This window comes from Methylosinus trichosporium OB3b (assembly GCF_002752655.1).
GTDB classification, from domain to species: domain Bacteria; phylum Pseudomonadota; class Alphaproteobacteria; order Rhizobiales; family Beijerinckiaceae; genus Methylosinus; species Methylosinus trichosporium.
Genome location: NZ_CP023737.1, coordinates 224,495 through 676,644, shown reverse-complemented (window position 1 = coordinate 676,644; position 452,150 = coordinate 224,495). Strand labels below are relative to the sequence as shown.

Below are 452,150 nucleotides of genomic sequence, written 5' to 3'. Positions count from 1 at the left end.
GCCGCGGCGGGCGCGGCGGCGGCCGCGATCACCATGACGAGGCCCGCACGAAACGCCCGCATCGGCGTGTCTCCTTCATGTGAAAAATGAATTGCGTTCCAATCGAAGCGCCATTGTGCCGGCGGCGGCGCAGACTGTCGATCCGCAGCTTTCCTCATGCTCTTTGCGCCTGCGACAAACAAGATCGCTGCTCTATCTTCTGACTCTCGACGAGCATCCCGTCTCCCGCAGGGCGGGAGAAGCTGGCCCGGCTGAGCCGGGTCGGATGGGCCGAGCCGAACAGCCCGTTTCGAGATCATTTCGCGGCGTTGCACGACGGAGCGACCTCATCCGACCCTCGCTGAAGCGAGGGCCGCCTTCTCCCGCGGGCGGGAGAAGGGAGAGTCCTGTTCTCCGACGCGCCGGAACGCTGGTTCATTTATTTCGTCTCGTGCTGGCGCGCCGCCGCGGTCTCGATCGTCCTTCCCGATAGGCTGATTTGAAGGACGAGGCGCGACATGCTCGAAACGGGAAAGACGGACCTCGGCGCTACATGGCCGAACGGTCGGATGATCGGCGTCGACGGCGGCTATGCGACGATTCCTTTCTATGAATCCTTCGGCAATGATTATCTCGCCCGCCAGGCGGAGATCGAGTCCAACGCGCGCAGCTATCCGCGCAAGCTGCCGATCGCGCTGCGGCGCGGCCGCGGCGTCGTCGTCGAGGACACGGACGGCCGCGATTACATCGACTGTCTCGCCGGCGCCGGGGCCTTGGCGCTCGGCCACAATCATCCGATCGTCGTCGAGGCGATCCGCGAGGCGCTGGCGCAGGAGCCGGTGCTGCAGACGCTCGATCTGCCGACGCCGCTGAAGGACAGGTTCACGCGCGAATTATTCGACAGCCTGCCCGAGGCTTTCGCCAAGGACTACAAGATTCAATTCTGCGGACCCTCCGGCGCCGACGCGATCGAGGCGGCGTTCAAGCTGGTCAAGACCGCCACCGGCCGGCGCGGACTGCTCTCCTTCGGCGGCGCCTATCACGGCATGACGCATGCGACGCTCGGCGTCACCGGCGAGCCGGCGCCGCGGCGCGCGATCTCCGGCCTCGGCGGCGAGGTGCAGTTTCTTCCCTTTCCGTCGGACTATCGTTGCCCCTTCGGCGTCGGCGGCGCGGCCGGCGCGAAGATCGGCGCCGACTACATCGAGTTCCTGCTCGATGATCCCAACAGCGGCGTGCTGCCGCCGGCGGCGATGATCCTCGAGCCGGTGCAGGGCGAGGGCGGCGTCGTGCCGGCGCCGGACGCCTGGCTCTGGCGCATTCGCGAGATCACGCGGGCGCGGGGAATTCCGCTCATCCTCGACGAGGTGCAGACGGGGCTCGGCCGCACCGGACGGCTCTATGCTTTCGAGCATGCGGGCGTCACGCCAGACGTCGTCGTGCTGTCCAAGGCCGTGGGCGGCGGGCTGCCGCTCTCCGTCGTCGTCTATCATCGCGATCTCGATCAGTGGAAGCCGGGCGCGCATGCGGGAACCTTCCGCGGCAATCAGCTCGCCTTCGCCACCGGCGCGGCGACGATCCGCCATGTCGTCGCGGAGGGGCTCGCCGAGCACGCCGAGCGCATGGGCCTGCGCCTGATGCGCGGGCTCGAGGCGATCGCCGCCGACTTCCCCTGCATCGGCGATGTGCGCGGGCGCGGGCTGATGGTCGGCGCGGAGGTCGTCGAGGCCGGCGGCGGCTCCGTCGGCGCGCCGCCGGCCTCGCCGGAGCTGGCGCGTCGCATTCAGCATGAATGCCTGCGGCGCGGCCTCATCCTCGAGCTCGGCGGACGGTTCGGCGCGGTGGTGCGCTTCCTGCCGCCGCTCGTCGTCGCGCCGGAGGAGATCGACGCCATTCTCGAGCGCTTCCAGACGGCCGTCTCGGCCGTGCGCGGCGAGGCGACGCGGCGGCTGGAGCCGGCGGCGGCGGCCCTCTGACAGCGATAGGCGATCGCGGACGCTGGAACCTTTCTCGGCCCGGGCGCGTTCCAGCGCCGTGAACAGCGCGACAGGAGCGAGCCATGGCCTCCGCCGAGTTCGGTTTCAATCTGATCTCCAGCCAGGATCTCGAGGGCGTCACCGTCTTCGATCCGAATGGGGACGAGATCGGCGAGATCGATCATCTGATGATCGACTGCGTCTCCGGCCGCGTGCGCTATGCGGTGATGGCCTTCGGAGGGTTTCTCGGCCTCGGCCACAGCCATTATCCGCTGCCGTGGAGCTCCCTGACCTACGACCGCGAGCGCGGCGCCTTCGTCGCCGACGTCACCGAGCAGCAGCTCCATGACGCTCCGGAGTTTTCCGACGACAGCTGGTCGGACCGCGAATGGGAGCGGCGCGTGCACGAGCATTACCACGCGCGCCCCTATTGGGACGAGCAGCCGGGCGGCCGCACGAGCTGAGACCGGGCGGAGGACGACGGCCTCATCATCCGATCGCCCGGCTCGCGCCGAGCGGCGCGGTGAGATCGTAATCCGTTCGGAAAGCGCGCTATTGGCGCGATAAATGCTTCATCCGTGGCGGGAGCGCTACGCGCCGGACCTGCGGATCGAAAGCCGACACGGCTGTCTAGACCGCTCCGGTTTCTCGATGCCTTTGCAGAACAGCGTTCGCGCGCGCTACGAGCCGCTTTTCGCTCGCTCTTTCCCCCTCGCACATCGATCGGCGCCGGCCTGAGGCGACGTTCGCTCCCTGTCGGGAAACGTCCGAAAGCGCGCGCCGACATTCCACAAGATCGGCCGTCATCGTCTCGAATGTCTCGGGAAGGACGGACAACTGAAAGCTCATGATGACCTCCATCGAGTCCACCGCCTTCGGCCGTCTCGAGGCGGAAGGCCGCCTTTTGAAGCCTGCGCATAAAGGGACGACACATCACGCCGGACGCTTCGGCTTCCGCGGCGAGATCGCCATCACGCTCGAGCCGCTTCTCACTCTGGAGGCTGTCTTCGCGGCGGCGCAGGATGGCGACGCGGCGCTGTCCTTCGTGGCCGGATCGCTGTCGAGCTTCAAGCAGCTTCCGGCGCTTGCCGAGAGCCTCGGCGCGAGCGTGAAGCCGGACGGAAAATATTACATCTATGTCGGCGATCTCGACCGCGCCTCGCGTTATCAGATCAGCTTCGGCGGCGTGTCCCTCTATGTCCTGCCGATCGACGACACCTCGGTCTACAACGAGCTCATCGAGCTCTTCTATCTCGATAAGCTCAAGATGAAGAAATACGACACGGCCGAAAAAATCGACACGATCGTCGACGCCGGCCTGAAATATGACACGAGCTATGAAGTGATCAGCTATGAGGACGGCTTGAAGCGGCTCTGATCGCCTGTCCTGGCGACCAGCGACTCGCCGTCATCGCGAGGAGCGAAGCGACGAAGCGCGTCGAAGTCGGGTCGGATGAGGGCGCCTCGGATTGGCCGCGTCCTAAGGCTGCGCTGCGAATTTGAAACTGCTTATCGGTGCGGACCCTCATCCGACCCCGCTTCGCGGGGCCACCTTCTCCCGCGCGCGGGAGAAGGAAGCGCCTCTTCCTGAATCAATGCGCCTCGTCCCAATTCTGCGCGGCGCGCGCCTCCACTTGCAGCGGAACGGTTAGGGTCGCCGCCGGGTGCGGCGCCTCTTCCATCACGCGCTTCACCACGGCGATGGTCGTCTCGGTCTCCTCGAGCGGCGCCTCGAACACCAATTCATCGTGCACCTGCATCAGCATGCGCGCGCTGCAGCCGGCCGTCGCCAGCGCCGCGTCCATGCGCGCCATGGCGCGGCGGATGATGTCGGCGGCCGCGCCCTGGATCGGCGCATTGATCGCCGCGCGTTCGAAGAAGGCGCGCTCCGAGGCGTTGGACGAGCCGATGCGCGGAAAATGGCATTTGCGGCCGAAGATGGTGGTGACGACGCCTTGCTCGCGCACCAGTCTCTTCGTCTTGTCCATATAGTCGCGAATGCCGGGAAAGCGCTCGAAATAGCGCTTGATGTAAGCCGCCGCCTCCTCGCGCGGAATGCCGAGCTGATTGGCGAGGCCGAAGGCCGATATGCCGTAGATGATGCCGAAATTGATCGCCTTGGCTCTGCGGCGCACGTCGGAGGGCATGCCTTGCACCGGCACGCCGAACATCTCGCTCGCCGTCTTCGCATGAATGTCGATTCCTTCGGCGAAGGCCTGCCGTAGCTGCGGAATGTCGGCGATATGCGCGAGCAGCCGCAATTCGATCTGCGAATAATCGGCGGAGATCAGCGCATGTCCGGGCTCGGCGACGAAGGCCTTGCGAATCTTGCGGCCCGCCTCGTTGCGCACGGGAATGTTCTGCAGATTGGGCTCGGATGACGAGAGCCTCCCGGTCGTCGTCGCCGCCAGCGCATAGGATGTGTGGACGCGGTTGGTCGCCTTGTTCACGAAGCCGGGCAGGGCGTCGGTATAGGTGGATTTGAGCTTGGAGAGCTGGCGCCAATCGAGAATGCGCGCGGCGAATGTGTTGCCGCTCTCGGCCAGATCCTCGAGCACGCTGGCCGAGGTCGACCAGGCGCCGGTCGCGGTCTTCTTGGCGCCGGGCAGGCCCATCCGTCCGAACAGAATATCGCCCAATTGCTTGGGCGAGCCGAGATTGAAGCTCTCGCCGGCGAGATCGTAGATCTCCGCCTCGAGCCGCGCCATGTCCTGCGCGAACTCGCCGGAGAGGCGCGAGAGAATATTGCGGTCGATGGCGACGCCGCGCCGCTCCATCGCCGCCAGCACGCCGACCATTGGCCGCTCCAGCGTCTCATAGACGCTGGTCATATGCTCGGCGGCGAGGCGCGGCTTCAGCACGCGCCACAGGCGCAGCGCGACATCGGCGTCCTCGGCCGCATATTCGGTGGCCTTGTCGAGCGGAACGCGCGCGAAGCCGATGAAGCTGCGCCCCGAGCCGGCGACGGCGGCGAAGGGAATGCATTCATGGCCGAGATGCTTTTTCGCGAGCTCGTCGAGGCCGTGATTGTTGCGGCCGGAGTCGAGCGCGTAAGAGATCAGCATCGTATCCTCGATCGGCGCGACATCGACGCCGCAGCAGGCGAGGACGAGCAGATCATATTTCATATTCTGCGCGATCTTCAGCACGCTCCTCGCCTCGAGCAGCGGCTTGAGGCGCGCTATCGCGTCGTCGAACGGAATTTGCGCGGGCGGGGGCTCGCCGCCGCCGAGCAGATCGGGGCCGGCGGAGGCGACATGCCGCAGCGGAATATAGCAGGCGCGGCCCGGCGCGGTGGCGAGCGAAACGCCGACGAGATCGCAAGACATCGGATCGAGCGAGGTCGTTTCCGTGTCCATTGCGACGAAGCCCGCCGCGAAGGCTTCCGCGATCCAGGCGTCGAGCCGCTCCAGAGTCGTCACCGTCTCATAGAGCGAGCGGTCGATCTTGGTCGCCACGCCTTCCTCGCGCCGCGCTTCGGCGAGGGCGGCGGGCGTGAGAGCGCCCGCTTCCGGCGTCGGAAGCTTGGCTGCGGGCGCGGCCGGCGCCTGCTGGGCAGGGGCTTCCGCCACTTCGCCATTGCGCCCGCGCCAGCCGGCGGGGCCGACAAAAGCGGGGTCGGGCTCGATCTCATTCGCCTCGACGCCATAGGTCTCGGCGGCGCGGCGCGTCAGCTGCGTGAACTCCATCGCCTGCAGAAAAGAGACGAGCGTCTTGCCGTCCGGCTGATGCAGGCCGAGATCGTCGAGCGAAATCTCGAGCGGCGCATCGTCCACGAGCTTCACGAGCTTTTGCGACGTGCGGATCAGCGCGACGCTCGCTGGATCGGTCAGGACCTCGCGGCGCTTGGGCTGCTTGATGCTGCCCGCGCGCGCGAGCAGCGTGTCGAGATCGCCATATTCGTTGATGAGCAGCGCGGCGGTCTTCACGCCTATGCCCTTGGCGCCCGGCACATTGTCGGTCGAATCGCCCGCGAGCGCCTGCACATCCACGACTTTTTCCGGCGGCACGCCGAAATATTCGATCACTTCATTATAACCGATGCGCCGCTCCTCGCGCGTTCCCGAGGCCGGGTCGTACATCGACACTTTGTCGTCGATGAGCTGCATCAGATCCTTGTCGGCGGAGACGATCAGCACATCGGCGCCGCGCGCCCGCGCGAGCTTCGCATAAGTGGCGATGAGATCGTCCGCCTCATAGACATCCTGCTCGATCGGCAGCAGGCCGAAGGCGCGCACGGCGGCGCGCATCAGCGGAAATTGCGGCACGAGATCGGCCGGCGGCTCCTGGCGATGCGCCTTGTAATCGGGATAGATCTCCTTGCGGAAGGAGTTCTCGGATTTGTCGAAGATGATGGCGAGATGCGTCGGCATGACGCCGGCCGCGCCCTCGCGGACGAATTGGAACAGCTTGGCGCAGAAGAGGCGCACGGCGCCGGTCGGCAGCCGGTCGGCGCGATAATTATATTTGGCGTCCTGGCGGATCGACTGGAAATAGGCGCGAAAGACGAAGGACGAGCCGTCGACGAGAAAGACGTGGCTGCCGGGACCGATCGGCTGGTGGGTGAGGGACATTCGGGACTTTCGGGAAGGGCGGGGTTGGGCGGGACCCTATCACCGCCGCGCGGCGCCGAGAAGGCTCGCGCGTCGTGAGGGCTCGTCATTGCGAGGAGCGGAGCGACGAAGCAATCCAGAGCGCGGGGCGCGCCTGCTCCTGGTTTTTGCGAAGATGCTCCGTTAGGCTCCCCCATGCGAGGAGACGGCCATGCGACAGACGGGCGAGGGGAGTTTCGAGGAGCGGGCGCGGCTCGACGCCCGCATTGCTTTCGTCGTAGCCACCTTCGGCTCGGCCTATGGGCTCGTCGCTCTGCTCGACCGCGTTGGCGCGCCCGAGCGGCTGGTCGCGCTGCTGTCGCCTTATTTCACCGTCGTCGCGTTGGCCGGCCTCGGCTTTCTGCTGCATTCGATGCGCGTTTCCTTCTATTACGCCGCCTCGCGCGCGGCGCCGGCCTCTTACGCCGGGCTGGCGACGACGGCGATGATGATGGGCCTCGCCGCGCCTTTCGCCGCGCGGCTCGCGGGACAATCCTCGCCGAGCGCCGTCGTCGCCGGCTTTCTGCTCGGCCTCGCGGCCATTGCGGCGCTGGTCGGGCCGCTGCTGCGCAAGACCGGCGCCTTCTCGCTGACCGAGCTGCTCGCGGCGCGCTTCTGCACCGTCGAGCCGCGGCTCGGCATGATCGCGGTCGCCGCGCTCTCCTCGGCCATTGTCGCGCTCGCCGGCTATCAGACGGCGGTCGACGCTTTGGTCGGCTTTACCGGCTCGGGCCGGCCGTTCGCGGCCTTCTTCATCGGCGTCGCTATTCTGCTGATCGCCGGGCCGGGCGGCGTCGGCGGCGTGGTCTGGAGCGCCTGCGCCGCCGCCGGCGTCATGCTCGTCGGCTTCGCTCTGCCGCAGGCGGCGTTGGTCGCTCAGGACGGCGCTGTCGCGCTGCCGGTCGTCGGCGACGAGGCGCTGTGGCGGGAGGCGACGGCGCTGATGCAGAATTGGGGGCTCGTCGGGCGAGGCTCGGCGGCCGATTATCTCACCGCTCTCGGCCTCGCGCTCGGCGTCGCCACTCTGGCGCCGGCGCTCACCCCGTTCGTGGCCACGCGGGATGCGCCGGCGGCGCGGCGGGCGGGGGTGGCTGCGCTGTTCTGGACGCTCGTCGCCGCGGCTCTCGTCGCCGCGACAATCGCCGCCTCGGCGCTGGCTCTGTCGCGCGTCGCCGTCGGCCAGACGCCCGAGCATCTGCCGGACGCGCTCTATCAGGCGAGCGGACGCGGCTTCGTGCAGATTTGCGGCGCGCGCGTCGACCGGCCGGCGGCGGCGCGCACGGCCTGTCTCGCGCGCAATCTGCCGCCCGGCGCGCCTCTGCGGGCGCAGGATGTGTCGGTGCGCGCGGAATATCTGATCGGCGGCTTGCCGCAGCTCGAGAAGCTCGGCGCCGCCTTCACCGGCCTCATCGCCTCGGGGCTCATCGCCGTCGGCCTCGTGCTCGCCGCGGCGAGCCTGCACGCCTGCGCCGCCGCGGTCGGCCATGACGCGCTCTATCGGCTGCGCGCCGAATCGGCGCTGACCAGCCGCCGGCTCGCCATCACCCGCCTCGCCCTCGTCGGCGTCACCGCGCTCGGCTCGGCGACCAGCGCCGCCAACGCCATCGACGCGCGCACGCTCGTCGGCCTCGCTCTGGCCATTTCGGCGTCCGGCCTGTTTCCGCTGCTCGGCCTCGTCTTCCTGCCCCGCGCGCAGGAGAAGGACGCGATGACCGCGCAATTGATCGGCGTCGCCACCATGGCCGGGACCCTGTTCGTCGAGCCCGGTCCGCCGGGCGTCGGCGCGCTCGCCTGGGCCGGCTTTTCCGGCGCGCTCGCGGGCCTGCTCGCCGGCGTGCTGACCGCGCGGCTGTGGTCGCACGAGACGCCGGAGAGCGTCGCTTTCGTGCGGCGCCTGCTGCGCGGGGACGGCAAGGTGCTGCGCGAGGACAAGGGGGCGTGACGGCCGCGCTCACCCCCAGAGCGCCGGCTCCGGCGGAAACACCAGCGACCCCTCATAGCGCAGCCCCGGCTCGCGATCCTTCGCCAGCAGCAGCGGGCCGTCCAGGTCGACGAACTCGGCCTGCTGCGCGACGATCAGCGCCGGCGCCATGGCCAGCGAGCTGCCGACCATGCAGCCCGCCATGATCGCGAAGCCCATCCGCCGCGCCTCGGCGGAAAGGGCCAGCGCCTCGGTGAGGCCGCCGGTCTTGTCGAGCTTGATATTCACCGCGTCATAGCGGCCGGTGAGCGCCGCGAGCCCGGCGCGGTCGTGCAGGCTCTCGTCGGCGCAGACCGGGACGGGCCGGGCGATGCGCGCCAGCGCGGCGTCGGCGCCCGCCGGCAGCGGCTGCTCGACGAGGCGCACGCCGGCGCGGGCGCAGGCGTCGAGATTCGTCGCGAGGTCGGCCTCGGCCCAGGCTTCATTGGCGTCGACGATCAGCTCGGAACGCGGCGCGCCCTCGCGAACGGCGGCGATTCGCTCAATGTCGCCGGCGCCGGCGAGCTTGACCTTCAACAAGGGCCGATCCGCGGCCTTGGCGGCGGCGTCGCGCATTTCGGCCGGCGTCCCGACGGAGATCGTATAGGCGGTCACCAGCGGCCGCATCTCCTCGAGCCCGGCGCGGCGGAAGGCGGCGACGCCCGTGCGCTTCGCCTCGAGGTCCCACAGCGCGCAATCGGCGGCGTTGCGGGCGGCGCCGGCCGGCAGCAGCAGCGCCAGCGCCTCGCGGTCCGCCCCGTTCTGGAGCGCGTCGCGGACGCTCTCCAGCGCCGCGACGACGCTCTCGACGCTCTCGCCATAGCGCGCATAGGGCACGCATTCTCCGCGTCCGATGGCGTCGCCCGCGCGCAGAATCACGACGACCACGACCGCCTCGGTCTTCGCGCCACGCGAGATCACGAAGCGCCCGGCGATCGGAAAGCGCTCCACGGCGATCGTCAACTCCACTGTCATTTTGCGATTTTCCCGTTGAAACAAGCGCCGGCGCAGCTGAAAGGCGACGCTCGCGCTCGACTTCGCCTGCGCTGGAAGTTAAGACGCCCAGGGACGGGCGGAAAGGGGAGCGGACGTCTTTCGCTCTCGGGAAGGCAAACCCTATGCAGGCCAACCTCCTCGACGTCACGGCTCGCGTTTCGTCGCGACGGGATGGCGCGGCGGTCTCGTTCGCGCTGGCGGGAGACTGGGTGCTCGCCGCCGCCATGGATATAGAGCGCGCTGCGGAGAAGATGGTGGCCGACGGGCGCGGCGCGACGCGCGCCGTCGTTGATCTCGTCCATGTCTCGCGTCTCGACACGGCCGGCGCCTGGGTGATCGGCCGCGCGCTCGACGAGCTCGCCCGCGCCGGCGTCGAGGCGAGCGTGGAAGGCGCCCGGCCCGAGCATGAGCTATTGCTGCGCGAGGCGCATTTCCGCCGCTTCGAGACCGACTCCCGTCCGCGCTCGAGCCTTTGCATCGATATTCTCGCCGATCTCGGCCGCTCCGTCGTCACGGCGGGACGCGACGCCTTTGCGGGCGCGGTGTTTCTCGGCGAGTTCGTCGCGGTCACGGGGCGAGCGGTGGCGATCGCGCGGCGCTTCCGCTTCACCTCCTTCGTCTATCACCTCGAGAATTTCGGCCTGCGCAGCGTGCCGATCATCGCCCTCATCAATCTCCTGGTCGGGGCGATCGTCGCGCAGCAGGGCATTTTCCAGCTGCGCCGATTCGGCGCCTCGACCTATGCGGTCGACCTCATCGGCGTTCTGGTGCTGCGCGAGCTCGGCGTGCTGCTCAGCTCGATCATGATCGCCGGCCGCTCGGGCTCGGCCATCACCGCCGAGCTCGGCTCGATGAAGATGCGCGAGGAGATCGACGCGTTACGCGTGATGGGCCTCTCGCCGATGGATGCGCTGGTCACGCCGCGCATATTGGCGCTCGTCGTCGCAATGCCGCTGCTCGCCTTCATCGCCGACATGTCGGCGCTGTTCGGCGGCCTGCTCGTGTGCTGGGGCTATGAGGGCATCAGCCCGGTCGCCTATCTCGAATGGCTGCAGGCGGCGATCGGGCGCAACACCTTCATGGTCGGCATCATAAAGGCGCCGTTCATGGCCTTCACCATCGGCATCGTCAGCGCGATGGAAGGCATGTCGACGAAAGGTTCAGCCGAATCGCTCGGACGGCACGTCACCGCCGCGGTGGTGAAGTCGATCTTCATGGTCATCGTGCTCGATGGTCTGTTCGCGATCTTTTTCGCCTCGATCAAATATTAGAAGCGCCGATATGCCCGATCTCTCCATCGCCGCGCCGCAAGAGGGCGCCCTCGCCGAGCGCGAGGCGGTCGTGCGCGTGCGCGATCTGGTCGTCGGCTTCGGCGAGCATCTCGTGATGAAGGGCCTCGATCTCGACGTCTATCGCGGCGAGGTGCTCGGATTCGTCGGCGGCTCGGGGCAGGGCAAATCAGTGCTGACGCGCGCCATTCTCGGCCTCGTCGCAACGCGCGCCGGACGCATCGAGCTGTTCGGCGAGGATCGCGATCGGCTCTCGGCCGCGGATCGGCGCCGGCTCGAGCGGCGCTGGGGCGTGCTGTTCCAGAATGGCGCGCTGTTCTCGAGCCTCACCGTGCGGCAGAATATTCAAATGCCGATGCGCGAGAGTCGCAAGATCTCGCCGCGGCTGATGGACGAACTCGCCATGCTGAAGCTCGACCTCGTCGGCCTGCCGGCGAGCGCGGCGGACAAGTTTCCGTCGGAATTATCGGGCGGTATGGTCAAGCGCGCGGCGCTCGCGCGCGCTCTCGCGCTCGATCCCGAGCTTCTGTTCCTCGACGAGCCGACCTCCGGGCTCGATCCGATCGGCGCCGCCGATTTCGACGAGCTGATCTCGACCCTGCAGCGCACTCTGGGATTGACGGTGTTCATGGTCACTCATGATCTCGACAGCCTCTATTCGATCTGCGACCGCGTCGCCGCGCTCGCCGAGGGCAAAGTGATCGCGGCGGGGACGATGGACGAGATGCTGGCCTGCGACCATCCCTGGCTGCGCGCCTATTTCCACGGCGTGCGCGGCTCCCGCCTGGTGGCGGCGCCGCGGCGGACGCGCGGCGACGAAGCCGAAAAAGCCGAGAGTTGAGAAAGGCGAGACATGGAAACCCGCGCCAATTACGCCCTGATCGGCGCTTTCACCATCGCCGTGGTGTTCGCCGCCTTCGGCTTCGTGTTCTGGTTCTCGGGGCCGAGCACGACGGCGCAATACAAGACCTATCAGATCGTCTTCTCCGGCTCGGTGTCGGGCCTCACACGCGGCGGCGCGGTGGAGTTCGACGGGCTGAAGGTCGGCGAGGTGACGCAGCTGGCGATCTCCGAGGAAGACCCGAGCCGCGTCGACGTGCTGGTGAACATCGACAAGAAGACGCCGATCAAGATCGACACCAAGGCGCGGCTCGAGTCGGCGGGCTTCACCGGCGTCAAGACGGTGGCGCTTGTCGGCGGCACGCCGCGCGCGCCGGTGCTGGCCGCGGCGCCGGGACAGGCCTATCCGCGCATAGAGGCGGAAGGCTCCGATCTGCAGAACATCATCGACAGCGTGCAGCGCCTGTCGAAGAAGGCGACCGACGCGCTCGACAAGATCGACAAGCTCCTCGACGCCAATTCCGCGACGATCTCGCAGACCTTGCAGAACGCCGAAACCTTCACCAAAGCGCTCGCCGATAATTCCGAGAACATCGGCTCGGTGATGAAGGACATGGCGGCGCTCGGCCGCTCGCTGAAGCCGATCCCCGAGCGGCTCGACAAGCTCCTCGCCGCGATCGACCCGAAAAAGCTCTCCAGCATCTCGACCGACATCGCCGCCGCCTCCAACAATCTGAAGACTTTCTCCGGCGGCGGGCTGAAGCAATATGAGCTGCTCGCCGTCGACGCGCGCAAGACCTTGGAGACAGTGGAGCGCGCGGTGCGCTCGCTGGAGAAGAACCCGCAACAGGTGCTCTTCGGCGCGACGCCGGCGCTGCCGGAGTATAAGGGGCGGTGAGCATTACCGGCGATGGATCGATCCGGACTGCGACGATCGACGCCGTCTGAATCGCGCGGGCGTCTCGCCGCAAATCTGCGAAAACGCCTTTGCGAAGGCGCTGAGCGAGGAATAGCCGACGTCGGCTGCGACGTCCGTAACCCGCCCTCCTTTCGATAAGGCCGCCATCGCCGCCAGAATTCGCGCACGCCCGAGCCAAGCCTGCCAGCTCGAGCCGGTCTCATGGGCGAACAGTCTGCGGAAGGTTCTTTCGGACAGCGCGGCCGCGGCGATGGCTCCGGTCTGCGTAGCGGCGGCAAGATCGCCGAAAGCGTAGTCGATCGCGCGCCGGATAGCCGGGTGGGTCGCTCCGGGAAGAACGAACGGCTGCTCGCTTTCTGGCTGTTCGCAGCAAAGCAGCGCCAGTGATCGCAGGAAGTGTTGCGCGAACGGGTCCGTATCGCCGGCGCCGAGCCTCCACCGCGTCGCGAAAAATATCATTTCCCGCATCAATGGCGTGGCGGCGAAGATCTTCAGGCGTGAGGGCTCTTTGTCGGCGGCGTTCGGCGAGAAATACAAGGACACCGCGTCGGCGTCGGTGACGAGGGTCCGATGGTGGGTCCCCGAGGGTATCCAGGCGGCTGTCGTTCTCGAAAGAACAAAGCGGTTCTCCTCCGTCTCGATGCGAGTGGGGCCGTCGACAGCGTAGATCAGCTGATGGTAGGCATGCGCGTGCCAATCGTACAAGACGTTCCGCGCGGGATCGCAGAAGGCGAAGCCGATTCCCGTGGGACGATCGAGTCCATAGGCGGTGAGAATGCGACGGGTCTCTTCGCCGTCGAGCGTTCGCATGGCCGTTGTCCGCTGATTTATGACCGAACGACGTTAGCCGGTCGTCGGGCATGTGGCTATCGTCTCGTCATCAAGGGAGAGGGCGAGATGAACGAGGACACGCACGAACGCCGGATAGTCGACCAGTTTACCCGTTGGGCTGAGCGCTTTGCGCAGCTTCCGATCCACGCCGAAGCCGGCGCGATGGCGCGCACGATCCACGCCTGCGCTCTGCGCCCCGGCGTCGAGGCGCTCGACGTCGCCTGTGGTCCCGGCATATTGGCTTGCGCCATCGCGCATCAAGCGCTCCACGTCACGGGCGTCGACATCACGCCTGCGATGATCACGCAGGCGCAGGCGAGACAGCGGGCTGAAGGGCTGACGAATCTGGCTTGGCGCATCGGCGATGCTGTCGCATTGCCATTCGAGGACGATGTCTTCGATCTGGTGACGACGCGCTACAGCCTTCATCACATGAAAGATCCGGTCTCTGTCCTCGGGGAAATGAAGAGGGTCTGCCGACCGGCCGGACGCATCGTCGTCATCGATGCGACGCCCTCACCCGCGACTCGGGTCGCGTATGACGAGATGGAACGGCTGCGCGATCCTTCCCACACGTGCGCGCTCGACTTAGAGCAGATTCGCGAGATCGGCAGGGACTTCGGGTTGAAGGAGGTGGTGATAGACGGGTACCGGCTCGAGGCGCAGCTCGACGCGCTTGCCGACGCGTCGAACCTGCCGGCGCTCACAGCCATGTTCGACAGCGATATAGACGCAGGGCGCGATCGTATCGGCATAGGCGCTTGGCGCAGCTCGACCGGAATCCGGTTTTACTTTCCAATATCGATCGTGGCTTGGGAGATATGAGACCGAAGGCCCCATCCAGTGCGATTCGATCGACGAACGCCGATCGAAGAAAGCGCGAGCTTTCATGGCGGCGTCTTCGCTTTGCTCTGCGCCTCCGTTCGAGTAATCTCCGATTCATCCGACAGTTCGCGGAGGGCGCAGTATCGCGCCGGTTTGGAAAAAAGGGTGAATTCATGACGCCGTCGAAAGCGGCGCCCGCAGTTCTGCTCGCGCTCGCCGTCGCGGCCTGCTCCGGGGCGCCGCAGCGCGAGAGCTTCGATCTGTCGAGCGCGCTCGGCGAGGGAGTCGCGGCGCGGCCGCTGCGCCGCACGCTGGCGGTCGCCGAGCCGCATGCGATCCAGCCCGTCGATTCCGATCGCATCGTCATCCGCACCGGGCCGAACGGGCTCGCCCATCTCGCCGAGGCGCAATGGGTCGACCGCCTGCCGCGGCTGGTGCAGGCGCGGCTCATCGCCGCCTTCGACCGCGGCCGCAAGACCGGCTTCGTCGTGCGCCCGGGGCAGGCGGCCGAGCGCATCCTCTCGACCGACATCCGCCGATTCGAGATCGATGTGTCGAGCGGCGAGGCGGTGGTCGAGATCGCCGCCGAAATTCTGGACCTGCGCGGCGCCGCGACGGGGCCGGGCCGCATTTTTTCGGCGGAGGCGCCGGCCGAGCATTCCACCGGCCCGGCGGCGGTTCATGCGCTCGACGAGGCGTTGACCTCGGTGCTGCGGCAGATCGTGCGCTGGACCGCGGCGCAGGTCTGACGCTCGCAATCGGGTGAAGGATTACCGTCCCGTCACCCTCGTCCTGAGGAGCCCGCGAAGAGGGCGTCTCGAAGGACGGCAACGGGAGAAACCTTTGATTGCGCCCCGCGGCCGTCCTTCGAGACGCCGCCTGCGGCGGCTCCTCAGGACGAGGGTCGGGTTTTTTTGCTTCATCCGATTGCTCCGCCGCGCCTGAGGAAACACTGGCGCGCTCGCTGCGCCGATGCTAGGTGAACGGCCGATGCGAAGAGCGGCGATCGGTCGAAGCATCGACCGCGTCAAGCGAGAGACCAGAGATCATGGTGAAGACCTGCCTCGATGAGCAAGTGACCCGCTATGGCGCCGAGCCGGGCGGCGGAGCCCCGACCAAGGCGAAGATCACCTTCATCGATTCGCATGGTCAGGCCCGCACCGTCGAGGGCGAGACCGGCTCCACGGTGATGGAGACCGCGCGCCGCAACGACATTCCCGAGCTGCCCGCCGAATGCGGCGGCGCCTGCGCCTGCGCGACCTGCCATGTCTATGTCGACGAGGCCTGGACCGAGAAGACCGGCAAGCCCTCGCAGATGGAGGAGGACATGCTGGACTTCGCCTTCGAGGTGAAGCCCAATTCGCGCCTCAGCTGCCAGATCACCGTGCGCCCGGAGCTCGACGGGCTGGTCGTGACGACGCCCGGCCAGCAGGGGTGACGGTCGCGGCGCCTTCGCGCCGCCGCTTCATTGCCGTCGACCAACGCCGCGCATCGCCGCGGCGTTTTGTTTTTTGGGAGAGTGGCGGCGCCGAGAGCCACGTTCGAGCGCAGCGCGTCCACCAGCGAGACGCGCAGGCAAGACGGTTGCATGACGCCGCGGATGCTATAGACCATGTCGGCGAACCGATCGCCGGCTTCGGCCGAGCGCGCTACCGCCGGGAGCGGCCCTCTGGCCGCAGCCGGCCGACTGTGCCGAGGCGCTCGCGCCGGCGCCGGCTTTCCGCAGACCATCAAAGAGCGGCGAAGGACAAGCAATGACCGAAATTATCGAAACCGACGCGCTGATCGTCGGGGCCGGCCCGGCCGGTCTGTTCGCGGTTTTCGAATTGGGCCTCCTGGACATCAGGGCGCATGTCATCGACATTCTGCCGCGCGCCGGCGGCCAGTGCTCCGAGCTCTATCCGGAAAAGCCGATCTACGACATTCCCGGCCATCCGCTCGTCACCGGCCAGGGATTGACCGATAATCTGCTCGAGCAGATCAAGCCCTTCAGCCCGACCTTCCATTTCAACGAGATGGTCGAGACCTTGACGCCCGTCGGCACGCCCGAGGCCCCGGCCTTCGAGGTGACGACCGACGCGGGGACGAAATTCAAGGCCAAGGTCGTGTTCGTCGCAGCCGGCGGCGGCTCGTTCCAGCCCAAGAAGCCGCCGATCGCCGGCATCGAGGCCTATGAGAACAAATCCGTCTTCTATGCGGTGCGCCGCATGGAGGATTTCCGCGACAAGGATGTCGTCATCGTCGGCGGCGGCGATTCGGCGCTCGACTGGACGCTGAATCTGCAGCCGATCGCCAAGAGCCTGACGCTGGTGCATCGCCGCGACCAGTTCCGCGCTGCGCCGCATTCGGTCAATGCGCTGCAGGAGCTGATCGCCGCCGAGAAGGTGATTTTCCGCCTCGGCCAGATCGCCGGCGTCGAGGGCGCCGATGGGGAGCTCTCCTCGGTCACCATTCGCGGCAATGACAATGTCGACATGGTGCTGTCGGCGCACCGGATGATGCCCTTCTTCGGGCTCACCATGAAGCTCGGCCCGGTCGCCGATTGGGGTCTCAATCTCCACGAAAATCTCGTGCCGGTCGGGACGGAGACGTTCGAGACCAATCATCCGGGCATTTTCGCCATCGGCGACATCAACACCTATCCGGGCAAGCTGAAGCTCATTCTCTGCGGCTTCCATGAGGCGGCGCTCGCCGCGCAGAAGGCGCATCGCTACATCTATCCTGACAAGAAGCTGCTGTTCCAATATACGACGTCGTCGAGCAATCTGCAGAAGAAGCTCGGCGTCTGATCCGAGCTTGGGTCGAGCGGGGGAGCGAAGCGCCATGTCTTCCGATAGCGGATCTTCCGAAAGCTGGAGCGCGGTCGACGCCTATATCGCCGAGCGTCTCGTCAAAGCCGATGCGGCGCTCGAAGGGGCGCTGGCCGCCAATGCAGCGGCGGGCCTGCCGGCGATCGACGTCTCGGCGGCGCAAGGCAAGCTGCTGCATCTCCTCGCCCGCTCGATCGGCGCGCGGAAGATCCTCGAGGTCGGCGCGCTCGGCGGCTACAGCACGATCTTTCTCGCCCGCGCCCTCGCCGAAGGCGGGCGCGTGGTGACGCTGGAGCTCGAGCAGCGCAACGCCGATGTCGCCGCCGCCAATCTCGAGCGGGCGGGCGTGCGCGACCGCGTCGAGATTCGCGTCGGCCCGGCGCTCGATGCGCTGCCCAAGCTGGAGAGCGAGGGGGCGGGGCCGTTCGACCTCGCCTTCATCGACGCCGACAAGCCCAACAACGCGAATTATTTCCGCTGGGCGTTGAAGCTCTCGCGGCCAGGAAGCCTCATCATCGTCGACAATGTCGTGCGCGAGGGGACGGTGCTCGACGCTCAGGGCGACGCGATGGCGCAGGGCGCGCGGGCCTTGTTCGACGCCATGTCGGCCGAGCCGCGCGTCACCGCGACCGCGATCCAGACCGTCGGCTCCAAGGGCTGGGACGGTTTCGCCATCGCTCTGGTCAACAGCTGAAAAGAAGCGAGGCCGAGGCTCGCGGTCCACGGCGCTGTCTCTGGACCGGGAGCCTTCAGGCTCGCTCTTCTTCGTGAGGACGCGCGAACCCTCGAAAGGCTCGCGCCATCGCTCGTGTCAGGCGTCCTCGAGCGCGCGCTCGCGCGCGGCGGCGCCCTTGTGGATCGGCTCGCCATCGGCGCCGAAGAAGAAGGCGTCGATCTGCCGGCCGCGGTCGTCATAGCGCCAGGCGATTCGGGCGACGCGGAGCCCCTTGCGCAGCGTCGGCTTGCCGTCGGCGCCGAAATACGCCTCCTCGACCTTGTTGCCGCGCTCGTCATAGCGGCGCGCCACGCGCGCGGCGCCGATGCTCTTGCGCTTCACCGGCCGTCCATCGGCGCCGAAATAGGTCTCCAGCACCTCGACCGGGCGACTCGAAGCGGAGGATGAGTCCTGTGCGGTCGCTGCTCGCGCGGCGCCGCGGGCGGAGCGTCGCCCTTTGGCGGAAATTTGCGAATTCATGTTGTCACTGCCTTTCGGCGAACTCTCGACGCCGATCTACGGTCTCGCGCTCTCTATGCGCAGGTCACGCCGTCAGATCGAGCACAGTTGAAGAGTTCTCATATGGGGGATTGCGCCTTCTGCCCGAACGACGGGGGAAGAAGGCGCGCTGGGCGCAGCCTTCGGCCGCAATCAGGCGACGCGCGACGGCGGCGCCCGAGCCCCCAGGGGCAGAACCTCCCGTCGAGGGAGGAGAATCGTCTCGCGCGGCGGCGACAGCAGGCTGGCGTATTGCGCGGCCGGAGCTTGATAGGCGGGGCCGGCTGCGACCACCCCTCCGTCCAGGCCCGAGCAATGCTGCAGGCAGCAGGCGTCCATGCCATGCGAGGCGGGACGCGGCGCTTGCGATCGATTGTCGACGCTCGCGCGCGCCGTCAGACAGACGGCGCCGCCGAGAGCGCCTTGGCCGGCTCTGGCGCCGATCGAGAGACCGAGGGCGATGCCCTGCAGCACGAACAAATAGGCGACGAGCAGCGTCGCCGCCGTCTGTCCATACTGCCTGGATTTGTCGCTCTGCTGGGTCACGGTCCGACCAAGATAGGCGGCGGCGCGCCAGCGGTCAATGGACCCTCGCACGGCATGGACCCTCGCACGGCGCGCGAGCGGAGATCGGACGGATTGACATCGCTCCACTGTGCTTTACTTGTTCTAAAGCAGGCCGGTTCGATAGGCGATTTCGCCGCGGAGGACATCCGGCAGATGAAGGACACAGTCGGCGCCACAATGGCCGGCGACATGGCCGGGAACAGCGAGGCGAAGATCGCCGAGCTGGAGGCGCGCCTCGCCGAGGCCGAGGAAGAGCTGCGGCTGGAGCGCGAACGCTATCACGAGCTGCGCCATCGGATCCGCAACGACCTGCAGGGACTCGCCACTCTGATCTCCGCGCAGTCCCGGCGGCTCGACCAGCCGGAAGGCTGCGCCGGCTGCGCCATGCGGCTGCGCAGCGCGGCGGCGCTGCACAATGCGCTCGACGAGGACGGAGCCTCTGACATCCGCATGGACGATTATCTCTGGGCGTTGTCGGAGGCGCGGCGCAAGGCGTTCGACGACCGCATCGTCGGCGATCTGGCCGCCGACGAGGACATTCATCTCGATTATCGCCGCGCCCAATGCGTCGGCCTCGTTTACGTGGAGGCCGTCACCAATGCGATGAAGCACGCCTTCCCCGGCGGCGTCGAGGGGCAGATTTCCGCGCAATTGCGTCGCTTCGGCGATGATGGCCTCGAGCTGACCGTGGTCGATTCGGGCGTCGGCTTCGATCCGACGCGCTGCCAGCGCGGCCACGGCATAGAGCTGATGCGCGGCATCGCCCGCCAGCTGCGCGGGGAGCTGGAGCTGCGTCGCTTGGAGGCGGGCACGCTGGTGCGTCTCGCCTTTCCCGCCGCCGCGGCGGCGTGACGCTCAGCCGAAGCCGACCGTTTCTCCGTTCAACGCCGAGACAGAGCCCTTCGGCCGCCGCGCGTCGGCGCGGCGCGGGAGCAGCCGAATGCGGCGTGTCGCGCCGGGCGCGAGATGCAGCCAATTTTCCGTCGGGCGGAAATCCTCCGCCGCGATCTTCAGCGATTGCGCCGCGGCCTCGGTCGACAGCGCCAAGTCATAGCCGTTCTCGTCCGCGACGAGCTCGGCGCGCAGGCCGAGCGTCGCTTTCGCCGCGCTGCGGCCGAGCGGAAATTGAAAGGCGTCGATCGTCTCGCCGCTCGCATCCGCGACGAAGCAGGCGTGAATGACGTCATGCGACGGCGGACCGAAGCCATAGGCCAGCGTCGTGTCGAAGAAGCCGCCCCAGAACTCCACATCCCGCAGCGTGACGACGCTGTGCGGCTCGACCGCGACCGGTTTCGTCGCCTGCATCACCTTCACTCTGCCGTCGCGATAGCAGGAGAGCGTCACGGCGCCGGCGAAGCGCCGCGGCGTGTCGTTGCGCAGATGCGCGACGAGGCCATTGACGCCTTCGTCGGTGAGGATGAGCGACAGCGGCCGAAAGGCGCGCTTCAATGCGTGATAGGCCGATTTCGGCTCGCCATGCGCGTCGATGACGCCCCAGCCCGGCGACGGCCACAAATCCTTCAAGAACCACACGAGCGCGCCATGCGTCGTCGAGCCGGCGCGCCGCCATTCGCCGATCGCCGCCTCCATCGCCTCGGCCACGGCGGCGCGAGCGATGTCGAGATAGAGCGCGGGATCATTCGCGCGCAGCGCGTCCGGATCGCAATCGTAGAGCCTGCGCATGTAATGCTCGGTCACCTCGCCGAAGGTCTGCAGCGCGCCCATGTCGCGCGGAATGCGCGTCGAATAGAGCGGCGAGGAGAGCGGCTCCGCGCCGAAGTCGCGCGCCAGCGACGCATCTTCGGGCACGCAGGAAAACCCCAGGCATTCGGAGGCGAAGCGTACATCGGCGCGGCGCGCGTCGGTCAAAGCGCGGCGATAGGCGCCGACGCCGTAATAATGCGCGACGCCGCTGTCCGAATGAAAGGGCAGGGCGCCGCCGCAAGGCGAGTTCTCGACATAGGCGACATCCGGGCGCAGCTCGCGCGCGAGGCGCGGCAGCAGCTCGTCGAAGAGCGGCGAGCGCCATTTCGCTTCCGCGAGGCCGAGCATCGACGCCTGCTGGTAGACCTCGCTGCCGCCGCAGAGAATAGCGAGCGCCGGCGACGACTGCGCACGAGTGAGGAATTGCGTCGCCTCGCGCTCGACGCTGGCGCGAAAGGCGTCGTCTTGAATCGGATAATCGAAATTGGCGAAGGCGAAATCCTGCCAGACCATGATCCCCAATTCGTCGCAGAGATCGTAGAAGTCATCGCTTTCATAGAGAGTGACGCCGGGCACGCGCACCATGTTCATGCCGGCGTCGCGCATGGCGACGAGCAGAGGCGCGCAGTCCTCGCGCCGGCCGGTCAGCGACGCGGCGTCCGCCGCGGTCCAGCAGGCGCCGCGACAGAAGATCGGCAGATCATTGACGAAGACCGCGAAGTCACGCCCGTCGGCGCCGCGATCGACGCGAATGTCGCGAAAGCCGACGCGGCCGAGATCGAGGCGACGATCGCCGATGCGCGCCTCGACCGCGTGAAGATGCGGAACGCCATGCGTATGCGGAGTCCAAAGGGGCGCCTCCGGTAGGCGCAGCGTCGCTTCGAGACGCCGATCCGACGCGCGCACGAAGTCCGCTTCGCCGCCGGCGCAGGCGAGCCGCGCGGCGCCTCGAGGCGGCTGCCCGAAATCGAGCGCGACGCGTAAGGTCGGAACGCCGTCCTCGATCGAGGCGCGCATTCGCGTGTCTGTTGGACGGAGCGGATCGGGCGCGATCAGCTCGACGCCGCGCCACGGTCCAACCGGCGGCGTCGGTGGCGCGAAGCCGGGCAGGCGGCCCAGCGCGGTGGTGCGAATGGCGCGCAGGCCGGCCGGGACGATCATGCGCGGACGCCAGCGCGCGCGCCCGCTTCTCGTCGCGATCTCGCGCTCGACCGAGCGGAAAGCGATGTGCAGCGCATAGCGCCCGGGAGACGCGACCGCGATCTCATGCATGTGAAACATATTGTCGGAGCGCAGGACGAGCGCGCCGTTCAGAAAGACATCGGCGATGCTGGCGAGTCCGTGCAGATGCAGCTCCGTCGGCGCGTCGATGGTGAAGCTCGTCGCATACCAGGCGTCGAGCTTATCGAGCGCGGGCAGAGTCTCGAGCGTTGCGCCGGCCTCCAGCAGCGCCTGCGCCAGCGTGCCGGGAACGCGCGCCGGGCGCCAGAGGGCGTCGGGCGGAATGGCGGCGGGATCGGTCCAGGCGCCGCTCTCATCGATGGCGAAGGACCAGCCGTCCTCGAGCATGAGTCGACATTCTCCATCGAGCATGAGCCGAGCGTCTCGCGTCATTGAAGTCATATGGGGGTGCGCGTCATTGCGAGCGAGGCGAAGCATCCAGCAACCGCGAGCGGAGACCGGATTGCTTCGTCGCTTCGTTCCTCGCAATGACGGCCGACGGCGCGGTTCTAGCGCGCGAGCCGTTTCGCAAGGCCGTCGATCAGCGCGTCATAGACGCGCGCCAGCTCGTCGAGCGCCGGTCCCGCCTCCAGAACGCGCTTGCGTGAGGATGCGCGCGCCGCCTGGAACTGCAACGCCTTCGCGCCCGACGACAGACGTTTGCAGGCGTCGCTCTCGGCTTTCAACGAGCCATTGGGGCGCAGCCAATCGAGATGACTGCCGAGCAGCTCGAAATTGGCGCCGATCTGACGGAAGCTGTTGAAGGCGAGGCTGTGGAAGAAGCAGGGCGGCCGCGCCAGCAGCGTCTCCCACAGAGCTGGAAGCTCGGCGCTGAAGGCGCGCAGCGGATTCTTCGCCGGCCTTCGTGCGAAGTGCTCGACGAGCAGCTCCTCCGCCATGCGCCGCAGATCATGGCGCGCCTCGGCGCGATCGAAGCGCACGAATTCGGCATAGGGAAACAGCTCCGCCGCTTCGCGCTTCGCGCCGGCCAGCCCGAAGATCGCGTCGAAGTCCTCGCCGTCCAGCGAGAAGAAGCCGTCATTGTGGAAATAATCGAGACGGCGCGCGCGCAGATCGATGGCGTCGATCCCGATCGTCGTCTTCGAGTGATCGATGCGATAGGTCACGCCGCGCGTGTCGGGCAGATGATGTCCATCGACCTCGACGAGCACGACGCGGCCGCGCGCGACCTGGCGCTCGATCTGCGCGTCCAGTCGATCATAGAGCGACAGCTCCTCGAGCCGCACGCCATAGAGCTGCTCGAGATCGGCGATGCGCGGCTTGAAGAAGGTGAACTGGTCGCCTTCGAAATCCTGCGCGACCGTGAAGCCGAGCATGGCGTGCGGATCGAGCCCGCGCGACGCGAGCAGCTCGATCCACAGATCGACATAGCAATTGGTCTGCGGCCAATCGCGTTCTGGATGATGCAGCGCATGAGATTCATACGCCATCTGCGGAGCGAGCGCGCTCGCTTCGTCGTCAGAGAGTGAGCGCAGCGCGCACTGATTTCGGCCAGCCATCGATATCCAATCCGTGATGCTTGAACAAAGCGAGGGTGAGACGCTCCATGCCGAAGCCGACGCAGGCGGTGTGCGCGGTTTCTCCGGACGCCGTCACGATTCCCCACAGGGAGCCGAAGTGGTCCTGATGGTAGTTGAAGCTCTGACAGGCGGTCGGCTTCTCGACGCTCTCGATCGGCACCAGCAGCTCGAATTTGAGCGCCTGATCGCGCTGGCTCGACGCCATCATCTTGCCGGCGCGGCCGAAGAACGGATCATTGGCGACGTCGATATGATGCGGCAGCTCCAGCCGCTCGGCGAAGTCGCGCGCGCGCTCCAGCCAGCGCTCGCGGAATGAGGCGGCCTGGTCGGGCGTTCCGATGCGCACGAACTCGCGCATGCGGAACATCTGCATGCGCGCGGGGTCCTTGGACGGCTCGTGACGGAAGCAATAGGACTGCACGTCGAACAGCGCGCCATCGGATGCGAGCGGCCCACGGCGCGCGACAATCGGATAGAGCGGATAGCAGGCGGCCGGCGTGAGCACGATGTCGGTCGCGGCCTGGGCCTTGGTCCAGGCGCTGCCGCTGTGGATGGCGTCGAGCAGGGCCATATGGTCCTTCTCATTGCCGTCGAAGCTGTGCACCGTGCCCGCGAGCTGCGGAAAATTCTTCATATAGCCGCTCTTCTCGAAGAGCGCGCGATTCATGCCGGGCGGAAAGCGGATCACCTCGGCCTTGTCGCCTCCGCCGAGATGCGAGATCAGCCGATCCAATCCGTCGATGATCGCCTCGAAGGCGGCGCCGCGTCCATAAAGTCCGTCGACGCCCGTCTCATGCAGGACGCCCTTGGCGAACATGCGATCGAGAAAGCTGTCACAAGCCTCGCACATGGGTCATCCTCCGAGGCGCGCGTCGATGCGCTGCGCCAGCAGCAGCGACGACATATTGCTGAGAATTCGGTCGTTGGAGATCATCACGCGGGCCGACAGCGCGTCACGCATATGACGGCCGACGCTGTAGGGCGTGCCGTTCTTGTAGCCGGCGATGCCGGTGATGAGCAGCGCGTGATTGATGATCTCGATGGCGAGCTCGGAAGAGCCGATCTTGATGTTGTTCATCGTCACGGCGAAGCTCATCGAGTTGAGATCGTCCGGCTCGCTCTTGGCGCGCTCGAAGCGCTTGAGGCCTTCGACGATATTGGCGCGCATCAACTGCAGCTTGGTCGAGGCTTCGGCGAGGCGCAGCGAGCCGGGCGTCGGTCCGTCGAAGCGCTTGCGCGCCTCCTTGCGCACGAAAGCCTGAGCGCGGCCGAGCGCGTCGCTGGCGACGCCATACCAGACCGAGCTCCACAGGAGATGCGCGGTCGCGAGCATCGAATGCGAGGCGATGTCGGCGAACTCGCTCTCGAGAATCTGCGCATAGGGCGCTTCGCCGCTCAGCGTGAAGCCCTCGCTGCAGGTGCCGCGCATGCCGAGCGCGTCCCATTCGCCGCTGCGCTCGAGCCGATATTGCCCGCGCGTAAGGACGGCCATGCGCTGGTCGGACGCGGGAGCGTCGGCGGCGCGGCGCGCGGTGACGAGAATGGCGTCGGCCTGCGCGCCATAGGAGATGAGCGCGCCTTCCTTGGCGACCCGGAACATGTCGCCGTCGCGCTCGAAGGCGCAGACGCTGTTGCGCATGTTGCCGCCGACGCCGCCCTCGGTCGTGGCGGAGGCGAGCAGGAGCTGGCCGTCGCAGACGCGGCGCATGAAGTCGCGATGCCACTCGCTCTCCATTCCATGCGCGACGAGGCTGGACACCTTGATCTGATGCATGGCGAAGACCATCGCGGTCGACGCGCACTGATGCCCGAGCATGGTGCAGAGCTCTGCGACATCCGCGAGCGGCGCCCCGGCGCCGCCGAGCTCCCCGGGGATCATCAGCGACAGGAGACGAGAGTCTTTGAGCGCCTGCACCGCTTCGGCGGGGAAGCGGCCGCGGCGATCGACGTCGTCGGCGTGAAGTGCTGCGGCGGCGACGACAGTCGCGCCACGATCGAGCGGCGCGTTCATCAGGCGACCTCCTCCGGCTTCAGCTCGGAGATGCAGGAGGCGATCGCCGCGATCGAGGCGAAGCTGCGCCGATTGAGCATGCGCTCGGGGAATTCGACGTCGAACTCTTCCTCGAGCGCGAGCATCAGCTGCACCGCTGCGAAGGAGGTGAGGCCCGACGCATAGAGATCTGCGTCGTCGCGCAGCGCGGCGGCGGCGACCGAGAGTCGCCCTTGTTCCTCGACGAGGCGTCGGATCGTATCGAGCATCTTCTTCTCCATCGTCATCTCGTTGCTTCACGACTGTGAGTGGCGTGTCGTTCTGTAGCTTCACCATACGTGCTTTGCTGGCATTTGCAGCAAAGTTGCCGCTCGATGGTGAACAGATCACGATCGGCGAAGGTGAATCGATCGACAATGGCGAGCAGCTGCTAATTCCGTTCCATTCGATTTGAGCGATTCTGGAAAGAATGCCGTATCGAGCTGCGCGAAAATGACACGGCGGCGCGTTTCTGAGACAGGCGATGCGTCCCGATATCTCACACATACGCAATTCCGCATTGTCGCCTGCAATTCGTCTTGATTCGTCACTAGCAGCACAGGCGGCGGGGCGCGGATTTGGAGAAAATCAACCACGGCTCCGAAACCCGACGCGACGCGTCTTCGTCGCTCGCGAGCTTCGGGCCCGCAACGGACATCGCATCATGCTGGATTATAGCGCCGAGGCGCGAGACGCGAGCGAGCGTGAAGCCGTTGTCGCGAAGGAGCCGCGCCAGGAAGGCGCCGTCACGATCAAGCGACTGGCGGCGCTCGGGCTGCGGGCGCGATTTCTCATCTTGGCCGTCGCCGTCCTCGGCGGCGCGATCGGCTTCGGCCTCTCCAAAGGGCTGACGCCGCGTTATGTCGCCGTCGCGCAGATCTATCTCGATCCGCGCAGCCTTCCGGGACTCGAGGGCGACAATCCAGGGCAGGATTCCAACGGCTTCATCAATTTCGTCGAGACGCAGACGCGCATTATCGCATCGCAAGCGGTGCTGGAGCGCGTGGTGAGCGTCGAGCATCTCGTCGACGATCCCGAATTCGCCGGTCAGCCGTCGCTGCTCTATCGTCTGTTCGGCGTCGGCGCGCGTCCGACCGAGGCGGAGCGATTGGCCGGCGCGGTGCGCGCGCTCGGCGCGCGCGTCGTGGTGCGGCGCCCGGAGCGAACCTTCATCATCGACATTGCGGCGACGAGCGACGACGCGAAGAAATCGGCGCGCATCGCCAATGCGGTGGCGCAGGCCTATATCGATGTGCGCGGCTCCATGCATGCGGACGCGGCGAGACAGGCGGCGAGCTCCTTCACCGCCGGCCTCGACAGTCTGCGCGAGCGCGTGCTCATATCCGAGAAAGCTGTCGAGAATTACAAAGCGCATCACGGGCTCGTCGGCACGCGCGAGCTCTATGTGGACGAGCAGCGGCTCAAGGAGCTCAATCAGCAGCTCACTTTTGCGCGCACGCGGCTCGAGGACACGCGCTCGCGCTATGAGCAGGCGCGGCGCGGCGGGCGATCGGACGCCGATCTCGCCGACATCGCCGCGAGCATGAATCTGATGACGCTGAACAATGCGCGCAATCAGCAGGCGGAAGCCGCGCAGCGCCTAGCCGATCTCTCCGCCGATCTCGGTCCGCAGCATCCGGTCGTGCGCAACGCCACGGCGCGGCTCGCCGAGACGAAACGCCTCGTCGCTTCCGAGCTCGGTCGTGTCGCCGGGTCGCTGCGCAAGGATTATGAGCGCGCGCGCGCGACGGAAGAAGCGCTCAGTCGGGAGGTGCGCAAGCTCGAGACCACGGCCGCGGATGCGGCGCAGGCCTCGGTCAAGCTGCGTGATCTCGAGCGCGAGGTCGATGCGAGCCGCAGCATTTATCAGTCTTTTCTCAATCGTGCGCGGCAGACCAGCGAGGCGCGGCAGCTCGACGCGGCGAGCACGCATATCATCACAATGGCGACGCCGCCGGTGTCGCGCAGCTTCCCGCCGAGCGGGGCGTTGATGGGCGGGGCGGGGCTCGTGGCGGGGCTCGCCGCTGGGCTCGGCATCGCCTTCCTGCGCGACCGGGCCAGCGCCGCGCGCGTGTCGAAAATGGACGAGCGAGAGGAGCGGGCCGAAAATCTCGTCATTACGGCAGTCGAGCCGGACGTGTTTTCCGCGAGTCGTTTCGGCCCGCTCGGAGAGGGCGAGATCGGGCCGCCGGCGCGCAAGTCCGCCTGACGCTGCATTTCGAAAGAGGATAGTGATGACGGTGGAGCCTGCGCCGAGGAAGACTTTGTTTCTGGTGTCGACGGCGGGAGCGCCTTGCGGCGTCGAAGCTTTTGCACGGGGAATCGCTGCGACCTGGGGGCGGATCGGCGGCGAGGCGCGCAGTCTTTCCGTTTCTGGCCGCTTGCGCGATCTCGCAGCGATCTGGCGCGCGCTGGCGGAGGCGGAAGCGCTCGCGATCAATGTGCCGGTGGTGGCCTGGAAGGCGATGTTGCTGACGCCGCTCGCAGCGTTGATCATGGCGCGGCTGCGCGGCCGCGTCAGCGTGCTCGTGCTGCATGAATGGGCTGATCTCGATTGGCGTCGGCGCATTGTCGTCGGCGCCTATGCGCTCGTCGCTCAACGTCTCGTGTTCTCGTCGCCGCACGTTCGCTCGGGTTTCGAGGAGAGCCGCGTGATGCGTTTCATGAACAAGCCGAGCGTGATTGCGCCGATCCCTTCCAATATTCCGCCGGTCGCGCCGGCGGCGGCGCCGCCTGTCGCGGCGCGGCTGCGGGAAGCGAAAGCTCGAGGCGCGCTGATCGTCGGCCATTTCGGTTCGATCTATCCGAAGAAGCAGTGCGGCTTCGTGCTCGATGTCGCGCAGGCGGCGCGCGGCGTGTTCTGCGTCTTCATCGGCGGCTTCGTGAAGGGCGTGGATCGCGTCGAGGAGGAGTTCTTCGCCAAGGCGCGGGATCTTCGCGTCGACGATCGGATCCTCGTCACCGGCTATGTCGATGATTTCGCCGAGCTCAACGCGCTGTTTCGCGAGGTCGATTGCTTCGTCTATCGCTTTCCCGAGGGGCTCACCTCGCGGCGCGGCAGCGTGCTCGCCTGCTTGCAATCGGGGCGGCCGGTGATCGTCAATGCGCCGCGCGACGCGGCCGAGCTCGATCATCATCGCGGCTATCGCCGCGCGCTCGCGGGCGGCTCTCTGCGCCTCGTCGAAGGCGCGGCCGACGTCGCCGCCTATGTCGAGGCGCTGGCCTCGCTCGGGCCCCGGGGCGTTGAGCCTTTGCCGGCGCAATCCTATGACGAGTGCTGGCGCGACGCCGCGACGGCGGTCGCGGCCGCTCTCGCGCCTCGTGCGCGACGGCCGATCAGCGCCCGGTTTTCACGCGCGTCCATTCGCGCGTGACGATCTTCTGGATCGGCAGATCGGGAGCTGTGACAGTGAACAGCTTCTTCATCGCCGGCAGATCGGGATAGATCGCCGGATGTTCGGCGATCTCCTTGTCGATGAGCGGCCGCGAGGCGGCGACGCCATTGGCGAAATTCGTCACCATGGTGTTGCGCGCGGCGATGTCGGGACGCAGCAGAAAATCGATGAAGAGATGCGCTTCTCGCGGGTGTGGCGCGTCCTTCGGAATAGCGAGATTGTCGAGCGACATCAGCGCGCCTTCCTGCGGAATCACATAATTGATGTCGACGCCGTTGGCGGCTTCGCGCGCGCGGTTGCGCGCCTGAAAGCTGTCGCCCGCCCAACCGATGGCGAGGCAGATGTCGCCATTGGCGAGCGCGTTGATATATTCGGAGGAGTGGAATTTCTTCACGTAGCGGCGCATGCCCGAGAGCAGATCGGCGGCGCGGCGGATGTCGCTCGGGTCCTTGGAGTTCGGATCGAGCTTCAGCTGATTGAGCGCGGTCGCGAACAGATCTTCGGGACTGTCGAGCACATAGACGCCGCAGTCGGAGAACTTTCGCAGATTGTCCGGCTTCAGCACCTGGTCCCAGGAGAGGATCGGCCTGTCGCCGATGCGCTCCTTGATCTTGGCGACATTGTAGGCGACGCCCGTCGTGAACCACATGTAGTTGACGGCGTAGAGATTGCCCGGGTCGTAGCGGGAAAGCCGCATCGCCACCTCGGGCCAGACATTCTTCAGATTGGGCAGCTGGTTCTTGTCGAGCGTCTGAAACACGCCGGCTTTGATCTCGCGCTGCAGGAAGGTCGCCGAGGGGACGACGACGTCATAGCCGGCGGAGCCGGCGAGCAGGCGCGTCTCCAGAACTTCATTGGAGTCGAAGGTGTCATAGACGACCTTCACGCCGGTCTCGCGGGTGAAGTCCTCGAGCACGGAGGGATCGATATAGTCGCTCCAATTGAAAATATTGACGACGCGCTCGGCGCCGTTCGCGGCGCCGGCGCCGAGGGCGAGGAGAAGAAGGGCGAGCGTCGATTTCATTTTGGGGCGATTCTCCTCGGTCCGATTCGTTCGAGCGCTTGCGCGAGACCGGGCGTCGGGGCCAAGATCGCGCTCGTCGCCGCATCGAGACGGGCATGAGCGCCTGAATGGATTTCGCACCTTTCCCGCCAGCCGGCGTGAGCCTTCGCGAGGAGAACGCGCGCCTCGTGACGCGCGGGACGCGCCGCTATCTGCGTGCGGCCGGCTTCTCGATATTGACCGAGCTGCCGCTGCCGGGCGGGCGGCGCGCCGATCTCGTCGCCCTCGCGCCCGACGGCGTGATCCGCATCGTCGAGGTCAAATCCTCGCTCGCCGATTTTCGCGCCGATCATAAATGGATGGATTACCGCATCCATTGCGACCGTTTCTATTTCGCCGTTCCCGGAGATCTGGAGCCGGATGTCTTTCCCGCCGACGCCGGGCTCATCGTCGCCGACGGCCATGGCGCGCTGCTGCTGCGTGAGGCGCCTGTGCATCGTCTCGCTCCGGCGAGCCGCAGGGCGATGCTGCTGCGCTTCGCCGGCGCGGCGGCGGAGCGTCTCTATCTCGCCTCGCATCGCGACGAGCGTTGACCGCGTCATCGCGGCGCGCGCTTGGCCAATATGCGCTGCAGCGTGCGGCGGTGCATGTTGAGCCGGCGCGCCGTCTCCGAGACGTTGCGGTCGCAGGACTCATAGACGCGCTGAATATGCTCCCAGCGCACCCGGTCGGCCGACATGGGGTTTTCGAGCGCGTCGGGTTTCTCGATCTGCGTCGCCATCAGCGCATGGTAGATTTCGTCGGCGTCGGCGGGCTTGGCGAGATAATCGAAGGCGCCGAGCTTCACCGCCGTGACCGCCGTGGCGATATTGCCATAGCCGGTCAGGATGATGCCGCGCGAATCGGGACGTTTCTCCTTCAGCCGCGAGATCACGTCTATGCCATTGCCGTCGCCGAGCCGCATGTCGATGATGGCGAAGGCGGGGGCGGCGGCCTCGACCGCGGCGAGCCCCTCGGCGACCGTCTCCACCGCGGTGACGGCGAAGCCGCGCGCTTCCATGGCCCGCGTCAGCCGCGTGAGGAAGGGCTTGTCGTCCTCGACGATCAGCAGCGAGCGCTCGTGCGGCAGCTCGGCGGCCTCGTCGAAATCGGCGTCCTCGGCGCTGTTCTCTTCGATCGTCATTGCGTCGCCGTCCCGGATCATGGTCCCCCCTGAATATATCACTGCTGCGCGTCGGGCGAAGCCGTTTGTTCTTCTCCCGCCCACGCATCGGCGGGCGCGGCGTTGCGCTCCAGCGCCGAGCGCGGCCAGACGATCGTCACCTTGGCGCCCGTTTTCGGCGGCGGCACATTGGCGGTCGTCACCGTGGCGCCGGAGCGCTCGAGCAGGGTCTTGGCGATGAAGAGGCCGAGGCCGAGGCCGGCGCCCGGCTCGGTCTTGGTGCGGCGAATGGTGGAGCGTCCGCTCACATAAGGATCGCCGAGCCGATTGAGAATATGCTGCGAGAAGCCCGGGCCGTCGTCCTCTATGACGACGACGACCAGATTGCGCGACCAGGAGGCCTCGATCCTCACCTTCGAATGGGCGAAATCGACCGCGTTCTCGACGAGATTGCCGAGGCCGTAGACGATGGCCGGATTGCGCATGAAGGCCGGCTCGTCCGGCGGGCCGCTCTTGACCACCTCGACGTCGACGCCGAAGGCGCGGTGCGGCTCGACCACCTCCTGGATCAGCGTCTCCATCGAATGCTGATCGAGGAGCCCGCCCGTGTCCTCCGAGCCGAGCGAGACCAGCTTGCGGAGAATCTCCCGGCAGCGCAGCGCCTCCTGCGCCAGCAGAGCGAGATCGTCGGCGAGCGCCGGCGCGTTCTCCGGCACGGATTTCTGCAGCTCCTTGGTGACGAGCGCGATGGTCGCGAGCGGCGTGCCGAGCTCATGGGCCGCAGCGGCGGCGAGCCCGTCGAGAGCCGAGAGATGCTGCTCGCGCTCCAGCACCAGCTCGGTCGCGGCGAGCGCGGTGGAGAGCAGCCGCGCCTCGTCGGATACGCGCGCGGCATAGAGACCGACGAAGGCGGCGCTGAGCACCAGCGAGGTCCAGACGCCGGTGCGATAGAGCAGCGGGAAATGCAGCTGCACGCCTTCGTACCAGGGCAGAGGCAGGAATTCGACGGTGAGGATCGTCGCTGCGGCGATCATCAGCAGGCCGAGCAGAATGGTGAGCTTGCGCGGCAGCGACACCGCCGAGATCATCACCGGCGCGAGGAACAGCATGGCGAAAGGATTGGCGACGCCGCCGGTGAGATAGAGCAGGGCCGAGAGCTGCAATATGTCATAGGACAGGAGCAGCGCCGCCTCGCTGTCGTCGAGCCGGAAGGTGCGCGGCGTGCCGAGCCGCAGCGCCACATTGAGGCAGGCCGAGGTGGCGATGGCGATGAAGCTGAGGCCGATAGGAAAATCGAAGTTGAAGTAAAATAGGTCGCGAGCGTCGCTATGGTCTGGCCGATGATCGCCAGCCAACGCAGAATGATCAGTGTGTCGACGCGAAGCTGTCTCGCTTGATGGCCGAAATCGGCGTCGGCTGGATTGGTCATGAATCCGTCCGTTTCGAGATGTCCGCCGGACTCGGCGCGAAACTGCGGGGAGTCGGTCGGTCGCGCGTTTTCTTTGTCGTGCCGAGCGTCGGATGGGATGGAGCTCATAGTCCCCCGCTGCGGGCGGCGCGCCAGAGCCGCCATTGCCGGCGCCATTGCGCGGGCGGAGCCGGCGGCCGGAACGGATCATAGGCCGCGCCTTCCATCGGCCGCAGATAGAGCGGAACGAGCGCTGCGGGCAGCAGCGCCGCGCGGGCGGCGCCGTCGTCGCGGATGGAGCGCCTGGCGGTCTCGTAATGGGCGCGGGCGCGCGCGCTCAGCTCGGCGAGGGCGGCGCGCGTCGTCGGCGTCGCGCGCGCATGGGCGAAGTCTTCCTCGGCGCGATGGCGCGCCATGAGCTCGGCGGGAACGAATCGCTGACCGAGCGCGATGTGGCGGGGCAGGGAACGCATCACCCAGGCAAGCCCGGCGGCGCGGCCGGCGCTGCGCAGCGCCTCGTCCTGGCGCGCGGCGTCCTCGGCGTCGATGGCGGCGGCCCGCCAGCGCATCGGCGCGCCGAACACATTGTCGCAATAGGTTTCGAGAGCCTCCATCGTCTCCATCGGCTCGTCATAGAGGTCGAACACATGGGCCTCGAGCAGGCGGACGACCTCCTCCCGCGCGATGGCGCGCCGGTCCAGCGTGTCGATGAGCGCATCGGCGATCGGATGCGCGCGCGCGCCGCCGCTCTCCTCGCCCGCTCCCGCTTCGCCCGGCGCCTCCAGCGCGTCATACCACCATCGTAGACGCATTTCCCCGAGCAGGGGCTGCGACGTCTTGGCGCGCACGCCGGCGACCTCGACCGCGAAGGCGCCGATGGCGTGAAGATGCGGGCGCGCCTGCGCTGGCGCGAAGAGGGTGGCGAGCCAGAGGTCGATGTCCTGCTCGCGGACGAGCTTCTCGCAGCGCCGGTAATTCTCTGCGAGCTCGGCGTCGCTGTGTGTCGGCGCGTCGTCCATCTCGATTGGCTCCGCTACTCTCGAGAATAGCGCCATGATTCGAGTCGCGGGAGTCGGGGCTCGTCATTGCGAGCGAAGCGAAGCAATCCTTCAGCCGTGGGGCGGCTCCTGGATTGCTTTCGCTACGCTCCTCGCAATGACGCCGCCCCATTCTTCACGGCTTCTCATGACGCAGGAGAACTAAACGGCGATGAGCACCGCAGCGACGCGCCGATCCTCGTCGATCAGCATATTATAGGTGCGCACGGCCGGGCCAGTCGCCATCGGCTCGACCATGATTCCGCGCGCGCGCAAGCGGGCTTGGAGCGCGGCGCCGAGCGGGCGCAGATTGGCGCCGGCGCCGAAGATCAGCAGCTCGACGGCCTCCGGCGGCTCGGCGAGGAGCGGCGCGACCATCGCTTCGTCGACGGCGGCGGCGTCAAAGGCGTCGATCGCATGAACGCCCGACGGCAGCGCGAGCAGCGAGCCGCGATGCGACATTTCGGCGAAGCGGAAGCCGCCGTCGCCATAGGCGTCGATCTTGTGCCGTCCCGGCACGAATCCCCGCCCTTGCTCCGCCACGGCCGCGCCTCAGGCCGCCTTCGGCTTCGCGCGCGCGGCTTTGGCCGGCTTGCTCGGCGCAGGCTCGGGCGCTTTGTCATTCTCGTCGCTGCGCAGGCCGAGATAGATCAGCATCGGCGAGCAGATGAACACCGAGGAATAGGTGGCGACGAAAATGCCCCAGATCATCGCCAGCGAGAAGCTGCGGATCACATGGCCGCCGAAGATCGCCAGCGATAATAGCGCGAGGAACACGGTCGTCGCCGTCATGATGGTGCGCGGCAGCACGGCGTTGATCGACAGATCGATCATCTGATCCGTCGGCATCTTCTTATATTTGCGCATCATCTCACGGATTCGGTCGAGCACGACGACGGTCTCGTTCAGCGAATAGCCGACGATGGTCAGGATCGCCGCGATCGAGGTCGTGTTGAACTCGAGCTGGGTGATCGAGAAGAAGCCGACCGTGAGCAGAAGATCGTGCATCGTCGCGATGACGGCGCCGATAGCGAACTGCCATTCGAAGCGGAACCAGAGATAGGTGAGCACGGCGACGATCGATAGAACGACGCCGAGCGTGCCCGATTGCACCAATTCGCCGGAGACGCGCGGGCCGACCACCTCGACGCGGCGCAGATCATAGTCGCCGCCGACGGCGCTGCGCACCTTCTCCACCGCGGCCTGCTGCGCGGCGTCGCCGCCGTCCTGCAGGCCGAAGCGCAAGGTCGCGTCCGCCTCATTGCCGAAGGCCTGCACCTCGACGTCGCCGAGCGCCAGCGTCTCGACCGTCTTGCGCAGCGTGGCCATCTCGGCGTGGCCGGATTTGGCGCGCACCTCGATCACCGTGCCGCCGGCGAAGTCGATGCCGAAATTCATGCCGTGAAGGATGAACAGCAGCACCGATGCGATCGAGAGGACCGCCGAGAAGGGATAGCTCACGCGGCGGAACCGCATGAACGGGAATTTGGTGTTCTCCGGGGCGAGACGCAGGAGCTTCATCTGTTTCACACCCTCAGATCGGCAGGCGCGTCGGACGCGCGAAGTGATACCAGGCCGCGATCATCATGCGCGTCATCGTCACGGCGGTGACGATGGTCGTCAGAATGCCGAGCGCCAGCGACACGGCGAAGCCGCGCACCGGGCCGGAGCCGAGGAAATACAGGATCGCCGCGGCGACGAACATGGTGACATTGGAGTCGACGATCGTCGCGAAGGCGCGGTTGAAGCCGGCGTCGAGCGAGGCGAGGATCGAGCGTCCGCCATGCTGCTCCTCGCGGATGCGCTCATAGATCAGCACGTTCGAATCGACCGCCATGCCGATCGTCAGCACGATCCCGGCTATGCCGGGCAGTGTCAGCGTGGAGCCGGTGAGCACGAGGCCGGCGAAGATGAAGGCGATATGGACGAACAGCGCCAGATTGGCGAAGATTCCGAACACGCCATAGGTGATCAGCATATAGACGACGACGAGGCCGGCGCCGACATAGGCGGCGCGCTTGCCGGCGTCGATCGAATCCTGGCCGAGGCCGGGACCGACCGTGCGCTCCTCGACGATGTCGAGCTTGGCGGGCAGGGCGCCGGCGCGCAGCAGGATCGAGAGGTTGTTGGCCTGCTCGACCGTGAAATGGCCGGAGATTTGTCCCGAGCCGCCGGTGATCGGCGTCAGGATGCGCGGCGCCGAGATCACCTTGTTGTCGAGCACGATGGCGAAGAGGCGGCCGACATTCTTCGAGGTCACGTCGCCGAACTTCTGCGCGCCGCGAATGTTGAAGCGGAAGTTGACGACCGGCTCGCCATTGCGCTGGTCGAAGCCGGGCTGGGCGTCGGTCAGATCCTCGCCCTGCACCATCACCTGCTTCTCGATGCCGATCTTGCCCTGCTGCTCGGTCTGCTCGAGCTCCTCGGTCTCCGAAGGGCTCGCGCCGGGCTCGGCGACGAGGCGGAATTCGAGCTTGGCCGTCTGGCCGAGGATGGTCTTCAGCTGCTCGGGGTCCTGCAGTCCGGGCACCTGCACGATGATTCGGTCGTCGCCCTGGCGCTGAATGCTCGGCTCTCTGGTGCCGAGCGCGTCGACGCGGCGGCGGATGACCTCGATCGACTGGTCGACCGCGCGTCGCACCTTGTCGGTGACGCCGACCTCGGTGACGACGATCTGAATGAGTCCGTCCTCGCCCTCGCGCACTTCGAGCGGCGGCGCGCCGCCCATCCGCGCCGCGCCGAAGCCCTGCGCCAGCTGGCGCAGCTTGGGCATCGCCTTGGCGCGGTCGGCGGCGTCCGGAACGCGCAGCTGCACGCCGCGCGCCTGCGCGCCGATGCCGCCGGTGATGGCGATTTTTTCCTCGCGCAGGATGCGGCGCACGTCGTCGCGCAGATTGGTCACCTGTGTGTGCAGCACGGAGGCCTTGTCGACCTCCAGCATCACATAGGAGCCGCCCTGCAGATCGAGGCCGAGCACGATGGTGCGCGGCTGCGCCCATTCGGGCAGCGCCTTGGAGATCGCCTGCAGGCTCGCCGGCGAGACGAGGCTCGGAACGACGACGAAAATAGCGGAGAGCGTCAGCGCCAGAACGGCGATGATCTTCCATTTGGAGAAGCGCAGCATCGAGCATCCGTTCGATGAAAATGCCGCGCGCGCCGGCCGATCCGGCGCGATTGCGGCGAGCGATTATCGCCGTTGCGTCAGCGCGCGGCGGCTTGATCCTTTACCGGCTCGCCCTTGGCGCGCACGTCGGAGATCGCCTGGCGGACTATGCGCACGCGCACATTCTGCGCGATCTCGACCTCCACCTCGGCGTCGTCGATCGTCTTGGTGACCTTGCCGACGAGGCCGCCGGTGGTGACGACGGTGTCGCCGCGGCGCACGTTCTTCAGCGCTTCCTTCTGCTCCTTGGCGCGGCGGTTCTGCGGCCGCAGCACGATGAAGTAGACGATGAGCGTGATGAACAGCAGCGGTACGAATTGCATCATCGAATCGGGAGCGGGCGGGGGCGGCGCTGCGGCGTCCGGAGCGCTCTGCACCGAGGCGGTCGGCGGAACGGGCGGGGCGGCCGGGGCGGGGGCTGCAGGAGCGGGGGGAGCCGGGGGCGCGGGAGGCGTCGGAGAGGCGGGCGCCGGATCGGTCTCGGCTTGAGCGGTCTGGATCAATTTCATGTTCGATCTCTTGGAAGCGGCGGACGCGCCTGGAGCCGTCCCCGAAAGGGCGGCCGACGGGCGCGGACTATAGCCGCCCGCTTCCCGAAATCAATGGCGGCGCCGCCCTCGCGTCTCGCGCGGCCGTCGGTGGGAAAAAAACTCGAACTGTGCGACAACGCACAGGGCGCGAGCAGCCTCGGGGGGTAGCCTCTGTCCTCACAGCGGCGGCGCAGCGCAGTTTGCCGGCTTCGCGGCCGCTCGAACGGAGGTGACCACAATGTCGAACAAATATCTTTTGGTCCTCGCTCTCGGCGCGGCCCTCGCGGCGCCGTCGGCGGCGCTCGCGCAGCATGGACATGGCGGCGGCGGTCATGGCGGCGGCGGACACCATGGCGGCGGCGGCGGCGGTGGTTGGCACGGCGGTGGTGGCGGAGGCTGGCATGGCGGTGGCGGCGGTTGGCATGGCGGCGGCTGGCACGGCGGCGGAGGCGGCTGGCGCGGCGGCGGCTGGCATGGCGGTCCTCGCTACTTCGGCGGCGGCCGCGGCCGCTATTGGCGAGGGCGTTGGTGGGGCTATGGCGTCGGACCGTGCTGGCGTTGGGTCGGCACGTGGGTCTGGGCCTGCTACTGAGCCGGGAGACCGGGATGCTCGGCGCGTCAGGCGCCGAGCTCTCGCGCCAGCGAGCGCATGAACTCAACGCAGGCGGCGAGCTGCGCCACCTCTATATATTCGTCGGGCTGGTGCGCCTCGTCGATGCGCCCCGGTCCGCAGATCACGCTGGCGATTCCTGCTCGCTGGAACTGGCCGGCCTCGGAAGCGTAGGGCACGGCGACGGTGTGATTGGCGCGGGCGAGCCGCAGCGCCAGAGTCTCCGCCGGCGAGCCGGGCTGCGGCGCGAGGCCGGGAACCGCCACCTCGATCTCCGTCGTGATTCCCGTTCCCGGGAAAGCGGCGAAATAGCGCTCGTTCAGCGCCTGCGTGAACGCCGCCAGCCGTTTTTCCACGAAACCGGCGGCGTCGATTCCCGGCACGCCGCGCACCTCCCAATGGAAGGCGCAGTCCTTGGCGACGATATTTCGCGCCGTGCCGCCTTGAATGACGCCGATGTGCAGGCTGGACCAGGGCGGATCGAATCGCCCGGTCGGATCGCCCATGGCGACGAGCTCCTCGCCGAGACGCAGCAGCTCGCCGGCGACGAGCGCCGCCGCATGCACGGCGCTGGCGCCGCGGTGCAGATTGGCCGAGTGAATCTCGTGGCCGACCACTCTCGTCACATAAGTGCTGACGCTCTTATGCGCGTCGGCGACGCGCATCGAGGTCGGCTCGCCGATCACCGCCGCGCCCGGACGCGGCAGTGCGTCGCCGAAACGGGCGATGAGATCGAGCGGACCGAGGCAGGTCGTCTCCTCGTCATAGCTCAAAAAGATGTGGATCGGCCTCTGCAGCGCCGCCGCTTTGAATTCCGGGACCATGGCGAGGCAGACGGCGCCGAAGCCTTTCATGTCGACGGCGCCGCGGCCGATCAGCCGCTCGCCCTCACGGCGCAGCGCGAAGGGATCGCCGGTCCAGTTCTGGCCGGCAACCGGCACGACGTCGGTGTGGCCGGAGAGAACGATGCCGCCGTCGACATTCGGGCCGATGGTGGCGAACAGCGCCGCCTTGTCGCCGGTGGCGTTGGGCGCGACGACGAAGGGAACGCCCTCGCCGCGCAGATAATCGGCGACGAAGTCGATGAGCGGCAGATTGCTCCTCGAGCTCTCGGTGTCGAAAGCGACCAGCCGCCCGGTCAGCTCGATCGTCCGCTCCAGCGTCGACATGCGCGCCTCAGTTCAGCGTCGGCTTGGAAAGAGGGCTGTCGAGCGAGAAGGCGGGCACTTCGATGTCGAAGGTCTCGCCACCCTCGGTGATCATCGTATAGCTCCCCTGCATCATTCCGGACGGCGTCGACAGTGGACAGCCGGAGGCGTAGCGAAAGCTCTCGCCGGGCTCGAGAATCGGCTGCTCGCCGACGACCCCCGGTCCCTTCACCTCCTCACGACGGCCGTAGGCGTCGATGATGATCCAGTGCCGGGACAGCAGCTGGACTCTCTCCTTGCCGAGATTGGCGATCTCGATCGTATAGGACCAGACGAACCGGTCCTGGGCGGGGTCGGAGCGCTCCGGCAAAAAGTCGGGAAGCGCGGTGACCTGAATGTCGCGAGTGACGGATATATACATAGATCCTACTCTAGAGCGCATGACGGCCGAGGGGAATGGGGTTCCGATGGTCGTGGCGCGACGCCCTCCCGGGCCCCGCAAAGCGACTGTAGCAAAATCTGTGACATTCTCGACAAAGCTCGAGGCAAAAGGCGCGGCGCCCTGAGCGTTTGGTCATTTGCTCGGCGGCTCCTGCCCCGTTGCTGTCGCGATCTCCGCGGCGGGGCGCGCCTGATTCTGTCGGAAGGCGATCGTGGGTCTGGCGCTGGCTTCCGGGCCATCGTCTAGCGCTGTGCGGCCTCGTCTGCATGGGCGTCGTCGCGATGCATGCGTCGGATGCGCCGTCCATGAACGGCCGGGTCTCGTCGTGGCCAAGTGAATTCAATAGCTTCTCGAAAGTGTTGATGAATACGCCCCCGCTTGCTTCTCCGTGTCGAGCTTGCGCCCGATCGTCTCGGGTCATGCGCCGCGAGGAAGGGAAGGCCCTCCTCGCGGCGCGATCACGCATTTCGCACGGGCGGAGCCGTCAGCGCGTAATCGTCGGCGAGCCTCCGCTGAGCGGCGCGTTTCCGCCGCCCCCGGCAGGCGCGTTGTAACCGCCATTTCCCGATGCCGAGGCAGTCTGCTGTGGGCCGCCGAAATCATATTTCACGCCGAGGAAGAAGGTGCGCTGCGGATAGGGGTTCGGGTTCACGAGATATTTGTAGCGCCCGATATTGTCGATGCCCGCCGTGAGCGTCCAGTTCGGCGCGAATTTGTAATTCGCCTTGGCGTCGAACACGAGATAGGAGCTGTCGGTGTTGCCATAGACGTCGTGGCTGAAGTCGGTGTTGGTGAGCTGCGTGAAAGCGCCCGTCGCGAAACGCACGCCGGCGGCGAGGGAGAAGTCCGGCGTCGGACTGTAGCTCGCCACCGCGCGCATGCGAATGCGCGGAATGCGCGGCACCTGATTGCCCTGGATATAGGGCATGGTCGAGTCCGACAGGATTTTAGCGTCGACGAAGGTCGCGCTGGCGTTGAAATTCAACCCCGGCACGTAGACATCCGTCATATTGATCGCGCCTTCGACGCCGCGTATGCGGATCTTGTCGATGTTCGACTGCGCGGTCGTCGAAAATCCGCCGATCAGAGTCGTCTGGCTGTTGATGAAGTTCCAGCGGTCGTCCATGAACAGGCTGACGCGCGGAACGATCATGCCCACGGCGCCGTTGAAGGCGTTGGCCCAGCGATATTCGCCGGTCGCCTCGTAATAGGTCGAGGATTCGGGCTGGAGATAGGGATTGTTGATGAGCTGGGAGTTGGGAGTCGTGATTCCCTGGAACAGCTCTGTGACCGTCGGGAAGCGATAGTTTCGGGCGATCGAGGCGCGCATCAGGAACTCGGGCGTCACTTGATATTCGAGCGCGCCCTTGGGAGAGAAGGCGCCTTTCTGCGACGTTTGAAACTGAGTCGACGCCTTGCCCGGATTGTAATTGGCCCCGTCATAGGCGTCCCAAAAATCCCCACGAGCGCCGAGTGTCAGGCGCCATTGCGGGTGGAACTTCCATTCGTCCTGGAGATAAACGCCCTTCATGTCGACCTTGCCGTAATTGAGGGCCTTGATCGACGTATAGAAATTCGATGTCCAGTTCAAAGTGTTGGTCTGGACGCTGTTGAGCGAGTAGGTCCAGGCGTTGCCGCCGAACGACAGAACATGTCTGCCCAACATATCGACTTCGGGGCGATAGATCGCCCGGGCGTCGAAGGTGCGCCAGTAGTTGCCGCCCTGATTGACATTGGATCCAGAAGGATTTGTCGAATAGCTGATCGTGCCGTCGGCCGCGGCGGTCGGTATGAGCCCGTAGGATGTAGCCGAGTTTGTATAGTCGCGCAGGTAATTATATTGGGTCGCGACGAGATCGTAATCGAACACGCCGCCGGTGTCGCTCTTCAATTCCGCCGATTGCATGAGATGCGATGCATTCGAATGGGTCGGATTGAGGCCGGAGATCGAATAGGCTCCCAGCGCGCCGCCGATCAGCGTGTTCTTACCGAGATTATAGATCGGCACGCCGTCCTTCGTCGTCAGATAAGGATCGACGAAAGTGTCGTCGACGAGCGACCAGAAGCCGATCTGATATTTGGCGCGCACGCCCGGAGCGAGATCATAGGCGATCTTGAACTTGCCCATGTGCTGCTGGCTGTGATCGGCCCCGGCGCCGCCAGCGACGAGATTGTACGGCGTCCCGCTGGGGTCGGGCGCCAGCACGCCGCCGTAACCCTCGATCACATTCTTGCCCGCCGCCGACGTGCGTGGATTGAGAGAGAAAGTTTGCGTCTGCCCCTGCGCGTCGAGCCTGTCGTAGCCGAACCAGAACGACAGATCATTGATGCGGTCGCCGACGAGGATGTTCATATTCCCCGACAGATTGGTCGTGTTGGTGTTGTACCAGTTGAAGGGTTGCAGGGCCCCCGTGGCCGATGCATGCACTTCGAAATGGTCGGGCATGCGGGTCGTCACCGTGTAGACGCCGCTGAGCGAATTGCCGCCGTAAAGCGCCGACATCGGCCCGGCGATGACATCGATACGGTCGATTTCCGCGGGCGAGACCATGCCCCAGCGCGGCGGATAAGCGTAGGAATTGCCGAGATAATTGGAGAGCAGCACGCCGTCGGCGTAGACCATGGTGCGGGCGCTGTCCTGAGGATTGTTGACGCGGCCCTGCACTGTTGCGTTGCGGTCGCCTATGAAGCGCTCACGCACGAGCACGCTCGGCAGATATTTGAAGGTCTCGGCCGTCGTCATCGTATTGACGGTCTTGTCGATCTCCTCGCGCGTCGCCGAGCTGACCACGGTCGTGTGCGAGACGCTCTCCGGCACATAGGATCCGCTGAAAGGCTTCTTTTCTGCTGGCGCGGAGGAGCCGCCGGCGGACTGGCCGGCGACATCGATGGTCGGCAGCTCTTCCTGCGCATGAGCGGCGAAAGGGAGCGAGGCGAGCGCGAGAGCGCAGGCGGAAGCGCTGCGCAAAAGTCTGGATGATGGCGACATGAGTGGTGAATCCGTGCGTTTCGGCGGCGTTCGCCGACCGCTCACGCGCAGCAAAGGCGCGACGGGGCGGAACGAAACAGCCGTGCGAGGCGGAGACGATGCAGATGAAAGAGGCGGAGCGTTTCGCGTATCAGGCGCGCGGCGGAGCCCGGGCCTGCTGCGGCGCATGTGCGAGCTCTATGCGCGGAGCCGCGCCGACGAAAGTCGCTAAAAAGCCCGCAACCCGCGGACACGACGCCTGCGCCCAGTGCAAAACCGGAAGCAGCGTGTCCAAATTGGCGGAGCAAAACGGACAGAAAGCGCACTGGCGCTTGGAGCGTCCGTCGTCGTCGGGGGTGGAGCCGTGTCGATGGCAATGCGGCGGCGCGGCGATCGTCGAGCCGACTTTGGCCGCCGCGCTCGAAGGCATGACCAACCCGCTCAACGCCGACTGCACGACGAGGGCGAAGATCAGCAGCGCTGCGCGTAAACTGCCCGACTTCATCACCAAATCCCTTCAGGGCCGGCGCAGCCTTAACATGAAGAAGCCCCGGATTCAAATTCGGGCGGGTGTCGCTTGCCGCTCTTTGCGCTAGGGCTGCCGTAGCGCCGGAAGGCCGGTCGATTCATGTTGCGGCGCATCACATCAGGGTGCGCCGCAAACCAGGGAATTGCTTGCTCCGGCGCTTCGATTGCGCCAGAGTCCGGCCACGCCGCGCTTTGTGCGGCACTGCTCGTCGAGGCGGAATGGGTCGCAACTTCCTCTGCGCTCTGCTGTTCGCTCTGGCCCTGGCCGTTCAGGCCTTGGCGCCGGCGGCGGCGCGCATGGCGATGGGCTCCGACGCTCCGACGGCCTGCTCGACCGCGAGCGTCGTGATCTCCGCGGATGAGGCGCGACCCACCGGCCTGCCGCAAGTTTCGCCGGAGCTTTGCAGTCTCTGCGCTCTATGCGGCGGCGTCGCGCCGCCGGTCGCGCCACGCGCCGCCGTCTGCGCGGCGGCCATTCCCGCGAGCCTGACCGGCTGGGTGGTCGCCGATGACGAGAGCGCGCCGTCGCGCCACGATCATCTCATCCGGGCGCGAGCGCCTCCCGCCTTCTCCTGATCTGTCTCCGCAGACGACGCTGCCCGCACGCTTTTGAGCCGCGCGCCGTCGGTCCGCATGAAGCGACGAGTCGCGCGCCGCCGCGACAGGGAAGGGGAAGCCGTGTTTCAGTTATATGCCGTCAATCGCGCCGGAATGGGCGCATTCATTCGGGACTTCGTGCGCGTGTTTTCGAGCGCCGGCGCCGCGAGCGCTTTCGCCATGGAGCCGCCGCCGCGCGAATCGGTTGTGGCCGCCGACGCCGAGCCGCAGACCGCCGCCATTGCGCCGCCCTCCGTCCCACGGCCGCGCCGCAGCGGACGCCTCATCGATCTCGAACGGCGGGCCAAATTCGCCCGTTTCGACGCAACCCGCTGACGCCCGAGGCCGCGCGGAAAAGGGAGAATCCGAGATGCTGCAATCTGAACTTCTGGGAGGCGCGAGCCTCGAGGCGCTGACGCTGCTGCTCGCCTCGTCCTATGCCTTGGCCGAAAAGGTCAAGCTGTGGCGAGCCGGCGCGGCGGTCGCGCGCTCCGACGAGCGCGCCGACCTCGCTGTCGAGGAAGAGCTCATCGCCGCCAGCGCCCGTTCCCGCCGCCGCGCAGAGGCGATGCGTCCGCGCGGCCTCTCGCACTGTCTCAGCCGCGTCGAGACGCCGCGGATAGTCCGTATTCGAGGTCAGTGAGCAGATCCTCGATATCCTCGAGCCCGACCGACAGACGCAGCATGCCGTCGCCGACGCCGATGCGCGCTCGCGCCTCGGGCGTCAGCCGCTGATGCGTCGTCGTCGCCGGATGGGTGACGAGGCTCTTGGCGTCGCCGAGATTATTGGAGATTTTCACGACCTCCAGCGCATTGGCGAAGCGGAATGCGGCTTCCTTGCCGCCTTCGACATCGAAGCTGACGAGGGTGCCGCCGCCCGACATCTGCCGGCGCGCCAGCTCCGCCTGCGGATGATCGGGCCGGAACGGATAGAGCACGCGGGCGATCCCCTTCTGCTCGGCGAGGAAATCGGCGATGCGGGCGGCGCTCGCGGTCTGCTGCGCGACGCGCAGCGGCAGCGTCTCCAGCGCTTTCAGCATGGTCCAGGCGTTGAAGGGCGACAGAGCCGGCCCGGTCTGGCGCAGAAAATTATGAATGCTCTCCTCGATCAGCGCCTGCGAGGCGAGGATCACGCCGCCGAGGCAGCGGCCCTGACCGTCGATATGCTTGGTCGCCGAATAGACGACGACATCGGCGCCGAGCTCGAACGGCTTCTGCAGCAGCGGCGTCGCGAACACGTTGTCGACGACGAGGCGCGCGCCGGCCTCATGCGCGATGTTCGCGATGGCGCGAATGTCATAGACCTCGAGGCCGGGATTGGTCGGGCTCTCGAGGAAGAGCAGCTTGGTCTCCTTGCGGACCGCGGCCTTCCACTGCGCGAGATCCGAGCCGTCGACGAGCGTCGAGGCGACGCCGAAACGCGGCAGCAGATCCTCGACCACATAGAGGCAGGAGCCGAACAGAGCGCGGGCCGAGACGATATGGTCGCCGGCGCGCAATTGCGCGAGCAGAGCGGCGGTGACGGCGGCCATGCCGCTCGCCGTGGCGCGCGCGGCCTCCGCCCCCTCGAGCAGCGCCATGCGCTTCTCGAACATGGCGACGGTCGGATTGGAGAAGCGCGAATAGATGAAGCCCGGGTCCTCGCCCTTGAAGCGCGCCTCGGCCGCCTCCATCGTCGGATAGGCGAAGCTCTGCGTGAGGAACAAGGCCTCGGACAATTCGCCGAACTGCGAGCGGACGCCGCCGCCGTGAACGAGCTGCGTCGCAGGCCGCAATGGTTTTCGTTCTGAGCTCATGGATCGTCGTCTCCCCTGCGGCGCGTGGCGCCGTGGCGAAAAAAGCGGATTTCACGAGGAAACCCGGCCTTTTAGCGCGTTGTTTTACGTGGCGGCAAGCCGGCCGGCTCAAAGAACCACGTGACCGTGGCAGGATGAACCGAACCCGCCGGTCAAGTCAACCTCGCCCGCATCACGGAAACGGCCGTTCTTTTCGCCGTTTTTGTCCGCCAATCGTTTCTCTATCCTGCCCGCGACGCGGCGTCCGGCCGCGCCCGGGGTGGAGCAGGGCAATCGGGTGAAGGACCATATCCCTGACCCTCGTCCTGAGGAGCCCGCGAAGCGGGCGTCTCGAAGGACGGCAACGGGGAGAAGCCTTTAGATTTCGTCCCACGGCCGTCCTTCGAGACGCCGCCTGCGGCGGCTCCTCAGGACGAGGGTTGGTGATCTTATCCTTCACCGATTCCACTGCGGAGTGGAGAGGCGAGGCGGACATGCGTGACAGAGCGACGAGCGCCGTCATCGAATCGACCATTCCCGCGCGGCTCGACGCGCTGCCTTGGGGGCGATTCCACACGCTCGTCGTCGTCGCGCTAGGGGTGACCTGGATTCTCGACGGCCTCGAGGTGAGCCTCGCCGGCGCCGTGGCGGGCGTGCTGCGGGAGGAAGCGGGCCTTCGCCTCACCAGCGTCGAGGTCGGCGTCGCCAGCAGCGCCTATCTTCTCGGCGCCGTGCTCGGCGCACTGCTGTTCGGCTGGCTGACCGACAGGCTCGGCCGGCGCCGGCTGTTCTTCATCACATTGGCGATCTATCTCCTCGCCACGGCGGCGACCGCCGTCTCCTGGGACGCCGCCAGCTTCATCCTCTTCCGCTTTCTCGTCGGCGCCGGCATCGGCGGCGAATATGCGGCGGTCAGCTCCACCATTCAGGAGCTCATTCCCGCCCGCGTTCGCGGGTGGACCGATCTCGTCATCAACGGCAGCTTCTGGATCGGCGCCGCGGCCGGCGCGGCGGGCTCCTTCGTTCTGCTCGACCAGCTCGACCCCGCGCTCGGCTGGCGCGCCGCCTTCATGATCGGCGCCGTGCTCGGAACCGTGATCCTGCTCATGCGGCGCTGGCTGCCGGAGAGTCCGCGTTGGCTGATGCTGCACGGCTTCGAGGATGAGGCCGAAAAGATCGTCGCTTCGATCGAGCGGCAAACCATCGGTCATGAGGCGCGCCGCGATCCGTCATGGCCGGTGGTGCGGCTGCACGCGCGCGGCCATACGCCGATCGGGGACATTGCGCGGGCGCTGCTCAAACTCTATCCGCAGCGCACGCTGGTGGCGCTGAGCCTCATGGCGTCGCAGGCCTTTCTCTACAACGCCGTCTTCTTCACCTATGCGCTGGTGCTAACCGATTTCTACGGCGTCCCGCCGGAGGCGGTCGGCCTCCATATTCTGCCGCTCGCCGCCGGCAATTTCCTCGGTCCGCTGCTGCTCGGGCATTTTTTCGACAGTCTCGGACGCCGGGTGATGATCACCGCGACCTATGCCGTCTCCGGCGTCACGCTGCTCATTGTCGGCGCGCTGTTCGCGCAGGGGCTGCTGACCGTCGGTCAGCAGACATTCGGCTGGATGGTCGTCTTCTTCTTCGCGTCGGCCGCGGCGAGCGCGGCCTATCTCACCGTCAGCGAAACCTTTCCGCTCGAGATCCGGGCCATTGTGATCGCCATTTTCTATGCGGTCGGCACGGCGCTCGGCGGCGTCGTCAGTCCCTGGCTGTTCGCGACGCTGATCGGGACGGGGCTGCGCTGGAACGTCTTCGAAGGCTATGCCTTCGGCGCCGCCCTGATGGTCGGCGCGGCCTTGGTCGAATGGCGCTGGGGCGTCGCCGCTGAGCGCAAATCGCTGGAAGAGGTCTGCCCGCCGCTCACATTGGTCGATGATTGAAGCATGAGGCGCTTCAGGGCGCGTCGCGCCGTATCGGTGCGGCGTTCGAAGACGAACCACACGGCTGTCGCATAGACGAGCGCGGCGACGATGAACATGGCCATTTGCGCGAGCGCCGCCGCTCCCGGCTGCCGATGCGCGGGCGCGAGCAGCGCGAACCACAGCGCCAGCATCAGCGGATAATGCACGGCGTAGAGCGTGTAGGAAATTTCCGAGAGCCCGGCGGCGGCGCGCGCATAGAGGCCGCCGAGCGGGGGAAGGCGCGCGAGATCGCGCAGCCACAAGGCGACGACGCAGCCGAGCAATATGTCGCTCGCGAGCGTGCGCGACGCATGGGCGAAGCCGATCGCCGCGACTGTCGCAGCCGTGGCGAGAATCGCGCGCAGCGGCGAGCGCGTCGCCGGATGAGCGGCGGCGAAAGCGCCAGCGAGCCAGGGAAGTCCGAGGAGGGCCATCTCCTTCGGCGCCAGGGCGAGCACGAGGAGGCCCGCAGCCGAATAAGCGATGCGCGCCTTGCCGAGGCCGCGCAGCAGGCCGAAAGCGATGAGCGGAAAGGCGAGATAATAGCAGGCTTCGTTGGAAAGGCTCCACAGTGGGCGGTTTGAGCCGAACACCGGCGTCGCCACGGTCTGCAGGAAGAATAGATTGCCGAAGAAGGTCGCGAGCGAATGATCGGCGGGCGCAGCTTGCGTCGGACCGCTCGGGATGATCGCGTCCAGGGTGCCGTCATAGGCGCCGGGCGGACCGAGAGCGGCGCCGGCGGCGTCGAGCGCCGCGGTGAGGATCAAGGCCGGAACCAGCACGGTCCAAAGACGCGAGAGCCGCGCGGCGCCATAGTCGCCCCAGGAGAAACGTTGCTCGCGCATCGCGGCGAACGCCGAGCCGCCGACGAAAAACCCGCTGAGCACGAAGAAGACGATCACGCATTCATGGCCGAGGCCGCCGAGCGTGAACAGCAGCAGCTCGCCCGGCCCGCGCTGCTGCGCCTCGGCATAGGGGACGATCAGCAGCGCGCGCGCATGGCTGACGACCACGCCGAGCGCGCAGAGCCCGCGCAGCATGTCGAGATGCTGGAGACGATCACGCGGCTGATTCATCGACGCTCCTGTCGCAAGCATGTGAAGGGAATCACTTTGTCCAGAGGGCCGTCATGGCCGGGCTTGTCCCGGCTTGAAGAGCGAGCCTTCAGGCTCGCCCTTTCATCCCCGTCATCGGCTCACACCGCTATCGCATCTCATCCGTGCGATTGATCCGAAAAATGCGTCGGTTTCGAGGATCGCGAGCTTGGCTGCCGGGCCTACCGAGGCGCGAGCAGCGTCGGATCATCGTCGTCGGCGCCGGAGCGATTGACGCGCGACGAGACGATCCATTCGCGCAAGGCGTCCGCGCGCGCCGGGCGCAGCAGCGCGGCGGGCGCGTCGCCGCCGAGCCAGGCGTCGAAATCCGCTGGCGCGAGCAGCGCCGGCATGCGCTCGTGAAATTGCGCCATCCATTCATTGGCGGCGCCGACGATGATCGTCGCAGACAGAATATTCTCGCTGCTGTCGCCGTCGCGCCACTCGTCCCAAAGCCCCGCGAAGACGAGCGGCGCGCCATCCGGCGCGGAGAAATAATGCGGCGTTTTCGCGCCCGGCTTTCCCGTCCATTCATAAAAGCCGCTCGCCGGAATGAGGCAGCGGCGCGCCTCGAGCGCGGCGCGGAACATCGGCTTCGTGGCGACCGTCTCGGCGCGCGCGTTGAAGGTCGAGGGCAGCTCGCGCAGCGGCTTCTTCCACCAGGAGGGAACGAGACCCCAGCGCATCGAGACGAGCTCGCGTCCGCCGGCGCCGGCGCGCGCGACGTCGATCATCGTGGTGGGCGCGATATTATAGCGCGGCCGCAGATTGCGCGGCGGGCCGAGGAGGTTCAGGAAGGCCTCGACCTCCGACCATGTGTAGGCTTGCGTGAACCGTCCGCACATCGGCGCATCATAGGCGTCTCGCGCGTGCGAGCAAGTTGACAAGGCGCGCCGAAATCGCTCCCATTGCTCGGCGACGCCTCGCGCGCCGCATTGCCGAAACGGAGCCGGTTCTGATGCGTCGGCGAGAGGTCGCGCGTAAAATCCTTCTGTCGATCCATCGCATGATCGGCCTCTTCGGCGGCGCGGTCTTCGTCGTCGTCGCGCTCAGCGGCGGTCTTCTCGCTTTTCGCGAGGACATAGACGAATGGCTGAATGCGCCGATGATGCGTGTCGATCCGCCGGCGGAGGCGACCGCACGCACGCTCGACGAAATGTTCGCGGCGGCGATCGCCGCAATGCCGCCGGACGCCAAGCCCGAGCGGCTGACGACGCCGCGTCACGCGCGCGCCGCGGCCGCGATCAATTATCTCGTCGAGACCGACGATCTCGAGACCGATGTCCATCAGATCTTCGTCGATCCCTATCGCGCCAAGGTCACCGGACAGCGGCTTCTGCTGCATGGCGAGGATCAGCTGTCGCAGCCCTTCGTGCCGATCCTGATGGCCTTTCATTGGACGCTGCTGCTCGGCGTCGCCAATGCTTTTCTGATCGGCGCTCTCGGCGTCGCCGTCTTCGTCTCCATTCTCATCGGCCTCTTTCTGTGGCGACCGCGCAATGGCGATTGGCGGCTGGGCCTGAAAATCAAATGGGGCGCGAGCCAGGAGCGGATCGCCTATGACGCGCATCGCAGCGTCGGCCTGTATTTTTCCGCCATTCTGCTGGTGACGCTGCTCACCGGCGTCGCCATGATCTTCAAGCCCATGACGCGCGCAGCGACGAGCCTGTTCTCGCCGGTGCGCGCCGAGCCGGACTTCGGCCGCTCGAGCATCGACGCCGGCGCCGCGCCGATCGGCCTCGACGCCGCGGTCGCCGCGGCGGACAAAGCGCTTCCGGGCGGAAGGCTGCATTGGATATTGCTGCCGAGCGGGCCGGAGGGCGTCTATGTCGTCGGCAAGCAATCGGATGACGAGCCCAATCGCACCAAGACCTACAGAAATGCCGGCGTCGACCAATATAGCGGCCGCATTCTGCAGGTGCAGGACCGCGGCGATTTCTCCGCCGGCGAGAGAGTGCTGGAATGGCTGTTTCCGCTGCACAGCGGCGAGGCGTTCGGCGTGATCGGCCGGCCGCTCATGCTGCTGGTCGGCGCGGCGCCGCTCGTCCTCTTCGCAACGGGCGTGCTGCGATGGCGGCAGAAGCGCGCGCGCAAGCGACCGAGCTGATCACTGCCCGACCGAGATCGGCATTTCGATCTTGTCTTCCGCGCTCTTGCCCTCGCCGAAGGCGAGCTCGAGAACATATTTGCCGCGGTGCGAGAGCGGCGAGTCCAAGGTCACGAAGCCGGCGGGGTGTGGCTTGGCCGGCACGGAATTGAGGAGCTCGCGCGCGCCCTTCTGATCCAATTTGTAGAAGGACAGGCCGACGGGCAGGCTGCGCACGTCCTCTTCCATCAGCGTGACGGAAAAGATCGCTCGTCCGGTTCCCGGCACGCGGTCGCAGAGCTCGGAATATCGGCTCATGTCGTCGATCGCTCCGCCGGCGTTGTCGTCGGAATCGGCGAGGAAATAAGTGGTGAGACGCGCCGAATAGAAGTCGCTGACCTTGAGGCAATCGGCCATGGTGCGGTCGCCGGCCTTGACCGCTGGACGATAGAAATTGGCGTTCAAAAAATCATTCCACATCAGATTGAACGAGGGCCCCCAATAGGAATAGGAGAAGCCCGCGACATTGAGGCCGATGACGAGGCCGATGCCGGCGAGCAACAGCAAGTTCAGCCGCAGATTCGAGTTCATCGCTCACGCTTCCTTCCCGTGGAGAGCATGACGCTCTCGCTTTTTGTTTGTCACGAAGCATGGCCGCGCGCTACGGGCTCACCTCGAACTCCCAGGCGCCGCTGACGAGATGGCCGTCGGCCGAGAGCGCGCGATAGCGTGCGGTATATTTGCCGGGCGTCAAAGGCTCGACGCCGACGGAGACATGGCTCGGATCGGATTTGTCGATCGCGGCGTCGCGCTTGTCGACGCGCGCGCCCGCCGCGCTGATCACCGCGAGCGCCGCGAAAGCGTCGCGAATTCCTGCGTCGTACCACACTTCCACCTTGCCGATCGTGCTGGCGGCGGCGACGCCGTTCTGCGCGGGAAAGGTGCGCACGACGATCGCATGGACGCGTGAGATCGCGGGGCCGGCCTGCATCGGCGGCGGATGGGGAAGGGCGAAGGCGGACGCGATCGGCGCCGCCGCGAGCGCCAGAATCGCCAGCGCGCGAACGCGCTGCATCATCGTCCTGCGCGGTTCGGAAAGTTCGTGTGAAGCCCGCCGATGTTCGACTCGTGTCATGCTCGCCGACGCCTTGCTCGTCGTTTCAAAATGCGCCGCAACCGGCGTCGTTCTCATCGATGCTATGCGGCCTTCGGAGCGCGGGCAAGGCGTCGCCCTTCGCTGCTCCGGCGCTCTTCGCCCGAGCCTCGCGAGGCTTGCCGTCGTCGCTGCTTGTGTTTGCCGCTTTGATATGCACAATCTTAATTTATTGCATACGCCGTGCGCTCGCACGACGTCAAGGGAGGCGGCGGAAATGGCGGCGGGACTGGCGCGGCGGGCCACGAGACTTCTTGCGATGCTGACAGCGGCGCTCGCATTCGCGTCCGCAGCGAGCGCGCATACGGCGGATATTTCCAGCAGCCGCATCGCGCCGGAAGGGGAGGAGCGCTATCGCCTCGAGGTCGGATTTCTGGCGACCGACATCGAGCGCATGTTCGCCGATAACAAGCCCGGCGCCGATGTCGATCTCACCGAGCCCGGCGTGATCGAACGGATGATGGGGGAGTTCATCCGCAGCCGCGTCGATCTGCGCAACGAAGGCGGCGACAAATGTTCGAGCGCGGTCGTCTCGGTCGGCGCCGATCCGATCAATCCGCGCGACTCCAAGGTCGTGCTGCGCATGGATTGCAGCGGCGTGGAGGGACAGATTTTCTACGATCCGTTCCGCCTGCTGGAGGCGCAGGGACGGCGCGCCAAGCATCTCGTCGGCATGGGCGAGCCGATCGACGAGTCGAGGCTGACCGAGGCGCAGCGCGCGGGCGCCGAGCCGGCGCCGGGTCAGGTGATGATCTTCCCCGGCGATGCGCCGATCGATCTCTCCAAGCCGCTGCTCTCCCCCTGGGAGCTCGCGCCGAAATTCTTCGCCGCCGGCGTCGAGCACATCGTCACCGGCTATGATCATTTGTGCTTTCTCATCGCCGTGATGCTCTGGGCGACGCGCGTGCTTCCGGTGGTGAAGCTGGTGACCGCTTTCACCATCTCGCATTCGGTGACGCTGTCGCTCGCGGCGCTGCAGCTCGTCGATCTGCCGAGCCACTGGGTGGAGGTCGCGGTGGCGGCGTCGATTATCTATGTCGCGCTGGAGAATTTCTTCACGTCGAAGGTCGATGGCCGATGGCGTGACACTTTCGCCTTCGGCTTTCTGCATGGTTTCGCCTTCGCGAGCGGGCTCGTCGAGATCGGCGTGCCGCAGCGCGCCATTGTCCCGGCGCTGGCGAGCTTCAACATCGGCGTCGAGGCCGGACAGATCGGCGTGGTGCTCGCGTTCATGCCGCTGCTGCTGCTGATCGACAGGATTTTCAGCTCCGGCGTGCGCAGCCCGCGCCTCGTCCGCGTCCTATCCGCCGTTATCGCCTGTTTCGGCGCCTATTGGCTGGCGGAGCGCGTCCTCGGGGCGGGGTGAGGGGGGCGACGCTTCGCGCCCTTCGCGCTCGATCAGAGCCTATCGTGAGCCGCAGGCGCGCGTTTGACGCGGGCCTCGATAGGATTTCCGAGTTTGGCGGCGCGATGTTCGCCAAGCACGCAAAATTTCTCATGCAAAAACCCGAAGCCACAAGAACCGTTATGGCTCGCGCCATTTTATATCATGGATGTCGGGGTCGTTTTCCAGAATCTCTTTTACTGCATTTGTTAGCTTGGTGAGTTGCTGGGTTGTATCAATTACTTGTAAAAACTTTCTAATTTTGGTCGTTTTGGGGTCTGTGAATATTACAAATTGATCATCATCACCATATTGATGTCCGCAGCACAGAGCCAATCGAAAATTGTCGTTTTGAATGGGGAGATAGCAACCCCAATCTTCGATAATTATGTCTATGATTATAATGTCGCGCTCTTTGAGTTTTTGAGAAATGTATTCCGCTAATCTGTTACCCCATAAACCAGGATTCATTTCATGCTCCTCCCGATCGTATGGAGGAAATTTTAAAGAACGAAATTCTACAAATGTTTTCATATTTGTCTCAAAACTATTCTCTAGGCATGGCTATGCGCTTGTTCCGTCATGAGTGCGCAGCCTCGTTGTAGCGAATGCTGCGCCAGAATGAGGCTACGAGCTCATACTCCACCAGGAGTGCAAGCATCGATTGACCGGCAAGCTTCTTTCGGCTTCGAGGGCTGGCGGAGAGGGAGGGATTTGAACCCCCGATACGGTTGCCCGTATGCCGCATTTCGAGTGCGGTGCATTCAACCACTCTGCCACCTCTCCAGGGGCGTAGCGAAGGCGCGCCTTCGCCGCGGTTGCGCCAGATAGCACGCGTCGGCGCGCGCAATCAAGACCGTCGCTCGCGTCTTTCTCCATCGGCTCGCGGACGGCCCTTAGGGCCGTGTTTGGAGAGCGTTAACCTTAATGCCGTCTATTCGCCCCGAACCCGCGCGGGCGGGAAATTTCGGATCGATGCGCCGGGATGAGCCCGGCCGGAACATGCGCATGCGAGACCAAGACCAAACGCCCCGATCCGTCCCGCTCGCTTTCGATCTCTCGCTCGGCTCTTGTCGCCGGCGAATCGAGCTCGGGGCCGCCGGAGCGCTCGCCCTCGGCCTCACGCTGGTCGTCGCCTGCGTCGTTCTCCCCGGAGCCGCCGCCTTCTTCGCGTTTCGCGACGACATGCTCGCCGATCTCGGCGATCGGCAGGCGCAGATGCGCTACGCTTATGAGGACCGCCTGGCGGCGCTGCGGCTGCGGCTCGATCAGGCCACCAGCCGCCAATTCGCCGATCAGGACGATGTCGAGAGCAAGCTGCGCGCGCTGGTGCTGCGCCAGGCGACGCTGGAGACGCGCGCCGCGGTTGTCGCGCGGCTCGTCGAGGGCGTCGCCGGCGAGGACAAGACCGCTGCATCCGCCGGCCGTGCGCGCGTCGCCGCGCCGGCGCCGCCCGCGAGTCCCAGCGCCCCGGCCGCCTCCGGCAAGCCCGAGCCCGGCGGCATGGAGCTGCGTCTCCATCCCGACGACGCGCACGCGGCGCCGCCGAAGAAGCAGGTGGATGCGGCGGTCCCCGCCGCGCCCGCCGCTGGCGCGCCGCTCGAGGAGCGCATCGACCGCCTCGCCGCCTCGATGGATCGCATCGAGCGCGAGCAGACGATGCGCGTGGCGCGGCTCGTCGAGCCGGTGCGCGCCGCGGCGCGCAAGCTGCGCGGCGCTTTCGACGCGGCCGGCCTGCCGCCCGAGCGATTCGTCCGCAAATCCGCCGCCGCCGCCTTCGTCGGCGGGCCCTATGTGCCGGCGGAGCGGCGCATGAGCGATCTCTTGTTCGAGCGCGAATTATTCGCTGTCCAGGATGCGGCGGCGACGCTGGACGGACTGCGCAAGGCGCTGCCGAGCGTGCCTTTGCGCAAGCCGCTCGCCGGCGAATTGGAGCTCACCTCGAGCTTCGGCTATCGCACCGATCCGTTCTTCGGCCGTCCGGCGCTGCACACGGGCGTCGATCTGCGTGACGATTACGGCGCGCCGGTGCGGGCGACGGCGGCGGGCGTCGTCGCCTTCGCGGGGCCCAGCGGCGGCTATGGGCAGATGGTCGAGATCGACCATGGCGCCGGCCTCGTCACCCGCTACGCGCATCTCTCCAGCATCCTCGCCAGCGTCGGCCAGCCGCTGGAGGCGGGCGCCGTCGTCGGCCGCATCGGCTCGACGGGGCGCTCGACCGGGCCGCATCTGCATTACGAGGTGCGCATCGACGGCGAGCCGGTCGATCCGACGCGGTTCTTGCGGGCGGGGGCGGTGCTGGCGGAGGTAAGGTGAGGGGGCAGATCGTCGGCTCATGACCCGAAACAGTTATTCAGATTCGAGAAAAATAGCGCTTGCAAAACCTTTGATATTTGTGTGCCTATGTTTCGGAACCACCATTATAGACGTCCAGTGATAGGGCAATGTGAAGGTCGGCTAATCTTGCCAACAGCTCGGGCTCAAATACCTCGCCACTGTTGTGATAAAACGTCCAGCCGATGAAAAACTCGATATGTCCGCCTGTGCTTCGGATTGACTTGAAATATTCTCTGAACGGCGAAAGACGGTCGAGCAATTCGTTTAGTGCCTCGACCAAGCCTCGCTCGCGGTATTCCGCTTCGCAAAGAGTCGCGTACCAATAGCTGAGCTTATAAACGCCGCTTAGCGGTGTCCCGACACGGGTTCTCCTCGCTTCACCCGCGCGCCACGTCCATTCCGGCTCAATGCCAAGAGCTGCCGTTATGTCTCGCGGGTCAATGTCGGAGTGGCGAACCCGCAATGTCACTACGTACGAATAGTGCCTTCGCTCCGATTCTGCGTCCTCACCCTGCGACATTTCTGCTCGTCCAATTGAGCGCTCATGAGAGCTGTTGATAAAGACGATCGGGTGTTGGCAAAGCCAACACGCTGCCCGTGTTCGTTGCGTTTTGGCATATTTGGAGTTGTTGCAACCCAAAGGAATCGGAGGCCGCGAGGTCGATCAACCAATTTCTGATCGGGTTCTCAGCGATGCGGCAACAGAGTTGCGACCATTTCCTCGATCTTCGCCAATGAGACGCCGTTTTGTTGAGCGATCGCGAAAGGATGATCGGTCGGTTCCAGTATGATTGCCGGTCGCTGATTGTTGTTTCTCAGGCGAACGCTCGTCTTCAGTCCGAGAGTCGGCGGGTAGAGGCTCACGTCGTTGCAGAGCAGGCCGAAAATTGGCGGCTCGTTCTCGACATCCGCGGTCCACAAGTCGAGCACGCGCTTGAAATTGTCTTCCGCCACCGAGACCCATAGGCCGAAAATGAACTTCTTCTCATGGTCGACGATGGGGATTTCGACGCAGCCCCGGACGAAAAAGTCCTTGCCGCCGATCATGCAGAGATTTTCGTCGAGCCGGTTGCCGGGGTTGCTCAGGCGATCCTCAGGGATGGTGAACCATTGATCCGGCGCCGAGGCGAAAAAGTCGAGTGGAAGGCCGTTTTGCTGTCGACCGCAGCACGCGCAAATCCAAATATGCTCAAGCATGGAGGGTAATTCCTTTTCAAAGTTTGAACTCTCGCGTGATTGAACGCGCATGGCTTCGGCTCAGCGCCTATCTCGAATCAGGAGCCGCCCCGCGGCTCTGGATTGCTTCGCTCCGCTCGCAATGACGGCCAACTGTTCTGGGCTAAGCGTATTTTAAGCAATCGATTCGGCGAGCAACTCCATGATCGCGTGATCTTCGCAGGTTTCCAACACGCCTTGGCCGGCGAGGAAGTCGTCGAAGGTCTCTTTACTCACGCCGCCTTTCTCTCTCCGCGTCATCGGATCGCCTCGGCGTTGGGTGTTTCGGCGAACTCTTTTCCTGGTCACGCTCCGCATTTCGCTCCCCCTTTTCGTCCCCGCTGGCCTTTGCTCCCACATCCTATAAAACACGGCTCAGCCGAACGCCCGCTGTCGGCCTCGCTCCGCTCACCGCCAAGGACCAATGGCCGCTCCTCCGCTCCTGTCGCTCCAAGCCATCGCGCTCACGCTCGGCGGCAAGCCGCTGCTCGAATCCGCGGACCTCGCCGTCGCGCCGGGCGAGCGCGTCTGCCTCGTCGGCCGCAATGGCTCGGGTAAATCCACGCTGCTGAAGATCGCCGCCGGCGAAGTCGAGGCGGATGGCGGAGCGCGCTTTGTGCAGCCGGGCGCGAGCCTGCGCTATCTGCCGCAGGAGCCCGATCTCTCGCGCTTCGCCACCACGCTCGATTATGTGGTCGAGGGGCTGGGCCCGACCGATGATCCGCATATCGCCAAGGCGCTGCTGCTCGAGCTCGGACTCACCGGCGAGGAAAATCCGCGCCAGCTCTCGGGCGGGGAGGGGCGGCGCGCCGCGCTCGCCCGCGCGCTCGCGCCCGAGCCCGATATTCTGCTGCTCGACGAGCCGACCAATCATCTCGATCTTCCCGCGATTCTCTGGCTCGAGGAGCGGCTCGCCAGTCTGCGTTCGGCGATCGTCGTCATCAGCCATGATCGCCGCTTCCTCGAAAATCTGACGCGCTCCACTGTCTGGCTGGATCGCGGGCGGACGCGCTATCTCTCGCGCGGCTTCAAGGAGTTCGAGGCCTGGCGCGACCGCGAGCTCGAGGAGGAGGAGAAGCAGCAGCACAAGCTCGATCGCAAAATTGTCGAGGAGGAGCATTGGCTGCGCCATGGCGTGACCGGGCGGCGCAAGCGCAATCAGCGCCGGCTCGCCGGCCTCACGGAGCTGCGGGTCGCCCGGCGGCGCCATGTCGGCGCGCAGGGCGATGTGAAGCTCGAGGCCAGCGAGGCGCAGCTCTCCGGCGCTCTGGTGGTCGAGGCGCGGGGCATTGCGAAAACCTTCGGCGAGCGCGTCATCGTCGAGAATTTTTCGACTCGCGTCATGCGCGGCGATCGGCTCGGCCTCGTCGGCGCCAATGGCGCGGGCAAGACGACATTGGTGAAGCTCTTGACCGGCGCGCTGCCGCCCGACAGCGGCCAGGTGAAGCTCGGCGCGTCTCTGGCGATGGCGACGCTCGATCAGAGCCGCGCCAGCCTCGATCCGCAGACGACGCTGAAGGACGCGCTCACCGGCGGCGGCTCGGATTTCGTCGAGATCAATGGCGAGCGCAAGCATGTCATCGGCTATATGCGGGACTTTCTGTTCGCGCCGGAGCAGGCGCGCACGCCGATCGGCAAGCTCTCCGGCGGCGAGCGCGGCCGTCTGCTGCTGGCGCGCGCGCTGGCGCTGCCCTCCAATCTCCTGGTGCTCGACGAACCGACCAATGATCTCGATCTCGAGACATTGGACATGCTCGAGGAAATGCTCGCCGATTATCCGGGAACGCTGATCGTCGTCAGCCATGACCGCGATTTTCTCGACCGCATCGCCACCTCGGTGCTGATGTCGGAAGGGAACGGCCGCTGGATCGAATATGCCGGCGGCTATTCGGACATGCTGGCGCAGCGCGGCGAGGGCGTGCAGGCGCGGACTGCGGCGGCGACGCAGCGCGGGGAGGAAAAGGCGAAGGCGGCGCCCAAGCCGAAGCCCGCCGCGAAGGCGCGCCTCTCATTCGCCGAGCAGCATGCGCTCGCGACCCTGCCGGCGAAGATGGAGGAACTGCGGGGCAAGAAAGAGAAGCTGCAGAAGATCATCGACGATCCGAACCTCTATGCGCGCGACCCGGCGAAATTCGCCGAGGCGACCAAGCTGTTCGCCAAGCTGGAGGCGGAGCTGGCGGCGGCGGAGGAGAGCTGGCTCGAGATCGAGATCAAGCGCGAGGAGATCGAGGGGTAGGGCGCGGGTTCGACGGTTCTGAAGATGCGAGCCTGAAGGCTCGCTCTCTAGAGGCGCGGCTCTATTCCACCGCCAGCCGCGCCCTGGCGCGCAGCTTCTCGGTCTCGCTCTTCAGCTGGCCGCAGGCGGCGAGAATGTCGCGGCCGCGCGGCGTGCGCACCGGGCTCGCATAGCCGGCGTTGAACACGATGTCGGAGAAGCGCTCGATCGTCTCCCAGTCCGAGCATTCATAAGGCGCGCCCGGCCAGGGATTGAAGGGAATGAGGTTGATCTTGGCCGGAATGCCCTTGAGCAGCCGCACCAGCTCGCGCGCCTCGGCCGGGCTGTCGTTCACGCCCTTCAGCATCACATATTCGAAGGTGATGCGACGCGCATTGGACGCGCCGGGATAGTCGCGGCAGGCGTCGAGCAATTGCCGGATCGGATATTTCTTGTTGAGCGGCACCAGCTCGTTGCGCAGCTCGTCGCGCACGGCGTGCAGCGAGATGGCCAGCATCGGCCCGCATTCGGCGCCCAATCGCTCGATCTGCGGCACGACGCCGGAGGTGGAGACGGTGATGCGGCGCTTCGACAGCGACAGCCCGTCGCCGTCCGACAGAATCTCGATGGCGTTCTCGACCTGCTCCAGATTATAGAGCGGCTCGCCCATGCCCATGAAGACGATATTGGAGACGGCGCGCACATCCGGGCCCGAGGGGACGAGCCCGTCCGTCGGGGGCTCGAGGCCGGGGAAGTCGCCGAGGCGCATGCGGGCGACGAGCAGCTGGGCGATGATTTCGCGCGTCGAGAGGTTGCGCACCAGCTTCTGCGTGCCGGTGTGGCAGAAGCTGCAGTTGAGCGTGCAGCCGACCTGGCTCGAAACGCAGAGCGTGCCGCGGTCGCTCTCGGGAATATAGACGCATTCGATCTCCGCGCCTTTGTCGGCGGCGTCGACGGGATCGAGCCGCAGCAGCCATTTGCGCGTGCCGTCGGTCGAGACCTGCTCGGCGACGACCTCCGGCAAAGCGAGGCCGAAGCGCTCGGCCAGCTTGCCGCGCACGATCTTCGAGACATTGGACATATCGGCGAAGTCGCGCGCGCCGCGGAAATAGATCCAATGCCAGAGCTGCGCGACGCGCATGCGGATCTCGCGCTCGGGCGTGTCGATGGCGCGCAGCGCCTCGGCCAGCTCGGCGCGCGTGGCGCCGGCGAGCGAGGGCTTGGCGGCGTCGGATTGCGACATGGCGACCTCATGGATGATTTTTGTCTATAGCACGGTGCGGCCGGCGAATTCTATGGCGCTCTAGAATGCTTTTGTTTGAGCGAATTCCGTTCGATCGGAACGCGCTCGAGCGTCAGTCCTCCCGTGCCGAGTCCGTGCGAAAGAGTGCTTCGACGTCGCGGCCGCCGTGAATGATATGGACGACACAGAGGTGGCTGCTTGGGCTGGGCTCATCGGAGGATGCTGCGATAGTCGCGGAGCGCATCCTCGGCGCTGGAGAAGCGTCCCGCAGCCATCACGTCTCGCACCCAGTCGGCGGCGTCGGACGTCAGCTCGACTTTCATAGCGGGGGCTCCAGGGCGAGCCGGCGTTTCGAAACGATCGGCGGAATGATAAGTCATCGTCGTCGCCGATTAGCGCAACCCGGAAAATTCGAGCGACCGTGGCGGCGAGGCCCTAAGTCACTCTCCCGACGGTCGTTTCAACGCGTCGGCGAGCCGCATCTTCGCCGTGCCGGGCTGCAGCGGCTTCTGCTGGCTCTCATGCGGCGCCCAGCCGGAGAGCCAGACGAACTCGATCGTCGCGCGCACGCGCCCGTCGGGGTCGCTGAAGCGTTCCGCGTAAATTTCGGCGGCGCGCAGCAGCACGGCGCGGCGCAGCGGCTTGCGCGAGCGCTCGACGAGGATATTGGCGGCGCCCATGGCGCGCAGTTCGGACAACAACGCGAACATCGAATCATAGCGCAGCGTGAAGCTGTCGACGTCGGTGACCGGCAGAGCGAAGCCGGCGCGTTGCAGCAGCCCGCCGAGATCGCGCAGATCGACGAAGGGCGACACGCGCGGACTGGCGCCGCCGCAAATCTCCCCCTCCGCCTGAATGAGCGCGGCGCGCAGCTCGATCAGGCTCGCTCCGCCCGGAAAACAGGCCAGAAACAGCCCGTCCGGCGCGAGCATGCGCCGCACTTGCGCGAGCGCTCCGGGCAGATCGTTGACCCATTGCAGGGCGAGGCCGGAGACGACGAGATCGAAGGAGGCGGGGGCGAAGGGTAGGGCCTCCTCCTCGGCGACCACGGCGACGTCGGGCGCCGGCAGAAGCGCCGCGCGCAGGGGCGCTGGCCGCCCGCTCGCGAGGACGGCGGCGGTGAAATGCGGCGCGGGGGAGCAGAGGTCCAGCGAGCGCGGAAAGTCGCGCTTTATGCCGGCGAGCCGGTCGGCGAGATCGTCGGCGGCGCGCAGCATCAGAAAGTCGGGCGCCGCGCCGCGCAGGGCGCGGGCGAGACGTCGGCGCAGCAGGCGGCGATCGAAGATCAGGGGCGTCGGAGGCGGTGTCTCCATGGCCCGTCATGCCTCGAGCGGGCGCTCGCGCGCAAGAGGGAGCGGCGGCGGCGCCCGATTGGCTGTGATCTGACGCACTCGCTTAACCAGTTCTTAGTGTTAAACCATAACCGCAACTGTAGGATCGCGCCTACGTAAGGGTGGCCGTAGCAACACTGCCGCTACATGTCGCACTCAGCGCCACCCTGGAGAAGGTATGGAGCCATGTTGATCTCGTTCGTTCAGCGTTTTTCGCGTATCTCGCGCGCCACGGGGGCGGCGCGCGGCATGATGGCGGGAGCCTCGCTCGCCGCTGGCCTCGTCGCTCTGCCCGGGACGGGCGCGGCGCGCAATGTCGTCGCCTACAATCCCGGCGTGGAGGCGGGCACGGTGGTCATCAGCGCCCGCCAGCGCAGCTTGTTCCTCGTCATGGGCAATGGCACGGCCATCCGCTATCCGGTGGCGGTGCCGAAGTCCGGCAAGGAATGGTCCGGCTACGCTCACATCGACGGCAAATATGTCAATCCGGACTGGGTCCCGCCGACGGTGGTCAAGCGCGACCACCCCGAGCTGCCCGACTTCATTCGTGGCGGCTCGCCGCATAACCCGATGGGCGTGCGGGCGCTGACGCTCGACCGCAACCAGGTGGCGATCCACGGCACCACGCACAAGATGCGCGCCTCGGTCGGCACCGCCGCCTCCTATGGTTGCATCCGCATGCTCAACGAGGATGTGGTCGACCTCTATGAGCGCGTCAATGTCGGAACGACCGTGGTGATGATGCCCTGACCCTTAGCGCGGCGCAGCCCCACGCAAGCCGCGCAGGCGAGACTTATCCTATGTCTTTTGCAGCGCGAAAAGCTTCAGCTTGTGGAAGGGGCGGCTGCGCCAGTAGACCGGCGCGGCCGAATCCACCACTGTGCGGCAAATGACGCCGCAGTCGCGGCGCGCTTCGGTCGATGCTGAAAATCGGCGGCGATTCAAGCGGGTGGAGTATAGTGACCAGGCTCGGGTGATTCGTTTCACCCGGCCCTGTGTCGAGACCAGCGGGAGCCTCGGCTCGCCTGCATGCGTTCAGCGTCGCCGTCCATAAGTGTCCGTCGCCGCGTCAGACGACCCTCACATAGGTTTCGCTCATCATGTTGATCGCACCGGATAAAGACTTCGACCGCCCCCGGCATCCCGTCGACATCGTGGAGCAATTGGCCACCAGCAACGACTGGTCGTTCGATCGCGACGATGAAGACGAGATCTCGATCTCGGTCGCGGGCGGGTGGACCGATTATCATGTGGCCTTCACCTGGCTCGGCGAGCTCGAGACTCTGCATGTGAGCTGCGCTTTCGATCTGCGCGTGCCGGAGCGCCGGCGCGCCGAGGCGCAGTCGCTGATCCGCACCATCAACGAGCAGCTCTGGGTCGGCCATTTCGACTTGTGGCCGAGCGAAGGCGTGGTGATGCATCGCCAGAGCCTGCTGCTCGCCGGCGGCGCGCAGCCCTCGGGCCTGCAATGCGCGGCGCTGCTCGACCGTGCGCTCGAGACCTGCGAGCGCTATTATCAGGCGTTCCAGTTCGTGCTCTGGGCCGGCAAGGGCGCCAAGGAAGCGCTGGAGACCGCGAATTTCGAGACCAAGGGAGAGGCGTGAGCGCTTTTGTCGGATTGCCCGGCTCCATCACCCTGGTCGGGGCCGGAAAAATGGGAGCGGCGCTGCTCCAGGGCTGGGCGGCGCAGGGCCTCTCGGGGGAGGGCGTCGCCATTGTCGAGCCGCAGGCCTCTCGCGAGGTCACGGCGCTCGCGGCTGCGCGCGGCTTCCGGCTCAATCCGCCGACGCGCGCGCCGGCCGAGGCGCTGGTGCTGGCGATCAAGCCGCAGATGCTGGACGCCGTCGCGCCGTCGCTTGTCGCCGACGCCGGTCCCGACACGCTCGTGCTGTCGATTCTCGCCGGCAAGCGCGTCGCCGATCTCGTCGCCCGCCTGCCGGCGGCGAAGATGATCGTGCGCGCGATGCCCAACACGCCGGCTTCGATCGGTCGCGGCATTTCCGGCGCTTTCGCTTGTCCCGCGGTCGACGACGGGCGGCGCGGGCTCGCTTCGGCGCTGCTCGGCGCTGTCGGCGAGGTGGAATGGATCGAGAGCGAGGCGCTGATCGATGCGGTGACCGCCGTCTCCGGCTCCGGCCCGGCCTATGTGTTCCATTTCGTCGAATGTCTCACCAAGGCCGGCGTCGAGGCCGGCCTGCCCGAGGAAATCGCGGCGCGTCTCGCGCGCGCCACGGTCGCCGGCGCCGGCGAATTGCTGCGGCAGAGCGGGGACCTCTCGCCCGCGACCTTGCGGGAAAATGTCACCTCGCCCGGCGGCACCACGGCGGCGGCCCTGGCTGTTCTGATGGCTGAGGACGGGCTCGCGCCGCTCCTCGCTCGCGCCGTGGCGGCGGCGCGGCGGCGCGCCGAGGAATTGTCCGGCTGATGCGGCGCGCAATTTTCCGCGCCCGCCGAGCGAGAGCAGGCTTCCGATTTGGCGAAAACGCTCTAGATTAACCAAGTTACGTATAGTCGCGAGCGGAGCTCAGGAGGCGGCGATGACGACGAACGACAAAACCACCGACACGGGGGCCGAGACCAAATCGGCGAACGGCTCGATGCGCGACAGGATCGTCGAGGCGCTGATGCGGCTCGCCGGGCGGCGCGCCTTCGAGGATATAGCGATCGCCGACATCGCCCATGAGGCTGGCGTCTCGCTCGCCGATTTCCGCGATTGCTTCCCGTCCAAGGGCGCGGTGCTGGCGTCCTTCTCGCGCAAGATCGACCGGCAGGTGCTGGAGGATTTTTCCGGCCGCTACGCCGCCGAGCCGGCCAAGGAGCGGCTCTATGACGTGCTGCTGCGCCGGCTCGAGGCGCTGGAGCCCTATCGCAACGCGCTGGAGGCGATCTCGCAATGGGCGTCGACCGATCCGCTGGCGGCGGCGGCGCTCAATCGCGAGACCGTCAATTCGATGCGCTTCATGCTCGAGGCGGCCGACATCGACAGCGAAGGCGCGCTCGGCGCCCTGAAGCTGCAGGGCCTCGCCATCGCCTGGTGGCGCGTGCTCGGCGTCTGGTTCGAGGACAGCGACGTCGATCTCTGCCGCACCAAGGCGGCGCTCGACCGCGAGCTGTCGCGCAGCGAGGCGGTGATCGAGCGGATCGAGGATGTGACGCGGCTCACCTCGCCGCTGCGCACTCTGGCCCGCGCCGTGTTCCGCGGCGTGACCGGCCGCCGTCGCCACGGACGCCACCACATGCGCGACCGCGACGAGGACCTCGATGAGGATTACGAGGAGGCGCGCCGCCGTCATCACCACGCCGAGCGCCACCATCAGGACGACGCGACAGCGTAAGGCGGTTTCTCCCTTCTCCCGCTCGCGGGAGAAGGTGGCCCGACGAAGTCGGGTCGGATGAGGGTCCATCCGAACTCGGCGTTTTCCTTCGAGCCGCGTTCTCGTCGGGACCCTCATCCGACCCCGCTTCGCGGGGCCGCCTTCTCCCACGAGTAGGAGAAGGATGCGTCGTTCTTTCGGATATTCCGCACTCGTCGCCCTCATGACATTCTCCGCGCACGTCCCAGATAAGGGAGCATGCGCTCCCTCTATTTCCGCTGGCTGCCCAATTTCATCACCATCGGCCGCTTCGTGCTGACTCCGGCGGCGATCGATATGATCGTCACAGAGAACTGGCCGGCCGCCTTCGGCGTCTTCGTCCTCGCCGGCGCCTCGGACGCTCTCGACGGCTGGCTGGCCAAGCGCTTCGATCTGCGCACCGAGCTCGGCGCTCTGCTCGATCCGCTCGCCGACAAGGCGCTCATCGTCTCCATTTATGCGACGCTCGCCCTCGTCGGCGTGCTGCCGTCCTGGCTCGCTCTGCTGGTGATCTCGCGCGATGTGCTGATCATCGGCGCGGTCGCCGTGTCCTGGCTGCTGCAGCGGCGGATCGATCTTTCGCCGCTGCCTGTTTCGAAGGCGACGACGGCGGCGCAGCTCGCTCTTGCCGCGCTCGTGCTCGCGACCAGAGCCTTCGCGTTTCCGCTCGATGAGGCCGTTCTCACGCTGTCAGTCGCCGTCTCGGCATTGACCGTGGTTTCCGCCGCCGTCTATCTGTGGAGATGGATCAGGAACATGGGACCGTGAGATGGCGGAGCGTCAGGCGCGCGGAGCGCGTGCGAGTGTCGCGGGGATGACGCTCGAGCGTCAGCTCGCATTCTGGGCGGCGGCGATCGCGCTCTTCCTGTTGTTCGTCTACACGGTCAGCGCCGTGCTCGCGCCTTTCGTCGCAGGGCTCGCGCTCGGCTATCTGCTCGATCCGGTCGCCGATCGCCTGCAGCGGGCCGGTTTCTCGCGGCTCGGCGCCTCACTGTGCATTCTGACCGTTTTTCTATCGATCGTCACCGCGGTCGTTTTCTTCGCCGCGCCGATTCTGACGCATCAGCTCTCGGATTTCGTCGTGAGCCTGCCCGGCTATCTGACGACCCTTCAAGGGCTGATCGCCCGGATCTCGCGCGAGGCGACGGGCGATTTCGCGCGCAGCGTCTATGAGAAGCTCGGGCTCTCGACGGCCGACGCGCCCTCCGAGGTCCAGAAATATGTGAACGACATCACCGCCGAGGCGACGCGGATGGCCGCCGCCTTCGTGAAATCGCTGGTCTCCGGCGGGGCGGCGCTGGTCAATATGGCGGCGCTCGTCGTCATTACGCCGGTCGTCGCCTTTTATATTCTGCTCGACTGGGACAATATGGTCGCGACCTTGGACCAGCTCGTGCCGCCGCGCCATCGCGAGGACATTCGCTTCATCGCGCGCGGCATCGACAGGGCGCTCGCCGGCTTCGTGCGCGGTCAGGCGTTGGTGTGCCTGTTTCTCGGCCTATGGTACAGCATCGGCCTGTCGCTGCTCGGCGTCAATTTCGGCTTTCTGATCGGCGTTTCCGCGGGGATATTGAGCTTCGTGCCTTATGTCGGATCGATCACCGCCTTCGTCCTGTCGATCGTCGTCGCGACGGTGCAGGGCTGGCCGGACTGGAGCCTGCCGGCCGAGGCGGTCGCGCTGGTCTGCGCGGGCCTCTTCCTCGACGGCAATGTTCTGTCGCCGCGGCTCGTCGGCGGCTCCATCGGCGTGCATCCGGTGTGGCTGATGTTCGCGCTGCTGGCCGCCGGCTCGCTGTTCGGCTTCACCGGCATGCTGCTCGCCGCGCCGGCGGCGGCGGCGGTCGGCGTCGTGCTGCGCTTTCTGGTGAGCCGCTACCGGCGCAGCAGCTTTTTTCTCGGCGCCGAGGCGCCGCGCGCGGAGGGGTCATGACCGAGGCGGACGAGCTCGCGCGCCGCCGCGCCGGACAATTGCCGCTCGATCTCGCCGGCGCGCCGCGCTTCGAGGCGGAGGCCTTTCTCGTCTCGCCCTGCAATCGCGCGGCTTTCGAAATGATCTCGCGATGGCCCGACTGGCCCGATCCCGCACTGTTGCTGCTCGGTCCCGCGGGGGCGGGCAAGAGCCATCTTTGCGCCATCTTCGCGCAGCGCAGCGACGCTTTGTTTGTCGACCCTTCCGACCTCATGACCCCGCAGCGCCTCGCCGCCTCGCCGCCGCGCGCCGCCATTGTCGACGGGCTCGACGCGGTCGAGGACGAGACAGCCTTGTTTCATCTGATGAATTTCTTACGTGAGAGTGGCGCGAGCCTGCTTCTCTGCGGCCGTCGGCCGCCCTCCGGCGAAACCGTCGCGCTGCCGGATCTGTTGTCGCGTTTACGTCGTGCGCCTGTCGTAGAGATCGGCGCGCCGGATGATGATCTGATTCGCGCCGTGCTGGAGAAGCTTTTGCGCGACCGGCAGCTCCTGGTCGACCCTGGGCTCGTCGACTATCTCGCGCTGCGGCTCGAGCGCTCGCTGGACGCAGCGCGCGCCTTCGTGCGGCTGCTCGACGAGGAGGCTCTGGCGCGCGGACGGAGGGTGACGCGCGCGCTCGCGGGCGAGCTGCTCGAAGCGCTGCGGTCGTCATGAGCAGCGAAGCTGATGGCGCAGGTTCCGAAGGCGCGCTTCTCCGGGCGGTGAAGAGCAAGGCAAGATCGGGCCGACGCGACGGAAAGAGACAGAGCATGACGAAGCATATTCAGGACGATCTCGAGGCGGGCCGCACAGGCGCGGACATTCCGGTGATGGATCAGCCGGGCGATCTGCTGCTGCGGCCCGATGAGCTCGCCTCGCTGCCGCAGCGCTTCATCAATCGCGAATTGTCCTGGCTCGAGTTCAATCGCCGCGTGCTGGAGGAGGCGTCGAACCGCAGCCATCCGCTGCTCGAGCAGCTGCGCTTCCTGTCGATCTCCGCCAATAATCTCGACGAATTCTACATGGTGCGCGTCGCCGGCCTGCGCGGACAGGTGCGAGAAGGGCTGACGACGCCGTCGCAGGACGGGCTGACGCCCGCCGAGCAGCTGGTCAAGATCAAGGAGCGCGTCGCTCTGCTCACCGCCGAGCAGTCGCGGCGCTGGCGCGAATTGCGCGGCGAGATCGAGGATGTCGGCATCGTCATCGTCGAGCCCGGCAATTTGTCGAAGCCCGATCGCGATTGGCTCGACGAGCATTTCATGGCGCGCGTCTTCCCGGTGCTGACGCCGCTCGCCATCGACCCGGCGCATCCTTTCCCCTTCATCCCCAATCTCGCCTTCACGCTGGCGCTGGAGCTGGTGCGGCCGGGCGACCGCAAGATGCTGCATGCGCTGGTGCGCCTGCCGCAGAAGATCGAACGTTTCGTGCGGCTGCCGAGCGCGCAAGGGACGGGGCAGGGGCGCGAGCGCTTCATGCTGCTGGAGACGCTGATCGCGATGAACGCGCAGAGGCTGTTCCCCGGCTATCAATTACGCGGGCAGGGCATTTTCCGCCTCATTCGCGACAGCGACCTCGAGGTGGAGGAAGAGGCCGAGGATCTCGTGCGCCTGTTCGAGACGGCGCTGAAGCGGCGCCGCCGCGGGCTGGTGATTCGTCTCGAGGTCGCCTCCGACATGCCGGAGACCCTGCGCACTCTGGTCGCCGAGGAGCTCGACGTCACCGAGGACGAGGTGTTCTCGCTCGACGGCATGCTGGCGCTGAACGACCTTTCCGAGCTCGTCGCGCTCGATCGTCCAGATCTCAAGTTCAAGCCCTATAATCCGCGCTTTCCCGAGCGCGTGCGCGACAATGGCGGCGATTGCTTCCTCGCCATCAAGCAGAAGGACCTCTGCGTCCATCACCCTTACGAGACCTTCGACGTCGTCGTGCAGTTCCTGCAGCAGGCGGCGCGCGACCCCAATGTGGTCGCCATCAAGCAGACGCTCTATCGCACCTCTTCGAACAGCCCGATCGTGCGCGCGCTGATCGAGGCGGCGGAGGCCGGCAAATCGGTGACGGCGCTGGTCGAGCTGAAGGCGCGCTTCGACGAGGAGGCCAATATTCGCTGGGCGCGCGATCTGGAGCGCGCCGGCGCCCAGGTCGTGTTCGGCTTCATCGAGCTCAAGACTCACGGCAAGCTGTCGATGGTGGTGCGGCGCGAGAGCGGCGGCATCGCCACTTATTGTCATATCGGCACCGGCAACTACCATCCGGTGACGGCGCGCATCTATACCGACATCTCGCTGTTCACCGCCGATCCGGCGATCGCCCGCGACGTTGCGCGCATCTTCAATTACATCACCGGCTATGCGGAGCCCGCCGGGCTGGAGCGCATGGCGGTCTCGCCGATCTCGCTCAAGACGCGGCTGCTCGAGCATATCGAGCAGGAGATCGGCTTCGCCAGGGCCGGCAAGCCCGCGGCGATCTGGGGCAAATGCAACGCCCTCGTCGATCCCGAGATCATCGACGCGCTCTATCACGCCTCGCAGGCGGGCGTGGCGGTCGAGTTCATCGTGCGCGGCATCTGCTGCCTGAGGCCCGGCGTGCCGGGGCTGTCGGATAATATCCGCGTCAAATCGATCGTCGGGCGCTTCCTCGAGCACGCCCGCGTCTACGCCTTCGGCGGCGGCCATGCGCTGCCGCACGCCAAGGCCCATGTCTATATCTCCTCGGCCGATCTGATGCCGCGCAATCTCGACCGGCGCGTCGAGGTGCTGATGCCGATCACCAATCCGACCGTGCATCAGCAGGTGCTGGACCAGATCATGCTGGCCAATCTCATCGACAACGAACAGAGCTACCGCGTCTTGCCGGATGGCTCGTCGTTACGCATAACTCCCCCGGAGGGCGAAGAGCGATTCAACGCCCATAAATACTTCATGACCAACCCGAGTCTCTCCGGCCGTGGCAAGTCTCTCAAGGAATGGCGCCCTCGCTCGCTCCTCAAGCCCAAGGACGAGGGCTGAGGCGAGCGCGGACGCGGCGGCCGCGCCGGTCGCCATCGTCGATATCGGCTCCAATTCGGTGCGCCTCGTCGCCTATGCGGCGCTCGAACGCGCGCTGACGCCGATCTTCAACGAAAAAGTCATGTGCGGCCTCGGCCGCGGCGTCGTCACCACGGGCCGCCTGCCCGAGGATGCGATGCGCAAGGCGCTGCAGGCGCTGCGCCGCTTCCGCGCTCTCTGCGAGATCATGGAGATTTGCGACGTCGAGGTGATCGCCACCGCGGCGGCGCGCGACGCCGTCAATGGCGCCGCTTTCCTCGACGGCGCGCGCGCGGCGATCGGCCATGAGATCTCGCTGCTCTCCGGCGGGCGTGAGGCCGAATTGTCGGCGCTCGGCGTGATGTCGGCCATTCACGAGCCCGACGGCGTCGTCGGCGATCTCGGCGGCGGCTCGCTGGAGCTGATCGAAGTCCATGGCGGGAGCATGGGAAGGGGCGTCACCCTGCCGCTCGGGGGCCTCGCGCTGATGGACGCCTCCAGCCGCTCCACCCGTCACGCCGTTCGCATCGCCCGCAAGGCGATCGAGGAGACACAGACGCTCGCGAAGCTGCGCGGCCGGGCCTTCTATGCGGTCGGCGGGACCTGGCGCGCGCTGGCGCGGCTGCATATGCGCCAGCACAATTATCCGCTGGATGTGATGCATAATTATCGCATCCCGGCCGATGACGCGGCCGAATTCGCCAACCTGCTGGAGCGCGTCGACAGCGAGGCGCTGGCCGACATCGCCTCGGTCTCGGCGGCGCGGCGCCCGCTGCTCGCCTATGGCGCGATCGTGCTCGACGAGGTGATTCGCCGGGCCAAGCCCAAGGAAGTGGTGATTTCCGCCGCCGGCGTGCGCGAGGGGCTGTTGTTCGAACGCCTCTCAGAAGAGGCGCGGGCCGCCGACCCGCTGGTGCTCGCCGCGCGCGAGCTGGAGCAGGCGATGGCGCGCGCGCCGGGATATGGCGACGAGCTGGTCGCCTGGACCGACGCGCTGATCGCTTCTTCGGGCCTCGATGAGACGCGCGAGGAAACGCGGCTGCGTCACGCGGCCTGCCTGCTGTCGGATGTGAGCTGGCGCGCCCATCCCGATTATCGCGCCAGCCAGTCGATGAATGTGATCACCAATTCCGCCTTCGTGGCGGTCGACCATCCGGGCCGCGCGTTTCTCGCTCTGGTCGCGGTGCTGCGCCATGCGGGGCCGGACAGCGAGGGCGCGCTGCCGGTGCGCGGGCTGTTGACGACGCGCCTGCTCGAGCGGGCGCGGCTGCTTTCGGCGGCGCTGCGCGTCGCCTATCTCTTGTCGGCGGCGATGCCCGGCGTGCTGCCGCGCACGCCGCTCCGCATGGGCGATGGGCGATTGGCGCTCGGCCTGCCGGATGAATTCGCCGAGCTCGCCAGCGAAAGGCTGACGAGCCGCACCAAGGCGCTGGCCCGTCTGCTGGGCGCCGAGGCGGCGATCGAGGCCGCGGCGCCCGTTTGAGGTCAGTCGACGACGCGGCGGTTGCGGTCGATCGCGGTCACCGTCATGGCTTGCCCATCGGACGCGCAGGCGAATCGGAGCGTCTGGCCGACCGCAGTGTCGATTTGCGCCGATTTGCCGCTGTCGATCGGCGCCACGAGCCGCGTGGTCGCGGTCGCGGGCGTCGCCTGCTCGAGGCTGGCGGCGTCGGCGATCATCAGCGTCAGCCGGCAAGCGCCGCCGGAGCCGATGAAATAGCCGACCATATGTTTGGGCCCGGCGTCGATGCTCGCGGCCGCGAGCGGCTTCAGTGTGACGGCGGGCTCGGCGCGCAGGGGCGCGCCCGCGAGGCCGAGCGCGGCGGCGCCGAGGGCCAGAGCGAAAATGCGGTCTCCTGCAGTCTTCATGATGTCGTCCTTCCAAGTTCGCTGGGCGATGGACGTCGCCCGGCGCAGCGCCGTCTTGCGACTAGTGCGCTGCAACATGCGTTTATGTTGCGCCGCAAACGCCGTAAATCAAGGCGCGCATTGTCGCACCGGCCTTCCTATAGAACCATTTGAAAATGCAATATCTTGTCGTGGAAATGACGCATTTTGCGCCGCAATAAGGGTGGGTCGAGGCGCGCAGCCGGGTTGGGCGTATCCCACCCTTGCCCACCTACTCAGGTAGGTCGATTTTCTGGCGTCGGTTTTGGAGATTTCCACCTTTCGGGCGGGAGCTCGAAGGTGCTGAAAGAGCGAGCCTGAAGGTTCGCGGTCCAAGCGCGGGCCCTGGACCGCGAGCCTTCAGGCTCGCTCTTTTTCATCCACGTCGAATAGACCGAGTCGGGCCCGCTAGAGAGAATTCTGGTTGATCGGAAAGCGCTTCTAGCGGGTCGGCTCGTCCTGCTCCAGCCAGTCGAGCGTGACGACTTTTCCCCGCTCGACCGCGAGGGCGAGCCGTCCGGCTTTCAGCTGCAGCGCCTTTTCGCCGAAAATGGCGCGCCGCCAGCCGGAGAGGGCCGGCACATCCGCCGCGTCGTCGCCGGCGATGGCCTCGAGGTCCTCGACCGTGGCGATCATTTTGGTGGCGACGCCGGTTTCCTCCGCCACCTGTCGGAGCAGCACCTTGAGCAGCTCGACCGTCGCGCCGTTGCCGCTGCGCCGCTCGCGCTCGATGCGCGGCAGAGCGGCGGGATCGCGGGCGAGGCCGCGCTCGACCGCAGCGACGATGTCGGCGCCCGAGCGCGAGCGCTCGAGCCCGCGCGGGAAGGCGCGCAGCTCGCCGAGCGCCTCCTGGCTGCGCGGCGCGGCCAACGCGATCTCGACCAGCATGTCGTCCTTCAGCACGCGCGCGCGCGGCACGTCGCGGCTCTGCGCCTCGGCCTCGCGCCAGGCGGCGAGCTCCATCAGCACGGCGAGATCGCGCGGCTTGCGCACGCGGTGGCGCAGCCGCTCCCAGGCGTTCTCCGGGCTCTGCTCATAGGTCTCGGGCGAGGTCAGCGTGCGCATCTCGTCGACGAGCCAGTCGAGCCGGTTGGAGCGCTCGAGCCGCTGGCGCAGATGCGTGTAGATCTGCCGCAGATGCGTGACGTCGGCGATCGCGTAATCGATCTGCGCCACGGACAGCGGCCGCTTCGACCAATCGGTGAAGCGGGAGGATTTGTCGAGGCTCTCCTTGGCGATAGCCTTGACCAGCTCGACATAGGAGGCCTGATCGCCGAAGCCGCAGACCATGGCTGCGACCTGGGTGTCGAACAAGGGAGTCGGGATGAGCCGGGCGAGGCGCCAGATAATCTCGAGGTCCTGGCGCGCGGCGTGGAACACTTTGACGACGCTCGCGTCGGCCATCAGCTCGAAGAAAGGCGAGAGGTCGAGGCCTTCGGCGAGCGTGTCGACGGCGAAGGCCTCCTCCGGCGAAGCGAGCTGAATGACGCAGACCTTCGGCCAGAAGGTCGTCTCGCGCAAAAACTCCGTGTCGACGGTCACGAAAGGATGGCGGGAGAGGCGGGCGCAGGCCGCTGCGAGATCTTCGGTCGAGGTCAAGAGGCTCATCGATTTCTGTCTTAGAATAATTTTGCGCCGATCTGAAGAGTCTTGGCGCGCCTTTCGCCCGAATTGGGCATTCAATTCGCTGATTTCCAACAGCCACGTCGCAGCCGGGGGCGTGGCGGGCGCGCCGGTCGGGCTTTTTCGGCGCGGGAACGCGGGGCCTCTTGCAAAGCGCCCGCGGCCTCGTCACTCTTCGCCGCGATGACGGCGGATTTTTGAGCGGCGGTCGCAGGACGACCGATTCGGGGGCCATCATGACCGAAATTTCTTTCAGCGCCGGCTTTTCGGCGCGCCGTCCGGCTGCGCTGCTCAGCTGACGGGACGAATCGCGGTGTCCCGGCGCGGCCTCTGCTGGCCGCTCGTCGTCGTCGCCCGCGTGATCCGATGGCCGCGTTCGACGCAGGTCGTCGCGGGAATAAAAATGGCGGAATCGTCAACTCCAAGGAGCCCGTTGACCAGATGGCGCGTTTTTCGTTCGACCTCCCAACCCTCCGGCCGCTTCGGCTCGCGCTCGCCGCGACCGCGCTCGTCGCCTTCGGCGCCACGGCCGACGCCAGGAGCCATCATAAGGCGCAACACAAGGTCCAGCACCGGAGCACGCATCTCGCCGATCTGTGGACCGGTTGCCGATCCGGCGATCCCGACAAGCGCATCGCCGCCTGCACGGAGATCATCGAGCTCGGCGCCCAGGAAACCAAGCACAATCACGTCGTCGCTCATGTCAATCGCGGCGGCGCCTATCACGCCAAGGGCGACTACGACCTCGCCATCGCCGATTACGACATGGCGCTGCAGATGGACCGGCGCGCGGCGGCGGCCGCGCTTTCCGCCCGCGCCGCCGCCAAGCGCGCCAAGGGCGACGTCGCCGGCGCCATCGGCGACTATGACACGCTGATCGAGGCCCAGCCGAAATCGACGGAGGCCTATATCGGCCGCGCCGACGCGCGCCAGAGCGCGGGCGATCTCGACCGCGCCATCGCCGACTATGACAAGGCGCTGCAGCTCGACAAGAAATCGGCGATGGCGCTCGCCAATCGTGGCCGCGCCTATAAGGCGAAGGGCGATCTCGATCATGCGCTCGCAGATTTCGACGCCGCCGTGAAGCTGGAGCCGAAATCGGCCCGCGCTCTGCTCGACCGCGCGGCCTTCTATCAGGCGAAGGGCGATCTCGACCATGCGCTCGCCGACTATGACGCCGCGATCGCGCGCGACGGCAAGCAGGCTGTCTCCTACAATAATCGCGGCCTCGCGCTGCACGCCAAGGGCGATTACGACAAGGCGCTCGCCGATTTCAGCAAGGCGATCGAGCTCGATCCGAAATATGCGCGCGCCTACCTCAACCGCGCCAATGCGCTTCGCGGCAAGCACGAGCTGGAGCCGGCCAAGGCCGATCTCGAGCAGGCGCTCCGCCTCGATCCCAATCTCGCCGCGGCGAAGAAGGCCCTCGACGATGTGACGAAGCTGCTCGCAAATCGCGCTGTCGCGCCGTCCCCGCACTGACAGCGGGCGCGCGCCGAGGTTCTTCGCGCGGGCCTTCAGCCCGCGAGAGCCTCGTCGATCGCCACGAACAGCCGGGTTGCGCCGCTTCCGGCGATGGGCGGCGAGCGGTGCGGCAGAGCGGGGACGTCGGGCGTCGCCGCTTTGCCGCCGCGCATGACGGCGATCCAGCCGCGATCCATGCGGCGGATCGAGTCCGGCGTCGGCGTCGCGCCCTCCGCGAGCAGAGAAAGGTCCGCCGTGTCCAGCCATTGCGTGCCTGGGCCGCGATAGGTGGTCGCCAGACGAAACCGCACATTATCGGTGTGGAACAGCCGGCAGGCGTCGTCGATGATGGTCTCGATCCGCACGACGAGACGCGCCGCCCGCGTCGTCTCTCGATAGAGCCGCGCCAGCTCGAGAATATCGGCGCTGAGCCAGTCCGCGAGCGACGGCTCGAGGCGAAAGCTCGCCGCTGCATCCGCGACAGCGCGCGGCAGAGCGTTCATGTCTCCGGTGAGGCGCAGGCGCATCGATGCGGGCAAAATCGCTACATCCAGTTGCGCGGCCATCGAGCGCTCCAGCGAGCGGGGAATGAGCAGCAGCGAGCGTCCGTGCAGCGGGCTGCGCGAGGGGGCGCCGCCGAAGTCGCCCCCGTCCGTCGGCTCACGCAGCATTGGTCCGCTCCCAGGCCGGGAAGGGATCGGGAAGCTTGCGATAGGCGGCAGGATCGAAGCTCTTGGTCTTGTCCTTGCCGACGAGACAATCATCCAGCGCCCGACGGATCGCCGCCTCGTCCATGCCGACGCCGATGAACACCATCTCCTGACGCCGATCGCCCCAGACCGCGTCCCAATGGCGATCGAACAGACGCTTCCACTCGGGGTGGTCGGGCCAATGCCGCCTCGGCACGGCGACCCACCAATAGCCCATGGCGGCGACATGGGCGATCGCGCCGGCGAGCGAGAATTCGCCGACCCAGTTCGGCCGGGTGGCGAGCCAGAAATGCCCTTTGGCGCGAATGAGCCCCGGCCAGGTCGCATTGATGAAGGCGTTGAATTTCTCCGGGTGGAACGGTCGCCGCGCCCGATAGACGAAGCTCTCGATTCCATATTGGTCGGTCTCGGGGACATGCTCCTTCGGGCTGTAGAGCGCCTTATGCCAGAGCGGATGGCGCTCGGCTTTCTCCTCGTCGAAGAGGCCGGTGTCGAGAATAGCGTCCATCGGCGCCCGGCCGAAGTCGGTCTCGACGATGCGTGCGTCGGCGTTGAGCGATCTGACCACCTTGCGCACCAGCGCGAGCCGCTCCGGCGAAACGGCCGAGGCCTTGTTGATGACGATCACATCGGCGAATTCGATCTGCTCCACCAGGAGATCGACGAGGGTGCGATCGTCCTCCTCGCCGGCGGTCTCGCCGCGGTCGCGCAGAAAGTCGTTGGAGCCGTAATCCTGCAGCAGGCTGACGGCGTCGACCACCGTCACCATCGTATCGAGCCGGGCGAGGTCCGAGAGGCTCGCGCCATCGTCGTCGCGAAAGGAGAAGGTGCTCGCCACCGGCAGCGGCTCGGCGATGCCGGTGCTCTCGATCAACAGATAGTCGAAACGACCTTCCTCGCCGAGACGGCGCACCTCGGCGAGCAGATCGTCGCGCAGCGTGCAGCAGATGCAGCCATTGGTCATCTCCACCAGCTTCTCGTCGGTGCGCGACAGCTCGGCGCCGCCGTCGCGGACGAGATCGGCGTCGATATTCACCTCGCTCATGTCGTTGACGATCACGGCGACGCGACGCCCCTCGCGATTGTTGAGCACATGATTGAGCAGAGTGGTCTTGCCGGCGCCGAGGAAGCCGGACAGCACGGTGACGGGGAGGCGATGATCCGCAGTCTCGTTCATGGCGGGCCTTTTGATGTTATGTTATAACATACACTGATAACGGCCGCTGCGTTCGGCGTCAAATCGACCCGGTAGTTCATGTTTTGTTCTAGATCAACGTCAGCCGTCGCCTGCGCGGGCAGGATATTCTGCGCCACGGAGACGACGGCTGTGGTGAACTCGGTTTGGAGAATGTGTCCCGGAGGGAGGGGCGCCGCGCTCTCAGAGCGAGACGTAGACGAACTTCAGGCCCTTCAGAGTAGGATAGTTCTCGCGCAGCGCCTTGGCGACCTTGCCGACCAGCTCCTTGTCGCCGGCGGCGGAAGGTCCGACGAAATCCGTCCCCTGCATCCAGGTCTCGAGGAAGCAGTGAAGCGTGTCGTCATAGGCGGCGTCGGTCGGATGGGCGCTCTTGTCCACGAGCGAGGCCAGCCCCTCGGCGCTGACCTCGAGGCGCCAGTCGCGGTCGTCGGTCACCGAGCCGATCAGCTTTGCGATATCGGCGTCTGTCCAGTCGCTCTTGAGATCTACCGTCATCGAGGGTCTCCGCAGAGTGCTCGCTTGCGGGAGGGCGACCGTTCCGCCGCTCCCGCCTCGGATAATGGATACGAATGACAGGGACCGCCTGTCGGATTTCAGACAGGGTGCGGCCGCTGCGTCTTCCGTCGGCTTACTTCTTGGTGAGCTTCGCGACCGCCATGTCGATCGCGGTTGTGGCCTCGCCGACGGTGAGCCAGGCGTCGGCCCGCTCCTCGTTCTTGAAGGTCTTGCCCAGATTATACGGTTCCTCACCAGGCACATGCAGGAAGCAGGCCCATTTGCCGTCCGGCTGCTCCTCGACCGTCACTTTGTAGTCCGCCACGCGGTCCTCCTCTTGCTTTACGGCATCGATTCTCGTTCGGCGCCGATCCCTCTTCGGCGCCTAATCTCGAGAAGCAGTTTGGGCGCCAGCGTCGCTGGCGTCGCGGAGGAGTCATGACCGAAATCGTCGAAGGGCCGGCGCTGGCCGCCCTGACCTGCGGCAAGCCCGCCTTTCTCGTGGTGCTGCTGCATGGGGAAGGGGAGAGCGGACAAGCATTCATCGATCAGGCGCTGAATTGGGCGCCGACCCTGCCCAAAGCCGAGTTTCTCGCCGCCGAGGCGCCTGGCGGGCGCTGGTTCGACGCGGCGGAAGAGGGCGGCCTCGAGAAGGGCCTCGCGGCGCTCGACCGTTTCCTCGACGCGGCGTTGGAGAAGCGCCGGCTGCCGCCCTCGCATCTGGCGCTGGTCGGCTTCTCGCAAGGCGCGACGCTGGCGTTGCGCGCCGGGCTCGCGCGGCCGGGGCCGCTCAAGGCGGTGGTCGCGTTCTCGGGCGGCCAGTATGGCGCGCCGGCGCCGCAAGCTTCTGGCGCGCCGCCGATTCTGCTGATCCACGGGGACGCCGACGAAATCGCGCCGCTCGCCGCCATGCGCGAGGCCAAGGCGGCGATCACGGCCGGCGGCGGACGCGTCTGGTCGATGACGCGCAAGGGCCTCGGCCATGCGCTCGACGACGACGGGGTGATCGCCGCCGGCGATTTTCTCACCGAGCATGTCGTCCAGAAGAAGGGCGGGGACGATCACGACGATCATGATCACGATGATCACGATCATTGAGAAGCGGCATGGCTCTTGCGGAATGACGCTAGGCTCTGAACGCGAAAGGAGAAGCGACGATGGCTCTGACGGCTGAGGATATCAAGGAAGGCAAATGCTATGCGACGTCGGGAAAAGAGCGATACAAGGTGATCGCCATCAATCCGCGCGGGATCGTCAGCTTTCTGACCTTCGAGGGCAACAGCAAGCCCGGTCCGTTGCGCGCCAATTGCGGCATGAAGGCCTTTCTCGAAGGCGTGACGAAGGAAATCCCCTGTCCGGCGGAGTAATGGGGCGAAACCCACGCGAAGATCGAACATCGATGACGTATGGGCCTTCCGCAGCGGCGTCCGCCGCTGCGGTCACTCGACTTTAAGCCGCCGGGAATCCCCGGCGATCACACCGGCAGGCTGACCGTCGCGCGCAGGCCGCCGAGTGGGGAGTCGGAGAGCTTCACATTGCCGCCATGCGCATAGGCGATGTCGCGGGCGATGGCGAGGCCGAGGCCGGAATGGCTCTCGTCCTGATTGCGCGACTCGTCGAGCCGATAGAATGGGCGGAAGGCGTCCTCGCGCTTATCATCGGGTATGCCGGGACCATCGTCGTCGATATGAATGACGAGACGGGCGCCGTCGTTCGAGCCCGAGAGCTCCAGGCGCTTCGCATAGCGCTGGGCGTTGCCGACGAGATTGGCGAGGCAGCGGCGGAAGGCCGCCGGCCGTACCGCAGCCTGCGGTCGGCCCGAGAAGCGCGTCTTCGCCTCGAGCCCGAGCCGCTGCGACTCGGCGCAGATCTCCTCGAGCAGGGCGGAGACGTCCACGGACTCGGTCGACTCGCCGGCGTCGCCGCGCGCGAAGGCGAGATAGCCTTCGACCATCCCCTCCATCTCGGCCACATCCTTCCTCATCTCCGCCGACTCGGGCGAATCGCCGATCAACGCCAGAGACAGCTTGAAGCGGGTGATGATGGTGCGCAGATCATGCGACACGCCGCTCAGCATGGTCTTGCGCTGCTCCATGGCGCGCTCGACGCGGCGCTTCATCTCGAGAAAAGCGGCGCCCGCCTGCCGCACCTCGCGCGCCCCGCGTGGGCTGAAGGCGACCTCGCGGCCCTTGCCGAACTCCTCCGCCGCGCGCGCGAGCCGCAGGATCGGGCGGATCTGATTGCGCAGGAAGGAGGCGGCGATGGCGATGATGACGAGCGAGGCGATCACCGTCCAGATGAAGAAAATCTCGGAATTGGAGGCGTAGGCGTAAGTGCGGCTGGCGAGAATCCGCAGATTCGTGTCCGGCAAAGCGACGCGGATCTCGACGAAATGCGAGCGCCCCACCGTGTCGATCCAGAAGGGGTGCGTGAGGCGCCGCGACAATTCGCGCGAGAGCGTGTGGTCGAGCAGCGAGAAGAACGGCTTCCCGGTCGGCGGCGGCAGCGGCTCCACGGGAAGGAAATGCAGCTCGACATTGAGGTCCATGCCGGCGATGCGCTGTAGCGTTCCCTGCCGCCCCGGCTCCGGCAGCGCGTCATAGAGATCGACCAGCGCCGCGACGTCGCGCGCCACGGCGGCGGAAAGCCGCGAGGTCACCGCCTGCCAATGGCGCTCCATGAAGAAATAGGCGACCGCCGATTGCAGCAGCACGATCGGGAGAATCACGATCAGCAGCGAGCGGGCGTAGAGGCCCTTGGGCATGCGCTCGTGCAGCCAGCCGGCGACGCCGCGCCACAGGCGGCGGGGCGCGTCGAGTGGAGCGGGAAGGGCTAAAGTCATGGCTTGCTTCCGTTTTCCTCGTCCTCGCCGATCATCTCGTCGACCCATAGCCGGTAGCCCCGGCCGCGGATCGTCTGCAGATGACGCGGGCCGTCCTCGTCGCGCTCGATCTTGCGGCGCAGCCGCGCAATCTCGACATCGACGCTTCGCTCGCCCGCGGACTCGACTTTGCCATCGACCGCGCGCCGCGCCAACCTTTGTCGTGGCACGATCGCGCCGGCTTCGAGCGAGAGCGCCGTCAAGATCTCGCTCTCGCGCGTCGTCAGATGGACGAATTTGTCATGCTCCAGCAATCGGCCCTTTTCGAGGTCGAAGACGAAAGCGCCGAAGCGGACGGCCGTCACGCCGCAAAGGCGCGCCGGACGGCTGGCGCGGCGCAGAATCGCGGCGATGCGCAGCGACAGCTCGCGCGGCTCGAAGGGCTTGGCGAGATAATCGTCGACGCCGGCCTCGAGCCCGTCGAGGCGATCCCGCGTCTCGCCGAGCGCGGTCAGCATCAGGATCGGCGCCGTGCGCGATTGCCCCGGGTCCCGGCGCAGGCGCTGCGCGAATTGCACGCCGCTCTCGCCCGGCATCATCACATCGAGCACGATGAGGTCGAACTCCATGTCGCCGAGCAGCGCCGTCGCCTGCTCGGCGTCGGCGGCGGCGCTGACGATATAGCCCTCGGCGGCGAGATAGCGCGTGAGCAGGGTGCGGATGCGCTTGTCGTCGTCGACGACGAGAATATGGCGCCGGGCGCGATCCTCCTCCGGCGAGGCCGCGACCGCGAGGCTCATGCGGCGTCGTCTCGGCGCCGGCGCCGCGGCGAGAGATGGGCGCGCACGCCCTCGCGGTCGGCCGAGTTCACCATGGCGAGCAGGAAGTCGGCCGCCGTGTCCTGCGCGCCTTGCGGCAGCTCGCCGAACACGCGGCGAAAGCGCTCAGACTGCAGCGCCGCGAGCTCCTGCGCCAGCCGCACGCCGTTCGGCGTCGCGAACAAGAGCCGCTGGCGGCGGTCGATGGCGCCGGGACGCGCCTCCACCAAGCCGGCGTCGAGCAATTGCTTCAGCACGCGGTTGAGGCTCTGCTTGGTGATCTTCAGAATATCGAGCAGAGCGGCGATGGGAAGGCCCGGGCGCCGGCTGACGAAATGCAGCACGCGGTGATGCGCGCGGCCGAAGCCGTAGTTCTCGAGCAGGCGGTCGGCGTCGCCGACGAAATCGCGATAGGCGAAGAAGAACAGCTCGATGAAATCGACCATCGGCTCGTTCTGGACTTCCGCCTGGGCGCGGCTGGCCGCCGGCTGCGGCGTCGTTCCCCTGACGAGCTTGCGTTCGACTGCCATCTTCACATCGAGGTCCGCGCTAAATCAGGGAGACAGTTTTCCGGGAGATCCGGCAAAGGACAAATCCCCGAGCCCTCGTCCTGAGGAGCCGCCGGACGCCCGCTTCGCGGGCTCCTCAGGGCGACGGGCGGCGTCCTTGCATCCGATCGCCTGACTCATACGTCAGCTATATTGACATATTTCTGACGCGTGGCTAGTGGTCACGATCAGAGCGGCGGTCAGGCGACAGCCCAGCGGAGATTCCAATGTCGGTCTTGCCCTTCGATCAGCGCGACGGCCACATCTGGTTCGATGGCGCGCTTCTCCCTTGGCGGGACGCCAAGCTGCATGTGCTCTCGCACGGCCTGCACTACGGCTCCAGCGTGTTCGAGGGCGAGCGCGCCTATGGCGGCGTCATCTTCAAATCGACCGAGCATTCCGAGCGCTTTCGCCGCTCGGCGCAGATTCTCGACTTCGAGATTCCCTATTCGGTGGCGGAACTCGATGCGGCCAAGAAAGCCGTCGTCGACGCCAATGGATTCTCGAGCTGCTATGTGCGGCCGGTGGCTTGGCGCGGCAGCGAGATGATGGCGGTCGCGGCGCAGAATTCGACGATCCATGTGGCCATCGCCGTGTGGGACTGGCCGAGCATGTTCGACGTCGAGACCAAGATGAAGGGCATCCGTCTCGACATCGCCGATTATCGCCGGCCCGATCCGCAGACCGCGCCGTCGCTGGCCAAGGCGGCGGGCCTCTACATGATCTGCACCATCTCCAAGCATCGGGCCGAGCGGCGCGGCTATGCCGACGCGCTGATGCTGGACTGGCAGGGCCGCGTCGCCGAATGCACCGGCGCCAATGTGTTCTTCGTCGTGGACGGCGTGCTGCACACGCCGATCGCCGACTGCTTCCTCGACGGCATCACCCGCCGCACCGTGATCGATCTCGCGCGCCGCCGTGGCATAGAGGTGGTCGAGCGGCGCATCATGCCGGAGGAGTTGCCGGGCTTCAGCGAATGCTTCATCTGCGGCACGGGCGCCGAGGTGACGCCGGTCGCCGAGGCCGGGCCCTATCACTTCACGCCGGGCGCCATCTCGCGCATGATGGTCGAGGACTATGCGCGCGAGGTCCTGCCGAAGGCCGCCGCAGCGGAGTGAGACTGCGCGGGCGATGCGCTCGCGTGCTCAGAATTTGCCATCGTGCGCCCTCGGTCTTCATGTTAGGAATCGGACATCGGGAACGGGTGCGAGACGACGCCCGCGGGGGAGCGGCCTCGGCCGGAGGGTTGGCGACGATATGGGCGAGATGACATGGGCAAGGTGACGGGCTTTCTCGAGATCGACCGGCAGGACCGAAAATATAAGCCGGCCGCCGATCGCATTCGCCATTACGACGAATTCGTCATCGCGCTTTCGGAGGAGGCGACGCGCAATCAGGCGGCGCGCTGCATGGATTGCGGCATTCCGTTCTGCCACAACGGCTGCCCGGTCAATAATCAGATCCCCGACTGGAACGATCTCGTCTATCACGGCGACTGGCGCCGGGCGCTCGCCAATCTGCACTCGACCAACAACTTCCCCGAATTCACCGGCCGCGTCTGCCCCGCGCCCTGCGAAGCCTCCTGCACGCTCAATCTCATCGATCAGCCGGTGACGATCAAGACCATCGAATGCGCCATCGTCGACCGCGGCTTCGAGGCGGGGTGGGTGACGCCCGAGCCGCCGCAGCGCAAGACCGGCAAGCGCATCGCCGTCGTCGGCTCGGGGCCGGCCGGCCTCGCCGCGGCGCAGCAGCTCGCGCGCGCCGGCCATGAGGCGCATGTCTTCGAGAAGCACGAGAAAGCCGGCGGCCTGCTGCGCTACGGCATTCCCGACTTCAAGATGGAGAAGCATCTGATTGACCGCCGCGTCGTGCAGATGGAGGCCGAGGGCGCCGTCTTCCATTACGGCGTGAACGTCGGCGTCGATCTTTCGGTGGACGAGCTCCTCGCGAAACATGACGCGGTGGTGCTCGCCGGCGGCGCCGAGCAGCCGCGCGATCTGCCGGTTCCCGGGCGCGAGCTGCGCGGCGTGCATTTCGCGATGGATTTTCTGCCGCAGCAGAATCGCCGCGTCGCCGGCGAGTCGCTCACGACCAATGAGCCCATTCTCGCCTCGGGCAAGCATGTCGTCGTCATCGGCGGCGGCGACACGGGCTCGGACTGCATCGGCACCTCGGTGCGCCAGGGCGCTCTCTCGGTGACGCAGCTCGAGATCATGCCGCGTCCGCCCGAGAAGGAGAACAAGCTCGTCACCTGGCCCGACTGGCCGCTGAAGCTGCGCACCTCCTCCTCGCATGACGAAGGCTCGGCCCGCGATTTCGCGGTGATGACGCGCGAGTTCGTCGGCCGCGACGGCGTTGTGACCGGCCTGCGCTGCGAGCGCGTCGACGCCAGGATGCAGCCGGTCCCCGGCAGTTCGTTCACGCTTCCCGCCGATCTCGTGCTGCTCGCCATGGGCTTCGTGTCGCCGGTGCGCGAGGGGCTGCTGGAGGCGCTCGGAGTCACGCTGGACGGGCGCGGCAATGTCGCGGCGGACACCAAATCCTATACATCGTCGCGCGACAAAGTGTTCGCGTGCGGGGACATGCGGCGCGGACAGTCGCTCGTCGTCTGGGCGATCCGAGAGGGCCGTCAATGCGCGGCCGCGGTCGACGCCTTTCTGATGGGCGACACCAACCTACCGAGGTAAGCTTCAACATGTCGATCGCGTCGTGGTACTGCGACTATATCGGAACTTCGATCGTCCCTTACGTGCTTCTGGCTCTGCCGCTGGGCGGCGCCTATCTCTATGGGCAAAAGCAGACGCGCCTCGCCTGGATCCTCATCGGGGCATGGGTGGTCCTGCAACTCGCAATGTCGATGGTGAATAATTTCACCTGCTACGCCACTTGAGGCGCGGGCGGCGGCGCGCCGCCGCCCGGCTTTTCACTCTCACAGCACGTTGACGGTCGTTCCGACCTTCACGCGATTGTAGAGATCGCTGACATCGCCGTTCATCATGCGAATGCAGCCCGAGGAGACTCCCTGGCCGATCGTCCAGGGCTCGTTGGAGCCATGGATGCGGAACATGGTGTCGCGCTTGCCCGAATAGAGATACATGGCGCGCGCGCCGAGCGGGTTGTTGGCGCCGCCGCTCATATGGCGCGGCAGGTCCGGCCTCCGCCGCAGCATGGCGGAGGGCGGCGTCCAATTCGGCCATGACTCCTTGCGGCCGATATGGGTGTGTCCGCGCCAGGTGAAGCCCGGCCGACCGACGCCGACGCCATAGCGAATGGCGTGTCCGTCATTCATCGACAGATAGAGATAGCGGTTGCGGGTGTCGACGGTGATGGTTCCCGGCCGGCTGCGCGTCGGATCCTCGACGACGGCGCGCGTGCCGGAGCCGTAATCGCCGGACAGATGCGCGTCGCTATAGGAGGCGCGAGAGACGGCGCCGCCGCCGAACAGAGCGGCGAATGGATTGTCGAACGCCTGCGCGGAGCCCGCGCCGCCGAGCGCGAGAACGATCGCCGCCGCCCCCGCGCGCAAAGAAATGGCCATAATTTTTCTCCCTTCGACCAAAAGGTTGGTGAAGCGAGAGAAAAATGCGGGGCAGGGGCCGGCGTTCCGCTGCTTCCGGCGCGATCGAGGCTTTCCTTTCGCGCAAATCAAAGCGCCGATTGACGTCGATCCGGCAATTCGACGAAAATTGTCGTAACAGACTGGCCGATCGATTTGGGGAGGGCCACAGTCGCGTCAACCTCGTCCTTCGAGACGCCGCGCCTCCGGCGGCTCCTCCCTACCTGGACCGCGAGCCTTCAGGCTCGCTCTTGGACGCCTCGCGCCTCAATTCGGCTCGGTCGCCTTCGCCCCGCCCTTCGGCCAGGAGAAGTCATCGGCGCGGCCGGGATGCGTCGGCTGGTCGCCGCCTTCGACATAAATGTGGTCGACGAGCGCGCGGGCGGCGGAGCCATGGGGATCGGCGGCAGGGGAGGCGGGGCGCCGGCTGCGCCGAGCCAGATCGCCGTCGGCGGCCGCCGCCGCGGTCAGCGGCTGCACGGGGCCGATCGCCGGGCGCTCGGGCAGCGTCGGCGCCGCGACCGGGACCGGCGCGCCCGGCGCGACGATCTGCGGGACGGGCTCGGCGGCCATTGGCGGCCCTTCTTCCATGGGCAGTGCCGCTTCTCCGGCGGGCGGGGCGGCGGCCTCGGGCGCTGGCTGCGGCGCTGCAGGCTGGTGGGCCGCCTCCATGGCGCGCTTCACCTCGCCCTCGACGAAATGCGCCACCTTCCGCGCGCCGACATCGGTGAAATGCACGCCGTCGCCGGCGCGCAGCTTCACGATGCGGCCGTTGATGTCGGGACCGAAGGCCTGATACTGGTTGCGCTCGTCGGCGAAAGCTTCCCAAATGTCGATGAAGGGGGCGCGGTCCAGCGTCGCGCGATCGCGATAAATCTCGTTGAGCTTGGCCATGTCGGCGGAGAAATGCTCGTTCTTCGTCACCGGCAGGCCGACCCAGACGAGCGGGATGTTCTTCTCCCGGAAGGCGGCGCGGATGGCGTCGATGCGCGCGGCGTAGCGCTGGCGCCAGGGCGGCGACAGGGGTTCATAGTTCTGCCCGTCCTCATGCAGCGTCTGGCGGTCGTTGCTGCCGATCATGACCACCGCGAGGTCGATCTTCTCGCCGCCCGCCACGATCTCGCGCACGGCCTTCGGCCAGTCGAAGAAATCGTCGCGCACGAGGCCGGAGCTCTCCTTGCCGCGATGAAGAATCCGCACCTCGGGCCGCTCGGCATAGGCCTCGTCGAGACCATCGGCGAGCTGCTGGGCGAGCGTGTCGCCGAACACCGCGACCTGGAAGACCGGGGCGTTCGGATCGGTCGGCGCCTGCGGCTTGACCTTCTTGGCCGAGCGCGTCTGGCCGCGCCAATAGGCTGGCGCGCCATATTCGCGATGTGGCACGAGGCGCCGCATACGCGGACTCTCGGCCGGCGGGCGGCGCGCCTGCCGCGGAGCCTGTCCGCCGCCGAATATGCCCTGCAGAAAATCCCCGAATGGGTCCTGCGCGCGCGCAGGCTCGGCGGCGCCGAGGACGAGCGCGGCGAGCGCGAGCAGCGGGCCGAGACGGCGAAGGAAGAGGCTGAGGGGCGATCTCATGCGTCGCATTATAGCGCGCCAGCGCGCGCTTTTCGATCCGGGTGAAGGACAGTGCCGACCTCTCGCCCAGCGCGAAGCTCGCGACGGACGTCGAGGTGGCCGTGAGCCGCCGCCTTCAGCGTAAATGCGCCGGCGGCTGCGGATTGTTCGCCGGATTGGAATCATATTTGGCGAGCTTGGTCACGAGGCCGCCGACGAGCGGCGACAAATCGGCTTCGAGCGCATCCGCCGCGGCTTTGGGATAGACCTCGCGGCCGTCGACATAGAGCGAGAAGGAGCGCCAATATTTGGCCTTCTTCTCCGGATTCTCGATCGTCGCCTTGGTCCATTTGTAGAGCGGATAGTTCTCGACGCCCTCTCTCTCCGCCTCGGCGACATAGCCGGCGAAAGCGTCGAATTGATTGTGCAGGGCGGCGTCGTGCTTCGCCAATAACTCGAAGAGCGGACGAATCGCCTCGTTCGAGCTATCGTTCCGAACGAGGTCGGCGCCTTCGTCCGAGAGATCGAGGCGGATCTGATACTCCCATTCCTGGCTCATGTCGGTCTCCCATCATCGACGCTGCGGCGCCGCCGGTTCCAAATCCATCCTATCGTCGTCACGGAGCGCGTCCAGAGGGCGCGGGGCGTCTTGACGCGCGGCCTTCGCTTACCGCATCAATTCACGTCCAGACCCTTGCGTACGGAGCGGCGCATGTTCTCGAAATCAACCGCAGCCTGCGCCGTCCTCGCGCTCCTCTTCGCGCTCGCGCCGGCTCCACTTTCGGCCGAGCCGGAGCTCGCGCGCAAAGAGCCCACAGAGGCGCCTTTCGGTCCCGTCGCCAAGGCGATCGGCGAGTTCGATTTCTACGTTCTCAGCCTCTCCTGGTCGCCGGGCTTCTGCGAGAACGACGGCGCGCGGGCGCGTGCGCAATGCGCGCCGGGGGCCGGCAAGGGCTTCGTCGTGCATGGTCTCTGGCCGCAATATGAACGCGGCTTTCCGAGCGATTGCGACGGCCCGGTCTCGCCGTCGCGAATGGCGCTCGCCCATGCCGAAGGCCTGTTTCCTGACGAGGGGCTGGCGCGTCACGAATGGCGCAAGCATGGGCGCTGCTCCGGCCGCAGTCCCAGCGACTATTTCGCCGATGTGCGGCGCGCGCGCGAAAGCGTGACGATCCCTGCGCCCTTCGCGCATCCGACCGACGCGCAGACCTTCTCGCCGCTCGACATACAGCGGGCCTTCGTCGCCGCCAATCCGCGGCTGCGCCCGGGCATGCTCGCCGTCACCTGCCGCAAGGGCGCGCTCGCCGAGGTGCGGCTCTGCTTCTCGCGCGATCTGCGCGAGTTCCGCGCCTGTCCCGAGGTCGCGCGCCAGGCCTGTCGCGCCGGCGAGATCGCGGTCCCGCCGCCGCTCTGAGCCGATGAACTATCGCCACGGCTTCCACGCCGGCAATTTCGCCGATGTGTTCAAGCACGCGCTGCTGGCGCGGCTGATCCTCTATCTCACGCGCAAGGAGACGCCGTTCCGCATCATCGACACCCATGCGGGCGAGGGCGCCTATGATCTCTCCGCGGACGAGGCCGAACGCACCGGCGAATGGCGCTTCGGCGTCGGACGGCTCGCAGATCTTTCCGCCGCCGACGCCGCGACGCGCGAATTGCTCGCGCCTTATCTCGATCTCGTCGGCGCGCGCGACGCGGAAGGACGGCCGCGGCTCTATCCCGGCTCGCCGCTGATCGCGACGCGTCTCCTGCGCGCGCAGGATCGCGCCATCTTCTGCGAATTGCGCGGGGACGCCTTCTCGGCTCTGCAGTCGCGCTTCGCCCGCGACAAGCGGGTGAAGACGATCCATCTCGACGGCTATCTCGGCCTTTCGGCTTTCGTTCCGCCCAAGGAGCGGCGCGGGCTCGTGCTCGTCGATCCGCCCTTCGAGCAGCGCGACGAGGCCGAGCGCATGCTCCAAGGCTTTCTCGACGCCTATCGCAAATGGCCGACCGGGATTTATGCGCTGTGGCTGCCGATCAAGGATGACGCTCTGTCGCGCAGCTTCGTCGAGCGGCTGCGCGCGCGCGGCGTGAACAGGATTTTGCGGCTCGATCTTTCGGTCGGCGGAACGACGGAGGATCAGAAGCTGCGTCGCACCTCGCTCGTCGTCGTCAATCCGCCTTTCACCCTCGAGCAGGAGGCGCGCGTGCTCGGCGCTTTCCTCGCCGAGCGGCTCGCGCAGGGACCCGGCGCCGGCTTCGAGATCGAGGATGTGAGCGCAGAGTAGTGGGCGCGTCGTGAAGGCCGAGCCGGGCAGGAATGGTCGGTAACCAAATTTTCGTGGTTTTCCCGTAACAAAATTTTGCGGGAGATCATGAGAATGACGTCGGGGAGAGAGGCCGAACGCACAGCGCGTTGCGATGCGCAGGCGGCGATGCAGGGGGCGCCGCGTCGATATGTTGTCGCGCACGCGCTCGGATGTCGCCGCGGCGCGGCGGTCATCGAGTTCGGCTTCGTCGCTGCGCCTCTATTCGCGCTGCTGGTCGGCATTCTACAGATTGGCGTCGTGTTCCTGGCGCAGCAGCAGCTCGAGACCGCGGTCGAGAAATCGGCGCGCACCGTCTTCACCGGCAATGTGCAGAAGGCCGGCGTCACTCAGGCGCAATTCGCCAGCGCATTGTGCGCAAACCTGACGGTTCTGTTCAACTGTTCGCAGGTGATGGTCGATCTTCGATCTGCGGGAAACGAATTCTCGGCCGCCGACACGTCCGTGCCGACATTCACCTATGATGCAGCCGGCAATGTCACCAACAGCTGGAGCTTCGATCCCGGAGGGACTGGAAAGGTCGTGGTGCTGCGCGTGATGTATCAGTTCCCGGTGGTGGGCGGCCCGCTGAATTTGGCCCTGGCCAATCTCGGCAATGGCAAGCGTTTGTTGATGGCGACCGCGGTGTTCCAGGTCGAGAATTTTTCATGAGCGGAAGGGATTTCGACATTGCGAATTTGGTCGTCCATCGTCTTTGCTCGCGGTCGCATCAAAAAACGCGACGGAATGTTCGGGCATGACCGGCGTGGCGTTTCGACCATCGAATTCGCGCTCATTCTCCCTATCGCGGTGTTGACGCTCGTCTGCGAATTCACCTTCGGCGAAGCGCTCGCCATCAGCCGCAAGGTGGCGATCACCGGGCGCACGCTCACCGATTTGATCGCGCGTCGCCCGAGCCTCACCGAATCCGAGCTCGCCACGATCCTGAGCGCTTCCGCGCAGGTCGCAGCGCCCTATTCGACGACGAATATGTCGATCGTGGTTGCAGCGCTGGCGACGAACGCCTCGGGACAAACGACCGTCACCTGGAGCCGCACGCTGAATGGAACGGCGCTGACCACGGGAGCGAGCTACACGCTTCCCACCGGAATGGCGCGGGCGAGCACGACGGTGATCTACGGCAGCGTGCGCTACCTCTACAGGCCGACCTTCGCCACCCGCATGCTTCCATCCTATCCGATCACATTCCCGTTCTACATCAATCCGCGCCTCACCGCGTCGATCCCGCTGACGAACTGACCAAGAGAGCAAGATGATCCGAACTCGAATAGCGGCTGCCGCCGCGCGCTTCGCCGGCGCCGCCGAAGGCAATGTCGCGATCATCTTCGCTCTCGCGGCGATTCCATTGCTGATCGCCGCGGGCGGCGCCGTCGATTTCGCCATCGCCAGCAGAGTGCAGACGCAGCTCTATGCGATCTGCGACTCCGCCACTCTCGCTGCGACGACGCCGGCGATGATGCAACAGACGACGGCGACCGCCAAAACGGTCGCCACCAGCATGTTCGCGGCGCAGGTCGCGCAGATCAACCGACTGACCTATAATTCCGCTAATCTCACGGTGACTGTGAACGACGACACGTCGGCGTCTCCCGTCAAGACGCGCACCGTCACCGTGTCCTATCTCGCGCAGGTCGGCAACGCCTTCGGCTCGTTCTATCATGTGCCGACGTCGATCTTCACGGTGAAGGCGTCGTCGACGGCGTCGACCGCCCGCAACATCGATTTCTATCTCGTGCTGGACAATTCGCCGTCCATGGAGCTGCCGGCGACCACAGCCGGACTCGCCAGCATGACCGCGGCGACCGGTTGCGTGTTCGCCTGTCACGAGAACACTTATTCCGATCCGGAAAACACCGTGCAATATCCCGGCTACGGGACAATCGACAGCTACACTTATGCGAAGAACGCCGGGATCGCCCTGCGCATCGACAATGTGCGCGAAGCGGCGAAACGTCTCGCCTCCACCTCGCAGGCGATGATGTCCGCCAATGGCGCGACCTATCGTCTCGCCGCCTACGCCTTCAATTATGATACGACGCAGCTGCAGGCGCTCACATCGACTACGAGCGCCAATGTGAGCGCCATTTCGACCAGCATCAACGCCATGACTCCGCCGCTGATGGAGAAGAACAATTACCTTCCGACCGGCGCGAGCTACACCTATCCGACCAGCGCGTCGACTTGGACGACCGTCACTTTGGGAAGCGATCCCACCAAGACGAACTATAATGTCCGCGACGCGATGACCGATATCGAGATGACGCTGACGAAGGTGAACGCCGCGATGCCCAATCCCGGCAATGGCACGACCGCGAGCGGCGACAAGCCACAGGAGGTCGTGATGCTGGTGACCGACGGCATGGTGGATGGCAGCTTCTATACCAACACGTCCTGCACCAATTACGCCTCGAGCTATTCGAACAGCTACGGAACGTTCTATCGCTGCCTGCGGCCGCTCGATACGACCCTCTGCACGACCATCAAGAATCGCGGAATCAGGATCGCCGTTCTCAACCTCATCTATTATCCGACGCCCGGCTATGGCTTTTATGACGGCGCCGTGGCGCCTTTTATTTCTACGGTCTCGCCGGCGTTGAAGAGCTGCGCGTCGACCGATCTCTATTTCGAGGTCGACACCGGGAGCGATATTTCCGAGGCGATGACCTATCTGTTCCAGAAGGTCGTCACCACCGCGTCATATCTCACTCAGTGAAGGCGCGTCGGCTCAGCCATCTCGTGATCGCCGCCCAATCAAACGGAGCCAGATTTGTTCGGCAATCGCAGCATTCTCGCGAGCGCCTCGGAATCGAAAGCACGATCGCCGTCGAGGCGAAGATACGACCTGGCGGCGTCCGCGAAGAGATGGCCATGCTCGCCGGGCGCCGAGATTTCAGCGATCAGATAAGGCGTGACGCGGTCGTCGCGCCGACGAGCCAAGCCATGCAGCGCCTCGGCGCTTACGAAGACGTCGGCGTCATTGGCCCGTCGAAGCAGAGCATCTCGGATCTCGGGACCGTCGATCGAGACAGTCTGGCCGATGCTCGTGGTGGCCCAATCGCGGGCCTTTTCATAAGGATCGCTCATTAACTCGAGCAGAGCGCCCACTGCGGCATCCGAAGTCGCGCCGCAGAGGGCGAACGCCACGCCGTGGCGGATTTCGTCGTCAGAACTGTTGCGCAGCTCGATCAGAGTGTCCTCACAGCGACGGTTTCCGAGATGGCCGAGAGCGAATACAGTCGTTATCAACACGTCCCTGTCCTGCTCGCAGCGAATGATCTCGAGGAGAGCGTCGCAGCACTCTTCCGGAAAGGTGCGCGTGGGGGAGCCCAATTGGCCTAGAATGGTGACGCCGAGCCTTCGTGATTTCGGGTCGCATGAGCGGGATAGCTCGATCGCGGCGTCGAAGACGTCTCTCGTCCCCCGGGCTTCCAACACTGCCACGGCATGACAGGACGCGTTCGTCCCGTCCTCATCGTCGATCTCCGCCGACGAAGCCGCTATAAGCTCCGCCGTCGAGCGATCGTCTCGCTTCCTCTCTTCGAGCGAGCTCAAAAAGTGCTTCCTTCAAAACTCTTTTGAATTGGCAATACGAGCCGCGAATCTCGCTCTCGGCCGCCGGTCGTGCGAGCTTTCGCAAATGCGCGCTCAGGGGCCGAGTGGCGAGAGGAAACCTCTCGAACAAATCTGCCGAGGCCGATCCGCCCCGCCTCATGTCGACCATGAAGCAGGGCAGGGGCGTTCGGTGGTCCGTCAGTCGATATTCAGCGCCACGAAATGCGTGTCGCCCTGGCCGTTAGCGACGATCAGCAGCGCGGATTTCTTGCCGCCATCCTTCAGCGCCTTCACCTTCTTGACCGCATCGGCGGGATCGGCGATCGGCTCCTGATTGATCTCGAGCAGGATCTCGCCGGCCTGCAGGCGCTTGTCGGCGGCGTCCGAGCGCGGGTCGACGCCGGTGATGATCACGCCGGACTTGACCGCATCCTTGATCTGGAAGCGGTTGCGCAGCTCGTCCGAGAGGCTCGACAGCTCGAGGCCGAGCGTCTTCTGGGTCACGGATTTCTCCGCCCAGCCGCCGTCGGGCGAACCATTGGACGCGACCTTCTCGCCATCTTCGAGACGGCCGAGCTTTATCGCTTTGGCCTGCTCCTTGCCACCGCGGACGATGACGACCTCGACCTCCTTGCCGACCGGCGTGGCGGCGACGAGCTTGGGAAGGTCGCGCGACTCCTTGATCGGCTTCCCGTCGAATTTGACGATCACGTCGCCGGCCTTGAGGCCCGCGGATTTCGACGGGCCCTTGTCGTCGACTCCGGCGACGAGCGCGCCGCGCGGATGTCCGAGCTGGAGGTTCTCGGCGATGGCGTCGTCGACCTTCTGAATGCGCACGCCGAGCCAGCCGCGACGGGTCTCGCCGAATTTCTGCAGCTGCTCGATGACCGGCTCCACAGTATTGGACGGCGTCGCGAAGCCGATGCCGACCGAGCCGCCCGACGGGGACAGGATCGCCGTGTTGATGCCGATCACCTCGCCGTCGAGATTGAACAGCGGGCCGCCGGAGTTGCCTTTGTTGATGGAGGCGTCGGTCTGGATGTAATTGTCATAAGGGCCGCTGTCGATGTTGCGGTTGCGGGCCGAAATGATGCCGGCCGTCACCGAGCCGCCGAGGCCGAAGGGATTGCCGACCGCCAGCACCCAGTCGCCGACCCGCGCCTTGTCGCTGTCGGCGAATTTCACCGCCTTCAGCGGCTTTTCGGGCTTCACCTTCAGAACGGCGACGTCGACCTTCTGGTCCTTGCCGAGAATTTCGGCCTTCAGCTTCTGTCCGTCGGTGAAGATCACCGTCACCTCATTGGCGTCGGCGACCACATGGTTGTTGGTGATGATGATGCCGCTCGGATCGATGACGAAGCCCGAGCCGAGCGAGCTCGACTTGCGCGGGCGCGGCAGCTCCGGGGCGCCCTGGCCCTGCTGGCGACGGCGGAAGAACTCCTCGAACAGGTCGTCGAAGGGAGTGCCGGGCGCGCCGCCCGGTCCGGAGTCCGGTCCACCCTTGTGCGCGGATTTGGGGTCGATCGTCTGCGTGGCTGAGATATTGACCACGGCGTCCTGCACCGTGGCCGAGAGATCGGCGAGCGAATCGGGTCCCTTGGCCGCCGCCGGTGCGATCGCCAGCAGGCCGGCGAAGCAAGGGACGAGCAGGCGCGCCAGCGCGCGGGCTCCGATCGCCGAGAAAATCCAAACGCGGGCGCCTGATATCATAACTCTTGCTCTCCTGAGACGCATTTGCTGTTCGGGCGCGTCACGTCCTCGCCTCGGCCGTTTTCGCCGATCAGGGTCGCGATCGGCGTTGCGCATCCGCGCGGCGGCCGGGGAGAGGGCCGAGACTTCGGGCAAGCCCCGCATCGCCGCGCCTCGGCACTCTGCCAGCAAAGCGGCGAGATTTGGGCGCAATTCGTTCTTTACCTTACCGTTTCGATAGGATGCCCGAAAACTACTTCTTCTGTGGCGCCGGCTCTTCGCCGTTCCTGCCGCTCGCCGTGCCGAAAAATCGGAAGAATTCGGAGCGTGGGCCGATGACAAAACGCGTGTCGCTGGTCTTCAGCGCGCTCTCATAGGCCTGCATGGAGCGGTAGAAGGAGAAGAAGTCCGCGTCCTTGCCGAAAGCTTCGGCGAAGATGCGGTTGCGCTCGGCGTCGCCCTCGCCCTTGATCCGGTCGGCCTCGCGTTGCGCTTCCGCCTTGAGCACGACCACATCGCGATCGGCTTTGGCGGTGATCTTCTGCGCCTGCTCGGCGCCCTGGGCGCGATATTCGGCCGCCTCGCGGGCGCGCTCGGTCTGCATGCGGCCATAGACCTTCTCGGAGATCTGTTGTGGCAGATCGACTCGGCGGATGCGCGCATCGACGACGGCGACGCCGAATTTGCGCGCCTCGAGATTGGCCTGCTCCTTGATTTTCACCATCAGCGCGGCGCGCTCGTCGCGCACGATCTCGCGCTGATTGGCTTCGCTCAGCACGCGGCGCACCGCCGAGTTCAGCACCGAGGCGAGTTGGTTGTTGGCGCCGGCGATGCCGCCGACCGACTGATAGAAGCGCAGAGGATCGACGATGCGATAGCGGATGAAGCTGTCGACCTCGAGCCGTTGATTGTCGGAGGCGAGCACCTCGAGGCTGGGGCTCTCGACGTCGAGGATACGATTGTCGAGATAGATGACGTTCTCGACGATCGGGAGCTTGTAGTGCAGCCCCGGCTCGGTCACGAGGCCGCGGCCGACGACAGGCTCGCCGAAGCGCAGCACCAGCGCCTGCTCCGTCTGCGAGACGGTGAACAGCGCCCCGCCGACGGCGATCAGCGCGATCAGCGCGACAATGGCGAGGAGAAAGGACACGGCTCTCATTTCCGGCCTCCCTGGTTGCTCAAGCCGGGCAGCGGCAGATAGGGGACGACCCCGGCGCTGGTCGCGCCCGAGGCCGTTTCGTCGAGGATCACCTTGTCGGCGCCGCCGAGCACGCGTTCCATCGTCTCGATGTAGAGACGCTGCCGGGTGATCGTGGGCGCTTTCTTATATTCCGCATAAATCTGGTCGAAGCGCGAGGCTTGGCCGCGCGCTTCGGCGACGACCTGCTCGCGATAGGCTTCTGACTCCTGCAGAATGCGCGCGGAGGCGCCGCGCGCCTCCGGCACCACCCGATTGGCGTAGGCTTCCGCCTCATTGCCGAGGCGCTGCAAATCCTGCTGCGCGGCGGTCACGTCGCGGAAGGCGGCGATCACCGAGGCGGGCGGATCGACCGACAGCAGCAGCACCTGCAGCACCAGCACGCCGCTGTGATACTCGTCGAGCACCTTCTGCATCAGCTGCTGACAGGCCGGCTCGATCAGCTTGCGGTCGGCGGTGAGAATTTTCTGGATCTGCGACTGGCCGACGATCTCGCGCATGGCGCTCTCGGCCACCGCCTTCACGGTCGCCGGCGGATCGGCGACGTTGAAGGCGAAATCTTCCGGCTTCGCCGGGTCGATCTGCCAGAACACGCGGAACTTCACATCCGCGATGTTCTCGTCGCCTGTGAGCATCAGGCTCTCTTCGGGCGCGTCGGGAGTCTGGGGACCGCCGCGCCGCGTCGCGGGCTGCTCGCGAAAGCCGATGTCGACGGCGTTGCGGTCGGTGACCGCGAGCTTCACGACGGAGCCGACTGGCGACGGCAGATTATAATTGAGGCCGGCCTGCGTCTTGCCGCGATATTTGCCGAAGATCATGTTGAGCCCGACCTCGTTCGGGCCCACCGTGTAGAAGCCGCTGGCGAGCCAGGCGAGCAGGGTCAGCAGAGTGAGGATGGCGACGCCGCGCCCGCCGAAACCGGACGGAAGAATCTGCCGCAGCCCTTCCTGGCTACGGCGCAGCAGCTCTTCGAGATCGGGAGGCGGGCCGCCGCCGGCGCCCCACGGATTCTGCTGGCCCCAGGGGCCGTTATCGTTGGGCTTGCGCGGCCCGCCTTGATTGCTCCAGGGCATTTCGTCTCGATTTGCTGGGCCTGAAATCGGAAACGCGCACCGCAGGATCGGCGGCGCGCCTAGAATTTATAGGCTTGCCCATGAGCGACGGCAATCGCTCCGGGCAAGCCGACCGGGGATATCTCGTCAGCGCGAGGCGCCCATCAGCAGTCCGATCGGAGAAAAGTCGACGCCGACGCGAACTCCATGCATCGCGCTCTTGGTGCAGACGGTCACCGGATAGGGCGAGACGCTCGTCATATAGGTCGGGTTGCTGTGCTGGAGCTGAGTGTAGAGATATTCCGCGCGCAGCGAGAGCCCCGGCGCCAGCGCGAATTGCACGCCGGCTCCGACCGTCCACCCGGGCACGAGCTGATAGCTCTGGCTCACGCCGGTCGTGGGGATGGAATTGATGAGGTTGGAGCCAGAGAAGGTTCTCGGCGCGAGAATGTGGCCATAGGCGAGGCCGCCCGTGCCATAGACCGTCCAGCGGTCGATGACATAGCCGAGCCGCCCGCGGAACGTGCCGAGATAGCCGCCGCGCACGCCCGAGATCGAGCCATGGGAATTGGAGCCGCCGCCGAGATCGCTGCGATATTGCGAATCGGTCTCGAAGCCGACGAGGAACCGAGGCGTGAGCTTGAAGTCATAGCCGAGGCGCAAGCCGCCGAGGAATCCGGCCCCCTGCATCGGAACCGGGTCGGCGAACGCGCCGTCGCCGACCGCCGTTCCGACGAGGACGCCGAAAGAGGGCCCGCCGCCTTCGAAGGGCGGAAGCGTCGGCGGCTCATCGCCGCCCGGCGCGCCGGGGCCGGCCGGCGGCGCATTGGCCGGCGGCGCGTTGTCGCTGCGGCGGCCGGGGCCGCGGCAGGTCGAATCGAAGCTCCAGTCGGTCTTGCCGACCTGCTTGGGCGTGGTGACGCCAGAAGGCGTGACGGTGACGAAGGTGCAGGACGAATCGAGCGTGCGGCACTGGCCGGAGGCGATGCTGCAGACCTCGATCACGCCGCCATAGAGCACGGCGTCGGTGCGGCCGCCGAGGACGCGCACGGCGAAGCGCGTGCCGCGCACGCCGATCGTCGCCGTCGGCGTGCGGACGTCATAGTCGTGCCCGCCCTTGGGCGAGCTGACGAAACGGAAGGCGCCTTTGGCCGCGTTGAAGACGACGCCCTTGGAGCCGCCTGAATAGACGAAACTGTCGAGCTTTACGCGCGAGGAGGGGCCCATCGCCAGATCGGCGCGGTCGTCGAAGACGAATTTGCCGCGGCTCGCCGACGCCGTGGTCAGGACCTCGTCGGCGTGGACCGGCTCGCCCACTGCCAGCTTGCGCGCGCCGGCGCCCGTGTCGCCTCGCACATCCTTCTCGATCGACGACGCGCGCCCGATCTTCGTCGCCGCGACAGCGGGCGACGCGATAGCCGCGCACAGAAAGAGCATCCCCGCCAGCCTGATCATCCGCGCCCCGAATCGCTGAAAAAAACGCTTTGCCGCCCCGAATCACTCTTTTGGACTTTAGCTCGGCTGGGGAGGGTCGCGCAACAGCCGCGGCGAAGTCTCTCCGAAGGCTCGAAACCGCGCATCCGATGTTTCGAGGAGGTCGCGCTCATGCTATGCTTTTTGTGAAGCACATTGTTTATCGCGATTGCGCCGAGACGCCGCCCTGACGCCTCGCCAGAAGAGAGCCGAGCCGCAATGAGATTCGTCATTTTTGTCATGGCTTTCAGCGTGGCCGCGGCGACCGCCGCCGGGGCGGCGCCGGAGTCCCGCGCGATTTGCGCCGACGCCGATTCCGCGCGGCTCTCGATGCCGAAGGGCGTCGCGCTGATGTCGCGCGGCGGGTCCTTCTCCGAAATTCACGACGGCGCGCAGATCCTCGCCGGCGACCGCCTGCTGATTCGCAGCGGCTCGGCCAGCCTCTTCGGCTCCGCAGCGCTGCTCGTTCGGGCCGACGCGGGCTCGCTGCTGACGCTCGAGCGTAGGGACGGCCGGCTCTGCGTCGCGCGCGTCTCCTCGCATCCCGAGGCCGCGGCGGCCTCCAGCGGCGCGGAGTGCGACAAGGACGAGAGCGAGCGCGATCCGGCGAAATGCCCGCCGATCTCGTCGGGTGGGGCGCCGGGTGGAGGCCTGCTCGCCGGCGCGGCCATCCCGGTTGTGGGCGTCGCCGCTGGCGCCGTGGCGGGCGGCGTGGCCGCGGGGACGTCCTCCGCCAGCACGGATAAGAACTCGCTTCCCAAGATCAGCCCACAATAACGCCGTCTCGACAGGAACCCGTGCGTCTCGTCGCCATCGCTTGCGGCGTCGCCGTCGCGGCGTCGCTGATCTTCGGGGGAACGAGCCGGGACGGCGTTCCCGCCATTATGGTCGGCCTCGGCGCGGCGCCGCTCTTGGTCGCGCTCTTGATCGAGCCGCAGGCCTTGGCGCGGGCACGCGCGGTTCTCGCCCCGCTCGTCCTCGTCGTCGCCATTCCGCTGCTGCAGCTGGTTCCGCTGCCGCCGATGCTCTGGCAAATTTTGCCGGGCCGCGCGCCGATCGTCGAAACTTATGCGGCGGCGAGCCTGCCGCTTCCCTGGCTCGCCATTTCGATCGCCCCCGGCGCGACCGAGAGGTCGCTTCTCGCTCTCGTCGCGCCGCTGGCGATTTTTCTCGGCGCGCTCGCTTGCCGCCGCGAGGAGCGGCGCGGCCTCTTCGGCCTGGTGCTGCTCGCCGGCGCCGGCTCGGCGCTGCTCGAATTCCTGCAGATCATGGACGGGCCGGACAGCGCGCTGCGCTTCTATCCGCCGAGCGACGGCAGTGTGGGCGTCGGCGTGTTCGCCAATCGCAATCATGCCGCGGCGCTGCTCTATTGCGCGATTCCGATCGCCGCCGTCGCGCTCGATCTCTCGCGCGGGCGCCGGCCGGCGCTGCGGCTGGCGGCGCTCGCGGGCTTCTATCTCGCGCTCGTTCTGGGGCTGATGATGACAGGATCGCGCTCGGCCCTGATCCTCGGCGCCGCGGCCTTCGTCATGACGGCTGCGCTGATCCTGCGCGAAAGCCTCGAGGATCTCGCTGGCGAGAGGCGTTCGGCTCTGCTCGCCTCGGCGGGCTTCGCCGTGGCCGCCATTCTTCTCGCTCCGGCCTTCGGCCTCACCACTATTCTCGATCGACTGACGGCGCAGGAGGCCGGCGCCGGCGACCGCGCCTCGCTCGCGCGCATCTCTTTCGACGCCGCGCGCAGCTTCTTTCCCTTCGGCTCCGGCCTCGGAACCTTCGAGCGAGTGTTTCCGCTGTTCCAGCCGCGCGAAGCGATCGCGCCGGCGGTCATCAATCATGCGCATGATGATTTGCTGGAGCTGACGCTCGAAACCGGCCTGCCCGGCCTTCTCGTTATCGCCGGGACGCTCGCCCTCGCCATGCTCTGCGCGCTGCGCAATCGGCGGGAGCCGGATGCGAGCAAGAGACGCGAGCGCGTCGCCGCCGCCATAGCGCTGGCGTTGCTCGGCGCGCATTCCCTGCTCGATTATCCGCTGCGCATGCCGGCGCTTTCGGCCGTTTTCGCGCTCTGCGCCGCAACGCTCGCCGGCCCGCTCGACACGGTTCCCAAACGCGAGCGCCGGCGAGGCGAGTCGGGCGGAGGCGGGGCGGCGCGCCCGCATCTCGATGAGGCTCGCGCATCCGCCGAGACGCGCGCCCGACCTACGGATCACGCGCGCCGGCCGAGCCGACGCTCGCGGCGCGATCCGGAGACGGTCGCGTGAGATGCGCTGCTCTCGCATGCGCGGGGCTCGTCGCGCTCGTCTTCGTCGAGCCGGTCGGAGCCTTCGACATCGTGGAGGACTATGGCGGAACGCTCGCCGTCTATCGCGACGAGGCGCGCCGGCTCGAGGCTTCGGGCGAGGAGCTGGCGATCCGCGGCGTCTGCGCCTCGGCCTGCACCATCTTCCTCGGCCTGCGCAAGGTCTGCGTCGAGCCCGGCGCCATGTTCTGGTTTCATGCGGCGCGGCTGCCCGGCGGCGCGGCGCCGGACCCGCTCGCCACGCTCGAGATGCTGTCGCTCTATCCGCGCCGCCTGCGCGACTGGGCCATCCGCGCCCATGCGCTGGAGCGGCTCGACTTCGACGAGGCGGCCTCGCTCACCGGCGCGGAGCTCATCCGAATGGGCGCGCGCCGCTGCCCGCGCACGGTCCCTCGGTCTCGCCAATGAGACGTCCGTCCGCGAAGGTCAGCAGCCGGCCGCCGAGTCGCAGACTCTCCGGGCGATGGGCGATGATGACCATGGTCGGCGCCGGATCGAGCTCGGCGAGCCGCGATAGCAAAACATGCTCGCTGTCGAGATCGAGCGCGCTCGTCGCCTCGTCCAGCACCAGCAGGCGCGGCGTCCGCAGGATTGCGCGGGCCAGCGCGAAACGCTGGCGCTCGCCGCCCGAGAGCAGCGCTCCGCGCTCGCCGACGATCGTGTCGAGCCCATTCGGCAAGCGTTTGGCCAGCGCGTCGGCGCCGACGAGCGATAGCGCGCGCCAGATCGCGTCCTCGCCCGCCTCGGGCGCCGCCCAGAGCAGATTGCGGCGCAGCGTGTCGTGGAAGAGAAAGGCGTCCTGCGCGACATAGGCGAGCGAATGGCGCCAGGCGTCGAGCAGCGCGCCGTCGAGTTTGCGCCCGCTGATGGAAATCACGCCCGATTGTGGCCGGATCAGCCCGACGAGAAGATCGGCGAAGGTCGTCTTGCCGGCGCCGGACGGGCCGGTGACGCCGATGATCTCTCCGGGGCTGATCGTGAGATCGACGCCATGGACGCCCGGCGCCGTCTCGCCGTCGCCATGGCGGTAGCAGACGGCGGAGAAGACGATGGCGCCGTCGAGCGCGTCGGCTGGCGGCGGCGTTTCACGCTCCTGCACGGAGCGCGGGGGCGCGCCGTTTCCGGCGCCGTCCGAAAGCTCGGCCTCCAGCCGGCAGGCGCGCTCCCAGGCGGGCAGGCCATGCACGAATTGCTGGGCGCTGCGCACCAGCGTCTGGGCGGGCGCGCCGACGCGCGCGAGAATGAGCAGCAAGCCGAAGACCAGCGGCGCCGGCATATCCATGAGGCCGAGGCCGATGAACGCGCAGAGCATGGCGACGACGCCCGAGAGAAGGCTCAGCATGTGCTGGCTGTCGGACTGCTGCAGCAAGAACGCGATCTGCCGGCGCTTGAGATCGGCGAGCGCCGCCTCGAACTCGCCGACGAAGCTGCGCTGCAAATTCTGGCTGATCGCGAGCTTCAGCGCGCCGAGGAACTGGCCGAGCGAATGGTCGAGCGCAACGCGGTCGGCGGTGAGCGCGGCGCCGAGCTCATAGCTGTGGCGCAGCAGCGGCCGCGCGACCAGCGCCGTCGCCGCGAGCAGCGAGAGGCACAGCGTCGCGAACACCGGCGCCAGCGCCGCCGCCGCGGCGATCTGCGCGATCAACGTCAGAATGGCGACGCCGGCGTCGAGCGGGAAGCGGACGACGGCGCCGAGAATGGCCGCGTCGTCATTGATCGCGCGCTGCACGCGCGCATGGCGCAACGCCAGCACACGGCTCCACGAGGCTGCGGCGAGCGCGTCCAGCAGCCGCGCGCGGCGGCTCTCGACATAATCCATGCGCAGCTTGGTCAGAATCCGAATCTGCACGCCATTGGCCAAAGCGCGCAGCGTCAGAAGCGCGGCGAACAGCGCCAGCATCGCGCCGAGCTTGCCGAGCCGCGTCTCGACATTCAGCAGCGCGAACACGGGCGCGGCCAGCGCGGCGGCGGCGCCTCCCGGCGCCTTCTCGTCCATGGCGAGCGAGAGAAAGGGGATCAGCAGAACGACGCCCACATTCTCGAGGCCGGCCGCGACGGCGACGGCGACCGCCGCGCGCAGGCCGGGCCATCCGGCGAAGCCGGCGAAGTCGCGCAGAAAACGCGCGGCGCTGCGCAGGATCGCGGCGTCTTCGGCAGGTTCGGCCTTCGACGCCTCGCGCATGCGGTCTCCTGTCAGGCGCGATCGATCCGCGCGGAGAGGCGGCTCCACAGCGCGTTCTCGGCCGTGAACACATAATCGAGCCTGGCGCTCGTCACCGTCTGCGCGCCCTTGGCGATGAGCCAGTCGGCGAATTGCGGCGCGCCATCGGCCGGCGCGGCGAAGGTGGCGAAACCATTGTCGCCGCGTTCGCGCAGGCTCGCGCCGAATGTCTCCGCGGCTTCGCTCAGCAGCGCGTCGTCGAGCGCCGGCAGGCGGACGCGCAGCTCGCGCGTCGTGCGCGCCAGCTCTTCCGCGGCGATGCGCGAGAGAATGACGCGCGCCGCTTCCCTGGCGCGCGGCGTCCAGAGCGCCGTGAGCGAGGCGACGAGATTGGCCTGCGAGCGCAGGATCACGCCGTCGTCGAGCGTCTTCAGCGCATTGGCGACGAGCGTCGCGCCGGTCGTCGTGATGTCGACGATGAGATCGGCCGAGCCCGCCGCCGGCGCGCCCTCGGTGGCGCCGGAGCTTTCGACGATGCGATAATCGCCGATCGCATGCGTCGCGAAGAAACGGCGCGTCGTATGAACATATTTGGTGGCGACGCGCAGGCTGCGGCCGTGGCGGGCGCGAAAGCCCGCGGCGACATCGGCGAGATCGGCCATCACGCGCACGTCGATCCACGCCTGCGGCACGGCGACCACCACATCGGCGCGGCCGAAGCCCAAGGGGGTCAGCAGCTCCACGCGGCTCCCGGCGTCGGGAATGGTCTCGCGCACCAGATCCTCGCCGGTGACGCCGAGATGCGCGTCGCCGCTGGCGAGCCGCGCGGTGATCTCGGAGGCCGAGAGGAAGGCCGCCTCGGCGCCGTCGACGCCGGAGAGGCTGCCGCGATAGTCGCGCGCGCCGCGTCCCTGCGTCACCTCTATGCCGGCGCGGGCGAAGAAGGCGTTGGCGTTCTCCTGCAGCCGGCCCTTAGAGGGCACGGCGACGATGAGCTTGTCGGTCGGGGCGATCATCGCGCCTGTCCTCGCGCAGCGAGCCGGTCGACCCAGATGGCGGCGCCGACGGCGGGAATATCGGTTTTGGCGCCGAGCGTGCTCAGCAGCCGGTCGTAGCGTCCGCCGCCGAGCAGCGGCTGGCCGGCGCCGTCGGCGCGCGCCTCGAACACGAAGCCCGAGTAATAATCGAGCCGGCGGGCGAAGCTCGTGGAGAAACGCACGCTGTCGATGTCGAGGCCGCGCGCGGCGAGGAAGCTCGAGCGCGTGTCGAGCGAATCGAGCGCGTCGGAAAGATCGATCCCGGTGTCGGCGGCAAGGCGCCGCAGCGCCGACGAGGCTTCGTCGATCTGGCCCTCTATGGCGAAGAAGGCGTCGACCAGCGCATGAGTCTTGGCGCTGACGCCGGCGCCGTCGGCGAGCGCGGCCTGCTCGAGAAAGCGCTCGGCGATCTCGCCCGCGCTGCGCCCGCCCACCGCGGAAATGCCGGCGATGGAGAGCAGATCCTCGACGAGGGCGCGCGCCTCCCTGGCGTCGACCTTGGAGAGCGCCGCCAGCATGCCGGCCTGCTCCTTGCCATTGGCGGGCGGGGCAAAGACGCTCGCGAGCGGCTCGCCGCGCGCATGGCCGATCTCGACGCGCCGCCGCCACGCCGGCGGCAGATCGAGGCGGTCGAGAAAGGCGGAGACGAGGCCGGCGTCCCCGGCGCGGATCGAAAGCCCGCTCGCGCCGGCGCCGGCGGCCGCCTCGAGCGCCGCTGCGAGGATCTCGGCGTCGGCCGCCTCGCGGTCCTCGCGACCAAAGCTCTCCAGCCCGGCCTGACGCAATTCGCCGGCGCCGCGCTCGCCCTCGCCGGGATAACGGAACACCGGACCGCCATAGGCATAGGAGGCGGCTTGTGCCGCATCGCCCGAAGCGAGATAGGCGAGGCAGACGGGAATCGTATATTCGGGCCGCAGACACAGATCGGCGCCGCCGGCGTCGCTGGTCAGATACAGCCGGCCGCGAAAATCCTCGCCGGAATGATCGAGGAACACGCCCGCCGGTTGCAGAATGGACGGCTCGCAGCGCGCGAAGCCGGCGCGCGCGAAGGAGGCGAGGATCGCGTCCAGGGCCTCGCCGCTTTCGAGATCAGGTGTCGCCGGCTCGTTCACGGCCTTGGTCCCTCCGTTGGCGCCCTCCTTTAGCAAGCGCGCGTGACAGGCGCATCCGCTTTCGGGCGCGAGCGTGAACGAAAAAATTCGGAGGAAGCCCGGTCAGAAGCGGCACTCTTTCGGGAGCGCCTCGCCATTCACCGACCAATCGGCGAGCGGAAGCGTCTGCGCCTTCAGCTCGATTTTCTTGCCGTTGCGCGTTCCCTTGCCGGTCAGGAAATTGAGGTCGCAGGAGCCGCCGCCCTCGGGCTCGAGCGTGTCGCGGGCGGTGAAGGTGAGGCCCGCGACGACGAGCGCGCCATTGCGGCGCACGACGGTCAGGGTCTCGCTCCAGCGATCGCGGCCGATCGCGTCATTCTCCGATTTGATGAGCAGCGAGCCTTTGTCGCTCACGGCGAGAGAGGGGAGCGCGCCGGCCCCGCCGCCGACCCAGGCCGCATTCTTCTTCACGAAGCTCGGCTTCGTCTTTCCCTCGGGCGCATTGGGATCGACGCCGAAATAGAGATAGAGATCCGCGCCGGAGTCGCGATTGTCGACGAGAATGGCGAGATCATAGCCGCCGTTCTCCGAAAGATAGAGCGTCGTCGCCGAGAGCACGCGCTCGAGGGCGGGCGTCTGCGCGAGGGCGGGGAAGGGCGCGAGAAGCAGCGCGGTCGCGGCGAAGCGAAAAGATGTTTGCAAATCGGCTCTCCGGGAATGATCGGCGCCGCTTCAGGATGCGGGCCGTCGCCATTCTGTCAATCCCGTCGGTGGGGGAGTGAAGCTATTTCCCGCGTAACGCGTTAATCGCATCGATCCAACGTCCTCATTGGAATCCAAGGATCGCCGCGCGTCGTCGAGACTGCGTTAACGACATTCGCTAATCACGTTCGGCCGCCGTCGTTGCTCGACCCGAAAGCCTAACCTAGTCTTTCGGCGTTATCAGAGCGACGGCGGTCCTCGAAGGATCGCATCGCCGAAATTTCGAGACGCCAAAATGACTTATGTCCTCGATCGCGCCGTGGATCCCATTATCGCCGCCGCGGAGCCGTGCGCGGCCGCCAAAGCGACGACGCGCATTCGGCTCGGCGAGCTGGACGGCGTGCGCGGCTGGGGCGCCTTTTCGGTGCTGCTCTATCACTCGACCTGGGAAATTTTCGGCCAGGCGCATCCGGGCTTCCGCAGTCCCTTCGCCGGCCTGCTCTATGGGCCGCTCGACATTTGCGTCTTCTTCGTCGTCTCCGGCGCCGCGCTCGCCGCGCCCTTCTACGCCGGCGGCGGCGCGTCCTATGTCGTCTCGGCGGCGTTGCGACGCTATCTGCGCCTCACCATTCCGGTCGTCGCCGGCGCGTTGCTCGTCTATGTCGCCTCGCGACTCGGGCTCGTCGCCAGCCATGAGGCGTCGGAACTCGCGCCGAGCTTTCTCGCCAAGGACATTCTCGACCCCACTCTGGCGCAGGCGCTCAAATGGGCCTGCTGCAACGTCTACACCAAGCCGGACGTCCTCGGCCCGATCCTGCCGTTCATGTGGACGATGCAATGGGAGATGATCGGCTCGCTGACGCTGTTCCTGATGCTGGCCTTGCATCCGGCGATGAAGAAGCCGGAATTCACCATGCTCGCCGCCGCCTGCTTTCTGGCGATTCCCTTTCCCTATCTCGCCGCCTTTCTGTTCGGCGCGCTGATCGGGCGCGCGCGCGTTCTCGGCCTCGACGAGAAGACGTCCGCCTTTCTCGCGGTTTTCGATCGCGCCGGGCTGAAGATCGTCGCCGGCCTCGCGCTCTACGCGATCGCCGCGGCGACTTTGGGCAAGCGGACCTCGCATATGGAGGTGGTGATCGCGCTCGCCGCGGTCGTGCTGATCACCGGCTCGCGGCCGGTCCGCGCCTTCCTCTCCGATCATCCGCTCTCGCAGTTTCTGGCGCGCATCTCCTTCCCGCTCTATCTCGTCCATTACATCGTGCTCATCACCTTCACCTCCTGGCTGATCGTGTTCTGCGGCAAGACGCCCGAAGTCTGGCAGGCGTGGCTGATCGCCGCGGCGACAGTGGTCGTCTCGGTGGTCGCCGCGGTCGTCTTCGCGCCGGTGGAGGTGCTGGCGCATCGCGTCAGCCGGCGCTTCTCGACCTTCGTGCTGGAGGGGAAGTGACGCTCGCGTGAGCAAAAGAGCGAGCCTGAAGGCTCGCGGTCCAGGGGACGCGCTTTGGACCGCGAGCCTTCAGGCTCGCCCGCAACCAATATCGGTCAGTCTCAGCCGGGGAAGGGGCCGAGCGCGGCCTTGATTTTCTCCGCATGCGCCTTCAGCTTCTCGCTGTCGGCCATGGTTCCCGGCGGGCGCAGCGCGACGCCCTCGATGCGGGGCAGAATATGGAAATGCAGGTGGAACACCACCTGTCCGCCGGCGCTCTCGTTGAACTGCTGCAACGTCAGCCCGTCGGCGGCGAAGGCCTCCGACGCGGCCTTGGCGACATGCTGCACCCGGGCGATCAGCGCGCAAAGCGCGTCCGGCGCAATGTCCAGAAGATTGCGGGCAGGGGCCTTCGGAATGACGAGGACATGGCCATCGGCGCGCGGCATGATGTCCATGAAGGCCAGCGCGACCTCATCCTCATAGACCTTGTGCGAGGGGATTTCGCCGCGCAAGATCTTGGCGAACACATTTTCGGGGTCGTAAGCTGCGGCCATAAGCGGTCCCTCGCTCGCGGGCCTCTCGCCGCAGGGCGAGGGCGCGGCGCGTTCTTACGCCAGCCGGCGCGCCGTCGCAATCGGGCGCTCCGTTCTCACGCGAGTGCAGCGAAGCGATCCATCAGCCGTGGGGACACCCGGGTCGCGTCGCCGAGCTCCCGGCGGCGCGGCTTGAAAACTGCACCGCGGATCGCTTGTGCCGGCTGCGGAAATCTGGCAAATATATTGGCCGTTGATATGTCAGCCTTGCTGACCATTCTGCCTCGCGCCGGGACAGGATGGAGCGGTCGGACGAATTCGACGCTAAAAACGGGGCGCGACGCGGCAAAGCGGCCGAGCGGCCCCGATCTTGTCCGGGAGACGCCGCCATGACGATCGACGCCAGCGATCCCGCTCTGCCGAAGGCGCAGGGCCTCTATGATCCGTCCAAGGAGCATGACTCCTGCGGCGTCGGCTTCGTCGCCGATCTGCATAATCGCCAGACTCACGACATCGTCGAGATGGGTCTGCAGATTCTGCTCAATCTCGACCATCGCGGCGCCGTCGGCGCCGATCCCAAGCTCGGCGACGGCTGCGGCATTCTCGTGCAGATCCCGCACGGCTTTTTCGCGGAGGAGTGCGGAAAGCTCGGCTTCACGCTGCCCGCGCCCGGCCAATATGCGATCGGTCAATTCTTCCTCAATCGTGACGAGGGCGAGCGCGCCAAGGCCAAGGAGCTGATCGAGGCGGCGGCCGCGAGCCAGGATCTCGTGGTGCTCGGCTGGCGTGATGTGCCGGTCGATTCGAGCGACCTCGGCGCCGCGGTGAAGGCGGTCGAGCCGGTCCATGGGCAGGTGTTCATCGGCCGCGGTCCGTCGGTGACCGACGACGCCGATTTCGAGCGTCGTCTCTATCTCGCGCGCAAGACCGCCTCGAACGAGATTTACGCGCGCGGCGCGGTGGCGCGCGAGCATTATTCCGTGTCGGTCTCGTCGCGCACCATCGTCTACAAGGGCATGGTGCTGGTCTCGCAGCTCGGGCATTATTTCCTCGATCTGAAGGACCCGCGCTTCGTCAGCGCCATCGCGCTCGTGCATCAGCGCTTCGCCACCAACACGTTTCCGTCCTGGCGCCTCGCGCACCCCTATCGCTTCGTCGCGCACAACGGCGAGATCAACACGCTGCGCGGCAACATCAACTGGATGGCGGCGCGGCAGGCGTCGGTGGCCTCGCCGCTGTTTGGCAACGACATCGGCAAGCTGTGGCCGATCTCCTATGAGGGGCAGTCGGACACCGCCTGTTTCGACAATGCGCTCGAATTCCTCGTGCAGGGCGGCTATTCGCTCGCCCATGCGGTGATGATGCTGATTCCAGAAGCCTGGTCCGGCAATCCGTTGATGACCGAGGACCGCAAGGCCTTCTACGAATATCACGCGGCGCTGATGGAGCCCTGGGACGGGCCAGCGGCGATGGCCTTCACCGACGGCCGCCAGATCGGCGCGACGCTCGACCGCAATGGCCTGCGTCCGGCGCGCTATCTCATCACCGAGGACGGGCTCGTGGTGATGGCGTCCGAAATGGGCGTGCTGCCGATTGCCCAAGAGAAGATCGTCCAGAAATGGCGGCTGCAGCCGGGCAAGATGCTGCTCGTCGATCTCGAGCAGGGGCGCATCGTCTCCGACGATGAGGTGAAGAAGGAACTCGCGGCTTCTCACCCCTATAAGCAATGGCTCGAGCGCACGCAGATCGTGCTCGAGGATCTGAAGCCTGTCGAGCCGCGCGCCTCGCGCGCCGACGTGTCGCTGCTCGATCGCCAGCAGGCCTTCGGCTATTCGCAGGAGGAGCTCGACCTGCTGCTGTTCCCCATGGCCGTCACGGGCCAGGAGGCGGTCGGCTCCATGGGCACGGATACGCCGATCTCGGCGCTCTCCGACAAGCCGAAGCTGCTCTACACTTACTTCAAGCAGAATTTCGCGCAGGTCACCAATCCGCCGATCGATCCGATCCGCGAGGAATTGGTGATGAGCCTCGTCTCCTTCATCGGCCCGCGCCCGAATATTCTCGATCACGAGGGCTCGTCGAAGAAGAAGCGGCTCGAGGTGCGCCAGCCGATCCTCACCAATGAAGATTTGGAGAAGATCCGCTGCATCGGCCATGTCGAGGACAGCTTCGACACCAAGACGCTCGACGTCACCTATGACGCCAAGGCCGGCGCCGCCGGCATGCGCGAGGCGCTGATCCGCCTCGGCGAGCGCGCCGAGAAGGCGGTGAATGGCGGCTACAACATCATCATCCTGTCCGATCGCATGGTCGGCGCGGATCGCATTCCGATTCCGGCGCTGCTGGCGACGGCGGCCGTGCATCATCATCTGATCCGCCGCGGATTGCGCACCTCGGTCGGTCTCGTCGTCGAGACCGGCGAAGCGCGCGAGGTGCATCATTTCGCGCTGCTCGCCGGTTATGGCGCCGAGGCGATAAACCCCTATCTCGCCTTCGAGACGCTCGAAGCTTCGACCGACGAGTTTCCGGCGGACGTCGACGGTCAGACGGCGATCAAGCGCTTCATCAAGGCGGTCGACAAGGGATTGTTGAAGGTCATGTCCAAAATGGGCATCTCGACCTATCAATCCTATTGCGGCGCGCAGATCTTCGACGCCATCGGCCTCGCGCAGAGCTTCATCGACGAATTCTTCGCCGGCACGACGACGCGCATCGAGGGCGTCGGTCTCGACGAGATCGCGTCGGAGACCGTGCGTCGGCACAAGGACGCGTTCGGCGACGCGCCGATCTATCGCGACGCGCTCGATGTCGGCGGCGACTACGCCTTCCGCATTCGCGGCGAGGCGCATAGCTGGACGCCGCAGACCGTCTCGCTGCTGCAGCATGCGGTGCGGGCCAACGCGCAGGACCAATATCGGGCCTTCGCCAAGCAGCTCAACGAGCAGGACGAGAAGCTGCTCAACATCCGCGGCCTGTTCCGCATCAAGACCGCGACGGAGGACGGGCGCGCTCCAGTTCCGCTCGAGGAGGTCGAGCCGGCAAGCGAGATCGTCAAGCGCTTCTCCACCGGCGCCATGTCCTTCGGCTCGATCTCGCGCGAGGCGCACACGACGCTCGCCATCGCGATGAACCGCATCGGCGGCAAGTCCAACACGGGTGAGGGCGGCGAGGAGCCGGAGCGCTTCAAGCCGCTGCCCAATGGCGACAGCGCGCGCAGCGCCATCAAGCAGGTGGCCTCCGGCCGCTTCGGCGTGACGGCGGAATATCTCGTCAATTCGGACATGATCCAGATCAAGATGGCGCAGGGCGCGAAGCCCGGCGAAGGCGGACAATTGCCGGGCGACAAGGTCGACGCGGTGATCGCCAAGGTGCGCCATTCGACGCCGGGCGTCGGCCTCATCTCGCCGCCGCCGCATCACGATATTTATTCGATCGAGGATTTGGCGCAGCTGATCTTCGATCTCAAAAACGTCAACCCGCGCGCCAATGTGTCGGTGAAGCTCGTCTCCGAGGTCGGCGTCGGCACGGTGGCGGCGGGCGTTTCCAAGGGCCGCGCCGATCATGTGACCATCGCCGGCTATGACGGCGGCACCGGCGCCTCGCCGCTGACGTCGATCAAGCACGCCGGCAGCCCGTGGGAGATCGGCCTGGCCGAGACGCATCAGACCTTGGTGCTGAACGGGCTGCGCGCGCGCATCGCCGTGCAGGTCGACGGCGGCCTGCGCACGGGCCGCGACGTCATCGTCGGCGCGCTGCTCGGCGCCGATGAGTTCGGCTTCGCCACGGCGCCGCTGATCGCGGCGGGCTGTGTGATGATGCGCAAATGCCATCTCAACACTTGTCCCGTGGGCGTCGCGACGCAGGACCCGGTGCTGCGCAAGCGCTTCGTCGGCCAGCCCGAGCATGTCATCAACTTCTTCTTCTTCGTCGCCGAGGAAGTGCGCGAGCTGATGGCCGAGATGGGCTATCGCCGCTTCGACGAGCTCACCGGCCAGATGCAGATGCTCGACAAGGAGAAGGCGCTCGCCCATTGGAAGGCCAAGGGGCTCGACTTCACCAAGCTGTTCCACAAGCCGGCGGGCGAGGGCGGTGCGATCCGTCACAGCGCCTATCAGGATCACGGCCTCGACAAGGTTCTCGACAACAAGCTCATCGCCGAAGCGCGCGCCTCGATCGATCGCGGCGCCAAGGTGTCGATCGAGACGGCGATCCGCAATGTCGATCGCTCGACTGGCGCGATGCTGTCGGGCGAGGTGGCGCGCGTCTATGGCCATGTCGGCCTGCCGGAGGACACGATCGACATTCGTGCGACCGGCACGGCGGGACAGAGCTTCGGCGCTTTCCTGGCGCGCGGCGTGACGCTGCGGCTCGAGGGCGAGGCGAACGACTATGTCGGCAAGGGCCTCTCGGGCGGCAAGGTGATCGTCTATCCCTCGCGCGACGCCAAGCAGATCGTGCCGGAGAAGTCGATCATCGTCGGCAACACCGTGCTCTATGGCGCCATCGCGGGCGAGGCCTATTTCCGCGGCGTCGGCGGCGAGCGCTTCGCCGTGCGCAATTCCGGCGCGCTCGCGGTCGTCGAAGGCTGCGGCGATCATGGCTGCGAATATATGACCGGCGGCGTCGTCGTCGTGCTCGGGCCGACGGGGCGCAATTTCGCCGCCGGCATGTCGGGCGGCATCGCCTATGTGCTGGACGAGGATGGCGCCTTCGCCGAGCGCTGCAATCTCTCCATGGTCGATCTCGAGCCAGTGCGCGACGAGGAAATCGCGATGACGCAGAGCTATCATCAGAGCGGCGATCTCGAGCAGCACGGGCGCGTCGATGTGATGAGCGACATGACGCGCTATGACGCGGAGCGTCTGAAGCAGCTCGTCGCCAATCATCTGCGCTACACCGGCTCGACGCTCGCGCGCGCGATCCTCGATGATTGGGAGGCCTATAAGCCGAAGTTCCGCAAGGTCATGCCGGTCGAATATCGCCGAGCGCTGACGGAGATGCGCGCACGCAGCCAGTCGGGCGAGAAGCTGAAGGCGGCGGGCGAGTGATGGAAGCGCAGCGGATGAAGGGTTTCTTCGTCGCTGTGGCAGGCGGCCGTCATTGCGAGCGTAGCGAAGCAATCCAGAGCCGCGGGGCGTTTGCAAGGCTGTTTCCCTAGTCGCAATATGGGCGCGCGTCGCGAAGGGAAGACCGTGGAGATTCCGTCCCTCGGCTCTGGATTGCTTCGCTACGCTCGCAATGACGACAGCTGTCATTACGAGCAGAGCCGCAAGGTAGAGTCTCGGTGAAGCAGCCTGCCGTCTACATCATCGCCAGCAGCCGGAACGGAACACTCTATACGGGCATCACGTCGAATTTGTCGCAGCGCGCCTATCAGCATCGTGAAGGCCTCACGCCGGGATTCACCACCCGGTACGGATGCAAGCTCCTCGTGTGTTACGAATATTATGAGCGGATGGTTGAAGCGATCGCACGAGAGAAGCAGCTGAAGGGCGGATCGCGGCGTCAAAAGCTCGCGCTGATCGAATCGATGAATCCGATATGGAGCGACCTCTACGAAGATCTCGCGCGATAAGGGCTCGCACCGTCATTGCGAGCGCAGCGAAGCAATCCAGAGCCGCGGGGCGATTGCTGGGGCGATTTCCTCGCCGCAATGCGGGCGCGTCGCGAAGGGAAGACCGTCGAGAATCCGCCCTGCGGCTCTGGATTGCTTCGTCGCTTCGCTCCTCGCAATGACGGCCGCCTTTCATTGCAAAGGTTCTGACTCGTTACGGTCCGGACAATGACCGCGTCACGCCCGGGGCTTCGACCCTGATGTGCAGGATCTCCGGCGGGACGCCGAACCGGAACGGCAGCATGGTGCAGCCGAGGCCGCCGGAGACGATGAGGTGCTTCTCGTTCTCGATGATATGTCCATAGGCGTAGCGATTGCCGAATCGCGACGGGATATAGGGCGACCAGCCCATCAGCCGCACCTGGCCGCCATGCGTGTGCCCGCTGAGCGTCAGAGCGACGCGATTCGGAACCTTCGCGAAAATGTCGGGCTCATGCGCGAGCAGGATCACCGGGTCGTCGGTCGTGACCGCGGCGAGCGTTTTCGGCAGATCGTCGAAGCCGCGCCAGCGCAGACGTCCGACCGGAATCGCATGCTGATCGGCGAGACCGGCGAGCCAGAAGGAGCGATCGCCGCTCCGCAGGCGCGCGACCTCGTTCTCATAGACCGGCACGCCATTGGCCTCGAGCGCCCGGCGCGAATGCGTGGTTCCGCCGCCGTCGCGCTGCACGACGAGATCGTCCCAGACATCATGATTGCCGAGGATTGCATGGACGCCGAGCGGCGCCGACAGACGTGACAGCGCGCGCGCCCAATCGGCGGAAGGAATGGGCGTCGCGAGGCGGCGGCGGATGCCGGCGACATAATCGCCGAGCAGCACGATCACATCCGGCCGCAGCGCGTTCATGCGCTCGACGATTCCCTCGATCCGCTCGATCGACATGAAGGGATCGCAAGCGTGCAAGTCCGAGAGCGCGGCGATCTCGAGCGAGAAGCCGTTCGGCCAATCGCGCGGCGCGACTCGATAGCGCGCGACGCGCGGCGCCAGCATCGGTCCGAAGCCGAAGCCATAGGCCGTGCTCGCGAGAACCGACGCCGCGCCGCTGACGGCGGTGGCGAGAAATGCGCGGCGCGTCATGGACATCGGTTCGGGTCCTCGCTCGTGAGGAGCGCAGTCTTGGCCGCAGAATGCGCCCTAAGATTGTTTCGTTTGAGCGAATTCTGATCGGAGCGCTCTCGTCGCCTCACCAGCCGCCATAGCCGCCGGGGCAGAGCGGCGCCGAGCGCAGCCAGGGACGCGCGGGCGGCGGATAAGCGTCGGCGGCGTTGTAGGCGGCGGGCCGATACTCGTCGTCGTAATAGCGCGGAGCGTCCCACACCGGAGCGTCGAGGCGCCGGGGCGCGTAAGCGGCGACGCGGACGCGTGGGCGCGCTTCCGCGACCCAATAGCGATGCTGGTGACGCGGGGCAGGATAGATCGCCGCGGTGGAGTAACGCGGAGCCGCGGGCGACGCATAGCGCGGGCGATAGGCGGCCGCGTGCGACGCTTCCGGCCCGATTCCGGGAATGATCAGCGGATCGCGCGGCGCGGCAAGCGCACCGCCGGCCAGCAGGGTCGAAACAACAGCAATGGTGAACTTCACACTCGAACGCATGGTCGACGCCTTTCCGTCTCGAATCGGAGGCGCGGCGCGGCGGTCGTCTCAATTCGGCGCAGCCGCCTCGTCGCGCATCGAGACGCAGCAAGGCGCGTTCCCTCGCGAGGCGTCGAAAGCTCGGAGAGTCAGCCGAGCTTCGCTTTCAGCGCATGGCCGGCGAGCGTCTTGCCGAGCGACCATACGGCGCCCGGGGCGTCATGGGCGTCGGCGATCACCTTGTCGAAGGAGCGCTCGACCCAATCGCAATCGAAATCGTCGAGAGTGAGCGGCGGCAGCAGCTTGATGGTGTGATTGCCATGGCCGGCGACCTGCGTCAGCACCTTGTGCTGCTCGAACAGCGGAATGCTGATGAGCTGACAGAACAGGCCGGAGTTCACCGTCTCCAAGAGGTTCCACGCCGCTTTCAACTTCAGCGAGCGCGGCTCGCCGAACTCGACGCCGATCATCAGCCCCTTGCCGCGCACATCGTGGACGAGCTCGTAGCGCTCGGCCATGGCGCGGAAGGCGGCGAGCAGCCGCTCGCCCTTGGCGGCGGAGTTCTCGACGAGACGCTCGGCGGCGATCACCTCCAGCGTCGCGAGTCCGGCCGCCATGGCGAGATCGTTCTTGCCGAAGGTCGATCCATGCACGACCGCGCGATCCATGCGGTCGAACACCTTGTCGAAGATCCATTTGCGCGTCAGCACCGCGCCGACTGGCACATGGCCTCCCGACAGCGCCTTGGCGACCAGAACCATGTCCGGCTCGACGCGATAATGCTCGATGGCGAAGAATTTGCCAGTGCGGCCGAGGCCGGTCTGGATTTCGTCGGCGACGAGCAGCGTCCCATATTTACGGCATAGCGCCGCCGCCTCGGCGAGATAATCGTCCTTGGGCATGTTGACGCCCTTGCCCTGTATGGGCTCGACGAAGAAGGCGGCGACGTCGCGTCCGCGCAGAGCGGCCTCGAGCGCTGGAAGATCGTCGAAGGGGATCTCGCGCACATTGGGCAGAAGCGAGCCGAAGCCCTTCTTGAAGATCGCGTCGCCGTTGAGCGAGAGCGCGCCGCAGGTGAGGCCGTGGAAGGAATGGCCGCAATGCACGAGGCCGTCGCGGCCCGTCGCGGCGCGGGCGAATTTGATCGCCGCCTCGACCGCCTCGGCTCCCGAATTGGCGAAGAACGTCTTGTCGAGCCAGGGCGCATAGGCGAGCAGCCGCTCGGCGAGCAGGGCCGCCGGCACGGACACGTCGAGCTGCACCAGATTGGGGAGATCGGCGGAGAGCACGCTCATCAGCGCGGCGCGCAGCGATGGATGGTTGCGCCCGATCGCGAACACGCCCCAGCCGCTCAGGAGATCGAGATAGCGCGCGCCCTTGCGGTCGAACAAATATTGCCCGGAGCCGCGGACGAAGCCGACGTCATAGCCGATGGTTTTCAGCACGCGCACCCACATTTCGTTGAGATGCGTCGCATGCAAGTCGAACCGATCGGCCTCGCGCTCGGCGTAGCGCTCGGCGAGATCGAAATTGGGCGCGGCGTCGTCGGAAGCGATGCGGCGGTCGTCTTGCGGGGACAGAAAGGTCATGAGCTGAGGTCCTGTGGCGCGGGGCGCGACCAGCGCGCGATTTTCTCGCGGGAATTGCGATCGGTCAACCGCCCGCCGGCGACCATATTGGTTCGCGCGGCCCTGTCCAGGGGCGCCGTCGCGCGGGGGCGCACGACGATGCGAACATTTTTGTGTTGACGCGACGTAGAAGTCCGTTCTCGCCGCGGGAGCGGCGCCGGTTCGTCGCGCTCGTCACAGGATTGGACCGAGCGGGACGCATTTCGGACTCCTTCTCGACATGGCAAGCGCATGCGTACGGTAATTCGCGTAACCTGCACGCAGCCCTCTGCAACGCAACGCATTTATCGGATTCGTATCCACAACAAACGGCTTCGCGACAAAAAAGTCGGTTGGACGCCGCTCCGGCGATGATATCTTAACTCCAGTGATTCACAGGCGACGCCGCGATTCGCACGATAGATGAGCGGGCCGGGCGAGGCGAGCGTCAGCAACTGAATCGGCAGGGGGAGTTGGTCTGTTGGGCGCCAAAATTTCATTCCAGAATGAGTTGAGCGCGTCGACCATCAATGTCGAAGGCGAACAAGCCGCACTCGATCTGATCGAAGTATCAGGAGCCATCAAGTGGTTCGATGTCTCCAAAGGCTATGGGTTCGTCGTTCCGGATGACGGTGGCGCGGATATCCTTTTACATGTCACGACATTGCGGCGGTCGGGATTTCAAACCGCTTATGAAGGCGCGCGAGTGGTCTGCGAAGCGCAGAAGCGTCCGAAGGGAATGCAGGTGTTCCGCGTCGTCGCCATCGACGAATCGACCGCCATCCATCCGGCGCAGAGCGCGTCGGCGCGCACCCATTCGCAGGTGACGCCGTCCAGCGGCTATGAGATCGCCATCGTCAAATGGTTCAACCGCGTGAAAGGATTCGGCTTCCTCACGCGCGGCGACGGCACCGACGATATCTTTCTCCATATGGAGACGGTTCGTCGCTATGGCCTCGCCGAATTGAAGCCGGGCGACAGTGTGCTGGTCCGTTATGGCGATGGCCCCAAGGGCCTGATGGCGACCGAGGTGCGCCCGCTCGAATCGGCTCTGCCCGCATCTCACTAGCAGCGTGTGTCGGCTGATTTGACAGGGCAGAAGGAGCGAGCCGCCGAGGCTCGCTCTTTGTTTTTGCAGCGTTCGATGACGCGCGTCGCGGGCGGGCGCGGCGTTTCGACCCTTTCCAATTTTCACTCCGCATGGCAAGGCTGAGGCCGACGAATGGACGCCGCGGGGCGGCGTCGTGGAGATCAGCGAGGCGGATCGTCATGCCGGGCAGTTTGGCGAAGGGACTGACGCGCTTTCTGTTGGCGCTCGCGGCGCTCGTCGCCATGACCGCCGGGCCGGTCACGGCTCGAGCGGCGGCGGTGGAGCCGATGGAGATCGTCACCGCGACCGGCGCGCATCGGCTGCGGGTCGAGGTCGCGCGCACGCAGAAGGAACGCGAGAAGGGGCTGATGTTCCGGACCTCGCTGCCCGAGGACGGCGGCATGCTGTTCGACTTCCACGAGGAGCGGCCGGTCTCCATGTGGATGCGCAACACGCCGCTGTCGCTCGACATGGTGTTCGTCGGGCGCGACGGACGGGTGGTGTCGCTCGCGCTCGGGGCCGAGCCTTATTCGGAGCGGATCATCTCCTCCGGCGCGCCGGCGCTTGCGGTGATCGAGTTGAGCGCGGGCACGGCGAAGCGGCTGTCGATCGCGGTCGGCGACGAGGTGCGCCATCCGATCTTCAAGCGATGAAGAGGGCTTTTTGCGGCTCGACGCGCCGGCCGGCTCGTGCTAGCGAAACAGCGGCGGAAGCGGGCGTCCGGGGCCATTCGCGAGACGGGGTATAGCGCAGCCTGGTAGCGCGGAAGTTTTGGGTACTTCAGGTCGCAGGTTCGAATCCTGCTGCCCCGACCACGAGGCTCCTCGCTCCCGCCGTCGCAGAGATTTCACGAGGGCGGCTCAGCGCCGCATCCTGCCGAGGCCCGATATGACCGCACGCATACATCGCCCGACGCCCAGCGCGACCCAGTCCGGCCCGGGGCCGGCCCACCCCTGGGTGCTCGAGTTCGAGAGAGAGACGCCCCGCGAGCTCGATCCGCTGATGGGCTGGACCAGCTCCTCGGACACCAAGGCGCAGATCAGGCTGCGGTTCGCCACTAAGGAGGAGGCGATCTCCTACGCCGAGCGCAATTATCTCGTCTATCGCGTCGAGGAGCCCAAGCCCGGCGCCAAGCCGCGCCTGATCTCCTATTCGGACAATTTCAGGACGCAACGCGTCGGCCAGTGGACGCACTGACCTTTCGGCTTCAAAGTCCGCGCGCTTCGGCGCGAGGGACCCCGTAGCTCAGCCGGATAGAGCAACCGCCTTCTAAGCGGTAGGTCGCAGGTTCGAATCCTGCCGGGGTCGCCAGCTCCTTCTCCGCTCGCGCCACGCTCCGCTGTGGCGGCGAAGCGACACCGGAGAAATTTTGCGTATCGGCCACGCTCTGGTCGCCTGCGCACATTGACAAGCCGACGGCGGCGGCTTCCGAATGTCTCATGGTGACGTTCCGGCCGACCCCGCCAGCGAGAGGACGCGCGCTTTTGTCGAGCGCCGCGGCTCTGTTTTTTCTGTTGCGGCCGGCGGTAGCCATAACACAGGAGAATTTTATGCCCACGCCCCGCGTAATCATCGCGATATTTGGGTTATTTTTATGTTCATCAGCTTCCTATGCAGCCAACGACGGTCGTGATCCCGAACAGTGGGCTATGGTTGATAAATCTATTCACGCACGGAAGGTGGTCGGTGATATTCTTTGCTCATATTATGACCCCAACGATTGGCGAAAAAATATGACGATTGGGTATGTCGAAAGAGTTGAAGGGGACAATATCCAAATCCGCATCCACCACCACGAAGATGTATATATTGGGTATAATGGATACAATACCGTTTCAGTTCCGAGGGATTGGGACGAATTACAGTGGGAACGATACGATACGTATGCCCTCTGCGGTCGCGTGGCACGGCAATACGCTCCCGGATTTCACTAAAAACTCTGATTGAGCATGAGATTTTAGAGCCCGACTCGAAATTCAAGCGATCCGGCGATCGAGCCTCGCAAGCCGGCGCATGAGCAGGAAAGCGAGAGCGAGAAGCAGCCAGGCCAGCGATGATTTGGTGGTCGCCTCGAAGTCCTTGGCGAGGCGGCGCGCGCGGTTGATCCAACCGAACGTCCTCTCGACGACCCATCGCTTCGGAAGAACGACGAAGCCTTTGACCTCCTTATCTGTTCTCTTGACGACGGTGACGGCGATCCGGCTCGCCTCGAAGGCGGCCCTCTGCGCTTCATTTCCATTGTAGCCGCTATCGACGAAGCACGTCGTCACGAAGGGGCTCTTGCGGCGCAGGTCGCGCAGCAGAGGGGCGAGGGCGTCGCGATCTTGAACGTCGGCGGGGGTGATCTGGCATTCGATCGGCAATCCGAGCGTATCGACCGCGATCTGACGCTTGCTGCCCTTGATTTTCTTGGCGGCGTCGAAGCCGCGCGGCCCGCCGGCCTCCGTGGTCTTGACCGACTGGCTGTCCACCACGACCGCCGTCGGCGCCGCCTCGCGACCCTCGGCTTCGCGCGCCTCCATGACCAGAAGGCAGACGATCTGCGCCCATAGGCCGCTGTCGCGCCAAGCATAGAAGTGGTTCTGGACCGTCGTGAAAGGCGGGAAGTCCTTGGGCAGGAGCCGCCAGCGGCAGCCGGAACGGATCAAATAGAACAAGGTGTTCAATATATTGCGAGGATCGGTGGGCTTGCGCCCGCGCCGTTTGGGCGACGGCAGCAGCGGGCGGATCAAAGCGAACTCCGCGTCCGACATATCGCTGCGCCCCGCATCATCCCGCCGGCGAGCGCCATTGTCCGATTTGTCTGCTGGGCGACCGCCGAGTCGTCGATGCGGCGCCGGCGCCTTGTGGACGCGTCGAGGAGCCGGGCGTGGATGCGGATGGCGTCGCCTCCCATTCATTTTCTCGCGCCGGGCCGGCGCCGCGCGCCTGCGGCTGGATCGCCTCCTGGTCCTCGCGCGCGCCGCCGCGTGGTTGATCGGCGCGCGCGCCATTTGCTCAGCATGCCTTTCGGAGCCGGCGCGCAAGGCGGCCGGACTCTTCCCGTATCGGACGCCGCATATGCCGGACTCGAAGCCGCAGACGATTCGCGAGCTGTTCCTGCGCAGCCAGCGCGACCTTCTCACTTTTCTCACTCGCAGGGTCGGACGCGACGACGCCCCCGATTTGCTGCAGGAAACCTTCGCGCGCTACATCAACCGCGACGCCGCCGCCGAGATCGCCGACCCTCCCGCCTATCTGCGCCGCACCGCCGGCAATCTGGTGAAGGATTTCGCCCGCCACCGGCAGGTGGAGCGCAAATATTTCACCGACGACGGCGAAGCCGCGGACGCGCCCTCGCAGATGGCGAGCGCCGAGAGCCTCGTCGACGACGCGCGGCGCGCGCTTCTGCTGGCGCAGGCGGTCGCCACGCTGCCGCCGCGATGCCGGGAGATTTTCGAATTGCGCGTGACGCATAACCTCTCGCAGCGCGAGATCGCCGAGCGTCTCGGCATATCGCGCAAGACGGTCGAGCAGCATTTCCATCTCGCCATGGAGCGCTGCCGGGCGGCGTTGCAGCAATGAGACGGGTTCCTTTTTCGCCGCCGAGCGCGTCTTTATCTGTAGGGGCTCGGTCGTCCCGGAACGACGGATGGCGGATCGCATGAGTGTGGGGCAGGGACCGAGCCGCGGGAAGAGCGTCGACGAAGCGGCGCTCGCCTGGTGGGTCAAATGCGACGCCGGGCCGCTCGCCGCGCAGGAGCAGGCGGATCTCGACGCTTGGCTCGCCGCCGATCCCGCCCATCGCGCCGCGTCGACGATGCGGCGCTCCTGTTCGGCGATGTGCGGCAATTATGGGTCGCGCGTCGCCCGCCGGCGCGCCGCCCCGCGCGCGCGGCGCCGGCCGCCGCGCTCATCGCCGCCGGCCTCGCCTGTCTCTTATTCTTCGACGAGATCGCGCTGCGCTTTCGCGCCGACGCGCTGACCGCGACGGGCGAGACCCGCGTCGTCGCGCTCGACGACGGTTCGCTCGTCCATCTCTCGGCGCGCTCGGCGATCGCCATTCATTTTCGCCCCGGCGAGCGGCGGCTGACGCTGCTCGCCGGCGAAGCCTTCTTCCAAGCGGCGCCCGACTCCGCGCGGCCTTTCGTCGTCGAGGCGGCCGGCGCGACAGTCACGGCGCTCGGCACGGCGTTCGACATATCGTTGCGCGATGCGGATCACGCCGATGTCGTGGTGACAGAGCATAGCGTGGCGGTGGCGAGCGCGGCGGCGCGCGCCGTCGTGGAGGAGGGACGGCGGACGAGCTTCGGCGCCGGCGCCCCGATCGCGGCGCCCGAGCCGGCCGATCTCTTCAAGGTCGGCGGCTGGCGGCGCGGGCGCCTCATCTTCGAGGACGAGCCGCTGGAGCGCGTGCTGGCGACGCTCGCGCGCTATCGCTCGGGCTATGTGCTCGCGGCGCCGGCGACGCGACGCCTCAGAGTGACCGGCACATTCGACGCCGCCAATCCGGACGGGGCGATCCGCACCCTCGAGGCGTCGCTCGGCCTGAACACGCTCTCGATCGGCGGCTATATGACCTACATCTACAAATAAAAGTAAGGAATGCGGCGGTGCGCGGCGGCGGCGTCGAAAACCTCAGAAAAAGTCACGACGGCGACCCTTCCATATCCCACCCGAGCTCGTCCTCGACAATGGGGACCTCTTCGTCCCCGGCGACGAAGCGAAGGAGCGGCGGATGGCGTGGAAGGGATTTGGCTGGAGGGACGAGCGCGTGAGCCTCGTGCTGGCGGCGGCGGTAGGAGCGATGGCGTTCGGCGCCGAAGCGCCGGCGGCGGCTCACGCTCGCATGCAGGCGTCGCAACTGGCCGCGGAGGTGCGCAGCTATGCGATACCCGCCGGCACGGTCGGCATGGCGCTGAACCGCCTCGCGGAAGAGAACGGCGTGCAGATGGTGTTCCTCGCCGGGCTGACGCGCGATGTGAAGACGCATGGATTGAACGGCCATTACACGCTCGGCGCCGCTTTGGACGAACTGCTGGCGGGAACGGGATTGTCCTATCGGCTGGCGGATGACGACCGTGAGGTGTTCATCGTGCTGGCGCAGGACGAGACCGTGCGCAGCGACGCGAATGCGGAAGCGCTGCCGCCGATCGACGTGGGCGCGGAAACGAAGCCGCGCCGCAGCGAGGGCCGTGGTGAAGGCGCGGGCCGGGGCGGACGTTTTACCGGCTATGCGCCCGATCTCGGCAAGCCGGCGGCCTCGTCGAAGACCAACGTCCCGTTGTTGCAGCAGCCGATGAACGTGCAATCGGTGACGCGCGAGATGCTCGACGATCGGCAGAGCCTCACCATGAAGGACGCGCTTCTCTTCAGCGTCAGCGGCGTCAATCTCGGCTATGCGAATTTCGACCGCTTCCTGATCCGTGGCTTCGACACCTACGACCCAATCTATCGCAACGGCCTGCGCACGCCCTGGGAGGTCAGCCGCGAGACGGCCAATATGCAGACCATCGAGGTCGTCAAAGGCCTCTCCAGCATGCTCTATGGACGCAGCGAGCCGGGCGGCCTCGTCAATTTCGTGACCAAGCGTCCGCTGTTCGACCAGACCTATCACTCCCTGCAGCAGCAGACCGGATCATGGGGTCTCACGCGTACGAGCGTCGATCTGACGGGCCCGCTGACGGACGACAAGAGCTTGGCCTATCGCCTCAACGCGGTCTATGAGCGCAGCGACTCCTTCATCGACTTCGTCACCAGCCGCAGCGGGTTCGTCGCGCCGTCGCTCAGCTGGCGGCCGATCGAGCAGTTCCGGCTGAACGTCGAGGCGGAGTTCAGGGACCGCGTTTTCGTCGAGAATGGCGACATCGGCATTCCGGCGATCGGAAACGGCGTCGCCAATATTCCCAACAGCCGCTATCTCGAGAACCCGACCATCGCCGCCGGCCGGCCGCAGCATACGAAAAAGGCGTTCATCGGCTACGACTGGAGCTATGACATCGCCCCCGACTGGACCGTCACCAACCGCTTCGCCTACTCCTTCCTCCCGAGCCGCCGCAACAGCGACGCCATATCTGCGGTCGACGACGCGACCGGAATCGCTCAGCGAGGAATCTATTATCGCGAGCGCACCGTCGACGCTTTGTCGACCAACCTCGATGTCAAAGGAAACTTCGACACCGGCCCGGTGAATCACAAGGTGCTGCTGGGATTCGACTATCTCGACAACCGCATCAAGGACGCCGGCTGCAGCTACTGGATGGGCAATTGCGACGGCGGCTCCGGCATCACCTCCATCCCGATCAATATCTACGCGCCCGTCTACAGCCCTGTCCGGATCGACTTTCAACCCTCGACCTACAACGATTTCTGGAAGCTGCGCGAGGAGCAGAAAGGTATCTACGGTCAGGATTTCATCTCCTTCCTCGACGACCGCCTGCATCTTCTGCTCGGAGGCCGCTACGACTGGGCGAGATATGGCTCGGTCACCAGCAGCACCGGCTTCGCGGATATCGACTCTCGATTCTTCAGCACCGAGGACAGCGCCTTCAGCCCGCATGTCGGCGCCGTCGTGCAGCCATGGCCGTGGATGAGCTTCTATGCGAATTTTTCGCAATCCTTCGGCGTCAGCAACGGACGGCCGGGACCGGGTGCGGCGGCTCTGCCTCCGCAAAGAGGAGAGCAATGGGAAGGCGGAGTGAAAGCGCAACTGCTCGACAAGCGACTGACCGCCACCTTCGCCTATTTCGACATCACCAAGACGAACATTCTGGCTGCCGCTTTCGGCGGCGGCTATCAAGTTCCGATCGGCGCGGCGGAGAGCAAGGGAATCGAATTCGATCTCAACGGTCGAGTAGACGACAATTGGAGCGTCAACGCGACGTACAGCCATATCGACGCGGTCATCACCAGCGACCAGCAGAGCGGCGGAGGGACCGGCAACACGGGTCATAGGCTCCAGAACGTTCCCCGAAACCAAGGCTCTCTGTGGGTGAAATACAATGGGCAGGCCGAGCTCAGCGGACTGGGGCTCGGAGCGGGCCTCGTCGTCGTCGATGATCGCCCGGGCGACAATGAGAACACTTTCGTCGTGCCCGGCTATGCGATCGTAGAGCTGCTCGGATCGTATAAATTGCCGCTGCCGGCGTCCTATCCCGCGCTCACATTGCAGCTCAACGTGAAAAATCTCCTCGACTCGAAATATTACGAGGGTTCCACCTACGGCCGCTACGTGGTCTATCCCGGCGCGCCGAGGACCTTCCTCGTGTCGGTTCGCGCCGAATTCTGATCTGGCGCGCGTGTTGATCCGGAGGCGGCTTCCTGCTCCTCCGGATCATCTTCCGTTCGCAATGACGACGGCGCTCCGGATGGCGCTTCAGCTTTTCAGGCAGACGCTCGAATGGCGCAAGGGCCGGAGCCACGAGTGCGCATCGGTGCAGGGGCGATCTCGGCGGCTTCGGGCTCGCCGAATATGAGCGCGGCAATCACCGAGGCGTCGACGACTTTGACGGGCGTCGCGGTCGGCGCGGATCATCGCGACGGAATCCGAAGGCGTATGCAGGCCGAACCGCCATAGCGTGAACAGCCCGCGTGCAAACCGCACGGATCGTGCTAGATTGCGCCCGCGCGACTCCGTAGCTCAGCTGGATAGAGCAACTGCCTTCGAAGCAGTAGGTCGTAGGTTCGAATCCTACCGGGGTCGCCAGCAAAATCAAGAGCTTAAAGCGGATTTCGAGGGTAACGGCGGCGCTCGTTTTTGTCTGGGGTAGCTCTGAGGGTAACAACTCCCCGCGCTCGCCCCGGCCTATTCCGCGGCCTCGGCCCTCTCGCCGGCGACGCGCTGCACGCGCTCCCGGAAGGCCCGGCCATCGGACGCCATCTCCTCGAGGAGACGTGCCGCCAGGGTTTCGGGGTCCGTCCCGTGCTTCTCTGCGGCGCTTTCGATCCGCGCCATCGTCTCCGTCGACACGACGAGCGGGAACGCGATTTGATTGCGCTTCTTCGGCACCAGCGAGAGCCCGTGGCGCCGGACGAGCTCGTAAATGTGCCGCGCGGTCCTGCCGCCGCCGAGCGATTCGGCGATCTCCGGCGCGCTCGATCCGCGGCCGGCGAGAAACGCCGCTCGGATCAGCTCGGACGGCCCGTAATGCTGCCAGAGCCTCGGGGAGCGGGAAGAAGGGCTTGCATCTTTCTCGGCCATGGCGACTCCCGAACAGACGGAAAACGCCCCGGCCGTTCATCCGGGCTCGGGGCGTCTCCTGAGGCCGCGCGGCAAGAACGCGGCTACTGTTCGTTTTATAGGCACTATCGCGTCATGATGCAATAGTAGGCATCGCGCCACCATGACGCGATGGTTTGCGCCATCGTGGCGCAAACCGTGCTGCATGTCGGCGGGGAGAAACGGCGAGTTGCTTTCGCTGTTGTCTTTCAACGCGATAGCGCCGACTTTTCCTCAAAAATGAGGGAAACAGCTACTCGGAACGGGGCGTCCATTTCTCCGCTATCATTCAATGAGATAGCGCCGATTTTCTCGCAAAAAGCCTCGAAACGGGGCGTCCGGCCATTACCTTCGAAACGGGGGGGGGGTTGCTTTCCGCTTTACCATTCAATGAGATAGCCAAGATTTCGCGCAAAAGTGAGCGAAACGGGGGGTTGCTCACGCCGAGGCCGAAGCCGGTATACCGACAACGGGGAGCCCGCTCCGCTCCCCGATTTTGGGGAGCGGAGGGCGCGCGTCCCTCTTCGCGCTCGCCCATGCCCAGCGCAGCGCCGTGCTGGCGTCCATGCCCTTCCGGCGTAGACGCCAGCTCTCGCGCATGATGGCGGCGCGGTCGTATTTCATCGCCGCAGCAGATCCTCGGGAATCAGCCGCTCGGCGAGAGAGGGCTCGGTCATTTCGCTACCCTGTTCAAAGACGCGAGCCGAACGGCTTCGAAGACCTCGGCCGAGGTCTTGGCGATGTCCCGCGCAAGGCGGGCGATACCCTCGGCCTCGTCCTTGTCGAATCGGCCGCGAGCGTCAAAGGCGGCGTCCAAGAGCGTCGCCAAGCCGGCGCTGCGGTTCTTCTGATTGAGCGCCAGCTCATAGGCAGTATCCAGCGGCGAGGGGGCGTCGCCGGTCGGCCCAACGGCGGGAGCTGGTATAGGAGCCGGAGCGGCCGCGGCGCTGTCTGCGTCACGGCATAGAACGAAATAGGCCGCGCTGGCGTGGTCAGCGATATCTGCCGTGAGTTCGTGAAGAGCCCACCTATCGCGTTCGTCTTTGAACCCGGCGGGTTCGATCGCGTTCCATAGGGCGCGCGAGAGCCGGGCGGCGCGGCGCACATGCTCTTCCAGCGGCTCCAGGCAGTCGACACGGCCGGGCCAGTGGAGTTCGTCGGTGTCGGTAAGGCCGGCAGGACTCACAGGGCGGGTTGTGGTGGTCGCGGTCATCTCACGCCCCCTTGCTCGCGTTCATAACGATGTCGCCGAGCCGCTGGCGCAGCATCGCGACGATGTATCCGTCGTGCTCATTGTCTTGGCCAGCAACGAGCCCATACCAGCGCTCCATCTGAGCGAAGACGTATCGCGCCTTCTCTGCGAACTCCGCATCGCTGTGACAGGGCGTGCTCATGACGATTTTCAGAGCGTCCCACATGCGATTCATCAGCGGGATTACTACGTCATCCGCGTCTGTCACTGCCAAGGCGGCGAGGTAGGCCGCCTCAGCGGATTGATGGCGCAATAGCGCCATCGTGATCGGTCGGGTTGGTTCGGTCATTCTTTTCCCCTCCTTCAGACAAGCCTTCCCCGCCCTCGCCGAAGCCTATGCTACGGCGCGGTTGCTCGGAAGATCGGTTTGTGATACGAAGGTATTACTACCCACGCTGATATCTAGGTGTCAACCGCATTGATTACGCCCGCCCAACTTCGCGCCGCGCGCCACCTTGCCAGCCTCTCGCAAGCCGACATTGCGAAGGCGACCGGGTTGTCATTGCCGACTATCAAGCGCGCGGAAAGCGAGCGCGTGGTTCCTATCTCGGATGAATCGATTGCAGCGATCCGCGGCGCCCTTGAAGCCGCTGGCGTGATCTTCGTCGACGAGAATGGCGAGGGCCCGGGCGTGCGGCTGAAGAAAGCGCGATGATATCGTGAAACATGTTTGATATTACATTTACAGTATGATATTAGATTGGCGACACGCTATCAGAGGAGTCGTCGCTATGGCTGAGACAGCAAATTTCGCTCTGAGGATGCCGCCGAAGTTCAAGGAAGCCGCAGTTGCGCTTTCCAAGACATACGTCCAGAAATGGAAAACAGTAGACGGGGAATTAGTAACCGATCGATCGATCGGAGGAGGGAGCATAAACGATGTAATCGTAGACCTAATGCGCGCCGGCCTAAGCGATGCACAGTCACATTTAGAGAGAGATTTAGCTATAGTTAGTGACGAATTTGGCGCATGGTCAGAAATAATGACATTCTTTCTTCGGAATCCAGTGGCGCAAGATGCCACGTCTTCAAACTTTCCGCCCGACAGCAAGGCTAGAAAGCTTATAGAGATAGACGAGGATGATCCGAACATAGACCGCAAGACGGCGGCGGAATACTACGCCATGACGCAGCGCAGAATTATTGAAATGACGGAAGCAAAGGGGTTTATTCAAAGAGCGCTAGCTTTGGACTAAGGCCGAAAGAATGGTGATGATGATCGAAGCCGACGAGATCGCCGCGGCGCGAGCAGAGTAGACACGCGCTCCCGATCGCGGTAGAGCGCTCTTGTGCTCGCGGACAACCGCGACCGGCCTCTCGCATATACCCACACGCGAGCCGCACGGGAGCCACGCAACGCGACGGTGGGAATCCCAATCAATGGGATGCTGTCGCATGTCTGAAAAAATCAGAGAAGATCGCGCTCGCCGAGCACTTACAAAGGCCGGCTATCGTCTTCACAAGACGCCCGCCCGATCATGGCTTCGGCGCGAATACGGAACCGGCTACCAGATCGGCGACCAGTCGAACGCTATTGTCGCCGGCTGCGTCCATCGGCAATACGAAATGACGCTCGAAGACGTTGAGAGCTTCGCCGTGAAGAGAACATAAAAACAAGACCGAAGAAGGAGTAGCGCGGCACGGTGCCGCGCTGCAAAGCCAACGCCATCTTCGCCAGCGCGTCCAGCTCGACGCCTTTGTCGAGCGTCATTGCGCCTCGGCGAACCAACTATCGAAGCTCTGTCCGTCCGGCTGGACTTCGCGTCGCAAGTTCCCCTTCGCCATTTCCACGGCCGCGCCGAGCGCCGAGAGCGATTCCTCGCGCTCGTCGATCTGCGCCATGATGTCCGGCGCCGAGCGCGCCGCGAACGCCGCTCGGGCCTTGTCGATAAGATCGGGTTGGACGCCCGAAAGCGCAGGCAGCTCGAGAGCGGCCTCGGCGAACAGCGGATCGCCTTTGAACAAAAGCTCGGCCTGCTGACCGGCATTCAGCGTTCGCAGATAGGCGCGCGCTTCCTGCCGATGCGCCGCGCGGGCCGTGTCCGCGCGATCGATCGCCGGAGCCGAGAGCGCCTTGCGCCGATCCGCCAGCGCGGCCCGGCCGTCCGAGACGAGCTTTTCCGCGCGGCGCAACTGAGGCAGCACGCCCTTCGCGAGCCATCCTTGCAGCTCTGCGTTGACGCCCGCGGAGGTGAGCCGGCCGGATGAGGCAAGCTCGGCCTTCTTCGTCGCGGCAGCGGCGAAGACGTTTGCGACGCCCGCGAAAACGTCGACAAGATCGGCGTGTTTCGCATTGACGCGCGGGCGGAGATTTTCAATCGGAGTCATGGTTTTTCTCCTCGCAGATTACGCCGCCATCATGCGCGCCGCAGCCAAGCGCGCGGCAGCATCGCCGCGCCCGCGCTCCAAGGTGAGCAGGCGTTCGGCAGCAAGGCCCGATAGGCCGGCGATGCGACTCACGGCCTGCTTCGCCTCTTCGGCCGCAGGACTGCGGAGGCGACCGAACAGCCCGGCGAACTGTTCGCGCAAAGGCCCCGCGTCATTGCGGCGACCGAACTCGAGCCGGACGGCCTCGGCGAGCGCGAGATTGCGATCTTCGATCGCGTCCGCGAGATGTTCCATCAGCTCGGGAGTCGACGTTCGTTCCAGGCGCGCATAGGTCGCAATCGACATGCTCGCATGAACGGCGTCGTCATTGTGGAACCGAGCCGCGCGACGTTCCGCCTCGGGCGTCAGCCGGCGAGCCTGCGCCTGTGCGGCTTCCGCGCGCTCCAGCATGGCGCGGCGCGTCTCCGTCAGCCCGCGTAACGCCTCGAGACGAAGCTCGGCCTCACGGTCGCGTAGCACGTCGGCGCGCAGGTCTTTGTCGAGCGCCTGAACTCGCACCTGCGCCGCCGCGACGGCCCGGTCGATCGCCGCGGCGTCGCGTTCCTGATCGGCGAGCAAGTTCTGCAATCTGTCCATCGTCAGTCCCTCATTGATTCGAAGCCGGCCGGAGCGGTGTCACGTTCGTTGCGGAATATTCGTCGTCGTCGGGTTCTCCCGGCGCTTCGTCGAGAAGGCGCTCGTCTTCACGTTCGAGCGTGAACTCTGGCCCGAGCATGTCGCGGCGTTTCATTTCCTCGAGCAGCGTTGCGCGACTTAGATCGCCATTCTTCCGCGCTTCGAGAAGTGCATCGATTCCGCGGTCGTCGGGAATGCCGCTCGCGATGTCGGTGTTCACGAAAATCTCGGCTTCGCTCGGGTCCTTAATCCACGCCGCGACATAGACGAAGCCGGCTTCCAGCACGTCTTTCAATTCGAGCGCCCATGCGGAAATCACGCTGTTCGCCTTCGTCGCTGCGAATGCCGTCGTGACAGTGGTGAGATTGCCAGATTGCGCCGTGAGAGGCTGGCGTCCAAGCTCGCGTAACTGTTGCTGCGTCTCTTTGATGTCGTCCATCAAGACGCGCATCGTCGTCGCTTGCGGCTCGATGAATTTCCATTCACCATAGCGGCCGTTCGAATCCATCGGCGAATAGAGGACAGACTTCGGCCCGACACGAATCGGCGCCGCATTGCCGGCGGCGTCTTTGTCAGGCGTCACGCCATTTCCCGACAGCATGGGATAGCAGCACATTTCTTTGAGGAATTTGAGCCCGCTTTCTTGCTGATAAAGTTCGATCTGCAATTCAGCGGCAGCACGAAGCGGCGGTTCGATCCGCCACGATCCGCCGACGCGGCGGCCCGTGACGAACGGAACGAGCGGAATAACGCCGAGCGATATCTCGCCGGCGTCGACAATCTGCCATTCATTGCCAGGATAGCGGTTCGGCGTCTCGACGCGCTCCCAAAGCTCCCACGTCGCCGGAGCATATCGCGTCGCCTCGCCCTCGGCGTCGATCGCTTCGCGCTTCACGACGCGAACGCGCTCGACCATCTTTTCGCCCCATTCGCCATCCTTGACGACGCTTCTTTCACGCCAGCGAGCAAGGATGAATTGTTCCTCGCCATCGATAGATGCGGTTCGCACGTCCAGCATGTTGTCGGCGGCGAGCCTGACGAAATAGGGCCGAGCGCCGAGCGCCTTCTCCGTCGCGACAGTCGCGTCTTGCGGAACATTCGAGGTGTAGTCGACGAAGAGCCAAACAATCGCATCGCGCAAACCATCGTGAAATAGCGAGGCCGCGAAGCGATGCAAATTCGTTCCCTGCCCGTCGATATCTTCGGCGAGCGCGGCAATCTTCGGCGAAGCGCTACCATCGACGAGCGCGACCTCTTTCGTGAAAGGCTTCGCCGCCAATGTGTCGAGAATGTCGCCGAATATGTTCGTCAGCTTCGTTTGAGAAAGCCGGAACTTATAATCAGCATCCGACTCTTCGGGAAAGCGCGGAAGATGTCGCGAGCCGCCGCGGCGCATCGTCTCTATCCCGCCGAGAATATCCGCGACCGTGCGCCAATAGAGCGCCATCGCGTCATGATCCGCGCTCGGCGTGTCGACGGTTTTTTCGCGTTCAAGCATTCGAATACGTCCCTGAGAGATTGCTGCGCCGCGCGTAAGGGCTCGGCGATGACGAATAGACGCCGAACGCCGCGACGGGCGCAGCATATGGTTGCGAAAGCAGATTGATCGCGCCCGCGACACAGTTCGCGATATCATCATGGCCCTGCGGCGGATGATCGATCGAGTCGCGTCCGCCGCGCGCCGTGCGGCGTTCAAGACTGCATAGCTGCTCTATCAGCTTCGGATGATCCAGCAGCTCGACGCGGCCCGCATTCAATTGCGGCAATGCGTCGCGATACAGATCGCTCTTCGGCTTTTCGGCGAGCTTGTATTCGATACCGTGAACGCGAAATCGTTCGCGCGGCCATTCGCCCGCATAGCGGTCGCCGGTCACTTCTGACACGTGATAGAGGCGCATTGTCTCGGCGAAGTCTGCCGTCACGCTATCCGGCGAGAACGGCGGCGTCGCAACGCGAATTGCGTCTATGATGATCTTGTCGCTATCCCGATGCGCAATCGCAAGCGTCATCGCGTCGGAACTGCCGCCGCTTGGATCGGTGAACGCCACATATTTGACGCCAGCGCATGGCGGAAGTTCGAAACGATCCGCGACGACTGCGGCCTCTACCACTTCGCGCGACACAAAGCTTTCAACGTCGACACGAAATTGGCCCCCGTACTCGGCGGCAGCAACCGCGGCGTCACGCTCGAATGCGCGCCGAATGACTTGCGGGGATAAGGTCGGATTCATGACGAGAGACGATGCTCGCGCAACCAAAATCGCCGGGTCGCCGGCCGGGCCGTGATGATCGCGGAAAGCGCGGTACAACTCGCCGCGTCTCGCATGAGGCGAGCTGATGCAAACCAACATCCCCGCCGTCGTCGCTAAGCCGGGACGCAGCGCGTTCAATATCTCGCGATCAGGATTCGCGGTCCCTTCCTGCCGAAGAAATGCAACCTCGTCGACAATCGCGCCGATCAGCGTCGCGCCGCGCGATGTCCTGAAGCTCGCCGGCCTGCATTCGATGTCGACATAGCTCTTCAGCGATATCGCCTCGGCCGCATTGCTCTCAACCATTTCCGCGAAGGCCGGAAGCGCAAAAACGCCGTCCAAATAATTCTTGATGCGCACCGCCTGCCAGACGGTCGCGGACATGATCGGCAGCAGCAGCCGCTCGCCCGGCGCCCGGAACTCGGACCAATCGCAGAGCCCCGCAACGTAAGCGCCCAGAACGGCCGCTGCGCGCGATTTCCCGCCGCGGCGGCCAATTATGGCCCAAAGCTCTTCAACCCTCTGTTGAGGCTCTGCAGCCCGTCCAGATAGCGTTTCGAAGATCGGCCGCTCTTCGTCGGTCAGGGCCTCGCCCATTGCGGCGATCAGCAGCGCGCGCCAGCTCGCCCAAGACTCGCCGGCAAGGACCGATCCGAGCAAGTCAGGATCGGCCAGGGCTTGGCGCATGGTGACGAGGGGCTTCAGGTCTTAGCCCTCGGGGGACGGATAGCAGGCGATTAACAGATCGCGGCGGTCGTTCACCTCCGGCAAGAGGGGAGCGAAGCCGGCGACGAAATCGGGATGGCGGAGAAGATGCTGCCAATGGTCGCTGGCAAGCTGAAAGAACGTCGCCGGCGGATTCGGGGAGGTCGAGACGTTCAGGTTCGCGAGCGTCGCGTCGAGCGCGGCCAATTCGATGATGGTCGAGCGCAACTCGGCGACGGCGGCGACATAAGCCGCGCCAGCCTCGGCGCGGGCGGTGATAAGTTCGGAGAGAGTCATTCAGCTTCCTTTCGGTGACGGGCGGCAATCGCTTCAATGAGGCTCGGCCCCTTCGTCGGCGCCGTGCGCAGCCGGCGCAGCGTCGAGAGCGCGCGGCTCAGGGCGTTTGCTGTCCGGGCGAGGTCGTCGTGATTCACCTTCACGCCCTCGACGATTTGGGCTTGCATCTGCTCTGATTTCATCGCCAGAGCGGCGGCGCTGCGGCCGAGCGCGATAACGTCCGCAGGCAGCGAGTCGATATCGCCGAGCGGCGCGAGATAGGCGACAACCAAGTCGCGGAACCGGCGAGCCTCGGCCGAACGGCCGTCCGAGCCCGGCAGGGCGACGGCGCAGTTCGAGAGAAGCGAGCGATTCTGCTTCGATGGCACGACGGCCCGGAAGCGGGCCGTGCGCGGTGGACGAATCACGGCGTCCAATGGCTCGGAACTCATGCGAATGTCTACCCTTTCGTTACCCTGAAAATCATAGCGCGATATAACTAAGTCTACAATATTGACATTACGAGACATTTTCAGACAGAGCGCCTGTCTCATGAACTGCTGCTACAGGATATCGGCCCCGAAACGCCACTCGGCCGCGTCGAGCCGATCGCCACAGGCCCGCCAATAGGCCGTCGATAGATGCAACCTGCGGTTTCGTCTGGCCGTCCTATTCCACCCTTTTGCCCATTGCTGCGGAACCGTGAGCGAGCGTGAGAAAGCGTGAGATTTCCGAATTTCTCACGCACCAAAGCCGGGAGGGACCGTGAGCGAGCGTGAGGGGGGTCTATAAGACCCTCACGTTCCTCACGCTCACGGCGGGTTACGGGAGCCACAGCACGCGCTCGCTGTTTTTCCCGCCTGCGATGATGCGCTTGGCGTTGAGGTTCGCCTTGACGGCGACGTTGAACGCCTGCCGCTGGCGATCAGCGAGCTTCTTCGGCGTATCGTCCGGCCTCGGCTTCTCGGCGATGCGGGCGTAGTATCGCTCCCGAACGATGTCGTCGGCCACGGCGCGCACGGGCGGGCCGTCCGGGAAGGGGTGGAACCGCTCGCCGTCTTCGTCGATCGCCAGCGCGACCACTTCCATGAAGAGGCGCTGAGACGCTGGAATCGACTTCGGCGCACTCGCCCTTGGGGCGGCGTCGACTTCTTCGATGCGGTCGACGATCAGGGTCGACACGTCCTCGCCGTCTTCGTCTTGTCCGATGACGACGCGGGAAAGGTGCGCGGCGAGCTTGACGCGCGATTCCTCGTCTTTGAGCTTTTGCAGTGTCAAGGTAGTGAACAGCTCGCCATCGCGGCGCTCGCACAGGATTTGAGCGTCTAAAGCGCCGATCAGGCTACTATGCCCGCGCATCCGCTTGTCGTCGCCGAGCCCGACGTGATGGACGATCAGGACGAAGGCGCGGAAGTGATTGGCGAGGGCTGTTGCGTTGGCGACGAAGGTAATCATGCCGCCGCCGTTCTCGTCGCCGGCGCCGAGAGCTTGGGCGAGCGTGTCGACGACGATTAGTCCGGGAGTGACGCCCTCGGATTCGATCGCAGCAATGAGCGTAGCGAGGTCGCCTTGCTCGGTTCCGAGGTTCGGCGCTGCGCCGATCAGGAAGAACGGAACGTTCGCCGGAAGGTCGCCGTGCGAGCGTTCGAAGCCGACCTTGCGCTTGCGCAGTCCGGCTGCGCCTTCGGCCGCGATGTAGACGGCGGGCGCTTGTGTGACGCGCCGTCCGGCCCATTCCCACCCGAGCGCGACATAGAGGGCGAGATCGGAGACGAGGAAGCTCTTGAAGCTCTGCGAGGCGCCGTAGAATGCGCCGACGCCCTGGCGGGGGAGCATTCGTTTGACGAGCCATTCGCCGGCCGATTCGAAGATGATTGAACCGAACGGCTCGAGTGTGAACTTCCGCCGCTCGGGCGCAGCCGGCTCGCCAGGCACAATATTGAAATCGTCAAGCGCGACGGGGCGACTCATTCAGCCCCCTTTCTCGTCTCGCGCTGCAACTCGTTCATGCTCGTCGCCGCTTCTCGCACGGCGGCGACGATAGCGGCGAGCATGTCGTAGGCGAGCGGGTCGTCAGCGAAGTCCAGCGCTACAGTTGCGCCGAGCGCAAGACGTGGCACGTCGCCGAGTACGTCGATGATATGCGAGCGCAACAGGCCCGCGGTGAATCCGCCGTCGTCGCGCTGCATGGCCTCGCGCTGGCGTTTGTTGAGAGGCTTGCTCACGTGCGCGCCTCCATCGCCGCAGCGCGCTTGAGCAGATCGTTCATTTTGGCAAGGGGAGCGCCGTAGATCCCGAGGCGCTGATCGCGCACGCCTGCTCGAACGCATTCAATGAAATTTCGATCTTCATCCGACAGGTCGAGCGATTCGATACGGTCGAGCCATTCAAGATGATCGTCCTCTATGTCGTTCCATTGCGGAGCCTCGATACCAGCCTTCACGCGACGATAGCGTTCGCGCTCGGCTTCCTCGGCCCGGTTCTCGGCCTCTTTGCGCGCCTTCTCCTCTTCACGCTGGCGTCGCATAGCTTCGTCGCGTTCGGCTTTCTGACGCGCGCGCTCTTCCTCGGCCGCGCGGCGCTCCTCCTCTCTTTTTTTGTCTCTTTCTTCCCAACGGCGAAGCGTCTCTTCGGTATCGCGAATGCTGGCTCGCCGCTGCTCCGGCGTCATCGCCATCCATTCGCGAAGCCAGTCGTCAACGTCGAAATCGTAAGATGAGGCCCTGCGCTTTTCGTGTTCGAAGCCGCCGGCCTTTTCGATGGCCTCGCGCGAAAACTCAATCCCGAGGTCGGCGGCGATCTTCTCGCCGAGGTGACGGCAAGCCGCGCGTTCGCCATCGGTCGCAGCCGCGTCGTCATGCAAAGCGAGCATCTTCGCTAAGCGGGCGAGACGGGGATCGGCGATCGTCATGCGGCGCCTCCGTCGTTATCGCGCTTATGCGCCTCAGCAAGGAACGCAAGGATCTCGCCGGCAGACCAGCCGAGCGTGATTTTGGAGAGCGCGTCGGAGCCGGCTTTCGAGTAATCATGCTCGAAGGACGGGCGCACATAGCCCTCGGAGATCATCGCCGAAATCAGGCCCTGTGCCATGTAGTGCGGGGCGATCGTCACTATACCGTCACGTGTCGCGATCGTCTTCACCTCGGCGCGCCAGTCGGCGGCGAGCTTGCGCTTGAAGATCCGGCGCCGATCGCGAGGTAGCGCCATGCAGGCGAGAAGATCGTCAAAAGCGTGCCACAGGAAATCCGCGCCGGGCCTCGGCGAGCGGAAGAAGCGGAGCGTCGAGGCGCCGAGCGGGGCGATCTGAAGAGGAGCGATGACAGTCATCGGCGCGCCTCCTTTTCGCGCCGCCGCCCTCTCGCGAACGCGAGAATATTTCCGTTGATGCCAGACGCGGAGAACAGCTCGGCGACGACGAGCAAATCTTCGTGAAGGCGCCGGCCGTCGTCGTCGGATTGGCGGTACGCGCCGTAGGTGCGGGCGGTTATCCAGTAATCCGCATCCGACGCAGCAGATCCGCCACCATGAACGAACTGAACCGCATCGCGTCCAGGAAGGATTGCGGCGCCGTCCTCGACAAGCGTCGCAATTTGGTCGGTGAACTCCCATGCAGGCCGGCGCCCGGAATACGCTTCCGTCGCCTCGCGTCCGACAGCGGCTCGGAACTCCACCGGCATTGTCTCAAGGGCCGCATCGAATCGCTCGGCCGCGGCTATGCCGAGGCGGCGTCGAATAGAAACCCAGAGGAACGCCGGAAAGCGCGTATCGTCGTTATCGAGAAATTCGATCATCGGCGCGACTCCTCGATGGCCTCTAAAACGTGTGACCAGCACTCCGGCCCAATACCGCGCTCGATCGTCTCAGGGTCGGTCAGAGCGCGGCCGCAGCAGACGCAGGATGTCGACGACAGATTCGCGCCGCCGATGATCTTTTTCGCGATGTCGTGGATTCGCTTGTCGCGCCGCCTCTTATTGGTCACGGCGCCCTTCGCGGCCGAGACCTTGCGGCGTTCGCGGAGCGTCTCTTCAGCATCGGCGACGGCGGCGCGAACGCGATCGGCGCTATATCCGTTAGGATTCCAGAGTGTCCCGTCGTCATTGACGCCAAGATCGCGCAGCGTCTCGCCATCGAAGCGAATCGTTCGGAAGAGGCTCGCCATTATCGCGCCTCCCGCAAATAAGCGGAGAGCGTCGCAAAGTCGTCGCCCTGCGCGCCGGTCGCGTCGTCGCGCCAGCGGCCCGTGTAACGATTCAGCCGCAGCCCCGGCCACCGCCTCGCGAGCGTCGCGCGCGAGGGGATTTTCGCTTGATCGACTGAGAGGGATTGGGCTATCTCAGAACCGATCAGCGCGCCAACGTGATCGTTCCGAGGCCGGTCCGCTCCCGAGGCGGCCGGCTTCGCTGCTTTGGAGGTCATCGTTACACGGCCTCCCCGATCGACTTCCTAATTTGCCAAGCCTTCCAGGCTTCCCATTCGGAGCGCCGGAAGAAAAGGCGTTCGCGGATTTTGATCGGCTTCGGGAAGTTAAGGCGTTCGTCCGCCATCCATCGGGCGATCGTGCGGGGCGAGCGTCCAATCTCGGCCGCAAGCTTCGGCTTAGGAATCAAATCGTCGTCTGCCATTTCGCACCCTCCGTCCGCGTCATTGCGTGACATGACGAGGATGGAGGCGGATCGGCCTCAATCAGAAGTGGAAAAGGTCGGAAAGTTCGTCGACATTTTCCATGTGTTAGAGCAATGCTTTATGCACGTTTCGCATTGGCCTTGGATGGCGGACCATGGTGCCCGCGTCTCCGCGAGCTCGCCGGCCGTGGCGGCGGCTCGAGATATGGCCGTGAGGCCTCGATAAATTCTTCGAGACTCAGAGGCTGCGGCAGCTCTCGCATAAAGCGCTCATGCGCCGCCCGGCGCGCTGGCTTGCGCTTGACCCACGCGTCGTAGCGATCTCCGACATTCTCCTTCGTTAAGCCTCGATAGGACTTCGGCAGAGTTTCCTCACAATCCAAGAGCAGCTTTACGAATGGAGCCCGACCGCACGGCGTCGGATTACAAGCGTTCCAAATGAGCGCGATGAATGCGTCGTAAGCGTGAAACGGCTCGCGCTTCTTTGGCGTGATACCTTTTTGTAGAACTCGGTATGTCAAAGATTTTATATCATCAATCTCATAAATATCTGCTTGTTCAATTAGTTCTTGTGCGACGTTGAAATGTCCAGGTGGAGATTCTAATTTAGCAACAGCAAGACACTAATCGAAAGCTTCTTGCGCTTTTAACATCGCTGCCAAGAATTTTTCCACGGGCTTGCGAGTATTCTCGCGCCCGAGTCCGCCGGTGTCCTGTGTCAAAAACCGCGGGTTGCTGTGAATGAGGCGGCCCCGCGCCCAGATTGCGTGCAGGTCGTGCTCGTTCGGCCTCTCAAAGCCGTTTGCGACGAAACTATCGCCGAGCGAGCGAAGAAGGGCGCGCCGACGCTCGTCTGTTGTCGCGTCATAGCCACTGATTCCCGTCGCTTCCGTCATCGCCGCCCCTTCTTCTTCAGCTCGACGACGTTCGCCGCCGCGCGCCCGGTCACGATCGCGTCGAGCCGCCGCGCCCAAGCGTCCAGCGCCGCCCGCTTTTCCGCCGAGTAGCTGTAGCGGTTGTAGACCGCAGCGACGCCCTTGATGGTTCCGCTGCGATGGTTGAGCACGGCCTCGACGACGTGCGGCGCGATACCGAGCCCGGCCATGCCGCTGGCGCAGGTCCGGCGCAGGTCGTGAAGCGTCCAGCGCTCGGGCGCCTTCACTGTCTCAGGATCGGCCGCAGCGGCCTGCATCGCCTCGAGAATAGCGGCGTCGAACTGGTCTTTCGCCTTGCTGAAGCCCGACACGGGCGTCTTGCCCGTGGTGGTGAAGATGTATCCCGGCGCGTCCTTGCCGCCTTCGATCTTGGGAAGGCCCTTCAAGATCGCGACGGCGGTGGCGGAGAGCGGGACTTCATGAGCGGCGCCGTTCTTCGCCCGCTCCTTCGGAATCGTCCAGAGCTTGCCGGCGAGGTCGACTTCGCTCCAGGTCATATGCGCAACCTCGTCACGCCGGGCGCCCGTGAGGAGGAGAAGCTTCCCGATCGGGCCGAACGGCCAGCCGGCGCCGTCGAACGCGCCCCAGGTAAGCCGCAGCTCGTTATCGGACAGCACACGGTCTCGGCTCGTCTCGGCGACTGGCGCCTTCACGCGGTCGCAGGGGGAGGCCTCGATTATCCCGCGGCCGATCGCCCAGTTGCAGACGCGGCGGAAGGCCGCGAGCGTGCGGTTCGCAAGGATCGGAGCCGGGCGATCTTTGATCTTGTCGAGAAGCTCGTGAATGTCGCCGCGTGTGATGTCGCCGAGGCGCCGGCCGCGCCAGGCCGGGACGATTTCCTTGTTCAGGATGCGCTCGACCTCGCGCCATGACGCCTCGCGCGTGTTCGGCTTCGCTTGCCGATCGATGTAGGAGACGCAGACGTTTTCGATCAGGTCGTGAGCCGGCCGGGCGGCGGCGGCTTGGCGCTTCGCTTCCTGCTTCTTAGTCGCTGGGTCTTCGCCACGCGAAATCGTAGCCATCGCCTGTTTGGCAAGCTCTCTCGCAAGCGTGAGTTGTTCGGCGGCGTCTTCGGCCTTCTTCGCTTTGCAGCCGTCAAACGTCAGCTTTCTGGCCTGTCCCTGGAAACGGTAGCGGAAAGCCCAGGAACGTGCGCCCGACGGCTGAATGACGAAATAGAGCCCATTAACGCCGCGGTCGCCGTCTGGGATTTCTCGCCGCACGGCGCCCGGCTTCAATTGCTTGATTGCTGCGGTGGTGAGCGTCTTTGCCATCGGTCGCCCCTCGGGGTATCGGCCGGGTAACAAAACGAGGGCGTCTCGGGTCGTTACCCAATGGCTTAGACATTACGGGACATGCCGACAAATCGCAAGCAACATATAGGGAAAATCCGGTTAGAGCGTCTGCTTTTGTCTCGCCCTGTCCGGCCCTGTTTCCTGCCTTCGAAGCAGTAGGTCGTAGGTTCGAATCCTACTGGGGTCGCCAATCTCCAAAGCTGAAGAGTCGACGCGTCGTCGCCCGGGGATGGCGCGGACGCTGGACATCACGTCCCGTAACATCAGGAAAAATCGCGTTATTTGGCGGAGACGGAGGGATTCGAACCCTCGATAGGGCTTTACAACCCTATAACGGTTTAGCAAACCGCCGCCTTCAGCCTCTCGGCCACGTCTCCGCTGCGCCGATTCGGGCGTCTTGCGCCTGTCGGGGCAGGCCACATATGCCAAACCGCCGAATCCTTGGCAAGGGCCGTCACGCGACTTCCTCTCAGGATATGGTCGGCGCCTTCAGCGTCAGTGGCAGGCCGGCGGCGATGAAGACCACATGATCCGCCGCCGCGGCCACCCGCTGATTGACCCGGCCGGCCTCGTCGCGGAAGCGGCGCGCCAGCGCATTTTCGGGCACGATGCCGAGGCCGACCTCATTGGCGACCAGCAGCAGCTCCTTCTCCCGCATCGCTTCGAGGAGATGCGCCGTCTCGCGTGCGACGTCGCGTTCGGCGAGCATCAGATTGGAGACCCACAAGGTCAGGCAGTCGATCACCGCGATCTCCTCCGCCGCGATCTGCGCGAGCGCGGCGGGAAGGTCGAGCGGCGCTTCGAGCGTGCGCCAGCGCGCGCCGCGCTCGGCCCGGTGGCGGGCGATCCGCTCGGCCATTTCCGCGTCGAGCGCCTGCGCCGTCGCGATCATCGCCGGCCGGCGTCCGCTGGCCTCGGCGAGCCGCAGCGCATGGGCGCTCTTGCCGGAGCGGGCGCCGCCGAGGATGAGAGTCGAGGTCACAGGGCTCTGGCTCCGCGTTGACGAATTTCGAAGCGCGCTGATATATCGGCGCTCACGACAGGTTCCCCGCCAGGGGATGAAAAGGGAACTCGGGTGAAACCCGGGCTGCCCCCGCAACTGTGAGCGGCCAGCGTTTCCGTCATAGGCCACTGGGCGGCGTTTCGAAAGCGCCCCCGGGAAGGCGACGGAGCATCGCGACGACCCGCGAGCCAGGAGACCTGCCAGTCGTCTTCTTTCGCCATGGGCGCGGGGCGCGCCTCATGGCGGGGCGCGTGCGCTCGCGCCCGCCTGTTCGCGCCCCGGTCCGCCGCAGGAGGGGCGCGCCATGACCGTCTCGACCACGCTCGGCGCGATGAACGGCTTCACCTTTCACGGCGGCCGGCTGGCCGGCGCGGAGCTGGCGTGGCCGCAGGCGCCGCGGCCGTGGATCGACCTCTCCACCGGCGTCAATCCCGATCCCTATCCGGCCCCGCCTGCGCGCTGCGCCGCCCGCGCGCGCCTGCCTTTCCCCGAGGAGATCGCCGCGCTGGAGGCCGCCGCCGGCGCCGCCTTCGGCGTCGATGATCCGCAGCGGGTCGTCGCGCTTCCGGGCGCCGAGGCGGGGCTGCGCCTGCTGCCGCATCTCCTCGGCGCGAAGACCGCCTTCGCGCCTGGGCCGACCTATGCGAGCCATGGCGAGGCCTGGACCGAGGCCGGCGCGCGGCTGGTGGAGCGCGAGGAGGAGGCCGAAGCGGTGGTCCTCGTCGATCCCAACAACCCGGACGGGCGGATGTGGGAGCGCGCCGACCTCCTCGACATTGCCGATCGGCTGGGCGGGCGCGGCTGGCTGATCGTCGACGAGAGCTTCGCTGATATGTGGGACCGGCCGAGCGTGGCGGCGGCGGGCCATGAGCGCATTCTGGCGTTGCGTTCCTTCGGCAAGTTCTACGGCCTCGCCGGCCTGCGCCTCGGCTTTGCGCTCGCGCCGCCGCAGATGGCGCAGCGGTTGCGGCGGGCGATCGGCGAATGGCCGGTCGGCGCCGACGCCATCGCGGCAGGCCTCGCCGCCTATCCGGATGTCGAGTGGCGCCGTCGCGCCCGCGCGCGCCTTTGTGCGCGCGCCGATGCTCTGGACCTGTTGCTGACGCGCTCAGGGCTGCGGGTGATCGGCGGAACGCCTCTGTTCCGTCTCGCCGAGGCGGAGGACGCCGGCGAGCGTTTCGGCCGTCTGGCGGCGGCGGGCGTGCTCACGCGTCCGTTCGAGCTGCGGCCGCGCTGGCTGCGCTTCGGCCTGCCGCGGGAGCGGGAGCTCGAGCGGCTGCGCGCCGCGCTGGAGGGAAGCGCATGAGCCGGCTCGCGCTCGCGGCGCTCGTGCTCGAGGCGACGGTCGGCTATCCCGACCGGCTGCATCGGCGCATTCCCCATCCGGTCGCCCATGTCGGCGCGGCCATCTCGGCGCTGGAGCGCCGCTGGAACCGGCCCGAGCGCAGCGAGGCCGCGCGGCGGCTCTCCGGCGTCGCTGCGTTTGCGCTCGTCGCCGGCGGGGCTGCGGTCGCCGGCGCGCTGGCGACGCGGGCGGCGGGACGCGGGCCGCTGGGGCAGGGCGCGCTGGCCTTGCTGGCGACCACGGGCCTCGCGCAGCGCAGCCTGCATGATCATGTCGCCGCCGTGCGCCGGCAGCTCGAGGCCGGCGATCTCGCAGAGGCTCGGCTCGCCGTCGGCCGCATCGTCGGGCGCGACGTCGAAGGGCTGGACGCCGAGGGCGTCGCCGCCGCGGCGCTGGAGAGCCTCGCCGAGAGCTTCAATGACGGGGTGGTCGCGCCGGCCTTCTGGCTGGCGGTCGGCGGCCTGCCGGGACTCTTCGCCTATAAGGCCGTGAACACCGCCGACAGCCTGATCGGCCATAAGGAGCCGCGCTGGCGCAGCTTCGGCTGGGCCTCCGCCCGCGCCGATGATGCGATGAATCTGGTCCCCGCGCGGCTCGCCGGAGCTCTGATCGCGCTCGCCGGCGGCGGCGGCTGGAGGACGATGCTGCGCGACGCGCGCAAGCACGCCTCCCCCAACGCCGGCTGGCCGGAGGCGGCGATGGCGGGCGCGCTCGGGGTGAGGCTGGGCGGGGCCGCCTCTTATGACGGCGTGCGGGTGGAGCGGCCGCTGTTCGGCGAGGGGCGGGCGCCGGACGCGCGCGACCTTCGCCGCGGCATGGGCGTTTATGTCGGAGCTTGTGGCCTGTTGTGGCTGCTGGCGGCGGGGGCGGCATGGCGGCGGCGCTGATGGTGCAGGGTTGCGGCTCGGACGTGGGCAAATCGACCCTCGTCGCGGGCCTGTGCCGCGTGTTCGCCGACCGCGGCCTCGTGGTGCGGCCGTTCAAATCGCAGAATATGAGCAACAACGCCGCGGCGACGCGCGGCGGCGGCGAGATCGGCCGCGCCCAGGCGCTGCAGGCGCGCGCCTGCCGCACGGAGCCGACCGTCCATATGAATCCGGTGCTGCTGAAGCCGCAGAGCGATATCGGCGCGCAGCTGATCCTGCGCGGGCGCGTGGCCGGCGAGCTGCAGGCGCAGGATTTTCTTGTCCGACGGGCGGCGCTGCTGGATCTGGCGCTCGACAGTTTTCGCCGGCTCGCGGCCGAGGCGGATCTGGTGCTGGTCGAGGGCGCGGGCAGCCCGGCCGAGACCAATCTTCGCGCCGGGGACATCGCCAATATGGGCTTCGCCCATGCAGCCGACCTCCCGGTCGTGCTCGTCGGCGATATCGAGCGCGGCCATGTGATCGCGGCGCTGGTCGGAGCCCATGCGGTGCTGGACGACGCCGACCGCGGCCGCATCGAGGGTTTCATCGTCAACAAGTTCCGCGGCGATCCACGGCTCTTCGACGCAGGGCGTCGCGAGATCGTCGCGCGCACCGGCTGGCGCGATCTCGGCATGGTCCCTTTCGCGCCGGCGGCGCGGCTGCTGCCGGCCGAGGACGCGGTGGCGCTGGACCGTGCGCCGGCCGGCGCGGGGCGCAAGCTGCGCGTCGCCGCTCTGCTCTTTCCGCACATCGCCAATTTCGACGATCTCGATCCGCTGCGGGCCGAGCCCGGCGTCGCCTTCGGCTTCGTCGAGCCGGGCCGTCCGCTGCCCGGCGACGTCGATCTGCTGATCCTGCCCGGAACCAAGGCGACCATCGCCGATCTCGCCTTTCTGCGCGCGCAGGGCTGGGACATCGACATAGCGGCCCATGTCCGCAGGGGTGGCGGCGTGCTCGGCCTCTGCGGCGGCTTTCAGATGCTCGGGCGCCGCATCGCCGATCCCCATGGCCTCGAGGGGCCGGCCGGCGAGGCCGCGGGCCTCGGCCTTCTCGACCTCGACACCGTGCTCGCGCGCGAGAAGACCGTGCGGCCGGTGAGCGGCGCGCTCGCCGACGGCGGGGCGGCCTTCGCGGGCTATGAGATACATGCGGGCGTCACTGTCGGCGCCGCGCTCGGCCGGCCGTTGCTGCGGCGCGCCGACGGCGCCGCCGAGGGCGCGGTCAGCGCCGACGGCCGCATCGCCGGCGCCTATATCCACGGCCTCTTCGACCAGGGCGCCGCGCGCGCCGCTCTGCTCGCCCGCTTCGGCGGCGCCTCCGCCGGCGGCGATCATGGCGAGGCGGTGGAGGCCGCTCTCGACCAGCTCGCCGAGACGCTGCGGCGCAGCCTCGATATCGACGCCATCGCAAGGATCGCCGGCCTTTGACCTATCAACCTCCCGTCCTGCCCCCCTTCGATCCCGCTTTCGCGGCGCGCCTGCGCGCGCGGCTCGACGGCCTCGCCAAGCCGCCGGGCTCGCTCGGCCGGCTCGAGGACCTCGCCTTACAGCTGGCGCTGATCCAGGGAACCGAGAAGCCGCGGATCGAGCGCGTGACGGCATTCGTCTTCGCCGGCGACCATGGACTCACGGCCGAGGGCGTCTCCGCTTATCCCTCCGCCGTCACCACGGCGATGACGGCGACTTTCCTCGCCGGCCGCGCCAGCGTCAATGCGCTGGCCGCCGCCTGCGGGGTCGAGGTGGTGGTCGTCGACGCCGGGGTGGACGCCGATCTTCCCGCCCATGCGGGCCTTATCGACGCCAAGATCCGGCGCGGCTCGCGCAACGCCGCGGTCGAGCCGGCGCTGACCGAGGCCGAGGTCGAGGCGGCGCTCATTCGCGGCTCCGAGATTGCGGCGGCCTCGGGCGCCGAGGCGCTGGTGATCGGCGAGATGGGCATCGGCAACAGCGCTGCGGCGGCGCTGATCATGCATCGTCTCGCTCCGGCGCCTCTCGCCGATTGCGTCGGCGCCGGAGCCGGCCATGACAGCGAGGGTCTCGCGCGTAAATATGCGGCGCTGGAGCGCGCGGCGGCGCGGACGAGCGCGACCGAGCCTTTGGCGGTGCTCGGGGAGTTCGGCGGGCTGGAGATCGCCATGATGGCGGGCGCCTTCCTCGGCGGAGCGGCGGCGGGCAAGGCGATGGTGGTCGACGGCTTCATCTCCAGCGCCGCCGCGCTCGCGGCGCTGCGGCTGTCGCCGGGACTGTCCGAGCGGTTGATCTTCGCCCATGTCTCGGCCGAGCGCGGCCATGCCGGCATGATGGCGGCGATTGGCGCGCGCCCGCTGCTCGATCTCTCCATGCGGCTCGGCGAGGGCAGCGGCGGCGCGCTGGCCGCCCCGCTGCTGCGCGCGGCGGCGCGGCTGATGAGCGAGACCGCCGCGCTCGAGGAGGTGCTGGCCGGACGCTTCGCGCTCTGACCCTGTGGCGGTTCTGCAACAGGACCTTGATCGCAGGCGCTCGAGCGGAGGACGAGAATAGTCTCGTCCTCCTCGGCCGCGACGTCGATAACGCCCGCAACCAAAAGGGACGACCATCCGCGCTGTGGCGAAGCTGCAACAGGGCGAGGCTTTCATCAAGCTTTCAATGCGCCGTGCTTGACTCGGGCTCGGCCGCAGCGTTCGTTGTCATCATGGACAGGCTCGCGCCACTGCCGGAAAGACTCGCTCGCGTCTTGATCGCGGGGCTTTTCGCATGGGGCCTCCTGCTGCAGGGACTGGCGTTCGGCGCCGCTTCGCCGGGCGCAGGCCACTCCTCCACGGACGCTGGAGTCTGCGCCGCTCGCGACGGCGGCTGGCCCACGCCCGAGCACGGTTCGGCTTGCGAGTGCTGTGTCCCCTGCCGGGCCGGCCATCTCGATGGCTTTTCCCATTGGCTGGCGCTGGCTGGACCAAATGCGGTCCTGGCTTTTCCGGCGGCGGATGGGCGTGGGTCCGCGCCGCCTGCGTTCGCGGACCGGGGTCCGCCGCCCGGCTGGATCGGCTCCTGGTCGCAGCGCGCGCCGCCGCGTCTCGCTTGAGAGCGCGCGCCGGCGCCCTTGCGCGGCGGCGCCCGAAACCGGACAGCCTTCCTTTCGCTCCCTCTGGAGCCTCCCATGTTCGACGACAAAAAGTCGCTCGCCCGCGACTTGTTCGAGCGCAATCAGCGCGCGATTTTGCGCTATTTCACCCGCAAGGTGGGCCGCGACGCGGCGCCCGATCTGGTGCAGGACGCCTTTGTGCGCGTGCTGGGGAGGGGGCAGCTCGAGGCCGTCGCCGATCCGCCCGCGCTGCTGCAGAAGATCGCCATCAATCTCGCCCGCGATTTCGCCCGCAAGCGCAAGACCGAAACCGCCTTGCTGCGTCCGGGACAGGAGCTCGACGACGCGCCTTCCGACGAGGCGCCGCCCGAGGAGCGCATGGAGCACGACCGCAAGTCGCGCCTGCTCGATTCCGCGGTCGACGCTCTGCCGCCCCGCTGCCGGGAGGTGTTCGAGCTCAGCATGGAGGATATGAGCGTCGCCGAGATCGCGCGGCGCCTCGGCATTTCCGACCGCATGGTGCGCAAGCATCTCGCCCATGCGATGCAAATCTGCCGCGCGGCGCTCGATTGATGGGGCTGTCGGTGATTTTTTCCCTCGGCGAGGTTCCGCTTTCGGCTCGTCTTCGTCATAGCCTATATGAGATCGAGGCGCCGTCTCTTCGGGGCCGCAACGGACGTCGCCATGACGCATGACCGCGACCGCTCGCCGGCGCAGGAGGCGCGCGCGGCCGCCATCGAATGGTGGGTCGTCTCGCGGGCGGGTTTTTCGCGCGAGGAGCGGGCCCGGTTCGAGGCGTGGCGCGCGGCCGATCCGGCGCATGCGGCGGCCTATGCCGATATCGAGCGCACGTACGCCCATGTTCGCAGCGTGCGGCGCGCCCGGCGGGCGCAGGCGCCGGCAAAGACGCGGCGCCGCGAACGTCTCGTAGCCGGCGCTGCGGTCGCGCTCGCGGCCAGCCTCGCAATCTATGTCGCGATCGGTCCGCTCTCGATCATGCTGCGCGCGAATGTCGCGACCGGAACCGGCGAGACGCGCGTGGTGACGCTGAGCGACGGCTCGACGGTCACGCTCGACGCGCGTTCGGCGATCGCGCTGCGCTTCACCGAGGGTGAGCGGCGCGTGAGCCTGCTCGAGGGCGAGGCCTGGTTCGAGGTGGTGAACGATCCCGCGCGGCCTTTCGTGGTGGAGGCCGGGGGCGGGACGGTCACCGATCTCGGCACGACTTTCGATGTCGACATCGTCGATGGCGGCGCGCGCGTGGCTGTCGGCGAGCACAGCGTCGCCGTCGCCAGCAAGGGCGAGATGGTGATCGTCGAAGAAGGGCGGCAGACGAGCTTTGCGGCGCAGTCGCCGCCCGCGCAGCCGTCGCCGGCGCCGCGCAGCCTCGCCGCCTGGCGGCGCGGCAGCCTCGTCTTCGAGGATCGCCCGCTCGGCGAGGTGCTCCGAGCGCTCGGCCGCTATCGCCGCGGCTTCGTCGAATGCGCGACGCGAGAGATTTGCGCGCGGCCGGTGACGGCGGTGCTCCCCGCCGGCGATCCGCGCCAGGCTTTGCGCGAGATCGAGCTGTTTCTCGGCCTGCGCTCGGTGCATTTCACTGAAATGATGGTCATCCTCTACGAGTGAGGCCGGGAGGGCGCGCGCATTTCGCGATCAGCGGCTTTTCGAAATTTTTCTCACCGATCGAGGTTCCGAATTTTCGGTCTCCACGTGGAAGGAAACAGGGGCGTCGGGGCCCCTGCGGATAATTCACGGAGATCGACACATGGGATGGAATGCGGCGCGGCCAAGGGCGTCTCGTGAGGGCAGAGGAATGGATTCGACGCTGGCGGCGATGGCGGTGAGCGCTTTTGCTCTCGGAGCGCCATCCGCCCCGGCGGAGGCGGCTATTCCGCCGCAGAATGTGATGGCCGACGCCGTGCAGGATTACGCGATTCCGGCGGGCTCCATGTCCACCGCGCTCACCGCCTTCGCGGAGAGAAACGGCTTTCATCTGCTCTATGATGCGCGCGCGACGCGGCGCCTGACCTCGCCCGGACTCTCCGGCCGTTACAAGCTGCGCGAGGGGCTGGATCGACTGCTCGCCGGCACGGGCTACGCCTATCGCTTCGCCGATGTCGAAGGCAATGTGTCGATCGTGCTGGCGCAGGCCGATACGGTGCGCAACGACGCCGGCGCCGAGGCGCTGCCGACAATCGACATCGGAGCCGATGAAAAGAAGCGGACCAATCACGCCGATAAGCCGGGCGACAGCCAGCACGGCTCCGGGCTCGGCGGCCGCTTCACCGGCTATAATGTCACCGGACCGTCCGTCACCGGCAAATCCGATATTTCGATTCTGAAGACGCCTTTCAGCGTTCAGGTGGTGCCCCGGCAGGCGCTCGACGACCAGGGGGCCATTTCGGTCCAGGACGGCATCGTCGGCAATGTCAGCAGCGTCCAGCCCAACGGCAACCTCTTCTACGATGGCTTCACCATCCGCGGGCTGCCCAACGCCAGCATCTATCGGCAGAATCTGAAAGCGCCGAACATCACGCATCTGCAGACCGCCAATCTGCAGTCGATCGAGGTGCTCAAAGGGCCGGCGGCGATGCTGTTCGGTCGGCTCGAGCCTGGCGGCGTGGTCAATCTGGTGGTGAAGCGCCCGCTCGCCGATCCCTATTTCTCGGTGCAGGAGCAAGCGGGATCCTGGGGGAGGACGCGCACGAGCGTCGATGCGACCGGGCCGTTGACCGACGACAAGAGCTGGCTCTATCGCATGAACGTCTCGTTCGACCGCAGCGACTCTTTTCGAGACTTCGTCTTCAATCAGGACGCCTTCGTCGCCCCGACGCTCACCTACCAGCCGACCGAACAGTTTCGGCTGAACATCGACGCGGAATATCAGAACGAGATCTTCGTCTCGGATTACAACAATGTGATTCCGGCAGTCGGAAACCGGCCCGCCAACATTCCGATCAGCCGCTATCTTCAGGATCCGGCGGTGACGGCCGCCAATCCGAGCCGCATGGACCGCAAGTTCATCGGCTTCGACTGGACCTATGAATTCGACAAGGATTGGAGCCTGACCAATCGATTCAGCTATACGGCGATCGACTGGGCGCAAAGAGTCGCGACTTTCGACAATATCGACGAGAAAACGGGCGATATCACGCGCGGCGTGTGGGATGTGGACAATCAGCGAAATTATCTCGCCACGAATCTCGACCTCCACGGTAAATTCGAAACCGGCCCCTTCCAGCACTCCATTCTGGTCGGCTTCGACTATTTCAAAGAGGCCGACAATGACGCCGGCGTGTCCGGCCCCGTAGACAGCGTCGGCTCGATCAACATGTATGCTCCGACTTACAGTTTTTCTACCTATGCGAAGCCGCAGAATAATTTCTATTGGAGGTTTCGCCAGAGCTGGAAAGGCGTCTATGCGCAGGACTATATCTCGTTCCTGAACGATAAAGTGCATCTGCTGCTCGGCGGACGCTACGACTGGGCGAACTACGGCTATGGCGAAGGCAACTCATCCTATGCGCAGACGACGGCGGCATATGATTCGAACACTGGTTTCGGCTATCTCGGATCCTCCGACAAGGCGTTCAGCCCGCGGGTCGGCGTCGTCCTTCAACCCACGGAGTGGGTGTCTTTCTACGGGAGCTATTCGCAGTCCTTCGGCACGACGAACGGCCTTCCCGTTCCCGGCCAGCCGCCTTTCCGGCCCCAAAAGGGCGAGCAATTCGAAGGCGGCGTGAAGGCGGAGCTGCTGGATGGCAGATTGACCGCGAGCATGGCCTATTTCGCCATCACCAAATCGGGCATTCTCCAGACCGTCGGCCTCACACCCTACCAGACGCCGGTCGGCGAGATCGAAAGCAATGGATTCGAAGTCGACATCGCCGGGCGCATCGACGACAATTGGAGCCTGATCGGCAACTACAGCCATGACACCGTCCGCATCACCAAGGACGCCAATGTCGCCAATATCGGGCGCAGATTGATCAACGCCCCGATCGATTCCGGAAACATCTGGGTGAAATATGACGCCGATGGAGAGTTCAAAGGGCTCAGTCTCGGCGGCGGCCTCAATGTGGTCGGCGAGCGGCAGGGCGACAACGCCAATACCTTCCAGCTGCCGGCCTATGCGAGCGCCAATGCGATGATCGCCTATTCCTTCCAGCCGCCGGAGTTGCCCTGGACGAAGAATGTGACCGTGCAGCTCAATGTGAAGAACCTGTTCGACTCCGTCTATTATGTGAACTCGCAGAGCCGCGGCATCATCATGCCCGGCGCGCCGCGCACCTTCCTCGCCTCGATCCGCGCGGAGTTCTGAGCGGCGAGACTTACGACGGACACGCTCCCCTCGGGCGTGTCCGCGCAGCCTTCGAGGCTCGCGTTCGGACCGAGACTCTTTCCTCGCATTTTCCGCCACGGCGTCGCGTCGGCGTTGCCTCGGGCGGGCGCCGCTCCCATGTTGCAGGGATGAATGGCCGAGCGAAGCCGCGCATTCGCTCGCCGCGAGACCGCCGAGGGAGGAGCGAATGACCGACGCCGCAGCCAATGTCGTCTGGCTCGAGCAGGTGACGCGCGAGGACGTGGCGAGCGTCGGCGGCAAGAACGCCTCGCTCGGCGAGATGATCATTCATCTCACGAGCAGAGGCGTGCGGACGCCGCCCGGCTTCGCCACCACGGCGGACGCTTTTCGGCGCTTCCTCTCGAGCAATGATCTCACCAAATGCATCGCCGCGACTCTGGCCGAGCTCGAGGACGGGCGCGTCGCGCTCGCCGAGGCGGGCGCGACCATTCGCGGCGCCATTCTGCGCGGCCGCTGGTCGCCCGAGATGGCGAGCGCGATCGTCGAGGCCTATCGCGAGCTCGGCCGGCGCGTCGGCGCGGCGGAGCCGGACGTCGCCGTGCGGTCGAGCGCTACCGCCGAGGATTTGCCGAATGCGAGCTTCGCCGGGCAGCAGGAGACCTATCTCAATATTCGCGGCGAGCGCGCGCTGCTCGACGCCTGCCGGCGCTGCTACGCCTCGCTGTTCACCGACCGCGCCATCGCCTATCGCAAGGCGCAGGGCTTCGACCATATGAAGGTCGCGCTGTCGGTCGGCGTGCAGCTCATGGTGCGCTCGGACATCGGCGGGGCGGGCGTGATGTTCTCGCTCGACACCGAGACCGGCTTCGACAAGGTCGTGCTGATCGACGCCGCCTTCGGGCTCGGCGAGACGGTCGTGCAGGGCGCCGTCGATCCGGACGAATATGTCGTGTTCAAGCCCTTCCTCTCCGACGCCGCGCTGACGCCGATCATCGAGAAGAAGCGCGGCGCCAAGACGATCAAGATGATCTATGCGCAGGACGGCGACAAGCCGACGCGCGTCGTTCCGACCTCGAAAGCCGAGCGCGCCGCTTTCGTCCTCGCCGACGCGGAAATTCTCGAGCTCGCGCGCTGGGCGCGTCTCATCGAGGAGCATTACGGCCGGCCGATGGATATGGAATGGGCCAAGGACGGCGAGACCGGCTTGCTCTACATCGTGCAGGCGCGCCCAGAAACGGTGCAGTCGCGCCGCGGCGCGAGCGCGCTCGCGACCTATCACATTCGTCGCAAGGGCCGGATGATCTGCTCGGGCCTCGCGATCGGCGACGCCGTGACGTCCGGCGAGATTTGCGTGATCGAGGATGTGCGCGACATCGGCCGTTTCGTCGATGGCGCGATATTGGTGACGCGCACCACCGATCCCGATTGGGCGCCGATCATGAAACGCGCCGCCGCCATCGTCACCGAGCATGGCGGCCGCACCTCGCATGCGGCCATCGTCAGCCGCGAATTGGGATTGCCGGCGATCGTCGGCGCGAGCGACGCGACGCGCCTGCTGCACGACCAGCAGACCGTCACTCTCTCCTGCGCCGAGGGCGACACAGGATTCGTCTATGAAGGCGTCGCCGATTTCGAAGCCGAGGAGCTCGACCTCTCCGCTGTTCCGGAAACACGCGTGAAGGTGATGCTCAATCTCGCCGATCCGGCGGCGGCCTTTCGCTGGTGGCGTCTTCCAGCCGATGGCGTCGGCCTCGCGCGCATGGAGTTCGTCGTCAATAACGACATCAAGATTCACCCGATGGCGCTCGTTGGCTTCGACAGCCTTAAGGACGAGGAGGCCAAGCGTAAGATCGCCGAGGCGACGATCGGCTATGACGACAAGACGGAATATTTCGTCGACCGTCTGTCGCGCGCGCTCGGACGCATCGCGGCGGCATTCCATCCGCGGCCGGTCATTGTGCGCATGAGCGATTTCAAGACCAATGAATACGCCCAATTGATCGGCGGCGCGCAGTTCGAGCCGAAAGAAGAAAATCCGATGATCGGATTTCGCGGCGCCTCGCGCTATTATTCGCCGCGCTATCGTGACGGTTTCGCGCTCGAATGCCGCGCCATCCGCCGGCTGCGCGAGGAGATGGGCTTTGCCAATGTCGTCGTGATGATCCCCTTCTGCCGCTCGCCGAAGGAGGCGGACCGCGTGCTGGAGACGATGGCGGCCAATGGGCTGAAGCGCGGCGAGAATGGCTTGCAGGTCTATGTGATGTGCGAGATTCCGTCCAATGTCATTCTGGCGAAGGCCTTCGCCGAACGTTTCGACGGCTTCTCCATCGGCAGCAACGACCTCACGCAGCTGACGCTCGGCGTCGACCGCGATTCGGCCGAGCTCGCGCAATTGTTCGATGAGCAGGACGAGGCGGTGAAATGGATGATCCGCACGGTGATCGCGAGCGCGCGCGAGGCCGGCGCCAAGGTCGGCCTGTGCGGGCAGGCGCCGAGCGATCATCCGGAATTCGCCGAATTCCTGGTCGAATGCGGCATCGATTCCGTGTCGGTGACGCCCGACAGCTTTCTGGCGGTGAAGCGCCATGTGGCGGCGGCGGAACGATGAGCCTCGCCGCCGGCCGCCGGATCAAGGAAGGTCGAACAAAGACCGGAATTGATGCGGCTGCGACCGCAGATATTGCCGGGGCGCGCGCACGCGCGCGCCGAGCGCCGCCGCCGCATGCCAGGGCCAGCGCGGATCATAGAGAATGGTGCGCGCGATCGCGATCATGTCGGCGTCGCCGGTCGCGACGATCGCCTCCGCCTGCTCGAAGCCGGTGATGAGCCCGACGGCGATCACCGGAATATCGACCGCGCTCTTGACGGCGCGGGCGAGCGGAACCTGATAGCTCGGCCCGACGGGAATCGCCTGCGCCGGATGCAAGCCACCGCTCGACACGTGAATGGCGTCGCAGCCGCGCGCCGCCAGCGCTTTCGCGAAAGCGACGGTCTCGTCTATCGTCCAGCCGCCCTCGACCCAATCCGTTCCCGAGACGCGCACGGACACCGGCTTGTCGGCGGGAAAGGCCGAGCGAACGGCGTCGAACACCTCGAGCGGAAAGCGCATGCGGTTTTCCGGCGAGCCGCCATACTCGTCGTCGCGCCGATTGGAGAGTGGCGAGAGGAATTGGTGCATCAGATAGCCATGCGCCGCATGCAGCTGGATGAGCTCGATCCCGAGCCGCGCCGCGCGAGTCGCCGCGCTCGCGAAGGCGTCGCGAATGCGGCGCAGCCCGTCTTTGTCGAGCGCCTGCGGAGCCGCCTCGTCGGGCGCATGGGGAATGGGGGAGGGCGCCTCGGTCCGCCAGCCGTGCGGGTGATCGGGGGCGAGCTGCGCGCCGCCCTGCCAGGGGACTTCGGTCGAAGCCTTGCGGCCCGCATGGGCGAGCTGGATCGCGATCGGCATGTCGGACCAGCGCCGCACGCCGTCCAAAATGCGGCGCATCGCCGATTCCGTTTCGTCGTTCCACAGCCCGACGTCGCCGTAAGTGATGCGGCCCTCGGGCGTGACTGCGGTCGCCTCGATCGTCAGCAGCGCCGCGCCGGAATGCGCGAGATGGCCGAGATGAATGAGGTGCCAATCGTTCATGCAGCCGTTCTCGGCCGAATATTGGCACATGGGAGCGATCACGATGCGATTGACGAGTGTAAGATCGCGAACGCGGATCGGCTCGAAGAGAGCGGGTCCCGACATGAGAAGTCTCCCTGTCTATGTAGAGGGCGCGACATTACGCTTCGAGCGGCGCGCCGAAGATATATCGGAAAGCGCGCGTCGAGCGCCGGATCGTGATGGAATATGCCACATTCGTCGAACGCAACGCCACTGCTGCGGGTCGGATGGTCGGGGATGCGTAGCGCTGCGCCTCGACGAGCGCGGATTTCGACGGCGATTGCGCGCCGAGCCCGGCGGTTCTACTCTGTTCTGTAGCGAGGCCTTGCGCCGCAGCTAAGCCTGCGCAGCTCCGAGACGATGATGACGATCCCCCGCCGCTCATTTGTTGCACTGCTCGCGCGCGTCGCCTTCACTCTCGCTCTCGCCGTCTCCGCGGCGCGGGCGGAACGGCTGCCGCTCGCGGAAAATCTCGTCGATCTGCGCAGCGCGCAGGGGCGCGAATGGCTCCTCGAAGCCGATGCGCGCGAGGCCTATTGGCCGCTCGCGGCCGAGTTCGTCAGCCAGACCAATGGCGCCTTCTGCGGCGTCGCGACGCTGGTGATGGTGCTCAACAGCCTCGAGGTCGCCGCGGCCGGCGTCGATGCGGCGAGCTTCACGCAGGAGAATGTGTTCAGCGACCGCACCGAGGCGATCGTGCGTCGCGACAGCATTCTGCAGAGGGGCATGACGTTGGACGAGCTCGGCGCGCTCTTTGCGAGCTTCGGCCTTTCGGCGCGCGCGGTCCACGCCGCTGCGTCCTCGCTCGAGGAGTTCCGCGCGCTCGCGGTCGATCATCTGTCGCGCAAGCGGCGTCACGTCGTCGTCAATTATCTGCGCTCGGCGCTCGGACAGCAGCGCGGCGGGCATATTTCGCCGCTCGCCGCTTATGACGGCAAGACAGACCGCTTTCTCGTGCTCGATGTGGCGCGCTACAAATATCCGCCCGTGTGGATCGCCGCCGCCGAGCTCTATGCCGCGATGAACACCATCGACGCCGGCAATGACGGCCGCAGCCGGGGATTCGTGCTGGTGGGCGGGGAGGCGCTGGGGAGCAGCGAGTAGGGGCGCGAACCAACAATGGAGTCGCCGCGCGGCTGAAGGATTGCTTCGCTACGCTCGCAATGACGACCCGGACGTCGTCGCTCACACGGGACCGAATGATGAAACGCCTATTCGCCGTCGCCGTTGTTATCTTCCTCGCCTTCGCCGCCGCGGCAGAGCCCGTGGCGACCGGGCGGCGCGGCATGGTCGTCACCGAGCACAGGCTCGCGAGCGAGATCGGGCTCTCGGTGCTGAAAGCGGGCGGCAACGCCATCGACGCCGCGGTGGCCGTCGGCTATGCGCTCGCGGTCGTGCATCCTTGCTGCGGCAATCTCGGCGGCGGCGGATTTCTGCTGCTGCATCGCGCCGATGGTGAGGAGCGCTTTCTCGATTTCCGTGAGAGCGCGCCGGCGGCGGCGTCCGCCGACATGTATCTCGACGCCTCGGGCGGCGTCATTCCGGACGCGAGCCGCATCGGCTTTCGCGCCGTCGGCGTTCCGGGAACCGTGCTCGGCCTCGAGAGCGCGCGCGAAAAATACGGGCGCCTGCCGCGCGAGAGCCTGATCGCGCCGGCGATCATGCTCGCCGAGCAGGGCTTCACGCTCGAGGAGAGCGATCTGCCACCATTACGGGCGGCGCGGCGGCTGAAGGACGATCCCGCCGCCGCGAGGATTTTCTTTCGCGCCGACGGCTCGCCTCTGCAGGCGGGCGATCGACTCGTGCAGAGCGATCTCGCGCGTCTGCTGCGCGAAATCGCGGCGCGAGGGCCGCGCGCCTTTTACGAAGGGCGCGTTCCGCAGGCGATCGAACGCGCCGCCGCGGCCGCGAACGGCGTCATTTCCGCCCTCGATTTCATGCGCTATCGCGTCGAGGAGCGCGCGCCCGTGCGCTGCGCCTATCGCGGCTATGCGATCCTCTCCTCGGCGCCGCCGAGCTCGGGCGGCGTCGCGCTCTGCGAGATCGCCAATATTCTCGAGGGCTATGACCTCGCCGGCCTCGGCTTTCACACGCCGCAGTCGCTGCATCTCATGATCGAGGCGGAGCGCCATGCATTCAAGGACCGCAATCTTCTGCTCGGCGATCCGGATTTCATGCGCAATCCGGTCGAGCGGCTGACCTCCAAACCCTATGCCGCCGACATACGAGCGAAAATATCGCCCGAGCATGCGACGCGCTCCGCGGATCTCGGGCGCGGCGCTGAGCTGCGCGAGCGGATGGAGACCACGCATTACTCCATCCTCGACGAGGAGGGCTCCGCCGTCGCCGTGACCTACACGCTCAACGGCGTGTTCGGCGCGCAGGTCATGGCGCCGGAGACGGGCGTGCTGCTCAATGACGAGATGGATGATTTTTCCGCGCGGCCGGGCGCATCCAACGGCTTCGGTCTGGTGCAGGGCGGCGCCAATGCGATCGCGCCGGGCAAGCGGCCGCTCTCCTCCATGTCGCCGACCATTGTGACGAAGGGCGGCAAGGTCGCGCTCGTGCTCGGCAGCCCCAATGGTCCGCGCATCATCTCGGTGACGCTGCAGACATTGCTGAACGTCGTCGATCATCACATGAGCCTCGAGCGGGCGGTGTCGGCGCCGCGCATTCACCACCAATGGCTGCCCGATGTGGTTCTCGCCGAGCCGGGCGCGCTCACACAGGAGACGCGGCGACGGCTCGAGGAGATGGGCCACAGCATCGAGGATCACGCGCCCTTCGGCGCCTGCGAGGCGATCGCCGTCGAAGGCGGCGTGATCGCCGGCGTCAATGATCCGCGCTCGCCGGCGGGCGCCGCGCGCGGCTATTGAGGCCGCGCGCCGGTCTCGATCTCGACATTGGCGGTCATGCCGGGTTTCAGCGCATGGTCCGGATCGGCGGCGTCGATGACGACGAGATCGGCCTCGCCGAGCTTGGCGACGGTTCCGGTGAAGGCGCGGTCGCCGAGCGCGTCCACTGTGAAGCTCGCCTTGTCGCCGACATGGACCGCGCTCGCATCCGCCGCATGGGCCTCGATCTGCAGCGCCAGGGGCGCGGGGGCGACGACGAACAGTTCGTCGGCCTCGGCGACCTTCGCGCCGACCTCGGCGTTGCGCGAGACCACCGCGCCGTCGATCGACGACAGGATACGCGACTTCGTCACCGTCTCGATCGCCGATGCGAACGCCGCCTGCGCTTCGTTGAACGCTGTCTCGGCCTGCGCCTCTCGCCGTTGCGCGTCGGCGAGCGCCGCCTGCGCCTTGTCCGCAGCGCGCGCGCCGGCCCGGCGCTTGCCCGCGCGCTTCTCGCGTTCCACCGCATCCGTCGCCAGCTCGACGCGCGATCTTTCGCTCTGGAGCCGCTCCTGCGCGGCGGCGAGCGCTGTTTCGGCGCGGTCGCGTGCGGCCTCATGGTCGCGCTCGTCGATAGTCGCGCACACTGTGCCGACCGCGACCTCGCCGCCAACCTCGCAATCGACCAGCTCGATCGCGCCGGCGAGTCCGGCGCGCAAGGGAACCGCGCCGACGGCGACGAGCGAGCCCGAAGCGCTCACCTTCCGCGCCGCGGACGCGGGCGCTGCGGCGCCACCGCTCGGCTCCCGATGCGAGGTCCAATAGGCGCCGGCGCCGACGAGCGCCACGAGAGCGGCGAGCGCCGCCGCGATTGGGCCGATTCGCGCGGGCTTGCGGTCGGCCGGCGCGGCGAAAGGCGGATCCGATTCGGTTTCCGCCGCCGCGGAGCCGAATTGGAGATGCTCATCGAGCCGATCGAGCAATTGCGCCGCGCGCTTCTCCAGACCGGAGGCGATGTGGCGGTCGCGGCCCTCCATGGACATATGGTCCACGGCGCTGGTCAGCCGCGTCTTGCCGTCGACTTCGGTGAAGACGAGGGTCTCCACCGCTTCGATCTGCGGCGCGTCGTCGGAGCGCAGCGTCTGCACGAGCCGGCGCGGCGGGTCGATCTCGCGATATTCGCCGCCGAGGCGATGCGTCTCGCCCTGCGGCCCGCGCAGCGCGACGCGCCAGCTGCCGCCGACGCGCAAATCGATCTCGCATTCGAGGAGGCGGAGGCCGCTCGGCCGGAACCAGCGCTCGACGCCCTCGGCGCGTGTGAACGCCTCGAATACGCGCGACGGCGGCGCGTCGAATGTCCGCTGCAGAGAAATGGCGGGGCTGTCGGTCCCCACTGTGATCTCGGGTTTCTCGCCCATGCTCCTCTTTCCTGTTCGTCCGCCGCCGCGGCGGCTCGCATCCGCGCATCGCGGGAACGCCAGGAGGCCGCGCGCTCGTCCTGGCCGCGGGGCGAAAATGGCCGCGAGGCGCCGCTGCCGCGACCGCGGGATATCACGTGGAATATATGACAGCGCGATGACTCCTTGGGCGCGGTCACGCGCCGCGCCGTCGCCTCCTCCCGACAAAACAAGCGTATGAGCAACTTGTTAGCTCTATGGCGACGCCGCCGTCGGGCGCGGCGATTATGGCCCGGCGAGGGCGGGATGATGGCCGACGGCGGCGAGCTAAAGGCGGCGTCGGCGTGAGCGTCACAAATCTGTAGCGCAGCCTCGGTAGTTAGCCCGAGCCTCCGGCGTCTGGAGGACCGGCGGCTCGGGGCGGGTGTGACGTGATCGAAACCAACCGCGCGCGTTTGTGCAGCCAGCTCGTGCAGAGCTATGACGAGCTGGTCAAGCAGCTGACGAGGCGACTGGGCTCGTCGGATTTCGCGCATGAGGCGCTGCACGAGGCGTTTCTGCGTCTCGACCGGGTCAATGATGCGACCCCGGTGCGCAGCCCCAAGGACTATATCTTCTGCACGGCGATCAACATCGCCAAGGACCACAAGAAGGCCGGGCTGCGCCGCCTGAGCGCGGCGTCCGTGGACGTGCTGCTCGACCTTTGCGACGAATCGCCGGACCCGTCGCGGGTCGCCGAGGCGCGCTCCGAGATCGAGGCGTTCAAGCGCGCGATGGCGCAGCTGCCGCCCCGGCGCCGAGAGGTGCTGCAGCGGATCGCCATCGAGGGCCGGACGGCGCAGGAGGTGGCGACCAGCCTGCAGGTGACGACGCGCACCGTCGAGACCGATCTGAAGCACGCCTTGACGCATTGCGCCGACAGTCTCAGCCGCAAGCCGGTGGCGCGTCTCGGCGGGCCGCGGCCGCGGGCCTGACGCTCCACGAATGGAAATTCTCCAAAATCGTCTTTCGGGATAGAAAGCCGCCGATCGTCTAACCATGTGAAGGATCGGCCGCGACGTCTTCGGCTTCGCCGCCGGCTTTTTTTCGGGCGTTTCGCCGTGCGCCGGCGGAGCGGGAAGACGATCGTCACGACGGCGCATCCGGGACGCGAATGGACATCGGGCGGGAAAATCGCGATTTTTCAGATGCTCGCCCGATCTTGGAGCCTCGCGGAGAGCCGGCGCTCTCCGGTGAGCCTCGCCATCTCCTCGACGAAGCGCTGAGCTGGATCGTGCGACTGAAGTCGGGCGAGGCGACCGACGCCGATCTCGAGGCGCTGCAGCGCTGGCGCGAAGCGAGCCCGCTTCATGAAGAGGCGTTCCGCGATGCGGCGCGCCTGTGGCGACGCATTCGCGCCGCGGCGCGGGAGCTCGCCGAGGAGGCGCACGCCGACAAGGCGCGTGCGGCGGCCGCGCCTCGGAGGAGCTGGCGCGGCGCGCTGATCTCCTTTGGTCATCGTCCGAGGCGCTGACCCCCGGGTCGTTGTCGCTCCCTTTCCCACCTTCGACGCCCCTGTCTCGGACCCGAAAGTTTTTTCGGATTCCCGACGATTTTTTTTTCGGGTCGGCTCGGGCTCCGTCGTCTTCAGAGAGAGGACGTTTGTTTTTCGTCGCTCCGGGAGGCCCCGAAGCGACGTTTCGCTGTGGCGTGAGAGGCAGGATGGTTCTGTCCAAGGGTGAGGCGGGAGCCCGCAGATGCTTGCGGCTCCGGGGCGATTTCGATCGTTCCGCCATCGCCGTTTTCGTGGCTTTCGGGGCTTTGACGGCGGCGGCGTCGCCGGCGTGGTCGACGAGCGCCGCGAAAACGGGGGAGGGCGAAGCGCAGAGGCGCGCCGCCGCGTCCGATGATGCGGGCAAATCTTCCCCCGCCGCGGGCAACGCCGCCGCCGCCGCCAAGGAGGCGGCGAGCAAGCCAGCTCCGCCGGCGCGCTTCGACATCGACGATTTCGCCGTCGAGGGCGCCGATCGGCTGACGCAGGTCGATGTCGAGGAGGCGATCTATCCGTTCCTCGGTCCCGGCCGAACCTCGGATGATGTCGAGAAGGCCCGCGCCGCGCTGGAGAAGGCCTATCACGACAGAGGCTTTCAGACCGTCGGCGTCTCCGTGCCTCAGCAGAGCGTGAAGGGCGGCGTCGTCATCCTCAAGGTCGCGGAGCTGAAGGTCGGCCGGCTTCGCGTCAAGAACGCGCGCTATTTCGACGTAGACCAGATCAAAGCGCGAGCCTCCTCGCTGAAGGAGGGGACCGTCCCCGATTTCGGCAAAGTGACGAAGGACATCGTCGCGCTCAATCAATGGCCCGACCGCCGCGTGACGCCCTCGCTGCGCGCCGGCGTCACGCCGGGCACAGTGGACGTCGACCTCACCGTCGAGGATAAGCTGCCGGTCCATGCGAATATCGAGCTCAACAACCGGCGCTCGCCCAACACATCGGCGCTGCGCACGGTCGGCACCGTTCGTTATGACAATCTGTGGCAGCTCGGCCATTCGCTGAGCTTCACCTATCAAGTCGCGCCCGAGCGGTCCAAGGATGCGGAAGTCTTCTCCGGCTCCTATCTCGCGCGCATTCCGGATGTCGAATGGCTGTCCGTGCTCGCCTACGGCCTCTCTTCGCGGAGCGATGTGGCGACCGTCGGCGGCGTGAATGTTGTCGGTCCCGGCCAGACGATCGGCGCACGCGCCATCATGTCGCTGCCATCGGTCGAGAATTTGTACCACTCGGTATCCGCGGGACTCGACTATAAGCATTATGGTCAGGTCGTGCGGCTCGGAACCGACGTCACCTCGTCGCCGATCACTTATTATCCGCTCGTCGTCACCTATGGCGGCGCCTATCAGACAGAAAGCTTCACCACTCAGCTCAGCGCCTCGGTCACCTTGAACATGCGGGCGCCGAGCAGTGATCGGACGGCTTTCGACAACAAGCGCTTCCGGGCGAGCGGACGCTTCGCCCATTTCAATCTCGACGTCTCGCATCTGCAGGAGCTTCCGGAGGGCTTTCAGGCCTATGCGCGCTTCGTCGGCCAGATCGCCGACGGTCCGCTGGTGTCGAGCGAGCAGATCAGCGTCGGGGGTCTCGACAGCGTCAGAGGCTATCTCGAATCCGAGGTTCTGGGCGACAATGGCGCGGTCGGCAGCTTCGAGCTGCGCAGTCCCGACGTCGGCGAGATGCTGCAGGACACGGTCAAACGCGGAGCGCCCGAGGGCGAGCCGCCGATCACGGTTTTCAACGATTGGCGCTTGTTCGGTTTCGTCGACAAGGGCGTCGCCGAAATTCTGTCTCCGCTCGCGGAGCAGCAGGCGCATTTCAATCCGTGGAGCTACGGCTTCGGAGCGCGGGTCAAGCTGCTCGATCATGTGAGCGGCATGTTCGTCTATTCGACGCCGATGGTCCGCCAAACCTACACGCAGGCGAGAGAGCCGCGCCTCAATTTCCGAGTCTGGGGTGAATTCTGATGATGATGCGAACCGAACCGCGCCTCGTAGCGCTCCGCTCCCATCTCGCGCGCCTCGCGACGCGGATGCTTCTGCCGCTGGCGATGCTGGCCTTGTGCTCGTCCTCCGCCATGGCCTGGTGGAACGACGAATGGGAGATGCGCAAGAAGATCACCATCGACGCCAGCGCCACCGGCGCCAATATCACCGATCCGATCGGCGCCGCGCCGGTGCTGGTGCGTTTGCATATGGGCAATTTCCGCTTCTCATCGGCGAAGGAGGACGGCAGCGACATTCGCTTCGTCGCCGGCGACGACAAGACGCCGCTCAAATATCACATCGAGAAATTCGACTCGTTGCTCGGCGAGGCGCTGGTGTGGGTCGGCGCCAATGTGCAGGCGGGCGGCAAGACCGACATCTGGCTCTATTACGGCAATAAGAAAGCCGTCGCGGCGCCGGACGCCAAGGGCACTTACGATCCCGACGCTCTGCTCACCTATCACTTCGCCGAGCGCGGGACGCCGGCGATGGATTCGACCGTGTGGGGGCATAATGCGACTGCCGCCGGGCAAAGCGCCGACGGCGCCATCATCGGCTCCGGCGTGAGGCTCGACGGCCATGCGGCTGTCGCGCTTCCGTCCACGCCGACGATGGCCGTTCCCGCCGCTTCCGCCTTCAGCCTGTCGCTCTGGGCGAAGCCGGCGGCGCAGACGCCCAACGCCATTCTCTACAGCCGCCGCGACGGCGCCGACGCGTTCATCGTCGGCCTCGACAATGGCGCGCCTTTCGTCGAGGTGGCCAATGCGGGCGCGGTCAGCCGCAGCGCCGCGGGCGCGCCGGTGGTCGCCAACTCCTGGCGCCATATCGCCGTCGTCGCTGACGCCGGCCATGTGACGCTCTATCTCGATGGCGCCCTCTATGCGAAGCTCGACGCGGTTCTGCCGGCGCTGCAGAGCGCCGCTACGCTCGGCCCCGAGACCGACGCCGCGACGCCCGGTTTCGTCGGCGACATCGATGAGCTGCAGATGGCCAAGGCCGCGCGCTCGGCCGGCTTCGTCAAATTCGCGGCGATCAGCCAGGGCTCCGACCCGAGCAAGCTCGTCTCCTTCAGCGTCGATGAAGAGGCGGCGGGCTGGTCGTCCGGCTATCTGGCGATCATCCTGCGCTCGGTCACGCTCGACGGCTGGATCGTGATCGGCCTGCTGATGATCATGGCGGCGGTCAGCTGGATGGTGATGATCGACCGCACCTCCTATGTGAATCGCCAGTCCAAGGCCAATGAGCAGTTCATCAAGAGCTTTCGCGATATGGCGACCGATCTGACGTCGCTCGATCACGGCGATGCGGAGGATATCGCTTCGATCGGCGGTCGCGTCGGCGAGAGCGAGGCGGAAATGATGCGCGTCTCGGCGCTCTATCGCATCTATCACATCGGCGCCTCGGAGATATCACATCGCTTCGCCGCCGCTGGCGGCCGACCGACCGCGCTGTCGGGCGCGTCGATCGCGGCCATTCGTGCCGCGCTCGACAGCGGCGTCGTCAAGGAGACGCAGCAGCTCAACCGCATGATGGTGGTGCTGACCATCGCCATTTCCGGCGGGCCGTTCCTCGGCCTGCTCGGCACGGTGGTCGGCGTCATGATCACCTTCGCCGCCATCGCGGCGAGCGGCGACGTCAATGTGAACGCCATCGCGCCGGGCATCGCCGCGGCGCTGGTGGCGACGGTCGCCGGCCTCGCCGTCGCGATTCCCGCGCTGTTCGGCTACAATTATCTCATCTCCCGCATCAAGGATCTGACCAGCGAGATTCACGTCTTCGTCGACGAGTTCGTGACGAAGATGGCCGAAGCCTATTCCGAGCGTCGCGGCGACGTCGCCGAGCGGCCGGCGGCAGGGGAGTAAGGCCGATGAAGGCGCAGGACGACGGCAAGCCGTATGACGACATCAACATCACCCCGATGCTCGATCTCGCTTATGTGCTGCTGGTGATCTTCATCATCATGACCACGGCGACGGTGCAGGGGCAGAAGGTCAATTTGCCCAAGGCCTCGGCGGCGCCGAGCCTCGCGACGCAGACGACGAAGGCGATCACCGTCGGCGCCGACGGCAAAATCTTCCTGGACACGATCCCGGTCACTCTGCCCGAGCTCGAGCAGCGGCTCATTCAGCAAAAGGCGCTGACGCCGGATTTTCCCATTGTTCTGCGCGGCGACGCGCAGGCTCAATATCAAAGTGTCATCAATGTGCTCGATCTTCTGTCGCGCATCGGCCTCGCGCAGGTCGGGCTCGCCACCAAGCCGTTGGTGAAATGAGGCGCCGCCGGCGCAGTGCAGGAACGCCGTCATGAAGTTGCCGATCGATTGGAAATTTCAACGCCCGCGCGCGCCCGCGCCGCGCGGGCCGCGGCGCCGCGGTTGGCTCGAGCGCTACCGGATGGCGATCACGGTCGGCGCGCTCACGCTGATGATCGGCGGAGTCGTCGTGGCGCTGACGCGCCACGACGATCAGCCGCCGGCGCGGCAGGTGCGCGAGCTCACGGTCATCGCACTGCCGCCGCCTCCGCCCCCTCCGCCTCCGCCGCCGCCCGATCAGAAGTTGATCGAGGAAACGAAGCTCGAGGAGCAGCCGCCGGAATTTCAGGAGCAGAAGCCGATCGAGGAGCCCAAGGCCGATCCGGTGAAGGACGCCAAGGCCGACGAGCCGCCGGGCCCGCTGTCGCTCGATGCGAAAGGGCAGGGGCCGGGCGACGCCTTCGGCCTCGGCGGCAAGCCCGGCGGGACCGGATTCGGCGGGGGCGGCGGGGGCGGCGGCGGATGGGGCTGGTACGTCTCCATTGTGCGGTCGCAGCTGGGCAGCGCGCTCGAGCAGAACAAGAAGACGCGCAAGGCCAAGATGCGCCGCAACATCCGGGTGTGGGTGGATCAAACGGGACGCGTCACTCGCGTGCAGCTCGCCGGCTCGACCGGCGATCCGGAGCTCGATGCCGCGCTGCGCAACGAGGTGTTCAGCAATCTGACGCTGCGCGAACCGCCGCCGAAAGGAATGCCGATGCCGATCATTCTTCGCATCACGGAGGAGCGTCCGAGCTGACGGCTCGGACGAGACATTGACGACAAGCCGTAACGGCTCGAATGGGTTGGGGAGTTCGATGTTCGAGATAAAATTTGGAGCGCGCCGCGGAACGCTGCTCGCCGCGTCACTCACCGCTCTGATCTGCGCGACTCCATCCTTCGCGCAGGGCGCGGGCGATGCGGCGGATGCGGTGGATATCGGCAAATCACCCGAGTCGAAGCGGCCGAAAGTCACGAAGGCGCGAGCGATCTCGCCCAATGCGACGATCAATCTGGTCAATCTTCTGGTGAAGCAGGGCGTGCTCACCGAGGAGCAGGCGCGCTCGCTGATCGATCAGGCCGAGAAGGAGGCCTATGTGCAGCGCCAGGCCACCAAGGATGCGACGGCCAAGGCCGGCGACGCCGCCAAGGCCGCTGTCGCCGCCAGCGCCGCCGCCTCGCCGCCCGGCGTCAAGCATGTGACCTATGTGCCCGAGATCGTGAAGCGGCAATTGCGCGATGACATCAAGAAGGAAGTGATGGCGCAGGCGCAAAAGGAGAATTGGGCGTCTCCCGGCGTCTTCCCGGAATGGGCGACGCGCATCCGCTTCTATGGCGACATGCGCATTCGCTACCGCGGCATTTATTATCCGAGCGGAAACGATCAGGTCAACGCGGTCAATTTCAATGCTATCAACACCGGATCGCCCTATGACGTAAGTCAGAGCAACGCATATTATTGGCCCACGGTCGACGTGTCGCAAAATCGCAATCAGTTTCGCTTCCGCGCCCGGCTCGGCATGGAAGCCGATCTCAGCGACGGCTTCACGGTCGGCATGCGCTTCGCTGGCGGCGAAAATAATTCTCCCGTGTCGCAGAACCAGACTTTCGGCTACAATGGCGGAAATTTCGTGAAATATTCGCTGTGGATCGATCGTGCCTTTTTCAAATACCAGCCGGTCGACGGCTTCTCGATCACCGCCGGGCGAATGGACAATCCGTTCTGGTCGCCGAGCGATCTCGTCTGGTATTCGGACATTGGCTTCGACGGATTTGCGGCGAAGGGCCACTATGAAGTCGCGGAGGGCGTCACGGCCTTCGCGTCCGGCGGCGCCTTTCCGCTCTTCAACACAGATCTCAACGCCGGCATCAATCTTCCCTCTTATGATCAGGGTCCGCCCACTTCGCTTCCGAGCCATGACAAATGGCTGTACGGGGCGCAGCTCGGCATTGCTGGGAAGATCGACCCCGAATATTCGTTCAAACTCGCCGCAACTTATTACGACTTCAACAATGTGCAGGGAAAAGTGTCGAGCGCCTGCGTCGTCTCGAGCGCATCGGATGTGTGCGACACCGATATGACGCGTCCGGGATTCGCACAGCGCGGCAATTCTTATATGCCGCTGCGCTCGATCATCGCCGATTCATCGAATAACTACGGCACGGCCAATCAATTTCAGTATTTTGGACTGCTGCAGCAATTCCGCCCAGTGGTCGTCGGCGGCCAGTTCGATATCGCGTCCTTCGATCCGATCCATGTGATCCTCGACGGCGAATATATCGTCAACACGGCCTTCAGCCGCAGCGCGTTGCTGCAAAGTCTCGCCGTCAATAATTTCCAGTCGACGAGCGATGGGACGATCGGGCGATACGGCGCCGGCAACATGGGCTATCTCGCGAGCGTTACCGTCGGACGCAAGGAAATCCGGCATTTGTGGGAGTGGAACGTTCTCGCCGGCTACAGATATCTGCAGTCGGACGCGATGGTGGACGCTTTCGTGGACAACAGCTTCGGGCTCGGCGGCACGAATCTGAAAGGCTATTTCGTCGGCGGCAATCTCGGCGTCGGCGAGAATGTCTGGCTTACCATGCGCTGGATGAGCGCCGACAATATCGCCGGTTCGCGGTACGCCGTCGATGTCCTGCATCTCGATCTCAACGGGAAGTTCTGATCATGCGTGTCGGAACGTTCGCTCTCGCTCTGTCATTCTCGATTCTGTCGTTGCTTCCCGCGGCGGGCGCCGACTCGGACGGGGACCGCCTGCGCGACGCCTTGCGCGGCGCGATCATGCAGCAGCGCGCGCTCGAGGATCAGCGCGCCGCATTGCAGGCGAAGCTCACGGAAGCCGAGAGCGCGCGCGCGCGTCTCGAAGGGCAGATCAAGACCGCCAAGGGGGAGGTCAAGGCCGCCGAGAAGGCGCATCGCGAGGCGATCGAAGAGTTCAATCAGCGCCTCGCCGATCGCGACCAGACTCTGGAGAAATGGAAGGTCGCCTATGAGGAGGCAGCGGACGTCGCGCGCGCGAAGGATGCGGAGCGTGCGAAATTCGAGGCGCAGGCGGCGAGCTTCAAGGCCAGCCTGAAGGTGTGCAAGACCAAGAACGCGGAGCTCGGCAAGATCGGCCGCGAGCTGTTGCAGCATTATGAATCGGCGAATTTCGCCGATCTCGCCATGGCGAGCGAGCCGCTCACCGGCGTGCGCCGCGTCGAGATCCAGAATTTGCTGCAAGACTACAACGACAAGATCCTCGATCAGAAGGTGGCGCCATGAGCATTGTGACGAAAAATTCCGCGATCCTGTCCGCAGCGCTTCGCGTGCTCGCGATCGGAGCGGTCGTTGCGGCTCCAGCGGGCGCGATGGCGCAGATTCTCCCTTCGACCGCGCAAAGACCGAAGCCTGCGCCGCAGGTTTCGGCGATCAAGCCGCAAGCTCCGGCGCCGGCGGCGAGCGCCAAGACGAGCGACGACGTGGTGGCGCATGTCGGTGCGACCGACATCACCACGAGCCAGCTGCGCGCCTATGTGGAGGCGCTCGGCGCGCGCGAGCAGGCGGCCATCGCCAAGGAGCCGGGCCTGCTCTCACAAGCCGTGCGGGCGATGCTCAATGAGCGCGTCGTGCTGCAGGAGGCGCTCGCCAAGAAATGGGATCAGCAGCCCAAGGTGGCGGCGCAGCTCGAGCAGCTGCGCGAGCGTGCGCTCGTCGAGAGCTATCTGCAATCGGTCTCGGTCCCGCCCGCCGACTATCCGAGCGAGGAGGAGCTGCAGAAGGCCTATGACGCCAATCGCAGCTCCTTCGTGGTTCCGCGTCAATTCCAGCTCGGCCATATCTTCGTTCAGTCGCCGAAGGACGCCGACCGCGCGACCGAGGACAAAGCGAAGAAGACTCTCGAGGACATCCAACGCAAGCTGAAATCGGGCGCGGATTTCGCCGCTGTCGCGAAGGCGCAGAGCGAGGCCAAGGACGGCGGCGAGCTCGGCTGGCTGGCCGAAGGCCAGATCCGTCCCGAAATTCGCACGCGCGTGATGGGCCTCGTCAAAGGCGCCGTGTCGGAGCCGATTCAGCTCGACGACGGCTGGCATTTCGTCAAGCTCATCGACACCAAGGCGTCGACCACGCGTCCGCTCGCAGAAGCGCGTGAGCAGCTCGCGCAGCAGATGCGCGTGGAGCGCGCCGGCCTGCTGCGCCGCGCCTATGTCGCCGAGCTCGTCAAGCGCAACCCGCCCGTCGTCAATGAGATCGCGCTGTCGAACATTCTCGACGCAGCGCGCAAATAAGGGCCGCTCATGTCGGACATGACCATTGCTTCTCTGACCCTCGACGAGCTGCGCGAGTTGGTGCAGCAGGCGGGCTATCGCGTCGAGACGGCGACCGATCCGGTCGCCGCCGTCCCCTATCTCCGCTCGGCCACGAGCGGCCTTTCCTTCGACATCCGGCCGGGCAGCCGCCTCGCGGGCGAAGGCGAGGCGCGCTTCGTCGACATTGCCCTCGTCTGCGTGCTGCAGATCGGCGGCGAAGCGCCGGCGGAGCTGATCAACGGCTGGAACGTCGCGCGGCGTTTCGCGCGGCTCCAGAGCGGCGGCGCCTTCGTCGCTCTCTGCATGGACGTCTCGGCGGTCGGCGGCGTGACGCGCGCGCATCTGCGCGCGCAGATCGAGGTGTGGGACCGTCTCGTCCAAGACCTCGTCGTCTATTTGCGCGAAGGCTTGCGCGCGCCGGCGGCCGCGCCGGCCCCTCGATAAGATTTCGACAGCACGGACCCTCGCATCATGACATTGCGCGCTCACCGCCACGACGCTCATCGCCCGGCGGCTTTCGGCCAGTTCCGCTTCGCGCCATTGTCGCGTGGACGTCTGCTCGCGGGGGCGAGCGCGATGGCGCTGGCCGTGATGGTCATGCGCGGGTTCGATGTCGCGGCGGCGCGTCCGCTCGGACAGGGCGCCGGCGCGACGGCGGCGCCCACCGTGGCGATCGATGCGACGACCGCCGCCGCGCAGCAGGCGGCGGCCATCGCGCGTCAGAGCCAGAGTACGATGACGCGCGCGACGCAGGCCATTCAGGCGATGCAGGCCGCGCAAGCGGCGGCGCGCGCAGCGGCGGCGGGCGCGACGACGCAGCCGGCGATCGCCGATGGTCTCGGCCTCGGCGGCGGCGGCGTGCTGCCCGGCCTCGTCCGCGATCCGCGCGCGACGCTCAATTCCAGCTATTGGATCAACGCCGATCTGCCGACGCAGAGCGTCAGCAACGGCAAGACCGAGGTCACGATCAAGCAGAACGCCGCGCAAGCGGTCATGACCTGGCTCTATTACAACGTCTCGGCCAATACGACCGTCATCTACGACCAGCAGGGTCACGCAGATTGGGTGGCGCTCAACCGCATCGACGCCACTGGAGCGCCGAGCCGCATTCTCGGCCAGATCAAGGCCGACGGCACGGTGCTGCTGATCAATCCCAACGGCATCATCTTCGGCGCCGGATCGCAGATCGACGTGCATTCGCTGATCGCCTCGTCGCTCGACATCGACGGCACGGCGGCGGCGAGCGTTTTCAACGGCAACGCCGCCTACAACAAGATGACCTTCGATATCGAAGGGCTCGGCGCCGTCACCGCTTTCGCGCCGCCCAACGAAGCCGCCGCGAACAGCAATTTCGTCGGCAGCGAGACGGGGCAGGGTCTGTTTCCGATCGCGACGCTGCTCGGCGTGACGGTCGGCAATTCGACGCGCTTCTCGATGGGAACGATGGACGGCGTCACGGCGGCGCAGAGACCCGGCGGCGGCGCCATCGTCGTCGAGAGCGGCGCAGCGCTCGAGACCTCGGTCAATTCGACGGGCGACGGCGGCTTCGTCGCGCTGCTCGGCACGAGCGTGTCCAACTCCGGCGCCATCACCACCAAGAACGGGCAGATCATTCTCGCGGCGCAAGGCTCGGTGCTGCTCAGCGAGCCGCAGTCGACGGCGACGGGCGTGCATACGGCGATCGTGGTCAATCAGGATTTTTCCGCGGGCCAAAATCCCAGCAACTCGACCTTCTCGCCGCCTTCGCTCAGCGGCGCCGGCGTCGTAACCAATGACGGCCTGCTGCTCGCGCCCAGCGGCGCCGTCACCGTGTACGGCGAGCGCATCGAGCAGGAGGGGGTGCTCGCGGCGACCACCAGCGTGACGCGTCCGGGCTCGATCACCATGTCGGCGTCCGGCGATGTCGTCTTCGGCGCGAACAGCGTCACCGCCATTCTGCCCGACGAGGACAGCGGCACGGTGCCCGCCGGAACCGCCACCGCCGATTATTACGCCAGCAGCCTGCAGCCGCACATCGACATCAGCGGCGACGGCGTCGATTTCCAATCGGGGTCGCTGCTGCGGGCTCCGGGCGCGGCGGTCGCCATTCACGGCTCGAACTCGCCGGTGCTGCTCGAATCCGGCGCGACCATCGACGTCTCCGGCCTCGCCGATGTGCAGGTTCCGATCTCCAACTATCTCGTCACCTTCGTCGTGACGCAGAACGATGTCGCCGATTCTCCGCTGGCGGCGGCGCTCGTCGGCACGACGGTGACGATCGACACGCGCCTCTCCGGCACGCGCGCCGATGGGGTGAGCTGGGTCGGCTCGCCGGTCGTCGACGCCTCGGGCTATGCGACCCTCATTCCGAAATCCATCGAGGAGGTGTTGACCGTCGGCGGCTCGCTGAATGTCTCCGGGGTGACCTTCATCCAGCAGCGCGGCTCCATCGTCGATTTGTCGGGCGGCTATGTCAGCTATACCGGCGGCGCGATCAACACGACGCGGCTCGTCGGAGCGGACGGGCGCTTCTACGACATCGGCGCCGCCGATCCGGCGATCCGCTATGTCGGCGTCGCGGCGGCGGGCGGCTTCACCGTCGCCCATTCGCGCTGGGGCGTCAGCGAGACCTTCATCAATCCGCTGCTCAACCACCCGCATTACGAAGACGGCTATATCGCCGGCGCCAGCGCCGGTTCGCTGTCGATTTCCGCTGTTCCGATCCTCGACGGAACCATCATCGCTCGCACGGTTGCGGGCCTGCGCCAGCGCAGCAACGCCATCGGCGGCGGCGCGACGCAGCAGACCTCGCTCGAGCAATTGCCGGCGGGCGCGTCGCTGACCATCACCGGCGGCGGCGATTATCTGCTGGAGACGAGCGCGCAGGCCGGCGACGATCCTTACGGGCTCGCCGGTTATTCTTATGGCGGGGATTATTCCGCGCCGTCGACGGTGGCGCTGCTCACCGATCGCCTCTCGGAGACGGGCTTCGGCTCGATCACGATCAATGGCTCCGGCGACATTCGCCCGGTCGTGAACATGGCGCGAGGCGCGACGCTGACCGTCGCGGCGGGCGGCGCGGTCGATCTCGCCGGCGTGCAGACCATCGACGGCGTGATCAACGCCGCGGCGGGCAGCATCACGCTGACCGGCAGCTACAACGGCGCCAGCGCCACTTCCGCGCCGCCGCCGCTGGTCATCGGCTCGAATGCTGTGCTGAATGTGCGCGGGCTCTGGGTCAATGACGCGGGCGCCGTCGGCGATTCTCTGCAGGGCTCGGCCTTCGTGAACGGCGGCTCGGTCAGCATCAGCACGGTCGCTTCGAATTATCGCCTCGACGCGAACGACGACAGTCAGATTTTAGACGCGACGCAGAGCATTATTCTCTCGTCGGGCAGCGTCATCGATGTGTCGAGCGGCGGCTATGTCGGCGCCAACGGACGGCTGGCGTTCGGCGCGGATAGTTTGCCGCTCGGCCGCGGCGGCAATCTCTCGCTGCAGACCTATGTCGGCGGCTGGGTCGCGCTCAATCCGCAGGCGGATGTCTATAACGAGCATCCGACCGGCGGCAATCTGCCGAACGCCGCCACCATCGTCTTCGGCGGAACGATCCGTTCCGAAGGGCTCGGCGTGGGTGGAACCTTCACGCTGCAAGCGCCGACCGTCACCGTCGACGGCGAGACGAATGCGATCACCTCCTATACATCGGGCGCGCGCTCGGGCGAGGTGGTGCTGCCGGCGCGCTTCTTCGCCGACAACGGCTTCTCCGATTATTCGCTGACCAGCGTCTATGGAAGCGCGACGGTGACAGCGGGAACGACGGTCGCGCTGCGGCAGACGAATTATCTGACGACGGATGCGCTGACGTCGCTGCCGACGGGCGCCGATCTGCGCGAGGTGGCGACGATTGGCCTCGCGCCCGACGGCTTGCGCAATCCGGTGAGCTTCGCGCTTCAGCACGTCGCCTATGTCTACGACGAATCGGGGCCGAGCGCGACGGCCGGCGTGCGGCTCGACGCCGGGGCGCTCATCGTCGCCGAGGCGGGCCTCAATGCGCAGGCGTCTGTCAAGCTCGAATCGCTCGGCGGCTCGGTCACCGTGCTCGGCTCGATCACGGCGCCCGGAGGCGAGATCGACCTTCGCTCCGAGCGGAGCAATGTCAGCGGGACCGATCGCCTGGAGGTGACCGTCGGCGCCGACGCCGTGCTCGATGTGAGCGGGGTCTTCGTTCGCGATCCGACGCAGATCGCCTATCGCACCGGCGTCGCGCTCGACGGCGGATCGATCGACATCTTCTCCGAGCGCGCCATCGATGTGAAGCGGGGCGCGCGGCTGCTGCTCGACGGAACCTCGACCAGCGTCGAAATTCCCTCCGGCTCGCCGTTCGCGGGGCTCGTCACGCAGACGATCTGGAGCGACGGCGGCTCTCTGACGATCGACGGGCCGGGCTCGTTCGCCGGAACGGTGAGCGCGCGCGGCGGCGCGGCGCTCGCGAGCAATGGCTCGCTGGTCGTGACCGCTCCGACGATCATCGAGCAGGCCGGCGTGGTCGGCGTCGTCATCAGCCGTTATGCGACGGAAGAGAATTTCGTCATCGGCGTCGACACGCTCAATGACAGCGGCTTCGATTCCATCTCCTTGCCGGACGTTTCGTTCGTCGGCTCTATGTCGATCGCGACACGCGGCTCGCTTCTGCTCGGCGGAACGCTGACCTCGCTCATTCGCAGCGGCGACGCGCCGGCGAAAGTCGAAATCGACGCCGGCTATGTCTGGCTGCGTGAGTCCGACGTCATTCCGCTGAACGCGACGACCGGGCGCAGCAGTTTCGATGTCTCGGCGCAATGGATCGACATCGGCACGCCGGACACGACCGAGCGCGATGGAGGCACGCAGGTCGCCTTCCGCAATTTCGGCTCAGTCTCGCTGACGAGCGCCGACGCGATCCGATTGATCGGCTCCAATGTCTCCTTGCCGAGCAATTCATACGCCGGCGCGCTTTCGGTCGTGGGCGATCTCACGCTGCGGGCGGCGGAGATCTATCCGACGAGCGGGACGAGCTTCACCCTGCGGGCGTCGGGCAAGATCACCGTCGAGCAGAACGGCGTGGCGAGCGCGCCTCTATCGGCCGGCGGCGCGATCATTCTCGACGCGCGCAACATCGTCCAGAACGGCACGCTCTGGGCGCCTTTCGGCCAGATCGTGCTCGGCGACGCGACGAGCACGCAGAGCGTGACGCTCGGCGCCGGCAGCCTGACATCGGTGTCGGGAGCGGGATTGGTCGTGCCCTATGGCTACACGGTCGACGGCGAGAGGTGGTTTGTCGGAGCCACGGATTATAGCACTGATTACGAAGGCTACCGCCTCACTTCGAGCCCGACGCGCGCGATCACGCTCAATGGCGAGAGCGTGGCGACGCGCGCGGGCGCGCGGCTCGATCTCTCCGGCGGCGGCGACTTCTACGCCAGCGAGTTCGTGGCGGGTGTCGGCGGCAGCCGGAATGTGCTCGCCGGCTCCAATGTCTATGCGCTGGTTCCGACCTCGTCGTCCCGTGTCGCCGCCTATGATCCGACCTTCGCTTATTCGCCTGTGACGGGGTCGGACGGCGGCGCCGTGTTCGACTCGAGCCTGCTGAACGCGACGGCGGGCGGCGCGATCTACATTTCGGGCGGCAATGGCGTGGCGGCGGGCTATTACACGCTGATGCCGGGCATGTATGCGACCCTGCCGGGCGCCTATCGCGTCACTCTCGCCTCCTCGTCCTCCGGCAGCGCCGCGTCGTGGAGCCAGACGACGATGGACGGCTCGATCTATATGACCGGCCAGCTCGCCAATCTCATCACCGGCGCGCGCTCGTCGCAGAATGTGGTGTTCCAGCTGCAGGCGCAGTCGACCTGGTCGCGCTATTCGCAGATCGACATCACCTCGGGCGCGCGCTACATCCAAGAGCTCGCATTGACCGCGGGAACGGCCGTTCCCGCTCTGCCGGTGGACGGCGGCGCGCTGACATTCGCCGCGCGCAGCGAATTGTCGATCGGCGGCGAGTTCGACTTCAGCGCCGGCGTCAGCCCGCTGGCCTCGGACGTCGCAGGCGTCGGCGGACAATTGGCGATCAGCGCCGCGAAGATTCTCGTGCTGGCCTCGGATAAGACCGCGCCGCAGGGCCGAGCCGGCTATCTCACCATCGACGCCGATGAGATCAGCCGTGTCGGCGCGACGACCGTGCTCATCGGCGGCTCGTCGAGCGTCGATTCCGCGGGGCGCCTCGTCGTGACCAGCGTTGCGACCGATGTCGAGATCGACACGAGCGCAGCGCATGGCTTGACCGCTCCCGAGCTGCTGGTCGTCACGACCGGAGGCGGCGCCGGCATCGTCGTCGACCGCGCCTCCTCCATCGCCGCCGTCGGAACGGCCGCGAGCGGCGACCGCGACATTGTCGTCGCCGGCGACGGCTCGCTGCTGCGCGTCTCCACGGGCTCGATGGTCGCGATCACGCGCAGCAACGCGACGGAGCAGAACGGCGCCATCGTCCTCGCGGACAATGTCCGCATCGCGGCCAATGCGCTCACTCTCGATTCGAGCGGCTCCAATCGTCTCGGCGATCAAGTCGCACTCACCGCGAAAGCCTTCGATCTCTCCGCGAAGATCATCGACTTCGGCGGCGACGGTTCTTCCGGCGGGCTGGTGCTGAGCAGTGCTATTGTCGCCAATTTCGCCGGCGCGGATTCGGTGCGGCTCCGTAGCGCTTCGGCCATTAATTTCCACGACGCTGCGGGATTGTCGATCGGTGACGCCGCGCATCCCATCGGCGAGTTCAGCCTCGACGGCGGCGGGCTCTATGGCGAAGGCGGGAGCACCAGCCTCTTCGCCACCAATATCGTCCTGACCAACACCAGCGGCGCCGCGACCGCCGCCAATGGCCTCTCGGGACGAAATGGCCTGCTGACGCTCGATGCGACGCAGACGATCACGCGCGCCGCCGGCGCGATGACGGCGAATGGCTTCAGCCGGATCGACCTCGCGGCGGACCAGGACATTCGCTTCGCCGGGACCGGCTCGCTGACGGCGATCAACGGGTCCGGCCGCGCCGATGTCGCCTTGTCCTCGCCCAATGTCATCGCAATGGCGGGAAGCGCGCAGTCGCTGATCGCGAGCGGCGCCTTGACGATCCGCTCGACCGGCGCGGCGGCGGCGGTGGCGCCGACAGAGATCGGCGGCAGCCTGTCGCTGACAGCGGCGAGCATCACGAGCGCCGGCGTGCTGACCGCGCTCGGCGGAACCTTGTCGCTGACGGCGACCACGGGCGATGTGACGCTCGCCGACGGCGCGCTGGCCGACGCCGCCGGCACGCGCATCACGCTCGGCGACGTGACGCAGGACACGCCCGGCGGAACGGTGCGCATCATCGCGCAGCAGGGCGATGTGACGATCGCCACGGGAGCGAAGATCGACGTCTCGGCATCCGGCAATGGCTATGCGGGCGGCGTCTATATCGCCACGGGCGGCGACGGCGTGACGACCTTGAACGGCGTCTTCGACGCCTCGGCGCAATTCAAGGATTCGGGCGGAACCTTCGTTCTGAGCACGGGCCATATCGTCGGCGATCTGCCCTGGAACGGCTTCACGCGTCGCTTCGAGACCGCGGTCGGTCACGGCGATCTCATCGTGCCGGAGGGTGTGACGCTCAATTCCACCGAGGTGCGGCTGGTCGCCAATAGCGGCAGCGTCATCGTCAATGGCGCGATCGACGCGAGCGGGCCGACGGGCGGCGTCATCGCGCTCTATGGCGCTGGCGTGACGGACTCCGCCGGCGTGACGACGGGCGGCGTCACCATCAACGCCGGCGCGCGGCTGCTCGCCCGCTATGCGGCGCCCTCGGCCGACGACCCCGGCTACGCCAATGGCGAGGCCGATCTCAATCGCAATGGCGGCAGCATCACGCTCGGCGTGACCGGATATTGGGACGGCGTCACGCTGAATGCGGACGGCAGCGAGCGCGTGACGCTCGCAGGCTCGGGCCGCATCCTCGTCGCTTCCGGCGCGACGATCGATGTGAGCGCGGGAGAGGGCGGAACGGGCGGAACCGTGTCGCTGCGCGCACCGGTGGTCGTCGGCGCGAATGGCGCCCGCGACGTCAATGTCAGCTTCTATGAGAACGCCTCGGACAGCGTCATCGGCGCGAGCGGCGTCGATCTGAACGCCTTCGCCGTGTGGAGCACGACCGATCCGACGACCGCGGGCGGCGGGCGACATTTCGACGGCGTGATCGATCCGGCCGGCTGGTTCAACGCCAATGGAACGCGCATCGCCGGAACGACCGACGAGACGACCGGCATCTTCACGCCGAGCGGCGCCGTCAACGCCGATCATGTGACCTTCTATCAGCAGACGCTGCTCGGCTTCGTCAATGATCCGTTCGGCGGGGCGAATGCGGCGGTCGAGGCGCGCTTCGGCGCCAATGTGCGCAGCGCTCTGCACGTGCGGCCGGAGATCGATCTCTATAATCCGAGCGCCGACATCAATCATGGCGACATCACCGTCGCCAGCAATTGGAATTTCGGCGCCGGCTCGCTCGCCTCCAATGGCGCGTTCAATCTGCTCTACCGCACCACCAATGGCGGCGAGCCGGGGACGCTGGTGCTGCGCGCCGTCAACAATATCGATGTGAATGCGACGATCACCGACGGCTTCTATGTGCGCTATGACGTCGGCGGCTCCGAGGCGACCGATGCGGCGACGCTCTATAATGCGGAGCTCGCGTCGGGTCTCTATCAGACCTATCTGACCATGTTCTCCAACGGCGTGCTGCGCTATTCGGCGAGCGGCCTCAATGATCTCGTCGCCGCGGTCGCCTCCTGGGCGGATTTCGGCCTCACCGGCCCCGCCGATTCCTCGGCTGCGAGCGCGGATTATTTCAACCTGCCGCAGAATGTGTTCGACGGGCTGCAATTCGAGCTGCGCGCGCCGACCGTTGTCGCCGGATCGGCGCAGGTCGTGGATCAGTACAATCAATATTACGCTAAATATCTCGATCTGTTCCGCGCCTATGAGACCGAGATCACCGGGCTCGACAAGCACGGCATCGACGTCAATGCGAGCAACAGCGACATTTCCGGCGTGACCGGTGGCAACATCGTCTCCTACGCCGATTATTCGGCGATCGTCTCCGCCGTGTTCGGCAGCGTCGCGATCGATCCGTCGACGCTGGCGCTGCCGACCGCGCCGACGACCTCCTCGGCCTATTACAACATCAGCGATGGATTGGGCGCGATTCAATTCGCCGAGAATGGCTCCGCGACGACCTCCGCCGCCGATTACGCGACGCAATGGGCGGCTTATTTCTACAGCGTGATCAATCTCAACCTCGTCAACAGCTCGCAGTCCACATTGGTGGAGCTGCTCGGGAATCCGACGCTCGCGAGCGCGGCTGGCGCCGATACGGCGAATGGCGTGCTCACCGCCATCGCCGTCACGCCGCCCTACGCGCCGCCGGCCTATACGACGCTGCAGCCGGGTTATGTATCCTCCACCGCGCCCAATCCCGCGCATCCGGCCGATCTCATCGCCAATAATCCGGCGATCTACAGCGTCGGCAATGTCGCGGTGACCAACACGACCTCGGCGGCGAGCCTGATGCCGGCGAGCTTCGGGAACAGCTTCTCTTATGATTTCGTCGCCGGCGCGAGCTTCCTCTCCGGCAACAAGGCATCGGTCGATCCGAACGCGGTCGTTTCGCTCACGCAGACCGTCGATCCGACGACGCCGACGGCCAGCGTCGTCATCGACGGGCATACGAGCTATGTCTATAGCGCGGACGCTGAGACGAGCACGACGATTCATATTCCGACGCTGGTGCGCACGGGAACGGGATCGATCACGCTCACCGCCGCGGGCAATGTGCAATTCGTCGAAACGGTCGTGCAGGGCGCCGTCTACACCGCCGGCGTTGCGGCGACGACCCCGGCCGATTATGTCGCGCCCTCTCTGACGAACGCCTATCTCGCCAATCCTACCGGACTTCTGTCCACGCCCGCCTGGGGGACGGGCGGCGGCTCGGTCGTCGTGAACGCCGGCGGATCGATCATCGGGGTAGCCTCGGCGCTGGAGAGCGAGAGCTGGGGGGACTGGTTCATCCATTATGGCAATTCGGACGGCGACGGCACGCCCTTCTCCGGTTGCGCCGGCGCCGCGACCGCCTGCCAGACGGCGGCCTATGTCAATTACGCGACCTTCTTCCAGCAATTCGGCGCGCTCGGCGGCGGCGACATCACGCTGCGCGCCGGCCGCGACATCATCGACGTCTCCGCTTCTCTGCCGCAGACGATGCTGGTCGCCGGCGGATTCACCGCCGCCGATCCCGCTCATGCGATCACTTACGGCGGCGGCAATCTGCTCGTGCAGGCGGGCGGCGATCTGAACTCCAGCGCCTTTCTCGTCGGACGCGGCGCGGGCCGCATCGAGATCGGCGGCTCCGTGCAGGCGACGACCGACAATCCGATCGTCGGCGACGAGAGCGCGACCAGCCGTCCGCTGCTGCTCGCCGTGCAGGAGGGTTATATTTCCGTCGTCGCCAAGGGCGATCTCACGCTCGGAACGCTGCTCGATCCGACGACGACGCGGCAATCCGATCCCGATCTCCTCACCTACGTTCAGAGCCTCACGCCGAACGCGCTGCTGCCCGGCTTCGACGGCGCGGACAATCTGCTTTGGGGCAGCAGCTTCACGAGCTATGGCGCGCGCGCGGGCCTCTCGCTGGTCAGCGTCGCCGGCAATGTCGACGCGTTGACGCTTTCGGTCGACAACACGCTTCCGGACAGCTCGACCGTCGTCGCGTCTTCTTCCCTACTGCCTCCGAGCCTTTCGGTCGCTGCGTTGCAGGGCGATGTGACGATCGGCTCCGGAGACGCGCGCATGATGCTCGCTTATCCGACCGACAACGCCGGCCACGACTCGGCGAGCCTCACGCTCGCCGCCGCTGGCTCGATCAATGTCGATCTGACGCTCGACGCGCCGACCGCCGCAGTGGTCGGATCGGCGACCAACGAAGCCAATTATGTCAATCCGCTCGGCCTGTCGTCCTACACGCTCGCGCCGACGGCGTGGACGACGAGCGCGCCGGTCCTCGTCAGCGCCGGCGTCGATCTCGACGGCTCGTTGTCGGTGGATCGGCCCACGCAGCTTCGCGTCGGCCGCGATATCGGCTCCGACAACTTCACCTTCACGGGCGTCAATTTCACCGACACGGATGTGACGAGCGTCGTCGCCGGCCGCGACATCGGCGGCGCCTATCATCTCTATGGCCCCGGCGCGCTGCTGATGCAGGCGGGGCGCAACATCCGCAGGCCGCTGAACGCCTCCGCGGACAGCGTGTTCTCGATCTACACGATCGGCAATGGCTCGGGGGGAGCTCTGGCGGACGGCGTCGTGCCGACGCTGCACAGCTATCTCCCGGACAAGGGAGCGAGCATCTTCGTGCTCTATGGCGTCGCCAGCGGGGTCGACTATGACAAGGCGACCCGTCTCTATGTCGATCCCGCATCGGCGGCGACGAGCGGCGTCGATTTGCTGAGCTACATCTCGGCAAGCCTCGGCGAGACGCGCGAGGCGGCCTGGACCAGCTTCCAGAGCCTCTCGGCGGCGCGCCAGCATCTCCTGATCGACGAGGCCCTTCTCTCCTTCCGTTATGATCAGGCGATCAAGCTCTATGTCGATCCCGCTTCGGCGGGGACGGGCGGCGTCGACTTCCTCACCTTCATCGCCAAGAGCCTCGGCCAGTCGCGCGAGGCGGCGTGGAGCAGCTTCCAGAGCCTCTCCGAGACGCGTCGGCGCCTGCTGGTCGACGAAGCCTTCCTCTCCTTCCTCACCAGCGTCGTGACCGATTACGGCAATGCGTCGAGCCCCTATTATCAAACCTACGCGCGCGCCTATGCCGTGATCGACACTCTGTTTCCGAAGAGCGAGCGCGACGATCCCGCCGCGGTCGGCCGCCTGGTGACGCCCTATTCGCTGATCGAGACCCAGGCGGGCGGCGACATCAACATCATCGGCCCGGTCGGCGGCATTCGAGTCGGCTCGGCGGGCCGCGACACGCTGACTCCGGACGAGGAAGGCATTCTGACGCTGCGCGGCGGCTCCATCCGCATCTACACGGATCAGACCGTGCTGGTGAATCAGAGCCGCGTGATGACGCAGCAGGGCGGCAATGTGGAGATCTTCAGCGGCAATGGCGACATCGACGCCGGCTCGGGTCCGAAGACCTATGTCGCCAATCCGGTGCTGAGCAAGGTCTGCAATTACGCGACCGGCTATTGCGCGGTCAATCCGCAGGGCCTCGTCACCGGCGCGGGCATCGGCGCCATCGTCACTCTGCCGACGCAGGATCCGAGCCTTTCCAACGCGGTGCTGTCGGCGCCGCGCGGCACGGTGGACGCGGGCGCAGCAGGCATCAGGGTCAGCGGCAATATCGTCATCGTCGCGCAGACGGTGCTGAACGGATCCAACATCAGCATCGGCGGCAGCGCTTCGGGTCTGCCCACCAGCGCCTCCTCGGCCAATGTCGGCGCTCTGACCGCGGCGTCGAGCACGGCCGGCGCCGCGGCCAAGTCCGTGGCGACGCCGCAAGCCGGCGCAGGAGGCTCGGACGCGCCGTCGATCATCACCGTCGAGGTGCTCGGCTATGGCGGCTCCGAGAATGACGCCGAAGGCGCCGGAGCGTCGGCGCCCGCGAGCGCCGGCGGCGCTGAGGATCAGAAGCGCCGCAGACGCTGACCGCGCCGACGCATGTCATGAAAAGAAGCGAGCCTGAAGGCTCGCTCTTTTTTCCAGCATCCCGCAAATGGGAAAGCGAGCCGATCGGCTGCGTCGCCGCGCGCGATGTCGTCAGCGCGTCGCCGCGAATAAAAAAAACCGGGCGCGTCTTTCGACGCGCCCGGCGATAGCGAAACCGAAGGAGCGAAAGATCAGTTCGCGCCGCCGGTCACGTTCTTGCAGCCATTGACCTTGCTGAGAGCGTTGTAGGCGGTGATCGAAGTGGTCTTCGAGCCCTGCAGGAACTGCGACTTGATGTTCTGGATCCAGGTGGTCGACAGCGAGTGGAAGCCGTTGTTGACGAGAATGTTCCGCGAGCGGGCGTCGTCGTAGAACCACACCAGGAACGACTTCAGATTGGTGACGCGGGTCGTGGACGAGCCGACAGAGCCAGCGCCATAGCAGCTGTAGAGATACGCATGGGGGGTGCCGACGGCCGGATAGGCGTTGGCGCCCTTGGCGAGCGGCAGGATGGACAGGCCGGTGATGTTGACCGCGGTGCCGCTGCCCGGAAGATAGGTCGTCGCCGGGAAGGTCTTGGCGTAGACGTTGTAGTCCGTGTACTTCCAGCTCGCCGACGGCGTGACGCCGAAGGAAGCCAGCGACGACCAGGCCACATCGGCGTTCGACGGGGTCGGGGCGACGAAGTTGTAAGCCTTGCCGCCGACGGTCTGGCCCGGGTAGTAGACGCCGATAGAGCGCAGATAGTCGTTCTGCAGACGCGCGCTGCCGGCGGGACGCGTCGTCGTGACCGGATTGTAGGGCGCGACGAAGTCGTTGCTCAGATAGCCGATGCGGCCATGGTTGGCGGCGTCATTGCCGATCGCCGAGGCGACGGCGTCGCTGCCGGAGGCGCCGATCCAATTGACCGTGCGGCCGTAGGCGGTGATGTTGTCGACGAGCTTCTGGAAGCTGTTGTCGGGCAGATTGCTCGCGTAGATCGTCTTGTAGCCGAACTTGTCCTTCGGATCGAGCAGCGGGCAGACCGTCCGCAGATAGTTGGTGAAGATGAAGCTCGTGCCGCTGCCGTCCGAACGATAGACCACGGTGATCGGGGTGCTGACGCTGGCGTAGGGCGTGCCGCCGCCGGTGCCGGCGCCGGAGTGCGCCGCATGCCAGGTGTTGGACGCGGCGAAATTCTGCGTGCCGGCCGTGCCATTGGACTTGAGATAGGGGATGGTGGTGGTGGCCTTCCAATCCTTCACGAGGCCCGAGAAAATCGCACAGACCTGAGCGGAGGACAGCTGGATGCGGTCGCCGACGCCCGTCGACGAGACCTGCGACTTGATGGTCCACTTCACGCCGTTGACCGTCTTCACGCCGGTCGTGCCGACAGCCGGGAGATTGACGGCGACGGAGACGGGAGCCTCGAACAGCGGCAGCTGAATCGGCTGGCCAAATTTGGCGGTGTCGTAGGCGACCGTCGAGGTCGTGTTGGAGCGCGTGGCGGTGATCTTGCTCGCAGACTGCCAATTGGCCGACGGCTTGACGATATACGAGGCAACGCCCGTCGTGCCGGTCGTGGTGACCAGAGTGGACGGCAGCGGCGAGTCGCCCGCGCCGAAATCGAGGCTCGGATAGGGATAGGCGTTGAACGGCGCCGCGGCGGCGCTATCGAGATACTTCGGCGGATCGGCCGGGAGCTGAACCGTCTGCGAGGCCGTCGTGGTGGTGACGCTGCCGCGGAACAGCTGCTTGGGATCGTTGGTCACATAGCCGCGCAGGCCGGCGCTGCTGCCGACGCCGCCGTAGAGCACCATCACGGGGGAGACCGCGGTGCAGGTCGTCGGCAGCAGGGCCGGCGTCGGCTTGTTCGCATTGAACGAGCCGCTGAACGTGTAGCCGTCGCCGGTCACCGACTGGCGCAGATAGCAGTCGCCGATCTGGCGCATGGCGAGCGAAGCGAGCGTGCTGCCGCCGCCGAAGATGCCTTTGTTGTCGGCGTGGGCCGGCTGCGCGGCGATCAGGGCGACGGTCGAAAGCGCGAGAAGCGAGCTTCCGTCACGCAGACCTTTGCTGACAGAAAAAACGGACATGAGTTTCTCCCAATGGATCGTCGTAAGGTCGCGCGAAATCACCCGGCCGCCCGTGGTTCGTCGCCGTACACGCCCCCCTACACTTCACAGACGGCGGCGCGTCCACGATCACGAAAAAAAAATTCCGGCGGCGGTGAAAAATATGAGTCGCGGCGCGCGCGGAGGCTTTTTATATTTCGCTTCGTTCGATGGAGATGTGGGGAAATGGCGGCAACGTCGGGCGCGATCGAGACGTCGGCCGATCGCGCATATGAAGGCGCCGAGAGGTCGGACGTTCGGCTGGCGCGCGCGCGCAAATATCACGCGCGCGGGCTCGAGCACGCGCGCGCCGATCATTGGCAGGACGCGCTGGATGCATTCGCGGAGGCGGCTCGCTGCGCGCCCGATCAGCCCGGATATCATTTCGTCCATGGCGTCGCTCTGTGCCGGAGCGACCGTTTCGACGAGGCGATCGCCGCTTTCGAGCGCGAGCTCGCGGTCACTCCCGATCATCCGCGATCCTTGACCGAGATCGGCACCTGTCTCGCGCGAACGGGGCGAACGCGGCAGGGCGTTCCCTTCCTGCAGCGCGGCCTGGCGCTGACGCCGAACCTGCCGCTGGCGCAATATAGTCTCGGCCTCGCGCTGCTCACCGAGAACCGTCGCGCCGAGGCGCTCGCGGCGCTCGACCGCGCGCTGACGCTCGACGGCGCCTTCGCCGACGCCTATCGCACGCGCGGCCTGGCGAGGGTGATGCAGGGCGACTATGACAGGGCTGTCGACGATCTGCAGGCCGCCGCGGCGCTGGACAGCAACAACTACCGCGCCATGCTCGAGCTCGGCGTCGATTTCGGCGCCGCCGCGCGCGACCAGCAGGCCGCGCGACTGTTCGAGATGGCCGCGAAGGTCGCGCCGGACGTGGCGCTGCCGCAATATGCGTTCGGCCAATTCCTCATCAATCATCGCTTCTACGAGAAGGGCCTGCGCTATATCGATCGCGCCATCGCGCTCGATCCGCTGCAGCCGGAACATCATATCGGGCATGGCTTCGGGCTGCTCGGGCAGGGACGCATCGACGAAGCCGTCGCCTCCTATCGCCGCGCCTGCGCGCTCGCGCCGGACAGCGCCAACGCCGCCGGCACGCTGCTGTTCGCGCTCCAGCATTATCCGAGCGTCACTAAGCGCGAGCTGCTCGAGGCGCATGAGAAATGGGCGGCGCTGTACCGGCCGAGCGCGCCGCGCGACCGGCTCGCTTTCGACAATGATCCGGACCCCACGCGCAAGCCGCGCATCGGCGTGGTGTCGGCCGACATGCATCGCCATGCGGCGGCGTTTCTGACGCTGCGCGCCTTCGAGCAGCTCGCCGCTTTCGGCTATGAGATCTATTGCTACAAGACCGACGCGACGCGCGAGGACGATGATTTCAGCGCGCGCTACAAGGCCGCGGCGCAAAGCTGGAACGATGTGTCGGATCTCGAGGACGACGCCTTCGCGGCGCTGATCGAGCAGCATCGGATCGACATTCTCTTCGACCTCTCCGGACATACCGCCGGCAATCGTCTCGCCGTCTTCGCGCGCCGCGCCGCGCCGATCCAGCTCGGCTGGGCCGGCTATGTCGGCACCGTCGGTCTCGACACCTATGACGGGCTCATCGCCGATCCGGTGGAGATTCCGCCGCAGGACGACGAATTCTACACGGAGCCGGTCATTCGCCTGCCGGACTGTTACGTCTGCTATCATCCCCCGACCAGCGCGCCCGATGTGGCGCCGCTTCCCGCGCTCGCGAGCGGCGCCGTCACTTTCGGCTGCTTCAATCGTCCGGCGAAGATCAATCCCGAGGTCGGGCGCGCCTGGGCGCGCATCGTCGAGCAGATTCCCGGCGCGCGCATTCTCATGGTCTATGGCGGGCTCGACGAGAGCGCGACGCAGGAGGCGCTGTATCGCGTGCTCGAGCAGGGCGGGCTCTCGCGCGCGCATGTGGAGCTCGTCGGCCGCACCGAGCAGCGCGATCTGCTCGATTTCTACAATGAGAGAGTAGATCTCGCGCTCGACACTTTCCCCTATTCGGCCGGCGTCACCACGCTCGAGGCGATGTGGATGGGCGTGCCGACGGTGACCTATGTCGGCGACACTTTCGCGGGACGCCATGCGGCGTCGCATCTGACCGCCGCGGGGCTCGGCGATTTCTGCACCCGGTCGATCGATGATTATGTCGCGCTGGCCGTGGATTGGGCGAAGCGTCCGCAGGATCTCGCGGCGTTGCGGGCCGGCCTGCGCGAGACGATCGCGGCGTCGCCGCTCAATGATCAGCTGCGTTTCGGGCGGAATTTGTCGAACGAATTGGAGCGGCTGTGGACGCGCTGGTGCGATCTCAGCCGCGAGCAGGGCAGGGGGCTCGGGTAATCCCATGACGGACCAGAACGCGCCGGGCGCACGCCATCCCGACTATATCCGCGCCGTCTTCGAGCGCGCGGTCACGATGATCCAGGCGGGCCGCCTCGACGGCGCCGATGTGCTGCTGAAGACATTGAGCGGCGAGCCGAGCACGGAAGAGGCTGTCGCTTATCTGCGCGGCGTGATTGCGGCGCGTCTCGGCGAGCGCGAGGCGGCGCTGAGCCTGTTCACGACGGCGCTCGAGCTCAATCCTCACAATGCCGACGGCCATGCGCAGCTCGGCGCGCTGCTGCTGCTCGAGCAGCGTCCGGTTTCGGCCGCCGCGGCCTTCGCCGCCGCGCTGGCGCTCGACGCCGGCCGCGGCGACTGGCATTTCGGATTCGCCGAAGCGCTGCGTCGGCTGGGTTTTTCCGATCTCGCGAGCGTGAGCTTCGACGAAGCGCGCGCGCGCGGTCACGCGGAAGCGGAGCAGGCCGCCGGCCTCTGCGCGCAGGAGGAGGCGCGCGAGATCGCGGATCTCGCGCCCGCGGACGAAGCGCTGCTGTGCGATGCTCTGTTCTCCGAGGCGACGCGGCGTCTTTGCGCCGGCGATCCGACGCGCGCCAAAGCGATCTTCGAACGCGTGCTGAAGCGCGCGCCGTCGCATCTCTTCACCCTCTGCAATCTCGGCGCGCTGGAGCGCGCGCAGGATCTCGCGCAGTCGCAGACTTTGCTCGAGCGCGCGGTCGAGGTCGACGCGGCCTTCGTTCCGGCGCGCCTCGCGCTCGCCGAGACGCTCGTCGCTGCCGGCCGCGCTCGCGAGGCGCGCGCGCAATTCGCCAAGGCGATCGAGCTCGAGCCGCAGAGCGCCGCGCCTCATGCGGCCTATGCGATGGCGCTGCAGAAGCTGCGCGCGCCGAAGGAGGCGATCGAGCATTTTCATCGGGCGATCATGATCGATCAAAATCAACCCGCCGAATTCTACGCCTCGCTGGGCGCCGCGCTCGAGGCGATGGGGATGCGCGACCGCGCCGAGGTCGCGCTGCAGCATGCGGCGGCGCTGGCGCAGGCCTCGTGACCGCCGCCATGCCGAGACGTATTCTTTCACTCTGCGCGATCGTCGCGGCGGGCGTTCTCGCCTGCGCGCCGGCGAGCGCGTTCAAATCTCCCAATGATGCGCCGGCCGCCTGGCGGGATTATTCCGCGATGGTGAAGAGCCGCGTGCAGGACTGGCTCTCGGGCGAGGACGAGGCTGCGCGCCGGTTGCGCGCTTCGCTCGATGGCGGGAGGCAGCAGCGCGGGACGACGACGCGGTTTGTCGCTCGGCTCTGGTTTCTCGCCAATGGCGAGGTGGCGCGCGCGGAATTCACCGGGGTCGACGCCGCCGCCGTCGTCGAATTGCGCGCGCTGCTGCTGCATCGGCGCATCGGCGCGCCTCCGCCGGCGGACATGCTGCAGCCGCTCCATCTGCAGCTTTCACTGCAGATCGAGAACCGCGCCTCGACTGATGCGGGGCGCGGATGAACATTCGTCGAACCGTTCCCGCGCTCATTCTGGCAACGATCTTCGTCGCGCTCTCCGGCGCGCGTCTCGCAGCGGAAGAGCAGCGGCCGCAGTTCGCCTCGGCGGAGCCCGGGCCGCCGCAGACGCCGCGCGGGTCGGCGACGGATTATCGAGCGCTCGCGCATGCCGAGGCGCGTCGCGCCGGCCTGCCGGGCGAGGTGGCCGACGCGGTGATGGCCGTCGAGAGCGGCTATGATCCGCATGCGGTGGGCACGTCCGGCGAGATCGGCCTGATGCAGGTGATGCCTTCGACGGCGCGCATGCTGGGCTTTGCCGGCGGCGCGGAGGCGCTCGCGGAGCCGGCGACCAATATTCACTATGGCGTCACCTATCTCGCCGGCGCCTGGAGGCTCGCCGGCGGAGATATCTGCACCGCCGCGATGAAATATCGCGCCGGCCATGGCGAGACGCGCTTCTCGCGCCTTTCGGTCGATTATTGTCTCGCCGTGCGCTCGAAGCTGGCGGCGCGTGGCTATCAGGTGACGGGCGCCGTGCCGATCGCCACATTCGGCGATCCGCCGCGGCGCGGCGCCGTCGGCGCCATGCTGGCCACGCGCTGCCGCCGCGACTGCCTCTCGGCCTCTTCGCGCGGACCGGATTTCAACGCCATCAATGCGAGCTTCGATCATCTCGTCGCGCAAGCGAGCGCCAGCGCGGTGCGGCTGCGATGAGACGGCTGCGCCTCGCCATCATCGCCTTGCTGCTCGCGGCGCCGTGCCGGGGCGAGGACGCCGCGCCGGCGAAGGAGGAGATCATCATCGGCGGCGCGCCAGCGGTCGCCGCGCCGGGCTCCTGTGTCGATGTGCAGATCGGCGCCGATCGTTCCTTCGATTGTCTCAATCGGCTGCTTCGAAGCGAGGTGAAGAAGGTGGAGCCGCATCTTCCGGCGCCGCCGATCGATGCGGGCTCGTCGGATTTGAAGACCGGCGTCGTCAATATTCCCGCTGTTCGCCAGCAATATGGCCGTAATTTCGGCATCTCCGCCACGCCCTATCGCGATCCTGTGGTCGCTGCGCCGCCTGCTCTGCGGCGGTGAGAGGCCGGCATCGTCGCGACGCGCGCGTTTTTTCGACGCCCCTCGCCGCGCCCGCGAGCTGCGGGGCGTTGGCTTTACCCGCGAGGAGGCCCCATGCTAGGAGACGATCCAGAGTAGATGCGCCGAGGTCGATCGCATGGAGGAGAAGGTTTCGAGGTTCGGGCTGCCGTTGGTAAGCGTCGTTATCACCAACTATAATTACGGGCGCTTCGTAGAGGACGCTGTCGTTTCCGTTCTCGCCCAGACTTACCCGAATGTCGAATGCATCATCGTCGACGACGCCTCCACCGACGACAGTCGATCGATCATCGAGGCGCTCGCGCGGCGTGAGCCCGGATTGAAGCTCTCTCCCCACGAGACCAATCGTGGACAGACTATGGCCTTTCGCACCGGTCTGCTGGCGAGCAGGGGCGAATATATCGTCTTTCTCGACGCGGATGATTATCTGCTGCCGCGCTTCATCGAGACGCATGTGTTCGTGCATCTCTCGTCGCGCATAGCCGTCGCATTCACCTCGTCGGACATGGCGCAGACGAAGGGGAGTCGCATCGTCACCACCGCTTGGGAGCGCATGAACCATTATGTGCTCTCGGGACAAGGCCGGCGCAGCGACCTCCTGCGTCGTATCGACATCTGCGCTGCGGATGTTTGGCCGTTGAAAAGCGAGGGGCTGCAGGAGATCGAGTCGCGGGTTCATTTCGTGGACACGACTCATGAGTGGGAGGACTGGGTCTATGCGCCCACCTCCGGCAATTGCTTCCGTCGCGACGCGCTCGACATTCTGCTCGGCGCCGACGATGTGGAAGAGCTGAAGTTCTACGCCGACTCTTATGTGAACAAGGGGGCGTGCCTGATCAGCGGCGCTCTGCTCATCGATCTGCCGCTTTTCCTCTATCGTTTTCACGATCGCAACGGCGCTGGGCATCATCCGGAGCTCTACGGCTTCAGCGGCGTCAACCTCGGCAAGGCCGCCCAGGCGGATCATGTCGCTTGGCGCAAGCTCGTCGACCGGCTGACGGCGGAAGGCGCCTCGCTCGTCCTGAAGATCGGGCTGCAGCGCTATGCGGCCATGCTGGTCACGCTGCAGCGCGCGTCCGCCATGGTCCCGCGGCTGGACGGCGCGCCGGACCCCGAAAAATATGTCGCGGCGAAGCTGGACGAATGCGCAGCGGCGCTCGGCCAGAAGATCGGCAAGGGCGATCTGCGCTTGCTGCGAAGGAAGCTTTCGACCGCCCGGCGGCGCCAGGGCGCGAAGCGGCGGGTCGCGGAGTTTTTTCTGACGCTCGGTCGGGCGCTGGACGCGCCGCGCATTTCCGCGCTGGGCGAGCGTCTCTGGGGCTCCTGAGCGGCCTCACCCGCGCCGCGAGGGACGGCCGCCTTTCGCGGCGGAGCGGCGACGCTGCGGCGGCGCCGTTCGTCCGCCACCCGCTATTTCGAAACGCAGAGCGCCGGCGATCGGCGTCGCTTCGACGAGCCGCACCTCGATGTGGTCGCCGAGCCTGTAGCTCTCGCCCGAGCCGCGCGCGGTCAGCGCATGGGCGGCTTCGTCATAGTAGAAATACTCGCGTCCGAGCGTCGCCGCCGGCACGAAGCCGTCCGCGCCGGTGTCGAGGAGGCGCACGAACAATCCGGCCTTGGTGACGCCGGAGATGCGCGCGGCAAAGCGCGCGCCGATCTGCTCGGCGAGATGCGCGGCGATGAGCCGATCGACGGTCTCGCGTTCCGCCGCCATCGCCCGCCGTTCCGCGCCCGAGATGCGTGCGGCGATTTCGGCGAGCTCGCCTGCGGCGACGTCCGGCATGGCGCCGGGACCGAATTTCAGCGCGCGGACCAGAGCGCGATGCACGACGAGATCGGCGTAGCGGCGGATCGGCGAGGTGAAATGCGCGTAGCGGCGCAGGTTCAAGCCGAAGTGCCCATAGTTCTCATGCGTATATTCGGCCTGCGCCTGGGTGCGCAGAATGATCTCGTTGACGATGTTCTCATGCTCCTGGCCGCGCACGCGGGCGAGGATCACATTGAAATGCGAGGGGCGCAGAACCTGGCCCTTGGCGAGCTTCACGCCGATCGTCGCGAGAAACTCCGAGAGCGCCGTGACCTTCTCGCGCGAGGGCTCGTCATGGGCGCGATAGATCAGCTTTTGCCGGTTCTCCTCGAGGACCTCGGCCGCCGACACATTGGCGAGGATCATGAACTCCTCGATCAGCCGGTGTGTGGAAAGGCGAGGGGGAACGACGACGCGGTCGACCGTTCCATCGGGCTTCAGGAGAATCTTGCGCTCGGGCAGATCGAGGTCGAGCGGCGCGCGCAATTCGCGCGCCTGATCCGCCGCCTGATAGGCGCGATGCAGCGGCGCCAACACGCTCTCCATCAGCGGCGCGCAGGTCTCGTCCGGCCGACCGTCCAGCGCCTCCTGCGCCTGCGCGTAATTCAACTTGGCCTTCGAGCGCATCATGATGCGGTGGAAGGAATGATCGAGCTTATGGCCCTTGTCGGTGATGCGCATGCGCACGGCGAGGGCGGGGCGGTCCTCGTGCGGGCGCAGCGAGCAGAGATCATTGGAGATGCGTTCGGGCAGCATCGGCACGACGCGATCAGGGAAATAGACCGAATTGCCGCGCTCAAGCGCGTCCTTGTCCAGCGCCGAATGCGGACGGACATAATAAGCGACATCGGCGATGGCGACGGTGACGATATGGCCGTTCGGATTGTCCGCCGCGGTGTCGGGCTCGGCGAAGACGGCGTCGTCGTGGTCCTTGGCGTCGGGCGGATCGATGGTGACGAGCGGCAGCGCGCGCCAGTCCTCGCGATGCGCCTCGAGGGCGGCGGGCGTCGCCTCCGCCGCCTCGGCCAGCGCCTCGGCGCGGAACACGTCGGGAATGCCATGGACCTTGAGCGCGATCATGCTGATCGCCTTCTCGGTCGTCAGCGAGCCCAGGGTTTCGCGCACGCGCGCGCGCGGCGCGCCGAAACGCGTCTTGCCGATGAGATCGACGGCGACGAGATCGCCGTCCTCGGCCTCGCCGCGATCTTCGGCTGCGATCGAGAGCTCGCGCCCGGCCTGCTTCTTGTCCACGGGTTCTATGCGCGCGACGCCGTTCTCGGCGACACGCAGCACCCCGATGATGCGCCCGCGCGCCGTGGAGAGCAGCTTGACGATGCGGCCGGCGTAGGGTGGTTCGTTCGGCCCGGCGTCGCGGTCCGGCTCGGCGCGGATCAGCGCGCGGTCGCCGACGCCGGGCAAAGGCTCGCCGGGCTTCGGCCGCCGCGGCGCCTTCACCAGAATGCGCGGGGCGGCGCCGAACTCGTCGGCGTTCCATTCAGCCGGGACAGCGATCAGCTCGCCGTCTGGATCGCGTCCCGTGATGTCGGCCAGCACGACGGCCGGCAGCACGCCGGGGCGGGTAAGGCGCTTGCCGCGCCGCTCTAGCGCGCCTTCGGCCTCCAGCGCGGCGATGAGGCGCTTCAGCTCGACGCGATCATCGCCTTTGACGCCGAAGGCGCGGGCGATCTCGCGCTTGCCGATCTTTCCGGATCCGCCATTCGCTTCGCGCTCGCGCGCGATGAAGGCGAGAAGGTCCTCTCGCGAGGGAAGGGCCGAATGCGGGGCGTCCGCGCGCTGTCGTTTCAATGTGCGTCCTGAAGGAGGCGCGCCGCCGTCGAGGCGGGCGTGTCGCCGACGATTATATACGCGGGCGCGCGCGAAAGCGAAGCGGCCGCGACGATCTCACGGCGGCTGAGCCATGGTTATGGGCAATTTACGCGAATTTTAGCGACCGATTCAAAGAGCGGTGAGAAATTTTCTGTAGGTAGAAGCCCTCGAAATCGGACGAATTCTCTCACCGAGAGTTGCATGATGCGACCGCTTGCCGACCAGAACCGAACCGAGCCTACGACGTTCTCCTCCTGTGATCGCGGCAATGTCGCGGTCATCTTCGGCCTGTCCTTCATACCTCTGGTGCTGATGCTCGGCGCTGGCGTCGATTATGGACGCGCCGTCTCGACGAAATCCAATCTGCAGCAGGCGACCGATTCGGCCGCTCTCGCCGTCGCCAAGACGATCGTCGCGACGACCACCAATCAGCAGGCGCAGAGCCAGGCGCAGGTCTATCTGCTGACCAATGTGCGCAACGCCGTCGCCGTGGTGACCAAGGCGGAGATCTCGGCGGACCGGCTGACGCTCTGTCTCGACTCTACGGCGCAAATTCCGACCACGATCATGAAGATCGCGCATATCGAGACGATCACGACCAAAGCGACGACCTGCGCGCAGACGCCCGGCGGCATGAACGGAACCTATGAGATCGCGCTCGTCCTCGACAATTCAGGCTCGATGTCGAAGAGCGCCGGCGGCAAGTCGAAGATCGCCGCCTTGCGCGATGCGGCGACGAGCTTCGTCAACAATATTTATTCGAAGACCACCGATGTGAAAATGTCGATCGTTCCCTTCTCGGCCGGCGTTCGCGTCCTCGATCCGTCGGTCAGCTCGAACCGCACTTTGTCCTGGATCGATGTGAACGGCAATAATTCGCAGCATTGGCTTGTCTTCGGCGACGGCAGCCTCGTCGCCGCGACGGCGAAGGCGGCGGCCAAGACGGCCGGCTTCACCAGCCGCTTCGATATTTTCACGAAGCTGAAGTCGCTCAACTCGTCATGGGACTGGGGCGGTTGTTTCGAGGGGCCGAAATATCCGCTCAATGTCAGTGACACCGCTGTCGACACCAGCAATGCCGAAACCCTGTTCGTGCCGTTTCTCGCGCCCGACGAGCCATCGACGAAGGACAAGTACAACAATTCGCTCTACACCAACAATTATCTCGCAGAGACCGGCGGCTCCTGCTCGGGAACCGTCACCGGCGATTGGAAGCTGCTGACGCGCGCCTGCAAATATGGCAAGCCCAAGAAAGACGGAAGCGGCGCTGGGCCCAACAGCAGCTGTCCGACCAGCAGCTCGCAGACCGTGCTGCAGCTCACCGCGACCCAGTCGACCATAACGACCAAGATCAGCGGACTGACGGAGAACGGCTACACCAATCTCCACGAGGGCTTCATGTGGGGCTGGCGCACCATCTCGCCCACCGGACCATTCGCCGCGGGCCGCGCCTATGCGACCAAGGACAATCATAAGATCATCGTGTTCATGACCGACGGCTTCAACAATTGGCAGAGCGCGACGAGCACGGTGACCGGCTCCGCCTATCAGGCGGCGGGCTACTACAGCTACAACGGCACGGCCAATCAGCGCTTTCCAGACGGAACGGCCACGAACGGGAATGGCGTCAACTATCAGACGACCCTCGAGGCGGCGGCCGGCTCCTCGACCGACTATCATGACACCTCGCGCAACATGCAGGACGAGCTGACCTTGGAGGCCTGCACGAACGCCAAGACGGCGGGCGTGGAGATCTACACGATCGGCTTCTCGGTGCCAGTCGATCCGATCGACGCGCAGGGACTGAAGATGATGCAGGACTGCGCGACCGACGCCAATCATTATTTCGCGGCGACCGACGTCGACAGCCTCAATGCGGCCTTCGCGTCGATCGGCTCCGGGGTGGGCAAGCTGCGGCTGTCGAAGTGAGGGGAGGGGCTCAGCGCTTGGGCCGATGACGCGCCGCCGCCTCGCGAATGGCGGCGGTCAGCTCTCCCGCGGTGGTGGAGGGGCGCAAGGCGCCTTTTTTCGTGGGCGCCGTCGATGCCTCGTACGCAAAGAGGCAACGATCGGCGCCGCGAAAATGCGGCGCCGCATCGCCTCACTTCGCCGCGGCCGCCTTCTTCGTCGGCTTCGCCTTTGCTGTGGCGGGCTTCTTGGCCGGAGCCGTCGCCTTCTTCACCGGCTGCGAATCCTCGAAGGGGACCTCGTCGCTCTCCTCGATCGCCTTCTTGGCCGTGGCCTTCTTCGCCGGCGCCTTGGCGGTTGTCGCCTTCTTGGCCGTCGCCTTCTTGGCCTTCACCGGGCCGCCCTTCTCCTCGATCAGCCGGATCGCCTCGTCGAGCGTCACATCCTCCGGGCTCATGTCCTTGGGCAGGGTGGCGTTGACCTTGCCGAGATTGACATAAGGCCCGTATTTGCCGTCGCGCAGCGTGATCGCGCCGCCCGAAGGATGCTCGCCGAGCACGCGGCCGCCGCCGGAGGGCCCGCCGCTCGCCTTGGCGGCGAGCAGCTCCACCGCCTGCTCGAGCGTGAGGCTGGCGGGATCGGTCGCCTTGGCGATCGTCGCATTGATCTTGCCCCAATTCACATAGGGGCCGAAACGGCCGCTCTTCACTGTCACGGCGCCGCCCTGCGGGTGGTCGCCGAGCGCGCGGCCGGGATCGGAGGAGCGGCCGAAGCGCGAGCCGCCGCCGCCGCTCTCCTTGGTGACGATGAGGTCGATCGCCCGATTGCCGCCGATCGACAGAATATCATCGTCCTTGCCGAGATTGGCGTAGGTCTTGCCGTGCTGGACATAGGGGCCGAAGCGGCCGACGCCGGCGACGATCGGCTCGCCGCTCTCGGGATGCTTCGCCACCTCGCGCGGCAGCGAGAGCAGCCGGATCGCCTGCTCGAGCGTCAGCTCGTCCGGCCGGATCGTCTTTGGAATCGAGGAGCGCTTGGGCTTCTCGCCCTCCTCGGCGGCCTCGCCCTCCTGCACATAGGTTCCGAACCGGCCATCGCGCAGCGTGATCTCGGCGCCGCTCTCCGGGTCTTGTCCCAGCACCCTCACGCCCGGCCGCGCGCCTTCCGCGGCGTCGCCGGTCGGCGGCGAAAGCGTGCGGGTGAAGCGGCATTCGGGATAGTTGGAGCAGCCGATGAAGGCGCCGAATTTTCCGAGCTTCAGCGACAATTGGCCGGCGCTGCAGGCCGGGCAGGCGCGCGGGTTGGAGCCGTCCGCCTTGGCGGGGAAGATATGCGGGCCGAGCAGATCATTGAGGCTGTCGAGCACCTGCGTCGTGCGCAATTCCTTGGTGCCGTCGACGGCGCCGGAAAAATCGGCCCAGAAGTCGCGCAGCACCTCTTTCCAGTCGATCTCATTATTGGAGACCTTGTCGAGCTTCTCCTCGAGGCCGGCGGTGAAGTCGAACTCGACATAGCGGGTGAAGAAGCTCTCCAGAAAGGCCGTGACGATGCGGCCCTTGTCCTCCGGCACGAGGCGCTTCTTGTCGAGCCGCACATAATCGCGCTCGCGCAGCACGGCGAGGGTCGAGGCGTAGGTGGAGGGGCGGCCGATGCCGAGCTCCTCCATGCGCTTGACCAAGGTCGCCTCGGTGTAGCGCGGCGGCGGCTCGGTGAAATGCTGGCTCGCGTCGATCTTCTCGCGCGTCGCCGGCTCGCCGGGCTGCATCGGCGGCAGGCGGCCGCCGTCCTCGTCCGCGTCGTCGTCGCGACCTTCCTGATAGAGCTCGAGAAAGCCCGAGAAGCGGACCACCTGTCCGGTGGCGCGCAGCTCCAGATCGCGCTTGCCGGCTTTGGCGTCGATATCGACGGTCGTGCGCTCCAGCTCCGCGGACTCCATCTGGCTGGCGATGGTGCGCGTCCAGATCAGCTCATAGAGCTTGGCCTGCTCGGGCTCCAGATGCTTGGCCATCTGCTTGGGCAGACGGGAGAGATCGGTCGGGCGAATCGCCTCATGCGCCTCCTGGGCGTTCTTGGCCTTCACCGTATATTTGCGCGGCGCTTTGGGGACGAAGCGCTCGCCATATTCCTTGGCGATGACTTTTCGCGCCGAGGCGATGGCCTCCGGCGCCATGTCGACGCCGTCGGTTCGCATGTAGGTGATGAGGCCGGCCGTCTCGCCGCCTATGTCGACACCCTCATAGAGCCGCTGCGCGATGCGCATGGTTTGCGCCGGGGCGAGGCCGAGCTTGCGCGAGGCCTCCTGCTGCAGCGTCGAGGTGGTGAAGGGCGCATAGGGATGCCGCTTGACCGGCTTGGCCTCGACCGAACGAATTGTGAAGCTGGCGGTCTCGAGCGCCTTTTTGAAATCCTCGGCCTCCTGGCCGGAGCCGATGTCGAGCCGGGTGATCTTCTTGCCGTCGGCGCCCGAGAGCCGCGCGGTGAAGGGCTCGCCGGCCTTGGTTTTGAGATGGGCGATCAGCGACCAATATTCGCGCGTGACGAATTTCTCGATCTCCAGCTCGCGGTCGCAGACGAGGCGCAGCGCCACCGATTGCACGCGGCCGGCCGAGCGCGCGCCGGGAAGCTTCCGCCACAACACCGGCGACAAGGTGAAGCCGACGAGATAATCGAGAGCGCGCCGCGCCAGATAGGCGTCGACCAGCGCCTGATCGATCTCGCGCGGATGCGCCATCGCATGCTTGATCGCGTCCTTGGTGACCGCATTGAACACGACGCGCTCGACGCTCTTGCCGTTGAGCGCCTTCTTCTTCTTCAAAATATCGAGCAGATGCCAGGAAATGGCCTCGCCCTCGCGATCCGGGTCGGTGGCGAGGATGACCTTGTCGGCGCTTTTGACCGCGTCGGCGATGGCGGAGATTCGCTTGGCCGATTTGGCGTCGCTCTCCCATTTCATGGCGAAATCTTCGGCCGGATCGACGGAGCCGTCCTTCGGCGGCAAGTCGCGCACATGGCCGTAGCAGGCCAGGACATTGAAGTCGCGGCCGAGATATTTGTTGATCGTCTGGGCCTTGGCGGCCGATTCGACGATGACGAGGTTCATCCGTCAGTTCCTCGAGAAATTCGCGCGCGAACGGCCCCGCCTCGGCTCAGCGCCGGGGGGCCTGTCCCGCTGTCGGGCGGGAAGATGGGCAAAACAGGGGCCGCCTGTCAAATCGGGGGAGGACGGGGAGGGCTGCTCACTTGCCCGCCGTGTCGACGTCGGACAGGGCTTTCACCGATTATCTTCGGCCCCGCCTCGACGAAAGAACGCCTCGAAATCGCGACCGCCGTAAAACACGTCGATGATCCGAACGCAGTCATCCTCGACCCGATAAGCGATCACCGCCGATCGCTCGAATGGAACGATCCGCAGTCCCGGCGCGAGGTCGTCGCGCGCCGGGCCGCCGAAGGGCGCGTCGCCGATCCGGCGGCGACGCTCCACAATCCGATCGACGAACCCCCGAGCGATTCGAGTGTTCGCCGAGGCCCGAAACACGAAGAGATATATGTCTTGGAGGTCTTCCAGCGCCGCTGGCCGAAACCTAACCTCGAGACGACGCAAGGCGCGCCTCGGTCCCGGCGTGCAGCTCGAGAAGCCGGGCCTCGACTTCATCCATCGAAACGTCGCTGCGCGGATCCTCCAAGGATCGACGGATACGCTCGCGAGCTGAGGCGAGCCGCTCGGCGTCCTCGGCCCGTTGGCGTCGCCAGACACGGACGGCGTCGCCGAGAGCTTCGCTGGGCGACGCAAATTCGCCGGCGGCGATGCTCTCACGTACCGCCCGGAGCAGGTCGGGAGCCAGGAGAATGCTGATTTCTTCCACCTTACGCATGGCGCTTCCTCCTCCAACGACGCAAGCTAGCACAAAATGGGCGTGCGGCGACTCGCCTCGGCCTTCCGTGCGCCGCCACACAAATTTGCTCCAAATCCTGCGCTATCGGGGACATAGCTTCGGGGCCGGCGACGCTCGAGCCCGCGCGGCCTCTTTGGACGAGGACTCTTCGATGCCCCGCACGACATTCGCGACAGACGATCTGCGCGCCGCCCTCGAGGCCGGCGTCATAGATACGCCGACACACCAAAATCTCGAGACCTTCCTCGCCGAGCGGGCGAGCGGGCGTGACGCGCCGCGCTTCGATATCGTCAATGTCCTCTGGTATATGGGCGCGCTCATTGTGATCTCGGCGATGAGCCTGTTCAGCACCACGGCCTTCGGCCTCTGGGGCGCGCCGTCGCTGATCGTCACCTCGCTCGCCTATGGCGTGCTGTTCACGGCGGCGGGCGCCTATCTGTGGCGCCGGCGCGGGCTGCGCACGCCAGCGGGGCTGCTCGTCACCTGCGCCGTCTCCATGGCGCCCTTGCTTATCTTCGCGCTGCAACTCGCCGGCGGTCATGATCCGACCGACGCGCCGAACTATCACGACTTCTATGTCTGGGTGCGCTCGAGCTGGCTGCCGATGGAGCTCGGGACCATCGCCGCTGCGCTGATTGCGCTGATCTTCTTCCCTTTTCCTTTCCTCACCATGATCATCGCCTTAGCGCTCTGGTTCATGTCGATGGATCTGACGCCCTGGCTCGCGCGCAGCGAGGCGTTCGGCTTCGAGCAGCGCGCCAATGTCAGCCTCGTCTTCGGCCTCGTCGTGATCGCGGCGGCCTGGCTCGTGGATTTGAAGCGCTGGCGGGGAGGGGACTTCGCCTTTTGGCTGCATCTTGCCGGGCTTCTCGCCTTTTGGGGCGGGCTCACGGCGCAGCACAGCGGCGATGAGGCCGGCAAGGCGGTCTATTGCGCGGTCAATCTCGGGCTGGTGATGCTGGCGCTGGCGCTGGTGCGCCGCGCCTACGCCATTTTCGGCGCCTTCGGGGTCTCTCTCTATCTCGGCCATCTGGCGAGCGAGGTGTTCCGGGATTCGATTCTCTTTCCCTTCGCTCTGTCGGCGATCGGCGTCGCCATCATCGCCGCGGGGCTGTTGTTTCACCGCTATGGGGCGCGCCTGGCTGGCGTCGTCGGCGGCGTTCTGCCGGACCAGCTGCGCAATCTGCGCCCGGCCCATGCACGCGACGCTCTTTGACCGGAAGGCCCTCGAAACGAAAAAGCCCGGTCGCGAGGACCGGGCCGTAATTTCGCGGATGGGGTCTCGATTACTTCGAGCCGTACAGCCGGGTCATGATGATGAAGCCGCCGATCGCCATGCCGACCATGATCCCCGGAATAAGCATGCCCTCCATTTTTTTTCCCTCCTGGTTTCTTCCAGCGCCAAGCCATCTGAGGCGCTGTTGTCGAGTTTGATATAAGCCGCGCAAGAGTCAAGCTCGCCGGCGCGCAAACCTTCTGGCCGCGCGCCCGGATCGACCACGGCGCACGGATATGTTATCGGGTCGCGCGCTTCTTTTCTACTGGAGAGTTGCAGTCATGGCCGATCAGCTGTCTCCGGAAAAAATTCTCGGTCTCGGTTTCGGGTTCTGGAACGCGAAAACGCTGCTCTCCGCCGTCGAGCTCGGCCTGTTCACGATCCTCGCCGAAGCGCCTGCCGACGCCGAGACGCTGCGCAGCCGGCTCGGACTGCATCCACGCTCGGCGCTCGATTTCTTCGACGCTCTGGTGGCGCTGGGCCTGCTCGAACGCGACAATGGCCTCTATCGCAACACGGCGGAGGCCGCTCTCTTCCTCGATCGCGCCAAGCCGAGCTATGTCGGCCAGATCCTCGAATTGGCCAATGCGCGGCTGTTCGCCAGCTGGGATCGCCTCACCGAAGCGTTGAAGACCGGCCGCCCGCAGAGCGAGAACGCCGCCGAGAAAGATTTTTTCGCCGCTCTCTACGCCGACCCCGCGCGGCTGCGCGGCTTTCTGACCGCGATGTCCGGAATCAGCGCCGGGCCGGCCAAGGCCATAGCCGAAAAATTTCCGTGGACGAAATATGGGAGCTTCGTCGATGTAGGCTCCGCGCAAGGCATGGTTCCGGCGACAGTGGCGCGCGCGCACCCGCATCTCATCGGCGCCGGCTTCGATCTTCCGCAGGTGAAGCCGATCTTCGATGATTTCATCGCCGCGAATGGCCTGTCCGACCGCGTGACCTTCCGTGGCGGCGATTTTTTCCGCGACGCGCTGCCCGGGGCGGATGTGATCGTCATGGGCCATATTCTCCACGACTGGGATCTCGAGGAGAAACGCCATCTGCTCGCCAACGCCTATGCCGCTCTGCCGAAGGGCGGGGCGCTGATCGTCTATGAGGCGCTGATCGACGACGAGCGCCGGACCAACGCCTTCGGCCTGCTGATGAGCCTCAACATGCTGATCGAGACGCCCGGCGGCTTCGACTACACGGGCGCCGACTGCCAAGGCTGGATGCGTGAGGCGGGCTTCGCCGAGACGCGGGTCGAGCATCTGCTCGGGCCGGACTCGATGGTCATCGGCGTCAAATGATCACGGGCATTCCTTCTGCACGCGGGCGAGCGCTTCGGCGAGGCCCTTGAGCGCATAGACGTCGGTCGTCACATTGCCCTTGATCGACGGCGCCTTGATCGAGAGCTTGCCGCCGCTCTTCATCGTGTCGACGAATTCCTTCTCCTTGGCGGGATTCTTCACCCAGGCGTTGGAGCCCTTGGTGACGAGCTCGAAGGATTTGCCGTCGATCTCGGCGGTCGCGGCGCCGCCGTCCTTCAGCGGGAAGCCCAGAATGATCGCCACCTCGTTGCGCACGCCTTCGCCGGGGCGCGTCGAGATGAAGATATAGGCCTTGTCGCGCTGCAGCTTGGCGGGCTGACGCTCCTTCGGCTCGGCGAGCGCATAGCAGGTCTTGTCCTTGCCCTGCGCATGGGCGGTCATGGCGTTCCAATCGCCGAACGTCCCGACCGCGCTCGGCGGCTTGGAGGCGCCTTTCTCTTTCTCTGCGGGCTTTTCCTTGGCCTCGCTCTTGGCGTCCTTGCCCGGCTTGCCCTTCCCGTGCTTGGCGTTTCCGGCCGCGGGCTCGCTCTGCTCCGCCTCGGTCTTGCCGGCGCCGCCATTGGGCTTCTTCACTTCGGCGGTCTTCTTGGCCGCCGGCTTGGCGCTATCCGGCTTTTTCGCCTCGACCTTCTTCGAATCGGGCTTCGCCGGCTTTTTCTTGTCGGCTCTGGAGTCGGCCGCGTCCTCGGCGGCGGGCTTGTCTTTGGCGAGAGCCGGCGCGCCGGCGCAGCACAGCGCGAGGCCGAGGGCCGCGACGGCGGCCGGGGGAGGGAGAAGGAGCGAATCATCTTGTGAATTTTATCGTTTCGCCATGTGGCGAACCAGTGGCGTGAGAGCGATGAAGCGCGATACGCGCCTGTTTTCTCGCCGCGAGCGTGTCCCGCTGAAGCGCGGCGCTTCTTTTCACGAGTGGGGATAGGGTGTGTAATAATGTGCGCAGGAGCAGGAATTGAACTACGCGATCGCCCTCATCCATGAAGAGAATGGCTCGTTCGGAATATCCTTTCCGGACTTTCCGGGTTGCATCAGCACCGCCTCCACGATCGACGAGGTCATCGCGAAGGGCGGCCAAGCGCTCGCGCTCCATGTGGAAGGAATGATGGAAGACGGAAAGACGCTGCCGCATTTGCGCGGCGTCCGAGAATTGCGTGCAGACCCGGAAATGGCCGACTGGTTCGAGGACGCGACCGTCGCAGCGATCGGCGTCGACCTGCCGAAGCGAGTAGTGCGCATCAATATTTCGATCGACCAAGGCCTGTTGGAGCGCATCGACCGGACGGCGAAAGCTCTCGGCCAGTCGCGCTCGGCCTTTCTGGCGGACGCTGCAAAGCTCCACATCGCCGACAATTGAGCTTTTGATCGACGATGCGGTGTTTTCGCCATGCGACCATCGCGGTCCTGCATGTCGCCCAGTGCTTGCGCGCCGTCCGCAATGCGCTTAACACCCCGTTCATGTCAGACGCTTTCCGCCCCAATTCCGAATTTCTCGCGACGCTGATCGCGCGCGGGTTCGTGCATCAATGCTCCGATTTTTCGGGGCTCGACGAAAAAGCCTGTTCCGGCGATCTCGTCGCTTATGTCGGCTTCGACTGCACGGCCGCCTCGCTTCATGTCGGCAATCTGCTGTCGATCATGATGCTCGCCTGGCTGCAGAAGACCGGCGGCAAGCCGCTGCCGCTCGTCGGCGGCGGCACGACGCGGGTCGGCGATCCGTCCGGCAAGGACGAGAGCCGCAAGCTGCTGACCATCGAGACCATCGACGCTAATAAGGCGGCGATCCAGAAGACATTCGAGAAGTTTCTGGCTTTCGGCGCGCGCAAGACCGACGCCGTGCTGCTCGACAACGCCGAATGGCTGACCAAGCTCAATTACATCGACTTCCTGCGCGATGTCGGCCGGCATTTCTCGGTCAATCGCATGCTGTCGATGGATTCGGTGAAGCTGCGGCTCGATCGCGAGCAGGAGCTGTCCTTCATCGAATTCAACTATATGTGCCTGCAGTCCTATGATTTCGTCGAGATCGCGAAGCGCTATGGCGCCTCTCTGCAGATGGGCGGCTCCGATCAATGGGGCAATATCGTCATGGGCGTCGATCTCGGCCGCCGCCTCGGCACGCATCAGCTCTATGCGCTGACCGCGCCGCTGCTCACCACCTCTTCGGGCGCGAAAATGGGCAAGACCGCCGCCGGCGCCGTCTGGCTCGACGCGTCCATGCTGTCGCCCTACGATTATTGGCAGTTCTGGCGCAATGTCGAAGACGCCGACGTCCTCCGCTTCCTGAAGTTGTTCACCTTCCTGCCGCTCGATGAGATCGAGAAGCTCGCCGCGCTCGGCGGGGCCGAGATCAACGAGGCGAAGAAGGCGTTGGCCACAGAGGCGACCGCGCTGCTGCATGGGCGCGAGGCGGCGGAAGCCGCCGCCGAGACCGCGCGCCGCACCTTCGAGGAAGGAGCGCTGGCGCTGTCCCTGCCGCGCGTGGCGGTTCCCGCTGCGGAATGGTCCGCCGGGCTCGGCGTGCTCAGCGCCTTCGTGAAGGCCGGGCTCGTCGCATCCACGGGCGAGGCGCGTCGCCAGATCAAATCAGGCGGGCTGCGTCTCAACGACGAGCCGGTGACCGACGAGAAGGCGACTCTCGGCGACGCAAATCTCGTCGATGGCGTCGTCAAGCTGTCGCTCGGCAAGAAGCGCCATGTGCTGCTGGCGCCCGAAGGCGCTTGAGTTCTTCTGCGTCGAGAGAAACCAAGACGAACAGGGCCGTCATTGCGAGGAGCGCAGCGACGAAGCAATCCAGGGGCCGCCCCACGGCTGAAGGATTGCTTCGCTCCGCTCGCAATGACGGCCCCGATTCCCGGGTTCGTCTCAGAGCCTAGAGGAACTGAGACAGCCCCGGCACCGAATCGGTGATTTTCTTCAGCTTCTCCGCGCCGACAATGCCTTCGGCATGGGCGAAGAACTCCTTGGCGAGCGCCTGGCTCTGATCCATCGACAGGCCGACGCTGGACAATTTCGCCGCGAGCGCCATCAGATCGCCCTTGGAGCCGCCGACGAGGCCGCCGAGCCCGCCCAGCAGACCGCCGAGGAGCCCGCCGTCGGCCGCCGGCGCCGCCTCGGCCGCGGCGATCGCCTCTTCTGCTCCGGGCAGCTTGCCGATCAGCTCCGCCGCCGGCCCGTCGGGGAACTCCTTGCGAAAGAAGCCGAGGACATGGCCGATCGCCAGCCTCGCCGTCTCGGGCTCGACGCCGAGGGCCGCGGAAATGCGCGCAATCAGTTCTTCCATGCGAAGGCTCCTACAAAGGGGGCGAGTGAGACGGCTCCGCGCTTCCCGGCGCGGGGCGAGGGCAGGGGCGGCGCGGCTCGTGAGCCGATGTTCAGCCCTGCGGCCAGAGAAATTGCGACAGCTTCGGAATCGTGTCGGTCATTTTTTGCAGCTTCTGCCGGCCGATCGTTCGTTCCGCATGCAGGAAGACCACTTTGGCGAGCCTTTGCAGCTGGGCGGGCGAGAGGCCCATGGCGGTGAGCTTGGCGGTGAGCGCGAGCACCTCGGCCTTGCCGCCGATCACGCTGCCGACGCCGCCGAGCGCGCCCAGCAGATTGCGCTTGTAGCGCATGGCCGCTGCAGCCGCGACCGCCTCGCGCGCGCCGGGAATCTTGTCGACGAGCTCGACGCCGATATCGGGAAAAGCCTTCTGGAAAAAGCCGAGCACATGACCGGCCGCGATGCGCGCTGTTTCGGCGTCGACCCCGAGCGCGATCTTCAGCTGCGCGACCAGTTGTTCCATTCTCGACGTCTCCCTCCGCGCCGCGGCGGCCGCTCCGAATCTATAGCCGAGCGTCAGCTCGGCGTCGAGCCGGACGGCGCTCAGGCCGCGTCCAGCCCATAGAGCGAGTGCAGCGTGCGCACGGCGAGCTCGGTGTAGGCGGCGTCGATCAGCACCGAGAATTTGATCTCGGAAGTGGTGATGGCGCGAATGTTGACGCCCTTGTCGGCCAACGCCTTGAAGGCGCGCGCGGCGACGCCGGCATGGCTGCGCATGCCGATGCCGATCGCCGACACTTTGGCGACGTCCTTTGCGCCGGTCAGCGCCGCATAGCCGATCGCCGGCCGGGCCTTTTCGAGAATGGCGACGCAGCGTTCATATTCGGCGGCGGGAACCGTGAAGGTCATATCGGTCATCGTGTCTTCCGAGGCGACCTGCACGATCATGTCGACATTGACCCCGGCCTCGGCGAGCGGCACGAACACCGCGGCCGCGACCCCCGGCTTGTCGGCGACGCCGCGCAGAGTGATCTGCGCCTCGTCGCGCGAGAAGGCGATGCCGGTGACGACTTGCGCTTCCACGATATCCTCCTCCTTGCAGATCAGCGTGCCACTCTTGGGATCGGCCGGATCGTCGAAGGACGAGCGCACATAGGTGCGCACGCCATGCACCATCGCCACCTCGACCGAGCGCACCTGCAGCACCTTGGCGCCGAGCGAGGCCATCTCCAGCATCTCCTCGAAGGAGATGCGCTCCATCCGGCGCGCCTTGGGCACGACGCGCGGATCGGTGGTGTAGACGCCGTCGACATCGGTGTAGATATCGCAGCGATCGGCCTCGATCGCCGCCGCCACCGCCACCGCGCTCGTGTCCGAGCCGCCGCGGCCGAGCGTGGTGATGCGGCCGCTCGGCTGATGGATTCCTTGAAAGCCGGCGATCACGGCGACCTCGCCGCGCTCGAAGCCGGAAAGGAGCTGCACGCCGTCGATCGTTTGGATGCGCGCCGAGCCATGCGCGTCCGAGGTGAGAATCGGGACCTGCCACCCTTGCCAGGAGCGGGCGGCGATCCCGATATTCTGCAGCGCGATCGCGAGCAGGCCCGCGGTCACCTGCTCGCCGGAGGCGACGACGGCGTCATATTCGCGCTGGTCGTGCAGCGCCGCCGCGTCCTTGCACCAGCCGACGAGCTCATTGGTCTTGCCGGACATGGCGGAGACTACGACGGCGACCGAATAGCCGGCGTCGACCTCGCGCTTCACATGGCGCGCGACATTGCGAATGCGCTCCACATTGGCGACGGAGGTGCCGCCGAACTTCATCACCAGACGAGCCATGACCACCTGAGGGAGTGTTAAAGACGCGCCGAGGCTCGAGGGGCGAGCCGGATGGCCGCTCGCATCCGACCAAAAGCGGGCGTATATGTGACGGCCGCGAAGGCGGTGTCAACGTCCGGGCGAGATCGGGCGATCGGCCAGTGGCGACACGGCTCGTCGCCGTCGTCGACAGATCGAAAAAAGAGGTTCGAGTGCCGCAAGACCAGTCCCGTCCCCATTCGTCCAGCGTCGATCCCGCCGACGTCGCCCGCTTCGACCGGCTCGGCGAGCTGTGGTGGGACGCCGCGGGCAAAATGGGAATTTTGCACGAGATCAATCCGATCCGCGTCGATTACATCTGCGATCACGCCTGCCGGCGCTTGCGCATCGACGGCGAGCGCCGCGATCGGCACGGCGCGCAGCCGCTCGACGCTCTGCGCATCGTCGACATCGGCTGCGGCGGCGGCATTCTGACCGAAGCTCTGGCCGAGCTCGGCGCCCAGATGACCGGGATCGATCCCGCGCCCAACAACATCGCGGTGGCGAGCCGCCACGCCGAGCGCTCGGGGCTTTCGATCGACTATCGCAACACCACAGCCGAGGCGCTGGCCGCCGAAGGCGCGCGATTCGACATCGTCGTCGCCATGGAGGTGTTGGAGCATGTGGAGGGCCAGAAGGATTTCGTCGCCACGCTCGCCCGCATGGTCGAGCCCGGCGGGCTGCTGTTCCTCGCCACCATCGATCGCACATTGAAGAGCTATGCGCTGGCGATCGTCGGCGCTGAATATGTGCTCGGCTGGGTGCCGCGCGGCACGCATGATCACGATAAATTCGTGCGGCCCGACGAACTGTCCGCCTGGCTGCGCCGCGCCGGCCTGCGCGAGATCGACCGCTCCGGCATGAGCTTCCAGCCGCTGACGCGCCGCTGGCGGCGCAGCCATGACACCGATGTGAACTACATGATGGCGGCCGCCAAGGACGCATGATCTGTCCGCGTCGAAGAAGCGAGCCTGCGCGCCTCGCAGTCTCGCCGGCCCGAGCAAAGGCTCGACGCCTCATTGGTCGCCTCGGACAATGCTGAATTGACTATTTGCAGCAGCTCTCGAGCTCGGGGAAACGTCATCGCGAGGAGTGAAGCGGCGAAGCGACAAGAGAATCGCGCTATGGCTGAAGGATTGCTTCGCTCCATACGCAATATCTGACCAAGTTTTCGCGAATTCACGGCAAAATATTGTTTTTTGGTAGTTTTTCTACAACCTCCGCGCCGGGGTGCGAGGATTCGTTCGAGCGACGGCCCCGTCGGCAAGCTCGGCGACAGCTTAATCGGCAAGATATTTTTCCGAATCATTACTGGAGTATTGCCAGATGACGCTGCATGTCTCATCGCCATTTCCGCCGGTCGCCGCGCTCGAGCATTGGCGCGTGCGCTATCCGAAATTCGATGTCGCGCTCGAGCGTGGCGAGACGCCGCCCGCGGCGCTGCGCTATCTGGGGCTCTCGCTCTGGCAGGACGGCGCGACCGCGGAGGCGATCGAGGCGCTCGAATCGGCGACCGCCCTCGCGCCCACTGACGCGGCCCTGCTCGCCGATCTCGGCTCGCTGCTGTCCCTCGCCGGGCGCAAGGCCGACGCCTTGAACGCCTTCATCGCGTCGCTGGAGCGCGATCCGTCTCGCGCGCAGGTTTGGCTCAACGCCGCGGGACTTTGCAACGAGATCGGCGACAAGGCCGCCGCCGAGAATGCGTTCGTCGCAGCTCTCGAGCTCGAGCCTACCTCCGCCGAGGCCTGCACGGGCCTCGGACTGATCTATATCGAGCGCGGACGCTTCGACGACGCCGTGCGCCTGCTCGGCGACGCCGTGGCGCGTGGGGTCGACAGCGGCGCCGTGCACGCCTGCCTCGGGCAGTCGCTCTATCTCATCGGCCGTTTCGCCGAGGCGCGAACCGCGCTGGGAAAAGCCGCGCAGGCTTTTCCGGGCGAGCTCACGATCATCCGCAAATACGCCGGCGCGGCGTTTGTCGCCACGGCCATCGAATCGACCGTGGAAGCGGCCATCGAAGCCTATCGCGAAGCGGCGGGTCCGCACGCCGACGACACATTCGCCGCCTGCCGTTTCGCCTTCCAGGCGCTCTGCGGCTTCGGCCATCGCGACGCGGCGCTTCGGCTCGGCGAGGCCATTCACGCAATGGCTCCCGACGATCCGATCATTCCCTTCCATCTGGACGCGCTGCGCGGACGCGCGCACGAGCGCGCCTCGCGAGATTATGTCACCGCCTGCTTCGACCGCTATGCGGAGGATTTCGACCGCCACCTGCTCGAGATTCTCCGATATCGCCTGCCCGAGAAGCTCGGACCTCTGCTACGCGACGCCGGCCGGCGCTTTCCGCGCATTCTCGATCTCGGCTGCGGCACCGGCCTCGCCGCCACGACGCTGGCGGCCGTCGGCGACGAGGTCGTCGGCGTCGATCTCTCCGGCCGCATGCTCGCCAAGGCGAAGGCCCGCAATGTCTACGCAAGGCTCGTCGAGGACGACGTCATCGCTTTTCTCGATGCGAATGACGCGCCCTTCGATCTGATCGTGGCGCTCGACATGATCATTTATCTCGGCGACCTCTCGGCTCTGTTCGCCGGGGCCGCGCGCAATCTTCGCTCCGGCGATCTGTTCGTGTTCAGCTTCGAGGAGGGGGCGGGGCGCGACTATGCGCTGTCGCCCTGTGCGCGTTTCGCCCATGATCCGGCCTATGTCGAACGGTTGTGGAGCCGCGAGTTCGACTGCGTCGTCGCCCAGCAGACGATGATCCGGCTCGAGGCGAACCGACCCGTTCCCGGCCGGCTCGTGCTGCTGCGGAGACGGTGACGAAGGAGGCGACGGCGCCTGCCGCTTCCTCTCTTCGCCTCTGCGGGAAGAGGTGAGGAGAGGGGCCGGGCGAGTTCGCGAGATCTCGCATGGCTCCCGAGCCCCTCACCTACCTCTCCCCGCAAGCGGGGAGAGGAGACGGCCGGCTCCGTGGCCGCTGCAATCCGGCGGTCGGTCACACGTCGAAGCCGCCGTCGCCGCCGTCGTCCTGGAAGCCGCCGTCGTCATAATCGGCGCCCTGGACGTCCGGGCCGTTCGACTGGGGGCCGTCATAGCCGGCGTCCGGATAGGGCTGCCCGCCCTGGTCGCCGTAGTAGTTATTGATGATGGTGTCGCCGCCGCCGAGCCCGGCGTGCTGGTCGAGCCCCTGGCCGATGCCGAGATTGCCACCCGCGCCGCCGTGGAACAGGCCACGGAGCGAATCGGCGAGCAGCACGCCGCCGGCGACGCCCGCCGCCGTGCCCAGCGCGCCTTTCAGGAAGCCGCCGCCCGCCGAAGCCTGCTGCGGAGCAGCGAAGCCCTGCTGCTGCGGGGGATAGGCCGGAGGCTGGCCATAGGACGGGCCGCCCGCGGGGGGCGGCGCGCCCCAGGGGCCGCTCTGCGGATAGCCGGGCTGGCCTTGCCCCTGGCCGAAAGCAGGACGCGGCGGCGGCGGAGGCGCGGTGCGCTGGCCGAACAGGCTTCCGAGAAATCCGCCGGACGGCTGCGGCTGGCTCTCCAGCTGATTGACCCGGCTCTCCATCTCCTGCAGCCGCTGGCTGGCGGCCTGGAGCGCCTGTTCCTGAACGAGCACCGTCTGCGCGAGCAGATAAGGCGCCGCAGGCTGCGACTTCAGCTGCTCGGCGATGAAGCTCTCCGCCTCCTGATCGCGCGGGGCGGCGGATGCGCTACGCGTGCGGTCGAACAGACCGGCGAGCAGTTGGCGTTCTTCGGGTGACATCTGTCTCTCCCAGTTGGAACCGGCCCTTCGAGGGCGCGGCGCCAGCAATATGGGAGCGGCGCAGAGTTCTGCCAAGGCCTCGGCGCAGCAAAGCCGGAGTCATTCGCCGTTGAGAGCCATGTCGTCGCGATGAATGACCTCGTCGGGACCTTTGAAGCCGAGCAGGCCTTCGATCTCGCGCGAGGAGCGGCCGATGAGGCGCAGCGCGTCGGTGGCGTCGTAAGTGACGAGCCCGCGGCCGATCTCGCCGCCGGCGGCGTTGCGGATCACCACGCATTCGCCGCGCGAGAAACCGCCTTCGATCGCGGTGACGCCCGCCGGCAGCAGGCTCTTGCCGGAATAGAGCGCGCGCTCGGCGCCGGCGTCGATATGCACGATCCCTTTGGGCTCGAGCGAGCCGGCGATCCATTTCTTGCGCGCGGTCACCGGGGTCGAAGAGGTGAGAAACCAGCTGCACGGCCCGCCCGCGGCGATGCGTGAGAGCGGCGCCTCGACGCGCCCGTCGGCGATGACCATATGGGCGCCGCCGGTCGTCGCGATCTTGGCCGCCTCGATCTTGGTGCGCATGCCGCCGCGCGAATACAGCGAGGCGGCGCCGCCCGCCATGGCTTCGACCTCCGCCGTCACCCGCGGAATCACCTCGATCAGCTTGGCGGAAGGGTCGCTGGCGGGCGGGGCGGTGTAGAGCCCGTCGACATCGGACAACAGCACCAGAAGATCGGCGCTCGCCATTGTGGCGACGCGAGCGGCGAGGCGGTCATTGTCGCCGTAGCGAATCTCCGCCGTCGCCACCGTGTCGTTCTCGTTGATCACCGGCACGGCGCGCAGCGCCAGCAGCCTATTCAAGCACTCGCGCGCATAGAGGTAGCGGCGGCGCTGCTCCGTGTCGCCCAATGTGACGAGGACCTGTCCCGCCGTGACGCCGAGATTTCCGAGCGTCTCCGACCACAGCCGGGCGAGGGCGATCTGGCCGACGGCGGCGGCGGCCTGGCTGTCCTCGAGCGGCAGCGGCCCCTGCGGCAGGCCGAGCACGCTACGTCCGAGCGCGACGGCGCCGGAGGAGACCACCAGCACATCCGCGCCGCGATGATGCAGGGCGGCGATATCGTCGGCGAGCTTTGCGAGCCAGTCGCGCTTCGCCTCGGCCTTGCGCGGATCGACCAGCAGCGAGGAGCCGACCTTGACGACGATGCGGCGGAAGGAATCGAGGGTGGGGCGCGTCACGATCGTCGGGCTCTTTCGCGAAGCGCGGCCGGATCGCCGCGCCGGCGCCTTATAGCGCGTTCAGCGCCGACGCATAGCGTCAGCGCAGCAGCCTCTCCGCAACCGACCGGAAATAATGCCCAGCGCTTCGTCGTGCGCGCGAAACGCGCATCGCCGATGTTGGCGACGTTCCAAACCACAGGAGATCAGATGCGGGTTCCTCTTCTCCCAACGCGACGCCGACTGATCGCCGGCGGGCTCGGCGGCGTGGCGGCGGCCGCGCTGCCTCATCCGGCCGCGGCCGCGCCGGACGTCCCCTTCACCGCCGCCGCGGTCGAAGGGCCATTCTATCTCGACCTCTCGCTCGCGCGCGCCGAAATCGCCGAGGGCCGGCCCGGCGTTCCGCTCGAGATCGCGCTCACCATTCGAGACCAGACCGGCGCCGCTTTCGAAGGCGCGCGCGTCGACGTCTGGCATTGCGATGCGCAGGGGCGTTACTCCGGCTTCCCCGGCCAGGGCGACGGCGGCGAGATCGACACGCGCGGCGAGACGTTTCTGCGCGGGACGCAATCGGCGGGGGCGGACGGAGTCGCGCGCTTTGCGACCGTCTATCCCGGCTGGTATCCCGGCCGCACCGCGCATATTCATTTCAAGGTGATCGACGGGCCGACGACGCGGCTCACCTCGCAGCTGTTCCTTCCCGACGCCTTGAGCGAATATCTCTACACTAATGTGCCGACCTATGAGCGCGGCCGCCTGCGCGACACGCTCAACGCCACCGACGGCGTCGCGCTCGCGGCGGGCGAGACCGTCCATGGCGACATACGCGAGACCGAGCGCGCTTATGTCCTCTCGCTCACGGTGAAGGTGGATCGCGGCGCTGTCCGCAGCGCCGAGCTTCCCGGCCGCGCCCCTCTTCCCGGATCGGTCGAGCTTCCCGCCGGCGGTCCGCCTCCGGGGCCGGACGGATGCTTCACCGGCGGTCCGCCCCCCGTATGGGGCGAGTCTCCCACCGGCGGGCCGCCTCCTGGACCGGGCGGACGCTTCGCTGGCGGCCCGCGTCCTGGATGGGGCGCGTCTCCCGCCGACGGTCCAATTCCGGGACCGCACGCGCACATCGCCGGTGGCCCGCCTCCGGGCCGGGGGGGATTTCCGGCCGGCGGTCCGCCTCCTGGGCCGGGCGGGCGATTCGCGGGTGGCCCGCCGCCTATGGGATGGGGCGGATCTCCCGCCGGCGGTCCGCCTCCGGGACCGAACGGACGCTTCGCCGGCGGCCCGCCTCCGGGCTGGGGTGGAGTTCCCGCCGGCGCCGGCGGTCCGCCGCCGTTCGGATCGATCCCCGGCGCGCCGCCTCCCCATGGAGCCGAGCGCGTGCGCAAGATCGTGCCGAAGGCGGGCTGAGGCGGCGTCGCCCCGATCGCTATTGGGGCTGCGTCTGTCATATGCCTGCTGCAATCGCCTTGTATTTGCCCGTCCGCCGTCCTAGGTTCGAAGGAACTTGGGCCGGCGGAATGCCGACAAAAATGGGAGGGGTTCGCCATGGGTGGTCTGTCGATCTGGCACTGGATCGTCGTCGGCGCCGTGGCTTTCGTCCTGTTCGGCGGCAAGTTCAAGATTTCCGACGTGATGGGCGACGTCGCCAAGGGCATCAAAGCATTCAAGAAGGGCCTCGCCGAGGACGAGGGCGCCAAAGCCGCCGAGGAGGCGCAGAAAGCGCTCGAGCATCAGCCGCTCTCGCGCGACGTTCACGACGTCGCCGCGCACGACAAGCCGGCCGACGCGCGCAAAGCCTGACGGTCCCGCCCGCTCCAGAGCAGATTGCGCCGCGACATGTTCGACCTAGACGCCGGCAAGCTGATCGTCATCGGCATCGTCGCGCTCATCGCGATTCCGTCGAAGGATTTGCCACGCGTGCTGCGCCAAGTCGGGCAAGCGACTGGGCGCTTGCGGCGCATGGCCGCCGATTTTCAGAGCCAGTTCATGGACGCGATGCGCGAGGCCGAGCTCGCCGATCTCCATAAGGATTTGAAGGGGGAGGTCGATTCGGCCTTCGCCGCGGTCAAGACCGACGTCGCCTTCGATCCGTTGACGCAGGCGCGCGAGCATATCATCGGCGCGATCGAGGCGCCCGTAGCGGCGGAGCAGCCGGGGCCGCGGCCCGAGTCCTCACCAGACTTGTCCTCGCAACAACTGTCCTCGCAAGACCCGCAGACGGAGCGAAGGACCGCGGAGGACCCGCACGCATGACCGACGCCGACATAGAGGCGAGCAAGGCGCCGCTCATCGAGCATTTGATGGAATTGCGCGAGCGCCTCATCCGCGCGCTGATGGGCTTTCTCGTGGCTTTCATCATCTCCTTTTTCTTCGCCAAGGATATTTATAACCTGCTGGTGGTGCCCTACACGCTCGCAGCCGGGCCGGAGGCGAAGCTCATCTACACGGCGCCGCAGGAATATTTCTTCACGCAGATCAAAGTGGCGATGTTCACGGCGGCGTTCATCTCCTGTCCGATCGTTTTTGGCCAGCTCTACGCCTTCGTCGCGCCCGGGCTCTACAAGCACGAGCGCAACGCCTTCCGGCCCTATCTCATCGCCACGCCGATCTTCTTCGCGCTCGGCGCGCTCGTCGTCTATTTCGTGGTGATGCCCAATCTTCTGCATTTCTTCATCTCGATGCAGCAGGCCAACGAGCCCGGCAAGGCGCAGATCGAGCTGTTGCCCCGCGTTTCCGAATATCTCTCGCTGATCATGACTCTGGTGCTCGCCTTCGGAATCGTTTTTCAGCTGCCGGTGGCGCTGACGCTGCTCGGGCAGATCGGCATCGTCTCCTCGCAATTCCTCGCCGAGAAGCGACGCTATGCGATCGTGCTGGTGTTCATCGTGGCGGCTGTGCTGACCCCTCCGGACGTGTTCAGCCAGCTCGCGCTCGCTCTGCCGGGGCTGCTGCTCTATGAGGCGTCGATCATTTCGGTGCGCTGGATCGAGAAGAAGCGCGCCGCCGCCGCAGAGACCGAAGCGACGGGTTGACCCGATATCGCGCTCGAGGGACAAGGGCCCTCATCCGACCCCGCTTCGCGGGGCCACCTTCTCCCACGAGTGGGAGAAGGAAGCGCGCGGCGGCATTTCGCGAAACGTCGGCCGCTCCTTCTCCCGCGCGCGGGAGAAGGTGGCCCGGCGCAGCCGGGTCGGATGAGGGTCCCTGAGCGGCGGATAGCTTCATGTATGACATCAAATGGATTCGCGACAACGCCGCCGCCTTCGACGAAGGCCGCCGCCGTCGCAACCTCGCGCCGCTTTCAGACAGCCTTCTCGCGCTCGACGATTCGCGCCGGGCGGCGATCGGAGTCTTGCAGGCCGCGCAGGAGCGGCGCAATGCGGCCTCCAAGGAGATCGGCCTCGCCATGCGCGAGAAGGACGCCGCCCGCGCCGAGGCGCTGAAGGCGGAGGTCGCCAAGCTCAAGGAGGATTTTCCGCAGCTCGAGCAGAGGGAGCGCGAGGCCAGCGCCGCGCTCGACAAGGCGCTGTCGGAAATCCCCAACACGCCGCTCGAGCAAGTGCCCGAAGGCAAGGACGAGAACGAGAATGTCGAGGTCCTGCGCTGGGGCGAGCCGCGCAATTTCGACTTTCCGCCGAAGGAGCATTTCGACATCGGCGAAGGGTTGAGGCTGATGGACTTCGAGAGCGCCACGAAACTTTCGGGCGCGCGCTTCGTCGTCAACAAGGGCCCGATGGCGCGCCTCGAGCGCGCGCTCGCGCAATTCATGCTCGATCTGCATACGGATCAGCACGGTTATGCCGAAGTGGCGCCGCCGCTGCTGGTGCGCGACGATGCGATGTTCGGCACGGCGCAATTGCCGAAGTTCCGCGACGATCAGTTTTCGGTGTCGGCGGGTCGACCGAGCGGCGATGATCCGGCATCCGAGACCTCCGACTATTGGCTCATCCCCACCGCCGAAGTCCCGCTGACGAATCTCGTCCGCGAATCGATCCTCGACGAATCGCAGCTGCCATTGCGCTTCACGGCCGGCACCTATTGCTTCCGCGCGGAGGCCGGCGCCGCGGGGCGCGACACGCGCGGCATGATCCGGCAGCATCAGTTCTACAAGGTCGAGCTCGTCTCCATCACCACGCCGGAAAAATCGCTCGAGGAGCACGAGCGCATGACCGGCTGCGCCGAAAAAGTGCTGCAGCTCTTGGAGCTGCCGTACCGAAAGGTCACGCTCTGCACCGGCGACATGGGCTTCGCCTCGCAGAAGACCTACGATCTCGAGGTGTGGCTGCCGGGGCAGGGGAAGTATCGTGAAATTTCCTCCTGCTCGGTGTGTGGCGACTTCCAGGCGCGGCGCATGAATGCGCGCTATCGGCCGGCGGACAGCAAGGCGACGCGCTTCGTGCACACGCTCAACGGCTCGGGGGTCGCGGTCGGCCGCGCGCTCGTCGCCGTGCTGGAAAATTATCAGGAGGCCGACGGCTCCGTCACCGTGCCGAAGGTTCTGCGCCCCTATATGGGTGGGCTGGAGAAAATCGCGAAGGCGGGGTAGGGGGCGTCTCCTTCTCTCGCAGGGCGGGACAAGGTGGCCCTCGCGTCGGCGAGGGTTGGATGAGGGCCTCTCCAGGCTCGCATGGTTCCATATCAGGGGACGGATAGAGGACGCGAACTCGTCGGGGCCCTCATCCGACCCCGCTTCGCGGGGCCACCTTCTCCCGCGAGCGGGAGAAGGAGAAAACCGAGGCTATGCGCATCCTCATCACCAATGACGACGGCATTCATGCGGCGGGTCTCGCGCTCGCCGAGCGGGTGGCGCGCGCGCTCACCGACGACGTCTTCGTCGTCGCGCCGGAGAGCGAGCAATCGGGCGTCGCGCATTCGCTGTCGATCAATGATCCGCTGCGCCTGCGCGAAATCTCCTCGCGCCATTTCGCGGTGAAAGGCACGCCGACCGACTGCGTCATCATGGCGGTGCGCAAGCTGCTCGCCGACAAGCCGCCGGATCTCATCCTCTCCGGCGTCAACTCCGGGCAGAATCTCGCCGAGGATGTGAGCTATTCCGGCACCATCGCCGGCGCCATAGAGGGGACGCTGCTCGGCATTCCCTCGATCGCGCTGTCGCAGGTCTATGATTTCTTCGCCGGCCGCCAGACCATTCATTGGGCCTGCGCCGAGGCGCATGCCGCGGCGGTGATTCGCAAGCTCGTCGAGGCCGGCATTCCGCAGGGCGTGCTGATGAACGTCAATTTCCCCAATTGCCGGCCGGAGGAGGTGAGGGGGATCTCGATCACCGTGCAGGGCCGGCGCAGCAATGATCTGATGCGCATCGAGGACCGGAAGGACGGTCGCGGCATTCCCTATTATTGGATATCCTTCCAGCGCGGCAATTTCACGCCCGGACCCGGCACTGACCTCGAGGCTGTCGAGGGGAACAGGATTTCCGTGACGCCCCTGCGTCTCGATTTCACCGATCATCCCACTTTGACGCGGCTTTCCGCCGCCTTCGAGTAGGGGCGACGGCGGCGCGTAACGAAAACGTGAGCCCGCTGAAGCCGGGCCCGTCATTGCGAGCGGAGCGAAGCAATCTAGAGCCGTGGGGCGGCCCCTTTGTTGCGTCGTCGCTCCGCTCCTCGCAATGACGCCGCCCCGATCGTGGCGGCTTCTCGTGAGCAGCAGAACCAGGAGGCGTTGTGGAAGAGGGCGCGGACGGACGGACGATCGAGGAGCGCGCCGCTCTGCTGCTGCAGCTGCGGCGCGTCGGCGTGCGCGATCTTTCGGTCATGCGCGCCTTCGAGACGACGCCGCGCGCGCTCTTCGCTCCCTATCGCTTTCGCGATCTCGCAGGCCGCAACATCGCTCTGCCGATCGCTTGCGGCCAGACGATGCCCGCGCCCGCCGATCTCGCGCGACGGCTCGAGGCGCTGGCGCTTGAGCCGCATCATCGCGTGCTGGAAATTGGCACGGGCTCGGGCTTCAGCGCCGCCGTTCTGGCGCGGCTCGCGCGCGAGGTCGTCACCGTCGAGCGCTATGCGACGCTGGCGAGCGACGCGCGGCTGCGGCTCGCCGAGCTCGACCTCGCCAATGTCGAGGCGATCTTCGGCGACGGGCTGGCGCCCGGCGCGGTCTCCGGCGGCTTCGACCGCATCGTGCTGCATATGTCCTTCCGCGCCGCGCCGCCGCAGTTCCTGCTCGATGCGCTCACGCCGGGCGGCGTCGCGCTGTTCGGCCGGCTCGAGCCGGCGCCGATGGGCGAGGCGCGCCCGCAGGAGCGGCTGCGACGTTTGCGCCGCGACGGCGGCTCGCTGTGGAGTGAGGCCGATCTCGGCCCCTGCCGCCTCGGCGCAGCGCTCGAGGGCGCCGCGCGGATGATGTGAAGCGGTTGATTTTCGGCATTTACCTAAATTCATCCCCGCCGTCGTGAATGCGCATTCATCTTAAACGCTCCCTTAACCGCCGCATGGCTAGATGACTGCACTGAAGTCGCGTACGAGTGTGGGTCGCGTCATGGCAATTGAGCGTCGTGTTTTCCTGTCGCGAGTCGCGTGGCGGCTCATGTTCGCCGCCGGCGCCGCCGGCCTGCTCGCCGGCTGCTCCGATGCGACGCGCTTCACCGATCCTCTATCGGATCCGTTCCAGGAGCAGGCGCCGCATGTGGATCGGGCGCCGACCGGGACCATTTCTCCGCGCACCTATGCCGAGGCTGCGCCGCCGCGCGGAATCGTGCAATCGCGTCCGCTGCCGCCGCCGCAGCAGCAGCAGCAGCCGATGGCGCAGGCCGAGCGCTACGCGCCGCCCGCCGTCCCGGCGCCGGCTCCGCGCGTCGCCGGAAGCTTCAATCACTGGAGCGCCGAAGGCGGCACGCCGCTCGTCGTCTCCGATGGCGAATCCGCCGGCATGCTGGCGACGCGCTATGGCGTGCCGCTCGACGCGTTGCTGCGCGTCAACGGTTTCTCGCGGCCGACCGAGGTTCATCCCGGCTCGCGTCTCGTTATTCCCGTCTATCGCGCCGGCGCCGCTTCTGCGCCCATGGAGCCGGTCCGCGCCGCGGCCGATCCGCGCCCTGGCCGCCGCGAGATCGAGGCCGCGAGCGAGCGTAGCCGCACGCCGGTTGTCGAGGCTCGCGCCGAAAAGCATGCGCCGGCCATAGAGCCGCGCAGCGTGAAGCCGGCCGTGGCCGAAGCGAAAATCGAAAAGCCGAAGCTCGAAGCGAAAATCGAGAAGCCGAAGCTTGCCGAGGTCAAGGTCGCGAAGGCCGTCGACAGCAGGCCGAAGCCGATCGAGGCCAAGGTCGAGAAGCCGAAGGCGCAGCCGGTCGCGGCCAAGGTTGTGGAGAAGCCGAAAGCCCAGCTCGCCAGAGCGGAGGCCGAGAAAGCGGCTCCCGCCAAGCTCGCGAAGCCGGCCGCTCTCGCCGAGCCGGCGCGCAAGGCGCCTCACGAGGCCATCCGCAAGGCGGAAGCCGAGCCCGTGCACGCCAAGACGGCGCGCAAGGAGCCGGTCGCCGCGCCCAAGGAAATGGCGAAGGCCGAGCCGCGCAAGGTCGAGACCAAGGCGCGCGAGCAGCTCGCCAAGAAGGAGGCGCCCGAGCCCAAGCGGCAGACCGTCGCGGCGGAGAAGGTCGAGAAGGTGGAGAAGCAGAAGGTCGCCGCGGCGCCGCAGCCCGCGCCGCACGTCGACAAGACGCCGGTCGCCTCGCTGCCGCCCGTCGCCCAGCAGCAGCCGGCGCCGCAGCCGGAGGAGAAGCCCGCGCCTGCGGCCGCCGACGCGCGGCCGGAGTTCCGCTGGCCGGCGCGCGGCCGGATCATTCAGGGCTTCAACTCGGGCGGCAATGACGGCATCAACATCTCGGTGCCGGAGGGCACGCAGGTGAAGGCCGCCGAAGGAGGCGTCGTCGCTTATGCGGGCAATGAGCTCAAGGGCTATGGCAATCTGGTTCTGATCCGCCATCCCAACGGCTTCGTCTCGGCCTACGCCCATAATGGCGAGCTCGAGGTGAAGCGCGGCGATCAGGTGAAGCGCGGGCAGAACATCGCCAAATCGGGCCAGTCGGGCAATGTCGGCACGCCGCAGCTCCACTTCGAGCTGCGCAAGGGAGCGACGCCGGTCGATCCGACCAGCTATCTCGCGGGGCTCTGACCCGCACGAGACCTCGGGCGTTCGCGAGACACTGCGCCGGAGTGAGGGCGACGGGCGTCAAACACGCCCGTCGCCCGTTTCTTTTTGTTCCCGAAGTCTCTAAGAGAGGGCCGCCTGCCGGCGAGGTCCGGCGTCACAGGGACATGAGCGCACAGTGAAAGCCGGCGTCGTCTTCTTTTCCGTCCTTCTCCTCACGACTCCCGCCGTCGCCGTCGACGCGACCGGCATTCCCGAATGCGACGCGCTGCTGAAGCGCTACGAGGAATGCTCGGCCGAGCTGCCGCGTGCGCAAGTGCATGCGGCGCAGAAGGAGCTGCTCGAGGGCGCGATGAGCCTGCGCGCCAACGCCGCCAATCCAGAGCTGCGCCCGGCGCTGGAGAAGTTCTGCGTCGCGACCTTCGAGGACATGAAGACGAAGAGCGACATCAAGGGCTGCATGTCGAAATAGGCGGAGCGAGCCACGAGAGTCCGGACTATCGGGGCTGGTCATTGCGGGGAGCGCGGCGACGAAGCAACCCGGGGGCCGCTCCTCGGCTGAAGGATTGCTTCGCTCCGCTCGCAATGACGGCAAGATAATCGGTACTTTCGCGCCGCTAACTTCCCTTCACCGCCGCCAGCGTCGCGGCCGCATGGCCGGGCACTTTCACCTTGCGCCAGATTTTGACGATCCGCCCATCCGGACCGATGAGATAGGTCGAGCGCTCGACGCCCATATATTTGCGTCCGTACATGCTCTTCTCGACCCAGACGCCATAAGCGGCGAGCATCTCCTTCGTCTCGTCGCTGGCGAGCGGAAAGCCGAGCTCGTATTTGGCCCGGAACTTGTCGTGCTTGGCGGGCGAATCCGGCGAGACGCCGACGACCGCCGCCCCCGCCTTGGCGAAATCCTTCGCCAGCGCGTTGAACTCGATCGCCTCCTTGGTGCAGCCGGAGGTGTCGTCCTTGGGATAGAAATACAGCACGAGCTTCTTGCCGGCGAATGCGGCGAGCGACAGACGCTCGCCGCCCGCGCCCGGCAGATCGAAAGATGGGGCGGCGTCGCCCTCGCGCAGCACTGAAGTCGTCGCAGCCTCGCTCACCTTCGCCTTCCTTTCGTCTCATCCTGGTCTACAATCTCGAGCAATGCAGACCGCGACGCGCTCCGCAAGAGCCTCGCAGAAAAAACTCCGATTGCGCCCAGCCGGGGAAATCGCCATCACATCTCTTTGCAGAATCGGCGCCGGCGCGGCGCGTGGGCTTCACCGAGAGGCGAAGGGTTGACGCAGGGCTTCGACGAAGGCTCGCCGCTGGAGCCGCGCGGGCCGCAGGAGCTTTCCTGGCCCGCAGCGTGCGAGGGCCGCACGGCCGTGCGGCTGCGCTCGCTCTGCGTTGGCCGATGCCTGTCGGCTTTCGGCTTTTTTCTGCTGCTCGTCGTCGCGCTCGCTGTCGGGGCCTTTTTCGCCGCCCTCGCGCATGGGCCGATTCGCTCCGATTGGCTGGTCCCGAAAATCGTCGAATCGCTCGACGATCTCTATGGCCATCGCTACGCTTTCACGCTCGGCTCGGCGGCGATCGACCATGGCCGCAAAGGCCTTACGCTGACGATCGATCGGCTCGAGGTCAAAGGCGGCGGCCGCATCATCGTCGCGGCGCCGCGCGCGCAATTGTCCATCGATCCGATGGCGCTGCTGCTCGGCCGGTTGATGCCGCGCCGGCTCGAGGCGCTCGATCTCGAGCTGCGCCTCGCTGTGCGTCCGGACGGCGTCATCGCCGTGTCGACGCCCGGCGCCGATCCAGTCGAGATTCCACTCGACGAGCCTGCGCCGCCGACGCCTGTCGAAGCTGTGGCCGTCGTCACGCCGGCCGCGCCGCCCGCGCTAGCGCGGCAGGCCGGCGTCGCGCTGCGCGCGCTGTTGGATTTCGTCACCGGCCCCGACAGCCCGATCGCCGCTATCGATCGCGTCGGCGTCTCCAATGCGACGCTCATCATCGATGATCGCACGCAGGAGCGCACCACCACCTATCGCGACGTCGCTCTCAAATTCGAGAAGACGGCGGGCGCGACCAGCCTCACGCTCGCCGCGACCGGCCCCTCCGGACGCACGACCGCCGAGGTCGAGGCTGATGGGCGGCCCGGCGAGCGACGCGCGCTCGACTTGAAAGTCCGCCGGCTCTCGCTCGACGAGATCGCGCTCGTCGCTGGCGCGCGCTCGCTTCCCTTCGACACCGACGCGCCTTTGTCGCTCGATCTCCGTCTCGCCGTCGACGCCGAGAATCGTTTGCTCGAAGCGAGCGGCCGCCTCGCCATGGGGGAGGGGTTCTTCCGGCTCGAGGAGCCGGACGCCGAGCCTTTCATGGTCGAAGCACTCTCGATTTCCGCGCGCTGGGACGCGGCGCGCCGGCGCATCGCCATAGAGCCGATCGAGATCGCGGCCGGCGCCGCCCGGCTGAGCTTCGCCGGCGCCCTGACGCCGCCGCGCGAGGACGGCGAAACGCGCTCCGATCTCTGGACGCTCGTGGCGGCGCTGGCCAAGCCCGGGCGCTTCGTGGCCGATAGCCCTGAGGAGGCGCCGATGCTCGTCGGCAGCGCGAGCCTCGCCGCCAATTTCGACCTCGTCGCCAAGCGCGCGACGATCGAGCGCGTCGCCCTCGACGGACCGGAAATCCACGCCTCCGCCACCATCGGCTTCGACGGCGGCCGGCCGGACGGGCCGCATCTGACCTATCGCATCGAGGCGAAGGATACGCCGATCCGCTCGGCGCTGCGCATCTGGCCGACTCATGTGGCGGCGCCGACGCGGATGTGGATGGAGGAGCATCTGCCCGCGGGGGTGTTGCGCGCCGGGCTCCTCACCGCCGATCTCGATCAGCAGGCCATGCTGGAGGGACGCTATGAACGTCCGCCTCCCGACGCCGCGCTGCGCGGCGATTTCGATCTCGAGGGCGCGACCATCGTCGACGCTTTTCCGGGCCTCTGGCCGCTGACCGGCGTCGGCGGCCATATCGCGCTCACCGGCCGCACCGTCGCCTTTCAGGCGACGGCGGGCGTCATGGAGAGCGCGCCGGGTCACAGGCTGGCGATCACGCAGGGCGCCTTCCGCGTGCCGGCGCTCGGCTTCGATCCGGCGCCGGCCGCGATCGATCTGCGACTCGTCGGCAATGTCGAGGCGGTCGCGGACATCCTGTCGCTCGAGAGCATCGCCAAGGTCGCCGACGCGCCGGTCGACGCCGGAGCGATGCATGGGCAGGTCGATGGACGCCTGCGCATCGATTTCGAGCTGGGCAAGGCGGCGAGGGACGAAAAGACCCGGGTCGCGATCGACGCCGAGGCGACCAATGTGTCGATGGAGCGCTTCCTCGGCAAGGAGCGGCTCGAGGGCGCGACGCTGAAGGTCGTCTCCGATGTGGAGGGGCTGCGGGTCGGCGGCTCCGGGCGCGTGTTCGGGGCTCCGGTCGTTTTCGAGGCGCGCCGTCCGCCGGGCGAAAAGTCCAAGACGCAGGCGCAAATGTCGCTGCAGCTCGACGACGCCGCGCGGGTCAAGGCGGGCTACGCCGTCCCCGGCGTCTCCGGAATCATCGGCGCGCAGGTGGCGACGCGGCTGCCGATCGAGGAGGCCGAGGCGCAGGTCGAGCTCGACTTCCTCAAAGCCACGCTCGACAATCCGCTGCCCGGCGTCGCCAAGCCGGCGGGCAAGCCCGGCAAAGCGAGCTTCACTTTAGTCAAGCGACCGGAGGGCTCGGCGCTGGAGCAACTCTCCGCGGAGGCGGGCGGCGCGCAAGTCTCCGGCGTCGTCGAGCTCGCGCGCGACGGCGCGTTCCGCTCGGCGCGATTTGGACAAGTGCGGCTGTCGCCGGGCGATGACATGCGTCTCGACGCGATGCGCGTCGGCGACGGGGTGAAGCTCGTGGTGCGCGGCGCCAATATCGACGCGCGGCCGCTGCTGCGCTTTCTCTCGCATCCGGCGGCCGAGCCGTCGGCCGGCGCCGAGAACGGCGGCAAGCCGCTCGCCGACGATCTCGAGCTCGACCTCAGATCGCCGATCGTCACCGGCTTCGGCCGGCAGATCCTCGCCAATGTCGCGCTCGACTACGCCCGCCGCGGCGGACGCCTCGAGCAATTGTCGCTGACCGGCAGCTTCGGCCGCGATCCGCTGGCCGCGACGATCGCGCGCCGGCAGAACGGCTCGCCGCTGATCGAATTGTCGACGAGCGACGGCGGCGCGCTGCTCTCCTTCCTCGATCTCTATCATCGCATGGAGAGCGGCGCGATGACCGCGAGCGTGCTGATGGGGCAGGGACGCTCGGACGGCGTCATCAAGATCAGCGATTTCTTCCTGCGCAACGAGCCGGCGATGCGCCGCCTCGTGATGCAGGGAGCCTCGCGCGCCGACGACAAGGGCGCGCTGCATTTCGATCCCGACTCGGTGAAATTCTCGCGTGTGCAGTCGGGCTTCACCTTTGCGGGCGGGCGGCTGACCATGCGCGACGGCGTGATGTCGGGGCCCGAGACCGGCCTCACCGTCGACGGCTTCATCGACGTCGCGCGCGACAAGATCGACGTGTCGGGAACCTTCGTGCCGGCCTATGGGCTCAATAATCTCATGTCGAATATTCCGGTGATCGGCGTCATGCTCACCGGCGGCGAGAATGAGGGGATGTTCGCGGTGAGCTTTCGCGTGAGCGGCGCCTTCAGCGCGCCGGTGTTGACGGTCAATCCGCTGTCGGTGATCGCCCCGGGCTTGCTGCGCAAGCTGTTCGGCATTCTGGACGGCACCGGCCGCCTGCCCGAGGCGGCTGCGCCCAATCCCGCGAACTGAGCCCTGTTCAGACCGCGCGCCTTCAGGCTCGCCCTCTGACGGCTCGTGGATGCACTCGCGTCAGCGTTAACTGCGCTTACACCCTGTTCGGCGCAAGCTGCGGGACCATGATGCTCCGCTTCGTCCTGCGCTCCCTATTGCTCCCGGCTCTGCTCTATTGCGCAGCCGGACTGGTCGCGAGCTATTTCGTCTGGCACGGCGTCAACGGCCAGCGCGGCCTCAAGGCCGGCGAGGAATATGCCGAGCGCCTCGCCGCGCTCGAGCGCGAGCACGCCGGCCTCGTCGCCGAGCGCAAGCAATGGGAGCGCCGCATCGCCCTGCTGCGCGGCGATGTGATCGACGCCGACATGCTCGACGAGCAGGCCCGCGTGACCCTCGGCCGCATCCACCGCAACGAGGTAGTGATCCTCGCGCCGCAGCTGGGGAGGCGGGAGGAGGAGAAGTGAGGCGGGGAGTATCGATATTTACGTTGATGGGGTGACGCACGTTCCTTCAAATCAACGCTGCGCGCAGATCGGCCAACGTCGCCATCAGCGTCATGGGCTGCAAGGCCGACGCCTCTAGGCCGAGGGCGTGATAAAAAGCCTCTGCTTCCGGTGAGAGCACGTGAACGAGAATTCCACGAATCCCTATAATATCGGCGGCTTGCAGCACACGCTGCCCCGCGTCCCGCACGAGAGCGCGACCGAGGCCGTTTCCCTGGAAGCCGCGGTGGATCGCCAATCGTCCCAGCACGGCGATCGGGACAGGATCGGGCATGTTGCGGCGAAGGCGTCCTGTCGCATTCGAGATTTCGACGGCGCCGGCGGCGAGCGCATAATAGCCGACGACACGCCGGTCCTCGCAAATCACATATGCGCGCGATGCGCCGCTCGCCTGGTTCGCCCGGGCGCGGCGCATCAGCCAATCGTCGAGGACCGGAACGCCAGAGTCGAAGTCATTGACGATGTGCGATTCATCGATCGGCTCGGGAGCAGTGAGCGTCATTTCTCCCACGCCGCCGGAGTCGCCATCGTGCGGCGAAGCCTCTCATTCGGCGCAGGCGGCGCGTCGAGCCTCGCGATGAACTCGCCGTAGACTTGTGGACTGACTTTGAAGAGCGTCTGATCCAGCAGAACGTCATGCGCCGCCCGCCGCGCAGATTCGAGCAGAAAATCGGCGCGGCTCTTGCCCAGCAGCCGCGCTGCGCGGTCGATGAGGCTGCGATCCTCGGGCTTGACCCGCACATTGAGCGTGTCGCGCTTCGCTTGTGGTTTGACAGTCATGACTCCCCTCGCTTGCCGAAAAGGATGGCATGTCGTGATGCAAATGTCATCGCACATGCGTTCGGAGCATCGAGGCGCCCCGTTCCCTTCCTTCGCAAAACATCCTAATCACAGCCCATGACAGCGCCTCGTCCTCTCCTCCTCGCCGACGCCCGGCTCGTCGATCCCGCGACCGGAGTCGAGAGCCGCGGCGGCGTGCTCGTTCTCGACGGACGCATCGCCGATCTCGGCCCTTCGATCACCGCCGCCTCCGCTCCGGAGGGCGCCCAGATCGTCGCCTGCGGCGGCGACGTCGTCGCGCCGGGGCTCGTCGACATGCAATGTTTCGTCGGCGAGCCGGGCGCCGAGCATCGCGAGACCATCGCCAGCGCCACCGCCGCCGCGGCGGCGGGCGGCGTCACGACGATCGTCGCCGCGCCCGGGACAACGCCGCCGGTCGACGATCCGGCGATCGTCGATTTCGTGCTGCGCCGCGCCCGCGACACCGGCCGCGTGCGCGTGCTGCCCATGGCGACGCTCACCAAGGGCCGGGAAGGGCGCGAGATTTCCGAATATGGCCTGCTGCGCCAGGCGGGCGCCGTCGCCTTCTGCGACGGGAAGCGCTCGCTGCGCAACGCCCAGGTGATGCGCCGGGCGCTCACCTACGCGCGTGATTTCGAGGCGCTCGTCATCCATTTCCCGGAGGATCGCGACCTCGCCGGCGAGGGCGTGATGAACGCGGGCGAATTGGCCACGCGCCTCGGCCTCTCCGGCGTCCCGCGCGAGGCCGAGGCGATCGTGGTCGATCGTGATCTTCGGCTCGTCGCGCTGACCGGCGCGCGCTATCACGCCAGCATCGTGACCGCGGCGCTTTCGCTCGACGCCATCGCCGCAGCCAAGGAGCGCGGACTCCCCGTCACTTGCGGGACCTCGATCAATCATCTGACGCTCAATGAGAATGATATCGGCGATTATCGCACCTTTCTGAAGCTGCGCCCGCCGCTGCGTCACGAGGACGAGCGCGGCGCTCTGGTCGCAGCGCTCGCCGCCGGGCTCGTCGATGTGATCGTCTCCGACCATGATCCGCAGGACGTCGAGACCAAGCGCCTTCCCTTTGCCGAAGCCGAGGCCGGCGCCGTCGGCGTCGAGACCATGCTCGCCGCAGGTCTGAGGCTCGTGCATTCCGGCGATGTCCCGCTCGCCGGCCTGCTGCGCGCCATGTCGACGCGGCCGGCGGAAATTCTCGGGCTGGAGCAGGGGCGCCTCGCCAAGGGCGCGCCGGCCGATCTCATCCGTTTCGATCCCGACGAGCCCTTCGTCGTCGATCCCGCCGAGCTGCGCTCGCGCTGCAAGAACACGCCCTTCGCCACGGCGCGGCTGCAGGGCCGGGTGAAATTGACCATCGTCGCGGGACAAGCCGTCTTCGAAGCCTGAGCGACGACAGAGGACCGCCGAGGTCGCCCAGATCGGGAAAAAACGGCAATACAAAGGTAAAACTTTGCAATAGGCGGGGCGTCTCTTCACCCCTAATTTGCCCGAGCCGAAGGTCGCAGACTCACCGCGGAGCGGCGCGGCGCGCTTGTGGGCAGAGTCGATCGGGAGTCGGCTCGCGGGAGATGGAAGAGACAAATGCTCGGGTCACGTTCTCGTATTTCGCTCATCGCGCTGCTCGCCGCCGCGACGGCTTCGCACGCGGCGCGCGCGCAGGAGGCGCTTCCGGACATCGAGATCGCGACCGCGCCCGAGCCGGGCGCGAAGGTCACGCAATCCAAGCTCTCCACCAATCCGATCATTCTCACGCGCAGCGATCTCGATCGCGATCACGCCGTGTCGATCACCGACACGCTGCTGCGTCGCAACGCCTCCATCTCGTCGAGCGAGGTGGCGGGCAATCCGTTCCAGCCGGACATCAGCTATCGCGGCTTCTCCGCCTCTCCCGTGCCCGGCACGCCGCAAGGCCTCGCCGTCTATCAGGACGGCGTGCGCATCAATGAAGCCTTCGGCGACAGCGTCAATTTCGATCTCATCCCGACCGTCGCCATCGCCAATGGCGACATCGTCAGCGGCAATCCGATGTTCGGCCTCAACGCGCTCGGCGGCGCTCTGACGCTCGAGATGAAGAATGGCTTCACTTGGCAGGGCGTCGAGGTGGACGGCCGCGGCGGCTCCTATGGGCGGCGTTTCGGCAGCGTGCAATATGGCCAGAAGTTCGATGATCTCGCCGTCTATCTCGCTTTCGAAGGATTGGGGGAGCGCGGCTGGCGCAAGCGCTCGGGCTCGTCGCTGCTGCGCGGCTATGGCGATATCGGCTATAAGGGCGATAAGACTGAATTTCATTTGAACTTTACCGGCGCCGGCACGCGGCTCGGCAATGCGGCGGCGACGCCGGTCGAGATGCTGGAGCGCCAATACAACTCCGTCTTCACGACGCCGCAGAGTTCCAACAACGACCTCCTCTTCGTGAATCTCAAGGGCGCCTATGAGGCGGACGCGCATCTCAAATTCAACGGCAACACTTACTTCCGCCAATTCCGCCAGCAGCATGTCGACGGCAATCTCGCCGATGTCGAGGAATGCGGCAGCGACGAGCAGTGGCTGTGCCAGGAGACCGACGGCTTCGCCAATGAGCCGAGTTTCCAGCAGAGCGTGCTGCGCGACGGGAACGGAAAGCGCATTCCCTCCTCGGTCCTCAACGGGGCCGGCGTTGGCAGCATCGATTACACGCGCGTCAATTCCCGCTCCTATGGATTTGCGCTGCAGGGAACCTATGACGCTCCCGTCTTCGGCTTTGCGAACAAGCTCATCGTCGGCGCCTCGCATGATCGTCAGCATTCGGACTTCCGCGGCTATTCCGAGCTCGGCATTCTCAACGGCAATCTCGCGGTCGGCGGGACCGGCCTTCTCTATTCGAACCTCGTTCCGGAAGGCGGCTTCCAGCCGGTGCATGTCGGCGGCCGCAATTTCTACTGGGGCGTCTATGCGCATGATACGCTCGAGGTGACCGACAAGCTGACCGCGACGGCGGGCCTGCGCTTCAACAGCGCCGATATCGCTTTGTTCGACCACCGCGGCGTCTCGCTCAACAGCGCGGCGCTGTATCAGCGGGTCAATCCTGTCGCCGGCCTCACTTACACATTCCTTCCCGAGTTGACCGTCTATGGCAATTATTCGGAAGCCAATCGCGCGCCGACGGCGCTCGAGAACGGCTGCTCGGACCGGCTGCATCCGTGCATGATCGATAATTTCCTCGTCTCCGATCCGCCGCTGCGGCAGGTGGTGGCGCGGACCTGGGAAACCGGCCTGCGCGGACATCACGAATTCGGCGGCGATTATGGCCGCGCCGATTGGCATGCGGGCCTCTTCCGCACCGACAGCGCGGACGACATTCTGTCTCTACCCTCCGATGTGATCCAGGGGCGCGGCTATTACGCCAATGTCGGGCACACCCGCCGGCAGGGCGTCGAGGCGGGCGTGACCTGGCGCAACGACTTTCTCCAGGTCTATGCCGATTACGCGCTCATCGACGCGACCTTCCGCAGCTTCCTGACGCTCAACTCGGGCGACAATCCCTATGCCGACGAGAATGGCCAGATCCATGTGCATCCGGGCAATGTGCTGCCGAGCATCCCGCGGCATCGCGTGAAGGTCGGCTTCGACTACAAGGTCACGCCGCAATGGACCTTCGGCCTCGACTACATCTTCCGCACCGGCGTGCATCTCGCCGGCGACGAGGCCAATCTCGATCGGCCCTTGTCCTCCTACGGCATCGTCAATCTGAAGACCTCGTATAAGGTCACCGATAATATCGAGATTTACAGCGTCGTGCAGAATCTGTTCGATCGACGTTATTACAGCTTCGGGACCTATTTCGAGACGGGCTCCGAAGCGATCGGCTTCCTCGGCCTCACCGATCCGCGCACGCTCGGCCCGGGCGCACCGCTCGCCGCTTATGGCGGCGTGAAGGTCCGGTTTTAGAGCTCGATCCGATCGAACGAATGAACAGCGTCATCGATCGGTCGCATCACCGACATAGATCGTGACGGCGAAGGTCGCGGCGGCCTTCGCCGCCGACGCGCCGATCCGGCCGGGCGAACATACTTGAAGATTGCCGGCAACCGCCGTAAAGGCACGCGCGCGGGCCGGACGGAGCGCCGCGACCTCAGCTGGAAACGGAACCATGGCCAAGGAAAAGTTCTCTCGCACGAAGCCGCATTGCAACATCGGCACGATCGGACACGTCGACCATGGCAAGACGTCGCTGACGGCGGCGATCACCAAGGTTCTGGCCGAGAGCGGCGGCGCGACCTTCACGGCCTATGACCAGATCGACAAGGCCCCCGAGGAGCGCGCGCGCGGCATCACCATCTCGACGGCGCATGTCGAATATGAGACGCAGAACCGCCACTACGCCCACGTCGACTGCCCCGGCCACGCCGATTATGTGAAGAACATGATCACCGGCGCCGCGCAGATGGACGGCGCCATTCTGGTCGTGTCCGCCGCCGACGGCCCGATGCCGCAGACGCGCGAGCACATTCTGCTCGCCCGCCAGGTCGGCGTGCCGGCGCTGGTCGTGTTCCTGAACAAGGTCGACATGGTCGACGATCCGGAGCTGCTCGAGCTCGTCGAGCTCGAGGTGCGCGAGCTTCTGTCGAAATACGAGTTCCCCGGCGACGATATTCCGATCGTCAAGGGCTCGGCTCTGTGTGCGCTCGAGAATAAGAATCCCGAGCTCGGCCATGACGCGATCATGAAGCTGATGGCCGAGGTGGACGCCTATATTCCGCAGCCGGAACGTCCGAAGGATCAGCCCTTCCTGATGCCGGTCGAGGACGTGTTCTCGATCTCGGGCCGCGGCACGGTGGTGACGGGCCGCATCGAGCGCGGCGTGGTCAAGGTCGGCGAGGAAGTGGAGATCGTCGGCATTCGCGCGACGACGAAGACGACGGTGACCGGCGTCGAAATGTTCCGCAAGCTGCTCGATCAGGGCGAGGCGGGCGACAATGTCGGCTGCCTGCTGCGCGGCACCAAGCGCGAGGACGTGGAGCGCGGTCAGGTTCTGTGCAAGCCGGGCACGGTGAAGCCGCACACCAAGTTCAAGGCCGAGGCCTATATTCTGACGAAGGAGGAGGGCGGCCGCCATACGCCGTTCTTCACCAATTATCGTCCGCAGTTCTACTTCCGCACGACGGACGTGACCGGCATCGTGACGCTTCCGGAAGGCGTCGAAATGGTGATGCCGGGCGACAATGTCTCGATGGATGTCAGCCTCATCGTGCCGATCGCCATGGAGGAGAAGCTGCGCTTCGCCATCCGTGAAGGCGGCCGCACCGTCGGCGCCGGCGTCGTCGCGAGCATTATCGAGTAAGCGGACGCGAGCCTTAAGGCTCGCCCGACGTCGAAGAAAAGGCCGCCTACCTTCTCCCGCTTGCGGGAGAAGGAGCGCGCGCTTCGATCAGAGGCCACGGCCGCTGATCGCCTTTTTCATCAGAATTTGAACTTCACCCCGCCGATGAAGGCGCGGGGCGAGCCGGCGATGATCGACGCGCCGGTGGAGTTGGCGAGATCCGCCGCCGGCGTCTGCTGCGTGGTTCCGGCGATCAGCGTGTTCGCCAGTGTGTTCGCGCCCGCCACATAGGTGCGGTCGAAGAGGTTCTTCACGTCGAAATACAGATCGAATCTCTTGAGGAACGAGCCGACGATCTCGCGGCCATAGTGGACGTCGAGATTGACGAGGCCATAGCTCGGGATCGTCACCAGATTGGCGTTGTCGATCGCATAATCGCTCTTATAGATATATTCGACGAATGCGCCGAGCCCCCTCAGATCCCCGCCGGGAATGTCATAGCCGAGGCGGCTCGTGAGCGTATGCATCGGCACGTTGGGGATGCGCTTGCCGGCGCGGTCATAGGCGACCGTGGCCGAGAGATTGTCATGGAAGTCGGTGAAGAACTGATCATTGTAGCTATAGGCGCCGATGAGACGCCAGCCGTCGAACGGCCGCCAGTCGACGCTCGCCTCGAAGCCGCGATGGATCGAGGCCGGCGCATTCAATTGATAGCTCACGAGTCCATTGGCCTGTGTGAGAATCTCGTTGCGGAACCATTCATGATAGCCGGTGAGGCTGATGATCAGATTGTCCGTCGGAGTGAAGTCGACGCCGAGGTCGACGCCCATATTGGTCTGCGCCTGCAGCGACGCGTTGTTGCCGGCGCCCGTCGGCGTGTTGGTGAGATACATGAAATTCGGCGTGCCATAGCCGGTCGCATAGCGTGCGCGGAATTGCCATTCGGGACTGTAGCGCCAGGTGAGCGACGCCTCCGGCGCAGTGTTCCAATAATCATTGTCGACGCCGACCCGCGTCGGCGCCAGCGCTGCGCCGGTGATCGCGAAATTATTGACGGTGTAGACGCCGGCGACGCGGCTCCAATTGGCGCTGAAGCCGATCGCCGCGGTGAGCTGCGGGGTGAGCGCGATTTCCTCGCGCGCGCGGAGGCCGATGTTGGAGTGATAGGATTCGATATTGCCGATCCCGCCGCCCGTCGCGCCATAGCCCCATACATCGGGAACTTGCGAGAAAAGCGGATTCACGGTCTTCAGATCGTTGTAGAAGAAGCCGAGGTAATGCGTCGCCGGCAGGCCGAGCAGCGCGCCGTGGTTCGTCACATCGGTCGAGATGTTGACGCCATAGGACGGGCCGCGGATCGCCACCGGCCCGCCGAGTCCGCCGAGGAAAGCGGGGCCGACCTTCGGCGGCGGCCAAGTGCTGTTGATATAGTCCTGATAATCGTAGGTGAATTGCGTGCGCCACGTCGTGGCGTTGTCGAAATCATGCTCGTAGCGCAGGCCGACGATGTCGCGCGCCACATGCCAATGCGTGCCGAGCTGCCAAACGCTCTGATTGACGAGGCCGGAGGTCGCGCTCGTATAGGCGCCATTGGCGGGCACGAAGAGATTGTTGCAGTACGGTCGATTGCCGGTGGTGGCGATCCGGCAGTCGATGCTCTTGCCATAGGGATTGGTGTAGAATTGGGTCAGCGAGCTGCGGTTCATGAACTCCGCGAAGGAATTATTGAAGATGAATTTGAACGTCAGCCGATCGGTCGGAGCGGGACTCCAGGTGGCGAGGACCTTGCCTTGCTCGAACTCATGGGCGCCGCGCGCCAGATAGCCGTCGCCGCGCAGATCCGAGCCGAACAGCGAAATGTCGAAATCGCCCAGCCGAGGGTCGGAGATTTTCCTGCCGGCGCGCAGGTAATTATTGATGTAGCCGAAGCTGCCGAATTCCGAGCCAGTCTCCGCGCCGTCGATCTCGGCGCCCGTGAAGCTGCGGAAATTGAACGCGCCGCCATAGGCGTGATTGCCGAACATTGCGGAAGAGGGGCCGCGATAGACGTCGATTCCGGAGAATGCGTGCGGGTCGAGCATGTCGGTGCGGCCGTTGCCGTCCGCCGTGACGATCGGAAATCCGTCCTCGAGCATCATGATGTTGCGGACGGAGAAAGGGTATGTCGTGCCGAGCCGATTGCCGGAGCCGCGGATCGACGGCATTAATTCACGCGGAATGGTGCCCTGGCCGAGCGACACGCCGGGACTATATTGCAGCATCTCCTGCACCGTCGCCAATGGCGTCGTCTCGAGGAAGCGATGATCGACGGTCGTCACCGTCTGGCCGGGCGGGTCGCGATAGATCGGCTCGCGCGCGCGGGCGGCGTCGAATCCCGGGGCGCTGGAGCTTCCGCTCACGCGCTTGCGCTCCTCGGCGCCGATGTCGATCGGCGGCAGCGCGGCGGCGTCGACGGCGTCGCTCATCGCGCCGGTCGCCGCCTGCGCGAGAATGATCGACACGGAGCGGCCGTTGCTGGACAGCCGATAGGTGAGGCCGGTCCCCGACAGCAGCCGCTCGAGCCCCTCGATGACGGAATAGGAGCCCGAGACGCCGCGCGTCCGGATGGACTCTGTGAGGCGGATGTCGAAGACGACATGGAGCTCGCTGCGATCGGCGAAGGCCGCGAGCGCGCTCTCCATCGATCCTGCGGGAATATGATATTCGCGCAGATCGCCATTGCGCTCATGCGGCGAGATGGACGCCTGCGCGGGATGCACCGGCGCGTCCGCGCCCATGCTCATCACGCTCAGCGCCAAGGCGATCGCCGTCGAGCTCATATGCGCGCCCCTGCCTCTACGCTTGTTCCTCGCCATCGCCTGTTCGTCCTGTCCTTGCCAATGCCCGACCTCGAGCATTGCTTTCTCGCGACAGGACGCAGCAGGCCGAGAACGCGGAACCTCCTTCACGAAAAAAAATGCAAGAGCTCGGCACGGGCGAGGCGTCAGTACAGCAGGATCATATAGCGAGTGAGATGGATCGCCCGGAGACCGAGCGACGTCTCGATCTCCTGCAGCGACTGCAGCGCGTCATCGGCGCCGAACACGCCGGAAACCCGCCGCTCGCAGATCGACCGTTCGACGCAGTAGACGAAGCCGCGATGATAGCGGCCGATCGCGGCGAGCACGTCGCGAAGCGGCTTCTTGGTCACGATCAGCTTGCCGCGCCGCCAGGCGGTGACCTGGTCCACATTCACCGGTTCGGGCGACCGTGCGGCGGCGTCCGGCTCGAAGGCGCTCTGGCGCCCCTCGTCGACGACGACGGAACGCCCTCCGCTGGACAGGCTGACCCGATGCTCGGTCACGGTGACGCGCGCGCCAGCCCCTTCGAGCGCGACGTCGAAGGCGGTGCCGAGCGCGGTCACGGCGCCGCCGCCGGCCTCGACGATGAAGGGACGCGAGACGTCCGGCGCGACTTCGAACCAGGCTTCGCCGCTCAGCAGGGCGAGCCGACGCTCGCCGGGACTGTAGCGGAGAGCGATCGCGGATCGGGAATCGAGCAGGACGCGCGAGCCGTCGTCGAGCGTGACGAGCTTGCGCTCGCCCGCGCCGGCGAAATGGTCCGCGCGCAGACGCGTGGCGATCTCGTCGAAGGATGCGAAGAGCGCGAGAGCCGCCGCCGCGACGCCCGCCAAAGCGGCGACGCGGATGCGCGGGAGGCGGCGTCGCGGCCGTTCGGCGCGGGACGGACTCATCACCGCCAAATCGCCGTACATGCTCAGCACCTCGTCGAAGGCGACGGCGTTGGCCGCATCTTCGGCGAGCCAGGCGTCGAGCTCGGCCTTCTCATCGGGCGCGAGAGGACCCTCGCGCAGCCGCACGAACCATTCTATGGCGGCGTCCCCCGCCGCATCCGATTCCGGCTCTTTCTGGCCGTTGCTCATGTGTCGAACCGTCCTCTCGCCCGATCGCGGCCGCCGCTCGCCGAGCCGGAGTCGACCACTCGGCTCCGCGGATGAGGAGACGCAGCCGCGAGGCGATGCGGAACCTCGCATGCGGAAGAATTCATTCGATCGGGCTCCTCAGCGCGGCGCGGCAGACCTTCAGCGCGAGGGTGACATGCTTTCTCGCCATCCGGTCGGAAATCTCCATTCGCAGCGCCACCTCCTTCAAGGGCATGTCGTGATAGATATGCAATTCGAACGCTTCGCGGCAGCGCGGCGGCAGCGTGTCGACCGCCTTGCGCAGCAGCGCCGTTCGCCGCTCGAGCTCGATCCGCTCTTCCGGCGATGTCTCGGCCGAGGGCAGCTCGACGAAGAAATCGCCGATCTGGAGGCGGCGCTCCTCCGTCCGGCGGCGGCGCGCGAAGTCCCGCGCCAGATTGACCGCGATACGTTTCAGGAACGCCGGCGGATCGTCGATGGCGTCCAGCCGGTCGTGCCGGATCAGCCGCAGGAACGTCTCCTGCAAAAGGTCGGGCGCGTCCGCGGCGCCGACCTTGCGGATCAAATAGCCGAGCAGATCGCCCCGATGGGCGAGGAACAGCGCGCGAAGCCGCCACGGCTTGGCCCGAGCCGAGGGCTCGCCGTCCGAAATCCCATGAGCCACGGAAGCTCCGTCCCGATGCTGCGCAGATGCGCGGTCCGAAAGTGTGACGCGCCGACGCGGCGTCGGCGCGGTCGCGGGCGTCGGCGATCAGGACGGGAAGGGAGGAGCGCGCGAGGACCAGGAACTGGCCCAGCCGAGTGGAGGCGCGCGGGCCGAGTCGGCGTCTCTGGACCAGATGGACCAGCGGACGCCGAACGGGACGAAGACGCGCGTCTTGGAGGGCTCGACGGCCGCCGGCCCCGGCGTCTCTCGGCTCGCGCATTGGAGACAATGATCCTCGGCGCCATGGCGCGTGATCGGCGCGTCGTCGCTGGCGCCGACGCAGCGCGTCGCGGAGACGCCGGCGCCGAAGGCGCCGCTGGCGCGAGCCGCCGCGGCGCCGACGAGGGCGAGCGCCTGCAGCGCAAAGAGGAGAGCCGCCGCGCCGGCGACGAGCCGGCGCGCCATCGGGCGCGGGGAGAGCAGCTTCCTCATCCCGACGAAAATAAATCCGTCGAATTTCCGCGGTCAACGAGCGGATGCGAAAAGCGTCGATATTCGAGGCGCTGTTGCGACGAGGCCACAGTTCGGCGGCTCGTCGCCCGTTCGTTAGCCGATCATCGCTGTCAATTGCGAGATATGCGCGAGGCTGACCGGTCGCCGGTCAGGCGGCGAGGTCTTCCTCGAGGATGGCCGGGATTTGCGCCTGTGGCGGCTGCTCGGGCTCGCTCGAATAGGTCATCACATCCAGCGCCGCGGCCACCGCCGAAAGGCCGATCTCCCGATAGAGGCGGGCGAGCAGATCCTGGGGACGATCACTGGCGCGCGGCTCGCTGAAATCCTTCGCGAAGACATTGGACATGGCTCGAACTCTGCTACTGGTCGTGGTTAGGGAGGAATTGATTTAAACTCTCGCTTTCCCGAGTTAAGGATGCGTAAATCTCCCGACGCCGTTCACAGGCGCGGCCGCGCCGGTTCGGAAACCGCGGTGGCGACGGCGCGGCGATCGGTGCTATGTTTTCTTCCATGCTGCTGCGCCAGATTCCCGAGGAGCCGGTTTCCAACGCCGCCGTCTGGTGCCGCCGGCTGGGGCTGTTCTCGGTTCCGGTCGCGGCCATAGCGGTGGCGCTCGCGCGCACCCATGCGGTCGAGCCACAGGCGAGCCTCGCCGTGGTCGGCGGAGCGATCCTCATCGCGCTCATCGCGATGCTCCTGTTTTTCGCCGCCTGCGTCATCATCTGGCAGACCGGCCGGCGCGGCCTCGGCGACGCGCTCATCGGCTTCCTGCTCGCGGCGCTGACGCTCGGCTATCCAGCCTATCTCGCCGCGGAGGCCGTGCGCCTGCCGGTGCTCTCCGATATTTCCACCGATCTCGCCGACCCGCCGCAATTTTCGCTGTCGAGCGCCGCCTTGCGGGCGCGCCAATCCTATCGGCCTCGGGCGTTTTCGCCGGATGCGGCGGAGGCGCAGCGCGCTGCTTACGCCGACATCGAGCCGATCGTCGTCGACCTCGAGGCCGATGAGGCGTTTCAGCTCGTGCTCGACACGGCGAAGAAGCGCGGCTGGCGCATCGTCGACCAGCGTCCGCCCAATGGCCGTTCCGGCGTCGGCCATATCGATTTCATGGACCGTACTCTGGTGATGGGCTTCGATGACGACATCACCGTGCGTCTACGGCCGCTCGCCGGCCAGACGCGCATCGACATGCGCTCGACCTCGCGCAACGGCCGCCATGACTTCGGCGCCAATGCGAAGCGTATCCGGCAGCTCGCGGAAGAGCTGCAGGAAGGGCTGACCGACCGCTGACCGCCGCCGCCGCGCGCCTCGATCGCGCCCCGCCACGGCTCGACCTGTTTCCTTCCACAAGATGGACAAGTCGGTTTTTGCTCCCAGCTCTCTCGTGAGGCTGGGCGCTCATGCGTCGCGCACCGCGCATGTGGAAAAGCAAAAAAGCTAGTCCTGAGTGATACTTGAGCTTGCTCGTAGCAATATGGCATAGTTTTTCGCGGCCGAGCGGGGCGATGAGCGACGAATTCGCGGAGGGTGAGGCGGTTGATGCACGGAGGGGACCAGACGGCGCGAGGCTCCCCCGCTTCGGGACCGGCCCGTTTGGAGGTGATCAGCAGATCAGGCGGCGGCGTCGACCACGGCTCGCCGCCGCTCTTATTCGTGCATGGCGGATGGCACGGCGCATGGTGCTGGGAATATCGCGGATTTCTCGACCGCGTCGCGCAAAAGGGGCTCGACGTTCACGCTTTGAGCCTGCGTGGGCATGGCGCGAGCGCCGGTCACGACCGTCTGCGCATGACGCGGGTGCGTGATTATGTCGACGATCTCGAGGAAGCGACGACCGGGCTGCGCGCGCCACCGGTGATCATCGGCCATTCGATGGGCGGCTTCGTGACGCAGAAGCTGATGGAGCGGCGGCGCCTGCCCGGCGTCGTGCTGCTCGCATCGGCGCCGCCCTTTGGGGTCGCGAGGCTCTTGTGCAAGCTGCTCCACATCGATCCGCTCGGCCTGCTGCGCGTCCATCTGACCCTGCGCCTGCGCCCGATGGTGGCGACGCCGGATCGGGTGCGCCGCCTGTTCTTCTCGGCCTCGATGTCCGACGCCGAGGTCGACCTGTTCGCCTCGAAAATGGGCGACGAGGCTTTTCTCGCTTATCTCGATCTGTTGTTCCTGGACTTGTGCAAGCCGGCGAAAGGCACGCCGGTGCGGGTGATGGGCGCCGAGAAGGACGAAATCTTCTCCGTCGCGACCACGAAGCGCATCGCCGCCGCCTATGGCGTCGAGTCGACAATTTTTCCGGATATGGCGCATGATATGATGCTGGAGCGGGGGTGGGAGAGCGTCGCCGACGCCATCGCCGATTGGGTCATCGGCGGCTGCCGTCCGCAGGCGGCGACGCCCATCTGAGGAGCTGGCTCAGCTCGGCTTGACCGCCCAGGCGCCCACCATCAGCGGCCCCAGCACCATGGCGCCGATCTCGTCCGCCTCTCGCCGCACCCGCTGCTCCAGCGTCTCGCAATCGATCTCGGCCTCGGTCGCCACCTTCGTCTCGACCATTGCCGGCGCGAGGCTGCGGATCGTCGCGGCGAGCCACGCCGGGCAGAAGCCGCTGCCGCCATGCTCCATCCGGGTCGTGCCCAGCAGCGATGGCGCGAGGCCGGCGGCGGTGAACACCTGGCCGAGCGAGGCGCCGATGCGCGGATGAAAGCCGCGGCGCTCGAACACCAGATTCATGCGGACGACCGCCTCCGCCATGGACGGCGTTTCCGGAACGGTGCCGGCGCGCGAGAGGTCCGGCTCCTGAAACGCGACGATGCCGCCGGGGACGACATAGGACAGCAAATGCCGCAGCCCAGCCGCAGGATCGGGAAAATAGATCATGACCAGCCGGCCGATCAGCGCGTCGAATTTGTCGTCGAAGCCGATCTCGGGCAGCTCGGCGCGACGAAACTCGACATTGGCGAGCTCGGCCGCTGCGGCCTTGGCCCGCGCGCGATTCAAGCCTTCCGCATCGCGATCGACGCCGACGACCGATCCGCTCGGACCGACGAGGCGCGCCGCCAGCAGCGACACGTCTCCCATGCCGCAGCCGATGTCGAGCACCCTCATGCCCGGGCGCAGGCCGGCGCGCCGGAGCATGTCCTCGGTCAGATCATTCAAGAACGCAGCCTGCCTTTCGAGCCTATCGGCCTCCACGGAGGTGTAGCCGAGCGGATAGACGGCCTCGTCTTGTCCTGCCATGTCTAACCCTTGATTGTCCTAAGAATGAACGATCGCCGGATCATATTTAAAGAGCGCGCAGCTGTCTAACGTCGAATTCGTGTCCGCTTTGTGTCTGGTCTCACTCGGTCTTGAAGTATCGCGCCGCTGGCGTCGGCGCGCCGTCGCAGCGGGCGAGGCCGCGCTCGACGAGGTCCTCGAGATGCGCGAACACCGACAGAGCCGCCGCGCCGTGCAGACGCGAATCCGTTCCTTCATAGATGCGCGCGACAATGATCGGGATGGTCTCGTCGCCGGCCTCGAGCCTTTGCAGAATGGCCTGCTCGCGCTGGCGGCGATGATGCATGAGAGCGCGCGCGTAGCGTTGCGGCTCCAGCACCGGGCCGCCATGCGCCGGCCAATAGATCGTGTCGCCACGCGCGCGCAGCTTCTCCATCGAGGCGAGATAATCGCCCATCGCCCCGTCGGGTGGCGCGATCACCGTCGTCGCCCAGCCCATCACATGATCGCCGGTGAACAGCGCGCCGGTCTCGCGCAGCGCGAAGCAGAGGTGATTGGTCGTATGGCCAGGAGTCGCCACCGTTTCGATGGCGAGGCCGCCGAAAGCGATGGTCTCGCCATCGGCGAGAACGCGATCCGGCGCATAATCGCGATCATGCGCGGCGTCGAGTCCGGGGCCGGTCACGGCGAGATCGGGCGGCGGCGCATAGGCCGCGCAGCCGGCGACGACGGCGCCCGTGCGCGCCTGCAGAAGACGCGCGGCGGGCGAATGGTCGCGATGCGTATGGGTGACGAGGATGTAGCGCAGCCGCTCGCCCTCGATCGCCGCGAGCAGCGCCTCGACATGCGAATCGATCGCCGGCCCCGGATCGACGATCGCGACATCGCCGTCGCCGAGAATATAGCTGCAAGTGCCGGTGAAGGTGAAGGCGCCCGGATTGGGCGCGACGATGCGGCGCGTCGCCGGCGCGACGCGGACGAGCGCGCCCGGCGGGGCGTCGAATATCGTGACCATATCAACAGTGCTCAGCGATACGATCCTTTTGCTGGGCTAGCGCAGCCAAGTTTTGGTATATAAGCTTGATATCGGATAGCCAACCGCCGTGATGAGATATGGCGACTCGGCAGCAATGCGGAACAAGCCGCGAACAAACAGGACAAGTTGCTGTCAGCTGTGAGAAAAATAGCATATAACGCCTCGGTGTCGCGGTAATATCTTAGGAATCGGCCTAATGTCGGATCTGCTTGAGCAACAGGCTAGTATAGCTACGTCGCGGAGTACCTCGTATGTTAAGTATGTAATGCATTTTTTCGCAATAATATTTTGGATATATGTCGTCATAAAGTTATTTGTATTTGACATAGATGTGTTTGTTATCGGAATCATAGCAAATAATTTATTGTGGATTCTTGACTATAAAATTTTTTCAATAATTTTCGCGGTTGCGTTTTCAATGCTTATATTTAGCAGATGGCAAATTGTTAAATTTTTTATGTTTATATTATTTTATCCGGCGATATCTATTATATACTTACCTTTATATATGATTTGGAAGACGAAAAGCTGGATGTTGCTCGTTGCGGTTGTCAATGGATTGGCGGTATTTGTAAACAGTTTCCGACTAAAATTTCTTATGTTTTCTGTATTTCTTGCCTCCATCCTCGTGATCTTAGTATCTCTTGACCAAATGCTTCTTTGGGTGGCCGGGTTCGCGTTGGTTGGATTGAATTGTATAGAGTACATATCATCGATTGTATCTGCATTTAAAATGTCAAAGGTGATAGGAATTTACAAAAAGATTCCAGATATCGGAAAGAAATTTGTTGAGTCAAAGCCATTTTCAGAGAAAATAAAGGACTTACCACCGGTTTGTGAAATGAACCCTAGTCAATTAGCTGCATACCGCGGCAATCTGCAGATATCTTTGATTGTAAGCAGGGCATGTCTTTTTTCTGCAACAATTCTTAGGGATTATAAGCGTAGTGGATTTCCTGCGATATCTGGTGCTGTAGCAACGCTATTTTTATTTATTTATACGGTTGTTGTATTTTTTGCAGTAAATTTAGCGATTTGTAAGATAGATATTGATTCTTTTAAGTATGACGAAATTGGGTTTCCTTCGATGTTTACGTTTTTTCATTATAGCTTTAATACAATGGTATTTGCGTCAACGCGCGAGCTGATGGCGGTTTCTCCGTTATCGTATGCGGCCAATATGATACAAATATTATTTGTTATTGTTTTGTCAGTAGTATTTGTATCACAATTGATCGCTACTCGGCGGCAGAAATTTACGGAGGAGCTGGATGATGTCATTGAAAAAATACGTCTAAGCGTCGAGGAAATGGAACAAAATATCTATAAGGAATATGGAGTTGGAACCTGGGAGGGGGCTATCGCTGAGATTAAAAAAATGGAACAAAGCATGGCTGAGCTTCTTTTATTTCTGAGCAGCAAAGTTCAGCTGTAAATTTATTTCGGCTAATTACTGGAAATTCCGCCCCTTCGGCATGGCCTCGCGCGCCTTCGCCGCGCGCGAATGCTCGAGCAGGCGCAGATCGGCGCTCATATCCTCGATCTTCTGCGCGATCACATGCACGACGCCGGATTCGTTCTGCACGCGGCCCGTCACCGAAACGAGTCGTGAGCCGATCACTTCCGGCCGCTGGCGCTCGAATAATTTGGGCCAGACGACGATATTGGCGACGCCCGTCTCATCCTCGATGGTCATGAAGACGACGCCGCTCGCCGAGCCCGGACGCTGGCGCACCAGCACGAGGCCGGCGACCATGACGCGCGCGCCGTCGCGCACGGAGGTCGGACCGCCGCCGAGCGCGGAGCAGGGGACGATCCCCTTCGCCGCGAGCCGCTGGCGCAGAAACGCCACGGGATGCGCCTTCAGCGACAGCGACAAAAACCGATAATCCTCGATCACCTCGGCGCCCGGCGGCAGCGGCGGCAGATGCGCGTCCGGCTCCTGCGGCGCGAAGGCGAGATCGCGCAAGAGCGGCAGATCGTCCTTGTCGCCGACGCGATTGAGTCCCTGCACGGCCCAGAGCGCGTCGCGTCGCGGCAGGCCGAGCGAGGCGAAGGCGCCGGCCTCGGCGAGGCGCTCCAGCACGGCGGGCGAGAGCTCGCCGCGCAGCCACAGATCGCGCACGGAATCATAACCGGCGCCGCGGCGCGCGACGAGGCGGCGCATGTCCTCCTCCTTCACTCCGACGATCTGGCGAAAGCCGAGACGCACATCCTGCGTCGCGCGAATGTCCTGCGCCATCGCTACATGGCGTGGATGCAGCCGCGTCTCGCCGGCGCGCGGCGTCAGCGTGCAATCCCAATCGGAGAAATTGACGTCGACCTCATGCACGCCGACGCCATGTTCCTGCGCGTCGCGCACGATCTGCGCCGGCGCATAGAAGCCCATCGGCTGCGAGTTCAAGAGCGCGCAGCAGAACACATCCGGATAGCGGCATTTGAGCCAGGCCGAGGCATAGACGAGCAGGGCGAAAGAAGCGGCGTGGCTCTCGGGAAAGCCATAGGAGCCGAAGCCCTCGATCTGGCTCCAGCAGCGTTCGGCGAAGTCGCGGGCGTAACCGCGCGCGACCATGCCAGACAGCATTTTTTCGCGGAACAGTCCGATCGTGCCGACGCGCTTGAATGTCGCCATGGCGCGGCGCAGCCGGTCGGCCTCCTCGGGCGTGAAGCCGCCGGCGACGATGGCGATGCGCATCGCCTGCTCCTGGAACAGGGGCACGCCCAGCGTCTTGCCGAGCGCCTGCTCCAGCTCTTTCGACGGATAGGAGACCTTCTCCTTGCCGGTGCGGCGGCGTAAGTAAGGATGCACCATGTCGCCCTGAATGGGGCCGGGGCGCACGATCGCCACCTCGATGACGAGATCGTAGAATTTTTCCGGACGCAGCCGCGGCAGCATCGACATTTGCGCTCGGCTCTCGATCTGGAACACGCCGATCGTGTCGGCGCGCGAGATCATGTCGTAGACGCATTTTTCCTCTGCCGGAATCGTCGAGAGGCGGTGAACGACGCCATAGCGTTCGGCGAGCAGAGAGAGGCCCTTGCGCATGCAAGTCAGCATGCCGAGCGCCAGCACGTCGATCTTCAATATTCCGAGCGCGTCGAGATCGTCCTTGTCCCATTCGATCGTGGTGCGGCCCTCCATCGCCGCCGGCGCCAGCGGGACCACCTCGTCGAGACGCTCGCGTGTGATGACGAAGCCGCCAGTATGCTGCGAGAGATGGCGCGGAAAGCCGGTGAGCTCGCGCGTCAGCTCCAGCGCCTTGGCGAGCCGCGGGTCGCGCATGTCGAGCCCCGCATGCGCGACGCCTTCATCGGAAACGCCGCCGCGAGACGCGCCCCACACATTGCCGGAGAGGCGGGAGACCACGTCGGCCGAGAGGCCGAAGGCCTTGCCGACCTCGCGTATGGCCGAGCGCGAGCGATAGGTGACGACGCTGGCGGTGAGGCCGGCGCGCTCGCGGCCGAAGCGCTCGTAGATGTATTGCATCACCTCCTCGCGCCGCTCATGCTCGAAATCGACGTCGATGTCGGGCGGCTCGTTGCGCGCTGCGGAGACGAAGCGCTCGAACAGAAGATCATGCTTCGTCGGATCGACCTCGGTGACGCCGAGGCAATAGCAGATGACCGAATTGGCGGCCGAGCCGCGCCCCTGCGCGAGAATGCCGCGCGAGCGCGCAAAGCGCACTATGTCGTGGACAGTGAGGAAATAGGCGGCGTAGTTCAATTGCGCAACGAGCTTCAGCTCGTGGCGCAGCAGCGCCTCGACCGTCTCCGGCACGCCGTCCGGATAGCGCGTCTTCGCGCCTTCGCGTGCAAAATGCGCGAGCGCCTCCTGCTCGCTGGAAAAACCTTCGCGCAGCTCGCTCGGATAATGATAGGCGAGATCCGTGAGGCGAAAGGAGAGGCCGTCCAGAAAGCGCGCCGTCTCCGCCACCGCCTCGGGCGCCGCGGCGAACAGGCGCGCCATCTCCTCGCCGCTCTTCAGACAGCGCTCGGCGTTGGCGGAAAGCAGAAAGCCGGCTTCGTCCAGCGTCGTCTTCTCGCGCACGCAGGCGAGAACATCGGCGAGCGGGCGCCGCGCGGGATCATGCATCAGCGGATCATTGACCGCGATGAGCGGCAGCTTCGTCTCCTGCGCGAGCGCGATGCGGCGCAGCAGCGCGGCGCGCATGTCGGGGCCATAGAGCGCCGTGGCCGCGAGCCACAGACGCCCGCGAAAGGCTCGCGCCACGGCGGGCGGAAGCGCGCCATTCTCCATCACGATGATCTGCTGGCCCGCGCCGAAGGCGAGGAGATCGTCGAGCAAGAGACGGCATTCGCCTTTCTCGGCGCGCATATTGCCGCGCGTCAGCAGCCGGCAGAGACGGCCGTAAGCGGCGCGGTCCTGCGGATAGCAGAGAATGTCCGGCGTCTCATCGGCGAAGACGAGGCGCGCGCCGACGGCGAGCCGAAAGCCGGGCGCCGCCTCCGCATGCTCGCGCAGGAAGGAGAAAGCGCGCACGACGCCGGCGAGCGAATTGCGGTCCGCTATGCCGACGCCGCAATGACGTAGCTCGAGGGCGCGCGCCACCATCTCCTCCGGATGCGACGCGCCGCGCAGGAAGGAGAAATTGGTGGCGGTCGCGAGCTCGGCGTAACGGGGCGCCATGGCGAAGCATTGGTGCGCAGGACGGACGAACGCCATTTTGACGCGCGTCGTCCGCGAAGGCAACGTCCTCGCCGATCGGCCGATCGCGACGTGTTATCAGATCGCGTTGACGACGGCCCGATACAAGGGTTCGACGATGGCGTAAGCCGCATCGGTCATATGTAGGCCGTCGTAGTAGTAGGCCGTATTTTCCGCCGCGGACGCCACGCCGATCGTCGCATCGCCTCCGACGTCGACAATGGCGTCGCAATGCGTTCCGACCCATCCGCGCAGCGCTGCGTTCGCCTGGAGCCGGATCGGGTCGAATGTCGCGCCGCCGCGCGCGAGGCTGTAGGGCGTGATGGTGAGCACCACGACCTTCGCGCCTCTGGCGCGGATTTCGTCGAGATAGGCCGCATAGTCTGCGAGCCATCCCGTGACGCCGCCCGGATGATTGGCGAGGCCGTTGACGCCGATCCAGCTCGAGAAGATGAATTTGCGCGCGCCGAGAGCGGAGGGGATCGCGTCCAGCACCGCTTGCTTGCGCGCGGCGAGAGTGGCGACCGTCGATCCTCCGATCGCTCCGATCCAACCGATATTTTTGGGATTTTGGCTCGCCGCGAACCGATACCAATATGAGCCGAGAGCCAGCGACGGTTGATCGCCGGGGCCTTGGAGCGACAGGGAATCGCCCTCGACGACGAGGAAGCGATCATTGCCGGCGCCGCTCGCCGCGCCGACATTCGCGGCGCGCGCCATGAGGATCGAGCGCGCGGTCGCGATTTCTTCGTTCGAAAGCGCGCGCGGCCAAATGCCGATAGCCGTCGTCTTGAAATTGCAAATATAGTCGCCGCCTTGCGCGAAATGCACGATCGCGCCGGCGAACAGCGAGCGGACAACCGCTCCCGAGCCGCCGGCTCCCTGTTGAAAATGCGAGTCGTCGAAGAAGAAGTCGGCGGACAGGGACGATATGCGATGCGCCCAGAAGTGATAGCCGGGGATGTAGGTTTCGAAATATCCCAGCGATGGACGCTCATATGTCCCGTTGTTCAGCTTCGAGACGCCGATCAATTCGCGCTCGAAGAACGCCGAGAATTGGCTGTAGCTCGTCGTCTTCGACACGATCGCGTGATAGCCGGAGCCGTTGCCGGCGCCGATCTTGGTTCCGACTGCGACAACCGTCGCGCTCGCGAGGTCGATGTCCTCGTCGAAAACGGCGAGACAGCCCGCGCCGGAGCTGAGGTCGAGAACGCCCGACGTGACAATATGCGAGCCGTCGTTCGGGCTTCTGCCGAACAACAGATGTCCGCCGTTGCGATGGTCAGCGCCGTAATCGGTCGCGCCGGCGTAGATGCGGATGTGGTCGATGAGGATATCCGCCCCGACGCTCGCGACATTTTGCGCCAGAATGAGCTTCGCCGACGTCGAGGCGAGAGTGACCTGAAACGACGCCGTTTGCCACGTGTCCGTCGCCGTGAATGTCGTTTCCGAGGTCGGGCCGAACGCGGTTTTGAACGTCTGATCGGCGGCGCCGCCGCGCTTGTAGGAGAAGCCGATCGTATATTCGCCGGCCGGAAGCGTGGTGGACAGAGTGTAGTCGTAATACCACGACGTCGTGTTGGTCCCGACGATGCGGACCGCCGTCGTCGAATCGTCGGGGCCGGGCTGATTATAGGTCACGACGATGCTCGAGCCGCCCCAGAAAGACGGTCGCAACGCCGGATCGTCGAGGCCGCGAACGAGGTTTTGCGAAACCGGCACGCTGGATTGGTAGTAGTTGGGGATATGCGGCTGCGGCGTCGCCGAATAATTCTCGGCGAGCCACAGCGCGACTGCGCCGGCCGGCAGCGACGAAAGCGCCGTCGGGTCGCCGACCTCATTCGTGACAGGCTGATCGGTGAAGGCCGCGACAGCAATTCCGTTCGCGTCGGCGAGCGCTCCCGTCTGCGGAACGACATAGCTGGCCGTCAGCGTCTCGCCATGGACGATCGCGCGAGAGAGGCCGAGGGTGACGGCGTTGCCAGAGACGTCGACGCTGACGACGCTCGCCGCGCCGCCGCTCGCCGTGACAGTGAACGCGCTCGTCGCGGGAACGATGGCGGCGAGCGCCGCCGAATAGGTGAGAATGATCGTGCTCGGATGCGCATCGGGAGTGACGACGGTCGAGAGGGCGGAGCTCGGCGTGCTCCCGACATTGTTGATCACGGCGCGTGAGAAGGCGGCGACCACGAGGCCGGCGACGGTCGACAACGGATGCGTCTCGGGAACGGCATAGGAGACGGAGACCGTCTCGCCGACGCCAATGGCGCGCGACAGGCCGAGGGTGACCGCGGCGCCGAGGATCGACACGCTCGAAACCGCAACGGCTCCGCCGCTCGCCGCGACGGTGAAAGCGCTCGGCGCCGGCGCTGTGGCGGAGAGCGCAGAATTATGGGTGAGGACGATCGCATCGGGAGCGGAGCTCGCGATGACCGCGCCGATGACTGCGCCGGGGCCCTCCAGAGCCGCGAGCCGATCCAAGATGTCTCGAGAGACGGAGAGCTTGCCGTCCGCAGAAATGGCGAGACCAGTCCCGACCATGACGAGGCCGAGCGTATCGGCGGCCGCCTTGAACAGGCTCCTGTCGATGCGGATCGTGACGGTCGCGCCGTCGGTGATGACGCTGATCGGATCTTCGCCGAGGATGGATGAGATTGAGCCGGTATCTTGCGACGAAATGGCCATTTCGAGTCTCCTCGACGATGGGCGATCGGCCGGTGCTGAAATAGGATCGCGCATTTCATAGAGATTGCGCGGCGCGCCGCTATTCGGATCGGAACGCCGCTCGCGACATGATGCGCGCTGGGCGGGCGATTGGGACCTCCGGAAATCTACAGGCAGGCGCCCGGCGCGACGCGAAGAAGCGGTCGCCGCGCGGCGGCGTCTAAAGCTAATTCAATCGCAGGACAGGAAAACGAGTGGAGGCCTCGGAGGGAATCGAACCCCCGTACAAGGATTTGCAGTCCTCTGCGTAGCCACTCCGCCACGAGGCCCCATGCGCCGACGATCGCCGAAGGCGTCGCCACGAGCAGGCCCGCTCTTACAGGAGCGCTTCACGAACGGCAAGCGCTCGAATGCGGGCGGGGAGGACTCTGTCCTCCCCCTCGGCTTTCGTCACCAATGGCGATAACGGCGCCAGTGATGCGGGGGATGATGCGGCCGCGGCGGGCCCCAGCCCCATTTCGGCGCGCAGCGGCCCCAGCGATTGAGGCGCATGCCCGGGCCGCAGGGCCAGGAGACGTCCTGCATGAGCGGATGCGGCTCAGAGGCGGCGGGGGCGGGCGCAACGGGCATGGCCTGCGCCGCCGGGACGCTCGACAGCGCCGCTCCCGTGGCCAGCGCCGCGACAAAAAAAGAGCGCGATATCTTGATCATGATGTCCTCCGGAGGAAGCGGCCCATAGTCGCGCATCAGTCTTGAATGGGCCGTGAACGGCCCATTAAGCAAACGTCAACCATCGCAAGATGCGGTGCGCCGCGCATAAACCTTTTCTTGTCGCTCCGCCGGTCAAGTTGCCGGCGTCCTTTGCCTGTGGAGTGGAGCTTCCGATGCGGTCTGGTCGTTCGTTCGCCGTGAGCGGAATGGTCCTTCTGACGTTCGGCTTCGCCGCTCCGCTCGCCGCCCAGCCGGCGCGCCGCGCGCCGCGGGCCGAGGCGACCATCGACGAAATGGCGGCGCCGCGACGCGAGGACTATGACCGCATCATCATGCAGCTGCCGCCGCTGACGCCGGTTCGCCACGGCGCCCAGAAGGCCGCGCCCGCCGTCGCGCCGCCCGCTCCCGCCGAGACGCCGGTCGCCGCGGAAGCGCCCGCGCAGCCGTCGCCGGCTGTCGCCGTCGACGCTCCGACCGCTCCCCAGTCCGAGCGAGCGTTGCAGACAGAGGCGCCTGTGCAGGCTGTTCGTGAGATCCCGCCCATGGCGGAGCCGGCGCCCATGGCGGAATCCGCCCCTGCAGCGGAGCCGGCGCCCATGGCGGAGGCCGCTCCTCTCGTCGAAGCCGCGTCGCCGCCCGCCGTCGAGGCTGCGGATGCGCCTCCCGCCGCCGCACCTTCTGTCGCAGCTCCCGCCGCGGCGCCGGAAGCCACGGAGCAGGCCGCGCCCGTGGCCGAATTGCCGCCGCCGCCGGCGCTCCCGCCCGAGGAGGAGCAGTCCTCCGGCTCCTGGACCGATTGGGCGCTATTGCTCGCCTTTGTGGCGATCGGCGGGCTGTTCGCGGCGCGCCGCTGGAAGGCGCGGCGTCGGCCCGCGCCGGCCCCTGCGCCTGTCGTCGCTCCGCCGCCCGCGGAGGCGAAGCGCGGCCGGCTCGCCGTCTTGCTCGTCGTCATCCGCGAGAAGGGCGCGCCCGCGGCCCTCGCTCTCATTGCGCGGCTCCGCAATCTGCGCCGACCCGAGTCGGCGCGCGAGCGCGACGCCGAGAAGGTCGCCGAATGGGCGCAGATTTCCGCGACCCTGCGGGCGCGGTCGAGCTCGGCGGTCGCTTCCGCGCCGCAGCCGGAAGAGGCGCCAGGCGTCGTCTCGGAGCCGCCGACGGCCAAGGCCGACGCGCGCCGCTGGGATCAGGACAGGGACGGCGTCGAACTGCTGGAGCCCGGCTCCCCCGGCGCCCGCGCGCTGGTGATGAACGCCCGCCGCAAGCTCCAAACCGTCGGCCAGCGCTGACATTTCGCCGGCCCTGGCGCGAGGCGTCATAAACTGGCGCCGGCCGGCAGAATCGCCTATAGATCATCGCTGATCGCGCGCGTCGCTCGACTGCGGCGAGATCGCCGACGACGAGCCTCGACGGCGCGGCCGACAGGGCGCCCGATCTTCCCCGGGGCGACTTCGGCGACGTCTTTCGCCCGAGGCGACGAGGCGGCGATCCTTCTCGAATGGGCGGTGACGCTGCGACCCGGAGTCGGGCCGCAGACCGCTTGCGACGACTATCGGATTGGCGGAGCCCCTTGGCCGACGACGACACAGAGAAGACTGGAGCGGCTGCGCCCGGCTCCGACATTCGCCCGGTTTCGATCGCCGATGAGATGAAGCGCAGCTATCTCGATTACGCGATGAGCGTGATCGTGAGCCGCGCGCTGCCCGATGTGCGCGACGGGCTGAAGCCCGTGCATCGGCGCATCATGTTCTCGATGCACGAGAACGGCCACACGCCCGACAAGCCCTATGTGAAATCGGCGCGCATCGTCGGCGACGTCATGGGTAAGTATCACCCGCATGGCGACGCCGCGATCTATGACGCGCTGGTGCGCATGGCGCAGCCTTTCTCGATGCGGCTGCCGCTGATCGACGGGCAGGGCAATTTCGGCTCGGTCGACAACGACCCGCCGGCGGCCATGCGCTACACCGAGTCGCGGCTCGCCAAGCCGGCGCTGGCACTGCTCGAGGATCTCGACGAAGGCACCGTCGACTTCAAGCCCAACTATGACGACAAGGAGATGGAGCCGACGGTTCTGCCGGCGCGCTTCCCGAACCTGCTCGTCAATGGCGCCGGCGGCATCGCCGTCGGCATGGCGACGAACATTCCGCCGCATAATCTCGGCGAGGTGATCGACGCCGCCATCGCGCTGATCGACCGGCCCGATATGAGCGTCGCCGAGCTGATGGAGATCGTGCCCGGCCCGGACTTCCCGACCGCGGCGACGATCCTCGGCCGCGGCGGCATTCGCAACGCCTATTCGACCGGGCGCGGCTCGATCATCATGCGGGCGAAGGCGGAGATCGAGACTTTGCGCAAGGAGCGCGAGGCGATCATCTTCACCGAGATACCCTATCAGGTGAACAAGGCGGCGCTGATCGAGCGCATCGCCGAGCTCGTCCGCGAGAAGAAGATCGAGGGCGTGGCCGATCTGCGCGACGAATCCGACCGCGACGGCATGCGCATCGTCGTCGAGCTGAAGCGCGACGCCGTGGCCGATGTGGTGCTGAACCAGCTCTGGCGCCACACCGCGCTGCAGTCTAGCTTCCCGGTCAATATGATCGCGCTCAACGGCGGGCGGCCCGAGCTGCTGACGCTGAAGGACGTGCTCGTCGCCTTCGTCGACTTCCGCGAGAGCGTGGTCACGCGGCGCACCAAGTTCCGGCTCAATAAAGCGCGCGACGCGGCGCATCTGCAGGTCGGCCTCGCCATCGCCGTCGCCAATATCGACGAGGTGATCCGTCTCATCCGCACCTCGGCCGACGCCGCTGCGGCGCGTGAGGCGCTGATGGAGCGGCTCTGGCCGGCCAAGGACATGGCGCCGCTGGTCGCGCTGATCGCCGATCCGCGCCATGTGTTGCACGAGGACGGGACGATTCGTCTCTCCGAGGCGCAGGCTCGCGCCATTCTCGATCTGCGCCTGCAGCGCCTCACCGCGCTCGGCCGCGAGGAGATCGCCGAGGCGCTGAACAAGCTCGCCGCCGAGATTGCCGAATATCTCGAGATTTTGCGCTCGCGTGAAAAGCTGTTCGGCATCGTCAAGGACGAGATGATCGCGGTGAAGACGGCCTATGCGACGCCTCGCCGCACGCAGATCGTCGACGGCGACGGCGATGTCGAGGACGAGGACCTCATCGCCCGCGAGGACATGGTCGTCACCGTCTCGCACGCCGGCTATATCAAGCGCGTGCCGCTCTCGACCTATCGCGCGCAACGGCGCGGCGGCAAGGGCCGCTCCGGCATGCAGACGAAGGAGGAGGATTTCGTCCACCGCCTGTTCGTCGCCTCGACGCATACGCCGGTGCTGTTCTTCTCCTCGCTCGGCCGCGCTTATAAAGAGAAAGTGTGGCGCCTGCCTCTGGCGGCGCCGCAGGCGCGCGGCAAGGCGCTGGTCAATCTTCTGCCGCTCGAGCAGAATGAGCGCATCACCACCATCATGCCGCTGCCGGAGGACGAATCGAGCTGGGCGACGCTCGACGCCATCTTCGCGACCACGCGCGGCACGGTGCGCCGCAACAAGCTCTCCGATTTCTCCGATGTGCGCCGCTCCGGCATCATCGCCATGAAGCTCGACGAGGGCGAGGCCATCGTCGACGTCGCCACCGCTTCGGAGAATGACGACGTGCTGCTGACGACGCGCGAGGGGCAGTGCATCCGCTTCCCCGTCACCGATGTGCGCGTGTTCCAGAGCCGCAGCTCCATGGGCGTGCGCGGCGTCGCCCTCGCCGCCGAGGATCGGGTGATCTCGCTGTCGATCCTGCGGCATTTCGAGGCGAGCGGCGAGGAGCGCGCCGCCTATCTGAAGCGCGCAGCGGCGCAGCGGCGCGCCGGCGCCCAGGAGAATGGCGCGGAAGAGGGAGCGGCCGAAGCCGAGGAAAGCTCGGCGTCGATCGAGCTGAGCGAGGCGCGCTTCCGCGACATGGAGCAGGCCGAGCAGATCATCCTGACCGTCTCTGAGAACGGCTATGGCAAGCGCAGCTCGTCCTTCGAATATCGCATCACCGGACGCGGCGGCAAAGGCATCGTCGCCATGGCGGTCAACGCCCGCAATGGCAAGCTCGTGGCCTCATTCCCGGTCGGCAGCGGCGCCGAAATCATGCTGGTGACCGACGGCGGCCAGCTGATCCGCTGCCCGGTCGAGGGCATCCGCATCGTCGGCCGCGGCACGCAGGGCGTCATCGTGTTCGATACGGCCGAAGGCGAGCGCGTGGTGTCGGTCGAGCATATCGGGGAGACGGGCGCCGAGGCGGAGGTCGCCGAGGAGTAGGCGAAACCCGATTACGAGTTGGCCGCGCTCGGCCGTTCGCTCATCGGGCCAGTCTGGACGATGCTGGAACGGTGACGAAAAATCGGGCGGCGATCGAACCCGCGTGGGACAGTGTCCAATGCGGAGCATACAGGCGAAGACGAGGCAGGATCTCGAGCCTCGCCCTCGGGGGCGGACATTCCTCGCACTGGTCTGCGAGGCCATCTCGTAAGCTCGGCGTCGTTATTTGCGACGACATATGAGAACCGGCGCCTGAAGAAAGGTCCACGCCACCGTCCGGCTCGCCACGTGGATGCACCGCTGTCTTCGCCTCATGGCACTATCTCCGCCCGCGCCACCAGGGCGTTCCACGCCGCAAGCGAGTCCATGTAGTCGCGCCAATACACGATCTTTTTGTTCTCGAACCGGATAATCGAGCAAAATCGATTCTCGTAGTTCACCTGCGTAGCGATGATCGTGCCGCGGACTTCGTATTCGATGACGATTCCTCCGCCGTCATCGGTCTTGTGGACGATCAACTCGCCGGCAGACTGAAGCGCAATATTGTCGACATAGCCACGGAAGGCGGCCATCAGATCGCGGCGCCCTTTGAGGCTGCGCGGCCAGCCTGGAAGCTCATAGAGCACCTCGTAGACGATGTCGTCGGAGACGACGTCGAAAAAATGCTCGCCATCAACGAGGTCTCCGACAGCCCTGCGAATGAGATCAAAATATGGGGCTGCGGCCTCGTAGGCTGCATATGGCGGGTCGATCACCTGATTCTCCTTGCCTTCGCAAATTTTTCGGATCGAGATCTGCAAATAGACCAGAACCAGGGATTGAAGAAGAAGGCGCTCTCAACGAACGTGCTACAAGGCGAAAATATCCTCCTCCGAGGCGAACTCCCCGCGTTCGGACTGCGCGAGCGCCTCGTCCAACGCCTCGATCGTCTCCGCATCCAGCGGGGCGCAAGGCGTTTGAGGCTCGATCGCCTCCAGCAGCAGCGCGGCGACCCGGTCCTGTTCGGCCTCCGGCAGCGCCCGTGAGCGCGCGATCGCCAGTTCAAGTAGCTTGCTCATGCGTCGATCACCCCTTGCAACCGGGAAGAATAGGCGCTTTTTTTCGGAACGCCAGCGGCGCGCGTCCGGCTCGTCCCGGCATCGGCGGAGGGGGTTCCATGCTCACGATCTACGGACGGCGCAATTCTTTCAATGTGCAGAAGGTCCTCTGGCTGGTCGGCGAGCTCGGCCTCGACCACGCCCATGTGCCGCTCGGCGGCGCCTTCGGCGGACTCGACGACCCGCAGTTTCGCGTCCGCAACCCGCATGGCCGCATTCCAGTGATCGAGGACGAGGGCGCCACCGTGTGGGAATCCCACGCGATCCTGCGCTATCTCGCGGCGCGCTATGGCGGCGAGCGCTTCTGGCCCGCCGATCCGGTGGCGCGTTCTTTTCCCGACCGCTGGATGGATTGGGCGCAGACCACGCTGCAGCCGGCCTTCGTCGACGGCGTGTTCGTCGCTTATTATCGCACGCCGGAGGAGAAGCGCGACTGGCCGACGATCCGCGCCGCCATCGCCCGCTGCGCGATCCATTATACTTTTCTCGATCAATGGCTCGCCAATCGCCCTTTCATCGCCGGAGACGATGTGACGCTCGCCGATATTCCCGCGGGAACGACGCTCTACCGTTATTTCGAGCTGGACATAGAGCGCCCGTCGCTCCCCAATGTCGAAGCTTGGTATGCGCGGCTGCAGGAGCGGCCCGCCTATCGCCAGCATGTGATGGTCCCCTTCGCCGAGTTGAAAGGGTGAGCCGATGAGCGCGGCCGCAAAACCGAAGATGACGGCCGAGGAATTCGTCGTCTGGGCCGAAGCGCAGCCGGGACGCTATGAGCTGGTCGACGGCGAAGTTCTCGCCCAGGCCTCCGAGCGCCTCGCCCATGCGAAGACGAAGGGCGCTGTTTATGTAGCCTTGCTGGACGCCGTGCGGCGCGCCGGCGCGCCGTGGCATGTGCTGCCGGACGGCATGGCCGTGCGCGTCGACGCATCGACGGTGTTCGAGCCCGACGCGCAGCTCTATTGCGGGCCGGAACTCGCGCCGGACACGCTGCTCGTTCGTGAGCCGTTGATCGTCGTGGAAGTGCTCTCGCCGTCGACCGGACGCAATGACGCGCTCGGCAAGCTCGAGGGCTATTTCCTCATTCCAAGCATCGCCCATTATCTCATCATCGACCCCGATACGCCGCGCGTGATTCATCAGCGGCGTGGGGAGGGGCGCGATATTCTGACGCGCGTCTATCATGACGGCGACATTGCGCTCGATCCGCCTGGCCTCTCGCTTCCGCTATCGGCGATCTACGCGCGCTGAAAAAAGCGCCGCGCAGCCGACTGTCTCGATCGACACGTCGCGAAAGCGCGCCTCGAGCGCGCTGCGCAGCCCGTCGAGATCGTCGCGCGCATTCGAGAACACGCCCTTGGCGTTGTAGAACGCCATCAGCCGACGCGCCGCCGCCGATCGCGCAACGCCGCCCTGCAACAGGGTGGACCCGAAGAGGACCGCGCCGTCGCGCATCAGCGGCCGCAGATGATCGAAGAGAATCGCCTTCTCCGCGATCGGCCCGGGCAGGCAGTGCAGCAGATAATTGACGCCGATCGAATCGAAGGGCTCGGCGTCGAAGGCGATCGGCTCCAGCACATTGCGCCGATAGGTCTTCGGCGCATAACGCGCAACGCGATTGGCCGCAAAGCGCAGCGCATTGTCATTGAGATCCATCAGCGCGACGCGCGGTGAAGCGGCGGGGAAGCGGCAGCGGTCGAGAAAATAGCCCGTGCCGACGCCGACATCGAGATGATTTCCCGTCACATGCGCATCGTAATGAGCGAGGAGGCGCGGCGTCGGACATTTCCAGACGAAGCGATTGGAAAGGCCGAGCACGACGAGATCATAGAGCTGCAGCACGCGGGGCGTGTAGATGGCCTGTCCGGCCTCGATGTCTTCGGGACTGGCGATCATCTCTTCAAAGCCTTATTCGCTGTCCATCGGTATCGATCAGGAAGGAACGTCATGCCTATCCTACGCTATTCCGCGGCCTCGCCCTATGCCCGCAAGGCGCGAATCGTGGCCGAGCTCTGCGGCCTCGGCCCGAGCCTGACGCTCGAAGGCGCCGACACGAGCAATCCAGAGGATTCGCTGCGCGCGCAAAACCCGCTCGGCAAGGTGCCGACGCTGATCCTCGAAACGGGTGAGACGATCTATGACAGCCGCGTCATCTGCGACTATTTCGATCTTCTCGTCGGCGGCGGCAAGGTCGTCCCTCTTGATCCCGCCGCGCGCATCGCCGCACTGACGCTGCAATCGCTCGGCGACGGAATCAATGACGCGGCGCTGCTCATCCGTTACGAGGTCACGCGCCCGGAGAATTTGCGCGACCCCAAATGGATCGCCTTGCAGCAGGGCAAGATCGACCGCGCTCTCGCCGAGCTGAACGCGCGCTCGCCGGCCTTTCCGGTCACGGTGGGTCATGTCGCGCTCGCCTGCGCGCTCGGCTATCTCGATTATCGCTTCGGCGGCGAATGGCGCGCGGCGCATCCCGCGCTCGTCGCCTGGCTCGACGAATTTTCGCGCGCGGTTCCGGCCTTCGAGGCGACGCGCGTCGCCTGAAAGACTCGGCCCCACCGCTCTGGATTGCTTCGCTTCGCTCCTCGCAATGACGGCCGTCATTGCGAGGAGCGAAGCGAAGCAATCCAGAGCGGCGGGGCGCGTCCTCGCCGACGCGCGCCTCACATCCGCGCCGGCAGCTTGTCCTCCTCGGCGAGATTGGAGAAGCGCGTCAGCTCGGCCTCGAAGGCGAGCGTCACCGTGCCGGTCGGGCCGTGGCGTTGCTTGCCGAGAATCGCCTCGGCGCGGCCGTGCACGCGCTCCATCTCGTTCTGCCAGGTGATGTGCTCCTCCGTGCCTTCGCGCGGCTCGCGATTGCGTAGATAATATTCCTCGCGATAGACGAATATGACCACATCGGCGTCCTGCTCGATCGAGCCCGATTCGCGAAGATCGGAGAGCTGCGGCCGCTTGTCGTCGCGCGATTCGACCTGACGCGAGAGCTGCGACAATGCGACGATCGGCACGGCCAGCTCCTTGGCCAGCGCCTTCAATCCGGTGGTGATCTCGGTCAGCTCCTGCACGCGATTGTCGCCGCGCGACTTGGAGCCCGACAGCAATTGCAGATAGTCGACGACGAGCAGATCGAGCCCGCGCTGGCGCTTCAAGCGCCGCGCCCGCGCGGTGAGCTGCGCGATGGAGATGCCGCCGGTCTGGTCGATGAAGAAGGGAATGCTCTGCATCTCGCGCGCCGCGTCGGTGATGCGGCGGAAGTCATCCTCATTGATGTCGCCGCGGCGGATCTTGTACGAGGCCACGCCGGATTGCTCGGCGATGACGCGCGTCGCCAATTGCTCGGCCGACATTTCGAGCGAGAAGAAGCCGACGATCCCGCCATTCACCGTCTTCAGCGAGCCGTCCGGCTGCTGCTCGGACTGATAGGCCTTGGCGATGTTGAAGGCGATATTGGTGGCGAGTGCGGTCTTGCCCATGCCGGGGCGGCCGGCGACAATGATGAGATCCGAGCGCTGCAGGCCGCCCATCTTCTCGTCGAGATCGGTGAGCCCCGTCGCCGTGCCGGACAGATGTCCGTCGCGCTGATAGGCGCTGCTCGCCATGTCGATGGCGGTGACGAGCGCGTCGGAGAAGCGCTGGAAGCCGCCGTCGTAGCGGCCGGTCTCGGCCACCGAATAGAGGCGGCGCTCGGCCTCTTCGATCTGCTGGCGCGGGGTCGAATCGATGGGCGCGTCATAGGCTGCGTTGACGACATCCTCGCCGATGACGATCAATTCGCGCCGCACCGCGAGATCGTGAATGGTGCGGCCGTAATCCTCCGCATTGATGATCGTCGTCGCCTCGCGCGCGAGGCGGGCGAGATAGGCCTGCATCGTCAGCCCGCCGGGCAGCTCGATGTCGCCGAGATGCGTCTTCAGCGTCACCACCGTCGCGACGCGGCCGGCGCGGATGATCTGCGAGCACACCTCGAAGATGCGCCGGTGCAGCTCCTCGGAGAAATGCGCGGCCTGCAGAAAATCCGACACGCGGTCGAAGGCGTCGTTGTTGACCAATATGGCGCCGAGCAGCGCCTGCTCGGCCTCGATGTTGTGGGGCGGCGTGCGATAGCTCGGGGCGTCGAGCGGCGCGACCTGCAATGTCCGCAGGCCCGGCAATTGTTCGATTGCTGGCATGGTCTCTCGCGTCTGGCGCTGAAATGTCTTCGACGCCGTGAGGACTAAACGCGACGAGCGCTCGAAAGGACGGAGCGGACTTTGCCCGAATGGGAGCGCGGCGCCAATGACAAACATCACGCCGCCGCGGCGCTGCGACGGGCTTGTGAGTCATTTCCACACGCTTAGTGAAAATGAATCGACGATTCGCGGAATTGCGGTTGAGTGTGGCAGTTCTGCAACGGCGCCGCCGAAGCAAACGGCCGAAGGCGTTTTCGCCTCCGGCCGTCGCTGATTCGGTTGGTCCGAAGCGAGACTTTTAGAGCTCCACGTCGCCGGCCTCGGCGAGCGCCGCGCCGACCTCGAGACCGAGATCGTCGAGCGTCGTCTCCTCGCGCGCCGCGGCGGCCTCGCCGCGCGCCTGGCGCTCGGCCTCTTCCGTCGAGCGGGCGACATTGACGATGATCTTCACCTCGATCTCGGGATGCAGATGCGCCGACACGGTGTGCAGGCCGAGCGCCTTGATCGGATGCTGCAGGTCGATCTGGTCGCGGCTGAGCGAGAAGCCGCCGGCGGTCGCCGCCTCGGCGATGTCGCGCGTCGCCACCGAGCCGTAGAGATGGCCGCTCTCGCCCGCCTGGCGGATGATCACGAAGCTCTGCCCCTCGAGCTTCTCGGCGACCCCTTCGGCCTCCTTGCGGGCGGTGAGATTGCGCGCCTCGATCTGGGCGCGCTGCGTCTCGAAATGTTTCTTGTTCGATTCCGTGGCGCGCATCGCCTTGCCGCGCGCAAGCAGGAAGTTGCGGGCATAGCCGTCGCGCACGCGCACAGTCTCGCCCATCTGGCCGAGCTTGGCCACGCGCTCCAGAAGAATCACCTCGACCATCGTCTTCTCCTCATGTCTCTCGTTGATGTTGCGCCCGTCGCTTCGTCAGCCGCGCCGTTCCTGCGCGGCCGCCCGCTTGCGGGCGCGGAAGGAGAAGGCGGCGTCGGCGACGCCGACGGCGGTGAACAGCAGGATCGGCCAGCCGAACAGGCCGATCGTGAAATAGGCGACGAGCAGCGCGACCGTGCCGATCTTGGCGGTGCGCAGCAGCATATGCGCGACGGCGAGCCCTTGCAGCGCCAGCGCGAGGCCGAGCGTCTCCGCGACGATGAGGGCGATCTCGCCGGGGAGATCGCCGACCGCGGCGAGGGTCGCCGCGACGACGAACACGGCGGCGACAGGGCGCGGCAGCGTGAATTCGGCGGCGATGTCCGGCCAGCTCGCCGACAACAGGCCCGACGCCTTGACCAGCTTCCCGGCGCACCAGAGATTGAGCGAATAGATCAATAGCGCATAGCCGGCGATCGTCGCCGGAAAGGCGAAAGCCGCGACGCCGGAGAGGCGCGCAGCGTCGAAGCGGTCGCCGAGGTCCTGGCCGCGGAACATATCCTCGATGATCAGAAACGCTTTGGCGCGCAGCGGGTTGATCGCTTCCTCGAAGCTGCCGAAATAGATCGACGCGGCGATGACGGCGACGCTGAACGCTACCGCCAGCGCGACGCTCGCGCCGAGCACGGCGATGGCGGCGCGATTGCCGGCGACGAGCTCGCGGCCGCGGAATGGAGCGCCGAGCGCGATATAGCAGGCGAGAATGGCGGGGATCGCCAATATGCCGGCATAGACGAGGCCGAACGCCGGATTGGGCCAGATCGACAGCAGCCCGGCCGCGATCAGGGCCGCGGTGGCGCCTTGGCGCAGCCCGAAGCCGAGCGCGACGATCATCAGCGGCAGCGGCGCGAGATGCGCGAGCAGCAGCCCGGCGAGCGTGCCCTTGGTGAGCACGGCGAAGACCGCAGCCGCCGCCAAGCCGCCGCCGAGCGGGGCGAACATGTTCGGCAGCGAAATATCGCCCTTGTCCGGGGCCGGCGGTTTCTTGCGTTCGGGCAGAAGTTGGGGCATGTCCGATTTTACACAGCTGCGAGGGCGCGCGCGATTATCTCGCGTCCAGCCTCCCGGACGCCGCGAAGCCCGCCTTTTAAGGCCGCAGCGCCCCGGGAGCAAGGGTTTCGGTCGATTTGGGCGCGTTTCGGCGTATTTTCGCCCCGTGGCCCCGCCGGCGGCGCTCGATTCGGCTGCCGAGAGCGAAGGTCGAGAGAGATGGACGCGAAGGCGAAGCCGGTCCGTATTTTCCAGGCAGGGGACGAGAATGAGCGTCGCATTCGACACTTGAAATTCGTGGAGAAGCTCGAGGCCGGCGGCTTCACGCATGCTCGAGCCAAAGCGGCCGCCGAAGCGTTCGCCGAGGCGACCAGCCAGGAGCTGGTCACGAAGAGCGATTTGAAGGAAGCGCTCGCCGAGCTCAAAGTCGATATGGTTCGCTGGCTCATCGTAACCCAGATCGCGCTCGCCGGCGTCCTTCTCGCCGCCTTCAAATTCGTGCGGTGAGCGTTGTTTCACGGCGATTCGACGGTTCTCGCGAGCGATCCGTCAGGCTCGCCCACCTCTAGCGGCGCCGCAGCGCCGCGCCCGGCCGTCGCCCGAGCGCGCGCCAGCTGCCGGCGAGGCCGAGCGCGATGGCGAAGACGAGCGCGCCGAGCATCGTCGCGGCGACCGGCCCGGGCCGGAACACGAAATCCATCCGCATCAGCGTCGTCAGGATGAAAGCCGCGGCGCCGCTGCCGGCCGCCACGGCGACCGCGCCTGCCGCGGCGCCGAGCAGCGCGAATTCGATTCCATAGGCGCTGATCAGAAAGCCGCGCGTCGCGCCGAGCGTCGAGAGAATCACCGCGTCGCGCAGCCGCGTCTGCTGCGAGGCGGCGACGGCGCTGCCGAGCGCCAGCGCGGCTGTGAGAATCGCAATGGCCGCCGCGCCGCGCGCCGCCGTGGTCAGCCGATCCGCGATCTCCCCGACGGCGTCGAGCGCATCCTTCACCCGCAGCGCGGCGATCATCGGAAAGCGCTTCGCGACCTCCCGCGTCAGCCGCGCGTCGCGGCCATCGTCGCGCCCGTCGAAGGCGGCCGTGACCATTTGCGAATAGGGCGCGTCGGCGAAGGCGGCGGGCGAGAACACCATCATGAAATTAATGCCGAAGCTGCGCCAGTCGACGCGCCGCAGATTGGCGACGCGCGCGGTGAGCTCGCGGCCGAGCGCATTCACCGTGATCTCGTCGCCGACCGCGAGGCCGAGCCCTTCGGCGACCCGCGCCTCGAGCGAGACCAGGGGCGATTCGGGCCGGTCCTCCTCCGCGCGCCACCAGGAGCCCGCGGCCAGGGTCGAGCCTGCAGGCAGGGTTGAGGAGAAAGTGACGCCGCGATCGCCGTCGAGGGCCCAGGAGATATCGTCCGGCGGCTTCAACGTCTCGACGCGCGCGCCCTTCACGGCGACGATGCGCCCGCGCAGCATGGGCGCCTGCTCGATCCGCGCGTCCGGCGAGAATGAAGTGAGAAAGGCGGAAAATTCCGCCGCCTGCTCCTTCGGCACGTCGATGAAGAAGAAATTCGGCGTGCGGCCGCGCTCCCTCGGCGCCAGCTCGGCGTGGATGGAGGCTTCGACCAGGGCGAGCGCGACGAGCAATGTCTGCGTCAGCCCGATCGACAACACGAGCGGCGCCGCCAGATTTCTGGGCCGGCGGATATTGGCGATCGCATGGCGCAGCCGCAGGCTCGCAAAGCGCGGCGCGCGGGTCGCGGCCAGCACGACGAGGGCGGCGACGCCGCGGAGCAGCAGAAAAGCGGTTCCAGTCGCGGCCGCATAAGCGGCGGCGAGCCGCAGATCGGCGGCGAAGGCCAATATCGCGCCGATGAGCAGCGCGACGCAGGCGAGCGAGGCGGCGGCGAAGAGCCGCGGCGTGCGCGTCTCCTCGGTCTCCTCGCGCAGCAGCCGCGCCACCGGCGTCGCATAGGCGCGGCCGAGCGGGCCGAGTGCGAAGATCAGCGTCACCAGCAGGCCGCAGAGCGCGCCGATGGCGAGGCTGCGGAGGTCGACGCTGGGCGCGAAGGGCAGGCCGACGGCGCCGAGCGCGCGATCGAGCAGAAAGGGAAAGGCCGAGCCGAGAGCGAGGCCGCCGGCGATGGCGAGGGCGGCGACCAGCAGCACTTCGGTCAGCGCAATGGCGAAGACGCGCGAGGCCGGCGCGCCGAGCGCCTTCAGAATGGCGAAGGAATCGCGCTTGCGAGCGACGAAGCCGTCGACGGCGTTGGCGACGCCGGCGCCGCCCGCGACCAGCGCCGTGAGCGCGACCAGCGTCAACAATTGCGTGAAGCGCTGCTGATTGCGCGTGAACTGCGGCGAGACGGCGTCGCGCCGGCGCATCTCCCAGCCGGCGTCCGGGAAGGCGGCGGCGAGCGCTGTGGCGAATTGCTCGACGTCCCGATCTTCGGCGACGCGATCGCCGGCGCCGAGCGCCACTCGGGCGACGCGGCGCAAAATCACGCCCGGCCGGTCGAGCCGGCTCGCCGCGAGCCCGGCTTCGCTCATCAGGACGCGGGAGCCGAAGGCGACGCCGCCGGCGAGCTTATCCGGCTCGGAGACGAGCTCGCCGCGCAGATCGAAAACGCCGGAGCCGATCTTCAGCCGATCGCCGACCTTCAGATCCAGCCGCGCGATCAAGGTCGAATCGGCGGCGACGCCGAGCACGCCGTCGCGTGGGCCGAGCGCTTCGGCAAGACTCTGCGCCGGCGCGAGCGTCACGGCGCCGGCGAGCGGAAAAGCCGCGTCGACGGCCTTGACCTCGACCAACGCCGCCTCGCCCGCCTCGGAACGGGCCATGGCGCGGATCAGCGCGATCTCGCCGACGCGTCCGGCGCGCTCGAGAAAGGCGCGCTGTTCCGGCGTGAACGGTCGCGAGGTCACGGCGAGCGAGATGTCGCCGCCGAGGATCGCGCGCCCCTCGCGAGCGAGGCCCGCCGACAGGGAAGAGGAGGCCGCGCCGACGCCGGCGATCGCCGCCACGCCGATGACGATGCAGGCGATGAAGACGGAAAAGCCGCGCAGATCGCCGATAAGGTCGCGCAGGGCGAAGCGCAGAGGCAGCGGCAGGCGAGATCCCTTCATTCGCTGATCTCGGCGTCGATCCGCCCCGAGCGCAGCCGCACGGCGCGGTCGCAGCGGGCGGCGAGCGAGGCGTCATGCGTCACCAGCACCAAGGTGGCGCCGCGCCGCGCCTGCTGCGCGAAGATGAGATCGATGATGGCGGCGCCGGTCTCCGAATCGAGATTGCCGGTCGGCTCGTCGGCGGCGAGAATCGCCGGGTCCGGCGCCAGCGCCCGCGCCAGAGCGACGCGCTGCTGCTCGCCGCCGGAGAGCTGCCCCGGATAATGCGCGAGTCGGCCGCCGAGCCCGACGGCCTCCAGCTCTTCCCGCGCGCGTGCAAAAGCGTCGGGGCGGCCGGCGAGCTCCAGCGGAACCGCGACATTCTCGAGCGCAGTCATGGTCGGGATGAGCTGAAAGGATTGGAAGACGACGCCCATTCTGCGGCCGCGGAAGCGCGCCAGCTCATTCTCGGAGAGGCGCGTGAGATCGGCGCCGTCGACGCGGACGCGGCCGGAATCGGGCCGCTCCAGCCCGGCCAGCGTCATCAGCAACGTTGATTTGCCCGAGCCCGAGGGGCCGATGAGGCCCACGGCCTCGCCCTTGTGCACGGCGAGGCTGATTTTTTTCAGCACATGGGCGCGCGAAGCGCCGGCGCCGAGGGTAAGATCGACATCGTCGAGCTCGATGATCGGCTGATTCAGCAAGAGGATTCCCGAAGATGACGAGAGGCGACGCGCAGGACCGCCGCGACCATCGGACTTATGCGAAGCCGGCGCGAATTTCCAGGATCACCCGGCGCATTTCTGCGCTGCTCGCGCTCGGCGCCGGGCTCGTCGGCGCCGCGCAGGCCGAGCCGCTGCGCATCATCGCCTTCGGCGACAGCCTCACCGCCGGCTATCAGCTGCCGGCCGACGCCGCTTTTCCAGCGGCGCTGGAGCGGCGGCTGCGCAAAGAGGGCTATGACGTGAAAGTGGTCAATTCCGGCGTTTCCGGCGAGACCACGGGGCAGGGGGCGGGGCGCATCGCCTATGCGCTGCGCGACGGCGGCGATCTGCTGATTCTCGAGCTCGGCGCCAATGACAACCTGCGCGGGCTCGACCCCGCCGGCACGCGCGCCAATCTCGAGAGGATCATCGCCGCCTGTGACGCCAGAGGAACAAAGGTGCTGCTCGCCGGAATGGTCAGCATCGCCAATTACGGCGAGGAGACGAAGCAGGCCTTCGACGCCATTTTTCCCGCTCTGGCCGCCGAGCGTCGCCTGCCGCTCTATCCTTTCTTTCTCGAGGGCGTGCTCGGCGTCGACGGCATGACCCTGCCGGACGGCCTGCATCCGAGCCGGGCCGGGGTGGAGCGGATCGTCGAGGGCGTCGCGCCGCTGGTCGCGGCTCGTCTCGACGCAATTCGCGCGGAAAAATCCGGCGGGGCGGCGCGCTGATCGGGCGACGGCCCGGCTCGTCGCAAGGCTCCGCCGGGGCGGATTTTAGGGTATAATGAGTTCGGAAGTGGCTCGCGGTCCAGACCCGGGCTTGGACCGCGAGCCTTCAGGCTCGCTTTCGAGACCCATCGATTGCGATGAAGCAGACCGTAGTCCTGCGCGCGACGCGCGAAACTCTAGGGAAGGAGGCGCCCGCCAGAGCCGCTTCGATCCGCCGCGAGCGGCCCATCCGATCACGAGACCATCGCTACCGGCGACGAATCACGCCCGCGATCGACCAGGATGGAGGACCCAATGCCGAGACTGTTCACCGCCCTCGAAATCCCGGCCCGGGTGGCCGCTGATCTCTCCATGCTGCGCGGAGGCCTTTCCGGCGCGCGCTGGATCGACGCCGAGAATTATCACATCACGCTACGCTTCATCGGCGATGTCGACGACGCCATGGCCCATGACGTCGCTATGACGCTCGCGGGCGTGCGCCGCCCGTCGATGACGGTGGAGCTCGACCGGCTCGACTCGTTCGGCGGCGACAAGCCGCGCGCGCTCATCGTGAAGGCGCGGGCCGATTCGGCGCTCACCGAGCTCCAGGCCGAGCATGAGCGCCTGCTGCGCCGTCTCGGCGCTGCGCCCGAGCCGCGCAAATTCGTGCCGCATGTGACGCTGGCGCGGCTGCGCGGCGCGCCGAGCTCGGCGGTCGCCGCTTATCTCGGGACGCGCGGCTATTTCCCGCCGCTGCGCTTCGAGGCGGCGAGCTTCGTCCTCTACTCGTCGCGCGATTCGGTCGGCGGCGGGCCTTATATCGTCGAGGCGGAGTATTCGCTGCGCGGCAAGGCCGCCGCGGCCTGATCCCTCAGACGGTCGGCGCGGTCGCGCGGTTGCGCTCGACGATCGCGCCGAGCGCGGGGTCGCGCGCGACCGCCTCCTCGATCAGCCGTTCGGTCGCCGTCTCCATCGTCTCCTGCAGGCGCTCGAAGAATAGTCTGGGCGCGAGGCCCGGCTCGATCGGCGGCAGATATTCGAGGACAACGGTCCCCGGGCGGATCAGGAAGGAGCGCCGCGGCCAGAACAGGCCGGAATTGAGCGCCACCGGCAGGCAGGCTGCGCCGCTCTCGTGATAGAGATGGGCGACGCCGAATTTATATTGCGCCGGCGCGCCGATCGGGCGGCGCGTGCCTTCGGGAAAGATGAACAGCTGCCGACCCTGCGCGAACAGCGCCTTGACCTTGCGCGTGATCTGCGGCAGCACCCGTCCGCCCTTGGCGCGGTCGACGGCGATCTGCTCGGCGGCGAGAAGATACCAGCCAAAAAAGGGAATATAGATCAGCTCATGCTTCAATATGAATGAGAAGTCCGGGAAGTGCAGGGGCAGCACGAACGTTTCCCAGATCGACTGATGCTTGCAGGCGACGATGACTGGGCCTTTCGGAATATTCTCGAGCCCCCGGAACTCGACCTTCAGCCCGACGATCTTCTCGAGCCACCACAAAGAGGTGCGGCCCCAGGCGCGGCCGAGCGTGAGCGACGCCTGCCGCGGCATCGCCAGCGCCGGCAGCCAGATCAGCATCAGCACGATCACATTGGTGAAGAAGGCGATGTTGAAGATGAGCGAGCGCAGATACAGCATCGGGTCCGCCTGACGGGGTGGATCGGTCGGGCGTTCTCTAGCGCATTTCCGGCCGACGCAAAATTCACCGGCGTCGCTTTCACCAGGACGGGGCGTCGACCTCGGCCATTGCGCCGGTGCGTGTGGAATGCCCCGCATAAGAAGCGCCCGGGAACAGGCGCGTGCGCGCCAAAGCAAAGAGATATTTGACATATTCCCCGCCGATGAGGCGCGCGACGCTGGCGTCGTCGAGCCAGTCGGCGACCTGCATATGTTCGCTGACGACCGGGAAGGGATAGAGCTCGACGCCGGGCAATGCGGCCGACAGCTCCACCAGAGCGCGGGGCATATGATAATTGGAGGTGACGACGATGAGAGAGCCGCCGATGCCGCGGGCCTTGGCCCATTCGCGCGTCTCGGCGGCGTTGCCGGCCGTGTCCAGCGCCTCATAGCCGAGGTCGATGCAGCAATCGAACAATTGCCGCGACACCGGCAGCAGCTTGGCGATCTCCGGGCCGCGGGTGGATTTGTTGACGCCGGTGATGAGCAGTCGGCGCGCCTGCCCGCGCGCGAGCAGTTCCGCCGCCTCATGGATGCGGTCGGAGCCGCCGGTCAGCACCACCACCCCGTCGGCCTGCACGGTGAGGATCGGCTCGGCGCGCTCGAGCGACAGAGCGAAGCCGATGAAGCCCGCCACGAAGCCCGACGCCAGGAAGCCGGCGAGGCACAGCAGCAGCGTCGCCGCGCGTCGTGGCGCGGCCGATCGCCGTCGTCTCTGCGCTCTCGGGCCAGCCGCCACGCGTCTCGTCCTGATGTGACCCATGCCGAAATGTGTGAGCGCCGGCGCAGCCTGTCTAGTGGTGGGACGGTGCATCGTAATGCCCGCCGCCCATCACTTCAGCCGGCGCAGCTGACGGAACACGGTCTCCTGCGACATGAATCCGGTGAGCAGGCCCGCCGCCGCCGAAATGGCGGCTATCACCGCATAGCCGCGCGGCCCGAGCGAGACGCTGCCGAACATGGCCTCGATCTGATCGCCGCCGGGCGTCGCCGTCCAGCCGCTCGCCAGATAGCCGGCGAGAATGAAGAAGATCATGGCGCAGCCGCCGCCGATAAGGCCGCCGCGCAGGCCGAGCGCCACGAAGCGCCGTTGGAACTGGCGGGCGATATAGCGATCGGCGGCGCCGACGAGATGCAGCACCTCGATGATCTCGCGGTTTCCCACCATGGCCGCCCGCGTCGCGAAGGCGACGGTGAGGCCGGCGGCGACGACGATCAGCGCGAACACCATCGCCGCCACGGCGACGGCGGCGCCGGCCATCTGGCCGAGGCGCTCGACCCATAATCTATGGTCGTCGAGCGCGGCGTTGGGCAGCTCGCGCGCGAGCTCGCGGCGCAGGTCGCCGAGATCGGCGCGCTTTTGCTGGTCGAGCTTGAGGACAATCATGCGCGGCGCCGGCAATTCGGCGAAATCGAGCCCCTGACCGAGCCAGGGGGCGAGCAGCGCCTCCGATTCCGCCCTGCTGTAGACCTTCACGTCGCGCACGCCCTCCGCGGCGACGAGGATCGCCGTCGCGCGCACGACATCGGCCTCGACGTCGCGGCCGGCGATCGGCCGGATCTGCACGCTCGCCTCGCGCGAAACCTCGCGCCGCCAGTCGACGCTGGCGTCGGCGACGAGCAGCGCCGCGCCGGCGGCGAGAGCGGCCAGAAAGGTCATGATGGCGATGACGATGACGAGCGAGCGCCCGGCGATCGACCAGGTCGGGACCAGCGGCGTCTCGCGCGCCAGCGCCTCGTCGAGCGGGACGGACTCTTGCTCCTCGTCCGTCGTCTCGATGGCCGCGCGTCGCGCCAGAATCGCTCGAAGGGTCATGCGCGCCTCACTCGAAGACATGGAGGCGGCCGTCGGCGAGCACCAGACGGCGCGCAGCCTCATATTGGTCCATCAGCGCGAGGTCGTGGGTGGCGATGACGACCGATGTGCCGCTCTTGTGCAATTCGATGAACAGCCGCAGCAGCCGCCGCGCCAGGGTGGGGTCGAGATTGCCGGTCGGCTCGTCGGCGAGCAGCAGCTCCGGCCGCACGATCAGCGCTCGCGCGATCGCCGCGCGCTGCTTCTCTCCGCCCGAGAGAACGGTGGGAAGGGCGGTGATGCGATTGTCGAGCCCGACCCAGCGCAACAGCTCCAGCACCTCGGCGCGATAGCTCGCCTCCTCGCGGCCGATGACGCGCAGCGGCAGCGCCACATTCTCATAGAGGGAGAGATGGTCGAGCAGGCGGAAGTCCTGAAACACGACGCCGATGCGGCGGCGGATGTCGGTCACCTCGTCCTTGCCCAGCGTCGCCGCATCCTGGCCGAACAAAGTGATGCGCCCGCGCGTCGGCTTCAGCGACATCAAGACGAGCTTGAGCAGCGTGGTTTTTCCGGCGCCCGACGGCCCGGTCAGGAATTGAAAGGAGCGCGGCTCGACGGTGAAAGAGAGATCGGAGAGGATCTCGTTTCCCGTCCCATAGCGCAGCCCGACATCCGCAAAGCTCAGCAAGAGGCGCCTTCCATTAACGAAGCGGCGTCAGAATCACCAAACGAACCTTAGCAGTTCACGGCCTCTTAACCATATCGCGCATTAATGGAGAAGAAGGTCCGGCGTTGTGATTTTTGCGCGCCGGCGGCGGCTCGGAGGCCGGCCCATGCGCGAAAAGCGTCCTATTCCTCTTTATCCCGCTCTCGACACTCTGCGCGCGAGCGAGCCCACCAGCGCCGAAGCGGCGCTCGCCGATTGGGAGCGCGCCCATGCGCGGCTCTGGCGCGCCCCTCCGCTGGAGGAGGAGCCCTGGCAGGAGCGCCGTCCCAGCCGTCTTCCGGTGATCGCCGCGGCGATCGCGGTGATGCTCGGCGCCATGGGGCTGATCGGCATGCGCGAGCGCGTCGTGCGGCTCGCCCCTGGCGCCGCGGGGCTCTATTCGGCGGCCGGGCTGAAGGTCAACGTCTTCGGCCTCGATCTGCGCTCCGTCACCTCGAAGATCGCCGAGGAGGGCTCGCGCAAGGTGCTGACGGTCGAAGGCGAGATCGTCAATCTGCGCCAGCAAGCCAATCGCGTGCCGAAAGTGGCGCTCGCCGTGCGCGGCGCCGACGGGCGCGAGCGCTATGTGTGGACCGAGACGCCGCCCAAGGCGCGTCTCGCCGCCGGCGAGACTCTGGCCTTTCGCGCGCGTCTCGCCTCGCCGCCGGCGGATGGCGCCGATGTGATGGTGCGATTCGCGGCGCTGGACGGAAAATAGGCTCGTCGCCGCGCTCGGGCTTTGGAATCCTGGCACCTCGCCTCCAGCAGCTAGAGTTGCGCCCGCAGGGCGCGGTAGAGCGCCATTCCACCTTCCTCATGGACGAGGCCGACGGGCGCAAATCCTGCTCGCTCGAGGGCCGCCGGCTGCTCGTCCCGCGTGAGGAAGAGCGTGGATTTCTCCTCGCGCGCGGCGTCGGCGTAGTAATCGCAATAAAGGAGAAGTCCGCCGGGACGGATCGTCTCGTGGATGAGATCGAGCAAGGCGGGCAAGCGGTTCTTGTGGCGCAGCTCATGTGCGGCCTGCATCGTGACGACGGCGTCGACGCCGGCGAGACCGGCCGCCCAGGAGTTCGACCTGAAATCGGCTTCGACAAACGTCACGCGGCTCGAGGCCTCGGCGAGATGCTCATGCGCGAGCGCATGCATCGCCGGCGAGAAGTCGATCGCATGATAGCTTTCGATGCGGCATCGGCGCAGAATGGCGCATGCGAGGTGTCCTGGGCCCGATCCCAGCTCCGCAATCCGTATCGGCGCGTCGAAACGCCCTTCCAGGGAGGCGCAGAACGCATCGAAGAATCGCGGTCTGTGCGGCCTTCGGGCGACCGTGTCCGCCGTCCAGGCGCGGGCCTGATCGATGTCGTGAAAGTCGATCGGACTGGGTGTCGCTTCGGTCATGATCCAGGCTCTTGCTCGGACGCGAGCGCCGAGCTTCCACGCTATCCTCTCCGATCGACGGCGGGGAGAGAGAAAATCTCTCTCGACCCACAGCCGATTTGCAGCGCGTCTCGTTTTCCGTCCGCTTTCGCGCTATCCTGCGTGGCGGCGGAGGTCTCGCCGCGACGGAGCTGGAGACGAGGGCTCGCGGAACGCCACAGACGCTCCCAGTTATTGTCGTGGCGCCGACGGAGATGCGCGGCCATGCCGGCAACGGAAAAGAACGATACGAAGCTCGCCGATGTCGCGGGAGCGGCCGAAGGCGCCGCGGCCGTCGATGGCGTATTGCAGTTCTCCCGCGAGCAGGAGCTCGCCGCCTATCGGGCGATGCTGCTGATTCGCCGCTTCGAGGAGAAGGCCGGCCAGATCTACGGCATGGGGCTCATCGGCGGCTTCTGCCATCTCTATATCGGCCAGGAGGCGGTCGTCGTCGGCGCGCGCATGGCGGCGCGGCCGACCGACCAGTTCATCACCGGCTATCGCGACCACGGCCATATGCTCGCCTGCGGCATGGAGCCGAAGCGCGTGATGGCCGAGCTGACGGGGCGCAGGAGCGGCTATTCCAAAGGGAAGGGCGGCTCCATGCATATGTTCTCGCGCGAGAAGAATTTTTATGGCGGCCACGGCATCGTCGGCGCGCCGGCGCCGCTCGGGGCGGGGCTCGCCTTCGCCGACCTCTATCGCGGGACCGATTCGGCCTCGCTGACCTTTTTCGGCGAGGGGGCAGCCAATCAGGGGCAGGTCTATGAGAGCTTCAACATGGCGGAGCTCTGGAAGCTGCCTGTGGTCTATATCGTCGAGAACAATCGCTACGCCATGGGCACCTCGGTCGAGCGCGCCTCGGCCCAGCCCAATTTTTCGAAACGCGGCGAGGCTTTCAACATCATCGGCCGGCAGGTCGACGGCATGGACGTCCGCGCCGTCGCCGCCGTGGTGACCGAGGCGCTGGACTGGTGCCGGGCGGGGAAGGGGCCTTATCTCATCGAGGCCAAGACCTATCGCTACCGCGGCCATTCGATGTCCGATCCGGCGAAATATCGCTCGAAGGAAGAGGTGCAGAAGGTCCGCGAGGAGCAGGACCCGATCGAGCAGGTGCGCGCGCGCCTGCTCGCCCTCGGCGCCAGCGAAGACGAGCTGAAGCAAATCGACGCCGCCGTGCGCAAGATCGTCTCCTACGCCTCCGATTTCGCCACCAATGACGCCGAGCCCGATCCGAGCGAGCTCTGGACGGACGTGGTGCTATGAAGCGAGGGCGGACTCTCGACGTGCGAATCCTTCTCCCGCGCGCGGGAGAAGGTGGCCCGGCGCAGCCGGGTCGGATGAGGGTCCGCACCGCATCGGCGCTGCGCATCGACTGCAAGGGCCCTCATCCGACCTCGCTTCGCGAGGCCACCTTCTCCCACAAGTGGGAGAAGGGAGGCTGCGCTGTATTTTCCATTCGGCGGATAAATCCATGACCGTCAATGTTCTCATGCCCGCTCTCTCGCCCACGATGGAACAGGGCAAGCTCGCCAAATGGCTCAAGAACGAGGGCGATAAGGTCAAGGCCGGCGATGTCATCGCCGAGATCGAGACCGACAAGGCGACGATGGAGGTCGAGGCCGTCGACGAGGGCGTGCTGGCGCGCATTCTCGTGCCCGGCGGCGCCGAGAATGTCGCCGTCAACACTCCGATCGCCGTCATCGCCGAGGAGGGCGAGGAGGTCGGTCCCGCCGAGCCCGCGGCTCCCGCCAAGGCGCCGGACGTTCCCGCATCGGCTCCCGAGCCGGCCACCGCGGCGGCGACCGCCACGCTCGCACCGCCGCCCGCGCCTGTCGCTTCCTCGCCCGCCATCGCCGCGCCGGAAATTCCACCCGACACGGTGCTGATCCCGATGACCATGCGCGAGGCGTTGCGCGACGCCATGGCCGAGGAGATGCGCCGCGATCCGGACGTCTTCGTCATCGGCGAGGAGGTCGCCGAATATCAGGGCGCCTATAAGGTCACGCAGGGGCTGCTGCAGGAGTTCGGCGCGCGCCGCGTCGTCGACACGCCGATCACCGAATATGGCTTCGCCGGCCTCGCCGTCGGCGCCGCCTTCGCGGGCTTGAAGCCGATCTGCGAGTTCATGACCTTCAATTTCGCCATGCAGGCGATCGACCATATCGTGAACTCGGCGGCCAAGACTCTGTATATGTCCGGCGGGCAGGTCAATTGCCCCATCGTGTTCCGCGGGCCGAACGGCGCGGCCGCGCGCGTCGGCGCCCAGCACAGCCAGGATTATTCGTCCTGGTTCTCGCAGGTGCCGGGGCTGAAGGTGGTGGCGCCGTCCAACGCCGCCGACGCCAAAGGGCTGCTCAAGAGCGCCATTCGCGATCCCAACCCCGTCGTCTTTCTCGAGAACGAGATCCTCTACGGCAAGCAGTGGGACACGCCGATGATCGAGGATTTTCTGATCCCGATCGGCAAGGCTCGCGTCGCGCGAGCGGGGACGCATGTCACGCTGGTCTCTTTCTCGATCGGCGTCATTCATGCGCTCGCCGCCGCCGAGGCGCTGGCCAATGAGGGGATCGAAGCCGAGGTGATCGATCTGCGCACGCTGCGGCCGATGGATGTGCCGGCGATCGTCGCATCGGTGAAGAAGACCGGCCGCTGCGTCGCGGTGGAGGAGGGCTGGCCGCAATGCGGCGTCGGGGCCGAGATCGCCGCGCGCGTGCAGGAGGAGGCCTTCGATTATCTCGACGCGCCGGTGCTGCGCGTCACCGGCAAGGACGTGCCCATGCCCTACGCCGCCAATCTCGAGAAGCTGGCTCTGCCTTCCGTCGCCGAGGTGATCGCGGCGGCGAAGGCGGTTCTCTATAGGTGAATCCATGGCGCTTTCGGGAGACGAGCGGCTCGCAGGCGGCGGCGGACGCATTTTCGCGTCGCCTTTGGCGCGGCGGCTGGCCAAGGAGAGCGGGCTCGACCTCGCCGCTCTGACCGGCTCCGGCCCACATGGGCGCGTCGTCGAGCGCGATGTGAAGGCGGCGCTCGCCGGCGGTCGTGCGGCCGCCGGCCCCTCTGCGCCGAGCGAGGCGCCGGTCGCGCTTTCCGACGAGGTCGTGCGAAAGCTGTTCGCGCCCGGCTCCTTCACCGAGATCCCGCATGATTCGATGCGCAAGGCGATCGCCCGGCGCATGACCGATTCGGTGCGGACCATTCCGCATTTCGCGCTGCAGACCGATTGCGACATCGATGCGCTGCTGCGCCTGCGCGAGGACTACAACAGCGCCGCGCCGAATGGCGCGGACGGAAAGCCCGAATGGAAGGTCTCCGTCAACGACATCATCGTGAAGGCGATGGCGCTGGCGCTGCAGCGCGTCCCCGACGCCAATGTGACCTTCACGCAGAACGCGATGCTGAAGCACACAGCGTCCGATGTCGGCGTCGCGGTCTCAATTCCCGGCGGCCTCGTCACGCCCATCATTCGCGACGCGCAGATGAAGAGCTTTCGCGAGATCGCCATCGAGATGAAGGATCTCGCCGCGCGCGCCCGCGAGCGCAGATTGAAGCCGAGCGAATATGAGGGCGGCACGACGGCCGTCTCCAATCTCGGAATGTTCGGCGTCAAGAATTTCTCCGCCGTCATCAACCCGCCGCATGCGACCATCCTCGCGGTCGGCGCCGGCGAGAAGCGCGTGGTGGTGAAGAATGACGCGCCGGCTGTGGCGACGATCATGAGCGTGACGCTCTCGGTCGATCACCGCGCCGTCGACGGCGCGCTCGGCGCGGTTCTGCTCGCCGAGTTCAAGCGCCTGATCGAGCGTCCTATGGCGATGCTGGTCGACTGACTAGCGCCACGCTTCATCGAATGTGATGGGCTTAGAGAGCGAGCCTGAAGGCTCGCGGTCCAGGAGCCGCACTTGGACCGCGAGCCTTCAGGCTCGCTTTTTCTGTCCCGTCAAATCGTCTGAATCACGCCACGAGCCGCGCCATCGGCGCCGCCGGGTCGCGCCACTCGGCAATAGTCGAGAATTGGAATAATTATGAATAATATCGCCTGCCACCAATAATATTTCCACGCAGAAATAAATATCGACGACTTTATAAATGTTCTCAATACCTAAGTAGCGTCTTGATCCGCCAATACCCTGTCTATAGCTTCGCCAGATGTGAGGCTTTTATAGGTTCGGCGGTCGTGATGAGAGAATGGAATGACAGTATTGTAACGTGCCTGTGCTGCGCGGCGCCGTCCTCGAGGCGCGCATCGCATGATCCTGCGAAGATCATCGGCGCCGCAGCGTTGATCCTCTTTGGAGCCGAGTCCGTCGCAAAGGCGGAGCCCGGCGTCACCTCCCTTCCCGCCGTGGCGGTCGACGCGCCGAAGGAAAAGCCGCGGACGGCGGTGAGACATACGGCGACGCCGACGCGGGCGGCGCGACATCGTCCGACACCGGTCCGGGGACCGCGCCCGAACCCGGTGGCCGCTCCTACGCCCACAATGGCCCGGTCGCCGTCGGGAGAAGGCTTGCATCCGGCGCCGGCTCAGGCGGAGATCGGCAATCTGCCCAAGGCCTATGCCGGCGGGCAAATGGCGCGCGGCGCGCGGCTCGGCATGCTCGGCAATCGCGACATGATGGACACGCCGTTCAACGTGTCGAGCTACACTTCGGCTCTCATCGAGAATCAGCAGGCGCGCACGCTGCAGGATGTGATGGAGAATGATCCGTCGGTGCGCATGACGACGCCCGCCGGGCATATGCGCGAGAATTTCCGCATTCGCGGCTTTCAGGTCCTCGGCAGCGAGCTCGCGCTCAACGGAATGTATGGCCTCGCGCCGGACGGGCATGTCCCGGTCGAATTCCTCGAGCGCGTCGAGGTGCTGAAAGGGCCCGGCGCCCTGCTCAACGGAATGGCCCCGTTCGGCGCGATCGGCGGCTCGATCAATCTCGTCACCAAGCATGCGGGCGAGACGCCGATCAGCCGCATCAGCGGCGATTACACATCGAACACCCAGCTCGGCGCGCATGTCGACGTCGCGCGTCGCTTCGGCGATCACGGCCAGTTCGGCGTGCGCTACAATGGCGTCTACCGCGGCGGCGAAACCACGGTCGATGGGCAATGGAAACAGCGCGGCCTGAATGCTCTGGGGCTGGACTTTCGCGAAGAGCGCTTTCGGCTGTCGCTCGACGCCTATCACAGCACGGAAGACTTCCGGAACGGCAGCTCGCTGATCGCGAGCTTCTCGGGCGCTGGCGTCGCCGCGGCGCCGTCTTCGAGCACGAATCTCTTTCTCGGCTCCAACAGCCGCTACGAGAACGGCGCCGTCGTCGGACGCGGCGAATTGGATATCACCGAAAATATCACCGTGTTCGGCGGCGTCGGCTTCTCCAGCAATGATTATGGCGGCTTCACCAATGGCACGCAGGCGCAGAACGTCACTCCGACGGGAGACTATAAATGGTCGATCGTCAATTTGCGCGGCTATCAGAACACGCTGTCTTCGCAGGGAGGGCTGCGCGGCCAGTTCGACACCGGGCCGCTTCACCATCAGCTCGTCGTCAGCGCCTCGTCCTTGTCGTTCACCGCCGGCACGCGAAACACCCGCTCGGGACAATATTCGTCGAACATCTATGCGCCAGTGACGCCGCCGATCGCAGCCGATCCGGGCGATCCGACGCAGACATCGCAAACGCATCTGGCCAGCTTCGCCGTCGCCGACACCATCTCGGCCTTCGACGAGCGCGTTCAGTTCACGGGCGGCGTGCGCAGCCAGCGGGTGCAGACCAAGAACATCAACCCCAGCACGGGGCAGGTGGCCGTCGTCGGCGGGGCGCTCAACCAATATGACCGCCATGCCCTCTCGCCCGCCTTCGCGCTCATCGTCAAGCCATGGGACGAGCGGCTGTCGCTCTACGCCAATTACATCGAGGGCCTGACTCAGGGCGACCGCGTGACCGATGCGACGGCGACCAATTACAATCAGATCTTCCCGCCGTTCAAATCCGAGCAGATCGAGACCGGCGCCAAGCTCGACTGGGGAAATATCGCGAGCACGATCAGCTTCTTCGAGATCACGCGGCCGACGCTGATCCGCACGGGCGCCACCTATGACGCCGACGGACGCCAGCGCAATCAGGGCATAGAGTGGAACGTCTTCGGCGAGCCGGTCGAAGGCGTGCGCCTGACCGGAGGCGTCGCCTATACGGTCGGCGTGATGACCCGGACAGCGAATGGGCTGCTCGACGGAACGAACGCCTATGGCGTGCCGAGATGGCAGGCGAATCTCTACGGCGAGTGGGACGTTCCCTATCTCTCCGGACTGACGGCGGAAGGCCGCGTCGTCTATACGAGCGCGCAATACGTCAACTCGGCCAACACCTACAGGCTTCCCGAATGGGCGCGACTCGACGCGGGGCTGCGCTACGCCACCCACATCGTCGAGACCGGCGTGACCTTCCGCGCCAATGTGACCAATCTGCTCGATCACAGCTATTGGTCCGGGACCTTCAGCGATGGGTTCGCGACATTGAGCGCGCCGCGCACGGTGCTGCTCTCCGCTACGGTCGATTTCTGAAAAATGACCGCGACCTTCCTCCTGGCGACGGCCCTGCTCGGCGTGCTCGCCGGCGCGGTTCTCCTCTATGGCGGAACGTCGCGACAGAACTTGCTCCCCCGTAGCCTTGCGGCGGCGCCGAGCCTGCTCGGAGCCGCCGTCTTTTTGCTCGTCGCCGGGGCGGCGTTGCAGCCGCTGATGGCGCCGCTCACCGCCTTCTTCACGGAGCTCGTGCTGTTGATGACGCTGCTGATCGCGCTTCCGATCGTGGCGGCGCTGCGCAAGGGGAGGGGCCGATGACGCCATTTCGTCGCGACATCGTGAGCAAGAGCCTCGCGGGCGTGGTTCTCGGCTTCGCTCTCGCGCTCGCTCTCGTCGGCCTCTTCGCCCGTCTCGGCCCGCAGGGTCTCGAAGGCGGAAACAAATATCAGCTGGTCATGTGGATGATCGCGCCGATCTGGCTATCCGTCCTCGCCTTCGTCTTCCTGTTTCGCAGCGGCCTTCGGGCTTGGCTCTGGCTCGGCGGCGCCAGCCTTCTCGCTCATGGCGGGCTCCACGCCTGCCGGCTGCTCCTGCATTGAGGCGAGCATGCGCTCCGAGGTCCTGAGGCTCTACAAGACCATCCACAGCTGGACCGGAATCGTCTCCGGCATGCTTCTGTTCGTCTGCTTCTACGCCGGCGCGCTCACCGTCTTCGCCGAGCCGATCGGCCGCTGGGCGACGCCGCCCGCGCGCGGCGCCGCGACCATCGCCGGCGCCGACGAGCTGATCGCGGCGACGCTGGCGGCGCGGCCGGACGCGGCGAAGGATTTCTCGCTCTATCTCGCCGCCGATGGGCGTCCGGCGCGGCTCGCCTGGCGCAAGAGCCGCGAGGACGCGGTCAGATGGATGGCCTATTTCAGTGAGGCCGGCGAGTTGCGCGTCGAGCGCTCGCATCCCTCGTCGATCGCCGCCGTCGTGGATGCGGTCCACCGCACCGCGGGCCTCCCTGTCGGCGTGGAGATCGGCGAGAACATCACGGGCGTTCTCGCCGGCCTCTATTTCGTCGCGCTCGTCTCAGGACTGATATTGGTTCTTCCGTCTCTCGTCCGCGATGTCCTCGCCCTGCGCCTTTCCGCCAATCTGAAGCGCATGTGGCTCGACGCGCATAATCTCGTCGGCGTCGCCAGCCTGCCCTTTCATCTCGTCATCGCGCTCACCGCCTTCGTGTTCGGCTTGCATGATCCGATCTATGCAGCGCTCGATCGCATGGTCTACGACGGCGAGCTGCCGAAGATCATGCGTTCCACCAGTCCCTTCGCGGGGGTGAGGCGCGACGAGGCGTCCGCCGCGACGAAGCCGGTCGCCGAGCTGATCGCGGCCGTCGCGGCGACGTCCGCGGGTTTCACGCCCAAGGGCCTGCATTATCGCGACATGCACACGCGCGGCGCGACCGTGCGGGTGTTCGGCGAGGATCCGCGCTTCCTCTCGCGCGGCGGCGGTTTCGCGGCGCTGCGCGGCGCGACAGCGGAGGTCGTCAATGTCGACTATCTGCCGGAAGCGCAGAGCTCCTGGACCAAGATCGTCGCAGCGTTCTTCGCGCTGCATTTTGCGAGCTATGGCGGCGACATTGTGCGCTGGACCTATCTCGTCCTCGGCCTCGCCGGCGCCTTCCTGTTCTATTCCGGCAATCTCTTATGGATCGAGTCGCGTCGGCGGACCGCGCGCCGCCATGGGGAAGGGGTCATGCAGACGCGATCGACCCGCCTCATGGCGGCGGCGACCGTCGGCGTCTGCCTCGGCTGCGTCTGCGGCTTATCCGTCGCCATTGCGTCGGTGAAATGGCTGCACGGCCATGTCGACGATATCGAAGTGACGAGCCGCGCCATCTATCATGCGGTCGCGGCGCTCGCCCTGGCCTTCGCCTTCGTGCGCGGCGCGGCGCGCGCCGGCGCCGAGCTGCTGGGCGTCGCCGCCGTGGCGACGGCGGCGATTCCGGCCGCGAGCGCCGCCGCTCTTGTCGCGCCCGGCCTCGGCCCCTTCGCCTCCGCCGATCCGTCGGGCCTTTGCGTCGATATTGTCGCCGCGGGCGCCGCGCTCGGCTTCGCCGCTCTGGCGCGCGCGGCGCGTCGGCGCAGCGGGGCCGGACCGTCCGACAGCGTATGGTCGGCTGTTCCCGCGAGCGGAACAGGCGCCGAAGGCGCGCCTACCGAAAGCCGCGCGACGGCGCCCGAGCCGCGGTGAGCGCAAGGACGGCTTGAAAAGCGCTCGCCGCGCGCAAGTTCGTAACGGTCCCTTCACCGTGAACGAAAGGCGCAGCAATGTCCGAGACGCTCATCAATCTCCTCATCCAGCTCTTTTCGGGCGCAGCCGGCGGCGCGGGCGTCGCCAAGGCCTCGAAAAACCTCGACCTCGGCCCGATCGCCAACGCCATCGTCGGCGCGCTCGGCGGCGCCGGCGGCGGATCGATCCTCACCTCGCTCATTCCGGCGATCGCCGGAACCGCGGCCAATGGCGGCTTCGACATCGCGGTCTTCGCCGGCCAGCTGGTCGGGGGTGGCGTCTCCGGCGCGATCGTCACCGCGATCGTCGGCCTCATTCGCAACGCGCTGGTGCAGCGCCAGCGCGCCTGAGCCTTCGCTTCGCACGCGGCCGTAGACGCATCGGTCCGATATCGGCATACCGATTGCGTAGAACCGTTCCAAAGACGTCCCCATGCGGGGGCGTCCGAGGCGGATTCGTGCGAAGGGCAAGACAGTGGCCGATGAAGCAGCAATATTGAAGGCGCTCGAGAGCGTCTCGGGACCCGGAGGCAAGTCGATCGTCGCGGCGGGCCTCGTCAGCGGGATCAATGTGTCGGGCGGAAAAGTCTTCGTCTCGCTGAGCGGCGATCCGGCGCGCGCCAAGGAGCTCGAGGTCCTCGCCGTCGCGGTCGAAGGCGCGGTCAAGACCGTGCCGGGCGTCGAGGCGGCGATCGTCACTTTGACCGCGGAGAAGGCGCCGGCTCCGGCCGCCCCGCCGCCGGGACAGGCGCCGCAGCGCAAGCCGATCGCGGCGATCGAGAAGATCAAATACATCGTCGCCGTGTCCTCGGGCAAAGGCGGGGTCGGAAAATCGACAACCTCCGCCAATCTGGCGCTCGGCCTCTCCGCGCTCGGTTGGCGCGTCGGCCTGCTCGACGCGGATATCTTCGGCCCCTCGGCGCCGCGGCTGTTCGGTCTCGGCGGCCAGAAGCCCGAGGTCGTCGACAATCGGCTGGTTCCGCTCGAGGCCTATGGCGTGAAGGTCATGTCGATCGGCTTCCTCGTCGACGAGGATGTGCCGATGATCTGGCGCGGCCCGATGGTGGTGCAGGCGCTCGGGCAATTGCTCGGCGAGGTCGCCTGGGGCGAGCTCGACGCGCTCGTCGTCGACATGCCGCCCGGCACCGGCGACGTGCAGCTGACCATGGCGCAGCAGGTGCCGCTCGCCGGCGCAGTCGTGGTCTCGACGCCGCAGGATCTGGCGCTGATCGACGCCCGCCGCGGCGTCGCGATGTTCCAGCGGGTCGAGACGCCGATCCTCGGCGTCGTCGAGAATATGAGCTATTTCCTGTGCCCGCATTGCGGCGGCCGCACCGACATCTTCTCCCATGGCGGCGCGCGGCAGGACGCGGAGGCGCTCGGCGTGCCCTTCCTCGGCGAGGTGCCGCTCGATCTCGCGATCCGCGAGACCTCGGACGCCGGAACGCCGGTCGTCGCTACTGATCCCAAGGGCAAATATGCGGCGGTCTATATCGATCTCGCCGAAAAGGTGAAGACCGCGCTCGAGACGCGCACGCGTCGCGCCCCGCCGAAGATCGTGGTGGGCTGAGCGGCTATAGCGCTATCCGATCCGGCTGGATCGGATAGCGCGGGCGAGCCAGAAGGCTCGCGCTGCAAGCATATGGGGCCCTCTGGACCGCGCGCCTTCAACCCTAATTCGGCTAAAGCGCGCGTGGCCGGCCGCCACGCCCGCGCCGCGAGCCCTCTTCTTCAGAGGCGATCGAGGCGCGGGATGAAGGAATGATCGTCGGGATCGAACTTATAGGTCCAGCCGATCGTGAGCTCCAACCCCTGCAGCCACAGATTGACCGTGGCGTTGGGGTTATAGGCGCCGTACGGGTTCTGCGCCGTTTGCGGCAGAGCCTCGATGCCGCGCGTATTGTTCTTGAACGCGTAGATCGCGGAGAAATCAATCGTCGAATTCTTGGTCACTGCGTAGCTGAAGCCGCCGCTGACGTTGTGCATATTGATGACCGGCGTCAGCACATTGAAGCTGGCCGCCCGCGACGGGATCGGGTTCGTGGAGTAATGGTAGCCGGCGCGCAGCGCGAGCCCCGGGGTCGCCCGCCATTCGACGCCGAAAGACGCCGAATTGGTGTCCTGCCAGTCGTAGCCGACGCCGTTGGGCGAGCCGAATGAGTTGAGCCGCAGCGGAAAGCTCGAATTGTGCAGGGTCGGAACGCCCGAATAGAAGATGTGCCGCCAATCGGCCATCACCGTCACATCGGGGACGACGTCATAGGCGAGGCCGGCGATCACCGTCGCCGGAATGTCGAGACGGCCGCCGTCGGCGAGAAGGCCGGAGTATTTCCGGAACGCCGTCATATACATAGGCGTCGACCCGGCCAGGCCGAAGCGCAGCTGTTCGGTGATGCGCCACTGCAGGCCCGCGCGGATGCCGCCGCCGACCGACCAGTCATAGCCATTGTCGGAGAGGTGGTCCGGCGAAGACGAATAGGCCGAGAAGCTCTTGAGACCTTGCACATTGAGCATCTGCACGGCGAGGGTCGGCGCGACGCCGATCGATATCGCGCCGAACTTGCGCGCATAGCCTGCGGTGGTGAAATTCTGTTCGAGGTCGACGCCGGCGAATCCGCCGCCGTAAGGTCCTCCCGCCGGCGCACGGTAATGACCGAAATCATAGGCCGTATTGATTCCGCCATTGGCGTAGGAGGCGGTGCCCCAGGCGGAGTCCCCATCGATCGGCGCGGAATAGGCGTCGTGCGGAATGGGAAACACTGGTCGCCCGCTGCGCACATCGCCCGGCGCGACGACGAGGGGCTGGCCGGTGGTGGAATAGCCGCGATTCACGATCAGGGCCGTGACGCCGAGCTGCAGCTCCCGCGGAAGGTCGACGAGACCGGCCGGATTGATCGACAGCGACATGGCGTCGCGCGAATCGGCGACGCCGGCGCCGCCGAGCGCCTTCTGCCGTGGACCATAGCCGTTGAGAAAATAGCCGTCCGCCGCCAGCGCCGGCGCGCAGAGCGCGCACAGAGCCGCACTCACGGACAAAAGTCCACGTCGAGAAAGTCCCGCCATCGTCGAGTCGCCCCGCCTCTTCGTTCAGTCGCCGCGCATCGGCCCATCGAGGATCAGAAGCGGAACGGTTCTCGCTGGTCTGCGGCTCATCGATTCGGACCTCTGATTCAACCTATCAGAGGCGTCGACCTGAGCGATAGGTCTCGCCGCCGGCTCGGTGACGATATTTTGCCATGATGTAGCGATTTTGCCACAGGAAGCGCAGGGCTCCCACCGCGCTGCATGGTTGCAAATCATTGGAAAGCAGAGGCTTGTGTGACGGCGTCGGGCGTGAGGAAGCGAAGCCCGCGCGAGCTCGGCCTTGTGAAACCGCGCCGACGGGCGCATCCTCGGCGGGGCTCCGAGAGCTCGTTGGGCGGAAACGGAAAGCGGAGAGTTGTCATGCGGCATTTCGAGACCATCATTATTTTGCTCGTCGGCGTCGGCCTGTCGGCGTCGCAGGTCCTGGCCGAGGAGAGCCTCGTGACGCTGAAATCCCCGGCCGAGGGCGAGACCTTGACGGCAGGCAAGGCCTATAAGGTCGATTATGAGGTGAAGGCGGGGACCAAGGCGCATCACGTCCATCTCTTCGTCGATGGGGAGGAGGTCGCGACCGGCCACAAGCTCGTCGGCAGCTTTGCGCTCGGGCCGCTGAAGGCGGGCGAGAGGAAGATCTGCGTCGCGCCGGTCAACAAGAACCATACGCCGATCGGCGCCAAGAGCTGCGTGACCGTCTCGGTGCAATAGCGCGATGCAGCTCGACAACGCGCTCTACGCCCTCGTGCAGATCGTGCATAATTTCGGCGCGGTGGCGGCGGTCGGCCTGCCGCTCGCCGCGCTGCGCTTTCGCGCCGCGGCGCGAGACGCCTATCGACGGACGCTCGTCGCCTGGATCGTGCAGCTGGCGAGCGGCTTCGGATTCGGCCTCGTGAGCTATTTCGTGGTGGAGGAGCTGCCGCAGATCGGCGGCCTCGCCTTCGTCGCGCTGTGCGTGAAAATCCTCTGCGCGGCGCTGGCGATCGCCGCGGCGGCGCTGCTCTCATGGCGGCCCGGAGTCATGTCCGACGCAACCGGGCTGAAGGCGCTGGCGGGTCTCGGGACCGTGGCCCTGTTCAGCGCGGCGATTCTGCGCTGGTTCTCGTGAGGGCCGCTCCCATGGTCGGCGTCGCCGCTTATGTTTGCGCCGCTCTGGCGGAGATCGCCGGATGCTTCTCCTTCTGGGCGTGGCTGCGTCTCGGCCGCTCGGCCTGGTGGATCGCGCCGGGGATGCTGTCGCTGGCGCTGTTCGCGTTTCTTCTCACACTCGTCGACAGCGACGCCGCCGGCCGCGCCTATGCCGCCTATGGCGGCGTCTATATCGTCGCCTCGATCGGCTGGCTCGCGGCGGTCGAAGGCGTGCGTCCCGACCGCTTCGACCTTACCGGCGGCGCCCTCTGCCTGATCGGCGCCGCGATCATTCTGTTCGGCTCCCGCGCCTGAGCGCGGCGCGGGTTGACGCCACGATCCGCCGAGCCATAGAGAGAAGGCGAGGGCGCTTCGGCGCCGCGCAGCGTTGGAAGGGTGGCCGAGTGGTTTAAGGCAGCGGTCTTGAAAACCGCCGTGGGGGCAACTTCACCGTGGGTTCGAATCCCACCCCTTCCGCCAGCCTTGCTAGAGCACGCCACAGTCGTTCGTGCTCCTCCGACCGACTACGAGCGCTACCGCTGTGTAAATGTCTGGTCGCGTCGGAGGCGTTACCCGGCTCGAAACCAGATCGCGGAGAAGAGGAGCGGGAAGTTGTTTATTAGCCCGTCTTATTCATGAAGGCGCTGTTGGAAGGGTGGCGAGCGTAGCATAGATCACTGAAACGGCGTAGGATTTGGTTGTTGACACCAACCCTTTCCCGCTGCACCGGCCTGCCACGCCCGCCATGACAGACGATACGTTCCCCGCCTTCTCGTTTCCAGCCGTCCAGGGCAAGAAAATCACAGCCGCTTTCGACGGCGGCCGCATCTCCTCGGACGGCGGCGTCATGCTGCTCGCCATGGCGGAGCGCCGGCTCGGCGTCGCCGAACGGCTGGCGCGCTGCTTTCCCGATCGCCGCGATCCTGCGCGCATCACCCACACGCTCGCCGATATGATCCGCGCCCGCATCTTCGCGATCGGCTGCGGCTATGAGGACGCCGACGATCTCGATTTTCTGCGCTCCGATCCGGCGTTCAAGCTCGCCTGCGGGCGCCTGCCCGACACGGGCCGCGATCTCGCTTCGCAGCCGACGCTGTCGCGGCTCGAGAACGCGCCGGCCCTGCGCGACGTGATCCGCCTGACCTATGCGCTCGTCGACCAATGGATGGCCTCCTACGAGAAGCCGCCATCTTCGGTCACACTCGACATCGACGACACCTGCGACATCGCGCATGGCCATCAGCAATTGTCGTTGTTCAACGCCCATTATGACGAGCGCTGCTTTCTGCCGATCCATGTCTATGACACCGAGCAGAGCCGTCCCGTCGTTATGATCCTGCGCCCGGGCAAGACGCCGTCCGGCGTCGAGGTGAGAGCGCATCTGCGCCGGCTCGTGCGGCATATCCGCAAGTCTTGGCCGACGACGGGCATCCTGTTTCGCGGCGACGGGCATTATGCGCGGCCCGAGGCGATGGCCTGGTGCGAGGATCACGGCGTCGATTACGTCTTCGGCCTTCCCGGAACCAAGCCGCTGTCCAAGAAGGTCGAGGAGACGGCGGACGCCGTCCGCGTCGAGCGCGCCCTCGACGACAAGGACGTCGTGCGAGGCTATGCCGAGACGCGTCACCGGGCCAAGTCCTGGGACAGAGAGCGCCGCGCGATCGCCCGCATCGAGGCGACGCGGCTCGGCCTCGACATTCGCTTCATCGTCACCAATCGCGCGCATGGCGCGCCGCAATGGCTCTATGAGAGTCTCTACTGCGCGCGCGGACAGGCGGAGAATCTCATCAAGCTGCACAAGACGCAGCTTTGCTCCGATCGAACCTCGTGTCGTTCGGCGCTCGCCAATCAGGTGCGCCTCGTCCTGCACACCGCCGCCTATTGGCTGATGCTCGGCGTGCGCGACGCGATCCCGCGCCCGCGCGACCTCGCCAAAGCCGAGTTCTCGACTCTGCGCCTGCGATTGCTGAAGATCGCCGCGCGCGTGATCGAGACCGCGAGCCGCGTGCGCCTCGCCTTCGCCGCCGCCTGCCCCGAGGCCGATCTCTTCTGCTCCATGCCGGCGGCGCTGCTCATGCCCGCAGGACCATGATCGACGGGGCGGCGCGCCCCCTCTCGTCTCTCCCATTCCTCCCAACGCGTTCCCGAAAGTGCGATCCTCGAAGCGGTGAAAAAGCCGAACGCCCCCGCGCGGCCCGCGAGCCGAACGGCCCGACGATGCAAAAAATCGGACCGTCACGAATAAGAGGGGTTAGCCAGTCGCTCCAATTATCAGGTTCTGGATTAATTCGCCGAGTGGCCGGCTCCGCGTCCGCTGCATGGATGAGGACGCGGAGAGCCATGTCGGACGCTCTTTCCATGAGCTCGTCATCCACATACTCGCCCGTGTCCCACCAACGCCAACCACCTGCGTGCGCGGCGAACTCGTTCCGAAGGAAGTACACATGTTCTGCTAGCTGTCCGTAATTTTGGTGCAGGCCCAGCGTTGCGATCAGATCGGAGCGGCTACGCCGTGGATCGCCGACTACGCTGGTCCACCCAATCGTCTGCAATGATTGCAACACGCAGTCAAAGGCGACCAGGGCTTCGAGTTCGAAGCCGGAGGACAAGAGTGACCGGCCGCGAAGGAAATGGAACACGGCCTGATGAACCGCGGGATCAAATGTATTTCGGCGTGTCCAACCGGATCTGCTCCGAGGTGCCGCTTCAACTCCTCCCCATCGGGTAACACTGTCTTTAACTGCGGTCGAAAGCGCATTTCTCGGCAGGATCGGAGGAGTGACGGCCCCATAGCGTCGACTATGCGCTTCCGAACCAAATGGGTGAAGAACTGCGCGGTCTCTCTCCCAAGCGATCATCAACACCTTAGCTACATGCGAACGATGGACGTACTGACGCGCGTAATGCCCCAACCACGAGAGTATGTCGTAGACGTATTCATCTCGGAAGGCCGTACGCCAGCCGAAACCCCACCCCGGAACGACTGTGCTCACCGCCAGCCCCTTCTGGCAGGGGGCTACGCGCCAACCTTGGCCTGAAGCCTCGAAGTGGGGGACCGAATGATCGCCGAGCAGGATCGTCATGCATTCCGACCATGAGTCGCGATTGGCTATCTCATCGACGAAGCGATCCACGCCCGACGCGAGTTTGCCGCGCATTTCGGGTGGTTGGCTGCTCTCGTCGAACCACTTGAGGATTAGTGATTTTGCGCGAGCCTTCTGATTTGGCGAACGGAAATTCATGGAGACCTTTGACTTGAGCGCTTTTTAACCGTGCCCTGGGATTTGGGGCCTGAGCCACTACAAAATCCCAGATCATCGGGCTATGCCGTAAACTTAGTGATCATCGCTATCGGTCGTAGCCCGCCAGAAGCGCGCGCTATCCGCGAGCGCCGAAATAGCCGGTCAGCAGCCGGATGAGCTCGCCCTCGAGGCGGGCGCCGAAATCCTGTGGCGCGGTTCCTTCCATGATGCTTTGCGCCGATCCGGATAAAACGCCGATCGCTATCGCGGCGGTCACGGAGCAATCCTCGAAGCGAGGCTCGGGCGCGCTCGCGAGCATCTGCGCGACGGCCGTGGTGGCGCGAGCGCGCAGCCGCGCGATCAGCGCCTGCCCGCCGTGCTCGCGCGCGATTCCATAGAGCGCGCGCGACTTTCGTGGATCGCGCAGCTTGGCGGTCAAGAACGATGTGACGAGCGCCGACGCCATCGCCGACGCGCCTTCGCCCCTCTGCGCGCGACAGGCGCGCTCGACGGCGCCGGCCACGCCGTCGAGATGCTCCTCGAGCGCGGCGGCGAGCAGCGCGTCGCGGTTCGGATAATATTGATAGAGCGTGCCGACCGAGGCTCCGGCGCGCTCGGCGATGCGGGTGGTCGTGCAGCGGTCGAGCCCGTCCGCGACCAAAAGCTGAACGGCGGCGATGCGCAGCGCCTCGACCGTCGCCGCCGAGCGGGCCTGAACCGGGGATTTTCGGGGCTCGAGGGTCACTGCGCAGAAGCTCTCGGAATGCGAATTCCAAATGGCGAGATTGTTCCCATAATCCTCGTTGGAACGTAAAGAGGCGAGGGCGCATGATGACCGACGAATTCACTCTCGGCGACCGCAAGGTGAGGCGGCTCGGCTATGGGGCCATGCAGCTCGCCGGCCCCGGCGCCTTCGGGCCGCCACACGACCCCGACTCGGCGCGCGCCGTCTTGCGCGAAGCGGTCGCCTGCGGCGTGAATCATATCGACACCAGCGACTTCTACGGCCCTCATATCGTGAACCGGCTGATCCGCGAGGCGCTGTATCCCTATCCGGCGGATCTCGTCATCGTCACCAAGGTCGGCGCGCGGCGCGGCGACCGCGGCGCATGGCTTCCCGCTGTCTCGCGCGACGAATTGATCGCCGCCGTGCATGACAATTTGCGCAATCTCGGGCTCGATGCGCTCGAAGTGGTCAATTTCCGCGCCATGTTCAGCGCTCACGGCCCCGCCGAAGGCTCGATCGAGGCGCCGCTGGCCGTGCTGGCCGAATTGCAGCAGCAGGGGCTCATTCGCCATATCGGCCTCAGCAATGTGACGCCGGCGCAGATCGCCGAAGGGCGGCGCATCTGCGCGATCGCTTGCGTGCAGAACCACTATAATCTCGCGCATCGGAGCGATGACGCGCTGATCGACGATCTCGCCCGCGACGGCGTCGCTTATGTGGCGTTCTTTCCGCTCGGCGGATTTTCGCCGCTTCAATCCGCGACCTTGACCGAGGTCGCGCAGCGTCTCGGCGCGACGCCGATGCAGATCGCGCTCGCCTGGCTGTTGCGGCGCTCGCCCAATCTGCTGGCCATCCCCGGCACGTCGTCGCTCGCGCATCTGCGCGAGAATCTCGCCGCGTCCGAGCTCGATCTACCGGACGATCTGGAGATCTTGCTGCGCTGACGGCTTCAGGCCGGCTCGGCGCCCGCGCGCGGCGGCCGCGTCGGGCCGACATCGACCTGAATCTCGTCGCCCTCGACGCGCATCTCATAGGGGTGCAGCGCATTGCGGACGAGATGCGTCACGCATTTGCCGTTCATGCCGTCGAAGCCCCACATATGATGCGGGCAGGTCACGGTCTTGCCGTTGAAGGTCGCCTCGGAGAGCGGCATGTCGGCATGGGGGCAGCGACCGCGATAGGCCTTGAGCTCGCCGCCCTCCGGCCAGATCAGCAGCACGCTCTTGCGTCCGGCCTGGAACAGGCCCATTCCGCCCTCGCTCACGGCGTCTTTGGTGCAAATGGTGGTGAACGCCATCGAAGCTCGCCTTCTCGGTGAAAGTATCGTCCCTCGATTACGCAAGTTGCGGACCAGCGCGGGGCGGGACTCGACAGGCGACCGGCGACGCCCTATTGCCCGGGCGGGGGCGCATCCATCGGCCGGTTTCGCGCCGCAGCGAACAGGAAGCTCGTGCCGTCTCAGACATCGGAGCCGAGAGGCGGACTGCTCGAGGCCTATGCCGCCGATCTCGCCGGACTCGCCGCCCGCGACCGGCTGCGCGCGCTCGCGCCGCGCGCGGGGCTCGACTTCACCTCCAATGATTATCTCGGCCTCGCGCAATCGCCCGACTATGCGCGCGCCGCCGCGGCGGCGCTGGCGCGCGGCGTTCCGCTCGGCGCCGGCGGCTCGCGCCTGCTGCGCGGCAATCATCCGGAGCACGAGGCGCTGGAAGCGGAGGCCGCCTCTTTCTTTGGAGCCGAGAGCGCGCTGTTCTTCGGCGCCGGCTTCTCCGCCAATGTCGCGCTGCTGGCGACGCTGCCGCAGCGCGGCGATCTCATCGTCCATGACGCGCTGATCCATGCGAGCGCGCATGACGGCATGCGCCTCTCGCGCGCGGCCAGCGCCGCCGCCGCGCATAATGACGTCGAGGCCTTCGAGGCGGCGATCCGCGCCTTTCGCCGCGAAGGCGGAACGGGACGGGTCTTCCTCGTCGTCGAAAGCCTCTACAGCATGGACGGCGATGTCGCGCCGCTCGCCGATCTCGCGGCGCTCGCCGACCGCCATGAAGCCTTCCTGCTCATCGACGAAGCTCATGCGACGGGCGTCTATGGACCCGGCGGACGCGGCCTCGCAGCTGCGCTCGAGGGACGCGAGAATGTCGTGACGCTGCATACTTGCGGCAAGGCGCTCGGCCTCTTCGGCGCGTTGGCGTTGATGCCGCGCGTCCTGCGGGAGTTTCTCGTCAATCGCTGCCGACCTTTCATTTTCGCCACCGCGCCCTCGCCGTTGCTCGCCGCCTCCGTGCGCGCGGCGCTGCCGATCGTCGAGGCGGCGGAAGATCGTCGCGCGTCGCTGGCCGCGCGCGTGGCCCTCGCCGGGCGCGAGCTGCGGCGCCATGGTCTCGCGGCGCCGCTGTCGCAGATCGCGCCGATCATCGTCGGCGCCGATGCGCGCGCGCTGGCGCTCGCCGCGGCTATGCAGGCGCGGGGCTATGACATTCGCGCGATCCGCCCGCCGACCGTAGCCGAGGGAACGGCGCGGCTGCGCGTCACGCTGACGCTCAATGTGAGCGAGGCCGAGATCATCGCCATGATCGACGATCTCGCCGCGGAAATGGCGAGGCTGGCATGACGCGCCTCGTCGTCGTCGGCACCGACACCGATGTCGGCAAGACGGTGTTTTCCGCCGCGCTCGCCGGCGCGCTCGGCGCTTATTATTGGAAACCGGTGCAGGCGGGGCTCGACAGCGAAACCGATACGCAGACCGTCGCGCGCCTCTCCGGCCTCGCGCGTGAAAGACTGCTGTCGGAAGCCTATGTGCTGCGCACGCCGGCCTCGCCGCATCTTTCCGCGCGGCTCGACGGCGTGACGATCGATGTCGCGCGCCTTGCGCCGCCGGCGCTGTCGCCGCTCGTCGTCGAGACCGCGGGCGGGCTGATGACGCCGCTGACCGAGACGCTGCCGACCGCCGATTTGCTCGCGCAATGGCGCCTGCCCGTCGTTCTCTGCGCACGCACGACGCTCGGCACGATCAATCACAGCCTGCTGTCGCTGGAGGCGCTGCGCCGCCGCGACATTCCCGTGCTCGGCGTCGCCTTCATCGGCGAGGAGAATGTGGAGACGCGGCGCATCATCGCGCAAATGTCCGACGCGCGCGATCTCGGGCGGCTGCCGCTGCTCGCCGCGTTGACGGCGGATGTTTTGCGCGCGAGCTTCGAGAGCGCGTTCCGACGCGCGGATTTTTCGGGGGACGGCGCATGATGCGTGACCAACGCCGAATGAATCTTCCAAGCAAGGGCGCGACCCTCTCCCATAGGGAGAGGGTGGCCGCGAAGCGGCCGGGTGAGGGGTTGCCGCCTCTCCGATTTTTGCGGAACCCCTCATCCGACCTCGCTTCGCGAGGCCACCTTCTCCCTATGGGAGAAGGAGTCGCGCTCGACCGTCGCTGGCTTTTTTCTGGCTCGCCTGTTCGAAAGCACAGCGGGAGCGGAGCGAACCCATGACCGTTTCCAGATCCTCTCCCATCTGGCGCCCGTTCACGCAGCATGCGTTGCAGAAGGACGCGATCCTTGTCGCGCGCGGGGAGGGGGCCTGGCTCGAGACCGCGGACGGCCGCCGCATTCTCGACGCCATCTCTTCCTGGTGGGTGATCACTCATGGCCATCGCCATCCGCGCATCGTGCAGGCGATCAAGGATCAGGCCGATCGCCTCGATCAGCTGATCTTCGCCGGCTTCACCCATGAGCCGGCCGAATTGCTGGCGCGAAGGCTCGTCGCGCTGACGCCCGCCGGCCTCGATCATGTGTTCTATTCCGACAGCGGCTCCACTTCGGTCGAAGTCGCGATCAAAATGGCGCTGGGCTTCTTCCGCAATCGCGGCGAGCGACGCGCGCGCGTGCTGGCGCTGGAGCATGGCTATCATGGCGACACCATCGGCGCCATGTCGACCGGCGCGCGCTCGGTGTTCAACGCCGCCTACGAGCCGCTGCTGTTCGATGTCACGCGCATTCCCTTCCCGCGCGGCGTCGGGCAGGCGACGCTCGACGCGCTGGAGGCGGCGTGCCGCAGCGGCGACGCGGCGGCTTTCGTGGTCGAGCCTCTGGTGCTCGGCGCCGGCGGCATGCTCGTCTATGGCGCCGATATTCTGCGCGAGATGAAGCGCATCTGCGCCGCCCACGGCGTGCTGTTCGTCGCCGATGAGGTGATGACCGGCTTCGGCCGCACTGGAACCCTGTTCGCCTGCGAGCAGGCCGGAGTCGTCCCCGATATCGCCTGCTATGCGAAGGGAATCACCGGCGGTTCATTGCCGCTCGCGGTCACCATGTGCAGGGCGGAGATTTTCGATGCGCATTATTCGACCGACCGCGCGCGCACCTTCTTTCACTCGAGCTCCTTCACCGCCAATCCGATCGCCTGCGCGGCGGCGCTCGCCAATCTCGACATATGGGAGAGCGAGGACGTGCGCGGGCGTGTGACGCGGCTCTGCGCGATGCAGGAGGAGCGGCTCGCGCGCTTTGCGAATGACGCGCGCTTTTCCGACATGCGCCGCATCGGCACGATCGCAGCGCTCGATCTGCGCGTCGCCGACAGCGGCTATCTGGCGACCATCGGCCCGACACTGCATGAATTTTTCGTCGCGCGCGGCCTGCTGCTTCGTCCGCTCGGCAACACGATCTATGTGCTGCCGCCCTATTGTGTGGAGGGCCACGAGCTCGACGCGATCTATGACGCGATCGCCGAAGCCGCCGACCGATACGCCTGAAGGCTCGCATTTTCCTTCTCCCGCTTGCGGGAGAAGGTGGCCTCGCGAAGCGAGGTCGGATGAGGGTCCATAAGATTAGCGGCGCGTCGACGCCACGCCTTTTCGGCGCAGGCCTTCATCCGACCCGACTGCGTCGGGCCACCTTCTCCCGCAGGGCGCACGGCTGTCCGGGGAATGAGTCGATAAGTCGCGGGCGCATGCCTGGTACTTCCGAAGGTTTCGGGGTATTTTCCGGTTGTCGAGACTGGAAAATAAAGGACCAGACATGCGCTTCCAGAATAGCGTTTTTGTCGACTTGCTCAAGCCGATCGATCGTCGCGCGTTCGGCCAAATCGTCGCGCGCCACAAGGGCGACGCCTACGACAAATCCTTCAAGAGCTGGGATCATCTCGTCGTCCTGATCGCCGCTCAGCTCGGCGGCGAAACGAGCCTGCGCAGCCTCGAGGCCGCCTTCAACGCCAACAGCGGCTCCCATTATCACCTCGGCGTCCGCAGGATCGCCCGCTCCACCCTCGCCGAAGCCAACGCACGCCGGCCCGTCGGCGTCTTCGCCGATCTTTTCGCGCGCCTCTCCTGCGAACTCGACCGCAGAACGCGCCGCGACGGCGCCGAGCTGCTGCGCCTCATCGATTCGACGCCTATCCCGTTGAGCAAGTTCCACGACTTCGCCCGCTCGAACGGCCGCATCCACGGCATGAAGATGCATGTCGTCTACGATCCCGGGGTCGACCGCCCCTTCTGCGTCGAGGTCACGCCCGCCAATGTCAACGATGTCGAGATCGGCAAGAAGACGCCGATCGAGGCCGGCGCGACCTATGTCTTCGACAAGGGCTATTATGATTTCAAATGGTGGAGGGACATTCACGAGGCCCGAGCCTTGTTCGTCACGCGCCCCAAGAGCAACACCCGCCTCGCCGACCTCGCGGATCGGGAGATGCCGCAGACGCGCGGCGAAGGCTACACCGTGCTCAGGGATTGCGAGGTCGAGCTCGCCAGCAAGGGCGACTCGAAACTGCCCATGCCGCTGCGTCGCCTTCATATTCAACGCGATGCGCTGAAGGACGGCAAGCCGCAGCTGATCGTCGTGATCACCAACGACATGACGCGTTCGGCGGTCGAGATCGCCGCGCTCTACAAGGCGCGCTGGGCCATAGAGCTGCTGTTCCGCTGGATCAAGCAGCATCTCAACATCCGCAAGTTTCTCGGCGAAAACGAGAACGCCGTGCGGCTGCAGCTGATCGCGGCGATGATCGCTTTCGTGCTGCTGCGCATCGCCGCCCACCGCCACGATATCGAACTCGCGCATCTGCGGTTCTCGGAGCTCGCCGGCAGGTTTCTGTTCGAGCGGCGACCGATCGACAGACTCGAACGGCCGCCGCCCAAATATCAGGCCGCGCGGCGGCGCATATCGCCGAGGCAGCTGGAGCTCGCCTATGCCTGATTTTCCCCGGACAGCCGTGCGCAGGGCGGGAGAAGGGAGAACCTCCTCATTCGGCTCGCGCTTGCACCTCGTCGCGCAGCACGCGCCGCAGCACCTTGCCGACATTGCTCTTCGGCAGGCTGTCGCGGAATTCGAAATGCTTCGGCGCCTTATAGTGCGTCAGCGTCTTGCGGCAGAAATCATGCAGCTCCTGGCCGGTGACGCTGGCGTCGCGCGGCACGATGAAGGCGAGCGGCGCCTCGCCCGAATGCGGATCGGGAACGCCGATCACCGCCGCCTCCTTCACCTTGGGATGCTGCACCAGCACATTCTCGACCTCGTTCGGATAGACGTTGAAGCCGGAGACGAGAATCATCTCCTTCAAACGATCGACGAGCTTCACCTGTCCGTCCGGCAGCATGATCGCCACATCGCCGGTGCGAAAAAACCCGTCCGGCGTGAACGCCGCCTCGGTCTCGGCGGGGCGATTCCAATATCCCGGCATCACCTGCGGACCCTTCACGCACAGCTCCCCGCGCTCGCCGATCGGAACCGGCTCGCCCGAGGGCGCGCGGATCGACACGGCGGTCGAGGGATGCGGATAGCCGATCGAGCCGGAGAATTCCTCGAGATCGGGCCTGTTGCAGGCGACGACCGGCGAGGTCTCGGAGAGCCCATAGCCTTCGATGATCGGGCGGCCGGTGATCGCTCTCCATTTGCGCGCGACGACGTCCTGCGTCGCCATGCCGCCGGCGATGCAGAAGACGAGGCGAGAGAAGTCGACCTGCGCGAATTGCGGATGATCGGCGAGCGCCGCATAGAGCGTGTTGACGCCGGAGATCATCGAGAAGCGCGACTTGCGCAGCGTCTTCACGAAGCCGGCGATGTCGCGCGGATTGGCGATGAGCAGGCAGGAGCCGCCGATGCGCACCAGCACCAGCAGACAGGCGGTGAGGCCGAAAATGTGATAGAGCGGCAGCGCCGCCACCATCTTCTGCGGCCGCTCGCGCCCGGACGCCTCCAGCAGAAACGGATGCAGCCAGGCGGTCGCTTGCGCCACATTGGCCGCGACATTGCGGTGGAGCAGCATCGCTCCCTTGGCGACGCCGGTCGTGCCGCCCGTATATTGCAGAAAAGCGAGATCGTCCGGTGCGATCTCGACGTCGCGCGCCGAGCGCGCCGAGCCTTGCTTCATGATATCGCGAAAGCGCATGCTCGTCGGCAGCTGATAGGGCCGCACGGCGCATTTCACATAGCGCGAGACGAAATCGACGAGCTTGCCTTTGAGCCCGAGCAGATCGCCTGGCGTGACGACGACCGCGAGATCGATCGACATGTCGGGCCATGCGGCTTCGACCGTATGGGCGAAATTCTCCAGCACGAAGACGATGCGCGCGCCGGAATCATTGATCTGAAAGGAGAGCTCGCTCGGCGTGTAGAGCGGATTGACGTTGACCACCGCGCCGCCGGCGAGCAGCACGCCGAAGATGATCGGCGGATAGGCCATCACATTGGGCGACATGATCGCGACGCGATCGCCCTTCTTCAGGCCCTGCGATTGCAGAAAGGCGGCGATGGCGCGCGCGGCGCCGTCGAATTGCGCGAAGGTCAGCGTCGCGCCGAAGCTCTCGAGCGCGATTTTGTCGGAATGCGCGGCGACGCTGCGACGAAACACCTCGACCAGAGTGCGCGGCTCGGCGGGATCGATGTCCGGCGCGACGCTCGGCGGATAAGAGGCGAGCCAGGGACGCGCGGCGTAAGGGTCGAGCGCGAGAGATGCGTCTGTCATGGGTGGCCTCGAGACGCGCCGGCGGCGGCGGTGAGTTGAGCGAATCCACCCAACACATAGCGCGCATCACTCGCGGGCGCAGCCCCAGGCTCGCGCCATGCTATGCGGCGACGCAGCAAACGGGCGCGAAAGAGCGAGCCTTCAGGCTCGCTCTTTCTTTCAGGACGATCGCGCCAGCCAGCCCACGAGCATCGCCACGCCGAGCGCCAGCACCAGCAGCGCCGCGGCCAGTTCCGCGCCGCGAAAAATCGTCGTCGCCCGCCGCGCGCTTTTTTGTGTCAGCCGCGCCGCCGCGTCCTTGGCGAAGACGGCCGTCGCCGCCAATGCGCCGGTGGTGATGGCCGTGCCCGCCGACATCAGCACAATCGCTCCGGCGCCGGCGAGGAACACGCCCTGCGACAGCGCGAAAGCCAGCACCAGCAGCGCGCCGGAGCAGGGACGCAGGCCCGCGGCGAGCACCGTCGCCAGCGCATCGCCCCAGCGAAAGCCGGCGCCGAGCGTGGCCGGATCGACCATATGCGCGTGCCCGCAGTCGGGCCCATGGACATGGGTCGGATCGTCGGTCCAGTCGCAGGCGAAGGCGCGCGCCGGCGCGAGGGCGAGCGCCGGCTCCCGCAGCGCGTCGAGCAAGGCCCGGCCCTTCACATAGACGAGCCGCGCGCCGAGCGCGGCGATGACGAGATAGCTCGCCGCCTCCACATAGCCGGCGGCGTCGGTCATCTGCCGCGCTGTGGCGGAGAAGGCGACGGCCGCGACGCCGACGATGGCGATCGCCACGGAGCCTTGCAGCAGCGCGGCGAGCGCCGCCAGCAGCAGGCCGCGCTTCAGCGCCGTCTCATTGGCGATCATATAGGAGGCGAGCACGGCCTTGCCGTGCCCCGGTCCCGCGGCGTGGAAGACGCCATAGGCGAAGCTCGCCGCGGCCAGCGGAAAAAACGCGCCGCCGTCGGTCTTCAGCGCCCGCACGGCGCTCTGTAGCTGGAGCTGGAACTTGCTCTGCCAGGCGAGGATCAGCCCGGCGAAGCCGGTCGCCGCGCCGCCGCTCTCGGCCGGCCCCACGGCGAAGGGATGGCGCGCCGCCTGCGCGAGGGCGGCGTCCTGCAGAATCAGCAGGGCCGCCGCGGTGACCAAAAAGAGAAGGGCGTCGTTGCGAGCGAAGCGAAGCAATCTAGAGCCGCGGGGCGGCTCCTGGATTGCTTCGTCGCTGCGCTCCCCGCAATGACGAACCGCAACGGGACGGAAACGGCTCACGGGCAGGCCACCACGACGCGGGTCGCGAGCTTGATGCCGAAATCGGCGCCGGGCGACATATTGCTGAAGAAGGCTTCGCTGAGCTTCTGCGTCTCGGCGGAGAGCAGCGGCTTCGGCTGCACGAGGCTGGTCGAGCAGCCGGAGGGCGCCGCGGCGAGGGCGATCGGATCTTGCTTCTCGAAGTCGAAGGCGACGAAATAGGTCGGATCATAGACCTGGAAGGAGAAGGGCTTGCGCGCCGAGACCGGCGTTTCCAGCGGCAGCAGGAAATGCATGGTCACGATCTTCTTGTCGTCGGCCTCGAGATAGACGTCCTCGGGCGGGCCGAAAGCCGCCTTGGCGTTGTCGTGTTTGGCGAAGGTGAAATAGTCGAATTCCGCCAGCGATTCGGCGTTCACCTTGGCGATCGGCGCCAATTCCTCGCGCGTCGGCGGCTTGCCGTCCTTGCCGAGGCCCTGCAGAGCGAAGGCCGAATACATTTCGTCGAAGGTCCAGGCGTGGCGCACGCCCCGGACCTTGCCGTCGGGCGTGAATGCGATCTCACTGCGCACGACGACCCAGACATGGGGATGCGCCTTCGCGAAACCGGGGACGAGGAGGGCGAGAATCACGATAATTCCGGGCAATCTCGGACGCATGAACCGCGCACCTCCGGTGGGGGAAGATCGGACATTCGAGGCGAATCGCCGTGAAGATAGGGCTCGAAGACGGCAATCCGGCGCCGCGGCCGCTGGAGCGCGACGGCTTTTTCGCGTTCTGCGGGAATTTCGGCCGTGGAGCGTCCGTGAGCGGGAGCCCCCTGCGCAATCCACCTCGCTTGATGGCCTCCGCTGCGGCGCCGTATACTGCCACGGGCGATGGTCCCGCGACAAGCCGATGGCGACGCGCGGCCGGCGCCGTCACGACTAAGCCGTCGTTGGTCGGTACAGCGTAGCTCGAAGGCAGGCGGAGCGCGCCGCGTCGGGCGTCGTGACCTGCAGGAGAGGATTCGTATGGCGGATGTGATCGCCGGCCACGCAAAAACCGGCCCCGCCTCGGGCGAAGTGTCTCTCGCCGATCGTTTCGACCTTTCCAAGCCGCTCGTGCTGCTCAACGGCACGCAGGCGATCGTGCGGCTGCTGCTGATGCAGAAGGAGCTCGACCGCCGCGCCGGCCTCCACACGGCGGGCTTCGTCTCCGGCTATCGCGGCTCGCCGCTCGGTGGCATGGATGCGCAGCTCCATCGCGCCAAATCCGTGCTCGAGAAGAACGAAATTCTGTTTATGCCGGGCCTCAACGAGGATCTGGCCGCCACCGCCATCTGGGGCGCGCAGCAGGCGGAGATGCGCGGCGAGGGCAAATATGACGGCGTCTTCTCCGTCTGGTACGGCAAGGGTCCCGGCGTCGACCGCTCCGGCGACGCGCTACGCCATGTCAATCTCGCCGGCGCCTCGCGCCATGGCGGCGTGCTGGCGCTGATGGGCGACGACCATACCGCCGAATCCTCCACCACCGCGCATCAGTCCGAATTCATGTTCGTCGACGTGATGATGCCGATTCTCGCGCCGGCGGGCGTGCAGGAGATTCTCGATTACGGCCTCTACGGCTTCGCCATGTCGCGCTTCGCCGGCGTGTGGACCGGACTGAAGCTGATCAAGGACACGGTCGAATCGACCGCCTCGGTCGACGGCTCGCTCGACCGGCTGCGGCCGGCGGCGCCGCTCGATTTTGTCCTGCCCCCGGGCGGGCTCAATATTCGTCCGCGCGATCCGGTGCTGGCGCAGGAAGAGCGCATGCAGGAGAGCAAGCGCGACGCCATGCTCGCCTTCATCCGCGCGAATCGGCTCAATCGCATCGTCACCTCGGGCGGGGCGAATGCGAAGATCGGCGTCGTCACCGTCGGCAAATCCTATCTCGATGTGCGACAAGCGATGGACGATCTCGGCATCGACGAGATCAAGGCGAACGAATATGGCCTGCGCCTCTACAAGATCGCCTGCCCCTGGCCGCTGGAGCCGCAGGGCCTGCGCGAATTCGTGCGCGGGCTCGATCTCGTCATCGTCGTCGAGGAGAAGCGCTCGCTGATCGAGGTGCAATTGCGCGAGCAGCTCTATGGCTCGGCGCATCAGCCCGTCTGCATCGGCAAGAAGGACGAGCAGGGCGATTGGCTGTTCCCGGTCAAGGGCTCGCTCGACGCCAATGAGATCGCCATCGCCATCGGCCGCCGCCTATTGAAATATCAGCGCAGCGACGAGCTGGAGGCGCGTGTGACGCGGCTCGAGCGGCTGCAGGCGCGGCGCCATGCGATGAGCGACGTCGCCGTGCGCGTGCCGCATTTTTGCTCCGGGTGCCCGCACAGCACCTCGACCCATGTGCCGGAAGGCGCGCGCGCCTATACCGGCATCGGTTGCCATTACATGGCGCAATGGATGGACCGCTCGACCGAGGGCTACACCCATATGGGCGGCGAGGGGGCGAATTGGATCGGCGAGGCGCCGTTCTCGACGCGCAAGCATGTGTTCCAAAATCTCGGCGACGGCACCTATAATCATTCCGGCTCGCTCGCCATCCGCTTCGCCGTCGCGACGAAGACCAACATCACCTTCAAGATCTTGTTCAACGGCGTCGTCGCCATGACCGGCGGCCAGAAGCACGAGGGCGAGCTGACCGTCGAGGCGATCGCGCAGCAGGTCGCCGCCGAGGGCGTCGCCAAAATCGCGCTCGTCTCCGACGAGCCGCACAAATATTCCGCCGACATCCAATGGCCGGCGGGCCTCGAAATTCATCACCGCAATGTCATCAATCGCGTCCAGAGCGAGCTCGCCGAGACCGAGGGCGTCACCGTGCTGATCTATGATCAGACCTGCGCCACCGAGAAGCGTCGCGGGCGCAAGCGCGGCGAATATCCCGATCCGGACGTGCGCGTCGTCATCAACGAGCTCGTCTGCGAAGGCTGCGGCGATTGCGGACGCGCCTCCAATTGCGTGTCGGTGCAGCCGCTCGAGACCGAGTTCGGCCGCAAGCGCCGCATCGATCAGTCGAGCTGCAACAAAGACCTCTCCTGCCTCGAGGGCTTCTGCCCGAGCTTCGTCACCGTGCATGGCGCGCGGATGAAGAAGGCGGCGCTGCCGAGCCAGACGCAATGTCCGGCGCCGCCCGATCCGGTCACGCCGGAGATCGGCCGGCTGCCCTATGGCGTGCTGGTCGCCGGCATGGGCGGCACCGGCGTCGTCACCGTCAGCGCCATTCTCGGCATGGCGGCGCATCTCGAGGGCAAGGGCGTCGGCGTCATCGACATGGCCGGCCTCGCGCAGAAGGGCGGGGCGGTCTATTGCCATGTGAAGATCGGCCGCACGCGCGACGATGTTCACGCCATCCGCATCGCCGCCGGCGAGGCCGATCTCGTGCTCGGCTGCGATCTCGTCGTCTCCGGCGCTCGGCAGGTGCTGTCGGCCTTCGACACCGGCCGCACCTATGCGCTCGTCAATCGCGCGCAGGTGTTTCCCGGCGATATCGAGCGCGACCCCGATTTCACTTTGCCGGTCGAGCGCATCGAGCGGGCGATCCGCGACGCCGCCGGCGATCGCGCCGATTTCCTCGATGTGACGGAGCTGGCGCTGGCGCTGCTCGGCGATTCGATCGCCGCCAATATGTTCATGCTCGGCTATGCTTGGCAGAAGGGCCGCCTGCCCCTGTCCGAGGCGGCGCTGCTGCGCGCCATCGAGCTCAATGGCGAGGCGGTGGCGATGAACCATTCCGCTTTCGCCTGGGGCCGACGCGCGGCGCATGATCTCGAGAGCGTCGAGGCGGTGGTGGCGTCGCTGCGCGCCCGCAACGAGACGCGCGATCTCTCACGCACGCTCGACGAGGTCATCGATCGCCGCGTCGCTTTTCTCACCGATTATCAGAACGCCGCTTATGCCGCGCGCTATCGCGCGCGCATCGAGACGGTGCGGCGGCTCGAGAAGGAGCGCCTGCCGGGCGTGAGCGCGCTCACCGAGGCGGTGGCGCGCAATCTGTTCAAGCTGATGTCGGCCAAGGACGAGTTCGAGGTGGCGCGGCTCTACACCGATGGCTCGTTCAAGCGGCAGCTCGACGAGATCTTCGAGGGCGATCTGCGCATGGAGCTGCATCTCGCGCCCAATCTCGTGTCGTTCCAGTGCAAGAACGACATCGGCGGCTCGCGCAAGATCACTTTCGGCCCGTGGATGTTCCAAGTGCTGAAGCTGCTCGCGCGATTCAGAGGCCTGCGCGGCACGATCCTCGATCCGTTCCGCCCCGACGCCGACCGCATCGCCGAGCGCAAGATGCTCGCCGATTACCAAGCGCTGCTCGACGATATTCTGCCGCGTCTGTCGCCGGCCAATCATGGGACGGCGGTGGCGCTGGCGCGCATTCCGGAAAAAATCCGCGGCTTCGGCCACATCCGCGCGCGCAATACCGAAGAGGCGAGGGCGGAGATGGCGCGTCTCTGTGGCGAGTTCCACACAGCGCGGGCGGATGTGAAGCTGGCGGCGGAGTGAGGAAGCGAATAGCGAAGTAGCGAATAAAGGGTAGGGGCTTCGGGCGCCCGTCATCAACTCAGTTGAGGGGTCATTTTGAGGTCCCTCAGCTTTGCGTTGGCGATGACGATGATTTTTCGCATAATTGCGGAAAGGGCGACAATGGGTTTTTGCCGTTTGCGAGAAGCCTCTTGTAGACGTCGCGCAAGGCAGGATTATGCCTTGCGGCTGACATAGCGGCCATGAACAGCACGCGCTTGACCTCCGGCCTGCCGCCGGTCATGCGGCGGTAGGCGTCTTTTTCACCGCTCTGTCGCGGATGGGGAGCGAGGCCGGCGAGAGAGGCGGCGCGTCGCCGATCACAAGAGCCGAGCTCGGGCATGAGGGCGAGCAAGGCGGCGGCGGTCTTTGCTCCGAGACCGGCCACGCGGCGCAAGGCTTTTTCGGAGCGGCGCAGCTCGTCATGCGCCTCGATCAGAGCGGCGATGTCGGCGTCGATCGCCGCGATCTGAGCATCGAGACAGTCGAGAAGCGCTTTCAAATAGCTCTGCACCGGCTCGGCTCCAGGGGCCTGCGCGCGGTTTGAGAAAGCGGTGCGCTGGACGACGAGATCGCGTCGCGTGAGCGCCAACGCCTGCAACTTTCCGCGGGTTTTGTCGGGCGCCTGCCAGCGGGCGAGCTGGAGATGACGCTCCTGGCCGTAGCGGGCGAGAGCGCGGGCGTCGAGGGCGTCGGTTTTCCCGTGGACGCCCAAGGATCGGATAAAGGCCTTCACTTTTCTGGCGTCGGCGCGGTGGGCCGGGACGCCGGCCGCGAGGAGGGCGGCGAGGAGAGCGGCCTCATAACCACCGGTGGCCTCGCAGACGACCAGGCAGTCGGGATCGAGGGTCGCCGTCCATTCGGCGAGGGCGACGGGATCATTGGCGATGGATTTGCGGCTCTGATCGCGGCTGACGAAAATCTCGATGCGGGCCTTGCCGACGTCGCAACCGATGATACGAGGGGCGGTGGTGGAGATGGACATTCGGGGCTATCCTGAAGGAGCTTATGATTGTCTTCGGGCGTTCGCCTTTCGACGCAGAGGCCCATGCAACTCATCAAGCGTTTCAAAGGAAAGCGGACCGCCGACCATGATGACGACGGACGTCGCGCCCAATTGCGAGACGGTCTGACGGTCCGCGCCTCGGGCCGGGTGGCCACCCGGCCCGAGGCATCCCGCTCACGCGGGACGGCCCTTCATTAACATCTCGCCATCAGACAATTGCGAGCGAAGCGAAGCAATCCAGAGCCGCGGGACGACGCCTCAGTCGTCACCGCACCCGCGTCCAATCCTCGGCGCCGCAAATCTTCGTTCCGGAGAGACAGCCTTCGAGCCGCAGCACGGTCTCGCTGCGCAGCGCGAGATTGGCGGCGTAGTTCTGGCCGTCCTTGGCGTTGTAGATCGTGCCGGACCATTGATTGGAGCCTTTCGGCTCGACGCTGAGGATCGGCAGGCCGAGCAGCGGCCGGCTGCGCTGGCGCGGGTCGGGATTGTTCTCGTCGAGGCCCTTGTCGGCCAGCCAGGCGATCTTGCCGCACATGCCCTGGCCGCAGCGGCTGATCTGGATAGTGGCCGTTCCGTCGGCGACGCGCCATTTGCCGATCGGATCGGCGTCCGCCGCTCCCGCCGCCGCAGGGGCCGCCAGGATCGACGCGCAAATCCAGAACCGCTTCATCTAAAGCCTCCGTTCGAACCGTCCGGGCCGGCAGTATAGGGCCGAGCCGCGCCGCAGACCAAGCCGGGCGCGCCCAAGAAGCGTGCTGCGCCGCACAAGCCCCGGCCGCACGATGGAGCAGCGCCTCGCCGAACGGCAGGAGCGCGCCGGGACGGCGAGCGATTGCGTCGCAGCAACATTCTCCGATTCGCACGCGCGTCGCGAAACGACTATTCTCGATCGCCGCCTTTTTCAGGTCGAGAGCGAATTCTCCCCGATGCGGCGGCCGGTCGGGCGAGACCTCGACGCGACACGCGCGGCGCCCCATGTCGAGCCGACCGGAGACGGGCCGGCGCCCGAATGATTTGCGCCAATCGGCGAATGCGGCATATTGCCGCTGTGGTTGAGCCCGTCGGGCCTCGGAGAACGAATATGGCGGCCGATGTGGCGAATGGCGGTGAGATCGACGCGACCGCGGCGCTGGAGCTCGCCGAGGCGGCGCCTTTCTCGGCCGAGGAGCGTGCGGCGGTCTATCGCGCCATTCTGACGCGGCGCGACGTCCGCGACGAATTTCTGCCAGACGATATTCCCGAGGAGACGTTGCGGCGCCTGCTGGACGCCGCCCATCACGCGCCCTCGGTCGGCTTCATGCAGCCGTGGAATTTCATCGTCATCCGCGATGCGGCGGTGCGCGCCCGCGTGCGCGAGGCTTTCGAGCGCGCCACTGCCGCGGAAGTGGAAATTCTGGAGCCCGAGCGGCGCGATCACTATCGCAGCCTCAAATTGCAGGGAATCTCGAAGGCGCCGCTCAATATCTGTGTGACCTGCGACCGCGAGCGCCAGGGCCGCACCGGGCTCGGCCGCACCCAGCAGCCCGACACCGATCTGCTCTCGACCGCCTGTGCGGTGCAAAATCTCTGGCTGGCGGCGCGCGCGGAAGGCGTCGGCGTCGGCTGGGTCAGCATCCTGCGCGACGCGGATCTGCGCGCGATCCTCGCCATTCCGCCTCAGATCGCCATCGTCGCCTATCTCTGCGTCGGCCGGGTCGCCCGCGCCTATGTGCGTCCAGAGCTCGAGGTCAAGCGATGGGCGCGCCGCCTGCCGCTCGACGAGCTCGTCTTCGCAGACAAATGGGGCGCCGCGGCCTCCGCCGTACGGAAGGACCCGTGAGCCGCCCGCTCGAATTCGGTCACATTCCGTTCAATATAATGACCGCTTGAGAGTCGCCCGGGAGCCGCAGCCACGCTCGAGCATTTTGACGATCGAGCGGCCGGCTTTATAGTGCATGCGGCGCGATGCGGCGATTGCGCCTCGAACACCGGGGCGGTTCCGGCAGCGGCACGATGATTGCTTGAGCATAGCCGCACAGAGCGGGGTCGGATGATGAAGCCTGCGGATTATGAACGCGTATTCGACAAAGCCATGCCGCTTTCGAGCACGACCGCCCTCACGGTGACGGAAGTGCCGGACCGGCTCGAGGATCTGCTGCAATTGCTCGGCAGCGCCATGATCGAAGGCTTCGGCAAGCAGAAGCGGCTGACGGAAATCCATTTGCCGATGGCGCGATTTCCCGAGCTCGGCTCGAAATTCTGGCACGTGCCCGTCGAGGATTGTGGCGAGCTGCATGTGCTGAGACTGTTCTTCGAGACGCCCGCCTCCTCGGCGCACTGACGGGTTTCTCACGCTCTGGCGGGTTGCGCGGGCTCCGAGACGGCGGCCCGCCGCCTCTTGAGCTTGCTCATCAACAGATAGATCACCGGCGTGGTGTAGAGCGTCATCGCCTGGCTGAGCAGCAGTCCGCCGACGATGGTGATGCCGAGCGGACGCCGCATTTCCGCGCCGACGCCGGCGGCGAAGGCGAGCGGCAGCGCGCCGAGCATGGCGGCGAGGGTCGTCATCAGGATCGGCCGAAAGCGCTCGACCGCAGCCTCCAGCGCCGCGTCATGCGGCGAGAGCCCTCTCTCGCGCTCGGCCTGCAGCGCGAAATCCACCAGCATGATGCCGTTCTTCTTGACGATGCCGATCAGCAGCAGAATGCCGATCAGCGCCATGACGGTGAACTCGGCGCCGAACGCCTCCAGCGCCAGCAGCGCGCCGAGGCCCGCCGAGGGCAGGGTCGAGATGATCGTCACCGGATGGACGAGGCTCTCATAGAGCACGCCGAGAATAATGTAGACGGCGAGCAGAGCGGCGACGACCAGCAGAGCGACGCCCGAGGCCATTTTGGAGAGTTCTTTCGCGTCGCCGGCGAAATCTGCTTGAACGCTCGCGGGCATGCGCAGCGCTCGCGCGCCCTCGAGAACGGCGGCGTTGGCGGCCTCCAACGTATGGCCGGGCGCGACATTGTAGGTGATCGTCGACGCCGGAGAGACGCCCTGGTGATTGACGACGAGCGGCGTGAGGCCGCGCTCGACATGGGCGAGCGCGTCGAGCCGAACCTGGGTCCCGTCGGCCGATGCGACGTAAATCCCCTCGAGATCGCGCGGATCGCGCTGGCGCGACAGCGGCGCCTCGACGATGACGCGATATTGGTTGCGCGGCGTGTAGATGATCGAATCCTGCCGCTGGCCGAAGGCGCTGTTGAGCGCCTGATCGATCGAGCTGATCGCCACGCCCATGCGCGAAGCAGCGGTGCGGTCGATCACCACCTCGGCGCTGAGGCCGCCCCGCTGATCGTCGCTCGAGACATCGACGAGCTCGCTCGAGCGGCGCAGTCGCGCGATCAGCTTGGGCGTCCATTCCGCGAGCTCGTCCATGGAATCCGCGGTCAGCGTGAACTGATATTGCGCCTTGCTCGAGCGTCCGCCGACGCGGATATCCTGCGACGGAACCAGGGACACCTCGACGCCGGCGATGCGCGCGAAGGCCTTGCGCAGCCGCGACATCACCTGGACGCTTGACGAATGGCGCTCGCCCATCGGCTTCAGCGCGACGAACAGGCGTCCTTCATTGGAGGAGGAGCCCGGCCGTCCAGGGCCGATGAAGGAGGCGACATTCTTCACATCCGAGTCCTCCTTGGCGACGGCGACGACCTCCTTTTGGAGGCGCGACATCTCCGCGAAGGAGACATCCGGCGCCGCCTCCGCCGAGCCGTTGAGGAAGCCGATGTCGTCCTCCGGCAGATTGCCTTTCGGGATCACCGTATAGAGATGGACGGTCGCGGCGATGGTCAGCACGATGGCGACGAGCGTGATCCAGGGATGATCGACGACCGGGCGCAGGCTGCGCGCATAGAGCCGGCTCGCCACGGCGAGCGCGCCCTCGACCGCTCTGTCGAAGCGCGTCGCAGGTCGAGGGCGCGAGGGCATGCGCGCGCAGATCATCGGCGTCACGGTGAGCGAGACCACCGTCGATATGACGATGGCGAAGACGAGAGTGAAAGAGAACTCGCGCAGCAGCCGGCCCATGATGCCGCCCATGAACAGCAGCGGCACGAACACGGCGATCAGCGACAGGCTGATGGAGACCACGGTGAAGCCGATCTGGCGCGCGCCGGCGAGCGCGGCCTCCAGTCGGCCCATGCCGCGCTCGACATTGGTCTCAATCGCCTCGATCATCACGATCGCGTCATCGACGACGAAGCCGACGGCGATAGTCAGCGCCATCAGCGAGAAATTATTGGCCGAGAAGCCCGCCGCCCACATGGCCGCGCAGGCGCCGACCAGCGACAGCGGCACGGTGACGCCGGCGGCGAAAGTGGGCGTCGCCCGTCGCAGAAACACGAAGACGACCGCCATCACCAAGCCGACCGTGACGACCATCGTGCGCTGAATCTCGGCGACGCTGGCGCGGATGGTCTGGGTGCGATCGGACATGATCGCGACGTCGATCCCGCTCGGCATCCACGCCTCGAGCTGCGGCAGCAGCTCCTTCACCCGATCCACCGCGGCGATGACATTGGCGTTGGCCTGCTTGGTGATGACCAGCAGCACAGCGGGTTGGCCGTTGAACCAGCCGGCGGCGAGCCGGTTGCGCGAGCCGCGCTCCACCGTGGCGATGTCCCCGAGCTTGACCACGGCGCCATTGGTCGAGGCGACCACGATCTTGCGATAGTCCTCGGGCGTCGACAGCTGATCGTCGACCTCGAGGGTCATGGCGGTGGAGCCGCCTTCGAGCGCGCCGACCGGCGCCGTCACATTGGCCGAGACCACCGCGCTCGCGACCCTGTCCATCGAAAGGCCCATCGTCGCGAGCCGCGCCGGATCGACCTGAATGCGGATCGCCGGCTGCTCGGCGCCGGCGACGCGCACCTCGCCGATCCCCGGAATTTGCGCGAGACGCTGGGCGAGGACCGAATCGGCCGCGTCATAGACGGCGCTGGTCGGCAGCGTCTTCGAGGTCAGCGCCAGCACCATGATGGGCGTCGACGATTGGTTGAACTTGCGGAAGTAGGGCAGAATCGGCAGGTCGCCGGGAATATCGGTCGCCGCGGCGTTGATCGCCGCCTGCACGTCGCGGGCGGCCGCGTCGATATTGCGGTCGATGTCGAACAGCACGAAGATCGAGGTCGAGCCGAGAGAGCTCGACGAGGTGAGCTGGTTGACGCTGGCGATGCGGGCGAGGCGATGCTCCAGCGGCGCCGCCACCGTCGCCGCCATGGTCTCCGGATCCGCGCCGGACCGTCCCGCCGTGACCGCTATGGCCGGAAAATCGACCGATGGCACGCTCGCGACCGGCAGGAAGAAATAGGCGACCGCGCCGATCAGGAAGATCGCCGTCGCGAGCAGGGTCGTTCCCACCGGTCGGCGGATGAAGGGTGCGGAAATGTTCACTCCGCCGCCTCCCGGCGCGCGTCCGCCTCCCGCAAGGGGGACGCCGGAGTCGTCGACTCCATCGCGGGCGCTCCGCGCAGCCGTAGACGAAACCGCTCCACCGCGAGATAGATGACCGGAGTCGTGTAGAGCGTCAGAATCTGCGACAGCAGCAGGCCGCCGATGATCGCGACGCCGAGCGGAATGCGCAGCTCGCTGCCGGGCCCATGGGCGAACGCCAGCGGCAGCGCGCCGAACAAGGCCGCGAGCGTCGTCATCAGGATCGGCCGGCAGCGCAGCCGGCAGGCGCGCGTGATCGCCTCCTTGGCCGACAGCCGCTCGCCGCGCTCGGCGTCGAGCGCGAAGTCGATGATCATGATCGCGTTCTTCTTGACGATGCCCATCAGCAGCACGACGCCGATCAACGCGACGAGCGACATGTCGAGGCCAGTCGCCATCAGCGCCAGCAGCGCGCCGACGCCGGCCGAGGGCAGAGTCGTCAGCACGGTGAAGGGATGCGCATAGCTCTCATAGAGCACGCCGAGCACCACATAGATGGCGATCGCCGCGGCGAGAATGAGCCAGGGCTCGCTCGCCAGCGACTTCTGAAACTCGGCGGCGTCGGCGCTGAACAGGCCGATGATGGAGGAGGGCAGGCCGATCCGCTCCTCGGCGCGGGCGATCGCCTCCACCGCGTCGCCGAGCGCGGCGCCTGGCGACAAATCGAAGCTGAGCGTCGCCGCGGGGAACTGCTCCTGATGGGCGATGGCCAGCGGCGCCGTCGTCTGCTCCAGCGTGACGAAGGTCGATAGCGGCGTCTGCGGACCGCCGCCGGCCGGCGCCACATAGAGCTTCTCGAGCGCGGTGGCGTCGCGCCGATATTGCGGCGCCGCCTCGAGGATGACGCGATATTGATTGGACTGCGCATAGATCGTCGAGATCTGCCGCTGGCCGAAGGCGTCGTTCAGCGTGTCGTCGACCATTTGCGTCGTCAGGCCGAGCCGGCCCATCTTCTCGCGGTCGATGTGCAGGAAGGCGCGCAGGCCGCCGGTCTGCGATTCGGAGGCGACATTGCGGAACAGGCCGTCGGCGCGCAGCGCCTCGAGCAGCGTCTGCGACCAGCGCTGCAGCTCGTCGGCGTCGGGCGCGGTCAGCGTATATTGATATTGCGAGCGGCTCGAGCGCGTCGTGATCTGAATGTCCTGGACCGGCTCGATATAGACGGTCGCGCCGGGAACCTGCTCGGCCGCCGCCTTCAGCCGCTCGGCGATGGCGTCGGCGCCGATGCTGCGGATGTCGCGTCCGCGCAGCGTGACGACGAGATGGCCGGCGTTGGTGGTGGCGTTGAGCGGTCCGACGCCGATCACGGAGATGGTTCCGGTGGCTTCAGGATCGGCGTCGAAGATCTTCCCGACTTCCGCCTGCAGCCGCGTCATCGCCGCGAAGGACGCTTCCGGCGAGCCTTCGAGCACAACTGTGAGAAGGCTCGTATCCTGGCGCGGCAGAAAGCCCTTCGGAACGACGGCATAGAGCAGCAGGGTGAGCGCCAGCGTGCCGAAGGTCAGCGCCAGCATCAGCGGCTGGCGCGTCAGAGCGAGGTCGAGCGTGCGCGCATAGAAGGCGTCGAGCCGCGCGCCGAAGCCGAGGGCTCCGCCGGAGCCGTGGCGCTCATGGGCGTGACCGGGCTTCAGCCATTTCGCGCACAGCATCGGCGTCAGCGTCAGCGAGACGATCGCCGAGACGACGACCTGCGCCGTCAGCGTGAGCGCGAACTCGCGGAACATGCGGCCGACGAGGCCGGTCATGAACAGCAGCGGAATGAACACGGCGACCAGCGACACGGTGAGCGAGACCACCGTGAAGGCGATCTCGCGCGCGCCGTCGAGCGCGGCCCGATGCGGCGACTTGCCGAGCTCCATGTTGCGGACGATGTTCTCGATCATCACGATGGCGTCGTCGACGACGAAGCCGGCCCCGATGGTAAGCGCCATCAAGGAGAGATTGTCGAGCGAGAAGCCGGCGACAGCCATCACGGCGAAGGTCGCGACGATGGAGAGCGGCAGGCTGACGCCGGCGATGAGCGTCGCGCGCCAGCTGCGCAGAAACAGCAGCACGACGAGCACGACGAGGCCCGTGGCGATGACGAGCGTCGTCTCCACTTCCTCGATCGAGGCCCGGATCGTCTGCGTGCGGTCGCTGACGACGTCGAGCGTCGCGCCCTCCGGCAGCGTGCGCCTGATATCCGGCAGCGCCTCGTTCAGCCGCTCGACCGTGTCGATGATGTTCGCGCCCGGCTGGCGCTGCACGTCGAGGATGATCGCCGGCTCGCCACGATACCAGCCGCCGACGCGCGCGTCCTCCAGCCCGTCGACGACATCGGCCACGTCGCGCAGCATGATCGGCGCGCCATTGCGATAGGCGACGACGACGGTCTCATATTGCCGCGCCGCCACCAGCTGGTCATTGGCGTCGAGCGTGTAGGCTTGATACGGCCCGTCCAGCGCGCCTTTCGCGCCGGCGACATTGGCGCCGGCGATCGCCGCGCGCAGCTCCTCCATGCTCATGCGGTTGGCCGCGAGTCGGGCGAGATCGGCCTCTATGCGCACGGCTGGCCGCACGCCGCCTTCGACCGCGACATGCCCGACGCCGCGCGTCTGCGAGAGCTTGGGCGCTATCAGCGTGTCGGCGAGATCGCTGAGCTGCCGCATGCCCGCATTCTTCGCGCGCAGCGTGAGGGTGACGATGGGCGTGTCGGCCGGATTGACCTTGGCGTAGACCGGAGGATAAGGCAGAGTTCGCGGCAGCGTCGAAGCGGCCGAGTTGATCGCCGACTGCACGTCCTGCGCGGCGGCGTCGATGTCGCGGTCGAGCTCGAATTGCAGCGTGATCTGCGACAGCCCGAAGGAGCTCAGCGACGACATCGTCTGCAGCGACGGAATCTGGCCGAGCTGCCGTTCCAGAGAAGCGGTCACCAGCGAGGCCATCGTGTCCGGATTGGCGCCCGGCAGCCGCGTCGTCACCTGAATGGTGGGGAAGTCGACCTGCGGCAGCGGCGACACCGACAGCCGGAAGAAGCCGAGCACGCCGAACAGCAGAACGGCGAGGCTCAGCAGCGAGGTCGCCACCGGGCGCTCGATGAAGGGCGTCGAGACGCTCATGTCGATCGGCTCATGGTCGCGCGGCGCCGGCCGGCGCCGCGCCGCCGGCGGATTTGTCGCCTCGGCCGCGGCGAGACCGCACGGGTGCGCCTTCGGCGCTCGGCGCCTCTCCGGTCGCCGCCGCCGGATCGAGGACGCGCACGCGCGATCCGTCGGCGAGACGCCCGAACCCGCTCGTCACCACCTTGTCCGTCGCGGCGACGCCGGAAGCCACGACCGCCTGCCTCTCGTCCTGCCGCGAGATCACGACCGGCCGCATCGAGACGGTGGCGTTCTCGCCCGCATTCAACACATAGACGAAGGGACCGCTCGGGCCGCGCTGCACGGCGACGCTCGGCAGCACCTGGGCGTCGCGGAGCGTATCGACGGTGAGGCGCACATTGACGAACTGGCCGGGCCAGAGGGCGAGCCGGCGATTGTCGAAAATGGCCCTGACCTTGACCGTGCCGGTCATGGCGTCGATCTGATTGTCGATGACCTTCACGACGCCCGTGTCGAGCGGCGTGGCGTTGTCCGGCCCGAGCGCGACCGCCGGCGCCGGCGCCTTTCGCTGCGCCTTCTGCGCAGCCGGCAGATGCTGCTGCGGCAGGGTGAAAACGACATAGATCGGCTTCAGCTGGGTGATGACGACGATGCCGGACTGATCCGACGGATGCAGAATATTGCCGACGTCGACGAGGCGGATGCCGGTGCGGCCGTCGATCGGCGAGCGGATGGTGGCGAAATCGAGCGTCGCCTTGGCGTTGTCGATCGCGCCTTGATCGGCCCTTATCTGCGCCTCGAGCTGCGTGACCAGCGCCTTTTGCGTGGCGAATTGCTGCTGCGAGCCGAAATTGCTGGCTGCGAGCTTCTGATAGCGGACGACGTCGACGCGGGCGTTGGCGAGATTGGCCTCGTCCTGCGCCTTCTTGGCCACGGCCTGATCATAGGCGGCCTGATAGAGCGTCGGATCGATCTTGGCGACGACATCGCCTTTCCGGACATCCTGTCCGTCCTCGAAGCCGAGCTCCATCAGGCGGCCGTCGACCTGCGTGCGCACCGTCACCGTGTTGAGCGCCTGCGCCGTGCCCACGGCGTCGATCGTCACCGGAACATCGGCGATGCGCGGCTCGGCCACCGTCACCACGGTCGGGCCGTCATGGCCGTGGCGCCGTCCGCGCCGCCCGCCCGGTCCCGCCGGTCCGCCCTCTTGCGCCGTCTCCTCGTTCGAATCGGCCGGCTGCAGGACGCGATAGGCGCCGGCGAGCGCCACCACGACGGCGAGAAACGCGATAATGAGGTGCAGTCGATATTTCGACCAACTCACGGCCAGGGTCCCTTGTCCGACTGATAGGCGTCGTCTTCCGTGGCGATCTCGAGCGCGCGCGTCACGCCGGACCAGCCGCCGCCGAGCGCCTGATAGAGGCTCGTCGCCGCCTGGAAATGAGCGAGCCGCACCTGCGCGAGCACGTCCTGGCTCTGAAACATTGTCGTTTCCGTGGTCGACAAGGTGATGATGTCGATGGTGCCTTCGCGCATGCGCGCATCGGCGACTTCATAGGCTTTCCGCGCCGCCGCCGCCGCCTCGCCCTGCAGCTTCAGCTGGCGACGCGTCTCCTCGATCGCGATCAGCGCATTCTCCACATCGGAGAAGGCGGTCAGGATCGTCTTCTGATAGGTCTGCGCCAGCTCGGCGTATTTGCCCTTCTGCAGCAGCAGCTGACCTTGCAGATTATAGCCGTCGAACACCGGCTGGGCGAGGTTCCCGGCGATCTGCCAGGCGATCGCATCGGGCCGGAACAGAGAGCGCAGCGCGACGCTCTGCACGCCATAGTAACCCGTCACCTGGATCGACGGGAAAAACGCCGCGCGCGCCTGCAGCACGGAGAACTCCGCCGATTCGAGCTTGGCTTCGGCTTCGGCGATGTCGGGACGGCGCAGCAGCAGCTCGGAAGGCAGGCCCGGCTCGATCTTGGGGTAGCGCAGCCGCGTCAGCGATCCGCCTTTGACGATCGAGGTCTCCGGCGGCAATCCCATCAGCACGGCGAGCGTGTTCTTCGTCTGCCGCAAAGTCTGCTCGAGCGGCGGCAGCGTCGCGCGCTGCGTCGCAACGACCGATTCCTGCTGCGAATAATCAAGCGCGGTCGCCGTGCCGACGTCGAGCCGCGCCTTGATCGCGGCGAGGACCGTCTCGGCGATCTTGATATTGTCCTTGGCGATGCGGATGCGGTCCTGAGCCGTCAGCACCTGGAAATAGGAGTTCGTCACCGAGGCGATGGTGGAAATCTCGACGACGTCCCGATCGAACCGGCTCGCATGGGCGAGCAGGCGCGCGGCGTTGGAGGCGTCCTGATTCTTGCCCCAGAAATCGATTTCGTAACTGGCGGTGAGCTGCGCCTGGAAGAAATTGAAACGGCGCGTCCCGGCAAGCGACGAGCTGCCGGCGCCGCTCGTCGTGGTGGTGTTGGTCGAGGCGCTGGTGCTGGTGGCGGAAGTGATGCCGGCCGGCGTCTGCGAGCGCCGGGCGATGTCGTTCATGTTCAGCGTCGGCCACAGCGGCGAGCTGTTGACGCGCGCCTGGGCGTCGGCCTGCTCGATGCGCGCCACGGCCGCGGCAATATCGAGATTTTGGTCCAACGCTTTTTGAATCAGCGAGGTCAGCTCAGGCGAGCCGAAGCCGCGCGACCATCCGGGCGCCGCCGCGATCGGCGGCGCGGCGCGGGGCGTCTTCGCGGCCTGGAAGGTCGGCGGCGTCTCGACGCTCGCCTCCGGCTTCTGCCAATCCAGCACGCAGCCGGACAGCGCGGAGCCGGCGGCGATCGCGCATGCGCCGCGGAAGAATCCCAGCGGCCGAAAAAAGGGTCTCCCAGGCGACAAGCGACAGGTTCCGTTCAATTGGCCTCCCCACGCCCTGGCGGGCGCGGTTCCCGCGACGCGCGGGAGAATCGAAAAGCGGTGACGACGCTCGCGCGCGAATGCGCGCACATGACGAGGGGCCGGCGCCTGCTGCGGCTCCGCGAAACCCGCCGCAAACTGTGGCTGAGCGACCGAATGGTCAAGTTACGGATTGTTAACTCGTCGACGCGGCGTCGGGGACTTCTGCGACGGCGCGGGGGGCTCCACGGGAACTTTCGACCAGCCCTCGCTCTGGCACAGGAAAGCGATGAGGCAACCGGTCAGCGTCAGCCGCGTCGGACTGTCCAAGGTGACCGTGCCGGAATAAATTTTCCCATTCTCGGGATTGAAGAGATCGCCTTTCCATTTGTTGGGCTCGATGCGCGTGGCGTAGCGAAAGATCAGCGCCGGCTGCGCGCCCGGCGGCGGCGGCGGAAAATAGCCGCGCGCGCAGAGATGTCCTTCGCAGTCGAAGAATTCGAGCTTCTGATTATGGCCGTCACGCATCCACACGCCGTAGATCGGATCGGTCGGGCCGGCGAACGCCGGCGCCGCGGCCGCAAGGCCTGCCAGAAAGAGATTCGCCATGATCCTCATGATCGTGAGCCTAGCACGTCGGAGGAACGATGCACAGGCTCGGCGTTCTGTTCCGCTCGCGCTTCTTCCGCTTCTTCCGGCTGCGACGCTTCTTGACGCGGTGGGCCGAGGAAGGCCGGCACGATCACGAAGGCGGCGAGCAGAGTAAAGAACAGAGAGATCGCCAGCAGCTGGCCCATGCTCGCCGTGCCCGGATGGCTGGAGAGCATCAGGCTGCCGAAGGCGGCGCCGGTCGTCAGCGCGCTGAAGAAGATCGCGCGCGTGAGGCTGGAGGCGAGCATGTCGGCGACGCCTCTGCGCCAGGCGATCACATAATAGATGTGGAAGGCGACGCCGACGCCGAACATCAGCGGCAGCGCGATGATATTGGCGAAATTGAGCGACATGCCGAGGAGATCGGCGGCCTCGAGGCTCATGACGCCCGCCAAGAGCAGCGGGCCGAGCGTCAAAGCCACATCCAGCGGCCGGCGCAACGCGATGGCGAGAATGACGAAGATCGCCGCGAAGGCGAGCGCGCCCGCCTGGATGAAGGCGCGCACGACGGTCTTGCCGGCTTCGGCCACGATCACCGGCGGGCCGCTGGCGTCGGGCGCGAGCGTCTGCACCGCCTCGGCGAAGGCGGTCATCACCGCGCGGTCGTTGCTGTCGCCCTTCGCGGTGACTTCGACGCGCACCTCGCCATTAGGCGAGATCCAGTCGTTGCGCAGATCGGCCGGCAGAGTCTCCGGCGTGACGCGCGCGACATCGAGCGCCCGGCGCAGATCCCCCATCAGCCGCTCGAAATCGGAGAGGGCGGCGATGCGCGCCGCCTCGCGCGTCTCGGGGCTCGCCTTGACGAGCGCGTCGAGCGAATCGGCGAAGCGGACGAGCGCCGGCGGTGCGCCGCGCGCCGAGCCGGCCTTGCGGATGGTCTTGGCCGCGCGCGTCAGCGCCTTCTTCGTCTCCTCCTCGGTGGGGGCGGGCTTGCGCGCCGGCTCCAGCACCTTGCGCAGCTGGAAGCGGGCGTTCTCGACGAGCGGCAGCTTCTGGTCCTGATCGGCCGGGATCAGCGCGTCGATCGTCGTGACATGGTCGACCTCGGGGAGGGCGGCGAGCTTCTCGGCGAGCTCGCGCGCCGCCGGCAGGGAAGGAGCCAGCGCTTCGATCTTATTGGGCGCCGTCTGCGGATTTTTCGACAGCTCGAGGAAGGTCGCCACCGATTCGACCGTTTGGTCGCGCAAGTTCATCGGATTGGAATCGAACGACAGATTCAGCAGGAACGGCGTTCCGCCGATCACGACGAAGGCAGTGGCGAGCAGCACGAGGCGACGATGCCTGGCGATCCAATGATCGACCGACGCGAGCGAGGCGACGCCGACCGGCTCGGCCTCGCCCTTGGGATTGAGCAGCAGGATCAGCGCCGGCAGGAAGGTGAGCGTCGCCAGATAAGCGATGATCATGCCGAAGCCGGCGATGAGGCCGAGTTCGGCGACGCCGCGGAACTCGGTCGGCAGAAAGCAGAAGAAGCCGGCGAGCAGCGCTACGGCGGCGAGCGTCAGCGACCAGCCGATGCCGCGCGTCGCTCCCAGCAGGGAGCCGCGCAGATCGCCGTTGCGGTGCCGCTCCTCGCGATAGCGCGTGGCGAATTGAATGCCGAAGTCGACGCCGAGGCCGATGAACAGCACGGCGAAGGCGACCGAGATCAGATTGAAGCGGCCAATCAGCAGAATGCCGAGGCCGGAGGTCATCGCGAGCCCGGCGACGATCGTCGCCAGCACGGCGAAGATCAGCCGTTTCGAGCGCAGCGCCGCCCACAGGATCAGCGTCACCGCGCCCAGCGTCGCCGACACGTTCAGCCCGGTGTTCTCGGCGACGGTGGCGAACTCCTCGTCGGCCAGCGGCACCTGGCCGGTGAGGCGGACGGAGATTCCCTTGTCCTGCGCGAGGCCGAGGCGACTCGCCGTCTCACGCACGAGCCGCACCGCGTCGCGGCCCGGCTCCAGCGACGAAAAATCGATGACCGGCTTGATGAGCAGGATGCGCCGCGGCTCCTTGCTCGGTCCGAGCGAAGGCGGGGTCGGCTCCTCGCCGCCGCCGAGCAGCTTCTCCCAGGAGACGCGCGCCGGCTGGCTGGCGAGCACGCGGTCGAAGGCGTCGGAGAATTGGTCGAGTCCCTTGGCGTAGGATTCGAGGCCGCGCTCGCTGGTTCCGACCTGCTCGAGGCCGAGCGTCAGCGCGCGCGTCAGGCCGCGCAGCGAGGGGTCCTCGGCGATCGGCTGCAAAATCTCGCGCTGGGCGATGAGCGAGCTCATATTGCGGCGGATTTCCTCGACGCTGAGGAAGAGCAGACCGTTCTTGCGGAAGAAGGCGTTGTCGTCGGGGCGCCAGACCTTGGAGATCAGCGGCTTGCCCGTCAGCGCGTCGCGCAGCGCGTCGGCCGCGGCGTCGGCCCGCTCGGGCGTCGGCGCGTCGATGACGGCGACGATGAGATCCTCGAGCTCGGGGAAGGATTTGTAGAGCCGCGCCTCATTGGCGCGCCAGGGCACCGAAGGCGAGAACAAATGAGCGGTGTCGGTGTCGATGGCGAAACGCGTCGCGGTCAGATAACCGCCGCCCGCGGTGAGCGCGAGCGTGACGATGACCACCATCCACGGCTTGCGAAGGCACCAGCCCACGAGACTTTCCAGCATCTAGACTCCTCGAACGCATATGGCCGGCCGGGCCGGCGGTGGTGTGTCTTGCGACATTCAGATGGCGCACGGCCGCGCGAGCGGCCGGGCCTGTCAAAAATCGCTGGCGATTCCTCCGGACTCCCAATCGCCGTAGCGAGCGGGGTCGAGCCCTCCGCGACCGCCGATCTCGGCGGGCGGGGCGGGGCGCTCGGCGCGGCGGCGGCGCTCCTGCGCTTCGGCGAGCGCGCGCAGCGCCGCAGGCGGAAGCCGCCGCATCGGCTCTTCCGTCGCTTCGGGTCGGACCGTCTGCTCTTCGTCCATGCGACTCGTCACTCTGCTTCTCGTCACTCCTGCCGGGGCTCGCCCGGCGCCAGCTCCGCGTGTGGTATAAACGACGATTCGATCCGCGTCGAAGGTGCGATTTGTTCATGAGCGAGGATAAGCCCATCTCCACCAAGGCCAGGATCAAGCCGCGCGCGGCTTTTGTGCCCGCCGACGCAGCGCGTGAAGCGGAAGCGGCGCAGGTGCCGGGGCTCGCCGCGCGCATCGCCGCCGCCCATGTCATCGCCGATGTGGTGCAGGGCGGGCGCCGGCTCGACGAACGTTTCTCGCCGCAGGCCGTTCCCCAGCGGGTCGCCGGGCTCGACGCGCGCGACGCGGCGCTGGCGCGATCGATCGCCAGCGCGGCGATTCGCCGGCTCGGCACGATCCGCCATGCGCTCGCCGCGCTGATGGACAAGGGCCTGCCCAAGCAGGGCGCGCGGCTCGAATGGCCGATGATCGTCGCGGCGGCGCAGATCTTTTTTCTCGATACGCCCGACCACGCGGCCGTCGACCTCGCCGTGCGCGCGGCGCGGCTCGAGCCGAAGACCGCGCCTTTCGCCGGCCTCGTGAACGGCGTGCTGCGCAATCTCGTGCGTCGGCGCGAGGAGTTTCTCGACTGCGATCCGCTGGAGCTCGACACGCCGTCCTGGCTCGCGCAGCGCTGGACCAAAACCTATGGCGAGGCGCAAGCGCGCGCCTTCGCCCGCGCGCATATGCTGGAGCCGCCGCTCGATGTCACCGTCAAGTCGGAGCCGGAGCGCTGGGCCGAGCGGCTCGACGGCGTGGTCATGCCGACAGGCTCGGTGCGTCTGCGCACGCTCGAGCCGATAGCCGGGCTCGAGGGATATGAAGAGGGCGAATGGTGGGTGCAGGACGCGGCCGCGGCGCTGCCGGCGCGGCTGCTGCGCGCCGAGCCGGACGAACGCATCCTCGACATGTGCGCCGCGCCCGGCGGCAAGACGGCGCAGCTCGCGCAGGCGCGCGCTCTGGTCACGGCGCTCGATCGCTCGGCCGAGCGCCTGAAGCTGCTCGCCGCCAATCTGCAGCGGGCGCGACTGCACGCCGACATCGCCGTCGGCGACGCCACCAGCTTTCAGGCGCGGCCGTTCGATGCGATCCTCGTCGACGCGCCCTGCTCGGCGACCGGCACAATCCGCCGCCATCCCGATGTCGCCTGGATCAAGAAGCCCGGCGATCTCGATGCGCTCGCCTCGCTGCAATCGAAAATGCTCGACCGCGCCGCGGCGCTGCTGCGGCCGGGCGGGCGCATGGTCTATTGCACCTGCTCGCTGGAGCCGGAGGAGGGCGAGGCCCAGGTCGCCGCCTTCCTGCGCCGGCAGCCGGACATGCGCCGCATTCCCATCGACGCCGAGGGCGAGGGAATTCCGCACGAGTTCGTGACCGCGGAGGGCGATCTCCGCTCGCTGCCGTCGCATTGGCCGGCGGAGGAGCCGCGCCTTCGCGGCGTCGACGGGTTTTTCGCCGCGCGCTTTTCGCGGCGCGGCTGACGGCGCGCGGCGCTGGTGGTAAAGGCTAGCGTTGTGATTCAGCCGATCCGACAGCATTGAAAGAGCAAGTCTTGGAGGCTCGCTCCGTGGGCTCGCGGCTTCGATCGATCATTCCGCTGGACCGCCCAGCGAGCCACGATTGCGAAGGACGGCGCCGAGCCGAAGCTCGGCGCGTGAGGAGGGCGCTCTGAGCGACACGGCCATCCGCTCCGGCATGAGGTTCGCGAGCCTCTTCGCCCAAAAGAGCGCCGTCTCCGTCGCGCGCGCCGTCCGTGCGCCCTATTACGTCGTCCAGGCGATGGGGCTCAACGCGCCGGAGCGACTCCATATCGCGCCGCAGGACATACGCACCGCCGATCCGACGGTCGCCGACGAAATCTACGCCGGCTATTTTTCGTTCGCCGGCAAGATCGTCGAGACGCAGGGGCGCTCGCCTTTCGCCATCGATCCGCCCTCCGCCGCTTGGCGGCGCTCGCTCGCCGGCTTCGCTTGGCTGCGCCATCTGCGCGCCGCCGACAAGGCGCTAGCGCGCGCCAACGCCCGCGCCCTCGCCGAGGATTTCCTGGCCATTCGCCGGCCCGCGCCGAACGATCCCGCTTTCGAGCCGGCGGTCGTCGCGCGGCGCACTCTGTCCTGGCTCGCGCAATCGCCGATCCTGCTCGAGGACGCCGATCAGGACTTCTATGATCGTTTCATGGAGGCGCTCGGCGGCAACGCCCGGCGCCTGCTGCGCGCGCTGGCGGCGCCGCGAGCCGGATCCGATCGGCTGATCTGCGCGGTCGCGCTCGCCGCCTTCGGCGTCTGCGGCGATGCGAGCCGTAAGTTCGAGGCTCGCGCCACCGATCTGCTCGACGCCGAATTGACGCGGCAGATATTGGACGATGGCGGCCACGTCTCGCGCAATCCGGAGGCGCTGGTCGAGCTGCTGCTCGATCTCTTGCCGCTGCGTCGCGCTTATGCGGCGCGCGGCCGCCGTCCGCCCGAGCGGCTGCTGCCGTCGATCGCAAAAATGATCTCCTTCCTGCGGCTGATGCAGCACGGCGACGGCTCGCTGGCGCTGTTCAACGGCATGGGCTGCGCGCCGCCGGATCGGCTGGCGACGGTCCTCGCGCACGACGACGCCTCCGGCCCGCCGCCGCTCGACGCGCCGCAATCGGGCTATCGGCGCCTGCAGGCGGGCGAAGCGGTGGTCGTCGTCGACGCGGGCGCGCCGCCACCGCCGTCTTTCGCCGGCGCGGCGCATGCGGGGTGCCTCTCTTTCGAATATTCGATTCTCGGCGAGCGCATCGTCGTGAACTGCGGCGCGCCGCCGGCGAGCGCCGAGGCCTCGCGCCAGCTGGCGCGCGTCACCGCCGCCCATTCGACGCTCGTCGTCGAGGACCGCTCCTCCTGCCGCATCCGCGCGCAGCACGGCGAGGAGCGCATCGTCGCCGGCCCGCGCGAGGTGAGGGCGCTTCGGCGAGCCACCGGCTCGAGCCGCGTGCTGGAGCTCGCCCATGACGGCTATGCGGCCGAGCTCGGCCTCTGGCACGAGCGCATGCTGTCGCTGACGCATGACGGGGCGCAACTGTTCGGCGAGGACCGGCTGGTCGCCACGCGGGCTGGCGTTCCGGCGCGCGATTTCGTGCTGCGCTTCCATCTCCATCCGAGAGCCGAGGTCGCGCCGCTGGCCGAGGGGCGGGGCGCGCTCATCTCCTGCGGCGCCGTACATGTCGCTTTCGAGGCCGACGCCGAGGTCGCGATCGAGGACAGCGTGTTCTTCGCCGGCGCCTGCGGCGCGCGCAAATGCGCGCAGCTCGTCGTTTCCGGCCGCGACCGCGAGGACGCGCGCCTGCGCTGGTCGTTCACCCGTGTCGACGAGCGCGGCGAGGAGTTGGTTTCCGCACCCCGGGATATATGATAATCGCCGGGCTCCGTGACGGGGCGCGAGCCTTCAGGCTCGCTCTTCGCGGACTTCGAATGCGTTTGAGGCGCCTCGCGCGCTCCCCCGAAAGGATCTGAATGCCGGTCGATCTGCGCCCCATCGCCAGAGCCCTCGTCTCCGTCTCCGACAAGACGGGCCTCGTCGATCTCGCCAGCGCGCTCGCGGCGCGCGGCGTCGCGCTCGTCTCCACCGGCGGCACGCGCAAGGCGCTCGCCGAGGCCGGGCTTCCCGTCAACGACGTCGCCGATGTGACCGGCTTTCCGGAGATGATGGACGGGCGCCTCAAGACGCTGCATCCAAAGGTCCATGGCGGCCTTCTCGCCATCCGCGAGAATCCCGAGCATGAGGCGGCGATGCTGGCGCACGACATTCGTCCGATCGATCTGCTCGTCGTCAATCTCTATCCGTTCGAGGAGACGTTGCGCGCCGGCGGCTCCTTCGAGCATTGTGTCGAGAATATCGACATCGGCGGGCCGGCGATGATCCGCGCCGCGGCCAAGAACCACGACGACGTCGCGGTGATCGTCGATCCAGAGGACTATGCGCCCTTCCTCGCCGAGCTCGAGGCCAACAATGGCGCCGCCACTCTGGCGACGCGTCGGCGTCTCGCGCAAAAAGCCTTCGCCCGAACCGCCGCCTATGACGCGGCGATCTCGAATTGGCTCGCGGCCTCGCTCGGCGAGGCGACGCCGCCCTGGCGCGCCTTCGGCGGCAAGCTCGCCGAGCCGATGCGCTACGGCGAGAATCCACATCAATCGGCCGGCTTCTACCTCTCCGGCGACGCGCGTTTCGGCGTCGCGACGGCGCGGCAGGCCCAGGGCAAGCAGCTCTCCTATAATAATGTGAACGACACCGACGCCGCTTATGAGCTGGTCGCGGAATTCGACCCCGCGCGCACGGCTGCGGTCGCCATCATCAAACATTCGAATCCCTGCGGCGTCGCCGAGGGGCCGAGCCTCGCCGAAGCCTACGCCCGGGCGCTGCGCTGCGATCCGGTGTCCGCCTTCGGCGGCATCGTCGCCTTCAACCGCCGGCTCGACGCGGCCGCCGCGCGCGAGGTGGTGAAGATCTTCACTGAGGTCATCATCGCGCCGGACGCCGACGAGGAGGCGATCGCGCTCGTCGCGGCCAAGAAGAACTTGCGCCTGCTGCTCGCCGGCGGCTTGCCGGATCCGCGCGCGCGTGGACTGACGTTTCGCAGCGTCGCCGGCGGCTTTCTCGCGCAATCGCGCGACAACGCCGTCGTCGACGACATGACGCTGACCGTGGCGACGAAGCGCGCGCCGAGCGAGCGCGAGCTCGCCGATTTGAAATTCGCCTTCCGCGTCGCCAAGCATGTGAAGTCCAACGCCATCGTCTATGCGCGCGACCTCGCCACGGTCGGCGTCGGCGCCGGCCAGATGTCGCGCGTCGATTCCTCCCGCGTCGCCGCGGTGAAGGCGGAGGAGGCCGCGCGGGAGGCGGGCGTCACCGAGAGCTTCGCAATTGGCTCGGTTGTCGCGTCGGACGCTTTCTTTCCCTTCCCCGACGGTCTGCTGGCGGCGGCCTCGGCCGGCGCGACCGCGGTCATTCAGCCGGGCGGCTCGGTCAACGACAAGGACGTGATCGCCGCCGCCGACGAAGCCGGCCTCGCCATGGTGCTGACCGGAATGCGGCATTTCCGCCACTGAGGGTGTTTCGGCGGCGACGCATTCAGCCGCGATCGGGCGAGTTCTCCCATAGGGAGAAGGTGGCCCCGCGAAGCGGGGTCGCATGAGGGGAACCCCGTTCGCCGCGATTCGATTTCGCCAGACGCCGTAGCCGCTCACCCTTTCGGCGGCTTGTGCTCGATGCGCAGCGCGCTCTCCGCGCTCGCCGTCAGCACCGCCTGCACACGTCCGGCGAGCGCGGCGACCAGCCAGGGCAGGAACACCTCTATGCGCAGCGAATCGTTCATCACATCGATGCGCGCTGTGGTGGTCTGGCCCAGGGCGACGACCTTGAGATCGGCGCGGTCGCCGGTCCAGCTGATTTCCGAATGGGCGAGCTTCTCGATATAGGCGCTCCGCAGCTGCTCGACGCCCTCCGCGACCCGCTTGCGGGCGACCTCGGCGCCGAGCTCATGCGGCACGGTCACGACGATCGATTTCTGCATTCATTCTCTCCGGCTCGCGGGATCGGCGCGAAGGCGCCGCCACCACATCTCCAGCGCCTCCTCGCTCGGCTCGAGGAACTCGGCGAGCGGCCCGGCGAAGTCGCGCCATTCGGTGAGATAATGAGGCGAGACCGCGGTGACGACCGGAACCTTGGCGGCGATGGCCGCGCGAAAAGCGTCGGCGAAGCCGCCGCGCGCCGCCTCCTGCTTGCTGAATTTGCTGATGATCGCCAAATCGAGGCCCTCGGCGGCGGCGCGCTCGATCGCCGCGCAGGCCTGCGCCAGCTCGCCCGAATCGAGATTGCAGGCGACCGAGCCGGGCCCCAGATCCTGTGAGATGGCCGCGAGCGCGCCGCTGCCGACGTCGCGCAGCGCGATGCGGCTGCGTCCGGTCGAAGGATCGACGGAACGGGTCTGCGTGACGCCGGCGACGCGCGCGCCGGATTGGGCGAGGCGGCGCGCGAAACGCGCCATCAACGATTGAATGTCGGCGCTCGGCTCGCCGGGCAGGGCGGCGATGCGGGTCGCGACGAGGAGGGGGGCGTGATCGGTCATAGCTTGCGTCGGACTCCCTCGAAACGGCGCGATTTTTCGTTTCCCGGAGAAGATGTTCTTGTCTATCCTCCCCGGGCGGCGCCGGCGGATGAGGTCTCGGCGAGGCTCGCGCCTCTTGTCATTCCGCAGGTTCGCCCGATCTGATATAGACATTCAGAGACGCGACGTGAACTTCCGTGAGCGATGACGAGGGCAAGGCGCAGCTTCCACGCTCCGCAGGGTCGGGGGCGGTGGACGCGTTCATAGAAACGGCCCGGCGCGTCGCCGTCGACGCATCGGAGGATTGCGGCCGGCTGATCTTCGCGCTCGACGCCACGATGAGCCGCCAGCCGACCTGGGATCTGGCGCAGTCGATCCAGACCCGCATGTTCGACACCGCCGCCTCGCTCGGCGGCCTGCGCGTGCAGCTCGTGTTCTTCCGCGGCTTCGGCGAATGCCGGGCGTCGCATTTCGTCGACGGCGGGCAGGGGCTCGCAGCTCTGATGGCGAGAATTTCCTGCCGCGGCGGGCAGACCCAGATCGAGAAGGTGCTGCGCCACACGCTGGACGAAGCCGCCGGCAAACGCGTCGGGGCTCTCGTCTTCGTCGGCGACGCGATGGAGGAGAACGCCGACCGCCTGTGCGTCCTCGCCGGACGTCTCGGCCTCGTCGGGGTGAAGGCCTTCATGTTCCATGAAGGCGGCGACGCTACGGCGGGCGCCGTCTTCCGCGAGATCGCGCGGCTCTCGGGCGGCGCCTATGCCGCCTTCGACGCTTCGGCGCCGCGTCGTCTCGCCGAGCTTCTCGCCGCCGCCGCGGCCTATGCGGCGGGTGGGCGGCCGGCGCTGGAGCGTCGCGCCGGCGCCGGCGAGGAAGCGGCCCGGCTCTTGTTGGCGCAGATGGGGTGAGGAGCGCGCTTCGATGCCCATTCTGATCGGTTTTCTCGCATTGGTCGTTGCACTCTACGCGCTTCGCGCCTTCACCCGCGCCTCGCCGGCGACGCTGGCGCGGCTGGTGAAGCAGGCGGGCGGCGCGGGGGCGATCGCCCTCGGCCTGTTCTTCATTCTGCGCGGGCGCATCGACGCCGGATTGTTCCTGATCGCGGTCGGAGCCTTCGTCATCGGCGCCTTGACGCGCGGGGTGAAGCGTTTCGGGACCACCGGCCCCGGCGTCTCGCGCGTGCGCTCGGCGATGATCGAGATGGAGCTCGATCACGCGAGCGGCGCCGTCCGCGGCGTCATCCTCGCCGGCAAGGACGAGGGCAAGCGGCTCGACGCCTTGACCAAATCGGCGCTGATGGAGCTCTACCGCACCTGCCGCAGCGTCGACCCGGACGGCGCCCGCCTCCTAGAGGTGTATTTCGACCGCCGGTTTGCCGGATGGCGTCAGACAGGAGACGGTCGAAGCGACTCTGGGGGCGCCGACGCGGGCGGCGTCGGACCAAACCGTCGCAGCGGCACGATTACGGAAGATGAGGCCTATGAAATTCTGGGCCTGAAGAAGGGAGCGGCGCGCCAGGACATTGCGCGGGCGCATCGCGATTTGATGAAGAAGCTTCATCCGGACCATGGCGGGACGACCGATCTCGCGGCCCGGGTCAACGAAGCCAAGGAAGTCCTCATGCGGCGTCATCATTGAACGTCACTCTCGAGCTTACGCGTCACGCTTTTACGAAAAAGGGTTTGGTTCTCGAATCGTCAGTTCTTGGTCGCGAAGCAGGAAAATCCAGAGCGCTTCAACGTCTTGCAGGCGTCTTCCGCGCTTTTCTCCTCGAGCCCGGCGAAACGGGCGCGCCACAGGGTCTCCTTTCCTTTGTGAACCTTCTCGGTGAAGGCCTTGGCCGAGGGCGGCACGCCTCGGGCGCGGGCGCGGGAGAGCAGCTCCTGCGCTTTGTCGGCGTCGTCGGTGGCGCCGATCTGGATCATCCATCCCGAATGCGCGGGACGCGCGGCCTCGGCCTTGTGGCTCTCGCCGGCGTCGCGCGCGAGTTCTCGCTCCGGCGGGCGCGGCGCGGCCGGGGGCGTCGTCGCCGCCGCGATCGCCTCGCGGCGTCCCGGGCGCGTGGTGGAGCCGTCCGAGGCCGCATGGGCGCGCTCATGGCGAGTCGCGTGCGGCGCCGCGGCTTCGGCGGGAGCCTCGGCGCGCTTTTGGCCGCCGGGCACGAAGGCGGGGCGAATCTTGTCGAGCTTCTCGGCCTTGTCCTTCTCCGGGCTCGGGACGACGACCGGCGCAGGCGCGGGGGCGAGAGCGAGCGGCGCGACTGCCGCGGCGCGAACGACCGGAGCGGCCCGCTCCGACTGCGCCGCCGGCGCATCCTCCTCCTCGGCGACCACATCGGTCTCGGCCGGCGCGGCCGGCTCGTTCTCGGTGATGGCGCGCGCCGTGCGCGCCTGATCGCCCTCGCCGATATGCTGAGCGATGAGGCCGGCCATGATATGGTCGCGCGACGGGCCAGAGGTCCCGCCCAGCACCACCGCGACGATATGCCGGCCCCCGCGCCGCACCGAGCTCAGCAGGTTGAAGCCGGAGGCGCGCGTGTAGCCGGTCTTGATGCCGTCGACGCCTTCGATCTGGCCGAGCAGATGATTGTGGTTGCGGTGCGCTTGTCCGCGATAGGTGAAGCTATAGGTCGAGAAATAGCGGTAGTAGTGCGGGAAGCGGTCCTGGATCGCCCGCCCCAGCACAGCAAGATCGCGCGCGGTGGTGATCTGCGCGTCATTGGGCAGGCCCGAGGCGTTGGCGTAATGCGTGCGGGTCATGCCCAGCGAATGCGCCTTGCGCGTCATCAGCTCCGCGAACGCGTCCTCGTCGCCGGCGATGTTCTCGGCGATGGCGACCGCGATGTCATTGGCCGATTTGGTGACGACGGCCTTGATGGCGTTCTCGACGTCGATCGTCTGGCCGGGGGGAAGTCCGAGCTTGGTCGGAGATTGCGCGGCCGCATGAGCCGAGATCACCAGCGGCGAGTCGAGACGCAGCCGGCCCTTCTCCAGCTGCTCGAACAGCAGATAGAGCGTCATCACCTTGGTGATCGAGGCGGGATGGCGCAGCTCGTTCTCGCTGCGGCCATAGAGCGTGCGGCCGGTGTTGGCGTCGACGACGATCGCCGCGAAGGCCGGACCGCCGGCGCCGCGCCGCACCGCATGGGCGAGCTGAGCGCCGCCGTGATGATGCGACACATGCCGCAGGCCCGATGTGTGATGGCCGCGCCCATGGTGATGGCGGCGCGCCTGCGCCGGCGATGAGACGACGGCGGCTAGCAGCGCCGCCAGAGCGACGAAGCGAAAAATGGCCCATTTGCGCTGCATGAGCCGGCCGGCGACAGCGTCTTTCGTCATTGATCGGCCGTTCGTCATTTGCTCGCGATCCTGATTTTGCCCACGGTCTCGGCCCCGCTCGCCGCTGCGTTGCCGAAAAGACACATGATTACAATGCTAGGAATATGAGGTTACCCCCGGGTTAAGGCGAAATGATTTCCCTCGTGTGGTATTGCATCGCAACATACGTATTGACTTCGATTGTGCATCGCATATAAGGTTGGCCCCGTGATTGAGAGCGTGCGGATCGTTCGCCATGGGGCGGGGCCGCGCGATCGATACGAGGACGACACCGATGGTTGCCACTTTCGAGACCGTTCAGCAGCTGGGCAAGGAGCAGTTCGAGGCGGTGTCCGCGGCTACCGCCGCCGTCACCAAGGGCTGGCAGACGATCGCCGCCGAGGCCACCGATTATTCGAAAAAGTCGTTCGAGAAGAGCCGCCTGCTCGCGGAAAAGCTTATCGGCGTCAAGAAGATCGACGAAGCTCTGCAGCTGCAGTCGGACTTCGCCAAGGGCGCCTATGAGGATTTCATCGCCGAGGCGACCAAGATCGGCGAGCTCTATTCCAGCCTCGCCAAGGAAGCCTTCAAGCCCGTCGAGACGGCCGCGTCCAAGGTCTACACCTCGGCCGAGTGAGCCGGCGACGTCCTCGAAGCGTTCGGAACCCAACGCCGAGCAGATCCGTTCTGCTCGGCGTTCCCATTTTGCACGGCGGCGCCCGAAGCCTGTGGTCAATCGGCGCGGCTCGCCGCTCGATTATTGCCAATCCCTCCGCTGCGGCGCGATATGAGCCGTCCTATCTTCAAGGGAGCGGCAGGGAATGAGCGCGGGCGTCGGCTTCGTCCATCTGCATGTGCATACCGCCTTCTCGCTGCGCGAAGGCGCGCTGACGATCTCGCGCCTCATCGGCCTCGCCGAGAAGGACGAGATGCCGGCGCTGGCGATCACCGACAGCAATAATCTGTTCGGCGCGCTGGAGTTTTCCGAAAAGGCCGCCAAGGCCGGCCTGCAGCCCATTCCCGCCATTCAGCTCACTGTCGATTTCGGCGACGGAACGCAGAGCCTCACCGCGGACGGACGCGGCAATATCGTCCTCATCGCCAAATCCGAGGCCGGCTACGCCAATCTGATCCGGCTGGCGACATGCGCCTGGCTCGGGCCGGAGCTGGGCGAGACGCCGCATGTGACGATGGAGCAGCTGTCCGCGTCGAGCAGCGAGCTGATCGCGCTCACCGGCGGCCCCGAGGGCGGCCTCGACACGCTGCTCGCCCGCGGCCGGCCGGAACAGGCGCGCGCCCGGCTCGAGGCGCTGGAGCCTTTGTTCGACGGCCGGCTCTATGTCGAATTGCAGCGCCATGGCCTCGATCACGAGCGCCGCGTCGAGCCGCAATTGCTCGATCTCGCCTTCCGTCGCGGCCTGCCGCTGGTCGCCGCCAACGAGCCCTTCTTCGCCGCGGCCGAGGATCACGAGGCCCATGACGCGCTGCTCTGCATCGCCGACGGGACGGTGACCGGCGTCGCCGAGCGGCGGCGCCTCTCGCCGCAGCATTATTTCAAGACGCGCAAGGAGATGCTCGCTCTCTTCGCCGATCTCCCCGAGGCGACGGCGTCGACGGTGGAGATCGCCCGCCGAGTCGCCGTGCGGGCGACGAAGCGCAAGCCGATCATGCCGCGCTTCATGCGCGACGGGGAGGGCGGCGGCGAAGCGCTCGAGGTGATCGAGACGCGCGAGTTGCGCCGTCAGGCGCAGGAGGGGCTGGAGGCGCGGCTCGCGACGCATCCGCCGGCGCCCGGCCAGACGCGCGAGACCTATGAGGCGCGGCTCGCCTTCGAGCTCGACACGATCGAGAAAATGCGCTTCCCCGGCTACTTCCTTATCGTCTCCGACTTCATCAAATATGCGAAATCGAAGGGGATTCCGGTGGGGCCGGGGCGCGGCTCGGGCGCCGGCTCGCTGGTCGCCTATGCGCTCACCATCACTGATCTCGATCCTCTGCGCTTCGGCCTTTTCTTCGAGCGCTTCCTGAACCCCGAACGCATGTCGATGCCGGATTTCGACATCGACTTCTGCCAGTCGCGGCGCGAGGAGGTGATCGAATATGTCCGCGACCGCTATGGGGCGGACCGCGTCGCGCAGATCATCACCTTCGGCTCCTTCCTAGCCCGCGGCGTGCTGCGCAGCGTCGGCCGCGTGCTGGAAATGCCGCTCGGCCAGGTCGACAAGCTCGCTAAGCTGGTGCCGCAGAACCCGGCGAAGCCGGTGAGCCTCGCCGAGGCGGTCGCCGGCGAGCTGAAGCTGCGCGAGGCCATCGCCGAGGACGGCAAGGTCGCGCGCCTGTTCAAGATCGCCGGATCGCTGGAAGGGCTCTATTCCAACGCCTCGACCCATGCGGCCGGCGTCGTCATCGCCGATCGGCCGCTCGACACTCTGGTTCCGCTCTATCGCGATCCGAAGTCCGACATGCCGGCCACGCAGTTCAATATGAAATGGGCGGACGAGGCCGGGCTCATCAAATTCGACTTTCTCGGCCTCAAGACCCTCACCGTGCTCGCCACCGCCGTCGATCTGGTGCGCCGGCGCGTTGCGGATTTCGATCTCGCCGCCATTCCGCTCGAGGACCCCCAGACCTACGAAATGCTCGGACGCGGCGAGACGGTGGGCGTGTTCCAGCTGGAAAGCGCCGGCATGCGCAAGGCGCTGGTCGACATGCGCGCCGACCATTTCGAGGACATCATCGCCCTCGTCGCCCTCTATCGGCCGGGTCCGATGGCGAACATCCCGACCTATTGCGCGGTGAAGCTCGGCGACGAGGAGGCGGACTATATCCACCCCAAGATCGAGCACATCTTAAAGGAGACGTTCGGCGTCATCATCTACCAGGAGCAGGTGATGCAGATCGCCCAGGTGCTGTCCGGCTATTCGCTGGGCGAGGCCGATCTGCTGCGCCGCGCCATGGGCAAGAAGATCAAGGCCGAGATGGACGCGCAGCGCGAGCGCTTCGTCAGCGGCGCGGTGGAGCGGGGCCTCGAGCCGGCCAAGGCCAGCGAGATCTTCGATCTGCTCGCGAAATTCGCCGATTACGGCTTCAACAAGAGCCATGCGGCGGCCTATGCGCTGATCGCCTTCCAGACCGCCTGGTTCAAGGCGCATTATCCGGTCGAGTTCCTCGCCGCCTCGATGACGCTCGACAAGGGCAACACCGATAAGCTCGCCGAATTCCGCAATGAGGCGCGCCGGCTCGGCATCGCCGTCGAGCCTCCCTCGATCCGCCGCTCGGGCGTCGATTTCGACGTCGCCCCCGGCGCCGACGGCGCGCTGGCGATCCGCTATGCGCTCTCGGCGGTCAAGGGCGTCGGCGAGGGGCAGGCGGCCTCGATCGTGCGCTCGCGCGGCGACGAGCCGTTCCGCGGCCTCGGCGATTTCGCGCGGCGCATCAATCCGCGCGAGGTCAACAAGAAGGTGTTGGAGAATCTCGCCTGCTGCGGCGCCTTCGACGAGATGGAGAGCGACCGCGCCCGCGTCGTCGGCGCGATCGAGACCATCCTCGCCGCCGCCAACCGCACCGCCGAGGACCGCCAGCTCGGCCAAAATGCTCTGTTCGGCGGCGGCCCGTCCGAGGAGCTGGCGCTGCCCAAGGCCGAGCCCTGGACCGCTTCGGAGAAGTTGAAGCGCGAGTTCGACGCCGCCGGCTTCTTCCTCACCGGCCATCCGCTCGACTCCTTCGCCGGCGTGCTGGCGAAGCGGCGGCTCACGCGCTGGGCCGAGTTCACCGCCGCGGTCAAGCGCGGCGCGACGGCGGCGCGGCTCGCCGCCGTGGTGCTCGACCGCGCCGAGCGGCGCACCAAATCGGGCTCGAAAATGGGCATCGTCCAGCTCTCGGACGACAGCGGGCAATATGAGGCGATCCTGTTCCAGGAGGGCCTCACCCAATATCGCGACCTGCTCGAGAAGGGCGCGACCGTGATGGTGACGCTGAGCGCGAGCGTCGAGGGCGAGGACGTCCGCGCCCGCATCACCGCGGTCGAGCCGCTCGCCGCCGCGGTGGCGAAAACGCAAAAAGGCCTGCGCATCTTCCTGCGCGACGCCGCGCCGCTGGATAAGATCAAGTCGCGGCTGAGCGCGCGCGGCGAGGGCGAGGTGTCGCTGGTCGTGTCCCTGGAGCGTGGGGCGAGCGAGGTCGAGATCAAATTGCCGGGCGGTTATACGGTGTCGCCGGACATGGCCGGCGCCCTGCAAACGATCCCCGGCGTCACCGCCGTCGAGCATGTGTGACAAGGCGATCTAAAACATTAAGTTTTTAGTGCAAATACATGAAAACAATACATAAATTTGTTGAAGTTAAAGTATCGCATGAAGACTGAGCGCAGCGGCGTTCGGCCGCGCGCCCTTCTCGTCCGAGCGGATCGCGCTTATCTTCGGCGAGTGCGAGCCTGAAGGCTCGCGGTCCAAAGCGCGGCCCCCTGGACCGCGAGCCTTCAGGCTCGCACTATCGACCATCGCGCGGAACCTGCATGACCGTCCTCCTCGACCTGCTGAACGACGATCCGCGCAAGCCCGCGCGCCATCCCGAGAAGGCGCATCGACCGGATGCGCCGATCCTGCGCAAGCCGGAGTGGATCCGCGTCAAGGCGCCGGGCTCGGCCGCCTTCCGCGCGACCGATTCCATCCTCGCGGAGCAGGGGCTCTCGACCGTCTGCCGCGAGGCCTCCTGTCCCAATATCGGCGAGTGCTGGGAGCAGAAGCACGCGACCTTCCTCGTCATGGGCTCGGTCTGCACGCGCGCCTGCGCCTTCTGCAATGTCGCGACCGGACTGCCCGGCCCGCTCGATCGGACCGAGCCCGAGCGGGTCGCCGCGGCGACGGCGCGGCTCGGCCTCGCCCATGTCGTCGTCACCTCGGTCGACCGCGACGATCTCGACGACGGCGGCGCCGCCCATATCGCCGCGACCATTCGCGCCATCCGCGCCGCCTGTCCGACCACCACGATCGAGGTGCTGACCCCCGACTTCCTGCGCAAGCCGGGCGCGCTCGAAAAAGTCGTCGCGGCGCGGCCGGACGTCTTCAATCACAATCTCGAGACGGTCCCGTCGCTCTATGTGACGGTGCGGCCGGGCGCCCGCTATTTCCACTCGCTGCGCCTGCTCCAGCGCGTCAAGGAGCTCGACCCCGCAATCTTCACCAAATCGGGCCTGATGGTCGGGCTCGGGGAGGAGCGCAACGAGATCCTCCAGGTCATGGACGATCTGCGCGTGGCGGAGGTCGATTTCCTCACCCTCGGCCAATATTTGCAACCGACCCGCAAGCATCATGCGGTGGCCCGATTCGTCCCGCCGCCGGAGTTCGACGCGCTGCGCACGATCGCCTTCGCCAAGGGCTTCGCCATGGTCGCCGCCTCGCCGCTGACCCGCTCCTCGCATCACGCGGGCGAGGATTTCGAGCGGCTGAAGCGCGCGCGGGGGCTCGGCTGAAAGACGCCTCGGCGCGCATTGCCGGCGACGCTATAGCTCGCCTAAACTCTCGGCGCTGAAGAGCTTTTCAGGTGATTCGAGGGAATTGGAATGCGCAAGATGGTCGGCGCCCTGATCGTTCTGGGGCTCGCCGCGCGGCTCGCCGAGGCGTCGGCCAGCGATTACGCCTTTCGGCTGCACAATCGCGCCAAGGGCTACACGATCAACGGCTTCTACACTTATCAGAACGGCCGCTGGAGCAAGAATTGGCTGCGCGACCGCATCCATCCCGGCCAATCGGTCCCGATGGACTGGAACAGCAACGAGGGCGCCTGCGTCGTGCCGTTCCGCGTCAGCTGGGACGATTGGGGCGCGCAGGACTTCAAGCTCGACTGGTGCAAGGGCGTGCGCAACCTCTATATGAAGGACGAGGGCTTCGCCACGGACTGAGGGCCCGCGCGCCTTGCGATGATCTCTTTCAAGGCGGCGGCGTTGTTCATATGCGGCTCGCGGGCGGCGAACAGCAGCGTCACGACGCGACCGCGGGCGAGGCGGCGCAGGCGCGCCGCATCCTCGGCATGGCGCTCGCGGATCTCCTGCGCATAGCGCGCCTTGAACTCCTCCCAGCGCTCCGGCCGATGTCCGAACCAGCGGCGCAGAGCGTCGCTCGGCGCAATCTCCTTGTTCCACTCATCGAGCGCCGCGCGCGCTTTCGAGAGACCGCGCGGCCACAGGCGATCGACGAGGATTCTCATCCCGTCGTCGGGTGCGGGCGGGTCGTAGACGCGCTTGATCTCGAGCATGCGCTCTTCCATCTCGCTTCGAGGCGGCGAGATAGGGCGGCTCGACAGCGCGGCGAGAGCCATTTCCCCGGCTTCGGCATAGTGCTAGTAGCGTTCGCCATGAAGAGCTTCCGCAACCGCCGCCGCGTGGCCTTTCGCGCCGACGACATGTTCGCCCTCGTCAGGGACGTCGAATCCTATCCCAAATTCGTGCCGCTCTGCGAGGCGCTGCGCGTTCGGCGGCGGACGACGACGGAGGAGGGGAAGGAGATCATCGTCGCCGAGATGGAGGTCGGCTTCAAAGCGGTGTGCGAGCGCTTCACCAGCCGCGTCACCTGCGACGCAGCCAAGCGCGAAATTCTCGTCGAATATATCGACGGGCCGTTCAAGAAGCTGGAGAACCGCTGGACCTTCGTCGACGAGCCGGACGGGGCCGATGGCGGCGCGCGCTCGGTGGTCGAGTTCTACATCAATTACGAGTTCCGCAGCCGGGCGCTCGGCCTGGTGATGGGCGCGATGTTCGACCAAGCCTTTCACAAATATGCCGACGCTTTCGTGAAGCGGGCCGGCGAGGTCTACGGCCGCCGCTGAGCGGCCGCGATCAGCATCTCCAGTGCTTGGGCGACCGACGCCTCGCGAATCGCCTCGCGCGAGAGGGCCCCGAAGCGGCGCTCCACATGCTCCACGCCGAAGCCCTTGCGCAGACAGGCGAAATGGACGAGACCCACCGGCTTCTCCACGCTGCCGCCGCCGGGGCCGGCGATTCCGGTGACAGAGACGGCGATATCGGCGAAGGAGCGCTCGACCGCCCCCTGCGCCATCGCCCGCGCGGTCTCGGCGCTGACGGCGCCGAAGCGAGCGAGGAGATCATGCGGCACGCCGAGCATCTCCTCCTTCGCCGCATTGGAATAAGTGACGAAGCCGCGGTCGAAGGCGTCCGACGAGCCGGCGACGCCGGTGATCGCCCCGGCGACGAGGCCGCCGGTGCAGGATTCGGCCGTCGCGAGCCGGAGGTTCTGCGTGCGGCAGAACTCGAGGAGGCGTTCGGCGAGGCGAGTGAGGTGGGAAGCAGGCATGGGTTTCTCCTCTCTCGCCGCAGATGGCGCGAAACAGGCGCATATCGACCGTGGTCAGCGTCTCGGAGATCGCGAGGCCAGAGTCGCGACACACGGTCCCTAGTCCCCCCAAACTCGTCAGGCCGCTCTCGCTTCGTCGGTCACGACGATCTGCAACCGGCCGATCTGCTCGATCAGCTCGCGCGTGCGCTCCGCCAACGCAGCGCTGGCGGACGAAGATTGCTCCGCCATAACGGCGTTCTCGCGTGTCGTTCGGTCGATGCGGCCGATCGTCGCGCAGATGTCGCCGAGGCTCGTCGAGTGCTCCTGCGACGACGCCGCGGCCTCGTCCACGAGCGCGCAGGTGGCCGAGGTCAGCTGGACGACGCCGGTCAGGGTTCGACTCGTCTCGTTCACGAGCGCGACGCCCTTTGCGACCTGCGCCTGCGACGTCGAGACGAGCACGCCGATCTGCTTGGCCGCCTCGAGCGCGCGCTGGGCGAGCGCGCGCACTTCCGAGGCGACAACCGCGAAGCCGCGGCCCGCCTCGCCGCTGCGCGCCGCCTCGACCCCGGCGTTGAGAGCGAGAAGGTTGGTCTGAAAGGCGATGTCGTCGATGAGGCCGACGATCTGACCGATTTCTCCGGACGAGGCCTCGATCGCGCTCATCGCCGTGATCGTCTCCCGCAGGACTTCGCCGCCCTCCCGCGCGCCCCCGCTGGCGCGCGTCACGAGATCGCGCGCCTTTGCAGTCGTTTGCGCGGTGCGCCTGATCGCGTCCGTCGATCGATCGAGATCGGCCGTCGCCCTCTCGAGGTCTACCGCCTGTCTTTCACTGCGCTCGGCGAGATGATCGGCCACCCGACCCGCTTCCTGTGTGCCGTCGAGCACCGCTCGGGAGTTCTTCGCGACCGCCGTCATGGCCTGTCCCAATCTTTCGACGGCGGTGTTGAAATCCGCCCGCAGCGGCTCGTAATCGCGGGCGAAAGGCGTTGCGAGCCGGATGGTGAAGTCGCCGTATGAGAGCCGCTCGAGCCCGCGCGCGAGCGAGGCGACGACCTTGGCCTGTTCGTCCGCCGTGCGGCGGCGCTCCAATTCGCTCGCTTCATGCAGCTCGGCCGCGAGACGGCGTTGCGTCTCTGCGTCCGCCTCGAGACGGCGCTTCTCCTGCTCCGCCGCCTCGAAGGCGCGCAGCGCCCTCGCCATGTCGCCGATCTCGTCGCGCCTCTCGACAAATGGAATGTCCGCGCCGAAGTCTTGCTCGGACGCCCGCTTCATTGCCAGGGCGATCGTCGCGAGCGGGCCTTGAATCTGCGTCGCGACGATCCAAAACGCGACTCCCAGCGCGATGACCACTGCGGCCGCCGGAACAACGAGCGTCAGCGTTTCGCCGAGGCTTCGCTCGGCTTCTTGCGCCCGGCGGTTGGCGGCGAGGCGCTCCAGCGTCACGCGCGCGAAAGCGTCCATATCGGCGATCATCCGCTCGCGATTGGCGACCGTCGCTTCGTCATTGGCCTGAAGCAGCGCCGCTTTCGGCGAGACACTGAGGCCGAGCTCGATGGTTTCGTTCTGATAGGCGATGAATTCTCGGACCGCGAGCGCGAGCTGCGTCCTCTGACTCTCCGTCAGGCGATGGTCGGCGCGCGACAGGAGCGCGTCGCTCGCCTCGTGCAAGCGAGTCAGCGCCTGTCGCAGTGTATCGAGTTTGCGCCCGAACTCGTTCTTTTCGTCCGCCGAAAAAACCGCATTCGCCGCGATCGCCGCGTGCTGGGTCGCCTGCACGAGGCCTCGCGCCATAGAGGCGAAGTCATAGGCCGCCTCTATCTCCTCTGTTTGTCGAGAGTGGAGGCGCGACTGCAAAACGATGAAAAAGGAGAGGCAAAGAGCGAGAGCGCCGAGCAGCGCGACTACGCCGCCGAGTTTGCGCGTGAGGCTGGATTTCATCGGGTCGAAAGCCGCTTTGAGAGGACGCTCGACCAATGCCCCGCCGCACCTTTCCAAAAAGCTAAGCCAGGAGCACTTAGACCCTTCTTTTTATGTGACAATTTGATGTCGGACCCGGATGTTCTCACATCGGAGGCCGCTCCGGCAATCGCACCGTCGCCAGCGCCAGCGCCGCCATGCCCTCCTGGCGGCCGGTGAAGCCGAGGCGCTCCGTCGTCGTCGCCTTCACCGCGACGCGGGAGACATCCACCTCCATGATCTTGGCGAGGCTCTCGCGGATCGCATCGCGATGTGGGCCGATCTTGGGCGCCTCGCAGACGATGGTGGCGTCGACATGGGCGATGATCCCGCCGCGCTCACGCACGCGCTTCGCCGCATAGGCGAGGAAGATGGACGAGGCGGCGCCCTTCCATTGCGGGTCGGAGGGTGGAAAATGCTTGCCGATGTCGCCATCGGCGAGCGCGCCGAGCAGAGCGTCGGTGATCGCGTGAGCGAGCACATCGGCGTCCGAATGGCCGGCGAGGCCTCGGGAATAAGGCACTGGAACGCCCCCGAGCCAGACCTTGTCTCCGGGGCCGAAAGCGTGGACGTCATAGCCCTGGCCGGTGCGGATGTCGGAGAGATCGCCGAGCACTTGCCTCTGCGCGCGCAAGAAGTCCTCCGCAGTCGTGAGCTTGAAATTGGCCGGATCGCCGGCGAACACGTGCACTTTGTGCCCCGCCGCTTCGGCGACCATGCCGTCGTCGGTGAGCTCCGCCCCGGCGCTGGCGGCGCGATGGGCGGAGAGGATCAGCGGAAAGGCGAAGGATTGCGGCGTCTGGACGCAGCGCAGCGCGGCGCGATCCGGCGTCGCAACGACCACTCCTGCGCCGTCGACCTGCTTTACCGTGTCGGTGAGCGGCAGGCCGGGAACGGCGGCGCCATGGGCGCGCGCGGCGTCGATGGCGCGGGCGACGAGGCCGGCGTCGACAAAGGGCCGGGCCGCGTCATGGATCAGCACGATCTCGGGCGCTTCGGCGAGCGAGGCCAGCGCCTCGAGCCCGTTGCGCGCGCTCTCCCGCCGGCTCGCGCCGCCGAGCGCGGGCGGAAGCAGCCGCGCCTTTGCGCCGGGCGCCAGAAGCGCGACGGCGTCCGCATAGAGCGCGTCGTCGTCGGGGTGAATCACCACCTGCAGCGCCGCCTCTGGCGCGGCCGCGTGCAGCGCCTCCAGCGTGCGCGTCAGAATGCTCTTGCCGAAAAGCGCACGATATTGTTTTGGAAGGCCGTCGCCGGCCCGGGAGCCGCGGCCGCCGGCGACGGTCAGAATTGCGATGGGGGAGGAGACGCTCATGGCCGTTCCTCTCTCGCGTTTTGGCTTTCGCGTCAATTTTCGCTAACGCAAAGAGCGATTTTCGGGGGATGTACTCATTGCGTACGTAAGGCTGTGCATATAGTGTAGGCATGATGAAAACTGATGAAATTATAGGCGAGACCCTGGGAGCCACGCCTTTGCGCATCGGTTCGCTTCATCTTCCCGGGCGCGCTCTGCTCGCGCCGATGGCCGGCGTGACGGACTCCGCCATGCGTCGCATCGCGCTGCGCTTCGGCGCCGCGGCGGCGGTCGGCGAGATGGTCGGCGCGAGCGCGCTGGCACGCGGCGATCTCGAGGCCCGCCAGCGTCTCGACGGCGCCGGGCTCGACGCTCATATCGTCCAGATCGCGGCGCGCGATCCCGCATCGATCGCCGAGACGGCGCGGCGCGCCGAGGCGGCGGGGGCGAAGCTCATCGACATCAACATGGGGTGTCCGTGCAAAAGGGTGACCGGCGGCCTCGCCGGCGCGGCGCTGATGCGCGATCCGGCGCTCGCCGCGTCGCTGGTGCGCGCCGCGGTCGGCGCGGTGACGGTTCCGGTCAGCGTCAAGATGCGGCTCGGCTGGGACGACGCCTCGCGCAATGCGGCCGAGCTGGCGCGCCTCGTCGAGAGCGAGGGCGCAGCGATGGTCACGGTGCACGGACGCACGCGCGCGCAATTTTATGAGGGCAGGGCGGATTGGAGCGCTATCGCCGAGGTGCGGCGGGCGCTGCGCATTCCGCTCGTCGCCAATGGCGACTGTGCGAGCCCTGAAGACGCCGCAGTGATGCTGGAGAGGTCCGGCGCCGATGCGGTGATGATCGGCCGGGCGGCGCTCGGCCGGCCCTGGCTCGTCGGCGAGGTCGCGCATTTTCTGGCTTCCGGCCACCGCAGGCCGGCGCTCAGCCGCGCGGCGCGGCTCGAGGCGGCGCTCGAGCATCTCGACGGCTTGCTCGGTCTGATGGGCGAAGCCGCTGGGCTGCGTCACGCGCGCAAGCATCTCGCAGCCTATGCCGATCACGCGCCGGAGGGCGGCGAGCGGCGGGCGCTGCGGCAGGCGCTCGTCTGCACGACGACCGCCGAGGAGGCCAAGCGCCTGCTCGCGCGGCTGTTCACGGCGGAGGCGCCGCGCGAGGCGGCGCTGGCGGGCTGATCTATCCATTCGTGCGCCGGACCGGCGCCCGTGTCTGCGTTGAGGAGTGCGAGGGGACGACATGACGGCCGAATCCAATCCGCACAAACGCCGGGGCGCTCTTCCGCCTCCGCTCGGGGCGCGCCTCAGAGTGATTTCCGAGGACAATCGCTCCTGCATCCTCGAAGCCTTGCCGAGCATTATTCTCGCCATCCGGCGGGACGGGGTGATCGCCGACGCCAATGCCGCGGCCGAGGCGTTCTTCGAGATCGGCAAGCCGATATTGATCGGCCAGGAGCTCGCCCGCCTGCTCGCTTTCGGCTCGCCGCTGGTGGCGCTGATCGAGCAGGTGCGCGAGCGCGGCGCCGCCATCAACGAATATCGCATCGACCTCGGCCGGCCGGGCGTCGACGGCGACCGCCGCGTCGATGTGCATTGCGCTCCGCTGCCGGACAGCGACGGCGGCGTGCTGGTGGTGCTGCAAGAACGCACCATTGCCGATAAAATAGACAGGCAGCTGACCCATAGGGGGGCGGCGCGGTCGGTTTCGGGGCTCGCCTCCATGCTCGCGCATGAGATCAAGAACCCGCTCTCCGGCATCAGGGGCGCGGCGCAATTGCTGGAGAGCTCGGTCGGCGACGAGGATCGGGCGCTGACGCGGCTCATCTGCGACGAGACCGACCGCATCGTGCGGCTCGTCGATCGGATGGAGGTGTTCTCCGACCAGCGCCCGCCGGAGCGCGACAAGGTCAATATCCACATCGTTCTCGACCATGTGAAGCGCGTGGCGCGCAGCGGCTTCGCCCGTCACATTCGCTTCATCGAGAACTACGATCCCTCGCTCCCGCCGGTGGCGGCCAACCGCGATCAGCTGATTCAGGTGTTCCTCAATCTGGTGAAGAACGCCGCCGAGGCGATCGGCGACGCGGTCGACGGCGAGATCGAGCTGTCGACGGCCTTTCGGCCGGGCGTGAGCCTTCGCACCATGGGCGAGGGACGGCCGGTCGGGCTGCCGCTCGAGTTCTGCGTGCGCGACAACGGCCGCGGCGTGCCGGAGGACATCGCCGCGCATCTGTTCGACCCGTTCGTCACCACCAAATCGTCAGGGAGTGGCCTCGGACTTGCACTAGTCGCCAAGATCGTGAATGACCACGGCGGCATCGTCGAATGCGAATCCCACCCGAGGCGAACCACTTTCCGTATCCTCATGCCCATGTATCGCAAAGACGACCATCGCAAAGACGACGAGCGCCGGACGCGCAAAGGTCCCGCCGAGAAGGAGGGGCGGTCGCCGCAAGACCGCCGTTCATGATGACATTCCGCTGGAGACGATGCCGATGACGCACGGCGAGATATTGGTCGCCGACGACGACGCCGCGATTCGCACGGTCGTAGCGCAGGCGCTTTCGCGCGCCGGCTACGAGGTGCGCACCACGGGCACCGCCGCGACCCTCTGGCGCTGGGTGCAATCGGGGGAGGGCGACCTCGTCGTCACCGATGTCGTGATGCCCGACGAGAACGCCTTCGAGCTTCTGCCGCGCATCAAGAAGCTGCGGCCCGATCTGCCGATCATCGTGATGAGCGCGCAGAACACCTTCATGACCGCGATCCGCGCCTCCGAGCGCGGCGCCTATGATTATCTGCCGAAACCCTTCGATCTGAAGGAGCTCGTCGGCATCGTCGGCCGCGCTATGGCCGAGCCGCGCAAGAAGGGCGAGATCGACGGGCCGGACGAGATGGAGGGCATGCCGCTGGTCGGCCGCTCGCCCGCCATGCAGGAGATCTATCGCTCGCTGGCGCGACTGATGCAGACCGATCTCACCGTGATGATCAACGGCGAATCCGGCACCGGCAAGGAGCTGGTGGCCCGCGCTCTGCATGATTACGGCAAGCGCAAGAAGGGCCCGTTCGTCGCCATCAACATGGCGGCGATCCCGCGCGACCTGATCGAGAGCGAATTGTTCGGCCACGAGAAGGGGTCGTTCACGGGCGCCAATCAGCGCTCGATCGGCCGTTTCGAGCAGGCCGAGGGCGGCACTCTGTTCCTCGACGAGATCGGCGACATGCCGATGGAGGCGCAGACGCGGCTTTTGCGCGTGCTGCAGCAGGGCGAATATACGACCGTCGGCGGCCGCACGCCGATCAAGACCAATGTCCGCATCATCGCCGCCACCAACAAGGATCTGCGCGCGCTGATCCAGCAGGGCCTCTTCCGCGAGGACCTCTATTTCCGTCTCAACGTGGTGCCGTTGCGCCTGCCGCCCTTGCGCGAGCGCACCGAGGATGTTCCCGACCTCGTGCATCATTTCTTCAAGGTCGCGGCGAGCGAGGGGCTGCCGCAGAAATATATCGAGCAGGCGGCGCTCGACCGGATGAAGCGCTACCGCTGGCCCGGCAATATTCGCGAGCTCGAGAATCTGATCCGCCGGCTCGCCGCTCTGCATCCGCAGGAGGTGATCACCGAGGCGGTGGTGGAGCTCGAGCTCGAGCACGAGATGCGCCAGGCCTCGCCGGGCGATCGCGCGGCCGCGAGCGCCGGCGGCGAGCGTCCGCTGGACAAGGATGTGACGCTCTCGACCTCGGTCGAGCAGCATCTCGCCAAGCTGTTCCGCGACCATGGCGAGCGCCTGCCGCCGCCCGGGCTCTATCATCGGGTGATCCGGGAGATCGAGGTGCCGCTGATCTCGGCGGCGCTGGCGGCGACGCGCGGCAATCAGATCAAGGCCGCCGAGCTGCTCGGCCTCAACCGCAACACGCTGCGCAAGAAGGTCAACGACCTCGACATCCGGCTGATGCGCTCGCCGCGGTGACCAATGTCGCGTCGTCAGCCTTTCATCTGTTGATCGGTCGGCAAAACGGATACGCGGATACGATCATGCGCCGGCGGGAGCTTCGCCGGCTGCATCACCCCTTCGGGAACAGCAACGGCTCATAGTCCATCGCGCCATGCAGCACATGGATCACGTCTACGGTTTCAATCCCGATCCGGTAGAAGATCAGATAATTGCCGTGGACGCGGCGGCGGATGCCGGCGTGCTCGTAGCGCGGCGCGAGAGGGAATCGCTTCGACATGGAGCCGAGTCCCTCGCACGCCTCCCTAAGCTCCTCTATGAAGGAAACGGCCCTCGAGGGGCTTTCTTCAGCGATATGCTCGCCGATCGCTTCGAGGTCGGCTTCGGCTTGCTCGGTGACAACGACGATCATGGGCCCTCGGCTTCCGCCTTGGCCCTGAATTTCGCCTTCAGCCGGTCGAAGACGGCGCCCGCGGGTTTGGCGCGCCCGGCGTCGGCGTCTGCGACGCCTCGGGCGATCGAGGCGTCCAGAGCGGCAAGACGCGCCTCTCTCTCCTGGATGAGGCGGACCCCCTCCCGTAAAACCTCGCTCTTCGAGTTATAGCGGCCTGAGGCTACCAGTTGGACGACGAACGCTTCCAATTGGCTTCCCAAGTCTGCGCTGATGGCCATGGCGCGACCCTTTCCATATAGGAACTCACGACCCTTTCCTTACAGGAACGAATATCGTAGGCCAATAACTGTTATCAAATCGCTTCTGGCAGGGCATCGCGATCCACGGATCGCCTCACCCTCTTCATTCACCGTCGGGCGATCTGACCAACCTCGTCAGGCCCCGCTTCCGCAACGCCGCAAGGCGACCAATTGCTGCGGCGTCGACCCGAGCGATGCTGCGCGAGCGTCGCGCCTGATTGATTCGACTTCTATCGCGACCTATACAGGCGCATGTCCATGGCGGGAGACATAGACAGCGCCGCGCCGGCGTGGCGCGCGCTGCGCTCGTGGTTCGGGCCGATCGCCGTTGTCGGCGCCGTCGCCTGCGCGCTCGTCACCTTCTTCATCATGGCCGAGCTGACGCCGATCGCCCCCACCGGCGACGTCGTCTTCGTGCTCTTCCTCGTCGATGCGGTCGCGCTGGTCCTGCTCGTCGCTCTGGTGGTGACCAAGGCCGGCGCGCTCATCAGCGCATGGCGGCGTGGCGAGGCGGCGGCGGGCCTCCACATCCGCGTCGTCGGCTTCTTCTCTGTGCTGGCGCTCGCGCCGGCGATCATTCTGGCGGTCGTCGGCTCGATCACGCTGGAGCGCGCGCTCAATCCGAAATTCCTGGCGATGGTCAAGACCTCGGTCCACAGCACGGCCGAAGCGGCGCGCGTGTTCCGCGAGACGCAATGCCGCTCGCTGCTGCAGGAGGCGCAGCTCTCGGCCTCCGATCTCGACCGCGCCCGCGCCATGTTCACCGCCGACCGCGGCCTGTTTCACGAATTCTTCGCCTCGCGCGCGCGCTTTCTCGGCTTCTCGGTCGCCGCCATTGTCACCACCAAGGGCGAGATCGTCGAGCGCGTCGATGTCGCGCAGGACGGCTCGGCGATCATCATCGCGCCGCCGCAGTCGGATTTCGACGACGCGCGCAAGGGCGAGCCCCTGTGCCTCGTCATCGACGACGGCCGCACCTTCGTCGCGCTGCGGCCGCTGTCCTCCTATCCCGACACATTCCTCTATGCGACGCGCCCGGTCGATCCCTTCGGCGTGCAATTCCCCGAGCAGGCGGCGAGCCTCATCGCCACTTACGACGCCTTCGACGCCTATCGCGGCGCGGTGAAGAAAGCCTTCGTGGTGATGTATGCGCTGCTGGCGATGATCATGCTGCTGTCGGCGGTCTGGCTCGGCCTCGATTTCGCCAATCGGCTGGTCGCGCCCATCCGCGCGCTGATCGCCGCGACCGATCAGGTCTCGGCCGGCAATCTCGACGTGCGCGTCGAGGTCGAGCGCTCGCAGGGCGATCTCGCCCATCTCGGCGACGTCTTCAACAACATGACCACCGAGCTCGAGCAGCAGCAGCGCCGGCTGATCTCGGCCAATCGGCAGATCGACGAGCGCCGCCGCTTCACCGAGGCGGTGCTGTCGGGCGTGCCGGCCGCCGTGCTCGGCGTCGACACGGACGGGCGGATCAATGTGCTCAACCGCTCCGCAGAGGAGCTTCTCGTCGGCGGGCAGAAGAGCGCCGCCGCCGCCGCGATCGGCAAGCGGGCGGCCGAGGCGCTGCCCGAGATCGCGCCCATTCTCGCCGACGCCGCCGAGGCCTTTCCGCGCCCCATCCAGCGCCAGATCATGATCCGCCGCGGCGGCAAGGAGCTGACCTTCGCTGTGCGCGTCACCTCGGCGAGCACCGGGGAAGGGGATACCGATTTCGTCGTGACGCTCGACGACATCACCGATCTCGTCGTCGCGCAGCGCACCTCCGCCTGGGCCGATGTCGCCCGCCGCATCGCCCATGAGATCAAGAATCCGCTGACGCCGATCCAGCTCTCGGCGGAGCGGCTGAAGCGCAAATACGGCAAGCACATCACCGTCGATCGCGACATCTTCGACCAATGCACCGACACGATCGTGCGGCAGGTCGACGACATCAAGCGCATGGTCGACGAGTTCTCCTCCTTTGCGCGCATGCCCAAGGCGCGCCCCGAGCGCGACGACCTCTGCGAATGCGTTCGCCAGGCCGCCTTCCTGCTGCGCGTCGCCCACAACGACGTCGAGATGACGCTGAATTTGCCGGAGGCGCCGGTTCTCGCCTTCTTCGACCGGCGGCTGTTGTCGCAGGCGATCACCAATATCGTGAAGAACGCCGCCGAGAGCATCGCCGCGCGCGACGAGAGCGCGGCGCAAGAGCAAAAGCGCATCGAGATCGCGCTCGCCACGCATGACGGCATGGCGCAGATCGACGTGATCGACAATGGCAAGGGTTTTCCCGCCGTCAACCGCCAGCGCCTGCTCGAGCCTTATATGACGACGCGGGCGGAGGGCACGGGCCTCGGCCTGCCTATTGTCGCCAAGATCATCGAGGACCATGGCGGACGGCTCGATCTGCTCGACGCGCCGTCGGGCAGGGGCGCCTGCGTGCGCCTCATCCTGCCGCTCGGCGGAGAGGTCGCGCGAGACGAGCCGGCGCCGGTCCGCGCCATCTGAACCGCGCCTCGTGAATGGTGAAGGAAATGGTCAGCGACATACTCATCGTCGACGATGAAGAAGACATCCGCGAGCTCGTCGCCGGCATTCTCGGCGACGAGGGCCATGGCGTGCGCACGGCCAAGGATTCCGATTCGGCCCTCGCGGCGATCGAGGCGCGCCGGCCGCATCTCGTCTTTCTCGACATCTGGCTGCAAGGCTCGCGGCTCGACGGCATGCAGGTGCTGGAGCAGGTGCAGCAGCAGCACAAAGGCCTGCCCGTGGTGATGATCTCGGGCCACGGCAATATCGAGACGGCTGTGAGCGCCATCAAGCTCGGCGCCTATGACTTCATCGAGAAGCCGTTCAAGGCCGATCGCCTCGTGCTCGTCGCCGAGCGGGCTCTCGAGGCGTCGCAGCTGCGCCGCGAGGTCAGCGCGCTGCGCCAGCGCTCCGGCGCCTCGGACCGCATCGTCGGCAGCTCGCTGCCCGCGCATCAGCTGCAGCAGCTGATCGCTCGCGTCGCGCCGGTCAACTCGCGCGTCCTGATCACCGGCCGGCCGGGCTCGGGCAAGGAACTCGCGGCGCGCTGCATCCACGCCGCCTCGGCGCGCGCCGGCGGGCCCTTCGTCGTCATCAATGCGGCGACCATCACGCCGGAGACGATGGAGATCGAGCTGTTCGGCCGCGAGGGCGGCGACGGCCCGCTGAAGATCGGCGCGCTCGAGGAGGCCCATGGCGGCACGCTCTTCCTCGACGAGATCGCCGATATGCCCAAGGACACGCAGTCCAAGATTCTGCGCGTTCTAGTCGAGCAGCAGACGTTCCAGCGCGTCGGCGGAACGACGCGCGTGCAAGTAGATGTGCGGATCATCTCCTCCTCCGCCCGCGATCTTCCCGCCGCGATCGAGGAGGGGACGCTGCGAGAGGATCTGTTCCATCGGCTGCAGGTGATGCCGATCCGCGTGCCCTCGCTCGCCGAGCGGCGCGAGGACATTCCCGAGCTCATCGATTTTTTCATGGAGCAGCTCTCGGCGACGACCGGCATGGCCCGCCGCAAGATCAGCTCCGACGCGCTCGCCGTGCTGCAATTGCACGATTGGCCCGGTAATATTCGCCAGCTGCGCAATAATGTGGAGCGGCTGATGATCCTCGCCGTGGGCGACGCCGGCGCCGAGATCACCGCTGACATGCTGCCGCCGGATGTCGGCGAGCTTGTGCCGGCGACGCCGGCGGGCGTGCGCGGCGAGAAACTGATGAGCCTGCCGCTGCGCGAGGCGCGCGAAGTGTTCGAGCGGGAATATCTGATCGCCCAGCTCAACCGTTTCAGCAATAATATTTCACGTACGGCCGAATTTATCGGCATGGAGCGCTCGGCGTTGCATCGAAAATTGAAGTCGCTCGGCATCGAATGAGAGCTTTCCGCCGCAAATCGCGGCGTTACAAGAGCTTGTGAAAGTTTCCTATTGGCTCGGGCGCTGTTTCGCTCTAGCCCCTCTTATTCGTGACGGTCCGATTTTTTGCATCGTCGGGCCGTTCGGCTCGCGGGCCGCGCGGGGGCGTTCGGCTTTTTCACCGCTTCGAGGATCGCACTTTCGGGAACGCGTTGGGAGGAATGGGAGAGACGAGAGGGGGCGCGCCGCCCCGTCGATCATGGTCCTGCGGGCATGAGCAGCGCCGCCGGCATGGAGCAGAAGAGATCGGCCTCGGGGCAGGCGGCGGCGAAGGCGAGGCGCACGCGGCTCGCGGTCTCGATCACGCGCGCGGCGATCTTCAGCAATCGCAGGCGCAGAGTCGAGAACTCGGCTTTGGCGAGGTCGCGCGGGCGCGGGATCGCGTCGCGCACGCCGAGCATCAGCCAATAGGCGGCGGTGTGCAGGACGAGGCGCACCTGATTGGCGAGCGCCGAACGACACGAGGTTCGATCGGAGCAAAGCTGCGTCTTGTGCAGCTTGATGAGATTCTCCGCCTGTCCGCGCGCGCAGTAGAGACTCTCATAGAGCCATTGCGGCGCGCCATGCGCGCGATTGGTGACGATGAAGCGAATGTCGAGGCCGAGCCGCGTCGCCTCGATGCGGGCGATCGCGCGGCGCTCTCTGTCCCAGGACTTGGCCCGGTGACGCGTCTCGGCATAGCCTCGCACGACGTCCTTGTCGTCGAGGGCGCGCTCGACGCGGACGGCGTCCGCCGTCTCCTCGACCTTCTTGGACAGCGGCTTGGTTCCGGGAAGGCCGAAGACGTAATCGACGCCGTGATCCTCGCACCAGGCCATCGCCTCGGGCCGCGCATAATGCCCGTCGCCGCGAAACAGGATGCCCGTCGTCGGCCAAGACTTGCGGATATGCCGCACGAGCCGGCGCAGATGCGCTCTCACCTCGACGCCGGACGGCGTCTTGCCCGGGCGCAGGATCATAACGACGGGACGGCTCTGCTCGGTGTCATAGACATGGATCGGCAGAAAGCAGCGCTCGTCATAATGGGCGTTGAACAACGACAATTGCTGATGGCCATGCGCGATGTCGCAGGTGTCGTCGATGTCGAGTGTGACCGAAGATGGCGGCTTCTCGTAGGAGGCCATCCATTGGTCGACGAGCGCATAGGTCAGGCGGATCACGTCGCGCAGGGCCGGCGCGTTCTCGAGCCGCGACAGCGTCGGCTGCGAAGCGAGATCGCGGCCCGTGTCGGGCAGGCGCCCGCAGGCGAGCTTGAACGCCGGATCGGAGCGCAGAAAATCGAGATCGTCGGCGTCCTCATAGCCGCAGCCGATCGCGAAGATGCGGGCGCGGATCATATCGGCGAGCGTGTGGGTGATGCGCGCAGGATCGCGGCGATCGGGAAAGCAGCGCGCCAGCCGTTCGGCGACGCCGAGCCGGCGCTCCGCCATGGCGAGCAGCATGACGCCGCCGTCCGAGGAGATGCGGCCGCCGTCGAAAGCGGCTGTGATTTTCTTGCCCTGGACGGCTGGAAACGAGAAGGCGGGGAACGTATCGTCTGTCATGGCGGGCGTGGCAGGCCGGTGCAGCGGGAAAGGGTTGGTGTCAACAACCAAATCCTACGCCGTTTCAGTGATCTATGCTACGCTCGCCACCCTTCCAACAGCGCCTTCATGAATAAGACGGGCTAGTGGAGGCGAAGCTCGCCGTCGCAGTTGCGTCGCAACGTTCGGCCACGATCCGCAGAGTCCAGCCGACCGAGGGAGGGCGGCTGCGCGCAGACTCGCGGCTTGCGCAATGCGCGGCCCCGGTCTCTAATGCGGCGCCGGACGACTTGGATGGGACGTGAGCGGCGGAAGTCGCCCGGAAACGAAAAAAAGAGAACAGGATAGCCGATGTCCTCGGAACGCGCGCAGAACCTGCAGGATACTTTTTTGAACTTCGTGAGGAAAAACAAGGTTCCGCTCACGATTTTCCTCGTGAATGGCGTCAAGCTTCAAGGCATTGTGACCTGGTTCGACAATTTTTGTCTGTTGCTGCGGCGCGACGGCCATTCGCAGCTCGTCTACAAACATGCGATTTCCACTATCATGCCCGGTCATCCGATCCATATGTTCGAGCCGGGAGACGATTCCGAGGCCGCGGAGAAGCAGCGCTAGAGCGCTTTCCGATCGAACGGGACCGTTCGATCGACCAGAATTCGCTCAAACGAGAGAATGCTAGAGCGCTTTCCGATCGGGCGCTTCGAGAGGCGAGCCTGAAGGCTCGCGGTCCAGGGGCGCGCTTTGGACCGCGAGCCTTCAGGCTCGCTCTCCTGGGGGCGTCGAAGTGATGACGCAGGCTGGCGACCGTCGAGGATGGATTGAACGATAGAGGCTCAGGTTCTGAAGGCCGCGCGCCGGGGCGGGAGGATGACCGCACGCGCGCGCTCGTCGTCGGCCCTTATCTCACGCGCGGCGGCGCCGCCGATCTCGCCACGCGAGATCCACAGGCGCGCCTCGCCGAGGCGGCCGGCCTCGCCGAGGCGATCGACCTCGACATCGCCGAGCCGATCCTGGTCTCGCTGTCGCAGGTGCGGCCGTCGACCTTTCTCGGCAAGGGCAAGGTCGAGGAGATCGCCGACGCCGTGAAGAACGCCGAGGCGACGCTGGTGACGATGGATTGCCAGCTCTCGCCGGTGCAGCAGCGCAATCTCGAGAAGGCGTGGGGCGCCAAGGTCATCGACCGCACCGGCCTCATCCTCGAGATTTTCGGTCGCCGCGCCCGCACCAAGGAGGGCGCGCTGCAGGTGGAGCTCGCCCATCTCGAATATCAGAAATCCCGCCTCGTGCGCAGCTGGACCCATCTCGAGCGCCAGCGTGGCGGCTTCGGCTTTCTCGGCGGTCCCGGCGAGACGCAGATCGAGACCGACCGCCGCCTGATCGAGGAGCGCATGGCGCGCATCGAGCGCGACCTCGAGCAGGTGAAGCGCACACGCGGCCTGCATCGCAAGAACCGCCGCGAGGTTCCCTATCCGGTCGTCGCTCTGGTCGGCTACACCAACGCCGGCAAATCGACGCTGTTCAACCGGCTCACCAAGGCCGGCGTGCTCGCCGAGGACATGCTGTTCGCGACGCTGGATCCGACCTTGCGGCAGATCCGTCTGCCGCATGGCGCGAAAGTTCTGCTGTCGGACACCGTGGGCTTCATCTCCGATCTGCCGACCATGCTGATCACCGCCTTCCGCGCCACTCTCGAAGAAGTGATGCTCGCCGATGTCGTGCTGCATGTGCGCGACGTCTCGCATGAGGATTGGGAGGCGCAGGCCGAGGATGTCGAGGCGATCCTCGCCGAGCTCGGCCTCTCGGGCGAGGCCGGCGCGCGCATTCTCGAAGTGTGGAACAAGATCGACGCGCTCGATCCCGAGCGGCTCGCCGCGCTCGCCGTCGCCGCGGAAAGCGCGCAGGGCAGGGAGCGTCCGTCGCTCGTCTCGGCGCTGACCGGGGAGGGGCTGGAGGCGCTGCTGGAGCGGATCGAGCAGCGTCTCGCCGAGGGGCGCGTCGAGCTGGAGATCGCGCTCGATCCCGCCGATGGCGAAGGCTTCGCCTGGCTGCATTCGCATGCCGAGGTGCTGGGCCGCGAGACGCTCGCCGATGGAAGCGCGCGTCTCGTGGTGCGGGTCGCCCCGGAGCGCTTCGACACGGTGACGCGGCGTTTTCCGCAGGCCGAGGTTTTTCAGGGCGCGGCCGAACGGCGCCACGCCGGGAGATAAAGTGATGGGGGCAAAAGGGCGAGCCTGAAGGCTCGCGGTCCGGAGCCCGCCCCCTGGACCGCGAGCCTTCAGGCCGCTCTCGAGGCTCGCTACATCCAAAGGACGAGGCCTGGAGTCTCACATCGATACGAAAGGGATTTCCGATGGATCGCATTTTTCTGGCGGTCGCCATTTTGTCCGAGGTCGCGGCGACGTCGGCGCTGAAATCGAGCGAAGGGTTTTCGCGGCTCCTGCCCTCGATCATCGTCGTGATCGGCTATGGGGTGTCCTTCTTCCTGCTGTCGCTGGCGCTGCGCAGCATTCCGGTGGCGGTCGCCTATGCGATCTGGTCGGGCGTCGGCCAAGCGCTGATCGCCGCCGTCGCCTGGTTCGCCTTTCGCCAGACGCTGAACGCCGGAGAGCTCGCCGGCATGGGCCTCATCGTCGCCGGCGTCGTGACGCTCGGCTTCTTCTCCAACGGCGCGCATTGAGCGGAAAAAGCAATTCGGGGTGCGCAAGCTTCGGGTCGCGCGCGTTGGACCGCGAGTCTTCAGGCTCGCATCTCGAGCGCGTTCTCAGCGACTGCGCTCATGCGCGCTCGGCCGCTTTCGCCGCCCGCCAGAGCTCCTCCATCTCGTCGAGCGTCGCGCTCTCCGGATCGCCGCCGCGCTCCGCCAGAGCCTGCTCGATGAAACGAAAGCGCCGCTCGAATTTGGCGTTGGCGCCGCGCAGCGCCTGCTCGGGATCGGCGTCGACATGCCGCGCCAGATTGGCGACGGCGAACAGAAGATCGCCGATCTCGTCGGTGAGAGCGGGCGAGGGCGCGCCGGCCAGCAACTCCTGCTCCACCTCCTCGGTCTCCTCGCGAATTTTCGCCAGCACCAACCGCGCGTCGTTCCAGTCGAAGCCGACCTCGCAGGCCTTGCGCTGCAATTTGACCGCGCGTGTAAGCGCGGGCAGAGCGAGCGGAACCCCTTCGAGCCGGCTCGGCGCAGCGGCCTCGCCGCGGGCGTCGGCGCGCGCCGCTTTCTCGCGCGCCTTGATCGCATTCCATTGCGTCACCACTGCATCGGCGCTCGCCGCGGTCGCGTCGCCGAACACATGCGGATGGCGCCGCACCAGCTTGGCGGCGATGGCGTCGATCACATCGCCGAAGGCGAAGGCGCGCCGCTCCTCGGCCATGCGGGCGTGAAACACGACCTGAAGCAGCAGATCGCCCAGCTCATCCTTCAGATCATCGAGATCGCCGCGCTCGACCGCCTCGGCGACCTCATAGGCCTCCTCGATCGTGTAGGGCGCGATGGAGCGGAAATTCTGCTCGAGGTCCCAGGGACAGCCGGTCACGGGCGTCCGCAAGGCGGCCATAATGTCGAGGAGACGCGCGAGACGGTCCTGCGTCATGTGCTCCTCTTTCGGTGCTTCACGAAAAAAGGCGGCGGCGCGGTGTTTTGACGCATGGGCGCGCGTTGAATGACTGGCAAAGGCGCGGGCTTTTGCTCTAGACTGACGGCGTCGGCATCGACGACGCCTTAAGCCTTTCCGCCCAAGGCAGCAGTCGGTCCGAGGGTCCGGGGCGAACCGCCTTGCAACGACAGCGCCTCGGACCCGTCCAACGAATCCGAAGCGTCTTGTCGGTCTCGAGGCTTATCGCCTCGACGTGGCGCGCGATCAGTCCAGAGTGATCGACAGGGCCTCACGGCCCTTGGCGGTGTCGACGACCTGCATCGTCACCGGCTGGCCTTCGGCGAGATGATTGACGCCGGAGGGGCCGAGGATCGAGATGTGAACGAAGACGTCCTTGCCGCCGTCGTTCGACTGCACGAAGCCGAAGCCCTTGGTCTCGTCGAACCATTTGACCTTGCCGGACACCGACACGGCCGTCGACGGATCGGGAGCCTGCCGGCGCGGCGGACGATCGAACCCGCCGCCGCGTGACGGGGGGGCTCGCTCGCTGGTCGCGCTGGACAGATCGACCTCGAGCACGCGCGACACCTGCTGGCCCTTGACCGAGCTGGTGACGGTGACCTTCAGCTTGGCGCCGGGAGGCAGAGCGTCATAGCCGGCGGCCTGGACGGCGCCGATATGCAGGAAGGCGTCGCCGGTGCCATTGCCGAGCTCGACAAAGCCGAAGCCTTTCTCGGGCTTGAACCATTTGACGACGGCGTCGACGGTGGGCTCGTTGCCAGTCGGGGGCGGCGCCGAATCGGCGAAACCGCCGCCTCCGAACGGCGAACGCGGCGGCCGGCTCGGCCGCGGCGCGTCATAGCTGTAAGGGGCGTCGTCGTCGAACCCGCGCTTCCTGGGGCCCCGGAAATCTCGACCTTTGCTGCTCATGTGTATGTACTCGTCTCCGCCATCCGCCTGAAGACCGCTATAGCCACATGCACGGTCTCTCGTCGGGGGCCGGAGCCCCGACGACGCGCGAAGCCGCCGGCCTCTATCGGAGAGCCGGATCCGCTGCGTTGGTAACTGTGCCAGTTGAATGCCATATAGTCCCGCGCAATGGCCTTTTTACCAGAAAATCGACCGTCCTGGCTAGTTGAAATCGCGGAACGCCGGAAATTTCCCGAGCCCCGCTTTTGGTCGAGGGCTCGGCTCTCTTTGAATTCAATCCTCTATGAACATAATCGCGCGGCTCGGCGGCGCCGGCGGCGCGCTCGTCGCTCGCTCGCCGAGCCGATCGGCGTCCAACAGGGGCGGGACCTTCGAGCGATCGGAGAAGTCCTCGCAGGATCAATCGTCTGGGCGCATATGATTCGCATAATCGATATTATGGAACCTAAAAACGCGGGTTGGCGGAGGCGGGCGCGCCGCTCGAGTTTCCGAACTGGCCCCGAACGCTATCATGCCCGGCGGCGCCGTCGCCGCCGGACTCGAATCATGGATAAGGAAGGATTGGCGCGCGGCGCCGCCGGTCAGAGCTCGATTCGCAGGCCGTCATAAGCCGGCGTCACATGCTCCGGCAGCATTGCAGCGAGCGCGTGATAGTCGAGATCGACATGCAGATCGGTCAGGATCGCGCGGCGCGGCTTGAAATGGGCGATCCATTCCAGCGCCTCGCCGACGGAGAGATGCGTGCCGTGCCGCTTGTGGCGCAGCGCGTCGATGATCCAGACATCCAGCCCCTCGAGATGGCGGAAGCTCTCCTTCGGCACCGAATTGAGGTCGGGCGTGTAGGCCAGTCCGCCGATGCGGAAGCCGAGCGCGTCCATGTCGCCGTGATCGAGCCGGAACGGCATGGCCTCGACGACGCCTCCAGGCCCGTCGACGGCGATCTCGCGGCCGAGATGGATGCGATGCTCGTCGAGCAGCGGCGGATAAAAGCTGCCGGGAGGCGTCTCGAAGATATAGTCGAACCGCGAGGTCAGCATCTTCGCCGTCGGCTCGTCCAGATAGGCCGGAATGCGGCGGCCGCTCTCCAGCACCAGCCCGCGCACATCGTCGACGCCATGAGTGTGGTCGGCGTGCGGATGCGTGAACAAGATGGCGTCGAGATGATCGACCGCAGCGTCGATCAATTGCTCGCGCAGATCCGGCGACGTGTCGATGAGCACATTGGTGCGCGATTCGCCCGTCGTTCGCGCGGCCAGGATCGAGCAGCGCCGGCGGCGATTCTTCGGATTGCTCGGGTCGCACGCGCCCCAGCCCTGGCCGACGCGCGGCACGCCGCCCGACGACCCGCAGCCGAGGATGGTGACGACGAGGCTCATTCGGCCGCCTGCGAGGACTGGCGGTCCGCGCCCGGACCGCGAGCCTTCTGGCTCGCATCCTCCTGCGGCCGCGTCATCTTGGCGAACAGCCGCAGCGCATTGGCGGTCGTCTGCGCCGCCATCTCCTCGAAGGAGACGCCCTTGACCTCCGCCAGCACGCGCGCCGTATCGGCGACATAGGCCGGCTCGTTGCGCTTGCCGCGATGCGGCGTCGGCGCGAGAAAGGGCGCGTCGGTCTCCACCAGCAGCCGCTCCATCGGCACGTCGCGGGCGATGTCGCGCAGATTCTGCGCGCTCTTGAAGGTCACGACGCCGGAAAAGGAGATGGAGAGGCCGAGCTCGATCGCCGTGTCGGCCAGCGCGCGCGTGCTGGTGAAACAATGGATCAGGGCCGGGAAGGGCCCCTTCCCCATTTCCTCGCGCAGAATCGCCGCGCAATCTTCGTCGGCGTCGCGCGCATGGATGACAAGCGGCAAGCCGCTCTCGCGCGCCGCGGCGATGTGGGTGCGGAACACGCGATGCGCCAGATCGCGCGACGCCTTGTCGTGGAAATAATCGAGCCCCGCCTCGCCCAGCCCCACGCATTTCTCGTGACGCGACAGCTCGACGAGCTCGGCGACGCTGGCCTCGGGCTCCTCATGCGCATGAATGGGATGCGTGCCAACGGTGCAGAACACATCCTCAAAACGCTCGGCGACGGCGAGGACCCCCGCGTATTTCCCGACATGGGTCGAGATAGTGATGAAGCGCGCGACACCCTGCGCGCGCCCGCGCGCGATGACCTCGTCCTGTTCGGGAGCGAAATCGGGGAAGTCGAGATGGCAATGGGTGTCGATGAGCATTCGTCCAACGCCTCGTTACGGGCAATCCGTCATATGCGCATCGCCCGGCCCGGCGCGCAGCGAGCGCGCGACGCGCGTCACCAGCGGATCGAGCTTCTTCTTCTGCGCCGCCGGATAATCGATGGCGACGCTGTTCCAGACCGTCCCATTACAGGAGAGCAGCGCCTTTCGATAGAAAATTCGATCGCCTTTCGTTCCCGACACCGCGAGCCAGTCTTTGGCCCGCCGCCGATAGGTGACAGTCTCGCCCTTGCCCGGCGCCAGCCGATCAGCGAACTCCTGCGCCTTCTGATCGGTCCGAAAGCCGCCGGAGACGGTGATCTGCGCGCGTCCGTCGGGCGAGGCGAAGACGCGGCCGTCGTCATTCTCCGGCGCCTCGCCCATGGTCCAATCCGCCGGCACGTCGGCCGTCGTCCCGAACCGCGCGTTACGATATTGGCGCCAGCTCTCGGCGAGCGCTGCGCTCGCGAGGAGAACGACCGCCATCGCTCCGAGAAGCCCGCGCCAATGGCCCTTCCCCATTTCAAGCCTCCGCTTCAGCCTTTGTCTCCCGCCTCGGCCTCCTCCACATAACGCGGAAACACGGGCGCCGGCGCCGGCAGCGGCGCGCCGGAGACGAGCGCATGCGTCTCGCCGGCCGACGCGAAGCCGCGCGCCGACTCGGCGACGCCGAGCAGGTTCAGAAGGCTCGCAGCCGCGCTCGGAATGAACGGCTGCAGCGGAATCGCCAGCCGCCGCAGCGCCTCCGCCGTCACATAGAGGATGGTCTCCATGCGCTTCGGATCGGTCTTTTTCTTCGTCCAGGGCTCCTCGCCGGCGAAATAGCGGTTGGCGTCGCCGACAACGCCGAAGATCTCGGCGAGCGCCAGATGCGGCGCATAGGCGTCGATCGCCGCTCTCGCCTTCTCCAGCGCCGCCGCGGCCTCTGCCAGCAGCGCCCGGTCGGCCTCGGTCAATTCGCCCGGGCTCGGAACCTTGCCGCCGCAATTCTTGGCGATCATCGACAGCGAGCGCTGCGCCAGATTGCCGAGGTCGTTGGCGAGATCGGCGTTGATGCGGTTGACGATCGCCTCGTGCGAATAATTGCCGTCCTGGCCGAAAGGAATCTCGCGCAGGAAGAAATAGCGCAGCTGGTCGACGCCATAGCGCGTCGCAAGATCGATCGGATCGACGACATTGCCGAGCGATTTCGACATCTTCTCGCCGCGGCTGAACAAAAAGCCGTGCACGACGATCTGCTTCGGGAGCGGCGCGCCGGCCGACATCAGAAAGGCCGGCCAATAGATGGCGTGGAAACGGGTGATGTCCTTGCCGATCACATGGGCGTTCGCCGGCCAGAAGCGGGTCCGATCCCCCTCCCCGGTCAGAAAGCCGGTCGCGGTGATGTAATTGGTGAGCGCGTCGACCCACACATACATCACATGCTTGGCGTTCGTCTCCGGCTTCTCCGGAACCGGAATGCCCCAGTCGAAAGTGGTGCGGCTGATCGAGAGATCGGAGAGGCCGCGCTTCACGAAGGCGACGATCTCGTTTTTATATTTGTCCGGCGTGATGAAATCGGGATGCGCCTCGTAATGGGCGAGCAGCCGATCCGCATAAGCGGAGAGCTTGAAGAACCAGCTCTCCTCCTCCACCCATTCGACCGGCGTTCCGGTCGGCGCGAGCTTCTTGCCCTCGACCTCCGAGATCTCGCTCTCGTCGTAATAGGCCTCGTCGCGGACGGAGTACCAGCCGCAATATTTGGCGAGATAGATGTCGCCCGCCGCCTCCATGCGCCGCCAGATTTCCAGCACGGTCGCGGCATGGCGCGGCTGGGTGGTGCGCACGACGTCGTCGGCGAGCGCGTTCAGCGTCTCGCCCATGGTCTGGAACTGCGCGGCGGTGCGGTCGGCGAGCTGCTGGGGCGTCAGCCCCTCGCGCTCGGCGGTGCGCTGCATCTTCTGGCCGTGCTCGTCCATGCCGGTGACGAACAGCACGTCATAGCCGTCGAGCCGCTTGAAGCGGGCGAAGGCGTCGGTGGCGATCCGCTCATAGGCGTGACCGATATGGGGGCGCCATTCGCATAGGGAATGGCGGTGGAGATCATGTATGTCGGACGTTCGGCCATGCCGCTGGTCTAGCGCGCTTTGCCGCGCCGCGAAAGCGCGGAGAACGGCGGAACGCGAAGATCGCGCCCCCGCCCCGGACCGCGCGCCTCCGGCTCGCATCTTCGCAGCGCCGCCGTCTCGACCAGATTGCCCTCTCGTGCGAAGCTTTCGCCCTCCCCGAAGCTTCGGAACGCCCGCCATGCCTATCATCGTCGACTGGAACGAACTCACTCTCGCCCATGAATTCGTCAGCACCAACGGCGGCGGCGACGCAGAGGCGTTCTTGCGCCGGGAGTCGGGCATGATCTACTGGCGCTCCATAGATATCGAGGATTTCGAGGAGCTGCCCGACGACCTCGACGACGAGGAAAAATATCTGGCGATTCCAGGCAAACGGCAGCTCGATCTCGGCAAGCAGCTCGTGCTCGATTTCGCGCGCGAACGCCTGCCGGACCTTTACGACGATATTCGCGACATCTTCCGCCGCAAGGGCGCCTATGGGCGCTTCAAGGGTCTGCTGGAGCGCAGAGGCGCGCTCGAGGACTGGCACGCGTTCGAGGCGAAGGCGCAGGAACAGGCGCTGAAGGAGTGGTGCGAGGAGAATGGGATCGAAATCAAGGGCGAGTGAGCGGCGCCGCCCGCTTGCTCGAAATCGCCCGAGCAGTCATCGCGAGCGAAGCGATCCAGAGGCGAGGGGCCGCGTCTTCCGATATTTCGCGGCGGCTCTGGATTGCTTTGTCGCTGCGCGCCTCGCATTGACGGCCCCCCGATGGTCGCGGGTTTGTTGTGAATCAGTAGAACTAAGCCGGTTCTAGATCAGCTAACACCATCGATCAAACTCAGAAATCGTTCTCGGAGCAGTTGGTCCGCAAGAAAGCTTTCGCGCTTTCCGATATGCCCGGTTGATCGAAAACGCTAGCGATCTTGGCACAGCTTATTTTCTTTGGACGACCAGCGCCAACTTTATATACGCCGTCTAGATCGGTGGGGCTTTTACGGTTCAGGGCAATCCAAATATAAGGGAATTTTTCGTCCTCAGAAGGGATAGCGAGCAAGCGTAGGCCGTTTTGTTCAACGAGAAAGGGGGGCGCGATAACTTTGTCTCGGTAAAAAAGCTCGACTCCCTGCATTGCCGCATATGTGGCTTTTTGATCGGTTACGCCATCAACCCCGAACAACTTCCAACAATAGTACATAGCTCCAGATAAAAGCAAACCAAGCATGCCGAGTTTAAAAAAAAGACTCATTAGATACGCTCCTATCGAGGGTTAAATGCATCAAATCCAGATGGGAGCGCGCTGCCTTGCGCCAGTGTTTGTGTAACGGAGCCTAATTGTTGCGAAGCCCAATGCTGAGGGTCGTAAGGAAGCATTAGCGCAGTACTAAAAAGGGGACCTATTACGCCAGCGCCGCTTAATGCACCTGCGGCTGCATTTGCACAGTTATTTGATATCACCGAGTATTTTGTACCACGCCCGTAGTTTTGCTTGTAATAGTTTGCCATGCTCTCCTCCTGCTCGGATGTCGTTTTGAGCGTGGTAATGGTAACGCTACGGCTAACCAACTGCCCCTGAATATAAGCTGTAGTACTAGAGCCATAAAGATCAGCAGTGCCGTAACTGTAAACACCTTGTCCAGTAAATGCAAGTGCGGAGTGCCCAAATGGGTTTGAGGAAATTCCTCCACTCGTTATCACAAGAGTCTCTAATCCAGACGAGTCAATATTTGAAAGCGGATTGCTGTTTACATAATTATATGTATTGATTCCTCCAGCCAGCCCGATGGGATCGCTCTGAACATATCGGCCGAGCGTCGGCGAATAATCGCGAAATCCATTGTAGTGCAGGCGCGTCTCAGCGTCGTAGATCTGGCCCGGGAAGCGCAAATCATGCGAAAAGCCCGCGGTCGCCGTCGGCGCTCCATTGCCGAACGGGTCATGGTCCCAGAACCACACTCGGGCGTTTGCCGCATTGACGATCTCATGCGGCGCGCCGAGCTGATCCGGCATGATGAAATAGGCCGCGCCGCTCTGCAGCGTCGCCACCGGCAGATCGCCGAGCCAGACGATCTCCTCCTTCGCCGCGCCGCTCTGGTCATAGGTCCCGATGACATGGCTCGATAGGTCGTAGAAATATTCGACCTGTCCGCTCGCCCCACTCTTCGTCACGCGCTGGCCGAGGTCGTTGACGCCATATTTCGTGGTCAGCGCGCCGACCTTGGCCTGCACCAGCCGATTGCGCTTGTCATAGCCCAAGGTGAAATCGCTGGCGTGGGTCCTCAGTCCGCCGGCGGCATCCCAACTAAAGGATTGTATCGTGCTCGAGCCGGCGGCAACAATGCTGGCGATGCGATTGCCCGTCGTCGAGATCGTATAGACAGAGCCGCCAGCCGAGGTGCGATTGTCGGCATTGTCATAGTCATACAGGATAGAGTTGGAGGCGCGGGCATAGCGTATCAGGCGGTCATTGCGGTCATAGTAGAAGCTCTTGACTGCGAGATTGCTCTCCGAGATCGACTTGATCCGTCCGCCTGCGTCATAGGTATAGGTCAGCTTGTTGCCGGTCGAGGAGGTGATGTTCGTGATGCGGCCGTCAGCATTGAAGCTGCGAATATAGGAGCCGCCGCCTGAAACATTCGGATTCCAGGATGTGATGGTCTCGAACGGGCCATAGGAGATCGCGCCGATCAGTGTCGACTGTGTTCCATCCGGCCGCTGGAGGGTAATTGCGCTGACGCGTCCGGCGCTGTCATAGGAATAGAGGAGCTTGAAGCCCGACGGATAGGTGTGGCCGATGAGGCGTCCGTTGGTCGCGTGATAAAACCATTTCGACGTGAGCGTGACGGCGCCAATGGTCTGCGTCTTCTGCACGACATGGCCGAAGGCGTCATAGGCGAAGCTGGTTGTTCCAGTGGAATCTGTTACAGAGGTGAGACGACCGATCCCATAGTCGCCTTGATCATAGACGTAGGTCGCTATGGAACCGTCTGCATAAGTCGTCTTCACCAGTCGGCTCAACTGATCGTAGAGATAGGTCGTCGTCTGGCTGAGGGCGTCGGTCGAGGTCAGCACATTGCCGGCGGCGTCATAGGTTTTGGAGGTCAGTCGCGTGTCGGGGCTGGCGATCGCGTCCGGCAGATCGAGCAAATTGTTCGTGTAGCGCGTGGTCAGCCCGCGAGGGTCGGTCACGCTGGCGAGGCGACCGTTGGCGTCATAGGCATACAGAATGTCCGCAAAGACGATTGTGCCGGCGCCTCCGCTGAAGACGTCGTTCAGCGGATATGTTTTCTTCGAAAGTCGGTCGAGCGCATCATAAGTGAAAGCCGTCACATTACCGTTCGGATTTTGTATGCCAACAGTATTATCGTTGGAATCATAATCGTACATCGATGTCTGTTCATAGGCGCCGACGTCCTGTGAAAGGCGTTCGAGACCATCATAGCCGCGATTATGCTTGCGGACCCGCACGCCGCTTGGATCGAAAGCCTCTTCACCGATCCGATTTCCTGCAGCATCGAGCGTGTAGACAATCTTGTTGCCGGCGCCGTCGCGAACGCTTGTGAGCCGGTGTGCTGCGTCATAACCAAAATAAAGCGTAGCGCCAGTCGGCTCTCGACGCTTGGTCAACTGGCCGGTCGCGTCATAGGTGTAGGTCGTCGACTGCCCGAGTTTGATGCTCGAGGTGATTTGCCCACGGAAATTGTAGGTCAACGTTGTGACGACGCCGTTGGGGTCTTGGATTGTCAGCGGCCGGCCGTTGGCGTCGTAGCTCGTGAAAGCCGTGGTGTGACCGCGCGCATTGGTCACGCTGCTGAGATTGCCCATGGCGTCATACGCGTAGCCCGTCACACGACCTCTCGGGTCCGTTGCGGATGTCACTTGGCCGACGTTGTTATAGGCGTAGGTGCGCGTGCTCGAAGAGGTCGATGTTGCAACTGCCGCTGTCAGCAGAACGCCCTTGGCCGCATCGTACGAATAGGTAAAGGTGCGCGCGCCATCGACGATCTTCGTCGGCAGGCGGAATTTCGAGTGCCAAGTGGTCGTGATGCTGCGAGCAACCGGCGTTCCGGCAGCCAGTGTCTCCGACGTCGGCAGGTTGCGCGACTGGTCGTAGATTGCAGTCGTTTTGTTACCATTAAAGTCTGTATAGCTCTTCACATTTCCGTTGCTGTCGTAGACATTGGCATTGCTTTGCCCGCTGGAGCCATTAGGAGAGCATTCCGCGCAGCCACGCCACTGCTCGATCTGCTTGGCGAGCCCGTTGACGGATTTGAGTGTATATTTCTGCGAGCCACCGAGCGGCATCTTGACATCGACGACGCCGGTCGAACTCAAATTGTCGTAGGAAACCGAATAGCGATCCGCTCCGCCAGCGTGTTGAGAGGAAACAGCGCGCCCAGAATCATCATACTCAGTTGTAGTATAGCGTATGTTGTTCTCGTCGACGACGCCGGTCAATGAGTTGGGTTGGCCACTGCGTTCATAAAGATATCGTCGGACTGACCCGTCAGGAAACGTCACCGAAGTGAGCCGCTGGTCGGCGTTATAGCCGTAATCGTAGCGATTCCCGTCGGGCGTTTGCACGCGGGAAATCAAAGAACCCGAATTATAGGAGAATGTCATCGTGCGGCCGAAGAGGTCTTTAATGGTGGAGACGCGCCCCTGACCGTCGTAAACAAGGGTAATCTTAAGCCCCCCGCGATCTGAATAGGAGAGCAGCTTTCCAGCGCTGTTGTATGTTTCCGTTTCGTCCAGATCGGTTATCAACGTGTAGCCGGATGACGTCGACGACAGGCTGTAGCTTGCGTAGAGCGGGGGCGTCCATGTACCGTTCGATGAAGTAAAAGTGAGCACTCGACCATCATCGCGCGTTATCGCGGCAGTGGCCCCATTGACAGCGATAGAGCGGCTATAGGATAGGTGCCAATTTCTCCCCAGCTCATGCAGTCCACTCGGGTCCATGCTGTTGTAGTAACGAATCAACGTGAGAGGTAGACGTCCGGCCGCCGAATAATCCGTCTCCTTTTCAAATTGGCTACCGGTGGCAAAATTGATCGGATCACCGACACAAATATCGGCGCGGTCGCCTTGGTTCTGGGAACGATCGAAATTATTTCGACTCCCGGCGCCCGCTACGTCGCCACCCGTCGCTCCGAATCCGCCGCCGCCGATCCCGTTGCCGAAGCCCCCCCCACCACCAAGCGAACAAATCGCTCGGATTTCCTGAGTTCTCTCCGACGTTGACCTGTGCCCCGCCTACGTCGATCATCGGAAGACAATCGGGCTCCCAAACGGGCGGGACGCATGCCTGACCGAAAGCCATCGACATTGCGAACCACTCATGCCCAGAGCCTCGCGTTGGGATTGTGAAATTCCACCCCGAAAGGATCAGACCGACGATTGTGGCGACGAGAAACCTCTTATTTCTCATGATATGTGGCCTCCAAAATCCACGATCTGCCGCGCAAATTTCTTCCAGATCGATATTCGATTTTTGAACCCGTTAGCGCTCTACAGTCAAGGCGTAGACGCGAAGTTTCAAATCTTTCCAGGTTGGCGCTCGTCCGTCCTCCTCGAGCGGCTGATGTCTGAAGTCAGTGCGTCGGGACATTTCAGCTCGCTTCGCCCAAGGGCGAAGCGCCCTATGTACGCGGCAGGCTATTTTGATGTGATCCGGTCCGCCTCTTGACTCCTCCTGAAAATATTCCTATCCTCCACCCCGCTCCCGCCCACAAAGGGGCGTTCCCCGGGTCAGGGAAACGCGGGCGGGGGGCGGCTCCATCCCGGACGGCGACCCCCGTCCGCGGACAGGATGCGCGTCGCCGGGCGGCGTTCTTCTCCCGTCCACAGACGTCCACAGGGGGAAACGAGAACCGCTCGTGATCCCAGGCCGCCGGACTCGATCGCGTCTTGATCGAGAAACCCCAGGATTCGCGGGTTCGGCTGACGCCTCGGGATGTCGACGAGGACGACGACCGCGTTGCGGGACGCTCCGGACCCGGCGCAACATCTTTCACGCAACCGGCCGAACGGGGCCGGAGCGTCCCCGACCCCTGCCCCACCCGCGCCTCTCGAGGCCGCGGGGACGCTCACGGCTGCGCAGAGCCTAACGCGGCGCCGCGCGCCGATAGTGCTGGACTCGCGTCGCCCGCAGGCCCGGCAGGCCGTGGCGATCGATGAATTGGCGCCAGCGGTCGAATTCGTCGACCGTCAGCGCATAGCGCCGGCAGGCCTCCTCCAGCGAGAGGCGGCCGTCGCGCACCGCTTCGACCACCTCCGCCTTGCGGCGGATCACCCATCGCGTCGGCGCCGGCGGCGGAGCCGATAGCTCTTCAACGCCGGCGTCGTCCGCGCCGGCCGGAGGAAACGTCGTCATGCCGTCCTTCCGCGCCTTCGCTCCGCATGACATCGCGGAGCCTTTCAATCGGCTGATCATTTTCGTCAATGGTGAAGATTCGTTTAAGCGAGGAGAAAGCTTAACCAAGACCAACGGCTGCGCTCGCGTCGTCTCGCGATCGTCTAAGATGATCTCGAAACGCGCAGGAAAGGCGTCTCCCATGCTCAAGAATACGCTGATCGCGGCGACATTCGCCGCGCTTCTCGCCGCCTCTTCCGCCGCCGCGGAGGACGGCATGGCCGACGCCATGGGCGCCAGCGGCGCGCCGGTCGATCCGACGCTGGCAGAGCCGCAGGATCAGGCTCCGCCCGCGCCCGAGCGGCGCCGGCGCCGCGAACCGCGCCGGCGCTATCATGGCGCCGATGTCGTTCCCGGCTACGCGCCGGGCCGCCCTGCGGATTTCTACTCCGGCGCCGTCGTCGGCGAGTGGAATTACGGCCAGCCGCCGCAACAGCAGCAGGAGGCGCCGCCGCCCTCGCCGCGCGGGCTGCACAACGGCCTCTGGTATTACTGAGCCGCGGCAGATCCGTCCGAGGACCGGCGCGCCATGGCGGCGCCGACGATCTCCAGCGCGATGGCGAGCAGCGCCTCGGCGTCGTTGGGTTTGACGAACACCTTGTCGGCGCCGGCGCGCATCGCCTCCTCGTGGATCGCCGGCGCGGTCGAGGTGGTCAGCACATAGACCGGCAGATCCTTGAGCAGCAGCGAGCGGCGCAGCGACTTCAGGAATTTCACGCCGTCGAGCCGCGGCATGTTGAGGTCGAGCACCAGCACATCCGGGAGCTTGTCGGTGATCTCCTCGCGCGAGACCAGGAAGATTGCGTCCAAGCCATTGTCCACCTGCTCGCATTCGATCTCGCGATCGAGAATGGCGCGCGCCGAATCGAGCGCTCTTTTGAACAAGAAGACGTCGTCCTGGTCGTCCTCGATGATCAAAACCCGGCAAGCGCGGTTGTTCGTCTCGACAGGGGGCATTTCAATCACCATCTCTTGAGGCGCGCCCGTTCCGTCACGCGACGAGAACAAAAATCCAAACGCCGTCGGGCCGTTATGGAGCGCGAAGGGTCGGCGCGGCAAGGGGTGCGCGATGAGTTTCGACAGCATAGGCGACGACCATTTTCGCCTCGCGGTGGAGTCGGCCCCGGCGGCGATGATCGTCAGCGACGCTTCCGGCATGATCCTGTTCGTCAACGCCGAGACCGAACGGATGTTCGGATATGGTAGCGGCGAGCTGATCGGAAAGTCCATCGATATTCTCGCGCCGCCGCGCATGCGCGCCGGACATGCGTCGCTGCGCCAGAGCTTTCTCGCCAGGCCGAGCAAAAGGCCGATGGGCGTCGGCCGCGATCTGAAGGCCGCGCGGCGCGACGGCAGCGAGTTTTCGGTCGAGATCGGGCTGACGCCGATCGACACCGCGAGCGGCCTCGTCGTGCTCGCGACCGTGCTCGACATCACTGCGCGGCGCGAGGCCGAGAACGCGCTGTCGCAACGAGCGGCCGAGCTCGAGCGCGCCAATGAGCGGCTCGCGCAATTCGCCTATGTGGCCTCGCATGATCTGCAGGAGCCGCTGCGCAAGATCGCCGCCTTCTCCGACATACTCGAGCATGCGATCGCCGCGTCCGATGCGGCGGACATGAGCTACGCCAACACGGTGATGCGCAGCTCGGCGCTCCGTGCGCGTGAGCTCATCGACGATCTGCTCACCTATTCGCGCGCCATCAACGACGCGCAAAATCTGCAGCGGCTCGATCTGCACGAGGAGATCGAGCGCGCCCTCGACGATCTCTCCGAGGCGATCGAGGAGACGCATGCGACAATCGCGGTCGAGGCGCCGCATCTCGCCTTCGACGCCGATCGCTCGCAATTCGCGCGGCTGACGCAGAACATCGTGTCCAACGCGCTCAAATACCGCAAGGACAACGAGCCGCCGCGCGTGCGCATCTTCGCCGCGGCGCAAGAGCGCGGGAGGGTGGTCGTCGGATTTTCCGACAATGGCATCGGCTTCGAGAGCAAATATGATCAGCTCGTTTTCGAGCCGTTCAAGCGCCTGCATCCCAAAGGCCGCTATCCCGGCACCGGCATCGGCCTCGCCATCTGCAAATCCATCGCCGACCGGCATGGCTGGCGGATGTCGGTGACGTCGCAGCCGGGAGTGGGCTCGACTTTCTATGTGACGATCCCGGTGACCGAGTAGCGAGCGGACCAGAGGCCGGGAGGGCTTTCGCATGCGCACGGCGGCGCTGGAGCGATTTCCGATGGAACGGAATCGTCCGATCGATCAGAATTCGCTCAAACGAAAGAATTCTGGTGGATAGCGCTCCAGACGGATCAAAGAAGCGATTCGACGGCTCAGGCGTGCGGACCGGACGGCGGCTCCGCCCCGCCTGCCTCGCGAGCGGCCGAGCGGCAGGGGCAGCGATCGCGCCCGATCCGTGGAAAGAGCGCCGCCCTTCGCTGAGTCTGGACCGTTTCGATAATGTAGAGCGGCCGGCCTTTCTGCTGCTCGACGAGTCGTCCGATATATTCGCCGATGACGCCGAGCACGAACAGCTGCGCGCCCGCGAAGAACGCGCCGCTGGCGACGACGCTGGTCCAGCCGGGCACGGCCTCGCCCGCGAACTTGCTGTAGAGCGCGTAGAGAAACACGGCGAAGGCGGTGACGGCGGCGGCGAGCCCGAGGCACATCGCGAGACGCAGCGGCAGGACCGAGAAGCTCGTGATCGCGTCGCCGGCGAAATGCAGCATCTTCGCGAGCGGGTAGCTGCTGCGGCCGCCGAAACGCGGGCTTCGGCGATAGGGATAAGGAGCCTGGCGGCCGCCGATCCAGCTGACCATGCCGCGCAGAAATCGATGCCGCTCGGGCATCTCGTCGAGAATGTCGACGACGCGGCGCGTCATGAGGCGGAAGTCGCCGACGTCGCGCGGGATCTCCACGCCCGCGCCGATGCGCAGAATGCGATAGAAGCAATGCGCGGTGAAAAGCTTGATCCGCGACTCCCCTTCGCGAGACGAGCGGACGCCATAGACGACGTCGAAGCCTCGATCCATGATCTCCATCATTTCCGGCAAAGCTTCCGGCGGGTCCTGAAGATCGGCGTCGATCAAGAGAATGCGCGCGCCGCGCGAGACCGCGAGGCCGGCGGAGGCCGCGAGCTGATGTCCGTGATTTCTGGAGAGCCTGACGCCGACCACCTTGCCCGACAGCGCGCAGAGCGCCGAAATCTTGCTCCAGGTCGCGTCCTTCGATCCGTCGTCGACGAGGATGATCTCGTAGTCTTCGCCGACAGCGGCGGCGCAGGCGGCGGAGGCGCGCGCAAAAAAAGCGTCGATGCACAATTCTTCGTCGAGACAGGGTGCGACGACCGACAATCGCGGCGGCGGAGCGTCGACAAATCGTCCCTCGCCCGGGTCGTCATTCTGCATCGGGGAAGCCATCGCGCTCGCTATGTCAATGTCATGGGCCTATCAGAGCGCCGATTGGGCGACAAGGAGCGGCTTTCGTTCGAAACGAATTCGGGAAGCGCTCTATGGCGCGTCGTCGAAGAGCTTATACGTCTTCTCGGACCAATCGTAGTAAACGTAGGTTCTGAAATCCTGCAGCGGCGTGAACGAATAAACGCGCAAGGCGTCGTCCGCAAAGCGATAGACGCCGACGCCTTTGCGCTCCAGCACGCTGTTGTCGAGCGCCGCGTCGACGGCGTGACGCCCGCTGACCAGGGCGCGAGCGCATTTCGGGAGCTCGACCTCGATCGAACGGCCTGCGCGGCGGACATATTCGTGGCCGGGAGCGAGCGCGCCAAAGTCACATCCGGCGTAATTGCCTACAAATGTCAAACTCATCTCCAGATCGAGCAAATGGACCATCAGCTCCGGCGAGGAATAAAGGTGAAACGGCGCGTTGACCAAAGCGACGCGCCGGCCGTCCCGAGGGATCGAGCGCAGCGCCGCATAGAGGGATTCATACTGTCCGGTCATCTGCTCGATGCGGACGGCCGAGGTGGGGAGACGCCAGGCCGCCTGCGCAGAATAAACGACGAAGACGAGGCCGACGCCGACGAAGGCGCAGATGCGGCCGAATTTCATGTCGCGGTCGACCGAGGCGGCCGCGAACAGCATGAGCAAGAAGAGCTGCGCCGGCGCGCCGAACCGCGCGCTCGCCTGCACGAGAATCACATAGGCGAGCGCTCCGGCGAGCCAGATCATGATGGCGAGCGCCAGCCGGTCGGCCGGAGGCGCCTCGCTCGGCCGTCCGCTCGCAACGAGCCGACGAATGGCCGCGCTTTTCGCAATGGAGACGTAGAGCACACAAGTCCAGAGTCAGAGCCGCGCCAAAAGGAGCGCCGCCGCGGCGGCGCCCGAGGCGAGGCCCGCGCTCGAGCCGCCCGACGATGTCCACCCTGCGACCATACCCATCCAGGATTGCCAGGCGACGCCCAGAGGCCATCGCAGCAAGCCGTGCAAGAGCAGGCCGCGGGGCCCGAAGGAGGTTTGCGTGCCGTCCAGAACGCCGCCGAATGCGATGAGCCGAAACGCGATCCAAATGGCGAGAGGCGACAGCAGCGCCGCCGCCGTCGCCCAGTTCCTCGTCGACCGGGGACGGACGAGGAGAACGGTGAGCGCGGCGGCGACGGGTGCGAAGGACGCCGTTTCCTTGGTGAACAAGGCGAGCAAAAGCAGAAAGATGGCGAGAATGTCCTTCTCTCGCAACGTGCAGTAGAATGCGGCGACGACAAAGAAGCCGACGACCATGTCGAACATGGCCGGCATGAACCAGAGGCCCTTCCCCACCGCGCCGGGACAAAAGACGCTCCAGGCCAGGGCGCTCGCGAGCAGCAGACCCGCCTGTGGTCGAAGCGGCCGCACGCTGAGCAGGAGCAGGAGAAAGGCCGACAGCGCGGAAGCGTAATAGATTATGAAGTAGAACTGATATCTGTCGCCAAAAATGGCATGGCATATCCAAACCAGAATGTTTCCTATCGGACGAATGTAATTCGTGACTGTCGACTCGAGCTCGGGATAGGTGCTGAAATAATAGGAATAGCCGCGCAAGAGCCAATCGTCGGCTCCATGCTGCAGCGTCGCGCCGAGAAACGCCAATTCCTCGCCGACCAGCACATAGTGGCTGTAGCGTGTTTTGGCGTAGAACAGCCCGATGAGCAGCAAGCTCGCGCCGACGCAGGCGAACGGGACGTACAACGTTGACAATCTGTCGGCGAGCTTCGGCCGCTGACGCTTCGAATCTGGGAGCTCGTCCACATCGGCCATCGTTTCACCATGCGTCGCGCTCTCGGCGCCGCCCCGTCGAGAGGGTGAATGAGTCGGAGGAGAGGCCGGAACATCGAACGGATTCGACGGTTGATCCGTTTCTTGCTCGCTGGTCGAATAGCGCGTGCGAAACCTTCGTCATAGGTACGCTTCAGAGGGTTCCCGAGGCGACGGCGTCGCCTCCGTCCAGAGCAAGAGGGTCCACATGATCGACCTCCATTACTGGCCCACCCCGAATGGCCACAAGATCACGATCTTCCTCGAGGAGGCGGGGCTCGTTTATCGCATCGTTCCCGTCGACATCGGCAAGGGCGAGCAGTTCCGGCCCGAGTTTCTCGCCATCTCTCCCAACAACCGCATGCCGGCGATCGTCGACGATGCGCCGGCCGACGGCGGCGCTCCCCTGCCCGTGTTCGAATCCGGCGCGATTCTCCTCTATCTCGCCGAGAAGGTGGGCCGCTTCCTGCCGCAGGAGACACGCGGCCGGGTCGCCGTGCTCGAATGGCTGTTCTGGCAGATCGGCGGCCTCGGGCCGATGGCGGGGCAGAATCATCATTTCCGCAATTACGCGCCCGAGAAAATCCCTTATGCGATCGACCGCTATGTGAATGAAACGAACCGGCTCTACGGCGTGCTGGACCGGCGGCTCGACGGCCGTGATTTCCTCGCCGGAGACTATTCGATCGCCGACATGGCCGCCTATCCCTGGATCGTCCCCTATGCGGCGCAGGGCCAAAATCTCGACGAGTTTCCGCATTTGAAGCGCTGGTTCGAGGCCATAGGCGCGCGGCCGGCGGTTATTCGCGCCTATGCGAGAGCGGAGGAGCTCCGACGGCCCTCCGCCTCGGGCTTCACCGAGGCGGAGCGCAAAATCCTGTTCGGCCAGACATCCGCGACGCTGCGGCGCGAGAGCTGAGCTTTATTGGCCCTTTTTCGCCGCCTCGGCGATGCGGCGTTTCTTGCGTCGCCAGGAGACGAAGAAAATGCAGGCCACGACGACATTCGCGCCGATCATCGCCTTGTCGGCAAAAGTCAGAACCCCCCAGATCGTCTGCAAGCTCGACACCTCTCTCCTCCTCTCGAAGCGTTTCGACTTTTTTCGTTGTCCGCCGCGCGGCGGCGCGGGAGATTACGCCGTGCGGCGCGGCGGATAAAGGCCCGCTCAGCCGGCGCGCAGCAGCCGCACCGCCTCGTCGCGCTCGAAGAGATACAGCAGAACGCGCAGCGCCTCGCCGCGCGGGCTCGCAAGCTCCGGATCACGGCGCAGGATCAGCTCGGCGTCGTCGCGCGCGGTCGCGAGCAGCCGGGCATGGGCGGCGATGTCGGCGAGGCGAAAGCCCGGCAGGCCGGACTGGCGCGAGCCGAGGACCTCCCCCTCCCCGCGCAAGCGCAGATCCTCCTCGGCGATGCGGAAGCCGTCCTCGGTCTGGCGCAGTGTGACGAGCCGCGCCTTGGCGGTCTCGCCGAGCGGACCCTTATAGAGCAACAGGCAGGAGGACTTCCCCGAGCCGCGGCCGACGCGCCCGCGCAGCTGATGCAATTGCGCGAGGCCGAAGCGCTCGGCGTGCTCGATCACCATCACCGTCGCCTCGGGCACGTCAACGCCGACCTCGATCACCGTGGTGGCGACGAGAATGCGGGTCGTCCCTGCCTTGAACGCCTCCATGGCGGCGTCGCGCTCGGCGCCCTTCATGCGGCCATGAACGAGGCCGACGATTTCGCCGAAGATGCGGGTGAGATCGTCGTGCCGGTCCTGCGCCGCGGCGAGATCGAGCTCCTCGTTCTCCTCGACCAGCGGGCATACCCAATAGACGCGCGCGCCAGAGCCGAGCGCGCGGCGCACGCCCTCCACCACGTCGCCGATGCGCGACACCGGCAGCGCGCGCGTGTCGATGGGCGTGCGGCCGGGCGGCTTCTCGTCGAGGACGGAGCTGTCCATGTCGCCGAAATAAGTGAGCGCCAGCGAGCGCGGAATGGGGGTCGCGGTCATCACCAGAACATCGGCCGCCTCGCCCTTGGCGCCGAGCGCGAGGCGCTGCTGCACGCCGAAGCGGTGTTGCTCGTCGATGACGGCGAGGCCGAGATCGGCGAAAGCAAGGTCGCTCTGCACCAGCGAATGCGTGCCGATGACGATATCGGCCTCGCCCTTGGCGATCGTCTCGTGCAGCCGCGCGCGTTCGGAGGCCTTGGCGCGGCCGGTGAGCAGAGCGAGGCGCAGGCCGACGCCTTCGGCGAGCGGCAGCAGCTTTTCATAATGCTGGCGCGCGAGGATCTCCGTCGGCGCCATCAGCGCCGCCTGCCGCCCGCATTCGACGACGCTCGCCATGGCGAGCAACGCGACGATGGTCTTGCCCGAGCCGACATCGCCCTGCAACAGCCGCAGCATGCGCCGCGACGACGAAAGATCGGCGCGGATCTCGGCGAGCGCACGCGTCTGCGCGCCGGTCAGCGCAAAGGGCAGCGCCGCTTCGAGCGCCTGCGTGATGCGGCCGTCGCCGGCGTTCTCGCGCCCGGGAAGACGCTTCATCTTCGCACGCAGGAGACGCAGCGCCAGCTGCTGCGACAACAGCTCGTCGAGCGCGAGGCGTTGGCGGGCCTTGCCCATCGGCTCGACGTCGGCGCGCGATGTCGGATGATGCGCCTCGCGCAGCGCAGTGGCGAAGTCCGGCAGCTTGTTGGCGGCGAGCACGGAAGGGTCCTGCCACTCCGGCAGGCTCGGCAGGCGCTCGAGCGCGCCCTCGACGGCGCGCTGGACGAAACGCTCCTGCAAGCCTTCGGTGAGGCCATGCACGGCTTCGGCCGGCGGCAGCTTGGCGATGCCCGCCTCGTCCAGCACCCGGTCGGGATGCACGATCTGCCGGCGCCCATCATAGAGCTCGAGCTTGCCCGACACCCAGCGGGTCGCGCCGAGCGGCAGACTACGCTCGATCCAATCGGCGTTGGCGAGGAAGAACACCAGCTCGCAATCGCCGGTGTCGTCCTCGACCAAAATCTTGTACGGCGCCTTGGCGTAGCGCCCCTGCGGCTTGCGATGCTCGGCGACGCGCACCTTCAGCACGACGATCTGATCGAAGGGCGCCTCGGCGATGGTCGGACGCAGGCTGCGGTCGAGCAGATTGATCGGCAAATGGAACAGAATGTCGACGAGGCGCGTCTCCTTGCCCGGCGCGGCGAGCAGCCGGTCGAACAGCTTGGCGGTCTTGGGGCCGATCCCCGGCAGAGCGGCCGCCCGGCCGAACAGTGGATCGAGAATGGAAGGGCGCATGACGCGCCTTTTCCCCTATCACGAACGCTTTGTCATGCGCGCCTATTCGATCTCCACGTCGAAGCTCGGCGCCCCGGCCGCGCCACGGAACGCGTAATGCCACCATTCGGTCGGGAGATTCTCGAAGCCATGGCGGCGCATCAGCGCCTCGAGCGTGGCGCGATGCGCCCTCGCCTCCTCGCTCACATCCTTGCTCGCGGTCCAGGAGCGCTCGTCGAAGAAATCGAAAGGCGTGCCGAAGTCCCAGCCGAGCACGCCGAGATCCACCGCGAGCCCGGTCGAATGCGACGACTTCTCCGCGATATAGCCGCGCTTGAACAAGTCCAGCTTGTTCTCATGCGGGTAATATTGCGCCTTCATGCTCTCATCCGCGCCCTTCGCCCAATCGATGAAGGCGGAGACCGCGCGCCGCGGCCGGTAGCAGTCATAGATGATCAGCTCGAAGCCTCGGCTCTTCGCCTCCTGCTGCGCGGCGACGAGCGCGCGCGCGGCGTCCTCGCGCAGCCAGCATTGCGGGGCCTTGTAGCCGGGCACGGGACGGCCGGTGAAATTATCGGAGCCCGCATAGCGCATGTCCTGCACGATCTGCGGCGCGAGGTCGGCGAGGCGAACGAAACCCGGCGGAAGCGCGGCCGCCGCCGCTGAGCAGGCAATGCAGGCGCCGGCTGCGGCGGCGATGTCGCGGGTCGTTTTCGTGGTCATGCGGCGCGGTCCCAGATTGACGACGGCCCGGCGCAACGGCAGAGCTGCTCCGAAGCCAGTGGAGTTCGATCCATGCTCATTCGCGACGAAGCATCGGGCGATCATAGGGCGATTCGCAGCGTGGTCGACGCGGCATTCGAGTCCATGCCCTTCAGCAACAAGAAGGAGGGCGCGCTCGTCGACGCGCTGCGCGCGGCCGGCGCGCTCACTATGTCGCTCGTCGCCGAGGATAATGACGCGATCATCGGCCATATCGCAATCTCGCCGGTCACGATCGACGGCGCTGCGCTCGGCTGGTTCGGTCTCGGCCCGGTGGCGGTTCTACCCGAGCGCCAGCGTGGCGGCGTCGGCTCCGCGCTGATCGACGCCGCTCTGTCGAGGCTGCGCGCCACGGCGGCGGCCGGATGCGTCGTCTTCGGCAAGCCGAGCTTCTATGAACGTTTCGGCTTCCGCCAGCAGGCCGGGCTGCGCTTCGCCGGCGGTCCGCCGGAGTTGTTCATGACACTGCTCTTTCGGTCACCGGCGCCGATCGGCGCGGTCGATTATCATCCTTGTTTCGGATTGGTCGGTTGATTGCGAAGCCATTCGCGCAACGCGGCATTGATGCGCGACTGCCAGCCCGCCCCGCCGGCCCTGAACGCATCAAGGATATCGGCGTCGAGACGAATGGTCGTCGAGACTTTCGTCAGCTCGGCCGGCGGTCGCCCGCGACGCACTCGAGCGTCCGAGAATTTCTCTCGCCATTCCGGCGTCGACAAGTCTGGCGCGTCGTCTTCGGCCATAGCTCGCCTTCTCCCTCACACCCTGCGCAAAATCACCACCCGATTGCTGTTGGTGCCCTTCGCATTGTTGCCGACGCCCCAGCAATTGCTGGTCTTGGTGAAGCTCTGGCTGTTGACCAGCACGAACAGCCGCTCGAACGGCAGACCCTCCGCCGCGCGCCACACCAGCCGCTCGAGCAGCACCTTGCCTCCCCGCACCTCGCCGACCTCGAAGGCGACATGCCCGCCCGGCGCGACGATACGCGCGAATTCCTCGAGGCAGGCGCGGACCATGCGCTCCCATTCCGCCTCGCTCCGATGCTTGGAAATGCGCACCTCGCTCGCCTCGACGCCGGCGAACCAGTTGCGCAGCCAATTGTCGCTCGCATAATGGACGACATCGAGAAAGGGCGGCGAGGTGACGATCAGCCGGACCTCGCCTTCGCCCAGGAAAGGCGCGCGCCACGCCTCGGAGGTGGCGAGCAGCGCCGGCGGATGCGGCGGCGGCGCGCCGTCGGCGAGCAGCGCGCGCGATTTGCGCAGAATCAACGCCGCAACGTCGCGCGGCGGCGGCATCTGCCCGCGTCTCGCATTGATCTTCGCCTGCGCCTCGACCGAGACGGCCTGGTTCGGGGGCAGCGAATAGACCGAGAAGAACCCCGGCGAATGGCCGGTGAGGCGGTTGATCGCCACCATTCGGATCCAATCGTCGACCGGATCGGGCGCGGAGCCGCTCGCGCGCTCGAGCAGGCGTCGGCGCAGCGCGCAGAGGCGTCGCAGAGTTTCGGGATGATAGAAGACGAGCAGATCCTCGCGCTCGATCTCGCCCTCCTCCCGAGCGATCTCGGAAAGGCGACGCTCGATCTCGGGAAGGCTCGGCGGCGAAAGGCGCGGACGCGTCAGCAGCACGGAGAGCGGATTGATGTCGGAGCCGACCGGCCGCCGCCCCTGCAGCGCCGCCTGCACAGGCGTGGTGCCGCGCCCCATGAAGGGATCGAAGACGGCGTCGCCGGGCGCAGTGAGCCGCGAGATGAAGAACTCCGGCAATTGCGGCTTGAAACAGGCGCGATAGCTGATCTCATGGATCGAATGCGCCTGCCGCTGCGCCGAGGTCCAGAACTCGTTGACGAGATAGACGACGCCCTCCTCCTCCACGCGCCGGGTCGGCGCGCCGAAAGCGTCGAAAGCGAGGAGATCCTGTTCCAGGAAAGCAGAGTCCGACGCGTGATCGGAAGAGTTCGAAATCGTTCGCCGAGCGAATGCGAACAGCATGAATCACCTCTCATTTCGTCGACTATGATCTCGCGCCTTCTCCCCTCGCCCATCCCTCTTTCGTCGCGCCGATGAAATCCGCGAGCCGCCCCGCCTCGATCGCGCCGCGCAGGCCCGCCATCAGCTGCTGATAATAAGCGACATTGATCTCAGTCAGCAGCATCATGCCGAGGATTTCGCCGGCTTTCATCAGATGATGCAGATAGGCGCGCGAATAAATGCGCGCCGATTCGCAAGGCGACTCCGCGTCGAGCGGCGCCGGATCGCCGGCGTGGCGGGCGTTGCGCAGGTTCACGCGGCCGAAGCGTGTATAGGCGAGGCCGTGGCGGCCGGCGCGCGTCGGCATCACGCAGTCGAACATGTCGACGCCGCGCGCCACGGACTGCACGATATCGTCCGGCGTCCCGACGCCCATAAGATAGCGGGGCTTGCTCTCGGGCAGATGCGGCATGACCGTCTCCAGCATCGCCAACATCACCTCCTGTGGCTCGCCGACGGCGAGCCCGCCGATGGCGAGGCCGTGGAAATCCATGGCGGCCAGGGCCCGCGCGCTCTCGACGCGCAAGGCGGGAGTCTCGCCGCCCTGCACGATGCCGAAGATCGCCTTGCCCGTTTGGTCGCCGAACGCCTTGCGCGAACGTTCCGCCCAGCGCAACGAGAGGCGCATGGCGCGCTCGGCTTCCTGCTCCGTGCAGGGCAAGCGCACGCATTCGTCGAGCTGCATGTGAATGTCCGAATCGAGCAGCCGCTGAATCTCCATCGAGCGCTCGGGCGTCAGCAGATGCCGCGAGCCGTCGATGTGCGACTGAAAAGCGACGCCCTGCTCGTCGAGCTTGCGCAGCTTGGCCAGCGACATCACCTGAAAGCCGCCGGAATCGGTGAGGATCGGATGCGGCCAGTTCATGAAATCATGCAGGCCGCCGAGCGCCGCGACACGCTCGGCGCCGGGACGCAGCATCAGATGGTAGACATTCCCGAGCACGATGTCGGCGCCGGTCGCGCGCACATCCTGCGGGAACATCGCCTTGACCGTCGCCGCCGTGCCGACCGGCATGAAGGCGGGCGTGCGAATCTCGCCGCGCGGGGTCGAGACGAGACCGCGCCGCGCCGCGCCGTCTCTCGACAAAACGCGAAAGGCGAAGGCCTGCGGCGACGCATTCGACGATCCAGCGGTCAAGCGCTCATCCCTTTCCTGATTGCCGAAGGTCCCCTGACCTACACCGGCGCTCCCAACGAAAAAAGAGCGTGCGGCCGCGCTGGCGCTCTCACCCGCTCGTCTTCGTTCCGAGCTCGGCGAGCTTCACCACCTCGTAATCGGCGCCGTCGCTCTCGTTCCACAGCACGCGGAACCGCGCCCCGATGCGTATCTCGACGCCACGCAGATCGGTGCGCCATCTCTCCGCGACCCGCGCATCGAGCTCGATACGCCCGTCCTTGCGCAAAATGAAGGGCCGGCGTTCGGCGCCGTCGAGATCGAAGGCGCCGAACACGTCCCAGCCGCCGACGACGCGTCCGCCCTCGATCCGTAAATCCACGGTGAGTCGCGCGACTGTCGGATCGTCGCGCCAAACGGCGATCAGGCGCACATCGCTCATGAGCGCTCGAGCAGACAGGCGTCGCCGTAGGAGTAGAAGCGATAGCCGGAGCCGATCGCATGGGCGTAAGCGGCCTTCATGCGCTCGAGCCCGGAAAATGCCGAGACCAGCATGAACAAGGTGGAGCGCGGCAGATGGAAATTGGTCAGCAGCGCGTCGACGGCGCGAAAGCGGTAGCCGGGCGTGATGAAGATCGCGGTGCGGTCCGCGAAGGGCGAGATGCGGCCGTCGGCGCCCGCGGCGCTCTCCAGCACGCGCAGCGCGGTGGTGCCGACCGCGACAATGCGCCCGCCGCGCGCCCGCGTCTCGTTCAGCGCGTCGGCGGTCGCAGCGTCGATCGCGCCCCATTCGGCATGCATCCTGTGCTCCGCCGTGTCCTCGGCCTTGACGGGAAGGAAGGTGCCGGCGCCGACATGCAGCGTCACGCTGTGGAGCGAGACGCCTCTCGCGGTCAACGCGTCGACGAGGCGCGGGGTGAAGTGCAGGCCGGCCGTCGGCGCCGCGACCGCACCGGCGCGGGCGGCGAACAGGGTCTGGTAATCCGCCTCGTCGCGCGCGTCGGCGGCGCGCTTGCCGGCGATATAGGGCGGCAGCGGCATGACGCCGGAAGCCTCGACAGCGGCGTCGAGCGCAGACCCGGCGAGCGAGAAGGCGAACAGAATCTCGCCGTTCTCGCCCTTCTCGACGACGCGGGCTTCGAGCCCCTCCGCGAAGCGCACGCTCTCGCCGACGCCGAGCTTCTTCGCCGGCCGCACGAGCGCGCGCCAGCGATCCGCGCCGACGCGCTCGATCAGGGTCGCGTCGATATGGGCGCGAGATTCCCCGCGCGCGCGAAATCCGGAGAGACGCGCGTGAATGACCTGCGTGTCATTGACGACGAGCGCGTCGCCGGGCGCGAGCAGTTGCGGCAGATCGGAGACGGAACGATCGGAGAAATGGCCGTCCGGCGGAACGACGAGCAGTCGCGCGCTGTCGCGCGGGCTCGCGGGCCGCAGCGCGATCGCTTCCTGCGGCAGCTCGAAATCGAAGAGTTCGACGCGCATGACGCTTTGAGAGGAATCGTTGAGCGCGACTCCTTCTCCCGCGAGCGGGAGAAGGGAGCGCGAACGCATCAGCAGCGTGGAATGGGCTCAGCCGAGCGTCGCCTTGACAATCTTGTCCGGGTCCTTCACCGGCTCGCCGCGCTTGATCTTGTCGACATTCTCCATGCCCGAGATCACCTCGCCCCAGACGGTGTACTGCTTGTCCAGGAAGCGGGCGTCGGTGAAGCAGATGAAGAATTGCGAATTGGCGGAATCGGGATGCTGCGCGCGCGCCATGGAGCAGGTGCCGCGCACATGCGGCGCCGTGTTGAACTCCGCCTTCAGATCCGGATATTTCGAGCCGCCCGTGCCGGTGCCGTGGGGACAGCCGGTCTGCGCCATGAAGCCCTCGATGACGCGGTGGAACACGATCCCGTCATAGAAGCCTTCCGACACGAGCTTCTTGATATGGGCCACGTGACCGGGGGCGAGATCGGGACGAAGCTTGATCACCACATCGCCCTGCGTGGTCTCGAGCTTCAATGTTTCGGCGTCGCTCATGTCGGCTCCTCTTCATGTTGGGGTTCGGGTCGGCGAAGCAATCCGGGGGCCGATAGGGGCCCCCGGCGCGCACGACGTTCAGCTCTCGTCGCCGGCGAGGCGCAGCTTGATGATCTTGTCCGGATTCGTGACCTTGCCGTTGTCGGCCTTGTCGCCCTTCTTGATCTTGTCGACGACGTCCATTCCGGAGGTCACCTCGCCGATCACCGTATATTGCTCCTCGAGATAGCGCGCGGGAGCGAGGCAGATGAAGAATTGCGAATTGGCCGAATCCGGGCTCTGGCTGCGCGCCATGCCCAAAGTGCCGCGCAGGAACTTCTCCTTGGAGAATTCGGCCGGGATGTTCGGCAGATCGGACTTGCCCATGCCGGTGCCGGTCGGATCGCCGGTCTGGGCCATGAAGCCGTCGATGACGCGGTGGAACACGATTCCGTCGTAGAAATGGCGCTTGGCCAAGGTCTCGATCTGCGCCGCATGCTTGGGCGCGATATCGGCGCGCAGCTTGATGACGATGCGGCCGTCCTTGGTGTCGAGATAGAGCGTATGCGGCTCGGCCTCGGCGGCGTGGCCGAGGGTCGGGACGGCGGCGGCGAGCGCGGCCGCGAGCGCGAAGGCGCGGCGATCGATGAGCATGGAACCTCCCTTTTGCTTTATGGTCGGCGGCCGGAGAGCGCGCGACGCAGAGCCTCCGCCGCCTGAGGCGGGACGAAAGGCGAGACATCGCCTCCGAGCGAGGCGATCTGCCGCACGAGCGTCGCGGTGATGTGCCGGACGGTCGGAGACGAGGGCAGAAAAATGGTTCTGATCTCCGGCGCCATGGCGAGATTCATCCCCGCCATCTGCATTTCATAGTCGAAATCGGAGCCGTCGCGCAATCCACGCAGGATGATCTCCGCCTTGTGCTCGCGCGCCGCCTCGACCGCGAGCCCGGCGAAGGAGACGACCTCGAAGGTCCCGTCCAGTCCAGCGCAGACCTCCCGGATCAGGGCGATGCGCTCGTCGAGCGCGAGCAATGGCGTCTTGCCCGGATGCGCGCCGATGGCGACGACCAGCCGGTCGCAGAGCCCCGCGCCGGCGCGTATCACGTCGAGATGACCGAGCGTGAGCGGATCGAAGGAGCCGGTATAGAGGGCCGTGCGGGTCATGGGGGCGATATAGGCGATTTTTTCGTCGTCGTAACCTGGAAGCTTTGCTGCCTCACGCCCGCAGGAGGTCACGCGTGATGTCTCGGCGACCGTGCAGAATACGCAGGACGCCGATCATGTCTTCCGCCGCGTCATGACGATAGATGACCAGATACGGGAAAACGACGCCGACGCGGATATGCGATCCCAGGCTCGGCCGGGTCGGATAGCTCTCCGGGTAGACGGACAGCCGATCGAAGAAGCTCTCGAAACGAGCGCAGTATTTTTCAGCGGTTCCAACACCAGCCTCGCTTGCGACGCCGGCGAGAATCCCGGCCAGGTCGGCTTCCGCGAGCTTAGTGACAACTAGGCGCGCCATCACCCTTTGAGGGCGGCGAGACGGGCCGCATTGCGCTCCTTGAGCTCGTCGAGCGAGATGACCTCGCCGGCCGCCAGCGCCCGGAGTCCCGCCTCTACGTCAGGCTTCGCCCAGGACAAATCGTCTTCGTCGATGGCGCGCTCGGCGATACGCTCCTCGAGCAGCCGACTGACCGCGTCCTCGACGGACGCAAAATCGCCTCGCGCGACGCGCGCGCGGAGCCAAGCCTCTTGATCAGCGGTCAAAGTGATCTGCATCACGATTTTTCGATATCATGAATGGCGCGAAAACGCGAGCTGTCCCCTCACCCCAGGCTCGCCTTCACCGTCTCGATCAGCTGCTTCAGGCTGAACGGCTTCGGCAAGAACCCGAAATCCCCCTCGGGTAGATTCTTGGCGAAAGCCTCCTCGGCGTAGCCCGAGACGAACACCACCTTGGCCGTCACGCCGCGCTTGCGCAGCTCGGCGAACATGGCGGGACCGTCCATTTCCGGCATCACCACATCGGAGACGATGAGGTCGATCCGCGTCCCCTCGCGCTCGACCACCTCCAGCGCCTCGAGGCCGGAGCTCGCCTCGAGCACGCTATAGCCGCGCGAGACCAGGGCGCGGGCGGCGAAGGCGCGCACTGCGTCCTCGTCCTCGACCAGCAGTATGCTGCCCTGCCCCGTGTAATCGGTCGCCGCCTTCGGCGCCTCGACCTTGGAGGGAAGCTCCCCCGCCTCCGGCACATGGCGCGGAAGCAGAATGCGAAACACGGTGCCGCGGCCGACCTCGCTGTCGACGAAGACGAAGCCGCCCGACTGTTTGACGATGCCGAACACCATGGCGAGGCCGAGGCCCGTGCCCTTGCCGACCTCCTTGGTGGTGAAGAAGGGCTCGAAAATCTTGGCTTTCACATCCGCTGGAATGCCGGAGCCATTGTCCTCGACCTCGATCAGCACATATTCGGTGGCCGCGAGCGAGGCTTCGCCGAAGCTCGCGCAGTCCGCCGCGGCGATATTGCGCGTGCGCAACGTGATGCGGCCGCCAGACTCCGGCATGGCGTCGCGGGCGTTGACGACGAGATTGATGACGACCTGCTCGAGCTGATTGATGTCGGCCTTGACGAACCACAGGTCTCGGCCGTGCTTCAGATCGACCTCGACCTTCTCGCCGACGAGACGCCGCAGCAGCAATTGCAGCTCAGAGAGCACATCGCCGAGCTGCAGGACCTGCGGGCGCAAGGTCTGCCGGCGCGAGAACGCCAGCAATTGGCGGGTGAGGCCGGCGGCGCGATTGGCGGTCTGCTTGATCTGGATGATGTCCTGGAAGGACGGGTCGGTCGGCCGGTGATTGGCGAGCAGCAGATCGGAATAGCCGATGATCGCCGTCAGCATATTGTTGAAGTCATGCGCGACGCCTCCGGCGAGCTGGCCGACAGCCTGCATCTTCTGCGACTGGGCGAAGCCCTCCTGCAGCTTGCGCTGCTCGGTGGTGTCGAGCGCATAGATCATCGCGCCCTTGCCGCCGGCGTCCTCCGCCGGCGCGGCGAAGAAGCGCGCCGATCGCATCGGCCGCCCCTCGCTGTCCTCCAGCGCCGCATCGACCGGCTCGACGTCGCCCTTGTTGTCGAGCGCCGCAGCGACGGCCTCGCGCAGGGCCGGGCGGTCGCGCTCGACGACGCCGTCGAGAATCGGCCAGCTGACGGCGCCCTTCATCGCCAGCGGCAAAAGCTTGGCGAAAGCAGCGTTGGAACGAGTGACGCGGCCGTCCTGATCGACCGCGGCGATGGCCATGGGCGTCGAATTGAAGAAGCGGGCGAAGCGCACCTCCGCCGCGCGCAGATCCTCCTCCGGCTCCTCGCCGGCGGCGCGGTTCAGCACCAGCGTGCGCGAGGCGCCGGGCGTTCCGTCCTGGCCGAAAGCGACCCGATGCAACAGGCGCACCGGCAGAGTGCGGCCGTTGCGGCGCTTCAAATCGAGATCGATCTGCGCCGTGCGCACCTCGCCGGCGCCGCCGGCGACCGATGTGATCAAGGTCGAGCCGCTATTGGCGACGATGTCGGAAAGCGCGACTCCGCCCGAGCCGACCTGCGTCAAATCGTAGCCGAGCCAGCCGGCGAGCGTCTTGTTCATATAGGAGATCGCCCCGTCCGGCGCGGCCGAGAAGAATCCAGCCGGCGCATGGTCGAGGAAGTCGATCGCGTGCTGCAGCTCCTGGAAGAAATTCTCCTGGCGCTGACGGTCGGCGGTGGCGTCGACGACCGTCCACAGATTCGAAACCCCGCCGCCGTCGCGCTTCAACGGGCGCACGCGGATGCGATACCAGCCGACCTCGGCGTCTCCGGTCAGCGGCGGCGCGAGGCGAATGTCCTCGGCGTGATAACGACGCGCGCGCGCCGCCTGGGCGAGGCGATAGATCGCCTCCGACACATCGGCCGGGCCCGAGAACAGGCGCTCGACGGTCACGAGTCCGGCGGCGTCGCGCGCGCTGCACAACTCCATATAGGCGTCATTGGCGTAGACGATCTGCGAATCGCCCTCGGTGACGAGCAGCCCTTCCGAAAATGTATCGGCGATCTGCCGGGCGACGTCGCGACGCGCGGCGGCGGCGGGAAGGCGCAGGAAGCCCACGGCGTAGGCGAAGGCCGAGAACACGCCCGCGACCGCGAGCAGCGCGAGCAGTCCCGCCGCGAATTTCGGCGCGAGCGGCGCCGGCAGCAGCGAAGCGAAGACGATCGCGCCCACGAGTCCGATCGCGAGCGCCAATACGAGCCCGATATTGCCGGGGCGTTCGGTCCGGTCATAGGCGGGAGGCGTCGGCCTTTCGAGCCTGTCGTGCATTCTGACGGAGTCTCGCTCGGTCTCGCCCGGCGAAATGCGCCGGCGAAGTGGTGAATCGCGCTAGACAATGACCCCGCGCGCGCCGCAAGGCAACGCCCGCGCGCCGTTTTCCCGGGGGCTGCGCCCTTAGTTGGCGCGGCGCATTAACCATTGATTAACCTTTCGGGCTCTCTTGCTTCGAAAACTGATAGATTGCATGCTCGCGCCGCGTCACGACGAGAGAAAAAGCGATTCATATGCCCCCCAGCATCACCCAATCCCAGCTTCTGCCGATCCTCGCTGCGGTCGTGGCCTTTCTGTTCGCGGCGCTTCTGCTGCTCTACATCTATCGGCTGTTGTTCGGACGCCGCATCAAGGCGCCCGGTCCGCGCAATCGTCCGCGGCGGCTCGACATCGTCGACACATTCGATCTCGACGGCGATCGTCAGCTGGTGATCGTGAGACGCGATAATGTCGAGCATCTGCTGCTGATCGGCGGCCCCAACGACGTTCTGGTCGAAGCGGCGATCTCGCGGGTCGAGACGCGGGACGCGCGACCGCGCGAGACGCCTTCGGCCGCCGGATGGCCCCTCGCGCCGCCGCCTCCGCCCGCTTCGCTCGGCCCGATTCCGCCGCCGCCGGCAGAAATCGGCAAGCGGCCTGCCGACGGTCCGCCGATCGCGCCGCCGCCGGGATTGGCGCCGCTGCCGTCAGATATGTTCGCGCCCCCGCCTCCTCCACCGCCGCCGCCGGCCAAGCCGCCTGTCGCGCCCGCTGGCGAAGCTCAGCCGGCCGCCGCACCGCGACCGGCCGCGACATCGCGCTTCACGCCGCCGCCGCGGCCCGGCTTCACGCCGACCCCGAGAGCCCCGCGACCGCCGCCGCCGCCCTTCCTCTCGCGCACTCAGAAGGCCGCCGCCCCGCCGGCGGGACCCGAAGCCGCGCCCGAGAAGGGCGTCGAGCATGCGCCCGCGCCCCCGGCTCCGTCGCCGGTCCAGCCGGCTCCTTTGCCGCCTCAGCCGGCGCCCGCTGCGTCCGCGCCGCCGCTGCCTGCTCCGCCGCCCGCGCCTCCGTCTCCGCCGGCCGCAGCGCCAAAGCCGAGCCCGGAGGTCGACCCGCTCGATTCACTGGAAGCGGAAATGGCGCGTCTGCTCGGACGGCCGGAACCCGGCAACAAGCCTTGACCCGAACGACAACGCCCGCGGCAAACCGCGGGCGTTGTTCGATGAGACCGGAATCCGCGAAAAAAGCCAGCGACTCTAATCGTCGCGATAGACGCGCTCGCGGCGTTCGTGACGCTCCTGCGCCTCGATCGACAAAGTCGCGATCGGCCGCGCATCGAGCCGCTTCAGCGAGATGGGCTCGCCAGTCTCCTCGCAATAGCCATAGGTCCCATCCTCGAGCCGCGACAGAGCCGCATCGATCTTGGCGATGAGCTTGCGCTGACGGTCGCGAGCCCTCAGCTCGATCGCGCGATCGGTCTCCGAGGAGGCGCGATCGGCGAGATCGGGATGATTCTCGTTCTCCGCCTGCAGAGTGGCCAGGGTCTCGCGGCTCTCCTGCAGAATTTCGTCTTTCCATGTGAGCAGCTTGCGGCGGAAATACTCGCGCTGCCGCTCATTCATGAAAGCTTCCTGCTCGGACGGTTTGTAGCTTTCGTCTAGATCCACCGCCATGGCCTCGAATCCTCTCTCAGCCTGAACGCGGCGTCTATATAGCCGCGCCGTCCTGGCAGCACAATCACTTCCGTCCGCAAGGCTCTAGACACGTCCGGCCAGCGCCGTTTTCAGATTGGCGTCGATCTTCTCGAGGAAGCCCGTGGTCGACAGCCATTTTTGGCGATGGCCGACGAGCAGCGCCAGATCCTTGGTCATGAAGCCCTGCTCCACCGTCGAAACGCAGACCTCCTCGAGAGTCTGCGCGAAAGCGGTCAGAGCGGCGTTGCCGTCGAGCTTGCCGCGATGCGCGAGCGCGCGCGTCCAGGCGAAGATCGAGGCGATCGAATTGGTCGAGGTCTCGTGGCCCTTCTGATGCTCGCGATAATGGCGAGTCACCGTGCCATGGGCCGCCTCCGCCTCGACAGTCCTGCCGTCCGGCGTCATCAGCACGCTGGTCATGAGCCCCAGCGAGCCGAAGCCCTGGGCCACAGTGTCCGACTGCACGTCGCCATCGTAATTCTTGCAGGCCCACACATAGCCGCCGGACCATTTGAGCGCCGAGGCGACCATGTCGTCGATCAGGCGATGCTCATAAGTGAGGCCTTGCGCCTGGAACTTCACCTTGAACTCGGCGTCGAACACTTCCTGGAACAGGTCCTTGAACCGACCGTCATAGGCTTTCAGAATCGTGTTCTTGGTGGAGAGATAGAGGGGGAACTTGCGATTGAGCGCGTAATTCATCGAGGCGCGGGCGAACTCGCGGATCGAGTCGTCGAGATTGTACATCGCCATGGCGACGCCGGCGCCCGGGAATTTGAACACTTCCTTCTCGATCACCGTGCCGTCCTCGCCCTCGAACTTCATCGTCAGCCGGCCCTTGCCCGGCGTGCGGAAATCCACGGCGCGATATTGATCGCCGAAGGCGTGACGGCCGATCACGATCGGCTGCGTCCAGCCCGGCACGAGGCGCGGCACGTTCTTGCAGATGATCGGCTCACGGAAGATGACCCCGCCCAGAATATTGCGGATCGTGCCATTGGGCGACTTCCACATTTCCTTGAGATCGAACTCTTTGACGCGCGCTTCGTCGGGCGTGATGGTCGCGCATTTGACGCCGACGCCGTGCAGCTTGATCGCCTCGGCGGCGTCGACCGTCACCTGATCATTGGTGGCGTCGCGGTTCTGAATCGAGAGGTCGTAATAGAGCAGCTCGATATCGAGATAGGGGATGACGAGCTTGTCCTTGATATAAGCCCAGATGATGCGCGTCATCTCGTCGCCGTCGAGCTCGACGACCGGCTTTTCGACCTTGATCTTGCTCATTCAATTCTCCCCGCGTCAGGCCCCGGCCTTATAGCGCCCGATCGGCGGAAGGCAAAGCAGGCGCCATGGCGTGCGCGAAAGAGCGGAGCACGGCGCTCGAGGGCGCCGCCCCGCGGCTCTGGATCGCTGCACTTCGCTCGCGATGACGGCCGCTTTCGTTTGGAGCGAATTCTGGTCGATCAAACGATTCCGTGCGATGGGAAAGCGCTCTGGCTCAGGGCGCGCAGGGCCGTTCGTGACGCTTCTTCACCGCGTCGATCTCGGCGAGCATCGTCTTCACCTCGTCGATCGCCTGCTGTTCCCGCTCTGTGAGCGCGCGGCGCGGCTCGAAATGCGCGAGCAGAACGGCGAGCGCATCGCCGATGCGTCCGAGCTGCTTGCCATAGCTGCCGACGTCCATCAGCACCTCCTCCTCCACCTGCGGCGCGCTGGAGCGTCCAAGATTGATGTTTATGAGGCCGAGCTGGCTTCCATAGGGGCTGAAGAAAGAGGTGAACGGATTGATGGTCTGGGCGACGTCGCCGGAGAGGGGAAGCTTGAAAAGCGGCATGGGTCGAGCCTCGCGAAAGAGCGGCCGGAAAGCGCGCATCATCGCATGGTTCCAACGAGAGTTCACTCCGCCGCATCCTCCGGCGATCGCAGGACGGCGCGGGCCTTGGCGGCGAAGCTCAGCCACAAGATCGACGAGCCCAGCGCGATCGACGTCAGCGAGCCCGCGAGCACGCCGATCTTGGTCGCGCGCAGCGCGCCCGCGTCGGCCTCGAAGGCGATCTGCCCGATGAACAGGCTCATGGTGAAGCCGATGCCGCAGAGCACCGAAACGCCATAGAGCTGCATCCAGCTCGATCGCGTCGGCCGCACCGCGAGGCCGGTCGAAATGGCGAGGGCGATGGCCGAGAACACGCCGAGCTGCTTGCCGACGAAGAGGCCGAGCGCAACTCCGAGAGAGACAGCCCCGGCGGCTTCGGCGAAGCCGCCCTCCCCGATCGAGACGCCGGCGTTGGCGAAACCGAACAGCGGCAGAATCAGAAAGGCGACGAAGGGATTGAGCCCATTCTCCAGCCGATGCAGCGGCGTATGCTCGTCCAAATCCGGCCCCGAGAGGCGGAGCGGAACCATCGTGGCGAGCAGCACGCCGGCGAGAGTCGCGTGAATCCCGCTCTTTTCGACGCAATACCAGAGCACGGCGCCGAGCATCAGATAAGGGGTGAGCCGCCGCACCTCGAAGAGATTGAGGCCGAGCAGCAGAAACAAGGCGACGCCGGCGCCGAGCGTCGGCCCGGCCGCCGGCTGGCCGGCGTAGAAGAACGCGATGATGAGGATGGCGCCGAGATCGTCGAGAATGGCGAGCGCCGTCAGAAACACTTTCAGCGCGGCGGGCACTCGATCGCCGAGCAGCGACAGCACGCCGAGCGCGAAGGCGATGTCGGTCGCCGAAGGGATCGCCCAGCCTCTCTGCGTCTCCGGCGAATGCGTGTTCAGCGCCGCGAAGATGAGGGACGGCGCCGCCATGCCGCCGAGCGCGCCGAGTCCGGGAAGAATCCGCGCCGACCATTGGCGTAGATGGCCGTCCAGCAATTCGCGTTTGATCTCCAGCCCCACGAGAAGGAAGAAGATCGACATCAGCCCATCGTTGATCCAATGCAGCGCCGAGAGTGGGCCGAGCTCGCTCTCGAGCGCATGGGCGTAGCCTTCCGCGAAGGGCGAGTTGGCGAGGATCAAGGCGAGACCGGCGCTGAACATCAGAGTGACGCCGCCCGCCGCCTCACTGTCGAGGAAGCGCCGCAAGGTCGAGCGAATACGGTGACGCCCACGGTTCATGAAGCAGGATCCGCTAAAGATGAGAGAGACGCGCCGCAGGCCTCCGTCTTGGGCGATTTTACGACCTTGTTCAACGAGATTCGGACGGCCCCATCCCCGGCGCACCCGCAATGGTCGACCGCGGACGCGCAGGGGCGTAGAACGGCTTCGTCACGCGCACCGGGATCACGCTCCACCGCAGAGAGGAAACGCCCAGATGACCGTCGTACGCGCCCTCGGCCTCATGTCCGGCACCTCGATGGACGGCGTGGACGCCGCGCTGCTCGAGACCGACGGCTTGCGGCCGCTCTCCTTCTGCCCGACCCTGTTCGCGCCCTATCGCGACGAGGACCGAGCGCTGCTGCGCGCGGCTCTGGCGCAGGCGATCGACCTCGACGACAGGACCGCGCGGCCGGGCCCGCTCGCCGACGCCGAGCGCATGGTGACGGACCGCCACGCCGAGGCGGTCGAGACCTTTTTGCGAGAGAATGGAATCGACGCCGCCACGGTCGATGTGATCGGCTTTCATGGCCAGACCGTGCTGCATCGCCCGGAACGGCGGCTCACCGTGCAGATCGGCGACGGCGCCGCGCTGGCGCGGCGGCTCGGAATCGACGTCGTCTATGACATGCGCGCCGCCGATGTCGCCGCGGGCGGCCAGGGCGCGCCGCTCGTTCCCGTCTATCATCGCGCCCTCGTCGCCGCGAGCGGGCTCGAAGGTTCCGTCGCCGTGCTGAATATCGGCGGCGTCGCCAATCTCACTTTCGTCGAAGGCGAGGCCGAGCCGATCGCCTGTGACACCGGCCCCGGCAATGCGCTGATCGACGATCTGATGCTGGCGCGCACCGGCGTTCCGCTCGATCGTGACGGGGCCGCAGCGGCCGCCGGCCATGTCGACGAGGCGGCGCTGGCGCAGCTTCTCGATCATCGCTATTTCGAGGCTCCGCCGCCGAAATCGCTCGATCGCAATGATTTTTCGCTGGCGCCGGTCGAGGGTCTCGCGACCTTCGACGCGGCGGCCACTCTCACGGCCTTCACCGCCGCCTCGATCGCGAAATGTTTTTCGCTGCTGCCGGCGCCGCCGCGCCTCGCCATCGTCTGCGGCGGCGGCGCGCGCAATCTGGCGCTGATGCGCGCGCTCGCCGCGCGCCTTCCCTGCGATGTGCGGAACGCCGAGCAATTCGGCTGGTCCGGCGAGGCGATCGAGGCACAGGCCTTCGCCTTTCTCGCCGTTCGCTCTCTGAACGGCCTGCCGCTCACCTTTCCGACCACGACGGGAGCGCCCTCGCCTCTGCCGGGCGGCAGGCTGGCGCGCGCGGGTTGACGACTTCTCGAGACTTTGCGGCCAAGCTCCGCATTCAACAGCGGGAGCGACGCCATGAATTATGACAATCGCCAGGAGTCCGCCGGCTTCAGCCGTCGGGGTCTGCTGCTCACCGCCGGCGCGGGCCTCGTCGCCACGGTCGCGATCCGCAAGGATTGGGCCGGGCGCCTCTTCAATCCTCTGTCGCTCGAGAGCTTCGAGCTCGCCGCTTCACCGGGCCTCGTCGATGCGTCCGGCCGGCCCCTGCCCGGCCTTTCGTCGCGCGCGCTGTCGGAACGCCGGTCCATTCTGAACTTCTGGGCGTCCTGGTGCCCGTCGTGCCGCGAGGAGCATGAGCTGCTGGTGCAATTGGCGGCGCGGTCGCCGGCTCCGATCCTCGGGGCCGCCGTGCGCGACGACCCGGACCATGTGCGCGACTATTTGGCGCGAAGCGGCAATCCTTACGCCGCCGTCGGACTCGACAGCCGAGCGCAGCTGCAGCGCGCTCTCGGCGCGCGCGGCGTGCCGGCGACCTTCGTGATCGGGCCCGGGCCGGTGATAGAGCTGGCCCTCCACGGGCCGCTCGACGCGCAAATCCTGGACGCGCAACTCCTGCCGGCGCTGAGCAAACCCGCTTGATATCACGATATCCTCGAGAGCATGTTGCAAATTGTCGCACCCAGCGACGCGTGTAGACAGAAATACAACCAGAAGCCGACGAAGAGAAAACAAGGCGAAACTGTGGAGAAGCGAGTGTTTATTCGTGACCTTGCCATAGCAGCGTAAGAACGTTATTTCTATCGTGTTAACGAGCGTCGGATTGCGAAAAATTAACTTGAATTTTATCAGCTCGAGCTACAGCTTCCTCATCGACGCTCGCCGTCGCGGTTTGGACGCGTCTCGCTCCGACCCTGTGGCGTCGACGCTCCGGCCCGCCCGGCGAGTCGAGAAATGGTAGAGTGAGGACTGCGATCATGAAGAAATATGTCGTCGCCGCGAGCATGCTCGCCTTGGCTTTCGGTATGGGCTCGGCGTCGGCTGCCGACCTTCCCTCGCGCAAGGACGCCCCCGCCTTTCTGCCGCCGCCCCCGCCGCCGCCCATGTGGACGGGCTTCTATGTCGGTCTCAACGCCGGCTATGGCTGGACGAACAACAACACAGTGACTCAATCCTATGCCGATACGGGCTCGGCCGGCTTCGGCGCGCAGGCGCTCGGCGGCAATTTCCCCTGGAACGCCTCGGTCAGCAACGACGGCTTCATCGGCGGCGGCCAGATCGGCTATAATGCGCAGGTCTACAACAGCTTCGTGGTCGGCCTCGAGGCCGATATGCAGGGCGTCGCCTCCGACCGCCAGGCTGCGAGCTATTACGGCCCGACCGCCTCGGCGTCGATCTCGCGCAGCCTCGACTATCTCGGCACCGTGCGCGGCCGCGTCGGCTATCTGGTGACGCCGACCCTGCTCGCCTATGCGACCGGCGGCCTCGCCTATGGCCAGGCCAATCTGAGCGGCGCCTATTACGGAACGGCGACCGGCTCCGACTCCTTCTCCGACACGCGCGTCGGCTATTCCGTCGGCGGCGGCTTCGAATGGCTGTTCATGCCGCATTGGAGCGCGAAGGCCGAATATCTCTATTATGATCTCGGCAATGCGACGACGCCGGGCGCATCCTTCGCCTACACGGACGGCGCGGGCGCGCAGAATTCCTGGGCGCAGTCGACCGCCCGCTTCGACGGCCACGTCGTGCGCGCCGGCGTGAACTATCACTTCAACTTCATGGGCGGCGAGCCGTCCACCGTCAAATACTGAGGTCGCGTTTCGGCCGCTCTCGAGAGCGGCCGAGCCGTCACGAAGAGCAGAGCCTGAAGGCTCGCGGTCCAGGGAGCGCTCTCTCTCGGACCGCGAGCCTTCAGGCTCGCTCGCTGTCAGTCCCCCCGCGCTGGAATGGCGATGCGCGGCGGATTGCCGAGCCTGCGGTCGAGATAGGCGTCGACCTCCGCGATCAGCGGCTCGATGCGGTTCTCGAAGAAATGATTGGCTCCCTGCACCACCGCATGCTCGATGACGATGCCCTTCTGCGTCTTGAGCTTCTCGATGAGGCCGGTCACCTCCTTCAGCGGCGCGACGCGGTCGAGATCGCCGTGGATGAAGAGGCCGGAAGACGGGCACGGCGCGAGGAAGGTGAAATCGAAGCGATTGGCCGGCGGCGCGATGGAGACGAAGCCCTCGATCTCGGGCCGGCGCATCAGCAATTGCATGCCGATCCAGGAGCCGAAGGACACGCCGGCGATCCAGCAGGCGCGCGCTTCCGGATTGACGGCCTGGGCCCAATCGAGCGCCGCCGCCGCGTCCGACAATTCGCCGGCGCCGTGATCGAAGGCCCCCTGGCTACGGCCGACGCCGCGGAAATTGAAGCGGAGCACCGAGAAGCCGCGCTCGGCGAAAGCGTAATAGAGGTGATAGACGATCTGATTGTTCATCGTGCCGCCGAATTGCGGATGCGGATGCAGCACGATGGCGATCGGCGCGCCGCGCTGGGCCGACTGATGGAAGCGGCCTTCGAGCCGGCCCGCTGGACCGGTGAAAATGACTTCGGGCATGGAACTCCTCGTCGTGCCGACGCCAGAACGCTGATTTCAGCCGAGGCGGTTTCCACCGGCGCCGAAAATGCGTTATGATCCGGACGGGCCAATCCCGGCGGGGCTCAGCGCTTCGCTGCGCCCGGGCTCCCGCGGCCTGTCCGGCCGAGTGGGCCTTCTAGCATGTACGCCGGGGCGATAGGCAAGAGTTTTGAAGTTCCCGGCGCGAAAGCCGGAACCGTCCCGAAGATCGATGCGCGCCTATCTCGACCATAACGCCACGACGCCGCTACGGCCGCAAGCGCGCACGGCCATGCTCGCGGCGATGGAGGCGGTCGGCAATCCCTCTTCCGTCCATGCCGAAGGCCGCGCCGCGCGATCGGCGGTCGAGACGGCGCGAGCTCAGATCGCCGCCGGGATCGGGACATCCGCGAAAAATCTCGTCTTCACCTCTGGCGCGACCGAGGCCGCCAATCTGATTTTGACGCCTTTCTTACAACGCAGCCGCGACGACGCCCCTCTCGATCTCCTGCTGGCGGGCGCTGGCGAGCACGCCGCCGTGCTGCAGGGACACCGCTTTCAGCGAGACAAAGTGGAAAGTGTTCCGCTGACCCCGGACGGAACGCTCTCGCTCGAGGCGCTGTCGGGTTTGCTGCAATGCAACAAAAACCGCCGCATCCTTCTCGCCCTGCAGGCGGCCAATAATGAGACCGGAGCCGTGCAGCCGACGCGGGCCGCGGCCGAGCTGGTCCATGCCGCGGGCGGGCTCATGATCTGCGACGCGACCCAGGCGGTCGGACGGATCGAGACGACATTCGCCGCGACCGGGGCCGATGCATTGTTCTTTTCCTCACATAAGCTCGGGGGGCCGGCGGGCGCCGGCGCCCTGGCGTTCTCCGACGAGTCTCTCCATATCAAGGAGGCGCTGCTCCGCGGCGGAGGACAGGAGGGCGGCCGCCGCGCCGGCACCGAAAACCTCCCCGCGATCCTCGGTTTCGCGGCCGCTTTCGCAGTCGCGAGAGAGACCATGGCCGGGGAAGCCGAAAGGCTCGGGCGGCTGCGCGGGCTGCTGGAGGAAAAAGTTAAGGAAAGCTGGCCTGAATCGGTGTTTTTGAGCGCCGCCGCTCCGCGTCTGCCCAACACTTCCGCCTTCCAGACGACGGGCGGAAAAGCGCATACGCTGCTGATGGCGCTCGACATGGAGGGCATCGCCCTCTCCACCGGCTCCGCCTGCTCCTCGGGCAAGGTGCGGCGCTCCCATGTGCTCGCCGCCATGGGGCTCGAGGAAACGGAAGCGGTGCGGGCGAGTCTCGGTTGGTCAACGACGCAGGAGCATGTAGAATTGTTTGGTATCGCTTTTGCACGGGTGGCGAAGAGGATCAGGGCGCGGCGGACGGCCGCCTGAACAGGCCGCCCCGGAAGGCCCGTAATTCGGCCGACGGGCCTTGAACCCGTCGAGACGAGGAGAGGACAAATGGCGGCTCGCCAGGAGACGGTGGCGCGCGTCGAGGAAATCGACGTCGACGCGTATAAATACGGCTTCACGACCGATATCGAATCGGAAAAGGCTCCGAAGGGCCTCAGCGAGGACATCGTCCGCTTCATTTCGGCGAAGAAGAACGAGCCCGAATGGCTGACCGAATGGCGCCTCGAGGCCTATCGCCGCTGGCTGACGATGGAGGAGCCCAAATGGGCTCGCGTCGACTATCCGGCGATCGACTATCAGGACCTCTATTATTATTCCGCGCCGAAATCGACGCCCGGCCCGAAATCGCTGGACGAGGTCGATCCGGAGCTGCTGCGCACCTATGAGAAGCTCGGCATTCCGCTGCGCGAGCAGGAAGCGCTCGCCGGCGTCGAGCAGCGCAAGATCGCGGTCGACGCGGTGTTCGACTCGGTCTCGGTGGCGACGACGTTCCGCGAGGAGCTGTCGAAGGCCGGCGTGATCTTCTGCCCGATCTCGGAAGCGGTGCGCGAGCATCCCGAGCTCGTGCGCAAATATCTCGGCTCGGTCGTACCGGTGACCGATAATTTCTACGCGACGCTGAACTCGGCCGTGTTCTCGGACGGGTCCTTCGTCTACATCCCGCCGGGCGTGCGCTGCCCGATGGAGCTCTCGACCTATTTCCGCATCAACGAAAAGAATACGGGACAGTTCGAGCGCACGCTGATCATCGCCGACGCCGGCTCCTACGTCAGCTATCTCGAAGGCTGCACGGCCCCCAAGCGCGACGAGAACCAGCTGCATGCCGCAGTGGTCGAGCTCGTCGCGCTCGACGACGCGGAGATCAAATATTCGACGGTGCAGAACTGGTATCCCGGCGACAGCGAGGGCAAGGGCGGCATCTATAATTTCGTGACGAAGCGCGGCGATTGCCGCGGCAAGAACTCGCACATCTCCTGGACGCAGGTGGAGACGGGCTCCGCGGTGACGTGGAAATATCCGTCCTGCATCCTGCGCGGCGACAATTCGCAAGGCGAGTTCTATTCGATCGCGGTGTCGAACGGCTATCAGCAGGTCGACAGCGGCACGAAGATGATCCACCTCGGCAAGAACACGAAGAGCCGCATCATCTCCAAGGGCATTTCCGCCGGCAATTCGCAGAACACCTATCGCGGTCAGGTGTCGGCGCATCGCAAGGCGGAAGGCGCGCGCAATTTCACCAACTGCGACAGCCTGCTCATCGGCGACAAATGCGGCGCGCACACCGTGCCCTATCTCGAGTCGAAGAACGCGTCCGCCGTGTTCGAGCATGAGGCGACGACGTCGAAGATCTCCGAGGATCAGCTGTTCTACTGCATGCAGCGCGGCCTCTCGGAAGAGGAAGCGACGGCGCTGATCGTCAATGGTTTCGTGCGCGACGTGCTGCAGAAGCTGCCCATGGAATTCGCAGTGGAAGCGCAGAAGCTGATCGCAGTGAGCCTCGAAGGCAGCGTCGGCTGACATATCGATAAGCAAAGAGGCGCTCGGCGTTTTCACAGCGCCTCTTTGCAAGGCAGCGAGCGGCGAAAGGCCCTCGAAAGACGCGGCCCCGAGATTGCAACGCGTCGCTCACGACAGCCAACAGCCAACAGGACGAGACCATGATCGAAATCAAGAATCTCCACGTCTCCATCGGAGAACGCAAAATCCTCGACGGGCTGAACCTCACGGTGAAGGACGGCGAGGTCGCCGCCATCATGGGTCCGAACGGCACCGGCAAATCGACGCTCTCCTATGTGATCTCGGGACGCGAAGGCTATGACGTGACCGAGGGCGAGGTGCTGCTCGACGGCGAGAATATTCTCGGTCTCGAGCCGCATGAGCGCGCCGCCAAGGGCGTGTTTCTCGCCTTCCAATATCCGGTCGAGATTCCGGGCGTCGCGACGATGACCTTCCTCAAGGCCGCGGTGAACGCGCAGCGCCGCTCGCGCGGCGAGGAGGAGCTGCAGACGCCGGACTTCATGAAGATGGTGCGCGAGGCGTCGAGCAAGCTCGGCATCAATATGGACATGCTGAAGCGTCCGCTCAACGTCGGCTTCTCCGGCGGCGAGAAGAAGCGCATGGACATTCTGCAGATGAGCCTGCTGGAGCCGAAGTTCGGCATTCTCGACGAGACCGACTCCGGCCTCGACATCGACGCGCTGCGCATCGTCTCCGAGGGCGTCAACGCCCTGCGTTCGCCGAGCCGCGGCTTCCTCGTCATCACCCACTATCAGCGCCTGCTCGACTACATCAAGCCGGACACTGTGCATGTGATGGCCAAGGGCAAAATTCAGAAGACCGGCGGGCCGGAGCTCGCGCTCGAGCTCGAGAAGAGCGGCTATCGCGATTATGTCGGCGAAGCGGCGTGAGGTGAGATCATGACCGTGCAGGCGATCGACAAGAAGAGCGAAGCCGAGACGGCGCTCGCTGGCGCCTTCGAGGCGATGAAGAGCAAGGGCGCCCCGGCGCTGCGCCAGGCCTCCTGGGAGTTCTTCGCGCGCAAAGGCCTGCCGACGCGACGCGTCGAGGCTTGGCATTACACCGATCTGCGCGCGGCGCTGCGCGCAGTGGCGCCGCTCGGCGCGCCGGAAACGGTCGCCGTTCCCGCGGCGGCGGAAGGGCGGGTGCGCCTCGTCGTCGCCGACGGCGCGTTCCGTCCCGATCTCTCCAATGTCGCCGCGCTGCCGGCCGGCGTCGAGTTCGTGTCGCTCGCCGATGCGCTGGCCAAGGACGACGCCGCGGTTCTCGCGGCGCTCGGCCTGCCCGAGAACGCCGGCGCCGACGCCATCGTCGCGCTCAACGCCGCGCTGATGCAGGACGGCGTGGTGCTGCGCATCGCGCCGGCGATCGAGGTGGCGAAGACGATCGAGATTCTGCTGCTCTCGTCCGGCGACACGGCGCGCTCCGCGTTCACGCGCTCTCTCGTCATCGTCGGCGACGGCGCCAAGGCCAAGATCATCGAGACCTCGCTCGCGCTCGCTCCCTCCGGCGCGCAGGAGAACCATGTGCTCGCCTTCTCGATCGGCGCCGGCGCCGAGGTCGAGCATATCTCCGACATCGGCCCGCAATCCGAAGCGGCGATCCGCCTGTTCAGCCTGATGGTGACCGCGCAGACCAAGGCCTCGTTCAAATCTCTCGGCTACATCGAAGGCGGCGGTCTCGTGCGGCGCCAGATCTTCGCGCGCCTCGCCGGCGAAGAAGCGAGCCTCTCGCTCGATGGCGTCGCTCTGCTCGGCGGCAAGGATCACGCGGACACGACGCTCGTCGTCGAGCATGCGGCGGCGCATTGCCAGAGCCGCGAGCGTTTCCGCAATGTGCTCGACGGACAGTCGACCGGCGTGTTCCAGGGCAAGGTCGTCGTGCGTCCCGGCGCGCAGAAGACCGATGGCTCGATGCAGTCGCGCGCGCTTCTCCTCAGCGAGAACGCGACGATGAACAACAAGCCGGAGCTCGAGATCTTCGCCGACGACGTCGTCTGCGGCCATGGCGCCACTTGTGGCCGGCTCAACGCCGACCAGCTGTTCTATCTCGAGGCGCGCGGCCTTCCCAAGCGCGAGGCCGAGGCGCTGCTGATCGAAGGCTTCGCCGGCGAGATCGTCGATGCGGTCTCCGAGGAGGCGACGCGCGAGGCCTATTTCGCGCGCATTCGCTCCTGGCTCGGCAGACGGGAGGCGGGCAAGTGAACCAGCCGCTCTTGAAGGAAGCGACCGCGGCCTATGATGTCGAGGCGATCCGTCGCGATTTTCCGATCCTCGCCGAAAAGCCCTACGGCAAGGACCTCGTCTATCTCGACAATGCGGCCTCGGCGCAGAAGCCGAAACAGGTGATCGAGCGCATCTCAAAGGTCTACGAGCACGAATACGCCAATGTGCATCGTGGCCTGCATTATCTCGCCAATGCGGCGACCGACGCCTATGAGGGCGCGCGCGAGACCCTGCGCCGCTTCCTCAACGCCGAGTCGCGCGAGGAGATCATCTTCACGCGCGGCGCGACGGAGGCGATCAATCTCGTCGCCTCGTCCTTTGGCCTCGCCCATATCGGCGAGGGCGACGAGATCATCCTCTCGATCATGGAGCATCACTCCAACATCGTGCCCTGGCATTTCCTGCGCGAGCGCAAGGGCGCGGTGCTGAAATGGATCGACACCGACGATGACGGCGTGTTCTCGCTCGAGGATTTCGAGAAGCTGATCACGCCGAAGACCAAGATCGTCGCGCTCACGCATATGTCCAATGTGCTGGCGGCGCCGACGCCGATCGCCGATGTCGTGCGCATCGCCCACGCCCATGGCGTGCCGGTGCTGGTCGACGGCTCGCAAGGCGCCGTGCATCTCGACGTCGACGTGCGCGCGCTGGACGTCGATTTCTACATCGTCACCGGCCACAAGCTCTATGGACCGACCGGCATCGGCGCGGTCTATGGCAAAAAGCAATGGCTGGAGAGTCTGCCGCCCTTCGCCGGCGGCGGCGAGATGATCGAGACGGTGACTCGCGATTACGTCACCTATAACACCCCGCCGCATCGCTTCGAGGCGGGCACGCCGCCGATCGTTCAGGCGGCCGGCCTCGGCGCGGCGCTCGACTATATGCAGAAGATCGGCCGCGCGGCGATCCGCGCCCATGAGGCCGATGTGACCGCCTATGCGCATGAACGCCTCGCCGATGTGCCGGGGCTGCGCATCTTCGGCCACGCCAAGGACAAGGGTCCGATCGTCGCATTCGACATGCCGGAGGCGCACGCCCACGACATTGCGACCATCATCGACCGCTCCGGCGTCGCAGTGCGCGCCGGAACCCATTGCGCCATGCCGCTGCTGCAGCGTTTCAACGTCACCTCCACCTGCCGCGCTTCGTTCGCCATGTATAATACGCGCGGCGAGGTGGACCGCTTGGCGGAAGCGCTGCTGAAAGCGAAGGCGCTGTTTTCCTAAGAAGGAGCGACGAGCGTGACCAAGACGGATGACGCGGTGGAGCCGCAGGAAGTCGTCGGCGATACCGGCCCCTCGGCGGAAGCCCTCCTGCCCCATGGCCGCACCAAGGAGCAGGTCGAGCAGCTGACGCAAAACATCATTGCTGCGCTGAAGACCGTGCAGGACCCGGAAATTCCGGCGGATATTTTCGAGCTGGGGCTGATCTACCAGATCGACATCTCGCCGGAAGAGGTGGTCCATATCGAGATGACGCTGACGGCGCCGGGCTGTCCGGTCGCCGGCCAGATCGTCGAACAGGTGCAGAGCGCGGTGAGCCTCGTGCCGGGCGTGCTGGCGGTGGTGGTGAAGCTCGTCTTCGAGCCGCCGTGGGATCAGAGCCGCATGTCGGACGAAGCGCGCGTGACGCTCGACATGTTTTGACGCCGGAGGAGCCGATGCCCGCTCCGAGCCCGAGAATCGACGGCTGTCTCGAGACGGCGATCTATGTCGACGATCTGGCGCGAGCGGCCGGTTTCTACGAGAAGACACTCGGCCTCTCGCCGATGTATTCCGACGAGAGGCTCGTCGCCTTCGATTGTGGCCCGCGCAGCGTGCTATTGCTGTTCCTGCGCGGCGCGACCCTGGAGACGGTGAGATTGCCGGGCGGCGAGATTCCTCCGCACGACGGTTGCGGCAAGCTGCATTTCGCGCTCGCAGCACCGGACGAGGACATCGAGCCCTGGGAACGGCGGCTGCAGGCGGAGGGGGTTGCGATCGAGGCTCGGATGCAATGGCCGCGCGGTGGGCGCAGCCTCTATTTTCGCGATCCCGACGGCAATCTCGTCGAGATCGCCTCGCCGGGCCTCTGGGCGAATTATTGAGCGCGCGACGCGCTGCGGACGAAGGACTCAAGGAGAGGAACGATGACGGTCATGACCCTCAGCGACGCCGCCGCCGAACGCGTGCGCGGCCTGCTCGCCGGGCACGAGAACCCCAGCGCCGGGCTGCGCATCTCGCTCGAAAAGAGCGGCTGCGCCGGAATGGCCTATAAGATGGAGCTGGCCGCGCCCGCGCCCGGCGACGAGGTGATCGAGGAGAAGGGCGCGCGCGTCATCGTCGACGGCGCCGCGGTGCTCTATCTGCTCGGAACGCGCATGGACGTCGAGACGTCGATGTTCTCGTCGAGCTTCGTGTTCCAGAATCCCAATCAGACCTCGGCCTGCGGCTGCGGCGAGAGCGTGGAGCTGCATCCGGCCGAGGGCGGCGAGACCGAGAAGCACGCGCACAGCTGACAGCTGCCATTGCGAGGAGCGCAGCGACGAAGAATCCTTCAGTCGTGGGGCGGCTCCTGGATGGCTTCGCTTCGCTCGCAATGACGCCCTCCCAATGGGAGGGCGTCGAGCCTTTCCCGCGAAACCGATTGCGCCGGCGCCCGTTAGGCGTTAGGCCGCTGGCTCGAAATCATCGCGGGACCGGGAATGGCGGAAAAGGGCCTCACTTATGCGCAGGCGGGCGTCGATATCGACGCCGGCAATCGTCTCGTGGACCTCATTCGTCCCGCCGTCCGTTCCACGCGCCGGCCGGGGGCCGATGGCGAGATCGGCGGCTTCGGCGGCGTCTTCGACCTCAAAGCCGCTGGCTTTTCCGATCCGGTGCTGGTCGCCGCCAATGACGGCGTCGGCACCAAGATCAAGATCGCGATCGACTCCGGCCTTCACGACACGATCGGGATCGATCTCGTCGCCATGTGCGTCAACGATCTCGTGGTGCAGGGCGCAGAGCCGCTCTTCTTTCTCGATTACTACGCGACCGGCAAGCTCACGCCAGAAGCTGCGGCCGCGGTCGTCTCAGGCATTGCCGCGGGATGCGTGGAGGCCGGCTGCGCGCTGCTCGGCGGCGAGACGGCGGAGATGCCGGGCCTCTATGCGAATAACGATTATGATCTCGCCGGTTTCGCCGTCGGCGCGGCGGAACGTTCCCGCCTGCTGCCGCGCAGCGTGAAGGCGGGCGATATTTTGCTCGGCCTGCTCTCTTCCGGCGCCCATTCCAACGGCTTCTCGCTGATTCGCCGCATCGTCGCGCTCTCGGGCCTCACTTTCGATGCGCTCGCGCCCTTCGCGCCCGGCGAGAGCCTCGCTCGCGCTCTGCTCACGCCGACGCGCATCTATGTGAAGCCCCTGCTCGCGGCGCTGAAGGCCAGCGAGGCGATTCTGGCGCTGGCGCATATCACCGGCGGCGGCTTTCCCGACAATCTGCCGCGCGTGCTGCCCAAGGGCCTCGGCGCGGCGCTCGATTTGTCGGCCTTCCCGGTCCCGCCCGTCTTCTCCTGGCTCGCCGCGCAGGGAAACGTCGCTCAGGCGGAGATGCTGCGCACCTTCAACTGCGGCGTCGGCATGGTGGTCGTCGCCGCGCGCGCCGGCGCCGATGACGCGATCGCCGCGCTGCGCGCAGCGGGCGAGGCGCCGGTCGTGATCGGCGAGATCGTCGAGACGGGCGACGGCCCCCGCGTCGAGATGCGCGGGGCGCTCGCCCTATGAGGCGGCGCACGGCGATTCTGATCTCGGGCCGCGGCTCCAATATGGACGCGCTGATCGCCGCCGCCAGCACGCCCGAGTTTCCCGCCGAGATCGCGCTCGTCGCGTCCAACCGGCCGGAGGCCGCCGGCCTCGCGCGCGCCAAGTCGCTGGGAATCGCCGTCGCCGCGGTGGACCACAAGATCTATGCGGGACGCGAGGAGTTCGAGCGCTCGCTGCAGATCGTGCTCGCCGCTCATCGCATCGAGCTCCTGTGCCTCGCCGGCTTCATGCGGCTGTTGACGCCCTGGTTCGTCGAGCAATGGCGCGGGCGCATGCTCAATATCCACCCTGCCCTGCTGCCATCGTATCGCGGCCTGCACACGCATCGCCGCGCGCTGGCGGACGGGGTGAAGATCCATGGCTGCACCGTGCATTTCGTCGTGCCCGAGATGGACGAAGGGCCGATCGTCGCCCAGGCCGCCGTTCCGGTGCTCGACAGGGACACAGAGGAAACGCTCGCCGCCCGCGTTCTGGAGCAGGAGCATCTCATCTATCCGCGCGCGCTGCGGCTCGTCGCTGCGGGCGCGCTCAGGGTCGAGGGCAATCGTGTGCTGGGGGCGGCTTCGGGCGCGGCTGCGGCGCTCGCCGTCCCCGCCTGCGACTGAGCGACCGAGCAGACGTTCGACCGGAATCCGTGAGCGAACGGATAAGCGGCCCCGCTGCGGCATGGGCTGCGCGCGACAAAGGCGAGGAAATAGACGCCGAGAGCCAGAGCCTTGGCGAGGTCGAGCGCTCCGTCGGACGGCGCCGCCAGCAATAGCGCTGCGAGCGCCGCAAGGCCGATCCAGCGCCAGGCTCTGTTTCCGCTGATCGACATCGATCCTCGTCTCGGGTCGCGAGCCGCCAGCATAGAGCATCGCTTCGGCCAATTCGAGCTGTTCGAAGCCGCCGCGGACTGTTCTAAATTCTCCCGGCGCGCGCGCCGAGCGGGGACTTGCAGTTCCGTTTTTTTTGTTCTGGTATCGATGGAAGCTCGCCGTCGAGGACGATTTTCCATGATCACGCTTTATTCATTCGGCCCGTTCTTCGGTCTTCCCGACGCGAGCCCGTTCGTGCTCAAGGCCATGACCCTGCTCGAAATCGCAGGGCTCCGCTATGTCGAGGATCATAGCGGCTATATGCGCGCTCCCAAGGGGAAGCTTCCCTATATCGACGACGAGGGGGCCATCATCGCCGATTCGACCTTCATTCGCTTCCACATCGAGCGAAAATACAGCTTCGATTTCGACGAAGGTCTGTCGTCCGAGCAGCGCTCGACGGGCTGGGCGGTCGAGAAGATGCTGGAGGACCATTATTATTGGGCGCTGGCCCACATGCGCTGGATCGACGACGCCAATTTCGCCAGGAGCGCGGCGCTGTTCTTCGCCACAGTTCCCGCGCCGTTCCGACCTCTGGTGAGGTCGCTCGTCCGCCGAAAGATCGGCGCCAGCATGAAGGCCCATGGAATGGGCCGGCACTCGGCTGACGAGATCGCCGAGCTCGCCCGGCGTGATATGGACGCGCTCGCCACCCTGCTCGGCGACAAGCGCTTTCTTTTCGGCGACAAGCCCAGCGGCGCGGATGCGACGGCCTTCGCCTTCGTCGCGGAGAGCCTGTCTCCGGACCTCGATTCGCCGCTGCGCGCGGCGGCTCTCGCGAACGCCAATCTCGTCGCCTATCGCGACCGTATGCTCTCGGCCTATTTCCCGAAATTTTTGGCGTAAGCGCCGATCAGCCGACGATCTCGTTGCCGGAGAAGAACTGCGGGATCTCGATCGCCGCGGTCTCCGGCGCGTCGGAGCCATGCACCGAATTCTCGCCGATCGACACGGCGAATTCCTTGCGGATCGTACCCGGATCGGCGCTCGCCGGATTGGTCGCGCCCATGACGGTGCGATATTTCAAGATCGCGCCTTCGCCCTCGAGAACCTGCACGACCACCGGACCGGAGGTGATGCTCTCGATCAGCTCGCCGAAGAAGGGCCGCTCCTTATGGACGCCATAGAAGGTCTCGGCCTGCTCGCGCGTCATGCGGATGCGCTTCTGCGCGACGATGCGCAGACCCGCGTCCTCGATGAGCGCGTTGATCTTGCCGGTCAGGTTCCGCTTGGTGGCGTCCGGCTTGATGATGGAGAATGTGCGTTCGATCGCCATGAGCGCGTCGTCTCGTCGGTTCGAGGTCGAAATGGAAGAAGCGCGGCGCTTATAGCGAGCGGCCGGGGACGCGGCAACCCGCCCTCTCGCGAATTGTCTGCGCGGCGCGGCCCGCGCCTGCCGATCGCGCGCGCGGAACCTTCCCCCGCCCGCGCGAATTGCGGAAGCGCAAGGCCGCTGATATGGCCTCGCTCTCGCGTCCATTTCTTTAAAGGAAAGGCTCGTCATGACCTCTGGTCCGCGTCCGCTCGTCGCTGGAAACTGGAAAATGCACGGGCTCACGGCGTCGCTCGCGGAGATCGAGGCGATCGGAGCCGGCTATGCCGCCCTCGGCGCAAGCGTGGAGCTAGTCGTGTGCCCGCCAGCGACGCTGCTGGCCGCCGCCGCCGCGATCGCCGCGCGCTTCAACCTCGGGATCGGCGGACAGGATTGCGATGCGCAGGCGTCGGGCGCGCATACCGGCGATCTCTCCGCTGAAATGCTGGCCGACGCCGGCGCTTCTTACGTGATCGTCGGCCATAGCGAGCGGCGCGCCGAACATGGCGAGAGCGACGCGCTGGTGCGCGCCAAAGCGAGCGCTGCGCTACGCGCCGGCCTGACGCCGATCGTCTGTGTCGGCGAGACGCGCGCCGAACGCGACGCGGGCCGCGCCATCGAGATCGTCGAGCGGCAGCTCGCCGGTTCGCTCCCGGCGCCGATCGCAGCCGAGCGGCTCGTCGTCGCCTATGAGCCCATATGGGCGATCGGCACGGGACTGACGCCGACGACGAATGACGTGACGTCGATGCACGCCGCGATCCGCGCGCGTCTCGACGCTCTCGTCGGCGCGAGCGCGCCGACGCGCATTCTCTATGGCGGCTCGGTGAAGCCGTCCAATGCGCGGGAACTGTTGCATGCGCCGCATGTCGATGGCGCGCTGGTCGGCGGCGCCTCGCTGACCGCGAAGGATTTTCTCGCGATCGCCGAAGCCGCGCTGTGAGAGAAAAGCGCGCTTGCGCCGCGCGATTCATTCGGAAGATATTGTCGATTGAGCGAGCCTGAAGGCTCGCGGTCCACAGCGCGCCCCTTGGACCGCGAGCCTTCAGGCTCGCTCTCGTGTGCGCCCGCGCACAGCTCCGACGACGTCGTCACGACCCGTCGATCGCGCATCGCCGCATGTTGTGATGGGTGAGAAGCGCCTGCCGGCGCGAGATCTTCCTGCGGATTCTGCTTGCTTCATCACCGGCGCGCGCCGCGGCTCGCACCGAGCGCCCGCCATTGCGTCGTCTCGCGCGTCATCCATCACGAGACGATGAAACATGCGCCAGCGCACAGCGTCGCCTGCGAATTCGGGCGAGATTGCACGGGTCGAAAGGGAAACGCTCCTCCCTCGGAAAACGCGCAAAGCAAGCAAACGTTTTTCCGACAGTAGCCGACATCTTCGACGCTCCTGCGCGATCGCGGACGAGCCGCCTCAGAGCATGGGCAATTCATTTTTCTTCCCTCGGTCGAGGGAACACCGTTGGAGACACGTCATGGGCTTCAGACAATTCGCTTTCGGCATGCTGACAGGAGCTGTCGGCCTGCTCTCCGGATTTGCGCCGGCTTTCGCCGCCGACACCGGCATCACCATCGAAGCGGTCGATAATTATTCCTGCGGCGCGCTGTCGCAGAACAAGGCCAATGTCGACGGCTTCCGCAACCGCATGCTCTCGATCTCCGGCTATACGGCGGGCGTGCGTTATACGGATGGTCTCGTCTATCCGACCGATTTCACCGACCCGCAGAAGGTCGCCGGGGGCGCCGACACCTACAACTTCGATCGCCCGGGCGACGCCATCGCTTATTTCAGCGGCCATGGCACCTGCAATGATCAGACGACGACGAGCTGCACGACGACGGCGGGCTGCCCGACCATAGCGGGGCTGCAGAAGCGCTGCGTGCGTCACACCGACGGAAGCGCGGGGCTGTCCGGCCGCTGCATGTATTCGCGGCCGCGGCAGATCATCGTCGACAAGACCGGAAAATCCTGCCAGGGCGTCGATTACTCGAGCGGACAGGTGCGCTGGGGCGAGAGCACGACCTCCAGCCCTGCGAATTGGGCCGGCGCCGGCACCAATGGCGGCATTAATCTCGCCGTCATCGACAACAGCTGCGGCATCACGCCCGATCTCTACGTAGCGGAATTCTGGAACGCCTTCGCCGGCATCTCCAGCATCGCCTCGATCATGCCGACGCGTCAGGGCAGCGATACAGCCGACGTCTCCGGCCGTGGCCGCGCCTTCGCCGATCGCTATGTCGCCAATCCGAACTCCTCCGTCGGCTATTCCTGGACGGGCTCTATCAACTCGGTCACCGGCGGCTCCGGCTGCGCCTTCGGCGGCGGCAATCACGGCATCGTCGGCTGCGGCGCCCATGTGACCATCTCTGCAGAGAAGACGCAGACCTGGGCGGAATGGCAGAACCGCACGGAGACCTGGGCGCAGCTGCGCAATCCCGGCTACGACGCCTATGGCCCGACCGGATGGATGTCCTGGATCTTCACCTGCAACTACGACTGCAACAATCACCCGATCATCCTGCCCTGATCCGACGCTCAAGAGAACGAAAGGAAACGTGTCATGAAACTCAATTCGCTCACGACGGCCGCTCTTCTCTCCGGCCTCTGCGCTTCGGCGATCGGATATGGCTCCGCCCTGGCGGCGCCGGTGGGAGTGGAGGCGGGCTCAGCCTTCACCCTCTCCCCCTCGGCCTCGCGCTTCGACATCGGCGCCAACGCCCGGGTGGAGACCAACGGCCCCTATCAGCGTCATGTCGGGGACAAGGGCGTGTTCATGGTGGACACGGTGACCGGAGCGACCCTCGCCGTGCCGACCTCGCCCACCATTCCGAAGCCGCCCGTCGGACAACGTTCGGAAGCTCTGTCCCAGCTGCCGGCGCTGCCGGAGCCGCTCTCGACCGATCCGGTGAAGCACAACGCCGTCGCCTCGCAATATCTGACCAAGGCCGGCGTGCCGGCCAAGGAGATCGGCGGGACGCATGTCACCACCACGATGGCCGGCGGCGGGCCGATCGCCTCCGGCGTGCAGCCCGGCAAGTCCAAGCTGCTCTTCTACACCACCCATCTCGAGCGCAAGCTCAATGGGATTCCGGTCGAGAACTCCTACGCCTTCGTCGCCTTCGACAAGAATGGCAATGTCATCACGCAGGGCTCCTATTGGCCGGCGATCCCGGCGGAGGTGGTGAAGCAGGCGGTGGCCTTGAAGGCGAAGCTCGCTTCTCCGTCGCAGCGCTCCGGCTTCCTCGCCGCGGCGCAGGGCGCGAGCTTCGGCGGTGAAGTGAAGGACGCCGGCGAGGTGCGCATCGTTCACACCGGCTTCGATCATCACGGAAAGTTCGAGGCCAAGGCGGTTGTCACCACCACCGCCAAGAGCGCCTTCGGCGGCAAGGCGCAGGTGATCCGCCTCGACGAGAGCCAGGCGAAGGTGAAGCTCGCCGACGAGACGACGACCGAGGCCGAAGCGGTGGACTCGCCGAAGATCAAGTGATCTCACCAAGTCAAAGGCCGTTCCCGGCGCGCTGGGGACGGCCTTTTGGCGTTCAGAGAAAGGCGTGGAGCGCCTCTCGCCACAGATCGAGCTTGCGCTCGAAGGGCATCGCCGCATGGGCGGGGCTGGTCGAAGGCAGCTGGATCGTCGGCGGCGCGGGCGACGACAGCTTCGCCGCGACCTTGCGGCGGAACAGAGCGGCGGCGGTCGCGCCGTTGAAGGCGATCAGCGCGACTCGGGCATGGCCGGCGAGGAAAGCGGCAAAGTCATTGGGCGCGACGCTCGCGGAATCGATCTTCTGATCGAGGCTGCCGGGCCTCCGCCCTTCCGCGCAGACGTCCCATAGAGCGACGCCGCGCGCGACGAGCCGCGCCAGCCGCTCCTCATAGGGCAGCTCCGGCTCCGCGCCGAACAGCCGCCCCATGATCGGCCAGAAGGCGTTGCGCGGCTGCGCGTAATATTGCACGCGCGCCAGCGAGACCTGTCCCGGCAGAGAGCCGAGGATCAGCAGCCGGGCGTCGGCGGCGGCGACGGGCGGGAAGCCCTTTGAAGTGCTCGGTTGATCGTGCAATTCCACGAGCCTATGTTGAGCCTATGAGCAGCTCTGTTCCCTTCGATACGCTGAAGTTCGTCGAAACGCTGGAGGCTGGCCGGCAGGAGTTGACGAGGAAGGGAGATCTGAGGGAGACCGAGCTTCGATTGGATGCGAAGATCGAGACCGCCGTGCGCGATCTGAAAATTTGGCTCGGCTCGATCATGGTCGTCGCCGTCGGAGTCATCCTCACAGCCATTCGCTAATTTCCTGTCGGCCATCCCTGAGTTCGTCTTTTCATGACCCGGCGCCTCCTCTATTCCACGCTTTGCGCCATCAGGGCGCGAAAGACAGACGCGCTCATGATCTCACGCTCGCGAAATGGTCGATAGTCCCTGCATCGGCGTCTGCCGCATCGATCCCCGCGCCGGCCTCTGCGTCGGCTGCACGCGCACGACCGGCGAGATCGCCCTCTGGCGCGACGCCACCGAGGCGCAGCGCGCGCGTATCCTCGCCGAGCTGCCGAGCCGCCGCGCGCGCCTCTCATCCGTCTGGGTCCCCTCCAAAACGCCGGGACCGAAGCAGACGGGCCGCTGAGATCAGCGCGCGCGCGCCGCCTCCTCGAGATCGGCGAAGATCGATAGGATCAGCCCGCGCTTGTCGAAATTATAGACCTCCGTGTCGCGCGCCGCCTCGTCTATGCGCTCGAAGGCGCGGGCGTAAGGGACGAGGCTCGCCGCGCCCGCCCCCTGCCCCGCCTTCTCGCGCACGGCGCGGTCGAGAAAGCGGAACACGGCGGTCATGAAGGTCTCATAGGCGCTCTCATTGTCGCGGCCGGTCAGCCGATCGGCGAGCGCATGGACGGCGAGCCAGTCCACCTGCGGCAGCCGCGCGAACATTCCGCGCAGCGCGGAGTCGAAAGCGACGCCATCGCCGTCGAGCAGCCGCAGCGCCTCGCGCACCGAGCCTTCCGCGCGCGCCGCCGCCGCGGCGAGCTCCGCCTCGCTCCGTTCGCTCCAGGGCGCGCCCAGCGCCCGCACGGCCGCGACGATCTCGTTCTCCGCCAGCGGCGCCAGCGTGAGCTTGCGGCAGCGCGAGCGAATGGTCGGCAGCACGCGTCCGGGACGGTGCGCGATCAGCAGGAACAGCGAGCGCTCCGGCGGCTCCTCGATCAGCTTCAGCAGCGCATTGGCGCTCGAGCGATTGAGATCGTCGACGCTGTCGACGATGGCGATGCGCCAGCCGCCGGCGCCAGAGCTCTGCTGAAACAGATGAATGAGCTTGCGGACATCCTCGATGCGGATTTCGGTGTAGTGCTTCTTGCTCTTCTCGTTCCAGCTGCGGCGCAGCAGCGTCACATCCGGCAGCGCCAGAGCGCGAATGCGCCTAGTGACGGGCGAGTCCGGCGGCAGCTCGAGCGACGCGGCCGTCTGCGCCGGCGGCGAGGTCGGATCAGGATGCGCGACGAGAAAGCGGGCGAAGCGCCAGGCGAGCGTCGCCTTGCCGATCCCCTCCGGCCCGCCGATCAGCACGGCCTGCGCCAGCCGGCCGCGCCGAAACGCGTCGAGCAGCTCGCGCTCGGCTTCGGCATGGCCGAAGAAGCCGGTGGTTTCGCGGGGATGGGGAGCCTCGGCGAAGCGGTCGCTCTCCGGCAGGCCCTCGATTTCGTCCTTCACGCGGTCGCGCTCGCGGCGGCGAGCGTCTTCTCGGACAGAAAGAAGCGCGCTTCGACGATATGCCAGATCGCCTGCGCCACCTCCCGCTCGGGCGCGCGGGCGTCGACGACGCAGCAGCGCTCCGGCTCGCCGGCGGCGATGTCGAGAAAAGCGCGGCGCAGCCCCTCGTGAAAGGCGAGCCCTTCGCGCTCGAAACGATCCGGCGACTCGTCCGGCCGGCGGCGGCGCGAGGCGCGCTCGAGCCCGATCTCGGCCGGAATGTCCAGAATGATGGTGAGGTCGGGCTTGGCGCCGAGCAGAGCGACGCGCTCCAGCAGCGTGATGAGGCGTGCGTCGACGCCGCCGCGGGCGCCCTGATAGGCGCGCGTCGAATCGGCGAAACGGTCGCAGATCACCCAGGCGCCGCGCGCCAGCGCCGGCTTGATGAGCCGGTCGAGATGGTCGATGCGCGCCGCCGAGAACAAAATCGCCTCGCCGAGCGGGCCGAGGGGCGCCGCCTTGCCGCCCAGCAACGCCTCGCGCAGCGCCTCGGCGTGCGGCGAGCCGCCGGGCTCGCGCGTCGCGATCGCCTCGACGCCGCGCTCGGCCAGCCGCTCCTGCAGCAGCCGCATCTGCGTGGACTTGCCCGCGCCTTCGCCGCCCTCGAGCGTGATGAAACGCCCGGGATGACCTTTCTCCCGCCCATGTGAGCCGAAAGGCGGTTCTGCGCTCATTGCTTCTTCGCGAGCTTGCTGTGGATGGCGGCGGCCGCATATTCATAGGCTGCATCGAAGGCGCGGCTCGGCAGCGAGCCCTGCTCGACGCTCTCGGCCGCCTCGAGCGGCTGCTCGAGCACGACGGTCGAGCCGCGGCGGATCTCCAACTTGGCCACTTTGGCGCCGGCGGCGACCGGCGCGATCAGCGGCCCTTCGTAGACGACCTTTCCGGAGAGCTTCTCGCTCACGCCCCGCTGCAGAAGCACCTTCACATCGGTCGGCGAGACGACCGCGACCGCGCCGCTGTCCCCGCCATAGACCTGCGCCGTGCCGACCGGCTCGCCCGCCTTGAACAGCTGCTTCTCCTCGAAATTGCGGAAGCCCCATTGCAGCAGCTTGCGCGCTTCCTCCGCGCGCTCCTTGGCGGTCTTCGCGCCATAGACGGCGACGATCAAACGGCGGTCGTCCTGCACGGCCGAGCCGACGAGGCCGAAGCCGGAGCTGTCGATATTGCCGGTCTTCAGCCCGTCGGCGCCGAGGCTCATGGTCAGCAGCGGATTGCGGTTCTGCTGCCGGATCTTGTTCCAGGTGAACTCCTTCTCGCCGAAATAGCGATAGAAGTCGGGATAGGTCTCGATCACATGCGCGGCGAGCTGCACCATCTCGCGCGGCGTCACCTTCTGATCCGGCCCCGCCTGTCCCCAGGGATTGCCGAAGATCGATTTGGCGAGGCCGAGCTCCGAGGCGCGCTTGTTCATGCGGCCGACGAACGCCTCCTCCGATCCCGCGACGCCTTCGGCGAGCGTGATGGCCGCGTCATTACCGGAAACGATGACGAGCCCGCGAATGAGGTCCTCGACCTTCGCGCGGCTGTTGACGGGAAGGAACATCGCCGATCCGCCGGCCGGCGCGCCGCCGCTGCGCCAGGCATGCTCCGAGACGGTGAACTCGTCGTCGAGCTTCAGGCGCCCTTCGGCGATCTCGTGAAACACGATCTCGGCGGTCATGACCTTGACCGTCGAGGCCGGGGTCACGAAATCATCGGCGGCTTTCTCGAGCAGCACGGTGTGCGTGCCCGCATCAACCAGAATGGCGTGCGGGACGCTGGTTTGGAAACCCTCGGCGAGAACGGCGGCCGGGAGAGCCGCGAGCGCGGCGAGCGCCGAAACGAAGCGCAAAACGAAGCGAATGAGGGGAAGGGGAAGGAGAAGAAACACGCGCGCTCTCGCCTCCGTTCGATCGCGGTCGGCGCGCGGGAGCGCCCGATGCGAGCCTTTCCGCAGGAATGTGGCGCGATCGGCTTCAGAAAGCAACCGCGCGGGCGACGCGCGGCTCGCGTCAATTGGCGGCCTGCCTCATGCGTGCGTGCGACGACGCCCCGAGGTCGAAGGGGCGCGAGGGCGGCAGCGGCGCGCTCTTCGCCGTGGCCAGAGCCTTGGCCGAAGCAGGAGTCGGCGCAGCGGCGGCGGCGGTCGGCTCATCCGACTCGTCGCGGCGCGAGATCGAGACGCGCTCGGCGCGCGGCGTTTCCAGCATCGCAGTACGAACTGGCTCCGGCCGGCTCGCCACCATCACCGGCGCGACGCCCGGCAGCGTGGCCGGTCCATCGTCTCGCAGCGTCGCGAGCAGCGTCTCGTCATCGGAGCCGGCGAGGCTGGCGTGGCCGACATAGTCGACCTTGACGCGCGCCGTGCCGACACGATGGAAGTCGAGCGCCTCGGCGACGCGCTGCGACACGTCCATCACCCTGCCGCCATGATAGGGGCCGCGGTCGTTGACGCGTACGATCATCGAACGGTGGTTGCGCAGGTTGGTGACGCGCGCATAGCTCGGCAGCGGCATCGTCGGATGGGCGGCGCTGATCGACTCGCGGTCGAACACCTCGCCATTGGCCGTGCGGCGGCCGTGAAAATCCGAGCCATACCAGGAGGCGAGGCCGATCGACGAATTGGGCCGCTCGCTCGGATAATAGGTCCGGCCGGCGATCTGATAGGGCTTGCCCACCATATAAGAGCCGCCGCCGCGCGGCACCGGCTCGCCGTCGGCGACGACCCGCGGACTGGGGGCCACGCCATAGCGGGGATCGACCTGCCCGCGATGATGGGCGAGGCGCTGAACCGGCGGCGGGGCCGAGGAGCAGCCGGCCAGGGCGCAGAGGCCCAGAAGGGCGAAAGAGCGGCGAAGGGTCGGCAGTCCAGATTGCAGAACCATGATGTCTCGCGCATTCGCTCGTGTGAGAAGCAATCGCATTCCTCCAGTGTGGCGCGAGGCAATTGCGTAAAAGTTAACGCGAGGCCGCCGCCCCCCGTCGCAACTCTCGAGCTTGGGCATGAGAGCGGCCAATTGCGACCAAAATGCGACAATCCCCAGATCGCAGTTCGGAAAAGCTCCGTTCAACAAGGGGTAACACGGCGTTTACGATAAACGACGATCGGCGCGTGCGAGATCGACGATTCGCGTCTCCATCCGCTCGACGCCGCGATAGACGCGCGTGCCGATGCGGGCGGCGACGTGCAGGAGATCGCCGCGACCGCGCAGCAGCGCTTCTCCGATTTCATTGCCGACTGCGCGAAAGGCGACGGCGTCGAGCCGCGCCCCGTCCCCCGACTGCAGCCGCACCCGCACATGATCGGAGCCGACGACGCCGGCGTCGACGATGCGATGGTCGGGAAAGACGAACAGCGGCTCCGGATTGCCCGAGCCGAAGGGTCCCGCCCGCTCGAGCGCGCGGACGAGATCGGCGTCGGCGCCGCGGGCGGTCAGCGCGCCGTCGACCAGCAGCGCGTCGCTGGCGCGGGCGCGCTCCACCTCCTCCTCGAGCGCGTCATTCATGAAGACGCGAAAGGCGTCGATCCGCGGTGGCGCGAGCGTCACGCCGGCCGCCGCCCGATGGCCTCCGCCCTTTTCGATCACTCCTGCCTCGACCGCGCGGCGCACCGCCCGGCCGAGGTCGACGCCTGTTGAAGCTCTACCTGAACCTGAACAAGATTGCCCTTTTTGTCCAATAACAAAGGCGGGAATCTTAAACTTATCCTTTAACCTGGAAGCGACGATCCCGACGATGCCCGGATGCCAATCCGCTCCGGCCACGACGAGGCAGGAGAGCCGATTGGAGCGCATCAGCTGCCGGTCCGCCTCGGCCTCGGCCTCCTCCAGAGTCGCCCTCTCGAGCGCCTGTCGCTCGCCGTTCAGACGGTCGAGCTCGGCTGCGATCCGCGCCGCCTCGATCGGGTCGCGCAGAGTCAGCAGCCGGGCGCCCAGCGCTGCGTCGCCGATCCGCCCGCCGGCGTTTATGCGCGGGCCGAGCGCGAAGCCGAGATGCATGGGACGCGGCGGCCCGTCGACGCGCGCCGCGTCGAGCAGCGCCGCGAGGCCGACCCGGCGGCGCCCCTTCATCACCGCGAGTCCCTTGGTCACGAAAGCGCGGTTGAGACCGTGCAGCGCCGCGACGTCGGCGACCGTCGCCAGCGCCACGAGATCGAGCGCGGCGAGCAGCTCCGGCTCCGGGCGCACGCCCGTCCAGAAATCGCGAACACGCAGCTCGCGTGAGAGCGCGACGAGCGTCATGAAGGCGACCCCGGCGGCGCAGAGATGGCCGAGGCCGGACAGATCGTCGGCGCGGTTGGGATTGACGACGATCGCCTCGGGCAGCCGCTCGGGCGCCTGATGGTGGTCGATGACGATGGCGTCGAGCCCGAGGGCGCGGGCGTGGGCGAGCGCCTCATGGCTGGTCGTGCCACAGTCGAGCGTGACCAGTAAGCTCGCGCCCCGCCGCCTCAGCTCGGAGATCGCCTCGACATTGGGCCCATAGCCCTCGAGGATGCGGTCGGGGATATGGAGAAACGGCGGCGGGCAGCCGGCCGCCTGCAAAAACTCGACGAGCAGCGCGCTCGAGGCGGCGCCGTCGACGTCATAATCGCCGAAGACGGCGACCTGCTCGCCGGTCTCGACGGCGCGGGCGAGACGGTCGACCGCCGCATCCATGTCCTGGAGCAGGAGCGGATCGGGCATCAGAGCGCGCAGGCTGGGATCGAGAAAGGCCGGCGCGCTCTCCTGAGTGACGCCGCGCCCGGCGAGAACACGAGCCAGCAGATCGCCGAGGCCAAGGACCTGGGAGATGGCGATCGCCCGCCCCTCCTCCGCCGCCGCGAGGCGCGGCCGCCAGACGCGGCCGGAGAGCGAGCGCTCGACGCCCAAAAAAAACTGGCGCTCGTCGCGCAAAGCGATCGCATCCGGCATTGGCGGCTCTAAGAGACTTCGAATCGCGCCGTGACGGCGGAGGCGAGACGCTATCGGCCGGAACCGGCGAAAGCGAGTCGCCTCGAGCTGCGCCGCGCCGCCATCCACAGCTGTGGACGACGCAACGGAAAATTCCCGAGCGCGCGCGCCGGCCATGCGCTAGAAGGCGCAAGCCATGGACAGCGAAAGCAAGAGATGAGCGAAGCAGAACGAAGGCCACGGCCGCGCGCCTTCCGATTGGAAGGCGAGCAGATCGTTCCGCCCAAGAGCGCCCGCCCGCAGGAGCCCGAGCGCGCGCCGGCGACGAGCTTCATCGAGCCGCAGGCCGATATCTTCTCTCTCGAGCTCGACGAGACGCGCGACCCCGCCGAGCAGGAGAAGGCGGTCGAGGCGGCGCAGAAGAGCGGCGTGCTGAGCAGCCTGCTGTTTTCCTGGGGCGGCCTCCTCGCCTCCTCGGTTCTCGGCCTCGTCACAATGGCCGCAGGCCTCTGGCTCACCAATCTCGTCGAGGATTTGTTCGCCCATTCCGCCTTGTTCGGAACGATCGGCCTGACGCTCGCTGCGATCGCGGTCGTCGCCCTCGTCGCACTGCTCACCCGCGAGAGCTTCGCCATCCTGCGGCAGAACCGCATCGCCCAGCTGCATCTGGCGCTGGCCGAGGCGCGCAGCCGCGACGATGTGAAGGCGGCGCGAGAGCGCGTCGTCGAATTGTGCAAGCTTTATGAAGATCGTCCCGAGTCCGGCCGGGCGCGGGCGCTGGTGATCGAATTTTCCAAGGAGATCATCGACGGCAGCGATCTCGTCGATCTCGCCGAGCGCCATCTCGTGCTGCCGCTGGACGCGCTGGCGCGCCGCGAAATCGCCGACGCCTCCAAGCGCGTGTCGATCGTCACCACGATCAGCCCACGCGCGCTGCTCGATGTGCTGTTCGTCGCCGCCCAGGCGATCCGGCTGATGCGCCGCATCGCGGAAATCTACGGCGGCCGCCCGGGCCTGCTCGGGTTCTTCAAGCTCGCGCGCTCGGTCGGCGCCCATCTCGCGATCACCGGCGGCCTCGCCATCGGCGACTCGCTGCTGCAGCAGGTGGTCGGGCACGGGCTCGCCGCCAAGCTCTCCGCCAAGCTCGGCGAGGGCGTGCTCAACGGCCTGCTCACGGCGCGCGTCGGCCTCTCCGCGATGGCGGTGTGCCGGCCCATGCCCTTTTGCGCCGAGAAGCCGCCCGGCGTCGCCGATGTGGCGCCCTTCTTGTTCGGCGACAAGACCAAGGGCTGACCGCCGCCGCCATTCTTTCGTCACCTGTTCGAGAAAAGTCCGTCCGATGAAGATAACGACCTGGAACATCAATTCGGTGCGGCTACGCATTCCGCTCGTCGTCGATTTCCTCAAGCAGCACGCGCCCGACGTGCTCTGCCTGCAAGAGACGAAATGCCGCAACGCCGAATTCCCTTATGCGGATTTTCGCGCCATCGGCTATGAGCATTTCGCCATCAATGGGCAGAAGGGCTACCACGGCGTCGCCATCGTCTCGAAGCATCCGCTGGAGCTGCTCGACATCCGCGACTTCTGCGAGACCGGGGACGCGCGCCATGTCTCCGTCGGCCTACCGAACGGCGGGACCCCGATCACCATCCATAATTTCTACGTGCCGGCCGGGGGCGACGAGCCCGATGTGACGATCAATCCCAAATTCGCCCATAAGCTCGGCTTTCTGGACGAGATGAAGGAATGGGTGACGCGCGAGCGCATCACCGACGGGCGCGTCGTGCTGGTCGGCGACCTCAATATCGCGCCGCTCGAGCAGGACGTCTGGAGCCATAAGGCGCTGCTGCAGACCGTCAGCCATACGCCGGTCGAGGTGCAGAAGCTCGGCGCGGTGTTCGACGCCGGCCGTTGGATCGACGCCATGCGCCGCTTCGTGCCCGAGCAGGAGAAGCTCTACACTTGGTGGAGCTATCGCGCCTCGGATTGGACGAAATCCGACCGCGGCCGCCGTCTCGACCATGTCTGGACGAGCCAGGCGCTCTCGACCGAGCTGCTGGAAATGAATGTGCTGCGTGAGGCGCGCAGCTGGCAGCGCCCATCCGACCATGTGCCGGTGACGGTCGCGCTCGCCGTTTGAGATCGAACGGAATGGTCGATCGGGGACTTCGTTAAAAGCCGACCTGCTCCTTCAGCTCGGCGACCGAGGCGAAGCGCCTCGCGCCGCCCGCGCCGCGCAGCTCGACCGAGCCATCCGAATACATCACATAGACGGCCCCGCCGCTGGTGTAGCGATCGACCTCGATGGGCGCGCTCTCGACGACCGGCCGCAGTCGGGACACCAGGTTTTCGCGCGCTGCTGCGCCCTCTCGGGCGTCCTCCGCCACTGAACGCCGCTCGGCAATGCGGATCGAATGGTCGAGCCGCGACAGCACCGCTCCGAGCGCCAGGGTCACGAGGCCGCCCGACAGCGCGATTGCGCCAGCGATGAAAAGGCTCCAGCCGCGCTCGATCTGGATCGTGTCCCAGCCTTTCCACATCGCCATCGGCCCCCAGAGCGCGAGCGCCAGCCCGGCGGCGACCACCGACCAGCGAGAAAGAGCGAACAACCAACGCCGCATTTCGATACCCTTCCGGTCGGCCGACAACGGGCGCTCGCCTAACCGCCGAGCGCCTCCGCCCTTATTTCGCGTGAAAATTTCGGCGTGATTGTGGAGAGCGACGTCGTGGTCGATGCGGAGGCGGCGCGCCGTTCCGGCTGCGGCGCCACGCCGCATCGTAACTACCAAGTCCAATAACGACATTGAAAGGAGAGACATGTGTCTCTTCACGGATTGGCACTGGCGGCCCGCCTATAGAGGGGAGTCGACACCATGGATACGCGCTCATCGAGGCGTAGAATATTCTTGCTCGCTTTCCTGTCCGGCATAGCGACGGCAGGTTATGCTTTCGCACATGACGGCGTGAAGCTCGAGCAAGACACTTGTGTGCTGAAGGTCGGACCCGTCAAGGTTCATTTCATAGGCTATCAGAACAAGGGTGAGCCACAGGAATTCTGCGATGACATCGCCCGGACCGGGCCGACGGTCATTGCGCTGTCGGCCATGGAGCTGGACCGCCTTCCCGACTCCTATATCGTGCAGAACCAAGCTCCTGCTGCGCCCTCGGCCGCGCCTTCCGTCGATCTGCGCGAGATCGCGATCGGCGTGCGGATCGTCAAGGATGTCGGAGAAGCGACGGAATTCTACGCGCCACCCAAGATTTACCGCAACGCGACCATGACCTTCGAGCACGACTTCCGGGAGGCGGGGAAATATGCCGCGATCATCACCGTCGCCGATCGTGACGGCCAGGAATGGAGCGGGCGCTTTCCCTTCACGGTCGGCGTCTTCAGCGTGTGGAATTCGATCGAGTACATTCTCTATGCGATCGGCTTCGTCGCCCTCAGCGCCGGCCTATGGCGGATCGCTTGGCGCGGCAAGCGACCGGCCAAGCCCGAAGACCCCGTGACCATCTTCCACCAGGCCGAGTGACGGCCGCGCCCGTCTCGATCCCCTTCGAGGCGGGTTTTTCGCGTCGAGGCGGGTTGTCGTTCGGTCTTTGCATGAAATTTGTAAGACTGCGGGTGTGCGAAGTTGCTTGGAGCCCTGCCGGGTTCTAGGTAGAGGCGAGCGCCTGCTGCGCTCGCGAACCCCAGCCAGGAGCATGGATTATGAGCTTCACCCTCCCCGACCTTCCCTATGCGTATGACGCGCTGCAGCCGTATTTGTCGAAGGAATCCTTCGAGTATCATCACGACAAGCATCATGCGACCTATGTCACCAACGCCAATAATCTGGTGAAGGGCACGGAATTCGAGGGCAAGCCGATCGAGGAGGTCATCGTCGCCTCCTACGGCAAGAATGTCCCCGTCTTCAACAATGTCGCCCAGATCTACAACCACTCCGAATATTGGAAGTGGCTGAAGCCCAATGGCGGCGGCGCCCTTCCGGCCAAGGTGGAGAAGGCGATCGTCGAGTCCTTCGGCTCGGTCGACAAGTTCAAGGAAGAGTTCCAGACCCAGGGCCTCGGCCAGTTCGGCTCGGGCTGGGTGTGGCTCGAGGTCAAGGACGGCAAGCTCGCCGTTCGCAAGACGCCCAACGCCGAGAACCCGCTGGTGTTCGGCGCCAAGCCGCTGCTGGTCGCCGATGTGTGGGAGCACGCCTATTACATCGACTACCGCAACCGCCGCGCCGACTTCCTCAAGGCCTTCCTCGAGCATCTCGTGAACTGGGAATATGTCGAGGAGTGTTACGAGGCGGCGACGAAGTGACGATCGCCGCATCTGAATGAGACCCATACGGCGGCGGCGCAGCGCGTCGCCGCCGTGAAAAACAATCAGCTTCGGTTATAGAGCTTCGCCGGCGCGAATTCCTCATTCTCGTGCGTCAGCTCGAGAAGCGCCTCGAGGTCGTTCGTGGGGTCGTGATCCGGCTCGTCCAGCGGCTTCAGCAGCTCCACGATCTCGAATGAGAAGGCGTCGGCGCCGAGGCGGTTCCAATCCTCCTGCAACGCCCTGTTGCGATGCGACCCGAACCGCAGCTCGGTCATGTGCCGATTGAGCCGCGCCTCGATATCGCGTCCGCATTCGAGCAGCGAGCGGCCCGATTGCTTGTTCAAAACCCGGTAGACGCCCATTTTCTTGGGCGTTTCCTTATAGGCTCGCTTCAGCTCGCTCTTGCGATCCATCTCGCGCGCTCCAATCGATCGTCGGAATGAGGTCGGCTCGGCGTTCAATGTCCGCCCGTGAAATAACGCACCGCCGCAATGATGACGCCCGTCGCGCCGACCGTCAGCCCGCCGAGCTTCACCGTCATGCGCAGCTCGAGCTCGCGCAGATCGGCCTCGGTCGCGAGCTCTTGGCTCGTCGCTTCCGCGAAGGCTTCCGCCGCCGCCTTGGCCTGCTCATGGGTGAAGCCGCCCGCCTCGAGCTTCTCGACGAATTTCAGCGTGTCGAATGCGACGCTCACCGTTCAGCTCCTCGGACCGTCGTATAGACTGCCTCATGTCCACGGTCGAGGCAAGCAAAGGCCTCGGACGTCAATGTCCGCCCGTGAAATAGCGCATCGCCGCGATGAGGACGCCGGTCGCGCCAATGGTCAGCCCGCCGAGCTTCACCGTCATACGCAATTCCAGTTCTCGCATTTCAGCGCGGACAGCCGAAATGTCCGAGCGGATGACCAACAAGTCGGATTTAGTCGCAAGCTCTTGACTCGTCGCTTCCGCGAAGGCCTCCGCCGCCGCCTTGGCCTGCGCATGGGTGAAGCCGCCCGCCTCGAGCTTCTCGACGAATTTCAGCGTGTCGAAGGCGACGCTCACCGGTTCGGCTCCTCGGGCGTTGAGACGTCCCTATAGGATAGCGTCGATCACGCTGATTTGCGAGACGGCGGTCACGCGAGCGAGGCTGTCATTGCGAGCGTAGCGAAACGGTCAAAGCCATGGGGCGGCTCCTGGATTGCTTCGCTGCGCTCGCAATGACGGTGGCTCGGCGTCTAAAGGAACTCCGACGCCGCTGCTGTCGTTTCAGCTCAGGCTGGCGCAGAACCTCTGGATCTTCCCGCAGGCGTCCTCGAGCGTCGCATTGGACGCCGCATAGGACACTCGGAAATTCGGTCCCGTGCCGAAGGCCGAGCCCTGCACCACGGCGACGCCCTCCGCCTCGAGCAGCGCGGTGACGAAATCGACGTCGCTCTCGAGCACCTTGCCCTCCGGCGTCTTGCGGCCGATCGCCTCCTTGCAGGAGGGGAAGACATAGAAGGCGCCCTCCGGCGAGGGGCATTGCAGATATTTGGCCTGGCCCAGCATGGAGACGACGAGGTCGCGCCGCTCCTGGAACGCCTTGCGGAAGGTCGCGAGATGATCCTGCGGGCCTTCGAGCGCCGCCACCGCCGCCCATTGCGCGATCGAGCAGGCGCCGGAAGTCTGCTGACCCTGCAGCATGTCCATCGCCTTGATCAGCGGCGCCGGTCCCGCGGCGAAGCCGATGCGCCAGCCGGTCATCGCATAGGCCTTGGAGACGCCGTTCATCGTCAGCGTGCGCTCGAACAGATTCGGCTCCACCTGCGCCACAGTGGCGAATTTGAAATCGCCATAGACGAGATGCTCATAGATGTCGTCGGTGAGGATATGCACCTGCGGATGGCGCAGCAGCACATCGGTCACCTTCTTCAACTCGTCGTGCGTGTAGGCGGCGCCGGACGGGTTGGACGGAGAGTTCAGCACCAGCCATTTCGTGCGCGGCGTGATGGCGCGCTCGAGATCCTCGGGCTGCAGCTTGAAGCCGTGCTCCATCGTCGTATCGACGAACACATTGGTTCCGCCGCAGATCGCCACCATCTCCGGATAGCTCACCCAATAGGGCGCCGGCACGATCACCTCGTCGCCGGGGTTGATCGTCGCCAGAAAGGCGTTGAACAGAATGTGCTTGCCGCCCGTGGCCACGATGATGTCGGAGGCCTTGTAGTCGAGTCCGTTCTCGCGCTTGAACTTCTTGGCCGCGGCCTCGCGCAGCTGCGGAATGCCGAGCACCGGCGTGTAGCGCGTCTCGCCGCGGCGGATCGCCTCGACCGCCGCGTCGCAGATATGCGTCGGCGTGTCGAAATCCGGCTCACCGACCGAGAGCGAGATCACCTCCCTGCCCTGCGCTTTCAAATCCCGCGCCTTCTGCGTCACGGCGATCGTGGCGGAAGGTTTCACACGGGACAAAGCGTCGGCGATGAAGGCCATCGGCGGGGCTCCTCTTTACGAGCGGTTCGGGATGCGGCGAGCGAAGTGTGCGCTGCACAATCAGCGTCTCGAACATAGACGCCGCGGGCGCGCCATTCAATCGAAATTCACCACGCGACCCGCGACCGCGCGTCGCGACCGCGCTGAATTTCCGGTTTCTACACCCATGCGCCCTAGCTTTTGCCAGTGGCGCCGCTTCGGGTCGGAGCCGATCGGAGAGACGCGAATGTGGCGGAGCCTGCGCAGCGGCGACTGGCTGGACGAGCGGCGCCTCGCCGTCTATCCGGCGATGCTTCTCGCGCTCACGGTCATCGCGGTCGTCGCGACGCTGGCCTTCGCCCAGGGCCGGTTCGATGCGAACGGCCATCCGCTCGGAACCGATTTCTCGCAGGTCTGGGTCGCCGGCCTCGAAGTTCTGCGCGGACAGCCGGAGGCGCCATTCGATCTCTCCCGCCATATCGCCGCGCAGCGCGCCGAATTCGGCGCGACGACCGACATATTCGGTTGGCATTATCCGCCCCTCTTCCTCGCGCCGGCGGCGGCGCTCGCCGCTCTGCCCTATCTGCAGGCGCTGGCGCTATGGCAGGCCGCCACGCTTCTGCTCTATCTCCTCGCCGTGCTCGCGATCCTGCATCGCACGGAGATCCCGCCGTGGCGCGTGGCGATCGCGGCGCTCGCCTTTCCGGCAGTTCTGGTCAATCTCGGCCATGGCCAGAACGGCTTTCTCACCGCCGGCCTGCTCGGCTTCGGCTTTCTGCAGCTTCGCCCGCGACCGATGCTCGCCGGGTTCTGCTTCGGCCTGCTCGCCTATAAGCCGCAATTCGCGTTGGCGCTGCCGATCGCTCTCGTCTGCGGCGGCCATTGGCGATCGATCGCCGCCGCGAGCGCCACGACGGCGCTGATGGTCGCCGCCAGCGCGGCGGTCTTCGGCGTCGACACTTGGATCGCGTTCATCCACAGCCTCGCGACGGCGCGCTCCATCGTGCTCGAGCAGGGCGGAGTGGGCTTTGCGAAAGGACAGAGCGTCTTTTCGGCCGTGCGTCTTCTCGGCGGCGACGTCGCTCTCGCCTATGCCGCGCAATCCGCGACCACGCTGTTCGTTCTCGGCGCGCTCGCGCTGCTATGGCGCTCATCGGCGGACGTGCGCGCCAAAGCCGCCGCGACCATTGTCGCGAGCCTGCTCGCGACGCCCTATTGCTTCGACTATGATTTGGCGGCGCTCGCGCCTGCTCTTGCCCTAGTGACGGCGCGAGGCATCGAGCGCGGCTTCGGCCCATTCGTGAAAACCACGCTCGCTGCAGCGTTCGTGCTGCCGCTCGTCGCGCGTCCGCTCGCCAGCGTCGCCGATCTGCCGCTCGGCGCGGCGACGCTCGCCGCGCTCTTCATCGTCATTTCATGCGATGCGTTGCGTCCGGACGGAGAAGAGAATGGCTCGAATGTGATCTTTCGCGCATTTCGCCTTGCCGAATTCACGAAAAAATCACGATTGACCTGCGTCGCCGATGCAACTTTCTCCGTCACATCGCCGTTATCGCTATGTCGGGTGGTCGTGCGGCGGATCGATCGCTCGGCGCGCGCAATCGCAGCGGTCGGGGGCCGCGCGAAGCGCGAAGATTGGTGAGAGCGTCCGAAGAGGAAGCGTCATGTCGTTAGTGGACAAGTTCGAAGATCGGCTCGAGCCCGCCTTCACCCGCAGCTTCGATCCCGAGTCGGCGAGACGCCAGTTCCGCGTGTCGCTGCTGCTCGTCGCCGCCATGGCGCTCGCCGCCTTCGTTCTCGGCTTTGCTCTGCCGCTCAACGCGCCGCGCACGACGCCGCCGGCGCCGGCCTCGCTGTCGGACATGGACAGCGGCTTTTCCGGCCGGCTCGTCACCTTCGACTCCGAGCGCTAGAGCGCTTTCCGATCGAACGGAATCGTTCGATCGATCAGAGAAAGAACTCCAGCGCTTATGAAGGGACGGCCCGTCGCGAGACGAGCCGTCCGCCTCCGATCGGCTATTTCTTCGAGGCGTCGGTCGCCGCATCCATGTGATCATGATCGTGATGATCGTGGTGATGCGCTCCCGCCGGCGCGGCCTTGTATCCGTCGGGATGATCCTTCTCCCACCGCGCCAGCGCGTCGGCGTCATGGGCGTGCAGAGCGTCGGGCGCGTCGACCGCCGCGTCGACGGTGACCTCGCCGGCCTTCTCGAACACCAGAACCAGCTCCATTCCCCAACCGACCGGATTGATCTTCTTCACGTCGCCGAGGACGGCATGGCCGCTCTCGGGCGACAACGTCGTCGTCTGGCCGGGCGGAACGGCAATGCCGCCGGCCGCGACCGCATGCGTGGCGTCGGCGTGCAGCGTGACCGTGCCGACATTCGGCGATTTGACGGCGATGAGCTTGTCCGCCGTATCGCCCTTGTTATGGATGAAGGCGTAGAAATAAGCCGTGGTCTCGCCATCCTTGGGCGCGCGCACCCAGGGGTGCTCGATGGTGAGCTTCCCGAGATCGTATTCATGCGCCGTCGTCATCGTCGCCGGGATCAGCGCGCCGAGCGCCGCTCCGCCCAACAGAAGGCCCGCAGCCAGTAGATCACGCCGCTTGATGATCATGTGCATTCTCCCTCGAAAGGCCGACTGTCTCGTCGGTCCGTTCAGTCTCGCGTCGCATTTCTCGACGGGAGGCCTGCAAGCCTCCTCCGCCGCATCGCGACCATGCGGCGAATGACGCGCGCTCTCGCTCGCTCCGCTCAATGCTGATGCGGCGAGACATAGACGACCGGCTCCTTCGCGGTCAGCGCGATCTGCGCTTTCAGCGATGAGAGATTGCCATCGTCGGCGCCGAAGTGGCGGAAACGGGCGCGCACATAGCCCGAGCGGTCGATCAGGAAATGCCCTTCCGGGATCTCGTTCACGACCGGCTCGTCCAAATAATGATTGATGATCGAATAGGTGAGCTCCACCGCGTCGGGATGGCTCGTGAGATAGGCGCGCGGATCGGCGGGACATTCGCCGAAATACACTGTGACATGATGCGCTCCCATCGCCGCCGTCGTCTCCGCGGCCGCCGTCAGGCTCGCGGTCTTTTCCGCGAAGGCGGGATCATCCGCCTTGCAGCGCGCGAAGGAGACGAGCGTCGGCACGCCGCGCAGCTTCTCGACGTCGACGATCTCGTCCTTCGGATCGTCAATGGCGAAATTGGGGGCCACCAGCCATTGAATGACGCCCTTAGGGCCGAGGAAGCGCGATTGGTTCGAGTTCGACAGAACGGTGAGATAGTTGATGAGATCCCAGCGCTCGTCCTCGCTGGTGACGTCGGCGAAGGGCGGCATGACGCCGCTCTGCCCACCATAAGTCAGCCAATGGAAGATATCGCCCAGCGTATGCGTCGCCACATGCGGCGCCGTGAGATCCGCCGGCGGCACCGCAAGCGCCTTGGCCATGGGGCCGTTGGCCTCGCCCGTGACGCCGTGGCAAGGGATGCAATTGGCCTGATAGGTCTCGAAACCGCGCTTGACCGACGCCGCGACATAGGGGATCGGCGGATCGGTGTAGGTTTCCGGATAGGCCTGCACCGACACCGAGACGAGGCCGCAGAGCAGCGCGGCGGCGCCGCCGACCGGCGTCGCGAGGCGCCGCCACTGACGCAGTTGCGGAACGAACCAAGCGAGCGCGGCGAGCGCCGCGAAAGCGAGGGCGGCGACGCCCCAGTTCCATGTCGGATCGAGCCAGGGAATGACCTTGAGGCCCCAGGTGCCGGCATAAGTGAAACGGAATGGCAATGGCCAGTAGACGTTGTTTTCATGCGCCGCCGGCGTGATCGTCGCGATCCAGCCGGCCAGGAACAGCAACGCCACCGCGCAGCCGGCTTCAAATCCGCCGATCTTCGCATACCAGGCGAGATCGAAGCGCTTCTTGCTGTGCGGCAGCGTGAGATAGCGCGCGAGCGAAAGAGCGAGCAGCAAAGCCCCGCAGAGGAGCAGCAGCTTCAGGCTGAGCAGCCGACCATAGGGCGTCGCCAGCATGAAGCCGAAGAGGCCGACGGTCTCCCAGGCGATGACGAGGCCGCTGATCAGCACGACGAGCATCGCGCCCTTGGCGACGAGCGACCAGCGTTCGGCGATGCGCCAGGCGACTTCCGGCGGCTTGTCGCGGCCGGTCAGCATCCAATAGACGAGGCCGAGCAGGCCGCCGATCCAGGTGAGGCCGGCGAGCGTGTGGAAGGGGAAGCTCAGCTGCGTGTAGATCGGCAGGCTGTCATCGACCGCATGACCAGTGACCGAGACGACGGCGAGCACCAGCAGACCGAGGCCGAGCGAGGCGCGGTCCAGCCAGAGATTGGAAATGCGCAGGCGCAACAGAGCCGCCGCGGCGAAAATCGCTGCGAGAATCTGAGTGGCGACCCAGGCTCGGCCGATCACCGTTCCGGTGACGAACTGGCTGAGCGTCGGCCAATCGAGCGGACGCTGCGCGGGAATGATGTTGCGCGCCGTCGCGATGATGAGGCCGAAGCCGAACAGCAGGCGCAGGACCGCCGCGGCGGCGATCTGCTTGTTGAACCGCTTGCCGTCCTCCTCGATCAGGCGCGGCAGCAGCAAAAGACCGACGGCGATAGCGGAGAGCAGGCTCTCGACGAAGCGAAGCGTCGCCAATTCCATGGGTTTCGACTTCCATTGCGCTCGCGAACGCGGCGCGGCGCCCCGCCGTCGGCGCCGCCCGTTGTTCATGGCTCGGGAGCTCGCGCTGGAACGTTTTCCGATCGAAAGAAATCGTTCGATCGATCAGAATTCGCTCGAGCGAAAGAATGCTGGAGCGTCGTCCGATCCAATCGGACCGGATGACGTTCTAGTGAGGATCGACTGTGAATTCGTATTTGCCCTCGACGATATGGCCATCGGACGAGAGAACACGAAATTTCACGACATAGCTCCCGACCGCGAGTTCGGGTGCGTCCAGCGTCAGCTCGCGCGGCTTGTCCGCCTGTCCCTTCGCCCCTTCGACGACGAGCTTGCCAGTCGAGTCGAGGATCGAGATCGAGGAATAGGCGGGCTCGACGCCGCCGCCGAACCGCAGCTTCACGAGCTTCGGCGAAGCGGCGACATGGTCTTTCGCCGACGGCGACGCATCGACGAGAAAGGAATGCGCGAACGCGGTCGCGGCGCTGAGGCAAATCGCCGCCGCGAGGCCGGCGCCAAATATCAGCTTCATTCTTCGGCTCCTCCCATTCTCATCGCGCTCTGCTCTTGCGATGCGCGTTATGTTTTGATCTGGATATCCGCGAGCTGCGTTCAAGACGACTTCACCGCGTCGGCTTCGGTGGTCTTGGTCTTGGTCTTGGGATGGCTGTGGCGCCAATAGGCGGCGACCATCAGCGCGATCAGCACGACGCCGAGCGCCTGCGGCACGAACGCCCACAAGGTCTGGCCGACCATGAATTTGTACAGCTGGGTCTCTTTCTGCCCGTTCGGCCGGGTGAGCGTGACAAAGCCGATGAAATGGCCCTTCTCGGTGAATGTGTGCTCGAAATTGAACGTGCCGGTCCGATAGAGCTTCGGCGGAAGATGGATGATGGTGAGCGGCTCGAGATCGGCGTCGGCGGAGATCGGCACGAGCGGATCGCGGATGATTCGGACCTCGATCGGATAATCGCGGAACTCGGGATTGGCGATGTCGAAGGTGAAGATAATGCTGCCGACCACCGGAATATGGTCGCAATATTGGTCACGAGCGCCATTAGCCTCATAGGCGGTGATGTGGATCATGTCATAGCCGAACATGACCATGCACATATTGTCCATGACCATCGCTTCCGGACCGTCGCCCCCGGCCATGGCGGGGGTCGCGCTCGCCAGAGCGAAGCACAGCGCGAGCGCCGAGAAACATGATTTCATAGCCCGAACGAACATCGCTTTCCTTCCTCTAGACGATGCGGCTTCTCGCTCGGAGCGGGCGCCGCAGTATTTCCGTCACACGCCTCGCATCGGCGACAATCCGCGAAACATCGGCGGCCTGCGAGGACTGCGCGCATCGTTTCATAGTGCAAAAACGATACGAAATGAAATCGCTGGAGCGCTGTCCGATCCAATTGGATTGGATGACGCCCACGCTTTCTGTCGCTCGAGCGAATTTCTGATCGATCGAACGACGCCGTTCGACTGGAGAGCGCCCGAGCCGCCGCTGACGGGCAAAACAGCGAGAGGAACGGAGCTTCCTTCGGCGCAATAGAAATTCTATGCGCCTTCGGGCGCGGACGCGACCTTCCGAGCTGCGTCCAAACGCCGCATTCTATCGCATTGCGATATAAACGTGATCTTTCGCATTTCCATGACTGCCGCAACGAAAACCGGCCGGACCTTTCGGTCCGGCCGGCTTTTGTTCGGTATGATTTCGAAGTCGATCAGGGCATGTCGCCGGCGACGAACTTCGGAATGACCGGGCCGCCGATTTCGGTGGCGTAGCGCTTGCCCGACGGGCTGAAGAACATCAGCAGGCCGCCGATCTGGCTGTCCGTGTCATAGGCGAGGTCCGAGAGACGCTCGATGTCCCAACGGGCGTCCTGCACCTTGACTTCGATCGTCTTCGTCTCGCCGGGGGCGAGCGGGGTCGGATCGGTCGACAGGCCACGGTCGGCCAGCAGATAGTCCGGGAACTCCGGCTTGGTCGTGAACACGTCGGGGTTCAGGAAGCGCAGACCCGCCGCCGTATACTCGCCGAGCTTCAGCGGCTCGTCGGTCTTGTTCGTCACCTTCACTTGGATCGTCAGCTCACGGCCCGGCACCTTGTAGACGCCGCCCTTGAGCTCGGCCGTCACCACATGCGGACCAACGCCGGCGGTGCCTTCCTCGATGATCGGCGTCAGCGGCTTCTGCAAGCCGGCCTGCAGCGGGATCGTGCGCGGGAAGGTGCTGTTCGTCACCGCATAGCCGATGATCGTCGCCAGGATCGTCACCGCGAGAACGATCGCGCCCACGCGACGGTCGTCATCGCCGATCTGCTCCTCGTCCTTGCCTTCGCTGATGCGAAGATAAGAAGCGATGATGCCCTTCTTGAAGAACCAGTAGAGGATCCAGGCCGCGGCCGCGATCATCCACGGGAAATGCCAGGCATAGATGCGATCGATGCCATAGGTCTCGAGGTCCACGGTCGTGCCGTCGAGCAGCGTGACCGGATCCTTGAAGTCGGCCATGTCGCCCTTGATCTCGATCCACTGGCCGGGTCCGATGATCGGACCGCCGCCTTCGACGTTGATCTGAGCATGGACGTGCCAGCGCCCGGCGCGGCGAGCCTTCAGATCGATCGAGAACGCATAGTCCTTGCCGACCTCGAGCGACACCGAGCGCGGAGCGAACTGCTCGCCGATGAACTGCGCCGTGCGAACCAGAACCGGGCCGGGCTCGCCGGCGTTCAGGAACGACGACTTCGGATTGGCGACCGCCTGCGGCCACGCCGAGAAGACGTGAACCTTGCCCGACAGAACCATCGACTCGTTGACGTTCAGCGAGGTCTTCGACCACTTCACGTCATACCAGTTCAGCGTGCGCATGCGCAGAAACGCCTGCTGCGACTTCTCGCCGTGCGCTTCCGCCGGGGCCACCGAGGCCGCCGTCGCCGCGACCGCAGCCGCAACGCTCAGGCCGAGGAGCTTTCCGACCCGTCCGGTCGCCAGCTCGGCCATTCTCTCCAGAGCTTTCATGTGAATCTACCTCCCAGTTTTCTCTTCGAGCCCGCCCTGTCCGCATCGCGGAGCGCCAGGCGGCCTCACTCGTCTTCTCCGGAGCGGCCCCTTCGCGGCGATCTCATCGCCGATCCGGGAACCGCTCCTCGTCTTTTCCGAGGAACCAAAGAGAAGCTAATTGCTCTCTTCGATCAGATCTTCTGGATCACCTTGGTGGTCGAATACCACTTACCGACGAACCACCACAGGAAGTAGACCATCATCGACACGAAGCCCGAGAAGAACGCGGCCACCGGAACGACGTCCTTACCGAAGGTGCGCAGCGTGCCGCGCTCGACCATGCGGATATATTCCGGCATCGACGTGCGGACGAAGTGGAAGCCGACCAGATCCGCGAGGGACATCAGCTGACCATGCTGCTCCGTCGCCTGATGCAGAGCCGCGATCGCCGGCCAGTTGTTCGGGTAGAACAGAAGGCCCCAGCCCAGCGAGCCCACAACCGCCGTGATCACATAGGAGCCCGACAGCAGCATGATGATGTCCAGCCACAGCGCCGGAACCACCAGAGCGGACGGGAACACCAGGCTGATCGGGAAATAGGTCCAGCCCCAGAAGTTGCAGTAGCGGTTGATCCACTCGCCGATCAGCAGGCCGAGGACCGCGAAGGTCGCGCCGAACGGCAGCTTGAAGTTCTCCCAGAAGAACGCCTGCGCCGCAGCGGCGAAGGTCACGCCCAGGATCGGAACCACGGTCGGCCACATACGACGGTCTTTCCAGTCGACCCAGAAGTCCCAGTCGCCCGCCGTCAGCATGAAGTGAATGTGGTAGCCGCCCAGCACCGCCAGAAACAGCAGCGTCAGAAGCATCCAATCGGTGGTCTTGACGCATCCCGCCGCTTCCGCGACCGAATGGAAAGGCCCGATTGCCCCCCCGCTCTTCGATGTAGACATCACTCTTCTCCTTGGTGTCGGTCCGCCCGGCGGTTCCCGCCGCAGCCGTCGACCAGTCCCCGACTCTTCTCGCGCCGGGTTGTCTTTCGTGCCTCCCGCTCCCCTCTCTCCCGAACCCCGCCCGAGCCGGCCCCGCGTTGCGCGGCCGTTCGGACGAAGGTCCCGTTCAGGAGACTATCGGATTGCGAGATGTCCGTGCGGACCGCCCGGCCCCTTAAAAAAAGTCGGGCGGTCCAATTCATCTTCAGCCGACCAGGGCCGCGACGCAGTCCTTGCCGATGAGGCGCTTGACGCCCATCAGGATCTGCAGAACGACGCCGAACACGCCGAGCGCCATCCAGCCGAAGAACACGAAGCCCCAATGCAGCGGAGCGACGAACAGCTCTTCCATGAACCAGAAGGTGTGGCCCCACTCGTTCAGGCCGACGTTCGGGATGATCATGAACGGGCCGATGGCGACGATCAGGAACGCCAGCGAGAAGCCATGAGCAAAATACGGAATGCGGGTCTTCGCATAGAAGAACGCGCCCACCGCCATGATCGAGTAGATCGGGTAGCTCATGTAGAACTCGATGATGTGCGACGGCGTGAAGTCCGTGTCGCGAATCACCGTCATGTGCCAGGTGCCGTCCTGCTCCGTGAAGAAGCTCGCGCCCCAGTAAATGGCGACGGCGTAGACCACCAGCCACTCGACCAGGACCACGTGACGGCGCAGCTCCTCGCGCGGAGCGACCGCGTCGACGTTGCGGTCACGGGTCTTCCACAGCCAGCCGGCGAGCGCGAGGCCCGAAACCAGCTCCAGCGGAATCTCGGTCCAAAGGATCGACAGCCAATACGTCTGGAACTCCGGAGCGAACGAGTCGAGGCCCGCGCGCCAGCCGTAGATCTGCTCGTAAATGCGGACGATCAGATAGAAGATGTTCAGGCCGGCGACACCGACCCACATGCCACGCAGATCAACGATCGCGTCCGAGCCGGCGGCTGCGCCGGCTGTTGTCTCTGTTGTTACGCTCATCTCAATCCTCCTAAGTGCTCCCAGGGATTTCGAGGCGGCTCCTCGCGCTCCCCCCTCCCTGCGGGCGAACGCCTTCGTCTTGCCGGTTACGTGAAATATGCGCGTCGTCGCCGACGCGTCTTTCGACCTCCCGTCGCGCCGATCCTCGGTCACCCGAGCCCGGCGTTGTTCTTCTTTGTCGAAGACGAAGTCCCCAAAGCCGCCGCGCAGAACGAGCGCTCCTCCGAACGAAGCGCCCAGGATCCCCCCGAAACGCCCCGCCGAAAACCCTCGTCCGGCGAGCCGCAACCATTTCCGTACGCGTCTTCAATGACAATATCCGATAGGGTAGGAGAAAGTAATCTATCGAATGGGAAGCACAAGCCTGTCAGGCTGTTTATATGGCGCCGCAAAATGACGTGATCAGCCCCGCCGATATGAGCGGCGACCAGTAGGGGAGGCTGCTCACTTCTCAATAAATACGTGAACTTCTGTGCCGGCGTCGGCGGCGGCGACGCCCTGCCCGAACGCCGCCCCGAGCGGGCGAGGCGACGAGGCCATAGCGGCAGTGCGGCGCCGGGGTCTCACGGAGAGAGCACACAGGTCAGCGCGCGGCGGCTCCGCCGGCCTGCGATGGAGAGAGAAGCGCATTGTGCAGATCAGCGGCCTGCGCGTCGCGCTCGGTGAGCGGCGCGAGGCCGAAGCGCGTCTCGATCGTCCGCAGGATCGAGGTCGTGTCATAGACCGTCTGGTCGACGAAGCCCTTCCGCACGTAGGGCGAGATGATCAGCGTCGGCACGCGCGCGCCCGGCCCGAATCGATCGATGCGCGGCGGCGCCACATGGTCGAAGGCGCCGCCATTCTCGTCGGCGGTGACGATGATCAGCATGTCCTTCCAGTTCGGGCTCGCGCGCAGCCGCGCGACGACCTCGGCGAGATGCGCGTCACCGCTCTTCAGATCGGCATATTGAGGATGCTGGTTCATGCGCCCGATCGGCTTGTAGAAGGAGACCGACGGCAGGCTGCCCTCCGCGGCGGACGCGAAGAAATCCTCGGCGTCCTTCAGATGCCGGTCGCGCTCGGCGCTTTCCGGCGCATAGCGCGCGAAATAGAGGAAAGGCTGGTGGTGCGTCTGGAAATGCTCCGGCGCCTCGCGCTGGCGGATGCGGCCGGCGCGCATGTCGTTCCAGCCGCCCGCATACCAGGCCCAGGAGACGCCCTTCTCGGTTAGACGGTCGCCGATCGTCGGCGCCGTCTGCGGCGGCAGATTCAGCTCGGCCGGGACGGAAAGGTCTATCGGCGACAGCGGCGTCGGCGGCTGCAGCGTGCTCACCGCAAATCCATCCGGCGTCACCCGCCCGGTCTTGCGGTAGCGCGGCGGGCCGTCGAGGGCGCTCTTCGGCGAGCTCTCCGCCCGCGCCAAAAAGCCTCTCTCGTCGAGCTCGGCGACGAGGCTCGGCGACGGCGAAGGGTAGACGGGCGCGCAGGCGCAGACGAGGAAGATATGGTTGAGAAAGGAGCCGCCGAAGGCCGCATGGAAAAAATGATCGGCGAGCGTGAACTCCTCCGCCAGCCGCCATTGCGCGAGGCCGCGGCCGTCGTAATAGCCCATGACGAGCCCGCCGGCGCCGGAGACGGCGGCGAAACGGTCCATGCGGCCGCCGTCGATCTGCTCCTGCTCCTGGTAGAAGTCATGGGTGAGATCGGTGGTCTTCTCGCCATTGGGCGCGAAGGCGTCGATCGGGAACGGCGCATTGGGCAAGGTCTGGGGAAAACGCGGGTCGACGCTCTCGTCCGCCCGGATAGGCGGAAGCCTGGCGAGCGCCGATCCGTCGGCGTCGACCTGCGTGAAACGGTCCGCGGAGCCCAGTCCATCCGCCCCCGGAAACAGCCCGAACACATTGTCGAAGCTTCGATTTTCCGTGTAGATGACGACGATATGGCCGATGCGGGCGAAAGGATTTTCCGCGTCTTGGGCGAGGCTCTGCCACGCCGGCCCGAGCAGCGCCGCAGCGGCGGCGAACGAACGGAAAATCGACGATTTCATAGACGGTCCGGCTGCTCGCATTACGGTTCTTCGGGACGCGGGAGGCGCGCGCGCTGGCTCGCCGCGTCATAATGATGACGCGGCCGCCACAATGCGGAAACAAGCAGTCAGAATCGTGACAGCGGCGCCTTCGCGCCGGCGGCGCGAAGGCTTCTCGTCAGGTGCTCAGTGCGCGGCCGTCGTCGAGGTCAAGCCCTGCGCCGGGCGCGGCGTGCCATTGGTGCGGGCCGGCAGAACCGGATAGCTCACATGCGGCTGCTCGCCGGTCAACGCGCCGAGGAAGGCTACGATCGCCTTGGTCTCGTCGCCCGAGAGCGTCACGCCGAGCTGATCGGCCGCCATGATCGACACGGCCTCCTCCAGAGTCCACACGCTGCCGGTGTGGAAATAGGGAGCGCGCAGCGCGACGTTACGCAGCGGCGCAGCGCGGAAGACATAATCGTCCGCGGCGCTCTTGGTGACGGCCGCGCGGCCCTTGTCCGCCGCGGGCAGCACCTCGGCAGCCGGCTTCTGCGCGACGCCGAAGGGGAAATAGCCGGCGCCGCCGACATTGACGCCGCCGTGACAGGAGACACATCCCTTGTCCATGAACAGGCGCAGGCCCTGCTTCTCGGTCGCGTCGAGCGCGGCCTCGTCGCCGGCGAGGAATTTGTCGAAGCGCGAGCCGGGCGTGATCAGCGTCGCCTCGAAGGCTTCGATCGCCAGAGCGAAATTATCGAAATTCGCCGGCTTGGCGTCGTTCGGGAAGGCTTTCTTGAACTCGGCCACATAGCCGGGGATCGAGTTCAGCGTCGCCTCGACATTGGCGGGCGTGTTGTTCATCTCGACGCCGGCCTGCACCGGGCCCTTCGCCTGCGTTTTGAGATCCGGCGCGCGGCCGTCCCAGAACTGCGCGACGTTGAACACGGCGTTGAGCACGGTCGGCGCGCGACGCGGACCCTTCTGCCAGCCGTGGCCGACCGAGGTCGAGCCGGCGTCGACGCCGCCGAGGCTCAGATTATGGCAGGAGTTGCAGCTGATGATCTGGCTCGCCGACATGCGCGGATCGAAGAACAGCTCTTTGCCGAGCTCGATCTTGGCAGGCGTCAAGTCATTGCTCTTCACCACCTTGGCGGCGGCGGCCGGCGTGATCGGCTCGAACAGGGCGTTGGCGTCCGCCCGCAGATCGCCCGCCATGGCGGCGGCGGGCAGGAACAGCATCGCGCTCAGCGACGCGACAAAGATACGAGACATTTTGGACGGGCTCCCCTCCGGATGGTCGAGCGTGCGCTGCGAACAAGGCCGCTCGATGCCCCGTCCGCCTAGCACAACCAGGGCCGTCGAGCAAAGGCGAACGACTGCAGCTAATTGCGAAATTTCAAGTATCTGTGACGCGACCATGACAGTCTCGGCGCCGTGGCGTCGTGGCTGAAGACTTCGCTTGCGCTGCGACATGTACTGAGGCGCTGTCGTTAAGCATCTACTGCGCCGCACAAGCCTGGATACTGCAGTGCGGACAGTCGATCGGCTCCCGCGGGCAGAGGATTTGTTGCGACCACGCCTTGCCGAATGGCATGAATGGGAGCAAGATCGCCTCAAACAGCGCCGAACACAGAAGCGGCTTCCGTCCGACAGGCGCGCAACGGGGAGGAAGATATGGCCGTGCTCACGCGCGTCGCGACGGCGCTCGCGGCTTGTTTCAGCCTTTCGGGCGCGGCCTTCGCTGAGCCGCTCGGGCTTCCGCCCGTTCCCATTCCGTCCGACAATCCGCAGAGCGCCGAAAAGATCGCCCTCGGCAATCGCCTGTTTCACGATCTGCGCTTCTCCAGCGACGGAACGGTCGCCTGCGCGACCTGCCATGCGGACGAGAAGGCCTTTACGGATGGTCCGCTGCGCACCTCGGAGGGGATCGGCAAGAAGACCGGGACGCGCAATGCGCCGACAGTGATCAACTCCGCTTATTTCACCTCCTTCTTCTGGGACGGACGCTCCGCCTCGCTCGAGGATCAATCGCAGCATCCCTTCCTCAATCCGGTCGAGATGGGCCTGCCGACGCATGAGCCGATCCTGAACATCGTCCGCTCCGACGACTTCTATGTCGATCTGTTCAAGCGGGCTTTCGGCAAGACCGGCGACGCCATCACCATGGACGAGGTGAAGAAGGCCATCGCCTCCTATGAGCGCACCATCGTCTCCGGCGATTCGCCCTTCGACCGCTGGCGTTTCGGCAAGGAGGAGAATGCGATCTCGGCGGAGGCCAAGCGCGGCTTCGACGTCTTCGTCGGCCAGGGGCGCTGCGTCTCCTGCCATGTGATCGAGGAGACGCAGGCGCTGTTCACCGACAATCGCTTCCACAATATCGGCGTCGGCATCAATCGCGCGCAATTCGACGTGCCGCGGCTCGCGGCGGAGTTTCTGACCGCCAAGGCGAAAGGCGCCGATGTCGACAAGACGGTTCTTTCCGATCCGAAGACCTCGGAGCTCGGCCGCTTCGCCGTCACCGATCAGTTCGATGTGATCGGCGCCTTCAAGACGCCGACGCTGCGCAATGTCGCGGTCACCCCGCCCTATATGCACGACGGCTCGCTGAAGACGCTGAAGGACGTCGTCAAGCATTACAACAATGGCGGGCGCAGCGACGGCGATCCGGCGCAGGTCAACGACTATCTCTCCGGCGGCATCAGGCCGCTCAGCCTCACCGAGCAGCAGATGGACGATCTCGTCGCCTTCATGGGGACCCTCACCACGCCCGCCTATTTCGGCGCGAAGACCAAATGAGACGCCGAAAGGCGCGAAGGAAAAAGGGGAGCAGCCGATGAGCGAATTGATCACGAGGCGCAGCGTGCTCGCCGGCGCGAGCGCCGGCGCGGCGATCACCACCCTGCCGATCAGCATGGTCACTCTCGCCTTCGGCGGAACGCGCGAAGATTTCACCTTCACCTATATTTCCGACGCGCATATCCAGCAGATCCGCGGCGCCGCCTTCGTGCGCAATTGGGACCAGGGGTTGAAGCGCGCGGTGGCCGAGGCCAATCTGGTGAAGCCCGAATCCGACTTCGTGATGTTCGGCGGCGATCTCGCCCAGCTCGGCAAGCGCGAGGAGCTCGATCACGGCGCCGAGATGCTGTCGAAGCTCAAGGGCAAGCTCTATTGCGTGATGGGCGAGCACGACTATTATCTCGACCTCGGCGATTATTGGAGCAAGCTCTACGGTCCGCATTATTACAGCTTCGACCATAAGGGCGTGCATTTCGTCGTGCTGAACTCCATCCTGACCAGCGAGCACTGGACATTCCATCGCTGGCCGACGGCCGAGCAGCGCATGCTGGAAATGGCGGGATTGGACAATCCCAATGGCTCGCCCTTCATGGTCGGCGACAAGCAGCGCAAATGGCTCGCGAACGATCTCGCCAAGGTCGACAAGGCGACGCCGCTCGTCGTCTTCTCACACTCGCCGCTGCAGAAGATCTACAAGGGCTGGAATTTCTGGACCGACGACGCCGAGGATGTGCAGGCGCTGCTCGCGCCTTACGACAATGTCACCGTCCTCTACGGCCATGTGCATCAGATTCAATATAATCAGATCGGCAGCATCAGCTTCAATTCGGTGATGTCGACCGCCTGGCCCTGGCCCTATCCGCAGACCTATTCGCAGGCCGAGAGCCATCTGCCGGTGCTTACCATTCCGATGAACCGCGCCGATCCCTTCTTCGAGCGCGACGCCACCGGATGGCAGCTGATCGACATCGGCTCGGGGCGCGTCGCCGCGCGCTATCAGCTCTGGGACAATGAGCCGCGCACCGTGGCCTATGATCGCAAGGCCGGGCGTCCGGTCGATGTCGCCTATCAGGAGCCGACGCAGCGCCGTCTGCCTCAGACCCATTATTGATCGGGAGCTCGACATGCGTCGCTCGACATTGCTTCTCGCCATCGCGCTCGCAGCCTTCGGCGCCTCCGCGCGGGCAGACGAGTTCACCCGCGCCGATGTGGACCGCTATCTGAAGGAGTTCGAGACCGTGGCCGCGGAGGGCCGCAAGCTGTGGACCAATGGCTCCGTCGGGACCAATGGCGTCGCCTGCGCGCAATGCCATCCCAACGCCGCCAACACCCATCCCGAAACCTATCCGAAGTTCCAGAAGCAGCTCGGCAAGGTGGCGCAGCTGTTCGAGATGGTGAACTGGTGCATCCGCAATCCGCTGCAGGGCCAGAATCTCGCGGCCGACGATCCGCGCATGACCGCGCTCGTCTCCTACATCACCTTCGAACGGCGGGGCATGAAGCTCACGCCGGGCGTTCATTGAAGGAGCGTGTCATGCGACAAGCGTTGCTGATCGCTTTGCCGGCCGCCTTCCTCGCCTGCGCCGCCATTGCCGCGCCGAAGCCGGAGGATGCGCCGACGCAAGCAGGGCTCGCGGCCCCGGAACCCGGACAAGCAGTGGCGGCGCCGTCGCCCTGCAGCGGCTGCGCCGGCCATGACTGCGCAAATTGTCCGCTGGCGCGCGCGGCGCTGGCGCGGGCGGAAACGCTTCCGCCCTGCCCGCATTGAGCGCCTATTCCACCGCGGCGGGCGCGGGCGCCGTCGCGAGCAGCGGTATGCCGAAAAAGCTCTCGTCATCGGCGCCGGCGGCCTTGTGCAGCTCGAAGGCGTCCTTCCAGACCGCCGTCTCGGTCGCGTCGGCCGGACGATAGGTGCATTTTCCCTCGGAATTGCCGGCCTGCAGCCATTTCCGGCTATTGCGCACGAAGCGGTCGAGCGCCTTCTGATCTGTGGGGCGGATGACGCATCGTGGAACGCCATCGACCATCACGACTTGCGGAAGCATGTGCGATCTCCGACAAAGGACCGCGACGACCTCGGCGGCGCGCCCCGACCTCCCCTCGAAGGTGGGAGCGCGCCCGTCCCGCGCGAACTCGCCCTACGGCCCCAGATTGCCTGTCTCATAATATGATAGCAATCGCGGCGCCATGCCTGGCCTGTCAGCCGATGTAATCCTGCACGACGTCGCCGAGAATGCGGTTCACATCGTCGAGGGTCGAGAGGTCGTAACGGGCGGTCTTCTCGCCGGCCTCGTTGTCGCGCTCGAATTTGGCGTGGCCGAGCATGATCGAGGCGCCTTCGATCTCGAAGGGAACGCCGAGCGGCTCCTTGAGCGGGCGGGAGATATAGAGGAGTCCCCTCACCTTCTGCTCGACGGCGCTGCCCATCAGCGTGACGTCGACGCCGAATTTGGGCCCGATGTCCTTCTTGATCATATCGTCAAGAAAATCGACCCAGCGGAAGAAGCTGGCAAAATTCCGGCGCACCTCGGCGATGAGCTGCTCTTCGGCCTTGGCGAGGCTCTCGCTCGACTCGGTCATGATAATTCCCCGCTCGCCGGCGCCTGTCGCCGGACTTGCGGGCAATTACGCGAATTTTGTGCCGTGAGGGGCTCCACCGAGCGAGCCTGAAGGCTCGCGGTCCAGTGGCCGCGTTGGACCGCGAGCCTTCAGGCTCGCTCCCTGCGCCCGATCTCATAGGCGCGGACATGGGTGAGCGCGATCTCGAGTATCGGCGTCTCGATCCCGGCGCGCACCGCTCGCGCGTGCATGTCGCCCAGAATATGCTCGCCCTCGGTCGGCGCGCCGCGCTCGATGTCGCGCAGCATCGAGGCTTTGAGCGACGAGCCGCGCTCAGTCAGCACAGCGAGCAGCGCCTCCGACTCGGGCGAAGGAGCCCAGCCCTCGGCGCGCGCGACGCGCTTGCATTCGTCGCGAAGCTGCAGAATGAGCCGCTCGCCCGCCGGCGTCGCCAGAACATCGCCGAGGCTCGCGCGCATTAGCGAGGTGATGCCGGCGAGCGCCGCGAGCAGCACGAATTTTTCCCACATCCAGCGATCGATGTCGTCGACATGGCGCGCTTCGACCGGCGTGTTCGCAAAGGCGGTCTCCACCGCCGCGAGCCGCGCGTCGCGCGAGCCGTCGCGCGTCCCGAAAATGATGCGGTTGCGCTCGCCGAAATGATGCAGAACGCCGTTCTCGTCCAGCGTCGAGCTGATCTGAGCCACGCCGCCAAAGACCTTTGCACGGGGAAAACGCTCGGCAACAATATCGAGATGAACGAGGCCGTTGAGCAGCGGCAGGATCGCTGTCCCCGGCCCCACGGCGCCGGCGATCGTCTCCAGCGCCGCGTCGAGATCATAGGCCTTGCAGGCGAGAATCACGAGATCGAACGGCGAGTCGACGCGCGTCGCCGTCTTCACCGAAAGGCGCGCATCGCCGAGCGGGCTCTCGATCACGAGCCCGCGTTCGGCGAGAAGGCGCGCCCGCGCCTCGCGCAAGAGAAAGGTCACATCGGCGCCGGCCTCGACCAGACGGCCGCCATAATAGCCGCCGACGCCGCCCGCCCCGAGGATCGCGATGCGCATCACGCGCCGCCGGTCGGATAATTCGGGCTCTCGCGCACGATCGTCACGTCATGGACGTGGCTCTCGCGCAGGCCGGCGTTGGTGATGCGCACGAATTCCGCCTTGGACTGGAATTCGGTGATGGTCGGCGCGCCGACATAGCCCATCGCCGCGCGCAAGCCGCCGGCGAGCTGATAGAGGATCGGCGCCACCGGGCCGCGATAGGGGACCTGACCCTCGATGCCCTCCGGCACGAGCTTGAGGCTCTCTTTCACATCCTGCTGGAAATAGCGGGCCGCCGAGCCCGCCTCCATGGCGCCGACCGAGCCCATGCCGCGATAGGATTTGAAGGAGCGGCCCTGATAGAGGAACACTTCGCCCGGCGCCTCCTCGGCGCCGGCGAGCAGCGAGCCGATCATCACCGCCGAGGCGCCGGCGGCGATGGCCTTGGCGAGATCGCCCGAATATTTGACGCCGCCGTCGGCGATCACCGGCACGCCGGCCTTATGCGCCTCCTCCGCCGCATCCATGATGGCGGTCAGCTGCGGAACGCCGACGCCGGCGACGATGCGCGTCGTGCAGATCGAGCCCGGCCCGATGCCGACCTTGACCGCGTCGGCGCCAGCGTCGATCAGCGCCTTGGCGCCCTCGCGCGTCGCGATATTGCCGGCGACGATCGAGACCTTGTTGGAGATTTTCTTGATGCGGCCGACCTGATCGAGCACGGCTTGCGAATGGCCATGCGCCGTGTCGATGACGATGAGGTCGACGCCGGCCTCGATGAGATGCTGCGCGCGCTCATAGCCGCGGTCGCCGACGGTCGAGGCGGCGGCGACGCGCAGCCGGCCTTCGGCGTCCTTGGCGGCGTGGGGATGCAGCGTCGCCTTCTCTATATCTTTCACCGTGACGAGGCCGACGCAGCGATAATCCTCGTCGACGACCAGCAGCTTCTCGATGCGATGCTGATGCAGCAGCCGGCGCGCCTCGTCCTGGTCGACCCCCTCGCGCACGGTGATGAGCTGGCGCGTCATCAGCTCGGCGACCGGCTGCGTCATCACATCGGCGAAGCGCACGTCGCGATTGGTGAGGATGCCGACCAGTCTGCCCGGCCTCTCGCCATGGCCGCGCTCGACCACCGGAATTCCGGATATGGAGTAGCGCGACATCAGCGCCAGCGCGTCGGCGAGCGTCTCGTCCGGATAGATGGTGATCGGGTCGACCACCATGCCGCTCTCATAGCGCTTGACCTTGCGCACCTCGGCGGCCTGAGCCACGGGCGAGAGATTCTGGTGGATGACGCCGAGCCCGCCGGCCTGGGCCATGGCGATGGCGAGCCGCGCCTCCGTCACCGTATCCATGGCGGAGGAGATGATCGGCAGATTGAGCGTAATCTCGCGCGTCAGCCGCGTCGAAATATCGACCTGAGAGGGCATGACCAGCGAATGGCCAGGGCGCAGCAGCACGTCGTCGAAGGTCAGGGCCTCGTGCAACGCCGGTCGTGCGTAGGATGTCATGGAGCCAACTCCCTCAAGGCGGTGAAAACGGCGCGCAGGCCGTCTCTCGGGTTGGCGCGTGCTCATAGCATCAATATGACGGAAGGCAAACTCGCCGCAGCGGGCGGGGGAAAAAGCGCCCGCGTGTCGTCTCGAGGCGACATGTCTTCACGAAAGCAAGAGCGCCGGGCGAAATATCGCCCGGCGCGAGCGACACGGCGGGCCGCGCCCGCCGTGAGGCGAGGAAGCTCAGCGACGAATGACCTCGAACACCCGGTTCAGGCCATGCTGCTGGGTGAAGAAGGTGCGGCCGTCGACGAGGCCGTTGACGGTGCCGAGGAGAGCGCTCTTCAGCACGCTGCCGTTCGAGGTCATGACGCCGGTCGGCTCATTGTCGCCGGCGCCGGCCGGGGCCGCAATCGGATCGCTGCCGAGCGCGACGAGACGCTTCGACGAGACGCCGCCGCGCACGCTGAACGTCCAGATCGAGTCGAATTTGGCCAGCTGATCATGCAGCGTGTCGCCACGATCCTCGGCGACGAGCAGCTGGTTGGTGTTGCCGAAAGCGATGTTGTCGAAGCTGGCATGATCCGCATCGCCCAGATAGGCGGTCGAGACAACGCCGTCATAGCCCTTGCTCGCGAGCGGGAACGCGCCGATCTTCTCAACGCGAACGATCGCACCCCAGGCTGCGCGTTTCGCCAGCTGCGGAACCTGCCCCGTCGGCGCGTCCGTGTCGCCAGTCACCGTGACATAGAAGGTGTTGAAGTCCGAGGTCGGGTCGAACGCCATGTTCTCCGGACGCTTGAACGGCGTCGCTCCCAACGCCTTCGCCGCCGCAGTGGCGTTGAACGCAGCCGTGTCGCCCGCGTTCGACTTGTGGATGGTGAGCCAGCGGAACGGCAACACATTGCCCGGCGTGTAGAGAACGCTCTGCTTGGGCGAGGTGATGTCGCCGATGACGTCGTCCGCATGGAACTTCAGCGGCGCGCCGTCGACGAACACCTGCAGCGCCTGCAGCCGTCCGCCAGCCGAAAGATCCTTCGGGTTGTTCGGCAGGTAGCGATAGACGAAGGAATTTGGCTGCTTGGCGCTCTTCAGCGGCACATTGGCGACGCCGTCGACCGTCGCGGTCGTACCAGAGGGAGCCTTGGCGCCGCCGATATCCTCGATGAGATAGACGACGCCGTTCTTGTCGAGGTGGATGCCTTCCCAACCGCCGAGGCCGATGAACGCCTCATAGGTCTTGTGGACGGGCGGCCAAGTCACGGAGACGGAATGAATATTGCCGGCGCCATTGGACGAATCGTCCTCGGTCTCCTCGCCGAACAGCAGCGAGTTGGTGAACGGATCATAGGTCGACCCGTCGATGCTGTTGAAGCCGGTCTTTCCGGTCTGCGCGTCCACCGGGGTCAGCAGGGTGATGCGATGCGCCGGATCGGCGACGTCGAGATTGATGCGCGTCACAAAGGCGAGATTGCCGCCATTCTCATGACCCTGGAACAGGAAGTGTGTGCCGTAATCATAACCGGCCGTCGGGCCGCCCGGATTCGGCATCTCCAGATAGGTGTTCTGATCCGGCTCGGTGCCTTCGCCGGTCGACAGCTTGCCGAACATGGTGATCACACCGCTCGGATTCTCCACCGGGTCCGCGTACTGGGCGAGGATCTTCAGGTGGAACGGAGACGCGAGAACGTCGGCTCTGGCGGTGCCCGGGATCGGCGTCACGGCCTTTGGAACGCTGTTTGTGATCGGACCGGCTCCATCGCGCGCCTGCGCGGCCCCGGCGCCGTAGATCGAAAGCGCCGCGAGCGCGACGCTACAGATGATGGACGTTTTCATTCAGCCCCTCCTTTGACGACGAATGCGTCAGCGGGGCCGTCTCTAAGCAGTGGTTGTGACAGTTTGCGCACTGTGACATGGCAGTCCCGTAACACCGTCGGCGGGGATTGGCGATCGGTCAGCTCGCGTCTTCCGGGCGGCTCCCGTCGGCGAACGCGCTTGACGCCGCGGTCGCCGCCGGGGCATTTGGGGCGCTCCCTCCTCTCGCCGCGCTTTTCAAAGGTCTCCATGATCCGATCCGCCCTGATGAATGTGATGACGGCCGCCGTCCTCAAGGCCGGCCGCGGCCTGAAGCGCGACTTCGGCGAGGTCGAGAATCTGCAGGTGTCGGTCAAGGGCCCCGGCGATTTCGTCACCGCCGCCGACAGACGCGCGGAAAAGACCCTGTTCGAGGAATTGTCGCGGGCGCGGCCGGGCTATGGCTTCCTGATGGAGGAGAGCGGCGCAGTCGAGGGCTCCGACAAGAGTCACATCTGGCATATCGATCCGCTCGACGGCACGTCGAACTTCCTGCACGGCATTCCGATCTTCGCCGTGTCGGTCGGGCTCGAGCGCGAGGGACAGCTCGTGGCCGGCGTCGTCTATAATCCGGCGAGCGACGAGATGTTCGTGGCCGAGAAGGGCCAGGGCGCCTATTTCAACAATCGGCGCATGCGCGTCTCGGCGCGCAAGACGCTCGGCGAATCGCTCGTCGCCTGCGGCATTCCGCCGCTCGCGGGGATCGAGCGGCACGCCCGCTTTCAGACGGAGCTCGCCGCCGTCATGGCGAAGACCGGCAACATCCGCCGTCTCGGCGCCGCCGCGCTCGACCTCGCCTTCGTCGCGGCCGGCCGTTGCGACGGCTATTGGGAGCGCGGCATCAAGCCCTGGGACATTGCTGCGGGCATCGTGCTCGTGCGCGAGGCCGGCGGCTTCGTCACCGATCTCGACAACGGCTCCGACATGCTCTCCAAGAGCGCGATCTGCGCGGGCAATGAGGCGATCCACCGCCATTTGCTCGATACGCTGCGCAAGGCCTGACGCGATGGCGCGGCCGGGCCTCGTCAGCCCCCGCATCGTTCCGCGCCGGGACGAGGACTGGCCGTCCTTGCTCGAGCTGTGGGTCGCGTCCTGGCGCGCGACCTATCCGGACATCGATTTCGATGCGCGCCGCGACTGGCTGCGCCAGCAGGTGCTTCGCTTGGAGCGCAGCGGCTCGCGCACGCTGCTGCTCCGCGAAGGCGCGCCGCCGGCGACGATCGGCTTCGTCGTGATCGATCCGGCGACCCATTGGCTCGATCAGCTGTGCGTGCATCCCACGCGCTTCGGCTCGGGCGCGGCGGAGGCGCTGATCGAGGCGGCGCGCAGCATCTCACCGGCGCGGCTGCGCCTCGACGTGAACGCCGACAACCGCCGCGCCGTCTCTTTCTACGAGCGCGAAGGCTTTGTGAGCCGGGGCGAAGGCGCGCCCAGCCTCTCGGGGCGGCGGACGCTGATCATGGAATGGACCAGCGCCCTGCTCCCTCAGTCGTGATCGACGATGGCGATGCGCACCATATTGGTCGCGCCGGGTGAGCCGAAGGGCATGCCGGCGACGATGATGACGCGATCGCCCGGCGAGGCGAAGCCTTCGCGCGCCGAATTCACACAGGCGCGGTCGGCCATGTCCTCGATGTCGCGCGCATCCTGCGTCTCCAGCGCATGCACGCCCCAGACGAGAGCGAGGCGGCGGGCGGTGTCGCGGCTCGGCGTCAGCGCCAAAATGGGCGGCCGCGGCCGCTCGCGGGCGATGCGCAGCGCCGTGGCGCCGGACGAGGTCCAGGCGCAGATCGCCACCGAATGCAGCGTCTCCGCCACGTCGCGCGCGGCGACCGCGATCGCGTCGGCGACGGTCGGATCGGGCGCGGCGGCGCGCTGGGCGTTGATGATGGAGCGATAGACCGCGTCGGTCTCCACCTCCTCGGCGATGCGGCTCATCGTCGCCACCGCCTCGATCGGATATTGGCCGGCGGCGCTCTCGGCCGAGAGCATGACCGCGTCGGCGCCCTCATAGACGGCGGTCGCGACGTCCGACACTTCCGCTCGCGTCGGCAGAGGCGCGAGAATCATCGATTCGAGCATTTGCGTCGCGACCACGACCGGCTTGCCGAGGCGCCGCGCGGCGCGGGTGATGCGCTTTTGCAGGCCGGGCACCTTCTCGAGCGGCACTTCGACGCCGAGATCGCCGCGCGCCACCATCAGCGCGTCCGCCACCTCGATCACCTCGTCGAGCCGGGCGATCGCCTGCGGCTTCTCGATCTTGGCCATGATGGCCGCGCGCTTGCCGGCGACGCGCTTGACCTCGAGCACGTCCTCTGGCCGCTGCACGAAGGAGATCGCCACCCAATCGACGCCCTCCGCCAGCGCCGCGTCGAGATCGGCGCGGTCCTTCGGCGTCATCGAGGTGATGGGGATCTCCGTGTCCGGCAGGCTGACGCCCTTGCGGTTGGAGATGCGCCCGCCGATGTCCACCACGGCGCGCGCCATCACGCCGCCGGACGTCTCGACGACATGCAGGCGGACCTTGCCGTCGTCGATGAGGATCGTGTCCTTTTCCTTGAGCGCGCTCAAGATCTCGGGATGCGGCAGTTGCACGCGCGAGACGTCGCCCGGCGTCGGATCGGCGTCGAGGACGAACATGTCGCCCTTGCGCAGATGCACGGCGCCTTCCGTAAAGGCGCCGATGCGCAGCTTCGGGCCCTGCAGATCGGCCAATATGCCGATCGCGCGACCGGTCTCGGCCTCGATCTCACGGATCATGCGGACATAGGCGGCTAGGCCCGCGTGATCCGTATGACTCATGTTGATCCGGAACACATCCGCGCCGGCTGTCGACAGGCCGGCCACGACCGACTTCTCGACGCTCGCCGGACCGAGCGTCGCGATGATCTTGACGCGCCGCAACCTTCTCATTTCTCGGGTCATCCCTTCTGTCGAGCGGCGTGCGCCCGAGCCCTCATCTCGCAGTCGTCGACGTCGGATCGGTGAGCTGCACCGTCCAGTTCTTGGCGTCGCGTCCGGTGTCGATCTCGAAGAAGCCGGTGCGGTCGAATCCGCGGGCGAAGCAGTCCTCGCGGCCGTCGATGCGAAACTCGCGATCGCGCGTGCACATGAACGCCTTGCCCTTCCATTCGCCGCCACGCTCGTCCATGGCGTAGATATAGTAATATTGCGCCGCGAGCGGTCCGCGCAGCAGCGTCTCGCAATCGGAGGCGCGCAAGTTCCACCATCCTTCCGAAAGCCAGCCGCGGCCGTCGGTATAGGCGAGCGCCACGCTCACCCGATTGCTCGTGTTGTTGCACATCCGAAAATCCGCCTCGGCCGCCGTGGTAGCGCAGAGCCAAAACGATACGATTACAGTCGGAGCGAATCGTTTGGTCATGGGGAAGCTGCTGCGTGGAAGATCGGTGGTCTTCGCGCCTCGATGCGGCGGCGCGGCGTACAGCCAAACCACGGGACGGCCTATTTGTCCACCCCGCGCGAGCGCCGCGCGCCGCAAAGGCTGCGGCGGCCCGGACGAAGGCGCGGCCGCCAGCCGCCAGCTCGCGCGTCAGCCGCGCCTCAGCGCCGCCGCCGCGCGCGGCGCGAAATAAGTGAGAACGCCCGCAGCCCCCGCCCTCTTGAAGGCGACGAGGCTCTCCATCATCGCCCGCTCGCCATCGAGCCAGCCATTGGCGGCGGCGGCCTCGATCATCGCATATTCGCCCGACACCTGATAAGCGAAGGTCGGCGCATGAAACGTCTCGACGACGCGCCGCACGATGTCGAGATAGGGCAGTCCCGGCTTGACCATCACCATGTCGGCGCCCTGCTCGAGATCGAGCGCCACCTCGCGCAGCGCCTCGTCGCTATTGGCCGGATCCATCTGATAGGTGCGCTTGTCGCCGCGCAGCGTCTTGTCGGAGCCGACGGCCTCGCGAAACGGCCCGTAGAAGGACGAGGCGTATTTGGCGGCGTAGCTCATGATCTGCACCGCGTCGAGGCCTTCGGCGTCGAGCGCGGCGCGGATCGCGCCGATGCGGCCGTCCATCATGTCGGACGGCGCGATGACGTCGGCGCCGGCGCGCGCCTGATTGAGCGCCTGCGCCACCAGCGCGGCGACCGACTCGTCATTGACGATCTCGTCGCCGATCAGAACGCCGTCGTGGCCGTGGCTGGTGTAAGGATCGAGCGCGACATCGGTGATCACGCCGATGTGCGGCACGGCCGATTTCAGCGCGCGGCAGGCTCGGCAGACGAGATTTTCCGGATCGAACGCCGCCGAGCCGCGCTCGTCGCGCAGAGCCGTATCCGTATTGGGAAAGAGAGCGACGGCGGGGACGCCGAGCGAAGCCGCCTCCTCGATCGCTTCCACAGCTCTATCGAGCGAATAGCGAAACACGCCGGGCATCGAGGCGACAGCGTCGCGGCGTCCAACGCCCTCGACGAGAAACACGGGCCAGATCAGATCGTCGACCGAAAGCCGCGTCTCGCGCACCAAGCGCCGGGCCCAATCGCTCTTGCGATTGCGGCGTGGACGATGCGCCAACGTCAAGCGCGCGCGCGTCTCGGCGCTGGGTCCGGTGTCGAAAGCTGCCATGGCGTCGGCCTCCCGCACAGCCGCGCATGCACAGGTCGCGGCGCGCTTTGCCTAACACGCCGGCGAAGAAGGCGGAAGTCCGCGGCCCGCCCGCGTTGACGCCCGCCGTCGGTTCGGTCTAGAGCGGTCGCCGACGCGCCGTTTTGCGAGCGAGCGCTTCGCTGCGACATGCAGCGCCGTCACAACGGATATGGATGGCCATCCGACACAACGCCGCGGGCGACATTTCCCGAAGCTTCGCCACAGCATGCTCGGCGATCACCTGCGTGGCGATCGGCTGCGTGATGTGGTGCTGCATCGCCACGGCAATCGCAGCTCCGGATGGCCATGCCTCCACTCGGCGGCAGCGCGGCTCCCATTCCGCGCCGGCCGCGAAGCGCATACCGCGCGCCCCCCTGCCCCCGGCGCATCCCGCGCCGCCTGTCGTGATCGAGCAGCCGCCGGCGCCGCCGCCCGAGCTGCCGCCAGTCGATCTGTCGACGCCGCCGCCGTCCCTGCCGCGAGCTCCCCGCGAGCGCATGAAGCTGTGCGCGACGCAGTGGCTGAAGCTCAGGCAGGAACGGCAGACGGGAGGAACGACATGGCGGGAATTCGCGACCCAATGCCTCGCTCGCTAGCGACGCTTCGACGGGATCGTTCGATCGCGCGTCGAGAGCGCCTCTGACGGCTCGCAGCGTCGATCGACGAGACGTCGCTCGCGAGCCGGCTGAACTGCAGGCGCCGATGGCTCGCGCGTCACTCCATTTCCGAGGTTTCCGGAGCCGGGGTCGTCTCCTTGACCTTGCGCGGAGCGCGACGCTTGACGGGCGCCTTGCGCGCAGCCTTCTTCGTCGCGGTCTTGCGCGTCGCCTTCTTGGCGACAGTCTTCTTCGTCGCGCCGCGCTTCTTCGTCGCCGCCTTGCGCGTCGCCGTCTTACGCGTGGCCTTCTTCGTTGCGGTCTTGCGCGTCGCCTTCTTCGTCGCAGTCCGCTTCTTGACTGCCGTTCTCTTCTTCGTCGCGACCTTCTTGGTCGCCGCCTTGCGGACGCCCTTCTTCGCGGCGGCCTTCTTCGCCGGCTTACGCTTCTTCGTCGTTGCTTTCGCCATCGTCAGTCCCCTTGATCCCAAATCGCCGGAATGTCGCTTCACCGGACAATAGGCGGCAATAGCGTAACGCGGTTAATCGCCGGTTCAAGTGGCGTGATTGCGAATTGTGCGCGCCGAGATGCGCAGAGCGCATCAGCGCAACACTTCGCCGCAACAGCGACGCGCAACCAACGCAGAGCGCTTGCGCGTCGCGCCTCGTCGCGGCGCGACCATCGAGACGACCGCATCGACATCGAACGCGTCGCACGCGCATGATCGCACCACGATGCGAAGCAATGGCTCGTCGCTCCGCGAGAGGCGATCAATCCTTTGTTTTTCCAGCAAATGAATGCAGAGCGAGCGAGTGCTGAAGGCTGCTCTCCGTCAACGCTCGCGAGCGTGCGCGAGACGCAGGGCGTTCGCTTCTCGAAGTGTGCGGCGCGTCTCGGCGCGCAATCGGCAGAAGGCGATCAAACATCCGCTCACGCAGCAAGGATGCGTCCGGAGCGCGAAAAAAAAATTGTGCGAAGAATTGTCTTTAGACGCGCGAATGGCGCCGACGCAGTCGTCGACGCCATTCGTTTTCGCGAATCGCGGCGCGCCGACGATTCGCTCCACATGCGTGAAATCGCGGGACTCAGATGCCGAGACGGCTCTTCAGCAGCTCGTTGACCGCCTGCGGATTGGCTTTGCCGCCGGTCCCCTTCATCACCTGCCCGACGAACCAGCCGAGCATGGTCGGCTTCGCCTTGGCTTGCGCGACCTTGTCGGGATTGGCGGCGATGATCTCGTCGATCGCCTTCTCGATCGCGCCGGTGTCGGTCACCTGCTTCAGTCCGCGCGTCTCGACGATATCGCGCGGGTCGCCGCCCTCCTGCCAGACGATCTCGAACACGTCCTTGCCGATCTTGCCGGAGATGACGCCCTGCGAGATGAGATCGACAATGGCGCCGATAGCGGCGGCGGAGACCGGCGAGCGGGTGATGTCAAGTCCCTCCTTGTTGAGGCGGCCGAACAGCTCGTTGATCACCCAGTTGGCGACGAGCTTGGCGTCACGCCCCGTCGCCGCCTCCTCGAAGAAATCCGCGCTCGCGCGCTCGGCGACGAGCACGCCGGCGTCATAGGGCGGCAGACCATACTCAGCGATGAAGCGCGCGCGCTTGTCGTCCGGCAGCTCCGGCAGCTCCGCCTTCAGCGCATCGACATAGGTCTGATCGAATTCGAGCGGCAGCAGATCCGGGTCGGGGAAATAGCGATAGTCGTGCGCCTCCTCCTTGGAGCGCATCGAGCGCGTCTCGCCCTTGCCGGGATCGAACAGCCGCGTCTCCTGACGGATGACGCCGCCGTCCTCGAGAATGCCGATCTGTCGGCGCGCCTCGACCTCGATCGCCTGGCCGATGAAGCGGATCGAGTTGACGTTCTTGATCTCGCAGCGCGTGCCATAGGGCGCACCGGGCTTCCTCACCGAGACATTGACGTCGGCGCGCAGCGAGCCCTGCTCCATGTTGCCGTCGCAGGAGCCGATATAGCGCAGGATGGTGCGCAGCTTGGAGACATAGGCGCGCGCCTCCTCGGCCGAGCGGATGTCGGGCTTGGAGACGATCTCCATCAGCGCGACGCCCGAGCGGTTGAGGTCGACATGGCTCTCGGTGGGCGAGAGATCATGCATCGACTTGCCGGCGTCCTGCTCGAGATGCAGCCGCTCGATGCCGACGGTGATGCGCTCGGTCGGCGTCACGTCGACCACCACCTCGCCTTCGCCGACGATGGGATGCTTGTACTGCGATATCTGATAGCCCTGCGGCAGATCGGGATAGAAATAATTCTTCCGGTCGAACACCGAGCGCAGATTGATCTGCGCCTGCAGGCCGAGGCCGGTGCGGATGGCCTGGCGGACGCATTCCTCGTTGATAACCGGCAGCATGCCCGGCATGGCCGCGTCGACGAGCGAGACATGGTCGTTGGGCTCGCCGCCATATTCGGCGGAGGCGCCGGAGAACAGCTTGGCCTTGCTGCTCACCTGAGCATGGATCTCCATGCCGACGACGACCTCCCAGTCGCCGGTGGCGCCTTTGATCAATTTGCTGGGCTGCGTCTCGCGAATGTTCATGTGCCTTCGCCCTCGACCTGCGTTCTTCACTCTAGAGAGTTCTACACCAGAGACCGACGTCTTTGCGAGCCGAACGCGAAGCAATCCGGGGGCCGCTCGGGGCTCCCGGATTGCTTCATCGCATCGCCTCTCGCAATTCGACGATCAGGGGCCGGAAGACGTCTCGTCCGGGCCTTGCGGCGCGACGTCGCCCATCAGCCGCTCCTCATAAGCGATCGACCATTCGATCACGGCGCGCCACAGGCTCTGCGCCAGCTCGGCGGACATGCCCTCGCGCCGCGCCGCCGCTGCGACGCGCGCCAGCACTTCGTCGACGCGCTCGGGCACGAGCGCGGGAATGCCGAGGCCGGGTTTCACCGCGGCGGCGCGCTCGATCTGGCGCTGGCGGCGGGCGAGCAGCGCGACGAGCTCGTCGTCGAGCGCGTCTATGGTCGCGCGCACATCCGACATTTCGTCGCGCGGGTCGAGCTTTGCGGCCTCTGCTCTGCGCGTCATCTCGCCTTCATCCACCAGGGCTGCGGGAAATCGATACTGGGCGCGGCGCTCTCCAGCGCCGCGGCGAGCGAGAACAAGGTCGCCTCGTCGAAGGGGCGGCCGATCAGCTGCAGGCCGAGCGGCAGGCCGTCGGCGCCGAGGCCGCCCGGCACGGCGATGCCCGGCAGGCCGGCCATGTTCACCGTCACGGTGAACACATCGTTCAAATACATCTCGACGGGATCGGCCGCGCCCTTCTCGCCCTGCGCGAAAGCGGTCGAAGGCGTCGCGGGCGTCAGCACGGCGTCGACGCCGGCGGCGAAGACCTCGTCGAAATCGCGCTTGATGAGGCTGCGGATCTTCTGCGCGCGCACATAATAAGCGTCGTAATAGCCGTGCGAGAGCACATAGGTTCCGATCATCACGCGGCGGCGCACCTCGGAGCCGAAGCCGGCGGCGCGCGTCTTCTCATACATGTCGACGATGTCGCTGCCCTTCTCGCGCAGCCCATAGCGCACGCCGTCATAGCGCGCGAGATTGGACGACGCCTCGGCCGGCGCGATGATGTAATAGGCCGGCAGCGCATAGCGGGTATGCGGCAGGGAGATCTCGACGATCTCGGCGCCGGCGTCGCGCAGCCAGGCGGCCGCCTCATCCCACAGCGCGTTGATCTCGGCGCCGCCGCCGATGCGATATTCCTTCGGAATGCCGATGCGCCGGCCCTTCACCGAGGCGCCGATCGCCGCCTCGTAATCGGGAACCGGCGTATCGACGCTGGTCGTGTCCTTCGGATCATGCCCCGCCATCGAGCGCAGCATGATCGCCGCGTCGCGCACGGTTCGCGTGATCGGTCCGGCCTGATCGAGCGAGGAGGCGAAGGCGACGATGCCCCAACGCGAGCAGCGGCCATAGGTGGGCTTGATGCCCACCGTGCCGGTGAAGGCCGCCGGCTGGCGGATCGAGCCGCCGGTGTCCGTCGCCGTGGCGCCGAGCGCGAGACGCGCCGCCACCGCCGCCGAGGAGCCGCCCGACGAGCCGCCGGGAACGATCTTCGCATCGTCGAAGGCGTCGCCCTTCTTGCGCCGCCATGGCGAGACGACGGGACCGAAGGCGCTGGTCTCGTTCGACGAGCCCATGGCGAATTCGTCGAGATTGAGCTTGCCCAGCATCAAGGCCCCGTCGCGCCAGAGATTGGCGGAGACGGTGGATTCATAAGTGGGCGTGAAGTCGTCGAGGATGCGGCTTCCCGCGGTCGTGCGCACGCCCTTGGTGCAATAGAGATCTTTTATGCCGAGCGGCAGGCCCTCGAGCGGCCGCGCCTCGCCGCGCGAAAGACGCGCGTCGCTCTCCTGCGCCGCCGCGAGCGCGAGCTCCGGCGTCGTGGTGATATAGGCGTTGAGCGCGCTCGCTTCGGCGATCGCATCGACATGGGCGCGCGTCAGCTCGACGGCCGAGAGCTTCTTGGAGACGAGCGCGTCGCGCGCCTCGGCGAGTGAGAGATGCGTAGGATCGGACATGAGGCTCGTGGCTCTCGGATCGATGAGGCGCGTCGCCGGAGCGAAGCGCCGAGGGAGACCTTACTCGATGACTTTCGGGACCACGAAATAATGGTCCTCGCGCTCCGGCGCATTGGCGAGAACGTCGTCCGCGAAGCCGCCGTCGGTGACGACGTCCTGGCGCTTCTTCATTTGCATCGGCAGAGCCGAGGTCAGCGGCTCGACGCCATCGACGTCGACGCTCGACAGCTCCGCGACGAAAGCGAGAATGGCGTTGAGCTCCCCGCCGAGCCGCTCGACCTCGTCGTCCTCGACGGCGATGCGCGCGAGATGGGCGATGCGGCGAACGGTCGCCTGATCGACGGACATGTTTGAAAGCTCCGTTCCGGTGTCGTTTGCGCGCTATACCACTTGCGGCTTCGGCGGCGCAATGCGCGCGCCGCGGGGGGAAGCTGGCGTGATGCAATGGCCGCGCCGCCGTGCTAGGCGAATGCGATGACCGACAAACGCACGACTGTCGAGGAGCTGGCCGCGCTTCTGCCCGCCAAGGGCCGGCTGATGGGGCTCGATGTCGGAACCAAGACCATCGGCCTCGCGCTCTCGGATGTGGAGCGCCGCCTCGCCTCGCCCTTGGAGACGATCCGCCGCGGCAAATTCACGTCTGACGCGGAGCGTCTCGGCGCGCTCGTCGCGCAATTCGACATCGCCGCGCTGATTGTCGGCCTGCCGCTCAACATGGACGGGTCCGAAGGCCCGCGCGCGCAAGCGACACGGGCCTTCATGCGCAATCTCGGCGCGCGCTTCGCGCTGCGCTACGCCTTCTGGGACGAGCGGCTTTCGACCGCCGCCGTCACCAGAGAGCTGCTGGCGCAGGACGCCTCGCGCGCCAAGCGGGCGGCGGTCGTGGACCGAATGGCCGCCGCCTACATTCTGCAAGGCGCCCTCGACAGGCTCAGGCGCCTCGCCTCGCCAGTCTAGGCCGGACGGCTCACCACCAGCCGCCGCGACGCCAGCCCCAGCCGGGACCGCCCCAGCCGCCGCCGCCGAAGCCGATGTTCAGCGCGCCGCCGATCAGCCCCGCGCCGGCGCCGAGCAGGCCGCCGCCGCCATAGCCGCCACCATAGCCGCCCGGATAGGCGACGGCGACGACCGGCACCGCGACCGCCGTCGCGACCGGCGCCGCCACATAGGCCGTGCGACGCTCGACGATGTAGCGGGTGCGCGGAATATACGCCGTGCGACGCTCGATGATGCGGTTCACATAGACCGTCCGATGCTCGACGCGGCGCGGCGGGCAGTAGTGAGCCGAGCGGCCCATATAGGCCGAGCGGCCGGAACGATAATGCACCGACTCGGTGGCCGCGGGCGGGGCGACCTTCGCCGCATCGGCGAGACCCACGGGTCCCGCGTAAGCGGCGCCGCCGACGGCGAGGAACATGACAGCGCCGGTCGCGCCGATCATCGACAACTTCACAACCTTGGTCATGACTGAGGCCTCCTTTTGGTTGGCCAGGCTCTACCCCCCGTTTCCCCGCCGCCCCGAAGGGCGGCGAGACCGCTGCTCGCAGCTCGACTGACGGCCGGCCACGCCGGCGCGCCCGTCAGCGCCGGAGACGATGATCCGATGGACGATGATCGCGCCGTTGCGCCGCGGCGGCGGAAGACGAGACGGCAGGCTCTCCGACGAACGAGAAGCCGGCGCGCAAGCGAAAGCTCATATGAGACCCCCAAGTCGCAGCTCTAGAACAATTCAATTCATCCAGGTTGCATCCCGTGAACGATGTCTCGGGTCACCGGGAACTAACGCGCGCCGCCTCTGCGTCCAGCCCCGCGGCGATTCGAAAAGGGGAACGGCGCGGCCGCCGCCGCGAGCGTTGATGGCCATAATTACACTTTTTAGTTGTATTCAGCGGAAGATCGCCGAATCGGAGTCGGTCGCAAGCAGCCGTCAACTCCAAATTTCTGGCAGCCGAGCGTGGTCGTGGGCGCGTTGACAAGTCGCGCCGTCGCTGGCAAATTACGACCATAGGTTGAATACCTCATCGGGCGGCGTCGCCGCGGGACAGAAAATGAGCAAGGATCAGGACGTTCATTCCACCCGCGAGGAATCGGCCGAGGACGACAGCCCGCTGGCGCGTGAAACGACGGCGGCGGGGCTCGCCGCCTATATCGCCGAGCTCTCCGGCGAGCTGGCGCTCATGGCCGAGCGCGCCGATTTCACGATGCTCGGCTATTTTCTGAGGCTCGCGCGGGTCGAGGCCGAGACGAAAGCGAGCGAGCTCGCGACGCCGGCGCCGACCGTCGATGGCTCCGGCCGCGCCTAGACCGTCTTCAGACGAGTGAGACCAGATTGGCTCCGTGCCGGGCGACGCGGCCGGCGAGATCGAGCTCCAGCAGCGCGGCGTGCACCTCGCGCGCCGGCAGGCCCGCCGCGCGGATCAGCTCGTCGATCGTCACCGGCGCCGGACCGAGCAGCGCCACGACATGAGCGACCGCATCGCCGGCGAGCACGGCCTGCGGCTCTATGGCGGGCGGTTCTGCGGCGGGCGGCTCGGCGGGCGCCGGCGGCGCCTCGATGAAGCGCGCCGGCCGCGGCTCCTGCATTGCGAACAGGTCGAGCTCGTCCCACAGCGGCTCGTCGACGAGCTCACCCTCCCCCTCGCCGAACAGATCGCGACCCGGCGCCGGGGCGACGGCGAGAACGCGCGTCACATCGTCGGCTCCCGTGCACATCGTCGCGCCCTGGCGGATGAGATCATTGGTTCCTTCGGCGCGCGGATCGAGCGGCGAGCCGGGCACGGCGAATACTTCGCGCCCCTGCTCGGCCGCAAAGCGCGCGGTGATGAGCGAGCCGGAGCGGCGCGCCGCCTCGACGACGACGACCCCGCTCGCCAATCCCGAGACGATGCGGTTGCGGCGCGGAAAATCGCGGCCGCGCGGCTCCCATTCGATCGGCATCTCGGACAGGACCGCCCCGCCGCGCGCCGCGATCTCCGCGATCAGCGGCGCATGTTCGGACGGATAGGGCCGCGCATGTCCGCCGGCGAGCACGGCGACGGCGCCGGTCTCGACGCTGGCGCGATGGGCGGCAAGATCGACGCCGCGCGCGAGGCCTGAGACGATGACGTAATTTTCCCGCGCGAGACCGCGCGCCAGCCGCTCGGTGAAGGTGAGCCCTGCCGCCGAGGCGTTGCGCGAGCCGACGATGGCGACGCTCGGCCGCGCGAGGACCTCGGCCGAGCCGAGCAGCGCCAGCAGCGGCGGCGCCGAGTCGATCTGGCGAAGCAATGGCGGATAATCGCCATCGCCGGAGGCGAGGAAGCGCACGCCGAGCGCCGCAGCTCTATCCAGCTCGGCGCGGATCTCGTCCGCCTCGGCGATGCGGATCTTGCGGCCCTGCGCGGAGCGCGCTACGAGCGCCGGCAGCGCGTCGAGCGCCGCCTCGGCGCCGCCGAAGCGATTGACGAGCTGGCGGAAGGTGCGCGGCCCGACATTCTCGGAGCGGATCAGCCGCAACCAATGGAACAGCTGCTCCGCAGAGAGACGGACCGCGGACGCCGGCTCGCTCATGCCTTCTTTCCGATACGGCTCTCGCGGCCGGCGAGCAGCCGGCGAATATTCTCGCCGTGCTTCCACCACAGCAGCGCGGCCAGCGCGGCGAAGACGACGGCGTCCGCGAAGCGGCCGGAAGCGGCGAGAAACATCGGCGCGGCGGCGCTCGCCACCAGCGCCGACAAGGACGAATAGCGAAATAGGCCGGCGACGGCGAGCCATACCGCCGCGAAGACGAGACCAGCCGGCCAGTAGAGTCCGAAGAGCGCGCCGAGAAAAGTGGCGACGCCCTTGCCGCCGCGAAAGCGCAGCCAGACAGGCGCGATATGGCCGATGAAGGCGGCGGCCGCGGCGAGGACGCCGCCCGCCGGCGCGATCTGCGCGCCGATCAGCGCCGCGGCGAGGCCTTTCATCGCGTCGAGCAGAAGAGTGGCGGCGGCGAGATCCTTGCGTCCGGTGCGCAGCACATTGGTCGCGCCGATATTGCCGGAGCCGATGGTGCGAATGTCCGTCGTGCCCGCGAAACGCGTCAACAGCAGGCCGAAGGGGATCGAGCCGAGCAGATAGCCGAGCGCGAGAGCGACGAGATCTTGAGCCGAAAAGGACAAGGGGAGCTTTCGTTGCGATGGCGTGGCCGGCTGTCGCGCCGGGGCGGCGGAAACGTTAGTCGCGCCCGCCTCTGCCCGCAAGACCCGGATCGTCCGATCAGCCCCCCTGCTCGAGCGCGCGTTCGCCGACCGCCGCGTCCGGCGCGTCGAATTGCAGCCGCGCCAGCCGCGCATAGAGGCCGCCGGCGGCGACGAGGCTGGCGTGCGTTCCCGCTTCGACGACGCGGCCTTGCTCCAACACCAGAATGCGCGTCGCCTCGAGCACGGTGGCGAGACGATGAGCGATGACGAGCGTCGTGCGTCCGGCCATCACATCGTCCAGAGCGTCTTTCACGAGAGCCTCATTCTCGGCGTCGAGCGCCGAGGTCGCTTCGTCGAGCAGCAGCACCGGCGCATCGGCGAGAATGGCGCGCGCGATGGCGAGACGCTGGCGCTGACCGCCCGAGAGTGTGACGCCGCGCTCGCCGAGCTCCGTGTCATAGCCCTGCGGCAGCGCCTCGATGAAAGAAGCCGCCTGCGCGCGCCGCGCCGCCGCGACGATCTCCTCGCGCGAGGCGCCTTCGCGCCCATAGGCGATGTTCTCGGCGATCGTAGCGCCGAACACGACCGGGTCCTGAGGCGCGAGCGCGATCGCGCGGCGCAGCGCGTCGGGGTCGAGCCGGCGCAGATCGACGCCGTCGAGCGTGATGGCGCCGCTCGTCACATCATAGAAGCGCTCGATGAGCTGGAAGATCGTCGATTTGCCGGCGCCCGACGGGCCGACGATGGCGACGCGCTCGCCCGGCTCGACGACGAAGCTCAGATGCTGGACCGCCGCGCCACCGGCGCCGGACGGATAGGAGAAGCTCACATCGTCGAATGTGATGCGTCCGCGCGTCGGACTCGGCAATGCGACAGGCGCCTCTGGCGCGGCGATCGCGGTGCGAATCGACAAGATCTCGCCGATGCGGCCAGCGGCGCCGGCGGCCGCCGTCACCTCGCTCCCCACCTGCGACAATTCTCCGAGCGAGGTCGCCGCGAGCACGGCGTAGAGCACGAATTGCGACAATAGGCCGGAGCTGATGCGCCC

413 protein-coding genes, 7 tRNA genes, 3 pseudogenes and 2 riboswitches (2 of these 425 running past the window's edge) are annotated in these 452,150 nt (G+C 66.2%); of the genes and pseudogenes, 205 read left to right on the top strand and 218 right to left on the bottom strand.

Going from position 1 to position 452,150, the window contains the following annotated elements:
• Positions 1 to 62 carry the beginning of a hypothetical protein gene (locus CQW49_RS03185; protein WP_003610982.1) on the bottom strand. Its footprint begins 223 nt before the window's first position, so the window shows 62 of its 285 coding nt (coding positions 1–62); its start codon is at positions 60 to 62; the stop codon falls past the left edge of the window.
• A gap of 435 nt (positions 63 to 497) precedes the next feature.
• On the opposite strand from CQW49_RS03185, the gene CQW49_RS03180 reads away from it, so the two are divergent.
• The 3 genes from CQW49_RS03180 to CQW49_RS03170 all read left to right on the top strand — a co-directional run bounded on the left by CQW49_RS03180 (position 498) and on the right by CQW49_RS03170 (position 3,333).
• Positions 498 to 1,955, top strand: coding sequence for a diaminobutyrate--2-oxoglutarate transaminase (locus tag CQW49_RS03180; RefSeq protein ID WP_003610983.1), 1,458 nt, complete (start codon positions 498 to 500; stop codon positions 1,953 to 1,955).
• 83 nt (positions 1,956 to 2,038) lie between these two features.
• Entirely contained in the window at positions 2,039 to 2,419 is a 381-nt protein-coding gene (locus CQW49_RS03175) for a PRC-barrel domain-containing protein (protein WP_003610984.1), read from the top strand.
• 383 nt (positions 2,420 to 2,802) lie between these two features.
• Positions 2,803 to 3,333: a hypothetical protein gene (locus CQW49_RS03170; RefSeq protein ID WP_003610985.1), complete on the top strand. Its 531-nt coding sequence runs from the start codon at positions 2,803 to 2,805 to the stop codon at positions 3,331 to 3,333.
• A gap of 214 nt (positions 3,334 to 3,547) precedes the next feature.
• Here the strand turns inward: CQW49_RS03170 and polA are convergent, their stop codons facing one another.
• Positions 3,548 to 6,529, bottom strand: a complete 2,982-nt coding sequence (polA, locus tag CQW49_RS03165; RefSeq protein WP_003610986.1) for a DNA polymerase I — start codon at positions 6,527 to 6,529, stop codon at positions 3,548 to 3,550.
• Positions 6,530 to 6,719: 190 nt separating this feature from the next.
• On the opposite strand from polA, the gene CQW49_RS03160 reads away from it, so the two are divergent.
• A complete protein-coding gene (locus CQW49_RS03160; protein ID WP_003610987.1) occupies positions 6,720 to 8,489 on the top strand; it encodes a solute symporter family protein in 1,770 nt (589 codons plus the stop codon).
• A 9-nt stretch (positions 8,490 to 8,498) separates the two neighbouring features.
• Here CQW49_RS03160 and dgcA read toward each other — a convergent pair whose 3' ends face one another.
• A complete protein-coding gene (dgcA, locus tag CQW49_RS03155) occupies positions 8,499 to 9,482 on the bottom strand; it encodes an N-acetyl-D-Glu racemase DgcA (RefSeq protein WP_003610988.1) in 984 nt (327 codons plus the stop codon).
• Positions 9,483 to 9,625: 143 nt separating this feature from the next.
• Here dgcA and CQW49_RS03150 point away from each other — a divergent pair, with 143 nt between their 5' ends.
• The 3 genes from CQW49_RS03150 to CQW49_RS03140 are packed head-to-tail and all read left to right on the top strand — an operon-like array spanning position 9,626 to position 12,530.
• The gene (locus CQW49_RS03150) at positions 9,626 to 10,774 is read left to right on the top strand and encodes an ABC transporter permease (protein ID WP_003610989.1); all 1,149 of its coding nucleotides are present in this window, start codon (positions 9,626 to 9,628) and stop codon (positions 10,772 to 10,774) included.
• 10 nt (positions 10,775 to 10,784) lie between these two features.
• Positions 10,785 to 11,633, top strand: coding sequence for an ABC transporter ATP-binding protein (locus CQW49_RS03145; protein WP_003610990.1), 849 nt, complete (start codon positions 10,785 to 10,787; stop codon positions 11,631 to 11,633).
• Positions 11,634 to 11,645: 12 nt separating this feature from the next.
• On the top strand, positions 11,646 to 12,530 hold the full coding sequence (locus CQW49_RS03140; RefSeq protein ID WP_003610991.1) for an MlaD family protein: 885 nt from the start codon (positions 11,646 to 11,648) through the stop codon (positions 12,528 to 12,530).
• 3 nt (positions 12,531 to 12,533) lie between these two features.
• On the opposite strand, the gene CQW49_RS03135 is transcribed toward CQW49_RS03140, so the two are convergent.
• A complete protein-coding gene (locus tag CQW49_RS03135) occupies positions 12,534 to 13,361 on the bottom strand; it encodes an AraC family transcriptional regulator (RefSeq protein WP_003610992.1) in 828 nt (275 codons plus the stop codon).
• Between the two features lie 87 nt (positions 13,362 to 13,448).
• Here CQW49_RS03135 and CQW49_RS03130 point away from each other — a divergent pair, with 87 nt between their 5' ends.
• From CQW49_RS03130 to CQW49_RS03110, 5 genes are all read left to right on the top strand, one after another.
• Positions 13,449 to 14,207 carry a class I SAM-dependent methyltransferase gene (locus CQW49_RS03130; RefSeq protein ID WP_003610993.1) on the top strand — a complete coding sequence of 253 codons (759 nt, stop codon included), beginning with the start codon at positions 13,449 to 13,451 and terminating at the stop codon, positions 14,205 to 14,207.
• A 173-nt stretch (positions 14,208 to 14,380) separates the two neighbouring features.
• On the top strand, positions 14,381 to 14,956 hold the full coding sequence (locus tag CQW49_RS03125; RefSeq protein WP_003610994.1) for an ABC-type transport auxiliary lipoprotein family protein: 576 nt from the start codon (positions 14,381 to 14,383) through the stop codon (positions 14,954 to 14,956).
• Positions 14,957 to 15,255: 299 nt separating this feature from the next.
• The gene (locus CQW49_RS03120) at positions 15,256 to 15,645 is read left to right on the top strand and encodes a 2Fe-2S iron-sulfur cluster-binding protein (RefSeq protein WP_003610995.1); all 390 of its coding nucleotides are present in this window, start codon (positions 15,256 to 15,258) and stop codon (positions 15,643 to 15,645) included.
• A gap of 316 nt (positions 15,646 to 15,961) precedes the next feature.
• A complete protein-coding gene (locus CQW49_RS03115; protein WP_003610997.1) occupies positions 15,962 to 16,996 on the top strand; it encodes an NAD(P)/FAD-dependent oxidoreductase in 1,035 nt (344 codons plus the stop codon).
• 34 nt (positions 16,997 to 17,030) lie between these two features.
• On the top strand, positions 17,031 to 17,711 hold the full coding sequence (locus CQW49_RS03110; RefSeq protein ID WP_003610998.1) for an O-methyltransferase: 681 nt from the start codon (positions 17,031 to 17,033) through the stop codon (positions 17,709 to 17,711).
• Positions 17,712 to 17,828: 117 nt separating this feature from the next.
• Here the strand turns inward: CQW49_RS03110 and CQW49_RS03105 are convergent, their stop codons facing one another.
• On the bottom strand, positions 17,829 to 18,212 hold the full coding sequence (locus tag CQW49_RS03105; RefSeq protein ID WP_003610999.1) for a hypothetical protein: 384 nt from the start codon (positions 18,210 to 18,212) through the stop codon (positions 17,829 to 17,831).
• A 171-nt stretch (positions 18,213 to 18,383) separates the two neighbouring features.
• Positions 18,384 to 18,827, bottom strand: a complete 444-nt coding sequence (locus CQW49_RS25000; protein ID WP_003611000.1) for a DUF2946 family protein — start codon at positions 18,825 to 18,827, stop codon at positions 18,384 to 18,386.
• A gap of 123 nt (positions 18,828 to 18,950) precedes the next feature.
• On the opposite strand from CQW49_RS25000, the gene CQW49_RS03095 reads away from it, so the two are divergent.
• Positions 18,951 to 19,649: a sensor histidine kinase gene (locus CQW49_RS03095; protein WP_003611001.1), complete on the top strand. Its 699-nt coding sequence runs from the start codon at positions 18,951 to 18,953 to the stop codon at positions 19,647 to 19,649.
• Positions 19,650 to 19,652: 3 nt separating this feature from the next.
• Here CQW49_RS03095 and CQW49_RS03090 read toward each other — a convergent pair whose 3' ends face one another.
• The 5 genes from CQW49_RS03090 to CQW49_RS03070 form a co-directional block, all read right to left on the bottom strand.
• Positions 19,653 to 22,070, bottom strand: a complete 2,418-nt coding sequence (locus tag CQW49_RS03090) for a glycoside hydrolase family 2 protein (RefSeq protein ID WP_003611002.1) — start codon at positions 22,068 to 22,070, stop codon at positions 19,653 to 19,655.
• A 161-nt stretch (positions 22,071 to 22,231) separates the two neighbouring features.
• On the bottom strand, positions 22,232 to 23,242 hold the full coding sequence (locus CQW49_RS03085) for a DUF1839 family protein (protein ID WP_003611003.1): 1,011 nt from the start codon (positions 23,240 to 23,242) through the stop codon (positions 22,232 to 22,234).
• Positions 23,202 to 24,113, bottom strand: coding sequence for an amino acid--[acyl-carrier-protein] ligase (locus CQW49_RS03080; RefSeq protein ID WP_003611004.1), 912 nt, complete (start codon positions 24,111 to 24,113; stop codon positions 23,202 to 23,204). The genes CQW49_RS03085 and CQW49_RS03080 overlap by 41 nt, the downstream gene beginning before the upstream one ends.
• Positions 24,114 to 24,116: 3 nt before the next feature.
• A complete protein-coding gene (locus CQW49_RS03075; RefSeq protein ID WP_003611005.1) occupies positions 24,117 to 25,274 on the bottom strand; it encodes an acyl-CoA dehydrogenase family protein in 1,158 nt (385 codons plus the stop codon).
• Entirely contained in the window at positions 25,274 to 25,522 is a 249-nt protein-coding gene (locus tag CQW49_RS03070) for an acyl carrier protein (RefSeq protein WP_003611006.1), read from the bottom strand. The genes CQW49_RS03075 and CQW49_RS03070 overlap by 1 nt, the downstream gene beginning before the upstream one ends.
• Before the next feature lie 434 nt (positions 25,523 to 25,956).
• Between CQW49_RS03070 and CQW49_RS03065 the strand changes: the two genes are divergently transcribed.
• Together CQW49_RS03065 and CQW49_RS03060 are read left to right on the top strand one after the other, a co-directional pair.
• A complete protein-coding gene (locus CQW49_RS03065) occupies positions 25,957 to 27,501 on the top strand; it encodes a GumC family protein (RefSeq protein ID WP_003611007.1) in 1,545 nt (514 codons plus the stop codon).
• A gap of 25 nt (positions 27,502 to 27,526) precedes the next feature.
• The gene (locus CQW49_RS03060; protein WP_003611008.1) at positions 27,527 to 28,666 is read left to right on the top strand and encodes a glycosyltransferase family protein; all 1,140 of its coding nucleotides are present in this window, start codon (positions 27,527 to 27,529) and stop codon (positions 28,664 to 28,666) included.
• Here the strand turns inward: CQW49_RS03060 and CQW49_RS03055 are convergent.
• Positions 28,629 to 29,711: a polyamine ABC transporter substrate-binding protein gene (locus CQW49_RS03055; protein WP_003611009.1), complete on the bottom strand. Its 1,083-nt coding sequence runs from the start codon at positions 29,709 to 29,711 to the stop codon at positions 28,629 to 28,631. The two genes, CQW49_RS03060 and CQW49_RS03055, sit on opposite strands and share 38 nt — an antisense overlap.
• 107 nt (positions 29,712 to 29,818) lie before the next feature.
• Here CQW49_RS03055 and CQW49_RS03050 point away from each other — a divergent pair, with 107 nt between their 5' ends.
• Entirely contained in the window at positions 29,819 to 30,283 is a 465-nt protein-coding gene (locus CQW49_RS03050; RefSeq protein ID WP_003611011.1) for an MmcB family DNA repair protein, read from the top strand.
• Positions 30,284 to 30,288: 5 nt separating this feature from the next.
• Here CQW49_RS03050 and CQW49_RS03045 read toward each other — a convergent pair whose 3' ends face one another.
• The 7 genes from CQW49_RS03045 to yajC form a co-directional block, all read right to left on the bottom strand.
• Positions 30,289 to 30,873 carry an ActR/PrrA/RegA family redox response regulator transcription factor gene (locus tag CQW49_RS03045; RefSeq protein ID WP_040566586.1) on the bottom strand — a complete coding sequence of 195 codons (585 nt, stop codon included), beginning with the start codon at positions 30,871 to 30,873 and terminating at the stop codon, positions 30,289 to 30,291.
• Between the two features lie 38 nt (positions 30,874 to 30,911).
• Positions 30,912 to 32,207: an ActS/PrrB/RegB family redox-sensitive histidine kinase gene (locus tag CQW49_RS03040; RefSeq protein WP_338065200.1), complete on the bottom strand. Its 1,296-nt coding sequence runs from the start codon at positions 32,205 to 32,207 to the stop codon at positions 30,912 to 30,914.
• A 178-nt stretch (positions 32,208 to 32,385) separates the two neighbouring features.
• Entirely contained in the window at positions 32,386 to 33,279 is an 894-nt protein-coding gene (locus tag CQW49_RS03035; protein WP_003611016.1) for a phytoene/squalene synthase family protein, read from the bottom strand.
• 180 nt (positions 33,280 to 33,459) lie between these two features.
• Positions 33,460 to 33,840, bottom strand: a complete 381-nt coding sequence (locus tag CQW49_RS03030) for an Mth938-like domain-containing protein (RefSeq protein WP_003611017.1) — start codon at positions 33,838 to 33,840, stop codon at positions 33,460 to 33,462.
• 9 nt (positions 33,841 to 33,849) lie between these two features.
• Positions 33,850 to 34,818 (bottom strand): protein translocase subunit SecF, encoded by a 969-nt coding sequence (gene secF / locus CQW49_RS03025; RefSeq protein ID WP_003611019.1) that lies wholly within the window; start codon positions 34,816 to 34,818, stop codon positions 33,850 to 33,852.
• A gap of 13 nt (positions 34,819 to 34,831) precedes the next feature.
• Positions 34,832 to 36,421, bottom strand: a complete 1,590-nt coding sequence (secD, locus tag CQW49_RS03020) for a protein translocase subunit SecD (protein ID WP_003611020.1) — start codon at positions 36,419 to 36,421, stop codon at positions 34,832 to 34,834.
• Positions 36,422 to 36,498: 77 nt separating this feature from the next.
• Positions 36,499 to 36,969: a preprotein translocase subunit YajC gene (gene yajC, locus CQW49_RS25375; protein WP_003611022.1), complete on the bottom strand. Its 471-nt coding sequence runs from the start codon at positions 36,967 to 36,969 to the stop codon at positions 36,499 to 36,501.
• A gap of 259 nt (positions 36,970 to 37,228) precedes the next feature.
• Here yajC and CQW49_RS24995 point away from each other — a divergent pair, with 259 nt between their 5' ends.
• Positions 37,229 to 37,582, top strand: a complete 354-nt coding sequence (locus tag CQW49_RS24995; protein WP_024749317.1) for a hypothetical protein — start codon at positions 37,229 to 37,231, stop codon at positions 37,580 to 37,582.
• A gap of 26 nt (positions 37,583 to 37,608) precedes the next feature.
• On the opposite strand, the gene argE is transcribed toward CQW49_RS24995, so the two are convergent.
• The 3 genes from argE to CQW49_RS02995 form a co-directional block, all read right to left on the bottom strand.
• Positions 37,609 to 38,769, bottom strand: a complete 1,161-nt coding sequence (argE, locus tag CQW49_RS03005) for an acetylornithine deacetylase (protein WP_003614952.1) — start codon at positions 38,767 to 38,769, stop codon at positions 37,609 to 37,611.
• A gap of 7 nt (positions 38,770 to 38,776) precedes the next feature.
• Entirely contained in the window at positions 38,777 to 39,169 is a 393-nt protein-coding gene (apaG, locus tag CQW49_RS03000; RefSeq protein WP_003614954.1) for a Co2+/Mg2+ efflux protein ApaG, read from the bottom strand.
• Between the two features lie 505 nt (positions 39,170 to 39,674).
• On the bottom strand, positions 39,675 to 42,179 hold the full coding sequence (locus CQW49_RS02995; protein ID WP_003614956.1) for a TonB-dependent receptor: 2,505 nt from the start codon (positions 42,177 to 42,179) through the stop codon (positions 39,675 to 39,677).
• Positions 42,180 to 42,277: 98 nt separating this feature from the next.
• On the opposite strand from CQW49_RS02995, the gene CQW49_RS24990 reads away from it, so the two are divergent.
• From CQW49_RS24990 to CQW49_RS02975, 4 genes are all read left to right on the top strand, one after another.
• Positions 42,278 to 42,754, top strand: a complete 477-nt coding sequence (locus CQW49_RS24990) for a hypothetical protein (RefSeq protein WP_003614959.1) — start codon at positions 42,278 to 42,280, stop codon at positions 42,752 to 42,754.
• 151 nt (positions 42,755 to 42,905) lie between these two features.
• A complete protein-coding gene (locus CQW49_RS02985; RefSeq protein ID WP_003614961.1) occupies positions 42,906 to 43,262 on the top strand; it encodes a hypothetical protein in 357 nt (118 codons plus the stop codon).
• A gap of 102 nt (positions 43,263 to 43,364) precedes the next feature.
• Complete coding sequence (locus CQW49_RS02980) at positions 43,365 to 43,619, top strand: hypothetical protein (protein ID WP_003614962.1); 255 nt, start codon at positions 43,365 to 43,367, stop codon at positions 43,617 to 43,619.
• Positions 43,620 to 43,653: 34 nt separating this feature from the next.
• Entirely contained in the window at positions 43,654 to 43,926 is a 273-nt protein-coding gene (locus CQW49_RS02975; RefSeq protein WP_003614963.1) for a hypothetical protein, read from the top strand.
• Here CQW49_RS02975 and CQW49_RS02970 read toward each other — a convergent pair.
• Complete coding sequence (locus CQW49_RS02970) at positions 43,880 to 45,079, bottom strand: O-succinylhomoserine sulfhydrylase (protein ID WP_003614965.1); 1,200 nt, start codon at positions 45,077 to 45,079, stop codon at positions 43,880 to 43,882. The two genes, CQW49_RS02975 and CQW49_RS02970, sit on opposite strands and share 47 nt — an antisense overlap.
• 51 nt (positions 45,080 to 45,130) lie before the next feature.
• Positions 45,131 to 45,209: riboswitch (SAM riboswitch) on the bottom strand.
• Between the two features lie 343 nt (positions 45,210 to 45,552).
• Here CQW49_RS02970 and CQW49_RS02965 point away from each other — a divergent pair.
• Entirely contained in the window at positions 45,553 to 46,989 is a 1,437-nt protein-coding gene (locus CQW49_RS02965) for an MFS transporter (protein ID WP_040566589.1), read from the top strand.
• A 107-nt stretch (positions 46,990 to 47,096) separates the two neighbouring features.
• Here the strand turns inward: CQW49_RS02965 and CQW49_RS25370 are convergent.
• Positions 47,097 to 48,050, bottom strand: a pseudogene (locus CQW49_RS25370) (acyltransferase family protein); the annotation flags it as partial.
• A gap of 236 nt (positions 48,051 to 48,286) precedes the next feature.
• Positions 48,287 to 48,949, bottom strand: a complete 663-nt coding sequence (locus CQW49_RS02955) for an SOS response-associated peptidase (RefSeq protein WP_003614971.1) — start codon at positions 48,947 to 48,949, stop codon at positions 48,287 to 48,289.
• 113 nt (positions 48,950 to 49,062) lie between these two features.
• Here CQW49_RS02955 and CQW49_RS02950 point away from each other — a divergent pair, with 113 nt between their 5' ends.
• On the top strand, positions 49,063 to 50,211 hold the full coding sequence (locus CQW49_RS02950; protein WP_003614973.1) for a PepSY-associated TM helix domain-containing protein: 1,149 nt from the start codon (positions 49,063 to 49,065) through the stop codon (positions 50,209 to 50,211).
• On the opposite strand, the gene CQW49_RS02945 is transcribed toward CQW49_RS02950, so the two are convergent.
• Together CQW49_RS02945 and CQW49_RS02940 are read right to left on the bottom strand one after the other, a co-directional pair.
• Positions 50,212 to 50,781 (bottom strand): hypothetical protein, encoded by a 570-nt coding sequence (locus CQW49_RS02945; protein ID WP_003614976.1) that lies wholly within the window; start codon positions 50,779 to 50,781, stop codon positions 50,212 to 50,214.
• 70 nt (positions 50,782 to 50,851) lie between these two features.
• A complete protein-coding gene (locus CQW49_RS02940) occupies positions 50,852 to 51,268 on the bottom strand; it encodes a copper resistance CopC family protein (RefSeq protein ID WP_024749324.1) in 417 nt (138 codons plus the stop codon).
• Between the two features lie 334 nt (positions 51,269 to 51,602).
• Here CQW49_RS02940 and CQW49_RS02935 point away from each other — a divergent pair, with 334 nt between their 5' ends.
• Complete coding sequence (locus CQW49_RS02935; protein ID WP_040566249.1) at positions 51,603 to 52,709, top strand: HupE/UreJ family protein; 1,107 nt, start codon at positions 51,603 to 51,605, stop codon at positions 52,707 to 52,709.
• Between the two features lie 159 nt (positions 52,710 to 52,868).
• Here CQW49_RS02935 and CQW49_RS24290 read toward each other — a convergent pair whose 3' ends face one another.
• Complete coding sequence (locus tag CQW49_RS24290; RefSeq protein WP_155931216.1) at positions 52,869 to 53,261, bottom strand: hypothetical protein; 393 nt, start codon at positions 53,259 to 53,261, stop codon at positions 52,869 to 52,871.
• A gap of 162 nt (positions 53,262 to 53,423) precedes the next feature.
• Positions 53,424 to 53,513: transfer RNA gene (locus CQW49_RS02930), tRNA-Ser, on the bottom strand.
• A gap of 222 nt (positions 53,514 to 53,735) precedes the next feature.
• Here CQW49_RS02930 and CQW49_RS02925 point away from each other — a divergent pair.
• Positions 53,736 to 55,043: a M23 family metallopeptidase gene (locus CQW49_RS02925; protein ID WP_157926059.1), complete on the top strand. Its 1,308-nt coding sequence runs from the start codon at positions 53,736 to 53,738 to the stop codon at positions 55,041 to 55,043.
• A gap of 85 nt (positions 55,044 to 55,128) precedes the next feature.
• On the opposite strand, the gene CQW49_RS02920 is transcribed toward CQW49_RS02925, so the two are convergent.
• From CQW49_RS02920 to CQW49_RS26015, 3 genes are all read right to left on the bottom strand, one after another.
• Positions 55,129 to 55,584 carry a DUF4279 domain-containing protein gene (locus tag CQW49_RS02920; RefSeq protein WP_081735653.1) on the bottom strand — a complete coding sequence of 152 codons (456 nt, stop codon included), beginning with the start codon at positions 55,582 to 55,584 and terminating at the stop codon, positions 55,129 to 55,131.
• A gap of 167 nt (positions 55,585 to 55,751) precedes the next feature.
• A complete protein-coding gene (locus CQW49_RS02915; protein ID WP_081735654.1) occupies positions 55,752 to 56,312 on the bottom strand; it encodes a DUF2199 domain-containing protein in 561 nt (186 codons plus the stop codon).
• A 102-nt stretch (positions 56,313 to 56,414) separates the two neighbouring features.
• On the bottom strand, positions 56,415 to 56,540 hold the full coding sequence (locus CQW49_RS26015) for a hypothetical protein (protein ID WP_003612412.1): 126 nt from the start codon (positions 56,538 to 56,540) through the stop codon (positions 56,415 to 56,417).
• Between the two features lie 163 nt (positions 56,541 to 56,703).
• Here CQW49_RS26015 and CQW49_RS02910 point away from each other — a divergent pair, with 163 nt between their 5' ends.
• Positions 56,704 to 58,515, top strand: coding sequence for an ABC-F family ATP-binding cassette domain-containing protein (locus tag CQW49_RS02910; protein ID WP_003612414.1), 1,812 nt, complete (start codon positions 56,704 to 56,706; stop codon positions 58,513 to 58,515).
• Between the two features lie 61 nt (positions 58,516 to 58,576).
• Here CQW49_RS02910 and rlmN read toward each other — a convergent pair whose 3' ends face one another.
• Both rlmN and CQW49_RS02900 read right to left on the bottom strand, forming a co-directional pair.
• On the bottom strand, positions 58,577 to 59,737 hold the full coding sequence (gene rlmN / locus CQW49_RS02905; protein ID WP_003612416.1) for a dual-specificity RNA methyltransferase RlmN: 1,161 nt from the start codon (positions 59,735 to 59,737) through the stop codon (positions 58,577 to 58,579).
• A 440-nt stretch (positions 59,738 to 60,177) separates the two neighbouring features.
• Positions 60,178 to 61,050, bottom strand: coding sequence for a methyltransferase domain-containing protein (locus tag CQW49_RS02900; protein ID WP_003612420.1), 873 nt, complete (start codon positions 61,048 to 61,050; stop codon positions 60,178 to 60,180).
• A 204-nt stretch (positions 61,051 to 61,254) separates the two neighbouring features.
• Between CQW49_RS02900 and CQW49_RS02895 the strand changes: the two genes are divergently transcribed.
• The 9 genes from CQW49_RS02895 to ppx all read left to right on the top strand — a co-directional run bounded on the left by CQW49_RS02895 (position 61,255) and on the right by ppx (position 70,877).
• Positions 61,255 to 61,818 carry a L,D-transpeptidase gene (locus CQW49_RS02895; protein ID WP_003612422.1) on the top strand — a complete coding sequence of 188 codons (564 nt, stop codon included), beginning with the start codon at positions 61,255 to 61,257 and terminating at the stop codon, positions 61,816 to 61,818.
• 350 nt (positions 61,819 to 62,168) lie between these two features.
• On the top strand, positions 62,169 to 62,672 hold the full coding sequence (locus tag CQW49_RS02890; protein WP_003612425.1) for a type III secretion system chaperone family protein: 504 nt from the start codon (positions 62,169 to 62,171) through the stop codon (positions 62,670 to 62,672).
• Entirely contained in the window at positions 62,669 to 63,493 is an 825-nt protein-coding gene (proC, locus tag CQW49_RS02885) for a pyrroline-5-carboxylate reductase (protein WP_003612427.1), read from the top strand. The genes CQW49_RS02890 and proC overlap by 4 nt, the downstream gene beginning before the upstream one ends.
• A gap of 112 nt (positions 63,494 to 63,605) precedes the next feature.
• Positions 63,606 to 64,403: a TetR/AcrR family transcriptional regulator gene (locus CQW49_RS02880; protein ID WP_003612429.1), complete on the top strand. Its 798-nt coding sequence runs from the start codon at positions 63,606 to 63,608 to the stop codon at positions 64,401 to 64,403.
• Between the two features lie 237 nt (positions 64,404 to 64,640).
• On the top strand, positions 64,641 to 65,189 hold the full coding sequence (locus tag CQW49_RS02875) for a CDP-alcohol phosphatidyltransferase family protein (protein WP_003612431.1): 549 nt from the start codon (positions 64,641 to 64,643) through the stop codon (positions 65,187 to 65,189).
• A gap of 46 nt (positions 65,190 to 65,235) precedes the next feature.
• On the top strand, positions 65,236 to 66,351 hold the full coding sequence (locus CQW49_RS02870; RefSeq protein ID WP_024749327.1) for an AI-2E family transporter: 1,116 nt from the start codon (positions 65,236 to 65,238) through the stop codon (positions 66,349 to 66,351).
• Entirely contained in the window at positions 66,348 to 67,046 is a 699-nt protein-coding gene (locus tag CQW49_RS02865) for a P-loop NTPase family protein (RefSeq protein WP_003612437.1), read from the top strand. The genes CQW49_RS02870 and CQW49_RS02865 overlap by 4 nt, the downstream gene beginning before the upstream one ends.
• 95 nt (positions 67,047 to 67,141) lie before the next feature.
• Positions 67,142 to 69,376 (top strand): RNA degradosome polyphosphate kinase, encoded by a 2,235-nt coding sequence (locus CQW49_RS02860; protein ID WP_003612440.1) that lies wholly within the window; start codon positions 67,142 to 67,144, stop codon positions 69,374 to 69,376.
• Positions 69,315 to 70,877: an exopolyphosphatase gene (ppx, locus tag CQW49_RS02855; protein WP_003612441.1), complete on the top strand. Its 1,563-nt coding sequence runs from the start codon at positions 69,315 to 69,317 to the stop codon at positions 70,875 to 70,877. The genes CQW49_RS02860 and ppx overlap by 62 nt, the downstream gene beginning before the upstream one ends.
• A gap of 2 nt (positions 70,878 to 70,879) precedes the next feature.
• On the opposite strand, the gene CQW49_RS02850 is transcribed toward ppx, so the two are convergent.
• Both CQW49_RS02850 and rnd read right to left on the bottom strand, forming a co-directional pair.
• Entirely contained in the window at positions 70,880 to 71,263 is a 384-nt protein-coding gene (locus CQW49_RS02850) for a hypothetical protein (protein WP_003612444.1), read from the bottom strand.
• A gap of 459 nt (positions 71,264 to 71,722) precedes the next feature.
• A complete protein-coding gene (gene rnd / locus CQW49_RS02845; RefSeq protein ID WP_003612446.1) occupies positions 71,723 to 72,889 on the bottom strand; it encodes a ribonuclease D in 1,167 nt (388 codons plus the stop codon).
• A 456-nt stretch (positions 72,890 to 73,345) separates the two neighbouring features.
• Here rnd and CQW49_RS02840 point away from each other — a divergent pair, with 456 nt between their 5' ends.
• Positions 73,346 to 74,386 carry a tetratricopeptide repeat protein gene (locus CQW49_RS02840; RefSeq protein WP_003612448.1) on the top strand — a complete coding sequence of 347 codons (1,041 nt, stop codon included), beginning with the start codon at positions 73,346 to 73,348 and terminating at the stop codon, positions 74,384 to 74,386.
• 35 nt (positions 74,387 to 74,421) lie between these two features.
• Here the strand turns inward: CQW49_RS02840 and CQW49_RS02835 are convergent, their stop codons facing one another.
• The 4 genes from CQW49_RS02835 to CQW49_RS02820 all read right to left on the bottom strand — a co-directional run bounded on the left by CQW49_RS02835 (position 74,422) and on the right by CQW49_RS02820 (position 77,096).
• A complete protein-coding gene (locus CQW49_RS02835) occupies positions 74,422 to 75,039 on the bottom strand; it encodes a DUF1826 domain-containing protein (RefSeq protein ID WP_003612452.1) in 618 nt (205 codons plus the stop codon).
• Positions 75,029 to 76,255, bottom strand: a complete 1,227-nt coding sequence (zigA, locus tag CQW49_RS02830) for a zinc metallochaperone GTPase ZigA (RefSeq protein WP_003612454.1) — start codon at positions 76,253 to 76,255, stop codon at positions 75,029 to 75,031. The genes CQW49_RS02835 and zigA overlap by 11 nt, the downstream gene beginning before the upstream one ends.
• A gap of 201 nt (positions 76,256 to 76,456) precedes the next feature.
• On the bottom strand, positions 76,457 to 76,771 hold the full coding sequence (locus CQW49_RS02825) for a hypothetical protein (protein WP_003612456.1): 315 nt from the start codon (positions 76,769 to 76,771) through the stop codon (positions 76,457 to 76,459).
• A gap of 133 nt (positions 76,772 to 76,904) precedes the next feature.
• The gene (locus CQW49_RS02820) at positions 76,905 to 77,096 is read right to left on the bottom strand and encodes a hypothetical protein (RefSeq protein ID WP_003612457.1); all 192 of its coding nucleotides are present in this window, start codon (positions 77,094 to 77,096) and stop codon (positions 76,905 to 76,907) included.
• 113 nt (positions 77,097 to 77,209) lie between these two features.
• Between CQW49_RS02820 and CQW49_RS02815 the strand changes: the two genes are divergently transcribed.
• Both CQW49_RS02815 and CQW49_RS02810 read left to right on the top strand, forming a co-directional pair.
• Complete coding sequence (locus CQW49_RS02815) at positions 77,210 to 77,869, top strand: alpha/beta hydrolase (RefSeq protein ID WP_003612458.1); 660 nt, start codon at positions 77,210 to 77,212, stop codon at positions 77,867 to 77,869.
• 59 nt (positions 77,870 to 77,928) lie between these two features.
• Positions 77,929 to 78,138, top strand: coding sequence for a hypothetical protein (locus tag CQW49_RS02810; protein WP_003612459.1), 210 nt, complete (start codon positions 77,929 to 77,931; stop codon positions 78,136 to 78,138).
• Between the two features lie 107 nt (positions 78,139 to 78,245).
• Here CQW49_RS02810 and CQW49_RS02805 read toward each other — a convergent pair whose 3' ends face one another.
• The 3 genes from CQW49_RS02805 to CQW49_RS02795 are packed head-to-tail and all read right to left on the bottom strand — an operon-like array spanning position 78,246 to position 80,940.
• Positions 78,246 to 79,613, bottom strand: coding sequence for an ATP-binding protein (locus tag CQW49_RS02805; RefSeq protein ID WP_003612460.1), 1,368 nt, complete (start codon positions 79,611 to 79,613; stop codon positions 78,246 to 78,248).
• Complete coding sequence (locus tag CQW49_RS02800) at positions 79,610 to 80,392, bottom strand: response regulator (RefSeq protein ID WP_003612461.1); 783 nt, start codon at positions 80,390 to 80,392, stop codon at positions 79,610 to 79,612. The genes CQW49_RS02805 and CQW49_RS02800 overlap by 4 nt, the downstream gene beginning before the upstream one ends.
• A complete protein-coding gene (locus tag CQW49_RS02795; protein WP_003612462.1) occupies positions 80,389 to 80,940 on the bottom strand; it encodes a MarR family winged helix-turn-helix transcriptional regulator in 552 nt (183 codons plus the stop codon). Before CQW49_RS02795 ends, CQW49_RS02800 begins: the two co-directional genes overlap by 4 nt.
• A 245-nt stretch (positions 80,941 to 81,185) precedes the next feature.
• Between CQW49_RS02795 and CQW49_RS02790 the strand changes: the two genes are divergently transcribed.
• The 3 genes from CQW49_RS02790 to CQW49_RS02780 all read left to right on the top strand — a co-directional run bounded on the left by CQW49_RS02790 (position 81,186) and on the right by CQW49_RS02780 (position 83,851).
• Positions 81,186 to 82,076, top strand: a complete 891-nt coding sequence (locus CQW49_RS02790; protein ID WP_003612463.1) for a branched-chain amino acid aminotransferase — start codon at positions 81,186 to 81,188, stop codon at positions 82,074 to 82,076.
• A 153-nt stretch (positions 82,077 to 82,229) separates the two neighbouring features.
• Positions 82,230 to 83,648, top strand: a complete 1,419-nt coding sequence (locus tag CQW49_RS02785) for a glutamate synthase subunit beta (protein ID WP_003612464.1) — start codon at positions 82,230 to 82,232, stop codon at positions 83,646 to 83,648.
• Between the two features lie 8 nt (positions 83,649 to 83,656).
• Positions 83,657 to 83,851 (top strand): hypothetical protein, encoded by a 195-nt coding sequence (locus CQW49_RS02780; RefSeq protein WP_003612466.1) that lies wholly within the window; start codon positions 83,657 to 83,659, stop codon positions 83,849 to 83,851.
• Positions 83,852 to 83,890: 39 nt separating this feature from the next.
• On the opposite strand, the gene CQW49_RS02775 is transcribed toward CQW49_RS02780, so the two are convergent.
• The 3 genes from CQW49_RS02775 to CQW49_RS02765 form a co-directional block, all read right to left on the bottom strand.
• Positions 83,891 to 84,499: a L,D-transpeptidase gene (locus CQW49_RS02775; RefSeq protein WP_003612468.1), complete on the bottom strand. Its 609-nt coding sequence runs from the start codon at positions 84,497 to 84,499 to the stop codon at positions 83,891 to 83,893.
• A gap of 285 nt (positions 84,500 to 84,784) precedes the next feature.
• Positions 84,785 to 86,095 (bottom strand): SGNH/GDSL hydrolase family protein, encoded by a 1,311-nt coding sequence (locus tag CQW49_RS02770; RefSeq protein WP_051418607.1) that lies wholly within the window; start codon positions 86,093 to 86,095, stop codon positions 84,785 to 84,787.
• A 115-nt stretch (positions 86,096 to 86,210) separates the two neighbouring features.
• Positions 86,211 to 86,633, bottom strand: a complete 423-nt coding sequence (locus CQW49_RS02765) for a hypothetical protein (protein ID WP_003612473.1) — start codon at positions 86,631 to 86,633, stop codon at positions 86,211 to 86,213.
• A gap of 153 nt (positions 86,634 to 86,786) precedes the next feature.
• On the opposite strand from CQW49_RS02765, the gene CQW49_RS02760 reads away from it, so the two are divergent.
• From CQW49_RS02760 to CQW49_RS02740, 5 genes are all read left to right on the top strand, one after another.
• Positions 86,787 to 87,488, top strand: coding sequence for a ribonuclease T2 family protein (locus CQW49_RS02760; protein ID WP_003612474.1), 702 nt, complete (start codon positions 86,787 to 86,789; stop codon positions 87,486 to 87,488).
• Between the two features lie 4 nt (positions 87,489 to 87,492).
• Positions 87,493 to 88,344 (top strand): 23S rRNA (adenine(2030)-N(6))-methyltransferase RlmJ, encoded by an 852-nt coding sequence (locus tag CQW49_RS02755; RefSeq protein ID WP_003612476.1) that lies wholly within the window; start codon positions 87,493 to 87,495, stop codon positions 88,342 to 88,344.
• Positions 88,345 to 88,437: 93 nt separating this feature from the next.
• The gene (locus CQW49_RS02750) at positions 88,438 to 89,034 is read left to right on the top strand and encodes a TadE/TadG family type IV pilus assembly protein (RefSeq protein ID WP_003612478.1); all 597 of its coding nucleotides are present in this window, start codon (positions 88,438 to 88,440) and stop codon (positions 89,032 to 89,034) included.
• A gap of 75 nt (positions 89,035 to 89,109) precedes the next feature.
• Positions 89,110 to 89,622 carry a TadE/TadG family type IV pilus assembly protein gene (locus tag CQW49_RS02745; RefSeq protein WP_003612480.1) on the top strand — a complete coding sequence of 171 codons (513 nt, stop codon included), beginning with the start codon at positions 89,110 to 89,112 and terminating at the stop codon, positions 89,620 to 89,622.
• Positions 89,623 to 89,635: 13 nt separating this feature from the next.
• On the top strand, positions 89,636 to 91,096 hold the full coding sequence (locus CQW49_RS02740) for a TadE/TadG family type IV pilus assembly protein (RefSeq protein WP_003612482.1): 1,461 nt from the start codon (positions 89,636 to 89,638) through the stop codon (positions 91,094 to 91,096).
• Positions 91,097 to 91,134: 38 nt separating this feature from the next.
• Here the strand turns inward: CQW49_RS02740 and CQW49_RS02735 are convergent, their stop codons facing one another.
• The 5 genes from CQW49_RS02735 to CQW49_RS02715 form a co-directional block, all read right to left on the bottom strand.
• Positions 91,135 to 91,935, bottom strand: coding sequence for a HEAT repeat domain-containing protein (locus tag CQW49_RS02735; RefSeq protein ID WP_003612484.1), 801 nt, complete (start codon positions 91,933 to 91,935; stop codon positions 91,135 to 91,137).
• A gap of 198 nt (positions 91,936 to 92,133) precedes the next feature.
• Positions 92,134 to 93,645, bottom strand: coding sequence for a Do family serine endopeptidase (locus CQW49_RS02730; RefSeq protein WP_003612486.1), 1,512 nt, complete (start codon positions 93,643 to 93,645; stop codon positions 92,134 to 92,136).
• Positions 93,646 to 93,877: 232 nt separating this feature from the next.
• Entirely contained in the window at positions 93,878 to 94,783 is a 906-nt protein-coding gene (gene hflC / locus CQW49_RS02725) for a protease modulator HflC (protein WP_003612487.1), read from the bottom strand.
• Positions 94,780 to 95,895 (bottom strand): FtsH protease activity modulator HflK, encoded by a 1,116-nt coding sequence (hflK, locus tag CQW49_RS02720; protein WP_003612489.1) that lies wholly within the window; start codon positions 95,893 to 95,895, stop codon positions 94,780 to 94,782. The genes hflC and hflK overlap by 4 nt, the downstream gene beginning before the upstream one ends.
• A gap of 126 nt (positions 95,896 to 96,021) precedes the next feature.
• Positions 96,022 to 97,311: a FecR domain-containing protein gene (locus CQW49_RS02715; RefSeq protein WP_003612491.1), complete on the bottom strand. Its 1,290-nt coding sequence runs from the start codon at positions 97,309 to 97,311 to the stop codon at positions 96,022 to 96,024.
• Between the two features lie 255 nt (positions 97,312 to 97,566).
• Here CQW49_RS02715 and CQW49_RS02710 point away from each other — a divergent pair, with 255 nt between their 5' ends.
• Genes CQW49_RS02710 through CQW49_RS02700 form a run of 3 tightly spaced genes read left to right on the top strand, consistent with a single transcriptional unit; the run spans position 97,567 to position 100,054 of the window.
• Entirely contained in the window at positions 97,567 to 98,124 is a 558-nt protein-coding gene (locus tag CQW49_RS02710) for a hypothetical protein (RefSeq protein ID WP_003612492.1), read from the top strand.
• A 20-nt stretch (positions 98,125 to 98,144) separates the two neighbouring features.
• A complete protein-coding gene (locus CQW49_RS02705) occupies positions 98,145 to 99,608 on the top strand; it encodes an O-antigen ligase family protein (protein WP_003612493.1) in 1,464 nt (487 codons plus the stop codon).
• Positions 99,605 to 100,054 (top strand): hypothetical protein, encoded by a 450-nt coding sequence (locus CQW49_RS02700; RefSeq protein WP_003612494.1) that lies wholly within the window; start codon positions 99,605 to 99,607, stop codon positions 100,052 to 100,054. Before CQW49_RS02705 ends, CQW49_RS02700 begins: the two co-directional genes overlap by 4 nt.
• Here the strand turns inward: CQW49_RS02700 and CQW49_RS02695 are convergent.
• The 4 genes from CQW49_RS02695 to CQW49_RS02680 all read right to left on the bottom strand — a co-directional run bounded on the left by CQW49_RS02695 (position 99,999) and on the right by CQW49_RS02680 (position 104,637).
• Complete coding sequence (locus tag CQW49_RS02695) at positions 99,999 to 101,828, bottom strand: ATP-binding cassette domain-containing protein (RefSeq protein ID WP_003612495.1); 1,830 nt, start codon at positions 101,826 to 101,828, stop codon at positions 99,999 to 100,001. The genes CQW49_RS02700 and CQW49_RS02695 overlap by 56 nt on opposite strands.
• Positions 101,829 to 101,839: 11 nt before the next feature.
• Positions 101,840 to 102,823, bottom strand: coding sequence for an ATP phosphoribosyltransferase (gene hisG, locus CQW49_RS02690; RefSeq protein ID WP_003612496.1), 984 nt, complete (start codon positions 102,821 to 102,823; stop codon positions 101,840 to 101,842).
• Complete coding sequence (locus CQW49_RS02685; protein WP_003612497.1) at positions 102,820 to 103,956, bottom strand: ATP phosphoribosyltransferase regulatory subunit; 1,137 nt, start codon at positions 103,954 to 103,956, stop codon at positions 102,820 to 102,822. The genes hisG and CQW49_RS02685 overlap by 4 nt, the downstream gene beginning before the upstream one ends.
• Positions 103,957 to 104,058: 102 nt before the next feature.
• A complete protein-coding gene (locus CQW49_RS02680) occupies positions 104,059 to 104,637 on the bottom strand; it encodes a hypothetical protein (protein WP_003612498.1) in 579 nt (192 codons plus the stop codon).
• A 295-nt stretch (positions 104,638 to 104,932) separates the two neighbouring features.
• Here CQW49_RS02680 and CQW49_RS02675 point away from each other — a divergent pair, with 295 nt between their 5' ends.
• Positions 104,933 to 106,084, top strand: a complete 1,152-nt coding sequence (locus tag CQW49_RS02675; RefSeq protein WP_003612499.1) for an acyltransferase family protein — start codon at positions 104,933 to 104,935, stop codon at positions 106,082 to 106,084.
• A 101-nt stretch (positions 106,085 to 106,185) separates the two neighbouring features.
• Here the strand turns inward: CQW49_RS02675 and CQW49_RS02670 are convergent, their stop codons facing one another.
• The gene (locus tag CQW49_RS02670) at positions 106,186 to 106,620 is read right to left on the bottom strand and encodes an HIT family protein (protein WP_003612500.1); all 435 of its coding nucleotides are present in this window, start codon (positions 106,618 to 106,620) and stop codon (positions 106,186 to 106,188) included.
• 368 nt (positions 106,621 to 106,988) lie between these two features.
• Here CQW49_RS02670 and gltB point away from each other — a divergent pair, with 368 nt between their 5' ends.
• Together gltB and CQW49_RS02660 are read left to right on the top strand one after the other, a co-directional pair.
• Positions 106,989 to 111,647, top strand: coding sequence for a glutamate synthase large subunit (gene gltB / locus CQW49_RS02665; RefSeq protein WP_003612501.1), 4,659 nt, complete (start codon positions 106,989 to 106,991; stop codon positions 111,645 to 111,647).
• A 236-nt stretch (positions 111,648 to 111,883) separates the two neighbouring features.
• The gene (locus CQW49_RS02660; RefSeq protein ID WP_024749336.1) at positions 111,884 to 112,174 is read left to right on the top strand and encodes a GIY-YIG nuclease family protein; all 291 of its coding nucleotides are present in this window, start codon (positions 111,884 to 111,886) and stop codon (positions 112,172 to 112,174) included.
• Between the two features lie 193 nt (positions 112,175 to 112,367).
• On the opposite strand, the gene CQW49_RS02655 is transcribed toward CQW49_RS02660, so the two are convergent.
• From CQW49_RS02655 to CQW49_RS02645, 3 genes are all read right to left on the bottom strand, one after another.
• The gene (locus CQW49_RS02655) at positions 112,368 to 113,297 is read right to left on the bottom strand and encodes a metallophosphoesterase (RefSeq protein ID WP_003615565.1); all 930 of its coding nucleotides are present in this window, start codon (positions 113,295 to 113,297) and stop codon (positions 112,368 to 112,370) included.
• A gap of 100 nt (positions 113,298 to 113,397) precedes the next feature.
• Positions 113,398 to 113,808 (bottom strand): hypothetical protein, encoded by a 411-nt coding sequence (locus CQW49_RS02650; protein WP_003615566.1) that lies wholly within the window; start codon positions 113,806 to 113,808, stop codon positions 113,398 to 113,400.
• A gap of 128 nt (positions 113,809 to 113,936) precedes the next feature.
• Positions 113,937 to 115,376, bottom strand: coding sequence for an aspartate aminotransferase family protein (locus CQW49_RS02645; protein WP_003615568.1), 1,440 nt, complete (start codon positions 115,374 to 115,376; stop codon positions 113,937 to 113,939).
• Between the two features lie 499 nt (positions 115,377 to 115,875).
• On the opposite strand from CQW49_RS02645, the gene CQW49_RS02640 reads away from it, so the two are divergent.
• The 6 genes from CQW49_RS02640 to CQW49_RS24285 all read left to right on the top strand — a co-directional run bounded on the left by CQW49_RS02640 (position 115,876) and on the right by CQW49_RS24285 (position 118,418).
• The gene (locus CQW49_RS02640; protein WP_003615570.1) at positions 115,876 to 116,463 is read left to right on the top strand and encodes a cold-shock protein; all 588 of its coding nucleotides are present in this window, start codon (positions 115,876 to 115,878) and stop codon (positions 116,461 to 116,463) included.
• A 200-nt stretch (positions 116,464 to 116,663) separates the two neighbouring features.
• Complete coding sequence (locus CQW49_RS02635; RefSeq protein ID WP_003615572.1) at positions 116,664 to 117,137, top strand: DUF192 domain-containing protein; 474 nt, start codon at positions 116,664 to 116,666, stop codon at positions 117,135 to 117,137.
• Positions 117,138 to 117,222: 85 nt separating this feature from the next.
• Positions 117,223 to 117,299: transfer RNA gene (locus CQW49_RS02630), tRNA-Pro, on the top strand.
• A 73-nt stretch (positions 117,300 to 117,372) separates the two neighbouring features.
• The gene (locus CQW49_RS02625; protein WP_003615574.1) at positions 117,373 to 117,681 is read left to right on the top strand and encodes an ETC complex I subunit; all 309 of its coding nucleotides are present in this window, start codon (positions 117,373 to 117,375) and stop codon (positions 117,679 to 117,681) included.
• A 37-nt stretch (positions 117,682 to 117,718) separates the two neighbouring features.
• Positions 117,719 to 117,795, top strand: a tRNA-Arg gene (locus CQW49_RS02620).
• A 239-nt stretch (positions 117,796 to 118,034) separates the two neighbouring features.
• Positions 118,035 to 118,418 (top strand): hypothetical protein, encoded by a 384-nt coding sequence (locus CQW49_RS24285; protein WP_155931217.1) that lies wholly within the window; start codon positions 118,035 to 118,037, stop codon positions 118,416 to 118,418.
• Between the two features lie 42 nt (positions 118,419 to 118,460).
• On the opposite strand, the gene CQW49_RS02615 is transcribed toward CQW49_RS24285, so the two are convergent.
• Positions 118,461 to 119,237, bottom strand: a complete 777-nt coding sequence (locus CQW49_RS02615) for an IS5 family transposase (protein ID WP_003615575.1) — start codon at positions 119,235 to 119,237, stop codon at positions 118,461 to 118,463.
• A gap of 307 nt (positions 119,238 to 119,544) precedes the next feature.
• On the opposite strand from CQW49_RS02615, the gene CQW49_RS02610 reads away from it, so the two are divergent.
• The 5 genes and pseudogenes from CQW49_RS02610 to CQW49_RS02595 all read left to right on the top strand — a co-directional run bounded on the left by CQW49_RS02610 (position 119,545) and on the right by CQW49_RS02595 (position 124,168).
• On the top strand, positions 119,545 to 120,048 hold the full coding sequence (locus CQW49_RS02610) for an RNA polymerase sigma factor (protein ID WP_003615578.1): 504 nt from the start codon (positions 119,545 to 119,547) through the stop codon (positions 120,046 to 120,048).
• A gap of 67 nt (positions 120,049 to 120,115) precedes the next feature.
• Positions 120,116 to 120,226 (top strand): annotated as a pseudogene (locus CQW49_RS25365) (hypothetical protein); the annotation flags it as partial.
• A 17-nt stretch (positions 120,227 to 120,243) separates the two neighbouring features.
• The gene (locus CQW49_RS02605) at positions 120,244 to 121,059 is read left to right on the top strand and encodes a FecR family protein (RefSeq protein ID WP_051418614.1); all 816 of its coding nucleotides are present in this window, start codon (positions 120,244 to 120,246) and stop codon (positions 121,057 to 121,059) included.
• A gap of 142 nt (positions 121,060 to 121,201) precedes the next feature.
• Positions 121,202 to 123,751, top strand: a complete 2,550-nt coding sequence (locus CQW49_RS02600; protein WP_003609674.1) for a TonB-dependent siderophore receptor — start codon at positions 121,202 to 121,204, stop codon at positions 123,749 to 123,751.
• A gap of 340 nt (positions 123,752 to 124,091) precedes the next feature.
• Positions 124,092 to 124,168: transfer RNA gene (locus tag CQW49_RS02595), tRNA-Arg, on the top strand.
• Positions 124,169 to 124,267: 99 nt separating this feature from the next.
• Here the strand turns inward: CQW49_RS02595 and CQW49_RS02590 are convergent.
• From CQW49_RS02590 to CQW49_RS02575, 3 genes are all read right to left on the bottom strand, one after another.
• Positions 124,268 to 124,663, bottom strand: a complete 396-nt coding sequence (locus CQW49_RS02590; RefSeq protein ID WP_003609677.1) for a hypothetical protein — start codon at positions 124,661 to 124,663, stop codon at positions 124,268 to 124,270.
• Between the two features lie 691 nt (positions 124,664 to 125,354).
• The gene (locus CQW49_RS02580; RefSeq protein ID WP_003609680.1) at positions 125,355 to 125,894 is read right to left on the bottom strand and encodes a hypothetical protein; all 540 of its coding nucleotides are present in this window, start codon (positions 125,892 to 125,894) and stop codon (positions 125,355 to 125,357) included.
• Between the two features lies 1 nt (position 125,895).
• On the bottom strand, positions 125,896 to 126,222 hold the full coding sequence (locus CQW49_RS02575; RefSeq protein ID WP_003609682.1) for a hypothetical protein: 327 nt from the start codon (positions 126,220 to 126,222) through the stop codon (positions 125,896 to 125,898).
• A 117-nt stretch (positions 126,223 to 126,339) separates the two neighbouring features.
• Here CQW49_RS02575 and CQW49_RS02570 point away from each other — a divergent pair, with 117 nt between their 5' ends.
• The gene (locus CQW49_RS02570; RefSeq protein WP_244441256.1) at positions 126,340 to 126,588 is read left to right on the top strand and encodes a helix-turn-helix domain-containing protein; all 249 of its coding nucleotides are present in this window, start codon (positions 126,340 to 126,342) and stop codon (positions 126,586 to 126,588) included.
• A 76-nt stretch (positions 126,589 to 126,664) separates the two neighbouring features.
• Entirely contained in the window at positions 126,665 to 127,129 is a 465-nt protein-coding gene (locus tag CQW49_RS24280) for a hypothetical protein (RefSeq protein ID WP_155931218.1), read from the top strand.
• Between the two features lie 335 nt (positions 127,130 to 127,464).
• Here the strand turns inward: CQW49_RS24280 and CQW49_RS24275 are convergent, their stop codons facing one another.
• From CQW49_RS24275 to cobU, 18 genes are all read right to left on the bottom strand, one after another.
• Positions 127,465 to 127,644 (bottom strand): hypothetical protein, encoded by a 180-nt coding sequence (locus CQW49_RS24275; RefSeq protein ID WP_155931219.1) that lies wholly within the window; start codon positions 127,642 to 127,644, stop codon positions 127,465 to 127,467.
• Entirely contained in the window at positions 127,641 to 128,261 is a 621-nt protein-coding gene (locus tag CQW49_RS02555) for a hypothetical protein (RefSeq protein WP_003609685.1), read from the bottom strand. Before CQW49_RS02555 ends, CQW49_RS24275 begins: the two co-directional genes overlap by 4 nt.
• Before the next feature lie 18 nt (positions 128,262 to 128,279).
• Positions 128,280 to 128,897 carry a hypothetical protein gene (locus CQW49_RS02550; protein ID WP_003609687.1) on the bottom strand — a complete coding sequence of 206 codons (618 nt, stop codon included), beginning with the start codon at positions 128,895 to 128,897 and terminating at the stop codon, positions 128,280 to 128,282.
• Between the two features lie 10 nt (positions 128,898 to 128,907).
• Positions 128,908 to 129,831 carry a DUF4055 domain-containing protein gene (locus tag CQW49_RS25360; RefSeq protein ID WP_244441257.1) on the bottom strand — a complete coding sequence of 308 codons (924 nt, stop codon included), beginning with the start codon at positions 129,829 to 129,831 and terminating at the stop codon, positions 128,908 to 128,910.
• A gap of 595 nt (positions 129,832 to 130,426) precedes the next feature.
• Positions 130,427 to 131,875: a hypothetical protein gene (locus CQW49_RS02540; protein WP_003609691.1), complete on the bottom strand. Its 1,449-nt coding sequence runs from the start codon at positions 131,873 to 131,875 to the stop codon at positions 130,427 to 130,429.
• Positions 131,876 to 131,896: 21 nt separating this feature from the next.
• Positions 131,897 to 132,190: a hypothetical protein gene (locus CQW49_RS02535; protein ID WP_003609693.1), complete on the bottom strand. Its 294-nt coding sequence runs from the start codon at positions 132,188 to 132,190 to the stop codon at positions 131,897 to 131,899.
• Positions 132,187 to 132,723 carry a hypothetical protein gene (locus tag CQW49_RS02530; RefSeq protein WP_155931220.1) on the bottom strand — a complete coding sequence of 179 codons (537 nt, stop codon included), beginning with the start codon at positions 132,721 to 132,723 and terminating at the stop codon, positions 132,187 to 132,189. The genes CQW49_RS02535 and CQW49_RS02530 overlap by 4 nt, the downstream gene beginning before the upstream one ends.
• 268 nt (positions 132,724 to 132,991) lie before the next feature.
• Positions 132,992 to 134,005 (bottom strand): AAA family ATPase, encoded by a 1,014-nt coding sequence (locus CQW49_RS02525; RefSeq protein ID WP_157926058.1) that lies wholly within the window; start codon positions 134,003 to 134,005, stop codon positions 132,992 to 132,994.
• A 131-nt stretch (positions 134,006 to 134,136) separates the two neighbouring features.
• Entirely contained in the window at positions 134,137 to 134,394 is a 258-nt protein-coding gene (locus tag CQW49_RS02520; RefSeq protein WP_003609699.1) for a hypothetical protein, read from the bottom strand.
• Positions 134,391 to 135,080, bottom strand: coding sequence for a hypothetical protein (locus CQW49_RS02515; protein WP_003609700.1), 690 nt, complete (start codon positions 135,078 to 135,080; stop codon positions 134,391 to 134,393). Before CQW49_RS02515 ends, CQW49_RS02520 begins: the two co-directional genes overlap by 4 nt.
• The gene (locus CQW49_RS02510) at positions 135,077 to 135,496 is read right to left on the bottom strand and encodes a hypothetical protein (RefSeq protein WP_003609703.1); all 420 of its coding nucleotides are present in this window, start codon (positions 135,494 to 135,496) and stop codon (positions 135,077 to 135,079) included. Before CQW49_RS02510 ends, CQW49_RS02515 begins: the two co-directional genes overlap by 4 nt.
• Positions 135,493 to 135,960 carry a hypothetical protein gene (locus tag CQW49_RS02505; RefSeq protein ID WP_003609705.1) on the bottom strand — a complete coding sequence of 156 codons (468 nt, stop codon included), beginning with the start codon at positions 135,958 to 135,960 and terminating at the stop codon, positions 135,493 to 135,495. The genes CQW49_RS02510 and CQW49_RS02505 overlap by 4 nt, the downstream gene beginning before the upstream one ends.
• Positions 135,957 to 136,328 carry a DUF6011 domain-containing protein gene (locus CQW49_RS02500; protein ID WP_003609707.1) on the bottom strand — a complete coding sequence of 124 codons (372 nt, stop codon included), beginning with the start codon at positions 136,326 to 136,328 and terminating at the stop codon, positions 135,957 to 135,959. The genes CQW49_RS02505 and CQW49_RS02500 overlap by 4 nt, the downstream gene beginning before the upstream one ends.
• A gap of 259 nt (positions 136,329 to 136,587) precedes the next feature.
• Positions 136,588 to 136,791 (bottom strand): helix-turn-helix transcriptional regulator, encoded by a 204-nt coding sequence (locus CQW49_RS02490; protein ID WP_003609711.1) that lies wholly within the window; start codon positions 136,789 to 136,791, stop codon positions 136,588 to 136,590.
• Positions 136,792 to 137,414: 623 nt separating this feature from the next.
• On the bottom strand, positions 137,415 to 137,687 hold the full coding sequence (locus tag CQW49_RS02480; RefSeq protein ID WP_003609714.1) for a hypothetical protein: 273 nt from the start codon (positions 137,685 to 137,687) through the stop codon (positions 137,415 to 137,417).
• Positions 137,684 to 139,000, bottom strand: coding sequence for a tyrosine-type recombinase/integrase (locus CQW49_RS02475; protein ID WP_003609716.1), 1,317 nt, complete (start codon positions 138,998 to 139,000; stop codon positions 137,684 to 137,686). Before CQW49_RS02475 ends, CQW49_RS02480 begins: the two co-directional genes overlap by 4 nt.
• 304 nt (positions 139,001 to 139,304) lie before the next feature.
• A tRNA-Ser gene (locus tag CQW49_RS02470) sits at positions 139,305 to 139,398 on the bottom strand.
• Positions 139,399 to 139,490: 92 nt separating this feature from the next.
• Entirely contained in the window at positions 139,491 to 140,003 is a 513-nt protein-coding gene (gene cobU, locus CQW49_RS02465) for a bifunctional adenosylcobinamide kinase/adenosylcobinamide-phosphate guanylyltransferase (protein ID WP_003609718.1), read from the bottom strand.
• Between the two features lie 42 nt (positions 140,004 to 140,045).
• Positions 140,046 to 140,243, top strand: a riboswitch (cobalamin riboswitch).
• An 85-nt stretch (positions 140,244 to 140,328) separates the two neighbouring features.
• Between cobU and CQW49_RS02460 the strand changes: the two genes are divergently transcribed.
• The 8 genes from CQW49_RS02460 to ppsA all read left to right on the top strand — a co-directional run bounded on the left by CQW49_RS02460 (position 140,329) and on the right by ppsA (position 152,242).
• Positions 140,329 to 141,330, top strand: coding sequence for an aminotransferase class I/II-fold pyridoxal phosphate-dependent enzyme (locus CQW49_RS02460; RefSeq protein WP_003609720.1), 1,002 nt, complete (start codon positions 140,329 to 140,331; stop codon positions 141,328 to 141,330).
• Positions 141,327 to 142,256 (top strand): adenosylcobinamide-phosphate synthase CbiB, encoded by a 930-nt coding sequence (gene cbiB / locus CQW49_RS02455; protein ID WP_003609723.1) that lies wholly within the window; start codon positions 141,327 to 141,329, stop codon positions 142,254 to 142,256. The genes CQW49_RS02460 and cbiB overlap by 4 nt, the downstream gene beginning before the upstream one ends.
• Positions 142,241 to 143,701 (top strand): cobyric acid synthase, encoded by a 1,461-nt coding sequence (locus tag CQW49_RS02450; RefSeq protein WP_003609724.1) that lies wholly within the window; start codon positions 142,241 to 142,243, stop codon positions 143,699 to 143,701. Before cbiB ends, CQW49_RS02450 begins: the two co-directional genes overlap by 16 nt.
• Positions 143,698 to 144,732 (top strand): nicotinate-nucleotide--dimethylbenzimidazole phosphoribosyltransferase, encoded by a 1,035-nt coding sequence (gene cobT / locus CQW49_RS02445; RefSeq protein WP_003609725.1) that lies wholly within the window; start codon positions 143,698 to 143,700, stop codon positions 144,730 to 144,732. The genes CQW49_RS02450 and cobT overlap by 4 nt, the downstream gene beginning before the upstream one ends.
• Before the next feature lie 674 nt (positions 144,733 to 145,406).
• Positions 145,407 to 145,904 (top strand): RNA polymerase sigma factor, encoded by a 498-nt coding sequence (locus tag CQW49_RS02440; RefSeq protein ID WP_003609726.1) that lies wholly within the window; start codon positions 145,407 to 145,409, stop codon positions 145,902 to 145,904.
• A 111-nt stretch (positions 145,905 to 146,015) separates the two neighbouring features.
• Positions 146,016 to 146,957 (top strand): FecR family protein, encoded by a 942-nt coding sequence (locus CQW49_RS02435; RefSeq protein ID WP_003609727.1) that lies wholly within the window; start codon positions 146,016 to 146,018, stop codon positions 146,955 to 146,957.
• Between the two features lie 187 nt (positions 146,958 to 147,144).
• A complete protein-coding gene (locus CQW49_RS02430; protein WP_003609728.1) occupies positions 147,145 to 149,652 on the top strand; it encodes a TonB-dependent siderophore receptor in 2,508 nt (835 codons plus the stop codon).
• A gap of 208 nt (positions 149,653 to 149,860) precedes the next feature.
• Positions 149,861 to 152,242, top strand: a complete 2,382-nt coding sequence (gene ppsA, locus CQW49_RS02425) for a phosphoenolpyruvate synthase (protein WP_003609729.1) — start codon at positions 149,861 to 149,863, stop codon at positions 152,240 to 152,242.
• Positions 152,243 to 152,263: 21 nt separating this feature from the next.
• On the opposite strand, the gene CQW49_RS02420 is transcribed toward ppsA, so the two are convergent.
• Positions 152,264 to 153,370 carry an NADH:flavin oxidoreductase/NADH oxidase gene (locus tag CQW49_RS02420; RefSeq protein WP_003609730.1) on the bottom strand — a complete coding sequence of 369 codons (1,107 nt, stop codon included), beginning with the start codon at positions 153,368 to 153,370 and terminating at the stop codon, positions 152,264 to 152,266.
• Between the two features lie 276 nt (positions 153,371 to 153,646).
• Between CQW49_RS02420 and CQW49_RS02415 the strand changes: the two genes are divergently transcribed.
• Positions 153,647 to 154,390: a phytochelatin synthase family protein gene (locus CQW49_RS02415; protein WP_197507771.1), complete on the top strand. Its 744-nt coding sequence runs from the start codon at positions 153,647 to 153,649 to the stop codon at positions 154,388 to 154,390.
• A gap of 95 nt (positions 154,391 to 154,485) precedes the next feature.
• Positions 154,486 to 156,162, top strand: a complete 1,677-nt coding sequence (ggt, locus tag CQW49_RS02410; protein ID WP_051418617.1) for a gamma-glutamyltransferase — start codon at positions 154,486 to 154,488, stop codon at positions 156,160 to 156,162.
• Here ggt and CQW49_RS02405 read toward each other — a convergent pair.
• Positions 156,156 to 157,541: an SRPBCC domain-containing protein gene (locus CQW49_RS02405; RefSeq protein WP_003609733.1), complete on the bottom strand. Its 1,386-nt coding sequence runs from the start codon at positions 157,539 to 157,541 to the stop codon at positions 156,156 to 156,158. The genes ggt and CQW49_RS02405 overlap by 7 nt on opposite strands.
• A gap of 410 nt (positions 157,542 to 157,951) precedes the next feature.
• On the opposite strand from CQW49_RS02405, the gene CQW49_RS02400 reads away from it, so the two are divergent.
• The 11 genes from CQW49_RS02400 to CQW49_RS02345 all read left to right on the top strand — a co-directional run bounded on the left by CQW49_RS02400 (position 157,952) and on the right by CQW49_RS02345 (position 180,363).
• Positions 157,952 to 158,494, top strand: a complete 543-nt coding sequence (locus CQW49_RS02400; protein WP_003609734.1) for an RNA polymerase sigma factor — start codon at positions 157,952 to 157,954, stop codon at positions 158,492 to 158,494.
• A 299-nt stretch (positions 158,495 to 158,793) separates the two neighbouring features.
• Complete coding sequence (locus tag CQW49_RS02395) at positions 158,794 to 159,033, top strand: FecR/PupR family sigma factor regulator (protein WP_024749345.1); 240 nt, start codon at positions 158,794 to 158,796, stop codon at positions 159,031 to 159,033.
• Positions 159,034 to 159,221: 188 nt separating this feature from the next.
• The gene (locus CQW49_RS02390) at positions 159,222 to 161,015 is read left to right on the top strand and encodes a ShlB/FhaC/HecB family hemolysin secretion/activation protein (RefSeq protein ID WP_003609736.1); all 1,794 of its coding nucleotides are present in this window, start codon (positions 159,222 to 159,224) and stop codon (positions 161,013 to 161,015) included.
• A 65-nt stretch (positions 161,016 to 161,080) separates the two neighbouring features.
• The gene (locus tag CQW49_RS02385; protein ID WP_244441259.1) at positions 161,081 to 162,895 is read left to right on the top strand and encodes a DUF2341 domain-containing protein; all 1,815 of its coding nucleotides are present in this window, start codon (positions 161,081 to 161,083) and stop codon (positions 162,893 to 162,895) included.
• 5 nt (positions 162,896 to 162,900) lie between these two features.
• The gene (locus CQW49_RS02380) at positions 162,901 to 163,305 is read left to right on the top strand and encodes an ExbD/TolR family protein (protein ID WP_003609740.1); all 405 of its coding nucleotides are present in this window, start codon (positions 162,901 to 162,903) and stop codon (positions 163,303 to 163,305) included.
• Between the two features lie 31 nt (positions 163,306 to 163,336).
• Positions 163,337 to 164,083, top strand: coding sequence for an energy transducer TonB family protein (locus CQW49_RS24150; RefSeq protein ID WP_003609742.1), 747 nt, complete (start codon positions 163,337 to 163,339; stop codon positions 164,081 to 164,083).
• A 58-nt stretch (positions 164,084 to 164,141) separates the two neighbouring features.
• Positions 164,142 to 165,995, top strand: coding sequence for a putative porin (locus tag CQW49_RS02365; RefSeq protein ID WP_003609744.1), 1,854 nt, complete (start codon positions 164,142 to 164,144; stop codon positions 165,993 to 165,995).
• A 2-nt stretch (positions 165,996 to 165,997) separates the two neighbouring features.
• The gene (locus CQW49_RS02360; RefSeq protein WP_003609745.1) at positions 165,998 to 166,594 is read left to right on the top strand and encodes a hypothetical protein; all 597 of its coding nucleotides are present in this window, start codon (positions 165,998 to 166,000) and stop codon (positions 166,592 to 166,594) included.
• Positions 166,591 to 167,598, top strand: a complete 1,008-nt coding sequence (locus CQW49_RS02355) for a peptidylprolyl isomerase (RefSeq protein ID WP_003609748.1) — start codon at positions 166,591 to 166,593, stop codon at positions 167,596 to 167,598. Before CQW49_RS02360 ends, CQW49_RS02355 begins: the two co-directional genes overlap by 4 nt.
• Before the next feature lie 18 nt (positions 167,599 to 167,616).
• Positions 167,617 to 168,063, top strand: coding sequence for a YbjN domain-containing protein (locus CQW49_RS02350; RefSeq protein WP_244441260.1), 447 nt, complete (start codon positions 167,617 to 167,619; stop codon positions 168,061 to 168,063).
• Positions 168,064 to 168,090: 27 nt separating this feature from the next.
• Positions 168,091 to 180,363: a filamentous haemagglutinin family protein gene (locus tag CQW49_RS02345; RefSeq protein ID WP_003609753.1), complete on the top strand. Its 12,273-nt coding sequence runs from the start codon at positions 168,091 to 168,093 to the stop codon at positions 180,361 to 180,363.
• Positions 180,364 to 180,554: 191 nt separating this feature from the next.
• Here the strand turns inward: CQW49_RS02345 and CQW49_RS02340 are convergent, their stop codons facing one another.
• Positions 180,555 to 182,438: a substrate-binding domain-containing protein gene (locus tag CQW49_RS02340; protein WP_003609755.1), complete on the bottom strand. Its 1,884-nt coding sequence runs from the start codon at positions 182,436 to 182,438 to the stop codon at positions 180,555 to 180,557.
• A gap of 204 nt (positions 182,439 to 182,642) precedes the next feature.
• Between CQW49_RS02340 and CQW49_RS02335 the strand changes: the two genes are divergently transcribed.
• From CQW49_RS02335 to CQW49_RS02310, 6 genes are all read left to right on the top strand, one after another.
• A complete protein-coding gene (locus CQW49_RS02335) occupies positions 182,643 to 184,820 on the top strand; it encodes an O-linked N-acetylglucosamine transferase, SPINDLY family protein (RefSeq protein WP_003609757.1) in 2,178 nt (725 codons plus the stop codon).
• 4 nt (positions 184,821 to 184,824) lie between these two features.
• The gene (locus CQW49_RS02330) at positions 184,825 to 185,868 is read left to right on the top strand and encodes a tetratricopeptide repeat protein (protein ID WP_003609760.1); all 1,044 of its coding nucleotides are present in this window, start codon (positions 184,825 to 184,827) and stop codon (positions 185,866 to 185,868) included.
• A gap of 8 nt (positions 185,869 to 185,876) precedes the next feature.
• Complete coding sequence (locus CQW49_RS02325; RefSeq protein ID WP_155931221.1) at positions 185,877 to 186,314, top strand: hypothetical protein; 438 nt, start codon at positions 185,877 to 185,879, stop codon at positions 186,312 to 186,314.
• Positions 186,311 to 187,024, top strand: a complete 714-nt coding sequence (locus CQW49_RS02320) for a lytic transglycosylase domain-containing protein (RefSeq protein WP_003609763.1) — start codon at positions 186,311 to 186,313, stop codon at positions 187,022 to 187,024. The genes CQW49_RS02325 and CQW49_RS02320 overlap by 4 nt, the downstream gene beginning before the upstream one ends.
• On the top strand, positions 187,021 to 187,389 hold the full coding sequence (locus CQW49_RS25355) for a hypothetical protein (RefSeq protein WP_003609766.1): 369 nt from the start codon (positions 187,021 to 187,023) through the stop codon (positions 187,387 to 187,389). Before CQW49_RS02320 ends, CQW49_RS25355 begins: the two co-directional genes overlap by 4 nt.
• 136 nt (positions 187,390 to 187,525) lie before the next feature.
• Positions 187,526 to 188,734, top strand: coding sequence for a glycosyltransferase family 2 protein (locus tag CQW49_RS02310; RefSeq protein ID WP_003609768.1), 1,209 nt, complete (start codon positions 187,526 to 187,528; stop codon positions 188,732 to 188,734).
• Between the two features lie 6 nt (positions 188,735 to 188,740).
• On the opposite strand, the gene rnr is transcribed toward CQW49_RS02310, so the two are convergent.
• Complete coding sequence (gene rnr / locus CQW49_RS02305; protein WP_003609770.1) at positions 188,741 to 191,020, bottom strand: ribonuclease R; 2,280 nt, start codon at positions 191,018 to 191,020, stop codon at positions 188,741 to 188,743.
• 222 nt (positions 191,021 to 191,242) lie between these two features.
• Here rnr and CQW49_RS02300 point away from each other — a divergent pair, with 222 nt between their 5' ends.
• Positions 191,243 to 192,970 carry a TadE/TadG family type IV pilus assembly protein gene (locus tag CQW49_RS02300; protein ID WP_003609773.1) on the top strand — a complete coding sequence of 576 codons (1,728 nt, stop codon included), beginning with the start codon at positions 191,243 to 191,245 and terminating at the stop codon, positions 192,968 to 192,970.
• A 172-nt stretch (positions 192,971 to 193,142) separates the two neighbouring features.
• On the opposite strand, the gene topA is transcribed toward CQW49_RS02300, so the two are convergent.
• The 3 genes from topA to CQW49_RS02285 form a co-directional block, all read right to left on the bottom strand.
• Positions 193,143 to 196,049: a type I DNA topoisomerase gene (gene topA, locus CQW49_RS02295; protein ID WP_003609775.1), complete on the bottom strand. Its 2,907-nt coding sequence runs from the start codon at positions 196,047 to 196,049 to the stop codon at positions 193,143 to 193,145.
• Positions 196,050 to 196,220: 171 nt separating this feature from the next.
• On the bottom strand, positions 196,221 to 196,601 hold the full coding sequence (locus tag CQW49_RS02290; protein ID WP_338065199.1) for a type II toxin-antitoxin system RelE/ParE family toxin: 381 nt from the start codon (positions 196,599 to 196,601) through the stop codon (positions 196,221 to 196,223).
• Complete coding sequence (locus CQW49_RS02285) at positions 196,531 to 196,821, bottom strand: ribbon-helix-helix domain-containing protein (RefSeq protein ID WP_003609778.1); 291 nt, start codon at positions 196,819 to 196,821, stop codon at positions 196,531 to 196,533. The genes CQW49_RS02290 and CQW49_RS02285 overlap by 71 nt, the downstream gene beginning before the upstream one ends.
• Before the next feature lie 172 nt (positions 196,822 to 196,993).
• On the opposite strand from CQW49_RS02285, the gene CQW49_RS02280 reads away from it, so the two are divergent.
• Both CQW49_RS02280 and CQW49_RS02275 read left to right on the top strand, forming a co-directional pair.
• Positions 196,994 to 198,058, top strand: coding sequence for a hypothetical protein (locus CQW49_RS02280; protein ID WP_003609780.1), 1,065 nt, complete (start codon positions 196,994 to 196,996; stop codon positions 198,056 to 198,058).
• Between the two features lie 341 nt (positions 198,059 to 198,399).
• The gene (locus tag CQW49_RS02275) at positions 198,400 to 199,410 is read left to right on the top strand and encodes a methyltransferase (protein WP_003609782.1); all 1,011 of its coding nucleotides are present in this window, start codon (positions 198,400 to 198,402) and stop codon (positions 199,408 to 199,410) included.
• On the opposite strand, the gene CQW49_RS02270 is transcribed toward CQW49_RS02275, so the two are convergent.
• Complete coding sequence (locus CQW49_RS02270) at positions 199,411 to 200,004, bottom strand: invasion associated locus B family protein (protein WP_244593396.1); 594 nt, start codon at positions 200,002 to 200,004, stop codon at positions 199,411 to 199,413.
• A 376-nt stretch (positions 200,005 to 200,380) separates the two neighbouring features.
• Here CQW49_RS02270 and CQW49_RS02265 point away from each other — a divergent pair, with 376 nt between their 5' ends.
• Entirely contained in the window at positions 200,381 to 200,782 is a 402-nt protein-coding gene (locus CQW49_RS02265; protein ID WP_003609786.1) for a type II toxin-antitoxin system HicB family antitoxin, read from the top strand.
• Between the two features lie 101 nt (positions 200,783 to 200,883).
• Positions 200,884 to 202,149, top strand: a complete 1,266-nt coding sequence (gene tyrS, locus CQW49_RS02260; protein WP_024749347.1) for a tyrosine--tRNA ligase — start codon at positions 200,884 to 200,886, stop codon at positions 202,147 to 202,149.
• A 148-nt stretch (positions 202,150 to 202,297) separates the two neighbouring features.
• Here the strand turns inward: tyrS and CQW49_RS02255 are convergent, their stop codons facing one another.
• The 3 genes from CQW49_RS02255 to CQW49_RS02245 all read right to left on the bottom strand — a co-directional run bounded on the left by CQW49_RS02255 (position 202,298) and on the right by CQW49_RS02245 (position 204,523).
• Complete coding sequence (locus tag CQW49_RS02255) at positions 202,298 to 202,708, bottom strand: DUF2267 domain-containing protein (protein ID WP_003609791.1); 411 nt, start codon at positions 202,706 to 202,708, stop codon at positions 202,298 to 202,300.
• Between the two features lie 91 nt (positions 202,709 to 202,799).
• Entirely contained in the window at positions 202,800 to 203,210 is a 411-nt protein-coding gene (locus CQW49_RS02250) for a hypothetical protein (protein ID WP_003609793.1), read from the bottom strand.
• A gap of 80 nt (positions 203,211 to 203,290) precedes the next feature.
• On the bottom strand, positions 203,291 to 204,523 hold the full coding sequence (locus CQW49_RS02245; protein WP_003609795.1) for an aspartate kinase: 1,233 nt from the start codon (positions 204,521 to 204,523) through the stop codon (positions 203,291 to 203,293).
• Positions 204,524 to 204,714: 191 nt separating this feature from the next.
• Here CQW49_RS02245 and ubiG point away from each other — a divergent pair, with 191 nt between their 5' ends.
• On the top strand, positions 204,715 to 205,488 hold the full coding sequence (gene ubiG, locus CQW49_RS02240; protein WP_003609797.1) for a bifunctional 2-polyprenyl-6-hydroxyphenol methylase/3-demethylubiquinol 3-O-methyltransferase UbiG: 774 nt from the start codon (positions 204,715 to 204,717) through the stop codon (positions 205,486 to 205,488).
• Positions 205,489 to 205,867: 379 nt separating this feature from the next.
• On the top strand, positions 205,868 to 207,358 hold the full coding sequence (locus tag CQW49_RS02235) for a tetratricopeptide repeat protein (RefSeq protein ID WP_003609799.1): 1,491 nt from the start codon (positions 205,868 to 205,870) through the stop codon (positions 207,356 to 207,358).
• Between the two features lie 175 nt (positions 207,359 to 207,533).
• On the opposite strand, the gene CQW49_RS02230 is transcribed toward CQW49_RS02235, so the two are convergent.
• Together CQW49_RS02230 and proB are read right to left on the bottom strand one after the other, a co-directional pair.
• A complete protein-coding gene (locus CQW49_RS02230; RefSeq protein ID WP_003609801.1) occupies positions 207,534 to 208,298 on the bottom strand; it encodes a DUF2076 domain-containing protein in 765 nt (254 codons plus the stop codon).
• Between the two features lie 99 nt (positions 208,299 to 208,397).
• Positions 208,398 to 209,522 carry a glutamate 5-kinase gene (gene proB, locus CQW49_RS02225; RefSeq protein WP_099831728.1) on the bottom strand — a complete coding sequence of 375 codons (1,125 nt, stop codon included), beginning with the start codon at positions 209,520 to 209,522 and terminating at the stop codon, positions 208,398 to 208,400.
• Between the two features lie 189 nt (positions 209,523 to 209,711).
• Between proB and CQW49_RS02220 the strand changes: the two genes are divergently transcribed.
• From CQW49_RS02220 to CQW49_RS02180, 9 genes are all read left to right on the top strand, one after another.
• The gene (locus CQW49_RS02220; protein ID WP_003609806.1) at positions 209,712 to 210,902 is read left to right on the top strand and encodes an intradiol ring-cleavage dioxygenase; all 1,191 of its coding nucleotides are present in this window, start codon (positions 209,712 to 209,714) and stop codon (positions 210,900 to 210,902) included.
• 138 nt (positions 210,903 to 211,040) lie between these two features.
• Positions 211,041 to 211,295: a twin-arginine translocase TatA/TatE family subunit gene (locus CQW49_RS02215; protein WP_003609808.1), complete on the top strand. Its 255-nt coding sequence runs from the start codon at positions 211,041 to 211,043 to the stop codon at positions 211,293 to 211,295.
• 36 nt (positions 211,296 to 211,331) lie between these two features.
• The gene (locus tag CQW49_RS02210; protein ID WP_003609809.1) at positions 211,332 to 211,748 is read left to right on the top strand and encodes a Sec-independent protein translocase subunit TatA/TatB; all 417 of its coding nucleotides are present in this window, start codon (positions 211,332 to 211,334) and stop codon (positions 211,746 to 211,748) included.
• Entirely contained in the window at positions 211,745 to 212,527 is a 783-nt protein-coding gene (tatC, locus tag CQW49_RS02205; protein WP_003609813.1) for a twin-arginine translocase subunit TatC, read from the top strand. The genes CQW49_RS02210 and tatC overlap by 4 nt, the downstream gene beginning before the upstream one ends.
• 191 nt (positions 212,528 to 212,718) lie before the next feature.
• Complete coding sequence (serS, locus tag CQW49_RS02200; RefSeq protein WP_003609815.1) at positions 212,719 to 214,041, top strand: serine--tRNA ligase; 1,323 nt, start codon at positions 212,719 to 212,721, stop codon at positions 214,039 to 214,041.
• Between the two features lie 194 nt (positions 214,042 to 214,235).
• Complete coding sequence (gene surE, locus CQW49_RS02195; protein WP_003609817.1) at positions 214,236 to 215,000, top strand: 5'/3'-nucleotidase SurE; 765 nt, start codon at positions 214,236 to 214,238, stop codon at positions 214,998 to 215,000.
• 179 nt (positions 215,001 to 215,179) lie between these two features.
• Positions 215,180 to 215,863 carry a class I SAM-dependent methyltransferase gene (locus CQW49_RS02190; RefSeq protein WP_003609819.1) on the top strand — a complete coding sequence of 228 codons (684 nt, stop codon included), beginning with the start codon at positions 215,180 to 215,182 and terminating at the stop codon, positions 215,861 to 215,863.
• Positions 215,864 to 216,041: 178 nt separating this feature from the next.
• The gene (locus CQW49_RS02185; RefSeq protein WP_003609822.1) at positions 216,042 to 217,622 is read left to right on the top strand and encodes a LysM peptidoglycan-binding domain-containing M23 family metallopeptidase; all 1,581 of its coding nucleotides are present in this window, start codon (positions 216,042 to 216,044) and stop codon (positions 217,620 to 217,622) included.
• A 154-nt stretch (positions 217,623 to 217,776) separates the two neighbouring features.
• Entirely contained in the window at positions 217,777 to 218,070 is a 294-nt protein-coding gene (locus tag CQW49_RS02180) for a hypothetical protein (protein WP_003609823.1), read from the top strand.
• 145 nt (positions 218,071 to 218,215) lie between these two features.
• On the opposite strand, the gene CQW49_RS02175 is transcribed toward CQW49_RS02180, so the two are convergent.
• Positions 218,216 to 218,701, bottom strand: a complete 486-nt coding sequence (locus CQW49_RS02175) for a peroxiredoxin (RefSeq protein ID WP_003609824.1) — start codon at positions 218,699 to 218,701, stop codon at positions 218,216 to 218,218.
• 177 nt (positions 218,702 to 218,878) lie between these two features.
• On the opposite strand from CQW49_RS02175, the gene CQW49_RS02170 reads away from it, so the two are divergent.
• The gene (locus CQW49_RS02170) at positions 218,879 to 222,418 is read left to right on the top strand and encodes a YhdP family protein (RefSeq protein WP_003609825.1); all 3,540 of its coding nucleotides are present in this window, start codon (positions 218,879 to 218,881) and stop codon (positions 222,416 to 222,418) included.
• Between the two features lie 107 nt (positions 222,419 to 222,525).
• On the top strand, positions 222,526 to 222,864 hold the full coding sequence (locus tag CQW49_RS02165; RefSeq protein WP_024749350.1) for an FtsB family cell division protein: 339 nt from the start codon (positions 222,526 to 222,528) through the stop codon (positions 222,862 to 222,864).
• 46 nt (positions 222,865 to 222,910) lie between these two features.
• On the opposite strand, the gene CQW49_RS02160 is transcribed toward CQW49_RS02165, so the two are convergent.
• On the bottom strand, positions 222,911 to 223,405 hold the full coding sequence (locus CQW49_RS02160; protein WP_065083547.1) for a GNAT family N-acetyltransferase: 495 nt from the start codon (positions 223,403 to 223,405) through the stop codon (positions 222,911 to 222,913).
• The gene (locus tag CQW49_RS02155) at positions 223,402 to 223,683 is read right to left on the bottom strand and encodes a type II toxin-antitoxin system TacA family antitoxin (protein ID WP_003609827.1); all 282 of its coding nucleotides are present in this window, start codon (positions 223,681 to 223,683) and stop codon (positions 223,402 to 223,404) included. Before CQW49_RS02155 ends, CQW49_RS02160 begins: the two co-directional genes overlap by 4 nt.
• Before the next feature lie 117 nt (positions 223,684 to 223,800).
• Here CQW49_RS02155 and CQW49_RS02150 point away from each other — a divergent pair, with 117 nt between their 5' ends.
• Positions 223,801 to 225,096, top strand: a complete 1,296-nt coding sequence (locus tag CQW49_RS02150; protein WP_003609828.1) for a dihydroorotase — start codon at positions 223,801 to 223,803, stop codon at positions 225,094 to 225,096.
• Positions 225,097 to 225,291: 195 nt separating this feature from the next.
• Positions 225,292 to 227,637 (top strand): TonB-dependent receptor, encoded by a 2,346-nt coding sequence (locus CQW49_RS02145; RefSeq protein ID WP_003609830.1) that lies wholly within the window; start codon positions 225,292 to 225,294, stop codon positions 227,635 to 227,637.
• Positions 227,638 to 227,667: 30 nt separating this feature from the next.
• Here the strand turns inward: CQW49_RS02145 and CQW49_RS24270 are convergent, their stop codons facing one another.
• Positions 227,668 to 227,847 (bottom strand): hypothetical protein, encoded by a 180-nt coding sequence (locus tag CQW49_RS24270; protein ID WP_155931222.1) that lies wholly within the window; start codon positions 227,845 to 227,847, stop codon positions 227,668 to 227,670.
• On the opposite strand from CQW49_RS24270, the gene tuf reads away from it, so the two are divergent.
• Complete coding sequence (tuf, locus tag CQW49_RS02140; RefSeq protein WP_024749352.1) at positions 227,840 to 229,030, top strand: elongation factor Tu; 1,191 nt, start codon at positions 227,840 to 227,842, stop codon at positions 229,028 to 229,030. The genes CQW49_RS24270 and tuf overlap by 8 nt on opposite strands.
• Before the next feature lie 119 nt (positions 229,031 to 229,149).
• Here the strand turns inward: tuf and CQW49_RS02135 are convergent, their stop codons facing one another.
• The 5 genes from CQW49_RS02135 to CQW49_RS02115 form a co-directional block, all read right to left on the bottom strand.
• Positions 229,150 to 231,906 (bottom strand): TonB-dependent receptor domain-containing protein, encoded by a 2,757-nt coding sequence (locus tag CQW49_RS02135; protein WP_003612739.1) that lies wholly within the window; start codon positions 231,904 to 231,906, stop codon positions 229,150 to 229,152.
• Positions 231,907 to 231,992: 86 nt separating this feature from the next.
• The gene (locus tag CQW49_RS02130; protein ID WP_003612741.1) at positions 231,993 to 232,931 is read right to left on the bottom strand and encodes a FecR family protein; all 939 of its coding nucleotides are present in this window, start codon (positions 232,929 to 232,931) and stop codon (positions 231,993 to 231,995) included.
• Positions 232,932 to 233,052: 121 nt separating this feature from the next.
• Positions 233,053 to 233,595, bottom strand: coding sequence for an RNA polymerase sigma factor (locus CQW49_RS02125; protein ID WP_003612743.1), 543 nt, complete (start codon positions 233,593 to 233,595; stop codon positions 233,053 to 233,055).
• A gap of 87 nt (positions 233,596 to 233,682) precedes the next feature.
• Positions 233,683 to 234,069 (bottom strand): hypothetical protein, encoded by a 387-nt coding sequence (locus CQW49_RS02120; protein ID WP_003612744.1) that lies wholly within the window; start codon positions 234,067 to 234,069, stop codon positions 233,683 to 233,685.
• Between the two features lie 169 nt (positions 234,070 to 234,238).
• Complete coding sequence (locus tag CQW49_RS02115; protein ID WP_003612745.1) at positions 234,239 to 234,436, bottom strand: hypothetical protein; 198 nt, start codon at positions 234,434 to 234,436, stop codon at positions 234,239 to 234,241.
• 152 nt (positions 234,437 to 234,588) lie between these two features.
• Here CQW49_RS02115 and CQW49_RS02110 point away from each other — a divergent pair, with 152 nt between their 5' ends.
• Complete coding sequence (locus CQW49_RS02110; protein WP_099831726.1) at positions 234,589 to 235,380, top strand: DUF1499 domain-containing protein; 792 nt, start codon at positions 234,589 to 234,591, stop codon at positions 235,378 to 235,380.
• A gap of 309 nt (positions 235,381 to 235,689) precedes the next feature.
• Positions 235,690 to 236,490 (top strand): alpha/beta hydrolase, encoded by an 801-nt coding sequence (locus CQW49_RS02105; RefSeq protein ID WP_157926057.1) that lies wholly within the window; start codon positions 235,690 to 235,692, stop codon positions 236,488 to 236,490.
• A 9-nt stretch (positions 236,491 to 236,499) separates the two neighbouring features.
• Here the strand turns inward: CQW49_RS02105 and CQW49_RS02100 are convergent, their stop codons facing one another.
• Both CQW49_RS02100 and CQW49_RS02095 read right to left on the bottom strand, forming a co-directional pair.
• Complete coding sequence (locus tag CQW49_RS02100) at positions 236,500 to 237,324, bottom strand: class I SAM-dependent methyltransferase (RefSeq protein WP_003612748.1); 825 nt, start codon at positions 237,322 to 237,324, stop codon at positions 236,500 to 236,502.
• Between the two features lie 100 nt (positions 237,325 to 237,424).
• Positions 237,425 to 238,318, bottom strand: coding sequence for an MBL fold metallo-hydrolase (locus CQW49_RS02095; RefSeq protein ID WP_003612749.1), 894 nt, complete (start codon positions 238,316 to 238,318; stop codon positions 237,425 to 237,427).
• A gap of 553 nt (positions 238,319 to 238,871) precedes the next feature.
• On the opposite strand from CQW49_RS02095, the gene CQW49_RS24265 reads away from it, so the two are divergent.
• The gene (locus tag CQW49_RS24265) at positions 238,872 to 239,774 is read left to right on the top strand and encodes a hypothetical protein (protein WP_155931223.1); all 903 of its coding nucleotides are present in this window, start codon (positions 238,872 to 238,874) and stop codon (positions 239,772 to 239,774) included.
• 15 nt (positions 239,775 to 239,789) lie between these two features.
• Here CQW49_RS24265 and CQW49_RS02085 read toward each other — a convergent pair whose 3' ends face one another.
• From CQW49_RS02085 to CQW49_RS02070, 4 genes are all read right to left on the bottom strand, one after another.
• Positions 239,790 to 242,987 carry an error-prone DNA polymerase gene (locus tag CQW49_RS02085; protein ID WP_003612751.1) on the bottom strand — a complete coding sequence of 1,066 codons (3,198 nt, stop codon included), beginning with the start codon at positions 242,985 to 242,987 and terminating at the stop codon, positions 239,790 to 239,792.
• A gap of 96 nt (positions 242,988 to 243,083) precedes the next feature.
• The gene (locus CQW49_RS02080) at positions 243,084 to 245,690 is read right to left on the bottom strand and encodes an SGNH/GDSL hydrolase family protein (RefSeq protein WP_003612752.1); all 2,607 of its coding nucleotides are present in this window, start codon (positions 245,688 to 245,690) and stop codon (positions 243,084 to 243,086) included.
• 234 nt (positions 245,691 to 245,924) lie between these two features.
• Positions 245,925 to 245,998 (bottom strand) — tRNA-Cys (locus tag CQW49_RS02075).
• 121 nt (positions 245,999 to 246,119) lie between these two features.
• Positions 246,120 to 246,380, bottom strand: a complete 261-nt coding sequence (locus CQW49_RS02070; protein ID WP_003612754.1) for a hypothetical protein — start codon at positions 246,378 to 246,380, stop codon at positions 246,120 to 246,122.
• Between the two features lie 206 nt (positions 246,381 to 246,586).
• On the opposite strand from CQW49_RS02070, the gene CQW49_RS02065 reads away from it, so the two are divergent.
• Together CQW49_RS02065 and gyrA are read left to right on the top strand one after the other, a co-directional pair.
• Positions 246,587 to 247,666, top strand: a complete 1,080-nt coding sequence (locus tag CQW49_RS02065; protein ID WP_065083665.1) for a hypothetical protein — start codon at positions 246,587 to 246,589, stop codon at positions 247,664 to 247,666.
• A gap of 281 nt (positions 247,667 to 247,947) precedes the next feature.
• Positions 247,948 to 250,683 (top strand): DNA gyrase subunit A, encoded by a 2,736-nt coding sequence (gene gyrA / locus CQW49_RS02060; RefSeq protein ID WP_003612759.1) that lies wholly within the window; start codon positions 247,948 to 247,950, stop codon positions 250,681 to 250,683.
• Positions 250,684 to 250,994: 311 nt separating this feature from the next.
• Here the strand turns inward: gyrA and CQW49_RS02055 are convergent, their stop codons facing one another.
• Together CQW49_RS02055 and CQW49_RS02050 are read right to left on the bottom strand one after the other, a co-directional pair.
• On the bottom strand, positions 250,995 to 251,438 hold the full coding sequence (locus CQW49_RS02055; RefSeq protein WP_003612762.1) for a nuclear transport factor 2 family protein: 444 nt from the start codon (positions 251,436 to 251,438) through the stop codon (positions 250,995 to 250,997).
• Between the two features lie 93 nt (positions 251,439 to 251,531).
• Positions 251,532 to 251,741, bottom strand: coding sequence for a hypothetical protein (locus CQW49_RS02050; protein WP_003612764.1), 210 nt, complete (start codon positions 251,739 to 251,741; stop codon positions 251,532 to 251,534).
• A 98-nt stretch (positions 251,742 to 251,839) separates the two neighbouring features.
• Here CQW49_RS02050 and CQW49_RS02045 point away from each other — a divergent pair, with 98 nt between their 5' ends.
• Both CQW49_RS02045 and CQW49_RS02040 read left to right on the top strand, forming a co-directional pair.
• Complete coding sequence (locus tag CQW49_RS02045) at positions 251,840 to 252,475, top strand: glutathione S-transferase family protein (RefSeq protein ID WP_003612766.1); 636 nt, start codon at positions 251,840 to 251,842, stop codon at positions 252,473 to 252,475.
• A 4-nt stretch (positions 252,476 to 252,479) separates the two neighbouring features.
• The gene (locus CQW49_RS02040; protein ID WP_003612768.1) at positions 252,480 to 253,031 is read left to right on the top strand and encodes a Uma2 family endonuclease; all 552 of its coding nucleotides are present in this window, start codon (positions 252,480 to 252,482) and stop codon (positions 253,029 to 253,031) included.
• On the opposite strand, the gene CQW49_RS02035 is transcribed toward CQW49_RS02040, so the two are convergent.
• Positions 253,008 to 253,676: a class I SAM-dependent methyltransferase gene (locus tag CQW49_RS02035; RefSeq protein WP_003612770.1), complete on the bottom strand. Its 669-nt coding sequence runs from the start codon at positions 253,674 to 253,676 to the stop codon at positions 253,008 to 253,010. The two genes, CQW49_RS02040 and CQW49_RS02035, sit on opposite strands and share 24 nt — an antisense overlap.
• Before the next feature lie 51 nt (positions 253,677 to 253,727).
• On the opposite strand from CQW49_RS02035, the gene CQW49_RS02030 reads away from it, so the two are divergent.
• A complete protein-coding gene (locus CQW49_RS02030; protein ID WP_003612772.1) occupies positions 253,728 to 254,324 on the top strand; it encodes a glutathione S-transferase family protein in 597 nt (198 codons plus the stop codon).
• 119 nt (positions 254,325 to 254,443) lie between these two features.
• Here the strand turns inward: CQW49_RS02030 and CQW49_RS02025 are convergent, their stop codons facing one another.
• From CQW49_RS02025 to CQW49_RS02015, 3 genes are all read right to left on the bottom strand, one after another.
• Positions 254,444 to 255,949, bottom strand: a complete 1,506-nt coding sequence (locus CQW49_RS02025) for a replicative DNA helicase (RefSeq protein WP_003612773.1) — start codon at positions 255,947 to 255,949, stop codon at positions 254,444 to 254,446.
• Between the two features lie 298 nt (positions 255,950 to 256,247).
• Positions 256,248 to 256,814, bottom strand: coding sequence for a 50S ribosomal protein L9 (rplI, locus tag CQW49_RS02020; protein WP_003612774.1), 567 nt, complete (start codon positions 256,812 to 256,814; stop codon positions 256,248 to 256,250).
• Positions 256,815 to 256,859: 45 nt separating this feature from the next.
• The gene (locus tag CQW49_RS02015) at positions 256,860 to 257,873 is read right to left on the bottom strand and encodes a DUF2232 domain-containing protein (RefSeq protein ID WP_065083550.1); all 1,014 of its coding nucleotides are present in this window, start codon (positions 257,871 to 257,873) and stop codon (positions 256,860 to 256,862) included.
• A gap of 198 nt (positions 257,874 to 258,071) precedes the next feature.
• Between CQW49_RS02015 and CQW49_RS02010 the strand changes: the two genes are divergently transcribed.
• Positions 258,072 to 258,359, top strand: coding sequence for a hypothetical protein (locus CQW49_RS02010; protein ID WP_003612776.1), 288 nt, complete (start codon positions 258,072 to 258,074; stop codon positions 258,357 to 258,359).
• Positions 258,360 to 258,417: 58 nt separating this feature from the next.
• Here CQW49_RS02010 and CQW49_RS02005 read toward each other — a convergent pair whose 3' ends face one another.
• Positions 258,418 to 260,967 (bottom strand): ABC transporter permease, encoded by a 2,550-nt coding sequence (locus CQW49_RS02005; protein ID WP_003612777.1) that lies wholly within the window; start codon positions 260,965 to 260,967, stop codon positions 258,418 to 258,420.
• Positions 260,964 to 261,650, bottom strand: coding sequence for an ABC transporter ATP-binding protein (locus tag CQW49_RS02000; protein ID WP_003612778.1), 687 nt, complete (start codon positions 261,648 to 261,650; stop codon positions 260,964 to 260,966). The genes CQW49_RS02005 and CQW49_RS02000 overlap by 4 nt, the downstream gene beginning before the upstream one ends.
• Positions 261,651 to 261,664: 14 nt before the next feature.
• Here CQW49_RS02000 and CQW49_RS01995 point away from each other — a divergent pair, with 14 nt between their 5' ends.
• Positions 261,665 to 262,381, top strand: coding sequence for an arylesterase (locus tag CQW49_RS01995; RefSeq protein ID WP_003612779.1), 717 nt, complete (start codon positions 261,665 to 261,667; stop codon positions 262,379 to 262,381).
• 294 nt (positions 262,382 to 262,675) lie between these two features.
• Positions 262,676 to 263,227: an RNA 2',3'-cyclic phosphodiesterase gene (thpR, locus tag CQW49_RS01990; RefSeq protein ID WP_003612780.1), complete on the top strand. Its 552-nt coding sequence runs from the start codon at positions 262,676 to 262,678 to the stop codon at positions 263,225 to 263,227.
• A gap of 4 nt (positions 263,228 to 263,231) precedes the next feature.
• Here the strand turns inward: thpR and CQW49_RS01985 are convergent, their stop codons facing one another.
• The 4 genes from CQW49_RS01985 to ftsE form a co-directional block, all read right to left on the bottom strand.
• Complete coding sequence (locus tag CQW49_RS01985; protein WP_003612781.1) at positions 263,232 to 264,005, bottom strand: lysophospholipid acyltransferase family protein; 774 nt, start codon at positions 264,003 to 264,005, stop codon at positions 263,232 to 263,234.
• 79 nt (positions 264,006 to 264,084) lie between these two features.
• Positions 264,085 to 264,783: a YdcF family protein gene (locus tag CQW49_RS01980; protein ID WP_003612782.1), complete on the bottom strand. Its 699-nt coding sequence runs from the start codon at positions 264,781 to 264,783 to the stop codon at positions 264,085 to 264,087.
• 93 nt (positions 264,784 to 264,876) lie between these two features.
• A complete protein-coding gene (locus tag CQW49_RS01975) occupies positions 264,877 to 265,860 on the bottom strand; it encodes a cell division protein FtsX (RefSeq protein ID WP_003612783.1) in 984 nt (327 codons plus the stop codon).
• A gap of 7 nt (positions 265,861 to 265,867) precedes the next feature.
• Positions 265,868 to 266,530: a cell division ATP-binding protein FtsE gene (gene ftsE / locus CQW49_RS01970; RefSeq protein WP_003612784.1), complete on the bottom strand. Its 663-nt coding sequence runs from the start codon at positions 266,528 to 266,530 to the stop codon at positions 265,868 to 265,870.
• A 145-nt stretch (positions 266,531 to 266,675) separates the two neighbouring features.
• Here ftsE and CQW49_RS01965 point away from each other — a divergent pair, with 145 nt between their 5' ends.
• Complete coding sequence (locus CQW49_RS01965) at positions 266,676 to 267,266, top strand: hypothetical protein (RefSeq protein WP_003612786.1); 591 nt, start codon at positions 266,676 to 266,678, stop codon at positions 267,264 to 267,266.
• Positions 267,267 to 267,316: 50 nt separating this feature from the next.
• Here the strand turns inward: CQW49_RS01965 and CQW49_RS01960 are convergent, their stop codons facing one another.
• Complete coding sequence (locus tag CQW49_RS01960) at positions 267,317 to 267,943, bottom strand: class I SAM-dependent methyltransferase (protein ID WP_003612787.1); 627 nt, start codon at positions 267,941 to 267,943, stop codon at positions 267,317 to 267,319.
• Positions 267,944 to 268,186: 243 nt separating this feature from the next.
• Here CQW49_RS01960 and pdhA point away from each other — a divergent pair, with 243 nt between their 5' ends.
• The 9 genes from pdhA to CQW49_RS01915 all read left to right on the top strand — a co-directional run bounded on the left by pdhA (position 268,187) and on the right by CQW49_RS01915 (position 278,327).
• Positions 268,187 to 269,227 carry a pyruvate dehydrogenase (acetyl-transferring) E1 component subunit alpha gene (gene pdhA, locus CQW49_RS01955; RefSeq protein ID WP_003612789.1) on the top strand — a complete coding sequence of 347 codons (1,041 nt, stop codon included), beginning with the start codon at positions 268,187 to 268,189 and terminating at the stop codon, positions 269,225 to 269,227.
• Positions 269,228 to 269,435: 208 nt separating this feature from the next.
• Positions 269,436 to 270,827 (top strand): pyruvate dehydrogenase complex E1 component subunit beta, encoded by a 1,392-nt coding sequence (locus tag CQW49_RS01950; protein WP_003612792.1) that lies wholly within the window; start codon positions 269,436 to 269,438, stop codon positions 270,825 to 270,827.
• Positions 270,828 to 270,831: 4 nt separating this feature from the next.
• Complete coding sequence (locus tag CQW49_RS01945) at positions 270,832 to 271,791, top strand: 2-oxo acid dehydrogenase subunit E2 (protein ID WP_003612794.1); 960 nt, start codon at positions 270,832 to 270,834, stop codon at positions 271,789 to 271,791.
• Between the two features lie 677 nt (positions 271,792 to 272,468).
• The gene (locus CQW49_RS01940) at positions 272,469 to 274,517 is read left to right on the top strand and encodes a TonB-dependent receptor (RefSeq protein ID WP_024749359.1); all 2,049 of its coding nucleotides are present in this window, start codon (positions 272,469 to 272,471) and stop codon (positions 274,515 to 274,517) included.
• A 3-nt stretch (positions 274,518 to 274,520) separates the two neighbouring features.
• On the top strand, positions 274,521 to 274,796 hold the full coding sequence (locus CQW49_RS01935) for a hypothetical protein (RefSeq protein ID WP_003612798.1): 276 nt from the start codon (positions 274,521 to 274,523) through the stop codon (positions 274,794 to 274,796).
• Positions 274,793 to 275,077 (top strand): hypothetical protein, encoded by a 285-nt coding sequence (locus tag CQW49_RS01930; protein ID WP_003612800.1) that lies wholly within the window; start codon positions 274,793 to 274,795, stop codon positions 275,075 to 275,077. Before CQW49_RS01935 ends, CQW49_RS01930 begins: the two co-directional genes overlap by 4 nt.
• A gap of 7 nt (positions 275,078 to 275,084) precedes the next feature.
• The gene (locus tag CQW49_RS01925; protein WP_003612802.1) at positions 275,085 to 276,719 is read left to right on the top strand and encodes a PepSY-associated TM helix domain-containing protein; all 1,635 of its coding nucleotides are present in this window, start codon (positions 275,085 to 275,087) and stop codon (positions 276,717 to 276,719) included.
• Between the two features lie 77 nt (positions 276,720 to 276,796).
• A complete protein-coding gene (locus CQW49_RS01920; protein ID WP_003612804.1) occupies positions 276,797 to 277,108 on the top strand; it encodes a hypothetical protein in 312 nt (103 codons plus the stop codon).
• Positions 277,109 to 277,232: 124 nt separating this feature from the next.
• Positions 277,233 to 278,327 (top strand): Mrp/NBP35 family ATP-binding protein, encoded by a 1,095-nt coding sequence (locus CQW49_RS01915; RefSeq protein ID WP_003612806.1) that lies wholly within the window; start codon positions 277,233 to 277,235, stop codon positions 278,325 to 278,327.
• Positions 278,328 to 278,488: 161 nt separating this feature from the next.
• Here the strand turns inward: CQW49_RS01915 and CQW49_RS01910 are convergent, their stop codons facing one another.
• Positions 278,489 to 279,787: an OmpP1/FadL family transporter gene (locus tag CQW49_RS01910; RefSeq protein WP_244593395.1), complete on the bottom strand. Its 1,299-nt coding sequence runs from the start codon at positions 279,785 to 279,787 to the stop codon at positions 278,489 to 278,491.
• Between the two features lie 414 nt (positions 279,788 to 280,201).
• Here CQW49_RS01910 and CQW49_RS01905 point away from each other — a divergent pair, with 414 nt between their 5' ends.
• The 5 genes from CQW49_RS01905 to CQW49_RS01885 all read left to right on the top strand — a co-directional run bounded on the left by CQW49_RS01905 (position 280,202) and on the right by CQW49_RS01885 (position 283,055).
• Positions 280,202 to 280,546, top strand: coding sequence for a hypothetical protein (locus CQW49_RS01905; RefSeq protein WP_003612809.1), 345 nt, complete (start codon positions 280,202 to 280,204; stop codon positions 280,544 to 280,546).
• A gap of 4 nt (positions 280,547 to 280,550) precedes the next feature.
• Positions 280,551 to 280,943, top strand: a complete 393-nt coding sequence (locus tag CQW49_RS01900) for a hypothetical protein (RefSeq protein ID WP_003612811.1) — start codon at positions 280,551 to 280,553, stop codon at positions 280,941 to 280,943.
• 11 nt (positions 280,944 to 280,954) lie between these two features.
• Positions 280,955 to 281,278: a YnfA family protein gene (locus tag CQW49_RS01895; RefSeq protein ID WP_003612813.1), complete on the top strand. Its 324-nt coding sequence runs from the start codon at positions 280,955 to 280,957 to the stop codon at positions 281,276 to 281,278.
• 75 nt (positions 281,279 to 281,353) lie between these two features.
• Positions 281,354 to 281,443: transfer RNA gene (locus CQW49_RS01890), tRNA-Ser, on the top strand.
• A gap of 265 nt (positions 281,444 to 281,708) precedes the next feature.
• Complete coding sequence (locus CQW49_RS01885; RefSeq protein ID WP_003616184.1) at positions 281,709 to 283,055, top strand: IS1380 family transposase; 1,347 nt, start codon at positions 281,709 to 281,711, stop codon at positions 283,053 to 283,055.
• Here CQW49_RS01885 and CQW49_RS24260 read toward each other — a convergent pair.
• Positions 283,036 to 284,205: a hypothetical protein gene (locus tag CQW49_RS24260; protein WP_155931224.1), complete on the bottom strand. Its 1,170-nt coding sequence runs from the start codon at positions 284,203 to 284,205 to the stop codon at positions 283,036 to 283,038. The genes CQW49_RS01885 and CQW49_RS24260 overlap by 20 nt on opposite strands.
• 136 nt (positions 284,206 to 284,341) lie before the next feature.
• The gene (locus CQW49_RS01875; protein ID WP_003615846.1) at positions 284,342 to 284,950 is read right to left on the bottom strand and encodes a TetR/AcrR family transcriptional regulator; all 609 of its coding nucleotides are present in this window, start codon (positions 284,948 to 284,950) and stop codon (positions 284,342 to 284,344) included.
• Positions 284,951 to 285,033: 83 nt separating this feature from the next.
• On the opposite strand from CQW49_RS01875, the gene CQW49_RS01870 reads away from it, so the two are divergent.
• On the top strand, positions 285,034 to 285,876 hold the full coding sequence (locus CQW49_RS01870; protein WP_003615848.1) for an aldo/keto reductase family oxidoreductase: 843 nt from the start codon (positions 285,034 to 285,036) through the stop codon (positions 285,874 to 285,876).
• 5 nt (positions 285,877 to 285,881) lie between these two features.
• Here the strand turns inward: CQW49_RS01870 and CQW49_RS01865 are convergent, their stop codons facing one another.
• Positions 285,882 to 286,229 carry a Rieske 2Fe-2S domain-containing protein gene (locus CQW49_RS01865; protein ID WP_003615850.1) on the bottom strand — a complete coding sequence of 116 codons (348 nt, stop codon included), beginning with the start codon at positions 286,227 to 286,229 and terminating at the stop codon, positions 285,882 to 285,884.
• Positions 286,230 to 286,382: 153 nt separating this feature from the next.
• Here CQW49_RS01865 and CQW49_RS01860 point away from each other — a divergent pair, with 153 nt between their 5' ends.
• The 4 genes from CQW49_RS01860 (at position 286,383) to CQW49_RS01845 (ending at position 291,114) form a co-directional block, all read left to right on the top strand.
• The gene (locus CQW49_RS01860; protein ID WP_003615853.1) at positions 286,383 to 287,543 is read left to right on the top strand and encodes an 8-amino-7-oxononanoate synthase; all 1,161 of its coding nucleotides are present in this window, start codon (positions 286,383 to 286,385) and stop codon (positions 287,541 to 287,543) included.
• Positions 287,540 to 288,172, top strand: coding sequence for a dethiobiotin synthase (gene bioD / locus CQW49_RS01855; RefSeq protein WP_003615855.1), 633 nt, complete (start codon positions 287,540 to 287,542; stop codon positions 288,170 to 288,172). The genes CQW49_RS01860 and bioD overlap by 4 nt, the downstream gene beginning before the upstream one ends.
• Before the next feature lie 238 nt (positions 288,173 to 288,410).
• The gene (locus tag CQW49_RS01850; RefSeq protein WP_003615857.1) at positions 288,411 to 289,673 is read left to right on the top strand and encodes an adenosylmethionine--8-amino-7-oxononanoate transaminase; all 1,263 of its coding nucleotides are present in this window, start codon (positions 288,411 to 288,413) and stop codon (positions 289,671 to 289,673) included.
• Positions 289,674 to 289,938: 265 nt separating this feature from the next.
• On the top strand, positions 289,939 to 291,114 hold the full coding sequence (locus CQW49_RS01845; RefSeq protein WP_024749364.1) for an IS4 family transposase: 1,176 nt from the start codon (positions 289,939 to 289,941) through the stop codon (positions 291,112 to 291,114).
• A gap of 46 nt (positions 291,115 to 291,160) precedes the next feature.
• Here the strand turns inward: CQW49_RS01845 and CQW49_RS01840 are convergent, their stop codons facing one another.
• From CQW49_RS01840 to CQW49_RS01830, 3 genes are all read right to left on the bottom strand, one after another.
• A complete protein-coding gene (locus CQW49_RS01840) occupies positions 291,161 to 292,882 on the bottom strand; it encodes a long-chain-fatty-acid--CoA ligase (RefSeq protein ID WP_003615702.1) in 1,722 nt (573 codons plus the stop codon).
• 159 nt (positions 292,883 to 293,041) lie between these two features.
• Positions 293,042 to 294,049 (bottom strand): nickel/cobalt transporter, encoded by a 1,008-nt coding sequence (locus CQW49_RS01835; RefSeq protein WP_024749365.1) that lies wholly within the window; start codon positions 294,047 to 294,049, stop codon positions 293,042 to 293,044.
• Between the two features lie 80 nt (positions 294,050 to 294,129).
• Positions 294,130 to 294,771, bottom strand: coding sequence for a DUF1007 family protein (locus CQW49_RS01830; RefSeq protein ID WP_003615706.1), 642 nt, complete (start codon positions 294,769 to 294,771; stop codon positions 294,130 to 294,132).
• Between the two features lie 354 nt (positions 294,772 to 295,125).
• On the opposite strand from CQW49_RS01830, the gene CQW49_RS01825 reads away from it, so the two are divergent.
• The gene (locus tag CQW49_RS01825; RefSeq protein WP_003615708.1) at positions 295,126 to 298,635 is read left to right on the top strand and encodes an indolepyruvate ferredoxin oxidoreductase family protein; all 3,510 of its coding nucleotides are present in this window, start codon (positions 295,126 to 295,128) and stop codon (positions 298,633 to 298,635) included.
• 85 nt (positions 298,636 to 298,720) lie between these two features.
• Here the strand turns inward: CQW49_RS01825 and CQW49_RS01820 are convergent, their stop codons facing one another.
• Together CQW49_RS01820 and CQW49_RS01815 are read right to left on the bottom strand one after the other, a co-directional pair.
• Complete coding sequence (locus CQW49_RS01820) at positions 298,721 to 299,638, bottom strand: IS110 family RNA-guided transposase (RefSeq protein WP_099831725.1); 918 nt, start codon at positions 299,636 to 299,638, stop codon at positions 298,721 to 298,723.
• 286 nt (positions 299,639 to 299,924) lie between these two features.
• The gene (locus CQW49_RS01815; protein WP_003613173.1) at positions 299,925 to 300,329 is read right to left on the bottom strand and encodes a DUF2147 domain-containing protein; all 405 of its coding nucleotides are present in this window, start codon (positions 300,327 to 300,329) and stop codon (positions 299,925 to 299,927) included.
• Positions 300,330 to 300,740: 411 nt separating this feature from the next.
• Between CQW49_RS01815 and bluB the strand changes: the two genes are divergently transcribed.
• The gene (bluB, locus tag CQW49_RS01805; protein ID WP_003613174.1) at positions 300,741 to 301,478 is read left to right on the top strand and encodes a 5,6-dimethylbenzimidazole synthase; all 738 of its coding nucleotides are present in this window, start codon (positions 300,741 to 300,743) and stop codon (positions 301,476 to 301,478) included.
• Between the two features lie 210 nt (positions 301,479 to 301,688).
• Entirely contained in the window at positions 301,689 to 301,979 is a 291-nt protein-coding gene (locus tag CQW49_RS01800; RefSeq protein ID WP_003613175.1) for a hypothetical protein, read from the top strand.
• An 8-nt stretch (positions 301,980 to 301,987) separates the two neighbouring features.
• On the opposite strand, the gene CQW49_RS01795 is transcribed toward CQW49_RS01800, so the two are convergent.
• The 7 genes from CQW49_RS01795 to CQW49_RS01765 form a co-directional block, all read right to left on the bottom strand.
• The gene (locus tag CQW49_RS01795) at positions 301,988 to 305,080 is read right to left on the bottom strand and encodes an efflux RND transporter permease subunit (RefSeq protein ID WP_003613176.1); all 3,093 of its coding nucleotides are present in this window, start codon (positions 305,078 to 305,080) and stop codon (positions 301,988 to 301,990) included.
• Positions 305,077 to 308,217, bottom strand: a complete 3,141-nt coding sequence (locus CQW49_RS01790; RefSeq protein ID WP_003613177.1) for an efflux RND transporter permease subunit — start codon at positions 308,215 to 308,217, stop codon at positions 305,077 to 305,079. The genes CQW49_RS01795 and CQW49_RS01790 overlap by 4 nt, the downstream gene beginning before the upstream one ends.
• Positions 308,218 to 308,227: 10 nt before the next feature.
• Positions 308,228 to 309,523 carry an efflux RND transporter periplasmic adaptor subunit gene (locus tag CQW49_RS01785; protein WP_003613178.1) on the bottom strand — a complete coding sequence of 432 codons (1,296 nt, stop codon included), beginning with the start codon at positions 309,521 to 309,523 and terminating at the stop codon, positions 308,228 to 308,230.
• The gene (locus CQW49_RS01780) at positions 309,520 to 311,073 is read right to left on the bottom strand and encodes an efflux transporter outer membrane subunit (RefSeq protein ID WP_051418812.1); all 1,554 of its coding nucleotides are present in this window, start codon (positions 311,071 to 311,073) and stop codon (positions 309,520 to 309,522) included. Before CQW49_RS01780 ends, CQW49_RS01785 begins: the two co-directional genes overlap by 4 nt.
• Before the next feature lie 183 nt (positions 311,074 to 311,256).
• Positions 311,257 to 311,688 (bottom strand): DUF2147 domain-containing protein, encoded by a 432-nt coding sequence (locus CQW49_RS01775; RefSeq protein WP_003613181.1) that lies wholly within the window; start codon positions 311,686 to 311,688, stop codon positions 311,257 to 311,259.
• Complete coding sequence (locus CQW49_RS01770; protein WP_003613182.1) at positions 311,685 to 314,357, bottom strand: MMPL family transporter; 2,673 nt, start codon at positions 314,355 to 314,357, stop codon at positions 311,685 to 311,687. The genes CQW49_RS01775 and CQW49_RS01770 overlap by 4 nt, the downstream gene beginning before the upstream one ends.
• Before the next feature lie 93 nt (positions 314,358 to 314,450).
• Positions 314,451 to 314,660, bottom strand: a complete 210-nt coding sequence (locus tag CQW49_RS01765; RefSeq protein WP_003613183.1) for a DUF1674 domain-containing protein — start codon at positions 314,658 to 314,660, stop codon at positions 314,451 to 314,453.
• Positions 314,661 to 314,767: 107 nt separating this feature from the next.
• Here CQW49_RS01765 and CQW49_RS01760 point away from each other — a divergent pair, with 107 nt between their 5' ends.
• From CQW49_RS01760 to purH, 3 genes are all read left to right on the top strand, one after another.
• A complete protein-coding gene (locus tag CQW49_RS01760) occupies positions 314,768 to 316,171 on the top strand; it encodes an RsmB/NOP family class I SAM-dependent RNA methyltransferase (protein ID WP_003613185.1) in 1,404 nt (467 codons plus the stop codon).
• A 214-nt stretch (positions 316,172 to 316,385) separates the two neighbouring features.
• Positions 316,386 to 318,071 (top strand): heparinase II/III family protein, encoded by a 1,686-nt coding sequence (locus CQW49_RS01755; protein WP_003613187.1) that lies wholly within the window; start codon positions 316,386 to 316,388, stop codon positions 318,069 to 318,071.
• 101 nt (positions 318,072 to 318,172) lie between these two features.
• On the top strand, positions 318,173 to 319,765 hold the full coding sequence (purH, locus tag CQW49_RS01750; protein ID WP_003613188.1) for a bifunctional phosphoribosylaminoimidazolecarboxamide formyltransferase/IMP cyclohydrolase: 1,593 nt from the start codon (positions 318,173 to 318,175) through the stop codon (positions 319,763 to 319,765).
• A gap of 134 nt (positions 319,766 to 319,899) precedes the next feature.
• On the opposite strand, the gene CQW49_RS01745 is transcribed toward purH, so the two are convergent.
• Both CQW49_RS01745 and CQW49_RS01740 read right to left on the bottom strand, forming a co-directional pair.
• Entirely contained in the window at positions 319,900 to 320,229 is a 330-nt protein-coding gene (locus CQW49_RS01745) for a polyhydroxyalkanoic acid system family protein (RefSeq protein ID WP_003613191.1), read from the bottom strand.
• Positions 320,230 to 320,784 (bottom strand): DUF2478 domain-containing protein, encoded by a 555-nt coding sequence (locus CQW49_RS01740; protein WP_003613194.1) that lies wholly within the window; start codon positions 320,782 to 320,784, stop codon positions 320,230 to 320,232.
• 176 nt (positions 320,785 to 320,960) lie between these two features.
• Here CQW49_RS01740 and CQW49_RS01735 point away from each other — a divergent pair, with 176 nt between their 5' ends.
• The gene (locus CQW49_RS01735; protein ID WP_024749369.1) at positions 320,961 to 321,671 is read left to right on the top strand and encodes a hypothetical protein; all 711 of its coding nucleotides are present in this window, start codon (positions 320,961 to 320,963) and stop codon (positions 321,669 to 321,671) included.
• Between the two features lie 13 nt (positions 321,672 to 321,684).
• Positions 321,685 to 322,401 carry a DnaJ domain-containing protein gene (locus CQW49_RS01730; protein WP_003613198.1) on the top strand — a complete coding sequence of 239 codons (717 nt, stop codon included), beginning with the start codon at positions 321,685 to 321,687 and terminating at the stop codon, positions 322,399 to 322,401.
• 59 nt (positions 322,402 to 322,460) lie between these two features.
• Here the strand turns inward: CQW49_RS01730 and CQW49_RS01725 are convergent, their stop codons facing one another.
• Positions 322,461 to 324,101, bottom strand: a complete 1,641-nt coding sequence (locus tag CQW49_RS01725) for a D-alanyl-D-alanine carboxypeptidase (RefSeq protein ID WP_024749370.1) — start codon at positions 324,099 to 324,101, stop codon at positions 322,461 to 322,463.
• Between the two features lie 274 nt (positions 324,102 to 324,375).
• Between CQW49_RS01725 and CQW49_RS01720 the strand changes: the two genes are divergently transcribed.
• The 4 genes from CQW49_RS01720 (at position 324,376) to CQW49_RS01705 (ending at position 329,979) form a co-directional block, all read left to right on the top strand.
• On the top strand, positions 324,376 to 324,717 hold the full coding sequence (locus CQW49_RS01720; protein ID WP_003613201.1) for a phasin family protein: 342 nt from the start codon (positions 324,376 to 324,378) through the stop codon (positions 324,715 to 324,717).
• A gap of 184 nt (positions 324,718 to 324,901) precedes the next feature.
• Complete coding sequence (gene dnaE / locus CQW49_RS01715; protein WP_003613203.1) at positions 324,902 to 328,354, top strand: DNA polymerase III subunit alpha; 3,453 nt, start codon at positions 324,902 to 324,904, stop codon at positions 328,352 to 328,354.
• Between the two features lie 239 nt (positions 328,355 to 328,593).
• A complete protein-coding gene (lipA, locus tag CQW49_RS01710; RefSeq protein ID WP_003613204.1) occupies positions 328,594 to 329,550 on the top strand; it encodes a lipoyl synthase in 957 nt (318 codons plus the stop codon).
• 90 nt (positions 329,551 to 329,640) lie between these two features.
• Positions 329,641 to 329,979, top strand: a complete 339-nt coding sequence (locus tag CQW49_RS01705) for a hypothetical protein (RefSeq protein WP_003613206.1) — start codon at positions 329,641 to 329,643, stop codon at positions 329,977 to 329,979.
• On the opposite strand, the gene CQW49_RS01700 is transcribed toward CQW49_RS01705, so the two are convergent.
• Positions 329,946 to 330,332 (bottom strand): DUF488 domain-containing protein, encoded by a 387-nt coding sequence (locus CQW49_RS01700; protein ID WP_003613209.1) that lies wholly within the window; start codon positions 330,330 to 330,332, stop codon positions 329,946 to 329,948. The two genes, CQW49_RS01705 and CQW49_RS01700, sit on opposite strands and share 34 nt — an antisense overlap.
• A gap of 99 nt (positions 330,333 to 330,431) precedes the next feature.
• Between CQW49_RS01700 and CQW49_RS01695 the strand changes: the two genes are divergently transcribed.
• Positions 330,432 to 330,902: a type II toxin-antitoxin system RatA family toxin gene (locus CQW49_RS01695; protein WP_003613210.1), complete on the top strand. Its 471-nt coding sequence runs from the start codon at positions 330,432 to 330,434 to the stop codon at positions 330,900 to 330,902.
• On the opposite strand, the gene CQW49_RS01690 is transcribed toward CQW49_RS01695, so the two are convergent.
• From CQW49_RS01690 to CQW49_RS01680, 3 genes are all read right to left on the bottom strand, one after another.
• On the bottom strand, positions 330,887 to 331,387 hold the full coding sequence (locus CQW49_RS01690) for a CinA family protein (protein ID WP_003613212.1): 501 nt from the start codon (positions 331,385 to 331,387) through the stop codon (positions 330,887 to 330,889). The two genes, CQW49_RS01695 and CQW49_RS01690, sit on opposite strands and share 16 nt — an antisense overlap.
• A 117-nt stretch (positions 331,388 to 331,504) precedes the next feature.
• Positions 331,505 to 333,310, bottom strand: coding sequence for a methyl-accepting chemotaxis protein (locus CQW49_RS01685; RefSeq protein WP_024749371.1), 1,806 nt, complete (start codon positions 333,308 to 333,310; stop codon positions 331,505 to 331,507).
• 124 nt (positions 333,311 to 333,434) lie between these two features.
• Positions 333,435 to 334,640, bottom strand: coding sequence for a bifunctional 2-C-methyl-D-erythritol 4-phosphate cytidylyltransferase/2-C-methyl-D-erythritol 2,4-cyclodiphosphate synthase (locus tag CQW49_RS01680; protein WP_003613216.1), 1,206 nt, complete (start codon positions 334,638 to 334,640; stop codon positions 333,435 to 333,437).
• 158 nt (positions 334,641 to 334,798) lie between these two features.
• Here CQW49_RS01680 and dusB point away from each other — a divergent pair, with 158 nt between their 5' ends.
• From dusB to ntrC, 3 genes are all read left to right on the top strand, one after another.
• Positions 334,799 to 335,794: a tRNA dihydrouridine synthase DusB gene (gene dusB / locus CQW49_RS01675; protein WP_003613218.1), complete on the top strand. Its 996-nt coding sequence runs from the start codon at positions 334,799 to 334,801 to the stop codon at positions 335,792 to 335,794.
• A 61-nt stretch (positions 335,795 to 335,855) separates the two neighbouring features.
• Complete coding sequence (locus CQW49_RS01670; RefSeq protein ID WP_003613220.1) at positions 335,856 to 337,085, top strand: two-component system sensor histidine kinase NtrB; 1,230 nt, start codon at positions 335,856 to 335,858, stop codon at positions 337,083 to 337,085.
• A gap of 25 nt (positions 337,086 to 337,110) precedes the next feature.
• Positions 337,111 to 338,583 carry a nitrogen regulation protein NR(I) gene (ntrC, locus tag CQW49_RS01665; RefSeq protein ID WP_003613222.1) on the top strand — a complete coding sequence of 491 codons (1,473 nt, stop codon included), beginning with the start codon at positions 337,111 to 337,113 and terminating at the stop codon, positions 338,581 to 338,583.
• A 94-nt stretch (positions 338,584 to 338,677) separates the two neighbouring features.
• Here the strand turns inward: ntrC and CQW49_RS01660 are convergent, their stop codons facing one another.
• Both CQW49_RS01660 and CQW49_RS01655 read right to left on the bottom strand, forming a co-directional pair.
• Positions 338,678 to 338,977 carry a type II toxin-antitoxin system RelE/ParE family toxin gene (locus CQW49_RS01660; protein WP_003613224.1) on the bottom strand — a complete coding sequence of 100 codons (300 nt, stop codon included), beginning with the start codon at positions 338,975 to 338,977 and terminating at the stop codon, positions 338,678 to 338,680.
• The gene (locus CQW49_RS01655; RefSeq protein WP_003613226.1) at positions 338,974 to 339,237 is read right to left on the bottom strand and encodes a type II toxin-antitoxin system ParD family antitoxin; all 264 of its coding nucleotides are present in this window, start codon (positions 339,235 to 339,237) and stop codon (positions 338,974 to 338,976) included. The genes CQW49_RS01660 and CQW49_RS01655 overlap by 4 nt, the downstream gene beginning before the upstream one ends.
• Before the next feature lie 273 nt (positions 339,238 to 339,510).
• Here CQW49_RS01655 and CQW49_RS01650 point away from each other — a divergent pair, with 273 nt between their 5' ends.
• Complete coding sequence (locus CQW49_RS01650; RefSeq protein ID WP_024749372.1) at positions 339,511 to 341,748, top strand: sensor histidine kinase NtrY-like; 2,238 nt, start codon at positions 339,511 to 339,513, stop codon at positions 341,746 to 341,748.
• Positions 341,749 to 341,774: 26 nt separating this feature from the next.
• A complete protein-coding gene (gene ntrX, locus CQW49_RS01645) occupies positions 341,775 to 343,142 on the top strand; it encodes a nitrogen assimilation response regulator NtrX (protein WP_024749373.1) in 1,368 nt (455 codons plus the stop codon).
• Positions 343,143 to 343,378: 236 nt separating this feature from the next.
• Here ntrX and CQW49_RS01640 read toward each other — a convergent pair whose 3' ends face one another.
• Positions 343,379 to 344,725: an IS1380 family transposase gene (locus tag CQW49_RS01640; RefSeq protein WP_003616184.1), complete on the bottom strand. Its 1,347-nt coding sequence runs from the start codon at positions 344,723 to 344,725 to the stop codon at positions 343,379 to 343,381.
• A 330-nt stretch (positions 344,726 to 345,055) separates the two neighbouring features.
• Here CQW49_RS01640 and hfq point away from each other — a divergent pair, with 330 nt between their 5' ends.
• The 3 genes from hfq to CQW49_RS01625 all read left to right on the top strand — a co-directional run bounded on the left by hfq (position 345,056) and on the right by CQW49_RS01625 (position 347,381).
• A complete protein-coding gene (hfq, locus tag CQW49_RS01635; protein WP_003610732.1) occupies positions 345,056 to 345,319 on the top strand; it encodes an RNA chaperone Hfq in 264 nt (87 codons plus the stop codon).
• Between the two features lie 203 nt (positions 345,320 to 345,522).
• The gene (gene hflX, locus CQW49_RS01630; RefSeq protein WP_003610733.1) at positions 345,523 to 346,911 is read left to right on the top strand and encodes a GTPase HflX; all 1,389 of its coding nucleotides are present in this window, start codon (positions 345,523 to 345,525) and stop codon (positions 346,909 to 346,911) included.
• Positions 346,912 to 347,054: 143 nt separating this feature from the next.
• Positions 347,055 to 347,381, top strand: a complete 327-nt coding sequence (locus tag CQW49_RS01625) for a DMT family transporter (protein WP_003610734.1) — start codon at positions 347,055 to 347,057, stop codon at positions 347,379 to 347,381.
• Between the two features lie 97 nt (positions 347,382 to 347,478).
• Here CQW49_RS01625 and mazG read toward each other — a convergent pair whose 3' ends face one another.
• The 6 genes and pseudogenes from mazG to metG all read right to left on the bottom strand — a co-directional run bounded on the left by mazG (position 347,479) and on the right by metG (position 353,528).
• Positions 347,479 to 348,291, bottom strand: coding sequence for a nucleoside triphosphate pyrophosphohydrolase (gene mazG, locus CQW49_RS01620; RefSeq protein WP_003610735.1), 813 nt, complete (start codon positions 348,289 to 348,291; stop codon positions 347,479 to 347,481).
• A 267-nt stretch (positions 348,292 to 348,558) separates the two neighbouring features.
• Complete coding sequence (locus tag CQW49_RS01615; RefSeq protein ID WP_003610736.1) at positions 348,559 to 349,224, bottom strand: cold-shock protein; 666 nt, start codon at positions 349,222 to 349,224, stop codon at positions 348,559 to 348,561.
• 581 nt (positions 349,225 to 349,805) lie between these two features.
• Positions 349,806 to 350,600 (bottom strand): MBL fold metallo-hydrolase, encoded by a 795-nt coding sequence (locus CQW49_RS01610; protein ID WP_003610737.1) that lies wholly within the window; start codon positions 350,598 to 350,600, stop codon positions 349,806 to 349,808.
• Positions 350,597 to 351,442 (bottom strand): TatD family hydrolase, encoded by an 846-nt coding sequence (locus CQW49_RS01605; RefSeq protein ID WP_003610738.1) that lies wholly within the window; start codon positions 351,440 to 351,442, stop codon positions 350,597 to 350,599. Before CQW49_RS01605 ends, CQW49_RS01610 begins: the two co-directional genes overlap by 4 nt.
• A 15-nt stretch (positions 351,443 to 351,457) precedes the next feature.
• On the bottom strand, positions 351,458 to 351,964 hold the full coding sequence (locus CQW49_RS01600; RefSeq protein WP_003610740.1) for a hypothetical protein: 507 nt from the start codon (positions 351,962 to 351,964) through the stop codon (positions 351,458 to 351,460).
• A gap of 14 nt (positions 351,965 to 351,978) precedes the next feature.
• Positions 351,979 to 353,528, bottom strand: a pseudogene (gene metG / locus CQW49_RS01595) (methionine--tRNA ligase).
• Positions 353,529 to 353,728: 200 nt separating this feature from the next.
• Between metG and CQW49_RS01590 the strand changes: the two are divergent.
• On the top strand, positions 353,729 to 354,157 hold the full coding sequence (locus CQW49_RS01590) for a UPF0158 family protein (RefSeq protein ID WP_003610744.1): 429 nt from the start codon (positions 353,729 to 353,731) through the stop codon (positions 354,155 to 354,157).
• A gap of 211 nt (positions 354,158 to 354,368) precedes the next feature.
• On the opposite strand, the gene CQW49_RS01585 is transcribed toward CQW49_RS01590, so the two are convergent.
• From CQW49_RS01585 to CQW49_RS01575, 3 genes are all read right to left on the bottom strand, one after another.
• A complete protein-coding gene (locus CQW49_RS01585) occupies positions 354,369 to 354,776 on the bottom strand; it encodes a hypothetical protein (protein ID WP_003610746.1) in 408 nt (135 codons plus the stop codon).
• Positions 354,777 to 354,787: 11 nt separating this feature from the next.
• A complete protein-coding gene (locus CQW49_RS01580; protein WP_244593408.1) occupies positions 354,788 to 358,699 on the bottom strand; it encodes an RHS repeat-associated core domain-containing protein in 3,912 nt (1,303 codons plus the stop codon).
• Positions 358,700 to 359,633: 934 nt separating this feature from the next.
• Positions 359,634 to 359,903, bottom strand: a complete 270-nt coding sequence (locus CQW49_RS01575; RefSeq protein ID WP_003610749.1) for a DUF1153 domain-containing protein — start codon at positions 359,901 to 359,903, stop codon at positions 359,634 to 359,636.
• 181 nt (positions 359,904 to 360,084) lie between these two features.
• Here CQW49_RS01575 and CQW49_RS01570 point away from each other — a divergent pair, with 181 nt between their 5' ends.
• On the top strand, positions 360,085 to 360,438 hold the full coding sequence (locus CQW49_RS01570; protein WP_003610751.1) for a hypothetical protein: 354 nt from the start codon (positions 360,085 to 360,087) through the stop codon (positions 360,436 to 360,438).
• Here CQW49_RS01570 and CQW49_RS01565 read toward each other — a convergent pair.
• The gene (locus CQW49_RS01565; protein WP_003610752.1) at positions 360,432 to 360,899 is read right to left on the bottom strand and encodes a response regulator; all 468 of its coding nucleotides are present in this window, start codon (positions 360,897 to 360,899) and stop codon (positions 360,432 to 360,434) included. The genes CQW49_RS01570 and CQW49_RS01565 overlap by 7 nt on opposite strands.
• Before the next feature lie 112 nt (positions 360,900 to 361,011).
• On the opposite strand from CQW49_RS01565, the gene CQW49_RS01560 reads away from it, so the two are divergent.
• Positions 361,012 to 362,118, top strand: a complete 1,107-nt coding sequence (locus CQW49_RS01560; protein ID WP_003610754.1) for a sensor histidine kinase — start codon at positions 361,012 to 361,014, stop codon at positions 362,116 to 362,118.
• 155 nt (positions 362,119 to 362,273) lie between these two features.
• On the opposite strand, the gene CQW49_RS01555 is transcribed toward CQW49_RS01560, so the two are convergent.
• The 3 genes from CQW49_RS01555 to CQW49_RS01545 all read right to left on the bottom strand — a co-directional run bounded on the left by CQW49_RS01555 (position 362,274) and on the right by CQW49_RS01545 (position 365,120).
• Positions 362,274 to 363,347: a glycosyltransferase family 2 protein gene (locus tag CQW49_RS01555; RefSeq protein ID WP_024749376.1), complete on the bottom strand. Its 1,074-nt coding sequence runs from the start codon at positions 363,345 to 363,347 to the stop codon at positions 362,274 to 362,276.
• Positions 363,348 to 363,449: 102 nt separating this feature from the next.
• A complete protein-coding gene (locus CQW49_RS01550; protein ID WP_003610757.1) occupies positions 363,450 to 364,229 on the bottom strand; it encodes a hypothetical protein in 780 nt (259 codons plus the stop codon).
• Positions 364,230 to 364,241: 12 nt separating this feature from the next.
• A complete protein-coding gene (locus CQW49_RS01545; RefSeq protein ID WP_155931225.1) occupies positions 364,242 to 365,120 on the bottom strand; it encodes a hypothetical protein in 879 nt (292 codons plus the stop codon).
• Positions 365,121 to 365,394: 274 nt separating this feature from the next.
• Here CQW49_RS01545 and CQW49_RS01540 point away from each other — a divergent pair, with 274 nt between their 5' ends.
• Positions 365,395 to 366,105: a glutathione S-transferase N-terminal domain-containing protein gene (locus tag CQW49_RS01540; RefSeq protein ID WP_003610759.1), complete on the top strand. Its 711-nt coding sequence runs from the start codon at positions 365,395 to 365,397 to the stop codon at positions 366,103 to 366,105.
• 3 nt (positions 366,106 to 366,108) lie between these two features.
• On the opposite strand, the gene CQW49_RS24255 is transcribed toward CQW49_RS01540, so the two are convergent.
• From CQW49_RS24255 to CQW49_RS01530, 3 genes are all read right to left on the bottom strand, one after another.
• Entirely contained in the window at positions 366,109 to 366,255 is a 147-nt protein-coding gene (locus CQW49_RS24255; RefSeq protein WP_155931226.1) for a hypothetical protein, read from the bottom strand.
• A gap of 96 nt (positions 366,256 to 366,351) precedes the next feature.
• Positions 366,352 to 368,454, bottom strand: coding sequence for an ATP-dependent DNA helicase RecG (recG, locus tag CQW49_RS01535; RefSeq protein WP_003610761.1), 2,103 nt, complete (start codon positions 368,452 to 368,454; stop codon positions 366,352 to 366,354).
• 42 nt (positions 368,455 to 368,496) lie between these two features.
• Positions 368,497 to 369,156, bottom strand: a complete 660-nt coding sequence (locus CQW49_RS01530) for a M15 family metallopeptidase (protein WP_003610762.1) — start codon at positions 369,154 to 369,156, stop codon at positions 368,497 to 368,499.
• A gap of 72 nt (positions 369,157 to 369,228) precedes the next feature.
• Between CQW49_RS01530 and CQW49_RS01525 the strand changes: the two genes are divergently transcribed.
• On the top strand, positions 369,229 to 369,729 hold the full coding sequence (locus CQW49_RS01525; RefSeq protein WP_003610763.1) for a GNAT family N-acetyltransferase: 501 nt from the start codon (positions 369,229 to 369,231) through the stop codon (positions 369,727 to 369,729).
• Here CQW49_RS01525 and CQW49_RS01520 read toward each other — a convergent pair.
• The 11 genes from CQW49_RS01520 to cckA form a co-directional block, all read right to left on the bottom strand.
• Positions 369,702 to 369,938 carry a BrnA antitoxin family protein gene (locus tag CQW49_RS01520; RefSeq protein ID WP_003610765.1) on the bottom strand — a complete coding sequence of 79 codons (237 nt, stop codon included), beginning with the start codon at positions 369,936 to 369,938 and terminating at the stop codon, positions 369,702 to 369,704. The two genes, CQW49_RS01525 and CQW49_RS01520, sit on opposite strands and share 28 nt — an antisense overlap.
• Positions 369,939 to 369,953: 15 nt before the next feature.
• Positions 369,954 to 371,189, bottom strand: a complete 1,236-nt coding sequence (locus CQW49_RS01515; protein WP_003610767.1) for a DNA methyltransferase — start codon at positions 371,187 to 371,189, stop codon at positions 369,954 to 369,956.
• A gap of 22 nt (positions 371,190 to 371,211) precedes the next feature.
• Positions 371,212 to 372,366: a tRNA guanosine(34) transglycosylase Tgt gene (gene tgt / locus CQW49_RS01510; protein ID WP_003610769.1), complete on the bottom strand. Its 1,155-nt coding sequence runs from the start codon at positions 372,364 to 372,366 to the stop codon at positions 371,212 to 371,214.
• 88 nt (positions 372,367 to 372,454) lie between these two features.
• On the bottom strand, positions 372,455 to 372,784 hold the full coding sequence (locus tag CQW49_RS01505; RefSeq protein WP_003610771.1) for a hypothetical protein: 330 nt from the start codon (positions 372,782 to 372,784) through the stop codon (positions 372,455 to 372,457).
• Positions 372,781 to 373,827 carry a tRNA preQ1(34) S-adenosylmethionine ribosyltransferase-isomerase QueA gene (queA, locus tag CQW49_RS01500; RefSeq protein ID WP_024749377.1) on the bottom strand — a complete coding sequence of 349 codons (1,047 nt, stop codon included), beginning with the start codon at positions 373,825 to 373,827 and terminating at the stop codon, positions 372,781 to 372,783. Before queA ends, CQW49_RS01505 begins: the two co-directional genes overlap by 4 nt.
• Positions 373,828 to 373,914: 87 nt before the next feature.
• Positions 373,915 to 374,367: a peptidylprolyl isomerase gene (locus tag CQW49_RS01495; RefSeq protein WP_003610775.1), complete on the bottom strand. Its 453-nt coding sequence runs from the start codon at positions 374,365 to 374,367 to the stop codon at positions 373,915 to 373,917.
• Between the two features lie 78 nt (positions 374,368 to 374,445).
• Positions 374,446 to 375,000 (bottom strand): peptidylprolyl isomerase, encoded by a 555-nt coding sequence (locus CQW49_RS01490; protein WP_003610777.1) that lies wholly within the window; start codon positions 374,998 to 375,000, stop codon positions 374,446 to 374,448.
• Between the two features lie 17 nt (positions 375,001 to 375,017).
• A complete protein-coding gene (coaD, locus tag CQW49_RS01485; protein ID WP_024749379.1) occupies positions 375,018 to 375,512 on the bottom strand; it encodes a pantetheine-phosphate adenylyltransferase in 495 nt (164 codons plus the stop codon).
• A 52-nt stretch (positions 375,513 to 375,564) separates the two neighbouring features.
• Positions 375,565 to 375,870, bottom strand: coding sequence for a type II toxin-antitoxin system RelE/ParE family toxin (locus CQW49_RS01480; protein ID WP_003610780.1), 306 nt, complete (start codon positions 375,868 to 375,870; stop codon positions 375,565 to 375,567).
• Positions 375,870 to 376,127 (bottom strand): hypothetical protein, encoded by a 258-nt coding sequence (locus tag CQW49_RS01475; RefSeq protein WP_003610782.1) that lies wholly within the window; start codon positions 376,125 to 376,127, stop codon positions 375,870 to 375,872. The genes CQW49_RS01480 and CQW49_RS01475 overlap by 1 nt, the downstream gene beginning before the upstream one ends.
• A 47-nt stretch (positions 376,128 to 376,174) precedes the next feature.
• Positions 376,175 to 378,694, bottom strand: a complete 2,520-nt coding sequence (cckA, locus tag CQW49_RS01470; RefSeq protein ID WP_003610783.1) for a cell cycle histidine kinase CckA — start codon at positions 378,692 to 378,694, stop codon at positions 376,175 to 376,177.
• A 236-nt stretch (positions 378,695 to 378,930) separates the two neighbouring features.
• Between cckA and CQW49_RS26010 the strand changes: the two genes are divergently transcribed.
• Positions 378,931 to 379,857 carry a flagellar biosynthetic protein FliO gene (locus tag CQW49_RS26010; RefSeq protein WP_003610784.1) on the top strand — a complete coding sequence of 309 codons (927 nt, stop codon included), beginning with the start codon at positions 378,931 to 378,933 and terminating at the stop codon, positions 379,855 to 379,857.
• A gap of 75 nt (positions 379,858 to 379,932) precedes the next feature.
• Here CQW49_RS26010 and dksA read toward each other — a convergent pair whose 3' ends face one another.
• The 4 genes from dksA to nhaA form a co-directional block, all read right to left on the bottom strand.
• The gene (dksA, locus tag CQW49_RS01460; protein ID WP_003610785.1) at positions 379,933 to 380,349 is read right to left on the bottom strand and encodes an RNA polymerase-binding protein DksA; all 417 of its coding nucleotides are present in this window, start codon (positions 380,347 to 380,349) and stop codon (positions 379,933 to 379,935) included.
• An 84-nt stretch (positions 380,350 to 380,433) separates the two neighbouring features.
• Positions 380,434 to 381,654, bottom strand: coding sequence for an NADP-dependent isocitrate dehydrogenase (locus CQW49_RS01455; protein WP_003610786.1), 1,221 nt, complete (start codon positions 381,652 to 381,654; stop codon positions 380,434 to 380,436).
• A gap of 214 nt (positions 381,655 to 381,868) precedes the next feature.
• Positions 381,869 to 382,204, bottom strand: a complete 336-nt coding sequence (locus CQW49_RS01450; protein ID WP_003610787.1) for a hypothetical protein — start codon at positions 382,202 to 382,204, stop codon at positions 381,869 to 381,871.
• 62 nt (positions 382,205 to 382,266) lie between these two features.
• Positions 382,267 to 383,475, bottom strand: a complete 1,209-nt coding sequence (gene nhaA, locus CQW49_RS01445) for a Na+/H+ antiporter NhaA (protein ID WP_003610788.1) — start codon at positions 383,473 to 383,475, stop codon at positions 382,267 to 382,269.
• A gap of 196 nt (positions 383,476 to 383,671) precedes the next feature.
• Between nhaA and CQW49_RS01440 the strand changes: the two genes are divergently transcribed.
• The 3 genes from CQW49_RS01440 (at position 383,672) to CQW49_RS01430 (ending at position 386,565) form a co-directional block, all read left to right on the top strand.
• On the top strand, positions 383,672 to 384,778 hold the full coding sequence (locus CQW49_RS01440) for an anhydro-N-acetylmuramic acid kinase (RefSeq protein ID WP_003610789.1): 1,107 nt from the start codon (positions 383,672 to 383,674) through the stop codon (positions 384,776 to 384,778).
• Between the two features lie 54 nt (positions 384,779 to 384,832).
• Positions 384,833 to 385,396, top strand: coding sequence for a redoxin family protein (locus CQW49_RS01435; RefSeq protein WP_003610790.1), 564 nt, complete (start codon positions 384,833 to 384,835; stop codon positions 385,394 to 385,396).
• 335 nt (positions 385,397 to 385,731) lie between these two features.
• Positions 385,732 to 386,565: an outer membrane protein gene (locus tag CQW49_RS01430; protein WP_003610792.1), complete on the top strand. Its 834-nt coding sequence runs from the start codon at positions 385,732 to 385,734 to the stop codon at positions 386,563 to 386,565.
• Between the two features lie 116 nt (positions 386,566 to 386,681).
• On the opposite strand, the gene CQW49_RS01425 is transcribed toward CQW49_RS01430, so the two are convergent.
• Positions 386,682 to 387,356 (bottom strand): alpha/beta hydrolase, encoded by a 675-nt coding sequence (locus CQW49_RS01425; protein WP_003610794.1) that lies wholly within the window; start codon positions 387,354 to 387,356, stop codon positions 386,682 to 386,684.
• A 232-nt stretch (positions 387,357 to 387,588) separates the two neighbouring features.
• Between CQW49_RS01425 and CQW49_RS01420 the strand changes: the two genes are divergently transcribed.
• The 11 genes from CQW49_RS01420 to CQW49_RS01370 all read left to right on the top strand — a co-directional run bounded on the left by CQW49_RS01420 (position 387,589) and on the right by CQW49_RS01370 (position 397,988).
• Positions 387,589 to 388,740: a cysteine desulfurase family protein gene (locus CQW49_RS01420; RefSeq protein WP_003610795.1), complete on the top strand. Its 1,152-nt coding sequence runs from the start codon at positions 387,589 to 387,591 to the stop codon at positions 388,738 to 388,740.
• Positions 388,741 to 388,809: 69 nt separating this feature from the next.
• Positions 388,810 to 390,279 carry a Fe-S cluster assembly protein SufB gene (gene sufB, locus CQW49_RS01415; protein ID WP_003610797.1) on the top strand — a complete coding sequence of 490 codons (1,470 nt, stop codon included), beginning with the start codon at positions 388,810 to 388,812 and terminating at the stop codon, positions 390,277 to 390,279.
• A 140-nt stretch (positions 390,280 to 390,419) separates the two neighbouring features.
• Positions 390,420 to 391,169, top strand: a complete 750-nt coding sequence (gene sufC / locus CQW49_RS01410; RefSeq protein WP_003610798.1) for a Fe-S cluster assembly ATPase SufC — start codon at positions 390,420 to 390,422, stop codon at positions 391,167 to 391,169.
• Positions 391,170 to 391,178: 9 nt separating this feature from the next.
• On the top strand, positions 391,179 to 392,483 hold the full coding sequence (sufD, locus tag CQW49_RS01405; protein ID WP_003610800.1) for a Fe-S cluster assembly protein SufD: 1,305 nt from the start codon (positions 391,179 to 391,181) through the stop codon (positions 392,481 to 392,483).
• A complete protein-coding gene (locus tag CQW49_RS01400; protein WP_003610801.1) occupies positions 392,480 to 393,730 on the top strand; it encodes a cysteine desulfurase in 1,251 nt (416 codons plus the stop codon). The genes sufD and CQW49_RS01400 overlap by 4 nt, the downstream gene beginning before the upstream one ends.
• A gap of 15 nt (positions 393,731 to 393,745) precedes the next feature.
• Positions 393,746 to 394,150 (top strand): iron-sulfur cluster assembly protein, encoded by a 405-nt coding sequence (locus tag CQW49_RS01395; RefSeq protein WP_003610802.1) that lies wholly within the window; start codon positions 393,746 to 393,748, stop codon positions 394,148 to 394,150.
• A gap of 14 nt (positions 394,151 to 394,164) precedes the next feature.
• On the top strand, positions 394,165 to 394,590 hold the full coding sequence (locus CQW49_RS01390; protein WP_003610803.1) for a VOC family protein: 426 nt from the start codon (positions 394,165 to 394,167) through the stop codon (positions 394,588 to 394,590).
• Positions 394,591 to 394,632: 42 nt separating this feature from the next.
• A complete protein-coding gene (locus tag CQW49_RS01385; protein WP_003610804.1) occupies positions 394,633 to 395,001 on the top strand; it encodes a HesB/IscA family protein in 369 nt (122 codons plus the stop codon).
• Between the two features lie 186 nt (positions 395,002 to 395,187).
• A complete protein-coding gene (gene purM, locus CQW49_RS01380; RefSeq protein WP_003610805.1) occupies positions 395,188 to 396,246 on the top strand; it encodes a phosphoribosylformylglycinamidine cyclo-ligase in 1,059 nt (352 codons plus the stop codon).
• The gene (purN, locus tag CQW49_RS01375; protein ID WP_003610806.1) at positions 396,243 to 396,890 is read left to right on the top strand and encodes a phosphoribosylglycinamide formyltransferase; all 648 of its coding nucleotides are present in this window, start codon (positions 396,243 to 396,245) and stop codon (positions 396,888 to 396,890) included. Before purM ends, purN begins: the two co-directional genes overlap by 4 nt.
• Positions 396,891 to 397,280: 390 nt before the next feature.
• A complete protein-coding gene (locus CQW49_RS01370; protein WP_003610808.1) occupies positions 397,281 to 397,988 on the top strand; it encodes a glutathione S-transferase family protein in 708 nt (235 codons plus the stop codon).
• Positions 397,989 to 397,995: 7 nt separating this feature from the next.
• Here the strand turns inward: CQW49_RS01370 and ndk are convergent, their stop codons facing one another.
• Complete coding sequence (gene ndk, locus CQW49_RS01365; protein WP_003610810.1) at positions 397,996 to 398,418, bottom strand: nucleoside-diphosphate kinase; 423 nt, start codon at positions 398,416 to 398,418, stop codon at positions 397,996 to 397,998.
• Positions 398,419 to 398,644: 226 nt separating this feature from the next.
• Between ndk and tpiA the strand changes: the two genes are divergently transcribed.
• The 3 genes from tpiA to CQW49_RS01350 all read left to right on the top strand — a co-directional run bounded on the left by tpiA (position 398,645) and on the right by CQW49_RS01350 (position 401,945).
• A complete protein-coding gene (gene tpiA, locus CQW49_RS01360; protein ID WP_003610812.1) occupies positions 398,645 to 399,397 on the top strand; it encodes a triose-phosphate isomerase in 753 nt (250 codons plus the stop codon).
• 535 nt (positions 399,398 to 399,932) lie between these two features.
• A complete protein-coding gene (locus CQW49_RS01355) occupies positions 399,933 to 400,985 on the top strand; it encodes a hypothetical protein (protein WP_003610814.1) in 1,053 nt (350 codons plus the stop codon).
• Between the two features lie 33 nt (positions 400,986 to 401,018).
• Positions 401,019 to 401,945 carry a hypothetical protein gene (locus CQW49_RS01350; protein WP_003610816.1) on the top strand — a complete coding sequence of 309 codons (927 nt, stop codon included), beginning with the start codon at positions 401,019 to 401,021 and terminating at the stop codon, positions 401,943 to 401,945.
• Positions 401,946 to 401,997: 52 nt separating this feature from the next.
• Here the strand turns inward: CQW49_RS01350 and CQW49_RS01345 are convergent, their stop codons facing one another.
• Positions 401,998 to 402,522 (bottom strand): DNA-deoxyinosine glycosylase, encoded by a 525-nt coding sequence (locus CQW49_RS01345; RefSeq protein ID WP_420845614.1) that lies wholly within the window; start codon positions 402,520 to 402,522, stop codon positions 401,998 to 402,000.
• A gap of 17 nt (positions 402,523 to 402,539) precedes the next feature.
• Between CQW49_RS01345 and CQW49_RS01340 the strand changes: the two genes are divergently transcribed.
• A complete protein-coding gene (locus CQW49_RS01340; RefSeq protein WP_003610819.1) occupies positions 402,540 to 402,743 on the top strand; it encodes a hypothetical protein in 204 nt (67 codons plus the stop codon).
• Between the two features lie 115 nt (positions 402,744 to 402,858).
• A complete protein-coding gene (locus tag CQW49_RS01335) occupies positions 402,859 to 403,074 on the top strand; it encodes a DUF1289 domain-containing protein (RefSeq protein WP_003610821.1) in 216 nt (71 codons plus the stop codon).
• A gap of 2 nt (positions 403,075 to 403,076) precedes the next feature.
• Here CQW49_RS01335 and CQW49_RS01330 read toward each other — a convergent pair whose 3' ends face one another.
• The 5 genes from CQW49_RS01330 to recJ all read right to left on the bottom strand — a co-directional run bounded on the left by CQW49_RS01330 (position 403,077) and on the right by recJ (position 409,087).
• Positions 403,077 to 404,153 carry a DNA polymerase III subunit delta' gene (locus CQW49_RS01330; protein WP_003610822.1) on the bottom strand — a complete coding sequence of 359 codons (1,077 nt, stop codon included), beginning with the start codon at positions 404,151 to 404,153 and terminating at the stop codon, positions 403,077 to 403,079.
• Positions 404,150 to 404,866 (bottom strand): dTMP kinase, encoded by a 717-nt coding sequence (gene tmk, locus CQW49_RS01325; protein WP_003610823.1) that lies wholly within the window; start codon positions 404,864 to 404,866, stop codon positions 404,150 to 404,152. Before tmk ends, CQW49_RS01330 begins: the two co-directional genes overlap by 4 nt.
• Entirely contained in the window at positions 404,863 to 406,065 is a 1,203-nt protein-coding gene (locus CQW49_RS01320; protein WP_003610824.1) for a D-alanyl-D-alanine carboxypeptidase family protein, read from the bottom strand. Before CQW49_RS01320 ends, tmk begins: the two co-directional genes overlap by 4 nt.
• A gap of 121 nt (positions 406,066 to 406,186) precedes the next feature.
• Positions 406,187 to 407,059 carry a septal ring lytic transglycosylase RlpA family protein gene (locus CQW49_RS01315; protein WP_003610825.1) on the bottom strand — a complete coding sequence of 291 codons (873 nt, stop codon included), beginning with the start codon at positions 407,057 to 407,059 and terminating at the stop codon, positions 406,187 to 406,189.
• Between the two features lie 204 nt (positions 407,060 to 407,263).
• A complete protein-coding gene (gene recJ, locus CQW49_RS01310) occupies positions 407,264 to 409,087 on the bottom strand; it encodes a single-stranded-DNA-specific exonuclease RecJ (protein ID WP_003610826.1) in 1,824 nt (607 codons plus the stop codon).
• A 195-nt stretch (positions 409,088 to 409,282) separates the two neighbouring features.
• Here recJ and CQW49_RS01305 point away from each other — a divergent pair, with 195 nt between their 5' ends.
• Together CQW49_RS01305 and CQW49_RS01300 are read left to right on the top strand one after the other, a co-directional pair.
• Positions 409,283 to 410,359 carry a YcjF family protein gene (locus CQW49_RS01305; RefSeq protein ID WP_003610827.1) on the top strand — a complete coding sequence of 359 codons (1,077 nt, stop codon included), beginning with the start codon at positions 409,283 to 409,285 and terminating at the stop codon, positions 410,357 to 410,359.
• Between the two features lie 46 nt (positions 410,360 to 410,405).
• Complete coding sequence (locus CQW49_RS01300; protein WP_003610828.1) at positions 410,406 to 411,206, top strand: exodeoxyribonuclease III; 801 nt, start codon at positions 410,406 to 410,408, stop codon at positions 411,204 to 411,206.
• Positions 411,207 to 411,237: 31 nt separating this feature from the next.
• On the opposite strand, the gene CQW49_RS01295 is transcribed toward CQW49_RS01300, so the two are convergent.
• Positions 411,238 to 411,885, bottom strand: coding sequence for a hypothetical protein (locus CQW49_RS01295; protein ID WP_244593394.1), 648 nt, complete (start codon positions 411,883 to 411,885; stop codon positions 411,238 to 411,240).
• An 87-nt stretch (positions 411,886 to 411,972) separates the two neighbouring features.
• Here CQW49_RS01295 and CQW49_RS01290 point away from each other — a divergent pair, with 87 nt between their 5' ends.
• Both CQW49_RS01290 and CQW49_RS01285 read left to right on the top strand, forming a co-directional pair.
• Positions 411,973 to 412,599: a hypothetical protein gene (locus tag CQW49_RS01290; protein ID WP_024749380.1), complete on the top strand. Its 627-nt coding sequence runs from the start codon at positions 411,973 to 411,975 to the stop codon at positions 412,597 to 412,599.
• Between the two features lie 179 nt (positions 412,600 to 412,778).
• The gene (locus CQW49_RS01285; protein WP_003610835.1) at positions 412,779 to 413,378 is read left to right on the top strand and encodes a superoxide dismutase; all 600 of its coding nucleotides are present in this window, start codon (positions 412,779 to 412,781) and stop codon (positions 413,376 to 413,378) included.
• Positions 413,379 to 413,443: 65 nt separating this feature from the next.
• On the opposite strand, the gene CQW49_RS01280 is transcribed toward CQW49_RS01285, so the two are convergent.
• From CQW49_RS01280 to CQW49_RS01265, 4 genes are all read right to left on the bottom strand, one after another.
• Positions 413,444 to 413,794, bottom strand: coding sequence for a GIY-YIG nuclease family protein (locus CQW49_RS01280; protein WP_003610836.1), 351 nt, complete (start codon positions 413,792 to 413,794; stop codon positions 413,444 to 413,446).
• A gap of 44 nt (positions 413,795 to 413,838) precedes the next feature.
• A complete protein-coding gene (locus CQW49_RS01275; RefSeq protein WP_003610837.1) occupies positions 413,839 to 414,075 on the bottom strand; it encodes a DUF1640 domain-containing protein in 237 nt (78 codons plus the stop codon).
• 70 nt (positions 414,076 to 414,145) lie between these two features.
• Positions 414,146 to 414,424 (bottom strand): CCDC90 family protein, encoded by a 279-nt coding sequence (locus tag CQW49_RS01270; protein ID WP_003610838.1) that lies wholly within the window; start codon positions 414,422 to 414,424, stop codon positions 414,146 to 414,148.
• A 204-nt stretch (positions 414,425 to 414,628) separates the two neighbouring features.
• On the bottom strand, positions 414,629 to 415,831 hold the full coding sequence (locus tag CQW49_RS01265) for a pyridoxal phosphate-dependent aminotransferase (protein ID WP_003610839.1): 1,203 nt from the start codon (positions 415,829 to 415,831) through the stop codon (positions 414,629 to 414,631).
• 226 nt (positions 415,832 to 416,057) lie between these two features.
• Here CQW49_RS01265 and CQW49_RS01260 point away from each other — a divergent pair, with 226 nt between their 5' ends.
• Together CQW49_RS01260 and CQW49_RS01255 are read left to right on the top strand one after the other, a co-directional pair.
• Positions 416,058 to 417,452, top strand: a complete 1,395-nt coding sequence (locus CQW49_RS01260; protein ID WP_003610840.1) for a glycosyltransferase family 87 protein — start codon at positions 416,058 to 416,060, stop codon at positions 417,450 to 417,452.
• A 22-nt stretch (positions 417,453 to 417,474) separates the two neighbouring features.
• A complete protein-coding gene (locus CQW49_RS01255) occupies positions 417,475 to 417,723 on the top strand; it encodes a hypothetical protein (protein ID WP_003610841.1) in 249 nt (82 codons plus the stop codon).
• A 103-nt stretch (positions 417,724 to 417,826) separates the two neighbouring features.
• On the opposite strand, the gene CQW49_RS01250 is transcribed toward CQW49_RS01255, so the two are convergent.
• The 9 genes from CQW49_RS01250 to CQW49_RS01210 all read right to left on the bottom strand — a co-directional run bounded on the left by CQW49_RS01250 (position 417,827) and on the right by CQW49_RS01210 (position 428,715).
• Entirely contained in the window at positions 417,827 to 418,429 is a 603-nt protein-coding gene (locus CQW49_RS01250) for a copper chaperone PCu(A)C (protein WP_003610842.1), read from the bottom strand.
• Between the two features lie 137 nt (positions 418,430 to 418,566).
• Positions 418,567 to 420,474 (bottom strand): c-type cytochrome, encoded by a 1,908-nt coding sequence (locus CQW49_RS01245; RefSeq protein WP_003610844.1) that lies wholly within the window; start codon positions 420,472 to 420,474, stop codon positions 418,567 to 418,569.
• Between the two features lie 187 nt (positions 420,475 to 420,661).
• Positions 420,662 to 421,024: a copper resistance CopC family protein gene (locus CQW49_RS01240; protein WP_003610846.1), complete on the bottom strand. Its 363-nt coding sequence runs from the start codon at positions 421,022 to 421,024 to the stop codon at positions 420,662 to 420,664.
• Between the two features lie 80 nt (positions 421,025 to 421,104).
• Positions 421,105 to 421,722 carry a hypothetical protein gene (locus CQW49_RS01235; protein ID WP_003610847.1) on the bottom strand — a complete coding sequence of 206 codons (618 nt, stop codon included), beginning with the start codon at positions 421,720 to 421,722 and terminating at the stop codon, positions 421,105 to 421,107.
• Between the two features lie 491 nt (positions 421,723 to 422,213).
• The gene (amoB, locus tag CQW49_RS01230) at positions 422,214 to 423,509 is read right to left on the bottom strand and encodes a bacterial ammonia monooxygenase, subunit AmoB (RefSeq protein WP_003616003.1); all 1,296 of its coding nucleotides are present in this window, start codon (positions 423,507 to 423,509) and stop codon (positions 422,214 to 422,216) included.
• A gap of 173 nt (positions 423,510 to 423,682) precedes the next feature.
• The gene (gene amoA / locus CQW49_RS01225) at positions 423,683 to 424,441 is read right to left on the bottom strand and encodes a bacterial ammonia monooxygenase, subunit AmoA (RefSeq protein ID WP_003616006.1); all 759 of its coding nucleotides are present in this window, start codon (positions 424,439 to 424,441) and stop codon (positions 423,683 to 423,685) included.
• A gap of 244 nt (positions 424,442 to 424,685) precedes the next feature.
• Complete coding sequence (amoC, locus tag CQW49_RS01220) at positions 424,686 to 425,456, bottom strand: bacterial ammonia monooxygenase, subunit AmoC (protein ID WP_003616009.1); 771 nt, start codon at positions 425,454 to 425,456, stop codon at positions 424,686 to 424,688.
• 583 nt (positions 425,457 to 426,039) lie between these two features.
• Positions 426,040 to 427,482 (bottom strand): acid phosphatase, encoded by a 1,443-nt coding sequence (acpA, locus tag CQW49_RS01215; protein ID WP_003610853.1) that lies wholly within the window; start codon positions 427,480 to 427,482, stop codon positions 426,040 to 426,042.
• Positions 427,483 to 427,647: 165 nt separating this feature from the next.
• Complete coding sequence (locus CQW49_RS01210; protein WP_003610854.1) at positions 427,648 to 428,715, bottom strand: cytochrome-c peroxidase; 1,068 nt, start codon at positions 428,713 to 428,715, stop codon at positions 427,648 to 427,650.
• 402 nt (positions 428,716 to 429,117) lie between these two features.
• Between CQW49_RS01210 and CQW49_RS01205 the strand changes: the two genes are divergently transcribed.
• The 4 genes from CQW49_RS01205 to CQW49_RS01190 are packed head-to-tail and all read left to right on the top strand — an operon-like array spanning position 429,118 to position 432,007.
• Complete coding sequence (locus tag CQW49_RS01205) at positions 429,118 to 430,239, top strand: cytochrome-c peroxidase (protein ID WP_003610855.1); 1,122 nt, start codon at positions 429,118 to 429,120, stop codon at positions 430,237 to 430,239.
• A 37-nt stretch (positions 430,240 to 430,276) separates the two neighbouring features.
• Entirely contained in the window at positions 430,277 to 431,350 is a 1,074-nt protein-coding gene (locus CQW49_RS01200; RefSeq protein WP_003610856.1) for a metallophosphoesterase family protein, read from the top strand.
• A gap of 13 nt (positions 431,351 to 431,363) precedes the next feature.
• Positions 431,364 to 431,762 carry a hypothetical protein gene (locus tag CQW49_RS01195; RefSeq protein ID WP_003610857.1) on the top strand — a complete coding sequence of 133 codons (399 nt, stop codon included), beginning with the start codon at positions 431,364 to 431,366 and terminating at the stop codon, positions 431,760 to 431,762.
• An 11-nt stretch (positions 431,763 to 431,773) separates the two neighbouring features.
• A complete protein-coding gene (locus CQW49_RS01190; RefSeq protein WP_003610858.1) occupies positions 431,774 to 432,007 on the top strand; it encodes a hypothetical protein in 234 nt (77 codons plus the stop codon).
• Between the two features lie 4 nt (positions 432,008 to 432,011).
• Here CQW49_RS01190 and CQW49_RS01185 read toward each other — a convergent pair whose 3' ends face one another.
• The 5 genes from CQW49_RS01185 to CQW49_RS01165 form a co-directional block, all read right to left on the bottom strand.
• Positions 432,012 to 432,284 (bottom strand): hypothetical protein, encoded by a 273-nt coding sequence (locus tag CQW49_RS01185; RefSeq protein WP_003610859.1) that lies wholly within the window; start codon positions 432,282 to 432,284, stop codon positions 432,012 to 432,014.
• 154 nt (positions 432,285 to 432,438) lie between these two features.
• Positions 432,439 to 432,819 (bottom strand): hypothetical protein, encoded by a 381-nt coding sequence (locus CQW49_RS01180; protein ID WP_003610860.1) that lies wholly within the window; start codon positions 432,817 to 432,819, stop codon positions 432,439 to 432,441.
• A gap of 128 nt (positions 432,820 to 432,947) precedes the next feature.
• Positions 432,948 to 433,865, bottom strand: coding sequence for a ketopantoate reductase family protein (locus CQW49_RS01175; RefSeq protein WP_003610861.1), 918 nt, complete (start codon positions 433,863 to 433,865; stop codon positions 432,948 to 432,950).
• Positions 433,865 to 435,358, bottom strand: coding sequence for an IMP dehydrogenase (guaB, locus tag CQW49_RS01170; RefSeq protein ID WP_003610862.1), 1,494 nt, complete (start codon positions 435,356 to 435,358; stop codon positions 433,865 to 433,867). The genes CQW49_RS01175 and guaB overlap by 1 nt, the downstream gene beginning before the upstream one ends.
• A gap of 228 nt (positions 435,359 to 435,586) precedes the next feature.
• A complete protein-coding gene (locus tag CQW49_RS01165; RefSeq protein WP_003610864.1) occupies positions 435,587 to 437,179 on the bottom strand; it encodes an alkaline phosphatase PhoX in 1,593 nt (530 codons plus the stop codon).
• A 228-nt stretch (positions 437,180 to 437,407) separates the two neighbouring features.
• Here CQW49_RS01165 and CQW49_RS01160 point away from each other — a divergent pair, with 228 nt between their 5' ends.
• Positions 437,408 to 438,199 (top strand): inositol monophosphatase family protein, encoded by a 792-nt coding sequence (locus CQW49_RS01160; protein ID WP_003610866.1) that lies wholly within the window; start codon positions 437,408 to 437,410, stop codon positions 438,197 to 438,199.
• A 4-nt stretch (positions 438,200 to 438,203) separates the two neighbouring features.
• Entirely contained in the window at positions 438,204 to 438,692 is a 489-nt protein-coding gene (locus CQW49_RS01155; RefSeq protein WP_003610867.1) for a GNAT family N-acetyltransferase, read from the top strand.
• On the opposite strand, the gene pyk is transcribed toward CQW49_RS01155, so the two are convergent.
• The 3 genes from pyk to hemB form a co-directional block, all read right to left on the bottom strand.
• Positions 438,683 to 440,110, bottom strand: a complete 1,428-nt coding sequence (gene pyk, locus CQW49_RS01150; RefSeq protein ID WP_003610869.1) for a pyruvate kinase — start codon at positions 440,108 to 440,110, stop codon at positions 438,683 to 438,685. The genes CQW49_RS01155 and pyk overlap by 10 nt on opposite strands.
• 43 nt (positions 440,111 to 440,153) lie before the next feature.
• A complete protein-coding gene (locus CQW49_RS01145) occupies positions 440,154 to 440,501 on the bottom strand; it encodes a DUF1036 domain-containing protein (RefSeq protein ID WP_040566300.1) in 348 nt (115 codons plus the stop codon).
• Positions 440,502 to 440,747: 246 nt separating this feature from the next.
• Positions 440,748 to 441,776, bottom strand: a complete 1,029-nt coding sequence (hemB, locus tag CQW49_RS01135) for a porphobilinogen synthase (RefSeq protein WP_003610871.1) — start codon at positions 441,774 to 441,776, stop codon at positions 440,748 to 440,750.
• A 194-nt stretch (positions 441,777 to 441,970) separates the two neighbouring features.
• On the opposite strand from hemB, the gene CQW49_RS01130 reads away from it, so the two are divergent.
• Positions 441,971 to 442,393 (top strand): hypothetical protein, encoded by a 423-nt coding sequence (locus CQW49_RS01130; RefSeq protein WP_003610872.1) that lies wholly within the window; start codon positions 441,971 to 441,973, stop codon positions 442,391 to 442,393.
• A gap of 118 nt (positions 442,394 to 442,511) precedes the next feature.
• Here the strand turns inward: CQW49_RS01130 and CQW49_RS01125 are convergent, their stop codons facing one another.
• The 5 genes from CQW49_RS01125 to gatC all read right to left on the bottom strand — a co-directional run bounded on the left by CQW49_RS01125 (position 442,512) and on the right by gatC (position 447,290).
• On the bottom strand, positions 442,512 to 442,862 hold the full coding sequence (locus tag CQW49_RS01125) for a hypothetical protein (RefSeq protein WP_003610873.1): 351 nt from the start codon (positions 442,860 to 442,862) through the stop codon (positions 442,512 to 442,514).
• Positions 442,863 to 443,478: 616 nt separating this feature from the next.
• Positions 443,479 to 444,951, bottom strand: coding sequence for an Asp-tRNA(Asn)/Glu-tRNA(Gln) amidotransferase subunit GatB (gene gatB / locus CQW49_RS01110; protein WP_003610874.1), 1,473 nt, complete (start codon positions 444,949 to 444,951; stop codon positions 443,479 to 443,481).
• Positions 444,952 to 445,095: 144 nt separating this feature from the next.
• A complete protein-coding gene (locus CQW49_RS01105) occupies positions 445,096 to 445,446 on the bottom strand; it encodes a chorismate mutase (RefSeq protein WP_003610875.1) in 351 nt (116 codons plus the stop codon).
• The gene (gatA, locus tag CQW49_RS01100) at positions 445,443 to 446,942 is read right to left on the bottom strand and encodes an Asp-tRNA(Asn)/Glu-tRNA(Gln) amidotransferase subunit GatA (RefSeq protein WP_003610877.1); all 1,500 of its coding nucleotides are present in this window, start codon (positions 446,940 to 446,942) and stop codon (positions 445,443 to 445,445) included. The genes CQW49_RS01105 and gatA overlap by 4 nt, the downstream gene beginning before the upstream one ends.
• Positions 446,943 to 447,002: 60 nt before the next feature.
• Entirely contained in the window at positions 447,003 to 447,290 is a 288-nt protein-coding gene (gene gatC, locus CQW49_RS01095; RefSeq protein ID WP_003610878.1) for an Asp-tRNA(Asn)/Glu-tRNA(Gln) amidotransferase subunit GatC, read from the bottom strand.
• 126 nt (positions 447,291 to 447,416) lie between these two features.
• On the opposite strand from gatC, the gene ruvX reads away from it, so the two are divergent.
• Positions 447,417 to 447,899 carry a Holliday junction resolvase RuvX gene (gene ruvX, locus CQW49_RS01090; protein WP_003610880.1) on the top strand — a complete coding sequence of 161 codons (483 nt, stop codon included), beginning with the start codon at positions 447,417 to 447,419 and terminating at the stop codon, positions 447,897 to 447,899.
• 10 nt (positions 447,900 to 447,909) lie between these two features.
• On the opposite strand, the gene CQW49_RS01085 is transcribed toward ruvX, so the two are convergent.
• Positions 447,910 to 448,407 carry a hypothetical protein gene (locus tag CQW49_RS01085; RefSeq protein ID WP_003610882.1) on the bottom strand — a complete coding sequence of 166 codons (498 nt, stop codon included), beginning with the start codon at positions 448,405 to 448,407 and terminating at the stop codon, positions 447,910 to 447,912.
• A gap of 583 nt (positions 448,408 to 448,990) precedes the next feature.
• On the opposite strand from CQW49_RS01085, the gene CQW49_RS01080 reads away from it, so the two are divergent.
• Positions 448,991 to 449,245, top strand: a complete 255-nt coding sequence (locus CQW49_RS01080; protein ID WP_003610884.1) for a hypothetical protein — start codon at positions 448,991 to 448,993, stop codon at positions 449,243 to 449,245.
• 7 nt (positions 449,246 to 449,252) lie between these two features.
• On the opposite strand, the gene dprA is transcribed toward CQW49_RS01080, so the two are convergent.
• The 3 genes from dprA to CQW49_RS01065 form a co-directional block, all read right to left on the bottom strand.
• The gene (dprA, locus tag CQW49_RS01075) at positions 449,253 to 450,491 is read right to left on the bottom strand and encodes a DNA-processing protein DprA (protein ID WP_003610886.1); all 1,239 of its coding nucleotides are present in this window, start codon (positions 450,489 to 450,491) and stop codon (positions 449,253 to 449,255) included.
• A complete protein-coding gene (plsY, locus tag CQW49_RS01070) occupies positions 450,488 to 451,081 on the bottom strand; it encodes a glycerol-3-phosphate 1-O-acyltransferase PlsY (RefSeq protein ID WP_024749387.1) in 594 nt (197 codons plus the stop codon). Before plsY ends, dprA begins: the two co-directional genes overlap by 4 nt.
• A gap of 97 nt (positions 451,082 to 451,178) precedes the next feature.
• Positions 451,179 to 452,150 carry the 3' portion of an ABC transporter transmembrane domain-containing protein gene (locus tag CQW49_RS01065; RefSeq protein ID WP_003610888.1) on the bottom strand. Its footprint extends 849 nt past the window's final position, so the window shows 972 of its 1,821 coding nt (coding positions 850–1,821); the start codon falls outside the window, past its right edge — the gene reads right to left on this strand; its stop codon occupies positions 451,179 to 451,181.

Coding starts and splice junctions, on each gene's coding strand:
- CQW49_RS02970 (WP_003614965.1), bottom strand. CDS start 45,079: ATGAGCTCAGAACGAAAACCATTGCGGCCTGCGACGCAGCTCGTTCAC.
- CQW49_RS25355 (WP_003609766.1), top strand. CDS start 187,021: ATGAGACGGCTGCGCCTCGCCATCATCGCCTTGCTGCTCGCGGCGCCG.
- CQW49_RS02710 (WP_003612492.1), top strand. CDS start 97,567: ATGAGATTCGTCATTTTTGTCATGGCTTTCAGCGTGGCCGCGGCGACC.
- CQW49_RS03065 (WP_003611007.1), top strand. CDS start 25,957: ATGCTGGATTATAGCGCCGAGGCGCGAGACGCGAGCGAGCGTGAAGCC.
- CQW49_RS01285 (WP_003610835.1), top strand. CDS start 412,779: ATGAGCTTCACCCTCCCCGACCTTCCCTATGCGTATGACGCGCTGCAG.
- CQW49_RS01370 (WP_003610808.1), top strand. CDS start 397,281: ATGATCACGCTTTATTCATTCGGCCCGTTCTTCGGTCTTCCCGACGCG.
- CQW49_RS01565 (WP_003610752.1), bottom strand. CDS start 360,899: ATGCCCCCTGTCGAGACGAACAACCGCGCTTGCCGGGTTTTGATCATC.
- CQW49_RS02430 (WP_003609728.1), top strand. CDS start 147,145: ATGGATTCGACGCTGGCGGCGATGGCGGTGAGCGCTTTTGCTCTCGGA.
- CQW49_RS02625 (WP_003615574.1), top strand. CDS start 117,373: ATGACCGCACGCATACATCGCCCGACGCCCAGCGCGACCCAGTCCGGC.
- CQW49_RS01900 (WP_003612811.1), top strand. CDS start 280,551: ATGCAGCTCGACAACGCGCTCTACGCCCTCGTGCAGATCGTGCATAAT.
- CQW49_RS01690 (WP_003613212.1), bottom strand. CDS start 331,387: ATGCCTGCTTCCCACCTCACTCGCCTCGCCGAACGCCTCCTCGAGTTC.
- recG (WP_003610761.1), bottom strand. CDS start 368,454: ATGCGCCCTTCCATTCTCGATCCACTGTTCGGCCGGGCGGCCGCTCTG.
- CQW49_RS01295 (WP_244593394.1), bottom strand. CDS start 411,885: ATGTCTCTCCTTTCAATGTCGTTATTGGACTTGGTAGTTACGATGCGG.
- CQW49_RS24275 (WP_155931219.1), bottom strand. CDS start 127,644: ATGACGCTCGACAAAGGCGTCGAGCTGGACGCGCTGGCGAAGATGGCG.
- lipA (WP_003613204.1), top strand. CDS start 328,594: ATGACCGTCCTCCTCGACCTGCTGAACGACGATCCGCGCAAGCCCGCG.
- CQW49_RS01315 (WP_003610825.1), bottom strand. CDS start 407,059: ATGGTTCTGCAATCTGGACTGCCGACCCTTCGCCGCTCTTTCGCCCTT.
- CQW49_RS01305 (WP_003610827.1), top strand. CDS start 409,283: ATGAGCGAAGCAGAACGAAGGCCACGGCCGCGCGCCTTCCGATTGGAA.
- CQW49_RS02715 (WP_003612491.1), bottom strand. CDS start 97,311: ATGCTCTTTCTGTGCGCGGCTATCGCGTCGCCCGCTGTCGCGGCGACG.
- hisG (WP_003612496.1), bottom strand. CDS start 102,823: ATGATCGCCCCGACCGACAAGCTCATCGTCGCCGTGCCCTCTAAGGGC.
- CQW49_RS02010 (WP_003612776.1), top strand. CDS start 258,072: ATGGACGCGAAGGCGAAGCCGGTCCGTATTTTCCAGGCAGGGGACGAG.
- CQW49_RS02860 (WP_003612440.1), top strand. CDS start 67,142: ATGACGAAGCATATTCAGGACGATCTCGAGGCGGGCCGCACAGGCGCG.
- ndk (WP_003610810.1), bottom strand. CDS start 398,418: ATGGCGATCGAACGCACATTCTCCATCATCAAGCCGGACGCCACCAAG.
- CQW49_RS02005 (WP_003612777.1), bottom strand. CDS start 260,967: ATGAAGGGATCTCGCCTGCCGCTGCCTCTGCGCTTCGCCCTGCGCGAC.
- CQW49_RS03130 (WP_003610993.1), top strand. CDS start 13,449: ATGAACGAGGACACGCACGAACGCCGGATAGTCGACCAGTTTACCCGT.
- CQW49_RS01820 (WP_099831725.1), bottom strand. CDS start 299,638: ATGTCCATCTCCACCACCGCCCCTCGTATCATCGGTTGCGACGTCGGC.
- bluB (WP_003613174.1), top strand. CDS start 300,741: ATGGCGGCCGATGTGGCGAATGGCGGTGAGATCGACGCGACCGCGGCG.
- CQW49_RS01490 (WP_003610777.1), bottom strand. CDS start 375,000: ATGCTCATCGATCGCCGCGCCTTCGCGCTCGCGGCCGCGCTCGCCGCC.
- CQW49_RS02835 (WP_003612452.1), bottom strand. CDS start 75,039: ATGCTGCGTGAGCCGACGGACGGGGGCGACTTCGGCGGCGCCCCCTCG.
- CQW49_RS02100 (WP_003612748.1), bottom strand. CDS start 237,324: ATGGCAGGACAAGACGAGGCCGTCTATCCGCTCGGCTACACCTCCGTG.
- ntrC (WP_003613222.1), top strand. CDS start 337,111: ATGACGCACGGCGAGATATTGGTCGCCGACGACGACGCCGCGATTCGC.
- CQW49_RS03175 (WP_003610984.1), top strand. CDS start 2,039: ATGGCCTCCGCCGAGTTCGGTTTCAATCTGATCTCCAGCCAGGATCTC.
- CQW49_RS02535 (WP_003609693.1), bottom strand. CDS start 132,190: ATGACTCTCTCCGAACTTATCACCGCCCGCGCCGAGGCTGGCGCGGCT.
- CQW49_RS01525 (WP_003610763.1), top strand. CDS start 369,229: ATGCTCATTCGCGACGAAGCATCGGGCGATCATAGGGCGATTCGCAGC.
- CQW49_RS01455 (WP_003610786.1), bottom strand. CDS start 381,654: ATGAGCAAGATCAAGGTCGAAAAGCCGGTCGTCGAGCTCGACGGCGAC.
- rnd (WP_003612446.1), bottom strand. CDS start 72,889: ATGAGCCTCTTGACCTCGACCGAAGATCTCGCAGCGGCCTGCGCCCGC.
- sufB (WP_003610797.1), top strand. CDS start 388,810: ATGGCGGCTCGCCAGGAGACGGTGGCGCGCGTCGAGGAAATCGACGTC.
- CQW49_RS02380 (WP_003609740.1), top strand. CDS start 162,901: ATGAAGGCGCAGGACGACGGCAAGCCGTATGACGACATCAACATCACC.
- CQW49_RS01245 (WP_003610844.1), bottom strand. CDS start 420,474: ATGGAATTGGCGACGCTTCGCTTCGTCGAGAGCCTGCTCTCCGCTATC.
- CQW49_RS01930 (WP_003612800.1), top strand. CDS start 274,793: ATGACGCCATTTCGTCGCGACATCGTGAGCAAGAGCCTCGCGGGCGTG.
- dksA (WP_003610785.1), bottom strand. CDS start 380,349: ATGGCGGTGGATCTAGACGAAAGCTACAAACCGTCCGAGCAGGAAGCT.
- serS (WP_003609815.1), top strand. CDS start 212,719: ATGTATGACATCAAATGGATTCGCGACAACGCCGCCGCCTTCGACGAA.
- pyk (WP_003610869.1), bottom strand. CDS start 440,110: ATGAGAAGGTTGCGGCGCGTCAAGATCATCGCGACGCTCGGTCCGGCG.
- CQW49_RS01830 (WP_003615706.1), bottom strand. CDS start 294,771: ATGCGTCCGAGATTGCCCGGAATTATCGTGATTCTCGCCCTCCTCGTC.
- CQW49_RS02750 (WP_003612478.1), top strand. CDS start 88,438: ATGACGTCGGGGAGAGAGGCCGAACGCACAGCGCGTTGCGATGCGCAG.
- CQW49_RS02915 (WP_081735654.1), bottom strand. CDS start 56,312: ATGCGCGTTCAATCACGCGAGAGTTCAAACTTTGAAAAGGAATTACCC.
- CQW49_RS01240 (WP_003610846.1), bottom strand. CDS start 421,024: ATGAAGCTGATATTTGGCGCCGGCCTCGCGGCGGCGATTTGCCTCAGC.
- CQW49_RS01760 (WP_003613185.1), top strand. CDS start 314,768: ATGAGCGAGGATAAGCCCATCTCCACCAAGGCCAGGATCAAGCCGCGC.
- CQW49_RS02435 (WP_003609727.1), top strand. CDS start 146,016: ATGACGCATGACCGCGACCGCTCGCCGGCGCAGGAGGCGCGCGCGGCC.
- CQW49_RS01725 (WP_024749370.1), bottom strand. CDS start 324,101: ATGACGAAAGACGCTGTCGCCGGCCGGCTCATGCAGCGCAAATGGGCC.
- CQW49_RS03105 (WP_003610999.1), bottom strand. CDS start 18,212: ATGAATTCGCAAATTTCCGCCAAAGGGCGACGCTCCGCCCGCGGCGCC.
- CQW49_RS01195 (WP_003610857.1), top strand. CDS start 431,364: ATGCGTCGCTCGACATTGCTTCTCGCCATCGCGCTCGCAGCCTTCGGC.
- CQW49_RS02025 (WP_003612773.1), bottom strand. CDS start 255,949: ATGCCAGCAATCGAACAATTGCCGGGCCTGCGGACATTGCAGGTCGCG.
- CQW49_RS03170 (WP_003610985.1), top strand. CDS start 2,803: ATGATGACCTCCATCGAGTCCACCGCCTTCGGCCGTCTCGAGGCGGAA.
- CQW49_RS01700 (WP_003613209.1), bottom strand. CDS start 330,332: ATGCTCGAGATCAAGCGCGTCTACGACCCGCCCGCACCCGACGACGGG.
- guaB (WP_003610862.1), bottom strand. CDS start 435,358: ATGACATCCTACGCACGACCGGCGTTGCACGAGGCCCTGACCTTCGAC.
- CQW49_RS01420 (WP_003610795.1), top strand. CDS start 387,589: ATGCGCGCCTATCTCGACCATAACGCCACGACGCCGCTACGGCCGCAA.
- tpiA (WP_003610812.1), top strand. CDS start 398,645: ATGACCTCTGGTCCGCGTCCGCTCGTCGCTGGAAACTGGAAAATGCAC.
- sufC (WP_003610798.1), top strand. CDS start 390,420: ATGATCGAAATCAAGAATCTCCACGTCTCCATCGGAGAACGCAAAATC.
- CQW49_RS01530 (WP_003610762.1), bottom strand. CDS start 369,156: ATGACCACGAAAACGACCCGCGACATCGCCGCCGCAGCCGGCGCCTGC.
- bioD (WP_003615855.1), top strand. CDS start 287,540: ATGACGCGCCTCGTCGTCGTCGGCACCGACACCGATGTCGGCAAGACG.
- CQW49_RS02675 (WP_003612499.1), top strand. CDS start 104,933: ATGACTTATGTCCTCGATCGCGCCGTGGATCCCATTATCGCCGCCGCG.
- CQW49_RS24260 (WP_155931224.1), bottom strand. CDS start 284,205: ATGAATTTCCGTTCGCCAAATCAGAAGGCTCGCGCAAAATCACTAATC.
- CQW49_RS02670 (WP_003612500.1), bottom strand. CDS start 106,620: ATGGCCGCAGCTTACGACCCCGAAAATGTGTTCGCCAAGATCTTGCGC.
- CQW49_RS02230 (WP_003609801.1), bottom strand. CDS start 208,298: ATGTCACCCGAAGAACGCCAACTGCTCGCCGGTCTGTTCGACCGCACG.
- tyrS (WP_024749347.1), top strand. CDS start 200,884: ATGTCAGACGCTTTCCGCCCCAATTCCGAATTTCTCGCGACGCTGATC.
- CQW49_RS01440 (WP_003610789.1), top strand. CDS start 383,672: ATGACCGTCGTACGCGCCCTCGGCCTCATGTCCGGCACCTCGATGGAC.
- CQW49_RS01175 (WP_003610861.1), bottom strand. CDS start 433,865: ATGCGCATCGCGATCCTCGGGGCGGGCGGCGTCGGCGGCTATTATGGC.
- CQW49_RS01655 (WP_003613226.1), bottom strand. CDS start 339,237: ATGGCCATCAGCGCAGACTTGGGAAGCCAATTGGAAGCGTTCGTCGTC.
- CQW49_RS03080 (WP_003611004.1), bottom strand. CDS start 24,113: ATGTGCGAGGCTTGTGACAGCTTTCTCGATCGCATGTTCGCCAAGGGC.
- CQW49_RS03095 (WP_003611001.1), top strand. CDS start 18,951: ATGAAGGACACAGTCGGCGCCACAATGGCCGGCGACATGGCCGGGAAC.
- CQW49_RS02935 (WP_040566249.1), top strand. CDS start 51,603: ATGCTGACAGCGGCGCTCGCATTCGCGTCCGCAGCGAGCGCGCATACG.
- CQW49_RS02575 (WP_003609682.1), bottom strand. CDS start 126,222: ATGACCGAACCAACCCGACCGATCACGATGGCGCTATTGCGCCATCAA.
- CQW49_RS01770 (WP_003613182.1), bottom strand. CDS start 314,357: ATGCTGGAAAGTCTCGTGGGCTGGTGCCTTCGCAAGCCGTGGATGGTG.
- CQW49_RS01755 (WP_003613187.1), top strand. CDS start 316,386: ATGAGGTTCGCGAGCCTCTTCGCCCAAAAGAGCGCCGTCTCCGTCGCG.
- CQW49_RS01740 (WP_003613194.1), bottom strand. CDS start 320,784: ATGACCGATCACGCCCCCCTCCTCGTCGCGACCCGCATCGCCGCCCTG.
- pdhA (WP_003612789.1), top strand. CDS start 268,187: ATGCCGGCAACGGAAAAGAACGATACGAAGCTCGCCGATGTCGCGGGA.
- CQW49_RS01390 (WP_003610803.1), top strand. CDS start 394,165: ATGCCCGCTCCGAGCCCGAGAATCGACGGCTGTCTCGAGACGGCGATC.
- CQW49_RS02740 (WP_003612482.1), top strand. CDS start 89,636: ATGATCCGAACTCGAATAGCGGCTGCCGCCGCGCGCTTCGCCGGCGCC.
- CQW49_RS01790 (WP_003613177.1), bottom strand. CDS start 308,217: ATGAGCGTCTCGACGCCCTTCATCGAGCGCCCGGTGGCGACCTCGCTG.
- zigA (WP_003612454.1), bottom strand. CDS start 76,255: ATGAACGAGACTGCGGATCATCGCCTCCCCGTCACCGTGCTGTCCGGC.
- CQW49_RS02250 (WP_003609793.1), bottom strand. CDS start 203,210: ATGGAACAACTGGTCGCGCAGCTGAAGATCGCGCTCGGGGTCGACGCC.
- CQW49_RS01895 (WP_003612813.1), top strand. CDS start 280,955: ATGGTCGGCGTCGCCGCTTATGTTTGCGCCGCTCTGGCGGAGATCGCC.
- CQW49_RS02770 (WP_051418607.1), bottom strand. CDS start 86,095: ATGAGATCGCCCCTCAGCCTCTTCCTTCGCCGTCTCGGCCCGCTGCTC.
- CQW49_RS02300 (WP_003609773.1), top strand. CDS start 191,243: ATGATGCGACCGCTTGCCGACCAGAACCGAACCGAGCCTACGACGTTC.
- CQW49_RS02440 (WP_003609726.1), top strand. CDS start 145,407: ATGTTCGACGACAAAAAGTCGCTCGCCCGCGACTTGTTCGAGCGCAAT.
- CQW49_RS01350 (WP_003610816.1), top strand. CDS start 401,019: ATGAAACTCAATTCGCTCACGACGGCCGCTCTTCTCTCCGGCCTCTGC.
- CQW49_RS02310 (WP_003609768.1), top strand. CDS start 187,526: ATGGAGGAGAAGGTTTCGAGGTTCGGGCTGCCGTTGGTAAGCGTCGTT.
- CQW49_RS01260 (WP_003610840.1), top strand. CDS start 416,058: ATGTGGCGGAGCCTGCGCAGCGGCGACTGGCTGGACGAGCGGCGCCTC.
- CQW49_RS01745 (WP_003613191.1), bottom strand. CDS start 320,229: ATGCAGAAATCGATCGTCGTGACCGTGCCGCATGAGCTCGGCGCCGAG.
- cbiB (WP_003609723.1), top strand. CDS start 141,327: ATGAGCCGGCTCGCGCTCGCGGCGCTCGTGCTCGAGGCGACGGTCGGC.
- tatC (WP_003609813.1), top strand. CDS start 211,745: ATGACCGACGCCGACATAGAGGCGAGCAAGGCGCCGCTCATCGAGCAT.
- CQW49_RS02795 (WP_003612462.1), bottom strand. CDS start 80,940: ATGGCAGTCGAACGCAAGCTCGTCAGGGGAACGACGCCGCAGCCGGCG.
- CQW49_RS01180 (WP_003610860.1), bottom strand. CDS start 432,819: ATGACCGAGTCGAGCGAGAGCCTCGCCAAGGCCGAAGAGCAGCTCATC.
- acpA (WP_003610853.1), bottom strand. CDS start 427,482: ATGAAATCGTCGATTTTCCGTTCGTTCGCCGCCGCTGCGGCGCTGCTC.
- CQW49_RS02285 (WP_003609778.1), bottom strand. CDS start 196,821: ATGCGTAAGGTGGAAGAAATCAGCATTCTCCTGGCTCCCGACCTGCTC.
- CQW49_RS02940 (WP_024749324.1), bottom strand. CDS start 51,268: ATGATGCAGCGCGTTCGCGCGCTGGCGATTCTGGCGCTCGCGGCGGCG.
- CQW49_RS01685 (WP_024749371.1), bottom strand. CDS start 333,310: ATGAAATCCAGCCTCACGCGCAAACTCGGCGGCGTAGTCGCGCTGCTC.
- topA (WP_003609775.1), bottom strand. CDS start 196,049: ATGAACCTCGTCATCGTCGAATCGGCCGCCAAGGCCCAGACGATCAAC.
- CQW49_RS03125 (WP_003610994.1), top strand. CDS start 14,381: ATGACGCCGTCGAAAGCGGCGCCCGCAGTTCTGCTCGCGCTCGCCGTC.
- CQW49_RS02115 (WP_003612745.1), bottom strand. CDS start 234,436: ATGTCCAATGTCTTCGCGAAGGATTTCAGCGAGCCGCGCGCCAGTGAT.
- CQW49_RS02415 (WP_197507771.1), top strand. CDS start 153,647: ATGATGACGATCCCCCGCCGCTCATTTGTTGCACTGCTCGCGCGCGTC.
- CQW49_RS01385 (WP_003610804.1), top strand. CDS start 394,633: ATGACGGTCATGACCCTCAGCGACGCCGCCGCCGAACGCGTGCGCGGC.
- CQW49_RS01975 (WP_003612783.1), bottom strand. CDS start 265,860: ATGACCCTTCGAGCGATTCTGGCGCGACGCGCGGCCATCGAGACGACG.
- CQW49_RS01540 (WP_003610759.1), top strand. CDS start 365,395: ATGATCGACCTCCATTACTGGCCCACCCCGAATGGCCACAAGATCACG.
- CQW49_RS01640 (WP_003616184.1), bottom strand. CDS start 344,725: ATGACAGACGATACGTTCCCCGCCTTCTCGTTTCCAGCCGTCCAGGGC.
- CQW49_RS02120 (WP_003612744.1), bottom strand. CDS start 234,069: ATGAGGAAGCTGCTCTCCCCGCGCCCGATGGCGCGCCGGCTCGTCGCC.
- CQW49_RS01205 (WP_003610855.1), top strand. CDS start 429,118: ATGGCCGTGCTCACGCGCGTCGCGACGGCGCTCGCGGCTTGTTTCAGC.
- CQW49_RS02165 (WP_024749350.1), top strand. CDS start 222,526: ATGATGCTCCGCTTCGTCCTGCGCTCCCTATTGCTCCCGGCTCTGCTC.
- CQW49_RS01610 (WP_003610737.1), bottom strand. CDS start 350,600: ATGAGCCTCGTCGTCACCATCCTCGGCTGCGGGTCGTCGGGCGGCGTG.
- CQW49_RS02950 (WP_003614973.1), top strand. CDS start 49,063: ATGCGTCGGCGAGAGGTCGCGCGTAAAATCCTTCTGTCGATCCATCGC.
- CQW49_RS01965 (WP_003612786.1), top strand. CDS start 266,676: ATGCGCGAAAAGCGTCCTATTCCTCTTTATCCCGCTCTCGACACTCTG.
- CQW49_RS02490 (WP_003609711.1), bottom strand. CDS start 136,791: ATGGCAGACGACGATTTGATTCCTAAGCCGAAGCTTGCGGCCGAGATT.
- CQW49_RS03110 (WP_003610998.1), top strand. CDS start 17,031: ATGTCTTCCGATAGCGGATCTTCCGAAAGCTGGAGCGCGGTCGACGCC.
- dprA (WP_003610886.1), bottom strand. CDS start 450,491: ATGAGCGAGCCGGCGTCCGCGGTCCGTCTCTCTGCGGAGCAGCTGTTC.
- CQW49_RS02880 (WP_003612429.1), top strand. CDS start 63,606: ATGACGACGAACGACAAAACCACCGACACGGGGGCCGAGACCAAATCG.
- dnaE (WP_003613203.1), top strand. CDS start 324,902: ATGAGCGCGGGCGTCGGCTTCGTCCATCTGCATGTGCATACCGCCTTC.
- CQW49_RS02460 (WP_003609720.1), top strand. CDS start 140,329: ATGACCGTCTCGACCACGCTCGGCGCGATGAACGGCTTCACCTTTCAC.
- CQW49_RS03180 (WP_003610983.1), top strand. CDS start 498: ATGCTCGAAACGGGAAAGACGGACCTCGGCGCTACATGGCCGAACGGT.
- CQW49_RS02780 (WP_003612466.1), top strand. CDS start 83,657: ATGTCGATCGCGTCGTGGTACTGCGACTATATCGGAACTTCGATCGTC.
- CQW49_RS01625 (WP_003610734.1), top strand. CDS start 347,055: ATGGATCGCATTTTTCTGGCGGTCGCCATTTTGTCCGAGGTCGCGGCG.
- CQW49_RS01870 (WP_003615848.1), top strand. CDS start 285,034: ATGATGACCGACGAATTCACTCTCGGCGACCGCAAGGTGAGGCGGCTC.
- CQW49_RS01335 (WP_003610821.1), top strand. CDS start 402,859: ATGGTCGATAGTCCCTGCATCGGCGTCTGCCGCATCGATCCCCGCGCC.
- CQW49_RS02095 (WP_003612749.1), bottom strand. CDS start 238,318: ATGGTCACGATATTCGACGCCCCGCCGGGCGCGCTCGTCCGCGTCGCG.
- CQW49_RS02500 (WP_003609707.1), bottom strand. CDS start 136,328: ATGGCGAGCCTCTTCCGAACGATTCGCTTCGATGGCGAGACGCTGCGC.
- CQW49_RS01210 (WP_003610854.1), bottom strand. CDS start 428,715: ATGTCTCGTATCTTTGTCGCGTCGCTGAGCGCGATGCTGTTCCTGCCC.
- CQW49_RS01920 (WP_003612804.1), top strand. CDS start 276,797: ATGTCCGAGACGCTCATCAATCTCCTCATCCAGCTCTTTTCGGGCGCA.
- CQW49_RS01585 (WP_003610746.1), bottom strand. CDS start 354,776: ATGAGTCTTTTTTTTAAACTCGGCATGCTTGGTTTGCTTTTATCTGGA.
- CQW49_RS02185 (WP_003609822.1), top strand. CDS start 216,042: ATGTTCGCCGCCGGCGCCGCCGGCCTGCTCGCCGGCTGCTCCGATGCG.
- CQW49_RS02130 (WP_003612741.1), bottom strand. CDS start 232,931: ATGAGCAACGGCCAGAAAGAGCCGGAATCGGATGCGGCGGGGGACGCC.
- CQW49_RS02695 (WP_003612495.1), bottom strand. CDS start 101,828: ATGCGCGAGGCGTCGAAGGCCGAACCTGCCGAAGACGCCGCGATCCTG.
- CQW49_RS01660 (WP_003613224.1), bottom strand. CDS start 338,977: ATGATCGTCGTTGTCACCGAGCAAGCCGAAGCCGACCTCGAAGCGATC.
- CQW49_RS02145 (WP_003609830.1), top strand. CDS start 225,292: ATGCTCGGGTCACGTTCTCGTATTTCGCTCATCGCGCTGCTCGCCGCC.
- CQW49_RS02655 (WP_003615565.1), bottom strand. CDS start 113,297: ATGTCCATGACGCGCCGCGCATTTCTCGCCACCGCCGTCAGCGGCGCG.
- CQW49_RS02330 (WP_003609760.1), top strand. CDS start 184,825: ATGACGGACCAGAACGCGCCGGGCGCACGCCATCCCGACTATATCCGC.
- CQW49_RS02325 (WP_155931221.1), top strand. CDS start 185,877: ATGCCGAGACGTATTCTTTCACTCTGCGCGATCGTCGCGGCGGGCGTT.
- CQW49_RS02745 (WP_003612480.1), top strand. CDS start 89,110: ATGTTCGGGCATGACCGGCGTGGCGTTTCGACCATCGAATTCGCGCTC.
- CQW49_RS03035 (WP_003611016.1), bottom strand. CDS start 33,279: ATGGACGACGCGCCGACACACAGCGACGCCGAGCTCGCAGAGAATTAC.
- CQW49_RS02450 (WP_003609724.1), top strand. CDS start 142,241: ATGGCGGCGGCGCTGATGGTGCAGGGTTGCGGCTCGGACGTGGGCAAA.
- CQW49_RS03055 (WP_003611009.1), bottom strand. CDS start 29,711: ATGAAATCGACGCTCGCCCTTCTTCTCCTCGCCCTCGGCGCCGGCGCC.
- CQW49_RS02790 (WP_003612463.1), top strand. CDS start 81,186: ATGTCGGTCTTGCCCTTCGATCAGCGCGACGGCCACATCTGGTTCGAT.
- CQW49_RS02810 (WP_003612459.1), top strand. CDS start 77,929: ATGGCTCTGACGGCTGAGGATATCAAGGAAGGCAAATGCTATGCGACG.
- CQW49_RS26010 (WP_003610784.1), top strand. CDS start 378,931: ATGCCCCCCAGCATCACCCAATCCCAGCTTCTGCCGATCCTCGCTGCG.
- CQW49_RS02510 (WP_003609703.1), bottom strand. CDS start 135,496: ATGACTGTCATCGCTCCTCTTCAGATCGCCCCGCTCGGCGCCTCGACG.
- CQW49_RS02525 (WP_157926058.1), bottom strand. CDS start 134,005: ATGCTCCCCCGCCAGGGCGTCGGCGCATTCTACGGCGCCTCGCAGAGC.
- CQW49_RS24285 (WP_155931217.1), top strand. CDS start 118,035: ATGCCCACGCCCCGCGTAATCATCGCGATATTTGGGTTATTTTTATGT.
- CQW49_RS01235 (WP_003610847.1), bottom strand. CDS start 421,722: ATGTTCGTTCGGGCTATGAAATCATGTTTCTCGGCGCTCGCGCTGTGC.
- purM (WP_003610805.1), top strand. CDS start 395,188: ATGGCGGAAAAGGGCCTCACTTATGCGCAGGCGGGCGTCGATATCGAC.
- dgcA (WP_003610988.1), bottom strand. CDS start 9,482: ATGACAGTGGAGTTGACGATCGCCGTGGAGCGCTTTCCGATCGCCGGG.
- ruvX (WP_003610880.1), top strand. CDS start 447,417: ATGACCGACAAACGCACGACTGTCGAGGAGCTGGCCGCGCTTCTGCCC.
- CQW49_RS01800 (WP_003613175.1), top strand. CDS start 301,689: ATGATGAAGCCTGCGGATTATGAACGCGTATTCGACAAAGCCATGCCG.
- CQW49_RS02760 (WP_003612474.1), top strand. CDS start 86,787: ATGTTCTCGAAATCAACCGCAGCCTGCGCCGTCCTCGCGCTCCTCTTC.
- amoB (WP_003616003.1), bottom strand. CDS start 423,509: ATGAAAGCTCTGGAGAGAATGGCCGAGCTGGCGACCGGACGGGTCGGA.
- CQW49_RS02920 (WP_081735653.1), bottom strand. CDS start 55,584: ATGTCGCAGGGTGAGGACGCAGAATCGGAGCGAAGGCACTATTCGTAC.
- CQW49_RS02160 (WP_065083547.1), bottom strand. CDS start 223,405: ATGACGCTCACTGCTCCCGAGCCGATCGATGAATCGCACATCGTCAAT.
- CQW49_RS03050 (WP_003611011.1), top strand. CDS start 29,819: ATGGATTTCGCACCTTTCCCGCCAGCCGGCGTGAGCCTTCGCGAGGAG.
- CQW49_RS01570 (WP_003610751.1), top strand. CDS start 360,085: ATGCTCAAGAATACGCTGATCGCGGCGACATTCGCCGCGCTTCTCGCC.
- CQW49_RS02945 (WP_003614976.1), bottom strand. CDS start 50,781: ATGAACTCGAATCTGCGGCTGAACTTGCTGTTGCTCGCCGGCATCGGC.
- CQW49_RS03090 (WP_003611002.1), bottom strand. CDS start 22,070: ATGCTCGAGGACGGCTGGTCCTTCGCCATCGATGAGAGCGGCGCCTGG.
- cckA (WP_003610783.1), bottom strand. CDS start 378,694: ATGCACGACAGGCTCGAAAGGCCGACGCCTCCCGCCTATGACCGGACC.
- CQW49_RS26015 (WP_003612412.1), bottom strand. CDS start 56,540: ATGACGCGGAGAGAGAAAGGCGGCGTGAGTAAAGAGACCTTCGACGAC.
- CQW49_RS03135 (WP_003610992.1), bottom strand. CDS start 13,361: ATGCGAACGCTCGACGGCGAAGAGACCCGTCGCATTCTCACCGCCTAT.
- CQW49_RS24280 (WP_155931218.1), top strand. CDS start 126,665: ATGGCTGAGACAGCAAATTTCGCTCTGAGGATGCCGCCGAAGTTCAAG.
- CQW49_RS01300 (WP_003610828.1), top strand. CDS start 410,406: ATGAAGATAACGACCTGGAACATCAATTCGGTGCGGCTACGCATTCCG.
- CQW49_RS01190 (WP_003610858.1), top strand. CDS start 431,774: ATGCGACAAGCGTTGCTGATCGCTTTGCCGGCCGCCTTCCTCGCCTGC.
- CQW49_RS01705 (WP_003613206.1), top strand. CDS start 329,641: ATGCGCAAGATGGTCGGCGCCCTGATCGTTCTGGGGCTCGCCGCGCGG.
- CQW49_RS02365 (WP_003609744.1), top strand. CDS start 164,142: ATGTTCGAGATAAAATTTGGAGCGCGCCGCGGAACGCTGCTCGCCGCG.
- CQW49_RS02910 (WP_003612414.1), top strand. CDS start 56,704: ATGGCCGCTCCTCCGCTCCTGTCGCTCCAAGCCATCGCGCTCACGCTC.
- CQW49_RS01845 (WP_024749364.1), top strand. CDS start 289,939: ATGCGCTTCCAGAATAGCGTTTTTGTCGACTTGCTCAAGCCGATCGAT.
- CQW49_RS03045 (WP_040566586.1), bottom strand. CDS start 30,873: ATGACGATCGAAGAGAACAGCGCCGAGGACGCCGATTTCGACGAGGCC.
- CQW49_RS02850 (WP_003612444.1), bottom strand. CDS start 71,263: ATGAAGACTGCAGGAGACCGCATTTTCGCTCTGGCCCTCGGCGCCGCC.
- CQW49_RS02785 (WP_003612464.1), top strand. CDS start 82,230: ATGGGCAAGGTGACGGGCTTTCTCGAGATCGACCGGCAGGACCGAAAA.
- tmk (WP_003610823.1), bottom strand. CDS start 404,866: ATGAGCGCAGAACCGCCTTTCGGCTCACATGGGCGGGAGAAAGGTCAT.
- CQW49_RS01905 (WP_003612809.1), top strand. CDS start 280,202: ATGCGGCATTTCGAGACCATCATTATTTTGCTCGTCGGCGTCGGCCTG.
- CQW49_RS02235 (WP_003609799.1), top strand. CDS start 205,868: ATGACGCTGCATGTCTCATCGCCATTTCCGCCGGTCGCCGCGCTCGAG.
- CQW49_RS02840 (WP_003612448.1), top strand. CDS start 73,346: ATGGCGCGTTTTTCGTTCGACCTCCCAACCCTCCGGCCGCTTCGGCTC.
- CQW49_RS02360 (WP_003609745.1), top strand. CDS start 165,998: ATGCGTGTCGGAACGTTCGCTCTCGCTCTGTCATTCTCGATTCTGTCG.
- CQW49_RS02155 (WP_003609827.1), bottom strand. CDS start 223,683: ATGACTGTCAAACCACAAGCGAAGCGCGACACGCTCAATGTGCGGGTC.
- gltB (WP_003612501.1), top strand. CDS start 106,989: ATGACGATCGACGCCAGCGATCCCGCTCTGCCGAAGGCGCAGGGCCTC.
- CQW49_RS01730 (WP_003613198.1), top strand. CDS start 321,685: ATGCCCATTCTGATCGGTTTTCTCGCATTGGTCGTTGCACTCTACGCG.
- CQW49_RS02775 (WP_003612468.1), bottom strand. CDS start 84,499: ATGGCCATTTCTTTGCGCGCGGGGGCGGCGGCGATCGTTCTCGCGCTC.
- CQW49_RS02800 (WP_003612461.1), bottom strand. CDS start 80,392: ATGAGCCTCGCGGTCGCGGCCTCGCCGGAGGAGGATCGCGCCCGGCGC.
- CQW49_RS01125 (WP_003610873.1), bottom strand. CDS start 442,862: ATGGCGAAAGCAACGACGAAGAAGCGTAAGCCGGCGAAGAAGGCCGCC.
- queA (WP_024749377.1), bottom strand. CDS start 373,827: ATGCGCGTCGAACTCTTCGATTTCGAGCTGCCGCAGGAAGCGATCGCG.
- CQW49_RS01480 (WP_003610780.1), bottom strand. CDS start 375,870: ATGGCGCGCCTAGTTGTCACTAAGCTCGCGGAAGCCGACCTGGCCGGG.
- CQW49_RS03115 (WP_003610997.1), top strand. CDS start 15,962: ATGACCGAAATTATCGAAACCGACGCGCTGATCGTCGGGGCCGGCCCG.
- CQW49_RS02515 (WP_003609700.1), bottom strand. CDS start 135,080: ATGACGATCGCCGATCCCCGTCTCGCCCGCTTAGCGAAGATGCTCGCT.
- CQW49_RS02345 (WP_003609753.1), top strand. CDS start 168,091: ATGACATTGCGCGCTCACCGCCACGACGCTCATCGCCCGGCGGCTTTC.
- CQW49_RS02475 (WP_003609716.1), bottom strand. CDS start 139,000: ATGGCAAAGACGCTCACCACCGCAGCAATCAAGCAATTGAAGCCGGGC.
- surE (WP_003609817.1), top strand. CDS start 214,236: ATGCGCATCCTCATCACCAATGACGACGGCATTCATGCGGCGGGTCTC.
- CQW49_RS01080 (WP_003610884.1), top strand. CDS start 448,991: ATGAGCAAGGATCAGGACGTTCATTCCACCCGCGAGGAATCGGCCGAG.
- CQW49_RS02590 (WP_003609677.1), bottom strand. CDS start 124,663: ATGGCCGAGAAAGATGCAAGCCCTTCTTCCCGCTCCCCGAGGCTCTGG.
- CQW49_RS01435 (WP_003610790.1), top strand. CDS start 384,833: ATGAATTATGACAATCGCCAGGAGTCCGCCGGCTTCAGCCGTCGGGGT.
- CQW49_RS02925 (WP_157926059.1), top strand. CDS start 53,736: ATGCGAGACCAAGACCAAACGCCCCGATCCGTCCCGCTCGCTTTCGAT.
- CQW49_RS01575 (WP_003610749.1), bottom strand. CDS start 359,903: ATGACGACGTTTCCTCCGGCCGGCGCGGACGACGCCGGCGTTGAAGAG.
- gatA (WP_003610877.1), bottom strand. CDS start 446,942: ATGTCCGATCCTACGCATCTCTCACTCGCCGAGGCGCGCGACGCGCTC.
- CQW49_RS02245 (WP_003609795.1), bottom strand. CDS start 204,523: ATGGCTCGTCTGGTGATGAAGTTCGGCGGCACCTCCGTCGCCAATGTG.
- hemB (WP_003610871.1), bottom strand. CDS start 441,776: ATGGCAGCTTTCGACACCGGACCCAGCGCCGAGACGCGCGCGCGCTTG.
- CQW49_RS24290 (WP_155931216.1), bottom strand. CDS start 53,261: ATGAAAACATTTGTAGAATTTCGTTCTTTAAAATTTCCTCCATACGAT.
- CQW49_RS02815 (WP_003612458.1), top strand. CDS start 77,210: ATGACCGAAATCGTCGAAGGGCCGGCGCTGGCCGCCCTGACCTGCGGC.
- CQW49_RS02135 (WP_003612739.1), bottom strand. CDS start 231,906: ATGCTCGAGGTCGGGCATTGGCAAGGACAGGACGAACAGGCGATGGCG.
- CQW49_RS01145 (WP_040566300.1), bottom strand. CDS start 440,501: ATGTGCAACAACACGAGCAATCGGGTGAGCGTGGCGCTCGCCTATACC.
- CQW49_RS03150 (WP_003610989.1), top strand. CDS start 9,626: ATGCAGGCCAACCTCCTCGACGTCACGGCTCGCGTTTCGTCGCGACGG.
- CQW49_RS01130 (WP_003610872.1), top strand. CDS start 441,971: ATGGCCATCCGACACAACGCCGCGGGCGACATTTCCCGAAGCTTCGCC.
- nhaA (WP_003610788.1), bottom strand. CDS start 383,475: ATGAACCGTGGGCGTCACCGTATTCGCTCGACCTTGCGGCGCTTCCTC.
- CQW49_RS01925 (WP_003612802.1), top strand. CDS start 275,085: ATGCGCTCCGAGGTCCTGAGGCTCTACAAGACCATCCACAGCTGGACC.
- gatC (WP_003610878.1), bottom strand. CDS start 447,290: ATGTCCGTCGATCAGGCGACCGTTCGCCGCATCGCCCATCTCGCGCGC.
- CQW49_RS01555 (WP_024749376.1), bottom strand. CDS start 363,347: ATGCAGAATGACGACCCGGGCGAGGGACGATTTGTCGACGCTCCGCCG.
- CQW49_RS02355 (WP_003609748.1), top strand. CDS start 166,591: ATGAGCATTGTGACGAAAAATTCCGCGATCCTGTCCGCAGCGCTTCGC.
- CQW49_RS01885 (WP_003616184.1), top strand. CDS start 281,709: ATGACAGACGATACGTTCCCCGCCTTCTCGTTTCCAGCCGTCCAGGGC.
- CQW49_RS02385 (WP_244441259.1), top strand. CDS start 161,081: ATGCTTCTGCCGCTGGCGATGCTGGCCTTGTGCTCGTCCTCCGCCATG.
- CQW49_RS01200 (WP_003610856.1), top strand. CDS start 430,277: ATGAGCGAATTGATCACGAGGCGCAGCGTGCTCGCCGGCGCGAGCGCC.
- hfq (WP_003610732.1), top strand. CDS start 345,056: ATGTCCTCGGAACGCGCGCAGAACCTGCAGGATACTTTTTTGAACTTC.
- ntrX (WP_024749373.1), top strand. CDS start 341,775: ATGGTCAGCGACATACTCATCGTCGACGATGAAGAAGACATCCGCGAG.
- CQW49_RS01250 (WP_003610842.1), bottom strand. CDS start 418,429: ATGATCATCAAGCGGCGTGATCTACTGGCTGCGGGCCTTCTGTTGGGC.
- CQW49_RS01495 (WP_003610775.1), bottom strand. CDS start 374,367: ATGAGCGACGCCGAAACATTGAAGCTCGAGACCACGCAGGGCGATGTG.
- CQW49_RS02505 (WP_003609705.1), bottom strand. CDS start 135,960: ATGATCGAATTTCTCGATAACGACGATACGCGCTTTCCGGCGTTCCTC.
- CQW49_RS02955 (WP_003614971.1), bottom strand. CDS start 48,949: ATGTGCGGACGGTTCACGCAAGCCTACACATGGTCGGAGGTCGAGGCC.
- purH (WP_003613188.1), top strand. CDS start 318,173: ATGCCGGTCGATCTGCGCCCCATCGCCAGAGCCCTCGTCTCCGTCTCC.
- CQW49_RS03060 (WP_003611008.1), top strand. CDS start 27,527: ATGACGGTGGAGCCTGCGCCGAGGAAGACTTTGTTTCTGGTGTCGACG.
- CQW49_RS02995 (WP_003614956.1), bottom strand. CDS start 42,179: ATGTCGCCATCATCCAGACTTTTGCGCAGCGCTTCCGCCTGCGCTCTC.
- CQW49_RS01255 (WP_003610841.1), top strand. CDS start 417,475: ATGTCGTTAGTGGACAAGTTCGAAGATCGGCTCGAGCCCGCCTTCACC.
- CQW49_RS02390 (WP_003609736.1), top strand. CDS start 159,222: ATGGTTCTGTCCAAGGGTGAGGCGGGAGCCCGCAGATGCTTGCGGCTC.
- CQW49_RS01105 (WP_003610875.1), bottom strand. CDS start 445,446: ATGACGCGCAGAGCAGAGGCCGCAAAGCTCGACCCGCGCGACGAAATG.
- CQW49_RS02600 (WP_003609674.1), top strand. CDS start 121,202: ATGGCGTGGAAGGGATTTGGCTGGAGGGACGAGCGCGTGAGCCTCGTG.
- CQW49_RS01450 (WP_003610787.1), bottom strand. CDS start 382,204: ATGCCGCTTTTCAAGCTTCCCCTCTCCGGCGACGTCGCCCAGACCATC.
- CQW49_RS03145 (WP_003610990.1), top strand. CDS start 10,785: ATGCCCGATCTCTCCATCGCCGCGCCGCAAGAGGGCGCCCTCGCCGAG.
- CQW49_RS02900 (WP_003612420.1), bottom strand. CDS start 61,050: ATGGAGACACCGCCTCCGACGCCCCTGATCTTCGATCGCCGCCTGCTG.
- gatB (WP_003610874.1), bottom strand. CDS start 444,951: ATGAACATTCGCGAGACGCAGCCCAGCAAATTGATCAAAGGCGCCACC.
- recJ (WP_003610826.1), bottom strand. CDS start 409,087: ATGCCGGATGCGATCGCTTTGCGCGACGAGCGCCAGTTTTTTTTGGGC.
- CQW49_RS02420 (WP_003609730.1), bottom strand. CDS start 153,370: ATGTCGGGACCCGCTCTCTTCGAGCCGATCCGCGTTCGCGATCTTACA.
- CQW49_RS02730 (WP_003612486.1), bottom strand. CDS start 93,645: ATGATATCAGGCGCCCGCGTTTGGATTTTCTCGGCGATCGGAGCCCGC.
- CQW49_RS02550 (WP_003609687.1), bottom strand. CDS start 128,897: ATGGACAGATTGCAGAACTTGCTCGCCGATCAGGAACGCGACGCCGCG.
- ggt (WP_051418617.1), top strand. CDS start 154,486: ATGATGAAACGCCTATTCGCCGTCGCCGTTGTTATCTTCCTCGCCTTC.
- CQW49_RS01520 (WP_003610765.1), bottom strand. CDS start 369,938: ATGGCCGAAGACGACGCGCCAGACTTGTCGACGCCGGAATGGCGAGAG.
- CQW49_RS02070 (WP_003612754.1), bottom strand. CDS start 246,380: ATGATCAAGATATCGCGCTCTTTTTTTGTCGCGGCGCTGGCCACGGGA.
- CQW49_RS02275 (WP_003609782.1), top strand. CDS start 198,400: ATGGCCGATCAGCTGTCTCCGGAAAAAATTCTCGGTCTCGGTTTCGGG.
- CQW49_RS02015 (WP_065083550.1), bottom strand. CDS start 257,873: ATGCCCCAACTTCTGCCCGAACGCAAGAAACCGCCGGCCCCGGACAAG.
- CQW49_RS01815 (WP_003613173.1), bottom strand. CDS start 300,329: ATGAAGCGGTTCTGGATTTGCGCGTCGATCCTGGCGGCCCCTGCGGCG.
- CQW49_RS02030 (WP_003612772.1), top strand. CDS start 253,728: ATGCCTATCCTACGCTATTCCGCGGCCTCGCCCTATGCCCGCAAGGCG.
- CQW49_RS01995 (WP_003612779.1), top strand. CDS start 261,665: ATGACGAGAGGCGACGCGCAGGACCGCCGCGACCATCGGACTTATGCG.
- CQW49_RS02650 (WP_003615566.1), bottom strand. CDS start 113,808: ATGCGTTCGAGTGTGAAGTTCACCATTGCTGTTGTTTCGACCCTGCTG.
- CQW49_RS02610 (WP_003615578.1), top strand. CDS start 119,545: ATGCCGGACTCGAAGCCGCAGACGATTCGCGAGCTGTTCCTGCGCAGC.
- CQW49_RS02405 (WP_003609733.1), bottom strand. CDS start 157,541: ATGGGCGAGAAACCCGAGATCACAGTGGGGACCGACAGCCCCGCCATT.
- CQW49_RS01280 (WP_003610836.1), bottom strand. CDS start 413,794: ATGGATCGCAAGAGCGAGCTGAAGCGAGCCTATAAGGAAACGCCCAAG.
- CQW49_RS01945 (WP_003612794.1), top strand. CDS start 270,832: ATGGCGCTTTCGGGAGACGAGCGGCTCGCAGGCGGCGGCGGACGCATT.
- CQW49_RS01720 (WP_003613201.1), top strand. CDS start 324,376: ATGGTTGCCACTTTCGAGACCGTTCAGCAGCTGGGCAAGGAGCAGTTC.
- sufD (WP_003610800.1), top strand. CDS start 391,179: ATGACCGTGCAGGCGATCGACAAGAAGAGCGAAGCCGAGACGGCGCTC.
- CQW49_RS01590 (WP_003610744.1), top strand. CDS start 353,729: ATGCCTATCATCGTCGACTGGAACGAACTCACTCTCGCCCATGAATTC.
- CQW49_RS01695 (WP_003613210.1), top strand. CDS start 330,432: ATGAAGAGCTTCCGCAACCGCCGCCGCGTGGCCTTTCGCGCCGACGAC.
- CQW49_RS01155 (WP_003610867.1), top strand. CDS start 438,204: ATGGCGCGGCCGGGCCTCGTCAGCCCCCGCATCGTTCCGCGCCGGGAC.
- CQW49_RS02215 (WP_003609808.1), top strand. CDS start 211,041: ATGGGTGGTCTGTCGATCTGGCACTGGATCGTCGTCGGCGCCGTGGCT.
- CQW49_RS02755 (WP_003612476.1), top strand. CDS start 87,493: ATGAACTATCGCCACGGCTTCCACGCCGGCAATTTCGCCGATGTGTTC.
- CQW49_RS02985 (WP_003614961.1), top strand. CDS start 42,906: ATGGGTCGCAACTTCCTCTGCGCTCTGCTGTTCGCTCTGGCCCTGGCC.
- CQW49_RS02805 (WP_003612460.1), bottom strand. CDS start 79,613: ATGACTTTAGCCCTTCCCGCTCCACTCGACGCGCCCCGCCGCCTGTGG.
- CQW49_RS01340 (WP_003610819.1), top strand. CDS start 402,540: ATGAGCAGCTCTGTTCCCTTCGATACGCTGAAGTTCGTCGAAACGCTG.
- CQW49_RS01355 (WP_003610814.1), top strand. CDS start 399,933: ATGGGCTTCAGACAATTCGCTTTCGGCATGCTGACAGGAGCTGTCGGC.
- CQW49_RS01600 (WP_003610740.1), bottom strand. CDS start 351,964: ATGGGGAAGGGCCATTGGCGCGGGCTTCTCGGAGCGATGGCGGTCGTT.
- CQW49_RS02635 (WP_003615572.1), top strand. CDS start 116,664: ATGCCGGGCAGTTTGGCGAAGGGACTGACGCGCTTTCTGTTGGCGCTC.
- CQW49_RS24995 (WP_024749317.1), top strand. CDS start 37,229: ATGTCGAACAAATATCTTTTGGTCCTCGCTCTCGGCGCGGCCCTCGCG.
- CQW49_RS02530 (WP_155931220.1), bottom strand. CDS start 132,723: ATGAGACAGGCGCTCTGTCTGAAAATGTCTCGTAATGTCAATATTGTA.
- CQW49_RS02290 (WP_338065199.1), bottom strand. CDS start 196,601: ATGAAGTCGAGGCCCGGCTTCTCGAGCTGCACGCCGGGACCGAGGCGC.
- polA (WP_003610986.1), bottom strand. CDS start 6,529: ATGTCCCTCACCCACCAGCCGATCGGTCCCGGCAGCCACGTCTTTCTC.
- CQW49_RS02890 (WP_003612425.1), top strand. CDS start 62,169: ATGTTGATCGCACCGGATAAAGACTTCGACCGCCCCCGGCATCCCGTC.
- coaD (WP_024749379.1), bottom strand. CDS start 375,512: ATGACCCGCACGGCCCTCTATACCGGCTCCTTCGATCCGCTCACGCTC.
- CQW49_RS02035 (WP_003612770.1), bottom strand. CDS start 253,676: ATGATCGCCAGTCCCGAAGACATCGAGGCCGGACAGGCCATCTACACG.
- CQW49_RS02150 (WP_003609828.1), top strand. CDS start 223,801: ATGACAGCGCCTCGTCCTCTCCTCCTCGCCGACGCCCGGCTCGTCGAT.
- CQW49_RS01425 (WP_003610794.1), bottom strand. CDS start 387,356: ATGCCCGAAGTCATTTTCACCGGTCCAGCGGGCCGGCTCGAAGGCCGC.
- CQW49_RS01430 (WP_003610792.1), top strand. CDS start 385,732: ATGAAGAAATATGTCGTCGCCGCGAGCATGCTCGCCTTGGCTTTCGGT.
- CQW49_RS24150 (WP_003609742.1), top strand. CDS start 163,337: ATGAAGTTGCCGATCGATTGGAAATTTCAACGCCCGCGCGCGCCCGCG.
- CQW49_RS01840 (WP_003615702.1), bottom strand. CDS start 292,882: ATGACAGACGCATCTCTCGCGCTCGACCCTTACGCCGCGCGTCCCTGG.
- CQW49_RS02255 (WP_003609791.1), bottom strand. CDS start 202,708: ATGGAAGAACTGATTGCGCGCATTTCCGCGGCCCTCGGCGTCGAGCCC.
- CQW49_RS02965 (WP_040566589.1), top strand. CDS start 45,553: ATGCGTGACAGAGCGACGAGCGCCGTCATCGAATCGACCATTCCCGCG.
- secF (WP_003611019.1), bottom strand. CDS start 34,818: ATGAAGCTCCTGCGTCTCGCCCCGGAGAACACCAAATTCCCGTTCATG.
- CQW49_RS02975 (WP_003614963.1), top strand. CDS start 43,654: ATGCTGCAATCTGAACTTCTGGGAGGCGCGAGCCTCGAGGCGCTGACG.
- CQW49_RS02645 (WP_003615568.1), bottom strand. CDS start 115,376: ATGACCTTTCTGTCCCCGCAAGACGACCGCCGCATCGCTTCCGACGAC.
- CQW49_RS01850 (WP_003615857.1), top strand. CDS start 288,411: ATGACCGTTTCCAGATCCTCTCCCATCTGGCGCCCGTTCACGCAGCAT.
- CQW49_RS02045 (WP_003612766.1), top strand. CDS start 251,840: ATGCTCACGATCTACGGACGGCGCAATTCTTTCAATGTGCAGAAGGTC.
- CQW49_RS03160 (WP_003610987.1), top strand. CDS start 6,720: ATGCGACAGACGGGCGAGGGGAGTTTCGAGGAGCGGGCGCGGCTCGAC.
- CQW49_RS24265 (WP_155931223.1), top strand. CDS start 238,872: ATGTTGCTCGTTGCGGTTGTCAATGGATTGGCGGTATTTGTAAACAGT.
- CQW49_RS03085 (WP_003611003.1), bottom strand. CDS start 23,242: ATGGCTGGCCGAAATCAGTGCGCGCTGCGCTCACTCTCTGACGACGAA.
- amoA (WP_003616006.1), bottom strand. CDS start 424,441: ATGTCTACATCGAAGAGCGGGGGGGCAATCGGGCCTTTCCATTCGGTC.
- CQW49_RS03070 (WP_003611006.1), bottom strand. CDS start 25,522: ATGCTCGATACGATCCGACGCCTCGTCGAGGAACAAGGGCGACTCTCG.
- CQW49_RS02085 (WP_003612751.1), bottom strand. CDS start 242,987: ATGGCGCCCCGTTACGCCGAGCTCGCGACCGCCACCAATTTCTCCTTC.
- CQW49_RS02765 (WP_003612473.1), bottom strand. CDS start 86,633: ATGAGCCAGGAATGGGAGTATCAGATCCGCCTCGATCTCTCGGACGAA.
- yajC (WP_003611022.1), bottom strand. CDS start 36,969: ATGAAATTGATCCAGACCGCTCAAGCCGAGACCGATCCGGCGCCCGCC.
- CQW49_RS01775 (WP_003613181.1), bottom strand. CDS start 311,688: ATGAGGATCATGGCGAATCTCTTTCTGGCAGGCCTTGCGGCCGCGGCG.
- CQW49_RS01950 (WP_003612792.1), top strand. CDS start 269,436: ATGACCGTCAATGTTCTCATGCCCGCTCTCTCGCCCACGATGGAACAG.
- CQW49_RS03140 (WP_003610991.1), top strand. CDS start 11,646: ATGGAAACCCGCGCCAATTACGCCCTGATCGGCGCTTTCACCATCGCC.
- CQW49_RS01475 (WP_003610782.1), bottom strand. CDS start 376,127: ATGCAGATCACTTTGACCGCTGATCAAGAGGCTTGGCTCCGCGCGCGC.
- CQW49_RS02220 (WP_003609806.1), top strand. CDS start 209,712: ATGCGGGTTCCTCTTCTCCCAACGCGACGCCGACTGATCGCCGGCGGG.
- CQW49_RS02210 (WP_003609809.1), top strand. CDS start 211,332: ATGTTCGACCTAGACGCCGGCAAGCTGATCGTCATCGGCATCGTCGCG.
- rlmN (WP_003612416.1), bottom strand. CDS start 59,737: ATGTCGCAATCCGACGCCGCCAAGCCCTCGCTCGCCGGCGCCACGCGC.
- rplI (WP_003612774.1), bottom strand. CDS start 256,814: ATGGTCGAGGTGATTCTTCTGGAGCGCGTGGCCAAGCTCGGCCAGATG.
- CQW49_RS24990 (WP_003614959.1), top strand. CDS start 42,278: ATGCAGATGAAAGAGGCGGAGCGTTTCGCGTATCAGGCGCGCGGCGGA.
- CQW49_RS02580 (WP_003609680.1), bottom strand. CDS start 125,894: ATGACCGCGACCACCACAACCCGCCCTGTGAGTCCTGCCGGCCTTACC.
- CQW49_RS02895 (WP_003612422.1), top strand. CDS start 61,255: ATGTTGATCTCGTTCGTTCAGCGTTTTTCGCGTATCTCGCGCGCCACG.
- CQW49_RS01605 (WP_003610738.1), bottom strand. CDS start 351,442: ATGCTCATCGACACCCATTGCCATCTCGACTTCCCCGATTTCGCTCCC.
- CQW49_RS02050 (WP_003612764.1), bottom strand. CDS start 251,741: ATGAGCAAGCTACTTGAACTGGCGATCGCGCGCTCACGGGCGCTGCCG.
- CQW49_RS01865 (WP_003615850.1), bottom strand. CDS start 286,229: ATGGCGTTCACCACCATTTGCACCAAAGACGCCGTGAGCGAGGGCGGA.
- CQW49_RS01765 (WP_003613183.1), bottom strand. CDS start 314,660: ATGGACGAAGAGCAGACGGTCCGACCCGAAGCGACGGAAGAGCCGATG.
- CQW49_RS02350 (WP_244441260.1), top strand. CDS start 167,617: ATGACCATTGCTTCTCTGACCCTCGACGAGCTGCGCGAGTTGGTGCAG.
- CQW49_RS02280 (WP_003609780.1), top strand. CDS start 196,994: ATGCCCCGCACGACATTCGCGACAGACGATCTGCGCGCCGCCCTCGAG.
- thpR (WP_003612780.1), top strand. CDS start 262,676: ATGCCGAGACTGTTCACCGCCCTCGAAATCCCGGCCCGGGTGGCCGCT.
- CQW49_RS03120 (WP_003610995.1), top strand. CDS start 15,256: ATGGTGAAGACCTGCCTCGATGAGCAAGTGACCCGCTATGGCGCCGAG.
- CQW49_RS01680 (WP_003613216.1), bottom strand. CDS start 334,640: ATGAGCGTCTCCTCCCCCATCGCAATTCTGACCGTCGCCGGCGGCCGC.
- CQW49_RS02335 (WP_003609757.1), top strand. CDS start 182,643: ATGGCGGCAACGTCGGGCGCGATCGAGACGTCGGCCGATCGCGCATAT.
- CQW49_RS02080 (WP_003612752.1), bottom strand. CDS start 245,690: ATGGCCATTTCGTCGCAAGATACCGGCTCAATCTCATCCATCCTCGGC.
- CQW49_RS02110 (WP_099831726.1), top strand. CDS start 234,589: ATGTTTTCTTCCATGCTGCTGCGCCAGATTCCCGAGGAGCCGGTTTCC.
- CQW49_RS01165 (WP_003610864.1), bottom strand. CDS start 437,179: ATGAAAACGTCCATCATCTGTAGCGTCGCGCTCGCGGCGCTTTCGATC.
- CQW49_RS01505 (WP_003610771.1), bottom strand. CDS start 372,784: ATGAGCGATGTGCGCCTGATCGCCGTTTGGCGCGACGATCCGACAGTC.
- hflC (WP_003612487.1), bottom strand. CDS start 94,783: ATGAGAGCCGTGTCCTTTCTCCTCGCCATTGTCGCGCTGATCGCGCTG.
- apaG (WP_003614954.1), bottom strand. CDS start 39,169: ATGTATATATCCGTCACTCGCGACATTCAGGTCACCGCGCTTCCCGAC.
- purN (WP_003610806.1), top strand. CDS start 396,243: ATGAGGCGGCGCACGGCGATTCTGATCTCGGGCCGCGGCTCCAATATG.
- CQW49_RS01615 (WP_003610736.1), bottom strand. CDS start 349,224: ATGAGCAGCAAAGGTCGAGATTTCCGGGGCCCCAGGAAGCGCGGGTTC.
- amoC (WP_003616009.1), bottom strand. CDS start 425,456: ATGAGCGTAACAACAGAGACAACAGCCGGCGCAGCCGCCGGCTCGGAC.
- ppsA (WP_003609729.1), top strand. CDS start 149,861: ATGACCGACGCCGCAGCCAATGTCGTCTGGCTCGAGCAGGTGACGCGC.
- CQW49_RS01985 (WP_003612781.1), bottom strand. CDS start 264,005: ATGCTGTATCTGCGCTCGCTCATCTTCAACATCGCCTTCTTCACCAAT.
- CQW49_RS02065 (WP_065083665.1), top strand. CDS start 246,587: ATGGTCCTTCTGACGTTCGGCTTCGCCGCTCCGCTCGCCGCCCAGCCG.
- CQW49_RS02540 (WP_003609691.1), bottom strand. CDS start 131,875: ATGCGCCAAGCCCTGGCCGATCCTGACTTGCTCGGATCGGTCCTTGCC.
- CQW49_RS02865 (WP_003612437.1), top strand. CDS start 66,348: ATGACCGAGGCGGACGAGCTCGCGCGCCGCCGCGCCGGACAATTGCCG.
- CQW49_RS02480 (WP_003609714.1), bottom strand. CDS start 137,687: ATGACGGAAGCGACGGGAATCAGTGGCTATGACGCGACAACAGACGAG.
- CQW49_RS02040 (WP_003612768.1), top strand. CDS start 252,480: ATGAGCGCGGCCGCAAAACCGAAGATGACGGCCGAGGAATTCGTCGTC.
- CQW49_RS01560 (WP_003610754.1), top strand. CDS start 361,012: ATGAGTTTCGACAGCATAGGCGACGACCATTTTCGCCTCGCGGTGGAG.
- CQW49_RS01160 (WP_003610866.1), top strand. CDS start 437,408: ATGATCCGATCCGCCCTGATGAATGTGATGACGGCCGCCGTCCTCAAG.
- CQW49_RS01650 (WP_024749372.1), top strand. CDS start 339,511: ATGTCCATGGCGGGAGACATAGACAGCGCCGCGCCGGCGTGGCGCGCG.
- CQW49_RS01935 (WP_003612798.1), top strand. CDS start 274,521: ATGACCGCGACCTTCCTCCTGGCGACGGCCCTGCTCGGCGTGCTCGCC.
- CQW49_RS02875 (WP_003612431.1), top strand. CDS start 64,641: ATGCGCTCCCTCTATTTCCGCTGGCTGCCCAATTTCATCACCATCGGC.
- CQW49_RS01825 (WP_003615708.1), top strand. CDS start 295,126: ATGGCGGATGTGATCGCCGGCCACGCAAAAACCGGCCCCGCCTCGGGC.
- argE (WP_003614952.1), bottom strand. CDS start 38,769: ATGTCGACGCTGGAGCGGACGATCGAGCTGACCGGGCGGCTGGTCGCT.
- secD (WP_003611020.1), bottom strand. CDS start 36,421: ATGCTGCGCTTCTCCAAATGGAAGATCATCGCCGTTCTGGCGCTGACG.
- mazG (WP_003610735.1), bottom strand. CDS start 348,291: ATGACGCAGGACCGTCTCGCGCGTCTCCTCGACATTATGGCCGCCTTG.
- CQW49_RS01185 (WP_003610859.1), bottom strand. CDS start 432,284: ATGCTTCCGCAAGTCGTGATGGTCGATGGCGTTCCACGATGCGTCATC.
- CQW49_RS02340 (WP_003609755.1), bottom strand. CDS start 182,438: ATGTCCGTTTTTTCTGTCAGCAAAGGTCTGCGTGACGGAAGCTCGCTT.
- CQW49_RS02555 (WP_003609685.1), bottom strand. CDS start 128,261: ATGACTCCGATTGAAAATCTCCGCCCGCGCGTCAATGCGAAACACGCC.
- CQW49_RS02870 (WP_024749327.1), top strand. CDS start 65,236: ATGACGCTCGAGCGTCAGCTCGCATTCTGGGCGGCGGCGATCGCGCTC.
- CQW49_RS02615 (WP_003615575.1), bottom strand. CDS start 119,237: ATGTCGGACGCGGAGTTCGCTTTGATCCGCCCGCTGCTGCCGTCGCCC.
- CQW49_RS01670 (WP_003613220.1), top strand. CDS start 335,856: ATGACGGCCGAATCCAATCCGCACAAACGCCGGGGCGCTCTTCCGCCT.
- CQW49_RS03075 (WP_003611005.1), bottom strand. CDS start 25,274: ATGAACGCGCCGCTCGATCGTGGCGCGACTGTCGTCGCCGCCGCAGCA.
- tuf (WP_024749352.1), top strand. CDS start 227,840: ATGGCCAAGGAAAAGTTCTCTCGCACGAAGCCGCATTGCAACATCGGC.
- hflK (WP_003612489.1), bottom strand. CDS start 95,895: ATGCCCTGGAGCAATCAAGGCGGGCCGCGCAAGCCCAACGATAACGGC.
- CQW49_RS01085 (WP_003610882.1), bottom strand. CDS start 448,407: ATGACCAAGGTTGTGAAGTTGTCGATGATCGGCGCGACCGGCGCTGTC.
- CQW49_RS02825 (WP_003612456.1), bottom strand. CDS start 76,771: ATGACGGTAGATCTCAAGAGCGACTGGACAGACGCCGATATCGCAAAG.
- CQW49_RS01960 (WP_003612787.1), bottom strand. CDS start 267,943: ATGACCGAAGCGACACCCAGTCCGATCGACTTTCACGACATCGATCAG.
- CQW49_RS01265 (WP_003610839.1), bottom strand. CDS start 415,831: ATGGCCTTCATCGCCGACGCTTTGTCCCGTGTGAAACCTTCCGCCACG.
- CQW49_RS01515 (WP_003610767.1), bottom strand. CDS start 371,189: ATGCTGTTCGCATTCGCTCGGCGAACGATTTCGAACTCTTCCGATCAC.
- CQW49_RS02320 (WP_003609763.1), top strand. CDS start 186,311: ATGAACATTCGTCGAACCGTTCCCGCGCTCATTCTGGCAACGATCTTC.